The 450,786-nt window shown below is 65.3% G+C and carries 435 protein-coding genes and 2 riboswitches (2 of these 437 only partly in view); of the genes, 200 read left to right on the forward strand and 235 right to left on the reverse strand.

Going from position 1 to position 450,786, the window contains the following annotated elements; translation table 11 throughout:
* The 4 genes in view from AC20117_RS11415 to AC20117_RS11430 are tightly spaced (at most 10 nt apart) and all read left to right on the forward strand, a layout consistent with a single transcriptional unit that may run on beyond the window.
* Positions 1–181, forward strand: partial view of an urease subunit alpha gene (locus AC20117_RS11415; protein ID WP_074699628.1) — the end only. 1,529 nt of this gene lie to the left of the window's left edge; 181 of the gene's 1,710 nt are visible here — the last part of the coding sequence; the start codon falls outside the window, past its left edge; the stop codon is at positions 179–181.
* On the forward strand, positions 181–933 hold the full coding sequence (locus tag AC20117_RS11420) for an urease accessory protein UreF (RefSeq protein ID WP_074699627.1): 753 nt from the start codon (positions 181–183) through the stop codon (positions 931–933). Before AC20117_RS11415 ends, AC20117_RS11420 begins: the two co-directional genes overlap by 1 nt.
* Positions 934–943: 10 nt before the next feature.
* On the forward strand, positions 944–1,699 hold the full coding sequence (gene ureG, locus AC20117_RS11425) for an urease accessory protein UreG (RefSeq protein ID WP_074699626.1): 756 nt from the start codon (positions 944–946) through the stop codon (positions 1,697–1,699).
* Complete coding sequence (locus AC20117_RS11430) at positions 1,699–2,523, forward strand: urease accessory protein UreD (protein ID WP_158300461.1); 825 nt, start codon at positions 1,699–1,701, stop codon at positions 2,521–2,523. The genes ureG and AC20117_RS11430 overlap by 1 nt, the downstream gene beginning before the upstream one ends.
* A gap of 18 nt (positions 2,524–2,541) precedes the next feature.
* Here AC20117_RS11430 and AC20117_RS11435 read toward each other — a convergent pair whose 3' ends face one another.
* The 3 genes from AC20117_RS11435 to AC20117_RS11445 form a co-directional block, all read right to left on the reverse strand.
* The gene (locus tag AC20117_RS11435; protein WP_074699624.1) at positions 2,542–3,858 is read right to left on the reverse strand and encodes an MFS transporter; all 1,317 of its coding nucleotides are present in this window, start codon (positions 3,856–3,858) and stop codon (positions 2,542–2,544) included.
* Positions 3,859–3,896: 38 nt separating this feature from the next.
* Positions 3,897–4,091 (reverse strand): hypothetical protein, encoded by a 195-nt coding sequence (locus AC20117_RS11440; RefSeq protein WP_074699623.1) that lies wholly within the window; start codon positions 4,089–4,091, stop codon positions 3,897–3,899.
* A gap of 113 nt (positions 4,092–4,204) precedes the next feature.
* The gene (locus tag AC20117_RS11445; protein WP_074699622.1) at positions 4,205–4,723 is read right to left on the reverse strand and encodes a DUF421 domain-containing protein; all 519 of its coding nucleotides are present in this window, start codon (positions 4,721–4,723) and stop codon (positions 4,205–4,207) included.
* Positions 4,724–4,932: 209 nt separating this feature from the next.
* Here AC20117_RS11445 and AC20117_RS11450 point away from each other — a divergent pair, with 209 nt between their 5' ends.
* Positions 4,933–6,045, forward strand: coding sequence for a hypothetical protein (locus AC20117_RS11450; protein WP_074699621.1), 1,113 nt, complete (start codon positions 4,933–4,935; stop codon positions 6,043–6,045).
* 54 nt (positions 6,046–6,099) lie between these two features.
* Here AC20117_RS11450 and AC20117_RS11455 read toward each other — a convergent pair whose 3' ends face one another.
* The 3 genes from AC20117_RS11455 to AC20117_RS11465 are packed head-to-tail and all read right to left on the reverse strand — an operon-like array spanning position 6,100 to position 9,186.
* Entirely contained in the window at positions 6,100–6,762 is a 663-nt protein-coding gene (locus AC20117_RS11455; protein ID WP_074699620.1) for a response regulator, read from the reverse strand.
* Complete coding sequence (locus tag AC20117_RS11460) at positions 6,759–8,051, reverse strand: sensor histidine kinase (RefSeq protein ID WP_074699619.1); 1,293 nt, start codon at positions 8,049–8,051, stop codon at positions 6,759–6,761. The genes AC20117_RS11455 and AC20117_RS11460 overlap by 4 nt, the downstream gene beginning before the upstream one ends.
* A gap of 31 nt (positions 8,052–8,082) precedes the next feature.
* On the reverse strand, positions 8,083–9,186 hold the full coding sequence (locus AC20117_RS11465) for a hypothetical protein (RefSeq protein ID WP_074699618.1): 1,104 nt from the start codon (positions 9,184–9,186) through the stop codon (positions 8,083–8,085).
* 202 nt (positions 9,187–9,388) lie between these two features.
* Here AC20117_RS11465 and AC20117_RS11470 point away from each other — a divergent pair, with 202 nt between their 5' ends.
* A complete protein-coding gene (locus AC20117_RS11470; RefSeq protein ID WP_074699617.1) occupies positions 9,389–10,360 on the forward strand; it encodes an asparaginase in 972 nt (323 codons plus the stop codon).
* Between the two features lie 73 nt (positions 10,361–10,433).
* Here the strand turns inward: AC20117_RS11470 and AC20117_RS11475 are convergent, their stop codons facing one another.
* From AC20117_RS11475 to AC20117_RS11495, 5 genes are all read right to left on the reverse strand, one after another.
* On the reverse strand, positions 10,434–10,895 hold the full coding sequence (locus AC20117_RS11475) for a hypothetical protein (protein WP_074699616.1): 462 nt from the start codon (positions 10,893–10,895) through the stop codon (positions 10,434–10,436).
* A 177-nt stretch (positions 10,896–11,072) separates the two neighbouring features.
* Positions 11,073–11,420: a GNAT family N-acetyltransferase gene (locus AC20117_RS11480; protein ID WP_074699615.1), complete on the reverse strand. Its 348-nt coding sequence runs from the start codon at positions 11,418–11,420 to the stop codon at positions 11,073–11,075.
* Positions 11,421–11,518: 98 nt separating this feature from the next.
* Complete coding sequence (locus tag AC20117_RS11485; RefSeq protein ID WP_074699614.1) at positions 11,519–11,917, reverse strand: hypothetical protein; 399 nt, start codon at positions 11,915–11,917, stop codon at positions 11,519–11,521.
* A gap of 33 nt (positions 11,918–11,950) precedes the next feature.
* The gene (locus tag AC20117_RS11490; protein WP_074699613.1) at positions 11,951–12,379 is read right to left on the reverse strand and encodes a DnaJ domain-containing protein; all 429 of its coding nucleotides are present in this window, start codon (positions 12,377–12,379) and stop codon (positions 11,951–11,953) included.
* A gap of 161 nt (positions 12,380–12,540) precedes the next feature.
* The gene (locus AC20117_RS11495; RefSeq protein ID WP_074699612.1) at positions 12,541–12,963 is read right to left on the reverse strand and encodes an Hsp20/alpha crystallin family protein; all 423 of its coding nucleotides are present in this window, start codon (positions 12,961–12,963) and stop codon (positions 12,541–12,543) included.
* 111 nt (positions 12,964–13,074) lie between these two features.
* Between AC20117_RS11495 and AC20117_RS11500 the strand changes: the two genes are divergently transcribed.
* Positions 13,075–13,410, forward strand: a complete 336-nt coding sequence (locus tag AC20117_RS11500; protein ID WP_074699611.1) for a MerR family transcriptional regulator — start codon at positions 13,075–13,077, stop codon at positions 13,408–13,410.
* 22 nt (positions 13,411–13,432) lie between these two features.
* Here AC20117_RS11500 and AC20117_RS11505 read toward each other — a convergent pair whose 3' ends face one another.
* The 4 genes from AC20117_RS11505 to AC20117_RS11520 are packed head-to-tail and all read right to left on the reverse strand — an operon-like array spanning position 13,433 to position 20,065.
* Positions 13,433–14,497 (reverse strand): MBL fold metallo-hydrolase, encoded by a 1,065-nt coding sequence (locus tag AC20117_RS11505; RefSeq protein WP_074699610.1) that lies wholly within the window; start codon positions 14,495–14,497, stop codon positions 13,433–13,435.
* Between the two features lie 14 nt (positions 14,498–14,511).
* Positions 14,512–17,817 (reverse strand): ATP-binding protein, encoded by a 3,306-nt coding sequence (locus AC20117_RS11510; RefSeq protein ID WP_074699609.1) that lies wholly within the window; start codon positions 17,815–17,817, stop codon positions 14,512–14,514.
* Complete coding sequence (locus AC20117_RS11515; RefSeq protein ID WP_074699608.1) at positions 17,814–18,590, reverse strand: DUF4194 domain-containing protein; 777 nt, start codon at positions 18,588–18,590, stop codon at positions 17,814–17,816. Before AC20117_RS11515 ends, AC20117_RS11510 begins: the two co-directional genes overlap by 4 nt.
* The gene (locus AC20117_RS11520) at positions 18,587–20,065 is read right to left on the reverse strand and encodes a DUF3375 domain-containing protein (RefSeq protein ID WP_074699607.1); all 1,479 of its coding nucleotides are present in this window, start codon (positions 20,063–20,065) and stop codon (positions 18,587–18,589) included. Before AC20117_RS11520 ends, AC20117_RS11515 begins: the two co-directional genes overlap by 4 nt.
* An 81-nt stretch (positions 20,066–20,146) precedes the next feature.
* Here AC20117_RS11520 and AC20117_RS11525 point away from each other — a divergent pair, with 81 nt between their 5' ends.
* Positions 20,147–20,725 carry a dihydrofolate reductase family protein gene (locus AC20117_RS11525; RefSeq protein ID WP_074699606.1) on the forward strand — a complete coding sequence of 193 codons (579 nt, stop codon included), beginning with the start codon at positions 20,147–20,149 and terminating at the stop codon, positions 20,723–20,725.
* A 7-nt stretch (positions 20,726–20,732) separates the two neighbouring features.
* On the opposite strand, the gene AC20117_RS11530 is transcribed toward AC20117_RS11525, so the two are convergent.
* The 4 genes from AC20117_RS11530 to AC20117_RS11545 all read right to left on the reverse strand — a co-directional run bounded on the left by AC20117_RS11530 (position 20,733) and on the right by AC20117_RS11545 (position 25,500).
* Positions 20,733–21,578 carry an ABC transporter permease gene (locus tag AC20117_RS11530; RefSeq protein WP_083339601.1) on the reverse strand — a complete coding sequence of 282 codons (846 nt, stop codon included), beginning with the start codon at positions 21,576–21,578 and terminating at the stop codon, positions 20,733–20,735.
* Positions 21,575–22,603, reverse strand: coding sequence for an efflux ABC transporter ATPase subunit, DrrA-related (locus tag AC20117_RS11535; RefSeq protein ID WP_074699605.1), 1,029 nt, complete (start codon positions 22,601–22,603; stop codon positions 21,575–21,577). Before AC20117_RS11535 ends, AC20117_RS11530 begins: the two co-directional genes overlap by 4 nt.
* A 191-nt stretch (positions 22,604–22,794) precedes the next feature.
* A complete protein-coding gene (locus AC20117_RS11540; protein ID WP_418202255.1) occupies positions 22,795–24,405 on the reverse strand; it encodes an MDR family MFS transporter in 1,611 nt (536 codons plus the stop codon).
* Positions 24,406–24,621: 216 nt separating this feature from the next.
* Positions 24,622–25,500, reverse strand: a complete 879-nt coding sequence (locus tag AC20117_RS11545) for a C40 family peptidase (protein ID WP_074703028.1) — start codon at positions 25,498–25,500, stop codon at positions 24,622–24,624.
* A gap of 4 nt (positions 25,501–25,504) precedes the next feature.
* Positions 25,505–25,680, reverse strand: a riboswitch (cyclic di-AMP (ydaO/yuaA leader).
* 200 nt (positions 25,681–25,880) lie between these two features.
* Here AC20117_RS11545 and AC20117_RS11550 point away from each other — a divergent pair.
* Entirely contained in the window at positions 25,881–26,270 is a 390-nt protein-coding gene (locus AC20117_RS11550; RefSeq protein WP_074699603.1) for a hypothetical protein, read from the forward strand.
* A 79-nt stretch (positions 26,271–26,349) separates the two neighbouring features.
* Here the strand turns inward: AC20117_RS11550 and bioD are convergent, their stop codons facing one another.
* The 7 genes from bioD to AC20117_RS11585 all read right to left on the reverse strand — a co-directional run bounded on the left by bioD (position 26,350) and on the right by AC20117_RS11585 (position 34,752).
* Positions 26,350–27,117: a dethiobiotin synthase gene (gene bioD, locus AC20117_RS11555; RefSeq protein WP_236777279.1), complete on the reverse strand. Its 768-nt coding sequence runs from the start codon at positions 27,115–27,117 to the stop codon at positions 26,350–26,352.
* Positions 27,114–28,232 carry a cytochrome P450 family protein gene (locus AC20117_RS11560; protein ID WP_074699602.1) on the reverse strand — a complete coding sequence of 373 codons (1,119 nt, stop codon included), beginning with the start codon at positions 28,230–28,232 and terminating at the stop codon, positions 27,114–27,116. Before AC20117_RS11560 ends, bioD begins: the two co-directional genes overlap by 4 nt.
* Positions 28,229–29,449, reverse strand: coding sequence for an aminotransferase class I/II-fold pyridoxal phosphate-dependent enzyme (locus AC20117_RS11565; RefSeq protein ID WP_170064975.1), 1,221 nt, complete (start codon positions 29,447–29,449; stop codon positions 28,229–28,231). The genes AC20117_RS11560 and AC20117_RS11565 overlap by 4 nt, the downstream gene beginning before the upstream one ends.
* 8 nt (positions 29,450–29,457) lie before the next feature.
* Positions 29,458–30,882, reverse strand: coding sequence for an adenosylmethionine--8-amino-7-oxononanoate transaminase (locus AC20117_RS11570; protein ID WP_083339598.1), 1,425 nt, complete (start codon positions 30,880–30,882; stop codon positions 29,458–29,460).
* Positions 30,875–32,041 carry a biotin synthase BioB gene (gene bioB, locus AC20117_RS11575; protein ID WP_101632584.1) on the reverse strand — a complete coding sequence of 389 codons (1,167 nt, stop codon included), beginning with the start codon at positions 32,039–32,041 and terminating at the stop codon, positions 30,875–30,877. The genes AC20117_RS11570 and bioB overlap by 8 nt, the downstream gene beginning before the upstream one ends.
* Before the next feature lie 135 nt (positions 32,042–32,176).
* Positions 32,177–32,902, reverse strand: coding sequence for a FadR/GntR family transcriptional regulator (locus AC20117_RS11580; RefSeq protein WP_236777280.1), 726 nt, complete (start codon positions 32,900–32,902; stop codon positions 32,177–32,179).
* 74 nt (positions 32,903–32,976) lie between these two features.
* Complete coding sequence (locus AC20117_RS11585; protein ID WP_101632585.1) at positions 32,977–34,752, reverse strand: L-lactate permease; 1,776 nt, start codon at positions 34,750–34,752, stop codon at positions 32,977–32,979.
* A 217-nt stretch (positions 34,753–34,969) separates the two neighbouring features.
* Between AC20117_RS11585 and AC20117_RS11590 the strand changes: the two genes are divergently transcribed.
* Complete coding sequence (locus AC20117_RS11590) at positions 34,970–35,533, forward strand: TetR/AcrR family transcriptional regulator C-terminal domain-containing protein (protein WP_074703021.1); 564 nt, start codon at positions 34,970–34,972, stop codon at positions 35,531–35,533.
* Positions 35,534–35,539: 6 nt separating this feature from the next.
* On the opposite strand, the gene glsA (AC20117_RS11595) is transcribed toward AC20117_RS11590, so the two are convergent.
* The 5 genes from glsA (AC20117_RS11595) to AC20117_RS11615 form a co-directional block, all read right to left on the reverse strand.
* Positions 35,540–37,354, reverse strand: a complete 1,815-nt coding sequence (glsA, locus tag AC20117_RS11595; protein ID WP_074699600.1) for a glutaminase A — start codon at positions 37,352–37,354, stop codon at positions 35,540–35,542.
* 247 nt (positions 37,355–37,601) lie between these two features.
* On the reverse strand, positions 37,602–39,257 hold the full coding sequence (locus AC20117_RS11600; RefSeq protein ID WP_083339595.1) for a BCCT family transporter: 1,656 nt from the start codon (positions 39,255–39,257) through the stop codon (positions 37,602–37,604).
* Positions 39,238–40,023, reverse strand: a complete 786-nt coding sequence (locus tag AC20117_RS11605; RefSeq protein ID WP_236777281.1) for a creatininase — start codon at positions 40,021–40,023, stop codon at positions 39,238–39,240. The genes AC20117_RS11600 and AC20117_RS11605 overlap by 20 nt, the downstream gene beginning before the upstream one ends.
* Positions 40,024–40,190: 167 nt before the next feature.
* Positions 40,191–41,447 (reverse strand): aminopeptidase P family protein, encoded by a 1,257-nt coding sequence (locus AC20117_RS11610; RefSeq protein ID WP_074699597.1) that lies wholly within the window; start codon positions 41,445–41,447, stop codon positions 40,191–40,193.
* Between the two features lie 219 nt (positions 41,448–41,666).
* Positions 41,667–42,557 (reverse strand): DMT family transporter, encoded by an 891-nt coding sequence (locus AC20117_RS11615; RefSeq protein WP_074699596.1) that lies wholly within the window; start codon positions 42,555–42,557, stop codon positions 41,667–41,669.
* A gap of 96 nt (positions 42,558–42,653) precedes the next feature.
* Here AC20117_RS11615 and AC20117_RS11620 point away from each other — a divergent pair, with 96 nt between their 5' ends.
* Complete coding sequence (locus AC20117_RS11620) at positions 42,654–43,421, forward strand: SDR family oxidoreductase (RefSeq protein WP_074699595.1); 768 nt, start codon at positions 42,654–42,656, stop codon at positions 43,419–43,421.
* 137 nt (positions 43,422–43,558) lie between these two features.
* The gene (locus tag AC20117_RS11625; protein WP_074699594.1) at positions 43,559–44,716 is read left to right on the forward strand and encodes a zinc-dependent alcohol dehydrogenase family protein; all 1,158 of its coding nucleotides are present in this window, start codon (positions 43,559–43,561) and stop codon (positions 44,714–44,716) included.
* A 7-nt stretch (positions 44,717–44,723) separates the two neighbouring features.
* Here AC20117_RS11625 and AC20117_RS11630 read toward each other — a convergent pair whose 3' ends face one another.
* Both AC20117_RS11630 and AC20117_RS11635 read right to left on the reverse strand, forming a co-directional pair.
* Positions 44,724–45,968, reverse strand: a complete 1,245-nt coding sequence (locus AC20117_RS11630) for a MinD/ParA family ATP-binding protein (protein ID WP_074699593.1) — start codon at positions 45,966–45,968, stop codon at positions 44,724–44,726.
* Positions 45,969–46,107: 139 nt separating this feature from the next.
* Positions 46,108–46,818: a GNAT family N-acetyltransferase gene (locus AC20117_RS11635; RefSeq protein WP_074699592.1), complete on the reverse strand. Its 711-nt coding sequence runs from the start codon at positions 46,816–46,818 to the stop codon at positions 46,108–46,110.
* Positions 46,819–47,102: 284 nt separating this feature from the next.
* Here AC20117_RS11635 and AC20117_RS11640 point away from each other — a divergent pair, with 284 nt between their 5' ends.
* Positions 47,103–47,495 (forward strand): VOC family protein, encoded by a 393-nt coding sequence (locus AC20117_RS11640; protein WP_074699591.1) that lies wholly within the window; start codon positions 47,103–47,105, stop codon positions 47,493–47,495.
* Between the two features lie 56 nt (positions 47,496–47,551).
* On the forward strand, positions 47,552–48,106 hold the full coding sequence (locus AC20117_RS11645; RefSeq protein WP_074699590.1) for a GNAT family N-acetyltransferase: 555 nt from the start codon (positions 47,552–47,554) through the stop codon (positions 48,104–48,106).
* On the opposite strand, the gene AC20117_RS11650 is transcribed toward AC20117_RS11645, so the two are convergent.
* Both AC20117_RS11650 and AC20117_RS11655 read right to left on the reverse strand, forming a co-directional pair.
* Positions 48,103–48,546: a hypothetical protein gene (locus tag AC20117_RS11650; protein ID WP_074699589.1), complete on the reverse strand. Its 444-nt coding sequence runs from the start codon at positions 48,544–48,546 to the stop codon at positions 48,103–48,105. The two genes, AC20117_RS11645 and AC20117_RS11650, sit on opposite strands and share 4 nt — an antisense overlap.
* A 93-nt stretch (positions 48,547–48,639) precedes the next feature.
* Positions 48,640–49,647, reverse strand: coding sequence for an ABC transporter substrate-binding protein (locus AC20117_RS11655; RefSeq protein ID WP_074699588.1), 1,008 nt, complete (start codon positions 49,645–49,647; stop codon positions 48,640–48,642).
* Between the two features lie 126 nt (positions 49,648–49,773).
* Between AC20117_RS11655 and AC20117_RS11660 the strand changes: the two genes are divergently transcribed.
* The 3 genes from AC20117_RS11660 to AC20117_RS11670 are packed head-to-tail and all read left to right on the forward strand — an operon-like array spanning position 49,774 to position 52,741.
* The gene (locus AC20117_RS11660) at positions 49,774–50,853 is read left to right on the forward strand and encodes a FecCD family ABC transporter permease (protein WP_074699587.1); all 1,080 of its coding nucleotides are present in this window, start codon (positions 49,774–49,776) and stop codon (positions 50,851–50,853) included.
* Positions 50,850–51,941, forward strand: a complete 1,092-nt coding sequence (locus AC20117_RS11665; protein ID WP_074699586.1) for a FecCD family ABC transporter permease — start codon at positions 50,850–50,852, stop codon at positions 51,939–51,941. The genes AC20117_RS11660 and AC20117_RS11665 overlap by 4 nt, the downstream gene beginning before the upstream one ends.
* Positions 51,938–52,741 carry an ABC transporter ATP-binding protein gene (locus AC20117_RS11670; RefSeq protein WP_074699585.1) on the forward strand — a complete coding sequence of 268 codons (804 nt, stop codon included), beginning with the start codon at positions 51,938–51,940 and terminating at the stop codon, positions 52,739–52,741. The genes AC20117_RS11665 and AC20117_RS11670 overlap by 4 nt, the downstream gene beginning before the upstream one ends.
* A gap of 92 nt (positions 52,742–52,833) precedes the next feature.
* Here AC20117_RS11670 and AC20117_RS11675 read toward each other — a convergent pair whose 3' ends face one another.
* Positions 52,834–53,604 (reverse strand): GntR family transcriptional regulator, encoded by a 771-nt coding sequence (locus AC20117_RS11675; protein WP_236777282.1) that lies wholly within the window; start codon positions 53,602–53,604, stop codon positions 52,834–52,836.
* Positions 53,605–53,667: 63 nt separating this feature from the next.
* On the opposite strand from AC20117_RS11675, the gene AC20117_RS11680 reads away from it, so the two are divergent.
* Genes AC20117_RS11680 through AC20117_RS11690 form a run of 3 tightly spaced genes read left to right on the forward strand, consistent with a single transcriptional unit; the run spans position 53,668 to position 55,792 of the window.
* Positions 53,668–54,426, forward strand: coding sequence for a DsbA family protein (locus AC20117_RS11680; protein WP_074699584.1), 759 nt, complete (start codon positions 53,668–53,670; stop codon positions 54,424–54,426).
* Positions 54,426–55,295, forward strand: a complete 870-nt coding sequence (locus tag AC20117_RS11685; protein WP_074699583.1) for a cytochrome c biogenesis CcdA family protein — start codon at positions 54,426–54,428, stop codon at positions 55,293–55,295. Before AC20117_RS11680 ends, AC20117_RS11685 begins: the two co-directional genes overlap by 1 nt.
* Positions 55,292–55,792, forward strand: a complete 501-nt coding sequence (locus AC20117_RS11690) for a hypothetical protein (RefSeq protein WP_074699582.1) — start codon at positions 55,292–55,294, stop codon at positions 55,790–55,792. The genes AC20117_RS11685 and AC20117_RS11690 overlap by 4 nt, the downstream gene beginning before the upstream one ends.
* 32 nt (positions 55,793–55,824) lie before the next feature.
* Here AC20117_RS11690 and AC20117_RS11695 read toward each other — a convergent pair whose 3' ends face one another.
* On the reverse strand, positions 55,825–56,874 hold the full coding sequence (locus tag AC20117_RS11695; protein WP_158300462.1) for a hypothetical protein: 1,050 nt from the start codon (positions 56,872–56,874) through the stop codon (positions 55,825–55,827).
* A gap of 294 nt (positions 56,875–57,168) precedes the next feature.
* Here AC20117_RS11695 and AC20117_RS11700 point away from each other — a divergent pair, with 294 nt between their 5' ends.
* Positions 57,169–57,558, forward strand: a complete 390-nt coding sequence (locus AC20117_RS11700) for a DsrE family protein (RefSeq protein ID WP_236777283.1) — start codon at positions 57,169–57,171, stop codon at positions 57,556–57,558.
* Between the two features lie 7 nt (positions 57,559–57,565).
* Here the strand turns inward: AC20117_RS11700 and AC20117_RS11705 are convergent, their stop codons facing one another.
* The 3 genes from AC20117_RS11705 to AC20117_RS11715 form a co-directional block, all read right to left on the reverse strand.
* Positions 57,566–58,582: an alkene reductase gene (locus AC20117_RS11705; protein WP_236777568.1), complete on the reverse strand. Its 1,017-nt coding sequence runs from the start codon at positions 58,580–58,582 to the stop codon at positions 57,566–57,568.
* Positions 58,583–58,713: 131 nt separating this feature from the next.
* Complete coding sequence (locus AC20117_RS11710; protein ID WP_074703015.1) at positions 58,714–59,457, reverse strand: GAF and ANTAR domain-containing protein; 744 nt, start codon at positions 59,455–59,457, stop codon at positions 58,714–58,716.
* Positions 59,458–59,642: 185 nt separating this feature from the next.
* Positions 59,643–60,989: an alpha-amylase family glycosyl hydrolase gene (locus AC20117_RS11715; protein ID WP_074699579.1), complete on the reverse strand. Its 1,347-nt coding sequence runs from the start codon at positions 60,987–60,989 to the stop codon at positions 59,643–59,645.
* A 155-nt stretch (positions 60,990–61,144) separates the two neighbouring features.
* Between AC20117_RS11715 and AC20117_RS11720 the strand changes: the two genes are divergently transcribed.
* The 3 genes from AC20117_RS11720 to AC20117_RS11730 all read left to right on the forward strand — a co-directional run bounded on the left by AC20117_RS11720 (position 61,145) and on the right by AC20117_RS11730 (position 64,318).
* Positions 61,145–62,227 (forward strand): ferredoxin reductase, encoded by a 1,083-nt coding sequence (locus tag AC20117_RS11720; RefSeq protein ID WP_074699578.1) that lies wholly within the window; start codon positions 61,145–61,147, stop codon positions 62,225–62,227.
* 11 nt (positions 62,228–62,238) lie between these two features.
* Positions 62,239–63,393, forward strand: coding sequence for a fatty acid desaturase family protein (locus AC20117_RS11725; protein WP_074699577.1), 1,155 nt, complete (start codon positions 62,239–62,241; stop codon positions 63,391–63,393).
* 166 nt (positions 63,394–63,559) lie between these two features.
* A complete protein-coding gene (locus tag AC20117_RS11730) occupies positions 63,560–64,318 on the forward strand; it encodes a DUF4386 domain-containing protein (RefSeq protein ID WP_074699576.1) in 759 nt (252 codons plus the stop codon).
* A 12-nt stretch (positions 64,319–64,330) separates the two neighbouring features.
* Here the strand turns inward: AC20117_RS11730 and AC20117_RS11735 are convergent, their stop codons facing one another.
* Positions 64,331–64,906 carry a hemerythrin domain-containing protein gene (locus tag AC20117_RS11735; RefSeq protein ID WP_074699575.1) on the reverse strand — a complete coding sequence of 192 codons (576 nt, stop codon included), beginning with the start codon at positions 64,904–64,906 and terminating at the stop codon, positions 64,331–64,333.
* Positions 64,907–65,068: 162 nt separating this feature from the next.
* Between AC20117_RS11735 and AC20117_RS11740 the strand changes: the two genes are divergently transcribed.
* Positions 65,069–66,472, forward strand: a complete 1,404-nt coding sequence (locus tag AC20117_RS11740; RefSeq protein WP_101632586.1) for a sugar porter family MFS transporter — start codon at positions 65,069–65,071, stop codon at positions 66,470–66,472.
* A gap of 12 nt (positions 66,473–66,484) precedes the next feature.
* Here the strand turns inward: AC20117_RS11740 and AC20117_RS11745 are convergent, their stop codons facing one another.
* On the reverse strand, positions 66,485–68,332 hold the full coding sequence (locus tag AC20117_RS11745) for a DUF222 domain-containing protein (RefSeq protein ID WP_074699573.1): 1,848 nt from the start codon (positions 68,330–68,332) through the stop codon (positions 66,485–66,487).
* Between the two features lie 210 nt (positions 68,333–68,542).
* The gene (locus AC20117_RS11750) at positions 68,543–68,845 is read right to left on the reverse strand and encodes a hypothetical protein (protein WP_074699572.1); all 303 of its coding nucleotides are present in this window, start codon (positions 68,843–68,845) and stop codon (positions 68,543–68,545) included.
* 86 nt (positions 68,846–68,931) lie between these two features.
* On the opposite strand from AC20117_RS11750, the gene AC20117_RS11755 reads away from it, so the two are divergent.
* The gene (locus tag AC20117_RS11755) at positions 68,932–69,210 is read left to right on the forward strand and encodes a hypothetical protein (RefSeq protein ID WP_074699571.1); all 279 of its coding nucleotides are present in this window, start codon (positions 68,932–68,934) and stop codon (positions 69,208–69,210) included.
* An 86-nt stretch (positions 69,211–69,296) separates the two neighbouring features.
* Here AC20117_RS11755 and AC20117_RS11760 read toward each other — a convergent pair whose 3' ends face one another.
* On the reverse strand, positions 69,297–69,857 hold the full coding sequence (locus AC20117_RS11760; protein ID WP_074699570.1) for a DUF6328 family protein: 561 nt from the start codon (positions 69,855–69,857) through the stop codon (positions 69,297–69,299).
* Between the two features lie 66 nt (positions 69,858–69,923).
* Here AC20117_RS11760 and AC20117_RS11765 point away from each other — a divergent pair, with 66 nt between their 5' ends.
* A complete protein-coding gene (locus AC20117_RS11765; RefSeq protein ID WP_083339594.1) occupies positions 69,924–70,541 on the forward strand; it encodes a MarR family winged helix-turn-helix transcriptional regulator in 618 nt (205 codons plus the stop codon).
* Here the strand turns inward: AC20117_RS11765 and idi are convergent.
* Both idi and AC20117_RS11775 read right to left on the reverse strand, forming a co-directional pair.
* Positions 70,493–71,056, reverse strand: a complete 564-nt coding sequence (gene idi, locus AC20117_RS11770) for an isopentenyl-diphosphate Delta-isomerase (protein ID WP_074703011.1) — start codon at positions 71,054–71,056, stop codon at positions 70,493–70,495. The two genes, AC20117_RS11765 and idi, sit on opposite strands and share 49 nt — an antisense overlap.
* A 26-nt stretch (positions 71,057–71,082) precedes the next feature.
* Positions 71,083–72,612: an SDR family oxidoreductase gene (locus AC20117_RS11775; protein WP_074699569.1), complete on the reverse strand. Its 1,530-nt coding sequence runs from the start codon at positions 72,610–72,612 to the stop codon at positions 71,083–71,085.
* 127 nt (positions 72,613–72,739) lie between these two features.
* Between AC20117_RS11775 and AC20117_RS11780 the strand changes: the two genes are divergently transcribed.
* Positions 72,740–74,041, forward strand: coding sequence for a cation:proton antiporter (locus AC20117_RS11780; RefSeq protein ID WP_074699568.1), 1,302 nt, complete (start codon positions 72,740–72,742; stop codon positions 74,039–74,041).
* Between the two features lie 191 nt (positions 74,042–74,232).
* The gene (locus tag AC20117_RS11785) at positions 74,233–74,814 is read left to right on the forward strand and encodes a Dps family protein (protein ID WP_074699567.1); all 582 of its coding nucleotides are present in this window, start codon (positions 74,233–74,235) and stop codon (positions 74,812–74,814) included.
* A 123-nt stretch (positions 74,815–74,937) separates the two neighbouring features.
* Here AC20117_RS11785 and AC20117_RS11790 read toward each other — a convergent pair whose 3' ends face one another.
* Positions 74,938–75,516 carry a hypothetical protein gene (locus AC20117_RS11790; RefSeq protein WP_074699566.1) on the reverse strand — a complete coding sequence of 193 codons (579 nt, stop codon included), beginning with the start codon at positions 75,514–75,516 and terminating at the stop codon, positions 74,938–74,940.
* A 118-nt stretch (positions 75,517–75,634) separates the two neighbouring features.
* Here AC20117_RS11790 and AC20117_RS11795 point away from each other — a divergent pair, with 118 nt between their 5' ends.
* From AC20117_RS11795 to AC20117_RS11805, 3 genes are read left to right on the forward strand one after another with little or no spacing between them, the layout of a single operon-like run.
* Positions 75,635–75,964 carry an ArsR/SmtB family transcription factor gene (locus AC20117_RS11795; protein ID WP_074703009.1) on the forward strand — a complete coding sequence of 110 codons (330 nt, stop codon included), beginning with the start codon at positions 75,635–75,637 and terminating at the stop codon, positions 75,962–75,964.
* Positions 75,964–76,761 carry a cation efflux transmembrane domain-containing protein gene (locus AC20117_RS11800; protein ID WP_083339920.1) on the forward strand — a complete coding sequence of 266 codons (798 nt, stop codon included), beginning with the start codon at positions 75,964–75,966 and terminating at the stop codon, positions 76,759–76,761. The genes AC20117_RS11795 and AC20117_RS11800 overlap by 1 nt, the downstream gene beginning before the upstream one ends.
* A gap of 41 nt (positions 76,762–76,802) precedes the next feature.
* Positions 76,803–77,471, forward strand: coding sequence for a DsbA family protein (locus tag AC20117_RS11805; RefSeq protein WP_236777284.1), 669 nt, complete (start codon positions 76,803–76,805; stop codon positions 77,469–77,471).
* Positions 77,472–77,574: 103 nt separating this feature from the next.
* Here AC20117_RS11805 and AC20117_RS23620 read toward each other — a convergent pair whose 3' ends face one another.
* A complete protein-coding gene (locus AC20117_RS23620) occupies positions 77,575–78,354 on the reverse strand; it encodes a hypothetical protein (RefSeq protein ID WP_074699565.1) in 780 nt (259 codons plus the stop codon).
* A gap of 223 nt (positions 78,355–78,577) precedes the next feature.
* On the opposite strand from AC20117_RS23620, the gene AC20117_RS11815 reads away from it, so the two are divergent.
* Positions 78,578–78,877, forward strand: a complete 300-nt coding sequence (locus tag AC20117_RS11815; protein WP_074703005.1) for an antibiotic biosynthesis monooxygenase family protein — start codon at positions 78,578–78,580, stop codon at positions 78,875–78,877.
* On the opposite strand, the gene AC20117_RS11820 is transcribed toward AC20117_RS11815, so the two are convergent.
* From AC20117_RS11820 to AC20117_RS11840, 5 genes are all read right to left on the reverse strand, one after another.
* Positions 78,870–79,151: a cupin domain-containing protein gene (locus tag AC20117_RS11820; RefSeq protein WP_074699564.1), complete on the reverse strand. Its 282-nt coding sequence runs from the start codon at positions 79,149–79,151 to the stop codon at positions 78,870–78,872. The two genes, AC20117_RS11815 and AC20117_RS11820, sit on opposite strands and share 8 nt — an antisense overlap.
* 143 nt (positions 79,152–79,294) lie before the next feature.
* Positions 79,295–80,152 (reverse strand): phosphonate ABC transporter, permease protein PhnE, encoded by an 858-nt coding sequence (phnE, locus tag AC20117_RS11825; protein WP_074699563.1) that lies wholly within the window; start codon positions 80,150–80,152, stop codon positions 79,295–79,297.
* On the reverse strand, positions 80,149–80,982 hold the full coding sequence (locus AC20117_RS11830; RefSeq protein ID WP_236777285.1) for a phosphonate ABC transporter ATP-binding protein: 834 nt from the start codon (positions 80,980–80,982) through the stop codon (positions 80,149–80,151). Before AC20117_RS11830 ends, phnE begins: the two co-directional genes overlap by 4 nt.
* Positions 80,982–81,908, reverse strand: a complete 927-nt coding sequence (locus AC20117_RS11835; RefSeq protein WP_074699562.1) for a phosphate/phosphite/phosphonate ABC transporter substrate-binding protein — start codon at positions 81,906–81,908, stop codon at positions 80,982–80,984. The genes AC20117_RS11830 and AC20117_RS11835 overlap by 1 nt, the downstream gene beginning before the upstream one ends.
* A 42-nt stretch (positions 81,909–81,950) precedes the next feature.
* Positions 81,951–83,111 (reverse strand): TIGR03364 family FAD-dependent oxidoreductase, encoded by a 1,161-nt coding sequence (locus AC20117_RS11840; protein ID WP_236777286.1) that lies wholly within the window; start codon positions 83,109–83,111, stop codon positions 81,951–81,953.
* A gap of 165 nt (positions 83,112–83,276) precedes the next feature.
* Between AC20117_RS11840 and AC20117_RS11845 the strand changes: the two genes are divergently transcribed.
* The 6 genes from AC20117_RS11845 (at position 83,277) to AC20117_RS11870 (ending at position 87,828) form a co-directional block, all read left to right on the forward strand.
* Positions 83,277–84,035, forward strand: a complete 759-nt coding sequence (locus AC20117_RS11845; RefSeq protein ID WP_074703002.1) for a GntR family transcriptional regulator — start codon at positions 83,277–83,279, stop codon at positions 84,033–84,035.
* A 9-nt stretch (positions 84,036–84,044) separates the two neighbouring features.
* Positions 84,045–84,728 carry a phosphonatase-like hydrolase gene (locus tag AC20117_RS11850; RefSeq protein WP_074699560.1) on the forward strand — a complete coding sequence of 228 codons (684 nt, stop codon included), beginning with the start codon at positions 84,045–84,047 and terminating at the stop codon, positions 84,726–84,728.
* Positions 84,729–84,742: 14 nt separating this feature from the next.
* On the forward strand, positions 84,743–85,813 hold the full coding sequence (locus AC20117_RS11855; protein WP_074699559.1) for an enoyl-CoA hydratase/isomerase family protein: 1,071 nt from the start codon (positions 84,743–84,745) through the stop codon (positions 85,811–85,813).
* A 104-nt stretch (positions 85,814–85,917) separates the two neighbouring features.
* Positions 85,918–86,151, forward strand: a complete 234-nt coding sequence (locus AC20117_RS11860; RefSeq protein WP_074699558.1) for a hypothetical protein — start codon at positions 85,918–85,920, stop codon at positions 86,149–86,151.
* A gap of 88 nt (positions 86,152–86,239) precedes the next feature.
* A complete protein-coding gene (locus AC20117_RS11865; RefSeq protein ID WP_074699557.1) occupies positions 86,240–86,701 on the forward strand; it encodes a MerR family transcriptional regulator in 462 nt (153 codons plus the stop codon).
* Positions 86,702–86,781: 80 nt separating this feature from the next.
* A complete protein-coding gene (locus AC20117_RS11870; RefSeq protein ID WP_074699556.1) occupies positions 86,782–87,828 on the forward strand; it encodes an NAD(P)-dependent alcohol dehydrogenase in 1,047 nt (348 codons plus the stop codon).
* Between the two features lie 66 nt (positions 87,829–87,894).
* On the opposite strand, the gene AC20117_RS11875 is transcribed toward AC20117_RS11870, so the two are convergent.
* From AC20117_RS11875 to AC20117_RS11885, 3 genes are all read right to left on the reverse strand, one after another.
* Positions 87,895–88,368: an SRPBCC family protein gene (locus tag AC20117_RS11875; RefSeq protein ID WP_074699555.1), complete on the reverse strand. Its 474-nt coding sequence runs from the start codon at positions 88,366–88,368 to the stop codon at positions 87,895–87,897.
* A 90-nt stretch (positions 88,369–88,458) separates the two neighbouring features.
* The gene (locus AC20117_RS11880) at positions 88,459–89,643 is read right to left on the reverse strand and encodes an MFS transporter (protein WP_236777287.1); all 1,185 of its coding nucleotides are present in this window, start codon (positions 89,641–89,643) and stop codon (positions 88,459–88,461) included.
* A 47-nt stretch (positions 89,644–89,690) separates the two neighbouring features.
* Positions 89,691–90,251 (reverse strand): helix-turn-helix domain-containing protein, encoded by a 561-nt coding sequence (locus AC20117_RS11885; protein ID WP_074699554.1) that lies wholly within the window; start codon positions 90,249–90,251, stop codon positions 89,691–89,693.
* Between the two features lie 87 nt (positions 90,252–90,338).
* Here AC20117_RS11885 and AC20117_RS11890 point away from each other — a divergent pair, with 87 nt between their 5' ends.
* Complete coding sequence (locus AC20117_RS11890; protein ID WP_139186743.1) at positions 90,339–91,646, forward strand: alpha/beta hydrolase; 1,308 nt, start codon at positions 90,339–90,341, stop codon at positions 91,644–91,646.
* A 23-nt stretch (positions 91,647–91,669) separates the two neighbouring features.
* Here AC20117_RS11890 and AC20117_RS11895 read toward each other — a convergent pair whose 3' ends face one another.
* Entirely contained in the window at positions 91,670–92,911 is a 1,242-nt protein-coding gene (locus AC20117_RS11895) for a S8 family serine peptidase (RefSeq protein ID WP_101632588.1), read from the reverse strand.
* Positions 92,912–92,999: 88 nt separating this feature from the next.
* Positions 93,000–93,704, reverse strand: coding sequence for a TetR/AcrR family transcriptional regulator C-terminal domain-containing protein (locus AC20117_RS11900; protein ID WP_074699553.1), 705 nt, complete (start codon positions 93,702–93,704; stop codon positions 93,000–93,002).
* A 140-nt stretch (positions 93,705–93,844) separates the two neighbouring features.
* On the opposite strand from AC20117_RS11900, the gene AC20117_RS11905 reads away from it, so the two are divergent.
* Complete coding sequence (locus AC20117_RS11905) at positions 93,845–94,606, forward strand: DUF2306 domain-containing protein (protein WP_236777288.1); 762 nt, start codon at positions 93,845–93,847, stop codon at positions 94,604–94,606.
* A 27-nt stretch (positions 94,607–94,633) separates the two neighbouring features.
* On the opposite strand, the gene AC20117_RS11910 is transcribed toward AC20117_RS11905, so the two are convergent.
* The 5 genes from AC20117_RS11910 to AC20117_RS11930 all read right to left on the reverse strand — a co-directional run bounded on the left by AC20117_RS11910 (position 94,634) and on the right by AC20117_RS11930 (position 98,538).
* Positions 94,634–95,401, reverse strand: coding sequence for a DUF2182 domain-containing protein (locus AC20117_RS11910; protein WP_236777289.1), 768 nt, complete (start codon positions 95,399–95,401; stop codon positions 94,634–94,636).
* Between the two features lie 43 nt (positions 95,402–95,444).
* Positions 95,445–96,050 (reverse strand): DUF1326 domain-containing protein, encoded by a 606-nt coding sequence (locus AC20117_RS11915; RefSeq protein WP_074699551.1) that lies wholly within the window; start codon positions 96,048–96,050, stop codon positions 95,445–95,447.
* An 84-nt stretch (positions 96,051–96,134) separates the two neighbouring features.
* Positions 96,135–96,722: an HNH endonuclease gene (locus AC20117_RS11920; protein WP_074699550.1), complete on the reverse strand. Its 588-nt coding sequence runs from the start codon at positions 96,720–96,722 to the stop codon at positions 96,135–96,137.
* A gap of 87 nt (positions 96,723–96,809) precedes the next feature.
* Positions 96,810–97,682 carry a fumarylacetoacetate hydrolase family protein gene (locus AC20117_RS11925; protein ID WP_074699549.1) on the reverse strand — a complete coding sequence of 291 codons (873 nt, stop codon included), beginning with the start codon at positions 97,680–97,682 and terminating at the stop codon, positions 96,810–96,812.
* A 172-nt stretch (positions 97,683–97,854) separates the two neighbouring features.
* Positions 97,855–98,538 (reverse strand): GntR family transcriptional regulator, encoded by a 684-nt coding sequence (locus AC20117_RS11930; RefSeq protein WP_074702994.1) that lies wholly within the window; start codon positions 98,536–98,538, stop codon positions 97,855–97,857.
* Between the two features lie 470 nt (positions 98,539–99,008).
* Between AC20117_RS11930 and AC20117_RS11935 the strand changes: the two genes are divergently transcribed.
* Genes AC20117_RS11935 through allB form a run of 3 tightly spaced genes read left to right on the forward strand, consistent with a single transcriptional unit; the run spans position 99,009 to position 102,715 of the window.
* Positions 99,009–100,493: an NCS1 family nucleobase:cation symporter-1 gene (locus tag AC20117_RS11935; protein WP_074699548.1), complete on the forward strand. Its 1,485-nt coding sequence runs from the start codon at positions 99,009–99,011 to the stop codon at positions 100,491–100,493.
* 44 nt (positions 100,494–100,537) lie between these two features.
* Positions 100,538–101,284, forward strand: a complete 747-nt coding sequence (locus AC20117_RS11940; RefSeq protein WP_074699547.1) for an aspartate/glutamate racemase family protein — start codon at positions 100,538–100,540, stop codon at positions 101,282–101,284.
* Between the two features lie 48 nt (positions 101,285–101,332).
* Entirely contained in the window at positions 101,333–102,715 is a 1,383-nt protein-coding gene (allB, locus tag AC20117_RS11945) for an allantoinase AllB (protein ID WP_074699546.1), read from the forward strand.
* 231 nt (positions 102,716–102,946) lie between these two features.
* Here allB and AC20117_RS11950 read toward each other — a convergent pair whose 3' ends face one another.
* A complete protein-coding gene (locus AC20117_RS11950; RefSeq protein WP_074699545.1) occupies positions 102,947–103,213 on the reverse strand; it encodes a type II toxin-antitoxin system Phd/YefM family antitoxin in 267 nt (88 codons plus the stop codon).
* 232 nt (positions 103,214–103,445) lie between these two features.
* Between AC20117_RS11950 and AC20117_RS23315 the strand changes: the two genes are divergently transcribed.
* The gene (locus AC20117_RS23315) at positions 103,446–103,595 is read left to right on the forward strand and encodes a hypothetical protein (protein WP_158300463.1); all 150 of its coding nucleotides are present in this window, start codon (positions 103,446–103,448) and stop codon (positions 103,593–103,595) included.
* A gap of 4 nt (positions 103,596–103,599) precedes the next feature.
* Here the strand turns inward: AC20117_RS23315 and AC20117_RS11955 are convergent, their stop codons facing one another.
* From AC20117_RS11955 to AC20117_RS11965, 3 genes are all read right to left on the reverse strand, one after another.
* Positions 103,600–105,009 (reverse strand): DHA2 family efflux MFS transporter permease subunit, encoded by a 1,410-nt coding sequence (locus AC20117_RS11955; RefSeq protein ID WP_083339591.1) that lies wholly within the window; start codon positions 105,007–105,009, stop codon positions 103,600–103,602.
* Between the two features lie 132 nt (positions 105,010–105,141).
* Positions 105,142–106,452, reverse strand: coding sequence for an MFS transporter (locus AC20117_RS11960; RefSeq protein ID WP_074699544.1), 1,311 nt, complete (start codon positions 106,450–106,452; stop codon positions 105,142–105,144).
* Positions 106,453–106,561: 109 nt separating this feature from the next.
* Positions 106,562–107,923 carry an SLC13 family permease gene (locus AC20117_RS11965; RefSeq protein ID WP_101632589.1) on the reverse strand — a complete coding sequence of 454 codons (1,362 nt, stop codon included), beginning with the start codon at positions 107,921–107,923 and terminating at the stop codon, positions 106,562–106,564.
* Positions 107,924–108,063: 140 nt separating this feature from the next.
* Here AC20117_RS11965 and AC20117_RS11970 point away from each other — a divergent pair, with 140 nt between their 5' ends.
* On the forward strand, positions 108,064–108,729 hold the full coding sequence (locus tag AC20117_RS11970) for a GntR family transcriptional regulator (RefSeq protein WP_074699542.1): 666 nt from the start codon (positions 108,064–108,066) through the stop codon (positions 108,727–108,729).
* A 68-nt stretch (positions 108,730–108,797) separates the two neighbouring features.
* Here AC20117_RS11970 and AC20117_RS11975 read toward each other — a convergent pair whose 3' ends face one another.
* Positions 108,798–109,583, reverse strand: a complete 786-nt coding sequence (locus AC20117_RS11975) for an IclR family transcriptional regulator (RefSeq protein WP_074699541.1) — start codon at positions 109,581–109,583, stop codon at positions 108,798–108,800.
* Positions 109,584–109,771: 188 nt separating this feature from the next.
* Between AC20117_RS11975 and AC20117_RS11980 the strand changes: the two genes are divergently transcribed.
* Positions 109,772–110,590 carry a maleate cis-trans isomerase family protein gene (locus tag AC20117_RS11980; protein ID WP_074699540.1) on the forward strand — a complete coding sequence of 273 codons (819 nt, stop codon included), beginning with the start codon at positions 109,772–109,774 and terminating at the stop codon, positions 110,588–110,590.
* A gap of 12 nt (positions 110,591–110,602) precedes the next feature.
* Positions 110,603–111,979 carry an SLC13 family permease gene (locus AC20117_RS11985; protein WP_074699539.1) on the forward strand — a complete coding sequence of 459 codons (1,377 nt, stop codon included), beginning with the start codon at positions 110,603–110,605 and terminating at the stop codon, positions 111,977–111,979.
* Between the two features lie 70 nt (positions 111,980–112,049).
* Here the strand turns inward: AC20117_RS11985 and AC20117_RS11990 are convergent, their stop codons facing one another.
* Positions 112,050–112,586, reverse strand: a complete 537-nt coding sequence (locus AC20117_RS11990) for a flavin reductase family protein (RefSeq protein ID WP_418202218.1) — start codon at positions 112,584–112,586, stop codon at positions 112,050–112,052.
* Between the two features lie 230 nt (positions 112,587–112,816).
* Between AC20117_RS11990 and AC20117_RS11995 the strand changes: the two genes are divergently transcribed.
* Entirely contained in the window at positions 112,817–114,526 is a 1,710-nt protein-coding gene (locus AC20117_RS11995) for a flavin-containing monooxygenase (RefSeq protein WP_074699537.1), read from the forward strand.
* 40 nt (positions 114,527–114,566) lie between these two features.
* Here the strand turns inward: AC20117_RS11995 and AC20117_RS12000 are convergent, their stop codons facing one another.
* Complete coding sequence (locus AC20117_RS12000) at positions 114,567–115,328, reverse strand: IclR family transcriptional regulator (protein WP_074699536.1); 762 nt, start codon at positions 115,326–115,328, stop codon at positions 114,567–114,569.
* A gap of 34 nt (positions 115,329–115,362) precedes the next feature.
* Between AC20117_RS12000 and AC20117_RS12005 the strand changes: the two genes are divergently transcribed.
* The 6 genes from AC20117_RS12005 (at position 115,363) to AC20117_RS12030 (ending at position 121,821) form a co-directional block, all read left to right on the forward strand.
* The gene (locus AC20117_RS12005; protein WP_101632590.1) at positions 115,363–116,310 is read left to right on the forward strand and encodes an alpha/beta hydrolase; all 948 of its coding nucleotides are present in this window, start codon (positions 115,363–115,365) and stop codon (positions 116,308–116,310) included.
* On the forward strand, positions 116,311–117,060 hold the full coding sequence (locus AC20117_RS12010; RefSeq protein ID WP_211482281.1) for a cis-4-hydroxycyclohexanecarboxylate dehydrogenase: 750 nt from the start codon (positions 116,311–116,313) through the stop codon (positions 117,058–117,060).
* 82 nt (positions 117,061–117,142) lie between these two features.
* A complete protein-coding gene (locus AC20117_RS12015; protein WP_074699535.1) occupies positions 117,143–118,855 on the forward strand; it encodes a 4-oxocyclohex-2-ene-1-carboxylate 5-dehydrogenase in 1,713 nt (570 codons plus the stop codon).
* Positions 118,856–119,054: 199 nt separating this feature from the next.
* The gene (locus AC20117_RS12020) at positions 119,055–120,035 is read left to right on the forward strand and encodes an ABC transporter substrate-binding protein (RefSeq protein ID WP_074699534.1); all 981 of its coding nucleotides are present in this window, start codon (positions 119,055–119,057) and stop codon (positions 120,033–120,035) included.
* A gap of 126 nt (positions 120,036–120,161) precedes the next feature.
* On the forward strand, positions 120,162–121,409 hold the full coding sequence (locus AC20117_RS12025) for an FAD-dependent monooxygenase (RefSeq protein WP_074699533.1): 1,248 nt from the start codon (positions 120,162–120,164) through the stop codon (positions 121,407–121,409).
* Between the two features lie 31 nt (positions 121,410–121,440).
* Positions 121,441–121,821 (forward strand): VOC family protein, encoded by a 381-nt coding sequence (locus AC20117_RS12030; protein WP_074699532.1) that lies wholly within the window; start codon positions 121,441–121,443, stop codon positions 121,819–121,821.
* Between the two features lie 12 nt (positions 121,822–121,833).
* Here the strand turns inward: AC20117_RS12030 and AC20117_RS12035 are convergent, their stop codons facing one another.
* The 5 genes from AC20117_RS12035 to AC20117_RS12055 form a co-directional block, all read right to left on the reverse strand.
* Positions 121,834–124,389, reverse strand: coding sequence for a hypothetical protein (locus AC20117_RS12035; RefSeq protein ID WP_236777290.1), 2,556 nt, complete (start codon positions 124,387–124,389; stop codon positions 121,834–121,836).
* A gap of 7 nt (positions 124,390–124,396) precedes the next feature.
* Positions 124,397–125,146 (reverse strand): peptidoglycan-binding protein, encoded by a 750-nt coding sequence (locus AC20117_RS12040; protein ID WP_074699530.1) that lies wholly within the window; start codon positions 125,144–125,146, stop codon positions 124,397–124,399.
* Between the two features lie 312 nt (positions 125,147–125,458).
* Positions 125,459–127,486, reverse strand: a complete 2,028-nt coding sequence (locus AC20117_RS12045) for a DUF2075 domain-containing protein (protein WP_083339587.1) — start codon at positions 127,484–127,486, stop codon at positions 125,459–125,461.
* Positions 127,486–127,737 (reverse strand): helix-turn-helix domain-containing protein, encoded by a 252-nt coding sequence (locus tag AC20117_RS24320; protein ID WP_211482279.1) that lies wholly within the window; start codon positions 127,735–127,737, stop codon positions 127,486–127,488. The genes AC20117_RS12045 and AC20117_RS24320 overlap by 1 nt, the downstream gene beginning before the upstream one ends.
* Positions 127,738–129,247: 1,510 nt before the next feature.
* A complete protein-coding gene (locus AC20117_RS12055) occupies positions 129,248–130,429 on the reverse strand; it encodes an RsbRD N-terminal domain-containing protein (protein WP_074699529.1) in 1,182 nt (393 codons plus the stop codon).
* A gap of 165 nt (positions 130,430–130,594) precedes the next feature.
* Here AC20117_RS12055 and AC20117_RS12060 point away from each other — a divergent pair, with 165 nt between their 5' ends.
* The 5 genes from AC20117_RS12060 (at position 130,595) to AC20117_RS12080 (ending at position 137,303) form a co-directional block, all read left to right on the forward strand.
* Positions 130,595–131,917, forward strand: coding sequence for an MFS transporter (locus AC20117_RS12060; RefSeq protein WP_074699528.1), 1,323 nt, complete (start codon positions 130,595–130,597; stop codon positions 131,915–131,917).
* An 82-nt stretch (positions 131,918–131,999) separates the two neighbouring features.
* Positions 132,000–133,661: a thiamine pyrophosphate-dependent enzyme gene (locus AC20117_RS12065; RefSeq protein WP_074699527.1), complete on the forward strand. Its 1,662-nt coding sequence runs from the start codon at positions 132,000–132,002 to the stop codon at positions 133,659–133,661.
* A complete protein-coding gene (locus tag AC20117_RS12070) occupies positions 133,658–135,433 on the forward strand; it encodes an amidohydrolase (protein ID WP_083339586.1) in 1,776 nt (591 codons plus the stop codon). The genes AC20117_RS12065 and AC20117_RS12070 overlap by 4 nt, the downstream gene beginning before the upstream one ends.
* 41 nt (positions 135,434–135,474) lie before the next feature.
* Positions 135,475–136,773, forward strand: a complete 1,299-nt coding sequence (locus AC20117_RS12075; protein ID WP_074699526.1) for a M20 family metallo-hydrolase — start codon at positions 135,475–135,477, stop codon at positions 136,771–136,773.
* A 113-nt stretch (positions 136,774–136,886) separates the two neighbouring features.
* The gene (locus AC20117_RS12080; protein WP_074699525.1) at positions 136,887–137,303 is read left to right on the forward strand and encodes an ester cyclase; all 417 of its coding nucleotides are present in this window, start codon (positions 136,887–136,889) and stop codon (positions 137,301–137,303) included.
* Positions 137,304–137,471: 168 nt separating this feature from the next.
* Here AC20117_RS12080 and AC20117_RS12085 read toward each other — a convergent pair whose 3' ends face one another.
* Positions 137,472–138,242: a FadR/GntR family transcriptional regulator gene (locus AC20117_RS12085; protein ID WP_074699524.1), complete on the reverse strand. Its 771-nt coding sequence runs from the start codon at positions 138,240–138,242 to the stop codon at positions 137,472–137,474.
* A 167-nt stretch (positions 138,243–138,409) separates the two neighbouring features.
* Between AC20117_RS12085 and AC20117_RS12090 the strand changes: the two genes are divergently transcribed.
* The 5 genes from AC20117_RS12090 to AC20117_RS12110 are packed head-to-tail and all read left to right on the forward strand — an operon-like array spanning position 138,410 to position 145,054.
* Positions 138,410–139,930 (forward strand): ABC transporter substrate-binding protein, encoded by a 1,521-nt coding sequence (locus tag AC20117_RS12090; protein WP_074699523.1) that lies wholly within the window; start codon positions 138,410–138,412, stop codon positions 139,928–139,930.
* 31 nt (positions 139,931–139,961) lie between these two features.
* Positions 139,962–140,909 carry an ABC transporter permease gene (locus AC20117_RS12095; RefSeq protein WP_074699522.1) on the forward strand — a complete coding sequence of 316 codons (948 nt, stop codon included), beginning with the start codon at positions 139,962–139,964 and terminating at the stop codon, positions 140,907–140,909.
* Positions 140,909–141,763, forward strand: a complete 855-nt coding sequence (locus AC20117_RS12100; protein ID WP_074699521.1) for an ABC transporter permease — start codon at positions 140,909–140,911, stop codon at positions 141,761–141,763. Before AC20117_RS12095 ends, AC20117_RS12100 begins: the two co-directional genes overlap by 1 nt.
* Positions 141,764–141,765: 2 nt before the next feature.
* On the forward strand, positions 141,766–143,625 hold the full coding sequence (locus AC20117_RS12105) for a dipeptide ABC transporter ATP-binding protein (RefSeq protein ID WP_074699520.1): 1,860 nt from the start codon (positions 141,766–141,768) through the stop codon (positions 143,623–143,625).
* Between the two features lie 19 nt (positions 143,626–143,644).
* The gene (locus AC20117_RS12110) at positions 143,645–145,054 is read left to right on the forward strand and encodes an amidase (protein WP_074699519.1); all 1,410 of its coding nucleotides are present in this window, start codon (positions 143,645–143,647) and stop codon (positions 145,052–145,054) included.
* A gap of 20 nt (positions 145,055–145,074) precedes the next feature.
* Here AC20117_RS12110 and AC20117_RS12115 read toward each other — a convergent pair whose 3' ends face one another.
* Genes AC20117_RS12115 through AC20117_RS12130 form a run of 4 tightly spaced genes read right to left on the reverse strand, consistent with a single transcriptional unit; the run spans position 145,075 to position 148,617 of the window.
* The gene (locus AC20117_RS12115) at positions 145,075–145,530 is read right to left on the reverse strand and encodes a hypothetical protein (protein WP_074699518.1); all 456 of its coding nucleotides are present in this window, start codon (positions 145,528–145,530) and stop codon (positions 145,075–145,077) included.
* 30 nt (positions 145,531–145,560) lie between these two features.
* A complete protein-coding gene (locus tag AC20117_RS24125) occupies positions 145,561–146,331 on the reverse strand; it encodes a FadR/GntR family transcriptional regulator (RefSeq protein WP_074699517.1) in 771 nt (256 codons plus the stop codon).
* 33 nt (positions 146,332–146,364) lie between these two features.
* Positions 146,365–147,138: an SDR family NAD(P)-dependent oxidoreductase gene (locus AC20117_RS12125; protein ID WP_074699516.1), complete on the reverse strand. Its 774-nt coding sequence runs from the start codon at positions 147,136–147,138 to the stop codon at positions 146,365–146,367.
* Positions 147,139–147,165: 27 nt separating this feature from the next.
* Positions 147,166–148,617 carry an aldehyde dehydrogenase family protein gene (locus tag AC20117_RS12130; RefSeq protein ID WP_074699515.1) on the reverse strand — a complete coding sequence of 484 codons (1,452 nt, stop codon included), beginning with the start codon at positions 148,615–148,617 and terminating at the stop codon, positions 147,166–147,168.
* Positions 148,618–148,855: 238 nt separating this feature from the next.
* Here AC20117_RS12130 and AC20117_RS23320 point away from each other — a divergent pair, with 238 nt between their 5' ends.
* The 7 genes from AC20117_RS23320 (at position 148,856) to AC20117_RS12165 (ending at position 157,317) form a co-directional block, all read left to right on the forward strand.
* Positions 148,856–149,506, forward strand: a complete 651-nt coding sequence (locus AC20117_RS23320; RefSeq protein ID WP_074699514.1) for a GntR family transcriptional regulator — start codon at positions 148,856–148,858, stop codon at positions 149,504–149,506.
* Positions 149,503–150,621 carry a 3-isopropylmalate dehydrogenase gene (locus AC20117_RS12140; protein WP_074699513.1) on the forward strand — a complete coding sequence of 373 codons (1,119 nt, stop codon included), beginning with the start codon at positions 149,503–149,505 and terminating at the stop codon, positions 150,619–150,621. Before AC20117_RS23320 ends, AC20117_RS12140 begins: the two co-directional genes overlap by 4 nt.
* A 4-nt stretch (positions 150,622–150,625) precedes the next feature.
* Positions 150,626–151,540, forward strand: coding sequence for a LysR family transcriptional regulator (locus AC20117_RS12145; protein ID WP_074699512.1), 915 nt, complete (start codon positions 150,626–150,628; stop codon positions 151,538–151,540).
* Positions 151,541–151,816: 276 nt separating this feature from the next.
* Positions 151,817–153,157: an MFS transporter gene (locus tag AC20117_RS12150; RefSeq protein ID WP_101632592.1), complete on the forward strand. Its 1,341-nt coding sequence runs from the start codon at positions 151,817–151,819 to the stop codon at positions 153,155–153,157.
* 137 nt (positions 153,158–153,294) lie between these two features.
* The gene (locus tag AC20117_RS12155) at positions 153,295–154,623 is read left to right on the forward strand and encodes a M20 family metallo-hydrolase (RefSeq protein WP_083339585.1); all 1,329 of its coding nucleotides are present in this window, start codon (positions 153,295–153,297) and stop codon (positions 154,621–154,623) included.
* Complete coding sequence (locus AC20117_RS12160; protein ID WP_074699511.1) at positions 154,620–156,059, forward strand: amidase; 1,440 nt, start codon at positions 154,620–154,622, stop codon at positions 156,057–156,059. The genes AC20117_RS12155 and AC20117_RS12160 overlap by 4 nt, the downstream gene beginning before the upstream one ends.
* Before the next feature lie 94 nt (positions 156,060–156,153).
* Positions 156,154–157,317 carry a hypothetical protein gene (locus tag AC20117_RS12165; protein WP_074699510.1) on the forward strand — a complete coding sequence of 388 codons (1,164 nt, stop codon included), beginning with the start codon at positions 156,154–156,156 and terminating at the stop codon, positions 157,315–157,317.
* 386 nt (positions 157,318–157,703) lie between these two features.
* Here AC20117_RS12165 and AC20117_RS12170 read toward each other — a convergent pair whose 3' ends face one another.
* Both AC20117_RS12170 and yczR read right to left on the reverse strand, forming a co-directional pair.
* Positions 157,704–158,939, reverse strand: coding sequence for an aminotransferase class I/II-fold pyridoxal phosphate-dependent enzyme (locus AC20117_RS12170; RefSeq protein WP_074699509.1), 1,236 nt, complete (start codon positions 158,937–158,939; stop codon positions 157,704–157,706).
* A gap of 144 nt (positions 158,940–159,083) precedes the next feature.
* Complete coding sequence (yczR, locus tag AC20117_RS12175; protein WP_074699508.1) at positions 159,084–160,502, reverse strand: MocR-like transcription factor YczR; 1,419 nt, start codon at positions 160,500–160,502, stop codon at positions 159,084–159,086.
* Positions 160,503–160,563: 61 nt separating this feature from the next.
* Here yczR and yczE point away from each other — a divergent pair, with 61 nt between their 5' ends.
* Positions 160,564–161,319, forward strand: a complete 756-nt coding sequence (yczE, locus tag AC20117_RS12180; RefSeq protein ID WP_236777291.1) for a membrane protein YczE — start codon at positions 160,564–160,566, stop codon at positions 161,317–161,319.
* Between the two features lie 19 nt (positions 161,320–161,338).
* Here yczE and AC20117_RS12185 read toward each other — a convergent pair whose 3' ends face one another.
* The 20 genes from AC20117_RS12185 to AC20117_RS12280 all read right to left on the reverse strand — a co-directional run bounded on the left by AC20117_RS12185 (position 161,339) and on the right by AC20117_RS12280 (position 181,698).
* Positions 161,339–161,842 carry a hypothetical protein gene (locus AC20117_RS12185; RefSeq protein ID WP_074699507.1) on the reverse strand — a complete coding sequence of 168 codons (504 nt, stop codon included), beginning with the start codon at positions 161,840–161,842 and terminating at the stop codon, positions 161,339–161,341.
* Positions 161,839–162,369 carry a hypothetical protein gene (locus tag AC20117_RS12190; RefSeq protein WP_074699506.1) on the reverse strand — a complete coding sequence of 177 codons (531 nt, stop codon included), beginning with the start codon at positions 162,367–162,369 and terminating at the stop codon, positions 161,839–161,841. The genes AC20117_RS12185 and AC20117_RS12190 overlap by 4 nt, the downstream gene beginning before the upstream one ends.
* A gap of 73 nt (positions 162,370–162,442) precedes the next feature.
* Entirely contained in the window at positions 162,443–163,069 is a 627-nt protein-coding gene (locus tag AC20117_RS12195; RefSeq protein ID WP_236777292.1) for an HNH endonuclease family protein, read from the reverse strand.
* 188 nt (positions 163,070–163,257) lie between these two features.
* A complete protein-coding gene (locus AC20117_RS12200) occupies positions 163,258–164,412 on the reverse strand; it encodes an acyl-CoA dehydrogenase family protein (protein ID WP_236777293.1) in 1,155 nt (384 codons plus the stop codon).
* A gap of 4 nt (positions 164,413–164,416) precedes the next feature.
* The gene (locus tag AC20117_RS12205) at positions 164,417–165,616 is read right to left on the reverse strand and encodes a CaiB/BaiF CoA transferase family protein (protein WP_074699503.1); all 1,200 of its coding nucleotides are present in this window, start codon (positions 165,614–165,616) and stop codon (positions 164,417–164,419) included.
* Positions 165,617–165,649: 33 nt separating this feature from the next.
* Entirely contained in the window at positions 165,650–166,510 is an 861-nt protein-coding gene (locus tag AC20117_RS12210) for a fumarylacetoacetate hydrolase family protein (protein ID WP_083339583.1), read from the reverse strand.
* 13 nt (positions 166,511–166,523) lie between these two features.
* On the reverse strand, positions 166,524–167,297 hold the full coding sequence (locus AC20117_RS12215) for an SDR family oxidoreductase (protein WP_074699502.1): 774 nt from the start codon (positions 167,295–167,297) through the stop codon (positions 166,524–166,526).
* Complete coding sequence (locus AC20117_RS12220; protein ID WP_074699501.1) at positions 167,297–168,193, reverse strand: dihydrodipicolinate synthase family protein; 897 nt, start codon at positions 168,191–168,193, stop codon at positions 167,297–167,299. The genes AC20117_RS12215 and AC20117_RS12220 overlap by 1 nt, the downstream gene beginning before the upstream one ends.
* The gene (gene lhgO, locus AC20117_RS12225; RefSeq protein ID WP_074699500.1) at positions 168,190–169,416 is read right to left on the reverse strand and encodes an L-2-hydroxyglutarate dehydrogenase; all 1,227 of its coding nucleotides are present in this window, start codon (positions 169,414–169,416) and stop codon (positions 168,190–168,192) included. The genes AC20117_RS12220 and lhgO overlap by 4 nt, the downstream gene beginning before the upstream one ends.
* Positions 169,413–170,666, reverse strand: a complete 1,254-nt coding sequence (locus AC20117_RS12230) for an MFS transporter (RefSeq protein ID WP_074699499.1) — start codon at positions 170,664–170,666, stop codon at positions 169,413–169,415. The genes lhgO and AC20117_RS12230 overlap by 4 nt, the downstream gene beginning before the upstream one ends.
* Positions 170,663–172,780 (reverse strand): TRAP transporter permease, encoded by a 2,118-nt coding sequence (locus tag AC20117_RS12235; protein ID WP_074699498.1) that lies wholly within the window; start codon positions 172,778–172,780, stop codon positions 170,663–170,665. The genes AC20117_RS12230 and AC20117_RS12235 overlap by 4 nt, the downstream gene beginning before the upstream one ends.
* Positions 172,777–173,298, reverse strand: a complete 522-nt coding sequence (locus AC20117_RS12240; protein ID WP_074699497.1) for a hypothetical protein — start codon at positions 173,296–173,298, stop codon at positions 172,777–172,779. The genes AC20117_RS12235 and AC20117_RS12240 overlap by 4 nt, the downstream gene beginning before the upstream one ends.
* 6 nt (positions 173,299–173,304) lie before the next feature.
* On the reverse strand, positions 173,305–174,318 hold the full coding sequence (locus tag AC20117_RS12245; RefSeq protein ID WP_074699496.1) for a TAXI family TRAP transporter solute-binding subunit: 1,014 nt from the start codon (positions 174,316–174,318) through the stop codon (positions 173,305–173,307).
* A gap of 38 nt (positions 174,319–174,356) precedes the next feature.
* Positions 174,357–174,935 carry a carboxymuconolactone decarboxylase family protein gene (locus AC20117_RS12250; RefSeq protein WP_083339582.1) on the reverse strand — a complete coding sequence of 193 codons (579 nt, stop codon included), beginning with the start codon at positions 174,933–174,935 and terminating at the stop codon, positions 174,357–174,359.
* Entirely contained in the window at positions 174,928–175,656 is a 729-nt protein-coding gene (locus tag AC20117_RS12255) for an SDR family NAD(P)-dependent oxidoreductase (RefSeq protein WP_074699494.1), read from the reverse strand. Before AC20117_RS12255 ends, AC20117_RS12250 begins: the two co-directional genes overlap by 8 nt.
* Before the next feature lie 224 nt (positions 175,657–175,880).
* Positions 175,881–176,543 (reverse strand): GntR family transcriptional regulator, encoded by a 663-nt coding sequence (locus AC20117_RS12260; protein WP_074699493.1) that lies wholly within the window; start codon positions 176,541–176,543, stop codon positions 175,881–175,883.
* 122 nt (positions 176,544–176,665) lie between these two features.
* A complete protein-coding gene (locus tag AC20117_RS12265; protein WP_074702979.1) occupies positions 176,666–177,541 on the reverse strand; it encodes a 3-hydroxyacyl-CoA dehydrogenase family protein in 876 nt (291 codons plus the stop codon).
* A gap of 7 nt (positions 177,542–177,548) precedes the next feature.
* Positions 177,549–179,018, reverse strand: coding sequence for an aldehyde dehydrogenase family protein (locus AC20117_RS12270; RefSeq protein ID WP_074699492.1), 1,470 nt, complete (start codon positions 179,016–179,018; stop codon positions 177,549–177,551).
* Between the two features lie 42 nt (positions 179,019–179,060).
* Positions 179,061–180,221 (reverse strand): acyl-CoA dehydrogenase family protein, encoded by a 1,161-nt coding sequence (locus tag AC20117_RS12275; protein ID WP_074699491.1) that lies wholly within the window; start codon positions 180,219–180,221, stop codon positions 179,061–179,063.
* Positions 180,222–180,267: 46 nt separating this feature from the next.
* Positions 180,268–181,698: an aminotransferase class III-fold pyridoxal phosphate-dependent enzyme gene (locus AC20117_RS12280; RefSeq protein ID WP_074699490.1), complete on the reverse strand. Its 1,431-nt coding sequence runs from the start codon at positions 181,696–181,698 to the stop codon at positions 180,268–180,270.
* A 122-nt stretch (positions 181,699–181,820) separates the two neighbouring features.
* On the opposite strand from AC20117_RS12280, the gene AC20117_RS24150 reads away from it, so the two are divergent.
* Positions 181,821–183,317: a PucR family transcriptional regulator gene (locus AC20117_RS24150; RefSeq protein ID WP_074699489.1), complete on the forward strand. Its 1,497-nt coding sequence runs from the start codon at positions 181,821–181,823 to the stop codon at positions 183,315–183,317.
* 73 nt (positions 183,318–183,390) lie between these two features.
* On the opposite strand, the gene AC20117_RS12290 is transcribed toward AC20117_RS24150, so the two are convergent.
* Positions 183,391–184,575 carry a CaiB/BaiF CoA transferase family protein gene (locus tag AC20117_RS12290; RefSeq protein WP_074699488.1) on the reverse strand — a complete coding sequence of 395 codons (1,185 nt, stop codon included), beginning with the start codon at positions 184,573–184,575 and terminating at the stop codon, positions 183,391–183,393.
* Positions 184,576–184,631: 56 nt separating this feature from the next.
* Entirely contained in the window at positions 184,632–185,984 is a 1,353-nt protein-coding gene (locus tag AC20117_RS12295; protein ID WP_418202256.1) for an APC family permease, read from the reverse strand.
* Between the two features lie 212 nt (positions 185,985–186,196).
* Between AC20117_RS12295 and AC20117_RS12300 the strand changes: the two genes are divergently transcribed.
* The 9 genes from AC20117_RS12300 (at position 186,197) to AC20117_RS12340 (ending at position 195,408) form a co-directional block, all read left to right on the forward strand.
* Positions 186,197–187,087, forward strand: coding sequence for a hypothetical protein (locus AC20117_RS12300; protein WP_074699486.1), 891 nt, complete (start codon positions 186,197–186,199; stop codon positions 187,085–187,087).
* Positions 187,088–187,401: 314 nt separating this feature from the next.
* The gene (locus AC20117_RS12305; protein WP_074699485.1) at positions 187,402–188,916 is read left to right on the forward strand and encodes an APC family permease; all 1,515 of its coding nucleotides are present in this window, start codon (positions 187,402–187,404) and stop codon (positions 188,914–188,916) included.
* Positions 188,917–188,971: 55 nt separating this feature from the next.
* Positions 188,972–190,171, forward strand: a complete 1,200-nt coding sequence (locus AC20117_RS12310; RefSeq protein WP_074699484.1) for a cytochrome P450 — start codon at positions 188,972–188,974, stop codon at positions 190,169–190,171.
* A gap of 42 nt (positions 190,172–190,213) precedes the next feature.
* Entirely contained in the window at positions 190,214–190,405 is a 192-nt protein-coding gene (locus tag AC20117_RS12315; RefSeq protein WP_074699483.1) for a ferredoxin, read from the forward strand.
* A 1-nt stretch (position 190,406) separates the two neighbouring features.
* A complete protein-coding gene (locus tag AC20117_RS12320) occupies positions 190,407–191,660 on the forward strand; it encodes an NAD(P)/FAD-dependent oxidoreductase (RefSeq protein ID WP_074699482.1) in 1,254 nt (417 codons plus the stop codon).
* 34 nt (positions 191,661–191,694) lie between these two features.
* Positions 191,695–193,128, forward strand: a complete 1,434-nt coding sequence (locus AC20117_RS12325; RefSeq protein ID WP_170837935.1) for a glutamine synthetase family protein — start codon at positions 191,695–191,697, stop codon at positions 193,126–193,128.
* Positions 193,125–193,853 (forward strand): ABC transporter substrate-binding protein, encoded by a 729-nt coding sequence (locus tag AC20117_RS12330; protein WP_074699481.1) that lies wholly within the window; start codon positions 193,125–193,127, stop codon positions 193,851–193,853. The genes AC20117_RS12325 and AC20117_RS12330 overlap by 4 nt, the downstream gene beginning before the upstream one ends.
* The gene (locus AC20117_RS12335) at positions 193,850–194,584 is read left to right on the forward strand and encodes a gamma-glutamyl-gamma-aminobutyrate hydrolase family protein (protein ID WP_074699480.1); all 735 of its coding nucleotides are present in this window, start codon (positions 193,850–193,852) and stop codon (positions 194,582–194,584) included. Before AC20117_RS12330 ends, AC20117_RS12335 begins: the two co-directional genes overlap by 4 nt.
* The gene (locus tag AC20117_RS12340; protein ID WP_074699479.1) at positions 194,581–195,408 is read left to right on the forward strand and encodes a gamma-glutamyl-gamma-aminobutyrate hydrolase family protein; all 828 of its coding nucleotides are present in this window, start codon (positions 194,581–194,583) and stop codon (positions 195,406–195,408) included. Before AC20117_RS12335 ends, AC20117_RS12340 begins: the two co-directional genes overlap by 4 nt.
* Positions 195,409–195,425: 17 nt before the next feature.
* On the opposite strand, the gene AC20117_RS12345 is transcribed toward AC20117_RS12340, so the two are convergent.
* On the reverse strand, positions 195,426–196,142 hold the full coding sequence (locus AC20117_RS12345) for a cache domain-containing protein (protein ID WP_074699478.1): 717 nt from the start codon (positions 196,140–196,142) through the stop codon (positions 195,426–195,428).
* A complete protein-coding gene (locus AC20117_RS12350; RefSeq protein ID WP_074699477.1) occupies positions 196,139–196,900 on the reverse strand; it encodes a FadR/GntR family transcriptional regulator in 762 nt (253 codons plus the stop codon). The genes AC20117_RS12345 and AC20117_RS12350 overlap by 4 nt, the downstream gene beginning before the upstream one ends.
* A 174-nt stretch (positions 196,901–197,074) precedes the next feature.
* On the opposite strand from AC20117_RS12350, the gene AC20117_RS12355 reads away from it, so the two are divergent.
* On the forward strand, positions 197,075–198,454 hold the full coding sequence (locus AC20117_RS12355) for an NAD-dependent succinate-semialdehyde dehydrogenase (protein WP_074699476.1): 1,380 nt from the start codon (positions 197,075–197,077) through the stop codon (positions 198,452–198,454).
* Between the two features lie 67 nt (positions 198,455–198,521).
* Here AC20117_RS12355 and AC20117_RS12360 read toward each other — a convergent pair whose 3' ends face one another.
* The 3 genes from AC20117_RS12360 to AC20117_RS12370 all read right to left on the reverse strand — a co-directional run bounded on the left by AC20117_RS12360 (position 198,522) and on the right by AC20117_RS12370 (position 204,006).
* Positions 198,522–199,808, reverse strand: coding sequence for a purine-cytosine permease family protein (locus AC20117_RS12360; RefSeq protein WP_074699475.1), 1,287 nt, complete (start codon positions 199,806–199,808; stop codon positions 198,522–198,524).
* A gap of 137 nt (positions 199,809–199,945) precedes the next feature.
* Positions 199,946–201,952, reverse strand: a complete 2,007-nt coding sequence (locus AC20117_RS12365) for a hydantoinase B/oxoprolinase family protein (protein ID WP_101632593.1) — start codon at positions 201,950–201,952, stop codon at positions 199,946–199,948.
* A complete protein-coding gene (locus AC20117_RS12370) occupies positions 201,952–204,006 on the reverse strand; it encodes a hydantoinase/oxoprolinase family protein (RefSeq protein ID WP_074699474.1) in 2,055 nt (684 codons plus the stop codon). Before AC20117_RS12370 ends, AC20117_RS12365 begins: the two co-directional genes overlap by 1 nt.
* A gap of 172 nt (positions 204,007–204,178) precedes the next feature.
* On the opposite strand from AC20117_RS12370, the gene AC20117_RS12375 reads away from it, so the two are divergent.
* Together AC20117_RS12375 and AC20117_RS12380 are read left to right on the forward strand one after the other, a co-directional pair.
* Entirely contained in the window at positions 204,179–205,759 is a 1,581-nt protein-coding gene (locus tag AC20117_RS12375; RefSeq protein ID WP_074699473.1) for a helix-turn-helix domain-containing protein, read from the forward strand.
* Positions 205,760–205,841: 82 nt separating this feature from the next.
* Positions 205,842–206,408: an HhH-GPD-type base excision DNA repair protein gene (locus AC20117_RS12380; protein WP_074699472.1), complete on the forward strand. Its 567-nt coding sequence runs from the start codon at positions 205,842–205,844 to the stop codon at positions 206,406–206,408.
* A gap of 37 nt (positions 206,409–206,445) precedes the next feature.
* Here AC20117_RS12380 and AC20117_RS12385 read toward each other — a convergent pair whose 3' ends face one another.
* Entirely contained in the window at positions 206,446–207,000 is a 555-nt protein-coding gene (locus AC20117_RS12385; RefSeq protein WP_074699471.1) for a dihydrofolate reductase family protein, read from the reverse strand.
* 101 nt (positions 207,001–207,101) lie between these two features.
* Between AC20117_RS12385 and AC20117_RS12390 the strand changes: the two genes are divergently transcribed.
* From AC20117_RS12390 to AC20117_RS12400, 3 genes are all read left to right on the forward strand, one after another.
* Positions 207,102–207,794, forward strand: coding sequence for a DsbA family oxidoreductase (locus AC20117_RS12390; protein WP_074699470.1), 693 nt, complete (start codon positions 207,102–207,104; stop codon positions 207,792–207,794).
* Positions 207,795–207,938: 144 nt separating this feature from the next.
* Entirely contained in the window at positions 207,939–208,166 is a 228-nt protein-coding gene (locus tag AC20117_RS12395; RefSeq protein ID WP_074699469.1) for a hypothetical protein, read from the forward strand.
* A 99-nt stretch (positions 208,167–208,265) separates the two neighbouring features.
* Positions 208,266–208,499 (forward strand): zinc-ribbon domain-containing protein, encoded by a 234-nt coding sequence (locus AC20117_RS12400; RefSeq protein WP_074699468.1) that lies wholly within the window; start codon positions 208,266–208,268, stop codon positions 208,497–208,499.
* Positions 208,500–208,546: 47 nt separating this feature from the next.
* Here the strand turns inward: AC20117_RS12400 and AC20117_RS12405 are convergent, their stop codons facing one another.
* A complete protein-coding gene (locus AC20117_RS12405) occupies positions 208,547–209,164 on the reverse strand; it encodes a class I SAM-dependent methyltransferase (protein WP_083339581.1) in 618 nt (205 codons plus the stop codon).
* Positions 209,165–209,218: 54 nt separating this feature from the next.
* A complete protein-coding gene (locus tag AC20117_RS12410) occupies positions 209,219–209,995 on the reverse strand; it encodes a type 1 glutamine amidotransferase domain-containing protein (protein ID WP_083339580.1) in 777 nt (258 codons plus the stop codon).
* Between the two features lie 116 nt (positions 209,996–210,111).
* Here AC20117_RS12410 and AC20117_RS12415 point away from each other — a divergent pair, with 116 nt between their 5' ends.
* Together AC20117_RS12415 and AC20117_RS12420 are read left to right on the forward strand one after the other, a co-directional pair.
* Positions 210,112–211,116: a TIGR03557 family F420-dependent LLM class oxidoreductase gene (locus AC20117_RS12415; protein ID WP_074699467.1), complete on the forward strand. Its 1,005-nt coding sequence runs from the start codon at positions 210,112–210,114 to the stop codon at positions 211,114–211,116.
* Positions 211,113–212,069 carry a coenzyme F420-0:L-glutamate ligase gene (locus AC20117_RS12420; RefSeq protein WP_083339579.1) on the forward strand — a complete coding sequence of 319 codons (957 nt, stop codon included), beginning with the start codon at positions 211,113–211,115 and terminating at the stop codon, positions 212,067–212,069. Before AC20117_RS12415 ends, AC20117_RS12420 begins: the two co-directional genes overlap by 4 nt.
* Here AC20117_RS12420 and AC20117_RS12425 read toward each other — a convergent pair.
* The 3 genes from AC20117_RS12425 to AC20117_RS12435 form a co-directional block, all read right to left on the reverse strand.
* On the reverse strand, positions 211,955–212,863 hold the full coding sequence (locus tag AC20117_RS12425) for an ABC transporter ATP-binding protein (RefSeq protein WP_083339578.1): 909 nt from the start codon (positions 212,861–212,863) through the stop codon (positions 211,955–211,957). The genes AC20117_RS12420 and AC20117_RS12425 overlap by 115 nt on opposite strands.
* The gene (locus tag AC20117_RS12430; RefSeq protein ID WP_074702970.1) at positions 212,860–213,879 is read right to left on the reverse strand and encodes a putative F420-0 ABC transporter permease subunit; all 1,020 of its coding nucleotides are present in this window, start codon (positions 213,877–213,879) and stop codon (positions 212,860–212,862) included. The genes AC20117_RS12425 and AC20117_RS12430 overlap by 4 nt, the downstream gene beginning before the upstream one ends.
* Before the next feature lie 134 nt (positions 213,880–214,013).
* The gene (locus tag AC20117_RS12435; RefSeq protein ID WP_335643897.1) at positions 214,014–215,012 is read right to left on the reverse strand and encodes a putative F420-0 ABC transporter substrate-binding protein; all 999 of its coding nucleotides are present in this window, start codon (positions 215,010–215,012) and stop codon (positions 214,014–214,016) included.
* Between the two features lie 307 nt (positions 215,013–215,319).
* Between AC20117_RS12435 and AC20117_RS12440 the strand changes: the two genes are divergently transcribed.
* The 4 genes from AC20117_RS12440 to AC20117_RS12455 all read left to right on the forward strand — a co-directional run bounded on the left by AC20117_RS12440 (position 215,320) and on the right by AC20117_RS12455 (position 220,087).
* Positions 215,320–216,168, forward strand: a complete 849-nt coding sequence (locus AC20117_RS12440) for a nitrilase-related carbon-nitrogen hydrolase (protein WP_074699465.1) — start codon at positions 215,320–215,322, stop codon at positions 216,166–216,168.
* Between the two features lie 36 nt (positions 216,169–216,204).
* Positions 216,205–217,626, forward strand: coding sequence for a dihydropyrimidinase (gene hydA / locus AC20117_RS12445; RefSeq protein ID WP_074699464.1), 1,422 nt, complete (start codon positions 216,205–216,207; stop codon positions 217,624–217,626).
* A 7-nt stretch (positions 217,627–217,633) separates the two neighbouring features.
* Positions 217,634–218,692, forward strand: coding sequence for a TIGR03842 family LLM class F420-dependent oxidoreductase (locus AC20117_RS12450; RefSeq protein WP_074699463.1), 1,059 nt, complete (start codon positions 217,634–217,636; stop codon positions 218,690–218,692).
* Between the two features lie 315 nt (positions 218,693–219,007).
* A complete protein-coding gene (locus AC20117_RS12455) occupies positions 219,008–220,087 on the forward strand; it encodes an IS110 family RNA-guided transposase (RefSeq protein WP_083339531.1) in 1,080 nt (359 codons plus the stop codon).
* Between the two features lie 27 nt (positions 220,088–220,114).
* Here AC20117_RS12455 and AC20117_RS24325 read toward each other — a convergent pair whose 3' ends face one another.
* The 12 genes from AC20117_RS24325 to AC20117_RS12520 all read right to left on the reverse strand — a co-directional run bounded on the left by AC20117_RS24325 (position 220,115) and on the right by AC20117_RS12520 (position 232,537).
* The gene (locus tag AC20117_RS24325) at positions 220,115–220,264 is read right to left on the reverse strand and encodes a helix-turn-helix transcriptional regulator (protein WP_236777294.1); all 150 of its coding nucleotides are present in this window, start codon (positions 220,262–220,264) and stop codon (positions 220,115–220,117) included.
* A gap of 218 nt (positions 220,265–220,482) precedes the next feature.
* Entirely contained in the window at positions 220,483–221,586 is a 1,104-nt protein-coding gene (locus AC20117_RS12465) for a CapA family protein (RefSeq protein ID WP_074702968.1), read from the reverse strand.
* Positions 221,587–222,013: 427 nt separating this feature from the next.
* A complete protein-coding gene (locus AC20117_RS12475) occupies positions 222,014–222,928 on the reverse strand; it encodes a hydroxyquinol 1,2-dioxygenase (RefSeq protein ID WP_074699462.1) in 915 nt (304 codons plus the stop codon).
* Positions 222,929–222,969: 41 nt separating this feature from the next.
* Positions 222,970–224,034 (reverse strand): maleylacetate reductase, encoded by a 1,065-nt coding sequence (locus AC20117_RS12480; RefSeq protein WP_074699461.1) that lies wholly within the window; start codon positions 224,032–224,034, stop codon positions 222,970–222,972.
* 2 nt (positions 224,035–224,036) lie between these two features.
* Positions 224,037–225,833 carry an FAD-dependent oxidoreductase gene (locus tag AC20117_RS12485; RefSeq protein ID WP_074699460.1) on the reverse strand — a complete coding sequence of 599 codons (1,797 nt, stop codon included), beginning with the start codon at positions 225,831–225,833 and terminating at the stop codon, positions 224,037–224,039.
* 195 nt (positions 225,834–226,028) lie between these two features.
* Positions 226,029–226,976 (reverse strand): alpha/beta hydrolase, encoded by a 948-nt coding sequence (locus AC20117_RS12490; RefSeq protein ID WP_074699459.1) that lies wholly within the window; start codon positions 226,974–226,976, stop codon positions 226,029–226,031.
* A 28-nt stretch (positions 226,977–227,004) separates the two neighbouring features.
* Positions 227,005–227,556, reverse strand: a complete 552-nt coding sequence (locus AC20117_RS12495) for a flavin reductase family protein (RefSeq protein ID WP_074699458.1) — start codon at positions 227,554–227,556, stop codon at positions 227,005–227,007.
* A complete protein-coding gene (locus AC20117_RS12500; RefSeq protein ID WP_074699457.1) occupies positions 227,553–228,755 on the reverse strand; it encodes an acyl-CoA dehydrogenase family protein in 1,203 nt (400 codons plus the stop codon). The genes AC20117_RS12495 and AC20117_RS12500 overlap by 4 nt, the downstream gene beginning before the upstream one ends.
* Positions 228,756–228,891: 136 nt before the next feature.
* A complete protein-coding gene (locus AC20117_RS12505) occupies positions 228,892–229,848 on the reverse strand; it encodes an AraC family transcriptional regulator (protein ID WP_074699456.1) in 957 nt (318 codons plus the stop codon).
* Positions 229,849–229,932: 84 nt separating this feature from the next.
* Entirely contained in the window at positions 229,933–230,532 is a 600-nt protein-coding gene (locus AC20117_RS12510) for a dihydrofolate reductase family protein (protein WP_236777295.1), read from the reverse strand.
* A 63-nt stretch (positions 230,533–230,595) separates the two neighbouring features.
* Entirely contained in the window at positions 230,596–231,498 is a 903-nt protein-coding gene (locus AC20117_RS12515) for an AraC family transcriptional regulator (RefSeq protein WP_236777296.1), read from the reverse strand.
* Positions 231,499–231,631: 133 nt separating this feature from the next.
* The gene (locus tag AC20117_RS12520) at positions 231,632–232,537 is read right to left on the reverse strand and encodes a LysR family transcriptional regulator (protein WP_101632594.1); all 906 of its coding nucleotides are present in this window, start codon (positions 232,535–232,537) and stop codon (positions 231,632–231,634) included.
* Between the two features lie 128 nt (positions 232,538–232,665).
* Here AC20117_RS12520 and AC20117_RS12525 point away from each other — a divergent pair, with 128 nt between their 5' ends.
* The 6 genes from AC20117_RS12525 (at position 232,666) to AC20117_RS12550 (ending at position 238,603) form a co-directional block, all read left to right on the forward strand.
* On the forward strand, positions 232,666–233,628 hold the full coding sequence (locus AC20117_RS12525) for an ABC transporter substrate-binding protein (protein ID WP_074699452.1): 963 nt from the start codon (positions 232,666–232,668) through the stop codon (positions 233,626–233,628).
* A complete protein-coding gene (locus tag AC20117_RS12530) occupies positions 233,625–234,458 on the forward strand; it encodes an ABC transporter permease (protein WP_074699451.1) in 834 nt (277 codons plus the stop codon). Before AC20117_RS12525 ends, AC20117_RS12530 begins: the two co-directional genes overlap by 4 nt.
* Complete coding sequence (locus AC20117_RS12535; RefSeq protein WP_236777297.1) at positions 234,455–235,318, forward strand: ABC transporter permease; 864 nt, start codon at positions 234,455–234,457, stop codon at positions 235,316–235,318. The genes AC20117_RS12530 and AC20117_RS12535 overlap by 4 nt, the downstream gene beginning before the upstream one ends.
* Before the next feature lie 2 nt (positions 235,319–235,320).
* Positions 235,321–236,139 (forward strand): ABC transporter ATP-binding protein, encoded by an 819-nt coding sequence (locus AC20117_RS12540; RefSeq protein WP_074699450.1) that lies wholly within the window; start codon positions 235,321–235,323, stop codon positions 236,137–236,139.
* Between the two features lie 13 nt (positions 236,140–236,152).
* Positions 236,153–237,232, forward strand: a complete 1,080-nt coding sequence (locus tag AC20117_RS12545) for an MBL fold metallo-hydrolase (protein WP_074699449.1) — start codon at positions 236,153–236,155, stop codon at positions 237,230–237,232.
* A 210-nt stretch (positions 237,233–237,442) separates the two neighbouring features.
* A complete protein-coding gene (locus tag AC20117_RS12550; RefSeq protein WP_074699448.1) occupies positions 237,443–238,603 on the forward strand; it encodes an iron-containing alcohol dehydrogenase in 1,161 nt (386 codons plus the stop codon).
* Positions 238,604–238,681: 78 nt separating this feature from the next.
* Here AC20117_RS12550 and AC20117_RS12555 read toward each other — a convergent pair whose 3' ends face one another.
* Both AC20117_RS12555 and tcuA read right to left on the reverse strand, forming a co-directional pair.
* A complete protein-coding gene (locus AC20117_RS12555; protein WP_074699447.1) occupies positions 238,682–239,371 on the reverse strand; it encodes a GntR family transcriptional regulator in 690 nt (229 codons plus the stop codon).
* 53 nt (positions 239,372–239,424) lie between these two features.
* Positions 239,425–240,921 (reverse strand): FAD-dependent tricarballylate dehydrogenase TcuA, encoded by a 1,497-nt coding sequence (gene tcuA / locus AC20117_RS12560; RefSeq protein WP_074699446.1) that lies wholly within the window; start codon positions 240,919–240,921, stop codon positions 239,425–239,427.
* Between the two features lie 277 nt (positions 240,922–241,198).
* On the opposite strand from tcuA, the gene AC20117_RS12565 reads away from it, so the two are divergent.
* The 3 genes from AC20117_RS12565 to AC20117_RS12575 are packed head-to-tail and all read left to right on the forward strand — an operon-like array spanning position 241,199 to position 244,343.
* The gene (locus tag AC20117_RS12565; RefSeq protein ID WP_074699445.1) at positions 241,199–242,179 is read left to right on the forward strand and encodes a Bug family tripartite tricarboxylate transporter substrate binding protein; all 981 of its coding nucleotides are present in this window, start codon (positions 241,199–241,201) and stop codon (positions 242,177–242,179) included.
* Positions 242,176–242,808 carry a tripartite tricarboxylate transporter TctB family protein gene (locus AC20117_RS12570; protein WP_074699444.1) on the forward strand — a complete coding sequence of 211 codons (633 nt, stop codon included), beginning with the start codon at positions 242,176–242,178 and terminating at the stop codon, positions 242,806–242,808. The genes AC20117_RS12565 and AC20117_RS12570 overlap by 4 nt, the downstream gene beginning before the upstream one ends.
* A complete protein-coding gene (locus AC20117_RS12575) occupies positions 242,808–244,343 on the forward strand; it encodes a tripartite tricarboxylate transporter permease (RefSeq protein WP_074699443.1) in 1,536 nt (511 codons plus the stop codon). The genes AC20117_RS12570 and AC20117_RS12575 overlap by 1 nt, the downstream gene beginning before the upstream one ends.
* Before the next feature lies 1 nt (position 244,344).
* Here AC20117_RS12575 and AC20117_RS12580 read toward each other — a convergent pair whose 3' ends face one another.
* The gene (locus AC20117_RS12580) at positions 244,345–245,922 is read right to left on the reverse strand and encodes a sensor histidine kinase (RefSeq protein WP_074699442.1); all 1,578 of its coding nucleotides are present in this window, start codon (positions 245,920–245,922) and stop codon (positions 244,345–244,347) included.
* Between the two features lie 102 nt (positions 245,923–246,024).
* Here AC20117_RS12580 and AC20117_RS12585 point away from each other — a divergent pair, with 102 nt between their 5' ends.
* Positions 246,025–246,771, forward strand: coding sequence for a response regulator transcription factor (locus AC20117_RS12585; protein ID WP_074699441.1), 747 nt, complete (start codon positions 246,025–246,027; stop codon positions 246,769–246,771).
* A 101-nt stretch (positions 246,772–246,872) separates the two neighbouring features.
* Here AC20117_RS12585 and AC20117_RS23325 read toward each other — a convergent pair whose 3' ends face one another.
* The 14 genes from AC20117_RS23325 to AC20117_RS12650 all read right to left on the reverse strand — a co-directional run bounded on the left by AC20117_RS23325 (position 246,873) and on the right by AC20117_RS12650 (position 258,077).
* Positions 246,873–247,121 (reverse strand): hypothetical protein, encoded by a 249-nt coding sequence (locus AC20117_RS23325; RefSeq protein WP_139186741.1) that lies wholly within the window; start codon positions 247,119–247,121, stop codon positions 246,873–246,875.
* Positions 247,122–247,305: 184 nt separating this feature from the next.
* Positions 247,306–250,095, reverse strand: coding sequence for a PEP/pyruvate-binding domain-containing protein (locus AC20117_RS12590; RefSeq protein ID WP_236777298.1), 2,790 nt, complete (start codon positions 250,093–250,095; stop codon positions 247,306–247,308).
* 25 nt (positions 250,096–250,120) lie between these two features.
* Positions 250,121–250,510, reverse strand: coding sequence for a CBS domain-containing protein (locus tag AC20117_RS12595; protein ID WP_074699440.1), 390 nt, complete (start codon positions 250,508–250,510; stop codon positions 250,121–250,123).
* 33 nt (positions 250,511–250,543) lie between these two features.
* The gene (locus AC20117_RS12600) at positions 250,544–250,894 is read right to left on the reverse strand and encodes a P-II family nitrogen regulator (protein ID WP_074699439.1); all 351 of its coding nucleotides are present in this window, start codon (positions 250,892–250,894) and stop codon (positions 250,544–250,546) included.
* Complete coding sequence (locus AC20117_RS12605) at positions 250,891–252,369, reverse strand: DUF1538 domain-containing protein (protein WP_074699438.1); 1,479 nt, start codon at positions 252,367–252,369, stop codon at positions 250,891–250,893. Before AC20117_RS12605 ends, AC20117_RS12600 begins: the two co-directional genes overlap by 4 nt.
* An 18-nt stretch (positions 252,370–252,387) precedes the next feature.
* Positions 252,388–252,705: a hypothetical protein gene (locus AC20117_RS12610; RefSeq protein WP_074699437.1), complete on the reverse strand. Its 318-nt coding sequence runs from the start codon at positions 252,703–252,705 to the stop codon at positions 252,388–252,390.
* 232 nt (positions 252,706–252,937) lie between these two features.
* Positions 252,938–253,267 (reverse strand): hypothetical protein, encoded by a 330-nt coding sequence (locus tag AC20117_RS12615; protein ID WP_074699436.1) that lies wholly within the window; start codon positions 253,265–253,267, stop codon positions 252,938–252,940.
* Between the two features lie 135 nt (positions 253,268–253,402).
* On the reverse strand, positions 253,403–254,242 hold the full coding sequence (locus tag AC20117_RS12620) for an alpha/beta fold hydrolase (RefSeq protein WP_074699435.1): 840 nt from the start codon (positions 254,240–254,242) through the stop codon (positions 253,403–253,405).
* 52 nt (positions 254,243–254,294) lie between these two features.
* Positions 254,295–255,956 (reverse strand): alkaline phosphatase D family protein, encoded by a 1,662-nt coding sequence (locus AC20117_RS12625; RefSeq protein ID WP_074699434.1) that lies wholly within the window; start codon positions 255,954–255,956, stop codon positions 254,295–254,297.
* 110 nt (positions 255,957–256,066) lie between these two features.
* The gene (locus AC20117_RS12630) at positions 256,067–256,513 is read right to left on the reverse strand and encodes a UPF0158 family protein (RefSeq protein ID WP_074699433.1); all 447 of its coding nucleotides are present in this window, start codon (positions 256,511–256,513) and stop codon (positions 256,067–256,069) included.
* Between the two features lie 58 nt (positions 256,514–256,571).
* Entirely contained in the window at positions 256,572–256,835 is a 264-nt protein-coding gene (locus AC20117_RS12635) for a type II toxin-antitoxin system RelE family toxin (RefSeq protein ID WP_074699432.1), read from the reverse strand.
* Positions 256,774–257,058, reverse strand: a complete 285-nt coding sequence (locus tag AC20117_RS24330; RefSeq protein WP_101632722.1) for a type II toxin-antitoxin system Phd/YefM family antitoxin — start codon at positions 257,056–257,058, stop codon at positions 256,774–256,776. Before AC20117_RS24330 ends, AC20117_RS12635 begins: the two co-directional genes overlap by 62 nt.
* A gap of 38 nt (positions 257,059–257,096) precedes the next feature.
* On the reverse strand, positions 257,097–257,609 hold the full coding sequence (locus AC20117_RS12645) for a pyridoxamine 5'-phosphate oxidase family protein (RefSeq protein WP_083339572.1): 513 nt from the start codon (positions 257,607–257,609) through the stop codon (positions 257,097–257,099).
* Between the two features lie 30 nt (positions 257,610–257,639).
* Positions 257,640–258,077, reverse strand: a complete 438-nt coding sequence (locus AC20117_RS12650) for a pyridoxamine 5'-phosphate oxidase family protein (protein WP_083339571.1) — start codon at positions 258,075–258,077, stop codon at positions 257,640–257,642.
* A gap of 169 nt (positions 258,078–258,246) precedes the next feature.
* Here AC20117_RS12650 and AC20117_RS12655 point away from each other — a divergent pair, with 169 nt between their 5' ends.
* The gene (locus tag AC20117_RS12655; RefSeq protein WP_074699430.1) at positions 258,247–259,218 is read left to right on the forward strand and encodes a D-2-hydroxyacid dehydrogenase; all 972 of its coding nucleotides are present in this window, start codon (positions 258,247–258,249) and stop codon (positions 259,216–259,218) included.
* 18 nt (positions 259,219–259,236) lie between these two features.
* On the opposite strand, the gene AC20117_RS12660 is transcribed toward AC20117_RS12655, so the two are convergent.
* The 3 genes from AC20117_RS12660 to AC20117_RS12670 form a co-directional block, all read right to left on the reverse strand.
* Positions 259,237–259,812 (reverse strand): hypothetical protein, encoded by a 576-nt coding sequence (locus AC20117_RS12660; RefSeq protein ID WP_074699429.1) that lies wholly within the window; start codon positions 259,810–259,812, stop codon positions 259,237–259,239.
* Positions 259,809–261,149, reverse strand: coding sequence for a serine/threonine-protein kinase (locus tag AC20117_RS12665; protein WP_083339570.1), 1,341 nt, complete (start codon positions 261,147–261,149; stop codon positions 259,809–259,811). The genes AC20117_RS12660 and AC20117_RS12665 overlap by 4 nt, the downstream gene beginning before the upstream one ends.
* A 125-nt stretch (positions 261,150–261,274) precedes the next feature.
* The gene (locus AC20117_RS12670; RefSeq protein ID WP_074699428.1) at positions 261,275–261,733 is read right to left on the reverse strand and encodes a DUF4383 domain-containing protein; all 459 of its coding nucleotides are present in this window, start codon (positions 261,731–261,733) and stop codon (positions 261,275–261,277) included.
* A 153-nt stretch (positions 261,734–261,886) separates the two neighbouring features.
* On the opposite strand from AC20117_RS12670, the gene AC20117_RS12675 reads away from it, so the two are divergent.
* The 4 genes from AC20117_RS12675 to AC20117_RS12690 all read left to right on the forward strand — a co-directional run bounded on the left by AC20117_RS12675 (position 261,887) and on the right by AC20117_RS12690 (position 265,854).
* The gene (locus AC20117_RS12675; RefSeq protein WP_074699427.1) at positions 261,887–263,476 is read left to right on the forward strand and encodes a molybdopterin-dependent oxidoreductase; all 1,590 of its coding nucleotides are present in this window, start codon (positions 261,887–261,889) and stop codon (positions 263,474–263,476) included.
* A 133-nt stretch (positions 263,477–263,609) separates the two neighbouring features.
* Complete coding sequence (locus AC20117_RS12680) at positions 263,610–264,296, forward strand: fasciclin domain-containing protein (protein ID WP_074699426.1); 687 nt, start codon at positions 263,610–263,612, stop codon at positions 264,294–264,296.
* Between the two features lie 146 nt (positions 264,297–264,442).
* Entirely contained in the window at positions 264,443–265,024 is a 582-nt protein-coding gene (gene sigK, locus AC20117_RS12685) for an ECF RNA polymerase sigma factor SigK (RefSeq protein ID WP_074702956.1), read from the forward strand.
* A complete protein-coding gene (locus AC20117_RS12690; RefSeq protein ID WP_074699425.1) occupies positions 265,024–265,854 on the forward strand; it encodes an anti-sigma factor in 831 nt (276 codons plus the stop codon). Before sigK ends, AC20117_RS12690 begins: the two co-directional genes overlap by 1 nt.
* A gap of 91 nt (positions 265,855–265,945) precedes the next feature.
* Here the strand turns inward: AC20117_RS12690 and AC20117_RS12695 are convergent, their stop codons facing one another.
* Both AC20117_RS12695 and AC20117_RS12700 read right to left on the reverse strand, forming a co-directional pair.
* Complete coding sequence (locus AC20117_RS12695) at positions 265,946–267,625, reverse strand: thiamine pyrophosphate-dependent enzyme (protein ID WP_074699424.1); 1,680 nt, start codon at positions 267,623–267,625, stop codon at positions 265,946–265,948.
* A 209-nt stretch (positions 267,626–267,834) separates the two neighbouring features.
* A complete protein-coding gene (locus AC20117_RS12700) occupies positions 267,835–268,491 on the reverse strand; it encodes a GntR family transcriptional regulator (RefSeq protein ID WP_074699423.1) in 657 nt (218 codons plus the stop codon).
* Positions 268,492–268,672: 181 nt separating this feature from the next.
* On the opposite strand from AC20117_RS12700, the gene AC20117_RS12705 reads away from it, so the two are divergent.
* The 11 genes from AC20117_RS12705 (at position 268,673) to AC20117_RS12755 (ending at position 279,030) form a co-directional block, all read left to right on the forward strand.
* Entirely contained in the window at positions 268,673–269,734 is a 1,062-nt protein-coding gene (locus AC20117_RS12705; protein WP_074699422.1) for an aromatic ring-hydroxylating dioxygenase subunit alpha, read from the forward strand.
* Between the two features lie 8 nt (positions 269,735–269,742).
* Positions 269,743–270,192 carry a hypothetical protein gene (locus AC20117_RS12710; RefSeq protein ID WP_074699421.1) on the forward strand — a complete coding sequence of 150 codons (450 nt, stop codon included), beginning with the start codon at positions 269,743–269,745 and terminating at the stop codon, positions 270,190–270,192.
* Positions 270,189–271,256 carry a succinylglutamate desuccinylase/aspartoacylase family protein gene (locus tag AC20117_RS12715; protein WP_083339569.1) on the forward strand — a complete coding sequence of 356 codons (1,068 nt, stop codon included), beginning with the start codon at positions 270,189–270,191 and terminating at the stop codon, positions 271,254–271,256. The genes AC20117_RS12710 and AC20117_RS12715 overlap by 4 nt, the downstream gene beginning before the upstream one ends.
* Before the next feature lie 67 nt (positions 271,257–271,323).
* Positions 271,324–272,271, forward strand: coding sequence for an ABC transporter substrate-binding protein (locus AC20117_RS12720; RefSeq protein ID WP_074699420.1), 948 nt, complete (start codon positions 271,324–271,326; stop codon positions 272,269–272,271).
* 18 nt (positions 272,272–272,289) lie between these two features.
* The gene (locus tag AC20117_RS12725; RefSeq protein ID WP_074699419.1) at positions 272,290–273,228 is read left to right on the forward strand and encodes an amino acid ABC transporter permease; all 939 of its coding nucleotides are present in this window, start codon (positions 272,290–272,292) and stop codon (positions 273,226–273,228) included.
* Entirely contained in the window at positions 273,225–274,022 is a 798-nt protein-coding gene (locus tag AC20117_RS12730; protein ID WP_074699418.1) for an amino acid ABC transporter ATP-binding protein, read from the forward strand. Before AC20117_RS12725 ends, AC20117_RS12730 begins: the two co-directional genes overlap by 4 nt.
* Positions 274,023–274,043: 21 nt before the next feature.
* Positions 274,044–275,000 (forward strand): PDR/VanB family oxidoreductase, encoded by a 957-nt coding sequence (locus AC20117_RS12735; RefSeq protein ID WP_074699417.1) that lies wholly within the window; start codon positions 274,044–274,046, stop codon positions 274,998–275,000.
* 93 nt (positions 275,001–275,093) lie between these two features.
* A complete protein-coding gene (locus AC20117_RS12740; RefSeq protein ID WP_074699416.1) occupies positions 275,094–276,047 on the forward strand; it encodes an Lrp/AsnC family transcriptional regulator in 954 nt (317 codons plus the stop codon).
* 174 nt (positions 276,048–276,221) lie between these two features.
* Complete coding sequence (locus AC20117_RS12745; RefSeq protein WP_074699415.1) at positions 276,222–276,986, forward strand: DUF5058 family protein; 765 nt, start codon at positions 276,222–276,224, stop codon at positions 276,984–276,986.
* 37 nt (positions 276,987–277,023) lie between these two features.
* Positions 277,024–277,758 carry a hypothetical protein gene (locus AC20117_RS12750; RefSeq protein ID WP_074699414.1) on the forward strand — a complete coding sequence of 245 codons (735 nt, stop codon included), beginning with the start codon at positions 277,024–277,026 and terminating at the stop codon, positions 277,756–277,758.
* Between the two features lie 24 nt (positions 277,759–277,782).
* Positions 277,783–279,030, forward strand: a complete 1,248-nt coding sequence (locus AC20117_RS12755) for an amidohydrolase (RefSeq protein ID WP_074699413.1) — start codon at positions 277,783–277,785, stop codon at positions 279,028–279,030.
* Here the strand turns inward: AC20117_RS12755 and AC20117_RS12760 are convergent.
* The 6 genes from AC20117_RS12760 to AC20117_RS12785 all read right to left on the reverse strand — a co-directional run bounded on the left by AC20117_RS12760 (position 279,027) and on the right by AC20117_RS12785 (position 282,915).
* Positions 279,027–279,584 (reverse strand): hypothetical protein, encoded by a 558-nt coding sequence (locus AC20117_RS12760; protein WP_139186740.1) that lies wholly within the window; start codon positions 279,582–279,584, stop codon positions 279,027–279,029. The genes AC20117_RS12755 and AC20117_RS12760 overlap by 4 nt on opposite strands.
* A gap of 99 nt (positions 279,585–279,683) precedes the next feature.
* Positions 279,684–280,115, reverse strand: coding sequence for a VOC family protein (locus AC20117_RS12765; protein ID WP_074699411.1), 432 nt, complete (start codon positions 280,113–280,115; stop codon positions 279,684–279,686).
* Positions 280,069–280,668 (reverse strand): SRPBCC family protein, encoded by a 600-nt coding sequence (locus tag AC20117_RS12770; protein WP_335643941.1) that lies wholly within the window; start codon positions 280,666–280,668, stop codon positions 280,069–280,071. Before AC20117_RS12770 ends, AC20117_RS12765 begins: the two co-directional genes overlap by 47 nt.
* Complete coding sequence (locus AC20117_RS12775; protein ID WP_083339531.1) at positions 280,665–281,744, reverse strand: IS110 family RNA-guided transposase; 1,080 nt, start codon at positions 281,742–281,744, stop codon at positions 280,665–280,667. The genes AC20117_RS12770 and AC20117_RS12775 overlap by 4 nt, the downstream gene beginning before the upstream one ends.
* Positions 281,745–282,076: 332 nt before the next feature.
* A complete protein-coding gene (locus AC20117_RS12780) occupies positions 282,077–282,562 on the reverse strand; it encodes an SRPBCC family protein (RefSeq protein ID WP_074699410.1) in 486 nt (161 codons plus the stop codon).
* Positions 282,559–282,915, reverse strand: coding sequence for an ArsR/SmtB family transcription factor (locus tag AC20117_RS12785; RefSeq protein WP_074699409.1), 357 nt, complete (start codon positions 282,913–282,915; stop codon positions 282,559–282,561). Before AC20117_RS12785 ends, AC20117_RS12780 begins: the two co-directional genes overlap by 4 nt.
* A gap of 184 nt (positions 282,916–283,099) precedes the next feature.
* On the opposite strand from AC20117_RS12785, the gene AC20117_RS12790 reads away from it, so the two are divergent.
* Complete coding sequence (locus AC20117_RS12790; protein ID WP_074699408.1) at positions 283,100–283,336, forward strand: DUF6480 family protein; 237 nt, start codon at positions 283,100–283,102, stop codon at positions 283,334–283,336.
* A 7-nt stretch (positions 283,337–283,343) separates the two neighbouring features.
* Here the strand turns inward: AC20117_RS12790 and AC20117_RS12795 are convergent, their stop codons facing one another.
* From AC20117_RS12795 to AC20117_RS12825, 7 genes are all read right to left on the reverse strand, one after another.
* Positions 283,344–284,171, reverse strand: a complete 828-nt coding sequence (locus AC20117_RS12795; protein ID WP_074699407.1) for a hypothetical protein — start codon at positions 284,169–284,171, stop codon at positions 283,344–283,346.
* Complete coding sequence (locus tag AC20117_RS12800; RefSeq protein WP_074699406.1) at positions 284,168–284,719, reverse strand: RNA polymerase sigma factor; 552 nt, start codon at positions 284,717–284,719, stop codon at positions 284,168–284,170. The genes AC20117_RS12795 and AC20117_RS12800 overlap by 4 nt, the downstream gene beginning before the upstream one ends.
* A gap of 71 nt (positions 284,720–284,790) precedes the next feature.
* On the reverse strand, positions 284,791–285,420 hold the full coding sequence (locus AC20117_RS12805) for a hypothetical protein (RefSeq protein ID WP_074699405.1): 630 nt from the start codon (positions 285,418–285,420) through the stop codon (positions 284,791–284,793).
* Positions 285,421–285,719: 299 nt separating this feature from the next.
* Entirely contained in the window at positions 285,720–286,115 is a 396-nt protein-coding gene (locus AC20117_RS12810; protein ID WP_074699404.1) for a hypothetical protein, read from the reverse strand.
* 522 nt (positions 286,116–286,637) lie between these two features.
* Complete coding sequence (locus tag AC20117_RS12815) at positions 286,638–286,964, reverse strand: hypothetical protein (protein ID WP_074699403.1); 327 nt, start codon at positions 286,962–286,964, stop codon at positions 286,638–286,640.
* Complete coding sequence (locus tag AC20117_RS12820; RefSeq protein WP_083339567.1) at positions 286,961–287,329, reverse strand: GNAT family N-acetyltransferase; 369 nt, start codon at positions 287,327–287,329, stop codon at positions 286,961–286,963. Before AC20117_RS12820 ends, AC20117_RS12815 begins: the two co-directional genes overlap by 4 nt.
* 202 nt (positions 287,330–287,531) lie before the next feature.
* On the reverse strand, positions 287,532–288,245 hold the full coding sequence (locus AC20117_RS12825; protein ID WP_074699401.1) for a TetR/AcrR family transcriptional regulator C-terminal domain-containing protein: 714 nt from the start codon (positions 288,243–288,245) through the stop codon (positions 287,532–287,534).
* A 249-nt stretch (positions 288,246–288,494) separates the two neighbouring features.
* Here AC20117_RS12825 and AC20117_RS12830 point away from each other — a divergent pair, with 249 nt between their 5' ends.
* The gene (locus tag AC20117_RS12830) at positions 288,495–288,731 is read left to right on the forward strand and encodes a hypothetical protein (protein WP_074699400.1); all 237 of its coding nucleotides are present in this window, start codon (positions 288,495–288,497) and stop codon (positions 288,729–288,731) included.
* Positions 288,732–288,876: 145 nt separating this feature from the next.
* On the opposite strand, the gene AC20117_RS12835 is transcribed toward AC20117_RS12830, so the two are convergent.
* The 5 genes from AC20117_RS12835 to AC20117_RS12855 all read right to left on the reverse strand — a co-directional run bounded on the left by AC20117_RS12835 (position 288,877) and on the right by AC20117_RS12855 (position 296,815).
* Positions 288,877–290,286, reverse strand: a complete 1,410-nt coding sequence (locus AC20117_RS12835) for a trimethylamine monooxygenase (RefSeq protein ID WP_074699399.1) — start codon at positions 290,284–290,286, stop codon at positions 288,877–288,879.
* Between the two features lie 379 nt (positions 290,287–290,665).
* Positions 290,666–292,303, reverse strand: a complete 1,638-nt coding sequence (locus tag AC20117_RS12840; protein ID WP_074699398.1) for an ABC-F family ATP-binding cassette domain-containing protein — start codon at positions 292,301–292,303, stop codon at positions 290,666–290,668.
* Positions 292,304–292,411: 108 nt separating this feature from the next.
* Positions 292,412–294,874 (reverse strand): penicillin acylase family protein, encoded by a 2,463-nt coding sequence (locus tag AC20117_RS12845; protein WP_074699397.1) that lies wholly within the window; start codon positions 294,872–294,874, stop codon positions 292,412–292,414.
* 387 nt (positions 294,875–295,261) lie between these two features.
* Complete coding sequence (locus AC20117_RS12850; RefSeq protein ID WP_074699396.1) at positions 295,262–296,041, reverse strand: hypothetical protein; 780 nt, start codon at positions 296,039–296,041, stop codon at positions 295,262–295,264.
* A 27-nt stretch (positions 296,042–296,068) separates the two neighbouring features.
* Entirely contained in the window at positions 296,069–296,815 is a 747-nt protein-coding gene (locus AC20117_RS12855) for a DUF5058 family protein (RefSeq protein WP_074699395.1), read from the reverse strand.
* Between the two features lie 226 nt (positions 296,816–297,041).
* On the opposite strand from AC20117_RS12855, the gene AC20117_RS12860 reads away from it, so the two are divergent.
* Positions 297,042–298,481, forward strand: a complete 1,440-nt coding sequence (locus AC20117_RS12860) for an amidase (RefSeq protein ID WP_074699394.1) — start codon at positions 297,042–297,044, stop codon at positions 298,479–298,481.
* 71 nt (positions 298,482–298,552) lie between these two features.
* Here AC20117_RS12860 and AC20117_RS12865 read toward each other — a convergent pair whose 3' ends face one another.
* The 4 genes from AC20117_RS12865 to AC20117_RS12880 all read right to left on the reverse strand — a co-directional run bounded on the left by AC20117_RS12865 (position 298,553) and on the right by AC20117_RS12880 (position 303,762).
* On the reverse strand, positions 298,553–299,533 hold the full coding sequence (locus tag AC20117_RS12865) for an Lrp/AsnC family transcriptional regulator (protein ID WP_083339566.1): 981 nt from the start codon (positions 299,531–299,533) through the stop codon (positions 298,553–298,555).
* Between the two features lie 84 nt (positions 299,534–299,617).
* Positions 299,618–301,123, reverse strand: coding sequence for a carboxyl transferase domain-containing protein (locus AC20117_RS12870; RefSeq protein WP_074699393.1), 1,506 nt, complete (start codon positions 301,121–301,123; stop codon positions 299,618–299,620).
* 1 nt (position 301,124) lies between these two features.
* On the reverse strand, positions 301,125–302,360 hold the full coding sequence (locus AC20117_RS12875; RefSeq protein ID WP_074699392.1) for a CaiB/BaiF CoA transferase family protein: 1,236 nt from the start codon (positions 302,358–302,360) through the stop codon (positions 301,125–301,127).
* 43 nt (positions 302,361–302,403) lie between these two features.
* A complete protein-coding gene (locus tag AC20117_RS12880) occupies positions 302,404–303,762 on the reverse strand; it encodes an SLC13 family permease (protein WP_074699391.1) in 1,359 nt (452 codons plus the stop codon).
* A gap of 124 nt (positions 303,763–303,886) precedes the next feature.
* Between AC20117_RS12880 and AC20117_RS12885 the strand changes: the two genes are divergently transcribed.
* The gene (locus AC20117_RS12885; RefSeq protein WP_074699390.1) at positions 303,887–304,585 is read left to right on the forward strand and encodes a FadR/GntR family transcriptional regulator; all 699 of its coding nucleotides are present in this window, start codon (positions 303,887–303,889) and stop codon (positions 304,583–304,585) included.
* A gap of 17 nt (positions 304,586–304,602) precedes the next feature.
* Here AC20117_RS12885 and gluQRS read toward each other — a convergent pair whose 3' ends face one another.
* From gluQRS to AC20117_RS12905, 4 genes are all read right to left on the reverse strand, one after another.
* Positions 304,603–305,511 (reverse strand): tRNA glutamyl-Q(34) synthetase GluQRS, encoded by a 909-nt coding sequence (gene gluQRS, locus AC20117_RS12890; RefSeq protein ID WP_236777299.1) that lies wholly within the window; start codon positions 305,509–305,511, stop codon positions 304,603–304,605.
* Positions 305,512–305,520: 9 nt separating this feature from the next.
* Positions 305,521–306,837 (reverse strand): LLM class flavin-dependent oxidoreductase, encoded by a 1,317-nt coding sequence (locus AC20117_RS12895; RefSeq protein ID WP_074699389.1) that lies wholly within the window; start codon positions 306,835–306,837, stop codon positions 305,521–305,523.
* On the reverse strand, positions 306,837–307,601 hold the full coding sequence (locus tag AC20117_RS12900) for a 3-oxoacyl-ACP reductase (protein WP_074699388.1): 765 nt from the start codon (positions 307,599–307,601) through the stop codon (positions 306,837–306,839). Before AC20117_RS12900 ends, AC20117_RS12895 begins: the two co-directional genes overlap by 1 nt.
* Positions 307,602–307,653: 52 nt before the next feature.
* Positions 307,654–307,747: riboswitch (TPP riboswitch) on the reverse strand.
* Between the two features lie 71 nt (positions 307,748–307,818).
* A complete protein-coding gene (locus AC20117_RS12905; protein WP_074702948.1) occupies positions 307,819–308,163 on the reverse strand; it encodes a hypothetical protein in 345 nt (114 codons plus the stop codon).
* A gap of 219 nt (positions 308,164–308,382) precedes the next feature.
* Here AC20117_RS12905 and AC20117_RS12910 point away from each other — a divergent pair, with 219 nt between their 5' ends.
* On the forward strand, positions 308,383–308,745 hold the full coding sequence (locus tag AC20117_RS12910) for a hypothetical protein (protein WP_074699387.1): 363 nt from the start codon (positions 308,383–308,385) through the stop codon (positions 308,743–308,745).
* Positions 308,746–308,827: 82 nt separating this feature from the next.
* On the opposite strand, the gene AC20117_RS12915 is transcribed toward AC20117_RS12910, so the two are convergent.
* Positions 308,828–310,225, reverse strand: a complete 1,398-nt coding sequence (locus tag AC20117_RS12915; protein ID WP_074699386.1) for a dihydrolipoyl dehydrogenase family protein — start codon at positions 310,223–310,225, stop codon at positions 308,828–308,830.
* 169 nt (positions 310,226–310,394) lie between these two features.
* On the opposite strand from AC20117_RS12915, the gene AC20117_RS12920 reads away from it, so the two are divergent.
* The 5 genes from AC20117_RS12920 to AC20117_RS12940 all read left to right on the forward strand — a co-directional run bounded on the left by AC20117_RS12920 (position 310,395) and on the right by AC20117_RS12940 (position 315,052).
* Positions 310,395–310,586 (forward strand): hypothetical protein, encoded by a 192-nt coding sequence (locus tag AC20117_RS12920; RefSeq protein ID WP_074699385.1) that lies wholly within the window; start codon positions 310,395–310,397, stop codon positions 310,584–310,586.
* An 87-nt stretch (positions 310,587–310,673) separates the two neighbouring features.
* On the forward strand, positions 310,674–311,732 hold the full coding sequence (locus AC20117_RS12925; RefSeq protein WP_083339565.1) for an AraC family transcriptional regulator: 1,059 nt from the start codon (positions 310,674–310,676) through the stop codon (positions 311,730–311,732).
* Between the two features lie 186 nt (positions 311,733–311,918).
* Positions 311,919–312,764, forward strand: coding sequence for a catechol 1,2-dioxygenase (gene catA / locus AC20117_RS12930; RefSeq protein ID WP_074699384.1), 846 nt, complete (start codon positions 311,919–311,921; stop codon positions 312,762–312,764).
* Positions 312,765–312,828: 64 nt separating this feature from the next.
* Positions 312,829–313,419, forward strand: coding sequence for a flavin reductase family protein (locus AC20117_RS12935; protein ID WP_236777300.1), 591 nt, complete (start codon positions 312,829–312,831; stop codon positions 313,417–313,419).
* 28 nt (positions 313,420–313,447) lie between these two features.
* Positions 313,448–315,052, forward strand: a complete 1,605-nt coding sequence (locus tag AC20117_RS12940) for a 4-hydroxyphenylacetate 3-hydroxylase family protein (RefSeq protein WP_074699383.1) — start codon at positions 313,448–313,450, stop codon at positions 315,050–315,052.
* 92 nt (positions 315,053–315,144) lie between these two features.
* Here the strand turns inward: AC20117_RS12940 and AC20117_RS12945 are convergent, their stop codons facing one another.
* Together AC20117_RS12945 and AC20117_RS12950 are read right to left on the reverse strand one after the other, a co-directional pair.
* Positions 315,145–315,384 carry a DUF6221 family protein gene (locus tag AC20117_RS12945; protein ID WP_074699382.1) on the reverse strand — a complete coding sequence of 80 codons (240 nt, stop codon included), beginning with the start codon at positions 315,382–315,384 and terminating at the stop codon, positions 315,145–315,147.
* A gap of 60 nt (positions 315,385–315,444) precedes the next feature.
* On the reverse strand, positions 315,445–317,193 hold the full coding sequence (locus tag AC20117_RS12950) for a pyruvate dehydrogenase (RefSeq protein WP_074699381.1): 1,749 nt from the start codon (positions 317,191–317,193) through the stop codon (positions 315,445–315,447).
* A 184-nt stretch (positions 317,194–317,377) separates the two neighbouring features.
* Here AC20117_RS12950 and AC20117_RS12955 point away from each other — a divergent pair, with 184 nt between their 5' ends.
* Complete coding sequence (locus AC20117_RS12955; RefSeq protein ID WP_074699380.1) at positions 317,378–318,355, forward strand: metallophosphoesterase family protein; 978 nt, start codon at positions 317,378–317,380, stop codon at positions 318,353–318,355.
* 1 nt (position 318,356) lies between these two features.
* On the opposite strand, the gene AC20117_RS12960 is transcribed toward AC20117_RS12955, so the two are convergent.
* From AC20117_RS12960 to AC20117_RS12970, 3 genes are all read right to left on the reverse strand, one after another.
* Entirely contained in the window at positions 318,357–318,647 is a 291-nt protein-coding gene (locus AC20117_RS12960) for a DUF3040 domain-containing protein (RefSeq protein ID WP_074699379.1), read from the reverse strand.
* 226 nt (positions 318,648–318,873) lie between these two features.
* Positions 318,874–319,089 carry a hypothetical protein gene (locus AC20117_RS12965; RefSeq protein WP_074699378.1) on the reverse strand — a complete coding sequence of 72 codons (216 nt, stop codon included), beginning with the start codon at positions 319,087–319,089 and terminating at the stop codon, positions 318,874–318,876.
* 92 nt (positions 319,090–319,181) lie between these two features.
* Positions 319,182–320,177, reverse strand: coding sequence for an NAD-dependent epimerase/dehydratase family protein (locus tag AC20117_RS12970; RefSeq protein ID WP_074699377.1), 996 nt, complete (start codon positions 320,175–320,177; stop codon positions 319,182–319,184).
* A gap of 380 nt (positions 320,178–320,557) precedes the next feature.
* Between AC20117_RS12970 and AC20117_RS12975 the strand changes: the two genes are divergently transcribed.
* Both AC20117_RS12975 and AC20117_RS12980 read left to right on the forward strand, forming a co-directional pair.
* On the forward strand, positions 320,558–321,676 hold the full coding sequence (locus tag AC20117_RS12975) for an NAD(P)-dependent alcohol dehydrogenase (protein WP_074699376.1): 1,119 nt from the start codon (positions 320,558–320,560) through the stop codon (positions 321,674–321,676).
* A 172-nt stretch (positions 321,677–321,848) separates the two neighbouring features.
* Positions 321,849–322,706: a pullulanase X25 domain-containing protein gene (locus tag AC20117_RS12980; RefSeq protein WP_074699375.1), complete on the forward strand. Its 858-nt coding sequence runs from the start codon at positions 321,849–321,851 to the stop codon at positions 322,704–322,706.
* 71 nt (positions 322,707–322,777) lie between these two features.
* Here AC20117_RS12980 and glsA (AC20117_RS12985) read toward each other — a convergent pair whose 3' ends face one another.
* From glsA (AC20117_RS12985) to AC20117_RS12995, 3 genes are all read right to left on the reverse strand, one after another.
* Positions 322,778–324,592 (reverse strand): glutaminase A, encoded by a 1,815-nt coding sequence (glsA, locus tag AC20117_RS12985; protein ID WP_074699374.1) that lies wholly within the window; start codon positions 324,590–324,592, stop codon positions 322,778–322,780.
* 20 nt (positions 324,593–324,612) lie between these two features.
* Positions 324,613–324,885, reverse strand: coding sequence for a DUF3040 domain-containing protein (locus AC20117_RS12990; RefSeq protein ID WP_074699373.1), 273 nt, complete (start codon positions 324,883–324,885; stop codon positions 324,613–324,615).
* Positions 324,886–324,992: 107 nt separating this feature from the next.
* Entirely contained in the window at positions 324,993–325,937 is a 945-nt protein-coding gene (locus tag AC20117_RS12995; RefSeq protein WP_074699372.1) for an NAD-dependent epimerase/dehydratase family protein, read from the reverse strand.
* Positions 325,938–326,115: 178 nt separating this feature from the next.
* Between AC20117_RS12995 and AC20117_RS13000 the strand changes: the two genes are divergently transcribed.
* Positions 326,116–326,796 carry a TetR/AcrR family transcriptional regulator gene (locus tag AC20117_RS13000; protein ID WP_335643967.1) on the forward strand — a complete coding sequence of 227 codons (681 nt, stop codon included), beginning with the start codon at positions 326,116–326,118 and terminating at the stop codon, positions 326,794–326,796.
* A 21-nt stretch (positions 326,797–326,817) separates the two neighbouring features.
* Here the strand turns inward: AC20117_RS13000 and AC20117_RS13005 are convergent, their stop codons facing one another.
* The gene (locus AC20117_RS13005) at positions 326,818–327,546 is read right to left on the reverse strand and encodes an HAD family hydrolase (RefSeq protein ID WP_074699370.1); all 729 of its coding nucleotides are present in this window, start codon (positions 327,544–327,546) and stop codon (positions 326,818–326,820) included.
* A 218-nt stretch (positions 327,547–327,764) separates the two neighbouring features.
* Between AC20117_RS13005 and AC20117_RS13010 the strand changes: the two genes are divergently transcribed.
* The gene (locus tag AC20117_RS13010) at positions 327,765–328,490 is read left to right on the forward strand and encodes a hypothetical protein (protein WP_083339563.1); all 726 of its coding nucleotides are present in this window, start codon (positions 327,765–327,767) and stop codon (positions 328,488–328,490) included.
* 74 nt (positions 328,491–328,564) lie between these two features.
* Positions 328,565–328,966: a hypothetical protein gene (locus AC20117_RS13015; RefSeq protein ID WP_074699369.1), complete on the forward strand. Its 402-nt coding sequence runs from the start codon at positions 328,565–328,567 to the stop codon at positions 328,964–328,966.
* 85 nt (positions 328,967–329,051) lie between these two features.
* Here the strand turns inward: AC20117_RS13015 and AC20117_RS13020 are convergent, their stop codons facing one another.
* The 4 genes from AC20117_RS13020 to AC20117_RS24335 all read right to left on the reverse strand — a co-directional run bounded on the left by AC20117_RS13020 (position 329,052) and on the right by AC20117_RS24335 (position 332,686).
* The gene (locus AC20117_RS13020) at positions 329,052–329,666 is read right to left on the reverse strand and encodes a DUF305 domain-containing protein (RefSeq protein WP_074699368.1); all 615 of its coding nucleotides are present in this window, start codon (positions 329,664–329,666) and stop codon (positions 329,052–329,054) included.
* Between the two features lie 81 nt (positions 329,667–329,747).
* Positions 329,748–330,215, reverse strand: coding sequence for a DUF6153 family protein (locus tag AC20117_RS13025; RefSeq protein WP_074699367.1), 468 nt, complete (start codon positions 330,213–330,215; stop codon positions 329,748–329,750).
* Between the two features lie 106 nt (positions 330,216–330,321).
* Entirely contained in the window at positions 330,322–332,466 is a 2,145-nt protein-coding gene (locus AC20117_RS13030) for a copper-translocating P-type ATPase (protein ID WP_074699366.1), read from the reverse strand.
* A 28-nt stretch (positions 332,467–332,494) separates the two neighbouring features.
* The gene (locus AC20117_RS24335; RefSeq protein ID WP_236777301.1) at positions 332,495–332,686 is read right to left on the reverse strand and encodes a heavy-metal-associated domain-containing protein; all 192 of its coding nucleotides are present in this window, start codon (positions 332,684–332,686) and stop codon (positions 332,495–332,497) included.
* 486 nt (positions 332,687–333,172) lie between these two features.
* Between AC20117_RS24335 and AC20117_RS13040 the strand changes: the two genes are divergently transcribed.
* The 3 genes from AC20117_RS13040 (at position 333,173) to AC20117_RS23875 (ending at position 336,920) form a co-directional block, all read left to right on the forward strand.
* Positions 333,173–333,580 carry a four-helix bundle copper-binding protein gene (locus AC20117_RS13040; protein WP_074699365.1) on the forward strand — a complete coding sequence of 136 codons (408 nt, stop codon included), beginning with the start codon at positions 333,173–333,175 and terminating at the stop codon, positions 333,578–333,580.
* A gap of 181 nt (positions 333,581–333,761) precedes the next feature.
* Positions 333,762–335,111 carry a Na+/H+ antiporter NhaA gene (nhaA, locus tag AC20117_RS13045; RefSeq protein WP_074699364.1) on the forward strand — a complete coding sequence of 450 codons (1,350 nt, stop codon included), beginning with the start codon at positions 333,762–333,764 and terminating at the stop codon, positions 335,109–335,111.
* Between the two features lie 126 nt (positions 335,112–335,237).
* Positions 335,238–336,920: an HNH endonuclease gene (locus AC20117_RS23875; RefSeq protein WP_074699363.1), complete on the forward strand. Its 1,683-nt coding sequence runs from the start codon at positions 335,238–335,240 to the stop codon at positions 336,918–336,920.
* Positions 336,921–336,989: 69 nt separating this feature from the next.
* Here the strand turns inward: AC20117_RS23875 and aztD are convergent, their stop codons facing one another.
* Positions 336,990–338,243: a zinc metallochaperone AztD gene (gene aztD, locus AC20117_RS13055; protein ID WP_074699362.1), complete on the reverse strand. Its 1,254-nt coding sequence runs from the start codon at positions 338,241–338,243 to the stop codon at positions 336,990–336,992.
* A gap of 286 nt (positions 338,244–338,529) precedes the next feature.
* Positions 338,530–338,709 (reverse strand): hypothetical protein, encoded by a 180-nt coding sequence (locus AC20117_RS13060; protein WP_101632595.1) that lies wholly within the window; start codon positions 338,707–338,709, stop codon positions 338,530–338,532.
* 58 nt (positions 338,710–338,767) lie between these two features.
* Between AC20117_RS13060 and AC20117_RS13065 the strand changes: the two genes are divergently transcribed.
* From AC20117_RS13065 to AC20117_RS13095, 7 genes are all read left to right on the forward strand, one after another.
* Complete coding sequence (locus AC20117_RS13065) at positions 338,768–341,110, forward strand: hypothetical protein (RefSeq protein ID WP_074699360.1); 2,343 nt, start codon at positions 338,768–338,770, stop codon at positions 341,108–341,110.
* Positions 341,111–341,306: 196 nt separating this feature from the next.
* The gene (locus tag AC20117_RS13070; RefSeq protein WP_139186739.1) at positions 341,307–342,119 is read left to right on the forward strand and encodes a CAP domain-containing protein; all 813 of its coding nucleotides are present in this window, start codon (positions 341,307–341,309) and stop codon (positions 342,117–342,119) included.
* A 3-nt stretch (positions 342,120–342,122) separates the two neighbouring features.
* The gene (locus AC20117_RS13075; RefSeq protein ID WP_074699358.1) at positions 342,123–342,698 is read left to right on the forward strand and encodes an FG-GAP repeat domain-containing protein; all 576 of its coding nucleotides are present in this window, start codon (positions 342,123–342,125) and stop codon (positions 342,696–342,698) included.
* A gap of 111 nt (positions 342,699–342,809) precedes the next feature.
* Positions 342,810–343,841 (forward strand): universal stress protein, encoded by a 1,032-nt coding sequence (locus tag AC20117_RS13080; protein ID WP_074699357.1) that lies wholly within the window; start codon positions 342,810–342,812, stop codon positions 343,839–343,841.
* A 75-nt stretch (positions 343,842–343,916) separates the two neighbouring features.
* Positions 343,917–344,921, forward strand: coding sequence for a pirin family protein (locus AC20117_RS13085; protein WP_074699356.1), 1,005 nt, complete (start codon positions 343,917–343,919; stop codon positions 344,919–344,921).
* Between the two features lie 58 nt (positions 344,922–344,979).
* Positions 344,980–345,342, forward strand: a complete 363-nt coding sequence (locus AC20117_RS13090; RefSeq protein ID WP_074699355.1) for a GNAT family N-acetyltransferase — start codon at positions 344,980–344,982, stop codon at positions 345,340–345,342.
* Positions 345,330–345,803, forward strand: coding sequence for a carboxymuconolactone decarboxylase family protein (locus AC20117_RS13095; protein WP_211482277.1), 474 nt, complete (start codon positions 345,330–345,332; stop codon positions 345,801–345,803). Before AC20117_RS13090 ends, AC20117_RS13095 begins: the two co-directional genes overlap by 13 nt.
* 64 nt (positions 345,804–345,867) lie before the next feature.
* On the opposite strand, the gene AC20117_RS13100 is transcribed toward AC20117_RS13095, so the two are convergent.
* Positions 345,868–347,403, reverse strand: a complete 1,536-nt coding sequence (locus AC20117_RS13100) for an FAD-dependent monooxygenase (RefSeq protein WP_211482276.1) — start codon at positions 347,401–347,403, stop codon at positions 345,868–345,870.
* Between the two features lie 198 nt (positions 347,404–347,601).
* Between AC20117_RS13100 and AC20117_RS13105 the strand changes: the two genes are divergently transcribed.
* Positions 347,602–347,994 carry a TraR/DksA family transcriptional regulator gene (locus tag AC20117_RS13105; RefSeq protein WP_083339561.1) on the forward strand — a complete coding sequence of 131 codons (393 nt, stop codon included), beginning with the start codon at positions 347,602–347,604 and terminating at the stop codon, positions 347,992–347,994.
* A 25-nt stretch (positions 347,995–348,019) separates the two neighbouring features.
* Here the strand turns inward: AC20117_RS13105 and AC20117_RS13110 are convergent, their stop codons facing one another.
* Positions 348,020–348,304, reverse strand: a complete 285-nt coding sequence (locus AC20117_RS13110; protein WP_074699353.1) for a hypothetical protein — start codon at positions 348,302–348,304, stop codon at positions 348,020–348,022.
* A gap of 222 nt (positions 348,305–348,526) precedes the next feature.
* Here AC20117_RS13110 and AC20117_RS13115 point away from each other — a divergent pair, with 222 nt between their 5' ends.
* The gene (locus tag AC20117_RS13115) at positions 348,527–349,837 is read left to right on the forward strand and encodes a Glu/Leu/Phe/Val family dehydrogenase (protein WP_074699352.1); all 1,311 of its coding nucleotides are present in this window, start codon (positions 348,527–348,529) and stop codon (positions 349,835–349,837) included.
* A 95-nt stretch (positions 349,838–349,932) separates the two neighbouring features.
* Here AC20117_RS13115 and AC20117_RS13120 read toward each other — a convergent pair whose 3' ends face one another.
* The 6 genes from AC20117_RS13120 to AC20117_RS13145 form a co-directional block, all read right to left on the reverse strand.
* Positions 349,933–351,459: an APC family permease gene (locus AC20117_RS13120; protein ID WP_074699351.1), complete on the reverse strand. Its 1,527-nt coding sequence runs from the start codon at positions 351,457–351,459 to the stop codon at positions 349,933–349,935.
* Positions 351,456–352,493 (reverse strand): agmatine deiminase family protein, encoded by a 1,038-nt coding sequence (locus tag AC20117_RS13125; RefSeq protein WP_074699350.1) that lies wholly within the window; start codon positions 352,491–352,493, stop codon positions 351,456–351,458. Before AC20117_RS13125 ends, AC20117_RS13120 begins: the two co-directional genes overlap by 4 nt.
* A 2-nt stretch (positions 352,494–352,495) precedes the next feature.
* The gene (locus tag AC20117_RS13130; RefSeq protein ID WP_074699349.1) at positions 352,496–353,521 is read right to left on the reverse strand and encodes a nitrilase-related carbon-nitrogen hydrolase; all 1,026 of its coding nucleotides are present in this window, start codon (positions 353,519–353,521) and stop codon (positions 352,496–352,498) included.
* A gap of 159 nt (positions 353,522–353,680) precedes the next feature.
* Positions 353,681–355,159 (reverse strand): gamma-aminobutyraldehyde dehydrogenase, encoded by a 1,479-nt coding sequence (locus AC20117_RS13135; RefSeq protein ID WP_074699348.1) that lies wholly within the window; start codon positions 355,157–355,159, stop codon positions 353,681–353,683.
* Positions 355,160–355,247: 88 nt separating this feature from the next.
* Complete coding sequence (locus tag AC20117_RS13140) at positions 355,248–356,702, reverse strand: NAD(P)/FAD-dependent oxidoreductase (protein WP_074699347.1); 1,455 nt, start codon at positions 356,700–356,702, stop codon at positions 355,248–355,250.
* Positions 356,699–358,429, reverse strand: a complete 1,731-nt coding sequence (locus AC20117_RS13145) for an amidohydrolase (protein ID WP_074699346.1) — start codon at positions 358,427–358,429, stop codon at positions 356,699–356,701. The genes AC20117_RS13140 and AC20117_RS13145 overlap by 4 nt, the downstream gene beginning before the upstream one ends.
* Before the next feature lie 127 nt (positions 358,430–358,556).
* On the opposite strand from AC20117_RS13145, the gene AC20117_RS13150 reads away from it, so the two are divergent.
* The 4 genes from AC20117_RS13150 to AC20117_RS13165 all read left to right on the forward strand — a co-directional run bounded on the left by AC20117_RS13150 (position 358,557) and on the right by AC20117_RS13165 (position 361,477).
* Positions 358,557–359,297 carry a TetR/AcrR family transcriptional regulator C-terminal domain-containing protein gene (locus tag AC20117_RS13150; protein ID WP_074699345.1) on the forward strand — a complete coding sequence of 247 codons (741 nt, stop codon included), beginning with the start codon at positions 358,557–358,559 and terminating at the stop codon, positions 359,295–359,297.
* Positions 359,294–360,664: an NAD(P)/FAD-dependent oxidoreductase gene (locus AC20117_RS13155; RefSeq protein WP_074699344.1), complete on the forward strand. Its 1,371-nt coding sequence runs from the start codon at positions 359,294–359,296 to the stop codon at positions 360,662–360,664. The genes AC20117_RS13150 and AC20117_RS13155 overlap by 4 nt, the downstream gene beginning before the upstream one ends.
* 28 nt (positions 360,665–360,692) lie before the next feature.
* Positions 360,693–361,127: a hypothetical protein gene (locus AC20117_RS13160; RefSeq protein WP_074699343.1), complete on the forward strand. Its 435-nt coding sequence runs from the start codon at positions 360,693–360,695 to the stop codon at positions 361,125–361,127.
* A gap of 140 nt (positions 361,128–361,267) precedes the next feature.
* The gene (locus tag AC20117_RS13165; RefSeq protein WP_139186738.1) at positions 361,268–361,477 is read left to right on the forward strand and encodes a hypothetical protein; all 210 of its coding nucleotides are present in this window, start codon (positions 361,268–361,270) and stop codon (positions 361,475–361,477) included.
* Positions 361,478–361,556: 79 nt separating this feature from the next.
* Here AC20117_RS13165 and AC20117_RS13170 read toward each other — a convergent pair whose 3' ends face one another.
* Positions 361,557–362,960, reverse strand: a complete 1,404-nt coding sequence (locus AC20117_RS13170) for an aspartate aminotransferase family protein (RefSeq protein WP_074699341.1) — start codon at positions 362,958–362,960, stop codon at positions 361,557–361,559.
* On the reverse strand, positions 362,957–363,394 hold the full coding sequence (locus AC20117_RS13175) for an Lrp/AsnC family transcriptional regulator (RefSeq protein WP_236777576.1): 438 nt from the start codon (positions 363,392–363,394) through the stop codon (positions 362,957–362,959). The genes AC20117_RS13170 and AC20117_RS13175 overlap by 4 nt, the downstream gene beginning before the upstream one ends.
* 314 nt (positions 363,395–363,708) lie before the next feature.
* On the opposite strand from AC20117_RS13175, the gene AC20117_RS13180 reads away from it, so the two are divergent.
* The 4 genes from AC20117_RS13180 to AC20117_RS13195 are packed head-to-tail and all read left to right on the forward strand — an operon-like array spanning position 363,709 to position 367,843.
* On the forward strand, positions 363,709–364,929 hold the full coding sequence (locus AC20117_RS13180; protein WP_074699339.1) for an ABC transporter substrate-binding protein: 1,221 nt from the start codon (positions 363,709–363,711) through the stop codon (positions 364,927–364,929).
* A 5-nt stretch (positions 364,930–364,934) separates the two neighbouring features.
* Positions 364,935–366,101, forward strand: a complete 1,167-nt coding sequence (locus AC20117_RS13185) for an ABC transporter ATP-binding protein (protein WP_074702934.1) — start codon at positions 364,935–364,937, stop codon at positions 366,099–366,101.
* Positions 366,098–367,036, forward strand: coding sequence for an ABC transporter permease (locus tag AC20117_RS13190; protein ID WP_074699338.1), 939 nt, complete (start codon positions 366,098–366,100; stop codon positions 367,034–367,036). The genes AC20117_RS13185 and AC20117_RS13190 overlap by 4 nt, the downstream gene beginning before the upstream one ends.
* A gap of 9 nt (positions 367,037–367,045) precedes the next feature.
* A complete protein-coding gene (locus AC20117_RS13195; RefSeq protein ID WP_074699337.1) occupies positions 367,046–367,843 on the forward strand; it encodes an ABC transporter permease in 798 nt (265 codons plus the stop codon).
* Between the two features lies 1 nt (position 367,844).
* Here the strand turns inward: AC20117_RS13195 and AC20117_RS13200 are convergent, their stop codons facing one another.
* Complete coding sequence (locus tag AC20117_RS13200) at positions 367,845–368,564, reverse strand: TetR/AcrR family transcriptional regulator (protein ID WP_236777302.1); 720 nt, start codon at positions 368,562–368,564, stop codon at positions 367,845–367,847.
* Between the two features lie 128 nt (positions 368,565–368,692).
* On the opposite strand from AC20117_RS13200, the gene AC20117_RS13205 reads away from it, so the two are divergent.
* The 3 genes from AC20117_RS13205 to AC20117_RS13215 are packed head-to-tail and all read left to right on the forward strand — an operon-like array spanning position 368,693 to position 372,587.
* Positions 368,693–370,159 (forward strand): flavin monoamine oxidase family protein, encoded by a 1,467-nt coding sequence (locus tag AC20117_RS13205; protein WP_418202257.1) that lies wholly within the window; start codon positions 368,693–368,695, stop codon positions 370,157–370,159.
* 5 nt (positions 370,160–370,164) lie between these two features.
* Positions 370,165–371,049 carry a universal stress protein gene (locus tag AC20117_RS13210; RefSeq protein ID WP_074702930.1) on the forward strand — a complete coding sequence of 295 codons (885 nt, stop codon included), beginning with the start codon at positions 370,165–370,167 and terminating at the stop codon, positions 371,047–371,049.
* Between the two features lie 2 nt (positions 371,050–371,051).
* On the forward strand, positions 371,052–372,587 hold the full coding sequence (locus tag AC20117_RS13215) for an APC family permease (RefSeq protein WP_074699335.1): 1,536 nt from the start codon (positions 371,052–371,054) through the stop codon (positions 372,585–372,587).
* On the opposite strand, the gene AC20117_RS13220 is transcribed toward AC20117_RS13215, so the two are convergent.
* Entirely contained in the window at positions 372,575–373,051 is a 477-nt protein-coding gene (locus tag AC20117_RS13220) for a LapA family protein (protein WP_074699334.1), read from the reverse strand. The two genes, AC20117_RS13215 and AC20117_RS13220, sit on opposite strands and share 13 nt — an antisense overlap.
* Before the next feature lie 336 nt (positions 373,052–373,387).
* Between AC20117_RS13220 and AC20117_RS13225 the strand changes: the two genes are divergently transcribed.
* The 4 genes from AC20117_RS13225 (at position 373,388) to AC20117_RS13240 (ending at position 377,291) form a co-directional block, all read left to right on the forward strand.
* Positions 373,388–374,008 (forward strand): IclR family transcriptional regulator, encoded by a 621-nt coding sequence (locus tag AC20117_RS13225; protein WP_083339558.1) that lies wholly within the window; start codon positions 373,388–373,390, stop codon positions 374,006–374,008.
* A gap of 174 nt (positions 374,009–374,182) precedes the next feature.
* Entirely contained in the window at positions 374,183–375,421 is a 1,239-nt protein-coding gene (locus AC20117_RS13230) for a CaiB/BaiF CoA transferase family protein (RefSeq protein ID WP_083339557.1), read from the forward strand.
* A complete protein-coding gene (locus tag AC20117_RS13235; RefSeq protein ID WP_074699332.1) occupies positions 375,418–376,296 on the forward strand; it encodes a hydroxymethylglutaryl-CoA lyase in 879 nt (292 codons plus the stop codon). Before AC20117_RS13230 ends, AC20117_RS13235 begins: the two co-directional genes overlap by 4 nt.
* A gap of 92 nt (positions 376,297–376,388) precedes the next feature.
* Positions 376,389–377,291, forward strand: coding sequence for a macrolide 2'-phosphotransferase (locus AC20117_RS13240; RefSeq protein ID WP_074699331.1), 903 nt, complete (start codon positions 376,389–376,391; stop codon positions 377,289–377,291).
* Positions 377,292–377,306: 15 nt separating this feature from the next.
* On the opposite strand, the gene AC20117_RS13245 is transcribed toward AC20117_RS13240, so the two are convergent.
* From AC20117_RS13245 to AC20117_RS13255, 3 genes are read right to left on the reverse strand one after another with little or no spacing between them, the layout of a single operon-like run.
* Positions 377,307–378,176 carry an MSMEG_6728 family protein gene (locus tag AC20117_RS13245; RefSeq protein ID WP_335643998.1) on the reverse strand — a complete coding sequence of 290 codons (870 nt, stop codon included), beginning with the start codon at positions 378,174–378,176 and terminating at the stop codon, positions 377,307–377,309.
* A gap of 9 nt (positions 378,177–378,185) precedes the next feature.
* Positions 378,186–378,989, reverse strand: coding sequence for a hypothetical protein (locus tag AC20117_RS13250; RefSeq protein WP_139186737.1), 804 nt, complete (start codon positions 378,987–378,989; stop codon positions 378,186–378,188).
* 47 nt (positions 378,990–379,036) lie between these two features.
* On the reverse strand, positions 379,037–379,498 hold the full coding sequence (locus AC20117_RS13255) for a MarR family winged helix-turn-helix transcriptional regulator (RefSeq protein WP_139186736.1): 462 nt from the start codon (positions 379,496–379,498) through the stop codon (positions 379,037–379,039).
* A gap of 267 nt (positions 379,499–379,765) precedes the next feature.
* Here AC20117_RS13255 and AC20117_RS13260 point away from each other — a divergent pair, with 267 nt between their 5' ends.
* Positions 379,766–380,215, forward strand: coding sequence for a hypothetical protein (locus AC20117_RS13260; RefSeq protein WP_139186735.1), 450 nt, complete (start codon positions 379,766–379,768; stop codon positions 380,213–380,215).
* A 50-nt stretch (positions 380,216–380,265) separates the two neighbouring features.
* Here the strand turns inward: AC20117_RS13260 and AC20117_RS13265 are convergent, their stop codons facing one another.
* Positions 380,266–380,547: a hypothetical protein gene (locus AC20117_RS13265; protein WP_074699327.1), complete on the reverse strand. Its 282-nt coding sequence runs from the start codon at positions 380,545–380,547 to the stop codon at positions 380,266–380,268.
* Positions 380,548–380,786: 239 nt separating this feature from the next.
* Between AC20117_RS13265 and AC20117_RS13270 the strand changes: the two genes are divergently transcribed.
* Positions 380,787–381,275 carry an NADPH-dependent FMN reductase gene (locus AC20117_RS13270; protein WP_074699326.1) on the forward strand — a complete coding sequence of 163 codons (489 nt, stop codon included), beginning with the start codon at positions 380,787–380,789 and terminating at the stop codon, positions 381,273–381,275.
* A gap of 1 nt (position 381,276) precedes the next feature.
* Here AC20117_RS13270 and AC20117_RS13275 read toward each other — a convergent pair whose 3' ends face one another.
* Entirely contained in the window at positions 381,277–381,819 is a 543-nt protein-coding gene (locus AC20117_RS13275) for a histidine phosphatase family protein (RefSeq protein ID WP_074699325.1), read from the reverse strand.
* Between the two features lie 265 nt (positions 381,820–382,084).
* On the opposite strand from AC20117_RS13275, the gene AC20117_RS13280 reads away from it, so the two are divergent.
* The 3 genes from AC20117_RS13280 to AC20117_RS13290 all read left to right on the forward strand — a co-directional run bounded on the left by AC20117_RS13280 (position 382,085) and on the right by AC20117_RS13290 (position 386,851).
* Positions 382,085–383,206, forward strand: coding sequence for a DUF1611 domain-containing protein (locus AC20117_RS13280; RefSeq protein WP_236777303.1), 1,122 nt, complete (start codon positions 382,085–382,087; stop codon positions 383,204–383,206).
* A 14-nt stretch (positions 383,207–383,220) separates the two neighbouring features.
* Positions 383,221–384,975 (forward strand): ABC transporter transmembrane domain-containing protein, encoded by a 1,755-nt coding sequence (locus tag AC20117_RS13285; RefSeq protein ID WP_074699324.1) that lies wholly within the window; start codon positions 383,221–383,223, stop codon positions 384,973–384,975.
* Positions 384,976–385,189: 214 nt separating this feature from the next.
* On the forward strand, positions 385,190–386,851 hold the full coding sequence (locus tag AC20117_RS13290) for a catalase (protein ID WP_074699323.1): 1,662 nt from the start codon (positions 385,190–385,192) through the stop codon (positions 386,849–386,851).
* A gap of 64 nt (positions 386,852–386,915) precedes the next feature.
* On the opposite strand, the gene AC20117_RS13295 is transcribed toward AC20117_RS13290, so the two are convergent.
* The 3 genes from AC20117_RS13295 to AC20117_RS13305 all read right to left on the reverse strand — a co-directional run bounded on the left by AC20117_RS13295 (position 386,916) and on the right by AC20117_RS13305 (position 390,014).
* The gene (locus tag AC20117_RS13295) at positions 386,916–388,460 is read right to left on the reverse strand and encodes an HNH endonuclease signature motif containing protein (protein WP_074699322.1); all 1,545 of its coding nucleotides are present in this window, start codon (positions 388,458–388,460) and stop codon (positions 386,916–386,918) included.
* Positions 388,461–388,927: 467 nt separating this feature from the next.
* A complete protein-coding gene (locus AC20117_RS13300; protein ID WP_236777304.1) occupies positions 388,928–389,587 on the reverse strand; it encodes a GNAT family N-acetyltransferase in 660 nt (219 codons plus the stop codon).
* Between the two features lie 37 nt (positions 389,588–389,624).
* Positions 389,625–390,014: a universal stress protein gene (locus AC20117_RS13305; protein WP_074699321.1), complete on the reverse strand. Its 390-nt coding sequence runs from the start codon at positions 390,012–390,014 to the stop codon at positions 389,625–389,627.
* Between the two features lie 149 nt (positions 390,015–390,163).
* On the opposite strand from AC20117_RS13305, the gene AC20117_RS13310 reads away from it, so the two are divergent.
* Genes AC20117_RS13310 through AC20117_RS13320 form a run of 3 tightly spaced genes read left to right on the forward strand, consistent with a single transcriptional unit; the run spans position 390,164 to position 393,312 of the window.
* Positions 390,164–391,198: a Bug family tripartite tricarboxylate transporter substrate binding protein gene (locus tag AC20117_RS13310; protein ID WP_236777305.1), complete on the forward strand. Its 1,035-nt coding sequence runs from the start codon at positions 390,164–390,166 to the stop codon at positions 391,196–391,198.
* Complete coding sequence (locus AC20117_RS13315; protein WP_074699320.1) at positions 391,195–391,806, forward strand: tripartite tricarboxylate transporter TctB family protein; 612 nt, start codon at positions 391,195–391,197, stop codon at positions 391,804–391,806. Before AC20117_RS13310 ends, AC20117_RS13315 begins: the two co-directional genes overlap by 4 nt.
* Positions 391,807–393,312, forward strand: coding sequence for a tripartite tricarboxylate transporter permease (locus AC20117_RS13320; RefSeq protein WP_074699319.1), 1,506 nt, complete (start codon positions 391,807–391,809; stop codon positions 393,310–393,312). It begins immediately after the preceding gene.
* A gap of 92 nt (positions 393,313–393,404) precedes the next feature.
* On the opposite strand, the gene AC20117_RS13325 is transcribed toward AC20117_RS13320, so the two are convergent.
* Positions 393,405–393,827, reverse strand: coding sequence for a hypothetical protein (locus AC20117_RS13325; protein ID WP_074699318.1), 423 nt, complete (start codon positions 393,825–393,827; stop codon positions 393,405–393,407).
* 227 nt (positions 393,828–394,054) lie between these two features.
* On the opposite strand from AC20117_RS13325, the gene AC20117_RS13330 reads away from it, so the two are divergent.
* Positions 394,055–394,960 carry a phosphodiesterase gene (locus AC20117_RS13330; protein ID WP_074699317.1) on the forward strand — a complete coding sequence of 302 codons (906 nt, stop codon included), beginning with the start codon at positions 394,055–394,057 and terminating at the stop codon, positions 394,958–394,960.
* A gap of 93 nt (positions 394,961–395,053) precedes the next feature.
* Positions 395,054–395,452 carry a hypothetical protein gene (locus AC20117_RS13335; RefSeq protein WP_335644009.1) on the forward strand — a complete coding sequence of 133 codons (399 nt, stop codon included), beginning with the start codon at positions 395,054–395,056 and terminating at the stop codon, positions 395,450–395,452.
* Between the two features lie 38 nt (positions 395,453–395,490).
* Here AC20117_RS13335 and AC20117_RS13340 read toward each other — a convergent pair whose 3' ends face one another.
* The 5 genes from AC20117_RS13340 to AC20117_RS13360 all read right to left on the reverse strand — a co-directional run bounded on the left by AC20117_RS13340 (position 395,491) and on the right by AC20117_RS13360 (position 402,561).
* Positions 395,491–396,909, reverse strand: coding sequence for a stealth family protein (locus AC20117_RS13340; RefSeq protein WP_074702916.1), 1,419 nt, complete (start codon positions 396,907–396,909; stop codon positions 395,491–395,493).
* Positions 396,910–397,183: 274 nt separating this feature from the next.
* On the reverse strand, positions 397,184–398,920 hold the full coding sequence (locus AC20117_RS13345) for a dipeptide ABC transporter ATP-binding protein (RefSeq protein ID WP_074699316.1): 1,737 nt from the start codon (positions 398,918–398,920) through the stop codon (positions 397,184–397,186).
* Complete coding sequence (locus tag AC20117_RS13350) at positions 398,917–399,729, reverse strand: ABC transporter permease (RefSeq protein ID WP_074702914.1); 813 nt, start codon at positions 399,727–399,729, stop codon at positions 398,917–398,919. The genes AC20117_RS13345 and AC20117_RS13350 overlap by 4 nt, the downstream gene beginning before the upstream one ends.
* Positions 399,730–399,860: 131 nt before the next feature.
* Positions 399,861–400,760 (reverse strand): ABC transporter permease, encoded by a 900-nt coding sequence (locus tag AC20117_RS13355; protein WP_074702912.1) that lies wholly within the window; start codon positions 400,758–400,760, stop codon positions 399,861–399,863.
* Between the two features lie 139 nt (positions 400,761–400,899).
* On the reverse strand, positions 400,900–402,561 hold the full coding sequence (locus AC20117_RS13360) for an ABC transporter substrate-binding protein (RefSeq protein WP_074699315.1): 1,662 nt from the start codon (positions 402,559–402,561) through the stop codon (positions 400,900–400,902).
* Positions 402,562–402,917: 356 nt separating this feature from the next.
* Here AC20117_RS13360 and hpaH point away from each other — a divergent pair, with 356 nt between their 5' ends.
* Positions 402,918–403,703 (forward strand): 2-oxo-hept-4-ene-1,7-dioate hydratase, encoded by a 786-nt coding sequence (gene hpaH, locus AC20117_RS13365; protein WP_074699314.1) that lies wholly within the window; start codon positions 402,918–402,920, stop codon positions 403,701–403,703.
* Positions 403,688–404,515 carry an aldolase/citrate lyase family protein gene (locus AC20117_RS13370; protein ID WP_074699313.1) on the forward strand — a complete coding sequence of 276 codons (828 nt, stop codon included), beginning with the start codon at positions 403,688–403,690 and terminating at the stop codon, positions 404,513–404,515. Before hpaH ends, AC20117_RS13370 begins: the two co-directional genes overlap by 16 nt.
* A 106-nt stretch (positions 404,516–404,621) precedes the next feature.
* On the opposite strand, the gene AC20117_RS13375 is transcribed toward AC20117_RS13370, so the two are convergent.
* Positions 404,622–405,782, reverse strand: coding sequence for a glycosyltransferase family 4 protein (locus AC20117_RS13375; protein ID WP_074699312.1), 1,161 nt, complete (start codon positions 405,780–405,782; stop codon positions 404,622–404,624).
* 150 nt (positions 405,783–405,932) lie between these two features.
* On the opposite strand from AC20117_RS13375, the gene AC20117_RS13380 reads away from it, so the two are divergent.
* From AC20117_RS13380 to AC20117_RS13385, 3 genes are all read left to right on the forward strand, one after another.
* A complete protein-coding gene (locus AC20117_RS13380; RefSeq protein WP_074699311.1) occupies positions 405,933–406,685 on the forward strand; it encodes a sulfite exporter TauE/SafE family protein in 753 nt (250 codons plus the stop codon).
* A 141-nt stretch (positions 406,686–406,826) separates the two neighbouring features.
* Positions 406,827–406,958, forward strand: coding sequence for a hypothetical protein (locus AC20117_RS24135; protein ID WP_257790771.1), 132 nt, complete (start codon positions 406,827–406,829; stop codon positions 406,956–406,958).
* 326 nt (positions 406,959–407,284) lie between these two features.
* Complete coding sequence (locus AC20117_RS13385; RefSeq protein ID WP_074699310.1) at positions 407,285–408,652, forward strand: FAD-binding oxidoreductase; 1,368 nt, start codon at positions 407,285–407,287, stop codon at positions 408,650–408,652.
* A 29-nt stretch (positions 408,653–408,681) separates the two neighbouring features.
* Here the strand turns inward: AC20117_RS13385 and AC20117_RS13390 are convergent, their stop codons facing one another.
* Positions 408,682–409,761, reverse strand: coding sequence for an IS110 family RNA-guided transposase (locus AC20117_RS13390; protein ID WP_083339531.1), 1,080 nt, complete (start codon positions 409,759–409,761; stop codon positions 408,682–408,684).
* Between the two features lie 432 nt (positions 409,762–410,193).
* On the opposite strand from AC20117_RS13390, the gene AC20117_RS13395 reads away from it, so the two are divergent.
* Complete coding sequence (locus tag AC20117_RS13395) at positions 410,194–411,372, forward strand: zinc-dependent alcohol dehydrogenase (RefSeq protein WP_074699309.1); 1,179 nt, start codon at positions 410,194–410,196, stop codon at positions 411,370–411,372.
* Positions 411,373–411,476: 104 nt separating this feature from the next.
* Complete coding sequence (locus tag AC20117_RS13400; RefSeq protein ID WP_074699308.1) at positions 411,477–412,802, forward strand: cell division protein PerM; 1,326 nt, start codon at positions 411,477–411,479, stop codon at positions 412,800–412,802.
* 26 nt (positions 412,803–412,828) lie between these two features.
* Here the strand turns inward: AC20117_RS13400 and AC20117_RS13405 are convergent, their stop codons facing one another.
* The gene (locus AC20117_RS13405) at positions 412,829–413,245 is read right to left on the reverse strand and encodes a hypothetical protein (protein WP_074699307.1); all 417 of its coding nucleotides are present in this window, start codon (positions 413,243–413,245) and stop codon (positions 412,829–412,831) included.
* A 40-nt stretch (positions 413,246–413,285) separates the two neighbouring features.
* On the opposite strand from AC20117_RS13405, the gene purN reads away from it, so the two are divergent.
* The 3 genes from purN to AC20117_RS23880 all read left to right on the forward strand — a co-directional run bounded on the left by purN (position 413,286) and on the right by AC20117_RS23880 (position 415,622).
* Complete coding sequence (purN, locus tag AC20117_RS13410; protein ID WP_074699306.1) at positions 413,286–413,855, forward strand: phosphoribosylglycinamide formyltransferase; 570 nt, start codon at positions 413,286–413,288, stop codon at positions 413,853–413,855.
* A 415-nt stretch (positions 413,856–414,270) separates the two neighbouring features.
* Entirely contained in the window at positions 414,271–414,693 is a 423-nt protein-coding gene (locus AC20117_RS13415; protein ID WP_083339555.1) for a DUF6318 family protein, read from the forward strand.
* Positions 414,694–414,746: 53 nt separating this feature from the next.
* Entirely contained in the window at positions 414,747–415,622 is an 876-nt protein-coding gene (locus AC20117_RS23880; RefSeq protein ID WP_236777306.1) for a PKD domain-containing protein, read from the forward strand.
* Between the two features lie 55 nt (positions 415,623–415,677).
* Here AC20117_RS23880 and AC20117_RS13425 read toward each other — a convergent pair whose 3' ends face one another.
* Positions 415,678–417,030, reverse strand: a complete 1,353-nt coding sequence (locus AC20117_RS13425) for an MFS transporter (protein WP_074699304.1) — start codon at positions 417,028–417,030, stop codon at positions 415,678–415,680.
* A gap of 838 nt (positions 417,031–417,868) precedes the next feature.
* Between AC20117_RS13425 and purH the strand changes: the two genes are divergently transcribed.
* The 4 genes from purH to AC20117_RS13445 all read left to right on the forward strand — a co-directional run bounded on the left by purH (position 417,869) and on the right by AC20117_RS13445 (position 423,702).
* On the forward strand, positions 417,869–419,536 hold the full coding sequence (gene purH, locus AC20117_RS13430; protein WP_074699303.1) for a bifunctional phosphoribosylaminoimidazolecarboxamide formyltransferase/IMP cyclohydrolase: 1,668 nt from the start codon (positions 417,869–417,871) through the stop codon (positions 419,534–419,536).
* Between the two features lie 107 nt (positions 419,537–419,643).
* A complete protein-coding gene (locus tag AC20117_RS13435) occupies positions 419,644–419,901 on the forward strand; it encodes a hypothetical protein (protein ID WP_139186734.1) in 258 nt (85 codons plus the stop codon).
* Between the two features lie 167 nt (positions 419,902–420,068).
* Positions 420,069–422,288 (forward strand): NADP-dependent isocitrate dehydrogenase, encoded by a 2,220-nt coding sequence (locus AC20117_RS13440; protein WP_074699301.1) that lies wholly within the window; start codon positions 420,069–420,071, stop codon positions 422,286–422,288.
* Positions 422,289–422,448: 160 nt separating this feature from the next.
* Positions 422,449–423,702: an AI-2E family transporter gene (locus tag AC20117_RS13445; RefSeq protein ID WP_074699300.1), complete on the forward strand. Its 1,254-nt coding sequence runs from the start codon at positions 422,449–422,451 to the stop codon at positions 423,700–423,702.
* A 10-nt stretch (positions 423,703–423,712) separates the two neighbouring features.
* Here the strand turns inward: AC20117_RS13445 and AC20117_RS13450 are convergent, their stop codons facing one another.
* The 3 genes from AC20117_RS13450 to AC20117_RS13460 form a co-directional block, all read right to left on the reverse strand.
* Entirely contained in the window at positions 423,713–424,129 is a 417-nt protein-coding gene (locus AC20117_RS13450) for a VOC family protein (protein WP_074699299.1), read from the reverse strand.
* Positions 424,130–424,208: 79 nt separating this feature from the next.
* Positions 424,209–425,690, reverse strand: coding sequence for a glutamate-cysteine ligase family protein (locus tag AC20117_RS13455; RefSeq protein WP_074699298.1), 1,482 nt, complete (start codon positions 425,688–425,690; stop codon positions 424,209–424,211).
* 120 nt (positions 425,691–425,810) lie between these two features.
* Entirely contained in the window at positions 425,811–426,272 is a 462-nt protein-coding gene (locus AC20117_RS13460) for an Hsp20/alpha crystallin family protein (RefSeq protein WP_074699297.1), read from the reverse strand.
* Positions 426,273–426,513: 241 nt separating this feature from the next.
* Between AC20117_RS13460 and AC20117_RS23330 the strand changes: the two genes are divergently transcribed.
* From AC20117_RS23330 to AC20117_RS13470, 3 genes are all read left to right on the forward strand, one after another.
* A complete protein-coding gene (locus AC20117_RS23330; protein ID WP_158300464.1) occupies positions 426,514–427,659 on the forward strand; it encodes a hypothetical protein in 1,146 nt (381 codons plus the stop codon).
* Between the two features lie 85 nt (positions 427,660–427,744).
* On the forward strand, positions 427,745–430,048 hold the full coding sequence (locus tag AC20117_RS13465) for an LPXTG cell wall anchor domain-containing protein (RefSeq protein WP_158300465.1): 2,304 nt from the start codon (positions 427,745–427,747) through the stop codon (positions 430,046–430,048).
* A 146-nt stretch (positions 430,049–430,194) separates the two neighbouring features.
* Positions 430,195–431,178, forward strand: coding sequence for a bile acid:sodium symporter family protein (locus tag AC20117_RS13470; protein ID WP_074699293.1), 984 nt, complete (start codon positions 430,195–430,197; stop codon positions 431,176–431,178).
* A gap of 24 nt (positions 431,179–431,202) precedes the next feature.
* Here the strand turns inward: AC20117_RS13470 and AC20117_RS13475 are convergent, their stop codons facing one another.
* Together AC20117_RS13475 and AC20117_RS23335 are read right to left on the reverse strand one after the other, a co-directional pair.
* Entirely contained in the window at positions 431,203–432,294 is a 1,092-nt protein-coding gene (locus AC20117_RS13475; RefSeq protein ID WP_074699292.1) for a Gfo/Idh/MocA family protein, read from the reverse strand.
* A gap of 108 nt (positions 432,295–432,402) precedes the next feature.
* Positions 432,403–432,969, reverse strand: coding sequence for a hypothetical protein (locus tag AC20117_RS23335; protein ID WP_170064952.1), 567 nt, complete (start codon positions 432,967–432,969; stop codon positions 432,403–432,405).
* On the opposite strand from AC20117_RS23335, the gene AC20117_RS13485 reads away from it, so the two are divergent.
* The 3 genes from AC20117_RS13485 to AC20117_RS13495 all read left to right on the forward strand — a co-directional run bounded on the left by AC20117_RS13485 (position 432,926) and on the right by AC20117_RS13495 (position 435,433).
* On the forward strand, positions 432,926–433,558 hold the full coding sequence (locus AC20117_RS13485; protein WP_074699290.1) for an ABC transporter ATP-binding protein: 633 nt from the start codon (positions 432,926–432,928) through the stop codon (positions 433,556–433,558). The genes AC20117_RS23335 and AC20117_RS13485 overlap by 44 nt on opposite strands.
* Entirely contained in the window at positions 433,555–434,748 is a 1,194-nt protein-coding gene (locus tag AC20117_RS13490; RefSeq protein WP_074699289.1) for an ABC transporter permease, read from the forward strand. The genes AC20117_RS13485 and AC20117_RS13490 overlap by 4 nt, the downstream gene beginning before the upstream one ends.
* Positions 434,749–434,920: 172 nt before the next feature.
* Positions 434,921–435,433 (forward strand): hypothetical protein, encoded by a 513-nt coding sequence (locus tag AC20117_RS13495; protein WP_074699288.1) that lies wholly within the window; start codon positions 434,921–434,923, stop codon positions 435,431–435,433.
* 126 nt (positions 435,434–435,559) lie between these two features.
* Here AC20117_RS13495 and AC20117_RS13500 read toward each other — a convergent pair whose 3' ends face one another.
* The 8 genes from AC20117_RS13500 to AC20117_RS13535 form a co-directional block, all read right to left on the reverse strand.
* Positions 435,560–436,444, reverse strand: a complete 885-nt coding sequence (locus tag AC20117_RS13500) for a carbohydrate ABC transporter permease (protein WP_074699287.1) — start codon at positions 436,442–436,444, stop codon at positions 435,560–435,562.
* Entirely contained in the window at positions 436,444–437,349 is a 906-nt protein-coding gene (locus AC20117_RS13505; RefSeq protein WP_074699286.1) for a carbohydrate ABC transporter permease, read from the reverse strand. The genes AC20117_RS13500 and AC20117_RS13505 overlap by 1 nt, the downstream gene beginning before the upstream one ends.
* 92 nt (positions 437,350–437,441) lie before the next feature.
* A complete protein-coding gene (locus tag AC20117_RS13510; protein ID WP_074699285.1) occupies positions 437,442–438,722 on the reverse strand; it encodes an ABC transporter substrate-binding protein in 1,281 nt (426 codons plus the stop codon).
* A gap of 152 nt (positions 438,723–438,874) precedes the next feature.
* Positions 438,875–440,068, reverse strand: a complete 1,194-nt coding sequence (locus AC20117_RS13515) for an ROK family transcriptional regulator (protein WP_074699284.1) — start codon at positions 440,066–440,068, stop codon at positions 438,875–438,877.
* A 70-nt stretch (positions 440,069–440,138) separates the two neighbouring features.
* Positions 440,139–440,657 carry a gamma carbonic anhydrase family protein gene (locus AC20117_RS13520; protein ID WP_074699283.1) on the reverse strand — a complete coding sequence of 173 codons (519 nt, stop codon included), beginning with the start codon at positions 440,655–440,657 and terminating at the stop codon, positions 440,139–440,141.
* Between the two features lie 56 nt (positions 440,658–440,713).
* Positions 440,714–441,325, reverse strand: a complete 612-nt coding sequence (locus tag AC20117_RS13525; RefSeq protein WP_074699282.1) for a class I SAM-dependent methyltransferase — start codon at positions 441,323–441,325, stop codon at positions 440,714–440,716.
* Between the two features lie 80 nt (positions 441,326–441,405).
* Positions 441,406–442,275, reverse strand: a complete 870-nt coding sequence (gene purU, locus AC20117_RS13530; RefSeq protein ID WP_083339551.1) for a formyltetrahydrofolate deformylase — start codon at positions 442,273–442,275, stop codon at positions 441,406–441,408.
* A 43-nt stretch (positions 442,276–442,318) separates the two neighbouring features.
* A complete protein-coding gene (locus AC20117_RS13535; protein WP_074699281.1) occupies positions 442,319–443,437 on the reverse strand; it encodes an FAD-dependent oxidoreductase in 1,119 nt (372 codons plus the stop codon).
* Positions 443,438–443,902: 465 nt separating this feature from the next.
* Here AC20117_RS13535 and glyA point away from each other — a divergent pair, with 465 nt between their 5' ends.
* The 5 genes from glyA (at position 443,903) to AC20117_RS13560 (ending at position 448,643) form a co-directional block, all read left to right on the forward strand.
* Complete coding sequence (gene glyA, locus AC20117_RS13540) at positions 443,903–445,186, forward strand: serine hydroxymethyltransferase (protein ID WP_074699280.1); 1,284 nt, start codon at positions 443,903–443,905, stop codon at positions 445,184–445,186.
* Positions 445,187–445,238: 52 nt separating this feature from the next.
* Positions 445,239–446,138: a bifunctional methylenetetrahydrofolate dehydrogenase/methenyltetrahydrofolate cyclohydrolase gene (locus AC20117_RS13545; RefSeq protein ID WP_074699279.1), complete on the forward strand. Its 900-nt coding sequence runs from the start codon at positions 445,239–445,241 to the stop codon at positions 446,136–446,138.
* A 165-nt stretch (positions 446,139–446,303) separates the two neighbouring features.
* Positions 446,304–447,485, forward strand: a complete 1,182-nt coding sequence (locus tag AC20117_RS13550; RefSeq protein ID WP_074699278.1) for a sensor histidine kinase — start codon at positions 446,304–446,306, stop codon at positions 447,483–447,485.
* Positions 447,482–448,165 carry a response regulator gene (locus AC20117_RS13555; RefSeq protein WP_074699277.1) on the forward strand — a complete coding sequence of 228 codons (684 nt, stop codon included), beginning with the start codon at positions 447,482–447,484 and terminating at the stop codon, positions 448,163–448,165. The genes AC20117_RS13550 and AC20117_RS13555 overlap by 4 nt, the downstream gene beginning before the upstream one ends.
* Before the next feature lie 190 nt (positions 448,166–448,355).
* Complete coding sequence (locus tag AC20117_RS13560) at positions 448,356–448,643, forward strand: SHOCT domain-containing protein (RefSeq protein WP_074699276.1); 288 nt, start codon at positions 448,356–448,358, stop codon at positions 448,641–448,643.
* Between the two features lie 90 nt (positions 448,644–448,733).
* Here AC20117_RS13560 and AC20117_RS13565 read toward each other — a convergent pair whose 3' ends face one another.
* A complete protein-coding gene (locus AC20117_RS13565; RefSeq protein WP_074699275.1) occupies positions 448,734–450,140 on the reverse strand; it encodes an MFS transporter in 1,407 nt (468 codons plus the stop codon).
* A gap of 170 nt (positions 450,141–450,310) precedes the next feature.
* Here AC20117_RS13565 and AC20117_RS13570 point away from each other — a divergent pair, with 170 nt between their 5' ends.
* A protein-coding gene (locus tag AC20117_RS13570) for a LysR family transcriptional regulator (protein ID WP_074699274.1) crosses the window boundary here: on the forward strand, positions 450,311–450,786 show its 5' portion. Its footprint extends 433 nt past the window's final position; only the first 476 of its 909 coding nucleotides appear in the window; it begins with the start codon at positions 450,311–450,313; its stop codon lies off the right edge, out of view.

Below are 450,786 nucleotides of genomic sequence, written 5' to 3' on the forward strand. Positions count from 1 at the left end.
CCGCCCGCTCGTCCCGGTCGGCAATGTCCGCGGCCGCGGCAAAGCAGACATGCCGGAAAATACGGCCATGCCGCGTATCGAAGTCGATCCGAATACCTACGGCGTCAAGATCGACGGAGAACTGATCGAGCACGAACCGGCCACCGAGCTGCCCATGGCGCAGAGATACTTCCTGTTCTGATGCCGCTCGAAGGTCCTGCCGGAGCCTCTACGCTGCCACTGACGGCGGCGGTTCCCGCCATGCTCTTGCTTGCCGACGGACGGTTTCCGACCGGAGGCCATGCCCATTCCGGCGGCTTCGAACCGGCCGCCGCCATCGACGGACTGCGTGATGTTCCCGGTATGGAGGCTTTTCTGAAGGGCCGGCTCGGAACGGCTGGTCTGGTGTCCGCCTCCTTCGCTGCGGCCACCTGCACCGTCTTCACCCGGATTGGGTCAATAGCGGACGACGGCGGGGATCTCGCCGAACGCTTGCTGACGCTCGATAACGAGTTCGAAGCGAGAACCCCATCGCCGGCACTGCGCACCATGTCCCGGCGGCTTGGGCGCTCGCTCCTGCGGGCCGGGAGGACGGTCTGGCCGTATTCCAGTCTGGAAGCAATCGCCTCAATCCCCGGCAAGGGGTTGCATCAGCCGATCGCCTTCGGCGCCGTTGCCGCAGCAGCTGGTCTCGGTCCTGAGAACGCGGCATTGATCGCCGCCCACGAATCCATTACCGGTCCCGCCACCGCCGCCGTGAGGCTTCTCGGACTGGACCCGTTCCAAGTCAATGCGGCCCTGGCGCGGCTCGGCAAGGATGTTGCCGCCGTGGCAGCGGAGGCAGCAACCTATGCGGATAAACCGCCTGCCGACCTGCCGGCCCGTGCCGGCTACTTGCTCGACATATTCGCCGAACAGCACGCCACCTGGGAGGTGCGTCTCTTTGCCAGCTAAGGAGCCCACAATGCACGACCACGAACACGGACACAGCCATGACCACGGCCATGACCACGAATTGACGCTGGAACCCAGCCGGGAAGGTGCCAATACGCTGCGCGCTGCGCCGGAGCACATCCATATGGATGAGCAGGAAGCCTTGCCCCGGATCCCTAAACAGGCACTGAGAATAGGTATCGGCGGGCCCGTCGGGTCCGGCAAGACAGCGCTGGTCGCCGCGCTGTGCCGCACCTTGAGCTCCGAGCGGGAGATCGCCGTCGTCACCAACGACATCTACACCACCGAAGACGCCGATTTCCTGTTGCGGCACGGGGTACTGCCAGCGGAGCGGGTCACCGCGGTCGAGACCGGAGCCTGTCCGCACACAGCCATCCGGGACGATATTTCCACCAACCTGGAAGCCATCGAGGAACTCGAAGAGAAGCTGCCCCAGCTGGAGCTGATTCTGGTGGAGAGCGGAGGAGACAACCTGACGGCCACCTTCAGCCGGGGGTTGATCCACCACCAGATCTTCGTCATCGACGTTGCCGGAGGAGACAAAGTGCCGCGCAAAGGCGGCCCGGGCGTGACCACCGCGGACCTCCTGGTCATCAACAAGACTGATCTTGCCCCTAATGTCGGCGCGGATCTGGGCGTCATGGATCGCGATGCCCGAGCCAAACGCGGTGAGCTGCCCGTATTGTTCACGTCATTGACGGAAGATCCGGCGGCGACGAAAGTCGCGGAATGGGTCCGGGACCGGCTAGCCGAACACTCGGGATAATGCTGGCCCACGCCCGCCTGACAGCGGACCGTCCGAGGGGACCCGAGGCCAGGGAAGGCGCCACCCGCATCCTGCGGATGCGGTCCCAGGCGCCATTGATCCTGAGGCCCACCCGCCAGAGAGCGCCCGCAGCGCTCCGCCACTGGAATCTGGATCCGGACCGATGCGCGGGCGTCAGCATCGTCGCGGGCGCTGCGGGCCCGCTTGGCGGCGACCATTTGCGGCTGGACGTTGAGGTGAAAGCGGGCGCCTCCTTGATCGTCCGCGCCGTTGCGGCCACCCTGGTGCTGCCTGGTCCGCATGGCCTGGAATCCCGAAGCGAGGTCAATATCAAAGTGGCCTCCGGGGGGACCCTCGTTTGGTTGCCCGGGAAGCAGATCCTGGCCGAGCGTTGTTACCACGAGGCGCTCACCAGGATCGACTTGGAGGATGGCGCCCGGCTCTTCGCACGCGAGGAACTCGTGCTCGGGCGTCACGGCGAGACTCCGGGAGCGGTGCGGCAACGTTTGCGCCTCACCTATGACGGCATCGCCAGCCATGACCAGGAGTTGGCGGTCGGCGAAGGAGCCATCGGCTGGGACAGTTCCGCGGTCACCGGCGGCCGCAGAGCCCTCGGATCGGTATTGATCGTGGACCCGGAGTCAACGGGGCCGGCTGATGCCCAGCCGCCTGCACCGGAAGACGTCCCGGACACGGCGGTGATGGCGCTGGACTCCCGGTCGGTCTTGGTGTCGAGCCTGGCCGAAGACTCGATCCTGCTCAGCCGGCAACTCGACGCAAGTCTCGCCGGATATGTCCGCCAGGAAGAGGCTGACCGAGTCTGACCGCGCGAGGTGTGCATCCTATCCCGTGCGCTTACCCCCGCTGACTTCGGGGAGGAAGCGGGCCGCGACAACGCCGGCCGAGCCCATTATCGCGAGGAACAGCAAAGCCACGCCCGTGCCGAGTTGCGCGAGGGCGCTGCTGATCCCGCCCGTAACCAGAAGCAGTACGCCCATGGCGGTATTCGAGACGGCAACGTATTCCGTGCGTTGGTCTCCCGTAGCCATGTCCACGACATAGGTCTTCCGTGCCACCCGAACGCCGATGTGGTTCAACGCCAGCAGGAAGAAAGCCGCCGGATACAGCCAACTTGAGGTGGCAAGTGAGGGGACTGCGGTGGCGGCGAGCAAGGCAAAAACCACCAACGACGACGCGGCGCAGCCCCACATCATCAGATTCTTGCTGGAGCGGTCGGCCAATCGTCCTGCCAGCCGGCCACCGAGAATCGCGGCCAGCCCGGAGGCGATAACGAACGGTCCGAGCCCGCCCAAACCGCCCGTACCGCGCTCTTCTGCCATGGCCACAATGAACGGCGGACTCAATGCGGATACCAGCAGGAGTCCCCGCACCCCGACGAATCTGCGGAAGGGTTTATCCTCCCGCAGCAGGCTCCAGGAACGCACGAGCCATCCGCCGTCGTCGTTATTTTCTGCGGGGAGCCCGTCCGGTTCCTTGACGCGGGCGAAAACAAGCAGCGCCGCCAGCCAGGCGAGCGCAGCGCAACCAAGAAGAGCGGCCAGCGCGGCCGGGTCCACATCCCCGCCGCCGATGAGCCGGATGCTAAGCCCTACCGTGACGGCAACGATCCCCGATGCGAAGGCCGCGATGCCGTTGATCTGGCCTCGCTGGCCCGGAGGGATGGTGCGGCCCTGAACGTCCTTGGAGGCAATGGAAGCCAAAGCGCGGGCCAGTGCGAAGCCGGCCACCTCAAGGAGAATCGCCGCACCTGCGGCGGTCCCGGTTCCTACGGCCGCGGTGAACGCCATCGCGGCCACCGCGGCAGCCTGTCCGGCTGCCCCGATGATCCAGATCCGTTTCCGCTGCCGGTGCCTGCGCACCCAGGGAGCCAAGGCCGCTTGGGGCAGCATCGAACCGGACTCACGGACCGGGACGAGGAGCCCGATGATCCACGACGGCCCGTCGAGCGAGGCGACGAGCCAGGCCAGTACCGTCGAGGCGTTGACTATCTGGTCGCCCGCATTCTGCAGGGCGTGGGCGACAACGAGACGGAGTCCGTTTCCCGGAACGTTCCGCCGGACATCTTCCGGCAGGCGCGCCAGTGCGTCCTCGTCCGCTTTGATCAATCGGCCGTAGATCTTCGCGCCTGCGCGCCCCATCCGGGATCAAGCCATTCGTACCGAGCGGCTAGCTCGCCTCAGGCATCGTCCGTCTCCGGGCGTGATTCGGACCCGGATCCGGCTTCGGGATCATGCTCCGGCTCGGAGTCGGTCTCCGGTTCGGGAGGCAGCGCACCGCCCTCGCCCTTCCACCGGTGCAGTTGTTTCTCCGGCACCTCGCCCGTGTCGATTTTTCCGGTCCTGCCCGGACCGCTTTCCGGCGTCTTGTCCATGTCCAGACTGTAGGCCGTCCTCGATACGGGGGCAAGGGCTTCGCCGGCTCCAGCGTGGCAGAAGTGCAGGGGGTCCAATAGCCCCGGCTCTCGGACCTACCCCAGCAGATGGGTCAGCTGGCTGGCGGCTGTGGAGTGGGGTCGGCCTCGCCGCCGTTCTTCCGGAATGCGCTGATCATCCCATTCGGTTCCATAAAGGCGTATTTCACTTGGTCCAGGTTTTCGATACCTTGCAGGCGCAGCTGGGCCTCGATTTCCTGCCGGCTCATGAACTCCCTCCTCATGAGGCGTTTGTTCAACTGCCCGTTCTCGATCAGTGGCCTCTTGCTCGGCTTCAGGATCTTCCTGACCGACGGAAACTTGTAGGCCAATGCATCGAGAACAACGCTCCAGGCCAAGATCGTCACCACCAGGATCAAACCGTCCGTGACGGAGGTGGAATCGGGGGCGAAGGCGTGGGAGACGGCTTCGGCGAGCAGGACAATGACCAGGAGGTCCGTTAGCGCCAGGGCGCCTGACTCCCGTTGCCCCGTCAGCCGGAGGATGAAGGTCAGCCCGAGAAAGAGCACGCTGCCCCGCACCACCAGTTCGGCTACGGGAAGGGATGGTTCAAGAATTGAAGCCCAGTCCATGAGGTACCTCCTGCAAACGCACCATGGCAGCGCATTCCCGCATCGATCGTGGGGGATCACTGGCGGTGAGGCGCCGGCCATCCAGAATAAGTAAGTATACTTATGAGATTGCATTTCGGGCCAAACCGCTGATTTGCAGTGCCGTTTTCCAGTGGTGCCGCAGGGCGGGCGTACGCGCCGTGAAGCTACCACAGCCGGGAGGGGAGTTTATGGCAGCAGGCGAAGGCGAGGAGCGGGGGAACCGGACCATTGTCCTGGGTCTGATGGCCGATTCCGGATTGCCGGAACGCGTCGCCAGGCGATTGGGAGATACGCTGCCGGGCGAGCTGTCCGAAAATGTCGACGCCGCAGTCCGCTGGGAGGTGTCCGTCGTCCAAGAGACGCTCCCGCTCGATTCCGATGGCGATATTCCGCTGGAGCGGTATGCCGAGGACCTGAAACAGCGCCATCACTGGGACTTGCTGGTCTACGTGACGGATTTGCCCCGCTATGTCGGAAACGAGCCTCTGGTAAGCGACGTCAACGTATCCCAACAGGTTTGCCTGATCTCGCTGCCCGCCCTGGGCTGGCCACGGGTCCGGCACCGCACCTTGCAGGCAGTGCTGCATGCCGTAGCGCACATGACCGAAGGGTCTTCGGCAGAAGAGCCGGCCGACGGTGAAAGCGCGAACCGGCTCGCCCCGGTGCATGGCGTTTTTTCCTCCGCCAGAGATGACGGCAAATACTCGTACCTGTCGGGACTGCGCGGACGGCTACGGCTCATGTTGGGAATGATCCGCAGCAACCAGCCGGGCCGGCTCCTGCCGTCACTGTCCAGCGCCACGGCTGCCGCAATCGGCACCGGCGCCTTCGGCATCTTCTACGCATCCATCTGGAATATGGCCGATTCTTCCAGCCCACTCCGGTTGGCGGGAATCAGTTTTCTTGCCATTGTCTCGATGACGGCATGGCTGATCGGGTACAACGGGCTGTGGGACCGGCGCCGGCTCCACGGGCTGGCCGGCCAGGCAGGCATGGACAACGTCGCAACGGCCGTCACCGTGGTGCTCAGCGTGGCAGCGATGTACCTGATTCTTTTCGCGGTGCTGTTTCTGGGGTCCTTGGCGGTGATTTCCGGAGACTACCTGCAGTCGCAGCTGAAGCATCCCGTCAGCCCCATCGATTACGCACGTTTGGCGTGGCTCGCTAGTTCCCTCGGCACCTTTGCCGGTGCTCTGGGATCAAGTTTCGACAGTGACGAATCCATCCGGGAAGCAACCTACAGCAGGCGCCAGCAGGAGCGGCGAAAACTCGCTGATAGAACAAGCGATGGCCGGGAGTAACGCCGGTTTCAACCGGCACCATAATAATGACGACGGCGCCAAAGTTCCGGTGCGTCAGCGGCCGGGCTGCACAAAGCCGGATTCATAGGCAGTGATCACGGCCTGCGTCCGGTCGCGCACGTTGAGTTTGGCCAGGATCGAGCTGATATGTGTCTTGACCGTCTCCACACCAAGGTGCATCGACAGGGCGATCTCCTGATTGTTGTGCCCCTGGGCAAGTTGGCGCAGGACTTCCGATTCGCGGCTGCTCAGCCCGGCCTCGGCGATGAGATCCCGTCCCCGGCTGCCATGCCGGGCTACAAGCTCGCGCAATTTCGCCGGATACATGATGGATTCCCCGCGTGCCACCGCGCGTACAGCCTGGACCAGTTCCTCCGGCTTGGCCCGCTTCAGCAGGAAGCCGTCAGCCCCTGCTTTGAGCGCCTCAAAGACGTAGTCATCGCTTTCGAAGGTGGTGAGGATCAGGATCCGCGGGACGTTGTGTTTCTGCGCGTTGGCCAGCAGGGCTCTGGTGGCTTGGATCCCGTCCATCCTCGGCATCCTGACGTCCATCATGACAAGATCGGGTTCCAGCCGGCGCGCTTCGGTCCAGGCCTCGGCACCGTCACCTGCCTCACCGACGACCGCGAGGTCGTCCTCCAGCGCCAGGATGGCTGACAGGCCGGAACGGATCAATGGCTCGTCATCGACGAGGAGAATGCGGATCGGTGCGTTCACCTGCGCCCCCGAACCGATTGCGCCCCATCAGGCTGCCCACCGTCAGGTTGCCAGAAGTCCAGCGGGAAGCTGGCAACCAGAGACCAGATCCCCTTGGTTAGCGACGTTTGCGCGCTGCCGCCGGCCAGCCGGGCACGTTCTGCAATGCCGGCCAAACCACGTCCACCGCCACGAAGCTGCGGGACGCCGGAGACGGGATTGCTCAGGTCAAGGTGCAGCATCCGCGGCTCCGCGCTGATCGTGAGGGCGCATTGCTGCGGACTGGCATATTTGAGCACGTTGGTCAGGCCTTCCTGCAGGATTTTGAACGCGGCGGTGGAGGCTACAGGCGGGAGGCCGTCCAACCGGCGGGCATCGAAGTTCCGCTCAATGTCCAGCCCCTGCCGGGCGAGCATGTCCAAATAGCCTGGCAGCTCCACCAGCGAACCGGCCGCGCCGTCCATCGGTTGTGCGCCGGGGCCCTCCGGTTCACGCAGGATGCCGATGACGTGGTCCAGTTCGGCCAATGCGGCCCGACCCGTGTCCGCCACGGCCTGCATCGCCCGGACCGCGGCCTCCGGGTCCCGGGCCAGCAGCGATTGCGCCGCGGTTGCCTGCAGAGTGGTGACCGTCAAAGCATGGCCCACGGAATCGTGCAGTTCACGGGCCAGCTCGTTCCGCCGGGCACTGGCGCGTGCAGCCTGTTCTTCCAAGGCAAGGCGTTCCGCCGGAGACGGGCCCAGCATGACGCCGGCCCAATGCCGCAGCGCCATGCCCGTCAGGATGGTGAAGATGATGATCCCGGCGCCCAGCGCCAGGGACCAAAGCACCGCCGTCGTGCTGTCGGCGAAGGGGGAGAGGACCGCGGACAGCTGGTCGGAAACCCGGGTTTGGCCGGTCAGCGGCATAACGGACAGCGTCACCATGACAGGAATGGCAAACACCGCCGCGACCAAGGTGAGTCCGCCGGCCATCAGATGCACCAGGTACCAGGCTGCGCCGCGCCAACGCCGGTTGTGGGCAGCACTACCGATCGGCTCGGGCAGCTCGACGTCCAGTAATTCGCGCACCGCGGTGCGTTCCAGGGCACGCGTGACGGACAGCAACGCCGGAACGGTGAGCAGCACAAACAGGAGGATAAAGGCGACGACGGCGGACAGCGAGCCGGCTTCGGGCGAGCCAGCCAGCTGCGTGCCCCAAATGAAAACCGCGATGTAGGGAACGGCGAGCAGGGCGCCGATCATCATGAACACAAAGTGCCTGAAGACCTGCCCTGCCCGTTTGGCCGGTGTCCGGCCGGAGTCCGCCATAGCCCCATTCTTACCCAACATCGTTCCGCGGTCAGCCATCCAGTCCGCACCGGCCACAGGTTCCGCGGCGTTTGAGGTAGTAGGCGAGGGCCGCCGCACCCAGCAGCGGGCCCCAGAAGATCCACAGCGCCGCCGGGGCGATGGTTCCCCAGTTGGTCCAGTCGAAGGGGATGCCACCGGTGTCGCCGCTGAGCCCAAGCCGGATCAGTTCCGCTCCCGCGGGTACAACGACGACGGCGACGAACGACGCCGGAATCACGGCCAGCAGGATCGGAACCCGGCGCCCGCCCAGCAGCGGAACCCAGCGTGGGACAACCGAACCCCAGCCCTGGATCAGGCCCAAGGTCAGGAGCGTGCCGGCGAACGCCATGGACGCCAGGCCGAGGCCGGCATAGACCATGCCGTTCTCCTGCATCCGGCGCAGGAACGCGGAGCTGATGCCCAGCGGAATTCCTGCCGCCCAGGCGAACCTGATGATGGCGTAAACGGCCGGGATGGCTGCTGCGGCAAGGGTCACGGGTGTGCCCCACTTGCCTGCCGATGCAGCGGAAAGCCAGCCACCGTCGTCGTGCTTGCGGCCGCATGTGATGCAGGCACCGGAATGTTTCCGAACGGCCGCTGCAGCGGTCAAAATCCACAGCCCGACGCCGGTGACGGCCGCCAGCTGGTGCAGGAGAACGGGCCAGCCTTGCTCGGGCACCGAGGCCAGGACGCCGGGATCCATGATGGCGTTGACGGCCAGGTAGGGCAGATAGCCGAGCATGGAGAGGATGCGGCTGTCCACAATGACCAGCAGGACCAGCGCAGTGTAGACGCCTGCAAAGGCTGTGGCGGAAATGGCCAGGGCCCGGCCGGGTCTGCGCAGGGCGTGGACCGCGAGGGCAATGAAGCCGCCGGCAACGGCCAGAGCCGGGAGAGCGTAGTTGAGGAGATCGCCCAGCGGCCCGTTCAACGGTGCCACGGCTGCCGGAATCCTCGGATCCTGCAGCGGCAGCCTGTCACCGTTGAACAACAGGAGGGCCGCGATTCCCGCGTAGAGGAAAGCGGCGGCCGCCGTCGCTAGTGGCATCCGGTCCATGAAGCCGCCATCGGCGTCGGTTTTGAGGGGTTGCCACGGTGCTGAATGAGTAGTCATGACTTTAGTCTTCTCGCGGCGAGCCGTCGGATGATCCCCCGGCGGAGCGGACTTGCTCCCCCGAACGGGTGAACGCCGGGAGAGGCAGCGAAGCGGGTGGTCCTTGAACTAAGCCAGCGCGTCCACCATGCTGGCAGTACCGACCCGGACACAATATCTCTTGGCAGAACGAGGGACAGGCTTCCTCGGAAAGGTGCGCCCAATGCCTCGAGTGGCTGTACTGGCAACCGGCGGGACCATCGCGTCGAGCAAGGGTGCCGACGGCACATCGGTAGCCAGCCGGGGTGTGCAGGACCTTGTGGCTGCGCTTGGGGCCGGAGACGTGGCAGTGGAGGCGCGGGATGTGCTCCAGCTCGGATCCTACTTGTTGGCACACCGGCATCTGCGCCTCATCGCCGAAGCCGTCGCCGCGGAGCTGGCCCGCCCCGAGGTGGACGGGGTCGTCGTCACCCACGGCACGGACACCATGGAAGAAACCGCCTACCTGCTGGACCTGGTGCATAACAGTCCCAAGCCCGTGGTGTTCACCGGCGCCCAGCGTCCGGCGGACGCCGCTGATACTGACGGTCCCGCAAATCTGCGCGAAGCCATTGCCGTTGCGGCTGCTTCCCGGGCCCGCGGCCACGGCGTGCTGATCTCCTTCGCCGGACGGATTTACGCCGCACGGGGCACGCGCAAGGCCCATACTGTGGCCCCGGCTCCGTTCCAAACGGCCGACGGCGGTCCCATCGGCCGCATGGACGGAACAGACGTCCGTTTCGCGATGCAGCCCCTGCGGCCGCCGGCGTTGCCCCTGCCGTCAACAGCCTTTGATAGCACGCGGGTGGACGTGGTCAGCGCTTACCCCGGAGCCGATGCCGCGCTCGCGGCCGCCGCAGTGGAGGCCGGCGCCGCCGCCGTCGTTATTGCGGGCTCCGGGGTGGGTAATGGCAACCACGCGCTGTGTGCCTGGGCTGAAGAAGCGGTGCGGGCCGGCGTCGTTGTTGGGCTTTCCACCCGTGTGGCGGAAGGGCCGGTGGTTCCCTATTACGGCAATGGCGGCGGCGCCGACCTGATGCGGGCCGGGGCCGTTCCGCTGGGCTCGCTGCCGCTGTTCCAAGCGCGCATCCTGCTGGCGTTGCTGATCGCCGGCGGCCGTAAGCCCGACGGGCAGCTGCTGGACCCGTACCTCTGAGGAAGGAATGACATGGCAAAGGAAATCTTCGTCGCTTTCGGCATCGAGTGGGCGGAGACGGCCGGAAGCGAAGTCACGCGGTTCCGCCGGCTGTAGCCGGGTCAACCGGCTGGCCGAAGGCATGGACCAGCCATGCACCAAGCTGATCCTGCCAGACCAGGGTGACAACGGCGGCCCCGTCAGCCGGATGGCCGCTGCGACGGGTGGTTCCTGCTGCCCCCGCCGGGAAGATCCGGACGTACGCCACCTCAGGATTTTCTGGCGCGGGCTCGGCCACAGGGGCAGCGTCCCAGTCCGGAATGTCCCGCAGCTCCCCGGCTGCGGCGCCGAAATCCCCCCAGTACTCCCTGGAACCAGGCGTCACCAGGCTTACGAGCGTGTGCCGGAAACGGCCGGGATCCAACAGCGCATCGCAAAACAGCCGCGCGACTTCCGCTGCATCCTGCAGATTTCCCGTTGGGTCCGCCGGCCCGGCTCCGGCCTCGGAGCCGGTCCTGTGGATCCAACGGCTCTGCGGCGGCTGATCTTTGTTCATACGTTCAGCCTAGGACCCGGCCCCGACCGGATAGCGTTCATTTTGCACCGCATTGCCAACCTCGCCGAAAAAGCGGCCTTGCGGGGTGGCGGACGCAAGCGGTCTACATCACCAGCTCGCGGCACTGTGAGGTGGCGGACGCGCGCGGGCTATGCCATCGGCTTGCGGATGGGCCGGTTAAGCAACCGGATGCCGGAGCGTCTGGTTTACGGCGGGATGACGTCCATGCCGGGCCGGTGCATAGGGACGGTGCGGCAGCAGGTGCAAGTATTCGGGATGCTCGTACATCGTCTTCTTGACCAGCGCGTCCATCGGACGCACCATCAGCTGCCGGCGGTGGACACTGTCCAGTGCACTGATGATCAGGGTGGTGTCCAGCTGCTGGTTCCTGAAGCCCCGGTCGATGGTGGTTTTGAGGAACCAGATTTCTGCACCCTTGATGCGGTAGGTCAGGGTCCCGGCGACGGTTCCGTCCGAGAAAATGATGAACTGGGAGTGCGTGGGGTCATCGCGAACGGCAGGCATCAGAGTCTCCTCTTGCTTCCGATGGTGCGCAAGGCGCGCGCCAGTTACTGCATGAGACGCAAAGACCCCGTTGAAGGTTCAGTTGTACAGGAAATTATTTACGACGGCGGCTGCTTCCCTTCGGGCCCGAAGATGAACTCCTCGGCATGGGCCACGGCTTTCTTGAAGGAATCATTGCGAAGGGCCAGCTGCGCGACGTCGTCCGGGGTTTCTGTTTCGATGTACTGCGTGAAACCGGGCCGCAGGACCCAGATGCCGCCGGCGGGCGGCAGATAGAAAACGGCGAAGGACCGGTGCTTGCGGTCATCCTCCCAAATAGGGACGACGGCGACTGCGGCGCCGGTGTCCACATTGATCCACTGGGCACGGGGACGCGGCTGGTCCTCGTCGAACACACTGGGATTCAGGAACGGGGCTGTGCCCTCGCCCCAGCGTTCCTCGAAGCGCTCGTGGAAGATAGGGAACAGGGTTGAATCGTAGCGCCGCCAGTTCGACACTTTGCAGTCCTTTCTCGTGATTATCGGGTTGCGCTAGCCCAGGAACCAGCGCCGGACCAGCAGATCAAACACGTCCCGTGGAGGGCGCAGCGGTGAGACCGGTGGGAACAGCCAGACCGTATCTTCCGGGGACGCCGTCCAGCCCAGGACCACCGGATCCTGATCCTGCACCGTGACCGCCACGTGGCGTCCGCGGGTAGCCGGCTGCGTATCCGGAAGCGTGGAGGCGCGGTGTCGTCCGCGGTTGTCGTAGGCAGCGCGGCGCCGGGGGTCGCCCAGCACGCCATAGGCATCCAGGATGCGGGCCATCCTGCGGGCTGCCGCTCTGGCTGTTTCCGGATCTGCCGAAAGCTGGAGGTCGGGGTGATACCGGCGCAGCAGCAGACGATAGGCTCGGCGGATCTGTTCCTGGTCTGCGTCGCGGTCCACCTCCAGGACCGCGTAAAGATCCTGGTCTTCCATCTCGGTTCTCCTCTGCCTGACTGGCGTCCGCGCGGAACGAGGATGCCCGCAAGGCGATCAAGGCAGGAAGGGTTGCCCTGCAGTCAAGCAGGGCAACCACAGATCCTGCTTCGGTTGTCAGCCTCCTTGCGTACCTCCATATTCCTTGGGCTTACTTGGGATTAGGCGTTGATCTGCTGCTGTGTGTCGCTGCTCTGGATCTCGATCTTGCGGGGCTTGGCCTGCTCACGGATGGGGATCCGCAGAGCCAGCACACCGGCGTCGTAATTGGCTGTGACCTTATCCGTGTCCAACGTGTCGCCAAGGACGAGCTGCCGGCTGAAGGTGCCGACCGGGCGTTCAGCGGCCACTACTTCCTTGTCGTCATCCAGCCGGGACTTGCGCTCGGCGGCAACGGTGAGAACGTTGCGTTCGACATCCAGATCAATGGTTGCGGGATCGACGCCGGGCAGGTCGAGTTCCACGACGAACTCGTCGCCTTCGCGCCACGCGTCCATCGGCATGGCAGCGGGGCGGGTCTGCGATCCGAAGACCTGCTGGGTCAGCCGGTCGAGCTCCCGGAACGGATCAGTTCGCATCAACATGGTTGCCTCCTTCAGTTCTTCTCTTTTAAGTCCGGCAGATTATCTATGTCTGCCGACACAGATATTATGACGCTGCGCTACAATATTTTGCAAGAAGTGCGGAGGAAGAAATTGAGCAAGGACGACGAGCGGCGGCTGCGGGCTGAGCAAGGCGTCTACGGCATCTCGGTGGCCGCGGACCTGGTTGGCGTGGGCCAGCAGACTCTCCGGCTCTACGAGCGCAAAGGGCTGGTGGAACCGGAGCGCACCGAGGGCGGCACGCGCCGCTACAGCGAAAACGACGTGGAGCGGATGCGCCGGATCGGGGAGCTGGTGGACGACGGGCTGAACCTGGCCGGTGTCGACAAAGTCCTGCGGCTCGAGGAGATCAACGCCGCGCTGCAGCGGGAACTGGACGTGGCGAAGGAGCGGGACCGGGGGCAGAAGCGGCCCGCGAACCAGCGCTAGCCTTCCGGCGACAGCCGGGCGGTCAGCGGAGGCTGTCGGTAGCGATGGCGGTGGCCGGCTCGGGGAAATCGACGGCGACGTCCACCTCGTGCCCGAGCGACTGCAGATACACCAGGTGGCTGGCGGTTTCCGCCAAGGCGAGCCGCAGCGAGAACCCGTTGAGGGAAGCCCAGCCGCGGGACCAGGTCAGCTCGCGCGCGACCTCCCAGACCGAGGCCGGAGCCTGCTCCTGAAGGACCAGCCGAACCTCATCCGAGCGGGCCCGGTTGTGGCGTGCCAGCTGGGCCACCCGGCGTGACAGACCGGTAAAGCGGTACTCGTGCGCCGGGCAGACTTCGACGTCGTCGCCCAAATCAATGGCAGCGAGCGAGTCGAAGTAGTCGGCCAGGGGGTTTAGCAGGCCCTCGTGTTCGAGGGAGATGTGCGGGGAAATCCGCGGCAGGACATGGTCGCCGCTGAAGACCAAGCCGTTGTCCTCATCGACCAGGCAGAGATGGCCCGGCGTGTGCCCCGGGGTGGAGACGGCGCGGACGTTCAGCCCGGCGGCCGGAAGCATTTCGCCGGAGACCAGCGGGAGATCAGGGGCCAGCAGCCGCGGCCGGCCGGCGCGGCGGGAAAAGGTCAGCTCCTCCAGCCGGTCCTGCGGTACGCCCCAGTGGCCGAGCCGGAACATGTCCGCCTCGCGGACTTCCTCCACATCGCGCGACGCATCCGGAATCCATTCGTTCCCGCCCATGGCCAGCCAGGCGCCGGATGCGTCTTTCAGCCGCGCGGTCATGCCGTGGTGGTCCGGGTGGTAGTGGGTTACCACGATGCCGGTCAGGTCCGCGGGTGCGATGCCGGCCTGCGCCAGCCCGGCCACCAGTTGCTGCCAGCCCTCGTCACTGTCCCAGCCCGGATCGATCAGCACGGACGCTCCGGTGCCGAGCAGTAGGTAGCTGATCGTGTACCGCAGCGGATTGTCCGGGAACGGTACCGGAATGGACCAGACATTGGGACGCAGCCGTTCCACCGGCGGGAAGTCCTTGGCATGCCACGCCCGGTACTGCTCGTGGCCGGTGACGGTGATGACTGGTTCTTCTGGCATCCGACCAGTCTAGGTCAGCGCAGCACAATCGCTGTGGCCGTTGCCGGCGATGCCCCCGTTTCCACGAAGCCGGAAACATTCGCGTCCGGATGCTTGATGATGTCGGTGATGGAGCCGAGGTGCCGGGACAGGTCCACCTTGTCCTCCGGCGCGGCGAGCAGCAGCTGGAAGCCGAATTCCTGCAGCGCGTTGATGCCGGCGCCGGCATATTCGGAGTTCGCCTGGATGAAGGCCTCGTCGATCATTACCGTGCCGTAGGTGCTGTAACCCTGGCTGGCAATGCCCAGCTGGTAGGCCAGCGCAGCGCCCATAATGAACGATGTGAAGCGCTGGCCTTCGCCGCCGGAGAGCGTGCCGGGCTCCAGCCCGGTCTCGATCTCCCCGTTGGGCCGGTGCTCGTTGCAGCTGATGGTGACATGCTGGCGCACATCCAGCACTGTGTCCCGCCAGTGCTGTTTCGCCGGATCGTTCAGCGCGTCCACCAGGCGTTCCAGCGCCTTGTAGCTGGCAGCCATCTGCTCCGGGGTCTGCTTGATGTAGGCGTTGCCCAGCGCGTTTTTCAGATCCGTGCGGAAGGTTCGGGCTTCCTCCGGAACGCTGGTCCGGACCTCAAGCTTGAGGTGGCTGCCGTTGTCGAAGGGGACATCGTCCAGGATCTGGTTCAGCGGCAGGATCCGCTCCTCGATGGCACGGCGTTCCTCCTCCAGCATCTGCAGCAGATCCGAAAAGCGCTCGTAGGAGCGGTTGTTGAAGTACTCGCGGAACTCCTCTTCTCGCTGCGGCAGGCCCTCGGAAATGATCTCGTGGTACAGCCGCTCATACTGCCCTGCGCTTTCGACGCCGGTACCAAAGGAAGCGCTCAGATGCTCGCCCCAGTCGCGGGCAAAGAATTTGAAGGTATCAGTCAGCGCTGTCTCCGTCTTGTGGAGCTCATCGCTGAGGGTGGCCGCGGCGTCCTTGAGCTCCAGGGCGAGCCGGTGGAAGGCTGTTTCCAGTTCCTCCAGCCCCGTGGGTTCACCCAGCGGCTCCAGGTAGCGGCCGATGGCCTCGGCAGCCCAGTCCGCCGGCGGGTTTTCTTCGGCTCGGCGGGCAGTGTTGTCCCGGGCGGCTTCGGCGTTGCGGAACTGCTTATCCAGCTCCTGCAGGTCGTGGCGCAGCACGGCGAGCCGGCCCACTTTGGCCTCCAGCTCGGACTTGGCGGCCTTGAGCTCGGCGTGGATTTCCGCGAGGGTGGCGCTGCTGTCCACCGCTTCGCGCAGCCGGTCCTGCAGGCCCTCCAGGACCTCGCGCTGGGAGGTGCTGTCGACGTCGGACCATGGACGGGTATCGGCGGCAACCCGATGCAGGGCGTCCAGCCGTCCGGCGAGCACGTCCTTGGCCTTGCTCCGCTGGTCCGCCAGCTCGGCGGCGTCCGCATGCTCCTGCAGAATGCGGACGGCCTGCGCCTCGAGCAGGGCGATCTTGTCCGTGTTGCTGAAGCCGAGCAGGTAGTCGCCCGGATTGACCTTCCGGGTGTCCCGTTCAAAGGTGTTCTTGTTCAGCTTGAGGGTGCCTGCAAGGCTGATCGCCTTGTCCTCGTGGTGCAGTTCGGCATCGGAATCCACGCAGGCGAAGGCGTAGTCGCTGGTGATTTTCTGCTTCAGCCAGTCGCCGGCCTCGGAGTTCTTGAACTCGAGTTTGCCGACCAGGTCCCGGTCTCCGGCGGTTCCGGGGCGCGGGGGAGTGGCGATGTTGATCCAGCGCAGCTTCCCGTGGCTGTCCAGTGCATCGATCGCCTTGGTCACCGCACGGATATCCTCGCCGCGGACCAGCAGCGTGGTGGCCAGTGACCGCAGCGCCTTTTCGGCTGCGGGACGCCACGGCAAGTGCTCCGGGGCGATGTCCACCAGCTCGCCCGCGAACGGCATGTCCTCGGGTGCGACGCCGATTTCGGCGCTGATCTGCCGCCGGGCGGCTGCGCTGGCGCCGTCGATGTTGTTGCCGCGCCGGGCATAGGACGCGATTTCGGCGCGGAGCTTCTTCTCCCGGTCTTTGGCATTGATGCTCGCGGCCACGGCCTCGTATTCGAGTGTCTTGGCGGCAGCGGCTTCGGCGGTGAGTTCTTCGACGGCGGCCGCGGCCTGCAGGCGGGCGGCCGCCAGACCGTCTGCGGACCACTGAAGCTGCAGCCCGGCGTCGTCAATGTCCTGCTGGACCTGGGTCCGGATGCGCTCGCGCTGCTGGAGTTCCACCGAGGCGGCGCGGATGTCCCGTTCCAGGGCTTCGATCGCGCGGCCGCCGTGGCTGGCATGCTGTTCGTCCAGTCGCTGGACCTGCGCCTCCAGGCTCTCCTTCGCCGCGGCTTCCGCCTGGATCTTCAGGGTCTTGGCCTCGCGCTGATCGGCGAGCCTGGCCGTCTCGGTTTCGAGGAGCCCGGCCGCGAGCTGCTGGCGCACCCGGGGCAGCTGGACCTCGGCCAGTTCCCGGTTCCGTTCCAGCTGTTCGCGCAGTTCCCGGTAGCGCAGGTGCTGCGCCGGTACCTTCGCCAGGGCATCGCGCTGGCCGGTGGCTTCTTCCAGCTGGCGGTAGATCCCCCGCAGGTGGCTGAAGTCCTCGATGGCTCCGGCGGCCGCCTTGAGCGTGGACGGGATGTCCAGCACCTCGTAGCGGAAGAACTTATTCACACCCTTGTCCAGACCCTTGCCGTTCTGCAGGGTGCGCAGCAGACTGAAGGCCTTGTCATTATCGATCCCCAACCGGCGGCGGAAGCGCTCGGCGAAGGCCTTGTGCACGTCGAACGCCTCGCAGCCGGGCAGTGCGGCGTGAAGGGAAGTGGGGGAGAAGCGCCGGCCGCCGTGGTTTTCCAGTGCCTCGGTGTCCAGCGGCTTGTTGTGGATGACGTAATGCTTGCCCACCTGGCCTTCCAACCCGTTGGCCGGCAGATCAAAGAGAGCGGAGATGGTGACCTGGCGGCCGAGGCCGTCGTCGAAGACCAGCGCAATGGCTGACCAGGTGGCGCTGGGCCGCTGGTAGGTGGTGCCCGCTGCGGTTTTGGCCTTCCGCCCGCGCATGTAGCTAAACGTGGTGCGGCGGTCCTTGCGGTTGCTGGCCTCGTTGGCGGACTCGTTCAGCCGGGGCGCGGCGTAGAAGATGTGCTGGATGCCGTCGAAGAGCGTGGACTTGCCCACGCCGGGGTGGCCGGTGAGCAGCGTGCCGGCGCGGTCCACGTACATGGTGTGCCGGCCGTGGAATGTGCCCCAGTTGATCACCTGGATTTTGCTCAGCCGGTACTGGCCGGGGTTGATCTCCTCGCCGAGCGGGAGCGTCTGGGCAATGCTCACAGTTCCTCCTCGTTTGCGCTGGTGTTGTTAGGGACGGTGCTGCCGGAAGCATGGCCTTCGGCAGCCGGGGCAGGCAGCTCAGGATCCAGTACCTCCGGATCGAGTGCTTCAGCATCCAGCAGGTCGGGGTCCAGCAGTTCCTGGGCGTCGCTGCGGGCCAGCGCCTCGATGTAGGCCGGGATCTGGTCGATGCTGTCGAACGGCAGTGCTATGGCCAGCGCGTTGCTGACCCGGTACACGGCGGCCAGTTCGGTGGGCAGCAGCAGCTTCAGCGCCAGCAGGCGGGAGAGGGAGGCATCGGTCAGCTCTTCGAGACGCTTGTCGTCCACCGCGCCCGGCTGCCGGTGTTCTTCGAGGATTTCCCGGGCGGCGGCGCGCGAAATGGTGGCGTCGGTGCCGGAACCGGCGTGCCGGTCCAGCAGCAGCCGCAGGCGCAGGGCCAGCAGCGTCTCCTCGCGCCGCAGCGGCTTGCGCGGCTGGATGGCCGTGGTGTGCGGGGCGTCCACGTCGGCCGGGGTGAGCATGGCGATCTTCCGGTCCGGATCCACGGTGAGGACCAGGAAGATCTCGCACAGGTAGTCGGCGATGACCTGCCGGTTGTCCAGCACGGTGGTCCACAGCCGGGGGTCGGCAACGCCGTCGATGTACGGTCCGCGCAGCAGCCGCACGATCGTCTGGCGCAGCTGCAGCGGGAAGGTGCCGGTGTCGCCGTCGAACAGTTGCCGCTCCGCGCGGTACCCGCTTGCGGCGATGTCAGCCTCGGTCTCGGTCATTTGCTCTCATCCTTTAAACCCGTTGAATCTTTGGTGAACGTGACGAGCGGGAGGTAGGCGGTGCGCTCGACGCCGTCGATCTGTTTGTAGGTGAGGACTTCGAACCGGTCGCCGACGTCCTGGTCCGTGTGGCGGGCCGTGAGCACCAGGCCACGGATGGAGTTGATGTGGCGGTGCTCGGGCGGCAGCAGTCCGAACGCCGCGCCCAGCGTGGCCTTGCCATCCTTCGCCGCAGCGGTAGCTGCGCTGATCGCCTGGCGGATGGCACCGGCGTCGGCCTTTGGCGTATTGGGCGTGCGGTGGATGTCCGCGTCGCTGAGCGCCGGCGGCTCCGCAAGCCTGGGCGGCGGGACATGGTCTTCGGGATTGAAGATCCCGATGCCGGCCAGTGTTTCGAACTCCGGCAGGTACAAGTTCACGGGAACTGCCGGCGTCCTGGTTTTCAGGTCCGGCGAGTGGGCCACTGCCAGCTCGGCCGAGCGGATGGCCTTGCGCAGCAGCATCGACTCGCGGAACTCGTCGCTCTGGACGTAGGTGTGCAGGCTCTCGGAGAGGCGGCCGTAGATGGCGTGGACCTCGGAGGCCTGGCGGCGCAGCTCGCGCACCAGGTTGGCCAGCGTATTGCGCTCGTCGGAGCTCAGATCGGAGACGAAATCGCGCTCGAGCACCTCCCGGACAGCCTGGCGGAAGCGGGCCTGCTGCTGCGGGTTGTTCAGGAACTCCGTGAAGCCGCGGAAAGTCTCGCCCTCGGCGGTGCTGCGCAGCTGGCGGTCGCCTTCGAGAACCTGGCCCACGGCGACGCCCTTGGCCACGCTGGACTCCATGATTTCCTGCCGGATGGTGTGCAGCATAGCCTCCACGCCGTCGCGCATCCGTTTGAAGTCCGCCGGCAGGCTGGAGGCCAGGTCGAGGATGCTCCGGGCCGCGGCAACGGAGGTTTCATGCGGGAGGACCGCGGGCTCCTGGCCGGTCTCCAGCGCCTGGATCTGCGCCTGCCGTTCGGCGATTTCCGCCTCGAGCTGGCTGATTCTGGCGGCCGGATCCGGATCCGACTCATGGGCGAGCGATTCAATGCTGTTCAGCAGGGCGCTCAGCCGGGAGCTGTTGAGGTTGGTCCGCTCCTGGGTGAAACCGTCGATGAAGTTCAGCACCCGCTGGGTCTGCGCGGTGGGCTCGTAGACGAACTGGCCGTCCACCATCGGCCGGGCCAAAAACTGGTTGCGCACCCAGGAATCGGCATAGTTGGCCGCCTGCCACTGCTCATTCAGATTCAGGTTCTCGTGCCGGAGTTCCTTCAGGAAAGCAGCCAGCGCGGCGTGGAATTCCTCAAGCGCAATCCGAGGTCGGTTCGGCGTGAACTCGGCCCGGAAGAAGGCGATGGTCCACGGTGCCGCGGAGAGCAGCTTCCAGGCAGGGCTGAGCCTGAAGTCCTTCTGGGTGTGCCAGTTGGAGACAGCTTGTTCAGTGGAGCGCATCAAGAACTTTCTGCCAGTGCCTGGCTGCGAAGGGGACCCATTGATCTTAAGGGATGCAGCTCCGGGTGGCAGAATTGTCCCATGGCCAAGCTGATCTACTCCGGCATCACCTCGTTGGACGGCTACATTGCGGATGCGGAGGGCAAGTTCGACTGGGGCATGCCGGACGAGGAGGTCCACGCCTTTGTGAACGACCTGGCGCGCCCGGTGGGCACCTACCTCTTCGGGCGCCGGATGTATGAGGTGATGGCGGTGTGGGAGGACCTGGCGGATGATCCGGACCTGCCGCCCGTAGAGCAGGACTATGCCCGGATCTGGCAGAACGCGGACAAGATTGTCTACTCCACCACCTTGGATACGGCACCGTCGGCACGGACCCGGATCGAGCGCAGCTTCGACCCCGAGGAGGTCCGGCGGATAAAGGCATCGGCTGAGCGGGACCTGGCGATCGACGGTGCCGAACTTGCCGCGCACGCGCTGCGGGCCGGGCTGGTCGATGAGTGCCACCTGTTGGTCTCGCCCGTGATGGTGGGCGGCGGCAAACGGTTCCTGCCCGACGGCGTCCGGATGCGGCTCGAACTGCTGGAGGAACGCCGTTTCGGCAACGGCGTGGTGTTCCTGCGCTACCACACCGTGCGCGGGACGGTCACCGGGAACTAAGGGGCGGTCACCGGGAGCTGATGGACTCGAACTTCCGGATGGCCAGCGGCACGAAGACCAGCAGCATCACCGCGATGCCGATGAACACGGTGACGAACGGGTGCTGCAGCGTCCATGCGGTGGGTTCGGGGAACTCCGCGTAGGTGTTGCCGAACAGCTGGCGGGCGGAGGCCACCAGTGCGGAGACCGGGTTCCACTCGGCGATGATGCGCAGGATGTCCGGCATGGTGTGGATGGGCACGAAGGCGTTGGAGATGAACGTCAGCGGGAACAGGATCATGAACGAGGCATTGTTGATGATTTCCGGGCTGCGGACGCTCATGCCCAGCAGCGCCATGACCCAGCTGAAGGAATACGAGAACAGCAACAGTATGGCGACGCCGCCGATGAAACCCCAGAACGACGTCGTTACCCGCCAGCCGACCGCCCAACCGGTTGCCATCATGATGAGCATGGAAATGGAGTTGATGGCCAGGTCTCCGTTGGTGCGGCCCACCAAGACCGCGGCCGGGCTCATGGGCAGGGTGCGGAAACGGTCGATGATCCCGTCCTTGAGGTCCTGCGCCATCGCCGCGCCGGAGAACGTGGAGCCGAAGATGACCGTTTGGGCGAAAATGCCGGCCATCAGGAACAACGTGTAGTTGTCGATCGCCATGGCGCCGCCGTAGACCTGGCTGAAGAGCAGCACGAACATGATCGGCTGCAGGATGGTAAAGACCAGAATTTCCGGCACGCGCTTGATCTTGACCAGATTCCGGCGGGTGGCGATCCAGCCGTCGGAGAGGAACTGGCCGAAGCTGCTGCCGGTGCTGGCCAGTGCGGGCGCGGAGTCCGGCCGGGTGAGGGCGGTCATTTCGCGTTCTCCAGTTCCGTCTTGTCGCGACGGGAGCCTGCGCCGGTGTCCGCACCGCCGTCGTCGTCATCATCGGTTTCGGCCTTACGGCCGGTGAGTTTGAGGAAGACATCGTCCAGTGTGGGGCGGCGCATGCCGACGTCGTGCAGTTGGATGTTGGCCTCGCCGAGGTCCGCGAGCACATACTGCAGCGCGCGCGGCCCGTCGGTCACGGGCACTTCCACCACGCGGCCGTCTCCGGAGACCTGGGCCTCGCCCTCGCCGTGCCGGGCCAGAATGCCGCTCGCCGTGCCGGCGTCCGCCTCGTCCACCAGCGTGACAACCACGCGGTGGCCGCCGATCTGCGCCTTGAGCTCATCCGCGGTGCCCTCGGCGATGACCCTGCCGCCGTCGATCACGGCAATGTCGTCCGAGAGCTGGTCCGCCTCCTCGAGGTACTGGGTGGTCAGCAGCAGGGTGGTGCCCTCGGCCACGAGGTTCTTGATCACACCCCAGAGCGCGAGCCGGCTGCGCGGATCCAGCCCGGTGGTCGGTTCGTCCAGGAACAGGATCTTGGGGTTGATCACCAGGGCGCCGGCGAGGTCGATCCGCCGCCGCATGCCGCCGGAAAACCCCTTAACCGGGCGGTTGCCGGCTTCGGTCAGTTCGAACTGGTCGATCAGTTCCTGCGCCCGGCGCCGCGCCGTCTTGGCACCGAGATGGTAGAGCCGGCCGACCATTTCCAGGTTCTCGAAGCCGGTCAGGTTCTCATCCACCGCGGCGTACTGTCCGGCGACGCCGATGATCCGGCGCACTTCCTTCGGCGCGGCGGCGACGTCGATCCCGTCGATATGCGCGGTGCCGCGGTCCGGTTTGACGAGCGTGGTCAGCACCTTGACGGCCGTGGTTTTGCCGGCGCCGTTGGGCCCGAGCAGTGCCTTGACCGTGCCGCGCGGGACGGAAAGATCCAGCCCGTCCAGGGCATGGACTGCGCCGGTTTTCGTCTTGTAGATCTTGGTCAGGCCGCGGGCCTCGATGATCGTCATGGTGGCATCTTAGAAAAGGCCGGGTGGGTTCGGAAAGGGAATTGAGGACAGTTCCGGTCCTCATGCCCACCGGAATCACGATGGTGACGCTGCCGCATAAAGGTGACGTGCGCTGTCGAAGTCTGGGGCCGCCGTCGTACGCCCTTGCTCTTCCTACGGGCTGCCGGTCAGCGAAACCTCCGGGGCAGGCCTCAGCGGCCGTCGGCCAACGCGCCGGCGGACTCCGCCGGTGACGCGCTCTGGCTGTCCGGCGTCTGGCTGGCCGTTGCCGGATGCTCCGGTGCCTCATGGTCTGCAGCCTGGTTGTCCGCGGGCTTGCGGACGAAGAAGGCTGCCGCCACGGCGAAGACCGAGATGATCGCGCCGGCCAGGAACGCGGCACGCACGCCGCCGGCCACCGCAACCGTACCCGCCGAACCGTCTGCGGCGAGGGCGGCGGACTGGATGGACATCACGGTCACGAACAAGGCCGTGCCCACGGCGCCCGCCACCTGCTGGACCGTGCCGATGATGGCGCTGCCGTGCGAGTAGAGTTCCGGCTTCACCGCGCCGAGGCCGGCGGTGAACAGCGGAGTGAAGAGCAAGGCCAGGCCGATGCTCAAGACAATGTGCGCGGCCAGCAGCGTGAACGGGGAGGTGTTCTCGGTCAGTGTGGACAGGAACCACAGCACGACGCTGACCAGCATTGTTCCCGGCACCAGCAGGACGGTGGGGCCGAACCGGTCGTAGAGCCGGCCGACAAACGGCGCCAGCAGACCCATCAGGAGCCCGCCGGGCAGCAGCATCAGGCCGATCTGGAACGGTTCGAGTCCAAGCACCTGCTGCATATAGATGGGGAGCAGGATGATGGTGCCGAACAGTGCGGCCATGCTGATGACCATCAGGCCCACGGTCACCGCGAAGGTGCTGGAGCGGAAGGTGCGCAGGTCCAGCAGTGCGCGGTCCCGCCGCTGGAGCCTCAGCTGGCGCAGGATGAAGGCGGACAGGGCCACGAGCCCCACGCCGAAGGAGATCCACATCGGCATGGCGGACACCGTCTCGCCGGCCTCGCCGGAGCCCTGGCCGACCAGGCTCAGGCCATAGATCAGGCCGCCGAAGCCGAACGCGGAGAGCACCACGGAGAACAGGTCCAGCGGCACGGGCCTCGGTTCGGTGACGTTGTCCACCCGCCGGTTCCCGATGATCAGCATGGCGACGGCGATCGGCAGCACCAGCCAGAACATCCACCGCCAGGACAAGGCGTTGAGGATAATGCCGGAGATGGTCGGCCCGATGGCCGGCGCCACGGAGATGACAATCGAGACGTTGCCCATCGTCTTGCCGCGCTCGGCCGGAGCCACCAGGGTCATCAGGGTGGTCATCAGCAGCGGCATCATGATGGCGGTGCCGGTGGCCTGGACAATCCGGCCCAGCAGCAGGGGCTCGAACCCGGGCGCTATCGCGGCAATCAGCGTGCCGGCGGAGAAGAGCGACATGGCCGTGGTGAAGACGGGCCGGGTGTTGAAGCGCTGCAAGAGGAAACCGGTGATCGGAATGACCACCGCCATGGTCAGCATGAACGCCGTGGTCAGCCACTGGGCGGCGCGCGCGGTGATGCCGAGGTCGTCCATCAGCTCGGTCAGGGCGACGCTCATGATCGTTTCGTTCAGGATGACCACAAACGAGGCAGCCAGCAACAACCGGATAACCCGGTTGTTCCGGCGCTTATGGTCGACGCCGTCGCTTCCCGGTCCGGGTACTGGCGCGGCGCCGGAATTTACGACGGCGGGTTCGGCCGGGGACTGTTGGCTCACGGAAGGTATCCTCAATGGTTTTCGGGGGAAGCGGTGCCTGCGCGAGGCGACGATAGCAAGACTAACCAGCATAGTGGAAGCACTATTCCCGCCGGCTCCCAAAAGGGGTACACCCCACATAAGATGCCCCACTTAACGCGGTATGCACCGCCGGAAAATCCGGCGGTGCATACCTATATATAGGAGCGTGCCTACATGCAGAGTGCGGCTGTGCGGCCGCAGGGCTTACTTGGTGAAGTAGCCGTCTACAGGCATCCAGCTGGTGGGGTGCACCTTGGTGCCCTCGCCCGGGTTCAGGGCGCTGATCATCTGGCCGTCGCCGAGGTAGATGCCGATGTGGCTTCCACCGTTCTGCAGAACCAGGTCGCCCGGCTTCGGGTTGCTGGTCGGGGTCAGGGCGCCGGCCTGTGCGGTGGTGACGCGGGGCAGGTCGATGCCGTGCTGGGCGTAGACCCACTGCACGAAGCCGGAGCAGTCCCAGCCGCTGGTGGAGGTGCCGCCCCAGACGTACGGGGTGCCGACCATGGACTTGGCGGTGGCGACAATGCCCGAGGTGCTGGCCGTGCTGACGGAAGCCGGCTCGATGTTGGCGCTGGCTGCGGCAACGGTGAAGTCTTCTTCCTGCGGAGCGGCGGCGGGTGCCTCGGCCGGAGCAGGAGCAGCATGTGCAGAGTGGTCGGCCGGAGCCTGTGCGGCACCGGAGAGCTGGATGACGTCGCCCGGGTAGATGACCGATTCCCAGCCGAGGCCGTTGGCGGCGAAGACGTCGTTCAGCTCAATGCCGTGCTGCGCGGCAATCTTGCCGAGGGTGTCGCCGGCCTTGACGGTGTGGGTTGCAGCCTCTTCCGAGGCGGCCGGTGCCGGTGCTGCGGCCGGAGCGGCAACAGTCTCAGCCTGGGCCGTGGCGGCGAAGTCGCTGGAGGATACGTCGGCTGCGGCGTTGGCGGGCAGGCCGGCGCCGAGCATCAGGCCACCGGCAGCGGTGACAACTGCGGCACTGCGGCCAACGGTACCTGCGTGGGACGATACGGCCTTCGAAACTCCGCTGAACGGGTTGCTGTGGACCGGGGTGGCACGATGGCGTGCGGAATTGATCTTGAACAAGGTTGTAGCCTCTCCCAATGCCTGCGAGGTAAGCTGTCGGGTTCGGATGGGAGTCACCCGGCCGCGTTCCACCTCGGAAAATCGCTCCGTGGTGAACTGCGGCTTAACCCCAAGGGCTCTGGAGGGAGCCCGATAAACGTGGGTCCCCCGCCTCTGCCATCTGTCTAGCGAACGGACTCGGAACGGTGGCAGAGTTAGGCAAAGCCATTCCGAGGGGGCCGGCCCAGGAAGCGCCGACGTGGTTGCCACCCTACATAACGGATTGATAACTCCGCAAAACGGACACGCCGCCAATGGCGGGTTTCGGGGTGGCTTGGTGCTAGTGGACGGCCAGCGAATTGGGTTCGGGCGGTGGCGTCGTTCCGTAGTAATCTTGCCGGATGATCCGTCGCAGCTTTGCCCTCGTTTTTGTAATGTTTTCCCTGCTCATCACGGGGTGCAGCCAGGTTGAACAGGCCGCCACCGATGCGGCTAACGACGCCGTTTCCGGCGCCCAGGATGCCGCCAGCCAGGCCGCCTCTGATGCTGTGTCAGGAATCACATCGGCTGCCGTCGACGAAGTACTCCAGCAGGTCTGCAAACCTGTGGCGGACGGCACGATCAGCGCAGGAGAGAAGCAACTGCTTGCCGGCCTCGTCGATGCCGCCGAACAGGCCGGCGTGCCCGCCGAAATTACGACGCCGATGGGTGACATTGCGCAGGCCGGAGACCAAGTGCCGGCCGAGTCTGTGAACGCACTGCAGGACGCCTGCGCCAACGCCACCAGCTAGCCCCAACGCCGGCTGCTGGCCCCAACGCCGGCTGCTGGCCCCAACGCCGGCTGCTAGCGCTAGTGCCGGCTGCCCAGCGCTAGCGCAGTCGGAACCACTCCCGGGCGCCGGCTTGGAACCTGGCCGGGTGCAGGGCTGCGGCGTCCTGCGGGATGGCGCCGAGGAACGGCACATCCAGATTCTGCAGGTACCGCAGGTTGTCCTCTTCCACCGCGCTCGGCTCCGCCGGCCAGGAGCCGATGACCAGTCCGGCGGCTGCGAGGCTTCGCGTTCTCAGGGCCTCGAGCGTGAGGAGGGTGTGGTTCAGCGTGCCCAGTCCGCTGCGGCAGACAACGACGACGCCGGAACCTCCGCCGCCGAAGCCTCGACTGACGGAAATCTGCTCATGGGCATTGCCGACGCCGGAGTTCCGCACGCGCGCTGCGAGGTCTGCGAGCGTCCTGCCTTCGTCGTCGAGCTCCACGAGAAGTCCGCCGGCGCCCTCCACCAGGACATGGTCCGATCCCGTGGCGAGTTGCTCGATGTGCCGGACGTGGTCCGCGAGCGGAGGCAGGGCCGCGCTTTGCCGCCCGGCAGCTGCCACCGGGGCCATCGGCTCGAGCAGCCGGATGCCCTCGGACACCGCGGCGACGCCGGAGAGTCGGCGCACTTCGTCCATGTCGCCGGGCTCGCCGTCGGCCACCCCGGTCTGCGTCGGCTTGTAGACCGAAACGGTGCCCGGCAAAGCGGTGGCGAGCGCCGCCGTCGTTATCGTCTTGCCGACCCCGGTGTCGGTGCCGGTGACGAAGATGACCGGCGGCAAGCCGTTCAGGCTGGCCAAACCGGCCGGGGCGGGAGTGTCGGTCACTTTTCCTCCTGTTCCACCGTGACGGTGAGCGGGGTTTGGAAGGACAGCAGGCGTAGCCAGTCCGGATCCGGCCCCGTGAGCCGCACCGCCGGCAGTGCCCGGGCCGTCTCCTCAAGCACCAGGACGGTTTCCAGCTCGGCGAGTTTGGCGCCCAGGCAGCGGTGCAAGCCGTGGCCGAACGCCAGCGAATAGGCGGTTCCGCCTGTGTCCGGAGGATGCTTGCCGCTGAGCTCGAGCAGGATTTCCGCGCCGGCGGGGAGCTCGGTGCCGCCTAATCGAGTGTCACGGGGAACGGCGCGCCGCCAGGTATGCACGGAGGATTCGGTGGCCAGCACCTGCCGCACGAAGGACTTGGCCCCGGAGGGAGCCCTGGAGTCGGCTCCGCTCCCGGCCTCGGCCCCCGCCCCTGCCCTGGCCCCGGCTCCGAGCTGTTGCCAGCGTCCCGGCTCCTGCAGCGCGCGGTAGAAGGACGTGCCGATCAGCTGTGCGGTGGTTTCCTGCCCCGCTATGACCAGGAAATAGCCCAGCGAGCAGATTTCCGACGGCGTGAGCCCGGCGGCATCGAGCACGCCGAAGAGCGACCCGGTGCCGCGGCTGGTGGCCACTTCGCCGCGCAGCCAGCCGTAGAATTCTGCGGCGCTCTCCGCCAGGACCGGCTGGCGGTCCTCGGGCGGCCAGCCCCAGAACAGTTCCAGCGAGTCCCGGCTCCAGCGCTTGAGGACGTCCAGGTCGGGGCACCGGATGCCGGTCAGCTCCGCCATGATGATCGGCGGAATGTGCTTGGCCACCGCGTCGGCCAGATCCGCCGGGCCGTGCTGCAGCAGCTCGGCGGTCTCCGCGGTGCGCACCTGGGTCAGCTCCCGTACCTGCGGTCCGATCGCGGCGACTTTCGCGGGGGTGAAAAAACCGGCCACGAGCTTGCGGACCTGGCGGTGCTTGGCGCCGGTGGCCGAGGCCAGCACCGGCGGCAGTGCAAAGCGGGCGCGGCTGAGGATGCGCAGGGCGGCCGGGGCCAGGGGCACCACGGAGGTCAGCGCGTTGGTGGGTAGGAAATCCTCGGTCCGGCGCATGACTTCACGCACCTCTGCCGGATCCGAAACCACGTGGAAGCTCATCCCGCCCCCGCCCCCATTCTTGCAGCGTCCATTCCGTCTGCCTTGTCCGGCACCATTCCGGCCACCAGCCCGGCGACCAGCCGGGCGGCGTGCTGTACCTGCTCCGGTGCCAGGTCCGCGCGGGCCGTCAGCCGCAGCCGCGAGATGCCGTCCGGCACGCTCGGCGGCCTGAAGCACCCGACCAGGACCCCGGCTGCCTCCAACCGGACGGCGAGTTGCGCGGCATCTTCCGCCCGGCCGACGGGAACGGACTGCACGGCGCCGGCGGCCTGCTCGATTCCGCACACCTGCGCGATGATGGCCGCATTGCCGAGCACGGCCTGCGCCAACGACGGGTCGGCGGCGATGATCCGGCAGGCTTCGGCAGCGGCGGCGGCTGCGGCGGGGGCCAGTCCGGTATCGAAAATGAAGCTGCGGGCCGTGTTGACCAGATGTGCGCGCAGGGCGGCCGGCCCGAGCACCCCGCCTCCTTGAGCGCCCAACGCCTTGGACAACGTCGCCGTGAGCACTACATGCTCGGCACCGGCCAAACCTGCCGAGTGCACGGCCCCGCGGCCGCCGCCGGCGACACCGATTCCGTGTGCCTCGTCCACCACCAGCAGGGCGTCATGTTTGGCGCAGATCCGTGCGGTTTCCGCCAGGTCGGCGGCGTCCCCGAGTACCGAGTAGACCGATTCAACAACGACGACGGCGCGCGGCTGGCTTCGGCCTGCCAGCAACCGGTCCAGCGCGGCGAGATCGCCATGGGCAAACACCTCAACCGGCGAGCGGGAGAGCCGTGCGCCGTCGATCAGCGAGGCATGGCAATGTTCGTCCCGGACGATCAGCGTGCCGGGGCCGCCGAGCGCGGTGAGGATACCGAGGTTCGCCGCGTAGCCGCTGGAGAACGCCAAGGCAGCGGGCTGGCCGGTCAGCCCGCAGAGTTCCTCTTCGAGCTCCGCGTGCACCGGCTGCGTGCCGGTGACCACCCGGGAAGCCCGGGCACCCGTGCCGTAGCGTTCGATCGCGTCGACGGCCGCGGCCTTGAGCCGGGGATCGGTGGACAGGCCCAGATAGTCGTTGGAGGCCAGATCCAGCAGCGTGTCCGGCGCGGCCGAGTTCGTGGCAGCCGAGTCCGAGGGGGCCGCGCTCCGGCCCGTCAGGTTTCGGGCGGTGGTGCTCCGCACCGTGCCACGTCGCGTGCGCACGTGGGCCTGGTCCGTGAGCCACTGCTGCATGGCGCCCATCAGCCGTGCACCCGGGCGACGGCTGCGGTGATGCCAGCGCCGATGGCTGCGAGATCCTCCGCCGAGGAGACATAGGGCGGCATGGTGTAGATCAGGTCGCGGAACGGCCGTACCCACACACCGTGCTCCAGCGCAGCGCGGGTGATGGCGGGAATGTCCACCGGCCGGTCCAGTTGGACCACCCCGACGGCGCCAAGCCCCCGGACATCGCGGACAGAGTCCATGTCGGCAGCGGGTGCCAGTGCGGCGGACAATCCTTGCTGGACGTGCTGCACCTGCTTCCGCCAGTCCGCGGAGTCCAGCAGTTCCAGGGAAGCGGTCGCCACCGCGCAGGCCAGCGGGTTGGCCATGAAGGTAGGCCCGTGCAGCAGCGCTCGGAACTCCGAGGCCGTGATGGCGGCAGCCACCTCGCCGGAGCAGAGCAGCGCGGCGAGGGTCAGGTAGCCGCCGGTCAGTGCCTTGCCCACACACATGACGTCCGGCGCGACGCCGGCCCACTCGGACGCGAAGAGCCGCCCCGTGCGGCCGAAGCCGGTGGCGATCTCGTCGAAGATCAGCAGCAGTCCGTGTTCGTCCGCCACCCGGCGCAAAGCCTGCAGGCATTCGGGGGCGTAGCTGTACATTCCGCCGGCGCCCTGCAGCACCGGCTCCACGATGATGCCGGCCAGCTCCCTGGCATGCCGCGCCGCCGTCTCTTCCAGCTCGGCGATCCAGCCGGTTACCTCGGACGCATCGGCGACCAGTTCGCCGTCGTTGTTCAGCCGCGCCGCCGGCGGACGCGGCAGGAAGTGCTGCTGCGCGACGAGGCCGGGGAACGCTGCATGCATGCCGTCCACCGGATCGCACACGCTCATCGCCGCGAACGTGTCGCCGTGGTAGCCGCCGCGCAGGGCCAGGAACCGCTGGCGGCCGGGCCGGCCCACGGCTGCCTGGTACTGCACCGCCAGCTTCAAGGCCACCTCCACCGAGACGGAGCCGGAGTCCGCCAAAAACACATGTTCCAGCGGATCCGGCGCCAGCTCCACCAGCTGCTCGGCGAGCCGGACGGCCGGCTCGTGGGTGAGGCCGCCGAACATGACATGGCTGAACTGCTCCGTCTGCCGGCGGACCGCCTCGTCCAGCACCGGGTGCCGGTAGCCGTGGATGGCGGACCACCAGGAACTCATCGCATCCACCGCCTCAAAGCGTTCGCCGTCCGAAGCCTGAAGCTGGAGCCGTGTCCCCGACGCTCCGGTGACGGCGTACGGATCCGGGCCGTCCAGCGGGGCATACGGATGCCAGAGCAGGCCGCGGTCGCGGGCGATAAGCGACGGCGCGGCGGCGGCTGACTTGTCCAGAGTGCGTGCAGCGGAGGGTGCCCCGGCGGGAAACTCGACCGGGCTGCCCGGCGCGGCGGCTGCGGTGGCGAGGGCAGTCTCAGACATTGGGGGCGAGTTCCGTGCCGGCGCCGCGGCGGCGGATGGTGACCTGGCCTGCGGAAGCCGGGACACCGCCGTCGTTGTTTGCCTGGGGATTGGTGAAGGGGGCGGATGCAGTGGAGCGGGCGGACCCGGAGGGCACACGGGACTGGGGGGCTTCGATGGACCCGGTGGAAGAATCCGGGCCGGCACCCAGGACCACGAAGCCGTTGTCGGCGATCATGTCCAGATCCGCCTTGGCCTCCTGGCCCTCGCTGGTGAGGTAGTCGCCCAGGAACAGCGAGTTGGCGACCTGCAGGGCCAGCGGCTGCAGCGAACGAAGGTGCATTTCGCGACCGCCGGCCATGCGCAGTTCGGTGGCGGGGCAGGCGAAGCGGATCATCGCGAGGATGCGCAGGCAGTGGGCGGGGGTCAGCAGCCAGGTGCCTTCCAGCGGCGTGCCCTCGAACGGCATCAGGAAGTTGACCGGGATCGAGTCGCTGTCCAGCTCCCGCAGGGCGAAGACCGCGTCGATCAGGTCATCGTCGGTCTCGCCCATTCCCACGATCAGGCCGGAGCAGGGGGAGAGCCCGGCGTCCTTGGCATGCTCGACGGTGCGCACGCGGTCGGCGTATTCGTGCGTGGTGCAGATGTCCGCGTAGTTGGACTCGCTGGTGTTGAGGTTGTGGTTGTAGGCGTCGACGCCGGCGTCTTTGAGCTTGGAGGCCTGGCCGTCCTTGAGGATGCCGAGGCAGGCGCAGACCTCCACCTGCGGGTGCTCGTCCTTGAGGCCCTCCACCATCGAAGCCACGCGGTCGACATCCCGGTCGGTGGGGCCCTTGCCGCTGGCGACCAAGCAGACGCGGGAAGCACCGGCTCGGATGCCGGTGGCGGCCTGCTGCACGGCTTCCTCAGGCTTGAGCCAGGTGTACTTGAGGATCTGGGCGGCGGAACCGAGGCGCTGGGAGCAGTATGTACAGTCCTCGGGACACAGGCCTGATTTGAGGTTTACCAAGTAGTTGACCTTGACGGTGTTGGCGAAGTGCGCGCGGCGCAGCCGGCCCGCGGCGGCCACCACATCGAGGAGCTGCTCGTCGGTGGCGTGCAGGACGGCGAGGGCTTCCTCGCGGGTCAGGGTGCCGCCGGCCAGTTGCCGGTCGGCCAGATCTTGAAAGTAATTGAACACCGTTCAAGTGTGTTGAGGCGCGAGGGTTCTGTCAACAGTATTGAACAGTGTTCAGGATTGTGACGTAGCGACTAGTCGACGATGTCCACGAGCCGCAGATCCCTAAGTCCTGGCCGCCTTTAAGCCGACGGAGTTTCAGCGCTGGGTTTCGGCGTAGAACCATTCGATGTGCTCGCGGAGCAGCTGGGAGGCCCGCTTGCCCTCTCCTGCAGACACCGCAGCCAGGATGCCGTGATGTTGGGTGCGCAGGACGTCGGCGACCGGTTCCCATGCCTCGTCGCTGCGGATCGACTCCGCAACGTAGTCACTGATGGACAGGCGCAGCGACTCCATCATCGCCTCGATGACCGCATTGCCGGCGAGCGAGGAAAGCAGCACGTGGAACCGGGCGTCGAGCGCATGGAAGTCCGCGCGGGCGAGCTCCGGATCGTCCATCAATTCCAGTAGTCCCGCGGCCTCGTCAAGCTTGGCCCGGGTTGCCTCGTCCTCCGGGTCGACGGTGGCGGCCTCCGCGGCTCCGGTCTCGAGCAGGATACGTGTCTGCACGATCTCGCCGACGGTCAACTGGCGGGTAGCCACATGCAACCGCAGTGCGGCGGCCAAGCCGGAGGCGGGCTGGGATATGATGACCGCGCCTGCGTTGGGGCCGGAGCCGGTGGACGTGCGGACCACTCCGAGTACGTCCAGGATGCGGATGGCATCGCGTACGGAGGCCCGGGACAGCCCGTGTTTTTCGGCCAGCGTCCGTTCGCCGGGCAGTTGATCGCCGAGCTTGAGGGCCCCGGAGCGCAGCTCCGCCTCGATACTTTGGAGCACCGCCTCGTAGGCGCGCGGTGCGGGTTTTGCTATCTTGCTGGTCACGGCTTCATCTTCGCATGAGCAGGCGGCCGGGCACGCCTTGCAAGGCATGCCCGGCCGCCGGTGGACGTGTCGTCCTAAGGCAGCATCCACCCCAGGACCGGCGTCGACTGCAGGTAGACGACGATGCAGAGCACCAGCAACATGCCCACGCTCCAGCCAACGACCTTGCGCAGAATGAGGGACTCCTGGCCGTCGAGCCGGACGGCGGTGGCGGCAATGGCCAGATTCTGGGGGCTGATCAGCTTGCCGACCACACCGCCGGAAGTGTTGGCGGCCACGAGCAGGTTCGGGTCAATCCCCGCTTTCAGCCCGGCGGTCTGCTGCAGCTTGGCGAACAGGGCATTGGCCGAGGTGTCCGAGCCGGTGACGGCGGTGCCGATCCAGCCCAGCATCGGAGAGAGGAAGGCGAAGAACGCCCCGGTGCCCGCCAGCCAGGTGCCGATGGAGACGGTCTGCCCGGACAGGTTCATCACGTAGGCCAGGGCGAGCACAGTGAGGATGGTCAAACCGGCCCAGCGCATGCGGTGGATTGTGCGCGGGATTTCGGCCAGCGCCGTACGCACCCGGAGCGGGTAGCGGCCGGCGCCGTCGAAACGTGAATAGACGACGGCGACGAGCAGTCCGGCAATGAGCAGCAGCGTGCCAGGGTTGGAGAGCCAGGTGAACTTGTAGATGGTGGAAGACACCGGGTCGCCGGCGGCGTCGACGATGTTCCCGTACAGGAGCGGCCACGGTACCGCGATGTCGGTGGAGGCCAGCCATCCCGGGATGTCCACGCCGAAGGTCCAGAGTTTGGCAACGCCGAAGACCACGATGACGAGGAAGTACGGAAAGAGCGCGAGCCAGGTGCGGACCGGGGTTAGCCGTTCGGCGGCAGAGTCCGTTCCGGGCACGCCGCCGCCCTGCATGCCGGATCCGCCACCCTGCACGTGGCGGCCAGCGACCGGCATGCCGCTTCCAGCGACCGGTACGCGGCTCGCGCCGACCGGAACCTCTGCGCAGATGCGTTCACGGGCAGCCGTCCTGCCGCGCGGTTCCCAGACACGAAGGAACGCCACCGCCGCACCCATGGCGACCAACGAGGCCACCACATCCGTGAGTTCGTAGGAGAAGTAGTTCGAGCAAAGGAACTGTGCGATGCCGAACGAGGAGCCAATGACCAGGGCCGCGGGCCAGCAGTCCTTGAGCCCCCGCTTTCCGTCCAGGATCAGCAACAGGACCAGGGGAACGACGAACGCCAGCAGCGGAGCCTGCCGGCCGACTACGGCGCCGATGTGGTCGGCATCCAGCCCGGTCAGTCCCGCGGCGGTGGTGATCGGGATCGCCACCGCTCCGAAGGCGACCGGCGCGGTGTTGGCGACCAGCACGGCGGCGGCGGCGCGCAGTGGAGCCATGCCCAGTGCGAGCAGCATCGTGGCGGTGATCGCCACGGGCGCCCCGAACCCGGCGAGCGCCTCGAGCAGACCGCCGAAGCAGAAGGCGATGAGGATGGACTGCAGCCTGACGTCGCCGCGGCCGATCACATCGAACACCCGTCGCAGGTCTTCGAAACGGCCGCTGATGACCGTAACTTGGTACAGCCACACGGCCATGACCACGATCCAGACGACGGGGAACGCGCCGAAGACCGCTCCGAGTCCACCGGACATCAAGGCCAGCCCGGCGGGCATCTGGAAGGCCAGAATGGCGACGAGCAGTGCCACAAGCAGAGACACCAGCCCGGCCACGTGCGACTTCGTCTTGACGACGGCGAGCAGCACGAAGAAGGTCAGCAGCGGTAGCAGCGAGACTACGGCCGAGAGCGCGACGCTACCGGCTAGTGGATCAGTGGTGGGGGTGAATGTCTCCACAGGTTTTCCTTCGCATGATGGGGCACGGAACCGGGGCGGTGGTCGGACCACTATGGTCTGACCACGCAACAATAGCGCATTTTGGTGTCTTTTGTGAGGGCTGTCACGAAAAAAGGCTGTGACCTGCGACGTTGGCGGCGCGCACCGGTCAGCGGCCGTTACGGCATGATGGAACAGGACTGTGTTTTGACCTTGGCGGATGGATCAGGAGGAATGGATGAGCCTCACCCGGCGGCAGATTGTGGATGCAGCCATGGACATCCTGCGCCATTACGGCCTGGGCGATCTGTCCATGCGGCGGTTAGCCCGTGATCTGGGTGTCCAGCCCGGGGCGCTGTATTGGCACGTGAAGAACAAGCAGGATCTGCTGGGCGTGCTGGCCGAACAGATTTTGGCGGAGGTGGGGGCGGATGCGGATGACCCCGGCGTGTCGGACGGCGATCCGGTCCGCCGGTTGGCCGCGGACATCCGCACGGCGCTGCTGGCCGTGCGGGACGGTGCCGACGTGGTGTCGCTGGCGCATGCGCTGAATCCGGAGGCGCTGCCGGCGATCGCCACCCTGCGCACACTTCTGCAAGGTGCCGGACTGACCGACCAGCAGACGCGCTGGGGCGCGCGCACGCTGACCCATTTCATTCTCGGCGCCGTGGCGGAGGAGCAGACCCACGCCGATCTCGCCGCGGCCGGATTGTTGCCGGAAAACGTGTACCAGGATAACGACGACGACGAGGCTTTCCTCTTCGGCGTGGACGCGGTCCTGGCCGGACTGCGCGCCCGCTAGGAACAGTCAGTCCCGGATGCGGACGGCCGTTTCGCGCAGGTACTGGTCCACCCGGATGTAGGCATCGCGGGTCAGCGCCTTCCATAACTCCAGGGCCAGCCGCGCATCGTCCTCTTCGAGCGCGAGGATTTCGTCGGCGCTGAGCACCATCAGCTCCACCGGACCCACGGCCTTGACCGTGGTTTCCTGCCGGTTCTCGCTGCCCAGTGCCAATTCGCCGAAGGTCATGCCCGCGGAGAGGGTGCTGAGTTTGACCCGCGTTCCGTTCGGTCCGGGCACGGACGTGGTGATCTTGCCCGAGACAATGAAGAACACGCCGCCGAACCGCTGCCCCACGCGGCGGATCACGTCGCCGTCGTCGTACGTTTTGGGCACCATCCGCTGCTCGAGCGCCGCAGCATCGTCCTCGCTGAGGGAGCTGAGGGCGGGGCTGTCCGACGGCCGCACCGCATCCGGGAGCTCAAGGTCACCGCCGTACCGGGCGATGAGCTGGTTTTCGGACCACTCCACCGCGGCGCTGCGGGTAGTTAAGGTCGGGACTTCGCCGTCGACCTCCATGAACGACGCCGCCAGGGTGCCTTCGCCGTCGATCAGCACCAACTGGCGTGCGGCAGCCGTGAGCTGTTCGCGGACATCGGCGAGCATGCGCAGTGCCACCGCGGCCACCTCGTCCACGCGGCGCAGGTCCAGAATGACGTGTTCGACGTCGTCGCTCAAGGCACTGAGCTCGCGCACCACGGATTCGGAGCCGGCAAAGAGCAGGTCCCCGTTCAGCTCGATGACCATGGCCCGGTGGCCGTGCTCGCGCAGCACATCCGCGGCCTCGTCGGTGCGGCGGATGCCGGAGGGGGAGTCCGTGATGTCGTAGCCCGCGCGGATGGCGGACTTGCCGGTGCGGCCGGCGCGGACGAAGTGCAGTTCCATGTCGTCCGAGAGCCGCTGGCAGGTTTCGATTCCGCGCACGCTGGTGCCGTGCGCGTCCAGCGGCGGCGAGTACACCGCCAGCCCCACCTGGCCCGGCAGCACGGCCAGGATGCCGCCGGCCACGCCGGACTTGGCCGGCATGCCCACCGAGCTCATCCACGCCCCGGCGTCGTCGTACATCCCGCAGGTGGTCATGACCGACAACACGCGCTCCACTTCGCCGATCTCCAGCAGGTCCTCGCCGGTCAGCGGGTTGGTGCCGCTGTTCGCCAGGGTGGCCGCCATGATGGACAAATCGCGGCAGTTGACCAGCACCGAGCACTGCCGGAAGTAGTCCTCCACCACCGGGTCCGGGTCGGTTTCGATGATGTTGAACGAACGCAGCAGGTACGCCAGCGCCTTGTTCCGGTGCCCGTGCGCCAGCTCCGATTTGTACACGCGCTCGCTGACGGCCAGGTCCCGGCCCGCGAAGTCGGAGAACATGTTCAGGATCCGGCGGGAACGCGAGTACGGTCCGGCGCTTTTGACTAACGACGTCGCCGCCAGCGCCCCGGCGTTGATCATCGCGTTGGAGGGCCGGCCGCTGCCCTCGGCTAGGGAGATCTCGTTGTAGGCGTCGCCGGAGGGTTCGACGTCGATTTTCTCGTCCACCGCCGCCATGCCGCGGTCCGACAGCGCCAGTCCATAAGTGAACGGCTTGGAGATGGACTGGATGGTGAACTCTTCGCGGGTATCGCCGACTTCATAGACGTACCCGTCCACCGTGGCCAGGCAGATGCCGTAGTTGTTTGGGTCCACGTCGGCCAGCGCCGGAATGTAGCTGGCGGGTTCGCCGTCCTTAATGCGCGCGATCTCCTCGTGGATGTGCGTCAGGTAGCGCTGGATAGGGGAGTCCATACCGCCAGCCTATGTGCCAAGCCGCCGTTCCCCGATATCGCCGGCTCACCGTTCAGGTTCAGCACGGTGCGCCGGTTGCTGCGCGTCTTCAGCTGCCCCGGCTCCGGCATCCGGCAGAAGGAGGGGCCGACGGCAGACAGGAGGGGCAACCGGCAGAAGGAGGGGCTGCCGCGTGCAGCAGCCCCTCAAGGTGTGTCAGTATCGGCCGGTCAAGCTTCCGGCGCCACTATTCGGCCGGCCGGCACCGCTATTTGGTTAGTTGCTCCTCGATCGGTTGCTCCGCCGCGGCTGCCTCAACCTGTGTGGTTTCGCGCTTTTTCAACCGTTTTACGAAGTTGACCACCATGATGATGATGACAAAGGCGAATGGGAACGCGCCGATGATCGTGCCGGTTTGGACGGTATCGATCACGGACGTGCCGCCCAGGGTCAGCAGCGCCACGGTGATGGCCACGATGCTTGCCACCAGTACCACCCGGAAGAGCTTGCTGGGCGTCCGCCCCGAGGAGACGAATTCCGCCAGCGCGTGCACGCCGGAATCCAGGGAGGTGATGTAGTACGTCGCCACGAGGATGGTCGCCACGACCAGCAGGATGGTGCCGACCGCGGGGATGTACTCGAGCATTACGAACAGACCCTGCGAGGTGTCTTCGGCCACCGCAGCCGCGATGGACCCATTGGTCCCGTTGTCGTAGTACAGGGCGGCACCGCCGATAATGCCGATCCAGAGCATCACGATCAGGGACGGAACAACGGTGACGCCCAGGACGAATTCCCCGATGGTCCGGCCGCGGGAGATGCGGGCGATGAAGGCTCCCACAAACGGGGAGAACGCGATGACCCAGCACCAGATGAAGACCGTCCACCAACCGTTCCAGCTGTCCTGCCAGGAACCGATGCCCGCGGCTGCGACGCCGGAGTCCGTCCAGAGGCTCATCGCCAGGAAATTCTGGAAAAATGCGCCGAAGGTCTGCGACAAGGTGGACGCCAGATAGATGATCGGGCCGAACGCGAACACGGCGACCAGGAGCACGATGCTCAGCACCGAGTTGATCTCGCTGATCCGCTTCATGCCCTTGCTGATGCCGAAGAAAACCGACCCTGCCGTGAGGGCCCCCAGTGCCACGATGATTGCAATCCACAGCGGGGCGCTGGCATGGATGCCGGTGATGGCGCTGATGCCGGAGGTGAACTGCAGCGTGGCAAAACCGAACGAGGTGGAGAGGCCGAGCACGGTGGCGAGGATCGCGAGCAACTCGATGACCATGCCGGCGCCGCGGCGGGACTTGCGCGGGAAGATATCGACGACGGCGTCGCGGAACGTTAGCTTCTTGCCCAGGTTGTGGTGCGAGTAAGCCAGGCAGATGGCGACAATGCCGTACATCGCCCAGGCCGTCAGGCCCCAGTGGAAGTAGGACCAGGCCATCGCCCCGTCCACCGGGCTGGCGGAACCGGCCGGGAACAGCGGGTTCTCGTCCTTGAGCATGATGGGCTCGGCAACGGACCAGAAGATTAGTCCAATGCCCTGGCCGCAAGCGAAGAGCATGGAATACCACGCAAATTTGCCATACTGGGGCTTGGCATCCGGTCCGCCAAGGCGGATGTGGCGGAACCTGCCGAACGCCAGCCAACCGCAGACGCCCAGCGCCAGCGCGGAGAAGGCGACGAAGAACCACGTGAAGTATTCGGTGACAAAGGTCCGTGCTGCACCGATGGCGGTGGCAGTGCCATCCGGAACGGCGACGGCGAACGTGAGAATCGAAACCACCAGGACGATGGCGGCGGCCTTGATGACAACGTCGTCGACGCGCCGCTTCTTATCTTCCTGAGGCTCTGGCAGGTTCAGATCAGCGCGGTATTCCACCGGCGCTGCGGGTCTTGTCTCATTTTTGCTCAACGTCATTGTCGATCACATCCTGGAATTCGGCATCGAGGGCGGCCGACATGGCAACGCTTGCACGCTTGAGCAGGATTTCGCCCTTGGTTGCGGTGGCTTGGGCGGCGGAGGACAGGCATCCGGACGCCGGCGTCAGCTCGGGGCGAACCGGCAGAACGTCGTAGTTCGGCAGCACAGCCGGCGGCAGATCTTCGACCTTGTCCATCTCCACCTTTTCCGGGTACAGGTGAAGCATGAGGGATGTTTCGAGGACTCCGCCGTGTTCCAGATCCCAGCCGGTGAAACCGTCGGGGTACAGTTCGGCAATCGTTGCCTCGTCGACGAAGTCCCAGTAGGACAGCAGCATGACCTTCACATCGTTGATCCCGGCCCGCTGCAGTTCGGTGACGGCCAGGTCAACACCTTCATACAAGAACTGGTAGTTCTCGAAATGGCCGTTGATGAAAGCGATTTTCCGCACGCCGTGCCGGGCAAATTCAAGGGTCAGCGTCCGGGCAATGGAAATGACCGTGGACGCATCGAGGCTGGTGGTGCCGGGGATGTGGTTTCCGCCGCCGGAACGCTGCTGGGACTTGTAGCCATAGGTGATGGGGGCCGCGACCAGTCCGCCAACGGCTTCGGCGACACTGCCTGCCATGGCCCGGGAGAGCAGGACGTCCACGTTGAGCGGCATGTGCGGTCCATGCTGTTCGATGGAGCCGACAGGGACGAGGACGGCCGCCTTGCCGTCCGAAATCTTTTCGCGGTAGGTAAAGGAGTCCAACTCCTCCATGTAAACACTGTTGCGCATCGTCTCTCCGATTCTTTGCATGCGGACAGGTGCCCGCCCGGCTGACACGGTTGACGACGTGGCATGCACGCAGCCATGACCGTTCTGCGGGGCGGGCACCTGGGTGCCAGCGAGGGTGCCGGTCCGGGACCGGCACCGCCCGAGGCAGGTTACGCGTCGATGATGTTGTTTTCGGGGCCGAAGCCGAATTTGGTGATGTTTTCGACGTCGCCGTTTTCGCCGATGACGAGGATGTCGTGTTCGCGGTAGCCGCCGGCGCCGGGTTCGCCGTCTTGGACGGTGATCATGGGTTCCATGGAGACGACCATGCCGGGTTCGAGGACGGTGTCGATGTCTTCGCGCAGTTCCAGGCCTGCTTCGCGGCCGTAGTAGTGGGAGAGGACGCCGAAGGAGTGGCCGTAGCCGAAGGTGCGGTTCGGGAGCAGGCCGTGGCCGATGTAGATTTCGTTGAGTTCGGCGGCGATGTCCTTGCAGACGGCGCCGGGTTTGATCAGTTCCAGGCCGCGGCGGTGGACTTCGACGTTGACGTTCCAGAGTTCGAGGGAGCGTTCGTCGGGCTGGCCGAGGAAGAGGGTGCGTTCGAGGGCGGTGTAGTAGCCGGAGGTCATCGGGAAGCAGTTCAGGGACAGGATGTCGCCTTGCTGGAGTTTGCGGGTGGTGGCCCAGTTGTGGGCGCCGTCGGTGTTGATGCCGGACTGGAACCAGACCCAGGTGTCGCGCACTTCGCGGTGCGGGAAGGTCCGGGCGATCTCGTGCACCATCGCTTCGGTGCCGATGAGGGCGACTTCGTATTCGCTGATGCCTTCGCGGATGGCGGCCTTGATGGCCTCGCCGCCGAGGTCGCCGATGCGGGCGCCGTGTTTGATGACCTCGATTTCTTCGGCGGATTTGATCATGCGCTGGCGCATGGCGTCCTGCGAGACGTCTACCAGGGTCGCGCCGTCGAAGGCGGCGGCAATGGACTGGCGGGTCATCAGCGGCAGGGCGTCGTCTTCGACGCCGATGCGGGCGGCCTTCACGCCGTCGCGCTTCAGGGCTTCCTGCAGGCCGTAGTAGAAGTTGTCGCGCTTCCAGTCGGTGTAGACGATGTTGTCGCCGTAGCTGGTGCGCCAGGGCATGCCGGCGTCGATGTTCGCGGTGATGGTGGTCGAGTTGTCCGCGGTGACCACCAGCGCGTAGTTGCGGCCGAAGGTGGTGTAGAGGAAGTCGGAGTAGTACTTGATGCCGTGGTAGCTGGTCAGGATGACGGCGTCGAGTTCCTTCGCGGCCATGATCCGGCGCAGGCCGGACAGGCGGCGCTCGAACTCGGCGTCCGAGAAGGTGAGCTGCTGCTTGGACCCGTTGTGCAGGGTCTTCAGGCGCTCGAGCTCGGCGACGGAGTTGGCGGGAGCAGCTGCGATGGTCATTGAATCTCCTAAAGAATTACGAATTGCGGTACCTAAGCGACTGACAGACAGGTGCAGCCGAAAGGTGATTGTGGGAGGCAGCCACGAAACTGCGATGTGTTCCCGCTGCCCTTACGGACTAGATTATGTGCCCTGCATCACAAAAAGTATGGGTAGAACGTCAAGGGATTAACGGAAGACAGTGGACAGTCTGTAAAGGACTTCGTCCCGCCGTCGAAATCAACTCCCGGCAGTCGCCCGCCTCGCCCGGGTGGTGAACAGTACGCCCGCAATCACCAGACCCGCGCCGAGGATCTGCATTCCCGTGATCGTCTCGCCGAGGAGGAAGTAGGCGCCCAGCATCGTGCCCACTGGCAGGAAGTTCAGGTACACGGAGGCCTGCGAAGCACCCAGGATCGCAACGGCGCGGTTGTAGAGGATCAGCGCCACCACGGAGGGAAAGACGCCCAGATAGACCAGCCCCCACCAATGGCCGCTGCTGCCCAGATCCGGCACCCCCAGGATCAGCCACTCGCCCACCACAAACGGGAGCAGCATCAGCACGGACAGCCCGGTCATGACCAGCACCGAGCCGTAGGACGGGAACAGGTGCAGGTACTTCCGCACGCCGATCGAGTACAGGGCCCAACTGGCCACGGCTCCGATCATCAGCGCGTCGCCGGCATTCCAGCCCAGATCCCCGAGTTGGAAGACCTGCCCTTCCAGTACCACCCAGACCGATCCGAAGAGCGAAAGCGCCACCCCGAAAAGCTGGATCCACCGCAGTTTTTCCCGCAGCAGCCAGGCGCTGAGTGCCACCGTCACCGCCGGGATGGCCGCCTCCAGTACCGAAACGTTGGTGGCCGAGGTGAACTGCAACGCGGCGTACAGGAACGTGGTGAAGGCAGCCACCCCGGTCACGGTCATGAACAGCAGCGGCTTGAAATGCTGCCGGAACAGCGGCGCGGCCTGCCGCGCGCCGCGGTACCCGACAGGCAGCAGGACCACGAACGCAATCGCCACCCGCAGGAACGCGATGGTGAACGGCGGCAGGTCGTCCAGCGCTTTCCCCACAAGAATGTTGCCCGAATAAAAAACCACCACGAGAATGCACATCAGGTAGGCGCGCATCACGGGTCCTCTATGATCAGCAGCAAGGGGCAACCTCAGCATCGCCCGTTGACGCCGCCCGCGCCAAATCGTTCCACCAGCAAAGGAGCCTGACCAGTGGCAGCAGTACTGCTGACCGGCGGAACCGGAGCCCTCGGCCGCGCCGTCGAACCCGCCTTGCTCGAGCGAGGCCACACGGTCCGCCTCCTCAGCCGGCGCGAGCCGCCCGCCGGGCGCGGGCCGGGCACCTGGGTGCGCGGTGACCTCCAAACCGGAGACGGCCTCGACACGGCGGCCCACGGCGTCGACACGATCATCCACTGTGCAACCTCCAACGGCCGCGGCGACATCAGAAGCACCGAAAACCTCATCGCAGCGGCCCGCAAGGCCGGCAACCCGCACCTGATCTACGTCTCGATCGTCGGCGTGGACAGCATTCCGATGTCCTACTATCGGGCCAAATTCGAGGCCGAGCAGCGGGTCGAAACCTCCGCGCTGCCGTGGACCATCCTGCGCGCCGCCCAGTTCCACAAACTCGTTTTCGCCCTGTTCGCCGCGCAACGCCGGCTGCCGCTGGTCTTCGCCCCGGACCTCCTCTTCCAGCCAATTGACGTCCGCGATGTCGCAGCGCACCTGGCGGAACTGGCAGCCGCAGGCCCCGCGGGCAGGGCCCCGGACATCGGCGGCCCGGAAATACTCTCCGCCGAAGAAATTGCCCGCCTGACCCTCGAATCCCTCGGCGTACGACGGCGGGTGGTTCCGTTGCGATTCCCAGGCAAGATGTTCGCCGCGTACAAGGCGGGCAACAACCTCGTCCCCGGAAATCCGGTAGGAAAGCGGACCTTCGCCGAGTTCGCCGCCGAGCAGGTGGCTGCCGGTCCATAACTCGGGAAGCATGCGGCGGACCTAACCGGTGAAGCCCGCAGCGGACCTAACCGGTGAAGCCCACCGCGGACGGAGCATCCGTAGTCCAGATTGTGCCAGTCCAGACCCTTGAGAACTGATCAACCCGAAGGAGAACGATGATCGCAGCCATCCTGCACTCAGCCATGCCAGCCGGACAGCCCGGACAGCCCGGACAGCCCGGCGGGACAGGGCCAACGCGCTATGCCGACGCGAAGCCCCTGGTTATCGAAGAACTAGAGCGGCCCGAACCGCGCGCCGGGGAGCTGGGCGTGTCCATTACGTATTCCAGCCTCTGCCACTCGGATCTGTCCGTGGTCGATGGTTCCCGCGTCCGCCCGCTGCCGATGGCGCTGGGGCATGAGGCGGTAGGGCGGGTAGTTACTGTGGGCGAGGGCGTCAATGACGTCAAAGAGGGCGACCACGTGGTGCTGGTTTTTGTCCCCAGCTGCGGAAGCTGCCGCGCCTGTGCTGCCGGCCGGCCCGCCCTCTGCCACCGCGCCGCCGAGACCAACGGCTCCGGCGACCTGCTGCACGGCGAAGCCCTGCTGAAGACCGCCGAGGGAAAGCGGATCAACCACCATCTGGGCGTGTCCGCCTTCGCGGACTACGCCGTCGTTGCCCGCGAATCCGTCGTCGTCATCAACGATGATGTACCGGACACGGTGGCGGCGATGTTTGGCTGCGCGGTGCTGACGGGCATGGGTGCGGTGCTCAATACAGCTGCGGTCCAGGCCGGGCAGTCTGTTGCGGTGTTCGGCCTTGGCGCCGTGGGCCTTTCGGCGGTCATGGCGGCCAGCCTGGCCGGGGCCAGCGACATCATTGCGATTGATCCGAATCCGGGCAAACACCAGCTGGCCTTGGACTGCGGGGCCACCGCCGTGGGAACGCCGGACGACGCCGGAGAGCTGATCGCCGAGGCGACCGGCGACGGCGTCGACGTCGTGGTGGAAGCGGTCGGGTCCGCCAAGGTCATCGCTTCCTGCCTGGAGCACGTCACCCGCGGCGGTGCCGTGGTCTCCGTCGGCCTGCCCCACCCCTCGGCCGAGCTGACGGTCCCGGCCCTGCAGTTCGCCGGGGCGGGCAAGCGCCTGCTCGGGTCCTACATGGGCGACGCGGTGCCGGAGCGGGACATTCCGCGGTACCTGGAGCACTGGCGGGCGGGAAAGCTGCCGGTGGAGCTGCTGTACACGGACACCAAACCGCTGCGCGAGATCAATGAAGGCCTGGATGCGCTGGCAGCGGGGCAGGTGGTCCGCCGCCTCTTCCAGGCCTGACGGCTGCCTAGAAGCCCCTCGCCACCGCGGCGGCCGCGCGCAGCCAGGCACGCTGGGTCTCCGGCTGCAGGGCGTTGAACCGGATGGGCCCGTTGACCAGCGCCGGGTCGTACGGAATCCGGACTACCTCGCGCACGAATTCGCGGAAACCGGTCTCGATCCGGTCCGCCTCGATCTTCGCGCGCTTGCGGGTCTCTCCGGTCATGCCGCGGCCCGCGTCGGTCGATTCGGAGACAATAACGACGGCGTTGCGCGCGAGTTCCGCTTCATGGTCACCGCGTGCCGCGAGGGTCTGCAGGGTGAGCCGCGCGGCCTCGGCCCGGTCTTCCATCGCGGTCACCGGCACCACCAGCTGGTTGGTGTGGTCGATCATCCGGCGCCAGTTGGCGGAGCGGGAAGTGTTCCCGGAATCCATCACGATCAGCCGGTAGTACTTGCAGGCCACGCGGTGCGCGATGTCCACTTCCTCCGCGGTCACCTCGTGGTCGCCTTCCTCGTTTTCGTCCGAGCGCAGCACATCGAACTTGTCCGCCGCCTGGTGATGGACGTAGTGGGCAAGATCGGCCGCGTTGGATTCGGGGGAGAGGAGCTTGCTGGATGAGTCCACCAGATCCAGCACGCTCGAGGCATGCGGGCCCTGCTCGGTGCGCCAGCCCAGCGTGCCCTGTGACTCGTTGTTGTCCCACGCCAGCACCGGCCCGCCGCCGTAGCGGGCCAGAATGGCGCTGAGCATGACCACGGTTGGAGTCTTGTTGGCCCCGCCCTTGCGATTGACGACGGCGACGGTCCGCGGCCCCGGCCAATGCTGGCTGACGAGCTGTATGTCCGCCCGCTCGGCCAGCTCTTCCTTGGACGGTTCCACCCGCACGCCCATTTTCGCCAGCACGCCGCGCCAGCCCTTGGTGGCGGGCTCCTTCGCCGAGCCGGTGACCAGGAACGACGTCTCCCGAAGATCCCGCCGGCGCCGGGCCTGCACGCCCTCCTGCGGCTGGGGCCCCTGCTCGGCGTCCGTGGCACGTGGCCCGGAATCCGTACCAGCTGCCGGTTTCACCTCAGCCGGCGGGGGAGAAGTCTGAAGGTAACCCGCCTCCCGCGGGGACGCCGGTTCGCCGTCGTTCTGTTGCCTGCGCAGCCGCCGGCTGGGCGGCTGGAACTCGTCGGTGCCGGTGGTGTCCGGGTCAGAACGTTCTCCGGCGTCGTTGGTCCGAGTGGCAGCATCAGCTGCCGGAAAGTCCGGAACTTGCCTGGTCATAGCCGTCCTATCATCCGGGGAGGTGAAATGATTTACTACTGATCATCTCCGGCCTGCTTCAGATGAACAAATGAAAACGGCAGTAAAGACGCATCTGTGGATAGTTCTGCCCATGCGGGCGCGGCGGGGTTTGCGGCGCTTAGCGCCCGTTGTCGCCGAGATCATAGCGGTACGTGCGGGCGCGCATGCCGTCCCGGGTGGGGTGCTCGTCCACCGCGCTCCAGTTGAGGCGTTCATAAAACGGTGCCGCGCTGCCTTCGCCGAGCAGTGCGACCAGTTCCGCCCGCGTGGCCCCTGCAGTGTGCGCATCTTCCAGGAACCGGCTGAGGAGTTCCTGGCCGGCGCCGGTGCCCCGGGCAGCGGAGTCAACGGCAATGGCAGTAACGACGGCGATCTGCCCGCCGGAAGCAGCGGTGGCCTCAGTCCTGGCGGCCGGTACGGCGGTGGGGGTGCGGCGCGATTTCGGCGTGAGGATCCGCTTGAGGTAGGCCCGCCCGCGGGTACGGACAAAGTGGGCGCCAAGCCGGGGCCGCTGGGCCAAAGCCAACAACCCTGCCAAGGCAAGCCGGACGCGGTGGCGGCGGACGACGTCGTCAATATGGCGGAATTGATCGGTAGAGCCCACCAGGAAGCCGACGGCCTGCGCGCCCTGGTCATCAACGCGCTCGGCCACCAAAGCAATGCCAAAGGGCGAGTCGAGGAAGCTCGCATGCCAGCGGCGTACAAAGCGCTCGCCCATCTGCGGGAACAGCCCGTCGGGCACGTAGCGGCACTGCCAAGCCGCCATGGTGGTGAGGTCGGTCGGCGTGGCCGGGCGCACGGTTACGCTCGGAACGTCTGGGGCAGGCAAATTAACTCCTGGGACGGGGAGGTGGCCAGCACCGAACGCGGTTGTATCAATTGTCGACTGCAGACGGCCCACTCCTCTTTCTTTGATGACGTCTCATCTAATGTCTGTGCACAGTGTAAACGACCAACCTTTCCGCAAACTGACAAGCTCGGCAAGGCAGCCGCCGGACCCCGCCAAACGCCCCTCCCCAAGCGGCCCGTCCGCTCCTACACTTAACGCTTGGGGCGTGGACCGCCCGCGCCTTTCAGTAATCGGGTTCATTTACCAGAATGCAGGTGAGCGCAATGACTGGACGTGTAGTGCATTTCGAGATTCCCGCGGAAGACGAGGAACGGGCAAGGAACTTTTACAACGCGGCCTTCGGCTGGAACATCCAGCCTATGCCGGAAATGAATTACAACATCGTCATGACCACGCCCTCCGATGACCAGGGCATGCCGAAAGAGCCGGGCGCGATCAACGGCGGTATGTTCCGGCGGGAAGGCGAGCTGAAGACACCCATCATTACGCTCGACGTCGAGGACATCGATGCTGCGCTGGAGAAGGTGGGCAGCCTGGGCGGGTCCACGGTGGAAGCCAAAATGGCCGTCGGCGACATGGGGTTCGCGGCCTACTTCCGGGACAGCGAGGGGAATCTGATGGGCCTGTGGCAGACAGCCGCGGACTCCGGCGGTTAAGGGGCAATCCGGCGGTTGCCCTTGCGGGAACTGCGATGAATGGCAGAATCGCACTCATGAAGCTCCACCTGCCGCTCGCATGGCCCGCAGCGCCGCCATCGCACGCCGGCGTGGTGCTGCGTCCGTTCCGCGATTCCGACGCGCACCTCGCGGCCGAGCTCACGCAGGATCCGTACATTCGACTGATCAGCACCATTCCGGTCCGGCCCACCGCGGAAGAAGCGATGGAGTGGATCCTGCACCAGAACGGGCGCTTCACCGAGGGGATGGGCTACTCCTTCGCCATCGCCGACGCCGCGACGGACCGGGCGCTCGGCCAGATCGGCATGTGGCTGAAGGCGGTGGAAACAGGAAGAGCGACGGCGGGATACCTGGTTGCGCCGCCGGCACGCGGCCGCGGCGTGGGTGCAGCGGCGTTGTGCGCGCTCACCGCCTTCGCCTGGACTCTGCCCGTGCTGCACCGCGTGGAGCTGTACATCGAACCGTGGAACACCGGGTCCATCCGCACGGCCGAAGCCGCCGGCTACCAGCGCGAAGGACTGCTGCGCAGCCACCAGAGCATCGGCGGCGAGCGGCGGGACATGCTGCTCTACGCCGCTATCCGGCCCTAGCGCGGGCGTGCCTCGTGGTGGGCCCGCCCGTGGGAGCGCCGGTCCTCTTTCATCTCGGCCTCGAACAGGTGCCGCTTACCTTCGGCGAGCTGATCGCGCGCGGCCTGCTCCACTGACTTGAACGCGGCGTAGTAGTTGTCGTCGTAGTCTTCGACGATCTGGAACGTCCACCGTCCGGCGATCACGTTCCGCCCCACAACCTCCTGCTCGACCCGGTCGGCCAGCTCGCCGTGCCCGGCCTGGCGCAGGAGCTCCGCGGCCTCGCCCAGGGCCAGGTCGGCCTTGCCGGTCAGGCGGTGGAAGCCGTACAGATAGCCGCGGGCGTGTTCAACGACCTCCAACGCCTCGGACAGCTTGCCCAGCGCTTCAACGGTTGCGTCATTCGTGCCCGCGGGGCGGCGGTGGGCATGGTCAGGACCATCATACGGAATGCTCGTCATGGGGAAATTATTACCGCTGGAAGCGCAAAGTGCGACGCCGGCGCCCAACTTGGCACCGACGTCGCACTTGGTTTTTTGGTTTCGTTGGAGGGACTACGGCAGCTGCGGGTCCACGCCGTAGTGCTCGGCCAGATCGGTGATCACGGCGTGCGCGCCCTGGATGCTGACCGAGGCGACGAAGGTTTCGTCGTCCACGTGGACAACGTCGCCCTTCAGTCGCTCCCACAGCGGGTTGGACTCGAAGGTCTTCTGCTGTTCGCGGGAGGCGTCGCCCTCGGCGCCCGAAGGCGTCCAGGCGCTGACCATGACCAGGCCGGCGTCGGCCTTGAGGATCTGCTCCTCGGAGAGCGGGACGAAGATGGATTCGGTCGTGTCCGGCGCATCTTCGGGGCGGGGGATGTTCATATCGGCCATGATCTCGCCGATGAATGAATCGGTGGAGTACAGGCGCGCGGTGTCCTCGCCGGCGAAGCGCAGCAGTGAGTAGGTGGCTTCGGGGTTCTTCGCGAGGATTTCCTCGCCGACCTTCTTGGCGCGCTCTTCATAGCCGGCCACGAGCTCTTCGGCCTTGTCCTTCTTGCCCAGCGCCTCGCCGAGGAAGACCACGTTTTCCTTCCACGTGGGCCCGGTGCTGACCGAGAAGATGGTCGGCGCGATCTTGGAAAGCTGGTCGTAGAGCGCCTCGTGGCGGACCTGCGCGGAGACGATCACGTCCGGCTCCAGCTCGAGGATCTTTTCCAGATTCGGCTCGGCGAGGGTGCCGACGTTGACCGCATCTGCGGTGGCTGCGTCCACGTCGCCGAGGTAGTCGGCGAACGGATCGCCCGGATCCTGCCGGTACTGGACGTAGCCGACCAGATCGGCCTCCAGCAGCAGGGCGGCATCGATGTAGCTCGGGTCGAGCGCGACGACGCGCTTCGGCTCGGATTCGATGGTGGTTGAACCCATGGCATGTTCCATGGTCAGCGGGTAGCCGGAGCCGCCCGCAGGAGCGGAGGCGGCGCTGTCTTCGGTGGCGGCAGGTGCGCCGCAGGCGGCGGTGCCCAGGAGCGAGGCGCCGGCCACCAGTGCCAGCAATTTGGTCAGAACGGGTGTTTTCATGCGAGTCTCTTTCACGGTCTCAACGGCCTAAGCCGCGTAACTTAGGTAAGGCTAAGCTTGTCTCCGTCGTAGACTGTAGCAGTCGAAAAGACCGACGCTCCAAACCTCCCGTAATAGAAGGCGCTCTTGAAAACTGTCGATGCACCGGCCACGGGCACAGACTCCATTCCGGCTGCCGGGCTGCGCGAAACCGCGCTGCGGCTGCCCGTGCGCAGCGGAAAGGTGCGGCTGCGCTGGCTGGCCGCGGCCGTCGTCGTACTTTGCGCTGCAGTGGTGGCCAGTGTCTGCATCGGCAGCCAGCCTTCGTCGGTGGCGCAAGCCTGGCATGCGGTGGTGACGCCGACGGGAACCAACATGGACGTAACCATTCTGCAGCTGCGCTGGCCCCGGACGTTGACCGGGATTGCGGCCGGCATCTGTCTCGGCGTGGCCGGGACGCTCTCGCAGGGGCATACCCGCAATGCCGTGGCGGATCCGGGTCTGCTGGGCATCAACCAGGGGGCGGCGCTGGCCATCGTGGCCGCGACTGCCATCGCCGGGACCATGCTGCCGCTGACCCAAGCCGTGCTGGCGTTCGGCGGCGCGCTGCTGGCCAGCGTGTTCGTGTTCCTGATCGGGACCGCCGCCCGGCACGGCTCCACGCCGATCACGCTGGTGCTGGCCGGCGCCGCGGTCACCGCGCTGTGCACGGGGCTGGTGACCGGGATCGTCCTGCTGAACGAGGCGGCCTTGGACACGTTGCGCTTCTGGCAGGTGGGCTCCATCGCCGGGCGCAACGACATCCTGCCGGCCATCTGGCCCTTCCTGCTGGCGGGCCTGGTGCTGGCGGCGATGAACATTCCGGCACTGAACGCGCTGGCGCTGGGCGAAAACACCGCCCGGTCGCTGGGCATCTCGGTACTGTGGGCGCGCTGCGCCGGCATCGCCGCGATCACGCTGCTGGCCGGATCCGCCGTGACCATGGCCGGCCCGATTGCGTTCGCCGGGCTGCTGGTTCCGCATATCGCCCGGGCCATGGTGGGGGCCGACTACCGCTGGCTGCTGCCGGCTTCCGCGGTGACCGGCGCCGCGCTGCTGCTGCTGGCCGATACCGCCGGACGGGTCATCGCGCGTCCGGGCGAGCTGTCCGTGGGCGTGGTGCTGGCCGTCATCGGCGCGCCCTTCTTTGTCTTCCTGGCCCGCCGCCGCAAGCTGGTGACCGTATGAGCACCGTCACCCGCGACGGCGGCAACCCCGTCCGTTCGCTGCGCGTGCTGCGGGCCGGGCCGGTCTCCATCCGGGTCAGTCCGCGCGGGCTGTCCGTGGGCGGGGTGCTGATCCTGGTGCTGGTGGCGGCCATGGCCATCCACGTGGCCAACGGCGGCACCCCGCTCGCCCTGCTGGACGTGCTGCGCGCGCTGCTCGGAGACACGTCCGATTCCAAGGTCCATCTGGCCGTGACCGAGTTCCGCGCGCCGCGGATGGTTGCCGCCGTCGTCGCCGGTGCCTGCCTCGCCGCCGCCGGAGCCATCACGCAGACCGTGGCCAGGAACCCGCTGGCCAGCCCGGACGTGCTGGGCGTAACGGCCGGGGCCTCGCTCGGCGCCGTCACGGTGCTGGTGGTCGCTGGCGGCGGGAATGCCGGACTGAGCGGGCTGGCCGCAACGATGGGCATGCCTCTGGCTGCCTTCGGCGCGGGCGTGCTCAGCGGCGTCGCGGTCTACCTGCTGGCCTACCGCGGCGGGATCGACAGCTACCGGCTGGTCCTGGTGGGGCTGGGCATCAACGGTTTTGCCGTCAGCCTCACCACTTGGCTGCTCACCCTCGGCGACGTCAGCAGCGCTGCCCAGGCGCTGACCTGGATGACGGGTTCGCTCAACGGCAAGGACTGGGCGCTGGTGCAGCCGATGGGGGCCATCGCCGTGGTGCTGGTGCTGGCCGCAGTCTTCTGCGGGCGGTGGCTGCTGCTGACAAGCCTGGGTGAGGACACCGCCGTCGGACTTGGAACCCGGGTTGGTGCGGTGCGGCTGACGGCCCTGACCATCGCGGTGCTGCTGGCCTCGGTGGGCACCGTGGTCGCCGGGCCGCTGGTGTTCGTGGCGCTCGCCAGCCCGCAGATCGCGCGCATCCTGACCGGTTCGGTGGTGCCCCCGGTGGCAGTTTCCGCGTTGGTGGGCGCCGTGTTTGTGCTGCTGGCCGACACCGTCTCCGCCAACGCCCTGAGCGTGGCGCTGCCCGTGGGCGTTGCCACCGCGGTGGTCGGCGCGCCCTATTTGATCTACCTGATTCTGCGCTACCAACGGAGGCTCACATGAGCGCGCCCAGTACCGGCGGGCGGCTGCGCGCCGACGCCCTGACCCTCGGCTACGACGGCCCCGACATTGTCCGGGAACTGTCGCTGACCGTGCCCGACGCCGCCATCACCGCCGTGATCGGGCCCAACGGCTGCGGGAAGTCCACGCTGCTGCGCGGGCTCGGCCGGCTGCTGGCGCCCCGGTCCGGAGCGGTCACGCTCGACGGCGAACCCCTGGCCAAGCTGTCCACCCGGCACGTTGCCACCAAGCTGAGCGTGCTGCCGCAGACGCCGGCCGCGCCGTCCGGGCTGACCGTTGCGGACCTGGTTTCGCGCGGGCGGCACCCGCGGCAGAAGTGGTACCAGCAGTTCTCCGTGGCGGACGAGGCCGTGGTCCTCGACGCGCTGGCGGCCACGGACAGCCTGGAGCTGGCGGACAAGCCGCTGGAGGATCTCTCCGGCGGCCAGCGGCAGCGGGCCTGGATCTCGATGACGCTGGCCCAGGAGACCGACATCCTGCTGCTGGACGAACCGACCACCTACCTCGACCTGGCGCACCAGGTGGAGGTCCTGGAGCTGGTCCGCCGGCTCAACCGGGACCGCGGCCGCACCGTGGTGATGGTGCTGCACGACATCTCGCTCGCCGCGCGCTACAGCGACCACATGGTGGCCATGAAAGACGGCCGGATTGTCGCGCAGGGAACCCCGGCTGAAGTCGTCACGCCGGAACTGCTGCTCGAGATCTTCGGGCTGGCCGCCCAGGTGGTGCAGGAACCGACAGCCGGACGGCCGCACGTCATCCCCCTGGGCGCCGGCGTCTAACCACACTCAAACCGCCGCCGCACCGTCGCACCGCCGTCGGACGCGGACGTCGGGCCGTCGGATCCGGAGCGCCCCGCAGCCGTGCCGCTTCCCTAGGGGTTCCGCGCGCCGAAGGAGGTGGAGACTGCGAAGTCCCCGCCGACAATGTAGCTGCGGCGGTACTCGAGCGGGCGGCCTCCCGCATAACCCACGCGGTCGATCAGGAGCAGAGCCGTATCAGCGGCGCACTGCAGCGACCGGGCCTGTTCCTCCGTGGCGATGACGGCGGTGAGCCGTTCTTCGCCGCCGTCCAGCGAGATCCCGCACGCTTCCTCGAGTTCCTGGTACAAGGCAGTGTTGGAAAAGTCCCGCTCCAGCAGCGGCCCGACCTGTTCGGCCGGCAGCCAGACATCATCCAGCGCCAGCGGAACGTCGTCGGCATAACGCCGTCGCGAGAGGTGGAACAGTGGTTCGTCCGCCGCAAGCATCAACCGCTGGGCTACCGCTTCGTTTTGCTCCACTTCCTGGGCCAGGACGTCACTGTAGTGCTCCATTCCCGCTTCCTGCAGTGTGGCGAAGAGGCTGTACACGGGACCGTAGGCTGTGCTTTTCCCCGCAACCACCTGCGGCAGGGCAACCGGCTTGCGGCCGCGTTGCGCGGTAACCAGCCCGGCCTCGCGCAGGGGCCGCAAGGCCGCGCGGATGCTGCCGCGGCTGGCACCGTATTCGTTGGCCAGGGCCAGCTCGCCGGGGAAACCGGTGCTGAATTCGCCCTTCTGCAGCCGGCGGTGCAGATCCCGGCTTATGGCTTCCCATAGCGGAGTTGCAGGCGCGGTGCCGCCGGGTTCGGAAGCTGAAGGTTTTGCCTGGTCCTGCCCGGTCACGTAGCCTCCATTGGAGAAAATGTATAAACATTTGCGGCCATTTCGGCCGCACGAGGAGCCCGAATGCCGTCGCACAAGCCAACTGCCCCAGCCAGCAACCCCCGCAACCGCAACTTTACCGTGACGGCCACGGTCCTTGGCGTGGCCGTGCTCCTGCTGTTCGTCGGCATCTTCGCCTACCAAGGGGGTAAATCGCAGCAGGCCGCCAGCGCCGGTCAGGGTGAACCGGCCGGAGCGAACGCCCAGCAGGGCAGTGCCGGCGGACTGGACATGTCCCGGCGCATAGCCGATGACCCCACTGCGCTGGGCGCCGTGGACGCCCCGGTGGTCATGGTCGAATATTCGGACTACCGGTGCCCCTTCTGCGGCCTCTTCGCGCGCGACCCGCTGCCCGTCCTGGTGGAGAAGTACGTCGACAGCGGAGAGCTGCGCATCGAGTGGCGCGACCTGCCGGTCTTCGGCGAGGAGTCGATGCAAGCAGCACTGGCCGGGCGTGCCGCGGGGGAGCAGGGCAAATTCTGGGAGTTCAACAAGGCCGTCTACGCTGCCGCACCTGAACGAGGACACGCGGACCTGAACCGGGAGCGTCTGATCGGGTTCGCCGAGCAGGCCGGAGTGCCGGATATGAAGAAATTCGAGGCGGACCTGGACTCGAAGCAACTGCGTGAAGCGGTAGTCAAGGACGCGCAGGAAGCGGCCTCCCTCGGAGCCACCGGAACACCTACCTTCCTGGTCAACGACACCCCCTTTGTGGGTGCCCAGCCGCTGGAGGCGTTCGAAAAGGCCATCGACGCCGAGCTGAACGAAGCGGGAAGCAAGTAATGGAAATCGGTTACGCCGGAGCCTTCCTCGGCGGAATGCTCACGCTGCTCAGCCCGTGTTCGGCGTTGCTGCTGCCGGCGTTTTTCGCCTACGCCTTTTCCACCAAGACACGGCTGGTTGCCCGGACGGCGCTGTTTTATGCGGGCCTCCTTTCTACCCTGGTGCCGCTGGGGGTCTTCGCCGGGGCGCTCGGATCCCTCGTCACCCAGCACCGCCATGTCCTGGTGGCGGTGGCGGCCACCCTGGTGATCCTGCTCGGGGCGGCGCAGATCCTCGGCCTCCGGTTGCCCGCCGCCATCCGGAGCAATGCGCAAGCAGGTTCTTCCGGTCTCTCTGTTTTTGTCCTCGGGACGGTCTACGGTGTCGCCGGGGTCTGCACCGGGCCGATCCTCGGCTCCATCCTGACCGTGGCAGCAGTCGGCAGCAACGCCATGTACGGCGGCATCCTGCTGGCGATTTATGCGCTCGGCATGGCGCTGCCGCTCTTCGCGCTGGCGCTGGTCTGGGACCGGCTGGGTATCAGCGGGCGCCGTTGGTTGCGTCCGCGCCCGCTGGTCATCGGCCGCTGGTCCAACTCCTGGATCATGGTCCTTTCCGGGATCCTCTCCATCGGGATCGGAGTCCTGCTGCTGGTCACGGACGGAACGGCAGGCCTTGGCGGCGTGCTCAGCGTCGGTGACCAGTTCCTGCTGGAAACCACGGTCAGCGGCGCGGCGTCGGGCATCTCCAACGCGGTCTTCGCCCTGATCGCGGCGGCGGTGCTGGCTGTCGCCGTCGTACTGTATCTCAGGAGCCAGCGGGCCCAGCGCGCAAGTGGCGGCTTCGCCTCGGTTGGCCCCGCGGCCCGGAACGACGAGGAAGAGCGATGAGGAGCGGCCTGGCGTCACTGAAGGCTGCGCTTGCGCTGTGGCCGCGCCGGCGCTGGCTGGCCGCGCTCGCTGCCGCCACCGCCACGTATGTAGTGGTGGCCGTCCCGACCGATCTGATCGACACGCCGTTTTTCGGCCGCGAGGTAGCGCCGACCTGGTGGTCCTTCCCGGTCCTGGCCATCACGGCCGCGCTGGCAGGTTTGGTGGCCGCGACCTACGTGGCGCGACTGCCACAGGCGTCACCGGAGCGCGGGCAGCGGTTCGGCGTCGCGGGCGCCATCGTCTCGTTCTTCGCCGTCGGTTGCCCGGTCTGCAACAAAATAGTGCTCCTGGCCCTGGGCACCTCCGGGGCCATGCAATATTTCGAGCCGGTCCAGCCGCTGCTTGCAGCGGCATCGATCGGCCTGCTGGGCGGGGCGTTCTACCGGCGTGCCACGTCCGAAGACCGCTGCGCGGTACCGCAGAAAACAACGACGGCGGCACTCACCGGCCGCTGAACCTCCGGCCGCGGAACGTCTGGCCCCGGAATCTATCCCGGGGCACCCTGCTTTTCGGGGACGGCCAAGGCATAGACGGTCCGCTCCTTCGTCGGGAACAGGGCCGTCCCATCGGGCAGCAGGGACACCGGGAGGACATAGTCGCCGGTGTCCAGAATGGCGCCGGAGTCTATGTCGATTTTGGCCGCTACGCCGTCGAGCTCGGCGTACGCCCCGCCCGGGCCGGCCGCCGTGATCCTCGCGCTGCGGGCGAAGCTCTTGGTCCATAAGGTGCCCGCACCGGGCCGGACAGCCGTGATCAGCTGCGACCCGTCGGTTAGCTCCGACGCCAGCAGGACCGTGCCGGAAGACCCGTCAGTCACTGCCATCCCGGCCGGGGATCCGGCCAGCTGTCCCAACGGTTCGCCGGTTCGAAGATCGTAAACAACGTCCTGAGGCTTCATGCCCTGCTCCTCCCATCGCAGCACCACGACGCCCCCGGTGGCCGGCCCGTAACTGCCAGTGAACCGGACCTTCGCGCCCGCAGTTGTCCCGTTCGGCCGACGGAGTTCGTCCGCGGACCACAGGGTGCCGCGGGAACCGGTATCGACGGCCAAGAACTTGGATTCGGTGCCGATCAAGGCCGCGCCGTGGTGTTCATAGAGAGCCGTTTCGCCCGCCGGGGTTTCGACGACGCTTCCGGTGCCCGCGTCCAGCAACGTGCCCGGCGTGGTGCCGGCCGTGAGCGCCTTCGGCGTGTTGGCGAAGATGAGTCCGTTTCCCGCGGAGGGGCCGGGAACTTCGGTGGGTCCCCACAGCACATCCCCGCTGCCAGCAGAGAAGGCGGTGGCCGTCGTGAAGCTGACCGGACCCTGCCCGTCTTGTCGGGCGTCGGAATCAAGAATAACGACGGCGGGCTGCCCGCCAACGCTGGTCAGCACCGTGCCCACACAGGACGGATTGGTATCGACGCGCCAGAGGGTGCCCTCGGCGTTGAAGCCGTAGAAGCTTAACGATGATCGGCCGTCCCGGGGGAAGGCCGAACCGATGAAGGTGGCCCCCGCGGCCGCCGGGGCACTGTCGATCCTGACAGCCGAAGTCACCTCGAATCCGGGGAACAAGCGCGCACCATCGGTTGAGGCGGTTGAGGCGGTTGAGGCGGTTGGGCCGGTTGAAGCGAAGGGACCAGTGGGCGGCTTGCCGATATCCATGCGGTGCGCGGTGGGCAAGGTGGTGTCCGGTGAACAGGCTGCAACACCGAGCACGGCAACAAGGACGAGGCCCGCAGCGGCTCGCCGTCGTGAATGTCTATACATTTCGACGGCCACGCTACCATGCACAGGGAAGGCTTTTCCCGCCCGCGCATCGCGCCGGCTCAGAACGGACCAGGAGGACCCATGCCCACAGCGGACAGCCCCATGCAAGATGCCCGTGCCGAGTCCAAGTCGCCGGGCCTGCTGGTCCACGGCGCGGGACCCGGCGCCCAGGATTGGCTGCCGGGCGTGCTGCGCAGCGCAACCAACGCGGCAGACGCCCTGCCGGCGGGGACCGCCATTGAAGTAGTCATCCAAGGCCCCGGAGTAGCCCTGCTCTCTGACGGATCAGGGTTCGCCGACGAAATCACCGCCGCGCTGGAGCGGCAAATCCGGGTTCTGGCCTGCGGAAACAGCTTGCGTTCGGCCGGCGTGCCGTCGGACCAACTGCTGCCGGGCGTCGCCACAGTCCCGGCCGCCATCGCCCACCTGGCCAGCAGGCAATGGGAAGGCTGGGCCTACGTCCGGCTCTAGGAGCGGCCTAGTTCGCCAGGTACGGGTAGTCCGTGTAGCCTGCAGCGCCGTCGGTGTAGAAGGTCTTCGAGTCCGGATCGTTCAGCGGGAGGTTTTCCTGCCAGCGGCGGGCAAGATCCGGATTCGCGATGGCAGGGCGGCCCACCACAACGCCGTCGGCCAGCCCGTCGTCGAGGATCGCCAGTGCTTCTTCGCGGGTGGTAATGACGCCGAAGCCGTTGTTGAGCAGCACCGGACCGCCGAAGCGCGCGCGCAGTTCCTGGACCAGTGCACCGGCCGGTTCCTTGTGCAGGATGCTCAGGTAGGCCAGGCCCAGCGGGGCAAGGCCGTCCAGCAGCGCGGCGTAGGTTGCCCGAGTCTCTTCGGCGTCGAGCTCCAGGGCGCCCTGGACATTGTGTTCGGGGGAGATACGGATGCCCACCCGGTCCGCACCGATCTCGGCGGCAACGGCGGCGGCAACCTCAATGACGAACCGCGCGCGGTTCTCCGGCGATCCGCCGTACTGATCGGTGCGCTGGTTTGAGCTCGGGGCGAGGAACTCGTGCAGCAGGTAGCCGTTGGCCGAGTGCAGTTCCACGCCGTCCAGATCCGCTTCCACCGCGTTCCGCGACGCCAACACGAACTCGTCGATGATGCCCGGCAGCTCATCGGTGTCCAGGGCGCGGGGAACCGGGAACGGTTTTTTGCCCTCGTAGGTGCGGGTCTCGCCGTCGATGGCAATGGCGCTGGGCGCAACAACCTCGTGGCCGCCGGTGGTGGCCTCGTGGGTGACGCGGCCGGCGTGCATGACCTGGGCGACGATCCGTCCGCCGTCGTGATGGACGGCGTCCGCGACAGCCCGCCAGCCGTCGATCTGTTCGGGCGTGACCAGGCCCGGCTGGCGCTGGAAGCCCTGTCCCGCGTAGCTCGGGTAGGTGCCCTCGGTGACGATCAGTCCCAGCGACGCGCGTTGCCGGTAGTGCTCGACAACCAGCGGTCCCGGAACGCCGTCCACGCCGGAGCGCATCCGGGTCAGCGGCGCCATGATGAGGCGGTTGGAGAGGTCAAGGGCGCCGACGGACAGCGGGGTAAACAGGCTCACAAAGGTCCTTCTTCTCAGTAATGCTTCCGCAGGAGGCAACCGAGCAGGCCGAAAAGTTATTCCGCCCCGGCCGCCTAATCCTCGTAGAAGGTCTTCGCCGGCCCCTGGTCCAGCGAGGTCACTATACCCGCGGCGACGTCGCGCAGCTTGATGTTCCGGGTGCTGGATGCGGTCTTCAGGATCTCGACGGCGGACTCCTGGCTGCACCGGTTCTGGGCCATGATGATGCCCACGGCGACATCGATGTCCGTCCGGGAGACCAAGGCAGCCTTCAGATTGTCGGCGGTCTCGGCGAGGTGGGTGAAGCGGACCGCCAGCATGAGGCCCAGCGACGTCTGCCGCACGAACTGCTCAACCAGCTCAACGGACTTCTCGTCGAACCGTCCGGGCCGGTGCGAGTAAAGATTCAGGGCTGCCTTGGTGTCTTCCTGAAGGTGGAACGGAACGGCAAGGATGGATCGCACACCAAGCTGGAGCACCGCCGTCGTATATTGCGGCCACCGCTCTTCCGTCTGGAGATCGGCAACGAGGACATTGACCTGCTCCCGCGAGGCGGTCATGCAGGGGCCGTCGCCGAACGCGTACTGGATCTCGTCCATGGCCTGCGCGTCTTCGCTGCTGCTGGCCACGGTGGCGGACCTCTTGTGCCGGAGCAACGTGATGCCGGTGAGGACCTCGTCGCCTGGGGTGGAGAGGCTGGAGGAGGACAGGCGCGCCAGCCCGTCGAGGAATTCCCCGACGTCGGTGCTGTTGAGAACGAGCTCCTGGAGGTGCTGGCTCAGGTGGGTATCGGTTTTAGCAGTGGACTCAGTGCTCAAGAACGTTGGCGCCGTTTCACTCATGCACTGCGCGGGCGTCCAGCCCTCGAAGAGCAATCCAAAACGGCCCGCTGCTGAACCGTACCGAAAAAGTATAGGCCAACGGCAACGCATCCGGCGGCATACCGCCCCGTGGCGGGAGTAATGCCGGACACATGGGCGGCGACATATATTCAGGCGTCTACTCAGGCGTCGCCCCCGTTGCCGAGGACAGCCCAGGCGAAGGAACCCAGCTCCAATCCGTCACCGCCCACCTGAACGTCGCCGCCGCTGGCGAGAACCGCGCGGTTGCCCGCAGGCGCATCGATGCTCACGGGACTGTCGGCGAGGTTGAGCGCCACCGTGAGGGAATGCCCGTCGGCCGCCGCTTCATACACAACGTGCGCATTGGCCAGGTCCAGAACCCGGGTGCGCGCCCGGTGCAGCCAGGGATGACGACGCCGGACGCCGATCAGCTCCTGGTGCAGCCGGTAAATGTCCGCGCCCAGGCTGCTGAGCTCCGCCGGACTGTCCGGAAAGGCCGGCCGGACGGCGTCGTCCCCGCCGGCACGGTCCTCCTTCACGCCGCGGAACGCCTGCTCGTCGCCGGCATAAATGGACGGCGTGCCTCCCAGCGTCAGGAAGATAACGACGGCGTGGGGCAGCAGCGCGGTATTGTCCAGCCGGCTGGCGAGGCGGGTGACGTCATGGTTGCCCACGAAGGTCATGGGCGCGAAGGACTCGAGGAAGGCGTTGTGCCGGTCCAGCGCGGCGGACAGTTCGTAGAGGTTGACGTCGTTGAGCGAACTCCAGACGGCCTTCCACAGCTCGTACTGGGTCACCGAGTCGAGCTCTCCTTCGGCTACCGCGGCTGCGTAGTCCCCGTGGATGAACTCGCCGACGAAGTATGCGTCCGGATAGTCGGCGCGGACCGCGTCCAGCACCGGCGCCCAGAACGACGGCGGAACCGCATAGGCCGCATCCAGCCGCCAGCCATCCGCGCCGCGGGCCAGCCAGTACTTCATCACCTCGACGACGAAATCGCGCACCTGCGGTTCTGCGTGGTTCAGGGCGACCAGGTGGTGGTGCCCCTCGAAGTCCTCGTAGTCCGGCTCGGCGCCCGGGCTCCACTTTCCGGCCGGCCAGGAAAGCCTGAACCAGGACGACGACGGCGCTGCCGGCCCCTCGCGGAGGACCTCTTGGAACCGGTCAAAGCTGCGGCCCACATGGTTGAAGACGCCGTCTAGCAGGACCCGCGGCCCGCGCGAATGGGCCGCGGCAATGAGGTCCTCGAAGTCGGCTTCGTCCCCAAGGCGCGGATCGATGCGGAAGTAGTCAGTGGTGTCGTAGCCGTGGGTCTCGGCGGCGAAAATTGGTCCGAGCGCAATTCCGGAAGCTCCCAGCTCCACTACATAGTCCAGCCACGCAGTCAGCCGCGGCAGCCGGTGCTGAACCTTGCTGCCGGTCGCGGGAGCGTCCCGTTCCGCCCCGACGAATCCCAACGGGTAGACCTGCCACCAGATGGCGTTTTCGACCCAAGCCGGCCTGGCCATGAATGCCTCTTTCCGCTGAAGGATGCTACCTCCGGTATTGTGTCAGCAATTGGACACAAAGACTCCCGAAAGTTCTTCCCACACGGTAGTTTCAAGAGTACGATCGTAGGTCCCGCGAGGAGAATTATGGCTCAATCCGTCATAAGGGCGACGGCATGATCCGGCTCCGGCAGCTGGCGCAGGCCGCGTCCGTTCTGACAACCCCGTTGGCTCCCGAAGATATTCTGTCCCTGTTCAACCCGGTGTTCTCGGCCCGCCAAATGCGCGGCGTGGTGACCCGGGTCGTACCGGAGACAGCCGGGTCAGCCACCATTTATTTCCGCCCCGGCCCCGGCTGGCAAGCCCACCAGGCTGGCCAATGGGCGCGCATCGGCGTCGAACTGGACGGCGTGCGCCACTGGCGTTCCTATTCGCTGAGCACTGCCGCCGGCGAGGACCCGGCCATCACCGTGACCGACATCGGAGCGGTCTCGGGTGCCCTGGTGCGCAAGGTCAAACCCGGCGACGTGCTGTTCCTGGCCGCGCCGCAGGGTGACTTTGTCCTGCCCGAACAGCCCCGGCCCCTGCTGATGCTTACCGCCGGCAGCGGCATCACCCCGGTCATGTCCATGATCCGCACGCTCGTGCCGGCCCGCCCGGACGCAGACGTGGTGCTCATCCACTCGGTCCGGACCCCGCAGGACAGCATCTTCGGGGAGGAACTGCACGAACTGGCCGACCAGTTCCCGCGCCTGCACGTCCTCCACTGGTTCACCGGGGAACACGGCAGGTTCGATTTCAGCTCGCCCGCCGAGCTGGACCGGCTCTGCCCGGACTGGCGGGAACGCGCCGCCTACGCCTGTGGCCCCGAAGGCTTCCTCGATGAAGCCGAAGCGCTCTGGGCGCGCGAAGCGGCTGCGTCCAAAACCGGCGTTCCCGCGGTGACCGGCGCCCTGACCATTGAACGCTTCAGTACCGGCCTTGCCGGCGGCGAAGGGCACGACGGCGGCCTAGTCACCTTTGAGGCGTCCGACCGCGAAATCGAGGCGGACGGAAATACCCCGCTGCTCGACGTCGGCGAAGAGGCCGGTATCCTGATGCCCAGTGGCTGCCGGATGGGGATCTGCCAAAGCTGCCTCGCACCACTGCGCGCCGGACAAGTCCGCGACCTGCGGACCGGCGAAGTCCTCGGCGAACCCGGCCAACTCATCCAGACATGCATTACGGCAGCCGCCGGACCTGTCAACCTGGATCTCTAAGGAGGAAAATTATGGAAAGCGTTTCCACTACGGCCACAGCCCGCAGAACCGGTGCGCTCGCCGCATCAGGGCATCCACTGGTCCGACCGCCAGCGGCCGCCCATCTCTCCGATGAGCAGGTTGCCGAACTCGGCCGCGAGCTGGACGCCATCCGCGACGAAGTCATCGCCGAGCGCGGTGCCTCTGATGCCGCCTACATCCGGCGGGTGATCAAGGCCCAGCGCGGACTCGAGATCGCAGGCCGCGCGGCACTCCTGGCCGGGCGCAACAAGACCGCGTGGGTCACCGGCACCACCCTCCTGAGCTTCGCGAAGATTCTGGAGAACATGGAGATCGGCCACAACGTGCTCCACGGCCAGTGGGACTGGATGCGCGATCCGGACATCCACTCCACCACCTGGGAATGGGACTTCGTCACCCCGGCACGTTCCTGGCAGCACACCCACAACGACCTGCACCACCGCTGGACCAACGTCATCGGCAAGGACAAAGACGTCGGCTACAACCTGCTGCGCATGTCGCCGGACCAGCCGTGGCGGCCCTTCAACCTGGGCAATCCGCTGTGGAACGCGATCCTGGCGCCCGTGTTCGAATGGGGGATCGCCATCTACGACCTGGAACTGGTGGATTACCGCGAGGGCACGAAGTCCAAGGCCGCTCTCGTCAGGGATCTCAAGGCCATGGGCCGCAAGGCCCTGCGCCAGTTCACCAAGGACTACGCCGCAACGCCGATCGTGGCCATGGTCACCGGCTCCGGCAAGCAAGCGCTCTGGGGAACGCTGGCCGCCAACGCCGTCCGCAACGTCTGGGCGCATGCGGTCATCTTCTGCGGCCACTTTCCCGACGGGGCGGATACCTTTACCGAGGAAATGGTCGACGGCGAAACCCGTGGCGACTGGTATGTGCGCCAGATGATTGGATCGGCAAACATCTCCGGTTCCAAGTTCATGCACCTGATGACCGGAAACCTGTCCCACCAGATCGAACACCACCTGTTCCCCGATCTGCCCTCCAACCGCTACATCGAGGTGGCCCCGAAAGTACGCGACATCTGCCGCCGCTACGGATTGCCCTACAACTCCGGCCCCCTGTTCAAGCAGGTCGGCTCCTCCTGGGCGAAGGTCTTCAAGTACGCCCTCCCGGACAAGGCTGCGCCGGCTTCCTGACTAAACTTCCTGACATCGGCTTGCTGACACCGGTCCGCGTTTTCTTGTCCTTCCTCTGCACTTCTTGACTTTCCTACCCGGCAGGAACAGTGTTTGTGCAGCGCCGGAAAAGCCGCAGCGGATAAAACCTGCAGCAATGGGTTGCGCTGGGGAAGTGTGGCGTGTCATGGAATCCACCGGTACGGGTCAACGAACAGGCAGGCAGCCCGGCGGAGGCATCCGCCGGGTGACCGGAGGGTTGTTCATCATCAGCGCCCTGACCTTCGCCGGGGCGGCCACAGTCCTATCGGCGACGTTCGATTGGCCGGATATCCTGCGCGAGCCGACCGCTGTAGTGCTGCCGGCCTTTGCCGCCGGAGGCCCTGGCCTGGTCTGGACCTGGTTTGCGACCGCGTGGACGTACGGCATTCTTGCCGTTCCGATCCTGCTGCTGCCTGCCGCCCTGCGCAGGAGCGAGGACCCTGCGCTGCGCGCGGCCACCTACTTTGGTGCCACATCCGTGGTGCTGTCGCTCATCGGATTTCTGCGCTGGGTCTTCGTCGTGCCGCAGCTGGCCGAGGCTTACGTTGCCGGCGACGCTGCCACCAGGACCGCGGTGGACGCCGCCTGGACTGCCCAGCACCAGTTCGGCGGCGCGCTGCTCGGCGAGCACCTCGGCCAACTGCTGGTCATCGGCTGGACCATAGCACTTAGTGCGGTCATCCTGCGCAGCCGCGTCCTGCCGCGCTGGCTTGGCGCCGCCGGCCTAGTCACCAGTGCCCTTTATCTGCTCAACCAGGGTGACATCCTGGCCACTGCCGTGCCCGGTTTCCCTGTCTGGGACCTTGCAGGGCTGATTGGCAGCTCAACGTGGGGACTGTGGGTTGCCGTCCTCGGCGCCGTCCTCCTGCTCAAACGAACGACGCCGGCTCCGATCCCGCAGTAAGCCCGACGGCAATCAGCCGGTGTGCCGTCCCGTGAGCTTGTCCCGGAGCCGGTCGACCATGCCCACACCGGGGCCGACGGTCTTGTGGAACAGCTCGGAGTGCGGCGCATGCGGGTGCGGTCGGGTCGGGGCCAGTTTCTTGGCTTTCTCGACCTTTTCACCCAGATCGATGAGTTTCTCGGCAGGGATGTGGGCGCGTAGCTGGGGGAATTGCTCGGACTCCTCGTCCTTCGCATGGTGGCGCAACTTCGCCTCCAGTTCGCGGATTAGTTCCATGAATTCCGGATCAGCGGCGTTGACGTCTTCAACCTGCTTCATCAGGCGGACTATCTCGTCGTGCTCTTTCTTATCGTGCTCGACCTCTTTCGTACCGTTCGGCACGTGCTCTTCTACCGCCGGGTAGACGAACATCTCTTCGGCGACGGCGTGGCGCATCACCTCTGCGATCACGGTATCGGCCAGATCCCGGCGCTGACTGGGATCGGATGTGCCCTCGATCTGTCCGATCAGCGCGACCATCTCCTGGTGGTCGGTCGTGAGGATATCGACGACATCCGTGCTTGTTGCACCACTACTGGACTCGGTCATGAGACGTCCCTCCTTTGGGTCGTTGCTCCCGTGCATTGGCAGTAACCGCCAACGTACCACCGCCCAACAGCAAGATCTACGCCTGTCCTAATATGGGCGTTCACCCCGGAATTCAAGGGCCCACGAGCGACGATAAGCTTACTGAGCAGTAGGCTGAGTTCCATGCAGAAGCCCCTGGTCCACGAAAAGACTCCGCTCAAAGTCGTCATGGTCGCCATCGTTGCGGCGCTCGGCGGTTTCCTGTTCGGCTTCGATAGCGCCGTGATCAACGGCGCCGTCGACGCGGTGCAGCAGCAGTTCGGACTGGGCAGTGTACTGCTCGGCTTTACCGTCTCCTGCGCACTGCTCGGAGCGATGATCGGAGCCTGGCTCTCCGGCCCGCTCGCCGACCGCCAGGGCCGGGTCCGGGCGATGCTGGTGGCTTCCGTCCTCTTCACACTCTCGGCCGTCGGCTCCGGCCTCGCCTTCGGCGTGACCGACCTGATCATCTGGCGCTTCATCGGCGGCATCGGTGTCGGCATGGCATCGGTTCTCGCCCCGGCCTATATTGCGGAGGTGTCGCCCGCGCACAGCCGCGGCCGGCTCGGTTCGCTGCAGCAGTTGGCCATCGTGCTCGGTATTTTTGTGGCATTGCTGACTGACGCGTTCCTGGCCGCAGTTGCCGGCGGGGCGGGGGAGCCGATGTGGTTCGGGCTGGAGGCCTGGCGCTGGATGTTCCTGGCCGAAACTGTTCCCGCCGTGCTGTACGGGCTGCTGGCCCTGCAGGTACCCGAATCGCCTCGCTATTTGGTAGCCAAAGACGAACTGGTGGGCGCTGCCAAGGTGTTGCGCGACGTCGTTGGCCTTAACGGCAAGCAGGCGGTGCAGGACAAGATCCAGGCCATCCGCGAAACCATCCACAGCGAGGAACGGCAGGGACTCAAAGACCTGATGGGCGGCAAGGGTTGGCTGCTGCCCATCGTGTGGATTGGCATCTTCCTGTCTGTATTCCAGCAGTTCGTCGGCATCAACGTGATCTTCTACTACTCGACGAGCCTGTGGAGGTCCGTGGGCTTCAACGAGTCCGATTCCTTCAGCATTACCGTCATCACCTCGGTGACCAACATCGTGGTAACGGTGGTGGCCATCATGCTGGTGGACAAGGTGGGGCGCAAGCCGCTGCTGGTGGCTGGCTCGATCGGCATGTTGCTCTCGCTTGGCGTGATGGCGCTGTGTTTCAGCCAAGCCATCGGGACTGGCGAAGACGTCACCCTGCCGCAACCGTGGGGTGTCGTGGCATTGATCGCGGCCAACCTGTTTGTGGTTTCCTTCGGCGCCACTTGGGGACCCGTGGTCTGGGTCTTGCTGGGGGAGATGTTCCCCAACAGGATCCGTGCCGTGGCGCTCTCCGTCGCCGCGGCCGCGCAGTGGCTGGCCAACTTTGCGATCACCACCACCTTCCCGTTCCTCGCGGATATCGACCTGACGCTGGCCTACGGACTGTACGCGTTCTTCGCGCTGCTGTCCCTGGTGTTCGTCTGGAAGTTCGTGCCGGAGACCAAGGGTAAGGAACTCGAGGCCATGTAGCCGTGCCCGGTTTCACCAGGGTGGTTCGTTCGGTTGCAGCGGCCAGTCGTCGAAGGGCCGGTTCCAGTCTTCCGGTCCGCCCTGCAACGGCTTGTCGGCCGGTACCGCCTTCTTGGCAGCCTCGGATACGAAAGGTATTTGGGCCGATTCGGACGGCGTCGGAACGTACTGTGCCGTGGAATGATCCGGTGTCGTGGCGCTGTCAGCCGTGATGAGCGGCAGCAGTGTTTCGACCTGTTGGCCGGGTGGGCCGGAGCCAGGTGTTAGTGAGGGTTCTGCCGGTGGAGGTGGAGACTCCAAGTCAGGTCCTTGTCCATCGGCCGCGAATCTTGGCGTGGCGTCGGGCAGGGAGATACCGGCGAGTCGGTAGCGGTTGCGGCGGGGTTTTTGGTCCGGGTCGATGTAGCGGGGCGGGATGAACCAGGGGATCCCGTCCCGGATGTCGATTTTCCAGTTTTCATCGTGCAGCAGATGGTGGTGGTACGAACACAAAAGACAACCATTGTGAACTGACGTTGGGCCGTCGTGCTTTTCCCAGAATTCGATGTGGTGTGCTTCGGTCCAGGGAGCGGGCATGGTGCAGTCGGGGAAGGTGCAGCCTTTGTCGCGGGCGACGAGGGCGCGGCGCTGGGCGGGGGTGAACAGCCGTTGGGCGCGTCCGATGTCGAGGATTTCGCCTTTGCCGCCGAGGACGAGGGGGATGAGGTCGGCGTCGCAGGCGATTTTGCGGACGGTTTTGGGGCTGATCAGTCCGCCGAACACCGCGTCGGCGGAGGCGCCGAGCTGGTCCACCAGGTCCTGGTAGTCCAGGCTGATCATGATCTGGGGGCGGTGGCCGCCGCTGGAGGGGAGTTTGTCCGTGGACAGGGCGATCTGGCAGGCGCCGACGAGGCCTTGCAGCAGTTTCTGCGGCCGGGTGGGTCCTTGCCATTCCGGTTCCGGTCCCGCTCCGCCCGTGTCGGCGGTGTCCGCGGGGGTGCCGCCGGCTGTTGCAGGGTCTGCCGGGGTGCGGCCGGCTGTTGCGGGGTCTGCCGGGGTGCCGTCTTCCGAAGCGAAGGTGGTTTTGACGCGCGGGTTGGTCGCGGCGTTCATGACGGTGACGAGGTATTCGTATTGTTCCGGCGTAGCGGCGATGTCCAGGCGGTGGAGGCCCTGGCGTTTGCCGCGGTAGAACACGCCTTGTTTGGCGCGGAGTTGTTCGTCGGTGGGTTCGAGTCCGTCCGGGTCCAGGATGGCTTCCCAGCGTTTGATGATTTCGCGCAGGCCGTCGATATCTGATTCGGTGGCCTGCTGGGTGAGCTGCTTTTCCATCGCGGCCAGGCCCGCAGGCGGTGCGGTGGGGCGCACGCGTTCGAGGGCGTCGCGGATGAGGGTTGCGGCCTGGCCGCTGATCTTCGAGGAGGTCAGTGCTTCGCCGAGGCGTTCAAGTTTCGGGGGTGCCTGTTCTCCGGTCATCAGGGTCGATGGCATGGTGCTGGAGCCGACGCGGAGCCGGCGTTTGGCTTCGCCGCGGCTGATTTTGAGTTTCTGGCGGAGGTATTCGGCGGCGTCCTTGTATTCGGGCTTTTTCGGTTTGCCGTCCTGGCCGGTGCCCTGCACCGGGTCGGCCCAGGGGATGCGCTGGTCTGTTTCGCCTGTTTGGGCGATGTTCTGCTGGTCGACGGCGTGGGCGCCGATGACCTGGAGTTGCTCGACGGTTTTGGAGATCTCTTCGATGCCGGCAACGGTGGCGGCGAGGTCTTTGGGGGATTGCAGGAGCCATTCCTGTTGGAAACTGGCGGAGAAGTCCTGGAGGGCGGCCTGCACCGAAGCGAGGAAGCCTACGGGCTCCTGATGCGCTTCGACCGGTGCGATTGCCATACACCCAACGCTATAGAACACGTCTTCTAATAGCACGGAAAAAGCACCAATGTGGAGGACTAGTGCTGGGTGTACCCGTGGCTTCGGTGGCGCGCTCAATGAGTTGTGCGGGGTGGTTCGTTCGGATAAAGAATGAAAGTTGGCGTCGGAGGGATGCTGAAGGGGCGCGCGGGCGAAACGGTTCCCCTGGGACCCGCGCCCCACTTCGATTCAGCCTCGTCGGCGGCCGAACACCAGCGACGCTACAGCCGTACCGGCGGTGACGGTGTAGACGGCAGGCCACGCGCCCATCTTCTTCGCCAGCGGGTGGGAGGCGCCAAACGCAGCCAGGTATACGCCGGTCAAAGCTGCGGCGGTGCCGGTGCCAGCGTCGCGCTTCCATAAGGCGAAGGCAGCCGCACCTGCGGCGGCGAGCACGGCGCCGCCGAGCGGACGGTTCTTGGTGGCGCGGGCGGTTTGGAAGCCGCCGATCAGTCCGGCGCTCGTGACCAGCGGGGTCAGCAGGGAACTCATGGAATCTCCTTAGTCTGGGGCGATGTCCTCCAGCCTATCTGGAGCATAGACTGCCCCTATCTAACGGAACTTCCAAAGGACCCGATATGGGAACCGTCAGACGCCTGGCCGCAGATCTGAGGCTCGCCGACCTCGGCCGCGCCGTGAGTATTGTCGGCTTCAACCACGACGTCCACGCCGGCACGCTGTCCGGCTTCATTGTCCGCCGGACCAAGGATGTCGTGGACATCCACCTGGACGGAATCCCGGAAACGGTTGCCGTGTCGCACGAGGCGATAGTCCTGATCCTGGAGCCGGACAGGGAGCAGGAAACTGTGCCGGTGTTGGAATCAGGCGGGGAACGGGAGGGCGGTCCCGACGGATAGAGCCAGCCGCGCAGGTCGCAGAGGTTGGAGAGCCAGCCGCGCCGGACGCAGGGGGCTGATTGAGCCAGCCAGCCCGGACGCCAAGGTTAGTCGACGGCGTTGCTGTTTTTGCCGGCGTCGTTGTTCTTGTCGCCGTACTGGTGCTTCGCCTCTTCGGGGTTCACCGCGCGTTTAAGCAGGGCCGGGATCACCCAGAGCAACGCGAGCATGACCAGCAGGACGCCGCCGCCCACGTAAATCGCCACCTGGTCGCCCGCCACAACGTCGAGGATGAAGGCGACGCAGCCGGTGGCCATCAGCCCGATGCCGAGCACGGCCAGCTTCACGATGCGGTGCCCGTGCGCCACGGTGGAATCCTTCACATGCAGGCCGAAAAGCTTGCGGTGGATGGCTACGGGCGTGAGGATCAGGCAGGTCAGCAGGCCGGTGAACGTCAGCAGCGCAACGTACAGGCCGACCTGGTAAGGTTCCAGGTCCTCGAACCGGGCCTGGAACGGCAGCGTCATGAGGAAGGCGGTGATGATCTGCGCGCCGGTCTGCATGACGCGCAGTTCCTGCAGCAGATCGTTCCAGTTGCGGTCGAGTTTCTCCTCGAACGTCTCCCGGCGGCCCACCGAATCTTCGTACACCTGATCGTCCGTAGCCATCTCTCAAACTTACCGCCAAAGTACGACGGCGGAGGGTAAGTTCCAGCGAGGATTACCATTGGCGTTATGCCAAGTTCTGATTCCGAGGGTCCGTCCACGCCTGCTGCCGGGGGCGAGGCCGGGCGGGTGTCTGCCGAGGCCGGGCGGGTGTCTGCCGAGGCCGGGCAGGTACCGCCCGGCGCCGGCTACCCCGGGCGGGAGCTGATGCTGCTGCTGCAGAGTTTCACCACGGAGACGGACCGCTACATTGATGCGATGGGGCGGCGTTACGGCATGCATCGGACGGATCTGATGGCGTTGTCGGCGGTGCTCGAGGCGCAGCGGGAAGGGCGCACGGTCACACCCGGCATACTCAGTGCTCAGCTGTCGCTTAGTTCGGCGGCGACGACGGCGCTGGTGGATCGGCTGGGCAAGGTGGGGCATATGGTCCGCGAGCGCAGTGGAACCGACCGCCGGCAGGTGCAGCTGGAGATCACGGACAGCGCCCGCACTACCGGGGCGGAAATCTTCTCGCCGATGGTTGAAGAACTGATCCAGGTGGTTTCGCGGCATTCACCCGAGGAGATCGAGTTGCTGTCCACTTTCATGGCAGAGCTGCGCGACGGTCTGGTCCGGGCGCGGGAGAAAGCCGTGCGTCAGGAACCGAGCAGTTCCGGTTCGGCCGCGGCCAGCAGCGGCAGCTGAAGCACTAGCCACGGGCTGAAGGCCCACGGTGCAGCGTCCACCGCGCGGACGAGGGCGGCAGGGTCAGTCCAGCGCCACTCGCACACCTCGTCCGGCGTCGGCTGCGGATCGGTTTCCAGCATGGCTGTGTAGACCGGGCAGATTTCGTTCTCCACCACGCCGGAGGCGTCCAGTGCACGGTAGCGGAAGTCAGGCAGGACCGGCTTCAGCCCGGAAACGGCGACGCCGAGTTCCTGCGGAGCCCGCCGGATCACCGCTTCCTCCGTGGTTTCGCCCGGGGCCGGGTGGCCGCAGAACGAGTTGGTCCAGACGCCCGGCCAGGTCTGCTTGGTCAAGGCCCGCCGGGTGACCAGGATCTGACCGTCCGGGTTGAAGAGGTGGCAGGAGAAAGCCAGGTGCAGCGGGGTGGCCGCCGTGTGCACTCCGGACTTGTCGGCCACGCCGATGGCGGCGCCGTCGTCGTCAACCAGGACAACCTGTTCCACAGTGGACTCGCGGGACGGGAGATTGTTCATACCGGCCATCTTCCCATCTTTCCCGGTCATCCAGAGATGGACGTGCTGCTCCGATATGCTGCTGCGCGTTGGATGATGTTGCGTGCCATGGACGGAAAGATGAGCCCGTGGAACGGAAGCACCAGCCACCAGTAAAGCTTGCCGGACAGGCCGCGCGGGAAATAGATGGCGCGCTGGCGGTAGATGGTGCCGGTAGCAGCGGCGCCAGCGCCGTCTCCGGCGCCGTCGTCTGAGCGGGCGGCCAGTGCGGACAGTTCCAGCCAGGCCTCGCCCGGCACCCGCATCTCGGCGCGCAGCCGCAGTACCTTGCCCGCGGGCGAGTCGTCAATGGCCTCCACTCTCCACCAGTCCACGGCGTCGCCCACGACCAGCCGGTCGGCATGCCGCCGCCCGCGGTTGTGCCCGGCGCCGCCCACCAGTTTGTCCAGCACGCCGCGGATGGCCCACGCGGCGGGCCAGGAGTACCAGCCGTTGGACCCGCCGATGCCTTCGATCACGCGCCACACGTGTTCCGGCGGCACGTCGGTGCTGCGTGTGCGCTCGTCCACGAAGACGGTCTGCCCGGCCCACTCGGGATCGCTGGGCAGCGGATCCGAGGGCGGGGCCTGCGAGGCGTTGGTCCAGCTGGTCTCCACCTCGCCGCTGGCCATCTTGCCCAGCGCCAACTGAACCGCCGAGCGGTAGCCGGTCAGTCCGCCGTCGGGCTTTGGAACGTAGTTGTCGATGTCGTGCTCGGCGGCCACGGCGTCGTGCTGGAGGGACTCCACCAGCGGCACGGCCATCGAGTGCGGGATCGGGGTGGTCAGCGCCACCCACCAGCCGGCCAGCTTCGGCGCGGGAATGGGCAGCGAGTAGACCCGCCGCCGCGCCAGCCCCGCCTGATGCGCATAGCCGTACATGATGCCCGCGTAGGTCAGCACCTCGCGCGAACCGATGTCGAAGGTGCGGTTCAGGCCCGCCGGCACCTCGGGCGCATGCACCAGATAGTGCAGCACGTCGCGGATGGCGATCGGCTCGATCTTCCGCCGCACCCAGCTCGGCGCCGGCATGACGGGCAGGTTCTCCGTGAGATGGCGGATCATCTCGAAGGACGCGGAGCCGGAACCAATAACGACGCCGGCCTGGAACACTACCGCGGGCACGTCGCCTTCCAGCAGCACACGTCCGACGGCGGTACGCGAGCGCATATGCCGGGAGAGTTCAACGCCCTCCGGATGCAGCCCGCCCAGGTAGACAATCCGCTGGACGTGGGCGCGCGCAGCCGCGTCGGCAACCGTCCGGGCCATCTCGAGTTCCTGGCGCTCGAAGCCCTCGCCGGAGCCCATCGAATGGACCAGATAGAAGAAGGTCTCAACGCCATCGCACGCCCGCGCCACGGCAGCCGCATCGCCAAGGTCACCTTCGACGATCTCCACCTGGTCGTGCCACGGGACGGCCTCGAGCTTCGCGGGGGAGCGCACCAGCACGCGGACTTGGTAGCCGGCCTCGAGCAGCCGCGGCACCAGCCGCCCGCCGATATAGCCGGTGGCGCCGGTTACCAGTACCCGTTGTGTCATATCCACCGTTTCCTTCAGCCTCGCAGTTGGGAAGATGATCGGCCATGACCATAGTTGCACGCCAAAGCGCTAAGCTTGCTGATTAGTTCCGGACAATTGGCCGGGCGAGGCAGAAAGAAGCCCCTCAGTGTTCGAAGCGCCCAGCATTCTGTTCTTCGAGGCAGGCCTCGCGGTCTTCGCCGCGGCGATCCTGCCCAAACTCCTGCGCAACATGCCGCTCTCCATGCCGATGGTCTTCCTCGGCGCCGGAATCCTCGCTTTCACCTTGCTCCGGAACCTGCCGGACCCGGATCCGGTCAAGTACGCCGAGTTCACCACACATCTGACCGAAATCTGCGTCATCATCTCGCTCATGGGTGCGGGGTTGGCGCTGGACCGGCCGTTCCGCTGGCGCGAATGGTCCACCACCTGGCGCATGCTCGGGATCGTCATGCCGCTGTGCATCCTGGTGGTGACGCTGCTGGGACTCTGGGTGCTGGGCCTCGGGCTAGCCGGAGCCATCCTTATCGCGGCGGCGCTCGCGCCCACCGACCCGGTGCTGGCCTCCGAGGTCCAGGTGGGCGAGCCTGCCGACGCCGAAACCGACGCCTACGAAGACGAGGTCCGCTTCGGCCTGACCTCGGAAGCCGGCCTCAACGACGGGCTGGCGTTCCCCTTCGTCTATCTGGCCATCGTGATGAGCCTGGTCGGGACGGCTCCGGAAGCCTGGTTCCCGCAGTGGTTCGCCGTCGACGTGCTGTGGCGCATCGGCGTCGGCGTGCTGCTCGGTTTCGGCACCGGCAAACTCCTGAGCCGGATCTTCTTCGCGGCACGGTACAAGAGCCTGCGGCTGTCCGAACATTCCGAAGGTTTCGTGGCGCTCGCTGCCACATTCCTGGCTTACGGCGTTGCCGAGATGGTTGAGGGCTACGGCTTCATCGCCGTGTTCGTCTGCGCCGTGACCATCCGCTCTGCCGAACACACCCACGGCTACCACAAGGTGCTGCACAGCTACGTGGAGCAGCTCGAACGGCTGATGACCGTCGTCATCCTGGTGCTCCTCGGCGGCGCCATCGCCCGCGGCCTGCTGGCAGGAATCGGCTGGACCGAGGTGCTGGTGGCACTTGCCTTCCTGATCCTCGTCCGTCCGCTGGCCGGCTGGCTGGGCCTACTGGGCAGCAGGCCCGGACCGCGCGAACGCCTCGCCATCGCCTACTTCGGCATCCGCGGGATCGGCTCCCTCTACTATCTGGGGTATGCCCTCAGCCACGGGGAGTTCGACGCCGAAGCGCGCGAGCTCTGGGCCGTCGTCGGGCTGGTGGTGGCGATGTCCATCGTCCTGCACGGTGCTACCACGGCACCCCTGATGAACCGGCTGGATGCGCTGCGCAAGAAGGAAGCCGTGCGGAGGTTCGGCGACGAAAACCAGGCCCCCAACACCACGGTGTGACAAACAACGACGGCGGCAAGCGCGTTGCGCCGCCGGGTCACCTCCCGTCACAGCTCGAAACCGAGATAATAAGCATGCTGAATTTCGCGCTGAGCTAATTCGTCCGTATTCCGTGGACGGCCGGGCAAGGGCTGGTTAGGTTGGAGGAAGTGGCGTGCCGATACGCGGCGCACCCAGTAAGGAGGTTTTTGATGGCTGCAAAGGACCGATCGAAGGCAGGCTTTACGGTACCGGGACTCTCGCTCGAGGATGGCTACAAGGTGGGCGAAACGCTGCAGATGCGGCTGCACGCCCTGAACGACCTGCAGCTGACCCTCAAGCACGCACACTGGAATGTGGTGGGCCGCGATTTCATCGGCGTCCACGAAATGCTCGACCCGCAGATCGAACAGGTCCGCGCCATGGTCGACGCGGTCGCCGAGCGCATGGCCACCCTGGGTGTTTCGCCCAACGGGCTGCCCGGAGCCATGGTCAAGGCTCGCAGCTGGGACGACTACTCCATTGACCGAGCCGGTACCGCAGAGCATCTTGCCGCGCTGAACGTCGTCTACAACGGCGTGGTGGCGGACCACCGCAAGGCTATTGAGACGGTCGGCGAGCTTGATCCCATCACTGAGGACATGCTCATCGGCCAGACTGCGGAGCTGGAACTCTTCCAGTGGTTCATGCGCGCGCACCTCGAGAACGCCGGCGGCGACCTCTCTACCGAGGGCGCCAAGACCGAGAAGGATGCAGCCACCAAGGCGAAGTCTAAGGACTCCAAGTCCAAGTAGCCGCGCGAAGCGCCTGCCGGCCAATTTGTTGACCGCGGGACGCTGAACGCAGGAACCAGGCCCGGCGGCCCCCCGGATATTCCGGAAGGGGGCGTCGGGCTTTTGCCTGCTGTTGCGCTGCCCCTACCCCTCGGCGTTGATGAAGCCGACGATGATTGCCGTCCACCAGGCCGTCTGCGAGATCAGCGCGCAGGAAACCATATGGAACCGCTGCCCCAGCGGCAGTTTCGCGAAGGTGGTGCTCGGCGGCATCTTGACGAGCCGCTTCATCAGCGGAATCAGCATGATCCCGTTCAGCGTCGCGATCAGCACCGCGGCAAGTTTCACCTGCGTCAACGGCTCGGTCAGTACCGGGTTCAGGAACACCCCGGTAGTGAGCAGGCCCGCGAGTCCGCCCCAGATCAAGGTCCCCGCTGCCCCATCCAACCGGATGGTTTCGCTCAGTTCCCGCCGGCCCAGCAGCCAGAGGAAACCGTGCCAGTCCACCAGGATGATGGCGCCGAAAGCCACCACCAGGGACAAGATGTGCAGAACCAAGGCGATGGTGAAGACCACGCCCTCCGTCCGCACGATGGATGAAAGGTAAACCGACAATGCCCACGCGACCACACCGGCGAAAACAAGTGCAGCCACCAACTTCCTGATGTCGCTCTCCGTGGCCGTCTTGCCCAGCCGGCGGTTTGCGGTTGCAAAAGTGCCCATAACGATCCTCCAGGGTGACGTTTCCGAGCCCCCTGAGACTGAGCAACAACACCTCCAGATTGAGAGACGCACCAAACCCGCCAGCGGTTCAATACATTAATCGATGTACTATGGGCTTGTGGAGACCATCGTTTATTCTTCGGTGCTGTCGCGGTTCTGCTACGCACTGTCAGACCCGACACGTGCAAGGATCTTGCTGGCCCTGCATGATGCGCCCACCTATCCGAGCGACTTGGCGGAACTGATCGGCGTCAGCCGGCAGAGCCTGTCGAACCACTTGGCCTGCTTGCGCGGCTGCGGACTGGTGGTTTCGGTCCCCGAAGGCCGCCGTGCGCGCTACGAACTGGCCGATCCGAAACTGGGCCACGCGCTGACGGACCTCCTGGGTGTAGTGCTGGCTGTCGACCCGGCCTGCTGCAGTAACAGCGATGCCGAGGGGTGCTGCTGATGCCCGCCCTCAAGAGCGATTCCCGGCTGGTACCTTCCGACGAACGACGGCGGGTGCTGTCCCGGCGCATCCGGTTCTTCGTCGCTGCCACGATCACCTACAACGTGATCGAAGCAGTGGTGGCGCTCGCGGCCGGCACCGCAGCCTCATCCAGCGCACTGATTGGCTTCGGCCTGGATTCCATCATCGAAGTTTCCTCGGCCGCCGCCGTAGCGTGGCAGTTCGCCGGCCGTGATCCGGAAGCGCGGGAGAAGAAGGCCCTGCGCTTCATTGCGTTCTCCTTCTTCGCGCTGGCCGCCTTCGTCACGGTCGACGCATTCCGGTCCCTTATGGGCGCACGCGAACCTGACCATTCGAGCGTGGGCATCGTACTGGCCGCCGTCAGCTTGGCGATCATGCCATTGCTGTCCTGGGCACAGCGCCGCGCCGGCCGGGAACTGGGCTCGCGTTCAGCCGTAGCCGATTCCAAACAGACCCTGCTTTGCTCCTACCTGTCCGGTGTGCTGCTGGTGGGACTCCTGCTGAACAGTTTGTTTGGCTGGTCCTGGGCTGATCCGGTGGCCGCCTTGGTCATCGCCGCGATCGCTCTGAAAGAGGGGCTGGAGGCGTGGAAAGGCGACGCGTGCTGCGCCCCGGGATTCCACTTTGATGTGGATAGCGATACCGAGAATCACGCGCCTTCGGCAACCACGCTGTCAACCTCGGCCCAAGACGCCAGTCCACGCCCCAACAATACGAGCCTGAAGCTAGCCGCCAAGCCGGACTCCGGCAGCTGCTCCTGCTGCAGTCACGATTAGACTCATCCCGAGAAGCTCGCGAAACCCAAAGGAATTACCCCGTGACAGCCAAGTCCTCTATCAGCCTGCCCAACAAGATTGCCATCGGTCTCATCGTCGCCACCGTGGTGGTGGTTATCGGCATCGTGGCACTCATCAACACGAAGGACGCCGCTACCCAAACAACACCGACGGAGGCCGCAGAGGTAATGCGTGCCGACAGCCACCGGCTGTCCACTGCCGAGGATGAAAAGGCAGTCCTGGTCGAGTTCCTGGACTTCGAGTGTGAATCCTGCCTCGCCGCCTACCCGTTCATCGAGGATCTGCGCAGCACGTACGAGGGTGAGCTGACCATCGTCAACCGCTACTTCCCCCTGGCCGGCCATCCGAACTCTATGAACGCGGCCATTGCCGTTGAAGCAGCGGCAGCACAGGGCAAATTCGAGGACATGTACCACCGGATGTTCGAAACCCAGAAAGAGTGGTCCCACTCCGCCGAATCCAGGGCAGCCACGTTCCGCGGCTATGCCGAGGACCTTGGCCTTGATATGGCAGCTTACGACGACGCCGTAGCGGATCCCGCTACCGCTGCCCGCATCGAGCAGGACAAGAATGACGGCACCGCCCTCGGCGTTTCTGGCACGCCGACCTTCTTCCTCGACGGCAAGCTCATCGAGCCATCCAGTCTCGAAGAGTTCGAACAGCTCGTGAAGGATGCCATCGCGAACTAACCGGACCGTCGGAGCCAACTAGGCCGGGGAAACTCCCTGGTCCAGTCAGCGCAAAGGGCGGCCTCCCTGGAAGGGAGACCGCCCTAGGCGGCAGGACCGGAGATTAGCCGTCGAGTGCGGCAGTCTTCTCGGCAGCCTTGGCGGCCTTCCACTCAGACTTGCCCTCGGCCTTGATGTCCTTCCAGTCGGACTGACCCTGGGCCTTGGCGGTCTTCCACTCAGCATCCGCTGCGGCCTTGACGTCCTTCCAGGATGCAGGGGCCTCCTCAGCGGGTGCTTCTTCAGCCGGTGCTTCTTCAGCCGGAGCCTCGGGTGCTTCTTCAGCGGGTGCTTCTTCAGCCGGAGCCTCGGGTGCTTCTTCAGCGGGTGCTTCTTCAGCCGGAGCCTCGGGTGCTTCTTCAGCCGGAGCCTCGGGTGCTTCTTCAACCGGTGCTTCCTCGGCCGGTGCTTCGTCAGCCGGAGCCTCGGGTGCTTCCTCAGCCGGTGCTTCTTCAGCGGGTGCCTCGTCGGCCGGAGCCTCGGGTGCTTCTTCAGCCGGTGCTTCGTCAGCCGGAGCCTCGGGTGCTTCCTCGGCGGGTGCTTCTTCAACCGGTGCTTCCGGTGCCTCGGGTACCGGGACCTGGGGTAGTTCCGGAGCCGGTGCCAGTTCCTCGCCCGGCGTGGGGAGCGTCGGGTCGGCGATAATCAGGGGTGAAAGGTACACGTTCTCGGCCGTGATTGACGCGAACGTGCCTTCCGTTTCATTGACGGCCGGGGCCGGCGCTGCTCCTGTAGCGTTCGGGTCTTCGACGGCCGAAGCAGCTCCTGCTCCTGCGGTGGTCACAACTCCTGCGACAACCACAGCTGCTGCAAGGCGGCCGGTCTTAGCGTTCCGAAACGTCATTTTTGCTCCAATTCTTTTGGGGATTGTTGCGGTTTAAGCGTTACATCGGAGCCCCTGCCACTCGCAAACCTTGGAAAAATCGGGGTAATTTGCGGAAGGGATTTGCGTAATGTGCGCACAAGCCAGCCGAACTATGCCACCATCTGCCCCTGCACCGGTTGAGCCGCAGAAGTAGTTACAAAGTGCTGGAGCGTGAATGCGGAACGACTGCAATGATGGAGCCGTGATTACTGAACACGCGCTGTTGCCGGTCCGCCCCGGCCAGGAGGGTGCTTTCGAAGCGGCCTTTCGGGAAGCTTCGGCCATCATCTCCGCCATGCCGGGCTTCGGTGGGCTCTCGCTGTCCCGCAGCATTGAAGAGGGCAGCAAGTACTTGCTGCTGGTCGAATGGGACCGGCTCGAAGACCACACCGAGGGCTTCCGCGGATCCGCCGAGTACCAGCAGTGGAAGAAACTGCTGCACCATTTCTACGAGCCGTTCCCCACTGTGGAGCACTACTCGAAGGTGGTTACGGCTACTTAGCCTCGACCTCCACGAAGACAAATTCGCCCGGCCCCGGGTTCACCACGTTGTGCTCGCTGCCCGCGGCCCTTGTGTAGGACTGCCCGGCGGTCAGCTGGTTCACGGAGTCGCCGTCGTTAGTCTGCAGTTGCAGTTCTCCGGTAGTCATCGGCACGACGACGTAGTCCAGCTCGTGCCGGTGCCAGCCCGTCTCGGTGCCGGGCGGGAACCTCCACTCGGTGACGCGGAACTGCTCGTTGTCGATCTGGACCGTGGCGATGGCCTTGCTGCGCAATCTGTCCTCCAAACTCCCGTGCAACTTCACTATCCCTGCAACTCCCAACTTACTCAGTGCCAAGGGGGAAAGGCCGCTGATGCCGCGGTGCCGGTAAGGCATATCCGGCAATCGCGGCGTCAGCGGCGGCTCCTCGGTTCGCGTCAGACTGCTAGTCTCCGGCGAATGAAGGCGGAAACCTGGTCCACCACGATGATGAGGATCAGGACCACGATGATGTGGGTGAGCATCTCGTCGAATTGGAAGGACTTGATGGACTGGTTGATCAGCAGCCCGATGCCGCCGGCCCCGACGAGTCCGAGCACCAGGGATGAACGGACATTGACGTCGAAGCGGTAGAGCAGCAGCCCGATGAACTGGGGCGTGGCCATGGGAATGGTGGCGTTAGCGACTTGCTGAAGCCGGCTGGCCCCAGCTGTGCGCAGCGCCTCCTGCGGGCCTTGGTCGATTTCCTCCATTGATTCGGCCCACAGCTTTCCCATGACGCCGGTGTTGTGGCAGATCAGGGCCAGCACACCGGCGAAGGGTCCGAGGCCGACGGCGGTAACGAATATCAGCGCGAAAACGATGTCCGGTACGGCGCGGAAAAAGGACAAGACGGAACGCGCAGCCTGGTAGATCGCCCGGTTGGGCGAAGTTGCGTTGGCCGCCAGAACTGCCAGCAGCAAAGCGGTGGGGATGGAGATGGTTGTGCCCAGGAGCCCGATCCACAGCGTGACCAGGGTGGCCTCAAGGCTGGGCTTCAGGACATCCTGCCAGTTCAGGTCAGGAGGGAAGGCGTCGCCGATGAAGCGGGCCATGCCCTCCCACCCCTGCACCAGCAGCGCGGGCCGGAAGCCGGTGCTTTGGAAGGCCAGGACGTGCAGCACGACCAGTACGACGACGGCGGCAGCCAGGCCACTGCGGCGCAATCCACGTGCCGGATCAGCGGGGACAGCCAGCTTCGCTACGGTGCGGCTGTCGGCGTCGTCGTTCGCCCTGTTCTTCGTGTTGATGCTCATGCTGCCTCACCGCGATCGGGGGAGTACAGCAGATCCTGCATGTCGGAGGTCAGGTTGCCGACCGCGTCGTTGAAGATGATTTTGCCCTTGAGCAGGCCGATGGCCCGGTCAGCGTGGCGCAGTGCCAGGTCAGGCTGGTGCAGTACGGCGGCCACCGCGAGGTTTTCCCGGTGGGCCAGATCGCCGAGCAGGCTCATGACCTGCTCGGCGGCATGCGGATCCAGCGCGGAAACCGGCTCGTCCGCCAAAACTACCTGAGCTCGCTGGCAGAGCGCGCGGGCCAGGGCAACGCGCTGCTGCTGGCCGCCGGACAGCCTTCCCACGCGGTCCAGCGCACGGTCGGCCATGCCCACGCGGTCCAGACAGGCCATGGCTTCCTCTTTCAGGCCCTTGGGGAAGAACGCCGGGCTGAGCGAGCGGGCGGCGGACAGGCGGGCGAGTCCTCCGGCGCAAACGTTTTCCAAGGCCGAGCGCCGCGGCACCAGGTGGATTTTCTGGAAGACCATGGCGGCATGCCGGCGGGCGCGGAGCAGGTGCTGGCCGCGAAGGCCGGACAGGTCCGAGCCGGACAACTCGATGCTGCCGCCGTCCGGTTCGGTCAGGCCCATGACGCACCTGAGCGTGGTTGACTTGCCCGAACCGTTGGCGCCCAGGAAGGCGACCAGTTCGCCGGCGCGGACGGAGAAATCGATACCGTCAAGCACGGTGCGGCCGGAGAACTGCTTGGTCAGCCGGGTGACGTTCAGCAGCGGTGTGTCGAACGGGTCCAATGGTGCCGGCATTTCAGCCAGACAGGATGTGCCGGTTTGGTGGGAGGTGCGGGCTTTCATCAGGCGTCCTCCTCCGTCAGGCCCATGGTGTTGGCCAGCTCGAAGAGCGGCTGGTACGTCTCCTTGGACACCTCGACCATGGGGCCGGGAGGCGTCACGTCCAGGAAGGCGCCGACCTCGGCGATGGCTTCGGGCGGGAGGTTGAGCAGGGCGTCCTTGACCGCTTGTTTGAATGCCGGGTCGGCATCGCCGGCTACCGTGATCGGGTCATTGGGGATGGTCGCCGATTCCCAGAGCTGGCGGAAGCCGGACTTGTCGAAGCTGCCTTCGGCTTCTGCCGTGGCGAGCGTCTGGGAGTTGATTTGTGCGGCGTCGACGGTGCCGTTGACCAGGGCCAGCAAGGCTTCCGGATGGCCGCCGGCATAATTCATGTTGAGCTCGGCTTCCTCGATGCCGGCCTCCCGCAGGGCGAAGCGGGGCAGCACGTCGCCCGAGGTGGAGCCGACGCTGCCCAGCGCCAGATCCTTGCCGCGGAGGTCCTCCACCGTCTGGATCGGCGAGTCCTTCGGGACCCAGATGCCGCCGGTGTAGCCGCTGAGTTCGCCGTCGGAAGTGCCGAACGAAGCCAGCGGCTCGGCGTTGGCCTGCTGGCTCGCGAAGACGTAGCCCAGCGGGCCGAACTGGCCCAGCTGCAGCTTGCCGTTGCGCATGGCGAGCACCTCGGCGGCGTAGTCCTCGACCACCTGCACGTTGACCGGGCAATCGAGTTCCTCGGCCAGTGCGTTGGCCAGGACGCGGTAGGCCGGTTCCAGTTTCGCGGGATCTTCGTAGGGCTCGATGCCGAACTGGATGGCGCCGCCGGGGCAGGTGGCGGAAGCCGTGCCGGCCTCGGCGGCATCGGAAGAGGCGCCGCAGGCGGTTAGCGTCAGGCTGGCGGCGGCGAGGGAGAGGAAGGCAAGCGGTTTGAGTTTGGGCTTGGAGGGCATGGGGAAGTCCTTTGGGTTGGAAGAGTTTGCGGTGGAGGGAGGTTAGGACAGCGTGACGAGGTTGCGTTCGGCCAGGCCGAAGGACACGGTCATGCCGATGCCGGAGGTGACGGACACTGCCGTGACGCCGGGCGCCATGGTGCGGACGAACAGCGGGGCGGTATCGCTGGAGGCATAGATTCCCAGCCAGCGCTCTTTGACGGTCAGCTCGTCGAGGCCCAGGACGGATTGGATTTCCGCAAGCAGCCGCGAGCTGGTTGCCTCGGCCAGGAAAGGATCCTGCGTGAGGTGGTAGCTGTGTGAATCGCCGAGCAGCAGCCTGCCGTCCGGCCGCTGGGTAAACATGACATTCGCGCCGACCTCCAGCAGTTCGGGTGCCGTGGCGGCAACCTCCTCGCGCAGCGCCTGGGCCGAGGGGACTTCCGTGAAGGCGTCGTAGCGCAGCATGGAGGTTGCGGTGAGGACGGCCGGTTCCAAGTCGACCCCGGCGGGAGGTTCGGCCAGGGCCATCTGCAGGGCGCAGCGGCGGATGCCGTGTTCGGCGGCGGCCTCCGGGAACAGATAGTCCACATCGTGTCCCACACAGACGAATACCCGGTCCGCCTCAAGGACGCCGCGGTTGGTCCGGACCGCCGCTGTCCTTGTTGCCCCGGCCTCGAAGCCGGCGGCGGAGGTGTTCCACAGGACCGTGACGTTTGGCTGCTGCGACAGCCAGCCGGCCAGTTCCGCGACAGTGGTCCGCGGGTCCACCCGCAGATCGTCCCGGAGCCAGGCGCCGCCAAGGATCGATTCGCTGGCAGCGCCATCGGTGCGGAGCCTGCCCCGGACGTCGTCGGCGTCCAGCATGAGGATTTGGCCAGGCTCGCGCAGGTCGGACAGTTCCTGCAGGACTGCCAGTTCGGTCGCCGCACGAGCAACGACGACGGCGCCGGATTCCGCTGCCCAGAAACCGGCCCGAGCGGCAAAATCGAGCCAGTGCTTTCGCCCGGTTTGGGCCAGTTCGTACAGTTCGCCGGACTGCGCCGTAATGCAGCAGTGGCCGAAATTGCGGATGGACGCACCGACTGCACGGTCGTCCCGGTCAATGACGGTGACCGTGAGTCCGCGGTCGGCGGCCAGCGCTGCGTGGGCCAGGCCTATGATGCCGGCACCAACGATCAGGACGTCGGTGGATGCTGGTGGGAGAGGGGTTCCGGTGTTCACGCTTTCGATAGTGGCGGCACCGGAGACCGGTGATCAAGCCAGAACGGCACTTGTATGGACAAGTTCACCAAGGCTTTCTTTTCGGGTGGTTCTGTTCACGAGAAGTTCACCATCCACCGCGCCAAATCAAGCGACCTGCAGCACTCCAACTTGTATTATCAACTTGTGAACAACCTCCCCGGCCAGCCCAAACACCAGCAGTTGAGCGCAGAGTTCCGGCACCGCATCACCACCGGTGTGTGGCCGGAAGGGTTCCAGCTTCCCAGCGAGGCGGAGCTCTGCCGCGAATTCGGGACATCCCGCGGGCCGGTCCGCCAGGCCCTGTCCACGCTCCGCAGCGAGGGCGTGGTGACGGGCGGACGCGGCCGGCCGCCCATGGTGCGCGGCGCCGTGCAGTCACAGTCGTTTTCAACCTTCATGTCCTTTACCGAGTGGGCGTATTCCATCGGTATGACTCCGGGGCAGCGGACGTATGAGATTGCCCGCCGGCCAGCCGGCCCCCAGGCGGCCGAACAGCTGGACCTGGAGGCCGGGACATCAGTGGTCGAAGTGCTCCGGCTGCGCCTGCTGGACAACGCACCCGCGATGATCGAACGCACCAGTTTCGTGCTCGACGTCGGCCGGCTGCTCTTTGACTTCGACGCCGACAGCGGCTCCATCTTCAACTACCTGCGAAGCCAAGGAGTAGACCTCAGCCGCGCCCGCCGCACCATCGACGCGGTCGCCGCCGGCCCCGAGGATGCCGGCACGCTTCAGGTCGCTGAGGGCACGCCCCTGCTGCGCGAACGCCGGCTGACCTCGTCGGCGGACGGCCGCCGGGTTGAGTATTCGGAGGACCGCTACCTGCCCGCCCTGACCAACTTCACCATCGAAAACACCAGTGAACACCGCGCCACCCTGGTGCGGATCGCCACCTCTGCTTAAGGAGCCGAAATGATTGAACTCGCAGTATTCGACATGGCCGGAACAACCGTCGACGAACACGGAGACGTCTACACCGCACTGGAGAGCAGCGTCCGCGAAACGGGTGTCGAGGTGTCGCCGGCGCACCTGCAGGAGTGGATGGGGGTGGATAAGACCGAAGCCATCGCGGCGCTCATCGAGCTCGGCGGCGGCGTCGCCACCCCGGAACTCGTTGCCCATACTTTCGACCGCTTCCGCGAAATCCTTGCCGCAGCCTACGATGCCAACCCGCCGGTAGCACTTCCCGGCGTGGAAGATGCCCTTCGCGAGCTCAAATCCCGCGGCATCAAGGTGGCCCTGACAACCGGCTTTTCCGCCGATGTCGCCGGCCCGCTGCTGCAGGGACTCGGCTGGGGCATCGGCGATGACGAGCTGCTGGACGCCGTCGTTACGTCGGATCAGGTAGCCGCCGGCCGTCCCGCGCCCTACCTGATCCACCGGGCCATGGAGCGTACCGGCGTCCATGATGTGCGCAGGGTCCTCTGCGCCGGCGACACCGCGGTGGATCTGCTCGCCGGAGTCAACGCCGGCGTGGTCGCCGTCGGTGTGCTCACCGGCAAGCTCGGGCGCGACGAGATGGCGCGGAACCCGCACAGCTACATCCTTGACGGCGTGAAAGATGTCCCGGCGCTCGCCGAAATGCAGTCCGCCTAGCTAGGCTGTGGTTGATGGACACCAATGAGATTCTGCTGCAGCGTGCCGGCCGCCTCGGGCACATCATCCTGAACCGGCCCAAGGCCATCAACGCGCTCAATGACTCGATGATCGCCGCGATCACGGCCGCGCTCCAGGAGTGGGCAACGGACGACGGCGTCGAAACCGTCCTGCTCTCGGGTGCGGGTGAGCGCGGGCTGTGCGCCGGCGGGGACATCGTCGCGATCTACCGCCACATCCAGGCCGGCGCGGACAAGGAGGTGTTCTGGGAGGACGAGTACCGGATGAACTCGCTCATCTCGCGCTACCCCAAGCCGATCGTCGCGCTGATGGACGGCGTGGTGCTCGGCGGCGGCATTGGCCTCTCCGCCCACGCCTCGCACCGCGTGGTGACCGAACGGACCACGGTGGGCATGCCGGAAACGCGCATCGGATTCATTCCCGACGTCGGGGGCTGCTTCCTGTACTCGAGGGCACCGGGGGAGCTGGGCACCCACTTGGGCCTGACCGCCGGAACCGGTACCGGAGCGGACGCGATCCTGCTGGGCCTGGCCGACTACTTCGTTGACAGCGCGGACCTGCCGGAGCTGGCTGCGGCGCTCGCCGACGCCCCGGCGGACGAAGCCATCGCGAGGTTCGCGCGCAAGGAGGTGCCGGCGTCGGGCCTTGAAAAGGAACGGCTCTGGATCGACGCCTGCTATGCGTACGACGACGCCGAAGAGATCCTCGCCGCGCTGCAGGAATCCGGCGAACCCAACGCCCGGGAGGCAGCCGCGGAGCTCGCCGCCAAATCGCCGACCTCCGTGAAGCTCACGCTCGAGGCCCTGCGCCGGGCACGCAGGATGGACACGCTCGAAGAAGTGCTGGACCAGGACTACCGCCTCGGCATCCGCCTGCTCGCAGCGCCGGACTTTGCCGAGGGGGTCCGTGCACAGGTCATCGACAAGGACCGCAACCCCAAGTGGAAGCCCGCCACCCTGGCCGAGGTGGACCGCGGGACGGTGGAGTCCTACTTTGCTGGCCTGGGCGAGGACGAACTCGGACTCAGTTCCGCGCAGATGCCGGCCGGCCGAACCAAGGCGTGATCCGCGGGCGGCGGTAGTGGGGCCGTCGTCGTCGTTATCAAAACGTGATCTAGTATGGAAGGCGGCCGGGACTCAGCCCGCTGCCAATGAGGAATGGAGTTTCTTTGTCCACTCGTACCGTACTGAAACGTGCAATCGCCGCCACGGCCCTCGCCACCGGCATCGCTGCCCTGGGTGCTACTGCGGCCAACGCGGCCGGCATGAACTATGTGTATTGGGAGCCCTCCTACATGCACTGCAAATGGAAGCAATGGACCGCGCAAAACGAGGAAGGCACCACGCTCCTTCGGGACTGCACGGAATCGAACGGCCAGTGGTACTTCACCACGCTGGAGTAAGCGGCCGCGGTTGCGGCGCTGTGATGATGGACACGGGCGGGATATAGCCGCTTGTCTTCAAGTACTTGAAGTTCCTATCGTTGATGTTGTGAGCGCACCAATCATCCGGCACACCTACTCGATCAAGGAGGCAGCGGCCCTGACCGGGCTGCCGGCCAGCACCCTGCGCTACTACGAATCCATCGGTGTCATTACCCCGATCCGTCGCGGCGCGAGCAGCAAGCACCGCGTCTACACGGACGACGACCTGGACCTTTTGACCTGGGTGTCGTGCCTGAGCGCGACGGGTATGTCTGTCGCCGACATGCGCCGCTACCTCGCGAACGGAGACCTCGGGCCGGCCGCTGCCCCGGAGCAGATCGCGTTGTTGAAGGCGCAGCAGGAGCAGCTGGAGGACGAAGCGAGGTCCATCGCCCTGCGTAAACGGTACGTCGCGCTGAAAATCGACTACTGGCAGGCAGTCCACGCCGGTGACGGCGCCAAGGCCGAAAGGCTCTCGGACGAGGCACGCACGCTGGCCGAAGACCTCAAGAAAACCAGGAAACAGTAAACAACACGCCCCTCAATTCGCGGACCCCATGGTCCGCCGATCCGGCGTGCCCAAGTCAGCCCCCTAAAAGGAGCAAACACATGACCACCATTGCCCACGCCTACGCATCCCCCTCACCGGACGGGGACCTCGTCCCTACGACCATCGAACGCCGCGACGTCGGACCGCACGACGTCCTGATTGAGATCAAGTACTCCGGCATCTGCCACTCCGACATCCACACCGTGCGCGGCGAGTGGGGGCCGCAGGCATACCCGTTGGTTCCCGGCCACGAGATCGCCGGCATCGTCACCGAGGTTGGATCCGAGGTGACAAAGCACGCCGTCGGCGACCGGGTCGGCGTCGGCTGCATGGTCAACTCCTGTGGCGAGTGCAAGAACTGCAAGGCCGGCGATGAGCAGTACTGCCTCAACGGCATGGTGGGAACCTACGGCGTGACCGACCGCGACGGCACCATCACGCAGGGCGGATACTCCACCCACGTAGTCGTTACCGAGGACTTCGTGCTCCGGATTCCGGACGGCATCGAACTCGACGTCGCCGCCCCGCTGCTCTGCGCGGGCATCACGACCTACTCGCCGCTGAACCGGTGGGGCGCCGGCCCGGGCAAGAAGGTCGCCGTCGTCGGTCTTGGCGGACTCGGCCACATGGCCGTCCAGCTCGCCCACGCCATGGGCGCGGAAGTCACCGTCCTCTCGCAGTCCCTCAAGAAGCAGGAAGACGGCCTCCGCCTCGGCGCGGACCGCTACTACGCGACCAGCGACGAGGCCACCTTCACCGAACTGGCAGGCTACTTCGACCTGATCATCAACACCGTCAGTGCGTCGATCGACATCAGCGCTTTCCTGGGGCTGTTGACCGTGGGCGGCGCCATGGTCAACGTCGGCGCGCCCGCGGAGCCGCTGCCGGTCAACGCCATGGCCCTTATCGGCGGACGCAGGTCCTTCGCCGGCTCCATGATCGGCGGCATTCCCGAAACCCAGGAAATGCTCGATTTCTGCGCTAAAAAGGGCATCGGGGCCGAGATCGAACTCATCTCCGCCGACAAGATCAACGACGCCTACGAGCGCGTCCTCTCCTCGGACGTGCGCTACCGCTTCGTCATCGACGCTGCCACCCTCGTATAACGCAGCGGCATAACCCGGAGCGTGGCGGATTCCTATCTGGCTCGCCACGCTCCTGAGGGATTCTGTTTAGCGGACTTGAGGCCGCTCCAGGTAGGCTTCCAGGTTCGCCAGTGACGAGGCCAAACCGGCTGCATGGTCTTCTGCGGAAATGCCGGAAGGGACATCGTCGGCGCGGATATCCACCCGCGTTCCCTCGGCCACCGGCGTAACTTCCCAGGTCATCGTCATCGTGCCGGCGTAGGCCGGATCATCCGATTCGAAGTCGACCGCCTGCACAACCCGGACGCCCCGAACAATCTCGACAAAACGTGCCTCGACGACGTCCGTGTCGCTCGTGGCCTTGCCTGCTGCCGTCGATGGGTCCGCATAGGTGAGGACCAAACGGTAGGAGCCGCCCGGCCGGGCGTCGAACCGCTCGAAGGTGCCGCTCATGCCCTCCGGCGGTAGCCAGGCCGCGAGCGAATCCGGATCGACGAGTGCGGAGAAGACTCGGTCAGGCGGCGCCGCGACAACGCGGTAGGCCTTGTCCGTGCGTGACATGGTTCCATCGTAAAGCCCCCCTGGCCTCCTGGGACCGGGGCGGGGTCGGACCGGAATCGAGGCCGGGCGGTACCACGACGAATGGCGTCGCTAGGGGTGCTTACGCTTCCAGACGGCGTGGCCCCAGCAGGCGGCCGCCACTAGGACGATGCTGACGAACAAACCGAGGCTGAAGATTGTGCCGTAGCGCCTCTCGTCCGCCAGGCCGGCGGTGAAAAAGGTGAACAGCGAGCCGCCCAGGAACAGCGAGAAGGCAAACAGGGACACGCTCGTGGCGCGTGCCTGCGGGGCGACGTCTGTGGCCCAGCCCTGCATGGAGGAGTGCAGGATGGCGTTGGATGCGCCGACCAGCAGGGCGGTCGCGGTCAGCGCCGCGGGCAGTTGCGATAAGGAAGAGGTCAGGTAGGCGACGACGAGGACCAGTCCGCCGAGGGCCATGAGTCGAGTGCGGCTGAAATGGCGGACCAGGCGCCGCATCAGGCGGGCGCCGAGGATGACCCCGATACCGTAGCCGGCCGCGAGGACGCCCGCCAACGTGACCCCGATGCCGGCATTTTGCAGCGCCGGGACGAAGTAGGTCAGGATACCCATGAGCACTGCGCCTTCCAGGGCTGCCAGAGCGTAAACGCCCAGCGCGGAGCCGGAAAACGCCAGGCGGAAGTTGGCGCCGCCGCGGTGGGCCGCCCCATCGCCCGCCACCCCGCGAAGCCAGATCAGCAGGACCAGACAGCCAAGGGCCGGCAGCGCGAAGACCAGCCGCCAATCGAGCAGAGCGGCCAACGTTCCCGCCGCGAGGGTGGCGATGGTGGTTCCCAGTGACGAGTAAATCTGCAGGTCGGAGAGGCCGCGGGCGCGCTCAATCCCGGTCCGGGTATCACCCAGGATGGTCAGCAGGGTCGGATACAACGCCCCGGCCATCAGCCCCGTGAAGGCCCTAGCCAGGAGGAGCGGGAGGTAGGCGCTGAACAGGGTGCTGGCTAACGCGCCGACCAGGACGCCCACCAGGGCCGTGCGCAGGACGGCCATGCGGCCGAACCGGTCACTGAAGAAGCCCCACACCGGCTGCCCCACCGCGTAAAGCAGAGCGTAGGCCGCCACGAGTTGGACGGCCTGGCCGAGGGACATCTCCGTCCGCTCGGCAAGCACCACCAGCATGGGCGGAGTGGCAAAGCGGTCGAAGAAGGAGAGGAAGCCAACGGATCGCAGAACGGAATCTGGCACGCGTGCCCGCGGCTTGCCGGACTCTCCAACGGAACCGGACGCGTGCGCCATCATCTGTTCAGTATTTCCTTGTCTTCGTGCGGGCAAGCTGAACTGCCGGGCTATTCCTCTACCGGGGAGTCGGACGGAATGACGATAGTGGACAGCACCCGCCGTTTCCGTTCCTTGCCTGGCGCGTTAGCCGAGTACCTCTGCACCACGTCCCGCATCTCGACGGCGAACTCTTCGAGCTCGCTGTCGGTCAGCCATAGGGCAGTCTGCCGATAGCCTACGCCGTCGCGGACCAGATCCACCTTGCCGCGGTCCAGCGCGCCGTCAATGTACCGGTCGAAAAGTGCCAGCAGCCCGGCGGTAAAACCCATGAAGGCCTTGCGGTGATCCTCCGGCGACATCGAGGCCAGAGCATTCGCGGAAAGTTCGGTGGCTGCCAGGTCCAGGGCATATGTCCGCTCCGTGGTGCCCCTGACCTGACGCTCCTCGACAACTGTCAGGACACCGGCCTCGGCGAGCGTGCGAATGTGCCGGTAGAGCGTCGCGGGCGGCACATCGGGCAGCTGCGAAGCCATGCCGGCAGTGGTCAACGACCGACCGCCCAAGAGTGTCTGGCAGATCCGCAGCCGCACCGGATGAAGGACAAGGTCTGCACTGGATCGGTTGGCCATGCAGCTATGTTCTCACTCTTGACAATGTTATCGCAATTGATAATAATAGTCCCGTACACACCAAATACGGGAGTTGGGGGAGAGGTAATGGCACGGTTGGCCGTGAACAACGGAGCTGTCCTGGTGAAGCTCAGCCGAGGGGAGAAGATCGCCGGTCTGCTGACGGATCTGACCATTCCTGCCGCTGCGGTGGAAGACGTGCTGGTCCTGAAGGACGGCTTCGCCGGTGTCACCGGCATGCGGGCGCCGGGCCTGGCACTACCAGGCCGCGTGCGCATCGGAACCTGGCGCGGCTCCCGAGGGAAGACCTTCGCCGTCGTCCATCAGGGAAGGCCGGCCGTGCAGCTGACGCTGAAGGACCAGAAGTACCGCCGTGTCGTCGTCGAGGTCAAGAATGTTGAAGACGCAACGAGGCAGGTGCGGGAGGCCGCTGGTTTGGACGAGAGTGCGGCGCCGGTTCTGGAAGACGCCACCTTCCGGTCGGACGGCTTGAACCTCGCCGGAACCTGGACCCTCCCGGCCACCGGACCGGTGATGGGCCTCGCCCTCCTGCTCCCTGGGTCCGGCGAGGTTGACCGCAACTCGGACCACCGGCGCATGCCGCTGGGCGTCACCCGCGATCTGGCCGAGGCGCTGGCACTGGAGGGCATCGCTTCCTTCGGCTACGACAAGCGGGGCGTCGGTGCCTCCGAGGGCTCCTTCCTTGCCGCTGGCTTCCACCATAATTACGACGACGCTGCGGCGGCCCTCGAGCTGGTAGCCCGGCGCTCGCCGGAGCTGCCCGTCTTCGTGGTTGGCCACAGCGAAGGTGCCTTCCACACCACCGCGCTCGCTGCGCGCCATCGGGAGCGGGTTGCCGGCGTCGTCCTTCTCTCCGCCTCGGCGCACAGTGGCCGGGAAACCTCCCAATGGCAGGTCGGCCAGATCGCGGGCGCGCTGCCTGCCTTCCCGCGGCTGGTGCTGAAGCTGCTACGCACGGATCTGGCCAAGCAGCAGCGGAAGTCCATGGTGAAGCTCCATGCCTCGGACCAAGATGTGCTGCGGATGCAGGGCCGGCGGATGAATGCCCGCTGGATGCGCGAGTTCCTCCAGTTCGATCCGCTGCCGTTCCTCAAGCAACTGGACATGCCGGTACTGGCTATCAGCGGCGGCAAGGACCTGCAGGTCAACCCCGCCGACCTGGAGATCATCGCTGACGTGGTTCCGGGGCCGGTTGAGACCAAGTGCATTCCTGACCTGACCCACCTGCTCCGCCGGGATCCGCGGACGCCGATGCTCAGCGACTACAAGCGGCAGATCCGTGAGCGCACCGATGCCGAGGTCCTGGCGACGGTGGCAAGCTGGATGCGGACCCAGGTGCTGGCCACCGACCTGCCATCGAGCAAAAAGCAGTAAGGGCTGGTGGCTACTTGGTGTGGCTACTTGGTGGCGTTGTGTGCATTCACGCGGCCATGGGCCCAGTGGGTGCCAGTGCCAGAGATTTTGTCGGCAGTTGATTCAATATTGGCGCGAACGGACGTGTTGGTGGCGCCAGGATGTGAGCTCCAGGCAAGCGCGGCTGCGGCAGCGACGATTGGTGAGGACATGGAGGTGCCGTTGCCTACGTCGTAGCCCCGAGAGCGGTTGTGCTGCCTGGCCAGAACAAAGTCGTGGTTCGGGAAGGTGGAGTAGACATTGACCCCTGGCGCGGCGACGTCCACCCACTTGGCACCATAGGTTGAGAAGGACGCTTTCGCGTCGTTGTTGTCGGTTGCCGCGACCGCAATAACGTTAGGATATGCGGCCGGGTAGATCTTGGACTGACTGCCGGTGTTACCAGCTGCGGCAACGAGCACAGCACCTTTGTTCCAGGCGTTGTTGACGGCAGCTTCCAGGGTCCGTGATGAGGTTCGCTGTCCGATGCTCATGTTGATGACCTTGGCCCCATTGCTGACGGCCCAATTGAGAGCGTTCGCGATGCCGGATGTAGTGCTGACCCCGCTGTCGTTGAGAACTTTGCCATCCAGGATCGTGCAGCCCGGGCATACACCGGCGACACCCTCCGTGTTGTGGACGCCGGCAACAATGCCGGCGACATGGGTGCCGTGGCCGTAATTGTCTTCACCGGCTACCCCATTGCTGAAGTTGGCCCGTGCAACCACCTTGGATGTGATGTCGGGATTGTCGCTTGCGACACCCGAATCGAGAACCGCAACTTTTATGCCCCCACCGGTCGTGACGTTCCAGGCTTCGACGGCGTCCACATCAGCGTCCACTTTGCCCCCGGCTACAGATAGGTCCCCGGCAGTGTTGGTGAATGACTGACCCTCGTTGTACAGGGCGTATTGCCGCGGGAAATACTCATCAGTTGTAGCGGCAGTAACGAGCTCGTCCGGCTCGGCATACTCAACCGCCGGGTTCCGGTCCAAGGCTTGGATGAGTTGGGATTCTTTACCTGCCGGTACTTTGATGAGGCGGGCGCCAGTGCTGCCGATACCTGGGCCCTCGCTGAGGCCATGCTGGCGCAGTACGTCGGAGGCAGTACCGTGGTCGCGGAACTTGACGATTATTTGTCCGGCGACGGGTGATGATTCGGATGCTGCGTTGCCGGGGGCTGCCAAGGTGACTGTGCCTAATCCGATGATTGCCGCTGTGAAGCTGGCGAGCATGACTTTTTTCATGAAGCTATCTTGCTCTTGTCGCCACTGGTTGGATAGCCCAAGGCGTGACCCCTAATTTGGGATTCTTCGGCCCCGACCCCGCGCCGGACTACCTCTGAGCCGGGCGACGGCGGGACGTCCACCCTTGCTCATGCAGGCGTTCGAAACCGTCCAACAGCAGATCCAAAGCGAACTCGAACTCGAACTGGTCGTCGCAGCCCTGGCCGACCACGGATTCGTCGTCGTGGTCCGCCCTCATAGCGATCGCCATGACGTGCGGATACTTCTCGGCCATCGCGTGCAACATGGCTGGCGGGATTTCCGCCGGGGCGGTGGCGGAGTCGTCGAACACTTCCTGCGTGAAGCCCCACATCCGGCTCCCCAGCGCGTGCATTACGTGATGGGTCAGATCCACCGAGAACCCGCCAGCCCGGAACATCCCGATCATGGCGTCCATATACTCCAGCACCACGGGCGACTTGTTCGTCCGCGACTCGATCACCCGGCGTGCCCACGGGTGCCGGAGCAGGATCCGCCGCGCGGCGAGGACCCGATGCCGGACCGTGCTCTTCCAGTCCTCACCACCTGCCCCTGTGTCGACCTCGCCAACGATGACGTCGACCATGCCGTCCAGCAGCTCTTCCTTGTTCGCGACGTGCTTGTACAGCGCCATCGGCACCACGCCCAGCTCCTGGGCAAGCTTCCGCATGCTCAGCGGCTCGACTCCTGACACATCCGCAAGAACGACGGCGGCACTCAGCACACGTTCCCGGCTCAGGGGAGTGCGGCGTACGGTTTCCGTCTGCTCGGCCATCTGTAATCCCCTTCTTTGGGCAGCCAATTTCTATTGACAAGTGTACGCCGTACACCTAACTTTAGTTGCATCAGGTGTACGCCGTACACCAGCGACAAAATCGGACCGGTTCTCAAGGCCCATCCAGCGAAGGATTCGAAATGAACGCCAGCAGAAAGACTGCGACTGTGGTGATGGGGACGGAAATGAAGGAAAGCCTCCGCGTCCGTCGAAGCACTCGAGGCCGGTGGCTCGTGCCCGCCGGCTTGATCTTCGTCAGCCTCATCCCGGTGTTCTTCGGGACGGCCCGCCTCGCTGAGCTGACGGGAGGGGCCGCAGTGACACCGGCCAACCACAGGTTCTTCGACTCGCCCCTCCCGGTGCTGATCCACATTCCCGCCGCCATCGTGTACTCCCTGGTCGGGGCGTTCCAGTTCGTTCCCTCGCTCCGTCGCGGCAAGCGCGGCAGACCCAGTTGGCATCGAATCGCCGGGCGGATTCTGGTACCCGCAGGCCTGCTCGTAGCACTGTCCGGTCTGTGGATGGCTGTCTTCTACGACCTTCCGGCAAGCGACGGACCGCTTCTGCTCGTTTTTCGATTGATCTTCGGTTCGGCCATGGTGGCGAGCATTATCATGGGCATTCTCGCGATCCGGCGTCGGGACTTTTCCGCGCACGGCGCGTGGATGGCACGCGGCTACGCCATTGGTATCGCCGCGGGAACCCAGGCACTCGTGAGCATCCCATGGCTGCTCCTAGTCGGCCCGGCCGACGTGCTGACCCGCGCACTGCTCCTCGGTTCGGCATGGGTGATCAATCTAGCGATCGCCGAGTACTTCATCCAGCGTCGCGCCCGCCGGGCCGCGCGAACAAACCACGTATCCAGTCCGCTGGGCACGCCTGCGGCAACAGCCTCCCGCTGATCACTTGCTGCGATCAGCGCCGTCCAGCTACATACCGGGCATGTCGGGCGACATGTCCGGTTCCATGTTCTGCGACATTCCGGGGGCCGGATGTAGCCCGGGCAAAAGAGCCGGATTCGCCGGAACAAGCACGGCGAAGACAATCAAGGCGACACCGGTGATCTTGCTGAAAGCGATCCCATGCGACCAGGTCTTTTCCAGCAGGATTGCCGCGGCTATGACCGCCATCCACGCCAGATTCATTGTGCCCACCAGGATCAGCACAACCATCATTCCCCAGCAGCACCCCACGCAGTAGGTGCCGTGGTACAAACCAACCCGGATGTCGCGGAGGGGACCTTTGTATCTGGAGACGTGGAGGAGGAATGCGAGCGGGGAACGGCAGTGCCGCAGGCAGAAATTCTTTAGCGGGGTCAGCTGGTAGATCCCAGCTGACACGAGCAGACCTGCTCCTATCCACGGGGCCGTGTCCGGCACCTCCGTGGCTAGCATCCCGAACACTTCAGCCGCCCCGTAGGCAATAAGGCCAAACAGAATCCAGGTCAGCAGGTAGCCGATAAGCAGGGCGGCAGAGCGCGCAGCTCTGACCCAGACGTTCTGAACGGTTCGAATCGAGCGAAGATATGCGGATAGAAGGGGTGCCAAAGCGGGGAACATCATGGCGGTCATCATGAGTGTCCAGCCAGCGAGGAATCCCGCTAGGCCGATCCCCATCGTTCCGGGACCGGCTGGCATTCCGCGCGCGGCGAGGACCGTGAGATACCAAGCCACGAAGGCGCAAGCAATCAGCACCACTAGACCCGGATGTGGCCGGGCCAAGATGGTGCCTGCAGAACCTTTATGCTGACCAGGCGAAGGGAGCTGAGAAGGAGTTCTTGCCGGCATTGTCCCAGCTCATCCCGAACACATCGACGCGCCCTTTGCTGGCCGTACCGGCTGCCAAGGTGTCGGCTGGGAAGCCCACTCCGCTAACTTTGATGCCCTTCTCTGTAGGATCCATGGGCGAGACGAAGTCCTCCACCGCAACATCCAAGGCAGTGCCGACCTTGACCTGGTGCTGGCGTCCGTTGTCGGAGTAGGTGATGTCCATAGACTCCGAGCCCGCCATCTCACCAACCAATTGACCCAGATCTTCCATCGGGCCACCCAGTTGGCCGCCGAACACTGCAGCGAGAGCTTCGGCCTGCTCCTTGGAGGCTGCCGAGTCCAGGAGTAAGCCGAGTTTCCAGCCTCCCTCGCTCATGAGTGCAGGCGCATCGCCGACGATGCAGACATTCAGGCCGCCAACATCGACCCCGTTTACTTCGCCGGTATCTACATGGAACGCCAGCGCAGCATTGCAGCGCTCGTTGTCGGCTGGGGCGGTAAGGCCCGAAGTCGAGCACGGACAAACCATGTCGCAATTGCAGTTTTCGAAGTATGTACCTTCAACATGCCAAGCCATTTTGAGGCCCCTTCCGCAATAAAAGGCATCCCCGCTATGAATTTTCCTCTCGGCCAGAAGTGGAATCAAGGCATTTTCGTCTAGTTAGGCGGCCAGTAGAAGGTTGTTCCGCAACGACCGGCGTTCACCGGCGGCAGGAGAATCTGACGGCGGCAAATACTCACGACGGCGGCGCTCCAGCCGCCGCTGCCGGCCAGGCGAGGGCAGCCGCGCGCCCTTCCTCCGATTGCACCTCGCCCAGGCAGCCACAAAGTTCTGCAGCGAAGTCGAACCACCGCGGGACCACGGGTAGAAGTGATCGCCGTGCTCGGCAGGACGCGAACAACGACGGCGGAACCCGGCTTCCAGCTCGCAAAGCCCACCGGCGCGGCCCATGCCATCGCGGCGCTGCTGCCGGGTGAACCGGCGCGCCGGATCGCGCCGTCGGGCATCTTGAGCTGTCATGATTGCGCCGACCACTGCGAGCAAGGCCATCGCAACCACAGGAGCTACGGCAACGGGCACGACCTGAGCCGCCAACCCGCCCAGCATGTCCGCTGGGCCGGTAGGCGTAGCTGGCACCTCGGACTCCTGCAGTGCAAGGAGCATGGATGCCAGCAGCCATAATGTTGCGGCGGCGCGCACAACCTGCAGCAAATGGCGCGACCAATAGATGCGAGCGAGTTCAGACATTTTCCCCCAACCAGAACTGTTCTCGGGCTATTCAACCAAGAACAGTCCCAATCGGGGAATCAGGCATACACAGATGCTCGCTGTGTCCTAGTTTTTCGGGACAACCAACTCATGCTGGTGCACCTTGGACTCCTGCTCGCCCAGGATGCCACCGGCAAGCTTTAGGGTGTCGCCCTCCTGCAGGTAGGGGAAGCGTCCGGACATGGCGACGCCTTCCGGAGTGCCGGTGTTAATGAGGTCGCCGGGTTCGAGCACCATGTACTGGGACAGCCGGTAAACCAGTTCGACGGCGTCGAAAACCATGTCCGTGGTGGAGCTGTCCTGGCGCGGATTGCCGTTGACCCAGGTCTGCAGCCGCACGCCGGCATCACCGGCCGCGTGGACTTCCGCCGCGGGGACAAGCCACGGCCCAACCGGGGTGAACGTGGGGCATGACTTGCCCAATGTCCACTGCACACCCGAATGCTCCAGTTGGAACTCGCGCTCCGAGATGTCGTTGGCCAGTACGTAGCCGGCAATGCAGTCAACCGCGTCGGCCGGGGAAGCGAGGTAGCTGGCGCGCCGGCCGATCACCACGCCGAGCTCCACCTCCCAGTCCACTTTTTCCGCGCGCGGCGGGATGACGACGTCGTCGTTTGGGCCGATCACCGTGTTGGGGTGCTTGTAGAAGACGATGGGCCGCTCGGGAATGGGGTTGCCGGATTCGGCGGCGTGGCCGGCGTAGTTCAGGCCGATGCCAAGCACGGCGCCGGGCCGGGCAATCGGCGCGCCGACGCGCAGGCCGGCAGTATCAAAGGGCGCCAAGGCTTCGAGCGGCAGCTCGTCCAGCCGGTGTGCCCAGGTTTCCAGGAACGCCCCGTCGATATCGGCGGTGACCGGCCGCAGGTCGTACGTCTTCCCCTCCGTGGAGACGAAGACGGGTACTTCCTGTCCGGCTTCGCCGATGCGCATAACTTTCATGCGGGGTCCTTTCGCTGGGTTCTGGGATCCGCGCCGGGCAACCACACCGAGCCGGCAGTCGTCGGCAGCAGTGAGCCGCCGAAGTCCTGTTCCATGATATGGAAACTAATTCTCGCTACGCGGTAGGGCGACTTTATCCAGCGTCGCCTGGTGCGTCAAGTTTTCCGGAGCTTCAGGGATTCTGTCGTTGCTGTTCCTGCAAGGCCCTGCGGTAATCGTCCGGGAACTGATCGTGGTACTTCTCAACATGGTGTGCGGACTGCGCGGCCGCCTGCTCCGGATCACCGCTGGCAATGGCTGTCCAGAGTTCCCGGTGTTCCTCGATCAGTTCGGGCAGGTCGGTGGCGTAGCGGAGCAACCAGTTCATCCGCCCCTGCAGTGGTTCCAGCGCGGTCCGCAGGAAGTCATTGTCCGCAATCCGGGTGATTTCCTGATGGAAGGCGCTGTTGGTGCGGAGGGCTTTAAGCAGTGACCCCTCGGCGAAGTGGCGTTCCGCCTCGTCAAGATGGCCCTTTAGTCGGTCCAAGTCGTCGGGGGTTGCGCGGACCGCCGCGAGCCGGCAGGCCAGCACCTCCAGGGAATGCCGGACGGCAAAGAGGTCTTCGACATCTTTCTCGCTCAGGCTGCTTACTTCCGCACCTCGGGCCCCGCGATCGCTCACGAGGCCTTCCTGTCGGAGCATTCGCAGTGCCTCGCGGACTGGAAGGCGGGAAACGTGGAACTCGGCGGCAAGGTCGCGTTCCACCAGCGGGGTGCCGGGGACATAGCGGCCCTCGAAAATCCTCGAACGGATCGCATCGCGCACAGTATCCCGAAGCGGTTTGTCCTTTTCGGAGGTTCCACCTGTGCGACTCATCGTTTTCTCCATTCGATCTCCAGAACCGCAACACGGGCCTAAGCGGTTGGGGTAAAAACAAAGCCTTGCGATCGCAAAAAGCGTTTCGGAATCTCCTCTTGGGATCCCAAAATCCTAGTGGCGCCGCCGAATGCGGTCAAACAAAACTTGGCTTCCTGCGCATACAGAAGTGGCGACCTTAGCTAGCGATCAAACGAACGACGACGGCGGCCGCTAACGTTCCGTCCGGACCGCCACTTTTCGTTGGGCGCACCCGCCACTGAACCACTGCCCGGCAGTGCGTTCAAACCGCCGTCTGGCCTTCAATGGCGCGGCTTTGGGCTTTATTCGCATACCAACGCCGTGATCCCGCGGTAGTCCGCCGATGGGGCCTTGACCGGGGCCTCCGCTTCCTTGACTGTGATTGGTGTCACCCCTAACCTTATTTCAATTCCTGAAAACAATTTTCCGCTCTATGAAAACAGGTAGCAATGACTGCATTACAGGACCAGAGGTCAGCGTCGACCGCACTGCCCCTGAGCACCCGTCTCTACAACGAGGATCTGGCACCCACCAAAAAGGCAGGCCGCACGTGGTCGGCCTATAACATTTTCACCTTGTGGGCCAATGACGTCCACAGCCTCGGCAACTACGCCTTCGCCATCGGGCTCTTCGCCCTGGGGCTGGGAGCGTGGCAGATCCTGCTGGCGTTCCTCGTCGGCGCAGTCCTGCTCTTCCTGCTCCTGAGCCTCTCGGGCTTCATGGGGGAGAAGACCGGTGTTCCCTTCCCGGTCATGAGCCGCATTGCCTTCGGCATCCACGGCGCGCAGCTGGCCGCCGTCGCCCGTGGCGGCGTGGCCATCGCCTGGTTCGGCGTCCAGACCTATCTGGCCTCCGTGGTCCTGCGGGTGATGCTGACGGCCATGTTCCCCGGACTGGCACCGCTGGACACCAACAACTTCCTCGGCATGTCCACCCTCGGCTGGATCTCCTTCGTGGCGCTCTGGATCCTGCAGGTCATCATTGTCAGCTTCGGCATGGAAATGATCCGCAAGTACGAGGCCTTCGCCGGCCCGGTCATCCTCGTCACCATGCTAGCCATCGCGGTCTGGATGTTCATCGAGGCCGGCGGCTCCATCGCCCTCTCCACCAACGAGAGCCTGACCGGCGGCGAGATGTGGCGGCAGATCTTCGTGGGCGGCGCCCTCTGGATCGCCATCTACGGCACGTTCGTCCTGAACTTCTGCGACTTCACCCGCTCGGCCACCAGCAAGAAGGCCATCACCCGCGGCAACTTCGTCGGCATCCCGCTGAACATGCTCTTCTTCGGCGCCATCGTCGTCGTACTTGCCGGTGCGCAGTTCAAGATCAACGGGCAGATCATCGAGAGCCCTTCCGACATCGTGCAGACCATCCCCAACACCTTCTTCCTGGTGCTGGCCTGCCTCGCGCTGCTGGTGCTCACCGTGGCCGTGAACCTGATGGCCAACTTCGTGGCACCGATCTACATGTTCACCAACCTCTTCCCGCGCCGACTGAACTTCCGCTCGGCCGCCATCGTCAGCGCCGTCATCGGCCTGGTGATCCTGCCCTGGAACCTCTACAACAACCCGGTAGTGATCGTGTACTTCCTGGGCGGCCTCGGCGCCATCCTCGGCCCGATCTTCGGCGTCATCATGGCCGACTACTGGATCATCCGCAAGGCGCAGATCAACGTCCCGGACCTGTACACCGAGGCAGCCAACGGCGAGTACCACTACAAGCGCGGCGTCAATCCGCGGGCCATCATTGCCCTGGTGCCGGCCGCCGTCATCGCGATTGTGCTGGCTCTGGCGCCTGCCTTCAGCGCCGTCGCCGGGTTCTCCTGGTTCTTCGGCGCAGGCCTGGCCGCGGTGTTCTACCTGATCGTGGCCGACCGCACGGCTCGCTTCCGCGACGTCGACGGCGAAGCACTCGCCGTCGCCAGCGCCCACTAGCGTTCACTAACAACGACCAATCCCTATCCAGCAGGAGAATTACTGTGCGCATCCTCGTCGTGAATGTGAACACCACCGAGTCCATGACCGAAGCCATCGGCCGGCAGGCAGCCGCCGTGGCCTCGCCGGGCACCGAGATCGTTCCGCTGACCCCGCTCTTCGGCGCGGACTCGGTGGAGGGCAACTATGAAAGCTATCTGGCCGCCATCGCGGTGATGGAAACGGTCCGCAACTACCCCGAACCGTTCGACGCCGTCATCCAGGCCGGCTACGGCGAGCACGGCCGCGAAGGCCTCCAGGAAATCCTGGACGTCCCGGTCGTGGACATCACCGAAGCCGCAGCCAGCACCGCGCAGTTCCTCGGCCACAAGTACTCCGTGGTCACCACCCTGGACCGCGCCGTCCCGCTGATCGAGGACAGGCTCAAGCTGGCTGGACTCGACGCCCGCTGCGCCTCCGTCCGCGCCAGCGGCATGTCCGTCCTGGGCCTGGAGGAGGATCCGGATGCGGCTGTCAACGCCATTGTCGCGGAAGCCGCCATCGCCGTCGCCCAGGACAAGGCGGAAGTGATCTGCCTCGGTTGCGGCGGGATGGCCGGCCTCACCGAGCGCGTGATCGAGCGGACCGGAGTGCCCGTTGTCGACGGCGTTGCTGCCGCCGTCACGATCGCGGAATCCCTGGTTCGGATGGGACTAACGACGTCGAAAATCCGCACCTATGCGCCGCCGCGGCCTAAAACCTTCAAGAACTGGCCGCTGAGCTCCGTCCCGGTGCTCGCCGGCCAAGCCTAACCAGCAACGCGAACCACCTACCCGAACTACCCACAGGATTGCAGAACCATGACAGAAACCATCAGCCGCGCCGCCTCCGCACCCGCCGGCCCCGCCACCGCCTATGACCTGGTTATCCGCGGTAACCGGATCATGACCACCGCCGGCGAAGTTGCCCGCGAAGTCGGTATCCGGGACGGAAAGATCGTCGCCATCGAGCCCCTGGGCAACAACCTCGAAGGCGCGGAGGTCATCGAGCTCTCCGCCGAGGAAGTCCTGCTCCCGGGCCTCGTGGACACGCACGTCCACGTCAACGAGCCCGGCCGCACCGAATGGGAAGGCTTCGCCTCCGCCACTCGTGCAGCTGCCGCCGGCGGCGTCACCACGATCATCGACATGCCGCTGAACTCCATTCCGCCGACCGTCAACGTGGACGCGCTCGAGCAGAAGCGGGCCGCGGCACGCGAGCAGGCGTTCGTCGACGTCGGCTTCTGGGGCGGGGCCATCCCCGGCAACCAGGGCGACCTGCGCGGCCTGCACGACGAGGGCGTCTTCGGTTTCAAGTGCTTCCTGCTCCACTCCGGCGTGGACGAATTCCCGCACCTGGAAGCGGATGAGATGGAATCAGACATGGCCGTCCTGAAGACCTTCGACTCCATCATGATCGTGCACGCGGAGGACTCGCGCGCCATCGACCGCGCGCCCACCGCCGAGGGCGACCACTACGACAAGTTCCTGGCCTCCCGCCCCCGCGGTGCCGAGAACGTCGCCATCGCCGAGGTCATCGAACGCGCCCGCTGGACCGGCGCCCGCGCCCACGTGCTGCACCTGTCCTCCTCGGACGCGCTGCCGATGATTGCTTCTGCAAAGCGCGACGGCGTCCGCATCACCGCCGAAACCTGCCCGCACTACCTCACGCTCATCTCCGAGGAAATCCCGAACGGCGCCACCGCGTACAAGTGCTGCCCGCCCATCCGCGAGGCCGGCAACCGCGAACTGCTGTGGGAGGGCCTGCTGGACGGAACGATCGACTGCATCGTCTCGGACCACTCGCCCAGCACGCTGGACCTGAAGGACCTCGAGAACGGTGACTTCGCAGTCGCCTGGGGCGGTGTATCCTCGCTCCAGCTCGGCCTGTCGCTGATCTGGACCGAAGCCCGCCGCCGCGGCATCACCCTGGACAAGGTCATCGACTGGATGTCCACCAAGCCGGCCGCGCTGGCAGGCCTGAACTCCAAGGGCAAGCTCGCGCTTGGCTACGACGCCGACCTGTCCATCTTCGCACCGGACGAGTCCTACGTAGTGGATCCCGCCAAGCTCCACCACAAGAACCCCATCACCGCCTATGCGCAGAAGCCGCTCTCCGGCGTGGTCCGCAAGACCTACCTGCGCGGACAGCAGATCGACAGCCAGACCCCGGCCGGACAGTTGCTCCGCCGCGGCATGGCCTGACCCAACCACCAGGGCGGCTGCTGCACATCGAAGTACAGCAGCCGCCTCGACACCACGAAAGGCAGCAAGTCCCATGAGCAGCTCCACGGCGAGTACCCTGATCAACACGTTTGCCGTCGGCGACGAGGGCGTTGCGAGCTGTGAAGATTCCACTTGCCTCTACTGCAACGGCCCGGAGACGGACTGATCCTGCGGCCGCCCCGGCGAAAGGATCATCGGTCCCCGCGGAGATCATCCCCCGCGAAGATCGGCGAGTATGTCCTCGCTGCTTTCATCTAGCCGGGTTCTGGCAAGCAGGGTGAAGTCCACCGATCCCGTAGACGCGGCAGGACGGACGGCACCTCGGAGCAACAGCCGTTCAAAGGCTGAGGACGACGGCGGGATAAGCGTCGCCGCGACCTCGCCCTTGATTGTCACGTCGATGATCTCCCCGCTTTTGACGCGCTCAAGGATCTTGCGGCTCTCGTTGCGAAGCTGACGATGGGGAATGGTAGTCATGCTTGACACCTCCGTAGCAGGGGTTGCAACTGTAGCAAATCCGCCGAAGCATGACTCTGCCGGCACCTTCGGAACAGGCTGCACGGCGACGTGCAGCAACCGCCGTCGGCGTCCCACCGTTCAGGTTTCCTAACCGGTACCCGTCGAAAACAGTTGCTGTACCTGATGCGAGGTCACCGGCATGCTGGACTATGGAAGCAGCACCCAATTCAAAGTCTAGAAAGGTACCCACATGAGCAACTCAACGGCGAGTACTCTGATCATCACTTCGGCAGCTGGCAACGGTCCGGCACGGTTCTTCAATGCGGACGCCATCGGCCCGTACGACGCAACCTGCGAGGACTCGACCTGCCTCTATTGCAACGGTCCAGAGACGGACTAAGCGCCTACTCATTGACCGGTCCGGCCTCTGCCGGAAGGTTGCGGATGCCCCACGCCGAGACGAGGCCTCCGGCGATGGCGAGGATGGCGACGACCGCGAGTACCCGGCGGAAGCCGTCGTCGTCGAGCACGGCCCCGAGAATGACGCCGGCGAATGCCACGGCGATCAGCCCGGCGATGCGTGAGACTGCGTTGTTGATGGCGGATCCGATTCCGCTCTCGCCAGGACCGACAGCGGAGAGGATGGCGGAGGTCAGCGGGGCGACCGTGATGGCAAGGCCCAGCCCGCAGACGAGTAGACCTGGCAGCAGCTGTGTCCAGAAGTCCACCGGGATTCGCACGGCCGTCATCATCAAGTAACCGGCACCGATCACCAGCGGACCCACCGCCATAAAGATACGCGGGCCGAACCTCCCCGCCAGACCACCGAAGGTGCCGGATAACAGCAGCATCAAAATTGCAACGGGGATGGTAGCCAGCCCGGCTTCGGTTGCGGAGAACCCGGCGACCTGCTGAAGGAACAGGACTACCACCAGCATGCCCAACGACAGCGCGGCGTAGATGAGCGCTGTGGCGATGTTGCCGATCCCGAAGTTGCGCATCCGGAACAACCGCAGCGGCATCATCGGATGAGCGGTGCGGTTTTCCCACCAGAGGAAGAGTGCGAAGGACACCACCCCCAAGGCCAAGGAAACTGCGACGCCGGGATGGCTCCAGCCAAGCCGTTGCTGCTCGATCAGCGCAAAGACCGTTCCGCCCAAGCCGACCGCGGCCAGCACAGCGCCAACCACATCCAGCGGCGGCCGGCCTTGCACGGAAGTCTCTAGCTTGAGCCGCCCGAGAATTACCAGGGTGACGGCAATGGGGAGCACGTTGATGGCAAAGATCCAGCGCCAGTTAAACAGGTCGACCAGAAGCCCGCCGAGCAATGGTCCCGCAATGGCGGAGGTACCTGTCCAGCCGGCCCATAAACCGATGGCCCTGCCCTGGGCTGCATCCCTGTAGGAGGACATGATCAGCGCCAGCGAGCTCGGCACAAGCAATGCGCCGCCGATACCCTGGACGGCACGCGCTGCAATCAGCACGCCGCCGGCCGGCGCCAGCGCGCAGGCCAGGGACGCCAAGCCGAACAGGACCAGGCCCAGCCGGAGTATGCGGACCCTGCCGAACCCGTCGGACAGGGAGCCGGCAATGAGGATGAGGGCGCCGAGAGTCAGAAGGTAGGCATCGACAACCCACTGCTGCAGCGCCAGTCCACCGCCCAGATCATCGGTCATCGCGGGCAGCGCGACGTTGATAATCGCACCGTCGAGGAACGCCACGAACGAGGCCAGGATCGCGACCCACAGCACCGGGCGGAGCGCAGGATCGAGGCGGACCGCTGCCTTGCGCTCCGTGCGAGAACGCTTGTTCATTCCTGCCTCGCTTCCGGATCGGCTACCGAAGCCGCCGCCGGGATGCCGCGGCAAAGCGTTGCTCCAACTCTAGCGAGGATTCACGACGACGACGGCGTACAGGTCTGCGTTATGGACCACGCCTGGCCAAGCTTAGTTACTTTGGCAGGCATCACGTTCTGGTCCATGCACGAGCTCGTGATTGGGCGTATCTGCTGCCGGACGAGGCGTTTCGGTAGGGGCGGAAAGCTCCCTTTCAAGCCGATGCGCCACAAGGGCGGCACCTGCCCCCATTGCTGCGAGAACCGCGGCGGAAGTCCAGGCGATGGTGGGGCCGAAGCCGGCGAACACGATGCCAAATGCCAGCGGACCAAGGGACCCGCCAATGTAGGTCCCGCTTTGGGCGATGCCTGTTGCGCGGGCCGTGAAGGGGTGGGAGCGGTGCGAGACGACATAGTGCACGAGTCCGTTCCATCCCCAGCCAAAGCCGAAGGCAAGGATGCAACCGGCCGCGAACGCGATTTGGTTTCCCGAAGCGATGGCAAGCAATCCCGCGCATCCTATGGACAGCATGATGGCGACGGTCCCCATCGAGCCGCCGATTCCCCTATCCGCTGCCATGCCGAACAACGGTCGCGTCAGACATCCCGTCGCGCTGCCCACGCCGAGCAGGAGTCCTGCCGTTGCGACGTCGAAACCTGCTTGGGTCGCGGAGATGACGGTGAAGGCGCCCAGGGCGTTTGCTTGGGCCGAGCCCATGGCGGCGGCGATGGCGGTGACAATCAGGAAGGACTTTAGCTTACGGGGAAGCGGACCTGATGCCGATCCCGTCAGCCGCCGCGGGTTACCCGCGGCCGAAACAGCCTGCCGTTTTCCGGGTACAAGGCCGATCAGTACGGGCACCAGCAGGAGTGCGAAGGCGGCTCCGATGGTGAAAGTCCATTTCCAGCCGACCGTTAGTGCGAGGACGGGAACGGACAAGCCAGCAATCATGGTCGCTGCCGGAACGGCTGCCTGTTTGAGGCCGAAGGCGAAGGCGCGGTTCCTGACGGCAACCTGGTCAACAATCAGTCCGTTGGACGGCGGATGCCCGAGGGCATTCGCTACGCCGCCCACTGCGAGCCAGACGAACAGCCAAGCCCAATGCGGGGTCGCGAAGGCGATGCCTGAGAGCGCGGCAAGTCCGCCGACCACGGCCACGAGCATGCCTTTCCGCGCCCCGAGCCGTTGCGCCACACGGCCGGCCGCCGGGGACAACAGGGCGGATACAGCCCAGAAGACGGCGACGCCGGCACCAAGTATCGCCGTGCTCATGCCCAGATCGTCTTCCAGCTGCACAGCCAGTCCGCCCACGAGGAACACGGGAAGCACAGCAACAATGGTGGTGGAAGCAGCCATCACGGTGGCCAAGCGTCCCGGGTGCCGGCGCGGCGAGGGCATTGGGAGCCCGTGTTCCTTGCCCATTTGTTCTTCCTGTTTAGGGGTGCAGATGACAGCCCGATCTCCGGGTCAGGCTGGTTCGGAACCTCACCCGGAGAAGACCTCGCGGACGAAGGCTCGGCATTTCGCCGCCCTAGAGCCAGCCTGGAACGAGTACGGTGAGCCAGGCCAGACCCGGCCCGACGGCGACGACGATTCCGGCGTAGACGAGCATCTGGCGGTAGAACTTGTCCCGGTCCTGGTCATCGACGTTGGCCAGGACGAGGGCGCCGTTGGTTGAGAAGGGGCTGACGTCCACCACGGTGGCTGCGATTGCAAGGGCTACGACAAAGCCAATCGGCTCGATGGCCCCGGACTGGAGGAACGGTACCGCAAGCGCAATAGCGACGCCGATGATGCCGACCGAGGATGCCATGGCGGAGGTGATGCCCGCCAGGTAGCAAAGCAGGAGAGCCGCGACGAGTGGAATGCCGATGGCAGCGATGCCGTTGCTCACGAACTCGATGGTGCCGGCAGTCTGGAGGACATTGACGTATGTGAGGACGCCGGCCACGAGGATCACCGTGGACCAGCTCACCTTATTCATGGCGTCCTTGGCGGCCTTGGGGGAGAATACGGCCAGGACGGAGGCGATGCTGAGCGACAGAATGCCGACGTCGATTCCGAATACAGCCGTACCGAGAGCGAGGGCAGCAAGGCCCACGAGAGTCAGCTTCTGGTACGGAGTTGCTTTCGGCGCGACGGACGAGGGAGCCGGTGCCGGCGCGGTCGGCTTGGTCAGGACGGCGGTGCCGCCCGTGGCGACACCGGTTCCACCGGTTGAGGGCGCAGGTGAGGCCGAGGATCGGCCGGCAGCAGTTCCTCCGACAACTTCCCCGTCTGCAGAAACCCGCAGCCCCCTGAGTTTGCGTCCGCCCATGGTCAGGTAGACAACAGCGCCGATCAGGGTGTTGAAGACCAGCGGGACAAGGAAGAGCGCGATGGGGCTGACGGGCAGCCCTTCCTTCTCGAGGTAACCGTTGATGAAGGCGCCGTAGACGCTGATGGGGGAAAAGGCCCCGGCCAGCGCGCCGTGGACCACCATCATGCCCATCATGAGCTGGTTGATCTTGTACCGGCGGGCAAAGGGAATAGCGAGAGGAGCAACGACCGCCACCGCGAAGAGCGCACCGACGGAGATCAGGACGGCGGAGAGGGCGAAGAAAATCCATGGGGCTGCGGCGACTTTGCCGCGAACCGCACGCATGCTCCACTGCACCAGCAGGTCGATACTGCCGTTCTGCTGGGCGAAGCCGAAGAGGAAGGTCAGCCCCATCAGGACGAGGAAGAGCTCCCCGGGGAAGCCTGCAACGACGTCGTCCGTTGTCATCCCGACGAGGGGGACGCCGACGGCGAAGGCAGCGACGAAAGCCAGCACGCCCATGTTGACCGAGCGGACGGTGGCCACCAGGAACAGGAGGGCCAGGACAATGATCGAGACAATTTCAGGAGTCATAGTTTTCCCTTGAAAGAGCGGGATGTGAAATTGCATACATTGCATGCAATCCGGACAACCGTAGCATAAGATGTGATGCAGGACATAGCGCCTGCTGTTCGTCTGCGGCGGGGTACTAGCAGCTAGAGGAGATTCGGCCAGTGGCAACCACGACCAATGAAGGCGCGGTGGAGTTCATCCGCTCCGCCATCCTGCGGGGTGTTTATGCACCAGGGGAACGGCTGAAGGAATTCGAAATCGCAGAGCGGACAGGCACCAGCCGCACGCCGGTACGCGAGGCATTCCGGGTGCTGGAAGCCGAAGGCCTGATTGAACTGCTGCCGGGCAGGGGGGCAAGAGTCCGGGTCTACAGTGCCGAAGATGTTGCCATCATCCACGAAATCCGCAGCGTTCTGGAAGGAAAGGTCGCGAAGCGTGCCGTAATGCATGTTTCCAACAGTCACCTCGTGGCCCTCGAAGCCAGCTGCGACCGATTGGAAGCACTTCCCGCCGGTGCTGTCGCGGAATGCGACGAGGAAAACCAGTTCTTCCACGGGCTCATCTTCGATGTGGTGGGCAATGACCGCCTGACGCACATCGCCCGGCGCCAGCTAGAGGTGCCGCTGCCTTACAAGCAGGGCTACTGGGGCTCCGAAGAGGTGAAGCAGTCTTCCGTCACGGCCCATCGCGAGGTCTGTGCGGCACTTCGTGCCGGAGACGGCGACGCTGCCGAGGACGCCATGCGCCGGCATGTGCTCGCCGCCGGCGCCGGGTTGACGCAGGATAGCTCGAGCCCGGCGTCGGCCTTGGCGGCATCCGCCCGCTGACCAGCTGACTCCGCTTGCAGGCCAGGAGCCGCCACCCTGCCGAAGAGGGCAGGGCCGTTCTGTTTCCTTCAGGCGGGCTTCGGGTCGTAACCGAGGGCGTGGCTCGCAGCCTCTGCGGCCTTCGCTACCACCGGGCCTAGCCGCTCGACATCGCCGGGCCCGACCCGCTGCGTTGGGAAGCCTAGCCCCAGCGCCCCGGCCAGGTGCCCTGTGTGGTCGAAAACGGGTGCGCTGATTGAACCCACGTCGTCGTGGCGTTCGCCGAATGCTGCGGCGTAGCCTCGTTCACGTGTTTCCCGGCTCTGGCTGTCCAGTTTGTCGAGGCTGTCGGGGGTTGCCGATGTGAACTTGGCCAGCTCCGACCCAGTGATCGCGTCACGGGCTTCGGGATCATAGGCCAGGAAAACCTTCCCCGGGGCTCCGGCGTGAATCGGCATGACCTGGCCGACGAGGAACGGGCGCATCACCACATGGCGTGTCTCGGCCACTGCAACGATGGTGCGGAAGGCGCCGTCTCGGACGTAGAAGCAGGCGCTTTCCCCGGTTTCGTCACGGAGCTGCTGGAGTATGGGTTTGACCAGGCGAACGACGTCGAGCCCCAAGGTTCCGGGCGTTGCCCACCTCACCAGGCCGATCCCGATCCGATATCTGTCGCCGTCTCGATCGAGGAATCCCTCGCGCACCATGTTCTGGACGAGCCGCTGGCAGGTGCTCGACGGCAGGCCCGTCTTGCGGATGATCTCCTGCAGTGTGGGTTCCGGTGCCTCGATGGAGAAGCAGTTCAGAATCTCCGTCACTTTGTGGAGCACCAGAATCGGCGCCGATCCCTTGTTGCTGTCCGCTGTCACGCTCATGTCCCTTGCCCTGCACAGTTCTCTGCCAAATGCTGGCCATCTTATCGCTCACAGTGCAAGTGATTCTTCGAGCCCAGGTCGGCTGCGATGAATGTGACCCAGTTGACATCTCTACCGATGAACCCGCATCATGGTTTCCGATCCCACGAAGTGGGTTTTCTGAAAGTACTAGCAGCGTGGAGAAACCTGTGAGCACCCCTGACATCGCTTGTGAAGCCGTTCCCGCCCCGAAGCAAAGCGGCCTGTCCCGCATCGGACTCATCGTTCCCAGCTCCAACACCACCATGGAGACCGAACTGCCCGAACTGTTCCGCCGGCAGACCGAAGCCACCGGCCACAAATACACGTTCCACTCCGCCCGTGCCGGCATGAAGAACGTGAACAAGGAAGAACTGCTGGCCATGGTGGGCAAGGCTGCGGATTGCGCCGCGGCTGTCTCCGACGCCGACGTGGATGCCATTGCCTACGCCTGTCTGGTTGCCGTGATGGCGCAGGGCACGAACGCCCATGTCGGTTCCGAAGCGACCATCGCCCAGGCGGCAGAGGACAACGGGCACCCGGCAGCAGTCACCAGCAGCGCCGGCGCACTGGTCCGCACTCTGCAGGAGATGGGCGTTGAAAAAGTCGCCATGGTCACGCCCTACATGAAGCCGCTGACCCAGATGGTCCGCGAGTACATCGAGGGCGCAGGCATTACCGTTCTCGACGCCGTCAGCCTCGAGGTCGCCGACAACCTCGCCGTCGGTTGCCTGGATCCGCAGAACCTGCCGGAGATCGCACGGAACCTGAAGCGCGACGGCGCCGACGCGATTGTGCTGTCTGCCTGCGTGCAGATGCCGTCACTGCCGGCCGTGCAGGCCGTCGAAGACGAGCTCGGACTGCCGGTCATCACCGCCGCGACGGCGACCGCCTACGAGATTCTCAAGTCACTGGGCCACGCGCCCGCCATCACCGGTGCCGGCAGCCTGCTGTCAGGTGCAGGTGTCAAAGTCCCCGCACAGATCTAAACGGTATCCGCCATGTCATTGTCACTCATTGCATTCGCCGTCCTCATCGGCGCATTTGCCATCGGCTCCTTCACCCGCATCAACGCCGGTCTCATCGCGACCGTTGCCGCCTTCGGCGTCGGTACGCTGGTGGCGGGCCTGTCGGTCAAGGACGTCATCGCGCAGTTCCCCGCGGGGCTCTTCTTTATCCTGGTCGGGGCAACACTGCTCTTCGCGATCGTCCGGATCAATGGAACCATCGACCTGCTGGCCTATTGGGCAGAGTTGCTCGCCGGAAACAGAAGGTTCCTGGTCCCGGTCCTGATGTTCCTGCTGACCGCCGCCCTGGCATCAGCGGGTGCATTTACCCCGGCGGCCATCGCCATCGTTGCTCCGGTGGGGCTGGCGCTCGGGTCCAGGTTCGGCATCAGCACCCTGTCGATGGGTCTTGTTATTGTCCAGGGCGCCAACGCCGGTGCCTTTTCGCCGGTGAATCCCTTCGGCGTTCTCGGCAACGTCATGCTCGACGACGCCGGCGCCGCAGAGGATTCGCTCAAACTCTACGTGTACTGCTTCCTGTTCAACGCGGTACTGGCAGTCATCGCGTATCTGCTGATCGAAAGGATCATGAAGAAGCGCGCTGCCCGGGCGGGAGACTCCGGATCGGAAACAAGCCTGACCCCTGCACCCGGGGATGCCGGGTCGACTGGAGGTGCACTCCCGTCCGGATCGGGTACCGGAACTGCTGTCTTGACGGCACCGGCACCCACCGGCGTTGTGACCCCTGCAGCCGGACGTCCTGAAAAAGTTGCTGCAACGCCTATCCGGATCCTGACGCTGGCCGGAATCGGCGCACTGCTGGTCCTGACCACCGTCTTCGGGCTCGACGTCGGCGTAGCTTCCCTGGTTGTCGCCCTGGCCCTGATCGTTGTCAATCCCGGCGTACAGAAGCCCGCCGTCGAGAGTATGCCCTGGTCGGCCATCATCCTGGTCACGGGCATCGTGACCTACGTGGGTATGCTGGAGGAAATGGGCGCCTTGGAAGAGCTCCAGGCAGGAATCGCCGGCCTGGGCAACAGCAGCGTTGCTGCCCTGATTACCAGCTACGTGGTCGGCATCGTCTCGGCGTTCGCTTCAACCACCGGCACACTGGGAGTCATCAGTCCCATCGTTACTCCTATCGCACTTGATCCGATGCTTACGCCCATCGGTGTTGTCACCGCAATTGCGATCAGCTCCTCGGTGGTGGATGTGAGCCCGATGTCCACCAGCGGTGCATTGCTTATGGCTAGTGCCCAGCCGAAGGACGAGCGCATGTTCTTCCGCGCACTGCTGCTGTGGGCCATCGCCATGATCGTGGTCGTGCCACTGCTGGTGTGGTTCATCTTCGTCCAGCTCGGCATCGGTTAGGCCGTATAAGAAGCCGCATAAAAAGGGGAGGGCGTCCGGATCAGACCCGGACGCCCTTTCGCCGTCGTTCCTAGAGCGCGGAGCCGGGACGGAAGTGCCCGGGCCAGTCCGCCTTGCGTATCCGTTTGATCTCCCGCACCTCGCCCATGGTTCCCCATTCGTCCAGGCCCAACCGGGACAGCGGCGCGAGCTGGTCTATCCGCGGGTGCATTCCGTCCAGAACATCTGTCGTCACCACAGCATGGGTGACGACGCCGAAAACCAGCGTGCAGTCGCCCATCGGCATCAACTGGTGGAGCTTGCATTCCAACGCCACCGGCGATTCCTTGACCCGGGGCGGCTTCACCGTGAAGCTCGGCTCACGCGTCAGCCCCGCGGCGTCGAACTCGCTGACGTCGGGCGGGAAGTTGGTTCCTGTCGCGTTGACCTCGGCCATCAGATGGGCGGGGGTCAGATGGACCACGAATTCCTCCGAGGCCCGGATGTTGCGCAGTGAATCCTTTTCGCCCACGGACGTGAACTGGACAATCGGCGGATTCACCGAGGCAACGGTGAAGAACGAATGCGGTGCCAAATTGTCCACGCCCTCCGGCGATGTACTCGACACCCAAGCAATCGGCCGGGGGACCACCACAGCGGTCAACAAGCGGTAGAAATCGCGTGACGATATTTCTTCAGGGCTAAAGTCCGTGCGCATAACTCCACGATAGCTACCGCAGATGAGGCTTGGTGCAAACCAGATCGGACTCCCGGTCACTGAGAATCTCCCTGTGGTGCTGGTCTCTAACTTCGGATAGTGGAGGCAAGTCATTCGACAGTCTCGCTGAAGGAGTCATCATGCAGAACGCTGCGCAAACCAACCCACAAAAGTACGACGCAGTGGTAGTGGGCGCTGGCCTGGCCGGTGTTTACGCCCTTTACAAGCTGCGGAACCAAGGATTGTCGGTCCGTGTACTCGAGGCTGGCAGCGGAATCGGCGGCACCTGGTACCACAATCGCTATCCCGGTGCCCGGTGCGATATTGAATCGCTGGACTATTCCTACTCCTTCGACAATGAACTGCAGCAGGATTGGAGCTGGACCGAACGGTATGCCTCGCAGCCGGAGATCCTGCGCTACATCAACCACGTGGCGGACCGGTTCGACCTGCGCGAGCACATCCAGTTGGATACCAAAGTCACTTCAGCGGTTTTCGACGATGCTACGAACACGTGGACCGTCGGCACCGACGCAGGTGAGCACTTCGAATCACGGTTCGCGGTGATGGCTACGGGCGTCTTGTCCGTTCCCCAGGTCCCGTCCACCACGGGTCTGGAGGACTTCCAGGGAGAGTGGTATCACTCAGGGGACTGGCCGCATGAGGGCGTGGACGTTCGCGGCAAGCGTGTCGGTGTGATCGGCACGGGCTCGTCCGGAACGCAGATGATTCCCATTCTGGCGGACCAGGCCGATGAGCTGCTGGTATTCCAACGGACACCCAACTTCTGCATGCCCGCGCAGAACTATCCGATCAGGCCGGAAGTGGAACAGGAATGGAAGGCCACCTATCCGGAGCGCCGCGCGTTCGCGCGCCAGTCGGGCTTCGGGCACAACCAGGTCACCAACCCGAAGTCCGGCAAGGAAGTTTCGGCGGCGGAACGGCTGGCTGAACTCGAGAACCGCTGGGACCTGGGCGGCCTGTATATGATGCGCGCGTTCAAGGACATTCTGGTGGACAAGGAAGTCAACGACGAGGCCTCCGAGTTTGTCCGCGGGAAGATCCGCAGCATCGTTGCCGACCCGCAAACCGCTGAAGCTCTTTCCCCTCGCCACCTGCCGATCGGTACCAAGCGGTTGTGCTCCGGCACCGGCTACTACGAGACGTTCAACCGGGAAAATGTCACGCTGGTCAACGTCAGGGAGTCGCCGATCGATCGGATTACCGCCACAGGAGTGCGTACCGCGGACGCTGATTACGACGTCGATGTCCTCGTCTTTGCTACCGGTTTCGATGCAATGACCGGCGCCCTAAACCGGCTCAATCCGGTGGGTCGGGACGGACGACAGTTGCGCGACCACTGGGCCGCTGGACCGCAGACCTACCTCGGCCTGACTGTTAGTGGATTCCCCAATATGTTCATCATCGCCGGCCCCGGCAGCCCCTCGGTATTCAGTAACATGGTCACCTCCATCGAGCAGCACGTGGAGTGGATTGCGGACGCCATCGCCCATCTGGACGGCAACGGGTTTGACACCATCGAGGCGAGCCCGGAAGCGGAGGCCGAATGGGTCCGGCACGTGAACGAGGTGGCCAACAAAACCCTTTACCGCGACTCGAAGGCAACGTGGTTCTACGGCGCCAACATCCCGGGCAAGCCGGTGGTTTTCATGCCGTACGTCGGTGGCGTAGGAAATTATTGGAACCGGATTACCGCACTGGCCCAGGCCGGATACACCGGCTTTCTGCTCGACGGCAGGGAGAGCGGATCCGAACCCACTGAGCCCGTCGAGCTCGCCAACCAGGTCCACGCGGCAGGGCAGGAGGAAAAGGCGGCAGCTCGTGCCTAGCCAGGAACCGCCGCCGTTGTTTGTAGCGAGGAAGCGTCGGCTAGTGGTGGGACGGGGACCAGCCCAGGGCCCGGGAGATTCCGGCGGCCGCTATCTGCACGGCAGGCAGTGCCATCCTGGGCGTCTTGCCGTCGTTGGGCAGCAGCACGGAGAGCGCTGCAATTACGTCGCCCTCGGCGTCGCGGACCGGCATGGCGATGCCGGAGACGCCTTCGTCGATCCAGCCGTCCATCCGCGCGTAGCCTTGGCGCCGGATCTCCGCGAAGATCCGGCGGAAATCAGCTGTAGTGGACGGTGTGAAGCGGGTGTATTGCGGCAGCTCGGCGGCCAGGATGGCTTCCTGCAGTTCACGGTTTCCGAACGCGGCCATGACCAGGCCGGGGGAGGCGACCACGGCAGGCAGCCTGCCGGCAATCCTGGTGATGTTGACGACGGCGTCAGGAGCGGACAGTCGTTCAATGTAGAGAATGTCCGTACCGTCCATGACGGAGAGTTGGGTGTGCTGGCGGATGGCGTCCTGCAGGTCCTCCATGAAGGGCAGTGCTGTATTTCGCAGGCTCAATGTCTTGGACTCGCGCGAGGCCAGCTCCCACAAACGTACTCCGGTCTGGACGCCGCCGTCGGACTTGTCCAGGAAGCCCACGTCGATCAGCTCGTTGACCAGACGATAGGTGCTGGCCGCGGGCAGCCCGGTCCGCCGGACAATCTCGGCAGGCGTCAGCGTGGACTTGCCTTTGTCGAACGCTTCAAGGACCTTCACGATCCGGCTCAGCCCGGTTTCGCCCGGCGTGGTTCTCTTCACAACATCATGGTGGCACACAGGAGGAAGACCGAAGATGGATAGCAAACTGCAGGCCCTGCTGGCCTCGATGCTGGAAGCAGGCCGCCGGCCCGTCAGCGAAGGAACACCGGAGCAAGCACGTGCCCAGCTGGCCGCACGGAAGCAGGTTCCGGGCCGTGAGCTTCACCGGATTTACGACGAGGCCGTTCCCACCTCGGGCGGGACGGTCCCAGTCCGCGTCTACCTCTCCGAGGCGGATGGGGCAGGCACTCTTGTCTATTTCCATGGCGGCGGCTGGGTGATGGGCACGTTGGACAGCTTCGACAATGTGGCCCGCGAACTCGCCTTCCACAGTGGAGCCCGCGTGATCAGCGTGGACTACAGTCTGGCCCCGGAGAACCCCTATCCGGCCGCCCTGAACGACGCCATCGATGCCATTGAGTGGGCCGCGGAGCAGTTCCCCGATGAACCGCTCGCCCTGGCCGGAGACAGCGCCGGCGGAAATCTGGCCACAGTCGCCGCGCGGAAGATTCAGGAGCGCAGCACCGCGGGCATCTGCGTCCAGCTGTTGATGTATCCAGTGACGGACAGCGACGCTAACCGGCCGTCCTATCTGGAGGAACCTCCGGTTCCCACCCTGTTCTCGGGGGCGGAGATGAGCTGGTTCTGGGACCATTACGTGCCGGACGCGACGGCACGGCAGGCAGCGGAAGTTTCCCCGCTGCGGGCCGAGTCTCTGGCCGGAATGCCTCCCACAATCATGATCCTGGCCGGTCACGATCCGCTGCGCGATGAAGGCCTGGCCTATGCCCGGAGGTTAGAGGAGCACGGCGTGCCCGTCGAGCTGACGATGTTCGAAGGCATGTGCCACGGCTTCGTCGGGCTGGCGGGGGCGGTCGACCAAGCGGAGGAAGCGCTGCGGCTGGGCGGTGAGGCCGTGCGGAAGCACCTTGGAGCCGCTGTGGTTTTCGGAAACTCGATCAGCAGGACGGAAGGCGTGTAAGTGGACCTGCTGCTTGAGGGAAAGACAGCTGTGGTGACGGGCGGCGCATCCGGCATCGGCGAAGCCATTGCGCGCACTCTGGCGGCTGAGGGGGCTGCAGTGGTCATCGGGGACGTGGACCGGCGGGCCGAAAGTGTGTCCGCGAGCATCAACTGCGACGGCGGCCGCGCGTATTTCGTTCAGGCAGACGTGACGGATGAAACCTCCGTTGCCGTCCTGATGGATGCGGCTCTTGCTACCTTCGGCAGCCTGGATGTGCTGGTGGCTAACGCCGGCATCGCGGAGCAGAAGGCTCCGGTACACGAACTGGACCTAGCGGCTTGGCGGAGGGTCATCGACATCGATCTGACCGGAGTGGCCGTCTGCAATAAATACGCTGCCGGCCAGATGGTGCGAAGCGGCGGTGGATCGGTGATCAATATGGCGTCGATTCTGGCTCACGTGGGCCAGGCCAATAGCCAGGCGTATTCTGCCGCTAAGGCCGGCGTCGTTAATTTCACCCGCAGCGCCGCGCTGACGTACGCGCAGCAGGGCATCCGCTTCAATTGCGTGTCGCCGGGCTATGTGGACACGCCGCTGGTGGCCGCCTTGCCAATAGAAACCCGCGCGCAGATGCTGACCCGCCAGCCGATCGGACGGCTGGCGCGGCCGGCGGAGATCGCCAACGTCGTGGCGTTCCTGGCGAGCGATAGGTCATCTATCATCACCGGCGCCTGCATTAATGCAGACGGCGGTTACACCGCAATCTGACATCCAGTCGGCGGAAACGACAATTCCATCGTGGCGGTGTCTGCCCGAGATTCGTCCTGCCGCTACAAATATAGGAGCAGTAATGAACAGCAAGCCCGTGCAATGCGACGTTCTTGTCATCGGGTCCGGTGTTGCCGGACTGGCGGCAGCGATCAAGGCGGCGAAGCAGGGCCTGAGCGTGATCGTGGCCGAGAAGGAGCAGTATCTTGGCGGGACCACCGCGATTTCCGCGGGCTGGGCGTGGGTTCCCGGCAACAAGCAGGGTGTGGCCCAGGGCGATACCCGCGAAGAGGCGGAGACTTATTTGAGGAACCTAGCCCCGGATACCTTCAATGAGGCAGGGGTGAAGCAGTTCCTGGACACCGTGCCGGAGACCCTCGAGTTCTTCGAGAACGAGACCGAGGTCAAATTCGTCTACCCGGAAAAGGCCCCGGATTACCAGATGGATTTGCCCGGTGCGCGGATGTCGGGGCGGGCGATCATCCCGCAGGACGTGGACGCCCGCATTCTGGGGGACAAGCGCCTGCTGATGCAGCCGTACATGAGTTCCTACACCGTGTTCGGCTACATGCCGCAGGTCGGCCCGGACATCAACGAGTTCTTCCACGTGAACCAATCGCTTAAATCCTTCACCTACGTAACTAGGAAGCTGCTCCGTACCTGGATCGACACCGCCCGGTATAAGCGAGCGGTGCTGCGCTCGAACGGAAACTCGATGATGACCCGAATGGTCAAGAGCGCAGATGACCTGGGCGTGCGGCTATGGGTGAACAGCCCGGCGCTCTCCCTGCACAAGAACGACGACGGCGTCGTCGACGGGGCGGCGCTCGGGGGCGTACACGCCGGCCGTGTGCACGCGAGACTCGGCGTCATCCTCGCGGCCGGCGGTTTCTCCGGCAACAAGGAACTGCGCCGGCAGTACTTCCCGCATGATCCCAACGGGGACAACCACTTCACGCCCACCATCGGGCACGGCGGCGATGCCGTCACTCTGGCCCGTAAGGCCGGCGGATACATCGACGACTCCGTCTACTCCGTCGGGTCCTGGGCCCCGGTGACGGTTTTCAAGTACCTCAACGGCAGGCAGCGATTGTTCCCGCATCTGCGGGCCATCGGGCTCCCGGGGCTGATCGCGGTGGACCGCGACGGCAACCGGTTCGGCAACGAAGCGCTGAGCTACCACGACTTCGGCGGACAGATGCTTGCCCATATGAAGGGCCAGACCGAGACCTCTGCGTGGGTGATCGCCGACGCGAAGACCATGCACAAATACGGTATCGGCTACGCCAAACCATGGCCAATGCCGCGCGGCTATTTCTACAAGACCGGTTACCTCGTCAAGGGCGACTCCCTGGCGGATCTGGCGCAGAAGATCGGTGTCGATGCCGACAATCTGAAGGCCACCATCCGGGACTTCAACAAGGGCGCCGATGCCGGCGAAGACCCGGCCTTCGGCCGCGGTTCCACGCTGTACAACAACTTCCGCGGCGACATGGAACACAAACCCAACCCGAACCTGGCCCCACTCGATGAGGGCAAGTTCTATGCAGCGAAGATCCAGATGGGTGACCTCGGTACCTTCGCCGGGCTCGGCATCAACGATCGCTCCGAAGTAGTGACCGAGGCAGGCGAAGCTGTGCCGGGACTGTATGCAGTGGGCGCTGCCGCGGTGTCCGTCTTCGGTGGCGGCTACCCCGGCTACGGCTCCCACATCGGCCCGGCCCTCGTCTTCGGCTACCGCGCCGGACGCGACATCGCCAAACACGCCGCAGAACGCGGCGCCACCCGCATCTGAATCCAGCTTGGAGATGGTAGCCAGCAGTGACATGAGCCACAAATATTCTCGGTCACCGGGAATCACTCTTCGTACTCGGAGCTTGAGATCCCACTCTGGAAGAAGTTCCGCAGAACAGCAAAGTCCGGCCCTTGTGGCCATCAGTTGGGGCCGCAGATGCACAGTGGCATCCGCGGGTAAGAACAAACTTGGAGGAAACATGAGCGTTAAGGCTCTGAAGAAGTGGGCCGGCGTCGGCATGGCGGCCGCATTGGTCGCCGGTCTTGCTGCCTGCGGCTCGGACGGCGAAACCGGCACACCCGCCGCCGGCACTGGTGACGGACCGGAACAGGCGACTATCGTCGTCGGCACCCAGACCTTCGCCGAGCTGGCCCCTCTGCACATGGCCATCGAGCAGGGGATTTTCGAAAACCACGGGCTGACCGTGGAACTGGCAGATTCCACCGGTGGCGGTGCCGGCCTGATCCCGGGCATGGTGGCCGGTGACATCGACGTGGTGTACAGCAACTATGTCTCCTTGATGCAGGGGGCTGACAAGGGGCTGCCGCTGCAGGTCATCCGCGAGAATGACCGTCCCGGTGTGCAGGCGCTGTATGTGACGCCGGAGAGCGGGATCAAGGAGCCCGAGGACCTGGCCGGCAAGACCATCGCCGTCAACGGCCTGGGCAACATCATGGAGCTGACCTCCCGTGCGGTCCTTGAATCCCACGGCGTCACGGACGCAAAGTTTGTGGAGATCCCGCCGCCCAACATGGAAGCTGCGCTTGCACAGGGTCAGGTGGACGCCGCCTGGCTGGTTGAGCCGTTCGTGACCATTGCTACCGGCACCATCGGCGCCACGCCCGTGGTCAGCGCCTTTGAAGGACCTACCGAGAACGTCCCGGTGGCCGGCTGGGCCGTGCGGACGGACTTCGCCGAGCAGAACCCGAAGACCGTGTCCGCCTTCGTGGACGCGATGGACGAGGCCATGGCCATCGCCGTGGATGACGAGCAGGCCGTCAAGGACTCCCTGCTGACCTTCACCGAGATTCCCGAAGAAGTGGTGGCCAAGCTGAATCCCATCTCCTTCGCCGAGAAGTCAGATTTCAGCAAGCTCTCGGATCTGAACGAGATCATGCTGGACCAAGGGCTCATTGAGAAGCCAGTGGACCTTGAGGAGTTCGTCGCCGAGGTCCAGTAGCCTCCTGACAACGAGTAAGGGTGCGTTGCCGCTGCGAAGGTGGCGGCGCACCCTTCTCTCATGGGACCAATGACATCAGCAACAGGGATGCCGGAAACGGCCCATCAGCCCCGAGGACGTGCTTCGATGAATCTGTCACCCCAGCTTGGCAGTACACCAAGTGGACCGCGCATCGCCGTACTTGGCGGCGGCATCGGCGGACTCGCAGCGGCCGCTTTCCTGCATAGGGCAGGCCTGCACGCGATTGTGTTCGAGCAGGCTCCGGCCCTCGGCGAAGTGGGCGCCGGCCTGGTTGTCTCGCCCAACGCAATGCGCCTGATCCGCAGGCTCGGCCACCTCGACTCATTCTTGGAGGAAGCGGTCCCGCTTGAGGTGGGCTGGGAGTTCCGTCGCTGGGAAAACGGCGAGGTCCTATCGGCTGAACAGCTCACCGCTCGATGTGAGGACCTGTACGGTGAACGCACTTACGTGGCACACCGGGCAGACCTCCTCAGAGCTCTAACAGCGGCAGTACCTGAGGAGTGGCTTCGTCTGGGCAAGCGGTGCATTGACGTCACGCAGCATTCAGCTGGTGCGGAGCTAAAGTTCGACGACGGCACTGTCTTCAGTGCCGATGTTGTTATTGGCGCAGACGGCGTGCATTCAGTCGTCCGAGGCACCATCGCTCAAGCCGAACCACCCGAGTACTCCGGCATGTGCGCGTACCGTGCGATCGTGCCGGCTGAGGCCGCCCCCGAGTTTGCCCGCTGCCCCGCACAGACGCTGTGGATCGGACCGGACCATCATCTGGTGCACTACCCGATCTCAGGCGGCAAAGCCGTCAACCTCGTCGCCTTTGGCCCGGCTGGCGATTTTACCGAGGAATCATGGAGTACAAAGGCGACCATCGAAGAGTTTCTCGCTGAGTTCGCCGGCTGGGATCCACGGCTGACAGACCTCATTCGAGCCGGGGGCACACCCGGGCGATGGGCACTGCTGGACCGCGCCCCGTTGAAGCAGTGGTCGCACGGCCGGATCACGCTGCTCGGCGATGCGGCCCATCCGATGTTCCCGTTCTTCGCCCAAGGTGCCGCCCAAGCCATTGAGGATGCCGCTGTTCTGGCCCAATGCCTGGCAGCGGATCCGGATAGCCCGGCAAGTGCGCTGAAGGCCTACGAACAACTGCGCATCGAACGGACCACCAAGATCCAGCAACTCAGCCACGCCCGCAAGGACATCAACCACCTGCCGGACGGTCCTGCCCAGCAGGAGCGCGACGCCGCCCTGGCTCAGGGCGATCCACTGGTCAAGAATGGCTGGCTTTACGGCTACGACGCCGAACTGCGGGGCAAGGAAGCATATGCCGCGATCGCACCGGGCCCGGAGCTGGACTGAACAGGCGGTGCCGGCCTGCTAGTTTGTGGTCATGACAGAACGCGTAGGACAACTCGCATCAATCTCGCTCGACTGCTCGGACACCGACCAACTCGCAACCTTCTACTCGCGCCTTCTGGGCCTTGAGGAAGCATTCGCCACTCCGGACCGCGGCGTCGTCGCACTCTCTGGAGCAGGCCCCATGCTCACGTTGATGCGGGTCGACAGCTATGCTCCACCCTCCTGGCCGGAAGGTCCGCAGCACCAGCAATTCCACCTGGACGTTGCCGTCAGCGAACTGGAGCCCGCCGTCGCGAGTGCAATTGCCTTGGGCGCCACGGAGGCGGAGCACCAGCCCGCTCCCAACCAGTGGCGCGTGCTCGTCGATCCCGTAGGACATCCCTTTTGCCTCACCGTCGTCTGTCCGGACTGAGACTTTCCAGCGCTATCCGGTCGGCGCCGGTGCCGGTTCATCAGCTGGAGCCGGCGCGGGCTCCTGCTCTGGTGCAGGTGCGGGTTGCGGCGTGCTGGTGGTTATCGGCGCCGGGGGAGAAGTAGCCGTTCCGGGCTCCGGTTCGCCGCTAGGCTCTTGTGCGGGTGCTGGTTGAGGCTCGTTCTCTGGGTCCGACGGAGGTATTGCATCTGACGACGACGTCGGGTCAGAGGTGCCAGGCTCAGGCGGCGGATTGGTGGATCCCGGCGCCTCCTGAGGCTCACCGTCTGAGTCTTGCCCCGGAGTGGGCTCAGTGTCTGGCTCTACCTCTGTGTCAGCATCGGATTCCGCTTCAGTGCTGCTGCTCCCGCCGCTGGTGGCAACGTCCTTTTCTATGATGCCGAGAATGCGCGCCTTGTAGTCGTTCAGGCGGCCTTGGATCTGGTCCAGGGGAACATCCTCGAGCGACCGGCCGTAGGCGGCTATCTCCTCCCACAGCGCCGCGAGCTCATCCATACCTGCATCGCTCAACGGACCGTCAAGGGTGAGGACAAGCTGGCTGGCCAGGGCGTAGGTGAGGCATTCGACGCAGTTGTAGTTGGCCGCTGCCGAAAGGTTTTGCGGCACCACAACGTCGGCCTGCCCCAGGACCAGGACAACTTGGAATCCGACGGCGACGGCGGTGCAGTCGCGGCAGGAGGCAAAGGCGTAGGCCTCGTTGGTGGTATCCACCGGCCCGTCATCGGCCCAGACCAGGGCGAATGCGACGTCGTAAACAACCGATCCGTCCTCGGTGTTGACGGCAAGGGCCTGGTTGCCGTCTTCCTCGGGAGCCAGCGGTTTGTCGAAGGGGAAGACCCAGGCCGGGGGCGCATCTGCGACGGCAGGTTCAACAACGGTGGCGTCAGAGCCGCCGTCGTTCGCTTGATCTTCACTGGTTTCCGCGGTGCCGGTCTCTGTCCCCCCGGCCTCGTTGTTGCGGGGAACGAGGACCATCGCCAGTTGCGGATTCTCCGCGGTGGGGAGGTCAGTACCGGACGCCCAGGCCGTGACAGTTTGGCCTGCCCGACCCTCGGTAAGTCCGGCGGAGGAAGCCGGGGTGAGGGAAGCGGTTGCATCTAACAGGGTTCCGCGTTCATAGGGCTGGACCGGGCGGTAGGCTCCATCGTCGGGCCACCAGGCCCAGGCAAGACCGGCGAGAACGGCAGCCGCGGCGGCAATGGCGGTAGCGCGCCGAAACGGCCGGCCACGGGTTTTCGTCCAGACCGCGGTGGCGAGCTGCCGGGCCAGGCGCAGCAGGATGTAGGCGATGCCGAGGATGGGAAGTGCGACGGCGGTGATGGCCAGCACCCGCACGGCCATGCCAGCCAGGTCGCCGTCGGAGCCGGCCTCCGCCAGCAGCCGCTGTTGTTCCAGGACGCTGGCCCAGGCCGTGCCCAGGACCCGGGGAAGCGAGACCACCATCATGACCAGGCAGAACAGGAGCAGCGGAACCGTGACCAGGACCCACACGGTCACGACGGCCCTGGCCCACGGTTTGAGCAGCTTGGGCTCGGGGTCGGACCAGCGCCAGGGCAGCAGCCCGATCAACGTGGGCTTGATCCGCTGGAACAGGTCGGGAACCCCGGTCGCGTCGGCGAGGATGTGGTAGCCGTCGAATCGGACCAGGGGCAGCAGTTGGCGCACCATCTGCAGTATCTGGGTCACCACCACCAGCAGCAGCGCGTCGAAACCGGTGAGCCACCAGATGCCCATCGTGCCCACCACGACGATGGCGTTGAAATACAGGCCGCCCAGATCCGTGCGGATCCGACCGCCGCGTCCGAGCCGGTAGGAGTCCGTGACGTCGGTATAGAAGGCAGGCCAGATCAGGTACAGACCGACGCCCATGGCGCCCGGGGTTGCTCCGCCGCGACGGGCCGCGGCGGCATGGCCGAACTCGTGGAAGCCGGCCGAGAGGATGGTGATGGCGAAAACCAGGAGCAGCAGCCCGGGGTTGGCGAAGGCTTCATGCGTCGCCGACCCAAGGCCCTTGACCAGCAGCACCCACCAGCACGCCACAAGGAAGGCGGCTGTTACGGGCAGCGCGATCAGCGGATGGAACAGCGCGGCGAACGGAGCCGTGAGCTTTCGGGTCCGTGCAGGATCGGTGACCGTGTACCGGAAGCGCATGCCCAGCAGCGGACTGGCTTTCCTGACTTCGGGCTGTGTGCCGTCCGCCAGCCGCAGTAGTCCCAGCGGCAGCAGCTGCTTCTCAATCAGGGTCTGCACGTTGCCGGCAGTGATCAGCCTGCCGCTCCGGGCGCTGGCATGTTCAGCGACCTGCTTGAGGCTGCGGGAGCCGTCCACTCCCGCCAGAACCGCGTACAGCAGGGGAGTGAGCTGGATGGTCTGGCCGTCTGCGCGCCGGACCAGTGCGGGCGGCTCCCGGTAGCCGGAACCCTGTGCCGGTCCGAGGAGCTGCACGCCGTCGGCCAGCGCCGGGACTTCCACGGAAGCGGGTGCAGCGGACGCGGCATCGGGCAGCGGGCCGCCCGTGGCTGGCGGCCCGCTCGGACTCATGCTCATTCAGGGACTATTGTTCGAGATCGGACTGCTGGTCGGCGCTGGCCTCGGCGGCACCGTCGATCTGCTGGTTGATGATGGCGTCCTGCTGCGCCACCGCGGTCGCCTCGCTGTCCACCGAGCCGATGTTGGCGGCCACCGCGGCGTCGATGGGCGCGGCAACGTTGGCGTTGGCAGCAACAGCGCCGTTAATGGGGGCAGCAATGTCGGCGTCCGCGGCCAAATCCACGTTTACATTGAGCAGGTTCCCGTCAAGCGTGGGCCCAAGGTCCTCGGTGATGGATCCGGCATCGGGCAGCGTGCCGTCGGGCAGTAGCGCCGGGTCAGTGGCTTCCTGTGCGCTGACGCCCTCCTGCAAGGGCGCAGCATCGCCGACGGCGGCGTCCGTTCCTGCAGCGGAGCCCGCAGTTGTGTCGGCGCCCTCCACCGTGTCGTTGCTTTGGTCGATGGTGCTGTCCTGCGTGGATTCGGCGGTTGCATCGGCCGTGATGCCCTGGTCGATGATGACGCCCTGATCGGAGAGCGCCTGCGAGGTGGAGCCGGACGAAAGAATGTTGGCCGAGGCAGCGGCATCAATCGGCGCCGCTACGTTGGCGTTAGCCGCCACGGCCAGATCAATCGGCGCGGCTGCATCGATGGCCAAGTCGAGATCCGCATTCAGATCGAGAATGGACGCGACTTCCTTATCCGGCAGTGCGGTGCCGGACTGGGATTCGAGTTCCTCCGGCGACAGCGGGGTGAGGTCCTGTTCATTGCTCATCAAAATCTCCGTCTCCGGCGCAAAGCGCCATCCGTTCCGGCCACTGGCCCAAACATGCCGATTCCTGCTAAATAGCCCGGAGATGCCCGAGCCCTAATTATTGGAAGCATACTGATGAATCCTTCCATTGTGGCAGCACAGGCAGAAATTGTGTGGGGCCACCGCGATAACGCCACGATCGCGGCGGCCCCATTGGCAGGCTTCGCCCTATCTAGGATTTACGATGGCGCTTGTGTTCGCCGGCTTAAGCTCGACACTCTCGAAACATCCCAATCGCGGCGCCTCACTCGTGCCCGGGGCGACGAAACGTCCTCACGAAATTGTCTTCAAACCCGCGCTGTCCAGATAATCGGCATTGGAGGTGTACCAACTCGTATTTCGTGTGTGATCGTCGTCAGATCCATAGGGAAGATAGATGACCATACCTTGGCGCGCTCTCGTCAGCAGGACTCTATAGGCGTTTCGGAGGAAATCTCGGTCCACATTCTGTCTAATTTGTTGCCACCGGGCGCCTGCGAACTTCCAATGCTCGAAGTGCGATCCATTCCATCTGTAGTCAATATCCCAAGCCACAATTGTCCAATCGAGTTCCAGGCCCTGGACGTCGAACTCCGTTCCGACGAGTTCCAAGGCGTGAGATGAACGAACGTCTGCGGGCTCGTTGAGGAACCATACGGCAGGATCGATCTTGTTCTTCACGAAGATTCCCTCAGGAAGGAGCCGGTACGCCTTCGAAGATGCGAGAAGACCGCTAGATTCTGTCGGTTTCCGTTTATTTTGAATCCAAGTCTTTGCCGCTGTTAGATCGCGCGCGACAACGATAGGAAAAAGTTCATGGGTCCGATAAAAAATCTCTGCCGCTGCGTCGGGATCGCCATGAACAAGATGGTGTACCCCTTCTGAAATCAGTTCAGATCTAAACGAGCGCTGGCTCGTTCTAAGGTGCAGGGTGGGTGAGACTTCCACGTTGACACTGGAATAGTGAGCGAGGTCCACGGGAGTCCCCATCGATTTTGGATCTTCCACCTCTGGGGCCACATAGATTTTCCAGTTGGAATGCTTACGATCGAGCGCTTCGATCCAGCCGTCAAGTCCGGCTTCGCCTGCGTTTATTTCCTGGCCACCACCTACTAGGGCAACTATGACCGCCCAATCATCATGACGATCCATCACGCTTATTAGAAATTCAGGCTCAGACTGGTCGAATCCTGCAAGTCGCTTCTTGGTTTGCATGAACTTTGAAGTCTGTTCGCGATTCCATGCCCTTTGAGCTTCATCAAAGATGACGACGTTCTCGACAGGAGGGCGTGTATCGCGCACGTACTCATCCCGGAAGTGATGGATGTTCTGAACGTAAGCAGCGGCACGGCGCTGGCTGTGGGCTTTTGTGCATCCTAGGCGCCGAGATTCATCTCTCGCCAACGCCTCTTGTATCACAGTAACCAGTGGGCCATTTCCAGACAGGTACACTGCGTGCTCGGTGTCCGATGCCTTTGTCATGGTGGCGATATTCAAGCCGACCAGAGTCTTGCCAGCACCGGGGACTCCTGTAACGAAAGCTATGCACTTATCTCCGCTCATGCGAGCGGAGTGAATAATGCTTTGAACGTATTCGGAAGTTTCGGCCAGCCCAGCTTCGTCTGCTTCCGAGCGTGTGATGTCTTTGACGTCGTGCCCAGCGTAAAGAGCTTGCGCGGCCTGGACAATGGTCGGCGACGGATGGTAGCTGCCATCGGCCCAGAGTTCCGCAGCGACCAAAGTCTTGGCCTCTGCTTGTGCGGGGATCATGGTCAAAATTGAGTGAAGATTGTTTCCGTTGCTTTTGATTGGCGCCGCTATAGTCTCGGGGTCCCAAGTTATGTTTACACTCGTATTGGGAGCCAGCGTCGCGACAAGTACTGGCACAATCGGGAGATTGTGGCTGCTCTTGTGAAAATACTTGAGATCCAACGCGTACCCGAATGTTTGCTCGAGGTCCTTGGACTCGAAATGGCCTGCGCCGACCTTGAACTCGATTACAAATATAAAACCGTCGAGGACAATGACAGCATCCGCTCGTCGTCCCATCCGTGGGATCAGGAACTCTAGAAAGATGTGGCCATGTCGAAGGTCTTGGAGCTGTTCCTTGAGCATCCTGATTTCGCTTGCCCACGCTTCTGCCTGTTCAGAGTTGGTGTCAAAGCCGTGAAAGTAGGTTAGTTGACCTACAACAGTCGTGTCCTCTGTCCGCAAGAACTCGTCAACTGAGCTGCTGTACAGGGATCGTTGCCCTCGCCCTCTGACGACGATGCTTCGGGCATCCGGAACTTGATTTTGGCGGCCTGATAAGACAGGGAGCATCACTGGTCCACTCCATAAACGAGTTCACTCAGCGGGATACCAAGACCATGGGATAGGCGCAGAAGTGATGTAAGGCTAGGGTTCCGTTCCCCGCGCTCAACTGCGCCTACGTAGGTGCGATGGAGCCCACACCGCTCCGCGAGCTGTTCTTGCGAAATCGAAAATTGCCTACGTATTCGTTTTAGGTTGTCGCCTAGAGCACGTAGGGCAGAGTCGTAATTAGCTATATGAGTCGAATTGTTTATGGGCACAATAAGATTCGATTTGATTGCTACTCATAAGTCGACAGTCAATAAGTAGCATCACGAGTGCATCTGATCACATTGAAGGGGCTGTCTGGCCACACGATTCATTTGACAGCCCTCAATGTGGACAGCGAAATCTCTCCCCGTCGATTTCGTGCCCCTCCGCCTCGGCTTACTCTTCCACCCGGTAGAGTAAGCCTTGCCAATCGTCAGGTGCTCAGAGCCTGCAAAGAGGTCCTTTGCACAGTTCTACCAGGGTCTCCGGCAGTTGCCCCATAGACTGACTTGGCCGCGACCCTCCCGGAAACCAGCGAACCTGGCCCACTACAGAACTATGGGCGCTGGCGGCGGTCCTGCTGACGCTGTCACTGACATCGTCACCAATACCCACTGAATCCCCAGCAAAATCCGAAACTATTACTAACTACAGACCCAGACAAAGCCGCTTAAGAATTCCACACGCCGTAGCCGTTCTGATGGAGTGTATTGTGCCAGTCAGAGCGCTTCTTCGTAGCCCATTCTTCATCGATGCTGAAGGCGAAGGTTAACTCCCTTCAATGTATTGAACAAAACCAAGGACGTGTCGAATCCTCTGTGTTGCGAATGCGCATAGAGGCCATATTTAGCAGTTCCACGTATATGCAACTGAAGGTCATGTCTGAACGTAGAAAGCAGGCGCACCTGTTCGCCGTCGACTAGAAGGCCAAGTACTATCTTTCGGGCTCCTGGCATGATGATCCGTGTCTTTTTGTGGTGCAATAGGAAACCGTGTCTATGAACGGCGTTGCGTACCTGCTGGGCCAAGGCCGCTCCTTAGCCTCTATCGAATGTCGTTCCAGCAGAAAAATGATGTCATCGGAATATCGCGTGTAAACTAAATTGCTTTCGGCCGCCAATGCGGCTAGGTCTGCATCCAGGTCCTTAGCTATGGCATTCGCGAGGGCACCACTGGTCGGCGCGCCCTGAGGTAAGAAACCGGGTTCCTTGCCTGAATAGGCCGTAATCGGACCTCGGACGCTGCCTGTCGGATCCCGTGTTTGATGTTGACGAGTCGTGATGCGTGCGAGTTCGAAAGAGACAAGCTTCGAGTATCCCAATCCCACAAATAGGCGGTACACTCTTTTTCAGAATTGGAACCAAAGAAATCGTGTAAATCGAACTTGACTAGCCACGTGGCGCCGAGATGTTATTCGGCGCACGAACGGATGGATTTCCTTTCTGATAGGCAAAGCTGCTAGTTCCCTGTTTTAAGCTGTTGAGCGCGTTATCCAGTAGCCACCGCTGCACTTTCATTAGGCCCTTCTCCGGTGCGGAGATTTTTCTGAACGATCCCGGGTTTTTCTCCGCTCCATATCACGGATCATGAGCCCTGAAGAGTCCTGGCTCTGGGCAAGACGCACAGTGGGCATGACTCACTCTGCGTACCGTAAAGCAGTGTTGGATTGAATGCCTTGAGGTTTTGCAGGATTTGCAAGTGTGGTTCGCGATGATCCACGCCACCTTGACTAGTAATCAGCTAGGACCAAGCGACGACGAGGCGGGCGGCTTGGTGGGGGATGGTGACGTCGATGCCGGTGAGGTCGGTGAAGCGGCGGAGGCGGTTCATGAGGGTGTTGCGGTGGCAGAAGAGCTGGTCGGCGGACTGGGCGATGCTGCCGGTGGCTATGTAGGAGCGGACTGCCTCTTCAAGCCGTGCTCGTTCCACTGGTCCGGCTTGGGCAAGCGCCGCTTCGACATCCGGTACTACGGGGACGCCGGTCTCGGAGAGGCGGTGGCGGGCAAGGCGTGCCCAGGCGTTGCGCATGGTGAGCGCTTGCTGGTCGCTGTCTTCGACGAGGGAGGCCAGGGCGCGGGCTGCTTGGGCGGCGACGCGTAGGTCCGCGAGGCCTCGCACCTGTTCAACCAGTCCGCACCTGATCTGCCGGACCTGTTCGATGGCTTCGCGGACGGCGCTGCCGGGGCGGTGGTCGGCGGCCCAGAAGGCGACGAGCCCGTCGGGCAAGGGGTGGGTGAACATTTCTGTACCACGGCGGGAAGCCGCGGCGATCACCACACGGAGGGCGGCGGCGTCGTCCGTTGTTGCTGCCGCCACGACGAGGGGAGCGTCCTGATCGATGCCGAGCTCGTCGGCGATGCGGGTGAGCATCTCGGGCGCCGGGCTGACCGCGCCGAACATGGTGGCGACGTGGCCCTGCCGCACGGAGGACGCTTCCTGGGCCATGCGTTGGCGTTCGGCGATGTAGGTGGCCTGGGTTTGGGCGGCGTAGGAGTCCACCACCTGCCACACCGTCTCGGCCCGGCGGACGAGCAACTCGGCGTCGCTTGGGTCGGCGAGGGCCATGAGCTCGCCCCAAATGACGGTGAAGTCGATCCGGATGGCCGTCATGAGCGACTCCACGGGGATGCCGGCCCGGGCGCGCGAGACGCCGACGTCCAGCGAAATGTTCTGCCGTTCGGCCACCAGGCGGTCGCTGTCGGCGCCGGGGCGCAGGCTTTCGATCAACGACGCGAACGAGGCGGCGCCGGTGCGGCGGATCTCACTGGCCGGCAGGACACCGTCCCGGTAGTCGTCGAGCTGCAGCACGCGTTCGATGAATTGGTCCGTCAGCACGTCCACTGACAACTGGTCCAGCAGGCCGTTCCAGCGGGCGGCCGACGCGGCGTCGTCGTCGTTCTTTTGTTTCCTGGGTATTGCCATGGTGTTATCCGCCCCGATTTTTGTGCTTTTGCACATTCTAGCCGCCGAAACCCGCGACTTTTCGTGCGGGTGTGATGCGGCGCACTCTGGCAGGCTGGATGCATTCCAGTCCGTTGCGCACCGTTCGGCACAACGGGCAGTCCGAACACCAAGCGTGGAGGCACCATGTCAGAAACCCTGAACCTCGAGGCCGGGGCCACCCGGCAGATCACCGACAAGGAGGCGATGAAGGTCTCCATCGGCGCCCTCATCGGCACCGCAATGGAGTGGTACGACTTCTTCCTCTTCAGCGCGGCGGCGGCGCTGGTGTTCAACGTGCAATACTTCGCCAACGAGAACGCCACGGCGGCGGCGCTGGCTTCCTTCGCCACCTTCGGCGTGGGCCTGGTGGCCCGTCCGCTGGGCGGCATGTTCTTCGGCGCGATGGGTGACAGGATCGGCCGGCGCAAGACCCTGATGGTCACCATTGTGGGCATCGGCGCGGTGACCGGGCTGATCGGCCTGCTGCCGACGTACGCCGCCATTGGCATTGCCGCTCCGGTGCTGCTGGTGCTGCTGCGCGTGTTCCAGGGCCTGTTTGTCGGTGGGGAGTGGTCCGGCGCGATGACCATTGTGGTGGAGAACGCCCCGCTGGAGCGCCGTGCCCGCTACGCCGCCATGCCGCAGATCGGTTCGCCGATCGGCACCATCCTGTCCTCCGGCGGCTTCTTCCTGATGACGCTGTTCTTCTCGCAGGAGAGCTTCAACTCGTTCGGCTGGCGCATCCCGTTCCTGGCCGCCATCCCGATGCTCCTGATTGCGCTCTACATCCGCAGCAAGCTCGAAGAGTCCCCGGTCTTCACCGAGCTGATGGAGCACGACCAGGTGGAGAAGGCTCCGATCCGCACCACGCTGCGCGAGTCCTGGAAGCACATCATCATCGGCATGGCCGCGGCCCTGCTGGGCGTCGGCGGCTTCTACCTGGTCACAGCCTTTGTGGTCTATTACGGCGTGGCCATCCTGGGTTACTCGCCTCGGCTGATGCTGCTGGGCGGCATGATCGCCGCCATTGTGGAAATCCCCATCCTGATCTTGGGCGGACGGCTGGGCGAGCGGTTCGGTTGCAGTCGCGTGATCCTGGTGGGCGGCATCGCCTCCGCCGTGGCCGCGGTGCCGTCCTTCCTGCTGGTAGCCAGCGGCAACCCCGTGCTGGTGGTCATCGGCATGGTGCTCGCGGTGGCGACGCTGTCCTTCCCGTACGCGGCCTCCGGCACCGTGCTGACAGGCCTGTTCCCGGCCCGCACCCGCTACACCGGCGTGGGCTTTGCGCAGAACACCGCCGGCATGCTCTCCGGCTTCGTGCCGCTGCTGGCCACGGGCATGGTGGCCGCCGCGGCAAACCACTGGTGGCCGGCCGCCGCGATGCTGGTGTTCCTGAGCCTGTTCACCGCCGTCGCCGGTGCCGTGGCCCCGCGCATGAGCGTGGACCTGCCCGGCTTCAAGCACTAAATTCAACGTACGACGACGACCTCCCGCCGACGCTCCTGACCCGCTTCCTGCGTCGACCTTCCTGATGAAAGAGCTCCACACTATGTCCCAGTCAGCCGGCCACCTGATAGTCCGCCAGCTTGAGACGCACGGCGTCCGCCGCGTGTATTCCGTCCCGGGGGAGAGCTTCCTCGACGTGCTGGACGGGCTGCACGATTCGCCCGTGTCCACGGTGGTCTGCCGCCAGGAGGGCGGCGCCGGTTTCATGGCGCTGGCCGAGGGGCGCAAGACCGGCATCCCGGGCATCGCGATGGTCACCCGCGGGCCGGGCGCGGCGAACGCGATGATCGCCGTGCACACCGCCTGGCAGGACGCGACGCCGCTGGTGCTCTTTGTCGGGCTGATCCCGGTGGCGGACCGGGGGCGGGATTCGTTCCAGGAGTTCAGCCTGGAGGGCTGGTTCGCCACCACGGCCAAGCGCGTGGTGGTGCTCGACGACGAACACCGCGCCGCGGAGACGGTGGCCGGGGCGATGCAGCTGGCGGTCTCCGGCCGGCCCGGGCCGGTGGTGATCGGGCTGCCGGAGGACGTGCTGGTCCGGCTGACCGACGCCGACGTGGTTCCGCCGCGCGCGCTGGCTGCTGCCGTGCCGCCGCCGGCCGCGATGGAGGAACTGGCGGGCCGGCTGGCCGCTGCCGCACGACCGCTGATCGTGGTGGGCGGGGACGGCTGGGGCGACGACGGCGGGAAGCTCGCTTCGTGGGCGGCCGAGGCGCAGGTTCCGGTGGCCGCGGACTGGCGGGCGTACGACGTCGTTCCGCACGGTTCTCCTGCTTGGGCGGGTTGGCTGGGCTACGGCCGCGCGGACACGCTGGCGGCCCGGCTGGACGAGGCTGACCTGCTGGTGTTTGTCGGCTGCGGGCGGACCGATGTGCTCAGCGACGGCTACACCAAGGGGTTCAAGGCGCCGACGGTGCTGGTGCTGCCGGACCCGGACGCCGCGACACATTCGGGCCGGATCGACCTGCACCTGGCGGTGCCGCCGTCGTCGTTCGTTGGGGCCTTGCCGGCTGCCGCGGAGGCGCGCGGAAGCCGGGGGAACGGGTGGATGGAAGCGCTCGCCGAGGACCAGCGCCGGTACGCCACCCCGCGGCCGGACCACAGCCCGGGCGTGGACCTGGGCGTGGCCTTCGGCGTGCTCGAAGACCGGCTGCCCGCGGACAAAGTGGTCACGTACGGCGCCGGCAACGCGACGCTCTGGGGCCACCGCTACCTGACCCACCACGGGGTCGGTTCGCTGATCGGACCGCGAAACGGGGCCATGGGCCTGGCCGTTCCGGCCGCCGTTGCTGCGTCCTTGATCGAGCCGGAGCGGCAGGTGGTGGCGGTCTGCGGTGACGGCGACTTCCTGATGAACGCGCAGGAGCTGGCCGTGGCGGCGGCGCACGGTGCGGCCCCGTTGGTGATCGTGGTGGACAACGGGATCTACGGCACTATTGTGCTGCACCAGCGGCGGGAGTATCCGGACCGGCCGTCCGGCACCTCGATGGTCAACCCGGACTTCGCCGACTGGATCCGCAGCTTCGGCGGGCACGGCGAACGGGTCGAGAAGACCGAAGAGTTCGGGCCGGCGCTGGAGCGTGCGCTGTCCAGCGGAAAGCTGGCGCTGCTGCACCTGGTGACCGATCCGGAGACAATGCCGCCCGGGACTGCGAACGCGCCGGAAGAGCTAGCCGAGGTTGCCGTGGAAGAAGGCGCGCGATGAAACTGGACCTGATCCTGTGCGATGCCGACATCATCACCCTCGAGGCCGGCCGTCCCCGTGCCACATCCGTGGGCGTGCTGGGCGGGCGGATCGCTGGCTTCGACGAAGAGCTTGAGGGCTGCACGGCCGAGCGGGAAGTTTCGCTGGGCGGCGCCACCGTGGTGCCCGGTTTCATCGACGCCCACTGCCACACCACGTGGTGGGGGCTGGGCCTGGGCGCCGTCGAACTGGAGCAGGCCCGCGGCCTTGAGGAACTTTATGCACTGCTCGAAGCCGAGGTCCGGCGGCTGGATGCGCTGCCCGGCGGCGCCCCTGACTCCTGGGTCAACGGCACCGGCTTCAACCACAAGCACCACGGCGGGGCCTTCCCGGACATCCGCCGGCTGGACGAGATCACGGGCGACCGCCCGCTCTACCTGCGGCACGTCTCCGGGCACCTGTCCATCACCAACTCCGCCACGCTGCGGTTGGCCGGCGTCTTCGAGCCCGGCTTCGCCGATCCCACCGGCGGTGCGGTGCTGCGCGGGGCCGACGGCTATCCGACCGGCGTGGTTGAAGAGTCAGCACAGCAGCTGATCCAAAACCTGCTGCTGCCGTATCCGGTGGAGGGCATCGTCGAGGCGCTGGACGCGGCGACCACGCGCTACGCCGCCGAAGGCATCACAAGTTTCACCGAGGCCGGCATCGGTGGCGGCTGGATCGGGCACAGTCCCGTGGAAGTGCAGGCGTATCTGACCGCGAAGCGCGCCGGCAAGCTCCACGCCCGCGCCCAGCTGATGCCCGCGCTGGATTCGCTGCGGCCGATCGAGGCGAACGCGGCGGACATGCACGGCACGGGTTCCGGCCGCGGGCTCGACCTCGGCGCCGTTGCGGGCTTCGGCGACGAGTGGGTGTCGCTGGGGCCGGTGAAGGTGTTCATGGACGGCTCCCTGCTGGGCGCGACCGCCGCTGTCACCGAGGACTACTGCGGACACCAGCACAACACCGGCTATCTGCTGGATTCGCCCGAGGCCTACCGCGAACGCGTCGACGCCGCCTACCGGGCCGGCTGGCCGATCGCGCTGCACGCGATCGGCGACGCGGCCATCGACCTGGCCACCGAGATCATTGTCGGCTGCCAGGAGCGCTACGGCCGGAACCACCTGCCCAACCGGATCGAGCACTTCGGCATCGCCCGCCCTGACCAGCTTGCCCCTGTCGCCGCCGCCGGGATTGCGGTCGCTCCGCAGGCCGCCTTCATCGGGCCGCTGGGCGACCAGTTCGCCGCCTTGGTGGGGCCCGAGCGCGAAGGCTGGTTGTACCGGGGGCGCTCGCTGGTGGACGCCGGCATTCTGGTGGCCGGCAGCTCCGACCTGCCGGTGGCCGACAACATTGTTCTCCGCGCGATGCAGTCCTGGGTGGATCGGCGCACGGAACAGGGCAAGATCCTTGGGGGCGCGGCCGAGGGCCTCACCGCCGAAGAGGCCCTGCGAACCTACACCGACTGGGCCGCCCGGGCTACCGGTACCGCCGACCAGAAGGGCACGCTGCGCCGGGGCAAGCTGGCGGACTTCGCGGTGCTCACCGGGTCGCCGCTGGACGCGCCGGACATCTCCCACCTCGAAGTGCTGGCCACGATCGTCGGCGGCGAATTCAGCTACGACAGGTTGGGCGCACGCACAGGTGCAGGTCCGGCTGTCGGCTCTGCTGCTGGCCCAGATGCCGGCCGCACTGCCAGCCCCGCGCCTGAGTCTCTCTTCGCGCCCGAGCCCGGCGCCGCCGTCGTTCGCTGATAAACATCTGCACGTCAGACCGAGCCGTTAGGATTCCACCCATGACCACCACCTCCGCCCAGCCCGCCCCCTCCGTCTCCGGCGACGATGCGGGCGCCTTCCTGCACGACTTCCGCTCGATGAGCACGTTCGGGGCCACGCCCGGCGGGGGAGTGGACCGGCAGGCGGGGACGTTTGCCGACGGCCAGACGCGGACGTGGTTCCGCGGGCTGGTGGAAGGGCACGGCTTCGATGTCCGCTACGACGTGGTGGGGAACCAATTCGCGCTGCTCGAGCTGGCACCCGGCGCCCCGTACATCGCGGTGGGCTCGCACCTGGATTCGCAGCCGCTGGGCGGGCGGTTCGACGGCGCCTACGGTGTGCTGGCCGGAGCCCACGCGGCGATCCGGCTCAAGCCGCGGCTGGCGGCAGAGGGCACCGAACCGGTGTTCAACATCGCCGTCATCAACTGGTTCAACGAGGAAGGCTGCCGCTTCAAGCCCTCCATGATGGGCAGCTCCGTCTTCACCGGCAAGCTGCCCGCCGAGCAGGTTCTGGCCACCACCGATCCGCACGGCACCACCGTCCGCGAGGCGTTGGAGGCCATCGGGACGATCGGCGACTTTTCGCTGGATGTGGCCGCGTACCTGGAGATCCACATTGAGCAGGGGCGGTCGCTTGAGGACGCCGGGCTGACCATCGGTCTGGTCGAATCCACCTGGGGCGCGAACAAGTATGAGTTCATCGTGCACGGGGAGCAGGCGCACACCGGCGCCACCGTGATCGCCGACCGGCACGACGCGCTGCTCGGGGCCTCCTCGCTGGTGGTCGCCGCGCGGGAGATCGCCGACGAGTTCAGCACCGAGGAGCATTCCGTCATTACCTCCTGCGGGGAGTTCACGGTCTACCCGAACTCACCCGTGGTGGTTGCCAGCCGGGTGGAACTGCTTGTTGACGTGCGCAGCACCGACCCCGACGTGCTGGCTGCCGCCGATGCAGAACTGCACCGCAGGGTGGCGGAGATCGAGCGGAAGGCGAGCGTGCGGATCGAGCGCGGCGCCGAACATGTCTGGGCGGCCAAGGCCTACGACGAAGCGGGCATGCGCCTCGCCGCCAAGAGCGCCGAAGCCCTGGAACTGCCGTACGGAACCGTCCGCACACTGGCCGGGCACGACTCGACGAACATGAAGGACATCGTCCCGACGATCATGCTGTTCGTCCCCAGCGTCGAGGGCATCTCGCACAACGAGAAGGAACTGACCAACGACGACGACATGCTCGCCGGCGTGGATCTGCTCACCGAAGTGCTGGGACGCGTGGTGATGGGAGACTTCGTCTCGCCCAACGCCTCGGGAGACTGACAAGCGGTTCCGGTGCGGCGCTGGCTAAAAAGGGCGCCCCTGAAGCGGCATGTCGCAATATCTCCGGTGGGATCATCGAATCGGGGGATTTGCAGCCAGCGAAGGAGCGGATAATGGCACGCGGATCGGGAATTATCGAGCGGTTCTACCGGGAAATCATGGAGGGAGGGAACCTGGACCTGATCGACCAGCTGGGCAGTGAGAGCTACACGGACCACGAGGAGCCTATGCCCGGCCAACCGTCCGGTCTGGACGGCATCAGGTTCTACGTTGACACGTTCAGGAAGGCTTTTCCTGACATCAAGGTGAAGACTATCAATCCCACGATGACTGATGGGGACCTGGAGGCGGCCCGGGTCGTCCTCACCGGCACCCACAAGGGCGAACTGATGGGGACTGCCCCCACCGGCAACACCGTGGAGTTCGGGGGCATCGACATCATCCGTGTTCAGGACGGCCAAGTAGTCGAGCATTGGGGAGCGACGGACATGCTGAAACTGATGCAGCAGATCGGCGCCGTTCATTTGTAACCAAGGCGCGACGGCGGGAGAGCCGGCGTTGAACTGCACCCGGAAAGTTGGACCCGAAATTTAGAGTCTGCTTTTCCGAGGTGCAGTTCCTTATGCGACGCAGTTCGCTAGCGGCACCACATCCGTTCTCTCGGTAGCTGAGATGGAAGGTGGAACCACGCCGCGGGTTTAGGGTGTCGGGCGCTCCGCGCCGGTCAGGGCGCTGAGGCCTCGGGCGCCTTCTTCATCGAGATAGTCGGCGAAGTAGGCGGCGATGGCATTGCGGGCGGTATTGCCAGCTGCAAGGGCGTCGCCCGCGGCGATGGCCCGGAAAATCGCGCGGTCCCGCTCCACGGCTCCTTCCATGGCCGCGGTGGAATTGCCGGAGCGTTCCATCCGGTCATTCATGAGGTTGAGGATGGAACCGGCTACGGCTTCGCCGCAGATCCGCAGCAGACTGTTGTGGCTGGCCTCCCAGACCGCTGCGTGGAAGTCCAGGTCGGCGCGGTTGAAGCTGTCCGAGCCGTTGGCGACTTCCGCTTCCATGCGCTCGACGGCGTCGCGCATTTTCTCGACTTGTTCCTCCGTATGCAGGGCGGCGGCCAGCTGGCAGGCCGAGCTCTCCAGCACGATCCGGAACTGTACAAGTTCGGACAGGGACAGCGAGGCGATGCGGGCCATTGTGGTGAAGGAACGTCCGAGGCTGTCGGGGGAGACGGCCAGAACCTCAGGCCCGCTGCGTCCACCGGGGCGGGACGCGATCAGGCCTTGGCTTTGCAGCACACGCAGGGCTTCACGGATGGTGGGGCGGCTGACCGAGAACTGCACCATGAGCTCGCGTTCACTGGGAAGGTGCTGGCCCGGCTCGATCTCCCGGGACAGGATCGCCTCTTCGATCTGCTGCACCACGCGTTCGTAAGTCAGCGTGGGCACGGCCGGCGTGAAGGTCAGCTTGCTCATGAGGTGCCTTCCGTCGTCGTAATTTGCGGCCTCTGTCAGTAAAGATTGCCCTCGAAACGAGCTTTACGCAACTGGTAAGACCATGTAACTAGGTAGAAATATAGACATGGGATGGTGTTGGATAGATCACATCACTGAAGTGTCGTTCCTAATCGATGGAGAACGCTATGCGCCTGAGTAAGAATTACGGCCGTGCGGCAGTTGTACTGCTGGCCGGATCGCTGTCCTTGACTGCCTGCTCGGCCGGGTCCGGGGGCTCTACGGCCGACGGCGCTGCGGAGAATACCGCCGTCACGGTGGCGTTGACTGGGGAACCGGTGAACCTGGACTTCACGACGACGGCGGGCGCGGCGATTCCCCAGGCGCTGATGTCCAACGTGTACGAAGGGCTGGTGGAGATCGACCAGGAGGGCGAAATCCAGCCGCTGCTGGCGGAGTCCTGGGAACTGAGCGAGGACCGCAAGACCTACACATTCAAGCTGCGCGAAGGGGCAACGTTCTCCAACGGGGAGGCCTTTACCGCGGAAGACGTAAAGTTCAGTATTGAACGCGTTCAGTCCGATGCCTGGGTCTCCAGCCTGAAGGCCAAGATGGACGTGGTGGATTCGGTTGAGGTGGTCAGCGACACCGAAGTCGCGGTCACTCTCAAGCAGCCCAGCAACGCCTGGCTGTTCGACATGGGCACGCTGGTGGGCGCGATGTTCGACCCGAGCGGCGTGGATGATCTGGCCAACACCGCCATCGGCACCGGTCCGTACGCTATTGAGGCGTGGAACCGCGGCCAGTCCATTGAGCTGGCGGCCCGCGACGACTACTGGGGCGAGAAGCCCGGTGTGGAGACCGCATCGCTGCGCTACTTCGCGGACGCCGTCGCTACCACCAATGCGCTGCAGTCCGGCGACGTGGACGTGGTCTACAACATGCAGGCACCGGAGCTGCTCTCCAGCTTTGAAGGCGACGACAAGTTCCAGGTTCTGGAGGGCACTTCCAACGGCGAGATTGTCCTGTCCATGAACAACAACGAGGCACCGTTCGACGACGTGCGCGTCCGCCAGGCAGTGATGCATGCGATCGACCGCCAAGCCGTAGTGGACACGGCGTGGAACGGCTACGGCACCGTGGTCGGCGGCCCCGTTCCGCCGACGGACCCGTACTACGAGGACCTCAACGACGTCTACCCGTACGATCCGGCCAAGGCCAAGGAACTGCTGAAGGAAGCCGGCGCGGAGAACCTGAACATCACCTTCACCGTGCCCACCCGTCCCTATGCCACCGCCGTCTCCGAGATCGTGGTGTCGCAGCTAGCCGAAGTGGGCATCAACGCGAAGATCGAATCCTCCGAGTTCCCGGCAGTGTGGCTGGACGAGGTCTTCACCAAGCAGGACTACCAGATGTCCGTGGTGCTGGCCGTGGAGAGCCGGGACGTGTTGGCGATGTTCAACAACCCGGACTACTACCTGGGTTACGACAATTCCAAGATCAAGGAGAAGGCTGCTGAAGCCGACGCTGCCGACGAGGCCGGCTACGTCTCGGGAATGCAGGACGTGGTCCGCACCATCGTCGACGACGCCGCTGCCAACGTTCTGTTCATCTTCCCCAACATTGTGGTGGCCGATGCGAACGTAACCGGGATCCCGGCGAACTCCGTGACCGAGGCGCTGGACCTGACCAACATCGGCTGGAAGTAAGCTCTACAACCTCGAGTAAGGAGGGGCCGGCGTGGCAATCCGTTTGCTGATCAACCTGGCCCGGTTTGTGGTCACCTACCTGGCCGCTACGGTGCTGGTGTTCCTGTTCATGCGCACCATCCCGGGCGACCCGGCACAGATCGCGCTGGGCGTGAACGCCACGCCGGAACTGTTGGCCCAGACCCGGGCGGAATTCGGCACGGACCGGCCCCTGATCGTGCAGTACTTCGACTGGGCTTTCGGGCTGCCCTTCGGTGACTTCGGCATCTCCTATGTGACCCGGCAGGACATCAGCCCGCTGGTGCTGGACCGGGTGCAGGTAAGCCTGATACTCGTGGTGCTGGCGATGATCGTCGCGCTGCTGATCGCTATTCCGTTCGGGACCTACGCCGCGGTCAAGCACCGCAATCCCAGCGGCATTGTCATCAGCGGGATCAGCCAGCTGGGCGTCGCGGTGCCGAACTTCCTGGCGGGCATCCTGCTGGTGGTGGTCTTCGCCGTCGGGCTGGGCTGGTTCCCCGCCAACGGCTGGACGCCGCCGGGGGAGGACTTCGGCGACTTCCTGTCCCGGGTGTTCCTCCCCGTGCTGGCGCTGGCCTCCGTGCAGGGCGCCATACTGACCAGGTACGTGCGCTCCGCAGTCATGGAAGTGATGAGCGAAGACTACCTGCGCACCGCCCGGGCCAAGGGCCTTGGCAAGCTGGAGGCCTTGGTCAAGCATGGGCTGCGCAACGCCTCCATTCCGGTCCTGACCGTGACCAGTGTGCAGCTGGCGGCACTGATCATTGGAGCCGTGGTGATCGAGCGGGTCTTCGTCATCCCCGGTCTGGGCTCGATGTTGCTGGACGCGGTGGGCAACCGCGACCTGCTGACCGTGCAGTCCGTGGTGATGGTGCTGGTGGCCATCACCCTGATCATCAATCTGGTGGTGGACGTGCTTTACACCGTCCTTGACCCCCGCATCCGGAAGAAGGCGTAATGACTGCCGAGCCCGCCGTCGTCGTCCGCAGTTCCCGGCGCAAGCCGGCACCCACCCTCCTGATCGGCGCATCCCTGGTAGCCGTGGTGGTGTTGGCCGCGCTGGTCTCCCTGGTCTGGACTCCTTACGACCCGGTGCAGGCGTTTCCCGCCGACCGGCTGCAGGGTTCCAGCGCCGAGCATCTGATGGGCACGGACCTCTACGGGCGCGACGTGTTCTCCGGGATCCTGTACGGGGCGCGGATCACCCTGCTGGTGGGGCTGATCGCCGTCGGCATCGCGCTGGTGATCGGCACGCCGCTGGGCATCCTGGCCGGCATGCGCGGCGGTGCCACCGAAGAAGTGACGATGCGCGGGGCGGATATTCTGCTGGCCTTTCCGGCGCTGCTGGTGGCCATCATGTTCGGCGCCGTCTTCGGGGCGAGTACGCTGACGGCGATGCTGGCCATCGGGATCGGGTCCATCCCCGGGTTTGCGCGGGTGGCTCGCAGCGGCACGCTGCAGGTGATGAGCACCGAGTACGTGCTGGCGGCGAAGGCCTCGAGCCAGAGCGCGTTCCGGATTGCGCGGCGGCATGTGCTGCCGAACATCGCCGGCATGGTGGTGGTGCAGTGCTCGGTTTCCTTCGCGATCGCGGTGCTGGCCGAGGCCGCCCTGTCCTTCCTGGGCTTAGGGACGCCGCCGCCGGTGCCGTCCTGGGGCCGGATGCTGCAGGAGTCCCAGCAGTTCCTGGGCACCTACCCGATGCTGGCCGTCTGGCCCGGCGCGGCCATTGCCGTGGCGGTGCTGGGCTTCAACCTGCTGGGCGACGGACTGCGCGATAAGTTCGACCCGAAACTGAACGGAGAGCGCTGAGCATGGACAGGACTGCGAACAACGGCCGGCTGCTTGAGGTGGCCGGACTTTCCGTCACCACCAAGGACCGCACCCTGGTTTCGGACTTCAACCTGGTCATGGACCGCGGCGAACGGGTGGGGCTGATCGGCGAATCCGGCTCCGGCAAATCCATGACGACGACGGCGCTGATGGGCCTGCTGCCCGAAGGTGTGCGGGCGAGCGGCTCCATCCGATTGGCAGGGCACGACGGCGACCTCGTCACCGCTTCGGATAAACAGCTGCGTCGGATCCGCGGGAATGACATGACCATGGTCTTCCAGGAACCGCTCACCGCGCTGAATCCGCTGATGAAGGTCGGCCCGCAAGTTGCCGAGATCATGCTTAAGCACAAGTCGGTGTCGGGTCGGGCGGCGGCAAGTGCCAAGGCGGTGGAACTGCTGGCAGGGGTGAAGCTGCCGGATCCGGGCGAGGCCGCAAAAGCGTATCCGCACCAGCTCTCCGGCGGGCAGCGCCAGCGCGTGATGCTGGCCATGGCGCTGGCGAATGACCCGGCCCTGCTGCTGTGCGACGAACCGACGACGGCGCTGGACGTCACGGTGCAGCGCCAGGTGCTGGACCTGATCCTCGAATCCGTGCAGCAGCGCGGAACCGGCCTGCTCTTCATCACGCACGATCTGTCCGTGGTGGCCAACGTCTGCGACCGGGTGCTGGTCATGAACAACGGCCAGGTGGTGGAGGAAGGCAGCACCGAGGACGTGTTTTCCCGGCCGCGGCACCCCTACACCCGGGGCCTGCTGGCCGCCTCTGACCTGGATGCGACGGATGCGGACGGGCGCCTCTTTACCGTGGCCTCCGCGGCGGCATATGTGCCTCCGGTGCCGGAGCAGGTCGTCGCCGAGGTTCCAAAGGCCGCGTTGCATGTGCCTGAAGCTGGGCCTGCTGCGCGGGCAGAGGATTCCGTCCCGGCTGCCCCTGACTCTGCGGAGGTGCCGGTTGACCTCGGTGAGCCAGCGCGAACGGAACCGTCGATAGCGGAGCCTGCCGCCGCCGTCGGTAGTCCTGTGATCAGCGTCAAGGACCTGGTCCGGACGTACCAGCGCCAACGGACCAGTCTGTTCGGCAAGCCCACCGAGGTGCAGGCGTTGCGCGGTGTGTCCTTCGATGTTGCCGCCGGTCAACGGTTCGGCGTGGTGGGCGAGTCCGGTTCCGGGAAGTCCACCTTGCTGCGGATCCTGGCAGGACTGGACCAGCCGACGTCGGGCAGCGTCCGGGTGGCCGGCAATGAGGTGGCAGGCGCCAAGGAAAGCGAGCTGGCCCAGCTGCGCCAGCAGCTCCAGATTGTCTTCCAGGACCCGATGGGCTCGCTGGATCCGCGCATGCGGGTGCAGGACATCATCGCCGAGCCGCTGTTGGCCCCGGGCCAGAAAGTGGACAGTGCCAGGCAGCGCAAGCTGGTGGGAGAGATGCTCTCTGCCGTCGGCCTCCCGGTGGACGCTGCCGAGCGCTTCCCGCACCAGTTCTCCGGCGGACAGCGCCAGCGGATTTCCATTGCCCGGGCCCTGATCTGCCAGCCGCGCGTGCTGGTGGCGGATGAACCCGTCAGCGCACTCGACGTCTCCGTGCGGGCACAGGTGCTCAACCTGCTCTCCGACCTCGTGGACGAATACCAGCTGACCCTCGTATTCGTCTCGCACGACTTGGGCGTAGTCCGCTACATCTGCGACAACGTTGTGGTCATGAACAAGGGCCGGATTGTGGAAAGCGGCAGCACCTCGCAGATCTACGAGGCACCCCGGCACGAGTACACCCGGACCCTCGTTAACTCCTCCATGTCCCTTCGATCCGAACTTGCCACGCGCGAAGCCGCGCTGTCCCGCTGAATCCTCTCGGAAGGCACTCATGTCCCCGCTATCTTCAACAACGCTCCACGACCTTTCTGCCCGGGAACTCGGGGAAGCATACGCCGCGAAGGAACTCTCCCCGGTGGACGTCGCCGATGCGGTGATCGCGCGGATCGAAGAGCGGGAGCCGGTTCTCAACGCCCTCTACCAGTTCGAACCGGAGGCTGTCCGCAAGGACGCGAAGGCCAGCGAACGGCGCTGGCTGGAAGGATCACAGCGCGGCCCCCTGGATGGCGTACCGGTGTCGGTGAAGGAAAACATCGCACGGGCGGGCGTGCCGATGCCCTCCGGAACGGCGCTGTCCAACCCGAAGGTGCCGCAGAACAACTCTCCGATTACGGACCGGATTCTTGAGGCCGGGGGCGTGATCGTCGGATCCACCACTATGCCCGACTGGGGCATGCTCTCCTCCGGCGTTTCCAGCCTGCATGGCATCTCGCGCAGCGCGTGGAATCCGGCCTGGACCACGGGCGGCTCAAGCTCCGGCGCCGGGTCCGCGGCCGCAGCAGGATACGGCCCGCTGCACGTGGGCACGGACATCGGCGGGTCCATCCGGCTGCCGGGTGCGTGGCAGGGCCTCGCGACGTTGAAGCCGAGCGCCGGCCTCATCCCATTGGATGTTCCCTACATCGGCCGGGCCGCCGGTCCGATGGCCCGAACCGTGGCCGACGCCGCGCTGTTCATGACCATTCTGGGCCAGCCGGATATCCGCGACTACACCGCCCGGCCCTACCCTCCCATGGACTGGACCGTGGGCGACTTGGACGTGTCCTCGCTCAAGGTGGCCCTGCAGACGGAGGCGAACGCGGGAGCTGCGGTTGATCCTGAGGTGCTTGCGGCCGTGAAGGCGGTGGCCGAGCACTTCGCGGACGCCGGCGCCCATGTGGAGAGTTTGGAACCGTTCATCGACCAGGACATGCTGGACCGGCTGGACCGGTTCTGGCGGACCCGGTCCTGGGCGGACTACCGCGAACTCCCCGCGGCCGAGCAGCAGAAGGTCCTGCCGTACATCGCCCGCTGGTGCCAAGGCGGTTCGCAGTTCGACGGCGCTGAAACCATTCGAAACTTCGGCAGTATTGACCAGATGCAGAAGGCGACGATCGCGGCCACGGCCGAGTACGACGTCGTTATCTCGCCGGTCGCACCGATGGCTGCCTTCCCCGCCGAGCAGCCCATGCCGGTGGACGATCCCGACCGGACGATGGCGCACATCGCCTTCACCGTGCCGTACAACATGTCCGGGCAGCCGGCGGCCACGGTCAACTGCGGTTTTACCTCCGACGGGCGGCCGATTGGCGTGCAGCTCTCCGGCCGGGTAGGCGCGGACGACGACGTGCTGCGAGCGGCGGCATGGTACGAAAGCGCACGTCCTGCCGTAGCGGTTCCGGACTGGGGCAGCCTGGATTAACGGCCTGCCTGGCAGCCGCGTCAGCGAGAGTGGTATACGACCACTAGATCCGAGATTTCAACGCTCCCTTCGCCCTGGACCGCGATTGTTAGCACGTTGTCAGTGTCTCTCAGATGGTTTCCGGGAATAACCTCATGCCATGATCGCGGTCGAGTGGCTTCTGGCTCCGGGGGATCAAAGTTGTAGTCGACGATGTGTTCGTGGTCGTTGAAATGCATCAGTAAACGAACCACATTATTGACCTTGAGCCGAAAGAGCAGAAGTGCAGAGCGGCTCCTTTCAACTCCATGACAGTCGATGTTCTTGATGTGCAGGTCACTGATGGAGTTGTTTGCCGGGTCAGGAAGAAGAAAGAGATCGTCGCGGATGGCGACGAACTGAGCGAAGCTTGGCATGGTCGCACCTAACTCTAGTTCTGCCGATGCAATAGTCTGCGCCTGAATCCAGACCCTGACAAGGCTTGCGATCAGGCGCAAATCGGCGCGTCTACCGGGAGGTGCAGCAACCTATTCCGGCGTACCGAACGAGGCCAGCGCCGCCAGTGCCTCACGATCTGCGTCCTGGAGCAGATGCCCGTAGTACTCGAAAAGGCTGCTCCGGGCCAGGTGCTCGGCCAGATGCGCGTCGCGGTTGCGGATGGCGTCGAAGACATCGCTGTGGTGGGCGATGGTCCGCAGCATCAGCTCGCGGTCATCCCCGCTCTCCTGGATGGACGACGTGATGAGCTCCTCGATGGACTGGCGCACGGCTTCGCCGGAGATCTGGATCATTGTGTTGCCGCTGGCCCGGGCCACTACATCGTGGAAGTCCAGGTCTGCCTGGCTGAAGGCCTGCTGGCCCTGCTGCCGGGCTTGGCGCATCCGGGCCATCGCCTTCTCCAGTTGCAGCAGGTCCGCCTCGGTGCGCCGGGTTGCCGCCAGAGAGTTCGCGGCGGACTCGAGGGTCATACGATAAATCAGCAGATCGGACAGGCTGGACGAGGACGCCTGCGTCAGCCGCGTCATGAGCTTGCGCAGCGGCGCGGCGGTCGGCGCGAGGATGACGGCGCCCCGCGGATCGCCGGGACGTGCCGCAACGAGGCCGCTGCTTTCGAGGACGCGCATGGCCTCGCGGACGGAGGAGCGGCTGACCTCGAAGCGGGTGACGAGTTCACGTTCGCCAGGCAGTCTGTCGCCGGTTTTTAGCTCACCGCTGAGAACCGCTTGTTCAACATGCTGGACGATCGCTTCGAAAGCGCGCGCTTTCGGCGCCGACTGCGCCGTTGGTGTCTCGCCCATCAACGTGCCCTCCCTGAAATCTCCCGATCCAGTCTAGGAATTCGGCGGGTCGAAGCGGCCGTCTACCGCGGTCCAGCCGCCGTCCACCATGAGCACTGAACCCGTCACGTAGTTGGAGGCGTTCGAGGCCAGGTACACCACGGCGCCGGCGAGCTCTTCCGGCTTGGACCAGCGGCCCAGTGCGCCCTTCTGGGCATAGGCGTTGTACCACTCGGGGTTGTTCTTGATCTGGGCGGTCAGCGGCGTCTCGACCACGCCGGGCGCGATCACGTTTACGCGTACGCCATCGGGCCCGAATTCGGCGGCGGCGGTCCGCGCTAGCTGCACCAGAGCGGCCTTGGTTGCCGCGTAGACTCCTTGCCCCGGCTCCACGACGTAGGCGCGGATGGAAGCGAACCCGATGATGGAACCGCCGCCATTGGCCGCCATCTTGGGCGCAAAGGCCTGGATCAGTGAGAAAGAGGAGCGCAGGTTCAGGTTCACCACGCGGTCGAACTCCTCCATGGTGTAGTCCGCGATCCGCTTGCGTACGTTCATGGCGGCGGTGAAGACCAGGGCGGAAATGTCGCTGAATTCATCCGCCGCGGCACGGACAGCATCGAGGTCCAAAACGTCCAGCTGGGTGGCGATCGCGGAGCCGCCGATCATGGCGGCAGTCTCTGCCGCCGTCGTACTATCCCTGTCGGCACAAACGACGGTGGCGCCGTGTGCGCCGAGGGCCAGGGCTGCCTCGCGGCCGATGCCGCTGCCGGCGCCGATCACCAGGACGCGGTCGCCGGAAAACTGGAAGAGCTGGGTGTAGTCCATTCGTGGATCCTTCGTGGAGAGCGGGGCTTACGGTCTGATCATGGCCATGCGGGTCACGGTGAATTCCTCGATGGCGAAACGCGGTCCCTCGCGACCGATGCCAGAATCCTTCACCCCGCCGTAGGGCATGATGTCGGACCGAAACCCCGGAATTTCATTGACGACGACGCCGCCGACTTCCAGCTCGTTGACGGCGCGGAAGGCGGTTTCCAGCGACTTGGTGTAGACGGCGGCCTGCAGGCCGTAGCGCGACTGGTTGACCAGCTCGATCGCCGCGTCCACGTCCGAGACGCTCTGCAGGCAGACCACAGGCCCGAAGATCTCCTCGCACCACAGCTCTGCATCGGCGGGGACGTCTGCCATCACAGTGGGCTGGATGCTCCGGCCGACCCTTTGTCCGCCGGCCAGCATCCGTGCACCGCGGGCGGTGGCGTTGCCGATCCAGTCCATGATGCGCTGAGTGGAGGCCTCATTGATGACCGGGGCAACGCGGGTATCCGGCGAACGGGGGTCGCCGACGGTCACCTCACCCAGCCGGGCCAGCAGCGCCTGCTCGAATTCGGCCGCGATCGGCTGCTCCAGGACAATCCGCTGGACGGAAATGCACGCCTGGCCATTGGCATAGAAGCCGCCGCGGAGCACTGCATCGACCGCGTCGGCGATGACGGCATCAGCGGCAACGATGAAGCCGGTATTGGAACCGAGCTCCAGCACGGCCTTGCGCGGTGCCGCGTTCTTCGCGATCTGGTGGCCGACCGCCGCCGAGCCGGTGAAGGAAACGACGGCGGCGCGTGGGTCGCCCACGAGCGTTTCGCCCACCTCGATGCCGCCGGTGACCAGTTGCACGGCGGCGGACGTGACACCGTGGTCGGCGAGGACCTCGCGGATCAGATGCACCGCCCACAGCGTGGCCAGGGGAGTATTCGGGGCGGGCTTGATGATGATCGGGCAGCCGGCCGCGATGGCCGGTGCGAGCTTGTGGCTCGCCAGCAACAGCGGATAGTTGAAACCGGCGATGCCAACAACGACGCCGGCGGGTCGCCGCGTCCAGTACCCCACCATGCCCTCGCCGAGGGGCTGCAGATCCAACGGCACGGTTTCGCCGTGCGTGTGGGCCACTTCCTCTGCCGCTGCGGCCCACGTAGTCAGGGTCCGGGCGACCTCGGTACGGCAGTCGACCAAGGGCTTGCCGGTTTCCAGGACCAGCAGCTCTTCAAGCTCGGTGCTGCGGGCGGCAAGCGCATCGTGGACCGCCATCAGAACCGCACGCTTCTTGCCGGCACTGAGCTTGGCGGTCTCGGCGGAGGCCTTTTCTGCCGCATCGAGGGCCAGCCGCGCATGCTCCACGGTCCCCACCGGCGCCTTGGCCACCACCGAGCCGTCGAAGGGGAAGACCACGTCTGCGCTGTCTTCACAGGGCGCCCAATCATCACCTACAGGTAGTCCGTCCGGGTATGCGTTCAAGTAGGGGGACACCATTCCTGCCTTCGCCGTTGAGGTCGTGGTCTGCGTTCAGCTGGTCTGACCAGTAGATGCACAAGGTTAGCCAGAGCAGGAGTACGCGGTCAATCAGTTTCACTATTTCCGGTTGGAGTGGCGTCATTTTTGCCGCAACCGTTGACAAGTTTCGGATGGCCGGGAACAGTCGGAGCCAACAACTCTCTTCTGGATCCCGGCTTTATCAGCAGGTACTCCAGCCGACCCACGGACGGTATCGATGACTTCGGCATGGCGCAGCAGCGTCTCCCTGGTGGAGGAAACGGCCGCGCTGATCCGCGAGCGGGTTTTCGCCGGCCGCTACCAACCTGGGGAGCGGCTTACCCAGGCCGGTCTCTCCGCCGAGCTCGGACTTAGCCGGACCCCGCTGCGCGAAGCACTGCGGGTGCTCGAACAGGACGGGATTGTTGTCCTCGATTCGGCGGGCAGTGCTTCCGTGGCAACGGCCACTCCTGCCCAGCTTCAGGACGCCTACGTTTTCCGCGAGGCGTTGGAAACTGCTGCCTGCCGGCCGGCCTGCCCGCGATTGACTCCCGGGACGCTGGCGGAACTGGACCGGCTAATCGACGAGCAGCGGGGGGCTGCCGGACCGCGGTTCCATCGACTGGTTTCGCGCTTCCATGCAGTCCTGCTCGAAGTCTCCGGCAACAGCTATCTGCAGAAGCACGTGAGCCTGGTTCGGATGACGGAGGAAGTGTTCCGTCCAAGCTACGGACTCACCGCGGAAACGGCGCTGGACACCGTAGGTGCCCACGCCGCCGTCGTAAATTCCTTGCGGCAGCGTGCGCCGGATGAGGCGGAACGGCACATCCGCACGTACTTGGCCCAACAACTCGACATCATGATGCAGCAGGAAAGGCAGCCCCAGTGAGAACCCACAACATCGCCGTCATCCCCGGAGACGGTATCGGCCCCGAGGTGATGGACGCGTCCCTGATGGTGCTGGCGGCCGCGGAAAGCGCGTTCGGCTTCACGGCGGAACTGACGCAGTACGACGCCGGTGCCCAGCATTACTTGCGCACCGGCGAACTGTGGACTTCGGATCTCGAAGAGCGGCTGCGCGGACACGACGCCATCCTGTTCGGCGCCATGGGGGATCCCGCCGTCAAACCTGGAATTTTGGAGCGTGGGTTCATTCTTGCCATGCGGAAGGCCTTCCAGCAGGCCGTGAATCTGCGCCCGGTCAAGCTCTACCCGGGGGTGGCGACGCCGATCGCCGGACTGACTCCGGAGCGCTGCGATCTGGTGATCGTAAGGGAAAACACCGAGGGCGCGTATGTGGGCCAAGGCTCCACGGTCCATGCCGGGACGCCCAATGCGGTGGCCGTGCAGGAATCCGTCAACACGCGTCCCGGGATTGAACGCGTGGTGGACTATTCATTCCGGCTGGCGTCCAGCCGCCGCGGGAAGCTGACGCTGTGCCACAAGAAAAACATCCTGATCGAGGCGGGCAACCTTTGGCAGGACACCGTGGACGATCTCAGCGTCAAGTACCCGGAGGTCGAGGTGGACTACGTGCACGTGGATGCCATGTGCTTCCATCTGCCCGTGGCACCGGAACGCTTCGACGTTGTGGTCACGGACAACCTCTTCGGCGACATCATTACCGACCTTGGAGCCGTCATCCAGGGCGGGCTGGGCGTGGCCGCCAGTGCGAATCTGAATCTGGATGGCTCGGCGCCCAGCATGTTCGAAGCGATCCATGGTTCTGCCCCGGACATCGCGGGCAAGGGCTGGGCCAATCCCGTGGGCGCGGTACTCTCCACCGCAATGTGTCTGGCACAGTTGGGCGAGCAAGAGGCTGCGCTGGCCATTGAAGCCGCCGCCGTCCAAGTTCTCGCCGGCCTGCCGGAGCTCTCCGGGCCGGGCATGGGGACCGACACCGCCGGTGTCGGCAAGGAAATCGCCGCCCTGGTTGGAGCTGGCCTGCCGCCGGTTGCCGGCCGCTCGGTCATGGAGGATCTGGCCGGTTTGAAGGTGAAATAGCCGAATGCCCAAGCCCTTCACGCTGATCCAGCTGCGCTACTTTGCCGTGGTGGCCGAGACCGAGAACATGACGGCCGCGGCCCAGCGGCTGAACATCACCCAGTCGGCGCTGTCCAACGCGATCTCGCAGCTGGAGCAGGAGCTGGGCGTGCAGCTGTTCATCAGGCTTTCGCAGCGGGGGCTAAGGTTGAGTCCTTCCGGCAAGCAGTTCGCGCAGGAACTGCCGGCGTTCCTGGAACATGTGGATTCGCTGTACGAATCGGCCCGGGGGCTCGCGGAGAACCTGACGGGGGAGCTGACGGTGGGCATCTTTACGCCCTTGGCGCCGTTCCGGGCGCCGGTGATCCTGCAGGCCTTCGAGCGGCAGTATCCGGATGTGCAGGTGTCCTTCCTTGAGGGCGACCAGGAGTTCCTGCGCCGGTCGCTGCTGGAGGGGCACTGCGAGCTGGCGTTGATGTACACGCTCGGGCTCGGCGGAGGAGTCAGTACCCAGTTGGTGGAGCGTGTTCCGGCGCATGTGCTGGTCCACGAGGAGCATCCGCTGGCGGCGAATCCGGAGCAGGGGGTGGCGCTGCGGGACCTCGAGCAGGAGCCGATGATCCTGCTGGACCTGCCGCATACCCGCGAGTACTACCTGCAGCTGTTCCAGCTGGCGGGGGTGAAGCCGAACGTCCGGCACCGGGTGTCCGGCTACGAGACCGTGCGCTCCTTCGTGGCCCGCGGGCACGGGTACTCGCTGCTGAACCAGCGGCTGCACCACGATCTGACCTACGCCGGCGGACGCGTGGTGCCGCTGCGGCTCGTGGACGAGGTGCCGGGCATCGAGGTGGTGCTGGTGCGTCCGGAGGGGATGCGGGCGACCCGCCGCGCGCTGGCATTCGAAGCCGTGTGCAAACAGTTGTACGGCGCCGAGCGGTAGGTGAGCCGCCGCCGTCGTACTTCGCATCGAGAACATCGATAAGAGTTGCAGAAATAATGAATTAGACAGCTGTGAGCGCTATCACACAGACTGGAATGCATCCCGAAGAGGTCTCCCCAGCGGCGGTCCTGAATTCCGGCAAAGACGCCGTGGACCGGCCCGACCTCAGCAAAAACACACAGGAGGAACCGCAGTGCGAGTTCACCAGTCATGTTTCCGCCACGTTCTGCAAGACCCCGCCGGCCCCGGCAATTCACGCTCCGAAGGGTGGCAGCGATGACCACCAAAGAAACCACCGTGCGGCCCGGAGCCGCCAGCGCCGCGGCCTTCGCGCAGTCCGGCAAGACCACCGGGATGCAGAAGCGCGTCCTGGCCGGCGGCAGCGTGGGGCAGTTCATCGAGTTCTACGATTTCGCCCTGTACGGGCTGTCCGCAGTGACGCTTTCGCAGCTGTTCTTCCCGGGCGAGAACGCCCTGATCGGCCTGCTGGCCACGTTCGCCACCTTCGGCGTCGCCTTTATCGCCCGTCCCATTGGCGGCCTGTTTTTCGGCCAGCTGGGCGACCGGATCGGCCGGCGCAAGGTCCTCTACATCACGCTGGTGACCATCGGCGGGGCGACCGCAGCGATCGGCCTGCTGCCGCCGTACGCCGCGGTGGGCGCGCTCGCCCCGGCGCTGCTGGTGCTCTGCCGGCTGCTGCAGGGCTTCTCCGCTGGCGGTGAATCCGTGGGCGCGCCGGCCTTCGTGTTCGAGCACGCCCCGGTCAACCGCCGCGGCTTCTGGCTCAACATCACGCTGGCGGCCACCGCGCTGCCGTCCGTGGTGGCCGGCGCGATGATCCTGATCCTCAGCCAGAGCCTGTCCGACGATGCATTCTTCGCCTGGGGCTGGCGCATTCCGTTCCTGCTGGCGCTGCCGCTGTCCCTGTTCGGCGTGTGGATCCGCTCCAAGACCGAGGAGTCCGAGGCCTTCAAGCAGGTCGCCGCGAAGGCCGAGCAGAAGGAATACAGTCCCATCCGCGACGCGTTCCGCGAGAACAAGGTGCGGATGCTGCAGGTCATCTTCGTCATGGGCCTGACCGCGATGGGCTTCTACTTCCTCTCCGGCTACTTCGTCGGCTACGTGCAGACCACCGGCAACCTCAGCCGCGAGGCGTCCCTGATGGCCAACGCCGCGGCGATGCTGTTCTACGCGCTGCTGCTGCCGATCGGCGGAATCATCGGCGACCGGGTGGGCCGCAAGCCGATGCTGGTCGCCGGGTCCGCCGCGATCGCCCTGCTGGCCTTCCCCTGCTTCATGCTGGTGACCAGCGGTTCCTTCGGCCTGGCCATGCTGGGACAGCTGCTCTTCGTGGTCCCGCTGTGCATCTACGGCGGCGGCTGCTACACCTTCTTCGTCGAGATCTTCAGCACGAAGACCCGCTTCACCTCCGCCGCGGTCAGCTACAACCTGGGCTACGCGCTCTTCGGCGGCACGGCCCCGTTCATCGGCACCGCCCTGGTCACCGCCACCGGGATCGGCTTCTCGCCGGCGTTCTGGCTCTGCGGGGCAGCGGTCATCGTGTTCCTGCTGCTCACGCTGACCAAGGTCCCGGAAACCCGCGGCCGCCTGGGCTGACGAAGAACGACGGCGGGAGCCCGCCTTCCGCCGTCATTCTCTGCCAACGCATTTATCACCTTCACGCTCATCGCCTTTGCCCTTATCGCCTTCGCCGGCCTGTGCTGCCGGTCCCTCAGCCTTACAGGAGTTCCACCATGACAGCCGAAGCCTTCCTCCAGGACTTCCACCACGTGGCCACCATCGGCGCAACGCCGAACAACGGGGTGCACCGCCAGGCCGGCACCGACGAGGACCGGCAGACGCGCGACTGGTTCGCCGGGTTCGCGGCCGAGCACGGCTGGGAGGTGCGGGTGGACGGCATCGGCAACATGTTCGCGCTGCTGGAATTCCGGCCCGGGGCGAAGTTCGTGCTGATCGGCTCGCACCTGGACAGCCAGCCGCTGGGCGGGCGCTTTGACGGCGCGTACGGCGTGCTCGCCGGGCTGCATGCCGCGGCCCGGATCGAGGCGAACGTGCGTGCCGGCGGAGAGTTGCCGCCGTTCAACCTGGCGGTGGTCAACTGGTTCAACGAGGAGGGCGGGCGGTTTGCCCCGTCGATCATGGGCAGCTCGGTCTACGCAGGGATCATGGACCGCGGGCAGATGCTGGACGTGCGGGACCTGCAGGGTGTTTCGGTGCGCGAGGCGCTCACGGGGATAGGCTACCTCGGCACGGACGAGGCGCCGGAGCCGGTGAGCTACGCGGAGATCCACATCGAGCAGGGCCGCATCCTGGAGCGCGAGGGCCTGACCATCGGCGCGGTGGACTCCAGCTGGTACACGCAGAAGCTGGACATCGAGGTGCTCGGCGAGCAGTCCCACACCGGCGCCACCGCGATGGCGGACCGGCACGACGCGCTGGTGGCGGCGTCCAAGATTGTCCTGATGGTCCACGATGTCACCGGGAACTTCGAGGAGGAAGCGCTGGTTTCCTCGGTGGGGCAGCTGACACTGGAGCCGAACTCGCCCATTGTGGTGGCGCGCCGGGTGCACCTGGTGGCGGACCTGCGTTCCAACAGCCCCGAGATCGTAAAGTCCGCGCGGGACAGCCTGCTGGCGGACGTCGCCGCGCTCGCCGAGGAGCACGACATCCGGATCAACGTGAAGGACTTCGACATCCGCGCCAATCAGTACTACCCGGAATCCGGCGTGGAGCTGACCGAGAAGATGGCGGCCAACCTGGGCCTGGGCGTGCGCCGGATCCAGACGATGGCCGGGCACGATTCGGTGGCGATGAACCGGATTGTCCCGTCGGTGATGATGTTCATTCCGTCCGTGGACGGCGTCTCGCACTGCGAGCGGGAGTTCACCACGGACGCGGACATGCTGGCCGGGCTCGACGCGCTGACCGAGGTGGCGCTGGAGCTGGTCAACGGCGCGCTGCTGGACGGGGGGTCGATCCCGGCCGCCGAAGGCGACGCTACCTCCGCCGCCGTCGTTGCCGATTCCTCCGGCGCCGTCGCCACCGCAGGAGCCACGGCATGAGCAAGCCGCATTACCTGAGCGCGGTCGAGGCGCTGCGGCTGTTCCGTTCCCGCGATCTCTCCCCGGTGGAGCTGATGGAGTCCGTCGTCGAGCGCACCGCGGAAACCAACGGGACCGTCAACGCGTTCACCGAGACCATGTTCGGCGACGCCCTCGCCGCCGCCCGAGACGCCGAGCAACGCTACCAGCGCGGGGATTACGACGGCGGGGGCTCGGGTTCCGCTGCCGGTTCAGCCCTGCTGGGCCTGCCCATCGCAACCAAGGAGAAGCATGCCATCGCCGGACGCAGCCTGAGCCAAGGCCTGCTGTCCTGCGCTGACGACGTCGCAGCTGCCGACCATCCGGTGGTCGAGCGGATCAAGGCCGCGGGCGGAATCATCCATGCCCGGACCACGTCGCCCGAGTTCAGCTGCGCCACCATCACGCACAGCCCGATGTGGGGCGTCACCCGGAACCCCTGGAATCCGGAGTACTCGCCGGGTGGGTCCTCAGGTGGGGCCGGCGCCGCGCTGGCCGCCGGCATGGCCACGCTGGCCACGGCGTCGGATATCGCCGGTTCCACCCGGCTGCCCGCATCCTTCACCGGGAACGTCGGGTTCAAGGCACCGTACGGACGGATCCCCGGGATGCCGCCGCTTTCAAATGATTGGTACCGCGGCGACGGGCCGATGGCGCGCACGGTCGCTGACACCGCGCTGCTGACCAACGTCATGTCCGGACCGCACCCGATCGACCACACCTCCGTGGGTCCGGCCGAACCGTTGCCGCTGGAGTTCGGCCCGGTCGACGGCATGCGCATCGCTCTGTGCGTCCGCCTCGGCGACTACCCGGTCATGGCCGATGTGGAAGCCAACACGCGTGCCGTCGCCGCTGCGCTGGAAGCAGCCGGCGCCGTCGTCGTTGAAATCGACCTGCCCTGGTCCAGCCGGGAGATCAGCGAAACCATCTTCACGCACTTCGGCCACCTCCTCGGTACTGCGATGCAGGAAGCGACTGCCGGCAGCGAGGACCAGCTCGCCCCCTACACCCGCCGCTTCATGGCCGACGCCCGTGCCGCCGCAACGCGCAACAGCCTGCTCGACGGGCTGAAGGCCGAGACGCGCATCCAGGCGCAGCTCGCCACCGCCATGGCCGGGTTCGATGCCCTGCTCTGTCCCGCGTCCGCGGTCTCGGCGCTGAAGGCCGACGAGGATTACCTCGACGGGATCGACGTCGGGGGAGTGCACCTGGACCACTACTGGCAGGCGCACATGACCGCCCCGTTCAACATCAACAACCGCTGCCCGGTGCTCGCCGTCCCCAGCGGACTGTCCGACGTCGGCGTGCCCACCGGCGTGCAGATCGTCGGCCACCCCTATGACGACCTCACGGTCTTCCGCGTCGGCGCCGCCGTGGAGCAGGCCCGCCCCTGGGCCGGAAAGCTGCCACCGCTGTAGGGCTGCCGCTGGCGCAGGAGATCCGTGTTGTTTACATCACATGCAAAGCATGCTTACATTGATTGCACGTTCCATGCGGGGGAGGGGGACAGCCATGGGAAACCGCCTAGCGAAGCCAGCTGCTGTCTCTGCCCGCGTTCTCCTCGCCGCCGGTCTCGGCGCGCTGGGATGGACGTTCTTTTCAACAACGACGGCGGCTGCTTCCGACGAATCCGCCGGTCTGACGGCTGTCGAAACGGCGCTTCAAGCAGCGGAAAAACCGGCCGCAGAATTGACCGATCCCGCAGTTGCAGCGGTCAACGCAGTGGTCGGTCAAGCCACTCCTGATCCGTCCGGGACCCCGGCGCCTGCAGCCCAGCCGGCTCCGGCTGATCTTGGTGTAATTCAGGAAGTCGGGGCCGCCGTCGAGGATGCCGCACCCGTAATCGAGGCCCCGGCGACGGAAGCCGTCCAACCGGTCGTGCCGGCGGCGGAGACCGTGGTCCAGGAACTGGATGCCACGGTGGAGCATCTCGATGCAGCCGTGCAGGACGCAGGTCTGCCCGCCGTCCTGCCGGAGCAGCCCCTGAATACTGTCACTGACGCCGTCGTCGGCCAGTTGGATGGTGCCGTTGACGTTGTCACCGCCCCCATCGAGGTAATCACTGCTCCTGTTGAACAAGTGCTCGAACCGGTGACCGACGAACTCAGCCCCGCCGTCCCGATTTTGCCCGAGTCTCCAGCAGTTCCTGTCACGGACTCGGAGCCTGCCCCCGCAGAGCCAACACCGGCCGAGCCTGCAGCGGAGCCGGTGCCTACCCAGGCAGAACCTGCCTCGCCGGTTGTTGAGACGAGCCCGAAGAAACCCTCTGGCTCGACTGGAGTCGAAGAGGCGCCAGACCGGACAGCAGGCCAAGAAATTTCATTCCCCTCGGATGGTCCGGAAGGATCCGTTGGGGTTGCGGAGGCCGTCGATCTCCAAGCTCAGCCTCCCAGCATGGACATTGTGCAGCTCCCGGCACCCGATGCTGCTGCCGGCATCAGCCGGGCCACTGAAGTTCCTTCCCCAACAGCGGGGCCAATTCCGGTGGCTGCGTTCCCGGCCACGAGCGGTGGTTCGTCAGGTGGTGGCGGCGGTGGATCTGCCGGCCACGGATCGGCGGATGCTTACCTGACGGGCGGGAAATACCAGTGGGTCGCCGCTGGCCTGGCCCACAGGGCCGAATCTGTAGCTCTGCCTGCGTCGCCGGTGTTTGATCCCGGCTCGACGCCTGACTGATCTTCTTCCTGCTGCGCCGGGCTTCCGGCGGCCGGTTTCTGCAGGTCGATCCCCAGCGCCCGCGTCCATGTCGCCGCGCCAACCGGTCCGAGCAGCTAACCCTTTCTCCCCTTAGGCAGCGCTTCTAGCAGCCCTGGATATCCATCCGTGGCTACATCGTGCCCTCCTGACCTCTGGTTTACAGCCGTGCCGGCCGTCTGCCTGAAGTGTTTGCGTGGCAATCGATTCCCGTCCGCGTCTTGACGCGGACCCCTGAACATCTAGCGGGATATCCTCCGCGGCCTCCCCGAACCCCTCGAAAGGGTGAATTCAGATGACTAAAGCTTGGGATTGGTGAAAACAGACCAGCACCGCATTCCGCGCCCGTCTACGGAATGCGGTGCTGCCTACCCGCTGGACTCCGCCTCCTCGATAGCGGTGCGGAAGATCGGCAGGCTGCGTTCAATCATGTCTTCGTTGGCCGTCAGCGATATGCGGAAGAAGCCCGGTGTCTCGAACATGACGCCCGGAAAGACGAAGACATCCTTGGCCGCCAGTCTTTCGGTGAAAGCCATGTCGTAGGGCACGGGGGATTCCATGTAGAGGTAAAAGGAGCCTTCCGATCTCTTCGCCTTGTAGCCCATCCCTGCCAAGGCATCCACCATGACGTCGCGTTTGCGCTGCAACCGGCCGACGTCGATGGAGAACGTTTCCAGCTGCGGCAGCGCATATTGAAGCGTCGCATTGGGATAGACCCAGCCCGTGGCCAATTGCAGTGCCTGGATGACAGCCTGGAGCTGGTCCCGGTCGGGCATCGTGGGCGGAAGGGCGAGGTAACCGATCCGCTCGCCGGGCGCGAGGTGGGTCTTGCCATACGAATAGGCCAACAGTGTGAACGGGTAGAACTCCACCGGACTGTGAAAGCGCAGGCCGTCGTAGACGATCCGGTTGTAGGCCTCGTCGGAGACAAGGTAGATGCGGCGGCCGTTCCGGGCCGAGGCCTCCTCCAGCAGCGCGGCCAGCCTGGCCAGCAGTTCCGGCGGGTAAATGCGGCCGGTGGGATTGTTGGGCGAGTTGATGATCACCACGTGCGTCCGCGGCGTGATGGCCCCGGCGATCGCGTCCAGATCGAGGTCGAAGGTTTCGGGATTGATCCTGACCTTCACTGGTGTCAGTCCGGACTCCACGAGGATCGGCTCGTAGCAGAACCACGGCGGCAGGCTGTAGATAACCTCGTCACCGGGGTCGGTCACGGCTTTCAACGCCAACGCGATGGCAGTGAAGCCTCCGGTGGAGAGATAGATGTGCTCGGGCTCGAAGGGCACGTCCAGGAGCCGCTGCAGCGAAGCCGCCGCAGCATCCTGGGCCTCCGGCAGGTTGGTTTTGTACGCGAACCACTCGTTGTTCCGCGGTGTCAGCACGTCCCGCAGCGCAGTCACGTACTCGTCCTGAGGCATCTGGTGGGGATTGCCGAAGCCGAAATCGCAGGCGGTCGGCTCGAACTTGCGGCGCGCATAGAGCGAGTTGTTCAGGAACGTGTTGATCAGTTGGTAGGACGGGATGGCTGCGATGGCCGCTGCCCGTTGCGAAGCTGCAGTTCCCGGTGCCCCGGAAGCGTGTACGCCGGATTGTGCCGTGGTCATGGGATTGTCCTTCGATGCCGTGCCGATCGGGTCGGCGGACTGATGACTTCCCGTGCCGGAGCCCCCAGCGGCGGCGGTACGTTATATGTTCCTCCGGACCATCCCTACAGACAACGCATTCCCATTGCCCGGAGAACCCCCGGATTACGCCACCTCGTGCCAGGCTGCCACGATGCCGGGAACGGCACGTTCGAGTTCCTCGTGCGGAAGCGCAAACGGGGTGCGGATCCAGTGTTCCAGTCCATGGTCTTCGACGGCGAACACGGATCCGGGAGCCAGCAGGACCCCGTGCCGTGCGGCGGCCTCGGCCAGGACGGTCGAGCGGGGCGCTGGCAGGTTCCACCATAACGACAGCCCGCCGGCAGGCAGGTTCGCCTTCCAACCGGGAAGCTGATCGCTGAGTGTGGCATGAAGCCAGTCCCGCTCCGCGCGGATACGCTTGCGGGATTCATCGGGCAATCCGTTCCCGGTCTGCAGCATGCGCGTGAGGACCAGCTGTTCGAGCACGGGCGCGCCGAGGTCCAGTGAAGTGCGCATGCTGGTCACTGCGCCCTGCAACGACCTGGGGCAGCGGATCCAGCCCAGCCGCAGGCCTCCCCAATGTGATTTGCTGGCGCTGCCGATGGAGACGATGCGATCCGAGTATACGGCCATCGGTTTGACGTCGGGCTCGCGGTCCCACCAGAGATCGACGGCGGTCTCATCGACGATTCCTACCGTCTTGGCTGCATCCAGCTGCCGTGCCCAGCGTTCGCGGCCTTCGTTGTCCAGCAGGGTTCCGGTGGGATTGTGGAAGTCGGGCAGGCAGAGCATCGCCGCCGGTTGGATCCGCCGCAGCGCCTGGCCCACCGCCTCCAGATCCGTTCCGTCCGGGCCGATGGGAACGGCGGACACCCGCGCCCCGTGGTGCCGGAGCGATGCGATGGTGTTGGGATAGCTTGGACTTTCCGCCAGCACCCGGGAGCCGGGAGGCAGTACCGCGCGGATCACGGCGGCGAAGCCGGCCAGAGCACCATTGGTAACGACAATCTGTTCCGGCGAGGTCTCCAATCCGCGCTGCCGGTACATCCGGGCGATCTCGCTGCGCAGCTCCGGCAGGCCCAGCGGGAAGTAGCCCATGCCGGAAATGTAGGCAGGCAGCTGAGCCATGGCCGCTTCGTAGTGCTCCACCATGCCGACAGGCGCGGATGGCGCGGCACAAGTCAGATCCACCGCATGGCGCCCGGCTGCGTCCAGCTCGATGGCGCCGTCGGGCATCGGTTCCTGGCCACCCGACGCCGGACCGCCGGGAACCGTGATGACGGTGCCGGAACCCTGGCGCGCGGTGGCGAAGCCGCGGTCCCGCAGCTCCGAGTAGGCCCGCGAAACCGTGGTGCGGCTCAGGCCCAGCTCCGTGACCAGTTCGCGCTCGCTCGGCAGGACCGTTCCGTGGAGCATCCGCCCATTGGCCACCAACCGGCGGATGCCGCGGGCCAGCGAGGCGTACGCGGGCCCTTCCTCCGCCAGCGGGCCGATCATCGAGTGCAGCCGCGTGGCGGAGACCCGCCGGTTCTGTACATCCATGTGGCCATTCTCTCGCAATTGGCTATTTTTTAGAAGGCCACTTTGAGGGAGTATTGATGCCATGAGCACGGACGCAAGCCCCGACACCACCACTGATCTCAATACCCAGCCAACGACGACGACGGCGGCCGCAGCCAAGCGGCGCTTCAGGGGCGGCAGCATCGAGCTCAGCAATCTCAGCCCGCTTGAACAGCTCAAGGCGGGGCGCCTGCCGCGCCGTTTGGTGCAGCTGTTCATCGGCCTGAGCCTGTACGGGCTGGCGATGGCAGCGTTTGTCCGGGCCGGCGTCGGGCTTGATCCCTGGGACGTGTTCCACTACGGCATCGCCGAGCGGGTCAACCTCAGCCTCGGCACCGTGGTCATTATTGTGGGCTTCCTGGTCCTGCTGCTCTGGATTCCGCTGAAGCAATGGCCGGGACTCGGTACCGTCGCTAACGTCGTCTGGATCGGTGTCGCCACGGATGTCGGGCTGCATTTCATTCCCGCGGCAGATCATCCCGCCAGCCAGTGGGGCCTGTTCGCCGTGGCGCTGGTGTTCAACGGGCTGGCCGGAGCGCTCTACATCGGCAGCCAGTTCGGCCCCGGGCCGCGCGACGGGCTCATGACCGGATTGCACCAGCGCACCGGACTCAGCCTGCGGCTGGTCCGCACCGGCATCGAACTTGCCGTCCTGGCCGCCGGTTGGCTGCTCGGCGGCATCGTTGGTTTCGGTACCCTGGCCTATGCGCTGCTGATCGGGCCGTTCACGCAGTTCTTCATGCGCTGGTCTATCGTGCAGCTGGACCGTCCGTCCCTCGAACCGGCGGCGAAGCAGTAGCCTCGCTGCCGCCTTGGCACTAACGTCCAGTCACGGCACGGACCATGCCATCGAACGCGGACAGGCCAAGGTCCCCGTGCATGGCAGTAATCGTGACTTCGGTGTCAGCGCCGGTCTCACTCCCCACATCCAAGTTCCGCATCACGATTGCGAAGCTTTGGTTGCCGTCCTGCAGGCTGATCATCTGCCCGGCGCGAAGCAGGGACCCTTGGGAATACGAGATCCGCAAATTGCTGTGCAAGTCCCGATTCAGCGTTTCATTGACGGTAGTTTCGTATCGCGTGATGCTCCTTCGCCGAAGCGTGATTCCGCGCAGGCAGGCAAGGATCATGAGTGCAAAGACGATCAGGCCGGAAACAACACCTGGTACACCGACGACTGGGGCAACAATCTGGCAGATGACAGCCGCCATGGCGAGTGGTTTCATCCCCTGCATTGCGCTAGGGCCTTTGCAGACCGGAAGGCAGAGAACGGCGGTCACCGTCGGTTCACCGGCGTCGCTCGGATTTCCCTTTTCTATCATGACCACTCCTTCAACTCCGCCAGGGCTTCAGCTTCGTGAACGAGCCGCAGCGCTTCGCGCAGTTCGGGCTGATCAGTATTCGCCGCATTCGGCAGCGGTTCCCCAATAGCGGCGAGCGAGGCCAGATGGGCGTGTCCCTCAGCAAGTTGTTGGGCCACGTCCAGCCGATGACGAGCAGCGAGAAGCTGGTCGCGCACGACTTCCAGTTTGTTGGTCCGCTCGAGTTCCTGACAGTACCGCTCACACCAAAATTCCCGGTTCGTCCTAACGGTGTTGAGCATTTTCGTTCCGGTTTCAAGCAAACCGAGGACACGGGGATCGCTCTGGTCGGCGCTCCGCAGTGTCTTCAGGCTTGTTTCGTACCCTCTGGTGATTGCGTCATAGTGGCCGTAGGTGGCCCGTGCCGATTCCAGCGCAGGAGCGAGCTCGAATGTAGTAGCGTCGATCGCGTCGATAGCAGCGTTGAGCCGCTGTCTTATCTGGGTAGGACTGCCGGTGGCCTGGCTGCTGGTCTCGCGATAGATCACAGCTTCACCCAATCCAACTGCCGCATAATGACCCAGAAGTGGTCCAGGGAGACTTCCGCAGGTACGCCCATCGTCAGACCTTGGTGACGGTGATGGTTGTTTTGGCGCAGGAATCGGCGTACCTGATCAGGGCCTTCTTCTCAGTACTGTCCACCTTGAGCCCCCAGCGGACCTTCATCGCCACCCAGTCCGCCACGTACTTGCAGCGGTTCTTCGGCGGCATCCACGCCTCTGGACCCTTGGCTTGTTTTGCAGAGTTCAGAGCGGACGTCTGGGCGCTGAGTGCCCGGCCGTCGCCGAGGTCGTTGTAGAAGGCGACACGACGGGACTGGGACCAGTAGCGTGCCCCGGATCCCCAGGCTTCATGCACCGGGACAAGGTGGTCGATCTGCACCGCCGACGCCGAGTAGTGCGTGCGGTTGTCCCAGTTGGTTACCCATTTGCCTGTGCGGACCGTGCACCCCTTGGACGTGGTGTACTTTGTCCGGACCTTGGACTCCTGGATCAGGACCTCGGCCCTGGTGTTCTGGCAGTCCCGGTTCGTGTCCTTCCAAGATCCGAAGTAGCGGTCCCGGTCATAGCCGGTGTTCCGCTCCACGGCCACCGGCAGGGCACGTGCAGCCGACCGCAGTGACGCCTTATAGACAGTGGCTGCCTCGGCCGGAACGGCGAGTCCTGCAACCAGAAGAAGGGCTGCCACAACGGCAGCAAGAAGTTTCCCCAACATAACAAGTCCCCAAACTTGATAACCCCAAAGCACGTAATGCGTGCGGTTATACGATACAGGTCAGGGACGGTTTGCGATATGCCTACCGCGGAGCGATCCGCTGGTTGCCGCCCCTCTGGTTGCCCGGACTCTGGAGCCCAGGCAACCAAAGCGGCGGGCGGTTACCGGAAGGCAGGCGTGCCGGTGATCTTGTTGCCCAGGATCAAGGTGTGGACCTCGTCGGTGCCTTCGTAGGTGCGCACGGATTCGAGGTTATTGGCGTGGCGCAGCGGCGAGTAGTCCAAGGTGATGCCGTTGCCGCCGAGCATGGCCCGGGCGTCGCGGCAGATCTGGATCGCCTCGCGGCAGTTGTTCAGCTTACCGACGGAGATCTGGTAGGGCTCGAGCGTCCCGGCGTCCTTCAGGCGGCCGATCTGTAGCGCGACGAGCATGCCCTTGTTGATCTCCAGCGCCATGTTGACCAGTTTTTCCTGCGTCAGCTGGTACCCGGAGAGCGGCTTGCCGAACTGCAGGCGCTCCTTGGAGTACTCCAGCGCTGCTAGGTAACTGTCGCGGGCTGCGCCCATCGCACCCCAGATGATCCCGTAGCGGGCTTCGTTCAGGCACTCGAACGGTCCGCGCAGGCCTTTCGCATTCGGCAGCATCGCCGACGCGGGCAGCCGCACGTCGTCCAGCGCGATGTCGCACTGGATGGAGGCGCGCATCGAGAGCTTCTGCGTTATCGGCGTTGCGACAAAGCCCGGCGTATCGGTCGGAACCACAAAGCCGCGGACGCCGTCGTCGGTCATCGCCCAGATAATCGCGACCTGCGCCACCGAGGCCAGGCCGATCCAGCGCTTGGCGCCGTTGATGACCCAGTCGTCGCCGTCGCGCTTTGCAAAGGTGGCCATCGAACCCGGGTCCGATCCCGCCGTCGGTTCCGTCAGACCGAAACAGCCGATCGCTTCGCCGGCAGCCATGCGCGGCAGCCACTCGTTCTTCTGTTCCTCGGAGCCGTGCTTGGCGATGGCGCTCATGGCCAACGAACCCTGAACGCTCACAAAAGTGCGCAGGCCCGAATCGCCTGCTTCCAGCTCCAGCGCGGCGAGTCCGTACTCCACCGAGCTGCGGCCCGGGCAGCCGTAACCCTTGATGTGCATGCCGAGCAGCCCGAGTTCGGCCATTTTCGGCACGATCTCCAGCGGGAACTCCGCTTTCTCGTACCAGCCGGCGATGTTCGGCTTGATCTCGGAATCCACGAAGGACCGAACGCTATCGCGGAGGGAGAGCTCCTCGGGGGAGAGGAGGGAGTCGATGGATAAAAGATCTGCGGTCATGGTTCTACTTTCCGTTCGAGGTGGTGGTGAGCGCCGCGAAGGCCGCATCGTTGTGTTCGCCGAGCAGCGGCGGCAGGCGCCGGTAGCTGGCGGGGGTTTCGGAGAGCTGGATCGGGTTGGCCACTTGGTGGCTGGTACGCGGGCCCGCGCCGTCGTTCATTTCGACGGCGGGGTCCAGGCCCAGCTCCTCGGCCAGCTGGAGCGCTTCCACAATGGAGTTCACCTTTCCGGCCGGCACGCCTTCGGCGCTGAGGTCGCCGGCCCACTCCGCCGCAGGACGTCGGACCAGCTGTTCCTCAAGGAGGGGCTTGAGCTCGCCGCGGTGGGCGACCCGGTCCGTGTTGGTGCGGAAGCGCGGGTCCTCGGCCAGCTTAGGCACTCCGAGCACCCGAACCAGCCCGGCGAACTGCCGGTCGGTGCCGACGGCCACGGCCAGCGGACCGTCCTGGGTCCGCAGCGTCTCGTAGGGCGCGATGCTGGGGTGGGCGTTGCCCATCCGCTGCGGTGCCTCGCCGGTGGCCAGCGTGCTGGACGCCTGGTTTACTAGCCCGGCCAGCAGGGAAGACAGCAGGTTAACGTCGATCCGCTGCCCGCGCCCGGTGGCGTCCCGGTGCCGCAGGGCCGCGAGAATACCGACGACGGCGTTCTGCCCGGTGATCACATCCACCAGTGCCACACCCACCTTGCTCGGCTCGGAGTCCATCGACCCGGTGACGCTCATGAGCCCGCCGACGGCTTGGACCAGCAGGTCGTAGCCGGGCAGATGCGCCCCCGAAGCACTGCCGAAACCCGTGATGGAGCAGTAGACCAGCTCGGGCCGCTCGGCGTGCAAAGTCTCGTAGTCCAGGCCGAACTTCTGCATGACGCCGGGCCGGAAGTTCTCGATGACCACATCGGCCTGCAGAGCAAGGTCCCGGGCCCGGACCAGACCCTCCTCGGTGCGCAGGTCGCACACTACGGAGCGCTTGTTCCGGTTCACGCTTGAGAAGTAGGTGCCGACGCCGTGCTTGTCGACCGGTGGGATCCAGGCCCGCGTGTCATCCCCGGCCGGGCTCTCGACCTTGATGACATCCGCGCCGAAGTCGGCAAGCATCATCGAGGCATACGGCCCGGCCAGGACGCGGGAAAAGTCCGCCACCCGGACGCCCTCCAACGGCGCTGCTCCCTGCGCAGTACCGTGCTTCGGCCCACTGTCAACGCTCATTCCGCGTCATCCTCCTAGTTCGGTGCTGTGGCATCAGTTGGCTGAGGACACTGGATTGCTCAATGTGCCCACACCGGAGACGCGGCATTCAGCCGTATCCCCTGGCTGCACATGGATGGCACCGGGGGTGCCGGTGGAAATGATGTCGCCCGGGTACAGCGGCATCACCTTGCTGTGGAAGCTGATCAGGTACTCGGGGCTGTACCGCATGTGGGAGACGGTGTTGGTCCGCCGTACCTCGCCGTTGACCACAGTGGAGACCTGCACGTCCGCGAGCGTCCCGTCGCCGACCGCCTCGGCCAGCGGGACAATCCGCGGGCCGAAGGAGAAGAAGCCCGGGAAGTTCTTGGCGCGGGTGAGGAAGCGCGGGTTGCGCTGCAGGATGTCCTCCGCCGTCTGGTCCAGCACCGGCACGACGCCGGCCACATAGTCCAGCGCGTCCGCCACCTCCACATTGCGGCAGTACCGGCCAATAACGACGGCGACTTCCGCCTCGGTCGTGGTCCGCTCGCTTTGCGCCGGGAGGGGAATGTCCTCGCCCGGGCCGATCACCGTGTGGTCGGCCTTGATGAAGGAGGCCGGTTCCTCCGGCACGCCCTCGGAAAGGTCGGACGCGTGCTCCACGTAGTTCAGGCCGATGCCCCAGATCATCCGCGGGTGCCGGTAAGGCGCACCGTAGGTGGCGGAGTCCGGGTCGCGGAACGCGCCGTCGTCGGTGGTCTCGGCCAGGCTCTCCAGCTTTTCCAGCAGGTCTTCGGCGAGGATGTCGCGGACGTCGCCGGTGAAGCCCGGGATCAGATCGCGGACCAGTGCCAGGCCACGGCGCGGGTGGACAACCGCGGCGAGTTCGTCCGCGCCCTCGCGGACCGAGCAGAGGTGCAGGGTGTGGTGCATAGGGTTCTCTTTTCTAGTAGGAGCGGACCAGGCCGCCGTCGCAGCGGATCTGCTCGCCGGTGACGTAGGCCGCGGGCGCACCGGCCAGGAAGGCGACGACGGCGGCGAATTCCTCCGGCTTGCCGTACCGGCCTGCGGGGATGGTTGCTTCGGAGGACTTGCGCGCTTCCGCGGGCGTGGCGCCCGTCCGCTTGGCGGCCGCGATGTCGAGAGAGGCCACCCGGTCCGTGTCGATGCGGCCGGGGAGCACCATGTTGACGGTAACTCCGTCCGCTGCCACTTCGGCGGCAAGGGTTTTGAGGTAGCCGGCAAGCCCGGCCCGGCCGATGTTGGACAGCGAGAGATTGGGCAGCGGGCTCTGCACGCCGCTGGATCCCACCGCCACAATCCGGCCCCAGCCACGCTGGCGCATGCCGGGCAGTACCAGATTGGTAAGGCGGATGTGCTGCAGCAGCAACTGGTGCACGGCGGCCAGTGCCTGCTCGTCCGTAATATCGGCGGCGCCGCCGGGCGGCGGACCGCCGCCGTTGAGTACCAGCACGTCGATGGGCCCGAACGCCTGTTCTGCCTGCTCGACCAACCTCGCAGGCGCGCCCTCTTCATTCAGGTCCATCCCGATTCCGACGGCGGAGGGCAGCTTGGCTGCCTCGGCCTGCACCGTTTCCTGGCGGCGGGCGGCGAGCACCACGTTGGCGCCTTCATTGGCCAGCGCCCGCGCGATGGCCAGTCCGATCCCGGCACTCGAACCCGGAATGAGTACGTTCTTTCCCTTGAGCCCGGTATCCATCAGAAAAGCTCCTTTACGGCGTCGAGGTGGGCATCGATCATGTCGGCCAGTTCCTGCGGCAAGGTCGGCGCCGGCGGCCGTACGAGCGCTTCGGCAATGATGCCGCGGCGCTTGAGGATCTCCTTGCGCAGGGCCAGGCCAATGCCCGGCTGGCCCTCGAAGTTCGCCAGCGGCAGCCAGGGCGCGAAGACCTCGCGGGCGGCGCGGAAGCCGCCGTCGGCGTGTGCCGTGATGGCCAGTTGCAGTGCCTCCGGGTGCGAGAAACCCGTCATGGCGCCGGCCGCCCCGGCGGCCAGTTCGTCGATAAGCCCGACGCCGCCGAGACCGCCGAAGACGGGAACGCCGGTGGCCCTGGTGAGCTGCGCGATGGCGGCCGCGGTCGGCGGTGCCTCGGACTTCACCGCCACAATGAAGGGGCACTGCGCCACGGTAGCCAGCACCTGCGCCGTGCTGATCTTCACGCCGGAAGCCGCGGGATAGTCCTGCAGCACGATGCCGGCGCCGGTGGCCTGATGGATGGCGTGCAGGTGTGCGCTCAGGGTCTCCGCATTGGGCGTGTTGACCTGCACCATGAGGCCGGCCAGATTTCCTCCCGCGGCGCCGATGGCGGTACGAGCCTGCTCGATCGCCACATTGGTGGTGCGGGCGGAAAGCCCGACGACGAGTGGCGTTCCTCCGGCTTCCTCGGCGACCGTTTGTACCGCGACTGCCTGCTCTGCTGTGTCGAGGGCCGCGCCTTCGCCGAACACGCCGAGCACCACCACGCCGGCGGCCGGGATGCGCGTGTAGAGCTGGACCTCGCGGCGCAGCGATTCGGTATCGACGGCGAACTCGGTTCCGGTGAAGGGGGTCGCGAGGACACCCCACAGGCCTCGGGCTAACGGAGTAGTGATCATGGGGTGGGACTGTCCTTTCGGTTAAGGGCCATGGAGACGATGTGTTCGGCGATCGCGAGGGAGGAGGTGGCAGCGGGGGAGGGGGCGTTGCGGACGCTCAGCACCGTCCCCTGGCGGGTGATCCGGAAGTCATCCACGAGCGAGCCGTCGCGGCCCAGTGCCTGGGCGCGGATGCCGGACGGGCCGGGAACGACGTCGTCGATTGTCAGTTCGGGAACATACTTGCGGGCTTCGGCGACGAACTTCCGCTTGCTCAGCGAGCCGATCATCTCCATCGCGCCGGTGCGCCAGTGCTGCTTGGCGAAGGCGCGGAAGCCGGGCCAGGCAAGGGTGTCGGCGAGATCGCGCGGGGAGACGGTGGTCCAGCCATAGCCTTCGCGGGCGAGGGCGAGGACCGCATTGGGCCCCACCATCACCTCACCGTCCACGCGCGGGGTCAGATGGACGCCGAGGAACGGATAGCGGGGATCGGGCACCGGGTAGACGAGGCCCTTCACCAGGTCCCGCTTCTCGGGACGCAGCAGATAGTACTCGCCGCGGAAGGGCACGATCTTGGGTTCATCATCGTCGCCGGCCAGTTTGGCCACGCGGTCGGCATGCAGGCCGGCGCAGACGATGACGGAATCAAACGCCTCGGTGGTTTCCGCTCCGTTGTGGCAGCCGGTCAGCACCGTTTCCAAGCCGCGGCGGGTGAGCGCGGTGACCTCGAAGGAGGTGCGGACGGTGCCACCGGCGGCGGTGACGTCGTCGGCGAGCGCGCGGGTGATCGCGCCGTAGTCCACAATCGCCGTGTGGGGTGAGTGGAGGCCGGAGGTGCCCTCCACATGGGGCTCGATCCCGCGGAGTTCGTCCCGGTCAATGATCCGGACGTCGGGGACGCCGTTGGCCTGCGCGCGGGCCATGATGTCGCCGAGCCGGGCTTCCTCGACGCTGTTCCGCGCCACGAGTACCTTGCCGCATTCGTCATAGTCCAGGCTGCGCTCGCCGCAGTACTCCTGCAGCAGTTCGACGCCCCGCCGGCACAGCCGGGCTTTCAGCGAACCCGGCGTGTAGTACAGCCCGGCATGTACCACGCCGCTGTTCCGGCCGGTCTGGTGCGCGGCCAGCGTGGGCTCCTTCTCGAGCACGGTGACCTGGGCTTCGGGCTCCACGGCCAGCAGCCGGCGGGCCACGGCCGCGCCTAAGATGCCGCCGCCGATTACTGCGTAACGGGTTCCTGTCATCGGGTTTCCTTCGGTGACGTTGACTTGAGTGTTGAGGTTGGGCTGACGGTTTTGCGGCGCAGGGTGAAGACCGGCATGCCTCGTGATTTGCGGATCAAGCGGCGCCCGATGCGGAATGTGATTGCCGCGGCCAAGGCGACCATCCCGGCCACAACCCAGGCGGTTGAATAGGAGGTCGCGCTGACGAGGAAGCCGAACAGCAGTGGGCCGACAGCAGAACCGAGCGAGAGGCCGGTCTGCACGGCGCCGGTGGCGGATGCTGCCGCCAGCCGGTTGTCGCGGACGACGGCGAAGTGCAGCAGTCCGGTCCACGTCCAGCCCGCGCCGAAGGCGAGCAGACTGCCGATGACGATCAGCGGGTGGGAGCCGACGCTCAGCAGCAGGTAGCCGAAGACACCGGCGACGAGCAGGTTCGCGATCAGGATGTAGGGGCTGCGGGTCGGCATGCGGTCCATAAGGGCGCCGAGGAAGACCCGGATCAACAGGCCCAGCAGCGCCGCTCCCGCAAAGAGGAGGCCTGCCGCGCTGGGCGAGATCCCGGCCTGCACGGACGAGTCCACGAGGAACACGCCCAGCGAGGTCGCGGCGGCCGCCGCGAGCCCGCCGGCCAGGGTGAGGACCACGAGTCCGGCACGCGGGGTGCCGCGGTCCTCCGGGTGCCCTGAAGCCTTGGCTGGACCTGTTGCGCCCTGTCCACGGGCGAGTGCCCAGACGGCGAGGGCCGCGGCCACAACCGCGCCGCAGAAGAACGCGTACCGCCAGCCCAGCACCAGTCCAATGGTCGGCACGGCCAGCCCGCCCAGAATCGACGCCGCCGGGATGGCCGACTGCTTGATGCCGAAGGCCAGGCCCAGCCGTTTGTCGCCGATGCTCCTGGAGATTCCGAGGTTCGCGGCAGGCTGGGCCATGGAGTTTGCCATGCCCCCGATGAAGAGCGCCGCCACCAGGATAGGGAACGACGGCGCCGCGCCGGCTCCTGCCAGCGCGAGGACCGCCAATCCGGCCGAGATCGCCATGCCCCGGCCGGCGCCCAGCCGCTGGACTACGCAGCCGAGCGGCCGGGCGAAGATGCCCGATACGGCAAACAGCGTGGCTGCCGCGATGCCCATCAGTGCCGGTCCCAGGTTCAGGTCGTCCCGGATCTGTACTGCCAGCGCGCCCAGGAGGAATGCGGGCAGCACGCCGGTAGTGGTGACGGAGACGGCCTGCAGCAGCGTGACGACTGGCCGTCCGGTCGGTGCAGCGGTCACGGTGTGCTGGCCGCCGCCGGTGCTGCGGGCTCGTCATGGGAGCGCCGCTTGATGCGGATGACGTGGAGCAGGAGCCCGACGGCGATGGCGCCTGCGCCGACGGCCAGGAACATGGGCTCCATGACCAGCAGCGGCAACGAGCCGAGACCGATCACCGCGCGCTCAAGCCAGTTCGCCGGGCCGATGATCCAGCCGCCGGTTGCCACGGCCAGCGCCGCAACCGCGGTCGCCGAAACAGCCAGGGCCAGCAGCACGGTACCGATGCCGCCCTGCATCAGCAGGCCGATCCCAGGTCCCGACAGCACGAAGATGAACGGGACGAGGAAGGCAGAGAGCGTGTAGCGCCAGGTCAGCCACATCGTCGGAATGGGCTTGCCGCCGGTGATGGCTGAGGCGGCGAACGGCGAGAGCGCGGTCGGCGGCGACACTTCGCTGAGCACGGAGTAGTAGAAGATGAACATGGCTGCGGCGAACGCGGGCACGCCGACATCCTGAAGCGCGGGGCCGATGATCACCCACGAGATGATGAAGCTAGCGGTGACCGGTACGGCCAGCCCGAGCAGGATCACCGAGATGGCGGAGAACAGCGCCGTCAGGAACAGGCTTCCGCCGGCAAAATCCACGATGATGTTCGCCAGTTTCAGGCCGAGGCCGGTCAGCGTCATGACACCGACAATCAGGCCGGCCGCCGCCATGACGGGGATGACGGACAGGGCGCCGGTGGCACCCGTTGCCAGGGCGTCCCAGATCCGCTTCGGGGTCATCCACGACTCGCGGTCGAAGAAGCTGAGTACAAAGGCGAGCATGGTCGCGTACACCACGGCCCGGAACGGGGTCATGCCCAGCGCCATGAACACGACAATCGCGATCAGGGAGCTGAAGTGGTAGCCGAAGCGCAGCAGCAGCTTGCCAACGGGCTTGGCATCGAAGTCGACCGCCTTGGTCTTGAACCGCCGGGCGTCCATCTCGATGGCCAGGATGATGCCGAGGTAGTACAGCAGGGTGGGAATGGTGGCCCAGATCAGCACTTCCAGGTAGGACACGTTCAGCAGGGCGGCGATGATGAAGGCCGCGGCGCCAAGGGTGGGAGGAGACATGATCGCACCGATGCCGGCCGCGGCCAGGACCGCACCGCCGTGCTCCTTGGGGTAGCCTGCCTTACGCAGCAGTGGCCAGGAGATGCCGCCGAGGGTGACCGTGGTGGCAACGCCGGAACCGGAAACGGTACCGAGGAGGAAACCCGCCAGGGTAACAGTACGTCCGGGGCCGGAACGGGACTGGCCGAAGGCCGAGAACGAAAGGTCGATGAAGAATTTCGTGGCTCCGGAGGCGCCGAGCACCGCACCGTAAATGGTGAAGAGGATGATGTAGGTGGCCGCGACGTCCGTGGGGACACCGAAGATGCCTTGCGTGCCCATCACGTTGTGGCCCACCAGACGGATCCAGCCGAACGCCGACGTCTGGAACGGGTCCGGGAAGTAAGGGCCGAAGTACGCGTAGGCAAAGAAGAACATCACCACGGCCGGTACGAGGATGCCCACGGTACGGCGGCACGCCTCAAGCACGAGCAGGATTGCGATCGTGCCCATGATCAGGTCGAGGTAGGTGGGAATGATGGCGCGCCGGAAGAAGGCATCCCAGTCGGAGATGATGTACAGGAAGGGAACGATCGCGACGATGGCGAGTACCCAGTCGACGATGTGCGGGTTATCCGCTCGGCCGCTTTCCTGCGCCTGGCTGGTCCTGCCCCATCCGCGGTAGACCAGGAAGGTCAGCGACAGGCCGAGCATCAGGAACGCCGGCAGGTAGAACTGCGTGGCCATGGGGTTGAACACCCAGTAGAGGGCGAACAGCGACAAGGAAACCCCGAGGACCTGGACCACCAGCTTGGGCTTGCCGCTCAGATGCCGCGCCGGCTTTTCGGCCTCGAATTCGGCGATCAGCGCCTCTTCGTCGATCGAATCGTTCCCGGGATCGTTTTGTGCTTTCACATTAAGCTCGCTGTTGGCTTCGTCGTTCGACTCATGCGGGTCCTCATGGTGCGCGTGCCGTGGATCTTCCGGCCGCGATGCACGCGCGGTCACGGCTCCGTTGCCGTCGGGTCGCTCGGTCATGGGTTCTCCTTGATATCTAGCACAACGTACGGGTTGTCATTCCCGACTAGCTCCCACAGGGCAAGCGGTGGCTGTTCCGGGACGTGGAGGGTGCGCTGTCCCAGGTCGGTGGCAGCAATGGAGAGCGTGTCGAATACCACCGGACGTGAGGGGTCCGGCGGCACCACATAGTTGCGGCGGTCGCCTGGGGCAGCGGACGCGGGGGCTCCGGGAACGCCGTAGTACTCCTCGAGAACCGCCAGCTGGTCAGCTGCGATCTCCATCAAACGGTAGGTGCCGTCCGGCTGCACCTTGTAGCGTTCCTCCGCGCGGGAATGGTAGATCGAGTTGCGGTAGCTCACCGCAAAGGAATCCGCGGCCAGCGGAACCCGGGCCAGCTCGCCGTCGTCGTTGCTGATCACCAGCGTGCGGCCGCTTTCGCCTTCTCCGGAGGAAAAGGCGAAAGCGGCGGCCGACACCGCTCCTAGTACGCCCAGGCACACTAGGACGGTAACCACGACGGCGAGCGGACGGCGCATGGGGTGCTAGCTTCCAGCCTGGTCGAAGTAGGTCTGGGAGCCGGGGCAGGTCTCGACGAAGGGCACGTCGCCGGCGGTGGCTGCATCAAGCTCCTCCGCGGCAGGGTGGACCTGGATAAGCTGTTCCTTGTTGTCGAAAATCGCAGCGGTGATGTTCTGCTGGAGCTGCTCGTCCATGGCAGCGGAGGCAACCAGGATGTTGGGCGAGGCCACCACGGGGATGGGCTCCGTCTGGCCTTCGTAGGTGTTGGCCGGGATTTCCTGCTCGACGTAGTACTTGCCGTACTCCTCCGCCATCGGCGCAGCGTATTCGCCGATCGGGAGGATCACCATGTCGCCGTCGGCAGCGAGGTCGATCAGGGCACCCGTGGGGAGGCCGCCTGACCAGAAGCCCGCGTCGATGGTGCCGTCGCGAAGGGCTGCCACGGTCTCGGCAACGCCGAGCTGGCGGCGGTCGATGTCCTTTTCCGGATCGAGGCCGGCCGCCTCCAAGGTGCGGATTGCACCGACCTCGGTTGCCGAACCCGGTGCACCGACGGAGACAACCTTGCCCTTCATATCTTCGACGCTCTGGATGCCGGTGCCCTCGACCGTTACCGGCTGCAGGAAGTTATTGTAAATATTGCCGAGCGAGCAGATGTCCAGGGGGTCGCCCTCGAAATCGCCGGTTCCTTCGACGGCGTCAGCGACGACGTCACCCACGGAGAAAGCAAGCTGCGCTGCGCCACTCTTGATCAGGAGCATGTTGTCCACGGAGGCGTTGGTCTCCTGGACGGTGGCGTCATAGCCCTCAACGTTTTCACGGATGACGGTCGCGAAACCGCCGCCCAGCGGGTAGTAGACGCCGCCGGTGCCGCCGGTGGCGATGGACAGCGTGCCGCCCTCGCCCGACTCTGCCCCGCCGCCTCCGCCGCCGCCCTCGGGGGCCGGGCTGCCGCAGGCGCCCAGGAACAAGGCCGGCGCCAGGATAGCGGCGGCGGCGAGGCGTGACCGGCGGACCTTCTTTGAGGTGCTGGGCATAGTGTTCTCCTTTTTGATGGTGATGGTGATGCGAGCGGTTACTGTGAAACAGGGTCGGCCGGGATTGGCGCGTCGGCCACGGCCAACAGTCCGGCGAGGGTCCGGTAGTAGCCCACGAGGACTGTCAGTTCGACGATTCCCTGGTGTCCCAGGTATTCGAGCGTCTGCGCGTGGACGGCGTCCGGGATGCTGGCCTCGCGGAGCAGTGCACCGGTGAACAGCAGCGCCGCCGATTCACAGCCGGACGCACTTTCGGGGAGGACTCCGGCGCGGAGCTGGTCTAGTTCGGCTGCCGTGACGCCCACGGCAAGGGCCACCCGGCTGTGCGCGTACCACTCGTACTCTGCCTCGAGGGCGACGGCGACGGCGCAGATCACGAGTTCGCGGGTTCGGTCCGGGAGCGTGCCGCCGAAACGGAGCGCAGCGCCGAGGGCCTGGACGGCGTTGCCGATGGCGGGAGAATGCAGAAGCGCATTGAACGGGCCGGCGAGGGCGCCGTCGTCGTACATAATCCGGAACGGGCCGTTGGCCCGCGGCGGTGCGGTGATCTCCTCGTAGAGCCGCCGCTGGCTCTGGTCCATCGAATCGGGCTGCAGCAGCGGGAGGCGGTTAGACAAGGGTGCGGCCTCCATCCACGTACATGACGTGCCCGGTAACAAACGACGCCTGGTCCGAGGCCAGGAAGAGAACAGGACCGGTGAGGTCCTCAACCGAGCCGAGGCGGCCGGCCGGGACCAGCGACGTGTAGTGTTCGCGCACGCCGGGCTTGTCCAGGTGCGTGCGGGTGAGGTCGGTTTCGGTGTAGCCGGGCGCGATGGCATTGACCGTGACGCCGGATGAGGCCCACTCGCGCGCCATGACCCTCAGCAGCTGGTTGATGCCGCCCTTGCTGCTGGCATAGGAGCCGTGGTCCGGGTGGGCCAGCAGGCCGGAAACAGATGAGCAATAAATCTGGCGGCCCCAGCCGGCGTCGACCATGTGCCGCCCGGCGGCCCGGCCGAGGCGGAAAGCGCTCGAAAGATTGACGTCAAGGACGTGGTCCCAGTCATCGTCGGTGGTGTCCAGGACCGGTACCCGGTGGTTGATGCCGACGGCGTGGACCAGAATGTCCAGCCCGCCGAGCTCCTCGACGACCTGGGCGACGGCATTCTCACAGCCAGTGGTGGTCGAGAAATCGGCGGCGACGGGATGGTCAAAGCCGGCCAACCGGGCTTCATCGAGATCGGCGACGGCGACTTTGGCGCCCGCAGCTGCGAAGGCTCTGGCGCAGGCAGTGCCGATGCCGCCGGCACCTGCGATCAGCACACGGCGGTTGGTCAGGCCAAGCCAGTTCTCCACGGAACGTTCCCCTCAAATCGGTGTCCTCGCGCATCACAGGACCGGGGTACCTCAGGTCACTATCAAAAGCGATGCGGCTCACACTTCGTTTGCTTCATTGGAGACTGTATCCAATTTAAGGTTATTTGTAACCCCTGTCACATAATCGTTACGTAGGGGGCCAACCGGAGTCAACGTTTGCGGGCCCATGCGGTTTCCTGGCACGGGCGGCGCGAAGCGGGCAGTTACTGCCGGCTCAGGAAGGCTTGCAACGCCTGGACGGCGTGGTCGCGATGCTTGTTGAGTTCGCTGACGAGGCGCTCGGCGTCCCGGGCGGCGAAGGCATCGATGATGAGGTTGTGCTCGTCCTCGACTCGCTGCCGGTTGGTCGGCGCACCGTAGTAGATGAAGCGGTAGGTGTCGGTCGCATCCCAGAGGACCTGGATCAGCCGCTCAAGCCGCGGCATCCCGGCAGCCGAGAAGAGGACGAAATGGAAGCGGCGGTTCGCTTCGGTCATCGGCAGGATGTCGGCCGCGGCGCTGGCGCGCTCTACTTCCCGGGCGGCTTCCTTCATTGCTTGCAAGTCGGATTCTCCCGCTCGTTCCACTGCGGCGTGGGCGGCTTCCGTTTCCAGTAGTTGGCGGATGCGGTACACCTCGAGCAGGTCTGCGAGGGACAACTGGGCGACCTTGTAGCCACGGTGGGGCTCGTAGACGATCTGCCCTTCACCCTCAAGGACCTTGAAGGCTTCGCGAAGCGGGACCCGGCTTACGCCCAGGCGGTGCGCGAGAGCATCCTGGCGCAGCGGTTCGCCGGCCTTAACCTCGCCGGCGATGATCATGCGACGCAGTTCCGCCAGCGCGAAGGCCTGGGCCGTGGGCGGACGCTTTGCGGACGTGCCGGACATCCATACCTCCCAATCATGCGTCACGGTTCCGTGTTCGACGACTCTAACCCAACACGGCATCCATAGTTTGCACGATAGTGAAGGCCCTTATCTGCAAGGTACGGGAAGTGCCGGTTGTTGGGTCAGGACTGGTAGTCGTACCAGCCGCGGCCGGATTTGCGGCCGAGGCGGCCTCGTGCGACGAGGTTGGTGATGGCGGGGTTGGGGCGGTCGGCGTCGTCGTTGGTTTCGGCGTAGGTGGCCTGGGCGATGAAGTCGATGACGTCGAGGCCGACCATGTCCATGAGTTCGAAGGGTCCCATGGGGTGGCCGAGGGCGGTTTTGGCGGTGGTGTCGATGTCTTCGAGGGTGGCGATGCCGGCGGCGTGGAGGGCGAGGGCTTCTTTCTGGATGGCGCCCATGAGCCGGTTGGCGACGAAGCCGGGGATTTCGCGGTTGATCAGGACGGGTTCCTTGCCGAAGCGCCGGGCCAGTTCGAGGGTGGTGTCCACGGTGGCCTGGGATGTTGCCTCGTTGCGCACGACTTCGACGCATTTCATCACGAGTGCGGGGTTGAAGAAGTGCATGTTGCAGACCTGTTGGGGCCGGCCGCTGGCTTCGGCTACCTTCGACGATCCGAGGGTGGAGGAGTTGGTGGCGAGGATGGCGTGGGCGGGTGTGAGTTCGCCGAGCTGGGTGAAGATGTGCTGTTTGAGTTCGAGTCGTTCGGTGGCGGCTTCGATGACGAAGTCGGCGGTTGCGGCCGCTGCGGCGAGGTCGGTGCTGAAGGTGAGCCGGCCGAGGGCTGCGTCGGCGTCCTCCTGGCTGGCGCGTCCCTTGGCGACGTTGGCCTGCATCCGTGACGTTAGCTGTTCCTTGGCGCGGGCGAGCATGTCTTCGGCGATGTCCTGGACGGTGACGCGGTAGCCGGCGAGGGCGGCGACCATGCCGATCTGCGAGCCCATGGCGCCGGAGCCGATGACCAGAATGTGCTTGATGTTCTCGATCGAGGGATTCATGCGTTCCTTAGACTCCGGCCGTTCCGCCACGAAGGTAGACGGTGGTGGTGTGGGTGAAGAATTCCTTGGCCGCGGTACCCTGTTCTTTGGGGCCGTAGCCGGACTTCTTCGCGCCGCCGAAGGGGACGTGCGGGTCGGCGCCGGCGGATTCGGAGTTCACGTGCAGGATGCCGACGTCCAGGTCGTCGATCGCGTCCAGCGCGCGGGTGACGTCCTGGGTGAACAGGGCGGCGGAGAGCCCGAACTCGCTGTCGTTGGCCAGCTCGAAGGCCTGCTCTACGGAGGCTGCGCGGCGTACGGCCAGCACGGGCCCGAAGAGCTCCTCGCGCCAGACATCGAGCTCCCGATCCGCGGGGATTTCCAGGATGGTCGGCGGGATGAAGTAACCGGAGGCGAGATCGCCGTCGTCGTACTTCTGCCCGCCGGCGATCAGCCGGGCGCCCTGGGCGAGCGCGGTGTCGATGCCGTCCCGGATGGACTTGCGGGCGCCGTCGTTGACCACCGGGCCCATCTGCACGGTTGGGTCGGCCGGGTCGCCGACCGCCAGCGCGTTGGCTCGTTCGGCCAGGGTGGCGAGGAATTCGTCGGCGATTGCCTCGGCCACGATCAGCCGCGAGGTGGCGGTGCATTTCTGCCCGGTGGAGCGGAACGCGCCGAGCATGACCTGTTCGGCGGCGAGTTCCAGGTCCGCGTCGGCGAGGACGACGGCGGCGTTCTTGCCGCCCATTTCCGCCTGCACCGAGACGCCCCGTCCCGCTGCCTCGGCGGCCAAACGGCGGCCCACGCCGGTGGAACCGGTGAAGGTCAGCCCGTCCAGCGCCGGATGCTCCACGATGGAGCTGCCCATCGAACCCGGCCCGATCAGCAGGTTCAGCACGCCAGCCGGCAGGCCCGCGGCCTCCAGCGCCTGGGCCAGCCGCAGCGCCAGCAGCGGCACGGTGCTCGCCGGCTTCCAGACCACGGTGTTGCCGTAGGCCAGGGCCGGCGCGATCTTCCATGCCGGAATGGCGATGGGGAAGTTGAACGGGGTGACCACGCCGACCACGCCGAGCGGCTTGCGCGTGATGAGGATCTTTTCGCCGCGCCGCGGGGAGGAGAAGATCTCCCCGGCGGTGCGGTCGCCGTCGTTCCCGTAGTAACGGAAGATCTGCGCCGCCCGCAGCACCTCGCCCCGGCCCTCGGCCCGCGTCTTGCCCTCCTCGCGGGCCAGCTCCAGCCCCCAGGCTTCCGCGTTCTGCTCAATAACGACGGCGGCGCGGAGCAGTACCGCGCCGCGCTCGTGTGCCGGGGTGCGTGCCCACTCGCGCTTGGCGGCCACGGCGGCGGTCATGGCCTGCTCCACTTCGGCCGGTCCGGCCTGCAATCCCTGCGCGACGACTTCGTCCGGTCGCGCCGGGTTGTAGCTGGTGATGGGGGAGCCGGTGCCGGGCACCCAGGCGCCGTCGATGTAGTGCTGAAGCTGTACCGGGGAGGTCATGCGCTCTCCTTCAAGTAGCGGAGGGGAATCAGGGAATGGGGGTTACCGGAAGGCGGGTAGGCCGGTGATCTTCTGGCCGAGGATGAGGGTGTGGACTTCATCGGTGCCTTCGTAGGTGCGCACGGATTCGAGGTTGTTGGCGTGGCGCAGCGGCGAGTAGTCCAGCGTGATCCCGTTGCCGCCCAGGATGGAGCGGCATTCGCGGGCGATCTCGATGGCTTCGCGGCAGTTGTTGAGCTTGCCCACGGAGATCTGGTGCGGCTGCAGCTGCCCGGCGTCCTTGAGCCGGCCCAGGTGCAGGGCGAGCAGGAAGCCCTTGTTGATCTCCAGTGCCATGTTGACCAGCTTTTCCTGGGTGAGCTGGTAGCCGGCCAGCGGCTTGTCGAACTGCAGGCGTTCCTTCGAGTAGTCCACGGCGGCCTGCCAGGCGTCGCGGGCCGCGCCCATGGCACCCCAGATGATGCCGTAGCGCGCCTCGTTCAGGCACTCGAACGGGCCGCGCAGCCCCTTCGCATTCGGCAGGACGGCGTCGGCGGGGAGGCGGACGTCGGTCAGTTCGATGTCGCACTGGATGGAGGCGCGCATGGAGAGCTTGGGTTCGATGGGGGTGGCCTTGAACCCGGCGGTTTCGGTGGGGACCACGAAGCCGCGCACGCCGTCGTCGGTCTGTGCCCAGATGATGGCGACCTTGGCCACGGACGCGAGACCGATCCAGCGCTTGGAGCCGTTGAGGATCCAGTCTTCGCCGTCGCGGCGGGCGAAGGTCTTCATGCTGGAGGGATCCGAACCGGCCGTGGGTTCGGTGAGCCCGAAGCAGCCGATCGCCTCGCCGGCGGCCATCTGCGGCAGCCATTCCTGCTTCTGCGTTTCGGAACCGTGCTTGTAGATGGCGCTCATCGCCAGCGAGCCCTGTACGGAGACGAAGGTGCGCAGGCCGGAGTCGCCGGCTTCGAGTTCGGCGCCGGCGATGCCGTATTCCACTGCGGAGCGGCCGGCGCAGCCGTAGCCCTCCAAGTGCATGCCGAGCAAGCCGAGCTTGGCCATCTCCGGGACGATTTCCAGCGGGAAGACTGCCTTCTCATACCAGCCGGCGATGTTGGGCTTGATCGCCGAGTCCACGAAGGAGCGGACGTTCTTCTGCAGCAGCCGCTCCTCCTCACTCAGCAGGGAGTCGAGGGCAATCAGGTCATGATCCTGGGACATGGTTTTCCTTTTTTGATCAGGGGCTAGGGACGTACGACGGCGGGGGTCAGGCGAGTGCCGGGGCGGCGGCTTCCGTTGCGGTTGCGTCGCGGCCGGCCGCGACGTCGACGATGGTCTGGCGCAGGACCGCCAGCCCGTCGCGGAACAGTTCGTCGCCGATGACCAGCGGCGGCAGCAGTCGGATGACGTTGCCGTAGGTCCCGCAGGTTAGCGTCAGCACGCCCTGGGCGTGGCAGCGGGCGGAGATCTCCTTGGCGAGGTCCGCCCGGGGCTCCAGCGTGCCGCGGTCCGCGAACTCGAGGGCCAGCATGGCGCCGCGGCCACGGAACTCTGCGACCACGTCCGTCTCCGCGACGAGCGGCTCGAGCACTTCGCGGGCGGCGGCTTCGATGGCGCGGGCGTTGGCCAGCAGTGTGCCGTCCTCGAACGCCTCGAACACAGCCAGGGCCGCCTCGCAGGCAAGCGGGTTTCCGGCATAGGTGCCGCCGAGCCCGCCGGCGTGGACCGCGTTCATCAGGTCCGCGCGCCCGGTGACCGCGCTGAGCGGGACGCCGTCGGCCAGGGCCTTGGCGCTGAGCGTCATGTCCCCGGCGATGCCCTCGTGCTCGCTGGCGAACAGGGTTCCGGTGCGGCCCATGCCGGCCTGGATTTCGTCGATGACCAGCACGATGCCGTGCTTCGTGGCGATCTCGCGCAAGCCTTTCAGGAAGCCAGGGGCGGGAACAATGAAGCCGCCCTCGCCCTGGATGGGCTCGATGACCATGGCGGCAAAGCTCTCCGCGCCGTACTCGGCGAGCGTTGCTTCGACGGAGGCGAGTGCCGCGGCGGCGACGTCCGCGCCCGAGGCGGGAACGCCGTCGTCGTTGGTTGTTGCGGTTGCAGAGGCCGCGGGGCGGAGCGGATTGGCCGAGGCGGCGCGCACCACCTCGGTGGGGAACGGGCCGAAGTTGAGCCGGTACGGGTTCTCCTTGGCGGTCATCGCCATGGTCATCAGCGAGCGGCCGTGGTACGCCTCGTCGAAGACCAGCACCTTGCTGCGGCCGGTGGCGGAGCGGGCGATCTTGACCGCGTTCTCCACGGCCTCGGCACCGGTCGAGAAGAGGGCGGTGCGCTTCTCGAAGTCGCCCGGCGTGTGCTCGTTGAGCCACATGGCCACCTGGGTGAAGGACTCGTACTCGGTGACCATGAAGCAGGTGTGCGTGAAGCGCTCCAGCTGCGCGGCCACGCGCTCGCGGACCCGCGGGTTGCTGGCGCCGATGCTGGTCACGGCGATGCCGGAGGCGAAATCGATCAGCCGGTTGCCATCCACGTCCTGGAGGATGCCGCCGTCGGCGCGGTCGATGAAGACCGGCAGGGCGATGCCGAAGCCGTCGGTCACATGGGCCTGGCGTTCGGCGTGCAGGGCCTGGGAACGCGGGCCGGGAATGGCGGTGGCCAGGTGGCGGGACTGGGGAAGCGGAGTGAGGCTGGAAGTCATGGGACAAAACTAGTCATTTGCGGCAGGCGGTTCATTGGACAAACTATCCAGAAACCCGGATTCTATAGTCACTACTATCCAAACCTGGCCGCATTGCCGCGTCCGAGGTCGAAGGGAGCACCGTGATCAGTCTGGCGCAGCTGTGCGGGCAGCTGGGAAGCGACCTGGTGCCGGAGGGCGGCGGAGCCGTGCCGCGGCGGCAGATTTCCGGCGTGCACATTTCCGAGCTTGAGGACCCCACGCCGTATCTGGAGGGCGGGGAACTGCTGCTGACCACCGGCATTCCCGTCTCGGCCGGAGCGGAAAAGACCCGCGCCTATGTCCGGCGGCTGGTGCAGCGGAACGTCGCCGCACTCGGCCTGGGCCTGGGCGCCGGGGTCGACGAGGTCCCGGAACCGCTGGCCGAAACGTGCGCCGAGGCGGGACTGGCGCTGCTGCTGGTTCCCGACGGCACCCCCTTCATGAACGTCTCGCGCGCCTACTGGGATCTGGTGGGCAAGGGCGGGCAGGCCGACCTGGCGGCGAGCCTCGGCACGCAGACCGCCCTGGCCCGCGCGGCCACGCGGCCGGACGCGCTGGCCTCCGTGGTCAAGGCACTCGCCCAGGCCCTGGGCGGCTGGGTGGTCTACCTGCCGGCAGACGGGGGAGTGGAGACCCTGTGGCCGGACACCGTCAGCGGCGTGGTTCCGCTTCTGCGCGAGGAAACAGCCCGTTTCAACATGGCCGGAACGCAGTCCGCCGCCACCTTCCAGCTCTACGGCACGGACGTGGTGGAATACCCCGTGCTGGTGGGCCGGTGCACCGCGGGGTACTTGGCGATCGGCGCAGGCCGGAAGCTGGGCAAGACGGACCGGCAGATCATCCTGACCGTCTGCGTGCTGCTCTCGCTGAAGGCACAGCAGGACCAGGAGGCGTCCGGCGCGTCGGCGATGATGGGGGCGGCGGTGGCCAAACTGGTGCTGAAGGGGTACGTGGACGCCGCGCGCGCCCTCGCCGCCGACCTGGAGCTGGACGGCATGCCGGGACAAATCCGCCTGCTGGTCCTGCGCGGAAGCCAACCGGAAGCCGGGGCACCGGGCGATGCCGCGGCGGCCGTGACGGCGCTGCGCGAAGAGGAACCGTGGTCCGGACTGGCTGCGGCCGTCCGCAACTGCCGGCTGCGCTATACCGCCGACGGGTTCACCTATTTCCTGCTCGACGCCGGCAGCCAACCAGTCGCCGGCGCCTCGTCCGGTTCACGGGAAGCACCGCCGGAAGGCATGTCCGCAGCTATCAGCCTGCCGTTGCCGCTGGAGCAGGCGTCCACCGCGGTGGCCGAGGTGGTTGCTGCGGCGCGGCGGGCCGACGACGGCGTGCTCGCCCAGGTCAAGGGCGGGCTCGACGCCAGGGCCGAGGCCTGGGTGGCCGCGCTCGCCGGCTACGCCCGCGCGGACCTGGTCCAGACGGTCCGCTCCTACCTGCGGCACCGCGGCCAATGGGAAATTACCGCGCGCGACCTGAACCTGCACCGCAACTCGCTGCGGCACCGGATCTCGATCGCGGCCAAGCTGATCGACGCGGACCTGGATGATCCGGACGTCGCGGCCAACCTCTGGCTGGCCCTGCGCCGCACCGGCTAAGGCAGCGGTTGAAAAACCAGGACTACGACGGCGGGAGGCGCCCGCCGTCGTCGTCCTTGGGTTTCGTGGATGGTCAGTTCTCCTTGAGCCAGGCCCGGACGACTTCGTCATGTTCGCCGAGTTGGGGCGGGGCGGCGGTGCGCGGCTGCAGCGGGGGAGTCCAGGTGGCAGGGTGGCGGACCTGGCGGCCCACCGCAGCGCCGTCGGGGGCATGAACCTCTATGGTCGGGTTTAGGCCCAGTGACTCGGCGAACTGGAGTCCGTCGTCGATCCCGGCCACGTGGCCGGCCGGTACACCGGCGCTGTTGAGCTTGTCCTGCCAGATCTGTGCTCCGGCGATCGACAGGGCCGCCTCCAGGATCGTGACCAGTTCCGCGCGGTGGGCCACACGGGCGCTGTTGGTGGCGAACCGCTCGTCGTCGGCCAGCCCGGGGGAACCGATCACGGCCGCGAGCTTCCGGAACTGCCCGTCGTTGCCGCACGCCACTGCCAGCGGCCCGTCCTCGCACTGGAGCAGCTGGTAGGGAACGATGGACGGGTGCCCGTTGCCCATCCGGCCGGGGACCTTGCCCGCCCCAAGGTACGCCTGGGCCTGGTTGGCCAGCGCGCCCTGAAGGCTGGAGAGCAGGTTCAGCTCCAGATGCGCCCCGCGCCCCGTGGCGGCCCTGGCATTCAGTGCCGCGAGCACGCTGATGGTGGTGTCCTTGGCCGTGAGTACGTCCACCAGGGCAACGCCGGCCTTCATCGGGCCGCCGTCCGCCTCGCCGGTGATGCTCATGAGCCCGCCGAGCGCCTGGACAATGAAGTCGTAGCCAAGCAGATCCGCGCCGCCGCTGCTGCCGAAACCAGTGATGGAAGCGTAGATCAGCCCCGGGTTTTCGCGGCTCAGGTCTTCATAGCCGAGCCCGAGTTTGTCCATTCCTCCGGGCTTGAAGTTCTCCACGAGGACGTCGGCCCGGGCGGCGAGCTTGCGCGCCAGCTCGAGGTCGCCGTCGTCCGTGAGGTCGAGGCAGACGGACTCCTTGTTCCGGTTCACGCTCTCGAAGTATGTCGCTCCCGTGGCCGAGTACGGGGGACCCCACTTGCGGGTGTCGTCGCCGGCCCCGGGCCGCTCTACCTTGATCACCCGGGCGCCGAGGTCGGCCAGGGTCATGGTGGCCAGCGGGCCGGCGAGGACGCGGGAGAAGTCCGCGACGACGATCCCCTCAAGGGGCAAAGTGCCGGATGTAGCGGGGTCGGGGGAGCCGGTGGTAATCATGGAATTCCTTCTGACGGTGCGGCGGTAAATTTGTTGTCGGGAGCCAGCTGTGCAGGTCAGCGACGGCGTGCGGCCAGTCTTGCGTGCAGTTCGTCTTCGGCGTTCGGGCCGCCCTTGATGCCGGCCGGAATGCGGAACAGGAAGATGGCACCGAGGACCCACCATAGGCCGAACAAGGTCCATGGGGCGCCACCGATGGAAGCGGGCATGCCCGGGATGTACAGGCTCAGCAGTCCGGCGCACAGCAGGACGGAGGCGCCGCCGATCCAGATGCCGCCGTTGCCCTTCCCGCCGACCCGCAGAGGGCGGTCCATTTTCGGCTCCTTGCGGCGCAGGATGACAAAGGCGATGCCGACCAGCAGGTACGCGATGACGATGCTGGGGGAGCCGGAATCAACGAGCCAGCCGAGCATCGCCGTGCCGAAGAACGGGGCCAGGACGGAGAGGCCGCCAATGAAGAGCAGCGCGTTGACCGGGGTACGGAACTTCGGATGGAGCTTGCCGAACCACGCCGGCAGCATGCCCGACTTGGCCATGGCATAGAGCAGCCTGGATGCGCCCATCAGCAGCGAGTTCCATGAGGTCAGGATGCCGGCGATGCCGCCGGCAATAAGGACCTTGGCCATGAGATCGGAGTTGAACAGGGCGCCCATGGCGTCCGCCGTGGCCAGTTCCGTTGCGGCCAGTTCGGACGCGGGCATGGCCGACGAGGTTGTCAGGATGACGGCGACATACCAGACGGCCGCGATCAGCACGGAGATGACCACCAGCTTGCCGACCTTCTTCGCGGGGATGTTCACTTCCTCCGCGGACTGCGGGATCACGTCGAAGCCCACAAACATGAACGGCACAATGACCAGGACGGCGAAGAACCCGGCCAAACCGTTGTTGAAGAACGGTTCCATGTTCTCCGTGCTGCCGCCCGTCGTGGAGCCGAACAGGAGCAGAGCGCCCACCGCGAAGAGGAACAGGATGACGAACAGCTGGACAGTGCCGGCGATCTTGACACCCAGGATGTTGATGGCCGTAATAACGACGGCGGCAATCACGCCTACCAGCGCCCAGCTGAGATAGACCTCGGCGCCGGCAACTTCCCAGAGACGGACCTTGTTCAGCTCCGGGAAGAGATACAGCGCGGTCCGCGGGAGCGCCACCGCCTCGAACGCCACAATGGTGATGTAGCCGCCGGTGATCGCCCAGGATCCGATGAAGGACCAGCGTGCGCCCATCGACCGGAGCAGATAGTTGTGCTCGCCGCCCGCAAACGGCATGGCCGCCACGAGCTCAGCGTAGGTCAGCCCGACGACGGCCATGATCACGCCGCCGGCCAGCATCGCGGCTGCGGCACCGAACGTGCCGGCTCCTTCAATCCAGCCGCCGGTCAGGACAACCCAGCCGAAGCCGACCATCGCCCCGACGCCGATGGCCAAGGTGTCCCAATTACTGAGGACGCGCTTGAGCTTGGCTTCCGGAGCCCGAGTTGTTCTGTTGGCCAGCCGTTCGGTCATAGTTCCATCCCTTTGTTTGACTGCGCCCAAGCCTAGTGACCTGCAACACAGGCTGAATTGGATAATTTGTCCAGAGTGTTGGTCGAACTGTCCGGGGGACTAGGATTTTGCCCATGCAGGACGCGCAGGTTCCTCCTGATTGTGCGGGCCGGCTGGACGGGGCGGACGCGGAGAGCCTCGCGGCGGAGGCCATTCTGGCGCGCCTGCAGGGGTTGTCGCCGCTACTGGGCCGGGACACGGACGGCGACCACATCGAACCCAAGTCCCCGTTGTTCCTGCTTGATGAGCGGTTCGCCCCCTCCTACAGTGTCAGCCGCATAATCCGGCAGTCGCTCTCTGCCGTGGCGGACAACGCCAACGCGCTGCGGCGGCTGGTGTTTGTCGAAGATCCCGACGGCCCTGACTATTACCGGCAGAACACGCATGCGCCGTACTCGCTCGTGCGCACCATCATCGAATGCGCGACGACGGTCCTTTGGGCGCTGCTGCCCGAAGACGGGCGCGAACGCTCCCGCCGCACGCTGGTGCTCATCGCCCGGGAGGTCTTCAACGCGTCATCCTTCTGGGATGCCTACCTGGAAGAGTTCCGTCCCGGCGAGCATGCGCCTGCCGTGGAGTACTTCGACGGACTGCGCCAAGCGGTCAATGATGCGGCGCAGTCGATGGGGCTCCCGCCGGTCTTCAGCCGGAAAGCGAGCGGCAGTTGGGGCTATGCCACGAAGAACCGCACGCAGACGGCCATCCTGAAGGACTTGCGCGCCGACGGCGATGTGCCGGCCGAGCTGATCTTTGTCTGGCAGTTTTGCAGCGGATACTCCCACGGACTGGAGTGGGCCGCTTCCATTGGAAACAGCTATCCCGACCCCGGCCGTGCACCTGGCCCGGAGCAGCTCCCCGCCGGGAGCATGGAGCAGCTCCGCCGAATCTGCGATGCCGCCTTCGACCTCGTTCCCCGCGCCTGGGGAGCCTACGATCTGAGCCGCCGCGCCTGGCCCTTGCTCTGAGCGTCAGGGCGAAAAGAAAAAATACAGCGGAAACGAAGCTTTTCGCTGGACCGGTTGGAGTTGTGATCCGGCTCTTTATCGTGCCCGTTGCCTTGGAAATACCTTGATTTCGAGCGGAAAGACGGACACGGGCCGCGTTGCCCCCAAAGATGCCAGCATTTACCCCTTGCCAGAATAAACATTCATTTGTAGAGTTTTTCAGTGATCGCGGTCACGTGAGGTGCATCACGGCGGGGACATGGGGGTTCAGCGTTGATGTACCGGCCGCTTCCATCCGACTTACTGCCTTGACTCACCGTTCAAGAAGGAGAGCAATGTCTGCCGAAATGACGAAGCCCGCTGGGGAGGCCGGCATCGATGAAGATGCCGCGCACCTCGCCAGCCTTGGCTATTCGTACGATCAGCAATTCAAGCGCGAAATGACGTTCTGGGGCAACGTGTCCCTGGGCTTCACCTATTTGTCCCCTGTTGTCGGTATCTATTCATTGTTCGCGGCCTCGCTCGGCATCGCCGGACCGCCCATGTTCTGGTCGCTGATTATTGTCGGCGTCGGCCAGTTGCTGGTCGCCACAGTCTTCGGCGAAGTCGTTTCCAACTACCCGGTGGCCGGCGGCGTGTACCCGTGGTCCCGCCGGCTTTGGGGCCGCAAATGGGGCTGGATGAACGGCTGGGTGTACCTGTGCGCCCTGCTGGCTACCATCGCCAGCGTTGCCTATGGCGCCGGGCCCTTCCTTAGCTCACTGCTGGGGATGGAGAGCAGCGTCAACTCCGTGATCATGGCCGCTCTGGCCGTCATCCTGCTGGCCACCGTGCTGAATCTCGGCGGCACCAAAGTCTTGAACAAGGTGGCCATGCTCGGCCTGCTCGCCGAACTGGGTGGCGCTCTGGTGGTCGGCATCTGGCTGATGGTAGCGGCCCGCGAACACGATCTGGGCGTCCTGTTCCAGAGCTTCGGGGCAGGCGAAGGCAGCAACTACTTCATCGCCTTTGCCGCGGCCGGCCTCATCGGCATCTACCAGTACTACGGCTTCGAGGCCTGCGGCGACGTCGCCGAAGAGGTCCCGAACCCCGGGCGCACCATCCCCAAGGCCATGCGCATGACCATCTACATCGGTGGCTTCGCGGCGATGTTCGTCTGCCTGTCCCTGATCCTCGCGGTCCCCGATTTCGGCGCAGTGATCAGCGGCGCCGACCCCGATCCGGTGGGCAACGTGCTGCTCTCGGCCTTCGGACCGGTCGGCTTCAAGGTAGTGCTCGCCGTCGTACTCATCTCCTTTGTCTCCTGCGTCCTGAGCCTGCAGGCTGCTTCCTCCCGCCTGGCGTACTCGATGGCCCGCGACGGTATCCTTCCGGCCAGCAAACTGCTCAGCAAGTTCAGCGAATCCCGCCACGTTCCGCCGTATGCCCTGCTGCTGGCCGGCCTGGTTCCGGCACTGATCGTGATCGGCTCCAAGGTCTCCGAGGATGCCCTGATCACCATCATTTCCTTCGCCGCCATGGGTATGTACATGGGCTTCCAGATGGTGGTGCTCGCCGCGCTGCGTGCCCGGCTCAAGGGCTGGAAGCCGCGCGGCGCCTTCCAGCTGGGCGCCTGGGGCACTCCGGTCTACGTGGCCGCACTGGCCTGGGGCGTGCTCGGCATGGTGAACATGGCTTGGCCGCGGACCCCGGAGGCCGGCTGGTTCTCCAACTACATCGTGCTGATCTCGGCGGTCGGCGTCGTCGTAATCGGCCTGGTCTACATGGCGTGGAAGAAGCCCTACCTCAAGGGTGACGCGCCCTTCGGGGATGCCGTCCCCTCCGCGCCGGCACGTTCCCTCAAGCCCTAACGCGGTTGCCGCGCCCTTCAGTTCCATCAGCAAAGAAAGAAACAGGTTCCACATCATGAGTACGCCTACCGTCCAGGTTCCCTACCTGAACATCTCGGATCCATCGTTCGCCATGCAGTCCGAAGAGCTGCGCGCGGCCCGGGAGCAGAGCTGGTACGCACGGACCAACTATGGCATCGCCGTGCTGCGGTATGACGAGGTCAGCAAGCTGCTCAAGAGCCCCAAGCTCTCGCAGGGCAGCGCCAAGTGGCCGGCGCACAACGGCGTCCACGGCGGGCTCTTCTATGACTGGTGGACCAAGAACCTGCTGGTACTGGAGGGCGAGGACCACCACCGGATCCGGCGCCTGCTCAACCCGGCCTTCTCGCCCCGGCTGATCAAGGACCTGGTGCCGCGCTTCCAGGCCCTGGCGAACGAGCTGATCGACGCCTTCATCGACAAGGGTGAATGCGAGTTCATCCGGGACTTTGCCGAACCGTATGCCACGCGGGTGTTGACCATCCTGCTGGGCATTCCGGAAAGCGAATGGCCGACGATTGCCCGGCTGGCCTCGACCGTAGGACTGGCACTGGGCGTGACCTTCAAGCAGGACCTGGCGAAGGTGGACGCCGCCGTCGCCGAGCTCTACGAATACGCCGAGGAGCTGATCAAGGACCGCCAGGCCAATCCGGGCGAAGACTTCGTCAGCCGCCTGGTACTGGCCAACCGCGACGGCGACCGGCTCAGCGACGAGGAGCTGCGCAACGCACTGGTGCTGCTGATCTTCGGCGGCATGGACACCACGCGCAACCAGCTCGGGCTGGCCATGCAGTCCTTCATGCACAACCCGGAGCAGTGGGAACTGCTGGCCCAATGTCCGGACCTGGGCGGCAAGGCCGTGGAGGAAGTCATGCGTATCAACCCCACGGTCACCTGGGTGACACGGGAGGCAGTCGAGGACTTCACCTACCAGGACCTGTTCATCGAAAAGGGCACCACCGTCCACCTGTTCACGCAGTCATCGGGCACCGACCCGAAGGCTTTCCCGAACCCGGAGATGGACCTGCTCGGCGAGCACGCTCCGCACTACGGATTCGGCGGCGGCGTGCACCACTGCCTGGGGCACTTTGTGGCGCGCGCGGACATGAGCGAGGCGTTGCCGCTGCTGGCCAGCCGCATGGCCCAGCCGCACCTGGCCGGCGGGGACGAGTGGCTGCCGGACTCGGGCAACACCGGTCCGATCCGCCTGCCCATCGGCTTCACCAAGCGGTCCTAGCGGCCCTGAAAACCTGCAGACATCTTAGGAAGGACAAATCTGATGAAGACCATCGACGTAGACCGCAGCCTCTGCGACAACCACGGCCAGTGCGCCATCGCCGCGCCGGATGTGTTCCGGATGAACGCCGACGGCGAGCTCGAGTACGAGGCAACTTTCGACGACGGACTGCTGGACGAGGTGGAGGAAGCCATCGACGTCTGCCCGGTCCAGGCGATCTTCCTCAAGGACTGACATGAGCCGCAGAATTGTCATTGCAGGAGCCTCGATGGGAGGACTGCGCGCCGCCGAACAACTGCGCGCAGCTGGCTGGGACGAAGAGATCGTCGTCGTTGGCGATGAGATTCATCCGCCCTATAACCGGCCCCCGCTGTCCAAGGACCTGCTCGCCGCACCCGGTTCCCGCGAGGAGGCGCTTGCCGCGGTACAGCTTCGGCAACGCCGCACGGCCACCGATATCCGATGGCGGCTCGGCGCCGCGGTTACCGCGGCGGACCTCGCTGCCCGCACCCTGACGCTGGGCACTGGGGAAGAGCTGGCGTACGACGGATTGGTGATTGCCACCGGTCTCCGGCCACGGCGGGTGCCGGTTCCCGGACCCACTGCCGGCCGCCATGTGATCCGCCGTCTCGAGGACACTTTGGTGTTGCACGGCGAGCTCAAGCCCAAAACCAGGGTGGTGGTGATCGGCGCCGGTTTCATCGGCTGCGAGGCTGCCGCGACTGCGGCCGGTCTGGGCTGCCAGGTCTCGCTCATCGAGGGGACCGGCGGCCCGATGGAACGCCCGCTCGGCCGCGAACTGAGCGCCGGTATCCGCACCTTCCTGCAGACGCACGGCATTGATTGCGTTGCCGGCAAACGGGTCACCGAGTTCCTCGACGTGCCCGGAACCTACACGGAAGGCGCCGGGCGCTGTGCAGGTGTCCGGCTCGAGGACGGCACGGAAGTAGCCGCCGACGTCGTTATTGAGGCCGTCGGCTCGCTCCCGAACGTCGAGTGGCTGGCGGGAAACGGACTGGACCTCAGCGACGGCGTGCTTTGCAACGAACACCTCCAGGTGCTCGGAGCGGAACACGTGGTTGCGGTGGGCGACGTTGCCCGCTACCCGGACCGTCGCGCCGGAGGACCTGCCCGCCGCGTTGAACATTGGGCCACTCCGGCCGATACGGCCAAAATCGCCGCGCCGGCACTGGTGGCGAGGCTCAAGGGCGATGTTGTTCCCGAGCCGGCGGCACCGTTGCCGTCTTTCTGGACCGACATCTTCAAGACCCGCATCCAGGGGGTCGGCAGCCCCGCACTGGCCGACACCATCGAGGTTCTCGAAGGAAACCCGTCCCGCCCTTGGGAGGGAACCGCCCTGGCTTACTACCGCGACGGCCGGTTGATCGGCGCGGTGACCGCAGCCCTGCCGGCGGACCGCCAACTGCACTACCGCAAGCTCGTGAACGAATCCGGCATCCCCGCCGGCGCCAATCTGGCAGCCGTCTGACCGGCATCGCACACTGACGAGAAAGAAGACCATCATGACACTCACCCCCGTGCGGCCCGATCTGGCCGCCATCGACCTGCAGCAATCCCTCAACGACCGCGGTGCCTTCGCACGGCACCAGGAGCGCAACCTGCGTCCCGAAACCGTGCGCGAGCTCGGCCGCAAGATCGAGGAGGCCGGCGTCGAGTATGTGTACTACGCGCTGCCGACCATCGGCTCCCGCATGGTGGCCAAAATGGTCCCGGCCAACCACTTCAAGCGCAACCTGGAAAAGGGCATCTGCTTCCACCGGACGGCGCTGTCCGACTTGCAGAATGACCGCCACGGCAACCTGATCGGCGGCGGGATCGAGGCGCGTGAGTTCTGGGCACTACCGGAGCCCGATACATTCGTGGTGCTGCCGTGGGACACCTCGGTGGCGCGGATCTTCTGCACGGCCTACGAGCCCCCGCACCTGCCGGAGGTCGGCGGCCGCCTGCTCCCGATCGACACCCGCTCGCTGCTGATCCGCTCGCACGAGGCCTTCACCGCCGGCACCGGCTTCGAGGTCCGCTCCGGAACCGAACCCGAGATGACCTGGGAGGGCCCCGGCCTCGAAGTGGTCAAGAAGCCCGGCACCAGCCCGGCCTACCAGGTGGAGAACCTGGAGCGGATGCGTCCGATCTACAAGAAGCTGGTCACCTACGCCAAGGCCATGGGCCTGGACATGATTGAGGGCGACTACGAAGACGACGGCCAGCTCGAGCTCAACTGGATGTACGACCGGGTGGAAAACACGGCCGACCGGCTGGTCACCTACCGCCAGATCTGCAAGCAGGTGGCCCGCGAATTCGGCGTCACCGCCAGCTTCATGCCCAAGCCCTACAACGGCCAGATGGGCAACGGCTGCCACCACAACCTGAGCCTCTGGGACGGCGACACCAACGTGATCGAGGACGACGGCAGGGTGGAACTGCACGTTTCCGAGACGGCTAAGCACGCCATCGGCGGCCTGCTCACGCACGCTCCCGGTTCGATGGCGGTCATGGCCAGCACCGTGAACTCCTACAAGCGGTTCTGGGACGCCGGCCAGTTCGCTCCCAGCACGGCGAACTGGGGCCTGGACAGCCGCGGCTGCCTGGTGCGCATCTCCTCCAACGGCCGGATGGAGTACCGGGTCCCGGACGCGGCAGTGAACCCGTACCTGTCCCATACGCTGCTCATCGCCGCGATGGAGGACGGCCTGAACCGCCGGCTGGATCCCGGGATGCCCGACGACGGCGGTGCGGACGTTCCGGCCCTCGGCGGCCAGCTGCCGCTCACCCTGGGCGACGCGATCGACGCCTTCGTCTCCGACACCTACCTCACCTCGGCGCTGCCGGCGGACCTGGTATCGATCTACACGCAGCTGAAGCAGGAGGAATGGGCCCGCTACTGCGGCGCCATCACCGAATGGGACCGCGAGATGTACTGGGAGACCATTCCGTGAGCCGCGTCGAGACTCTTTCAGCGGGAATCCTGCGCCTGGCCTGCATCGACTCCGAGGCGCCGCCGCTGTTCAACCTCGTTGACGACGCCGGCAACCGCCGCGGGTACGAGCCCGAGGCGGCCGAGCTGGTGGCTTCGGTGCTCGGCCTGCGCATCGAATGGGCCTACCTCGACTGGGACGACATGCTGCCCGCCGTCCGCGACCACCGCGTGGATGCGGTCTGGTGCGGCCAAGGCATCATCCCGGAACGGCAGGAAGTGGTGAACTTTACCGACCCGTACGCGGTGTTCGACGAGACCGTGCTGGTGCGCAAGGGCGATCCTGCCCGTTCGCCGGAGGACCTGGCCGGCTACAAAGTGGCGGCCATCGAAGGCAGCGCCAACATGAGACTGGCCGTCACCTTCGAGGGAGCCGAACCGGTTGCCTTCACCGGGGCGGACGTGTTCGGCGACATGCTGGCCGCCCTGCGCAACGGTGAGGTGGATGCCATGGTGGACGACGACGTCGTGACCGTGCCGCTTGGCGAAGACCCGGCGTACGATGTCGCTTTTACGCACCCCACGGGTAACCGGTGGGGGATCGGTGTGGCCAAGGACAACCCCTTCCTGCTGGCCGAGCTCAACACGGCACTGGCAACGGTGGTGGCAGACGGGCGGCTGGAGCGGATCTGGACCAAGTGGATGCCGCACCTGCCGTACCCGCTGGCGGCGGAGGTGGCCGTATGAGCCGCCCCTTGATCGGCGTTCCGGGCATGTGGTCCAACTCCGTCCACGGCCTGCGCTTCGATGGCGTTGCCGTGGCGGCCAAGGTGCTGCGCTGCATCGTTGCTGCCGGCGGGGAACCTGTCATCATGTTCCCGGGAAGCGGTGACAGCGCCGCCGAGCAGGTTGCCCGGTTCGACGGCGTGCTGCTTCCCGGCGGCGCCGACGTGGCACCCGAGCTCTACGGCGCAGAACCGGACGAACATTACTGGCCCACCGACTACTCCGGCCAGGACGCGTATGAATCGGCCATCATGGCCGCCTGCCTTGAAGCGGGAGTCCCGCTGCTGGCGATCTGCCGCGGACTGCAGTTGCTCAACGTATCCCGGGGCGGGACTCTGCTGCAGCATCTGGAACCGGGAACCGTGCAGCATAAGGATGCGATACATCCGGTTGCAGTTTCGGAAGGGTCATTGCTGGCAACCGTGGTCGGCAGCGGGCAGGTGGATGTCTCCTCGTACCACCACCAGGCCGTGGGCGCACTCGGTGACGGGCTGGAAGTGACGGCGACCGCAGCGGACGGCGTGGTGGAAGCGCTCGAAGTGCCGGGAGCTTCCATGCTCGCCGTCCAATGGCACCCGGAAGACACCGCAGAGACCAATCCCGCCGACCACGCGCTGTTCGTCTGGATTGTCGACGCAGCCAGGCAGCGCCGTGACGCGGCTGCCGCCGCAGAACTGGCAGGTGCCCGGTGAGTGGGCTGCGGGTCAACCCCGCGGACGTGGTTCCCGCCGCCTTCGAGCACCTGCCAGCAGACGCACCGCGCGTCGCCGTCGTCGTTTCACTGACGTTCCTGGGGATGACCCAGCAGACGCTGGAGCTGATGGAGCGGTTTACGCGTGTTGCGTTTGAAACGCTGCTGGCAGCTGGAGCCCGGGCCGAGCTGGTGGACAGTGCGGCGGAACACCTGACTCCCGAAGCGGAGCTGGCCAAGTACGACGGAGTCCTCTTCCTGGGTGGCGGCGACGTGGACGCATCGCTGTATGGCCACACCGGACCGGTGCCGAACTCCTACGGAGTCGATCTGCGGGCGGACCAGTACTGTGTGGACCTGATCCACGGTGTGCTGGAGCGGGACCAGCCGTTGCTCGCCATCTGCCGGGGGTCGCAGTTGCTCAACGTAGCCTGCGGCGGCACGCTGATCCCTGATCTGGATCCCTGGCATCTGCACCGCGGGGGACCGGGACAGCCGATGTTCCTGGACGAGAAAGTGAACCTGGCTCCGGGCTCGAAGGTGGCGGCCATCCTTGGCCGTCCCACGGTGAGCGTGCGCTCGGGGCATCATCAGGCGGTGGGAACCGTGGCAGCTGAACTGAAGGTTGCCGCGCTGGCGCAGGACGGTGTGGTTGAAGGTACGGAGCATCCGGGCAAGACCTGGGTGGTCGGCGTGCAATGGCATCCGGAGGATTCGGACGGGGACGCGAATGATCGATCCCTGTTGTTCGAAGAGTTCGTGCGCCAGAGCAGGCTGAATCCGGCGGCTGCGCCCGACAGGCCGCAGGAGCCGGCCAACGCCTGATCGGTTGATCTGCGCGGTTATCCGGCCGCGCAGATCAACTGCAGGTTCAGGTTGGGGACGTTCAGCGGTATGAAGCAGAATCCTTCCGGCGCTGCCTTGATCCGTTCCCCCACAATGAAGCGTCCCGAGTTTCCGAGGATCACGCGGTTCTGGCCATTCAGGATGGCGGCATCTCCAGGAATCCGGCGGACGATCGGAATGAACTTGTTTTCGATGTCGCGGATCCGGATGTCGCAGCCGGTTACACCGATGAAGGTTCCATGGACATAGGTCGGCACGGCATGAGTCATGATGTATTCGTCGAAACCGAGATAGTCAACATAGGGTCCGGCAACGGACTGCCTGCCGGTCTTGGCTGCGATGGAAAACCAGGGGAGCTGCTCATAGTCGTAGAACCGTTCGCCCTCGGGAGCTAAATCGAAATCCAGCTTTTCGATATTCCCGGAGTCAGTTCTGAACCACCATTCCAATACTCCCTCCGCGTCTTTGATTGCCGAGATCGAAAAGATTACTCCGGCCCCGACAACAATGTCGTGGGAATTGAGGAATGCGCTGGATATTTCGCGTAATCCGGTAATGTCTTTTGGCGATATTTTTATGCCTGCGGGAATTTTTCCTTCGAGCTGTTTTTCCACCGTGTGAGCGGTGTCGTATAGGTCCTGGTACAGCTCATTGAGCCATGCCTCGATGGCCGTCGCACTGCTGATGGCGCGGGGTGAGGCGGGCGCGGTCATGAGATCTCCTGTTCATCGCCTGCATGGGCAAGCGTGAGCTTGGTGTCAATGAGGTGGTAGGTGTTCCGCCGGATATGTTCGACAACCAGGCGCTGCGCGTCGTCTGGTTCGTCCGCCCTGATCGCATCGACGATACGCACATGCTCACGGGCGGCCGTGGCCGGGTCGAAAACACCGGCGATGGGACTCCACAGAAGCTGGCCGACCTCGGATTGCAGCCGGATCTCCAGGCTGGTGAGCCGCGGAGACTGGGCGACCACGGCCAGTTCAATGTGGAAGCGGCTGTCTGATCTCGCCTGAGTTTCCGGGGAATCGGCTCCGGCCAGTGCCTTCGCCAGCTGTTCCAGCCTGTCCAGATCCTTGGGATGCGCGCGATCGCACGCCAGACGGGCCGCTGCTGCGGCCACAGCGGTTTGCTCGTCGCCGAGATCCCGTAGATCGGCGATGGAAGTATCCCGGAGATATTTCCGCAACTGCTGTTCCTGGGCAGCCGGCGACTTCACCACGAACGTTCCGCCGTTTCGGCCCCGGCGTGTTTCAACTACGCCCCGCTCCCTTAGTTCAGCGAGGGCTTCACGCAGGGTCGCTCCCGCAACGCCGAACATGTCGGAAAGCTCGGACTCTACGGGCAACCGTTCGCCGACGCGGAGCATGCCCAGGGCAATTGCCGTGGATATCCTCTGGACTATGGCCTCGGACCGTTCCTTTTCAGGCAGGGAGCGATAAATCTGGGACTGCAGCGCCGGCGGTGATGCCACGATTCTCTCCCTTCTGCGGAGCGACAACTGAATGTCGGGTTTCCGGCGAATCACTTATGGGGCATTCTACTTTATCGCCGCCGGCGTATATCAGCCATTCGGCAGCGAAAGACATATCAAGAAATGTCTCGTAATTGCTGGATGTGAACTCTTCCTGCCGATATTTTTGAAATCATGACTTACTACAAGAGTATAAATCCTGCTACCGGCGAAACGCTGCAGGAATTCGCTGCTGCCGCCGATGAAGAAATTTCCGGGTCACTCAAGAAAGCGCAGACCGCCTACGACTCATGGCGGCAGACGGCTGTTCCGGAGCGAACTGCAGTGCTGCTGCGCGTAGCCGAACTCTACCGGGACCGCCGGGATGAGCTGGCCAGAATCATCAGCCTGGAAATGGGCAAGCCGGTCAGCCAGGCCAAGGGCGAAGTAGGACTGGTCGCGGACATTTACGAGTACTACGCAACCGAAGGTCCGGCGTTCATGGAAGATGAGCTGTTGACCGTCCGCGGCGGCGGAGAGGCAGTTGTCCGTTCGGCCCCGGTCGGAGTGCTGCTTGGCATCATGCCGTGGAACTATCCCTACTACCAGGTGGCCCGGTTTGCCGCTCCGAACCTGATGCTGGGAAACACGATCCTGCTCAAGCACGCGCGCAACTGCCCGCAGTCGGCGATCGTGATGGAAGAAATCTTCCGTGACGCCGGGTTGCTCGACGGCGCTTATGTCAACATTTTTGCGACCAACGAGCAGGTCGCTGAAATCATCGCTGATCCCCGCGTCCAAGGCGTCTCCCTGACGGGCAGCGAGCGTGCAGGGTCCGCAGTAGCGGAGGTGGCTGGCCGTCACCTTAAGAAGTATGTGCTCGAGCTGGGCGGAAGCGATCCGTTCATTGTGCTGGACTCCGAGGACCTGGACGCAACCGTCAAGGCTGCGGTCGGCGGGCGCATGAGCAACGCCGGCCAGGCATGCACTGCCTCCAAGCGGTTCATCATCGTCGAGGACCTCTATGAAGAATTCGTGGATAAATTCACCGAGCGGATGGCACGGATCGAGCCGGGTGACCCACTGAAGCCCGAAACGCGCTTCGGTCCCCTGTCGTCGCAGACTGCCGCCGAAGAACTGATCGAACAGGTTCAGGATGCGGTGGGCAAGGGGGCTGTACTGCTCACGGGCGGCAAACTTGTCGAAGGACCGGGAGCGTACGTGGAACCGACGGTCCTCACCGGCGTGAAGCCCGGCATGCGCGCCTACTCGGAAGAGCTCTTTGGCCCCGCCGCGGTCGTCTACAAGGTTCGGGATGCCGAGGAAGCCATCGAACTGGCGAACGGGTCGCCCTATGGTCTCGGTGGAGCCGTCTTCAGCGTTGATGTAGAGAGGGCCAAGGAAGTTGCCGACCGGTTGGACACCGGCATGGTTTTTATCAATTCTGTGGCAGATTCACAGCCTGATTTGCCTTTCGGCGGCGTCAAACGCTCCGGCGTTGGCCGCGAGCTGGCGAAGTATGGCATGGCCGAATTCGTGAATAAGAAGCTCATCCGCGTGCCTGCTGGTAGTTAACGGAACGGCCGTTGAAGCTGTAAATCAGCTTCAACGGCCGTTTTCTGCCCAGTGTCAGGTTAATGTGTTAGACCTGCGACTGCAGCGTATTATCACGAATCCGCAGCCGCAAACCAGCATAAATGGAGGCAGCGAGCAGCGGCGTGACCAGCGTTCCCACAGTCGCTCCCCAGGCCAATCCGGACTGGATCAGGCCGATACCGATAGCTGCTGAAACACACCATGCGGCGACGCCTGCGGCGTTCACCCTCGGGAACGAACTGTCGGGCAGGCGGCCAGGTTCAGCGGGTCTGCCGGAGCGCCGGTCCAGAGCAATGTGCGTCAGGGCTATCGCCACCCAGCCTGTGACCAGGGCGCCCTGCCAAGACAATGCGACGAGCAGGTACTGGACAACGGGCAGCAGCATCAGCAGGAAGATGATGACCGCGCCGAGTAGGTTCCAGATAATTCCCGGCAGCTTCACTTTGAATGCCCGCTCGCCGAACTCCCGCAGGTTCGAGATGCCCAGAGCATAGTTCGCGGTGTTGATCCGCGTTTGCGAAACAAAGACCACCAGCAGGCCGAACAAGCCCATGAGGGAAACCAGACCACCGGCTACACCGGTTTCGGTGGCCTCCAGCCCCGGAATGGTGAAGGTCAGGAAGATTCCGATCAGGGCGTTGGCGCCGAAGGCCAGCGCATAGAACAGCCAGCCGAAGGTGTACCGCTTGTGGAACTTCTCGTCCTGCGGCTTGCCCAGCGCGGCGAAGTCCATGGTGTACATCATCAGGATCCAGACCCCCATGAAGGCGGCGTAGGTGCCGAGCCAGCCCGGCCCGCCGTCGGCGAACCGGAGTGCAGGCACCGAGTGAGTGAGCCAGTTGTCGGAGAAGCCGTGGGCTGTTCCGGCCCAGATGACCGCGGCAATGAGACCGCCCCAGTACACGGGCAGGAGCCAGCCGTTGATTTTGTCCAGCCAGCGCTGGATTCCGCCGGCCACCAGGGGCAGGGTGTAGAGGACGACGACGGCGTACCAGAGTGCCATTGGTCCGCCGAACTGCGCTTGGAACGCGAATGCGAGGATCGCGCCTTCGAAGACTGCGTAGTAGATCGCCGTGGCGGCAAAGATGATGGTGGCCAGCAGCGCGCCCGTACGGCCGAGGAGGCTTCGGGAGAACTGGGCGACGGTCAGGCCGTTGCGCAGCGCGTAGCCGGCCAGCACTCGGTTGATCATTCCGTAGCTGAGGATGGTCAGGCCCAAGCCGATCAAGGCATCTCGGGTCCCGTAGGCCTGGGCGAGGGCGGCGCCGATGTAGACGAAGAACATTGCGCTGACCAGCCCGTACCAGGCCATGGTGAGTGAGCCGCGGCTCATGCGCGTTGAATTGCTGGTTTCCTGAGGTAGTGCTTCGGTTGATGACACGGTTGTCTCCCGTAAGCGGGCATGGCGTCAGGAACAGACGTCCCTGACGCCATGCGGTGAGGATGGATTGCGGCCTTTCGGCCGGGTGGTTAGTGCCAGTGGGCGGAGGAGCGCCGGCCCATCAGCTCGCGGTACTGCTCTGTTGTGGTGGGGTAAAGTTCGCCGGTTCCCCAGTCGAGAATGACACCGTAACGACGGATTACGTCGAGCATGTGCAGTTCGCCGCTCTGGTACTTTTCCGCGATAACGGCGGCGTCTTCGGTCAACCATCCGAGGCGGTGGGTACGGATGTCCGTGCGAAGCATATCGCTGGCTGTTTCGTCGATCTCGAACTGGTCCAGTTCGGCGTCGATCTCATGGACGACGACGCCGTAGTCCGCCGCCGCGCGCTCGATGGAAACGTAGCCGTCAATGACATCCTCAAGGACCTCAGCATATGGGCGCTCCATGGGGTCGCCGTAGCCGCCGCCGCCAGCGGACGGCCGGGTGAACGAGTCGCCGGACTGGATCGGCACCGAAGAGAAATTGGAGCCGAGGAAACGCTCATCCGCCGTGCCCTTGTTGAGCCAGACGCCATGGGGAATGGAAGGCAGGCCGCCTTCGATACCCCAGGTGATGGAACGGGCGCGGTCGCAGCAGTAGCTCATTACGGTACTGGTGGCATCGGTGAGGATGCCGCCCTTCTCGATGCCGAGCCCGCCCCGGAAGCGTCCGGGCCCGCCGGAATCCACGGCGATCTGGTGCGTGGTGGTGAGGACAGGGGAGAGGCGTTCCTGGCCTTCCACGGGCTGCACAGCCAGGCCTGGTCCGAAGACGGGGGCGGTGGCGCTGGCGCCGTCCTTGCTCGCCCTGCCGCCCCAGCCGCCGGCCATCCAGTCGTACCACATGAAGTAAGGGTTGTCGGATGTGCGGTTATCCCGCCCGCCGACCAGCAGATACTCAAGGTTGAAGGCGCAGGCCATGGCGCGTTCGGGCATGATCCGGGACCACAGTTCGAAGATTCCGTTCATGAGTTTTTCATAAGGGCCGGAACAGAAACCCGTGACGGCGTAGGGCCAGCCGGCATTGACCACCGTTCCCTCGGGCCCGATCTCCGCATCCACCGCGGCGTAGAAACCGGAGTTGAGCGGCACGTCCGGGAAGAAGGTCTTGGTTCCCGCGTAGATGGCGGAGTGCGTGGTGCCATAGCCGGAATTGAGGAACGTTTCCACGGCCGGGGCTGACCCGGTCAGATCGTAGTGGATACCCTTGCCGTCGAGCGTCAGCTTGATGTGGATCGGCACCAGGCCCTCGCCCTTGCCCGGGTCGAAATCGATGTAGTCCACGGTTTCCCACTGGCCCTGCGGCAGGCTCTCGAGCCGCCGGCGGACGATCCGCTCGACATAGTCCTGCGTCTCCTGCATAGCTGCAACTACGGTGTCCTTCGAGTACTTGTCTACCAGGCGCAGTACCTCGCGCTCGCAGACCGCTGTCGCCTCGGACTGGGCCTGAAGATCTCCCATGGCCTGCTGCGGCGCCCTGGTGTTGGAGACCAGCAGTTGCGCCACGTCGTGGAGGAAGATGCCCTTGCTCCAGATGCGGACCGGCGTGATGCGCAGACCCTCGCCAAAATGTTCCTTCGCGTTGACGTCGAATGATCCCGGGACGTTGCCGCCGATATCGGCCCAGTGGCCCTTGTTCTGGGCGAAGGCAATCACTTCGCCTTCGGAAAAAACCGGCCTGATGAAGCTCACGTCGTTAAAGTGGGTGCCGCCGCGGTAAGGGTCATTGATGGCGAAGACATCGCCCGGGTGGATATCCGTACCGAACTCTTCGAGGATGGCCTTGCACTGGAAATGCAGCGTCCCCACGTGGACGGCGATGTCCCCGCTGCCCTGCATCACGGTGTTGCCGTTGGCATCGCAGAGCGCGGAGGAAAAGTCGCGCGAGTAGATAACGAAGGAGTAGCAGGTGCGCAGTATCTGCTCGCTCATCAGATCCACACTGGTGGCGAAGGCGTTCTTGAGGACTTCGAAGGTGACGGGGTCCAGGCCCGAAGCCAGGCGTGCTGCGGAATGCGCGGAATGGGTATCGGGTGCCAGTATCGTGTCAGTCATTACTTGGCCTCCTCGTTCTTGAATTCGGTCAGGTGGATGCGGATGTTCAGCCACTCATCGATCTCGGCGGTTGTCCGCGGCGGGACCACCGTGGTGGAGTCGAGCTGGTCGATGATGGCTGGCCCGATGAACGTGGCGCCAGCGGGCAGGGAGGAACGGTCGAAGACGGGCGTCTCCACCCAGCCGTCCGAACCGAAGTAGACCGGCCGCATGGATTCCGGATTGCCCGGGTCGGCCAGGAGTTCTTTCTCCGGTGCGAACGAGGGCTTGGGAGTCTTGCCGATGGCGGACAGCTGCAGCTGGTAAATCTCCACGGGCTGGTTGTCCTGCCGGAAGGCGAACTCCCGTTCGTGCTCCTGGTGGAAAGTCTGGATGGCTTCCTCAAGGGCGCCCTTGCCGGAGCCCATGGGAACGGCGAGCGAACGCCACTGCCCCTGGTAGCGCATCGAGATGACCCGCTGCAGCACAGAGTTTTCCTCATCGACGCCTTCATGGCGCAAGCGCGCGGTGGCCTCGGTTTCCAGGTTCAGGAACTGGGCTTCGAGATCCTCCGGGTCGGCTTCGGAAGCCAGCGCCGTATACATGGCGGAGAGGTCGTGGCGGATGTCCACCAGCAGGCAGCCCATGGCCGAGGTAACACCGGGGCTCGGAGGTACGACGACGGTGGGAATGTTCAACTCCCGTGCCACCTCAGCGCCGTGCAGGGCGCCGGCTCCGCCGAAGGCAATGAGCGCAAAGTCCCTCGGATCGTAGCCGCGGCGGATGGAAATCAGACGGACCGCGTCGGCCATGTTGGCGTTGGCGACTTGCAGAATTGCGTGGGCAGCCTCTTCATCGCTCATGCCGAGCGGACCGGCGATGACGCGGTTGACGGCGTCCTGGGCGAGGCCGCGGTCCAGGTTCTTGGCGCCGCCGGCCAAGGTAGTGCCCAGTCGGTTCAGCACCACGTTCGCATCGCAGTTGGTCGGCTGGTCGCCACCGGTGTTGTAGCAGGCAGGCCCCGGGTCGGCGCCGGCCGACTGCGGTCCGTTCCGGAGGGAACCCGCAATGTCGATGTGCGCCAGGGAGCCGCCGCCAGCTCCGATGGTCAGCACTTCGATGCTGGGGAACACGATCGGATGGCCGTATTCGACCTGCCATTCCTTGGTAATGCGCAGCTCGCCACCGGATACCAGCGCAATGTCCGTCGACGTACCGCCCATGTCGAGCCCGACGGCATTCTCGTAACCGCATTGCTGTGCAACGTGCTTGGCTGCAATGGCTCCTGCGGCAATACCTGAAGCGGCGAGCCGTACCGGATAGCGCTTCACCATGCGCGGCGTCATCGATCCGCCACCGGAGTGCAGCAGCAGCAGGTCGCCCGTGTAGCCGCCGCCCTTGAGTTCCTCCGCCAACCGGTTGACATAGCCGGAAACCAGCGGGGCGAGCACCGCATTGGAGACGGCGGTATTGAAGCGGTCGTGCTCGAAAATCTCCGGCAGGATCTCGGCTGACGTTGAGACCGTTGCGTCGGGGAGTTCCTCCTCCAGGATTTTCCGCATGCGCACTTCGTTCTCGGCGTTGGCATACGAGTTGATGAAGCAGACCGCAATGGTAGTGACGCCGCGCTTGCGCAGCAGGGCGGCAAGGCGGCGGGCATCGTCTTCATCCAGCGGCGTGACGATGTTGCCGGCATAATCCACCCGCTCGGTGACCTCGAAGCGGTCCCGGCGGCGGATGTAGGGGCCGGTGACGTCGTTGTAGGCGTCCCACAGGTCGTCCTTCGTGCCGTCGCGGATTTCAATCACGTCGCGGAAACCCCGGGTAGTGACCATGGCAGCTGTCGGAAAGTTGCGCGTAATGAGCGCGTTCGTGGCAACGGTGGTCCCGTGCGAGAAGAGCGAGACGTCTGCCAGATTGATCTCGGCACGTTTGACGCCGTTCATGACGGCCAGCATCGGATCCGCAGGCGTGGAGGGGACCTTCGTGACCCGCATGCGTTGTGTTTCTTCGTCGAAGATGCAGACGTCGGTGAACGTCCCACCAACGTCGACGGCGACTCGGACATTAGCCATCTTGTGATTCCTCCAAGGAAGTGGTTTTGCGTAGCCACTACGATCCAGTGTGACCCAGCTCTCTGTCACTGGAGGAATTGAAATACAATGGAAAGCACGATTGTAGTTTTTACAATGACCGCGCCAACGCCTTTTATTCGGCACCAACGGCAAACTTTCAAGGAAGCATTCGATGGACGCAAGGCCGGCACTTTCACTCTCCGATGTCGTCGCGGAGGCCGCTTTGGGATTGCAGGCTGTCGTGCCGGGGGACCCGAACGCCGTCGTTATTGGGGCACATACCAGCGAGATCCACGACCCGGCGAAATGGCTTGAACCCGAAACCGTCATGCTGACCACGGGACTGCGCTTCGTCGGAGCCGAGAGCGACTCAGGGCTGGCCGATAAGCTGGTAACGGAATTGAAGACGGCCAAGGTGGCGGCGCTGTTTTTCGGGGTGGGAGTGTACTTTCAGGACGTGCCCCGCACGCTCACCGCTGCGTGCAAACGAGCGAATTTCCCGCTGTACACGGTTGCGGCGGAAGTGCCCTTCCACCACATCGAGAATTTCATCAACCAGTCCAAACTTTCGCCGGACTCCTATGTCCTCAAGCGTGCCATGCGGCTGACGAATGACCTGCTGCAAAGCGTCTCCGCCGAGAACCCTGTCCAGGCGCTGATTGCCAGGCTCGGTTCGGTCTGCCGCGGAACCGCGGTGTTGTATGAGGACTCCGGCCGGATTGTTGAATCAACGGGCGAAGGCCCGTCTCATCTGATCTGGAACGAACTGCGGGATGCAAAGCAGGTGTCGGACCGGATGTCCATTGGCCGCTGGGAGGTCATGGCCCGCCCGCTGGTGCTGCGTGGTAACGGCTACTGGCTCGCGGTCGCGAGCAGGAACGCCGGCGTGATCGACGAACTGGGCGAGATGCTGCTGGAGACAACCCAGCGCCTGCTCGGCGCGATCAACGGCATCAGCCAGTTCTCCGTTTCGAAGGAACGCCATGAAAACGCCCAGTTGCTCAGTATGCTGCAGGACGGCATTCCGGTGGCAAGGGAATACCGGCACTGGGAACGGATGCGCACCTTTCGGTTTGTGCCGTATGAGCGGGTCCGCGCCGTCGTTGCCGCCAACCTGGAGCAAGAGCCGATCGCAGCTCCGATGGTTGAAAGACTCCTGCAGAGGGCGGCAGTCAGCGGTTTGGGTCTGCTGCTCGCGGAAAACGGTCGGACGCCGGAAAGCCCACCGGGATTCCATGCGCTGGTTTCGGACTCCGCAGCTCTCGAGGCTTGGCTGGGTTTGGCGGAGGATGTGTTCATTGGGCTTTCCGAGCCCTTTTCGGATCTTGCCACCACACCCGACGCCTTCCGTGAGGCCGAAACGGCCGCCGGAATCGCTGGCCGGAGGGCGAGAGCGGCCGGAGCGAACGGATCCGGCGGCCGATGGATCGTACGTTTGGACGAGGTGGACCCAGTAACGTGGTTGCTGGCCAGACGTCAGACTCCGCAGGACTCGGACAAGCTGGGTAAGTTCGCCCAGGGGCTTGACCGGGACCCGGAGCTCAGGCAGACGGTCCTGTGGTATCTGGCTCGCAATCTGGACATCGCGCAGGTTGCCAAGGTGCTCTTTGTCCACCCGAACACCGTCCGGTACCGGTTGAAAAAAGCCGAGGACCTTGTCGGAGGTCCGCTCTCCAGCCCGCGGGTCATCGCGAATCTTTACCTGGCCTATCACGAGGACATCCTCGCGCTTGAAGAGATCGTCCTGGTGTGAGGGAGGCGCTGGGGCGTTCGAAAAGCGTGCGCGGTGTAGCTTGGGATTAGCCAATGACCGTTTTCCGAGGGGAGCCTTGACGATGACCGATCTTTATCTGTCCGGAGATCCGGTTGCTGATGATCTGCTGAACGCCAATCCGTTCGCCCTGCTCACGGGAATGCTGCTCGATCAACAGATCCCGATGGAAGTGGCCTTCAGCGGTCCGGCAAAAATGGCCGACCGTCTCGGCGGGCTGGACGCGCAGCAGGTCGCCGACATGGATCCCGACGAGTTCCTCGAAGTGTTCCGGCAGAAACCCGCCGTTCACCGGTTCCCGAAGTCCATGGCTGGCCGCGTGCAGGATCTCGCACGCTCAATCGTTGAGGATTACGGCGGCGATGCGTCGGGCATCTGGACTGCCGGAAATCCGAGTGGTGCCGAGGTGCTTGCCCGGCTGAAAATGCTGCCCGGGTTTGGCGAGCAGAAGGCGAAGATCTTCCTGGCGCTGCTGGGCAAGCAGTTTGGGCTGGAGGCGCCGGGCTGGCGGGAGGCAGCAGGGGATTACGGGCGCAGCGATGTCGCGATGTCGATCGCCGACGTCACCGGTCCGGAGTCTCTTGTCGCAGTGCGCGCATACAAGCAACAGCAGAAGGCGAAGAAGAAGTAGCGGTAGCTCTGGCCTTGCCCGATGAAAGATTCCGCCGTCAGTTCAAATTTTCGCCGAGCAGGCCGTATTTCATGATCACGTTGCCCTTGCTGGTGATCTGTGAGTCCTGCAGGAACAGGCGCGTTGTCGGATCCTCGGGTTCGAAGAGGCGCTTGCCCTTGCCGGCGACGACCGGATGCTGCATCAGCGTCAGTGAGTCGAGCAGCCCGGCGAACAGCAGCTGGCGCACAACAGAGATACTGCCGCAAACGGCTATATCGTCGCCGTCGCCCTTCTTGAGCTCGCGCACGAAGTCTTCCAGTCCGCCGTCGATTAGCCGGGAGTTCTGCCACTCGAGGTTGCCGCTGAGCGTCCGGGATGCAACAAACTTCTCGATCGGGTTGATGAAGTCGGCGAACGGGTCCGAGGCGGTGGGCCAGTAGTCGGCCCACTGCTCGTAGGTCACCCGGCCCAGGATCACCGTGGAAGTGCTGTTGATGAAGTCGCCCAGGCCCGCGCCGAGTTCATCATCGAAACTGTCGAACTGCCACTGGTCCGGCGCTTCGACCACGCCGTCGACGGAGTGGAAGAGGCCTGAGGTAACTTTCCGCATGAGTATTCTCGTTTCTGCTGCTGGCTGCCTGGATCGGACTGTGAGTAGAACTGGCTGGTCGCAGGCTAGCGGAGCCGGGTGGGAAGGACAATACTTGGGGCATGGCACGCCCAAACGTCCCGCCCAATACCGTTACTGTCTTTACGGATGTGATGTGCGGCTGGTCCACGCTGGCCCTGCACCGCTTTTACCAGGCTCGTGACGCGGCCGGATTGACCGGCCGCCTGCATGTTGACCTGCAGCTGTTCCTGCTCGAGGACCTCAACCGCACGGCCCTCACAACCCGGATGATCGAACCGGAGAAGTCCGCCATCAACGCGCTGGCTCCTGAGCTGGAGTTCAAACAGTGGCAGCGCGATCCCTACGAGTGGCCCGTGACCAGCCTGCCGGCCAACGAAGCGGTCCACGCTGCCAAAGAACAATCGCTCGCTGCGGCGGAGGAACTCGACATGGCGCTGCGGCTCGCGTTCTGGCGGGACAGCCGCTGCATCAGCATGCGCCACGAAATTCTCGACGTCGCAACGGCGTGCAGTGCAGTCGACGTCGACAGGCTGCGCGACGCTTTCGACACTGGTCGAGCACGAGGACCCATGATGCAGTCCTACTTTGCCCACCGCGACGAAGTCCAGGGCAGCCCGCACTTCTTTCTCGCCGACGGTACGGATGTGGCCAATCCTGGAATGGAGCTGCACCAGGAAGACCAGGATGGCGCCGAAGTTCCGGTGGTCGACGACGACGAGCCCGGCGTCTACGACGGGCTGGTCCGGCACGCGGCGGCGGCCGGCGTCGGATAGCCGCACGAGGTCCATTGCCCGCATAACGGATTGAAAACGGCCTGCGGGGTTGTGGGGCGTTGCAGAGCTTGGCAGAGTGGTAATCGTGCTGATGGAACGGCGCAGACAGCCTCACAGCAGGACAATCAGGAAAGCGGGTACATCATGCAGATCGACAAGCAGCAGATCCTCGACCTCCTCCGGTCTACGGGCGACACAGGCAAGGCCGACCAGGCGCAGCAGGAGCTGCCTGACCAGGTAGACACCGAACGTGATTCCGGACTGCTATCCAAGCTCGGGATCGACGTCAACGACTTGCTTAGCAAACTCCCCGGCGGACTGGGCGAAAAGCTCGGCGGCCTCGGAGACAAGCTCGGCGGCTTCGGCCGCTGACCCAACAGCCACCATCTAAGCTCCGGCCCGGCACACCGCACGATAGTTGGGGGTGTCGGGCCGGCCTCTCCCATAAAGTTGCCAGGCGGAGGAGTTGCCATGCTGATCCTGTTCGGCTTCAGCAGGAGGCCGCGCGTGCTCGCCACCCGGCCGGGCACTTGCCCGTTCTGCGGTGTGAGCGGGCCGCAGCGCCTCATTGAGGAAGCCGGCAAATTCTCCCTCTTCTTCATCCCGATCTTCACCACCAGCCGCCGCTATTACTCGGAGTGCCTGCATTGCGGGCGCCACAACGAGATCTCCCGGCAGCAAAAGGACGCGCTCCTGCGGGCCTGACGCGCTTCCCTCCTCGGGCCTGACGCGCTCCCGCAGGCACAGCAGCGTCATTTCGCGGTGGCGGTACCCATCACGAGCGGGTTGAGCGGCTGCCATTTCGGCCCGATGAAGAACTCTTCGTCCAGCTTCACGGTAAAGCCGGCGGTGGCCATGGCTCCCACGGTGTCGCGGTTGGGATTGCAGCCTTGGGCGGCGAAACGCCAGACCGGGCGGACCAGATCCTGCACCTTGGCATGAACACCGAACCCGCGGACATGTTCCAGAAACAGCAGTTTTCCGCCGGGCTTGAGCACCCGCCGTGCCTCGGCCAGGGCGGATGCCTGGTCCGGCACCGTGCAGAGCACCAGAGTGTAGACCACGGCATCAACGCTGGAATCCTCTGCGGGAAGCCGGTCCGCTTCGCCGTCGTCGATCGTCACGTCTGTCGTAGCGGTGCCGATTTTCGCTTCCAGCCGCTTGCGCATATCCGGGTCCGGCTCCACCGCAACAACAGTGCACGACGGCGGGAAATGCGGCAGGTTGGCCCCGGTCCCGGCGCCGACGTCGATCACCCTGCCCTGCAAGCCGGACAGCAGCGCAGCCCGGCGCCGACCGAGGACCTGGGACTCGGCGAAGCGCGTGGCGGAGTCGTAGCGTGCGGCAAAGAACGCGCTTTTCAGCCCCACGGTGTACCCGCCTTCCGTCGAGCAGCCGCCGTTTGCCCGGCGGGCGTGCGCCGCTCAGTAGTCATCGTCGCGAACATCTTCGTCCCGGTCCGCATCAAATTCGGCTTCATCGTCCTGGGCCCCGGCGGGAGCGGGACCGAGGGCGGCGAGGACTTCCTTGGCAACGGCCTCGCTGGACTGCGGGTTCTGCCCGCTGATGAGGTTACCGTCGATGACCACATTGCTGGCCCACGCGGGACCCGCCTGCACAATGGCGCCGTTGGCCCGCAGCGTCGACTCGACCAGCCAGGGTGTGTTGTCGCCGGTGCCGCCGCCGAGCTCTTCCTCGTCCGTGAAAACGGTCAGGCGCCTGCCCACAAAGGCGAATTCGCCGTCGTCGTTCCTCGCGCTGAGCAATCCGGCCGGGCCATGGCAGAACGGGGCGATGATGATTTCCGCGCGGTCCGCCTCGGCCAGCAGCCGGCCCAGATCCGAATCCGTGGCGAGGTCGGCCATGGGGCCGTGGCCGCCGGGCAGCACAATCGCGTTGTAGTACGTGGGGTCTACCTCGGAGAGCACAAAGGGGTGCGAAAGCTCGGCGTCGATCTCCGCCAGATAGGCGGTGAAGTCCTCGGCCTTCTGCTGGCTGCCGGCCGACTCCGCGGTGAGGCTGATGGCATCCACCGTAGGCTTTTTGCCGCCGGGCGTCGCGATATTGACGGTGTGGCCGGCTTCGCTCAGGAGACGGTGGGAGACCACCAGCTCCTCGGCCCAGTAGCCGGTGGGGTGCTCGGTGCCGTCCTTCATAGTGAGCGAGTTTGCGGCCGAGACGACCATAAGGATCCGTGCCATGCTAATGCTCCTTGCGCCGGGATGGATATCTCCACCGTGCCACAGCGGCGGCGCCGGCAACAGGGTGGGAACCGGCACTCTTGTTTTCCCCAACGTTGCGGTGGAAGTATTCGACCATGAATACGTCCCTGACTATCGGTTATGCCGCGATGCTCGAGCAGTTCCACCCGCGCGCGGCAGTCGAGCTCTCCGAATATGCCGAGCAGAAGGGCTTTTCCGGCGTGATGGCGGCGGATCATTTCCAGCCGTGGGTGCCGGCCCAAGGCGAATCGGCCTTCGTCTGGAATGTGCTCGCAGCCCTGGGGGAACGGACCACGGGGGACATCGGGCCCGGCGTCACGTGCCCGACCTTCCGCTGGCATCCGGCGATAGTAGCGCAGGCCTCGGCGACGCTGGCCGCCATGTATCCGGGCCGGCACTGGCTGGGCCTGGGATCGGGCGAGGCGCTGAACGAGCACATCATCGGGCAGTACTGGCCGGAACCGCCGGAGCGCATCAACCGCATGTTCGAGGCGATCGAGATCATCAACAAGCTGTTCACCAACTCGCTGGCGGGCAAGGATGTCCGGCACAACGGCGCCTACTACAGGATGGAGTCCACCCGCTTGTGGACCATGCCCGAGGTGCCGCCGGAAATCCTGGTGGCTACCGCGGGCCCGGTCACGGCCAAGCGCGCGGGCAAGCATGCCGGCGGGCTGATTACCGTGGGGGCGCCGCTGGATAAGGTGGCGATGCTCTTCGACCGGTTCGACGCCGGCGCCAAGGAAGCGGGCAAGGATCCGTCCCGCATGCCGAAGGTGCTCCAGCTGCATCTGAGCTGGGCCCCGACCTATGAGGAAGCGCTGTCCAATGCCATGATCGAGTGGCCCAACGGCGGCATGAAGTTCCCCAAGGGGGACATCCGGTCCCCGTTCGAACTGGAGCAAATGGCCAAGCTGGTCCGGCCGGAAGACTTCGAGGGCCGGCTGCTCATTTCCGAAGATCCGGACGTGCACCGCGCCTACATCCAGAAGTTCGCGGACCTGGGGTTCGACCGGATCTACCTGCACAACGTCGGCCGCAACCAGCGCGAGTGGATCGACGTGTTCGGTGCCAAAGTCCTCCCGGCGCTGACCCGATGAGCCTGCGCGCGCTGTCCGTTTTCGCTATCGAGGGCATCGGCGAAATCACCGCTGGCGACGATCTGGCAGCCGTCATCCATTGCGCCCTCGGCGGGGAACTGCAGGACGGAGACATCCTCGCGGTTACGTCCAAAATCGTCTCCAAAGCTGAGGGCCGGACGCGGTCGGCAGCGGACCGCGAGGAAGCGATCACGGCGGAAACGGTGCGCGTTGTCGCCACGCGGGCGCATGCGAACGGCGTGACCCGGATTGTGGAGAACCGGCTGGGCATCGTCTCCGCCGCGGCCGGAGTGGACGCCAGCAATACGCCCGAGGGGACCATCCTCCTGCTGCCCGTTGATCCGGATGCATCGGCGCACCGGCTCCGCGTCGAACTGCATCGGCGCTGCGGCGTGAACGTCGCCGTCGTCATCACGGACACCCTCGGCAGGCCCTGGCGGAACGGGCAGACGGACGTAGCGATCGGCGTTTCCGGGCTGGCGCCGCTGGCCGATCTGCGCGGTTCGGTGGACAGCGCCGGCCGCCGGTTGTCCGCCACGGTCACCGCCGTGGCGGACGAGATCGCGGCGGCGGCGGACCTGGTCAAAGGCAAGACCAGTGGCTGCCCGGTCGCCGTTGTGCGCGGGTTGGGCGGCCTGGTTTCGGCTCCAAATAACGACGACGACGACGACGGCGCCTGCCCTGGCCACGCGGGTGCGGCCGCTTTGATCAGGTCCGCCGAACAGGACATGTTCCGGCTGGGCACGGCTGAAGCGATGGAGGCAGGCCGGCAGGAAGGCCTCAAAACCGGACGCCGAGAGGGGTTCGACGCCGGCCGGCGGGAAGGCTACCGGCAGGGCTATGAAGCAGGACTGGCCGAAGCAGCCCGCGGCCCAGCATCGGGCAACGGGCTCAAGGCCACCAGCGGCCTGCCCGTGAGCGGGTGCTCCAGCACTACGGCGTCCACTCCGTAGACCCGGCGGATCAGGTCCGGCGTCAGTACGTCGATGGTGGGACCGGCCGCTTCGACTTTGCCCTCCTGCAGGACGATCACCTGGTCGCAGTAGGCGGCGGCGATGTTGATGTCGTGCAGCGCGGCCAGGACCGCCACTCCGCCGGCCGCCAGGTTCCGGACCAGCTCCATGCTGGCCAGCTGGGCGTTGACATCCAGATGGTTGGTCGGCTCATCGAGCAGCAGGACCTCGGGCTCCTGGGCGAGGGCTTTGGCCAGCTGGACACGCTGGCGCTCGCCGCCGGACAACGTGGCGTACTGGCGTCGCGTGAAGCTGTCGAGGCCCACCGCGGTGAGGCTGCGCCGGGCAACGCCCAGATCCTCGTCACTGGTGCCCGCCAGCAGGGAACGGTAGGGCAGCCGGCCCAGCAGCACGACATCCAGCACGGTCAGCGGCAGGTCAGTGTCCGCGCTTTGCTCCACGAAGGCCAGCCGGCGGGCCCGCTCCTTGCGGCGCAGGGCATGGAGGTTGGAACCGTTCAGCTGGACGGAACCGGTATGCGGCACGGCGACTGCGCCCAGCAACTGCAGCAGGCTCGATTTTCCCGCGCCGTTGGGACCCAGCAGCCCGGTTACGGTGCCTGCCGGTACGTGGCAGTCCACGCCGCCGAGAATGAGCTTGCCGCCTGCCTGGTAGCCGAGGCCCAGCCCTTGCAGCGAAACGCTGGGCGGCGCGGCGGGAGAAGCTGGCGTGTTCGGGGCGACGGAACGCTGATCTGAGGTCAAGGGCTGGGTAGGACTGGTTGTCGGATTCATGAGGCGTTCCTCCAGCGCCAGAGCATGATGATGAAGACCGGCGCTCCCAGCAACGCGGTAATGATGCCGACCGGGATTTCGCGCGGATCGAACAGTGTCCTGGCGAGGGTGTCGGCCCAGACCATGAACAGGGCGCCGGCCAGGGCGGAGAGCGGAAGCAGTGCCCGGTGCCGCGCGCCGGTCAGCAGCCGGACGGCGTGCGGCAGGATCAAGCCGACGAAGCCGATGGAGCCGCTGACCGAGACCATCGCCCCGGTGAGCAGGGCCGTTCCGCCCAGCAGGAGCCAGCGGATGGCGGTCACGTTGAGCCCGAGGGCCGCTGCGGCGGTGTCGCCGAACGCGAAGCCGTCAAGGATCCGGCCGGCCAGCAGCACCGGCGTCCCCGCGACGGCGAACGCTACCCCGGTGATGGCAACGGAGCTCCACGTTGCGGCCGACAATGAGCCCATCATCCAGCTGAGTACTTCGCGGTAGGAATCGCCCTGCGCGGAGAAGAAGATGATGAACGAGGCCAGTGCGGAGGCCAGCGCGGAGACTGCCAGCCCGGCGAGCACCGTGCGGGTCGGAGTGATGACGCCCAGGGCCGAAGCCAGTCCGAGGGTGAGCGCCATCGCGGCCATCGCCCCGGCGAACGCGGCCACCGGCAGCAGTACTGCGGCGCCCAGCAGGAGGACCGCGACGGCGCCGAGCGAAGCCCCGGAGCTCAGCCCCAGCAGATACGGATCGGCCAGCGGATTGCGGGTGAGGGCCTGCATGACCGCGCCGCTGACGGCCAGGCCGGCTCCGACCAGCGCAGCCGTGAGCAGCCGGGGCAGCCGCAGCTCCCAGACAATGCCGTCCTGGATGGCAGTCAGCTCGACGGCGACGCCGAGGTGCTCCGGTTGGAGGCCCAGGTGCCGGAGGACGGAGCCGAGGACCTGCAGCGGCGACAGGTTTGCGGGACCGATCGAGACGGCGACCAGCACCGAGCCGACGAGCGCCATCAGCAGGACCGCGCCCCACAGCACCCCGGACATCGGCCGCTGATCAGCCAGGTTGCGGGGCCGCCGGTTAGGACTGCGGCGAGGCAGCCGGCCCCGGCCGGACGCGGAACCGGCAACGGTGGCGAGCGCCGTCGTCGTTATCTTGTGGCCGGGGTGCTCGCGCAGGCTCATGGCATATCCAGTTCCGCCAGCTGGTCCACTAGGGATTGGACTGTTTCGACGCTGCGGACGCCGGCTTCGGAAGCGGCGAAGGGGACCACCAGGTACCGGCCCTCCTTGACCGCGTCCAGCTGCGAGATCACCGGGTGCGCCTCCAGCACGCCGATCTTCTTCTCGGTGCTGCCCCAGCTGGAATCCACCAGCACAATGACGTCCGGATTCCGCTCCGCGACAACTTCCCAGGACAGCGGGGACCAGGCCTGGTCCACATCCGCGGCCACGTTCGTCAGGCCCGCCGCCTCCATGACCAGCTGGGGAGCGCCGCTGCCGCCGCCGACAAACGGGGTGTCGGAGCCGGAGCTGTACCAGAGCGCGGAGAGCTCCCGGCCGTGCGGCTCTATTGCGTCGAGTTGCGCCCGCTGTCCGGCGACGAGTTGCTCAGCCGCGGTGCCGGCGTCGAAAATCCGGCCCATCTCCCGGATGCCCGCGAAGATGTGCTCGAAGATCAGCGGAGCCGGCCGGTAGCCCGGCTGCTGGCACGCCGCAGGCGAGACGTACGTGTTGACGCCGAGCTTGGCCAGGGCCTCGCGCTCGCCGGCGCCGTCCGCGGAGAAGTTCGATTCCCACCCGGCGTAGACGAAGTCCGGCTCCAGCGCCAGCACCGGTTCCTGGGCCGGCAGCTGTTCGGAGATCACGGGGATGTCGTGCTGCCACCGCTCGGGCACCGGGCCGTCCGCGAAGGCCGTTCCCACCATCCGCTCGCCCAGGCCGAGGGCGAGCAGCAGTTCCGTGCTGGTGGACTTGATCGTGACGGCACGCTCCGGCGGCGCCGTGAAGGTGACCTTGGTGCCGCAGTTATCCAGGGTGAAGGGAAAGCCCGGCGGTGGGGCGCCGGCTGCGTCCGGGCCAGCTCCAGGGGCCGGACCCGCGGTGTCCGGAGCGGAGCCGGCCGGGGCGGGGCCACCGCACCCGGCGAGCAGCAGCGAAGCCGCGGCCAGAAGGGGCAAAACGGAGCGTAACGAGGCGGGATTGCGCATGGGACCTCGGTTCGTCAGCCAGGCGCAGTGGTGTTGGCAGCCAGCGCGCCGGGGCGCTGTTCAAAGGAACCGGCGACAGCCGGTGACCGGCGGCCCAATTCCAGGCCGTGCGGGCCGGTCATACGCAACCGGTGGGTCCGAGACCGAGTATAGGCCCCATTTAAATTCCATTGGAGGTTTCGGACTTCGGACCATGGTTTTCCAAGCACGGTGGGGCTATCGTTTCAGGCACGTGACGGACGTTGAGCCCAGTCTTAAGGCATATCGGAGGCAGTCGATGACAACGGTTAGGGCAGCACTCACACAGACCACCTGGACCGGGGACGAGGAGTCCATGGTCAGGAAGCACGAAGACTTTGTGCGCAAGGCAGCGGCCGAGGGCGCCCAGGTGATCTGCTTCCAGGAACTGTTCCACGGGCCCTACTTCGGCATCGTCCAGGACAGCAAGTACTACGACTTCGCGCAGCCGGTGCCGGGTCCGTTGACGGAGCGCTTTGCCAAGCTGGCCGCCGAGCACCACATGGTCATCATCCTGCCGGTCTATGAAGAGGAACAGCCAGGCATCTACTACAACACCGCCGCGGTGATCGACGCGGACGGGACGTATCTGGGCAAGTACCGCAAGAACCACCTGCCGCATGTGGACAAGTTCTGGGAGAAGTTCTACTTCCGGCCCGGAAACCTCGGCTGGCCGATCTTCGACACCGCGGTGGGCAAGGTCGGCCTGAACATCTGCTACGACCGGCACTTCCCGGAAAGCTGGCGGGCGCTAGGCCTCAACGGCGCACACCTGGTCTTCAACCCGAACGCCTCCAAACCCGGACTTTCCAACCGGTTGTGGGAACTGGAACAGCCTACCGCCGCAGCCGCCAACGGCTACTACGTGGTGGTGCCGAACCGTGTGGGATCGGAAGCCAACGAGTTCGGCGACGAGGCGGTGAACTTCTACGGCACCTCCTATGTGGTGGACCCGCAGGGGAACTACGTGGGCGAACTGGGCAGCGGCAGCGAGGAGGAACTGCTGATCCGCGACCTGGACATGGACCTGATCCGCACCGCCCGCAATAGCTGGCAGTTCTACCGCGACCGCCGCCCGGACGCCTACGGGCCGATCGTTGCACCGTAAGCCGCCCGGCCCCAAGAACTTGGCAGGAGGAACCCGATGTCTACAACCCTGATTACCGGCGGGACCGTGGTCAGCTCGACAGGCCGCAGCGAAGCGGATGTACTGATCGACGGCGAAAAGGTCGTGGCCGTACTGGCGCCCGGTTCCACCCTGCTGGGCCATGACCTGAAGTCCTCGGTGGACACCGTGCTGGACACCGCCGGCAAATACGTTGTCCCCGGCGGGATCGACGCGCACACCCACATGCAGATGCCCTTCGGCGGCACCGAAGCGAGCGACACCTTCGAAACCGGTACGCGGGCCGCAGCATGGGGAGGTACGACGACGATCGTGGACTTCGCGATCCAAAAGTACGGCGAACGGGTGATGGACGCGCTGAACGCCTGGCACGACAAGGCGTCCGGCCAGTGCGCCATCGACTACGGTTTCCACCAGATCATCGGCGACGTGAACGACGATTCGCTCAAGGCCATGGAGGGCCTGATCGGCGAGGGGATCTCCAGCTACAAACTGTTCATGGCGTACCCCGGGGTTTTCTACAGCGACGACGCGCAGATCTTCAAGGCGATGCGCGTCGGGGCGGACACCGGATTGATGACCATGATGCACGCCGAGAACGGTCCGGCGATCGACGCCATGGTGGCCGAACTGCTGGCCCAGGGCAAGACCGATCCGTACTACCACGGGGTGGCGCGGGCATGGCAGATGGAGGAGGAAGCCACCCACCGCGCCATCATGCTGGCCAATCTCACCGGCGCCCCGCTGTACGTGGTCCACGTCTCGGCCAAGCAGGCCGTGGCCCAGCTGGCGGCGGCCCGGAACAACGGACAGAACGTCTTCGGCGAAACCTGCCCGCAGTACCTGTACCTCTCGCTGGAAGACCAGCTGGGTGCGCCGGGTTTCGAAGGGGCTAAATGGGTATGTTCCACGCCCCTGCGGTCCAAACTCGAGCATCACCAGGACCACATGTGGCAGGCGCTGCGCACCAACGATCTCCAGATGGTCTCCACCGACCACTGCCCGTTCTGTATGAAGGGGCAGAAGGACATGGGCCTGGGGGATTTCTCCAAGATCCCCAACGGCATCGGCGGGGTGGAGCACCGGATGAACCTGATCTACCAGGGCGTGGCGGACGGCAAGATCCCGCTGGAGCGCTGGGTGGAAATCACCAGCACCACCCCGGCGCGGATGTTCGGCATGTACGGACGTAAAGGCGTCATCACCCCCGGTGCCGATGCCGACGTCGTTATTTACAACCCGGCAGGGCATACGTCGCTCGGGCTGGAGAAGACCCACCACATGAACATGGACTACTCCGCGTGGGAAGGCTTCGAGATCGACGGCCACGTGGACACCGTCCTGTCCCGCGGCCGCGTCATCGTCGACGACAACCAGTACCTGGGCAGCAAGACGCACGGGCAGTACCTGAGGCGTGCTCCCAGCCAGTACCTGATCTAGGAGCGCCATGGAATTCGGAACAGTCCTCCAGTGCAACCCGCCGGCAGCCCGCACCGTGGCGCTGGCGAAGAAGGCCGAAGAGCACGGGTTCGACTACGTTTGGACCTTCGATTCGCACCTGCTGTGGCAGGAGCCCTACGTGATCTACAGCCAGATTCTGGCCGAGACCCGCACCATCAAGGTGGGCCCCATGGTCACCAACCCGGCCACGCGGGACTGGACCGTCACGGCGTCCACCTTCGCCACGCTGAACCAGATGTACGGCAACCGGACGGTGTGCGGAATCGGCCGCGGCGACTCGGCCGTGCGGGTAATCAACGGCGCGCCGACCACCCTGAAGACACTGCGCCAGGCCGTCCACGTAATCCGCGAACTGGCCAACTCGCGCCCGGTCGAATACAACGGGGCCACCCTCCAGTTCCCGTGGAGCATAGGGTCCGAGCTGGAGGTGTGGGTTGCCGCCTATGGTCCGCTGGCGCTGAAGCTGGCCGGCGAAGTGGGCGACGGCTTCATCCTGCAACTGGCCGATGTGGACATTGCTGAATGGATGATCCAGACCGTGCGCCAGGCAGCCGCCAATGCGGGACGGGATCCGCTGGCCGTCAAGTTCTGCGTGGCCGCGCCGATGTATGTGGGCCAGGACTGGGAACACATGCGCGACCAGTGCCGCTGGTTCGGCGGCATGGTGGGCAACCATGTGGCGGACATCGTGGCCAAGTACGGCTCGGACTCCGCGGTGCCGCAGGCCCTGACCGATTACATCGCCGGCCGCGACAGCTATGACTACAACGAGCACGGCCGCGCTGGCAACACCCACACATCGTTTGTCCCGGACGAGATTGTCGACCGGTTCTGCGTGCTCGGCACGGCGGAGCAGCACATCGAGAAGCTGGAAAAGCTCAAGGCCCTCGGCGTCACCCAGTTCGCCGGCTACCTGCAGCACGACAACAAAGAGGAGACGCTGCGGGTCTACGGCGAAACCATCATGCCCGCGCTTCGCGAGCACGTGGTGGCCAAAGCAGAAGCGGATCGGCCTGACCTGACCCGGCAACAGGCCTCCACATAACGGCGGCAAACAGAGTACGACTGTGAGACTTTCTTGTAGCTGGTCTGGGACTGGCTGGCAGGATGGGTACTGGCCGTTCCGCCGGCCATGGATGTGACTCGAGCGTACGTTGACCATGAAGTGTCTTGCCGCCGACTTGTCCATCCGTGGCGCGGGCCGGCCGGACCTGTCCGGCCCACCTCGGTAGCTTGATCAGAAGATTGTCCGCCGCCTTGAGGCGCGTGACCCGTCACAGTGCTGTTCCGATGTGTTTCCTACCCGGACTGGTACCGGCCGACAGCGGCCTGACCATCTCCATCACTGAGGAAAGGTGCCGTGACCGCCATTTCTATCGTCGCGCATTCCTACCCGTTTGTCGTGGGCGTCGACACCCACGCCCGCAATCACGTCTACGCGATCCTTGCAGCCAGGACCGGCGAGCTGATCGATACCCGAGACTTCCCAACGACGTCTGCCGGCATCAACAGGGCCATCGCGTGGGTGGCCCGCCGCACCGACGCAGACGCTGACACGCTGTGGGTGATCGAAGGCGCCGCATCTTACGGAGCCGTCCTGGCCGGCGCTGTCGCCGCCGAGGGTTACCCGGTGGCCGAGGCTCCGCGAATGGACGCGAAGAAACGCCACGGCGTCGGCAAATCCGATGCCCTCGATGCGCACCACATTGCCGCAGCCGCGTTGCCGCTGCCACAGGCGAAGCTATGCCGCCCGAGGCTCAACGAGGGGGTGCGCCAGGCCTTGCGGATCCTGGTCACGGCCCGCGACGCCATGAGCGCCGAGCGCACCCGTTCGGTCAACTCGCTCACCGCACTGCTGCGCACCAATGATCTGGGATTGGACGCCCGCAGGGCACTCTCAGCAGCTCAGATCGCTGAAGCGTCGCGGTGGCGCGCCCGAGAGGAGGAACTGTCCCTGACCATCGCCCGGACCGAGGCAACGCGGTTGGCCAAACGTGTCCTCGAACTCGATGACCAGCTCAAAGCCAATGACAAGCAAGTGACCGAGCTGGTACAGATCAGCGAGGCCGCACCCCTGCTGCATGAAAAGGGCTTTGGGTCCGTCACTGCAGCGACCTGCCTCACCGCCTGGTCCCATCAGGGACGGGTTCGGAACGAGGCGGCCTACGCCTCCCTGGCCGGCGTGAATCCTATCCCCGCTTCCTCAGGAAACACCGTCCGGCACCGCCTGAACCGAGGCGGAGACAGAAACCTGAACCGCGCTCTCCACATGGTCGCTCTCACCAAGATGACCCACGACGAGGAGACCCGGAGATACGTGGAGAAACGGCGAACAGAAGGACGCACCGACCGGGAAATCCGCCGATGCATCAAACGCTACCTAGCCCGACGCGTCCACCGCACGCTCAACGCCGCGAGCCCGTGCCTGAAGAGCGCTTGACAGACATAGAAGAGTCGGCGGTGCGCCTCAGCGCGCGATGGTTTCCTTGTCGGGCTCCACCGCGTCCGGCCGCAGGCGTGCCGCGAGTTCGCCGCGGCTGTGGACGCCGACCTTGGCGAAGACGGACTTCAAGTGGTCCTGCACGGTATGCGCCGAGATGAAGAGCCTGTCCGCCATCTCCGCCGTCGAACGCCCGGCGATGACCTCGGCACAGATGTGCCGTTCACGGGGCGTGAGTCCGTAGGCGGCCAGCAGGAGGGCGATCAGCTCCTGTCCCGCGGCCGGCTCAATAACGACGGCGGTCGAGGCCTCCTCCGCGCCGATCAGCAGGGACGCGTGGAGGATGGCCCAGTGCCCGCGGGCATCGCGCAGCTTCGCCCGGACTTCCAGTTACCTCACCTGGCTGTCATGGTGCCATCATTCGCCAGACTGATCGTGGTGCCGAAGCTGCTGCTGGCGTCGCCAAGCACGCGGTGCAGCCAAGCGGCGTCATCCCCTGTGGCCCGCTCCAGCCGCATGCGCCGGGAGCGCATGGGCACAAGGCGCAGCTCGTGCAGTTCCCGGGTGCGCGTGTCCACGGTGACGAAGTACAGGAGGCGCAGGTCGTCACGGAACTGCTCGTAACCGCTGATGCCCTCGTAATCGTTGATCAGGTCGCCGCAGCCGTACAGGATCGGCTGGCCGCGGTAGACCTCGATCGGACGCGGATGGTGCGACGAGTGGCCATGTACTATGTCGATGCCGCCATCGATCAGCCGGTGGGCAAACTGGACCTGGCCGCGGGGAACGGCGTAGCCCCAGTTCGAGCCCCAATGCAGGGAGGCCACAGCGAGGTCGCCTTCCCGCTTGGCGGCGTGCACGCGTTCGATGATCAGTGCTGCACTGTCCGCGGACAGATCCGGCAGCAGAGCCACGCCTGGCCGGTGGTCACCGGCGGCATTGGCGGGGGAGATGCCGCTCGACTCCAGTCCGGCCGACCAGATGAGCATCCTCCCGTGACCGGTGCTCAGCACCGCCGGGTTCCACGCTTCCTGGGCGTCCCGCCCTGCACCAGCGGTTCGGATACCTATGCCGTGCAGCACGTCGACCGTGTCAGTCAGGCCGGCGACGCCGAAGTCCAGCACGTGGTTGTTCGCCAGCACACAGACATCGATGCCGGCGATAGTGAGACAAGCGATGTTGTCCGGGCGCATGCGGTAGTGGATGCCCTTGCGCGGGGCGAAATCGCCGTCGTTGGTAATGCTGGTTTCCAGGTTCACCACCCGCGCATCCGGCGCGGCTTCGCCGATAATCTCCAGCGCATCGCCCCACGGCCAGTCCGGCTCCACCGGTCGGGGAATGGGACCGTTGGCCGCTTCGGCCAGCGCAACGTAATCCCGAGCATTGCGGATGTACCCCTCGCGCAGCTTCGGCGATCCCGGGCTGGGCAAGATCTGGTCGATACCCCGACCGGTCATCACGTCTCCGGCGAGGAACAGTTTGATCGTGTCGGAAGCCATCAGCGCCACCCGTTCCCACGGCCTATCTAAAACCACTTTAGCGCTGCCCCTCCGGGATTCCCCTGTTGAAAATGACCGACGCCCATACCGATTGCCGAGTCATACTAGAGGCATGAGGACCGTGGTTTCCATGCCCGATAAGACCTTCGAACGCGCAGAAGCTCTAGCGAGTTCCCTTGGCCTGAGCAGGTCCGAGTTCATAACGCGCGCTGTTGATCGCTATGCCGATGGACTGGAACGTTCGTCGCTGACTGCTCGGATCAATACAACTATCGAACGATCTGGAATCGACGATCGCCATCGTGGGAACGGGTCATTCCACCTTGTCCGCTGATGGTGAAGATTGGTAAATGCAGGCCAAACGCGTCGTCCAGCCCGGCCGCTAATGGAGCAGCCGGGCTGAACGAGTTTGCCGTTCGGTCTTCGCTTAGGTTTCTGCGGGGGCGAGGACGATGTCGAAGCGGGTGCGGGCCCAGGTTTGGTTGCCGAGGTCTCGGCCGTCGGGGGTGGGGGTGCCGGCAGGCTGCTGGTCGAATTTCTTGATCAGGGAGTCTTTGACGCCGAACACGCTGTCGCCGATCTCGATCTGGGGGTCGCCTTCGACGAAGATGTGGGTGACGAGGGTGCGCAGGTTCTGCGCGGTGACCATGAAGTGCAGGTGTGAGGCGCGGACGGGGGAGCGGCCGGTAGCTTCGAGCATTTTGCCGACGGGCCCGTCGTGCGGGATCGGGTACGGGGTAGGGGTGAGTCCCCAGAAACTGTAGTTCCCGTTCCCATCGCTGTAGAGGTGGGCGCGTCCGGCGACGCGTCCGTCGGTGTACTGGACGTCGTAGAACCCGTCGTCGTCGGCTTCCCAGACCTCGATCCGCGCGTTCGGAACCGGTTTGCCAGCGGTGTCCTTTACGGTGCCTTCGACCCAGCAGGGCTGGCCGGCGGCGCCGCCGGCGATGTCCCCGCCGATCGGGATCTCGGGGGCGTCCTCGGTAAAGAACGGCCCGAAGACGGTGGCCTCGGTGGCATCCCCTACGGCTTCGTTGTTGACGGCGATGGTCTGCATGGAGGCGCCGAGGACGTCGGAGAGCAGGATGAATTCCTGGCGTTTGTCGTCGGTGATGTGGCCGGCGGCGGTGAGGAATTCGATGCCCTTGTTCCATTCGTCCTCGGTGAGGCGGACTTCGCGAATGAAGTTGTGCAGGTGCTTGGTCAACGACTGCATCAACTGCTTCAACCGCTCGTCCTTCGCGCCGTCGAAGGACGCGATGACGGTGTCGACGAGCTGCTGCTCGACGGCGCGCTGTTCTGGGCTGATGCCGCTGGTTCCGGTGGTGGTGGTTTCCGTCATGGTGGTTCTCCTAAAACTTTGTGCGACCAGGTGCGTCCCGGTCAGAGGCCGGGGGTGGTGCCGGCGGTGGCGGCTCGGAGCAGTTCGGTGAGGTTCTGCTCGGTAGGGGTGCGCGGGTTGGATGCGGGGATGATGGGCAGGATGATGTCGACGGCCTCGGGAATGTTGTCTTCGGTGAAGCCGTAGTCCTTCAGCGCCTTGGGTGCGTCTAGGGTTGCGCGGAGTTTGTTGAGGCCTTCCACGGCATCGTTGGTGCCGAAGGCCGCGGCGATCCGGTTGGCGGCGTGGGGGGCTTCGGGGGCGTTGAACGCGAGCACGTAGGGGAGCACGGTGGCGTGGGTCTGGGCGTGGGGCATGTTCCAGGTTCCGCCGAGGACGTGGCAGATCTTGTGGTGCATGCCCGAGCCGGCGGACGCGAACGCGACCGCCGCCAGGTACGCGCCGTAGAGCGCCTGTTCGCGTCCCTCGGGCCCGGAAGGATCATGCTTCACTGCTGGCAGGCCCTGGTTGAGGGCGCGGATGCCTTCGGCAGCCAAAGCCTGGTTGATCGGGTCCACGCGGGGCCCCCACATGGAGTCCACGCAGTGCGCCAGGGCGTTCAAACCGGAGGCCACCGAGAGGTCCGCCGGCAGCGAGAGGGTCAGTTCGGCGTCGTAAATCACGGTTGCGGGAAGGACACGGTCGTCGATGCCGGTGCTCTTGCGCGCCGCTTCGGTCAGGCCCCACACGTTGGTGGCTTCGGACCCGGCGTACGTGGTGGGCACGGCGATGATCGGCAGGCCCGATGTGAGGGCGATGGCCTTGGCCAGGCCGGTGGTGGAGCCGCCGCCGACGCAGACCAGCAGGTCGATGCCGTGCTCCTGGGCTGCTGCGCGGGCTTTTTCGGCCTTCTCGATCGGCACGTGCGGGGCGACGTCGTCGTAATCCAAGGCCACGCTGACGCCAGCGGTGACCTTCTTCGCGATCGGGGCCTCGAACTCCGAGGCGATCACCATGACCTTCCGCGCACCGAAGCGCTCTACTTCGGCGGCCAGGTTCTCCGCGGCCTTGCCGGAGCCGAACAGCACCCGCTGTCCTAGGGTCACGTGTTCAAAATTCAGGCTCATGCTCAGGCTCCTCGGTTCAGGATGGCGGAAACGGTGTCCAGAAGCGCGGCTTCCGGGTTTGCGGGCAGGCGGTCGGCGCGCCAGCCGATGTGCTTGTCCGGGCGGACCAGCACGGCACCATCTTCTTCCACGCCGCGCAGCTTCGACCAGTCGAAGTAGAGGTCCGTAATGTCCTGGCCGGGGCCGATGACTACGGTCTTCACCGTGACGCCGAGCTGATCGCTGACCTTCTGGGCTGCGGTGGTCCAGTCCTCGCCCGTGATGCCGGTGAAGAGGGTGAACTGGCCGTACGGCGCCAGATCGTGCGTGGAGTATTTGCGGGCATTGTCGCCCACCCAGGCATGCGGCAGCCGAACGCCGGGGTGCGTGGACGGTTCATAGTAGAGTTCCGGATCCCGCTGCGGCGCCGGCTTGGTGCTGCCGTCACCGACCACCGCCGAGGAGACGTAGTGCTGGCCGAGCTCCACGCCGTGCGCGTTGAACTCGTAGTTCTTGATCTCCATGGCCTCCTGGACGGCCCGGCGCTTGGCTGCGCCCTCGGGCGTGCTGTCCTTGCGGGATTCGATCAGGGCGAGCATTTCCTCGGGGGTCTCGGCCTTGTCGATGCCCAGTGCCTCGAACAGCTTCACAAACTCGCGGCCGGACTGGTTGGCGCGGGTGACAATTTGCTTGGCCACCGGGGCTCGTTCGGTTGAGTAGGTCTCCAGCAGTTCCTCGCCGGCCTGCCCGTTGAGGACGGCGGCCAGCTTCCACGCCAGGTTGTAGGAGTCCTGGATGGAGGTGTTGGAACCCAGGCCGTTGCTCGGCGGATGCTTGTGGACGGCGTCGCCGGCGCAGAAAACGCGGCCCTTCTGCAGATGGGTGGCGTACTGCTCGTTGTTGCCCCACAGCGAGATGCCGGTGATTTCGACGTCGAGGTCCGGCACCCCGATCAGGTTGCGGACCACCTGGCGGGCGTCCTCTTCGCTGACCTCTGGGGTTCCCTCGTTGATGTCGAAGCCCCAGACGATCAGCCACTCATTCCACGGCCGCACCATGCGGACCAGGCCCGCGCCGATGCCGCCGATGTTCGAACCGGGCTGCACCACCCAGTAGAGCACGGACGGCCGGTGCCCCACGAGCTCGGCGATGTCCGCCTTGAAGGTGATGTTCATCGACCCGGCGATGTCCATCTGGCCCTCGTAAGGCAGTGCGATGTCCGCGGCCACCTTCGAACGCGCCCCGTCCGCGCCGATCAGGTACTTGGCGCGGATGGTGTACTCGCTGCCGGTGAGCCGGTTCAGCACGCGGACGCTGACGCCGTCGTCATCCTGGGTGTGCGAGAGGTACTCGGTAGAGAACTGGGTCTGGGTACCGCGCATCGTGGCGTTCTTGACCAGGATCGGCTCCAGGTACGTCTGCGGGATATCGCAGTTCAACGACGGCGAAGCCAGCTCGTAGTCCGCGTGCCGCGCCGGGTGGTTGCCCCACGTGAGGATGCGGCCGATCTCCTCGCCTGCGATCGAGGTGCAGAAGACGGTGTCGCCTATCATGTGGTGCGGGGTGGCATCGGCGAGGACCTGTTCCTCGATGCCCAGGTCGCGGAAGATCTCCATGGTCCGCTGGTTGGTGATGTGCGCCCGCGGCGTGTTGGCCGTCCAGCGGTACTTGGTGATCATGATGTTGGGAACACCGAGTGAGGACAGGAACAGGGCGGCCGAGGAACCGGCCGGGCCGGAGCCGACAATCAGCACATCCGTCTCGACGACGTTGGAATCCGGGGTTTCGGTCTCAGCGACCCCGTCGTTGAAAATCACCATTGCTTTTCCTTTGGTTCAGTAGCTGGGCTTTGAATCCCCTGCCTTCGAGTGTTACAGCTCACAGCAGCGTTCTGAATGCGCGATCCTGATCATGGCGGAAAGCAGCAAAAACACGGCGGATTCGATCAAAACAAGTCAAAAGTACGACGTCGGTGCCTCCTTGGGATGGCAGGAGGCACCGACGCTGGCCAAATGTTAGTTCGCGGCGCCCCAGCCATCCCTGACCTTGGCTGCCACCAGATCCATGGCCTCGGCGCTGGCCGGCAGCACATTCACCAGTGAGAAGAACAAGTGCATTTGTCCCGGCCAGCGGCGGTGCTCCACCGGCACTCCGGCCGCCCGAAGGCGTTCTGCATAAGCCTCGCCTTCGTCACGGACCACGTCGTGTTCGGCCGTGATCACCAAGGCCGACGGCAGGCCCGCCAGCGATTCATGGCGTAGCGGGGAAGCCTCCGGATGCAGCCGGTCCTCCGGGGCGGGAACGTAATGGTTCCAGAACCAGTCCATAAACTCGGTGGTCAGGAAGGACTGGTTCTCCGGCTCAAGGTACGAGCCACGGGTGAAGTCATAGTCGGTCACCGGGTAGATGAGGATCTGGCCGGACAGGTCGGGGCCGCCATGGTCACGCGCACGCAGCGCGGTGACCGCGGCAAGGTTGCCTCCGGCGCTGTCCCCGCCAATGAACAGCGGAACCTGCCTGCCGGCGATCTGCTCGAGCTGCGACGCCGCCCACTGTAGCGCGGTCCAAGAGTCCTCCACCGGCGTCGGGAACGGGTGCTCCGGTGCTTTGCGGTAGTTCACGAGGACGACGGCGGCGCCGGACTTTTCGGCCAACTGGCGCCCCAACGTTTCATAGCCTGCGATGTCTTCGAGGACCCAACCGCCGCCATGCAGGTACACGATGGCTGCGGAGGGCTGTGCAACGGGAACGTGGACGCGCACCTGGAAGGTGCCACCGTCGTACCCGTTGAGAGTGTGGTCTTCGCTGCGGTGCATGTCCGGGCCCTCACCGTAGAGGTCCTTGAGACCGCTGCCGGCTATCCGGGCTTCGGCGGGGGACAGTTGCCACATCGGTTTGGCATCCGGGCCGGCGGCTTCCGCCATGCCGGACAGGAAGCCCAGAGTAGCTTCGTCAAGTGCCATGATTTTTTTCCTTCTCAACGGTTGTGGATCAAGCGAGCACGGACTGCTCGCCGAGGCGGTGCCAGGCGCGGTTGTGGTAGACCAGCGGATCGGGGGTTTCTTCCGGTTCCGGCGTCTGCACCTGCAGCACCTGTACGGCGACGACGGTCGAGTCTCCGGCTTCCATGCGCTGCACAATGCGGCCGCGCAGCCAGGTCGGGGCTTCGGCCAGGACCGGTTCACCGGTGACCAGCCTGGACCAGCTGTCGTTGTCCGCGAAACGGTCAATGCCGGCGGTGGCGAACGTCTTGGCGAGGTGGACGTGGTCCGCGCCGAGCAAGTGGACCACCACCGTCTCGGCCCTGGCCAGTGCCGGTGCGGCCGAGGAGTATGCCGAGAGAGAGAACACCAGCAGCGGGGGATTCGCAGATACCGAGATGACCGAACTGGCGGTCAGCCCCACGGGCCCGTCGCCGGGATCTGCGGTGACGACGGCGACACCGGCCGGGTGGTTGCGGAAGGCGGCCTTGAACCGGTCGGCGGAGAGCATGTCCTCGAAGGCGCCCTCCGCTACCCGTTGCATGGCCTGGCCCCGGCTCATTTCTGTGCCCCGTTCTCAACGAGCGAGAAGAAGACCCATTCGGCGTTCTTTGCCAGCCCGGAGAGCATGCGGCCGCAGGCCTGCAGGACCACCGGTCCGGAGGTCATGTGCTGCGTGCCGGCATGCATGTCACGGAAGAAACGCTGCAGATCTCCCTCGCGCAGGGCGGCCGTAGCCGCCCACTTGTACACGCTCATGCAGACTTCGTGGGCGGACCAGGTGGCGTTGTTCAGGGCCAGCCGGGTGAGGGTCTCCTGCTCCGCGGAGAGGATTTCGCCAGCGTCCAGTGTGGCTTCGTTGTCCGACCAGACATCCATGACGAAGGCGCGGGCGGAACGCAAGGTGGCTTCAGCCTTGGCATATTCTGCGGCGAACTGGTCGGTGTCGACACTGGCGCCCGGGGCTCCGGATTTCTTCTGCGCCAGCATCTTCATTTCGTCCAGCATTCTGCGGCCGACACCGAGCGCCCAGCCGGCGTGGTTGATGCCGGACATGTTGGCCAGACCCATCCGGTACAAGGCGCCCCCGTGGACCGATTCCTTGGTGGCAACGTTGTAGGTGTAGGCCTGCGGGACAAACAGATCCTTGGTGCTGTAGTCGATGCTGCCGGTGGCCTTCAGCCCCATGACGTCCCAGTTGTCTACGATCTGCGCCTGTTCCTTGGGGAAGGTGAAGATCAGGGCCTCGCCTGTTTCCTCAACCAGGGCGGCAGTGTGGATGTGGCTGGCGAGCGGCAGTCCCGAGGCAAAGCTCCATGAGCCGGAGAGGAGGTAGCCGCCGTCGACCTTTGTCGCCGTACCCAGGCGGGTGCCTTGGCCGGCCATCAGATGATAGCCGCCGTCGGCGAACAGCGCGTCCGTGGCTTCGGCACCTTGGTACGCGGCAGTGGTGCCGGTGATCATCTGCAGCGCCATGACGGCCCAGCCAGTGGAGGCGTCCGCATAGGAGAGCTTTTCGATGACCTCGATGACCTGGCGCGGTGAGGCCTCATAGCCGCCGAGGTCCTTCGGAATGCCGAGCCGGAAAATGCCGGCGTCATGAAGTGCCTGGGCCGCGGTTTCAGTGAGGTGGCCCAGCTCTTCATTGTGCGCGGCCTGGGACATCAACAGCGGCGTAATTTCCTCAATGCGTTCCAGCAACTCAGAATGTTCGCTGCTCACGTGCAGTTGGCCGGTGGTTTCTGTGATGGTTTGCGACATCGCTTGCTCCTTTGCCCGATGGGGGATGTGATGTGCATCTCATCGTGGCAGGAGGCGGCCGCTGCGTGCGCGAATGGCCGAACCAGGCAAAATGTTTGTCCGGCCTGATCAAAGGCCGGGAATCAGGCGCCGGTGATCAAGCGCCGCGTGCCTCCCGCGGAGTGCAGCCGTACGCCTGCTTGAAGGAGCGGGAGAAGTGGGCAGCAGAGGCAAAACCTGTCGCAGCGGCAATAGTGCCGACCTGCGCTGACCGGAGCTTGGGGTCCGCGAGCATTTCGGCAGCGCGGCGCAGCCGGATAGCTAGAACATCCTTGCCTACGGTGGTGTCATTGGCAGCGAAGACCCGCGCCAGATGGCGTTCGCTGATGCCGATGCCGTGCGAGATTCGGGAGGCGGATAGGTCGGCCTCGTGCAAGTGGTTCCGGATATATTCACGGGCGCTGAGCAGGTAGCCGCCGGTGATCGAACTCGGATGATTGCCGATGATCAGGTCGAAGAGGTCAAGGCAGCCATCTTCCATCGCGTTCGGGTTCTCCGGCGGTGCTTGCAGCGCATGGTGGATGGTGGTCACGGCAGTGCGTGTATGTTCGGTGAGCGGGCTGCCGGGGCCGGCGCGCAGTACCAGGGGAGCGGCCAGCCCTGATTGTCCGGTCCGCTCACTGTAGAGGCTTCGGGGAACATCGAGGATGATCTGGCGCATGTTGGTCGAGAAGCCGTAGATGAACGGCTGGTCGGCATCATAAAGAATGGCATCTCCTGCGGAGAAGGTCTCACAACCGCCGGAGTGGTAGTAGAACGCCTCGCCTTCGAGCAGAAGGCAGAGCGGCAGTGTCTCGGCCGGAACAGTGCGGATATTTTCCTGGGAGCGTTCGACCACGTGGTCATTGCCCCTGATCTCCGTGAAGCGGAGCCGGGGCATCCGCAGGTTGCGCTGCGCCGCCACCAGGCCGTCGGAGGCCAGTGTCCGGCAGCTCAAGCCGATCAGTGAGCGCTTGTTGTAGTCCTCCCAGAGGGGCAGCCGGTCCTGGAGCGGTACCCGGGCGGTGGAAAAAGCCGTGGTCACGGCAGCGGCGGAAGTGGTCCCCAAACTCAAACCAACTCCTTCGTCAGGTGATTGAGTTGTTCAACGATACCTGTGATCCATGCCTCAGGAAATAGCCTTCGGGGTTTGAACGATCTATTTGCCCTCGTAGGATCCGTACTGCGGAAGCCCTGCGGTCTCGTAGGTATGGATCGCCATTCCGGCGGGCGTGACCTGGTGGCGGACGAGCTTCAGGCCGGCGGGAGCGCCGCCGTCCGGAAACAGACGCCGACCGCTGCCCACCACCACCGGGGCGATGACCAGCCGCACCTCGTCGATCAGTCCCGCGGCGAGCAGCGACTGGCCCAGCCTGGCGCTGCCGTGGATCTGCAGCTCCCTACCGTTCTGTTGCTTGAGTTCAGCTACCTTTGCGGGAATGTCGCCCGACAGGATTGTGCTGGGAGTCCAGTCTGCCTTGGTAAGGCTGTTGGACGCAACGTACTTGGGCACGCTGTTCATCTTTTCCGCGAAGAGGTCGTCGGGATCGGTCATGTTCGGCCAGGCCTGCGCGAACTCCTCGTACGTGCGCCGGCCCAACAGCAAGCCGTCTGCCTCCGCCAGCCAATCAGCGGCTTGCTGCATGAAGGTCTCGTCCATGTGAGGGACGAACCAGCCACCCTGGGTGAAGCCGCCGCTGGTGTCCTCGTCCGGTGAACCCGGGCCCTGGGACACGCCGTCCAGGGACAAGAATTCCATGAGGGTCAGTTTCACTGGTACCTACTCTCAGGCAATACGACGCCGGTTCACGATGGAGATGGGTCAGTGCGCAGCTTTGCGAGCCTGCAGCGGGCTGACACCAAAGAGTTCCTTGTAAGCCCGGGAGAAGTGCGCCTGCGAGGAGAAGCCGAGTTCCGCGGCAAGCCGGGCCATAGGCTGCCGGGGGTTGCCTGGATCCGCCAGCAGGCGCCGGGCCAGCTGCAGCCGTTCCTCCCGGATGAACCGCACCACGCTGATGCCTTCCTGCGCGAAGACTCTTGAGAGCTGCCGGTCGCTGATCCCAATCGCCGCGGCCACCAGCGGAGCCGACAACTGCGGGTCGCGCAACCGCTGCATTATGAAGGATCTGGCGGCAGCGAAATGGCCGGTGCCGCCGCCGTCGTCGCCGTTGACCAGGATGCGGAACAGGTCCAGGGCCGACGCTTCCAGGCCGGCGCCGTCCGGCTCCGGATCTGCCAGCGCGCTCTTCATCAGACCCGCCAGCGCGTTCGCGTGTTGTCCAGCCACCTCGGAGCTGCGGAAGTCGAAAATCTGCGGTCGGCCCAGGCTGCTTCGGCCGGAAATTTCCTTATAGATCGGTCGCGGAATCTTCAGGGCCAGTTCACGCAATCCGTGCGAAAACCCGCGCATGAACGGCTGGTCCGCGTCATACAGAACGGCTTGGCCCGGGCGCAGCATCTCGCAGCCGTCCCGGTGATAGAAGAAGGCCTCGCCGTCGAGGTTGAAATAAACAACGACGGCGTCCGCCGGGTTCGCGGAAATGTAACTTTGGGTGCGCTCAACCACGTGCGGATTGCCAGCCACATGCGCGAATTGGATGCGCGGAAGCTGAAGGTTGAGCTCCGTTGCTTCGAGCGCCGCCTCGCTGAGCGTGCGGCAGCCGAGGCCGATGAGCGAGCGGGCATTATGGTTTTCCCACAGTTCCACGCGACGCGGCTCGGGCAAGCCTGCAGTCGAAAAGCGGACCACCCCTTGGGATGGTCTCGTGAGAGATGATTTTCCCGTGGCAACCCCCGCCAACGGGCTCCGTGTGAGCCGGGTCATACCAGTAGAGTGTACGGCGGTCCGGCCCGCAGGGCTAACTGCTGGTTGACATGACCAGGTCGACGAAGCGCTGGGCTGCAGGCGTCAGCGTCCGGTTTTCCGGCCACACCATGGTGCCCTCGAGCGGGTGAACAGCCTGGCTGATTCGACGGATGACAATGTTTTCGCCAGCCAGTTCCGCTACTGCGCTTGGCATGATACTGATGCCCATGCCTGCCGCCACTAGGGGGATAGCTGTCTGGAGGGTGGCCACCGTGCGCACGGTTGCGGGGCGCATGCCCATGGCGGCCCAAACGTCCTCGATCAGTTCGATCAGGCCGGGAAAACCGGCATAGCGCTGCGGAACCATCCAGGCCTCGTCCATCAGGCTTGAAAGATCGATGGTTTCCGGAGCGTCACGGTGGCCAGGCGGCAGGACGGCCACCAGCGGCATCTCCTGGACGAGCGCCACACGGAGATCCCCTGCGGTGCTGTCCCGCAAACTGCTTGTGTTCCCAGTCGCAACGAACCCGACGTCGGCCAGGCCGGAGCTGACCTGGCTGAGGACTTCGGCCGGAGCAGGGTCGGAAAGCTCCACTTCAACCCCGGGAGCTTGATCCGCATAGTTCTTGAGCAACGGGGGAAGCCCGGACCAGGAGAAGGACGGAACGGAGGCGATATGCAGCCGTCCGGTGAGTCCCTGCCCGAGTGCCTTGACATGGTTCTCTATCCGGCTTGCCCGCAGGATCAGTTGGGAGCCGTTGGCCGCCAGATATTCCCCGGCCTCGGTTTTGCTGACTCCGTGCGCGTGCCGCTCCAGGAGTTTGGCGCCGAGCTCCTTTTCCAGCTGCGATACGGCGAGGCTGAGCGGCGGCTGCGTCATGTGCAGCGCGGCGGCGGCCTTGGAGAAGGAGCCTTCTTCAGCGACGGCCAGAAAGTATCGCAGTTGGCGCAGGTTCATATACAGATTCTATATAGGCTGCGCTCAAAAGAAGTATTTGCTGTATGAGGGCCGCTCCGTCACACTCGTTTGTGATCAGTATCACGGCCGCTCGACGGTCGTTGCACGAACTCAAAGGAGAGGTGCATATGCAAGCCAGAATCATCCTCGCGCTGCTGGGCGCGATGGCGTTACTGCTTTCAGGCTGCGGAGTCGGCCAGGGAAGTGCAAAAGAAATCGGCGCAGGGGAGCCGATCAAAGTGGGCGTTATCCCGGTAGCGGACTTCGCCCCGGTCTACATCGCCCTGGAGGAAGGCTACTTTGCCGAAGCGGGGCTGAACGTGCAGACCCAGGTCATGCAGAACGCGGCCGCCATTGCACCATCGGTGATCAATGGGCAGCTGCAGTTCGGCACGTCCGCCACAACACCCTTTATTGCCGCTGCGCAGAAGGGGCTACCGGTTCAAGCGGTGGCTAACGCTGCCGATGTTGCGAAAGACCCTGACAAGGACGTTTCGGCCCTGTTGGTCGGTGAGGACTCGACGGTGCAGCGTCCGGCGGACCTTGAGGGCAAGACCGTGGCCGTCAACGCCCTCTCCTCGATCCTGCACATTGCGGCGGCGCAGAGCATTGAAGCCGACGGCGGCGACCCGTCCAAGGTGACGTTCGTGGCCATGCCGCTGCCGGACATGATGACGGCCCTCAAGCAGGGCCGCATCGACGCGGCCAGCGTGGTGGAGCCCTTCGCGACGATCGGTGCTGCCAACGGCGCGCGCGCCATTGCCCACCCGTACACCGACGCCATGCTGTCCGGCGGCACCTTCGCGCTGTTCTTCACCGCGACCCCGTTTGTGGAGAAGAATCCCGAGCTGGTGGAAAAGTTTGTGGCCGCGCTGGAGAAAGGCAGCCGCACGGCAGCCGAACACCCGGAGAAAGTCCAGGAAGTCCTTATCAAGTACGGCAAGCTCAAGCCCGAGATTGCCGCGTCCATGCTGCAGCCCGGCTACGGAGTAGGGGTATCCGCGGAAGCATTGGATACTGCCGCGGGCGTCATGCATGAGCTCGGTTTCCTGGCTGAGACGATCAAGGGAGCGGACGTGATCCGACCATGAGCAACGCAACCCATACACTTTCCGCCCCGGCCAGATCCGCCAGGCGCAGGCCGGGGACGGGCCTGAGCCGACGTTGGCTGGGAGCCGGCACCGTCGTCGTACTTTTCCTGCTGTGGGAATTAGCCAGCGCCACCGGTGTCCTGCCGGCCGCTTCCCTTCCGCCCGCCAGCGATGTCATCGTGGCCTTCGGCGCGCAGCTGTTTGCAGCCGGATTCTGGCTGGCGCTTTGGGACACCCTGTCCATGGCGCTGCTCGGTCTGGTACTGATCGTCCTGATCGCTGCCCCTATCGCGCTGGTCATCGGGCTCTCGCACTGGTGGCAGGAATCCACGTGGTTCGTGCTGGAGTTCCTGAAGCCGATTCCTCCGGTGGCGCTGATTCCGCTGGGGCTCCTGTTGTGGGGGCCGACGCCGGGGATGAAGTTGTTCCTCATCGTCTTCGGGGCGATCTGGCCGCTGCTGACCCAGTTGGTCTACGGGTTCAAGGAAGTGAACGGGGTGGCACGGGACATGGCCAAGAGCTACCGGCTGGGATGGTGGCTGACGACGTCGAGGCTTGTTTTCCCGTCGGTGCTGCCGTTTGCCACCACAGGGCTGCGCATCTCCGCGGCCATCGCCGTAGTCATTGCGGTGGTGACGGAAATGATCGGCGGCGCCGCCGGCCTGGGCCAGAACATCGTGGTGGCGCAGTCGGCGAACGCGCTGGCCGAAATGTACGCGCTGATCATCGCCGCCGGCCTGCTGGGCCTGGGCATCAACCTGATGTTCCGTTTCGGGGAGAAGCCGCTTCTCTTCTGGCACCCCTCCATCCGAGAGGCAGGAAAACTGTGACCACCCTCGACACACCCGTGACCGCTCGGCCGGTTCGCGCTGCATCCCGCCTGCGCCGCAAGAAAGGCGCCGCCCGCCGGCCGCTGACCGGCTGGCGCCTGCTGCTGGTCCGCAGTTGGCTGCCTGTGCTGCTGGTTTCTGTCTGGGCGGTGGGTTCAGCCGGCAGCACCTCCCTGTACTTCCCCTCAATGGCAACCATTCTGCAGACCCTCCAGCAGGACCGGATCGGGCCGGGCTTCGTGGAACATCTGGTGCCCAGCGTGCTGAAGTTCCTGACCGGTTTCCTCCTCGCGGGCGTGCTGGGTATCGGACTGGGCCTGGTGATCGGGATGTTCCCGCTGCTGCGGGCGGCCACCGAGCCGGTCATCCAGTTCCTGCGCTCGCTGCCGCCGCCGGTGCTGCTGCCGATCGGCCTGCTGGTCTTCGGCATCGGCCCGTCGATGAACATTGCGATCATCGTTGTCGGCGCCATCTGGCCGACGCTGCTCAACACCATCGACGGCGTCCGCTCGCTGGACCCGCAGCTGGGCGAAATGTCGCGCAGCTACAAGCTCAGCCCGCGGCAACGGGTACGCTACGTCATCCTGCCCAACGCCGGCCCGCAGATCTTCGCCGGGCTCAGGACAACGTTGCAGATGTCGATCATCCTGATTGTGGTCTCGGAAATGGTGGCCTCCACCAACGGCATCGGCTACTACGTCCTGAACTCGCAGCAGACCTTCGCGGTTGCTGAGACTTGGGCAGGAACCCTCATCCTCGGCCTGCTTGGGTATCTGGCCAACCTCCTATTCATTCGTCTGGAAAGGTACGTGCTGCGCTGGCAGACGGGCCTTCGGGCAAGCACAGGAAGCGCTTCTTGATCATGACTGAAACAACTCTTAATTCCCGTACCGCTGGCTCCGCTGATGGCGACGTCCTGCTGGAATTGGAAAACCTGCAGAAGAGCTACGGCGAGAACAGGATCCTGGCCGGCGTCGACTTCAGCATTTGCCGAGGCGAATTTGTCTGCGTGGTGGGCCCTTCCGGATCCGGCAAGACCACCTTGCTCAGGTGCATGGCCGGCCTGCTGGACCCCAGTGGCGGCCGAACCGTTTTTGAAGGGGATGAAGTGCTGGAGCCGCCGGCCAAGCTCGCCGTCGTGTTCCAGGACTACAGCCGCTCGCTGCTGCCGTGGATGACGGTGGAGCAGAACATCGAGCTGCCCATGCGCAACAAGTTCCCGAAGACAGAACGTCCGCAGCGGATCGCCCAGGTGCTTGAATCGGTAGGCCTGGCCGGCAAGGGCGGGCTTTATCCCTGGCAGATGTCCGGCGGCATGCAGCAGCGCGCGGCCATCGCCCGCGGCCTGGCGTACCAGCCCGATGTGCTCCTGATGGACGAGCCCTTCGCCGCCGTCGACGCGCAAACCAGGATCGACCTCGAGGATCTGGTCCTCAAGGTCCGCCGCGACTTCGACACCACCGTCGTCTTCGTCACGCACGACATCGACGAGGCGGTGTACCTCGGAGACCGGGTGATCGTGCTGTCCGGGGCGCCGACCACGGTCAGCGAAAACATCGAGGTGCCGCTGCCGCATCCACGGCACCAGGTCACAACAAAATCGCTGCCCGAGTACGCGAAGCTGCGCAGCCGCATCTTCGAACTCATCCAGAACGCCAAATCCCACGCTTCCATCCGCTGAAAGGACCATTCCCATGAGCAGCCAGTATGTGCCGTTGACTGCAGAGCAGGCCGCCAAGCACCGCACCCGGGTGACCCTCCTCGGCACCGCGGGCGGACCGCCATGGTGGGACGGCAGCGACCGCAGCGGAATTTCCACCGCGATCACCGTCAACGACTCCGTCTACCTCATCGACTGCGGCGAAGGCTGGGGACCCCAGTTCCGCAAGTCCGGCCTGGGCCCTGCGGGCTTCCAGAAAGGCCTCGACAACATGAGGGCAGTCTTCATCACCCACCACCATTCGGACCACATGGTCGACTACCCGAACCTGTTGCTGCTGGCTTGGCACAACGGGTCGGACGGACTGCAGCGGCCCATCAAGGTGATCGGCCCAGGAGACCGGGGCACGCTGCCGCCGATCTTCGCGGAGGAAAAGCGCGAGCACCTGCCCGAAGTGTTCAACCCGGATTCGCCGACGCCGGGACTGGTCGAGTCAACCGAACGGCTGTTGCAGGCCTACGCGCTGGACATCAACGATCGCATGCGCGACAACGCCAAGCAGGACCTACGCGAAATCTTCGAATTCGAGGACATCCAGCTGCCGGCGGATACCGGAAGGGACCCCAACGGGGACCCGACGCCGGCGATGGAACCGTTCGAGATCTACCGGGATGAGAACGTGCGTGTCAGCGCGATTCTGGTGGACCACCGGCCGGTCTTTCCCGCCTTCGCTTTCCGCTTCGATACCCCTGACGGATCCATTGTGATTTCCGGTGACACCGGGGTTTGTCGGAACCTGGTGAGGATCTCCGAGGGCGCAGATATCCTGCTGCATGAATGCATCGACATGGACTGGGTTGACGGTTTGATGGGCCCGGACTCGCCCAAACCGGACCCCAACCTGATGCAGCACATGCTGGCAGCCCACACCGCCATCGAACAGGTTGGACCTCAGGCCGAGGCAGCGGGCGTTAAGACCTTGGTCCTGACCCATCTGGTACCTGGTAACACTCCAGTTGAGAAATGGGAAAAGGCACAGGTCGGCTTCTCCGGAAACCTCGTGGTGGGGGAGGACCTGATGCACTTCGGGCTAGGCGCGGCTGCGAACAGCTGATTGCCGCAGACAACGAGCCGTCGATTTCTACAGCAGTGACGACGCCGGTGCCTCCTCAGGAGGGCACCGGCGTCGTCATGCGGATCAATGCCGACCAGTGGCCGGTCACTGCCCATGTTTCGTTGGCATATGACGCTTCAGAGGGCAGGATGGAGAGCATTGCCGGCGTCACACGCGGCATGCGTACTTCCAGCCAGAGAGGTTCTTTGTATGGTTTCTTCCATTGCACTTCCCCGCATTATGCGCATCGGCGGCGGAGCTGCCGGCGAGCTCGGCAGCGTTCTCGCAGGTTTGGGCCTGTCCAGGCCACTGCTTGTCACGGATAAGTTCTTGGCCAGCACCGGTGCAGCTGGCCGGTTGCTCGCCAACCTCGGGGACGCTGGGCTGGTTGGTGCGGTGTTTTCCGAAACTGTTCCGGACCCGACCACCGACTCCCTGATCGGAGGGCTGGAAGCGGTTGCCGCCCACCGTGCCGACTGCCTCGTCGGCTTCGGCGGCGGAAGCCCGATGGATACGGCCAAGGCTCTGGGGCTGCTCTCGGCGCAGGGCGGCCAAATGCGTGACTACAAGGCACCGCGGAACAACAGTGGCCCCGCCCTGCCGGTAATCGCCATCCCGACAACTGCCGGAAGCGGATCCGAAGCCACGCAATTCACAGTCATCACGGACAGCGCGACTGACGAGAAAATGTTGTGCACGGGCTTGGCTTTCCTGCCCGTGGCCACGATTGTCGACTACGAGCTGACCCTCTCGATGCCTTCGAGGCTGACCGCAGATACCGGGGTTGATGCGCTCACCCACGCCGTCGAGGCGTATGTCAGCAGGAAGGCGAATGCTTTCTCAGATGGCCTGGCTTTGACCGCTGTCAGCACCATCGGCCGGAACATCCGCCGGGCGTATGCGGACGGGGACGATCTGGAGGCACGGGAAGCCATGATGTTCGCTGCGACGCAGGCCGGCATCGCTTTTTCGAATTCCAGTGTGGCCCTGGTGCATGGCATGAGCAGGCCGATCGGGGCGCATTTCCACGTGGCACATGGCCTGTCCAACGCCATGCTGTTCCCGGCAGTCACGGCCTTCTCCGTTGAGGGCGCGGTCGGCAGATATGCAGAATGCGCTCGTGCCTTCGGAGCCGCCGGCCGTGGGGATTCCGATGCGCTCGCCGCTGACAAGCTGGTCGAAGCCCTTGCCGTCCTCTGCAAGGACCTGGATGTGCCGACGCCGCAGAGCTACGGCATCGACCAAGAGAAGTGGAATGAACTGAGCCCGCTGATGGCACAGCAGGCGCTCGCTTCCGGGTCGCCGGGCAACAACCCCATCGTTCCCACAGCAGACCAGATCGAGGATTTGTACGCACAGATTTACAGCTGAGACTCTTCCTGCAGACATAGTAGGGTGCAGGAAATCTTCCTTGGCCTGCGGAGCGCCGAATAGCTGAACTTCGGATTATCAGGGTCGGCTGTGCGACCTGAGCGGTTGATTCAAGGCTGACTCACGGAGCAGTTGCAGTCGAAGTTTGCGCGCGGTCTCCATGTGCTCGCGGGCAATTCTGCGCGCGGCGTCGGCATCCTGGACTTCGATCGCGTGAATCAGCTCAGCATGCTCGTCGAGCGACTCCGGCCAGCGGTTGGACATGGAAAGCGTTGAACGCGGAGCATGAACGAGATGCGTGGAAAGGCGCTCGAGCAGGTCCTGGAGAACGGGATTGTGCGTGCACTCCCAGACGGCAGCGTGGAACTCCAGATTAGTGATGATCCGGGTGTGGTCGTCAGGATCGCTAAGCTCGCGGTCCCGCTGCAGAAGTGCTTCGAGCCGCATGAGGTCGGTGAACTGCCGCGACCGTGCAGCCTGTCCGGCTGCTTCTTCTTCGAGCAGGATGCGCATGTCGTAGATCTGCACGACCTGCTGCGGATCCACTTGTGGAACCTGCAGGCCGCGTGCCACTCGTTCCAGCAGGCGTTCCTGCTGGAGGCGGGAGAGCGCCTCCCGGACAGGTGTCCGGGAGACGCCGAACCGCTCGGCAAGGGTTACTTCGCGCATGGAGGTGCCCGGCTGGTGCACTCCGGACAGGATCTCGCTGCGCAGCGTGAGAAAGATGCCCTCTCCGTCCACGCGTGCTGATGATGCTGTTTGCGTCACGATGGTTTTCCTTGCATTTATTGCGGCGTTCGGATGCCCGTTTGCTCCAAACTTTACGCCAAGCTGCCGGCCCGTCGCCCGAACACGCATCCGGCCGCGAGGCCCGAACCGCCGGGGTAGTTGCCGCTGAACAGGCCGCCGAGCATTTCACCGGCGGCAAAGAGGCCATCGATGTGTTTGCCTTCTTCATTGAGCACCCGGCCGAAGGTGTCTGCCTTGACGCCGCCGAAGGTGAAGGTGATACCGCAGGTGACGCCGTACGCGTAGAAGGGGCCGGTTTCGATCGGCGAGGCCCAGTTGCTCTTGACCGGCTCGATGTTTGCGGCTCGCTTGTCCTTGATGTTTGGATCCAGGGGGATGTTGCGGTCGATCGAGTTATTGAAGTCCGAGACGGTCTTCTCCAGGCTCTCCACGTCAATGCCCAGTTTGGCTGCCAGCTCTTCAAGGGTATCCGCGATGACCTCGGAGACATCGGGCATTTCGTACTCTTCGCTGCGGAGCATCGGCCGCAACGAGGCATCGAAGATCTGGTAGGCGACGGAGCCGGGCTGCTTGAGGATTTCCTTGCCGTACTTGGCATAGGTGTAGTTGCGGAAGTCGGCGCCCTCGTCCAGGAACCGTTTGCCCTCGGTATTGACGATGATTCCCAGCGGGTAGCTCTGCCTCGTCAGCCTGTTGGTCAGTTCACGGTTGCTTTCGTTCTGGGCGGTAAACGCGTCCCACTGCACGCTATGACAGGTGGCCCAGTCGCCGCCCTTGGCTGCCCCGATGTTCAGCGCGGCGGCAATCATGTCACCGGTGTTGTACGGCGTGCCACGGACCTTCGCGTTCTCCCAGCCCTCGCCGAGGTGCTCCTTGCGCCATTCGGGATCGGCTTCGAAACCACCTGCAGTGAGGACCACCGATTCCGCCAGGATTGTCTTCTCGCCGTCGACGGTTTCAACAACGACGCCGGCGACGCGGCCATCGTTGACGACGAGGCTTTTCGCTGCATGCCCATAGCGGACGTCGATGCCGAGTTCGGCGGCAACCCGGGTGTGGTCCTCGATCAGGCCTTCGCCGCCGCCGACGTTCCCCACGTGCAGACCGCCCCAGAAAAGGTAGCTGCCGTCGGGACGCTCGTAGGCCTGGCGCTCGTACATGAGCCGGTACTTCAACCCGAGGCTGTTCAGCCAGCGCAGGGTGGACTGGCTTTCGGACACGAGCACCTGGGTGAGCTCAGGGTCGTTGCGGCCTTCGGTGACCTTTGCCATGTCGGCGGCGTATTCTTCGGCCGTGTACGGCGGAACAACGGTCATGGCGTGCCGCTCATCGGGTTCGACCAGGCCCTGGAGATCATCCAAGCCATTGTGGGCAATCCGAGTGGCGCCTGCAGTGTAGAAGCTGTTGCCGCCTGCCATGTCGCGCTCGCCCTTTTCCAGCAGCATGACTGACCGCCCACGTACAGCTGCCGCGTGAGCCGCCGTGAAGCCGGCATTTCCTCCGCCGACCACGATTACCTGGACGGTCTCTGTCTGCGCTGAAGATTCAGCATTAGATTTCTGCGACATAATGTCTCCTATCTGGTTGTGTGTACAACTGTATACATCGATCCAAGTTCCGGCAAGAGCCATTTTCTCGACGATATGCAGCATCCCTGCGCGGTTTTGCGATCAAGCGATGGATTGCCTGAGGTTCAGGCCTTGCGGTGACTCAGGTCACTGTGCAAAGCTGTATTTTATTGTGTACAACGGTATCCACCCAGAATGGCCGCGGATGCCGCTACAAACCAGAACTGTCCAACGTGGCAGTCCGACTCGTCCCACTTCGTTGGATGGAACGGAAAACATGAAAAAACCAATACGCACAGCGCTCTTCGGAGTCCTAGTGGCCGCGGTTGCCGTGCCGGCCTTTGCCAATGCGGCAACGTCAGGTGGCGTGAGCACCGCCCGGAGCAAGCTCACGTTGATTGCCCCAGCGGCGCCTGGCGGCGGTTGGGACGGTTTCGCCAGGGAATCACAGCAGGCCCTGCGCAGCGACGGGATTGTGAATAATCCCCAGGTCATCAATGTGCCGGGTGCAGGCGGCACGATCGGCCTGAGCCAGTTCGTCCAGACTCCCGGCCGTGAAGATGCCCTGCTGGTCACCGGCGGGGTGATGGTCGGTGCCATCGAGCTCGCCGATAACCCCGAGTCCATGGACGACGTTGTTCCAATCGCGCGGATGGCCGATGACTTTGCCGCGCTTGTGGTGCCGGCAGATTCCGAGTTCCAGACCTTGGACGATTTCATCGCAGCTTGGAAAAAGGATCCCGGAGCAGCCTCCATCGGTGGCGGCTCCCTCGGATCCATCGACCACCTGCTAAGCGGCATGCTGGCCAAGGAAGTCGGCATCGATCCCAAAGAGGTCAACTATGTTGCCTACTCCGGTGGCGGAGAAGCCCTGACCTCGCTCTTGTCACATACAACGGCGGCCGGCATGTCCGGCTACAACGAAGTCAGCGACCAGATCGAGGCCGGCACCCTTCGCGCCCTGGCGATCTCGTCAAAGGAGCGGCTGGAAGGGGTGGACGTTCCGACGTTCCGCGAGCAGGGGTACGAGGTGTCCATGTCGAACTGGCGTGGCATCGTCGCGGCACCGGGCATCAGCGCCGAGGCAAAGGAAGAGTTCATCCAGATCGCCACCGAAATGCGCGAATCCGATGAATGGCAGGACGCAGTCAAACGCAACAGCTGGACCGACAGCTTCGCCACCGGCGAGGAATTCGAACAGTTCATCGACAGCGAAGTAGCCACAGCCCAGGAAATTGTAAAGGACCTCGGACTATGAGCATCACCCAGGAACAACCTGTCCGTACTGAAGCGGCCCCGGCGCCGGTGAAGAAGTTCACCACCGGACGCAGCGAGTTCGTCGTCGTCGCACTGCTCTATGCGGTGGCAATTTTCCTGACGATCGGCACCGCCACGATGAACGTCCAGGGAAACTCGGCGCCCGGGCCGCAATTCTTCCCCATACTCGTATGCATCACGCTGTACGTCACGGCCACGGTGCTGGCGATCCAGATTCTCCGCCATCCGCGTCTGCCGGATACGAAGGCCCATCCCGGCAGCGGTGACTTCTCCGCCGACATGCTGCGCGACCTTGCCCACCTGCCGGAGGGCGAACAACAGACCAGGACTTCGGGCGCCGGGCACCAAGGCAAGTGGAAGACCTACACGGACTGGAAAACCGTGGGGCAGGTTGTCGGCGGCGTCGTTGTCTTCACTCTGATTCTCAAAACCGTTGGATGGATAATCAGCGCAGCCCTGCTGTTCTGGATTGTTTCCCGAGCCTTGGGCAGCAAGCGTCCGGTGTTTGACCTGGGCATCGCACTGGTCTTTTCCTCCGCAATTCAACTGGCTTTCAACGCCGGACTGGGCCTGAACCTCCCGGCCGGATTCCTGGGAGGGATGCTCTGATGGAACAGTTAGCACTTCTGTCCGAAGGGTTTGCCCAGGCGCTTACCCCAATGAATCTGGTCTGGGTGCTTGTGGGCGCCATCCTTGGCACCGCCGTCGGTGTCCTTCCGGGGCTCGGCTCCGCCATGGCCGTGGCGCTGCTGTTGCCGGTGACGTTCTCGCTGGAACCAACCGCAGCATTCATCATGTTCGCCGGTGTCTACTTCGGCGGCCTCTTCGGCGATTCGACGTCGGGCATCCTATTGAATACGCCCGGAAACTCTTCGGCCATCGCGTCCACGTTCGAGGGGCACCGCATGGCGAAGAACGGCCAAGCGGCAAAGGCGTTGGCCACGGCTGCCATGGGAGCGTTCATCGGCGGCCTGATTGCCACCACCCTGGTGGTGTTTTTCGCCCCGACGCTGGTCAAGCTCGCCACCGTCTTCGGTCCGGCCGAATATTTCGCCCTGGCGGTCTTCGCTTTCCTGGCGATTTCGGCGGTCGTCGCCGAATCAGTGATCAGAGGCATCGCAGCTCTGGGCATTGGCCTGGCGCTCGCGCTCGTTGGAGTTGACGGACCCAGCGGTACGGCCCGCTTCACACTCGGCATGCCGCAGCTGTTCGACGGCATTTCCGTCATCGTCATCACCGTTGGACTGCTGGCATTGGGAGAGGTCTTCCACATTGCTGCACGGATCCACCGTGATCCGGCAGCCACGCAGATCACGGCCAAGGGCAAGGCCCGGCTGGGACTCGCGGACATCAAGAAGGCGCTGCCGGCATGGTTCCGCGGCACGGCCTTCGGCGCACCCTTCGGCCTGATCCCCGCCGGAGGTGCGGAAGTTCCGACCTTCCTGGCCTACGGTACCGAAAAGCACCTCGCCAAGCGGCGGGGCGACAAGGAATTCGGCGCTACCGGATCCATCCGTGGTCTCGCGGCCCCGGAAGCGGCTGCGAACGCCACGGCCGGTACCGCCATGGGTGCGCTCCTGGCGCTGGGCCTGCCAACTTCCGCTACGGCGGCGATCATGCTGGCCGCCTTCCAACAGTACGGAATGCAGCCGGGGCCGCTGCTGTTCGAGCGCAGCGGCGACTTAGTGTGGGCGTTGCTGGCCTCGCTGTTTATCGGCCTGGCCATCCTGGTGATGATCAACATGCCGTTTGCAGCGGTCTGGGCGAAACTGCTGACCATCCCGAAGCACTATCTTTATGCTGGCATCACGGTGTTCTCGATGCTCGGCGTCTACGCCATCAGTTCGTCGTTGATCGACCTGTGGCTGCTCATCGGGATCGGCCTCGTGGGATTCATGATGCGCCGGTACAACATCCCGCTGGCACCGGTGCTGATCGCCGTGATCCTCGGCCCCATGGCGGAAACGGAACTGCGGCGCGCGCTCGCCGTCTCCGAGGGCGACCTCGGGATCCTCATCGGCAGCCCGATCACGGTCACCCTCTACCTGGTCCTGGCAACGGCACTCGCTGTGAGTGGAATCCAGCACCTGCGGCACCGCCGGAATGCCAGCGCTGAGGAGGCCAAAGAAGACGCACTGGTCTGACTCACCCCGCGGGCTGGACGCCGGTGCCCGGGAGCCGGACGGTGAACTCGGTCTTTCCTCCGCTGCTGCTGACGGCGACGCGGCCGCCGTGGGATTTCACGATGGCATCCACGATGGACAGGCCCAGGCCGTGGGTGCCGCTGCGGTCGGAGCGGGCGGTGTCCGCCCGGGTGAAGCGGGAGAAGATCTTGTCGATGAATTCCGCCGGGATGCCGGGCCCGTCGTCGGCCACTGTCAGGACGGCGGCGCCGGGTTCGGCGGCGAGCGAAGTGACCACGGTGGTTCCGGGGCCGGTGTGTTTATGCGCGTTGGTCAGCAGGTTGATGAGGACCTGGCGCAGCTGCCCGGGGTTGGCCCGCACGGTCACGGGATCATCGGGCAACTGCAGGACCCAGCGGTGTTCGGGTGCGGCGGCACGGATGTCGCTGACGGACTCGACCACCAGCTGGGTCAGGTCGACGTCGTGCTGTTCCGCTTGGTGTCCTTCCTCCATCCTCGCCAGCAGCAGCAGGTCCTCCACGAGTGCCGTCATGCGTTTGGACTCGGACTCCACGCGGGAGATGGAGGAGCGGCCTTCCTCGCTGAGGTTCTCGGTCAGCCGGATCATTTCGGAGTAGCCGCGGATGGCGGTCAGGGGAGTGCGCAGCTCGTGGCTGGCGTCGGCGACAAACTGGCGCAGCTTGGTCTCGCTGCGGTGGCGGGCGCTGAACGCACCGGCCACGTTGTCGAGCATCAGGTTGAAGGCATGCCCCAGCCGTCCCACTTCGGTGGCGGGGACCGCAATTCCGGCCGGAACGCGTTCGGCCATGGCGACTTCGCCTTCGCCCAGCGGCAACCGGGAGACGCGGGTGGCCACGCCGGAGAGTTGCTCCAGCGGGCGCAGGGTGCGGCGGATAATCAGCGTGCCCAGCAGCGCCGCCGCGGCCAGGCCGGCCGCGGAAACCACCGTCATGGTCCGGGTCAGGGAGGCGAGGGTTTCCTCCTTGGCTAGCAGCGGCAGGCCGGTAACGATGGTGTACTCGCGTTCCGGGTTGTAGGTCGCCACCAGCCGGTAGTCGCCCACCGAGAGGGTGCGGTCAACCGGCGGAACGTCCAGGGCCAGGTCGTCGAGGATCTGCTCATCCGCCTCGGTCAGCTCCTGCCTGCCGCCGTCGGGGGTAAAGATGCCGGCGCCGCGGACCCCGCGGTCGCCGATGCGGGCGTTCAGCGTTCCCGCCCGGGTGCCTGGTCCGGCCAGCGGATCCGCAGCATTCTCCGCAAGCTGGCCGCCGCCGTCGTTCTCTTCGTCTTCGTCATGGTGGTCTTCATCGTCCGGGTCCCGGCGGAACTCTTCCTGCGACCGGTTGGCCCGGGCCGAGGCCTGCGCCAGTTGCTCGTCCAGCTGGCCGGTCAGGAAGGAGGTCATCGCGGCGTGCGCGGAGAGGCCGACGGCGAGGCAGATCGCGGCCAGCAGCGCCAACGTGATCAGGACCAGCTTGGTGCGCAGCTGCCAGTTGCGGAATGGGGCCCAGCCGCCGCTGCGCCGGTGGCCGGGCGCAGGCGCCGACGGCGGGCGGGAAGGCCGCTTGTCGCTCTGCATGGGCTTCTCTTCCAATCTGACCGACCCACTGATGGGATGTAGTAACTGTAGTGGTTACTGTTGTCTCAGTATCCGCGCAACTTGATACCAGGGGGAGTAGCCATGGCCGCACAGGATCCCACCGAGCTGGTCAGCGGGCTGCCCAAACTGAGGCATCCGGACGGCAGCGCGGTCCGGGCGCTGGTGGTTGATGATGAGCCGCAGCTTTCGGACCTGGTGCGGATGGGACTGCGGATGGCCGGCTGGGACGTGCACGTGGCCCATGACGGACCGTCGGCCGTGAAAGTTGCCCGCGATGTCCGCCCGGATGTGCTGGTGCTGGACGTGATGATGCCCGGGTTCGACGGCGTGGAGGCGCTGCTGAAGATCCGGGCTTTTTCGCCCAACGTGCCGGCTTTGTTCCTGACTGCCAAGGATGCCGTGGCCGACCGGATCACCGGCCTGGCCGCGGGTGGGGACGACTACGTGACCAAGCCGTTCAGCATGGAGGAACTGATGCTGCGCCTGCACCGACTGGTCCAGCGCTCGGGCGTGGCGGCAGCGGCGTCGGCCGAACTGGTGGTGGGGGACCTGGTCCTGAACCTCGATACGCGCGAGGTTACCCGCGCCGGGACGGACATCCAACTCACGGCGACGGAGTTCGATCTGCTGCATTACCTGATGGACAACGCGCGCACGGTAGTCAGCAAGAGCCAGATCCTGGACCACGTGTGGAACTACGATTTCGGCGGCCAGAACAACATCGTTGAGCTCTACATTTCCTACCTGCGCAAAAAGCTCGACGCCGGCCGCTCGCCGATGATCCACACGGTCCGCGGCGTGGGCTACGTTCTCAAGCCCGCTGTTTGAGGGCTGGACGGAGGGAAGCAGTTCGGCCGGTCCGGCGATGGGCACCGGACCGGCAGGGCTGCCGGTCCGAAGGGGGCGGTTCGGACCGGCAAGAGTGATGGTTACCGCGGCTGGGTGATGAATGCCAGGAGATCCGGAACGACCGGCTGGATTTTCGTCACCCAGAAGTAGACGCCGCAGGCGATCAGGCCTATGGCCACGATGGTCCAGGTGAACCACGATGATGACCAGAAATGCCAGGGGTTCCCTGCCCCGGGGGAGCCCGTAGTACCGGGGGATTGGATGGTCCTGCTGGTCCGGCGCGTCGTGGCGATGGCTGGTGCACCGGGCTGCCGATGTTTGCTTGTCATGTGTTAACGGTGGAACTAGGGCATAAGTGGGTGCTATGGCGAACCTGTGAACGGGCTGTGCCTTCGCCGTCGCCAGCCGCTGGGCTGCAGATGCCCTTCCCTGCCCTTGAAAAGGGCATCTGCTGCCCATTCGATGGCGGGGGATTGAGGAGGAGTTGAGGAGGGATTGAGGAGGCGCGGGGGATCAGGTCTGGATACTGATGGTGCCCGCTGCGCCGTCGACCGTGATGGTGTCGCCGGTGGTGATGCGGGTGGTGGCATCGGGAACGCCGACGACGGCGGGGATCCCGTACTCACGTGCGACGACGGCGCCGTGTGAAATGGGGCCGCCCATCTCCATGACTAGGGCGCCGGCGGTCAGGAACAGCGGGGTCCAGCCGGGATCGGTGGACGGGGCGACGAGGATTTCGCCGGGCTCCAGGTGGGCGCCCGCCGGGTCCAGGATGACTCGCGCCTTGCCGGTCACGGTGCCTGCCGAGGCGGGTGCTCCGGTGAGCGTGCCGGGCGGAAGGTGCGTTGCCGCCGTCGTTGTTGCGGAAGCGTGGCCCATGGCGGCCTCGACGTCCGTGCCGTCGGAGAGGAGGAGGCGGGGGATGCGGCGGCGGCGCAGTTCGCGGTTGTAGGTGCGGCGGCGTTCGGCGGCGAGTTCGTTCAGGTCCGCGCCGCGCAAGCCCACGCGGGCTTCGGCGAGGTCCAGGAAGAAGATGTCCTCGGGGCTGGCGATCCGGCCCTCGTCTGCCAGCACCGTTCCCACCCGCTTGAGCTGGGCGCGGAGCGCGGCGAGGGCCACGATGAGGCCGAACTTCGGGTACTCGCGCCGGCCCGCGGTGGCCCTGACCCGGCGCAGTCCGTAGGCCACGAGCCTGCCGCGGATCCTGCCTTTGGCCCGGGCGCGGTGGGTCAGCTCGGCGACCTTGGCTTCGGCGGTGGCGGCGGCACGGGCGAACTGCCGGTCCGGTGCCTGGTCCGGATCGCTCAGGCGCAGGTAGTTGGCCAGCACGTTGATGATGTGGGCCGGCTCCTCGGACCAGCGCGGGATGCCGATATCGATCTCCGCCACCGCGCGGTGGCCGTACTTGTCGAGGAACGCGGCCAGCTCGTGCTGGGCGGTCGCGGGGAGTGAACCTTCGGCATAGCGCCGGGCGAGCTCCTGCGGGTCCTCATCCTTGAGGGCCCGAGCTGCCTCGGCGTCGTCGCGGATGATGGTGGCGGCCTGCCAGAGCTCCAGATCCATCTGCGTGGTGACGTTGTCGGGCAGCCCGCGCAGGACCGCCTGCAGGTCGCCGGGCTGCACCAGCTGACCCAGCAGCCAGCGCACGATGCCCAGCCAGATGTAGCCGGCGGCCGGCGGCGGAAGCTGCTTGAGCACGCCAGGCGTGATCATCCCGGCGAGCATGCGTTCGACGAAGTCCAACCGCCGGGCGGGCGTGGCCGGCTCCGGCAGTACCAGCATCCGGCGAAATTCCTGCTCGGCCCGCCTGCTGCGTTCCAGCGCGGCCGCCGGCCGGACAAGGCCGTGGAGTACCCGGGGAATCATCGCCAGCTGCGGCACGGACTTGAGCGAGCCTCTTAGTGATCCTCGCAGCGCCCCCTTGAGCGCGCCCAGTTTTGGCCTGCTGATGATGGCGAACCGCGGATCCTCCATCAGGTACCGCAGCGCACCGACCGAGCGGGCATCGGCCGCCTTCATCGCGGCGGGGATGATTTGCCGTCCGGCCTTGCTGTGCAGCACCGGCGTCACATCGACGAAGAGCCGCAGCCCGGCCTGGCTGTAGCTGAAGGGGACCGGCGCCCCGTAGTTCCCGCCGGCCGGGCGGTAGGCGTCGGCCAGCACCTGGAACGCGGACAGCCCCATCGGCGTCAGCGGCCGGGTGAGCCCCTGGAGCAGGCTCGCGCACAGGTAGGCGCGGGTCCCGCCGTCGCGACCCTCGCCGTCGCTCGCGTTCCCGCCGCCGCCCGCGCGGCCTGTATCCGCGGGCGCGGGCAGCGGGTACAGCGTGGTGATGGGGCGCGACTGCACCAGGTGGATTGCGCCGTCGGGCCCGATGGCCCACTCCAGATCCTGCGGTTCGCCGAAGTGTTCCTCCGCGCGGGCGCCCAGCGTGGTCAGCGCCCGGATCTGCTCATCGGTCAGGCACGCGTCGCCGCCGCCGGCGGGGTTGCTGCCCGGCGTCCGCTCGAGTATCCGTCCGCTGGCGGTGTCCACCACGAACTGGTCCGGATTCACCGCCCCGCTGACCACCGCCTCGCCCAGCCCGGGCGCCGCATCGATCACCGCCTCGTGCCGCCGGCCGGTGAGCGGGTTGGCCGTGAACAGCACGCCGGAAACCTCGGCGTCCACCATCGTCTGGACCACGACGGCGATGCTCACCGAACGCTGGTCGATGCCGTTATCGCTGCGGTAGGCAACCGCCCGTTCCGTCCAGAGCGAGGCCCAGCACCGGCGGACCGCATCCAGCAGCGCGTCCTCGCCGGCAACATTGAGGTAAGTGTCCTGCTGGCCGGCGAAACTGGCCTCCGGCAGGTCTTCGGCGGTGGCGGAGGAACGCACCGCCACGGCCAGCTGCCGCCCGGCGTCGTTGTTCGCGAGCTCCGCATAGGCAGCGCGGACGGCCTCGGCGATGTCCTCCGGCATAGGCGCGGCTTCCAGCGCGACCCGCGCACGTTCCGCCATACCGGCCAACGCGGCCGCGCCTTCGGCGGAAGTGTCCCGGTTCCCACCCGCGCTTGCCCCGGCCCCCGCGGCTGTCTCGAGCTCCGCGAGGATCGCATCCAGGCCCACTTCCGCCGCGACCCGCTGGTACGCCGTCGTCGTAATACAGAATCCGTCCGGCACCGGCAAGCCCGCGGCGATGAGCCCGCCGAGGTTCGCGGCCTTCCCGCCCACCCAGGCGAGCATCCCGCCGTCGAGCTTTGCCAGCGGGAGGACGGTTCCGGGCCGGTCCAGCAGGTGCCGTGCCGTGCTGTTCATCATTCGGGCTCCTCTAAATCAGATCGTCCTAAATCAGATCGTCCATCAGCCGGGCGAGGATGTCGTTCATGGCCAGCAGGCCGATCAGCTTGTTGCCCTCCACCACCACCATCCGGTTGAGGTGGTAGCGGCTCATCAGCGCGGCGGCCTGGTGCACGGAGAGGTCCTCGCCCACGGTAATCACCGGTTTCGACGCGGCGTCGTACACGTTGAGCAGGTCCACATCGCCTTCCTCGGCGACCACGGTGCGCAGCAGCTCGTTGTAGGTCAGCAGCCCCCAGGCATCGTGCGGGTGCTGGCGTTCCACCACAAGGCTTTTCACCTGGCGGGTTTTCATCACCGACAGCGCATCGCGCAGGGTGCTGAACGGGGAGATGGTGACGATGTTGCGCACCATGACGTCCTTGACGGTCAGCATGTGGTTCCTCCTGTGATCTCGTGTCCTCTAACATCATGTGTCTTCATGGCGCATGTGCTCCTCGAATTTGGCTACTTGGCGCAGGTCGATCCCGGTCAGGTGCTCGATGGGAATGCTGAAGGCGAGGCCGCGGGAGTTGCCGTCGTTGACCAGGATGGTGTGCAGTTCCTTCAGGATCGAGGTGGACAGGTGCGAGCCCACCACCATCAGCAGCACGGACTGCGAGCCCTCGAACGTCAGCCCGAAGAACGTCCGCTTGGACTCCCCGCCGATGCCTTTGCCCGGCAGGATGGTCACACCCGTGGCGCCGGCGCGCTGGGCGTGTTCGATGACCCGGTCCTCCAGATGGTCCGGGGCGATCACGACGACGGCGGTGAATTTCATGACGTTTCCTTCCGCAGGGTGGGAATTCTTTCCAGGAGCATGGCGTAGAGCAGGACGGAGATGATCGGGAAAATGGACGCGAAGGCGATAAGCCCGAAGCCGTCCATCAGGGCATCGCGGCCCTCCAGTGCGGTCGCCAGCCCGATGCCCAGGGCGGTCACGAGCGGGACGGTGACTTCCGACGTCGTGACTCCGCCGAGGTCGAAGGCGAGGGCGACAATGTATTTGGGCGCCAGGAAAACCAGGACAACGACGACGCCGTAGGACGCCATGACGTAGTAGTGGAATGGCCCGCCGACAAGGATGCGGTAGACGCCCAGCGTGATGCCGGCGGCCACCCCGACGGCGACGACGATGCGGATGGCGGAGCCGTTGAGCCTGCCGCGCGAGGCGTCCTCGGCCTGATTGCCTATCGCCACCAGCGCCGGTTCGGCCATGGTGGTGGCGAAGCCGATCAGCAAGGCGAACAGCAGGATAAGCGCCGGCACGTCGCGCTCGATCAGTTGCTCCGCCATCTGCGTGCCGATGGGGAAGAGCCCGATTTTGAGCCCGACGACGAAGGCGTAGAGGCCCACCAGGACCATGACGAAGCCGACCAGCACGCGCACCGGGTGGGCGATCTTGTGCTTGAGCACCAGGTAGTGGAAGAACAGGACCACCAGCACGATCGGCAGCACATCGCGCACGGTCTCCGCGAGCCCGAGGGCGAAGTCCGCCGCCCAATGGCCGGACCCGGCTCCGGGTGCGGCGGCAACGGCTCCGGTGTTGCCGAAGGTGTAGACCCAGACCCCGTATAGCTGCACACCGATTATCGGTACCATCACGCATAGTGCCACCAGGCCGAACCCATCAGCCAGCACGCTGCGCCCCCGGATCGAGTTGGCCAGGCCCAGGCCGATGGCGGCGATCATCGGCACGGTCACGATGTTGGTGGTGACGCCGCCGGAGTCGTAGGCGAGGCCGACAATCTCCTGCGGCGCGATGAAGGTGGTCGCCAGGGCCAGCGCGTAGCCGCCGATCAGCAGCCGGTGGACCGGCCAGCCCCGCAGGATGCGCAGCAGCCCCAGGACCAGGACAAGACCCACGGATACCGCGACGACCACGCGCAGCGTCAGCCCGTTGATCCGGCCGTCGCTGACAATCTCGGCCTGTTCGGCGACGGCGATCAGCGCGGGCTCGGCGACGGCGGCGGCAAACCCGATGGCGAAGCCGAAGGCCAGCAGCGGCCCCAGCGCACCGCGGCGGGTGAACTGGTTGGCGATGTTCTTGCCCACCGGAAAGACACTGAGGTCCAGGCCCTGCAGGAACATCGCGATGCCCACGCCCACAATCAGCAGCCCGACCACCAGCTGCAGGGGATCTTCGGGCAGCCCGCGGAAGACCACCAGTTGGAACACCGCGACCACCGCAACAATAGGCAGGAGGTTCCTCATCGCCTTCAGGAATTCGCGGGCGAAGCCGGTGAGGTGTTCCATCTCGTCGAGGGGACTTGCCTACGTGGCCTGCGCGTCCTGCCCGGTGTCCGACCACAGCACGTCCAGGTTGCGGAAGACGGGCGGCCCGTCGCACAGGGCGGCGAACTTCTCGGCGAATTCGGAAGTCTCCGGACGGGCCGAATTTTCCATCGCCGACTCATACGAGTCGAACTCCACAATGGTGTAGTAGCTGCCGGGCCGGTCCCGGTCCGCGGTAACCTTTACTCCGCGGAAGCTGGCAGGGGTGCTGCCTTCCGACCTCGACGGCGTCCCTAGTTTTTCGATCTCCTCGATGCGGGAGGTCTTGAACTCGATGATCTGCACAAACCCAGCCATGGCGGTTCCTTGTTAGCGGTGGATGCTGATGCAGATCACGCTAGACCCAGCGGGGGAGCGGGGCAATAGTTGGTGTCCCGGGCCACCAGGTGGCTGACCGCCCGGGACAGATCCCCCCAACAGCCACAGATCGAGCGAACGGTCCCGATCAATGGATGCCGGTCAGGAGTGGGGTCCTTCCCGGCTCCTTACATGATCGGGGCAGCACCCGTTGCTGACGCTCAAGGAAAGCTCAAGTTTTGTGCAAGAAACCGAAATCCGCCAACTGTACGATGTTCCAGCGGCCTACCTGCTGCCGCTCTCCCGGGCTGAACCGCACGGAGGCGTCCGCTGCCAGCTCATCCAGCACCCCGCCGTGAGCCGCGTCCTTCCACTCCGCTGGGGGCATGTACGTGTGCACCAGCTCCCAGTTGCCCTCAAGCAGCTCGTGGTTATCCAGCGCCTCGGCCAACTGCGCCGCCAGCAAACCCTCGGCGCCACGGTAGACGAAAACGGGAGGCGGGGCGCCGCCGTCGTTGTTGGGGGTTTCTGCTGCCGCGAAATACTCACCCTGAATGCTCATGCGAGCAGTGTAAGCACACAAATAACGACGGCGACAGGCCCTCCCGCGCTTCGGCGCCAGCTCGACGTCACACTAGTTGGCAGCCCTGACGCTCGCCCCAATTGTCCAGACACTGTCTGGACGATTGGGAGTCTGTCAGCTCTTGCCGAGGAAGCGCAGCAGGGCCTCGTTGACCTCGGCGGCGTGCGTCCAGAGCAGGCCGTGCGGCGCGCCCTCGATCTCGACGAACTCCGCGCTGGGCAGGGCCTTGGCGAACTCGCGCCCGGTGGCATCGATGGGCAGGATGTTGTCCGCCGTGCCGTGCACGATCAGCGCGGGCACATCGATCTTGGGGATGTCCGCGCGGAAGTCGGTCAGCCACGTCGGCTGCGCGGCGACCGAGGCAACGGCGCCGGAGCGGGCGGCGATGTTCCAGCTCGCGTTGACATGCTCCTGGCTCAGGCGCTCGGTGCCCAGGAACGTGTCGGAGTTGTAGAAGTTCTTGAAGAACTCGGTGAAGAACGCATACCGGTCCGCCGTCACCGCCTGGCCCAGCCCGTCGAACACCTCCTGCGGGACGCCGGTGGGATTGTCCTCGGTCTGCAGCAGGAACGGTTCGAGCGACCCGAGGAACGCGGCCTTGCCGACCCGCTTGGAGCCGTACGTGCCCAGGTAGCGGCCCACTTCGCCGGTGCCCATGGAGAAGCCCACCAGCACCACGTCGGTCAGGTCTAGGGTCTCCAGTACCGTGTTCAGGTCCGCGGCGAAGGTGTCGTAGTCGTAGCCGGTGGTCGGCTTGCTGGACTGGCCGAAGCCGCGGCGGTCGTAGGTGATGACGCGGTAGCCGGCCGTCAGCAGCGCGGCGGTCTGCTTTTCCCAGGACGAGCCGTCCAGGGGATAACCGTGGATGAGGACAACGGGCTGGCCGGCGCCGTGGTCCTCGTAGTGCAGTTCGATCGTGGTGCTGTTCTCGGTTCCAACCTTGATGTAACCCACGGCAGACGTCCCTTCGACAGATGGAATCGGGGGTTTCCCCGCACTGCCCGGCTTAGGCCCCGCGCGGCGGCAGGGTCACGGCGGCGACCTCCTGCACCCGCGGACGGTCGTGGTCCCCATTCTCGACGATGCCGGTCTGCCACCAGAACTTCAGCCCGTCCGGAGAGTCTTCGAGGCCGGCCAGGTTGTTGTCGAACCACGGCCCCTTGATCGTCTCCCAGCGGAACGGCGGATCCGGAACCTTCGCCGACCTCGCCATCAGGGCGCCCACCGGACCGGCGACGCCGTAGGACATGATGGCGGTGAACGAGCGGATCAGCCGTGGCAGGGGATTGCGGATCGGCGAGCAGACCGCCTGCACAATCCGGCTGCCGGCGGGCCGCTGGACCTCGGCGACGTAGGAGAAGTGCACGTCGCCGGACAGGAACGTAACGGTTTCCGGTGCCGGCCCGCGCTGACCGTCGGCCACCTCCAGCACCATGGCCGCCACCTCCTGGAAGCTCTTCTGGAACGCGCCCCAGTGTTCCAGGTCGATGGCCTGGCGCAGTTTCTCCCCGAGCTTCGCCGCGGGCTTGCCCCAGACGCCTTCGGAGAGCGCCTCGTTCCAGGACTCGAGATGGTGCAGCCCGGTGGGCAGCAGGAACGGCAGCGAGGTTGCCACCAGTACATGCCGGAAGCCGCCCTGCAGCCGGCCGTCCAGCCACGCCATTTCCTTGCCGTCCAGTAGCGAACGGTGTTCGGGCTCCAGCACCCGAGCCGCGCGGGAGTCCAGCACGATCAGCCGCACGCCGCCGATATCTCGCGAGAAACTCCACCGGTAGCTCTCAGGATAATGGTCCGCCTTCTCCGCAAAGGCATCCAGCGCCTCGCTCAGATCCAGTTCCTCCTCGCCGCGATGCTTCGCAATCAGCCGCCAAACGACGTCGTCGGCCCTTTGCTGCGGAGAAAGATTGCCCAGGTGCTGGTAGACCCAGTACGAGGCGAGCCCGGACACGATCCTCCCGTGCCACCACGAGGTCTCCTGCATCTGCTGCTTCCAGGTCAGCGAGGCATTCCAATCGTCGCGGATGTCATGGTCGTCGAAAATCATGGCGCTCGGCAGGGTCGAGAGCAGCCACCGGTTGGCCTCGTCCGACCACGCGAGGGAGTAAAGGTGCGCGTACTCCTCGTAATCCTTGAGCTCCTCGCCGGGCGGCTCGCTCATGTCGCGGCGGGCCTTGATGAACTCCTGCATCTGGTCGCTGGTGGAATCCGCGTAGACCTGGTCGCCCAGGAACAGCAGCAGATCCGGCCAGGACACGTCGCCGCCCTTGGCCATTTCCAGCGCGTAGGCGCGCATCGAATCGACGCCGTGGGTGCGGTTGCCGTTCTTATCGTGCGGGACGCTGGTGCGGCAGGTGCCGAATTCCAGCCGCAGCGGTTTGTCCGGCTTCAGCGTCGCAATGCACGACGGCGGGAATTCGGCTCCCGTTGCCGGCCAGACTTCTTCGCCGTCGATCTCCACTGTGTAGGGAGTGACGCTGCCCGGCTCCAGGCCGGCTACTTCCACGAGCGCATAGTGGTGGTGGTGCACGGCAAAAGTCCGCGCTTCCCACGATTGCCCGCCAGCCCGGACAGCAACCCGCGCGGCGTCCCGCGTTTCCACCCAGATGCTCGCGGTCGTCTGGTCCACGTACCGCATCATCGGGCCGAGCACGAGGGGCGATGTCGTCATGCATCATTTGTACCTGCCTAAGCGGCCCGCGGCTACAAAAACGGCCACCCTAAAATCGACCGCCCCAGCCTCCGCTGTCCGTGCCGGTTATGCCTCAGTGCGCAAGGAGCTCAGGAGTCCTCGCCTAACTCCCTGCGGGCTTCCTGCTCGTCGATAATTCCCTTGGACAGGAGCCAAGTGACGGCGTGGTGGCGCATGCGCTTTTCGTGGAAGGCGTACCAGTCTTCCTGGACCTGGGGGTAGCCGTACAGCGCGTCCTTAAAGTGGCGGAACGGACGCTTCCTTTCGATGGCGTGGAACAGGGCGGCGCGCGCCTTCTCGTCCTCGAGAGTGGCGATGAAGTCCTCCATATCCCGGTAGCCCCGGTGCGAGTCGGCCATTTCCACAGCCACATAGCCGCGTTCCTCCAGTTGCTCCGGTAACAGGCCCTCGTCCACCATGTCGCCGGTCAACTCCAGCCCGCCCGTGTCCGGATCCAGCCACCACTGCATTTCATAACTGGCGTTCTCCATCGCCGTGGTCAGCATGTCCAGGTCAATGTTCTTCAGGCTGAGCATTTACTGCCTCCCTTGAATCGCGGCCGAAGCGTGGACAACAGCGTACTGCCGCCAGCTCCTACCGGTAGATTTCCCGACGATGGCCGACCCCGAGAACGAGGATGACCAAAGCGCCGTCTGTGATCTCGTAAATGATGCGGTAATCGCCGGTGCATATGCGGTATGCGCCGCTGCCGCCGACCAGCCGTTTCGCTGCAGGCGGCCGAGGGTTGTGTTGGAGCAGTTCTATGGCTGCGGCAACCCGGATTCTGGCCTTTGCATCAAGCTTCCGAAGCGACCTCTCCGCGGCATGGGTCAGCGTGACCTGATACGTTCTGGTCACTCAAGCCCGAGGTCTGCTTTGGCGTCTTCCCAAGGGATGGACCCCCCTCGGCGCGGGCTTCGCGCGCGGCTTTGAGATCCTCTGCATCTTCCAGCGCTTCCAATGCACGTTCAGCAAGCTCGGCATTCATGAGGACTACAGCTTCTCGTCCATGCCGGGTATTGGACACGGGCTCTCGTGACGCCTTGTCTATCGTTTCGCTCCAATGCAGGCGAGCAGACATGTACAAAACGTACAATCACCGTGTCACGCAATCAAGGCTCAGCGCTCCAGCTTGAACTCGTCCGCCAGCGCAATCCGTCGGCCCCTGATCTGCGAGGGCGCGATTTCCACGTAGGTTGTCTTCACCGACGCTGTCCACGGCCGCAGGGACAGTTGCTCCGCCGTCGTTATTTCTGCTTCGGTAATGAGCTCACGGGCGGTGCCTTTGACCACCACGCTCCAGACGGAGTGGAGGGAGCGGCCGTCCGCCTCCAGTGCCACCTTGTTATTGATGGCCATCGAAACCAGCTTGGTGCCCTGCATGGTGCGGATCAGGATCCGGCGGTCGTGGGCCAGGAAATTGACCGGGTACAGCTCCGGCTTGTCTGCCACGCTGACCGCCAGCCGGCCCAGCATCGTGCCGATCAGCAGGTCCCAACACTCGTCCTCGGTCAGCTCGATGACGGGATTGTCCTGGTCAGGAATGGCGGGAAGACCGGCGGATGGAGCGCTGCCGCCTGAGGCCTCCTCCGCATGGATGGTTGGCGGTGGGCCATTGGAGCGCCGGGTCATGGGTACTTCCTTTCGGCAGGCCAAGCTGGCTCAGTCATTGTTTTCAGGCCCGACGGCGATGCGCCGCCCCGTGAGTTCCGATGGTTCCAGTTCCAAATACAGCACCCTCCGCGTGAGGGTCCAGGGCCTGAGCTTCCGGCGCTCGACCGCCGCAATCTCAGCCGGACCGGTCAGCTCGCGGAGCGTGCCCTTCGCCATCACGCTCCAGACCGATGAACCGCTGCGCCCGTCCGCCTCCAGCACTACCTGGTGCTCGGCCCGGCGGACAATGTCCCTGACATATTCGGAGCCATGCAGCAGAATGTTCTTTTCCGCGGCCCAGAAGTTGACCGGAATGACGTCCGGCTCGTTGCGGTAGCTGACCGCCAGCCTGCCCAGCGTCGTGCCCGCGAGAAGTTCCCAGCATTCGTCCGAGCCCAACCGGAGGGTCGGATTGCCGGCGTCGGGCATCCGCAGATCTTCGCTCATGGCGCCACTTTGCCATGAACCGGCCGCGCTGGATAGGGGAGCCAACGTCAGTGGCCCGCCGGGCCAGTCACTGTGCTGGCCTCCCGTAGCGAACGCCGGGAACAACGACGGCGGCCGCTCACCCGAGAAGGGTGAGCGGCCGCCGTCGTCCGTCAATTAGATTGGATGGATGAACGCAAAGCCCATAGTTACCGTCCTGGCAGGGGACCGGCCCGTCATCGGACTGGAGAAGCTGCAGGAGCACGCGGAGCTCAGGATCACGGACATCGCGGGCCTGGGATCCGCGCTGAACGGGGCGGACGTGCTGTACATGTGGGACTTTTTCGCTGAGGGACTGCAGGATGTGTGGCCGAACGCGGACGCGCTGAAGTGGATCCACGTGCCGGCGGCCGGTGTAGACAAGCTGCTCTTTCCGGAGCTCGTCGAATCGGACGTGGTGGTCACGAACGCCCGCGGTATCTTCGACCGGCCGATGGCGGAGTTCGTCCTGGGCGGCATCCTGCATTTTGCCAAGGGCTTCGGACTGGCCGGGGAGCGGCAGCGCCGGCAGCACTGGAAAAGCTGGCCGACAACGGAGGTTGCCGGTGCGCGGGTGCTGGTAGCAGGTACCGGAAGCATCGGCCGTTGTACCGCCCGGCTCCTGCGCGCCGTCGGAATGGACGTCGATGGCATGGGCCGCACCGCCAGGGCCGGGGATCGCGACTTCGGCACGGTGCACGCCAGTGCGGACTTTGCCAAGGTCGCCGGTGGCTATGACTACGTGGTGCTCGCCGCCCCGCTGACGACGGCGACAGAGCGGATGGTCAGCCGGACAGTCCTGGAAGCGATGAAGTCCTCTGCCGTGCTGGTCAATGTGGGCCGGGGCAAGCTGGTGGACCAGGACGCGCTGGTCCAGGCTCTGCAGGCTAGGCGGTTGGGCGGCGCCGTGCTTGACGTCTTCGAAACCGAGCCGTTGCCCCAAGACCACGAGCTGTGGCAGTTGGACAACGTCCTCGTCACTCCGCATATGTCCGGTGATTCGCAGAACTGGCTGGACGAACTGGCCGCGCAGTTTGAGAGCAATTTCCATGCCTGGCGGCAGGGGAAACCGCTGGCCAATGTGGTGGACAAGCGGCTCGGCTTCGTTCCGTCGGACTGCTAACCAGGGGTTAGGTGTGCGTCAGTGGTGTCCGTCATCTGAGTCGTCTCGTTCGTCTTCCCGCTGGTCCCAGGCTTCGTCTTGCTGGTCCTCCCATTGATCCCAGGACTCGTCCTGTTGGTCTTCCCAGCGATCGTGGACTTCGTCATCCCAACTGTGCCGGCCGTCATCGTTGTCCCAGTGTTCCCGGTCCACATTGTCCTCGGAGTTCCGCCAGTCTTCCCCATCATTGGAGAAGGTGTCCTCGCGGGCCGGAGCTTCCGGGATTTGGGCCACGTCCGGCTGGACGGTTTCCCCGGCCAGCGCCTCCAGATCGTTGCGGACTTGGGCCAACGCCTTCGCAGCTTCCTGCTGCATCTCCGCGGCGATATGCCCATTCGCGGCCGCCTTGTCCAAGTCGCTGTCCAGCAGGTCAACTTCGTCCAGGGCCGTGGAAAGGTTCTGTTCTGACGCAAGCTGCCTGATGGTGCCGACCCGTTCCTGCAATATATCGAGGGCAGTTGCGGCTGCATCCTCCTGCTGCGCGCAGCCTGCCAGCAGTGCCGTGGCGGCTACGCCGGCCAGAAGCGTTCGGGTGAGGGCTGCCGGCCGGTTCATGGTGTGAGGCTTTCTTCGAGTTGCTGCAGATGCTCGTCCAGTTCCGCGGGCACTGCCGGAGCGGGCGTTTGCGCGGGTATGGACCTCCCGGAGGTGGCGATCACGGCGCCGAAGATCAGAGCCGCAACCAAGAGGAGCAGGGCCGCTGCCGCAAGGCCGAGTTGGAGCATGGGCGGCTTTCGTTTGCCGCGGGTGCGGACGACCGTGGAGCCGGCCCGCGCCGATCGCTCAAGCCCATTGACTGGAGCCGGTTGCCGGGCCGGCCTTTCCGGCAGCTCCCGCCAGGGCAGGCCTTGGGTGGCATTGGTCATTAGGCTCGTCTTCAGGACGGGCAGGGCAAGGTGTGCTGTCGGCGGTTCGGCGCCGAGGCGGGTGGCGGCCGACGGCATGGCAGCGGCAACGGCACCGGAACCAGCTCCGGCGGAGGGTGCCTCGCTGCCGGAAACCTTGCGCAGGGCCTGGGCGGCCTCGACCGCAACGGGCCGATGCCGCGGATCCTTAGCCGTCATGGCTTCAAGCAGTCCGGCCAGAACCGGGCCGAGGTTCTTCGGTATTCGTGGCGGGCGTACCAGCCTGGCTCTTGCCGATGCCAGGGGCGGGCCGGGGTACTCCAGTTCGCCAGTAAGGCACTGCAGCAGCACCAGGCCAAGAGAGTAGACGTCCGAAGGAGCACCAACCGCAGCGCCGGTCACCTGTTCGGGACTGAGATAGCCGGCGGTGCCCAAAGTGGTCCCGGAAGAGGCCAGCGGCGTTCCGTTGATCATTCTGGCAATGCCGAAATCAGCCAGCTTGGGGTGGGGAGCTTCATCGTCAAAGTAGCGGGCCATCACGATGTTGCCCGGCTTCACATCCCGGTGGACGATGTTGCGCCGGTGGATGTAATGCAGGGCGGAAGCCAGTTCGGCGCCGAGCCGGGCGGTTTCCAGATAATCCAGCGGACCGGCGTCGAGGTAGCGTCCGAGGTCCACCCCCGGGATGAGTTCCATAACCAGCCAGGACACCGTCCCGCCGTCGAAAGGGGAGCTGCCGGCGTCGTAAAGCGTGACGAGGCCCGGGTGGTTCAGCCGGGCCAGCGTCGCGATTTCTTCCTGGTGCCACCGGAGGCGTTCCGGGTCAACGGGGTCCGGACGGTAAACCTTGAGGGCCACCTCACGGCCAAGGACTTCGTCAACGGCACGATAAACCGTACTCATGCCGCCGATCCCGATGACCGGACCCACTCGGTAACGGCCGCCCAGGAGGGTGTCCGGGATACCCGGAACCAGGTGGTCCGTCATCAGATTCCCCGTCGTTCCCGGCGGGGTTCTGGTGGCAAAGACGCCGTCTTTAGCTGTCATAGCCGTCCGCTCCCTGCAGCCAGAAATGCTGTCTGGCCCTGCTCGCGTATTTCCCCATGCGGGGCTATGAGTAGGACCTTAGGCGGCCAACCTATGAAGAAGCTGTGACAGTCCTTTGTTCCGTTTCAGGCCTTGGCTGCCGTGTGCCCACGTCCCAGCAGGAGACCGAGGCCGAGCATGGCGATACCGAGGACAAAGTGCAGCCAGTTATCGGCCGTGTTCAGCGGGACGAAGTTGGCCGGGGACTCGTGCCCGATAACCAGCCCGTAGATCCACAGCACTAGGTAGATGGCTCCACCCCAGACGAGGTAGCTCCGGGAACCGGTCCAGCTGCGCGACAGCGCCAGACCGACGACGCCGAAAAGCAGGTGCACGATGTTATGCAGGATGGAGACCTGGAACAGTCCCAGCAGCATGGCACCGGACTGGTGACCGGCGAAACTGAGCTGATCGACCCCGCTGGTAATGCCCGGAACGAAGCCCAGGATCCCGACCAGCAGGAAGACCGCACCGACGGCCAAAGTTACTGTCTGAACGCTGGTCCGCCTGCCACCACGGATGCTGGTTTGATCTGACGTAGTCATGATGCTCTTCCTCTCTGATGGACTTGCTTCTCGACGGCCACGTAGTAGTCGTGTGGACTCGCCTGTCCAGTATTCGGAGCAGACGCGCGGGCGGTTTGGACCTTCTTTGAAAATCCGGCCAATACTTTTGGCCGGCGGCTACGAATACCGGGTGTGAAGAAGCTCAAGAGAATCCCGTTGTCTGTCCTGACCGCAGCGCTCGCCGGACTGGTTTCGGCCGGAGTGCTGCTGGGAGTCGCCCAGCTGGCCGGCGTCTGGTTCCGTCCGGCCGCTTCGCCGCTGGTCGCTCTCGGCGCTGCGTTTATCGACTTCACTCCGACCTGGCTGAAGAATTTTGCCGTCGAAACCTTCGGCACGGCGGACAAGACCGTCCTGTTCATCGCGATGGGCGTGGTCACGGCAGTACTGGCCTGCCTGGTCGGACTGCTCGCCCGGCGCCGCTGGACGTGGGGTGCCGCGGCAGTGATACTGCTGGGCGCAGTGGTGGGTACTGCCGTGATCACCCGGGCGGGAGCTGGTGTCCTGGATCTAATCCCGACGGCGGCAGGAACCCTGGCCGGACTCGCTTCGCTGCGGCTGCTGGAGCGACGCATACCTGAGGCAGGAGAAATCAGGACGGCGACTGCCGCAGCTGGTCCGGACGTTACGGTCGCCCCCGCTGCCTCCGGCACTCCCACAAGGCGTTCCTTCTTTGCCGCAGCGGGTCTGCTCGCCGTGACCGCCGCAGTCGTGGGGGCCGGCGGCACCGCGCTCGCCGGCCTGCGCAACAGCGTGGAGGATTTCCGTAAGGCGCTCCGGCTGCCCTCGCCGTTCCGGAAAGCAGAACCGCTGCCGGCCGGTGTCCATGCGCCGGTAGATGGCGTGGTCCCTTTCGTCACGCCCAATGCGGACTTCTACCGGATCGATACGGCGCTGGCCGTTCCCCGGGTTGATCCGCAGACCTGGCAGCTTCGCGTGCACGGCATGGTGGAGGAGGAATTCACCATGTCATTCCAGGAGCTGCTGGATTCCGAACTGCTGGAGTCCTATGTGACGCTGACCTGCGTCTCCAACCCCGTCGGTGGCGACCTGGCTGGCAACGCCAAGTGGCTCGGCTATCCGCTGGCGAAGGTACTGGAACGCGCCCGCCCGCTACCAGGCTCGGACATGGTGCTCTCCACCAGCGTCGACGGCTTCAGTGCCTCGACACCGCTGGAGGTGCTGCGGGATGGCCGGGACGCGTTGCTCGCGGTCGGCATGAACGGCGAACCGCTGCCGCTGGACCACGGTTTCCCCGTGCGGATGGTGGTACCCGGGCTCTACGGCTTCGTGTCGGCCACCAAGTGGGTGGTGGATCTGGAGGTCACAAGGTTCCAGGACAAGACCGCCTACTGGACGGACCGCGGCTGGTCGGAGCGCGCCCCCATCAAGACAGCATCGCGGATCGAAGCCCCGCGGCCGTTCGCACGCGTGCCGGCAGGAAAGGTTGCCGTCGGCGGCACCGCCTGGGCACAGCAGCGCGGCATTGAACGGGTGGAAGTGCAGGTGGACGATGGACGCTGGCAGGAAGCGGAGCTGGCCGCCGAAGCCACGGTGGACACCTGGCGCCAATGGTCGTTCAGCTGGCAGGCCGAGCCCGGGCAGCACTACCTGCGGGTCCGCTCCTACGACGCGGTGGACGGACTGCAGACCGATGAGCGGGCGGATCCGATTCCGAACGGCGCCTCGGGCTGGCATTCCATCAGCGTCACGGTTGAGCCCTGACCGGATCCCAAAGATTTTTCGGAACACTTCCAATCCATTCCGGCAGCGGTTCCGAATACATCATGACAGCCCGGAAGCGTTGCTTCCGGAACAGGAGGCGGCAGCCGCCGCGCCACCCTCAAGGAGAAAAGCCATGTTGAAGAACAGCAGCAGGAACTTTGCAGCACTCGGAATGATCGCAGTGGCGACCCTCGGCCTGTCCGCCTGCGGCGGCGGATCCGAAGATGCGGACAACGCCGGCGCGGCTCCCGAATCAACCACCGGAGCCGAGGCGACCGCAAAGGAGTCCATGGCCCCGGAGTCCGGCGAAGCGATGGATCCCGCCGCCAACCTCGTCGGCCCGGCCTGCGCCGACTACGCAGCCGCGGTGCCGGACGGCGCCGGATCCGTGGCCGGCATGGCGCAGGACCCGGTTGCCGTCGCCGCCTCCAACAACCCGATGCTCACCCAGCTGACCGCAGCCGTCTCCGGCGAGCTGAACCCCAAGGTCGATCTGGTGGACACGCTGAACAGCGGCGAATTCACCGTCTTCGCACCCGTGGATGACGCGTTCGGCGCGATCCCCGCCGAAACCCTAGAATCCCTCAAGACCGACGACGCCACGCTGAGCACCATCCTGACCTACCACGTAGTGGAAGGACAGCTGAGCCCGGACGAGATCGTCGGTGAGCACACCACCGTGCAGGGCGAGTCCCTTGAGGTCAGCGGCAGCGGCGACGAGTTGATGGTCAACGACGCCAACGTTGTCTGCGGCGGCGTCCAGACCGCCAACGCCACGGTCTACATGATCGATTCGGTCCTGATGCCGCCGGCCAAGTAGCCGCAAAACTCCGCTGGGGGGAGCGGAAGGGGGGAGAACGACGGCGGCAGCCCGCCTGCCGCCGTCGTTCATCGGGAAAAATTGCAGGGCCGACACAGGAACCAGGGAGGTGCGGAGTGTCCGACGGGCGTGAGAACCTTGAAGCCATGCGATTGCCATGGCTGCGCCCCGTGGGGCCGGACGCCCCGCCGACACAGGAGGAGCTCATCCGGCGCGTAGCGCTGGGGGACGAATCCGCGTTCGAATCGCTCTATGACTCGGTGTCGCCCACCATCTTCGGGCTGGTGCGCAGGGTGGTCAGGGACCCGGCGCAAAGCGAGGAAGTCACGCAGGAAATCTTCGTCGAAATCTGGCAGAACGCCGCCCGGTTCGACGCGGACCGCGGCAAGGCCCTCTCATGGATCCTGGTGATCGCCCACCGGCGGGCCGTGGACCGGGTGCGGGCCAGCCAGGCCAGCATGGACCGGGACCTGCGCCAGGGGGCCAAGGAATACCAAGCCAGCTACGACGACGTCGCGGATACAGTTGAACTGCGGCTGGAATCCGAACGCGTGAACAAGGCGCTCGCCAGCCTGACGGACAGCCAGCGCGAGGCGATCACGCTGGCCTACTACGGCGGCCATACCCACCGGGAGGTCGCCACAATGCTGCACATTCCGGTGGGAACAGTAAAGACGCGGATCCGCGATGGCATGATCCGCCTTAGGGACAAGTTGGGAGTGGCGTGATGGACGAGCAGCTGCATCTGTTGACCGGCGCGTACGCCCTCAACGCCCTGGACGACGACGAACGCGATGCCTTTGAACGGCATACCCTGGGCACCGTGGACACCCGCGAGGAAGTCCGCGGACTGAGCGAAACCGCCGCCATGCTGGCCTACGGCACACCCGCCGTCGCCCCGCCGCCGGAACTCAAATCCAAGGTCATGGCCTCCATCCGCAACACCCGCCAGCTCCCCGTGGACGCGGTGGTCGCGGACCTCGATACCAAGCGGCTTGAGGGCGGAGAAGCCCGAACCGGTCGCAGGGCCCGTGTCAGCGGCAACGGCCGCAGTTCTGACCGTGCCAGGGCCAGAAGTACGACGGCGGTGCGTTGGCTAAGTGCCGCGGCCGGGGTTTTGTTGGTAACCACCGCCGCGCTGGGCGGCTGGGCCGTGGGCGTTTCCAATGACCAGGAACGGACCGAGCAGCGACTGCAGGCGCTGGCCGAGCAGCAGAGCCAGGTGATGTCGGTCCTGACGGCGCCGGACGCCAAGATGATTCCGGGCCGGATGCCGGACGGCGCCGCGGTGACCATCGCCTTGTCCGCGCAGGCTGACAAGGGCGCAGTGATCACGCACGACCTCCCTCAGCTGGAGCAGGACCGGACCTACGAACTCTGGCTGATCTCGGACGAGGGCGCCCAGCCCGCCGGCTTGATCCAGGCGGACGCCGCAGGGCAGACCAGCATGAGGCTGCTGGAAGGCGTCTCCGGTGCCACCCATCTGGGCATCACGGTGGAACCTGCCGGCGGATCACCCCAGCCCACCACGGATCCGATCATGCTGCAGGAACTGTAGGCGGATCCAGCCTGGCTACCAGCCGTTAAACGCTGCGGGCGGTCACCGAAAAGGTGACCGCCCGCCGTCGTAAGCCGGACCGCGCCGGGGCTTAGTAGGCGCGGACCCGCTGCTCGACCACGAGGTGGATGAGTGCGAAGGTCTTCTGCTCGTCGATCGCCTTCAGGGCCGCTTCGAGTGCGGCGGGCACATCGGCGTCGTTCTCCACCTTGATGCCGAAACCACCGAAGGCCTGGGCCATCAGCGCGAACTCCGGGTTCTTCAGCTGGGTTCCGGAGATCCGCTCGGGGTAGTGCCGCTCCTGGTGGGTGCGGATGGTGCCGTATTCCTGGTTGTCCATCACGATGACCAGCGGCGTGGCACCGTACTGTGCCGCCGTGGCCAGCTCCTGGCCGTTCATCAGGAACTCGCCGTCGCCGGCAATGGTCACCACACGGCGTCCGGGGTGCGCCAGCGAGGCGGCAATGGCGGACGGGATCGAGTAGCCCATGGAACCGTTGCGGGCGCTGAGCATCGAGGCGTACTGCTGGGTGGGGAAGTAGCGGTGCGCCCAGTTGGTGTGCTCGCCGGCGCCCAGCGTGACCATGGCGTCTTCGGGCAGGTCGCGGACCATGTTGGCCATCAGGGTGTCCATCCGGGCCTGGCCGGCCGTGGGCTCGGCCGGCGGCAGGGCGGCGAACTTCTCCTGCTCGGCGCGCATCCGTTCGGTCCAGGTCTTCCATTCCGGCTTGACCGGCAGGTCCATCATCACGAGGTCGCGGACAAAGACATCCGGCTTCGCCACGATCTGGTGCGATACTGCGCCGGAACGGCCGCGCAGCGACGGGTCAATGGTGACGAGGAAGTTCTTCTTCGACCAGTCCTGGCGGACCAGGAAGCCGTCGGTGATGACGTCGCCGGGCACGGTGCCGACGAAGATCAGCAGGTCCGTTTCCTCCAGCAGGTCGTACGTTGGCTTGGGCCGGCCATAGCCGATCGGACCCACGTAGGACGGCGAATCGAAGGGAACAATGCCTTCGCAGCGCCACTCGGCGGCGGCGGCAATATGGTGGTCTTCCAGCCAGTTGGACAGCGCCGTCGCGCCCTCCTGGGTCCAGTCATTGCCGCCGACAACAAAAAGCGGCTTCTCGGCATCCTTGAGCGCGGACTTCAGTGCCTTCCAGTCGGTGACGGTCATGCCGCCCTGGGCCACGGGGATTTCGGGGTGCAGCGTCGGCTCGATCTGCTCGCGGATGATGTCTTCCGGCAGACCAACGACGACGGGGCCCGGGCGTCCGTTCATCGCTGCGAACATGGCTTCGGCGACGATTTCGGACGCGCGCTCGGCGTGGTCCAGCACCATGACGCGCTTGGCGCCGGTATCGAACCAGGACTTGATGTCAAACTCCTGGAAGGCCTCGCGGTCCCGGTGCTCGAAGGGAATCAGCCCGACGAAGAGGACCATCGGGGTGGAGTCCTGCCATGCCGTGTGCAGGCCGACGTGCGCGTTGGCCGCTCCAGGACCGCGGGTGACCATGGCGATGCCGGGCACCTGGTTCATCTTGCCATCGGCCTCGGCCATGTAGGCGGCGCCGCCTTCGTGGCGGCAGACCACGGTCTCGATGTCGGACTCATGCAGGCCGTCGAGGACATCCAGGAAGCTCTCGCCGGGAACCACATAGGTGCGCTTCACCCCGTGTGCCACCAGCGTGTCCACAATGACGTGCCCAGCTGACTTCAGCAGCGGCTGCTGCTCCTTGGCGTCGGCTGGTTCCACGGTCAACTGCGTCATGGGTGTCCTCTTTCATCTTTGAATGAACAGTTTGGTCGATTCGTCAATGTGCGGTCGCATGGATTTTGCACATTGCGATTGAGCAAAAGTTACATCACTAACGGCGTAGGACGTCAGCGGGCAGGACACAGTGGGGTAATGAATGTGAATCGCGGCACTTTGGGTTGTTTTCGCTGATCGTCGCGCTCCGGTGGGCCGGAAGGCTCGCTTTAGCCGATCGGCTCAAAACGATTGGGGTCCTTAACATCGTGGCAGTGTGCCAGGACCTCGACGGCGCGGGGAATGTCCTGGTCCCTGAGTGCCTGGAGGATTCGGCGGTGGTCGTGGATGACCTTGGCCTGGTGTTCGGGGCCTTGGCGGTAGGTGAGGGTGATGCGGTGCTGGATGGGATGGTTCCAGATCGACGTGATGACGCCGCGCAGGTAGTCGTTGCCGGAGGGCTCGACCAAGGCTAAATGGAACGCCCGCCCAAGCCTGAAGAGTTCTGCGCTGTCCTCTGGATCGACGATTTCCGTTTCATCGATGAGGCCCTTGAGCCGCACCAGCTGCTGCGGCGTATAGGCGCCGGCCGCCCGTTGGACTGCGAGGGATTCGAGCGCGTAACGGACCTCGTAGACATTCTCGATCTCGCGCTCATCCAACTGGTTGACGATATAGCCCTTGCCCGGAACGAGCGTGGTCAGTCCTTCAAGGGTCAACTGCGTCAGGGCGTCGCGGACGGGGGTCCGGGAGACGCCGTATTGTGCCGCAACCGTCTCTTGGGCCAGCGCTGAACCCGGTTCGATAGTGCCGCTGATGATGTCGGCGCTGATTTGTTCGTAGACGCGCACGGCCAGAGGCCTCACATCATTCGGCATTCCGGCCATGGCGGTCCTCCTTGGGTCTGATCCATCTTGGCATGAAGTCATTCCGTCGCCCATCCGCGCCGCACACCTATGGGGAATAGGCCCTTCCTGACGCCATTCGTAAACCTTTTTGAAAAAGTGGTTGACCTCACACGGAAGCTCTGAATACAGTGTATACACCCTGACCGAGGAGATCTAGAAAATGTATGTGTTGAACACCTGGTACGTAGCGGCGTGGTCCACTGAAGTGACGCGCAAGCCCGTTCGCCGGGTCATCTGCGAACAGCCCATCGTCCTGTTCCGCACCCAGGACAACCAGGCCATCGCGCTGGCGGATCGCTGTGCCCACCGTGCCTTCCCGCTGTCGGAAGGCCGCACCATCGGAGATTCGGTGGAATGCGGTTACCACGGTTTCACGTACGGTCCCGATGGCATATGCACGAAAGTGCCGGCCCAGTCGTCGATCCCGGAACGCGCAAAGGTGCGCAAGTATCCGGTGGTGGAGCAGGACGGCTGGATCTGGGTCTGGACCGGTGACCCGGAATTGGCGGATCCCGCCGACGTGCCCGACACGCACTGGATGGTGGATCCGGAGTGGGCCACGGTGACGCATTCGTACAACTTCAAGTGCCGGGCGGACCTGATCCATGACAACCTGCTGGACCTGACCCACGAGTCTTTCCTGCACAAAACCACCGTGGGCGACGACTACATCTACGAGCACGGCATCACGGTGGAGGTCGAGGGCAACGTGGTCAGCGTCGACCGCCTGATGCCCTCGGTGGAAGCTCCGCCGCTATACGCCGAGACGATGGACGCCCGCGGCTTGTTCGACCGCTTCCACTGCACGGAGTTCTTCGTGCCGAACCTCCATGTCCTCCACTCCGGTATCACCGGCGAGGGCAAGCCGCGCGAAGACGGCTACCTGATCAAGGTCCTCAACGGCATCACCCCGATCGATGCGCACAATTCCTGGTACTACTACGCCTTCAGCCGCAATTTCGCTGTCAACAATGAGCAAGCCACCGAGGATCTGCGCGTTGGCCTGGCCACGGTGCTGGATGAGGACGCGTCGGCGCTGGAGGCGCAGGAGATCGGGATGCAGACTCGGCCCGAGGGCGAGTTCGACGTGCTGATCGCCCAGGACGGCGGCGTTGCCAAGGCCCGGCGCATCCTCAGCGCACTGCTGAAGAAGGAACAGCAGGCGAAGTCCGCGGCGGGTCCGGCCGTTCGCCGGGAGCCGGTTGCTCCCAGGACAGCGTAGGTGCCCGCATGTGGATGCTGATTAGAGCCAACGCATTGGGCGGTGAGACCGCACCCGGAACCGGCGCCAGGATTCTTGCGGCCTGTCCGGACTCAGCCGAGCGGGGAGACCCGTGGCGCTGGACCGTGGAGTTGGATGAATCCGGACCGGAACCGGCAGTAGCGCTCGACGCCGATGCCAGCTACATCTCCTCCGAAAGCCGCCGCTTCACCGGCGGTTACACGGGAGTGCTGCAGCGCGGCGCCGGCGAGCAGCTGGTGGTGACGGGGCTGGTAGGCGAAGCTCTCGTCGCGGCCGAGGACGGACCCTGGGAACGCTGGCTCCGTGCGGGCGATGTTTTCATCGTCGAAGGCGAGGATGCCGAGACAATCAGACTCTCGCTTGCCGAAGGCGATGCCGCAGTCCAGGTCATCACCCTCGCCCCGAGGCAAACCAAGGTTCTGCGGTGGGTCCCATGACCGCCGGCAGCGCCGTTGACGCCCTACAGCGAACGTCGGGTACATCAGGTACGGCCCTGCACGGGATCGAGCCGGGCCGGCCGGGCAAGCAGCTTGGCTTTGCCGGCCTGTCCCATTCGGACAATGTCTACGACAACGGGCTGATTCCGGTGCCTGTCGCGGTCATTTCCTCCGGGACGGGACCGACAGCGTTGCTGGTCGCCGGCACCCACGGGGACGAATACGAAGGCCAGGTGGTGCTGCATGAACTGATCCGCTCACTGCAACCGGAGCAGCTGAACGGCACGGTGGTCATCGTGCCCGCCGCAAATGCGCCGGCAGTACGGGCCGGCACCAGGGTTTCGCCGATCGACGGCGGCAACCTCAACCGCAGCTATCCGGGACAAGCGCGCAGCGGTCCCACGGACCAGGTTGCCGACCTGATCGCGGCCACGCTGCTGCCGGAGGCCGACGTCGTTATTGATCTGCACTCCGGCGGTTCCAACTCCACCTACCTTCCCAGCATGTTCATCTACCGCGGGCCGGACCAGCAGACGTGGGAGCGGAAGGTCTCCGCGACGCGGGCCATGGGGCTGCCCTATGTGATGGTGGTGCAGCCCCGCCTTGAACCTGGTTCGCTCAGTACCGCTGGCGACGACGCCGGCGTGCTGGCACTGTCCACGGAACTCGGCGGCGGAGGCACGGTGGATCCGGTCATCCTGGCTGACGCGCGGCGCGGTGTGCGCTCCCTGCTGGCCCACATGGGAATCCTGGCAGCGCAGCCCGGCACCGAGGTACAGCCGGAAGGAACGGCCGCCGAACCGACCTGGCTGGAGCTGGTGCCCGAGTCACCGGTCATGGCTACCGCTGCGGGGATCTTCGAGCCGCTGGTGGCCTTGGGCCAGCGGGTCCGGGCGGGCGATCCCGTTGCGCGGGTCCATGCCATCGATGACCTGGAGCGCGGCCCCCGGGAGTACACGGCCCGGGTGGACGGCGTCGTTGCCATCCTGCGCCGGCCGGCACTGGTCGCGCTGGGCAACTACCTGCTGCATGTAGCACCTGAACTTGAAGCACCGAGGCACTGATCGTCTCCTGATCAATGCCGGATATCCATAACCGGACAACGCGGTCCGGACCATGAAAGGAAAATCCATGCGTCATTCCCGTCAACGTGCCACCCGTTCAACCATCCTGGCCGGCTCCGTTCTGCTGGCCCTGTCCCTGAGCGCCTGCACCAACGCTTCCCAGGCCGCACCGGAGCCGGCCGGTTCAGCGGCACCGGCCGAGGCCGCTGCCGGCACGGAAGCCGTTGCCGTCAACGAGGCTGCCAGGGACCTGCTGCCTGAGGAGATCCGTGCCGCCGGAACTCTGCGCGTGGCCTCGGACCCGACCTACGCTCCGTTCGAGTACTACGACACCGACAACAAGACGATGATCGGCTACGACGTCGACTTCTCCGACGCCATAGGCGCCGCCCTGGGCCTGGAAGTCGAACATGTGCCGGCAACGTTCGATACCATCCTGCCGGGCCTGGCCTCCGGAAAGTACGACATGGCCATGTCGGCCTTCTCTATCACCCCGGAACGCGAGAAGATTGTCGACTTCGTGAAGTACCTCGACGGCGGCTCCGGCGTCGCCGTCGTTCCCGGAAACCCCAAGAACATCTCCATGGATCCAATGAGTATGTGCGGCAAGAAGATCGCCGGGCAGAAGGGCTCCATCCAGTCGATGGACTACCTACCCACGTTCTCCAAAGAATGTGCGGACGCCGGCAAGGAACCGATCAACATCCAGAACTTCCCGGGCCAGACAGATGCCAACCTTGCGCTCACCTCCGGCCGGGTGGACGCCGTCGTCGCGGACAGCATCTCGCTGGCCTACCAGGGCAAGGAAGCCGGAGGTCAGTTCGAACTGGCCGCCGGCGAGGACTATGATCCGATTCCCACCGGCATCGCCCTCAGTCAGGACGCCGGGCTGCAGGCAGCGGTGACCGAGGCGGCCCGTGGCATCCTCGACAGCGACTACTACCAGGAAATCGGCGAGAAGTGGAGCATGCCGGACTCTGTCCTGCTGACCTCCGACGCCTTGGACGAGAAGTAGAGGAGGGGAATCCGCCGCATGACTGCCGTGACCGCCCGAACAGAGCAAGCAGCCGCCACCGGCGACGGCTACACCGTTGTGAAGGCCAAACACCCCGGCCGGTGGCTGTCCGCCGTCGTCATCATTGTGATCGCGGGGCTGCTGCTGCGCTCCGTGATCACCAACCCCAACTTCGGCTGGGACGTCGTCGGACTCTATCTGCGCGATGTATCCATTGGCCGCGGCATCCTCGTCACCCTTGGTTTGACGGCGATCAGCATGGCCATCGGCATCGTGCTCGGCGTGGTCTTCGCAGTCATGCGGCTCTCGGCCAATCCGATTGTCCGCGGCGCCGCCTTCGCCTACGTGAACTTCTTCCGGGGCACACCGGTGCTGGTGCAGTTGCTGTTCTGGTTCAACCTGGCGGCGCTGTACCCGGTCATCACGCTCGGTATCCCCGGCGTGCAGTTGGACGCAAACCAGCTGATCACACCCATGACAGCGGCAATCCTTGGGCTCGGCCTGAACCAGGGCGCGTACATGTCCGAGATCGTCCGGGCCGGCATTCTCTCCGTGGACCACGGGCAGACGGAGGCGGCCGAGGCCTTGGGCATCACCCGGCTGCAGACCATGCGCCGGGTGGTGCTGCCGCAGGCAATGCGCGTGATCATCCCGCCCACGGGCAACGAAACCATCGGCATGCTCAAGACTACCGCGTTGGTCAGTGTGATCTCGGTGCCGGAACTGCTGTATTCCGCCCAAATCATCTACGCACGGACCTTCGAGACCGTGCCGCTGCTGATCGTCGCCAGCCTCTGGTACCTGCTGATCACTTCGATCCTGACGGTTGGCCAGTACTACCTTGAGCGGCGGTTTGCCCGCGGCAACCAGCGGAACCTGCCGCCGACGCCGCTGCAGCAGCTGAAGAGGTTTTTCGCCACCCATGACGCACTCTCCCTGAAAGGCGGAAAAAAATGACGGCTACGCACAACGTTGAACCGATGGTCAAAGCCGACGCGATCTGCAAGAACTTCGGCTCCAACCAGGTGCTGAAGGGCATCGACCTGCACGTCCAGCCGGGCGAAGTGGTTTGCCTGATCGGCCCGTCCGGATCCGGGAAGAGCACGTTCCTGCGCTGCATCAACCATCTGGAAACGGTCGACGGCGGCCGGATGTGGGTGAACGGCAAGATTGTCGGCTATGACCTCAAGGGCAGCAAACTCTACGAGCAGAGCCACAACGACGTCTGCCGCAGCCGTTCCGAAGTCGGCATGGTCTTCCAGCAGTTCAACCTGTTTCCGCACATGACCGTGCTGGAGAACCTGATCGAGGCGCCGCGGCTGGTGCGGAAGGAGAAGAAAGCCAAGGCAGTGGCGCGGGCCATGTCCCTGCTGGAGAAGGTGGGGCTGGCCGAGAAGGCCCAGTCCTATCCGCGCCAGCTCTCCGGTGGCCAGCAGCAGCGGGTGGCGATCGCCCGCGCCCTGTGCATGGAGCCGCAACTGATGCTCTTCGACGAGCCGACGTCCGCCTTGGACCCGGAACTGGTGGGCGAAGTCCTGAAGGTGATGAAGGACCTGGCCAACTCCGGCATGACCATGGTGGTGGTCACGCACGAGATGAACTTTGCCCGCGACGTCGCCGACCGGGTGGTCTTCATGGCCGACGGCTACGTGGTGGAGCAGGGACCTGCCCGGGAGGTCATCACCAATCCGCAGAACGAACGCACCAAGGCCTTCCTCGCCTCGGTGCTCTCCGAACCGGCCGCGGCCTGAACTATCAATGGTGAATGAATCATGAATGAAGAATTTTTCGACGTCGAGGTCCGCTCGATCCAACGGGAGTCCAGCAGCGTGGTTTCGCTGCGGCTGGAACACCCGCTGGGGGAGGAGCTGCCGGAGTGGAAACCCGGATCCCATGTGGATGTCCTCCTGCCCAACGGGATTCTGCGGCAGTATTCGCTCTGCTCAAAGACAGCGGACCGGGCTGCGTGGCGTCTAGGAGTGCTGCGTGAAGCCGAAGGACGCGGCGGCTCCGCCTATGTCCACGACGAGTTGAAGCCCGGCACCAAGATCCAGCTCCGCGGGCCGCGCAACAACTTCGCGCTGGAGGCTGCGGCCGGCTATGTTTTCATCGCCGGTGGCATCGGCATCACGCCGGTGCTGCCGATGGTCCGCGATGCAGCCGAACGCGGAGTGCCCTGGCGGCTGGTGTACCTGGGCCGGAGCCGTGAGTCCATGGCGTTCTTGGAGGAAATACAGGCGCTCGGCGGGAACGTCGAAATCCACGCCGACGACGAAAGCGGGCTCTACCCGCTGGCCGAACTGCTTGGCGGGCTCGATGCGGGCACCCATGTGTATGCATGCGGGCCGGGGCCGCTGCTGAACGTGCTCCAGTCCATCGCAGACGGTTGGGAGGATCCCGCACGCTTCCACTGCGAGAGGTTCACCGCCAGTGGAGAATCCCCATCCTTGTTGAAAAGCGGAAATTCTTCCTTTGTAGTGGAACTGACTGATGGAACAGAGATCCCAGTGGGGCCAGGCGAATCGATCCTGCAAGCTTTGGAGTCTGCAGGGATCAACCAGCCGAACTCCTGCCGGGAAGGAATCTGCGGCACCTGCGAGACCGGCGTGCTGGGTGGCGAGATCGATCACCGGGACTCGCTGCTCTCCGATGACGAGCGCGCGGCCCAAGACACCATGATGATCTGCGTCTCCCGGTGCAAGGGCAAGCGCCTGCTGCTGGACCTGTGAGGCGTCCCCGCTGCTTGTAAGCTGGACGAATGCTTAGAAGCCCTGCTGGTCTGTCCCTGGTTCTGTCCGGCCGTGGCGGATGGGAGTAGGCACGTGCACGAGCTGACAGTGCTGGAGCAGCAGATCGTCACGGCGCTTCAAGTAGACCCGCGCGCGTCCTGGCGCAAAATCGCTTCGGTCCTCAGGGAACCCGAGCGGACCGTCGCCCGGCGGGGGAGTGAACTGCTCGAGTCCGGTATCGTCGGCGTGCTCGGGATCCGCCTGCGGCCGACGCCGGTACTGGTTGAAATGCGCTGTGCCCCGGGGACTGCGCGGGTCGCCGTCCAGGCGATGGCTCAACGAGCGGATACTTCCTTCGTCTATATGGTCACGGGCACTGCGGACTGCCTGGCCGAGATCCTCACCGACCGGGACCGGCTGCATTCGGCGCTGGCCGATGAGCTGCCCGGAATTGCCGGGCTCCAGCACGTCAACACCTACCCGATCCTGCGCTACTTCAAGACTCTGCGGGCCTGGCAGCCTGGACCGCTCACGGTTGAGCAACGTGCCGCACTGCAGCCCGTCCCGCTCAGGGATCCGGCAGTGTTCGGCGAATACCCGGAGATGACCAAGGTGGACGAGCAGATTGCCACAGTGCTGTGCGAGGACGGCCGGGCGTCCTTCGAAGCCATTGCTCGACGGGTGGGAGTCTCCGAGGCAACGGCACGGCGACGCACCGAATGGCTGCTGGAAACCAACACCGTGCACCTGCGCGCCCTCGTCGAACCGGCAGCGCTGGGACTGCCGGTCGAGGCATTGTTATGGATCAAAACCAGCCCCGCCCAGCTCGAAACCCTTGGACAGCGCTTGGCCGCGCTGCCGGAGACGCGGTATGTGGCAGCTATTACCGGGGACTACCAGATCCTCGCGGACGTCACCGTGGCGAACAACCAGGCGCTGTATGACTTCACCAGCAGCGGCGCCTGGACCGCCGACGTTGCCCAGATCAGCACCTCGCTGCTGCTGCATGCGCGCAAACGCGGTGGCCGCCTCACACCAGGGAAATAGCAAAACCGCGATCCCGGTGACGCTATCAGCCGCCACTGCCTTCGGTGATAGGGCCTCGTGACGGATTAGGGCAGAGATTTGGCAGATTCCGTCAGCTATTGCTTCGAACAGGCTGAAAGCCGCATTGTGGTTCCAAGAGAAACCGTTGAGACTCACATCACATCTTGAGGAACCATGTCACCCACAACTTCCAGCATTGTCTCCGCCGCCGGCGAATCCACTGACATTCTGGCCATCGCCAACATGCCAGTGCTGTGGATCTGCGCAGCCGGCGTCTTTGCCGTGATCCTTATCCAGTCCGTCATCTATATGAAGGCCGCCCGCAAAGCCGCCCCGGCGGCCGAGATCACCGGCCCGGAACTCAAGACCGCCTTTCGGTCCGGTGCGATTGCCGCCATCGGCCCGTCCCTCGCCGTCGTCATGGTGGCCATTGCGCTGCTGGCCGTCTTTGGTACGCCTGCCGTGCTGGTCCGGATCGGCTTGATCGGCTCGGCCGCCTACGAGACCGGCGCGGCGAGCATCGCAGCCGGTAGCGCCGGGGCCGAACTCGGCGGACCGACTTACACCCAGAACGTCTTCGCCATCGCCTTCTTTGCCATGAGCATGGGCGGCGCGATGTGGATGCTTGCCACTCTGATCCTGACTCCGTTGATGAAGCGCGGCGGTACCAAGCTGGCCAAGGTCAACCCGGCGGCCATGTCCATTGTCCCCGGCGCCGCGCTGCTCGGTGCGTTCATCGCCTTGGGCGTCGCCGAGGTGCCCAAGTCCATGATCCACGTCTATGCACTGCTCACGTCCGCCGCCGTCATGGGCCTGTGCGCGGCAGTCGGCCGTAGCCGGAAGCGCGCCTGGCTGCGCGAATGGGGCCTGGGTTTCGCCATCGTCGCCGGTCTTGTGGTGGCCTACATGGCGCACACCGCCGGAACCCCCGTCGCCTGATCCGCCGCCCTACCGGAACGCTCTTAAGGAACGCATAATGTCTGCATCCAGCATCTCTACCCCCATCACAGCGGCCGACGCCGAGTCGGATCTTGCCGAATTCGACCGCACTACGTCCCGTTGGGGACGCCTGACCATGATCGCGGGCCTCATCCTCTCGGTGGCCGGTCCGCTGTACCTGGTCTTCTTCACAGGCCTGGACATCAGCGCGGCCCAGCTGTGGACCGCCTTTGCGGCCGTGGCCGCCGTGTTCGCCATCATCTGGATCGTCGAACCGGTCACCTATTTCCCGATCCTCGGCCCTGCCGCCATGTACCAGGCCTTCATGATCGGCAATATCTCCAGCAAGCTGCTTCCTTCGGCCCTGGTCGCGCAGACCCGGATCGGCGCTAAGCCCGGCACCCGCCGGGGTGATTTCGCCGCCGTCGCCGCCATCTGCGGTGCCGCAGCAGTCCACCTGGTCTCGCTGGCCCTGTTCGTCGGCATCCTTGGTACCTGGTTGATCAGCATCATCCCGGTCGACGTCATCGACGTTGCCCGGCTCTACGTCCTTCCGTCGGTGTTGGGGGCGGTCATCGTCCAGGCGATCCTCACGATCAAGCAGCTGCGGATCACTATCATCGCCGTGGCCATCGCGCTGTTGGTACAGTTCGTCCTGTTGCCGCTGGTCCCGGCCATTGCCTTCCTGACGACAGGTATTGCCGTGATCGGAACCATTATCGTTTCCTGGCTGGCACGGGACCGTAAGCCCGCTGCCGCCGTCGAGAATTAAACTTTCAGAGCTACAGGAGAAATGATGACCAACACCCTCGACGCCGTGGAACAGACCGGCGGGCTTGCCCTCACGCAACAGCAGCAGTCGGAGCTGCACGAACTCTACCGGCACCTCCACGCCCACCCGGAACTGTCCATGCAGGAGCACCGGACGGCGGAATTCATCGAGCAGCAGCTGGACGGGCTGGGCATCGAGAACTTCCGCTGCGGCGGCACCGGTGTGATTGGCGTACTGCGCAACGGCAACGGCCCGGTGGTCGGCTTCCGCGCCGACACCGACGGCCTGCCGATCAAGGAAGATACGGGTCTGGAGTATGCCAGCACGGACACCGGCATCCTGCCGGACGGCGCCGAGGTCCCGGTGATGCACGGCTGCGGCCACGACACCCACACCGCGGTGCTGCTGACCGTGGCCCGCATGTTCGCGGAGTCCCGAGAGGCGTGGGCCGGTACCTTGGTCCTGATCTTCCAGCCCGGTGAGGAGACCGCCGCCGGTGCGGCCGCCATGGTGGCTGACGGACTGTGGGAGCGCGCGCCGAAACCGGAAATCGTCTACGGCCAGCACGTCATGCCCGGGCTTGCCGGGACGGTCTCGCTCTCGGTCGGCAGTGCCATGGCCATGGCAGACTCGCTCAAGGTCACCGTGCACGGCCGCCAGTCCCACGGCTCGCAGCCGCAGGATTCCATCGATCCGGTCGTCCTGGGCGCCCACATGGTGGTTCGGCTGCAGACAATCGTCTCGCGCGAACTGGATCCCCGGCAGGCTGCCGTGGTCACCGTCGGCACTTTCCACGGCGGATTGAAAGAGAACATCATCCCCGCGTATGCGGAGTTCACCCTGAACATCCGCACCTTCGACGACGGTGTCCGTGCCCAGGTGCTGGCCGCGGTGCGGCGCATCATCTCGGCCGAGGCCGCCGCCTCCGGAGCGCCCGAGCCGGAGATCGAGGAGCTGTACACCTTCCCTGCCTGCTACAACGAGCCGGCCGAGGCCGAAGGCTTGGCCGAGGTGTTGCGGGGCGCAGTCGGGCAGGATGCGGTCTCCGTCGTGCCGGCGCTGATGGGCAGCGAGGACTTCGGCCATCTGGCCGCAGCCATCGATGTGCCGGCCGTGTACTGGTTCTTCGGCGGCCACTCCGCGGAAGTGGTGAACGGCGAGGGGCCGGTTCCGATGAACCATTCGCCGTTCTTTGCGCCGGTCATGGAGCCCACGCTCTCCACGGGCGTCAAGGCCGCTGTGGCAGCTTTGCAGTCGCGGCTGGGCCGCTAAAACCGGGTTCTAAGTCTGGTTCTAAATAACGACGGCGAGGGGCGGGCTTCTGCTTCAAGCCCGCCCCTCCGTCGGCTCCAGGCCATCAGCAACGCGGTCAGCACGGCGGCAGCCAGATGGAAATGCAGCATCAGCATGACGTATTCGCCGTGGGATCCGGCATGCTCGGTTGCGATTCTGGCCGTGGCCGCCAGCTGTTCAGCGTCCACTTCTGCGTGGTGGGAGGGGGACGGGCCTGCCGATGGGCCCGTGGACTCGCCTGCCGCTGCCGGCCGTGCGGCAAAGGCATCGAAGGCCAGATGCAGCACCTGCTGTGCAACGCCGGCGGCAAGGATAAGCGTCCAGGCCGGGGCATCGACGCGGGACAGCACCGTGGCGGCGAGGGTGGTCAGGGCAGTGATGGCGATGAGGACCGGAAGGGCCGGCATGGTCCCTCCTGAGGCGAGATGGGCGACCAGCGCCAGCACCATCGTCAGTCCTGCCGCCGCCAGGACAGGCACAATTCGCACCTGTGTGTGCCGCATGCCGGAGGGTCTCGTGGAAGCACTGGCCATCCTTGCCCTCCGTACCGTTGCTGGTGTTTCGTCCTGTAGGTGGTTCGGAGCCGCCCGCACTACGGATTGCATTCTTGGCAGGAAAGATCCGGAAGCGGGCTACTTCGCGCCGGAGCCGGTGCGGACGTCGCGTGGGATCAGCGGCTTTTCGGCCCGGACTTTCAGCTCCTGCACGGCCCACGTATTGCCGTCCGGGTCGCTGAAGCCGAAGAAGGTCCCGCCGTCGCGCTTGTCGAAAACGGTGATTTCGCTGGCCTCCACACCGCGGGAGAGGAGTTCCTCGCGGGCGGCATTGGCATCGGAAACCACCAGCTGGAGGCCGCGCAGGGAACCGGGCTCCATTTCGCTTTGTGCGGGCAGGTTGCCGACGACGATCGAGCAGCCCGACCCCCGCGGCGTCAGTTGCGCTATATTCATGTGCTCGTTGACGGTGTGATGGTCCAGGCTGAAGCCGACCTTGTCGCGGTAGAACTCAATGGCGCGGTCAATGTCGGCGACCGGCAGCAGCACTACTTCTAGCGTCCAATCCATGGTGCATCTCCTTATCGGCGAGTACTTCCTCGAGCCGATCGTAACCTTCGGCCATGCCCGTTTCCATGCCATCGGCCAGATAGCGTATGCGCGAAGCCAGATCGGGGAAGACGGAGCGCCCGGCCAACCGGGACCGTCCGCCGGGCAGATCCTCGAACGTTGTGTATTCCAAGGTCACGACGCCGGGGTATCCCTCGTACTCGAAAGTATTCAGGATGAACTCGTTGTCGCGAACACTGTGGAAGATGCCGCGGAAGGCGTGTTCAATGCCGTCACCGCGGTGCTGGACGAAGCGGAAGGATCCGCCGCTCCGGTAATCGTGCTCGTCGATCCGGGTGGTAAGCCCGCGCGGGCCGATCCACTGCCGGTACAGCTCCGGATCGGCATGGGCACGGAAGACCTCGGCAGCCGGGTAGTCGAACTCGCGCTCGTACTCGCTGTACGGCAGGCCTTCCGGATTGTTGAGGTTCAGTACGTTGGCCATCATGTCCTCCCGATGCTTGGTGAGGTGCCCGCTCAAGGCGGGCACCGCCGACTCTTCTATGTCTGTCAAGCGCTCTTCAGGCACGGGCTCGCGGCGTTGAGCGTGCGGTGGACGCGTCGGGCTAGGTAGCGTTTGATGCATCGGCGGATTTCCCGGTCGGTGCGTCCTTCTGTTCGCCGTTTCTCCACGTATCTCCGGGTCTCCTCGTCGTGGGTCATCTTGGTGAGAGCGACCATGTGGAGAGCGCGGTTCAGGTTTCTGTCTCCGCCTCGGTTCAGGCGGTGCCGGACGGTGTTTCCTGAGGAAGCGGGGATAGGATTCACGCCGGCCAGGGAGGCGTAGGCCGCCTCGTTCCGAACCCGTCCCTGATGGGACCAGGCGGTGAGGCAGGTCGCTGCAGTGACGGACCCAAAGCCCTTTTCATGCAGCAGGGGTGCGGCCTCGCTGATCTGTACCAGCTCGGTCACTTGCTTGTCATTGGCTTTGAGCTGGTCATCGAGTTCGAGGACACGTTTGGCCAACCGCGTTGCCTCGGTCCGGGCGATGGTCAGGGACAGTTCCTCCTCTCGGGCGCGCCACCGCGACGCTTCAGCGATCTGAGCTGCTGAGAGTGCCCTGCGGGCGTCCAATCCCAGATCATTGGTGCGCAGCAGTGCGGTGAGCGAGTTGACCGAACGGGTGCGCTCGGCGCTCATGGCGTCGCGGGCCGTGACCAGGATCCGCAAGGCCTGGCGCACCCCCTCGTTGAGCCTCGGGCGGCATAGCTTCGCCTGTGGCAGCGGCAACGCGGCTGCGGCAATGTGGTGCGCATCGAGGGCATCGGATTTGCCGACGCCGTGGCGTTTCTTCGCGTCCATTCGCGGAGCCTCGGCCACCGGGTAACCCTCGGCGGCGACAGCGCCGGCCAGGACGGCTCCGTAAGATGCGGCGCCTTCGATCACCCACAGCGTGTCAGCGTCTGCGTCGGTGCGGCGGGCCACCCACGCGATGGCCCTGTTGATGCCGGCAGACGTCGTTGGGAAGTCTCGGGTATCGATCAGCTCGCCGGTCCTGGCTGCAAGGATCGCGTAGACGTGATTGCGGGCGTGGGTGTCGACGCCCACGACAAACGGGTAGGAATGCGCGACGATAGAAATGGCGGTCACGGCACCTTTCCTCAGTGATGGAGATGGTCAGGCCGCTGTCGGCCGGTACCAGTCCGGGTAGGAAACACATCGGAACAGCACTGTGACGGGTCACGCGCCTCAAGGCGGCGGACAATCTTCTGATCAAGCTACCGAGGTGGGCCGGACAGGTCCGGCCGGCCCGCGCCACGGATGGACAAGTCGGCGGCAAGACACTTCATGGTCAACGTACGCTCGAGTCACATCCATGGCCGGCGGAACGGCCAGTACCCATCCTGCCAGCCAGTCCCAGACCAGCTACAAGAAAGTCTCACAGTCGTACTCTGTTTTTGTAGGTGGAATCAGCGCTGGAGTTATGCCGTCCGCGCCCCGGCGAGCAGTTCGTCCAGCCGTTCGTAGCCCTCGGTCATGCCGCCTTCCATGCCGGACTGGGCCATGCCGTCGCGGGCCTCCTGGTTGGGGTAGACGGAGTGGCCGATGAGCTTGCAGCGGCCGCCGCCGAGGTCCTCGAAGGTCATGAACTCGATGCTGACGACGTCCGGGTAGCCGCCGAACTCGAAGGTCTGAACGGCGAACTCGTTATCGCGCACCGTGTGGAAGACGCCGGAGAAGGAGTAGGCGACGCCGTCCGGGCCGGTGTGCAGGTAGCTGTAGCTGCCGCCGGTACGGAAATCATAGTGGTCGATGTCCATTTTCAGGCCGCGCGGGCCGAGCCACTGCTTGATCAGCTCGGGGTCCTTGTGCGCGCGGAAGACGTCCGCGACGGGAAAGTCGAACTCGCGCTCGTAATCGATGAACGGTACGCCTTCGGGGACGGAAAGTTTCAGTGCGTTGCTCATGATGGGTCCTTGGTGGTGTGGGTTTTTGCCTGGGATTGGAGCACGGCGTCGAGGCTGCGGAACTGCCCTTCGCGGACCAGTCGGTACTGGTCGATCCAGGCTGTGAGCGCCTCCAGCCGTGCGGGATTCAGGTGGACGGGCCGGCGTTGGGCGTCGCGGGTGCGCGTGACCAGTTGCGCCTGCTCGAGGACCTGGATGTGCTTCGAAACCGCCTGCTTGGTGATTTCGAAGGGCTCTGCCAGTTCGTTGACAGTGGCCGGGCCGCGGCTGAGCCGGGCGATGATGCGGCGGCGGGCCGGGTCGGCGAGGGCCAGGAAGGCCTTGTCGAGGAGGCTGTCGTCGCTGCGGTCCATGGCTTAGTCAACTTCTTTGTTTATCAACCTGTTGGTTGTTAACAAACTACTCTCGCAGTGACGGCGGGTCAAGAGGTACGGGCCGTGGAATTTATCCGCCGCGTTGTGATAGACAGCCTGCTTATTGCCTGTCTACTGTTGCAAGCAGCAGGTGCACGATTTGTTCTTGCAAGGAGGCATGACGATGTCCAGTTCCAACCCCGATCCGGCTGAAGATCACATCACCGGACTTGAGCCCGGGGGCGGCGTCCCGCCCGGGGAAACACCGCCGGCGGAGGCGCAGACAAATCTGACCCAAGGTCACGCCGAAGGCGGGCCCAAGAGATGGGTGCCATGGGTTTGGCTCGGCATTATCGGCCTTTCGGCCCTCATTATGGCCCTGCTGTTCCTGGTCTACGCGGGCGTGCTGGCCTTCTCTTAGCGTTGACTTACCTGCTGCCGTCCACGGCGGAATCGGGGAGGACCGGAACATCAGGGATCGCGGCGGGATCGGTTTTCTGCGGGACTGCCGGTGGCTTCGGTTCCGCGGGCAGGGGCAGTTTGTCTTCGCCGGGCTGGTCGTCGAGGTTCTTGGGCAGGACCTTGTCGCCGGGCAATTCGGGCACCGGGAGATTCGGTTGGACGCCGTCCTGGTTCGGTCTGCCGTCAAGCGAGGGAACACCCTCGCTGCGCGTGGCGCCGTCGTGCTTGCCCGACGGGGATGCGCCGGACCCGGATGTGCCGGCAGAACCGGTTCCGGATTCACCGGTCTCCAGCGGTTTGCCGGCGTCGCCGACCTCTCCGGAGCGGGAGCCTGCGGAACCGGTGTCGCTGTCCTCGGCGGGTGTCCGCCGTTCGTTGCCGGTGTCCGCGTCCGTGCCCTCGCTATCGTCCTGACCGGGGTTAACGGAGGTGGTTTGCTGCACGGGCGAGCCGCCGTCGTCGTTGTTGAAGAAGGAGGCAACCTGCTGCACCGTCTGGTCCGCGGCGCTGCGGAACTCGGGGCTTGCGGCCGCGACGCCGGTAACGCCGAGCCCGGTGGCGGCGGCAACGGCGACGCCGATCAGGGCACCCTTGGCCGCCCTGCGCCGCGGGCGCAGGGGAATGACCTTCGGCGACAGAAAGGCGGCCAGCTCGGCAGAAGGAGGAGCGGCGGGGACCGAACCGGCGGCGCGCAGTTCCAGCAGCGAGTCCTGCAGCGTGTCCGAGGATGGCACATCCGATTCGTCGAGCAGCTGCCGGAGGAATTCTTCGTCGGTGGACGCATCGGTCGTCATACCAGTGCCTCCTTCCTTTCAACCAGTGTCTTAAGTTTCAGCAGGCCGCGGCGTTGCAGCTGCTTGATGGAGCCGGTGGACTTGCCCATGATTTCGGCGACCTGCTCGAGGGAGAGGTCGGCCACGATCCGCAGGAGCAGGACTTCGTGCTGGTCCGGGGGCAATTCCCGCAGCTTCTCCTCGACCGTGCTTCCGCCCAGCACTTCCAGTGCCACGGTTTCGGCCGAGTCCGAGGTGCGGGCGTCGGTTTCCGGGTCGTATTCGGAAACATAGGGCTGGCGGGCACGCTTACGGACTTCGTCGACGTAGCGCGCGTGCGCGACTGAAAAGGCAAAGGTGCGCAGGCCCTGGTAGCCGCCGCGCACCGTGCCGATGCGGGAGAAAACGGTGAGGAAGACCTCCTGCGCCGATCCTTCCGCATCCTCCATGCCCCGGGCTTTTAGGTAACCGGATACGCCGGGTGCAAGCGTGTAATAGATCTGGCTGAAGGCTTCCGCGTCGCCGGACTGCGCAGCTGACAGAACGTCATCTGGGAGCGCTTGGGGCAAGGGGTGTCCTTCGATCCTGGGCAGGGGTGCGGAGCCACCAGTGTAGCCGCCGCACCTCTGCCGCCCGGAATCTACTTTCCGGCTTCAGCCTGGCCGGAAAGGCCGATGCCGGCTTCGACGCCAGCGTCAACGCCCTTTTCCGAGGCGTCCGCGGAGGCCTCGCCGCGGGCGTCGATGTGAGCCTGCGCCTGGCCGTTGGTGGCCGGAACCTCCGGCGTGGCCGGAATAGCGGGAACGGCGGGAACCTCTACGCCATCGACGCCGGGAACCGCGGGCATTGCGGGAGTCGCAGGGCTAACGACGGCGCCGTTGTTGGCCTCCGCGTTCACGTTCACCTTCGCGTCGGCCTCCACATCGGCATCAATATCGGCGTCGACATTCGCGTCCGCCCGGCCTTCATCGCTGATGTCCGCATCTGCGTCAACGGCGGCGTCAGCGTCTGCTTCAACGTTGGCCTCGGCCTCGGCGTCACCGGTGGCGGGCACAGCGGGAGTTGCCGGAACAGCCGGAACAGCATTCTCGACGTCGTCAGTCGGAACTGCGGGAGTGGCGGGCACTGCCGGAGTGGTGACTGCAGTCGTGTCGGCAGCGTCGGTCAGGGCCGGAGCTGCGACGGCTGCACCCGCACCGCCGACGGCGATGATGGCGGCCAGTGCGGCGCCCTTGGCGGGAAGGCTCAGGGAGCGGAAGCGCTTGGTCATGGATCTCCTCATACTCGTCTAGAAGGCGTCGGCGCTGCGGAAAGAAGTGCTGCGCCTTGCCCGTACACCCAACTAATCGAATGCGGGAGCTGAAAGGTTACGCCTGCCCATAAATTCTTTTGGACGGTCCCAAATGCGCGGCAAAGAGCGGTTAGCCAGACCCACTGACAAGCCCAAGGGGACGTCCGTGTCCGGACGTCCCCTTGGATTGACCTCATTGGTTTTTGGTTATGCCGGAAGTTGGCGTTCACGGCCGCCAGCCTTCCGCTGTCGTAGCAGCGACCAGTCGCAACGCTTGGCTAGCAGCTGACGTGCAACGTCCTGCTTGAGTCCCAGCCGTCCTTGTAGCTGTAGGAGTGTGCCTGGTAGGTCTTGCCGCACTGCAGCTTATTGCCGGACCACTCGAAGTTGCCTTTGCGGGTCTGCAAGTGCTTATGCGCGACTACGTTGTACCTACCGTTCTTGTTGATCCTGACCACCTTCACGTAGACCTTCTCGGCCTTGTAATATCTGCCCTTGACTACGAACGTTCCGTTGTACGTGATGTCCAGATCCAGGCCCGCCCCGAATGAAGCGGTAACGAACGAACTCGGTGCTGCAGCGGTTGCCGGGGCCGAGAAGCCCAGACCGGCGAGCAAGCCCAGAAGGGTTCCGGCGACCAGGATCAGCAGCCGCCAGGTAATTGGTTTCTTCATGATGACTTTGTTCTTTCGCGAACACCGTGTGTAGTACTGCGAGTCAGGCCAACGGATTGTATCGATGCCCGGAGCCCGCCGGATCCCCGGCGGGCCCAAGCATGTTATTTTTCCCAGCCCCTGGTTTGGACTCCAGCCTTCTTTGCTCAGCCTCCGCCAAGGGTAAGGCAAACATTAAACGGCGTTAAGGGAACGCGAACAGCCCAACATTGGGGGTTGCGAACTGCCCAAATCTAGGTAGTCAACCTACGGCTAAACGGCCGCCCTCTTGAAACCCCGAAGCTGGGGGAGTGATTTTTGACCATTCTGGGGAGCCGGAATTTTCCAAGTGTTCAATGTGAGATCGTGATTGGTCTTGATGTGGAGCCGATGACACCCCGCGTGGAGAACATCGAGGCTGGCCGGACCCGGCTTCCCCCTGACCGACCGGGCCCGGCCCCTCCGTCCAGTCGGTCCTGACAACCGGGTGCGCCGACTCTGGCGGACAGCATGTAGCGACAGGGTTGTGGCCGAAGGCGTGGATCAAGCAGCCAATGCGAGGGCCGACGGCGACTGGGCCGGAACCGCTGAGGCGCTGACACTCAGCCGGCATTCGGATTGGGCGGGGTCAATTCTGGTAGGCAATTGGCGCGCCTCGGCATAGTGCAGGAGCTGCTCCATGACTTCCGGCAGGACGGTTGCCCGCTTCAGATCGAGGAAAATATCGAGCCCGGGCATGATGGCGTTGGTTCGTTTGGCCACGACGTAGAGTGCCTGGACGTTTCGGGCGTCCACTGAGCCTCTGATTTCGATGCGCGCGTGCGAGCATTCCAGGTCCATCTGCACGAGGGCCTTCAATCTGCTGCTCACCGGGGGCCTGCCTCTGCCAACTCGCGCTGGTCCGAAGGCCAAACGGGCAGCTGTCCTTCCACTGGCTTGCGGAAGCTCTCGCGGTCAGCCGCGGGCACCAGATTAAAGTAAACGGGATGGGCAAAAATGTGCTTGCGGACTTCATGGCAGAACGGCAGGACCTCAAGCCGGCGGCGGTGCGCATCGGCCAGCGCCTTCCGGATCAGCCCGGTTCCCAGGCCCTGGCCCCGCTGAGTTTCGTCCACGGCGGTATGGAGAAGCCACAGCTGATCACCCTGCATCTGATAGTGCAACGATCCCGCTACCGCTCCATCGATGTAGGCATCGAACTGGGACGCTCCAAAATTATTGTGAATCACGTGCATGCTTCTCTCCTCACTTTTCACTCCGGACAGTGGTGAGGCGATCAGTGCCGCTCCTAGCGCTGCGCACCCGTTTCGCCCGGTCCGGATGCGGCAGCGTTAAGGCTGTTGCCCATAGACTGCAATCGGATTGGCTTACGACGTAAGCTAAGCATGCTTAGTTATTTCCAGCAAAACGGCATTGGCGGGTCGGTTGCATCAGCGCCTAATTCTGGAGCGCCTCCAGCCGGTCGAGCAGGCTCTCCAGGGCCTCCTCGAATTCCTGTTCTGAACGGTCTTCCGAGAGCCGTTCCTGCAGGCTCTGCAGGAGCGGGTAGTCGCTCAGGTCCGTGCTCCTCGGCGGCCGGGGCTCTGCTTCATCCACCGGTCCCACGTCGGCACCCATGGCGGCGACTTCCAAGAGCAGATGGCCCAGCAGAAAACTGCTGAAGGCGCGGTAGGCATCAACGGCGGCCTGATCGGAAAAGCCAGCCGACGTCAGCGCTTTGAGGAAGGATTCGACCCAGCGCAGGCTGCGAAGGGGCGGGCGTACCCAGGGGGCCTCGGTTGGCCGGGTGGCAATCAGGGGAAACACCTGGGGGTGCGCCAAGGCCAGCCGACGCAGTCCGTGGGCCAGCCGCAGGAGGTAGTCTTGCCAGCCGTGGCGCGGCTCAGGATAGACCTCCGGGTCCTTGTAGAGTTCGTCGATAACGACCTCGACGATGCCATCGAGCAGGTTTTCCCGGGACGGGATATAGCGGTAGAGGGACATCGCCTCGACGCCCAATTCGGTTCCGAGCCGACGCATGGTTAAGTGGCGCGGGCCGAACTGTTCAATAAATTCAGCACCGGCCTCGAGAATGCGCTGGCGGTCCAGTCGGGGTTTCTCCGCGGTGGATTTCCCCTTGTCCCCGCCATCGCGCCTTTCGGGTTCGGACATCGATCGCTCCCTCCATGCGTTCTCCCCACCCTACGCCGCGAGAAACTGCTTCGTCACGTGGTCAGTTGCTGAGGGTCTTTTGAGTGGGGATGAGGATCGCTCAGAGAGTTCGCGCGAGGCTGAAAGGGTTATCCTTCCGAAGGCTTACATTGTAAGCTGCGGGGAGGCAGCGTCAGCCGGCGGCTGTCCGGCACGCCCGGTTTGGATCCCGACCCGGCGCCTGCCCGGACCGACTGATTGGATGGGTAAATGATGGACGACGAGTTGAAGCAGGTATGGGCCGCGTCTGCGGCGCTGGAAACGCTTCAGGTTGAAATGGATCAGGCTCAGCTTTCCCTGAAGGAAGCCATCGACGAGGCAGCCAAAGCCGGAGCGGATCCCGAATCGATCGACGAGGCGGCGCAGCTGACCTCGGTGGAGCTGACCGAGCCCGTGGAGCTGGCCGGGCCTGCCGAGCCGAGCCGTAGCGAGCTGGAACCCAGCTAGCCTTTGGCCCTCAATGCCTGTTAAACCCGGCACGGCCGTTGCAACTCCCTACGTCTTGAGAGTCGCAACGACCGTCTGGACCGAAGCCCTCATGGCGAGCCCCGCCGTCGTGCTTTGAGTGGCCCGTTTCTGGCCGGAGCGTGCCTTACTTGGCGGCGATCTGCTCGTCGTCCCGCGTGAGGGCGGTCAGCGCACCGGTGTCCACGTCCTGGGACGGGCCGTTGAGGTAGCGCTGCAGGCTGTCGTCCATCGCATTGATCCAGCGGGTATGGTGCCGCGCAGCCATGGTGCCGGTCATGACCGAGCGGTGGATGTTGTCGCGGTAGCCGAGGATGTCGTCTTCCTTGTCCTTCATCCACTGCTTGAACAGGGCGGAGACGGTGTCCAGATCGAACTCCGGGTAGTCCGTCAGCGCGATCAGTTCGCGCAGATAGTCCGTCTGGTAATCCGCTTCGGCATCGTGGTCGGGCAGCGCGTCCTGGCGCTCCAGCCACACCTGGATATCGGCGGCGCGTTCCTCCGCCGCGGGCAGCTCAATGCGGCCGAGCATCACGTCGCGGGCGAACCAGGCCTGCGCGTCGAACATGTTGAACGTGTAGTACTGGTCCTGCGCGCCAAGGTAGAACAGGTTGGTGTTGTCCTGCCAGATAACACCCTTGTAGAGGTTGCCCGGGTAGAGCACGTTCTTCGACTTCAGCGACAGTTCGGCCGGCAGGAACGGGTACTTGTGCTGGTAACCGGTGCAAAGAACAACGGCGTCAAACTCGCCGGTGGTGCCGTCGCTGAAATGGGCAGTGCGGCCTTCGAAACGCGTGACCAACGGACGCTCGACGGCGGATTCCGGCCAGTCGAAGCCCATGGGGCCGCTGCGGTAGCTGAACGTGACGGACTTGGCGCCCATCTTGTGCGACTGCATGCCGATGTCCTCGGCGGAGTAGCTGCTGCCGATCAACAGGAGATCCTTGCCAGCGAAGCGCTCGGCGCCGCGGAAATCATGGGCGTGCAGGACTTCGCCGGGGAAGCTGTTGATGCCGTCGAACTGCGGCACGTGGGGAACCGAGAAGTGGCCCACGGAAACAACCAGCTTGTCAAAGACGTGGGTCTCGGTCTTCTGGGCGGCCAGGTCCTCGACCGTGACCGTGAATTCCTGCGTCTGTTCGTTGTAGGAAACCCAGCGTGCGGTGGTGTTGAAACGGACGTACTTGCGCACATCCGACTTCTCCACGCGGCCCTTGATGTAGTCGAAGAGGACCTCGCGCGGCGGGTAGGAAGAGATCGGGCGGCCGAAGTGCTCGTCGAACGTGTAGTCGGCGAACTCAAGGCATTCCTTGGGGCCGTTGGACCACAAGTGGCGGTACATGCTGCTGTGCACGGGCTCGCCGGCGGCGTCCAGGCCCGTGCGCCAGCTGCTGTTCCACTGACCGCCCCAGTCGGACTGCTTTTCGAAGCAGACGATTTCCGGGATATCGGCGCCAAGCTGCCGTGCCGATTCGAACGCCCGCAGCTGTGCCATTCCGCTGGGGCCTGCACCAATGATTCCGACTCGCAATTTCATGCATCTCCTCATCCATTGGATCTTGTTTCGTCAGATGCGACGCCCGGAAATACCGCGGGTCCAGGAGGCCAGGCTGCGCAGAGACGCGTATGCCCGGCGCAACGCAGGTTGCGGCGGCAAAACAGTAACAGCGCACTACGCGCTTGGCCCTGTTCATCAATCCCGGCGACGGGAGACGGTCAATCAATCCCGGTGACGGGAGATCGGGGCACTGCAGGTCGGAGATCCAGGCGGTCAGGCCTGGACCAACGATTCCGGGCGGTTCACCGAAGATCCAATAACCACAGCGAACCTACTCCCCAGTACAACATTGCAGGAATGCTAAGTCAAAGCGAGCCGAGGATAAGCGCTGCTTGAGCTCCGCTCGCCCTGCCGGAACTTACTTGGCTAAAACCCGGCCGTTATCGACTTCCCAGCGGGTGTCCAGCTGGACGTTTTCCAACAGCCGGCGGTCGTGGGAAACCAGCAGCAGGGCGCCGTCGTAGCTTTCGAGTGCTTCCTCCAGCTGTTCGATGGCGGGCAGGTCCAGGTGGTTGGTGGGTTCGTCGAGCACCAGCAGGTTGACCCCGCGCGCCTGCAGCAAAGCGAGAGCGGCACGCGTGCGTTCGCCGGGGGAGAGGGCACCTACCGGACTGCTGACCTGATCGGCCTTCAAGCCAAACTTCGCCAGCAGGGTGCGGACTTCGGCCTGGTTAAGCTGAGGCACCAGCGACTCGAAGGCTTCGCCCAGCGGTCTCGTATCCGCCAGTTGGCCGCGGGCCTGGTCGATCTCGCCAACCGCGACGCTGGACCCCAGGCTGGCGGCGCCGTCGTCGGGGGCAAGATGGCCGAGCAGCAGCTTCAACAGCGTGGACTTGCCTGCGCCGTTGGGGCCGGTGATGCCGATCCGTTCACCCGCGTTGACCTGCAGGGAAACGGGACCGAGGGTAAAGCTATCGCGGCGCACGGTGGCCTGGTTCAGGGTGGCCACCACGGAGCTGGACCGCGGGGCGGCGCCGATGCTGAACTGCAGCTGCCACTCCTTGCGCGGCTCTTCGACCTCGTCCAGCCGGGCGATGCGCGATTCCATCTGCCGGACCTTCTGCGCCTGCTTTTCCGAGGATTCCATGCTGGCGCGACGGCGGATCTTGTCATTGTCCGGGCTCTTCTTCATCGCGTTGCGCACGCCCTGCGAACTCCACTCGCGCTGCGTCCGCGCCCGCGAGACCAGGTCCGCCTTCTTGTCGGCGAACTCCTCGTAGGCCTCACGGGCATGGCGCTTGGCCACGGCACGCTCCTCCAGGAAAGCGTCGTAGCCGCCGTCGTACACCGCCACTTTGTTCTGCGCGAGATCGAGTTCCACCACCTTGGTGATGCAGCGGGCGAGGAATTCGCGGTCGTGCGAGACGAGAACGACGCCGCCGCGCAGCCCGCGGACAAAGTTCTCCAGCCGTGCCAGTCCGGCCAGGTCCAGATCGTTGGTGGGCTCGTCGAGGAGTACGACGTCGAAGCGGCTCAGCAGGAGGGCGGCGAGGGCAACGCGCGCGGCCTGCCCGCCGGAAAGGCCCGTCATGTGGGCGTCGGGCCCGGCTTCCAGCTCAAGCTCGGCCAGCACGGCCGGAATCCGGTCCTCAAGGTCTGCGGCGCCGGAGGCCATCCAGCGGTCCAGCGCGACGGTGTAGGCGTCCTCGGCCTGCTTGGTCCCGGTTCCAAGGGCCTCCGCAGCGGCTTCCATTTCAGCGGTTGCGGCGGCGGAGCCGGTGCGGCGGCTGATGTAGCCGGCGATGGTTTCGCCGGGAATACGCTCGTGCTCCTGCGGCAGCCAGCCGATAAACGCGTCCGAGGGAGCGGCGCTGACCGTGCCGGCCATCGGCGCGTCCACCCCGGCCAGCAGGCGCAGCAGCGTCGATTTCCCTGCTCCATTGGCACCAACGACGCCGACAACGTCTCCCGGGGCGACGGTCAGGTTCAGATTGGCAAACAGGGTGCGGTGGCCGTGGCCGCCCGAAAGGTCTTTCGCCACGAGAGTTGCAGTCATTAGTCCATCTTAGAGAGGGAACTGCAGACCTACGGCCCCCGGTCCTGCCCTCAAGCGGGAGGCGGCAGGCCACGTGGGTGACCTGCCGCCGTCGTTCTTCCTGCTGTACTACTTCAGGACCGTGGTGCTTTCCAGATTCGCTTCGAGCTGCTGCGGGTACAGGTTCTCGGTCTTGCATTCGAAATCGGCATACATCTGCAGCTGGTCCGCGTAGTGCTCGGACTTGGTGCCGTCGGGAGCGATGAAGCCGCTCTGCCCCGGCGGCGCGACCGTGCACATGCTGGCCTCCGACCCGAAGAGCGAGACGATGTCGTTCTGCGTGCCGCGGTTCATGTAATCGGGACCGGTCAGGTTTTCTTCCGCGTTCGCCTGCGGGACCCCTATGAAGTTCTTGTAGGAGAACTCATGCTGCGGTGCCGGCACGCTCCACGCGGAGCGATCCGCGCCCTGCTCGGCGGCCAGCTGGGCCAGCGCCTGGCGGTAGGTGTCCAGCAGCACCTGCTGCTTGTCGGCGCCGTTGAAGAAGTCGACGCTTTGCTCGACGCCGGCGTCCTCGCCCAGCAGGGCGTTGTAGACGAGTTTGCTGCCGTTGGCGGGCCGCGCCAGGCCGCTGCCCTGGGCGTAGTTCTCGAACACCGACGCCGGAAGATCGTCCTTGAGCACGGTTTCGAACAGGATGGGCAACCAGGTATTCATGATTGCTGCCTGCGGCCCATCCAGGTCGCCGTCGTCGTCCCCGTCGCGCCGCTGGCCGTCCCACTCGGTGAGCAGCCGGACATCCTGCACCAGCGAATCCTTGGCCGGAAGCGTCTTCACGGCCTCCTCAAGGAACGGGCGGAAGTAACGGATGTTCAGGTCCGCGAAGGACGTTTCCTCGTTGATGTCCCAGATCTCGTCGGTGGTGAACTTCTGCTTCTCCTCCAGCCGTTCGATGATCTCGTTCACCCGGTCCACAGGGGACCAGTTGCCGGAGCCCGCGTTGAACCCGGCGGCCGACTGGTTGTTCCAGTTGACGATGTAGCCCTGCTTGGGGTTGTAGACCTTGGGGTTCTCGGAGAAGGGGCGGATGCCCTCCCACTCCATGGAGCCATCGCCGACGGCGGGCAGCCGCGGGTCGTGGCCTTCGGCGCGGACCGGGAGCTTTCCGGGGGAGACGTAGCCGATGTTGCCTTCCTTGTCGGCGTAGTACCAGTTGATGGTGATGCCGACCTTCTCGGCCTGCTCCAGGTACTCCTCCCAGTTCTGCGCCTTCATGATCTTGATCCAGGCCATGAACGACTGGATTTCCGTACCGGCCCAGCTGCGCTTCTTCGAGTAGGCGGTGTTGTTCGCTGCATCGAAGCTGGTCACGTAGCCGTGCACGGTGGAGTAGACCTGATGTTCGACTGGTTCCTGTCCGGCGACCTCGATCTTTTCGGTGCGCACGTCCATGGGGCGCCACTCGCCGTCGTACCGGTACTCGTGCGGATTCTCCGGGTTCAGCTGTTCCTGATAGACGTCGTTGACGTCAAGCGGCCCGGCGGTGGAACCCCAGCTGATGTCCTTGTTGGTGCCGAACAGAATGGTGGGGTGTGCAAACGGGGTGTTGCCGGTGACGTCGAACCCGGCTCCATGCAGGCCGATGCCGTAGACATACGAGGGATTGAACCAGGAGAACTGCGGGCCGTTCAGGAGGATGGAGCCCTTTTCCTTGGACTTCTTGTCGCCCACGATCCAAAGGTTGCTGGCTTCCGGCTTGACCGCGGGCCAGTCGCCGCCGCCGAACTGCTTCATGGAAGCCAGCCCATTGTCCTCCAGCTCCGGGGAGACCTCGGCAAGATCGGACAGCTGGGAGGGGCTGTCCACGGCCAGCTTGTTCGGGTGCTTCTTGTCCTCGCGGGGAACCGTGGTCGGTGCCGTCGGATCTTCGGTCCACTGCAACTGGTCGAACAGCAGCTGGCCCTGCTCCGCGCCGTACTCGGCGGTGAGCTGCTGGAGGACCTGCAGGTTGGACAGCTCGCCGGCGCTGTCCGAGAAGCGGTTGGCCATGGTGCCAACCCAGATCATGGCGACGTCGTAGCCGCTCCAGGTGGTGGGCTCGAAGCCGTAGTCGGTGAACTGCTTCGGCAGCAGCTCCTCCTGGTTAGCCATGACCTCACCGACGCGCTCGTTGAAGCCGGCGGCGTAGCCCTCGAGGATGTCCCGGTCTTCCTGCGGCAGAGCCTCGATCTGCGCCTTGATAGCCTCGGGATCGAAGGAGGCACGGGAACGCTTGTCGATCTCCACGTAGTCCGGGCCGAGCACCTCGGCGGAGGTTCCGAGGACGGCCCGCTTGGCCATTTCCAGCTGGAACATCCGGTCTTCTGCGACCGCATAGCCGTAGCCGTAGAAAAGGTCGCGGGTGGTGTCCGCGTAAACATGGGGAACGCCGTAGCTGTCCCGTTTGATGGTTGCCTTGCCGGCTTCGGAAACCTCTGCGGTGACCTGCGCTGCCGCTGGTTCCTGGGCCACGGCGCCTGGCGCGGCGACCCCGGCAACCAGGCCGGTTGAAAGGATTAATGAAAGTGCCGCTAATGCGGACTTCTTCTTCATCGGACTCCTCATCGAATCTAATGGAGCACGCCTCAAGGCGATGCGGGGAGGGGAGGGGAGGCGCCGGCACAGCGGCGCTTATGGCGCGCAGGGCCGGCGGAGCCGCGGCAGGGCGGGGATGGCTTCCCGCCGCGGGCGTACCTAGTGTTGCGACCAAAAGATCCGATGGCAAGCTAGCTGGTCTTAATTCCTGACCGGCCGTTCATTTGGACGGGTGACCTTGAAAAGCGAAGCCAAGGTCTATTAATGTTCGCAGTCAGTTCGGCAGCGATGAACTCTTCGGTCCGGTGCTACTGCATGGAAAATTCCGGGTGGCGTGCAGCCAGCGGTAGATGCTCACGGTAGGTCTCGGTCTGGGGCGGGAATTGTCGCAGTTTCGGGCATGATTCAGCGAATCTCCTCGGCCGTGCTGCCGTTGGCGGCATCCCTTGCGGCGTCTGAAGGTTCTTCCTCGGCCGGAGTGGTATGGATGGCGGAGCGGTCCCGGCCGAACCAGGAGAGCATGATCGTGGCAACAACGGTGATGGCCGTTGCGCCCATGGCGGCCTGGGGAACCAGTGGAACCAGAACGAACTGGACCGCCAGCGCGGCGCCGATGGCGAAAATCGTGGGACGCAGCTGGCGCATGGTGGCGATGCATTGGACCAGGACTGCGCCCATCACGGCGGGCAGAATGTACAGACGCGCGACCTCGATCAGGGCATCCGGAACGATGGAGATCAGCCAGGTCCCCAGGACGCCAACGAAGAGAAGCAAGGACGTGAGGTGGACGGTGGCCGCTCCGCAGATAGCCATGACGGCTGCCAGGTCGCCGCGCTTGGTGCCTGGCCGGGCATCGATGCTGGACTGGGCGACGATGGCGGCCGGCAGGAGCTTGTTGGAGATGTTGCCGATCATAAACGCCTGGTACATGGCTGCGGGGCCGAGGATCGGAAAGTAGGTCAGCGGCTCCATGATCCAGAAGATGCCGAAGGTTGCGGCCACGGCGATGAAGGCGAGCCAAATATGCCCGGCGGTAATGTCCAGCCCACCGAAGAAGACCAGATACAGCGGTCCGATCAGGGACAGGACCAGGCCTGCCATCATGGTGATGCGGCCCCAGCGGGACGTCGTGGCCTCGAAGCCGGCCATGCCGGAACCGGTGCGGGTTTGGATGTTAGTAGTCATCGGAACAATCCTTTCGAGCAATGGGAGCTAGGCGGCGTGGGCCGCGAAAGCGACGACGAGTGCGGTAATGATGGCGAAGCCGAGGGCCCATTCCTTGAGCCACGCGGCCTGAAGCTTCCGGGCCAGGAACAGGCATCCGCTCATCACCGCCGCCGACACGACGAGGGTGATGAGGTGGACGCCGGACTTCGGCATCTCAGCTACAGCGAGCATGCTGAAGGCGCCGAGCAGCGCAGCGCACGGGATGATCGCCATCGCGGCCGGGTTGACTTGGGAGAGCCGGTGACCGCCGCGCTTGAGCAACGGCGTCAGGATCAAGGTGGCCAGCATCCACATCCCGCCGCTGATACTCATGGCCATGAAGGCGACGGCGAAGACCTGCTGGGTATAGTCAGGTCCACCCAGCGTGGCGCCCATGGTGGTTGCGGCGATGCCGGCGGAGGCGGTTTCCGTCGCTGCGGAACCGATAAGTCCGATGCGCACCAGCACCGCCGGCGTGCCGAAGAGGGCCAGCAACGCAATGGCGACCAGCACAACGGCCAAGGACGGACCGATCGACGCAACGGCTCCGGCACGGTAGGAGCGGGTGAGCTCCCCTGTGCTCATTCCGACGGCGGGCGCCGCCTTGCGGGCGGCTTTGATGTAAATGAAGGTCTGCACGAAAATGACGCCGAAGACGCCCAGCGCGCAAGCCCAGACCAGGGGCGAGTTTGCCACTGCGAGGATGTCGGTGGAGCCGGCCTCTGCCGGTACCTGTAGTGCCAGGGGATGCATGGTCCGTGATCTCCTTTAATGAATGTGATCTGGCTTACAAAGCTCGATGCGATAGCCATAACCTTTCGCCCCTGCCTCCTCGATGGCAATAGTTGGCAGAAGAGGCCATAGAACTGGCCATTTCCTCCAGTGTGAACTGATTCATGTCAAGCGCTTCCGCTGGTAGGTTCCCCGGGTCCAGACTGGGGGTAAGCCGTCACCCTGAGATAGAGAAGTAGGCAGAAGCATGACCGAGATTTTGGACCTGTCCGCGACAGACCTGGTAGCGGGGATCCGCCGCCGCGAGTTTTCCGCCCGAGAGGCTGTCACCGCGCATCTGGCGCGGATCGACGAAGTGAATCCCGTGATTAACGCTGTCGTCACCCTTGATCCCGAGGCTGCGTTCGCCGCCGCAGACGCAGCCGACCGATTGACCGTCAGCGGGGCGGAGCTGCCCCCGCTGCACGGATTGCCGATGACGCACAAGGACACGCATCAGACCAAGGGGATGCGTACCACACAGGGTTCGCTCGTACTCAAAGAAAACGTTCCCGACGAGGACGACCTCATCGTGGCACGGCTCCGGAAGGCCGGAGTGGTGGCTACGGGTAAGACGAACGTTCCCGAGTTCGGCGCCGGTTCACACACCTTTAACGAGGTCTTCGGCACCACCACTAACCCCTACGCGCCCTCCCGCAGCGCTGGAGGTTCGTCCGGCGGTGTGGCTGCCGCCATAGCGGCGGGCATCCAGCCCTTGGGCGAAGGCTCGGACATGGGCGGTTCGTTACGGATTCCCGCGTCCTTCTGCAATGTTGTGGGGTTCCGGCCCTCGTACGGGGTCATTCCGATGCCCGCCCCCAACAACGCCTGGGCCTGGCTCGGCCGGACCGGTCCCATGGCCAGGGAAATCTCGGACATCGCAATGTTCATGTCCGCAGTGGCCGGACCATCGCCGAAACTGCCGACTCCAGCGCCGCTGGATGGAAGTGCGTTTGCAGGTGATGTGGTTGGCGATCTGCGGGGAGTCCGCATCGGCTGGAGCCCGGACTTCGGTATCGGTATTCCGGTGGAGCGGGCAGTGCTGGAGGTGCTTCAGCGCCAGCTACGCGTCTTCGAGGAAGCAGGCGCGATCGTGGAAGAGGCGGCACCGGACTTCTCCGAGGCGGACCGGGTCTTCCAGGCCACCCGGGCTACGGACTTTGCCGCGGGGCTGGGACCGCTGGTACGCCGGCACCGGGACCTGATCAAGCCGGAAGTGATTTGGAACGTAGAGCTCGGCTGGTCGCTCAGCGCCGAGGAGCTGATTGAAACCACGGCGGCGCGAACGCGGTTGGAAGCCTCCGTGCAGGACTTCTTCGGACGGTACGACCTGTTCCTGAGTCCTGCGGCCCAGGTGCTGCCCTTCGACGCGGCGTTGCGTTACCCCGGTGATGTGGCCGGCGAGAAGTCCCGGACCTATCTGGACTGGATGCGCTCGGCATGCGTCTTGTCGGCTACCAGCCTGCCCGTGCTGGCGGTTCCTGCCGGCTTTACCGCCGAGGGTCTCCCTGTCGGCTTCCAAATTGCCGCGAATCACTACCAGGACATGGCCTTGCTGCGCCAAGCCAAAGCGTTCGAGGAGCGGACACGCTGCGTGGACCGTCGGCCGGAGCTGAGCCGGGCGACGGCATCTCCCGCGGCTTCCTGACAGCGCCGGCAGCTGTGGCCGCCGTTGCCACAGCTGCCGGGACTGCGGCCGGCTCCGGCGACTTCGCCTATTCAGGGGGCGGACAGGAGCCGGCCGCCGCGTTTACGGGCTTGCAAAAGCATGGTCGTCTCGATTCTGTCCGCCTCGGCGGCCCACGGCGAATCGGTAGTAAAACGGTAGAGCTCTTCCTGATCGCTGACCGTCACATCCGCTACCAACTGGGGGTCCCCGGCGACTGCGGCCGCATACCGGACCGCGGGTTCCCTGCCCAGGGCGCGGCCGATCGCATCGACTTTGCCGGGCGAAGCCTTTATCCAGAGGAACGCCTCGAGGGGCAGTCCCAGTGAAGCAGGCTCCACGATGGCACGGATGCTGACGAAATTATTGCGCAGCAGCCACTCGCTTCGGCGCCGTGCGGTCGTTTCCGAGACTCCGGCGCGGCGTGCTAAGGCTTCCAAGCTGGAACGGCCGTCTTCGACTAACGCGTCCAGCAGACGCAGGTCCTGGGCCGACAGCGGGGAGGGCGCCGCCGACTGCAGCGGACCCAGGGGATAGTTCGCGGTGAAGTCGACGGTGAGCTCGGATCGTAGGGCCACGCTTTCGGCGTCGGTCAGCACGCCGGAGTTCCATCCTCGGATGGATCGGAAATAGCGCAACACGGGGTAGCTAGCAACCCGCAGCAATCCCACGGTGGCCGGAACCTCAGTGGCCAGGATGCTACTGACCTCCTGCGGGTCCATCAACAGTTCGGCCACGCAGTCCGCCCCACCAGTCATGAGATAACTGAAAGTGGAATCACGGCGCTGCGCCAGAGACTCTGCCGCAGCCCGGCTGGTGCCGGGCATACACTCAAGCCGCAGCAGGGCCGACGACTGCCGGGTCCGCAGCCCGACGACGGCGACCTCGCCGGCCGCCAGTAGGTCGGAGCCGCGGCGCGCGATCGTGCGTTCCGGTTCGCCCAGCACCGCGGCAATCTTCCGCCAGGGCGCCCGGCCATCGATCATCAGGGCGGCGGCAATCCGCTGCTCAAGTTCATCCAGTAGGCGCGGCATCAGACCGGGATCTCCTTGCTGTTATGTACGCTGCCCCGATCCTATGCGGAGAGTTCCCGGAAACCGACGAAGCCGGCACGGCTGCTAGCGACCCAGCTGCCGGAACTTCGCCCAACGTCGCGCCACGCGTTCGGCTGCGGGAGTGCTGGCGGCAGCAGACAGTTCATACTCGATCGCCTGGGCCATCCGCCGGCAGAAGTCCTTTGGTTCGACCGCAGCATCGGGGCGTTCGTCCACGATATGGTCCACCAATCCATTGCCGTACAGGGAGGTGACATTAACTCCCTGTTGCATGGCGATCGACGGCGCGAACTCGGTGGTGCGGTGCAGGATGGCGCTGGCGCCTTCGGGCGGCAGGGGCGACAGCCAGGCATGCTGGGCGGCAATGATCCGGTCTGCAGGCAGCAAGGCGAGAGCGCCGCCACCGGCACCCTGGCCGAGCAGTACGGATACGCTGGGGGACTGCAGGCCGACCAGATCCTGCAGTGACCGCGCGATTTCTCCCGCCAGTCCGCCTTCCTCTGCTTCCTTGGACAGCGCGGCGCCTGCCGTGTCGATGACGGTCAGCAAGGGCAGGCCGAGTTCTTCCGCCAGTTTCATGCCCCGGCGGGCCTCCCGCAATGATCCCGGTCCCATTGCCGGAGTGTCCGGATCCCTGGGTCGTTCGTGACCGAGGACGACGCAAGACTGTCTGCCAAAGCGCGCCAGCGCGAGCTGCAGCCCGGGATCGTTCTCGCCCTGCCCCGTCCCATTGAGGGGTAGCGCGTCTGCGGCGCCTGCAGCCAACAACCAGCGCAGGTCCGGCCGGCGGGTGTTCCGGGAGATCTGGATTGAGGCCCAGCCGTCCGCGTCCGCGGGCCTTGTCTGCACGGTTTCCGGTGCAGGTGCAGGCTCGGCGGGCCCGGGCAGCAGGATGTTCAACGCCCGGTCCAGAATTTCCGGAAGCTCCTGCGGGGGAGCGACGGCATCGATGAGTCCCTTGTGGAAGAGGTTTTCGGAAACCTGGACACCTTCCGGGAACGGTTCGCCGTTCAGCGCCTCGAATACCCGGGGACCGAGGAACCCAAGGAGCGCGCCCGGTTCGGCAACTGTGACATGGCCCAGCGAGCCCCATGAGGCCATTACTCCGCCGGTAGTGGGGTGGCGGAGGTAAACCAGATAGGGCAGGCCTTCCTGCCGGTGGCGGTGGACAGCCGCGGTGATCTTGACCATTGCCAGGAAAGCGAGTGTTCCTTCCTGCATGCGTGTGCCGCCGGAGGCGGGGCCGGCAAGCAGCGGGAGGCGTTCAGCTGTGGCCCGTTCCACTGCGGCGGTAATCCGCTCCGCCGCAGCTTGTCCGATGGAGCCGGCCAGGAAGGCGAACTCCGAGACGATCACAGCCACCCGCCGTCCGCGGATGAAACCCTCTCCGGTCAGGACGGATTCGTCCGTTCCGCTCTTTCGGGCGGCAGCATCCAGGTCACGGCGGTACTTCTCGTCCGCCGCAGGCTGCGCCGGCGGTGTATCCCAGGAATTGAAGGAGCCTGGATCGAGAACAGTGTCAATGAGCTCGACGGCGTTCAAATGGCGTGTCTTCTGCAAGGTCTCCATCTCAATCTGCCTCTTCTGCGCCGGCAAGCCAGGCCCGGATAGTTTTACCGTCTGCATCCAGCATCGGTGGGGCCTGATGCGTTCTGCGGGTGGTTTCCTCGGCGCTGGCCGGGTTGAAGAACCGCAGCGGTGGTCCCGGAAGTGTCACCTTGCCCAGGACCTGATGCTCGACGTCGACGAGCAGGCCTTGGGACTTGACCTGGCCCCAGGCATAGACCTCGTCCAGGCTGCGCACCTTGCCCGCCGGAATGCCGGCATCGTCCAGTTTCTCCAGCAACGTTTCCGCGCCATAAGTGGCGAAAGCCCGTTCCACCTCCTCGATGACGAGGGCTCTGTTGTTGACCCGGTCCGCGTTGGTGGCGAACTCCGGGCGCGATCCGTCGATACCGAAGGCCTTGCTGAAAGCGGCCCACAGTTTTTCACTGCCGACACTGATCTGCACCTTGCCGCCGCGGCAGCTGAACAATCCGTAGGGCGCGATGGAGGGGTGGTGGTTGCCCTGTGCCTGCGGCACCTGTCCGGCCACCGTGGCCCGGGTGCCCTGGAAAGCGTGGACGCCAACCATCGCTGCGAGCAAGGAGGTGCGGACCACCTGTCCGCGCCCGGTGCGTTCGCGTTCCATCAATGCGGCCAGTGCACCGTATGCACCGTACATGCCGGAGAGCAAATCCGCGATCGGTACGCCCACGCGCTGCGGGTCGTCGGGTCCGGAGCCGGTCAGTGACATCAGGCCCGCTTCGCCTTGCAGGATCTGGTCGTAGCCGCTGCGATGCGATTCGGGCCCGTCGTGCCCGAATCCGGTAATCGAGAGAATCACTAGCCCGGGGTTGAGCTCATGCAACCGGGCGGCGTCGAAACCCAGCCGGTCGAGTACACCTGGGCGGAAGTTTTCGATCAGCACGTCCGCGCGGCGGATGAGCCCGGTGAGGACCTGGTTGCCGTCGTCGCTCTTCAGGTCCAGTGCTATGGATTCCTTGTTCCGATTACAGGACAGAAAGTACGTGGCCTGTGGATTATCCTCCGGGCCGACGAAGGGCGGGCCCCAGCCGCGCGTGTCATCCCCGTGGCCCGGGTTCTCCACTTTGATGACGCGGGCGCCGAGGTCGGCCATCATCATGCCGGCATGCGGGCCGGCCAGCGCACGGCTGAGGTCGACTACGGTAAATCCGGTCAGCGGTCCTGCCGCTTCGGTTGTGGCCGGAGATGTTTCGGTGTGGCGGTCGGTTGCAATGGTCATATCCACTCCTTTGGTGTGGGTCAGCAATCGGGGGACCGGCGGGTCACAGCCAGCCGGGCAGTACCAGGGTCAACCAGGCCAGGACGGGCCCGGCCACCACGACGATGCCGCCGTAGCCCAGGATTTGCTTGTAGAAACGCTCTTTGTCGGTGCCTTCCGGTGCGTTCGCCAGCACCAGGGCTCCGTTGGTCGAGAACGGCGAGACATCCACAATCGTGGAGGCGACTGCCAGGGCGCAGACAACGCCGACGGCGCTGATCTCGCCGGAATCAAGGAACGGGATCGCCAGCGGGATCAGTGCGGCCAGAATGGCAGTGGACGAGGCGAAAGCGGAGACGACGGCCCCGATGTAGCAGATCAGCAATGCGGCCAGCAGCGGGACACCCAGGTTGGCGACGCCATCCGAAACGTAGTCGATCGTGCCGGCCTCTTGCAGGACACCGACGAAGGTCAGCATGCCGCAGATCAGCAGTACGGTTGACCAGCTGATCTTGTTGACAGCGCCTTTCTGGGCCTTCGGCGACACGAGCGCGAGGACCACGGCGATGGTGATGGAGACGAATCCGACGTCGACTTTGAAGCCCAGGGCAACGACGGCGAGTACGATCAGGCCGGTGAAGGTCAGCAGCTGCGGCAGGCGCTCGCCGGACGGCTTGGAGGAGCCGTCACCTGCTGGATCCCGTGGCCCGTAGGTGCCGCTGCCCGCTCCCTTGAACGTGACGTCGCCGGCCTTGCTGCCCACGCTCACAGACATGCGGGCCTCCGCGACCTGCTCGACGAAGTGCCCCACCCTAGTCATGGACAGGCTGCGGCCACCGAGCACCAGGAAGAGCACCAAAGCAATCACCAGGTTGAAGGCGAAGCTCGTCAGGAACAGGGCTGTGGGGCTAAAGGCAAAGCCGGCGTCCGTAATCAGGCCATTGACGATGACCCCGTAGACGGCAATGGGAGAGAAGCCTCCGGCCTGCGCGCCATGGACTACCAGCATGCCCATCATGAGTGGGTTGATCTTGTATTTGGCGGCGAAACCGAGTGCGATCGGTGCCATGATCGCAACTGCTGCCGGGCCCAGTGCACCGACCGCGGTGATCGCGGCCGTGATGATGAACATGACCCACGGGATCAGTGCGATTCTGTTGTCCACCAGCTTCACGGCACGACTGATCAACAAGTCGATGGTGCCGTTGTTCTGTGCAATGGCGAACAAATAGGTGACGCCTACCAGTGTCAGGAAGAGGCCGCCGGGGAAGTTGGCCAGGATGGCGTCAGTGTCCATCCCCAAAAAAACTGCCCCGAGCAGAAAGGCGCCGACGAAGGCGAGTGCGCCCATGTTGATGGGCAGGACTGTGGCGATCAGGAACATCGCCGCCAGAACGATGATTGATAAGACAGGAGCGGACATCGGCGTTCCTCCAGAAGATTTTGTAGTGAAATAACTCACTGGCTCACTGGCCTAGCCTCCTAGACACTGAGTCTCTTGTCAATAGGTGTACTGTGGAGGCAATTCCGATGTGGGGAGGAACGCTATGTCTGAAAAGCCTGTTTCACTGTTGGGCCGGGTAGCTCGGCCAAGGCTCTATGAGCAGTTGATGAAGCAAATCCTGAGTTACGTTGAGTCCGAGCAGTTGGGGCCGGGTGATCACCTTCCGGCCGAGCGTGACTTGGCGGAACAGCTTGGCGTTTCGCGTGCCACGCTGGCGCAGGCGCTCGTGGCTCTGGAGGTGCTCGGCGTAATCAGCGTCCAGCACGGCACGGGCGCGGTCCTGGTCTACCGGCCCAGCATTGCCACTGTGCTTCGGGACTTGCGTGAGCATCAGAACAGGTTGCCCGAGATCGTTGAAGCGCGCAGCACCCTGGAGGTGAAGCTGGCCGCTTTGGCAGCAACGAGACGGACAGACGAGGATCTGGCCGGCATTGAGAAAGCCTTGAGCGTCATGGAAGACGAAGTCGGCAAGGGGGACCGGGGCGCCCACGGAGACGAACTTTTCCATCAGGCAGTAACGGAGGCCGCGCACTCGCCGGTGCTCGCGCAGCTCATGACGTTTATCGCCGAAATGGTTCTCGAAACGCGCCTTGAATCATTAGGACAGCCAGGCCGCCCGGAGCAGTCTCTAGCGTCCCACCGCAAGATTGCCGATGCCATCAAGGCCCAGGACCCGGACCTGGCCGCCGCAGCCATGCAGGCCCACATCGAACTGGTCTCGGACGTGGCGCTGCTCAAGTAAGAAAGCTGCGGAATTTTTTAGTGCAGGTCGAGCACAGGCGGTTCGAAGATCCACGGCTCGGTGGGCAGTTGACCGGGTGAGAACGCCTCGAGTACCTGCTCCAGCGGCCCGGCCGGGAGGCCGACCGAGCGCAGGACCATGTCCCGCACCGTGCCGGGACCAATCCCGGCCAGCGCGAGGGTGCGCAGGGAAATGGCGCCGTCGCGCTTGGCGATCCGGCGGTGATGGGTATTCAACACCAGCGGCACATGGACATATTCGACCGGCGCCAGGCCGAGCAGGGACGCCAGATAGGCCTGCCGGGGCGTGGAACTGAGCAGGTCATCGCCGCGGACCACCTGGTCGATGCCCTGCTCCGCATCGTCGACGACGACGGCGAGGTTGTAGGCCGGCACGCCATCGTTGCGCAGCAGCACCAGGTCGTCGACGACGCCGGTGTACTCGCCGTGCAGCCGGTCGGTCACGGTGTATTCGGTGACCCCGGCGCGCAGCCGGAGCGCAGCGGGACGCTCCTGCCGCCGTCGTTCGCGTTCTGCATCGCTGAGGTTGCGGCAGGTTCCGGGGTAGGCGCCGGCCGGGGCGTGCGGAGCGCTGGGGGCTTCGGCGATCTCCCTGCGGGTACAGAAGCATTCGTAGACCCGACCCGCGTCGGCCAGGGCGGTGATGGCCGCGCGGTAGAGGGGGAAGCGGTCCGTCTGGCTGAGCACGTTGCCATCCCATGTAAGCCCGACGGCGGCCAGATCCTCGAGTACTTTGTCTTCCGCTCCGGCGCGGGCTCGGTCCAGATCCTCGATCCGCAGCAGGAAATCGCGGCCGGTGCTGCGGGCGAAGAGCCAGGCAAGGATGGCGGTGCGCAGGTTTCCTACATGCAGTTCGCCCGAGGGGCTGGGGGCGAAGCGGCCGGCTCCGGCGTCGATAGGAGGCACGGGTCCAGTCTATAAAGCGAAGTCGCCGACGGCCGGGCGGTCCAGTCCCAGATGCTCGCGCAGCGTGCTGCCGGTGTAGGAGGTGCGGAACAGCCCCCTGCGCTGCAGCACCGGAATGACGCGGTCCACAAACTCGTTCAGGGAATCCGGCAGCAGCGGCGGCATCAGGTTGAATCCGTCCGCGCCGCCGGAGGTGAACCAAAGCTCGATCTGGTCCGCCACCTGTTCGGGCGTGCCGGTCATGGTGCAGTGTCCGCCGCCGGCCGCCAGCCTTCCGAGCAACTGGCGCACCGTAGGCTTTTCGGCGTCGATAATGCGCAGGATGGTGGTGTAGCGGCCCTGCGGGCCGGTGAATTCCGACGCCGGCGGGAGGCTTGGCACGGGCGCGTCCAGCTCCCAGCCGCTGCAGTCCTGCTGGATGAAGGTGCCCAGCTGGGCCAGAGAGTGTTCCGTGGGCAGCAGCGCATCGGTTTCGGCCTGCTTGGCCTTGGCTTCCGCCGTCGTTGTCCCGAGGTAAGTCACCAGGCCAGGCATGACGGCAACCTTGTCCGGGTTCCGCCCGGCTGCGGCGATGCGGCGCTTCACATCCGCGTAGTAGGCCTGCGCGCTGGCCAGATCGTAGGCGACGGCGTAGATGCCTTCGGCATAGCGGGCGGCGAGGTCGCGTCCCTGCTCCGAGGCACCGGCTTGGAACAGCACCGGCCGGCCCTGCGGGGAGCGCGGGACGGTTAGCGGGCCGTCCACCAGAAAGTGCTGTCCTGAATGGTGGAGCGGCGCAACTTCGGCCGGATCCGCGTAGTAGCCCTGCCGGTCGAGGACGAGCGCGTCGTCGGTCCAGGAATCCCACAGCCGCTGGGCGACGTCGATGAATTCGGCGGCGCGGTCGTAGCGTTCCTGATGTCCGGGAATGGCCGCCATGCCGTGGTTGCGTGCCTCGGCGTCGAACATCGATGTGACGACGTTCCAACCGATGCGCCCGGCGCTGATGTGGTCCAGCGAGGCCAGCATGCGGGCGGCGTGGAAGGGCGTGTAGAAGGTGGCCGACACGGTACTGACCAGGCCGATCCTGCTGGTGGCCCGGGCCATGGCTGACAGCGCGGTGAGGGGTTCCAGATGCCAGAGCGGCCCCGCGCCCAGGTTGCCGGTTGAGTGCCCGTCGGCGAAGAAAACAGCATCGAACAGGCCTCGCTCCGCGGTTTGGGCCAGCCGCTCGTAGAATGCGATGTCGCCGAGCTGTTCAATGGGCGATTGCGGCCGGCGCCAGGCGGCGCTGTGGTGGCCGCAGCCGAACAGGAACGCGTTGAAGTGCAGTTGCCGCGCCGCCATTAGTTCATCACCAGTCCGCCGTCGACCATCAGGTTCTGCCCGGTCACCGAGCGGGCCCAGGGCGACGCGAAGAACAGTACCGCGTCGGCCAGTTCTTCCGGCGTCGTTACTTTGCGCAGCGGGGTGGAGGCGGCGATCAGGTCGAAGACCTCATCTGGTGTGGCAGCGCTGGCGTCGGTGGTGCGGAGCAGCCCGCCGGAGACCATGTTGACGGTGACGTTGTGCTGGCCCAGGTCCGCCGCCAGCGTCCGGGTCAGCGAGAGCAGGGCCGCCTTGGCGGCCGTGTAGTCGTGGTACGGCACCACCGGATTCTGGAAGAGGTTGGTGCCGATGTTGATGATCCGGCCGAACCGGTGGCCGCGCATGCCGGGAAGTGCCTGCTGAGCGGTGTTCAGCGCGCCGCGCACGCTGCCGGAAAACTGGGTTTCGAACTCGGACCACGAGATATCGGCGGCGTTGGAGCGGGCATCCCCGTTGAAGGAGAAATCCGCCAGCGCGTTATTGACCACCGTGGTTACTGCGCCGCCGAAATGGGCTTCGGCACGGCTGAACAGCTCCGCCACCTGCCCGGCATCGGTGACGTCCGCACGAAGAGCCAGGGCCTGTTCCGGCCCGAACTTGGCGGCCAGCTCCTCGGCTGCCGAGCCGCTGTTGCGGTAATTGATGACTACCCGGGCGCCGGCTTCCGCGAAGGCTGCGACGATCCGAGCGCCGAGGCCACGGCCGCCGCCGGTTACCAGTACGGTCTGTTCTGCGAGCTGCATAGAGGTTCTCCACCTTGAATAAGGCGAAAAGATGGGTGCAGCGCACCGCACGGCAGCCGCTGCATGACATCCCTTCGCTAGTACGAACTAGATCAGGTTCAACGGGTTTACTCTCAGCCCCGAAAGGGGCACCCCGTGTCACTGCGTGCGAGTCTACCTGCGCGAGCGGGTTACTGCAGCAACGCCACCTCCAATCGGTCTATGAAGCTCGACGTCGTTACGCCCGGTAGTCCATCACCACTTGAGAAGGCGGTCCCTGAGCCAGCATCTCCTTGGTGACCCCATGGAGCTCGAGAATTTTGTCCTTGAACCAGACGTCGAAGGGATCATCCGAGCCGGCCAGCATGCTGAACCCTCCGGCGACGCTTTCGCCCTCATGGAACAAGGCGGCAAAGTCTCCTTCGGGCGACTGGACCAGGCCGATCACTTCGCGGCTGGCCCCGAGGCGCTGCCTGGACTTGGCGAAATCGTCCTTCCGCGGACCGTTGATCTCCTCCACGAAAGCTCTCCACGCTTCAAGCTTCCCGGGCAGGATGGGCACAAACCAAGTAATACATTCCATGACGGATCCTTCTTTTGCTGCTGCAGGGAACTCATGGTGCGAGCCGGTGTAGGGCTCATCGTAGGCCTGGCCCGGGAAGGCGGACACCCTCAAACTGAGGGGACGCAGCGGAGATCGGCGCGCCGTAGCCGGGCGGCCAGGAGCCGGTCATCCTGAAGCGGGCTGCCGAGGTCGTTCCCGGTCGCCGCGGTCCCTGTTCGGGAGGGCTAATCTGGAGCGGTGATCATCGTCCTTGGGGCATTGATGGTTTTCCTGGGCCTGCTCTGGTGGGTCCTTTCCCTCCTGCTGCCGGATGGGATCGCGCTGATTGGAACCGTGGTTATTGGCGGAGCCGTGGTTGCGGTGCTCGCGTTTGTGTACCTGAAGTCAGAGCGCTTCGGTCGGCCGGAGGAGCGGGACTACAGCCGCCGGTTCCGGACCGTCCTGCGGGAAGCCGGGCGTGCCGGCCGGTACGAGGAGATCTGGGCCGTCACCCGCAGGGAAACCGCCGATCAGGACATGGCATTGTTTATTGCCGCCGACGAGCAAGGGCACCCTCGACGGATTCATCGCCGAATGGGACCAGGCGCTGCGGCACGGTAGGCAGGACGAGGTCTTCCGAGAGCGCCGGCGCAGCTGAATAAATCTCCGCCGGCTGCCCGGCGTGGTTGCCGTCCCGGCTGGCTCAATCCTCCAGGTAAGCCGGGGTGAAGAGCAGATTCAGACCTTCGGCAATGGTCGGATGGGTGATGACGGCGTCCCGTACCGCAGTGAAATCCAGGCCGGCCAGCATGGCCATCTGGACCACGGCGATGGCTTCGCTGGCCTCGGTGCCCAGCAGCGCCACGCCCAGGATGCTGCCGGTCTTCCGGTCCAGCACGGCCTTCCACACGCCCTCGGTCTGGCCCAGTGTGCGGGCGCGCGGGATGGCGGCAACCGGCATCTTGGCGATGCGCACCTCGTGGCCGGCCTCGCGGGCCTGCTGCTCCGTCAGGCCGACCCGGCCCAGTTCCGGCGTGATGAAGACGGTGTAGGGAATGAGCCGTCCCTCAGTAGTGCGGGCCTCGCCGTCGCCATGCCGGGCGGCCAAATTCGCTTTGAGGATGCGGTAGTCGTCGTAGGAAGCATGCGTGAACTGCGGGGTTCCGGCAGCGTCGCCGGCAGCCCACACGCCGTCGGCTGCCCGCAACTGCTCGTCGACCCCGATGAAGCCGCGGTCGTCCAGAACCACGCCAGTAGCTTCCAAATTGGCGCCGTCGGTCATGGGTTTCCGGCCGAGCGCCACCAGGACGTCCTTTCCGCTGAGCGTTTCGCCGTTGTCAAGGGTGACGGTGACGGAGCCGTCCGCAGCGCGCTGGATCGCTTCGGCAGCGGCGCCGAGGCGGACGGTGATGCCGGCGTCGATAAAGGCCTTCTTGACCGCGGCCGACACGTCTTCGTCCTCGCGGCCCAGCAACTGGTTCCCGCGCTGGACGATCGTCACATCGACGCCGATGGTGTTGAGCAGGTCCGCAAATTCGCAGCCGATGTAGCCGCCGCCGAGGATGACAATGCTCTCCGGCAGCGACTCAAGCTCGAGCAAGGTATTGCTGGTCTGCACCCGGGCCTCCGCCAGCCCGGCGATAGGCGGCAGCGCCGGCTCGGTGCCGAGATTAACCACGACGTCGGTGCCGCGCAAAACGCGGGTGCCGCCGTCGTTAAGGTCCACATGCACCGTTCTGGGCCCGGTGAATTTCGCTTCACCCAGGATGAAATCCATGCCGGAATCGGTGAAGCTGCTGAACTGTCCCTTGACCATGGTGCCGACGACGTCGTCCTTGCGGTGCCGCAGCAAGGCCAGATCCATCCGCGGGTCTTCGACGCCGGAAATACCGAATTCTTCCGCACGCCGGACGATCTCCAGTATCCGGCCGCTGTTGATCAGGGTCTTCGTGGGAATGCAGGCCACGTTGATGCAGGTGCCGCCGATCATGCCGCGCTCAACCATAGCTACTTTCTGCCCGGCTTTGGCCCGGTCCATCGCCAGGGATTTGCCCGCCTTGCCGCCGCCGATGACCAGCAGGTCGACTTCTTCAACGTCCATGATGGTCCTCCTGAAGTGTGCCGCCGGGCAGTGCCGCCCTCCGGTCGATCCTACGCGGGCCCCCTTCCAGAAGGGGTATGGACAGTTTGCTTAGTACCTATCTACGCTGGAAATCTTCCGTCCGGCAAACGCCTGACGACACCGCAGTGCAACGGTAGGAGTGTTCACGATGACCAGTGAAGAGAGCGAAAAGAGCGATCAGTCCGAGGACTCCAAGCTGCATCCCCACGAGCCCCAGCCAGCTGCCGAAACCGGTAGCGGCCAGGAGGAACCTTTGGAAAAGGCGGCTGGTCCTGATTCGGAAAATGTTGACGGTTCAGCCGAGGCTGACAACGCCAAGGAGGGCGGTTACGGGTACTGACGCTTTGCGTGAGCAGTAGGCGGACGCCCTCATAACGCGGTGCCCGGGGTACCGCGTCGATGTGATTCACGATACACTTCTTGATCCATGAGCCAGCACCATTTCGATGCCGCGCGGCGGCATGCTGCGGAGCAGGACCGATCCGTAGGGCCGGTCCCCGTGCTGCCCGGATCCAGGCCGGCGAAGCTCCTGAAGTTCAACACCAACGGCATCCCGGCGACCAATCGGGTCCAACTTTGGGAGCACCATAACTCCAAGGCTCTGATTCCGCTGGACATCCGCACCATGGATGATGCCCCGCTGCAGGCCAGCGAGGTGAACCTGCATTTCCCCTCGCTGAAGTTTGCCCAGGTCAAGGGCAGTGCGCAGGTGGTAGAACGAAATGAACGCTTCATCCGCCAGAACCCCATGGGCGCCATTGCTGTCTTCTTCGCATTGGAGGGCGAAGCATTTTTCTACTATGGAGACGGACAGGAATCGCTCAAACCCGGCCAAGCGGTCATCTACGACGCCGACCGGCCATTTCTGCGTGGCTTTTGCAAGGGTCTGCGTGAGCTGGTGCTCACCATCCCGCGCGATGACTATCTGGAACTGTCCGGCGGGAAACCGCTGTTGAAGCCCCGGGTATTCAACTTCAATCAGGGCGAGGCAGCGAACCGCCACATGCTCGCCTTGGCCAAGTTGGTCAGCGGTACGATCGCCGGGCAGGCCCAGCCCAGCCCATCGGCGGACCTGGACCGAGCGGAGGACGCGGCCCTGGAACTGCTCGGCCTCGTGATTGGAGGGGATCGCAGTGGCACCGGTGCCGGTTACCTTGCCACCGCCCGCAGTTACATCGAGGACCGGCTGGGCGATCCGCAGCTTAGCGCCGCCGAAGTTGCCGCGGCTGTCGGCATCAGCGAACGCCATCTGACGCGGATCTTTGCCGAGGCCGGCGAACCGCCCAGCCTCTATGTCCTAGGCCGGCGGCTGGAGCAGGCGCGGGCCATGCTCTCGGATCTGACTCAAAGAACGACGCCGGTGGGCCAGATCTCCGCGCAGGCCGGATTTGCGTCGCAAAGCTATTTCACCCGTGCATTCAAGGCCCGTTTCGGGGCCACTCCGCTTCAGCTGCGCAAGAAAGCCCTCCTCGACGTCGCTCCTTAGGTTCCGCCTCGCCGTCGTCGTCTTGACGCGCCGCGTACAGAGGCGTTCCCCCGCCGGATTTTGCACCAAGCGGACCTGTTTTGTCACTGTGCGGCCGGATCCCCTCGAATTGCCACCTCCGCTTGGTGTGACCCTGAACACTCTTGTGTAACGGCGATAACGCCGAAGACCACAGGAGGGACAGTAATGACTACGGAAACACAGGCAACGGCGGCTGCTTCCGGCGCCAATGCAACGGACCGCTTCCGGGAGAACAAGAAGTTCGCTGCCGGCACCAGCCAGGAGCGGGTGGACCTGCTGGCCTCGCGGGTCATCGGAGCCATCAACCAGACGATCCTGGAAGAAAAGGTCACCTACGACGAGTACAACGCGTTGAAGGCGTGGCTGATCCAGGTCGGCGAGGACGGGGAGTGGCCGTTATTCCTGGACGTTTGGGTGGAGCACTCGGTGGAGCAGGTGGCCAACGAGAACCGTGGGGGCACAAAGGGCTCCATCGAGGGACCGTACTACATTCCGGATGCCCCAAAGCTTGAGTCCCCGGCGACCCTGCCGATGCGCGACGGCGAGCAGGGCACGCCGCTGCTCTTCCAAGGCCGCGTCACCGATGTGGCCGGAAAGCCGCTGCCCGGGGCCACGGTGGAGATCTGGCACGCGGACGATCTGGGTTTCTACTCCCAGTTCGCCCCGGGCCTGCCGGAATGGAACCTGCGCGCGACCGTCATCGCGGATCAGAACGGCGACTACCGGATCCATACGATGCAGCCGGCCCCGTACCAGATTCCCACGGACGGTTCCTGCGGCAAGTTGATCGCGGCGGCCGGCTGGCATGCCTGGAGGCCGGCGCACCTGCACCTGAAGATCTCCGCGCCAGGGCACCAGCTGATCACCTCGCAGCTCTACTTCAAGGGGGATGAGCATGTGGGCGACGACATCGCCTCCGCCGTCAAGCCCGAACTCATTCTCGATCCCACGCCCCAGGCGGATGGGAACGGCTGCGAAGTCACCTACAACTTCGTACTGGACGCGGCGTAACCGCCAGCTGTGCGGCCGGCGGACGACCCCACCCCGCCGGCCGTGCCCCCAACAGGAGGACATGATGCCTGAAACAAGCCCCGTTGCCGCTGCCGCAACGGCTATCGATCCGCGCGAACTGCGGAACACGTTCGGCCAGTTCGCGACCGGCGTGACCGTGGTGACCTGCCGCTCCGCGGACGGCACCCCGCACGGTGCGACGGTGAACGCGTTTACTGCGGTGTCGCTGGATCCGCCGCTGGCCCAGGTCACGCTGACCCGCAGCTCCAAGGCTGCCCAGTATCTGGAGGGCGCGCCGTTTGCGATCAACATCCTCTCCCAGGACCAGCTGGACGTCGCATGGCACTTCGCCGGTAAGCCACTACCGGAAGAACCGGCCTGGACCGTGGACGGGGACGTCCCGGTCCTGCTGGAGAACAAGGCAACCCTGGAATGCCGGCCCTGGCAGGTGTACGACGGCGGCGACCACGTGATCGTGATCGGCGAAGTCCACAAACTCGAGACCACCGGCCGGGAGCCTTTGCTCTTCTTTGGCGGCAAGTTCCGCGAGATCGGCCCACTGTCCGGCTCCGGCCACTGGCACCACTGCGGAGACTCGCTGGAGGCCGGCTGGTTCTCCGGCGCCGATTCCTTCAAACCCCTCATCCAGGCCTGACGGCCACTGAACTGATAAGGACAAGACGATGACAGAAACTATCGACACCACGACTACGGCAGGCACCGACGCGCCCGACATGAGCGCCCGGACCATGCAGGCGGATCAGCTCAAACCCCAGACCGGCGATGAATACATCGAGTCGCTTCGGGACGACCGCGAGGTCTGGATCTACGGCGAACGGGTCAAGGACGTCACCACCCACCCGGCGTTCCGCAACTCCGTGCGCATGGCCGCCCGCCTCTACGACGGCTTCCACAAACCGGAAACAGCAGATAAGCTCCTGGTCCCCACCGACACCGGCTCCGGCGGCCTGACGCACCCCTTCTTCAAGGCCGCGCGTTCCATTGACGACCTGAAGGCCTCGCGAACCGCGATCGAAACCTGGGCGCGGATGTCCTACGGCTGGATGGGCCGATCCCCGGATTACAAGGGCGCTTTCCTGGGCACCCTTGGCGGGATGCCCGATTTCTACGAGCCGTTCCAAGATAACGCCAAGCGCTGGTATGCCGAGTCCCAGGAGAAGGTCCTGTATTGGAACCACGCCATCATCAACCCGCCGGTGGACCGGCACCTGCCGCCGGACCAGGTCGGCGACGTGTTCATGAAGGTCGAGAAAGAGACCGACGCCGGCCTCGTCGTCTCCGGGGCAAAGGTTGTCGCCACCGGCTCGGCCATCACCCAGTACAACTTCATCGCGCACTATGGCCTGCCGATCAAGAAGAAGGAATTCGCGCTGATCTGCACCGTGCCGATGGATGCGCCAGGGGTCAAGCTGATCTCTCGTGCCTCCTACTCGCACCAGGCTGCCGTGATGGGCACCCCGTTCGATTACCCGCTCTCCTCCCGACTGGATGAGAACGATTCGGTGTTCGTCTTCGACAAGGTCCTCATCCCGTGGGAGAACGTGTTCGCGTACGGGGACATCGAGAAGATCAACAACTTCTTCCCGCAGACCGGGTTCCTGAACCGCTTCACGTTCCAGGGCGTAATCCGTCTGGCCGTGAAACTGGACTTCATCGCCGGCCTGCTGCTCAAGGCCCTGGAAATCGCCGGCACCAAGGACTTCCGCGGTGTCCAGGCCCGCGCCGGCGAAGTCATCGGCTGGCGCAACATGTTCTACGCCCTCGCCGACGCGATGGCGCTGAACCCGGATGCCGGCCCCGACGGGACCGTGCTGCCCAAGCTCGACTACGGCCTGGCGTACCGGATGTTCATGTCCACCGGCTACCCGCGGATCAAGGAAATCATCGAACAGGACGTCGCTTCCGGGCTGATCTACCTGAACTCCTCCGCGCTGGACTTCAAGACTCCGGAGATCCGACCTTACCTGGACAAGTACGTCCGAGGCTCGGATGGCATCCAGGCGGTGGACCGGGTGAAGCTGATGAAGCTGCTCTGGGACGCGATCGGCACCGAATTCGGCGGCCGGCACGAACTCTACGAACGCAACTACTCCGGCAACCACGAAAACGTGAAGGCTGAAATCCTCTTCGCCGCCCAGGCCCAGGGCCACACCGACATGATGACCGGCTTCGCCGAGCAGTGCATGTCCGAGTACGACCTGGACGGGTGGACCGCACCGGACCTGATCAACAACGACGACGTAAGCATCTTCCTCAAGCGGAACTAGCTGCATCCCCGCCCCACACCAGCGGCGCGATCAACGCGACGGCAGCCGGTCACGGATGGTGACCGGCCGCCGTCGGGCGTTGGTTGGCGGAGCTAAAGCCGCCACTCGTCCCGGTACGCGGGGTGCCCGGCGTAGGGCACGGCCATGATGAGCAGCATCGGCCGGCGGTGGCTAGTGTCGAGGCGCTGTAGTTGATCGATCATCCGGCGTTTCGCCTCGCACTCGGCCAAGGCCCGGTCCAGCACCGGGACAGACGCCGTGTTCCACCAAGAGTGCAGGTTGGACTCGTCCTCGGCGATCCTCGCCAGCAGGAATTCGACGATGTCCTCCATGCACCCACCGTACGCCGCCGTGGCACGCGGCGTCCGGCGTAGATCTGTCCTGTCCTGGGATCAGCTGCGGGGGATGTTGCGCAGGTTGCTGCGCGCCATGCTGACCGCTTCGCCTGCTCCCTTGTTCAGCACGATCTTGGACATCGCTGTGGCGAAGCCGAAGACCTGGGTCCCGGTGATCTTCGGCGGCAGGGACAGCGCCTTCGGATCGGTGATGAGTTCCACCAGCGACGGGCCGGGGTGGGCGAAGGCGTTGCGGTAGGCCTTCTCGATGCCGGCCGGATCGGAGACGCGGATGGCGTGGAAGCCCATCGCCTGGGCGATGGCCGCGTAGTTGGTGTCCGGAACGTCGACGCCGAAGTCCGGGAGCCCGTCCACCAGCATCTCCAGTTTCACCATGCCGAGGGTGGAATTGTTGAAGACGACGACGTTCAGCGGCAGCCGGTAAGCCGCCGCGGTGACCAGTTCGCCCAGAAGCATGGACAGGCCGCCGTCGCCGGAGACGGAGATGACCTGGCGTTCGGGGTAGGCCAGTTGCGCGCCGATGGCGTGGGGGAGGGCGTTGGCCATGGAGCCGTGCAGGTAGGAGCCAATCAGCCTGCGGGTGCCGCGCGGGGTGATGTAGCGGGCGGTCCAGACGTTGCACATCCCGGTGTCCGCAGTGAAGATGGCGTCCTCGGCGGCGACCTGGTCCAGCAGCGAGGCAGCATACTCGGGGTGGATGGGTTTGATCTTGTCGGCCCGGCGCGTGTAGGCGCCGACGGCTTTGTTCATCAGCTTGTCGTGCTTCTTGAGCATCTGGTCCAGGAAGCGGCGGCTCTTCTTGCGTTTGAGCAGCGGCATCAGGGCCGCGAGCGTGGGCAGCACGTCGCCGTGGACCGCGATGTCCACATCCGTCCTGCGGCCCAGATGCTCCGGCGCCCGGTCCACCTGGGCGGTGCGGGTGTCCGGTAGGAACTGGTCGTACGGGAAGTCAGTGCCCAGCAGGATCAGCAGGTCCGCGTCCTCAATCCCCTCGGCCGCGGCGCCGTAGCCCAGCAGGCCGGTCATGCCGATGTCGTACGGATTGTCGTACTGGATGAAGTCCTTGCCGCGCAGTGAATGCCCGATCGGCGCGCCGATCAGCTCGGCCAGGGCCACCACCTGATCGTGGGCACCCTCCACGCCGGCACCGGCGAAAATGGCGACCTTGCCGGCGTCGTTAATCGCGTCCGCGAGTTGCCTGACGCTTTCGGCGGCCGGCACCACGGTGGCGGGCAGGAACGGGGTGCACAGCGGCGTCGGGGCCACCGCCTCCAGGCTGGCGATGTCGCCGGGCAAGGTCACGACGGCGACGCCCCGCCTGCCGAGGGCATGCCGGATGGCGCTCTGCGTGACCCGCGGGGCCTGTTCCGCGGTGCTGACCATTTCGGAGTAGACGGAGCATTCGTTGAAGAGCCGGTCCGGGTGGGTTTCCTGGAAGTAGCCGGTGCCGATCTGCTTGCTGGGGATGTGCGAGGCGATCGCCAGCACCGGCGCGCCCGAGCGGTTGGCGTCGTAGAGCCCGTTAATGAGGTGGAGGTTGCCCGGTCCGCAGGAACCGGCGCAGACCGCGAGTTGCCCGGTCAGCTGGGCTTCGGCCGCCGCCGCGAAGGCTGCTGCTTCCTCATGGCGGACGTGGATCCAGTCGATGCCGCCCTTGGCCGCCCCGCCGGTCTGCCGGACCGCGTCCACAATGGGGTTGAGGCTGTCGCCCACAATCCCGTAGATCCGCCGGACCCCCGCGGCGCGGAGCTGGTCGATGAGCTGGGCTGCGACTTCCTGGGCCATGGCGGAACGCTCCTGAAGGTTGGAGGATGTTACCTGTTCCGGCCAATATAGCCGAGTTGCCGCTGCCGGGCGCGCCGGGTTGGAACGGCGTTGGCCTGCCGGACTCCACGCGTTCACCGTGGTGTAAACGGGTGCGTGTTTGATCGTGGTTGCAGGATCCAAACGAGGCAGACCGGGGGAGCGCGTGGAACAACCCGCTTGGCGTGAGCTGCCGGCCGCGCAAGGCAGCTTCACCTTGTTGCAGCTCACGGATACCCATCTGCGGCCGGATCCGGAGCTGCTGTTCGGGCGGATCGACACCTGGGCGCTGACTTTGGCGGCGCTCAAGGAGGCGGAGCGGTTCCGGCCGGATGCCGTCGTCGTGACCGGTGACCTAGCGGACTGCTGCAGCGAGATTTACGACGACGCCGCGCGCCTGCTGGACCATGCCGCGGCGAAACTGGGCTGCCCCGTGATCACGCTGCCCGGCAACCATGACGTGCCGGCGCGCGAGGCCGGGCTGTTCAACCGCGGCCGGGCTGCCAACGGACCGGGGCCGGGCGAGACGGTGCACTTTCTGGGCGGGCTGAGGATCATCACGCTGGATTCGGATGATCCGGGCCGCCCCGCCGGCATCCTCTCGGCGGAGCAGCTGGACTGGCTGCGGGATGAGCTGGCCACGCCGGCGCCGCAGGGAACGGTGCTGGCGCTGCACCACCCGCCGGTCGAATCGACGCTGCCGCTGCTGGCCGGCCGCGGGCTCGCCTCGCCCCAGCTGCTGCGCTCGGTGATCGCGGGGACAGATGTCCGCGGGATCCTCTGCGGGCACTACCACCACGCTCAATCCGGCTGGCTCGGCTCGGTCCCGGTCTGGGTGGGCCCTGCCGTGGCCTGCAACCCGCCGGCGCCCGGATCCGCGGATACCAGTGATTCGAGCTGGATTTCGGTGATACGGCTGGGCCCCGATTCTTTCAGGGCCGCCCCGGTGTTGGTAAGCGCTGGCATGCCGGCCGCGACGGCCAGCAACTCGTCAGCGCAGGCGTTCGGCCTGCCGCCCGGCGTCGTCGGGGTGCCCGAAGGCGCGCCGGAACTGTCCGAGCTGAAGCTGATCAACCCGGACCTGGACAAGATCGCCGCCGGCCAGGACGCCGCGGTGGAAAAGTTCAACTCACTGCTGGACTGAGCTAGTGCTGGGGGCCGTGGTGCACGTGCCCCCGGAACCAGTCCGTCCCGGAGACCAGCAGCCCGCCCGCGAAGGCGATGACGCCCACCATCGCCAGCAGCAGGGAGTTCCCGGCGATGCCGGCCAGCAGCAACAGGGCCCCGGCCAGCGCCATCAATGCCCCGGTTCCGATTCGGTGCCCGAAGACGAGGACCCCCTTGCCTGAGAGGGATTTCGCGAGCCGTGGATCATCTTCTTCCAACTGGTGCCCAAGCTTGTCCAGCCGTTGTCGTTCCTCATCGGATAATGACATTTCGCGCCTCCTCGAGACCGTGCCGACGTACTATAAATTTACCGCTGTTTGGCCGGAAACGGGCAGGACCTTGTGCCCCGAGGATGCGGATCGAGCGCAATCGTTATCGCGCCGGAGCCGGCCAAGGATAACGACGGCGGGACGTTGCCGAACCGTGACAGGTAGGCCTGCTTCACAACGCGTGCGGCGGACGATGCTTGCGCTGAATTGGCCGAGCTGTCCCGGCTTAGGGTTCGCGCGGCGGGATGACCGGTCCGGGTTCCGGGATCGGCAGCGGACCTGGGCCCGGCGGCGGCGGTTCCGGCGGGTTGTCCGGCTCGGGGCCGGGCAGTGGGATCGGGAACGGATCCGGCTCACCGGGCTCGTTCGGTTTGCCGGGCTCCCTCGGATGCGGCGAGGTGGGATCCGGATCCGGTTCCGGCGGCGGCTGTGGAATAGTCATGGCGATGCCCCTTCTGCGCGGCCTGCAGCCAGCGTACAACCGGGATCGTGCGGCCACAATGGCTCCGCCGCTGGCCTCTTATCCACCGCCCGTTACAGCGCGGCGAGAAGCTCACGCTCTTCCTGGACGGTCAGTCCAGCCTTGCGCAGGCGGTCCGCTCCGGCCGCCTGCTCCCAGGCCAGCACGTCCGCCAGCGTTTCCGGCAGGGGCCGCAGCTCCAGCCCCGCCGCCAGTGCGGCGCTGTTGTCCCGGGACGCGAAACCGGCGTACTCGGGCAGCGGCAGCCACAACGGCAGGGAGCGCTCGCCGGACCAGTAGTTGACGCCCGCATCGGCCAGCCGCTGCGGCGCGACGGAAACCACCGCACCGATGTGGCCCGCGGCCTTGCGGGCAAGCTCCAGATGCGCCGGCAGCATCATCGGCTCGCCTACCGCGTTGAACGTGCCGCTGACGTTGTGCTCTGCCGCCCGGACGAGCCAGGCCGCCAGGTCCCGGACATCGATCACCTGCGTAGCCAGCTCCGGCGCGTCGGGCACCAGCACCCTGCCGTCGGGGGCCGCCGGGCGGGCGAAGCGCAGCGGCCAGTAGCCCGTGCGGTCGGAGACATCACCAGGGCCGGCGATCAGGCCCGCCCGCGCGATGAGCGCCCTGCCGGGACCGAAACCGTCCAGCACATGCTGCTCGCAGGCAACCTTGGCTTCCCCATAGGTCTCCATCGACTCCATGACGTCCGCCTCCAAAGCCGGCAGCAGTGCGGCAGATTCATCGGCGCCGGGGACATCGTGGCCCGCGTAGACGCTGCAGGAGGAGACGAAGATGTACAGGTCCGTGCGGCTGGAGAGGGCAGCCACCGCCCGCCGCACCTGGCCGGGCTGGCGCGAGACGTCGACGACGGCGTCCCAGGACTGCCGCGCGACGGCACCGTAGGCGTCCGGCGAGTCCCGGTCGGCGCGGAGGAAGGCCGTCCCTTCCGGCACCGGCCCCGACTCGCCCCGCGCCAAAGCGGTGACATCGTGACCGCGCCGCAGCGCCGCCGTCGTAATTTGTCCGCCGAGCCATGCCGTACCGCCGAGTACCAGGATCCTCATGGCTTTATGCAACCCCCGATTGCCGCCGTATGGCGCCGGATTCACTGACGGTGAACTTGGCGTTGCCTGAGGCACAACGATTGGCGCGAAGACCAGCGGCGGGCCGTTGCTCAGGCCTGCAGTTCCGCCGGGATGCTGGTCTGGGTTTCCGAAGCCGACGGACAGGTGGCGGATTTCGTTGCCGTGCAGCTCCACGACGACGCCAGCATGCAGCTGCCGATCGCGAGGTACTTCAAGAAACTTTGGCCGCCATGACCGTGCGGGAGTGCCACGAGGGCTTGGCCGCCTGGCCCTAGCCGGACCAGTGCGGCGCGCCTAGGCTGGCCTCAGCACGATCCACGCCGGGCGGCTCCCCGGCCTGCTTACCTGAGGTGGAAACGATGACGACATCAGCCCGGGCCGCCGTCCTGCGCGGAACGCACGAGGACTTCGCGCTTGAAGAGATCAGTCTGGACGATCCGCGGCCGGACGAGGTGGTGGTGCGCGTGGTGGCCAGCGGGGTCTGCGGCACCGATCTGGGCGTGCAGGCGGGCCATATTCCGTTTCCGCTGCCCGGCGTGCTGGGGCATGAAGGGGCGGGGATCGTGGAGGCCACAGGCAGGGCCGTCACATCCGTCAAGCCGGGGGACAAGGTGCTGATGACGTTTCCCAGCTGCGGTGTGTGCCGCAACTGCCGCTCGGGGCATCCGGCGTACTGCGTGGAGTTCCTGTCCCGCAACCTGCTCGGCGGCGAACGGGCCGACGGCAGCGCGACCATCCGCCAGGGCGATGAGGTGCTGTACGGGCATTTCTTCGCCCAGTCATCGTTCTCCACCAGGGTGCTGGCCGATGAGCGCGGGCTGGGCAAGGTGGACCCGGAGGCCGACCTTTCCCTGCTGGCGCCGCTGGGCTGTGGCATCCAGACCGGGGCCGGCGCCGTGCTGAACGTGCTTCGGCCGGCACCGGGCAGCACGCTGGCGATCTTCGGCGCCGGGGCCGTGGGCCTGGCCGCCGTGATGGCCGCGGCGCTGACCGGATCGGTGCGGATCATCGTGATGGACCTGGTGGATTCCCGACTGCAGTTGGCGAAGGAGCTCGGGGCTGCCGACGTGGTCAACAGTAAGGAAACCGACGCCGGAGAGGCGCTCGCCGAGCTGACTGGCGGATCCGGGGTCACCCACGCGATTGACGCCACCGGGAACGCCGGCGTGCTTGGTGCGGCGCTCAAGGCGCTGGCCCCGCTGGGCGAGCTGGGACTGATCGGCGCGCCCGCCGCTGGAACAACCGTCGACGTCGATATTAACTACATGCTCAACGGTCGGCGGATCACCGGGATCACCGAAGGCGACTCAATGCCGCAGCTGTTCCTGCCGGCATTGGTGGAGCTGGTGCAGCAGGGCAGAATGCCGCTGGAAAAGCTGGTGACGCCATACGCCTTCGCGGACATCAACACCGCTGCGCAGGCGGCCAAGGAGGGCTCGGTCCTTAAACCCGTCCTGCACTTCCGCGACGAAAGCTGAAGCGGCGCGCCGTGTTCCGGATCCGGGCCGGACACAGGTAACATCATTGCGGATTGGGGAGAGCGGAGTCACAAACCGTTAAGTCATGAGGAATTAACCTTTAACTTATCCTTTCGGCATCACCGTCATGCCAAACTGCAAGTAAGCGATCGACGATGGGGAAAAAACCATAATGAGCACAAATCCTGCCGACCGTACTAACCTGCGGCTGAAAATTGTCCTGGACACACTGGCGGAGGCGGCTGCCTCCGGCGAGGCTGCCATGGGCGGCAGCGCAGTCCTGGCGCAGGCCATCACGCAGTTGCCCTTGAACGATGCCGAAAGCGAGCTGCTCGCCGGGGGAGTCCCGCGGGGGCACAAGTCCCTGACCACTGCCACCAGCAAGCTGGTCAAGGCCGGCTGGCTGGTCAAGAAGCGCGGCGGCTGGGTGCTGACGGACGAGGGGCTGCGCGCCGCGGCCGCTTTCCCGGATGCTGAATCCCTGACCGACGCACTGCAGAACGGCTCGCCGGTTCCGGCTGTGGCAGCGGCTGCAGCGAAGACTTCCGGATCGAAGTCCGCGGTGGCACAGGTGGAGGCAGTTAAGCAGGCGGGTGGCCGCAAGCCGCGTGCGAAGAAGGCTGTTGCCGCAGCAGCCGAACCCACAGCGCCGGCCGCAGCCGAACCGGCAGCTCCCACCGAGCCCGCAGCTCCTTCCGAGCCCGCAGTGCAGGCCGCCGTGGCTACCGCCGGGCAGCCTGCAGCCGTGGCGATCGCCGGTGACTTCAGCACCAAGCTCGGCGCACCGGAAAACTGGCAGCCGCATTTCGACGAGATCCAAATGGAACTGGACCAGACGGATTCGCTCTGGAAGCTGACCGCTGAACTGCCCGCAGGCTTCTACACCTACAAGGTCGCGCTGGACCGGTCCTGGGAAGAGAACTACGGCGCGTTCGGCGTCCGCGACGGTGCCAACCACGAGTTCCACCACGACGGCGGCGCCCTGACCTTCCACTACGACCACAAGACCAGGGACGTCAGCCGCGTCTAGCGGCATCAGATCCAGCGGATCAGACCCGCGGATCCAACTCCACTGCCCTCCGCGTGAGACTGCGGTGCGTTTCAGTCCCTGAAGCGCACCGCGGTCTCTCGCAGGTACTGGTCCTCCCGGACATAGGCATCGCGCGTGAGCGCCTTCCACAGCTCGGCGGCAAGCCGCGGGTCCTCGGCCTGGAGATCATACAGCGAGCCGGGGCTGAGCAGCATCAGCTCCACGGGACCTTCGGCTCGAATGCTCGTCTCCTGCCGGTTGCCGCTGCCCAATGCCAGTTCACCGAAGGTCATGCCGGCGGAGAGCGTTGTCAGCGTCATCCGCCGGCCGTCAGGACCCGGCACGCTGGTACTGACCCTGCCCGAGACGATGAAGTAGATACCCCCGAAGGGCTGATTACGACGGCGGATCAGGTCGCCGTCGTCGTAATTCTTAGGCTCCATCCACGCCTGCACCGCGTTGGCGTCCTCGTCGCTGAGCGGAGACAGCGCCGGGCTGTCCGTCGCGGCCACCTTGCCGGGCAGGCTTAGCTCATCGCCGTACTTGCTAATGAGCTGGTTTTCGGTCCACTCGACGGCGGCCGTCCGGGTGGCGAAGGAGGGCACCTTGCGGTCCGCCTCCTCGAAGGCCCGCGTCAAGGTTCCGTGGGTATCGATCAACGCCAGCTCGCGCCCCTCCCGGGCAAAGCCGGCGCGCACTTCCGAAAGCAGCCGCAGGGCGACGCCGGCCGCTTCGTCCACCCGGCGGACGTCCAGAATGACCAGTTCAACGTCCTTATCCAAAGTGGTCAGTTCGCGGACCATGGACTCGGTCCCGGCGAAGAGCAGATCCCCGTTGAGCTCGGTGACGCGCGCACGATGGCCGTGCTTCCGGAGGAATTCAGCCGCCTCATCGTTGCGGCGGACCGCGGAGGGAGCGGCGGAGATGTCATAACTGGAGTGGATGGCGGAACGGCCGGTGCGGGCAGCGCGGACGAAATGCAGTTCCATATCCTGCGAAATCCGTCTGGCGGCCGCGGTGCCACGGACGCTTGTCCCATGCCCGTCCAACGGCGGCGAAAATACGGCCAGCCCGATCTGCCCGGGCAGCACCGCGAGGACGCCGCCGGAGACCCCGGATTTCGCGGGCATGCCCACGGTGCTGATCCACGATCCCGTGTCGTCATACATGCCGCAGGTGGTCATGACCGAGAGGACGCGTTCGACGCTGTGGATGTCCAGCACCTGCTCGCCGCTGATCGGATTGCACCCGTTGTTGGCCAACGCAGTCGCCATGAGGGCAAGATCGCGGCAGTTGACTTTGACCGCGCAGGCACGGAAATGATCCTCCAGCGCGAGTTCCGGGTCGCCTTCAATAATGTCGAACGAGCGCAGCAGGTGGGCCAGCGCGCGGTTGCGGTGACCGTGCTTCAATTCGTTGGCGAAGACGCGGTCATCGAAGTCCAGTTCCCGGCCGGCGAAGGCGGAGAAGGTCTTGTGGATGCGCTGGAACCGGGTCTGGCCCCCGCGGCCCTTCACAAGGGACGCGGAGGTGATCGCGCCGGCATTGATCATGGCATTCGCGGGCCGGCCGCTGCCTTCGGCCAGCGAGATCTCATTGTAGGCCTCCCCGGAGGGCTCGACGTCGATCTTTTCATCCACCGTTTCCAGTCCGAGATCCGCCAGCGCCAGACCATAGGTGAAGGGTTTCGAAATGGACTGGATGGTGAACTCCTGGCGCGTGTCGCCGGCTTCGTAGATGTGGCCGTCCGCCGTGGCCAGGCAGATGCCGAAGCTGTCCGGATCCGCTCCGGAGAGGGAGCTAAGGATGCTGTCGGCCGTGCCGTCCTTGAGCCCGGACAGTTCGTCGTGGATGCGCTGCAAGTAGACCTGGATGGGGGATTCCATGGGGCCACCCTACTAGCGGTTCAGTTTCGACGGACCCAGTCCGTGGCCATCCGGAACATCCCCGCGAGCAGGGTGACCAGCCCGATGACGGACAGCACCGAGATGTTCGTCGAAATGCTGAACAGCAGGAGCACGGCGCCAACGAGCATGAGCTTGGCGCCGAAGCTCAGTTTCCAGCCGGCTCCGGGCTGGCGGCCCTTGCCAGACAGCGAGGCCGCGAGCCTGGGGTCTTCCGATTCCAGCTGCTGTTCCAGTTCGGCCAGCCGCTTTTTCTCCTCATCGGACAGGGGCATGGACGGCTCCTCAAACTGGATGATGTCAGCGCGACGACCTCCGCTCTTCGGCGGCGGACCATCAGTATACGTACTGGTTGATGTTTAGCGGCAGGTGCGGCCGGAATTCACGATTTGGCCATTTCTTGTTCATCCTGCCACCAGCGCACCGTCTCTTCCGCTGCCGCCGCGAGCGGGGCAGGAGCCAGGCCCAGCAGCGCCTGTGTGTAGGACGAGTCCATGACGAACGGCTCCTCGAACTGGTAGGACATCTCCGCCAGTTCGCGGGCATCGGCCGACAGCAGACCTGCGGCGCGTACCATCCAGCCCGGAATTGAACCTACCTTCGGCGCTGCTACTCCGGCGGCGCGGGCAAAGGCCGCCGCCATGGTCCGCTGCGTCTCCGCCGGCCCGGTGGGCGCATGCAGCACCGAGTTCCAGGCCGCCGGGTTGTTCGCGGCAGCAATCATCGCCGCGGCGAGGTCAGGCACGTACGTGAAGGAATGCGGTATGTCCGGGTTTCCCATCACCCGGATGGTCCTGCCCGCCAGGACTGCCGACACCATGCGCTCGCCGGCGTGGGCATTGAGCGCCCGCGGGCCGAAGTAATCCGAGGCCACCATGCTCACGGTCGGCGTCTCCGAGGCGGCCCGCGTCCGAAGCAACTGCGCGCGGATGCCGGGCTTGCCGGACGCTGCCTCCCGTGAACTGTGCTCCGTCATCACGTCCTGCGGCCGGTCATAGGCGTAAAGACTTTCAGGGAAAACAACGACGGCGCCGGCTCGCCCGGCTGCCTTAAGTACCGTTTGTTCCGTGGCCGGGAGCTCGCGGGCCCACGTCTTGGCGCTGTAGGCGCTGGCATGGACGCAATGGAAGACCGCGACGCCGTTTTCGAGGGCGGCTTCGAATCCGGCCGGCTGCGAGACGTCGACCTTCCGTCGTTCTATCAGCGGGTGCTCAGGCCCGCTGCCTGAGCGGGTCAGCAAACGGACCCGCTGGCCCTGCCCGGCGAGTTGCTCGGCCACGGTCCAGCCGATCGGCCCGGCGCCGGTGACGATGTGCAGATCTGACATTGTTTGTCCCATCTCTGGAGCCTTCGAGAATCCGAGAGCGGTGCTCTCTCAAGCCAGAATGCGCCGCCGTGCCAAGTCCTGTCAAGAGCGGTGCTCTCTTAGGTTGACAGCGCTCTCTCGCGGCGGCAGGGTGGAGGGCATGGCTGGTACCCCGCGGGAGCGTGCACGAGAACAAACCATGACTGAAATTATCCGGATCGCCCGGGAACACTTGGCCACCGAGGGTGCCGCAGCGCTGTCCCTGCGGGCCGTGGCGCGCGATCTTGGCGTGGTCTCCAGTGCGGTCTACCGGTACGTCAAAAACCGCGATGAGCTGCTGACCCTGCTGGTCGTGGACGCCTACAACGAGCTGGGCGACGAGGTGGATAAGGCCGTCGTGTCCGCCGGTGCGGACTACCTTGCGCAGTACAAGGCTCTGGCCAGGGCGGTTCGCGGATGGGGAATCGGCGAACCGTCCCGCTACGCGCTGCTGTTCGGCAGCCCTGTTCCGGGCTACCGTGCCCCTGCCGAACGGACCACCGGCCCCGGAACGCGGGTGGTCCGGGCGCTGGTGGACATCATCGAGTCGGCCCATCGTTCGGGGAAGATCGCGCCGGTGGAACGGGGGGAACTGGGGGAGTCGCGGGAGCAGAGCGCGCTGCAGCCGGTTCTCGCCGATGATCTGGCCCGGATCCGCTCTGAGCTGGATTTGTCTGCTCCGGAACCGGTGGTCATCCGAGGCGTGATGGTCTGGTCCGCGCTTTTCGGTGCCGTCAGCTTCGAGGTCTTCGGGCAGTACGGGGAAAACACTTTCACCGACCCGGCCGGACTGTTCGAGCAGCATCTGGACGCCCACGTGAGGTTACTCGGACTCGAGTAGCCGGGTGCCGCCGTCGTTGTTTTACGGGTTTTGGCCTGGTTTTACCGGTTGGCCTGCATTCGCGGCGCCCGAGGCCAGCTGTCCCAGGACGCTGGCCTCGAAGTCCGCCAGCAGCGCCGCTGGATCCGTATGGATTTCGATGGCGCCGGCGTCCCGCAGTTCGGCCTCGCCGGTGCCGCCGCAGGTCAGGCCGATGGTGGGGATGCCCAGTTCGCTGGCGGCCATCACATCCCAGACGGCGTCGCCGACGAAGAGCGCGTCCGCCGCCTGCAGTCCGCCCGCTTTGAGTGCCGCGACCAAGATGTCCGGCGCTGGCTTGCTCTCCTCGGCATCCGAAGAACTGGTGGTGCCGTCCACCGCCTCGTCGGCCCCGATGGCAGCGGTGAGGACGTCCAGTTCGCGCCGTTTCGACGAGGACGCCAGCACCACAGTGAGGCCGGCTCCGGAGCAGCGCTCCAGCAGGTCCTTGGCGCCGTCGAACGCCCGCAGCGCCGGCCAGTAGGTGGAGAAAACAGCACCGTGGGCGTCCTCGGCCTGGCTGTCCTGGTCCTTGTCCCGGTCCTGACCCAGCAGGTGCGCGATCAGTTTATCCGCGCCCATTCCAACCGCGCGGTGGATGCTGGCCATGGGAACATTCCGGCCCAGCTGGCGGAAAGCGTGCCACCACGAGATGGTGTGGAGGTAGTTGGAATCAACCAGCGTGCCGTCCACGTCGAACAGGACGCCGAGCTTTCGGTTGTTCTGCGGCATGGTCCTCTCCTGGGTGTCGATGCGTGAATGTGACCGAGTCCTAGCGGCAAGTCTGCCACGCCACGGCGGGTAATAGTGGTAGAGGGTTTGATCGATCAACCTTCAACCACCCAGTTTCGGCAGGTATCCTTGGTAGTCCATCCACAGCAGTAGGGGCCGCCGGTCGGCGCAGCGCCCCCGGGATCTGCCCCTCATACTTATCGGATCGAGGTACGGCTGTGTACCAGCTCAAGGACGGATCGCCGCGTTATGGCATCCGCACCGAACATCATGACCAGGCACTGCAGCAGGACGCGCTCCCGCGGGGCGGCAGCCCGGAAACGATTGCCCTTGAGGCGTCGCACCTAGGGCTGCACCACTTGGCTGCGGGTGCCGAGCACCGGCTGAACCAGTCCTGGGCAGACGAGGATGATGCGCTGCTGGTGTCGCTTCGGAACGAGAATCCGCTGGAACTTGCCGTGGCCGAGAAGATCGTCAACGAGAAGCTGGGCAGCACCAAGCAGTGGCTGCACAAAGCCCGCACCATCTACAGCCGGCGCCTCGCCCCGATCGCCGCCCGCCGGCAGACAGCCGGCATGCTGGCGAAAGCTTTGTTCCTGCGGCTGTTCCTGATCGTGTTGCTCATCGGCCCGGCCGTCCTGGCAGTCAGCTTCAATGTTCCGCTGCTCGTCCTGGTGCTCATCGGCGTGGTCTCGATCCTGGCGGCAATGTACCTCGGCGGCGTGGTGACGGAGTGGCTGCGGCTGCCGGTGCATCCTCCCGTCCGTGCAGGCTGGGTCAAGGAACTGCGGCAGGACGTGGTTGATGCCACCCTGCTGGCTGTGCTGCAGAACAAGCGGGCTGCCGTGGACCGTCAGACCGCTACGGCCGCAGCACGGGGCTGGAAACACCTCAGCTTCGTCGCGGGTCAGCTGGACCGGATGGACCAGGGCCCTACGCTCTGAGTAGTCCAGGGCCAACGGGAGATTTGTGACGGAGCCGGTCTCCCGCCGTCGTACTTTGGAATAACATCGGACGTATGCCCAGCGCTTTGGAGTCCATCGGTCTGATCACCGAAATTTTGACCTGGGTAGGGCTGGTGCCGGGGCTGCTGCTCCTGTTGGCCGGCTGGATTGTCCGGCACTCGGGCGTGAAGTGGCGCAGCGCGGACGGGGTGGTCTTCATGGATGGGGAGGGGACCGGTTTCCGCTGGTTCGACAAGCAGCATGGTTTTCTCCAGGCCAGGCTGCCCGTTGAACAAGAGCGCAGCGTGGTGCCGGGATCCGACGTGCTGATCTATTACGACGCACACCGGCCGATGACTTATCGGACCACGCCGCCGCCCGAGCGCGGCACGATACTGCTGTTGCTGGGCAAGATCCTCACCGCTGTCGGCGTTGCGGCCTTCGTTGCCGGGCTCATCGTCATGCTGATGCTCTGAGTGGTCCCAGGGACGCGGCAAAGCGGGAGTGCGCTGCCGAGCGGCGGCTCGTGCCCCCGCGTTCGGCAGCGCTAATGACGGATTGCTAGAGGGCCGCGAGAAGATTGTTCATCTTCTCAATTTCCGCTTTCTGGTCCGCCACAATGGTTTCCGCCAGGGCGACGGCATCCGGGTCTTGCCCGTTGGCGGCCTCCTCTTCGGCCATGGCAATGGCGCCCTCGTGGTGCTCGATCATCTGGGTCAGGAACAGCCGGGACGCCTCAGCGCCTTGGGCTGCTTCCAGCTCCGCCAGATCATCGGGGCTCAGCATCCCTTCCATGGCATGGTCGCCGGACATCTCCATGGGCTCGTCCCAAGTCTGTAGCCAGGCGGTCATTTTCTCGATTTCCGGTCCCTGGGCGGCCTTGATCTCTTCGGCCAACTGGGTGATCTGGGGATCGAGACCCTCCTTGGCGAGCATGATGTCGCTCATCTGCACGGCCTGCTCGTGGTGGGGGATCATCATCTGCGCGAACATCGCGTCGGCGCTGTTGTGGGTGCCGCCAGCGTCGGACGAGGCAGGGGCGGGGGAGTGGGACATGGTGCTGTGGTCCATACCCGTGAATTCTCCGGTGGTATTCGAGCCGGTGTCAGAGCCGCAGCCGGCCAGGAAGAGGGCAGCGGCGACGGCGGTTGTTGAAATTGCGGTAAAGCGTTTCATGATGGGGTTCCTTCGAAAGTGATCTCAAACTGCTGACTAGCAATTGCGCCGCCCGGCAGGGGTGCGGGCAGGCGCAGGATTCTAGGTGCGGCTGATCGAGAGCTGGACGAGTGAAGGAGGGCGAAGCGCAGGCGCGCCGGGGCCAACTGCTTTGGGTGGCGCCCGGAGGCCGTCCCAGTTTCTGGTCCGGAGCCATCCGGGGACGAACAGCAGGACGAATCCGGCCACAATCGTCATCAGCACGCAAACAACTGCCATCAGGTGGTGGTCTCCGGCGCAAGGGCCGCCGGCGCACCCATCGGCGGAAAGCATGCCCGTTGGTGTGTCAGCCGAGGGCATGGCCTTGTCGGCGGGCGCATGATGCGTGGCGGGGGCGGGAGCTGCCGGAGCCGATGTGGAGTGACCGGAGGTGGCCGGTACGGAAGCCTGGTGCGAGACATTCAGGATGTGCATCCCGATGATGCCGAAGATAATCGCGGTCAGGCCCAGGAACAATGCCAGGGTGGGTCGTAGGTGCAGAGCGAGACGGGGTGCCGCTCCGTAGCTCATCGTTCCCTGCCTTTCCCTCGGGCCGCTTCTGATGGCCGCCATCAACGGTATCGAAGGGTGCGGGCCCGGGGGAAACCGCCTAGGCCCGCACCGACCGGCCGCCTGGTTAACGAACCGCGGCCGGGTCGAGCTTGATACGGCGCAACAGCTGGGCATTCAGGGCCACGACGATGGTGGACACCGACATCAATACCGCAGCTACTGCGGGGGAGATTGCGACGCCGGCAAAGGCCAGCACGCCGGCGGCCAGGGGAACGGCGATGATGTTGTAGCCCGTGGCCCAGATGAGGTTTTGGATCATCTTGCGGTAGCTGGCCCGGGACAGATCCACCATGGACAGCACTGCCCTGGGGTCGTTGCCGGCCAGGACCACGCCGGCCGATTCCATTGCCACGTCCGTACCCGCCCCGATGGCGATGCCGACCTCGGCCCTGGCGAGGGCAGGTGAGTCGTTCACGCCATCGCCGACCATGGCCACCTTCAGGCCGCGGGACTGCAGTTCGCCGACTTTCTTGTCCTTGTCCTGCGGCAGGACCTGGGCGAAGACTTCATCAATGTTCAGCTCAGCTGCCACCGCGTCGGCGACCTGCTGCGCGTCCCCGGTGATCATGGCCACCCTGATGCCCCGCTTTTGCAGGGCGGTGATCGCCTGGCGGGATTCCTCGCGGACCTCGTCCTCCAGGCTGACGGCCCCGATAACTTGTCCATCGCGGATCACATGGAGCACGGAAGCGCCGCGTTGAACCCAGGGGCGGGTCTGTTCCCGTATTTCCCCGGGAACGTCCAGGCCTTCGGCCGCGATCAGGTTCGGTCCGCCGACCATGACGGCGGAGGCACCGACGTCGGCCTTGACTCCGCGGCCGGTCAGCGAGGCGAACCCGCTGGCGGCAGGTACGCGGAGACCGTGGTTCCGGGCTGCGGTGACGATTGCCCGGGCGGAGGGATGTTCACTGTCGGCTTCCACGGCTGCGGCCAGGGCCAGAACGTCGTCGTCGTTCATTCCTTCGATTGCTGCAATGCCGGTCAGGCCAGGCTGTCCCTTGGTCAGGGTTCCCGTTTTATCGAAGAGTACGACGTCGATAGTGCGCATCCGCTCCAGCGCCATGCGGTTCTTGATCAGCACTCCGGCGCGGGCGGCCTGCTCCGTGGAGATGGCGATTACCAGCGGGATGGCCAGGCCGAGGGCGTGCGGGCAGGCGATGACCAGGACGGTGACCGTACGGATCACGGCCTCGTCGGGGCTGCCCAGCAGTACCCAGGCGATGAAGGTGATGATGCCGGCGCCGAGGGCGAAGTAGAACAGGAACGCCGCAGCCTTGTCCGCCAGGGCCTGCGCTCTGGAGGAGGACGCCTGTGCTTCGGCGACCAGCCGCTGGATGCCGGCCAAGGCGGTGTCGGTGCCGACCGCGCCCACTCTGATGCGCACTGCACTGTCGGTTGCCACCGTTCCGGCCACCACGGTATCGCCGGGGCCACGCGGTACGGTCTTGGATTCACCCGTGATCATTGATTCGTCGAGCTCGGCCCGGCCTTCGATGATTTCGCCGTCGGCGGGCAGGCGCGCGCCGGAGCGGACCAGGACGACGTCGTTGACGGAGAGCTCGCTGATGCTGACCGTTTCCGTGCCGTGTTCGGTGATGCGTTCGGCTTCATCAGGCAGCAACTCGGCGAGTGCATCGAGGGCGCCGCGTGCCGAACCGAGGGCGCGCATTTCGATCCAATGGCCCAGCAGCATGATGACTACGAGCAGGGCCAGCTCCCACCAGAAGTCCAGGTTGAAGTTGCCGATGCCCAGCGTGGTGATCCAGGACGCGACGAAAGCGACGGTGATGGCCATCGCGATGAGCAGCATCATGCCCGGTTGCCGGCTGCGCAGTTCGGTCCAGCCGCCCTTGAGGAACGGTGTACCGCCGTAGAAGTAGATCAGCGATCCCAGAACCGGCGGGATCCAACTGGAGCCAGGGAATTCCGGAATATGGTAGCCGAGTAGGTGGGCAAACATCGGGCTGAAATAGACCACCGGAACGGACAGCGCCAGGCTGAGCCAGAACTTGTTCTTGAACATGGCCGTGCTGTGTCCGGCGTGCTGGCCATGCTGGTGGACGGCGTGTTCCTCGTCGACGGCGGAATGCGCATGGCCTTCAGGCATTGCCTGTCCATGGGTGGTGTGGTCCACGTGCTCAGCTTCGGAAACTGTGGCACGGGCGGAATGCTCGCCGGACATGTGCCGTCGGTGGTCTTCGTGGTTCATGGTCTTACTCTCCTCCAAATCCGGCCGATCAAACCGTGCCGGCGAATTTGTATCCTGCTTCAGAGACGGCAGCGCGCACAGCTTCAGGGCTGATGTTCGCGGTGCCGTAAACCGTGACGGTGGAAACGCCGTTCGGGACAAGGTCCACTGCCACGTCGGCGACGTCCTCGAGCCTGCCCAGCTTCTCGGACACGCCGGCAACACAATGTCCGCAGGTCATGCCGGTGACTTTGAACTGCGTCGACCGGTGTCCGGCGCCGGCTGTGTCTACTGCAACCGTTGGCTCTGCTGCGCTGTTTCCCTGCGGGGAACAGCAGGCGCAGCCTGATGAAGCCTGAATAAGCGGCAGATTATGGCTGGATATGCCACACATAACGATCTCCTCCATAAGGTTTCGAGATAGGCCTCTGCCAGGACTTCCATCGGGAAGGCGCGCGCTTGAGCCGTTGTGTGGACCGTTGGGGGCGTAGGGACCGCGAGGATCCGACGCTGTTTCCGGTGATCACCAAGATATACCCCCTAGGGGTATAAGTCAAAGGGTGTTTATTGCCGGGTGCTGGGCAAGCGGCAGTTGTCCCGACCGTCCCGAATCTGCCCCGTGTCGGTGTACAGCAAGGTTTCCCCGTCCAAATAGTAAGGCTACTGTTGTTTTGAGAGGCGGCGGACTGCCTGTCCGTTCCCTGGCCTATCGAAAAGGAGTAGAACAATGAGCCACATCAAGTCCATGCTTGAGACCTACCCGAAGGATTTGGGAGGAATCGACAGGCAGAAGCTGACGGACTGTATCGCGGCATGTTTCGAATGTGCGCAGACCTGTACGGCCTGCGGGGATGCCTGCCTCAGCGAGGATATGGCGGCTGAGCTGACGAAGTGCATCCGGACAAATCTCGACTGCGCGGACATCTGCGCCACGACCGGCAAGATTCTTTCCCGCCACACCGGTTATGACGCAAACGTTACCCGCGCTGTACTTGAGGCCTGTCGGGTCACATGCAAGGCCTGTGCAGATGAGTGCGAAAGCCATGCGCAGATGCACGAGCACTGCCGCGTCTGCGCCGAGGCCTGCCGGCGATGCGAGCAAGCCTGTGCCGAACTGCTGGGAGCGCTCGGCTAGCAGCGGCAAAGGGCTGTGGTGGGATCCACCTCTTCATCGGTAACGACCTATATCCCCGCGACCTATACCCATTGGTGCTGCTGTTTCGCTGCGAGAGTCTGGAGCGATAGGGTGGATTCTGGTGAGCCGGGAAGTCTGGTCGGCATGAAATTTCGTCGACCCTTCCCTTAAGGAGCCCCACATGGCCCAAAATTCCCCCGATCGTCCCCGAAAGCCGCGCGTTCTCGGCAGAGGCAGTTACGCCGAAGCCCTGCGGATCGGTGAAATCCTCCGCAAAGAGACTGTTGGCGGCGCACTGCTCGTCGCAACGGCGCTGATCGCCCTGATATGGGCGAATTCCCCGGCGTCAGAGAGCTATTTCGCCTTACGGGACTTCAAGATCGGCTACGAGCCATGGCATCTTAATCTGAGTCTCGGTGCTTGGGCGGCCGATGGATTGCTCGCGGTCTTCTTCTTCCTGGTAGGCCTGGAGCTTAAGCGTGAGTTTGTTGCCGGGGATCTGCGCGACGCCCGGAAGGCCGCAGTGCCGGTAGCGGCGGCTGTGGGCGGCGTCGTCGTGCCGGCGGTAATCTACGCAGTTGTGAACTGGGGCAGCCCGGATACTATCCGCGGATGGGCCATTCCGACAGCCACGGACATTGCCTTCGCCGTCGCGGTTCTGGCCGTCATTGGTTCCCATCTGCCTACTGCCTTACGGATCTTCCTGCTGACACTGGCGGTAGTTGACGATCTGATTGCCATCGCCATTATCGCGTTATTCTACACCAGCGATATCCACGTCGCCCCGCTGCTGCTGACGCTAATTCCGCTCGCCATTTACACCGTTCTGGCGCAGAAATACCGGCGGTTCTTCGGCCTCAAACCAGCGGCCGCGTGGCTGATCCTGCTGCCGATCGGCATTGTGGCGTGGGCGTTGCTCCACGCCTCAGGTATCCACGCAACAGTGGCAGGCGTCCTGCTCGGTTTTGCCATCCCCGTGCTGCGCGGCAAGACCAGCGGTGGGACGACGGCGGGGCCGGGACTCTCGGAGATTTTCGAACACCGTTTCCGTCCCGTCTCTGCCGGCTTCGCAGTTCCGGTCTTCGCGTTCTTCTCGGCCGGGGTGGAGATCGGCGGCTTCGAGGGACTGACAGCCTCCCTCAGCGACACGGTGGCCATCGGCATCATCGCCGGCCTGGTCCTGGGGAAACCGATCGGCATCGTGGCGACCACGTGGCTGATGAGCAAGTTCACCCGGGCGGAGTTGGATCCGTCGCTTAGGTGGATCGACTTGGTGGGGATCAGCCTGCTGGCCGGCATCGGGTTTACAGTCTCGCTGCTGGTTGCCGAACTCAGCTTCGGGCTCGGCACAGTGGCGAACGACCATGGCAAGGTGGCCATCCTCATTGCCTCGCTGCTGGCGGCGCTGCTGGCGACGGTTGTCCTGCGCGCACGCAACCGGCACTACCGCAGGATCGAAGCAGAGGAAAAGATCGACGCCGACCACGACGGCATTCCTGATGTTTACCAGCGGGAACCTGATGCGTCGTAGGCCCTAACCGCTGGCCCCCTAAGCCCCGATTGCACGATCGTCTTCTGTTTCTACAGAGCGGCGGAAGATATCCACACGCCTTGCCCTCTATTGTGTCCTCCATCACTCCACGATAGAATCGAAAGTATGTTCGAGTCAATCGTTCCAGCAGAGATGGATCCGGTGAAGGCGGTTCCCGGTGATCCGGGTGCTGCCCTGGTCCGCTCAATGATCCTGGAGCTGGCGGACATGGACCCCGACGTCTCCGAAGGCGTACGGATCGACCGGATCGCCGCCCTGGAAGAACTCAAGGCCGCCTCGGCTGCGGGGCAGGCCCGGGAGACCGAGGCGTTTGTGGCTTCCCGGCGGGAGGCCCGGGCGGCGGCCGGGGTTCCGGTGGAGCGGCGGGGCCGGGGCCTGGCGAAGGAGATCGGGCTGGCCAGGAAGGATTCGCCGAACCGGGGCGGTAAGCATCTGGGGATGGCGACCACGCTGATCAGGGAGATGCCGTACGCCTATAGGGCGTTGGCGGAGGGCCGGCTGAATGAGTGGCGGGCGACGATCCTGGTCCGCGAGACCGCGTGCCTGAGCGTGGAAGACCGCGCCAAGGTTGACCGGGAGTTGTGTGCTGATCCGAAGACGCTGCAAGGGTGCGGGGATAAACAGATCGGGGCGATGGCGAAGCAGGCCGCGTTGCGGCTGGATCCGTTGTCGGTGGTCCGGCGGGCCGCGAAAGCCGAAAACGAGCGCCATGTCTCCTGCCGTCCGGCGCCGGACACCATGGCCCAGGTGAGCTGCCTGGTGCCGGTGACACAGGGCGTGGCCGTGCTCGCGGCCCTGACCAGGGAAGCCGACCGGTTGAAGGCGCAGGGCGACGAACGCTCCCGGGGACAGCTGATGGCCGACATCTTCGTCGAACGCGTCACCGGCCAACCGGCCGAGAACCCGGCAAAAATCGAGGTCCAGCTGGTCATGACCGACCGCACCCTGTTCCAGGGCGATTCCGAACCGGCGCACCTGGCCGGGTACGGCATCGTCCCCGCCCAATGGGCCCGCGACCTGCTCCGCACCGAAGACACCGACACCGACAACGTGAACGGCAGCGCCGGCACGGACACCATCGACGCCGGCAACCCGGTAAATGGTGCTGCCAAGGACGACGGCGGTGCTGGCACAGCCTATCCCGGCACTGGGGACGGCGCTACGGCATCCGGTCCGCCAGGAACTGGCGAACCGGAACCGGTCATCGATACTGCTGCCGGTAACGGAGATACCGGCGACAGCGACGCCGGCATTACAGGAGAAGCCGGCACGGCGACCGGGCCTCCCGGTCCGAAGCGAAGAGCCCCCGGCGATGCAGGTGATGCGACGGAGGTGGAAGTGTGGGTCCGCCGGCTGTACACGGCGCCGGGCACCGGGCAGCTGCTCGGAATGGATTCGCGGGCAAGGTTGATGCCCGCCGGGATGCAGCGGATGATCCAGGCCAGGGACCAGCTCTGCCGCACACCCTGGTGCGACGCGCCGATCCGCCACCACGACCACGTCGTGCCCTGGCGCAACGCCGGGGAGACCACCGAGATCAATGGGCAAGGTTTGTGTGAAGCGTGTAACCTCGCGAAAGAAGCCGACGGCTGGCACGCCCAAACAGTCCCCGGACCGCGGCACACGGTGGAAACGACCACCCCGACCGGACACACCTATCTATCTACCGCACCGGCACTGCCCGGCACACCACCGGCAACCGAACAACCGGACGAGACGCCGGACCCGGTGTCAATCTTCGAACAGGCACTCGGCCGCATCGACTTCCTCTACTACCGTGCAGCCTGATGGTTGCGGACGTCAGGAGCTAACCAGGTGAAGGTATTCGGCCTGACGCTTTCTACGTGCGGAACGGCATCATTCGCCGGCGCCAGTCAACTCATTCGGAACATACGGTAGCTTTGCGCTCTCAATCACGTCGCCGGATTCCAGATCGACTGCGTGGATGGACGAGCTGCCCGGCTCTGTCACATACGCGGTATGGCCCTGGACGGCCAAAGTGGGTCGCGGCTGCTGCCATTCCACAGGCTCCTCCCATTCGTCGATCACAGGGATGCGGGCGGTGACGACTCCGCTATCGGGATCGATCACGTGGAGTGACCCATCCGTCCCTAGCACCAAAGCTTCGCCGTGCGGACCCCGGCCAAGCGATCTGAAGGAGTAGCTCGTGCCCAGTTCAACCAGATCAAGGGTGTTGTTACTCGTATCGATCAGGGCGATCCGCTCGGGCCGTTCCAGTTCAGCGTCCGGGTCCGTTTTATAATCCGCAAGTACAACGGCAGACTCCTCCGAGCCCTTCTGATTCCCCATCCGGCCATAGTTGTCCGGGCTGTCCACCTTGCTGATCTTGCCGTCCCGGTAGACCAAGGCCCCGTTTTCGCACCCAACGGTGACCGCTTCATCTGCCGCCGTTGCCTCACCGTGCACACCGGGGCACTGCTCGTTACGCGTGATCTCGCGGCGGTCCTGATCCAGCAGCGCAAGCCCCGAGCCGGAAGTGCTGTTGCCGATAGTCAGCAACATGCTGCCGTTTTTCAGTTCGACGGCGACACCGTGGTGAGCTTCGGCAGCGGTGTAGATGTCGGTTTCAGGTTGTCCGTCGGCAAGCTGGGCAGAGTCGAAGGATTCGATGACTCCCGAGCCATCGCTGAACAGGACCGTCCGTCCGGCATGGCTGACCACATGGCCCGGTTCGTCTGCTTCGAACTGGATGTTCGTCAGTGAGGGTGTTGTGGCGTAATGGTGTGCATGGTCGCCGTGGGCTTCGCTCCAGCTGCCGCTGTCCAGGACTTTGAAGGCGCTGCCGGTCGAGATGATGACGTGCCGACCGTCACCGGCTGGGCTGAGCCGGTTGAAGCCGTCCAGCTTCACGGTTTCCAGCAGTTGAAGGCTTGCGCCGTCGAGAACCATGACGCCGCCGTCGTACGTCACGGTCAACCGCGGTGCGGCCTCGCCCAGTTCGACGACGTCGAACTTCGCGATGGGGTCGGCGGCAGGTGAGCCTGCGGGCTCAGGTCCTGCGGCGGCTGCTCCGCAGGAGGTCAGGAGAGTGAAGGCAAGAGGTGCCGTGAGCCAGATGAGCCTGCGCGAAGGCGCTGTGGGTGAGTGCATGAATTGACGCTAACATTAAATGAGAATCGTTTGCATTAGTGACGCCCGCACGCTTGTTTTGGGGCTCCAGATAGAAAGTGCTGCACGAGGTCTAACGTTTCAGCAGATTTCGCCGCATAATGTCGTTGGGGCAGCGGCAGCGGCAGCGACGTCGTGGACCCCCTATCCGGAACGAATCTTGGGGGTACATCATTAAGGGTCTCAGCGTTTTTCGGCAACGTCTGGCGGGACAAGTTGCCGTAGCAGCACTTGCATCATTGGCGCTGTTGGCATCCGGCTTGCCGGCTCAAGCCGCAGACTTGCCGGAAGTGTCCGGCGCGTCCGCTGCGCAGCGGCCGGCCGGTGAAGTGAGGGCAGCGGACACCGCTGCACGGTCGACGGCGTCGTCGACGACGTCTCCGCCGTCAGTATCGGAACCGGATGGATCCTCCTCCGGGGTGCCGTCGGACGCCTCAGCGGATCCCACGATTGAAACGTCGGAGGATGCAGGGACGACGGGTGGGACTGGAGCGCCTGCGGAGACGATGACAGGCGGGGCCGAAGCGCCCGCGGGATCGACCGCGCCGGCCGAAACCGCGGCGCCAACGGAAACCACGGCTCCGGTTGAGCCGTCCACGTCAGGGGAGACGTCCACCCCGGCTGAAACGCCGACTCCCGATGACCAGTTAACACCCGATCCTGGCGAAACGGAGCCGACGGAATCTACGGAGGGACCAACCGAAGCCGAACCGACAGCGGAGGAGTCAGCCGAGGCCGAAGCGACGGCGGAGGAGGCTGTCGCCGCGAAGGCCGGTGAACTGAAACTCGTTCCCTACAACGACCTCAACTGCGCTCTGATCGGCGAGGGCTGCGTGCAGACCTTCACATCCGTTGAGCGTCCCACCGAACGAATTGCCATTTACTGGAGCCCGCAAACAGGGGCGCACAGCGTGGATCTGCTGCACTACATTGGCAAGAAGTACCGGAGTGAAAAGTACGAAGCCGGCAAGTACGGTTACCCAACGTCGGACGCGCCGGATTCCAGTGCAACCGGAACGGTGTCCCAGACGTTCGAGCACGGGACGATCGACAATTCCTACGTCGCCAGCGGCCAGACGGCCATCGCGGCCAAGGCCGCGGCGATGGGCTACACACAGGCGGCGAATGACTTTAACTGCCTGCTGGCAAGTGATGGCTGCGTGCGCACGTACAAGTCGGGCGCCAAGCTCATTGCCATCTACTGGACCGCCGCTACCGGCGCACACACTGTGGACCTGACCCACGCCGTCGGCAAGGCCTACCGCAGCGCCCAGTGGGAAGAGGGCAAGTACGGCTACCCGACGTCTGACATGTCCGTCGTGCCGAACACCAAGGTGTCGGCGCAGTCCTTCGAGCACGGCAAGATCGTGGATACGTCAGCTCACTACGCTGCGGGCAGGAAGGCTTTGGCGGATCGGGCCTCGAAACTGAAGTTGACCGCGGTCAACGGCTACGCCTGCGAGCTCCGCGGCTACGGCTGCGTACGCACGTACAAGCCAGCCGGCAGCAGCAAGCGGATCGCGATCTACTGGACCCAGGCCACCGGTGCGCGGACGGTGGAGCTGACCCACGCCGTCGGCAAAGCGTACAAGGCGTCCGGCTACGAAAAGGGTAAGTACGGCTACCCGACGTCGGATATGAGCGTGAATTCGAGGACCCTGGTGGCGACGCAGAGTTTCCAGAAGGGCAAGATCGTCCACACGCCATCGCACGTGACGGCCGGCCAGAAGGCCCTGGATGCCCGGGCAAAGCAGCTGAAGTACACGGCGGTCAACGACTACAACTGCCGCCTTCCCGGCAACGGCTGCGTGCGCACCTACAAGCCCTCGCTCTCGAGCAAGCGACGCATGGCCATCTACTGGACCGCCAAGACCGGTGCCCGGACCGTGGAACTGACCCACGCCGTCGGTAAGAAATTCAGGGCGGCCAAATACGAGCGCGGCATCCTCGGCTACCCCACGGGGGACATGAAGTGCGGGCTGAAGTCCAGAGGCTGCGTGCAGGTCTTCCAGAAGGGGCAGATCGCGTACTCACCGGCCAGCGGCGCGCGGACACTGACCGCCCAGATTAACTACAGCTGGAAGGCACGGAGCAGCCAGAACGGGACGCTGGGCTACCCGCTGCAGGACGCAGTGACGCGCAGCGGCAAGACTACGCAGGTCTTCCAGGGCGGCTCGCTGATCGCTGCGAAGGTCGGCGCGAGCTACCTGCCGAAGAATGAGTGCTGGGCCATCGGCGCGCACAAGACGCGCTACTACCACGGCTGGGCCGACCGCGTCTCGTTCACCATCTCGGAGAAATACGCCACGTACAAGGCAAGCTTCATCAACTGCGTGCGGATCGGCTCCGTCTACAAGCAGGAATGGAAAACCTCCAGGGCCACGGTGGGGCTCAAGGGCTTCAAGAAACCGGGCGTCGCGTCGGGCCACACGATGTACCGCTGGTCGCCGCAGGGCAGCTTCACCGTCACGGATGCGTTCGGCGAAGGCAATCCGGGCACCAGGCTCAACTACCAGAAGCTGAACCCCCGGTCGCAGTGGTCCGGCACGCCGGGCAGCGGGTACAACAAGTACTTCGAGTCCTCCTTCAACCGCTGGCCGGACGAGCAGATGTGGCAGATCATGCGCGCGCCCACGGGCGACTACCGTCAGGGTGCGGTGATCGACTACAACCGCGGGCCGGGGCAGAAGATCAAGCAGGGGGCAGGCTTCGCCATCTTCCTGCACGCGAACGCGGTTCCCACTTACGGCTGCATCGCGCTGGATCTGTCCAACGTGACCAGGTACCTGAAGACGGCGGACAAGGGCGACCGAATTGTGATGGGCGTCCGGGCCGACATCTTCAAGTAGGTCCGCAAGTTCAAGTAGGTCCGCAAGCAGTATCCCGACGATTCGGCGGCTAGCAGATGACGGGTGCTGACAAGGATCTTTGGGTCATTATGTGCGCATTCGTTATGGTTTTGTGAGCTAACGACGGCGGCGCCCCACCTAGCGTGGCGCGCCGCCGTCGTTGTGACCCTCCCCAAGGAAAAACAGGATAAAGACAGTGTCGAAACTTAAAGCATTAATGTCCCTCGCTCTCGGGGCCTCCGTGGCGGCCGCGGCCGTTGTGGGACCCGCACCCGCCGCCCTGGCCGCCGTGCAGCCGAACCAAGGTGCCGGCGTCGTTGTTCCGCTGGCCGCGGGCGACAGGCTCAACACCGCGAACAAGCAGCAGATCATCGACGTGTTCAACGGGATCAACAAGTTCCGGGCAAGCAAGGGCCTCGAGCCGGTCAAGTTCAATGCCACCGTCTCCGAGCTGTCCGAGGACTGGTCGGACAAGATGGCCAGTACCGGCGACTTCAAGCACAACCCCGGCTACGCCCAGGATCCGCGCGTTGCCGAGCGCTGGTCCAACGCCGGCGAAATCATCGCCTACAGGACGGATACCCGGGGCCAGGGGCTGGTGGACCAGTGGATCGGCTCTCCCGGCCACAACCGGATCATGAGCGACCCGGCGTATGACACGATCGGCGTCGGCATCTCGATCAAGAAGGACGCGAACGGGCGCGTGAAGATGTACGGCACGGTGAACTTCTTCAAGTTCCGTACGCCTCCGGCCGGGCAGTACGACACGGCATCGGCGTTCTTCGGCTCCACGGTATCTGCGCCGGCACCCGCCCCGGCTCCTGCCGCTGTTCGTGCTCCTGCGGGACCGTCCATCCAGTCCGCCGGGGACATCGTTGCCGTGGACCAGGCGGGCGTGCTGTGGAACTACGGGATCGGTAAGAACAACGCGAATTCCTCCGCGTGGAAGATCGGTTCCGGCTTTGGCAACGCGAAGGAAGTGCACGTCGCGGACTGGAACGCGGATTAGACGATGGACATCGTGGTCGAGTGGGAGAGCGGCAAACTCAGTGTCTACCCCGGCAAGCCCGGCGGCGGTTTCTCCAGCGCCACCACCATCGGCGCCAGCGGCTGGGCCGGCTACGAGGTCACGGTCGGGAAGTGGAAGAAAACGGACCGCTACCCCTCTGTGGTCGCCAAGAGCGGGTCGGGCATCCTGTTCCACTACCCGAACCTTTCCGGCGGGAAGCTCTCGGCGCGGACCCAGGTGGACACCGGCTGGAAGTCCCTGACCATCAACCAGCTCGACTGGGACAAGGACGGAAACACCGACATCGTGGCACGCACCTCTGCCGGCCAGCTGAAGCTCTACCGCACCAACGGCAGCGGAAAGTTTGTTTCGGAGAGCCGCAGGATCATCGGCAACGGTGGGTGGAACCCGATGACCGCGCTGACCTCGATCCGCGGCTACAACGGGCCGGGCACCCAGGGGCTGCTGGCCCGATCCAATGCCGGCGTTCTGTATTACTACCAGGCGAATGATTCCAGGTGGGCCGGACGGGTCACCGTGGGAACCGGCTGGAATGGCATGGAGCTCGCCGGCCGCTAAGGCTTCGACTCCCGATCCACTGCAGGCAGCGGAGCGCCGGAACGGGCCTGCTCCGCTGCCTTCAGTGCCTGCCCTCTACTCAGCCAGCGTGAGGACGCCTAGGGTTGAGTCATGGAAGACGTTGTACTTGTGGGCTATGACGGATCGCCGGCGAGCAGCCGCGCCTTGGACTGGGCCATCGACGAGGCCCGGCTCCGCGGCTGGCCGCTGCGGCTGGTGACTGCGTTCTCGCCGGCCCAGAACATTGCCGATCCTATGGTGGAGGGCAAATACGTCGAGCTTGAGACCCGCCGGGGCGAGTCCATGCTGCAGGAAGCCCTCGAGCGGGCCAAGAACCACGGCGTGACGGTGGAGTCCCGCGTGGTGGCGGGGAATCCCGGCGGCGTGCTCGTGGACCTCTCGAAGTCCGCCGCGCTTGCGGTGGTCGGCAAGCGGGGCCGCGGCGGGTTCGCCGGCCGGCTGATCGGCAGTGTCTCCTCGGGGCTGGCGGCGCACTCGAAGTGCCCTACCGTGGTGATTCCCGAAGCGGCCGATACAGCCCGGAACGCCGCCCGGAACGCCGGCCGCGCGGAAGCGGAGCGCAGTGCAGTGCCTGCCCGCAGGACGGAAACGGCACCGGTTCCTTGGCTGGTTTCGGCCCCGGATGGCATGAGCGCCGAGGGCGTACACCCCGACGACGAGAGCCAGTCCTGGAGCTATGCAGGCCAGATTGTCATGGCCATGGATGCGCTCGGATCGAAGAATCCGGCCCTCTGGGCTGCAGCGGAAGCGGCGCAGTTCCATGCCAAGGCGCTGACCTTGGTTTCCACCCGCGCTCCGTACTACCGGGACTCGGTCTGGCTGGACCATGCCGAAGGCGCCAGCCGGTTCCGGCAGGAAGTCGCGCATGATCTGGACACGGTCCTGGCGGAAGTCCGCTCCCGGTATCCCGAGGTCAAGGCCAGCTGGCAGTTCTACATTGCCAAGCCTGCCGAGATCCTGGTCGAGGCCACGCAGACTGCGGATCTGCTGGTGCTCGGAACCCGCGGACACGGCGGCTTTCCCGGGCTGCTGTTGGGTTCCGTCAGCCAGGCCGTCCTTCAACACGGAGCCTCGCCCATGATGGTTGTCCCCAGGTCGAGACAGCAGCAGGAACAGCATTAGGCATGCCCCGGACGGCGTAGCGTAGGATGTACATGTGTTTGCATGTACACGTGTGCAGGGAAAGGGCGTTGGGCAATGAGTAACCTGGAGCCGCATCCGCAGGAAATGCTCTGCGGGAACAAGGCGGAAGTGGGCGTAGCCCAGTCGCGCGTGGAGTTGCTGGAGCCGCGCGAAGTGCCGCTCGGCGGCCCGCGGGCGATGAACGTCCGGCGCACTTTGCCGCAGCGGCAGCGCTCCCTGATCGGCGCCTGGTGCTTCGTGGACCACTACGGTCCGGACGAGGTGGCCGAAACCGGTGGCATGCGCGTTCCACCGCACCCGCATACCGGCCTGCAGACGGTGAGCTGGCTGTTCACCGGCGAGATCGAACACCGCGACAGCGCCGGTTTCCACGCGTTTGTCCGACCCGGGGAACTGAACCTGATGACGGCGGGGCGGGGCATCTGCCACTCCGAGGTTTCCACCGCCGAAACAACAGTCCTGCACGGCGCCCAGCTTTGGGTGGCGCTGCCGGATCACGCCCGTTTCACCGATCCCGGGTTCGACCACTACGCGCCGGAGCCGGTCAGCACCGACGCCTATGAGCTGCGCGTCTTTATGGGTTCGCTCGCCGGCAGCGTATCTCCGGTGGCACTGCATTCGCCGCTGCTTGGAGCGGAACTTCTGTTGAAACCGGGACAGAGCGCCGTCTTCGACGTCGAGGAATCCTTCGAATACGGCGTCTTGGTGGACAGCGGCACCGTCCGCTTCAACGGTGCCACAGCCACCGCCGACCAGCTGGCCTACCTGCCCACCGGGCACCGGGAAATCGAGCTGACCTCGGAGACGGACGAGCCCGTCCGGCTGCTGCTGATTGGCGGCGAGCCGATGGGCGAAGCGATCGTCATGTGGTGGAACTTTGTCGGACGAGACCACGACGAGGTCGTAGAATTCCGCGCCAACTGGCAGGCCGAGATCGGGGCCGAAGCGCATCCGGCCGCAGCCGCGGCGACCAACCAGTTCGGCACCGTGGTGGGCAATACCCTGGCTCCGCTGCCCGCCCCGACGCTGCCCAATGCCCGCATCCGCCCGCGCCGCTAGCAGCAACGTCAGCGCCGCCCTCCGGGCGCGCCACTTATCCATCGAGGAGAGGAACACCATGTCCAACGAAACTGCCGCCGAGGCCCGGGAGATCACCGTGGCCCACGCGCCCGAGCGCCACCGCTATGAACTGCGCGACGGCGATGCCACCATCGGATTCACCATCTACCGACGGCTGCAGCCCGGACAGGACCAGGTCGTGTTCGTCCACACCGAAGTCGACGACGCTTATTCCGGCCAGGGGCTGGCCTCTAAACTGGCACGCTTCGCCCTCGACGACGTGAAATCCAGCGGCCGCCGGATCCTCCCGCTGTGCCCCTACATCGCTGCCTTCGTACGTAAACACCACGAGTACGACGACGTACTGGACGTCCCTGCGCAGGGAGAGGCCGAGACCGAGGAGGCCCGGTGGAGCAAGTGACGCGGGAGCGGATTTTCATCGACAAGCAGCATCCGGCCGCCTACCGGGCGCTGAACGGCCTGGGGCTCAAGGCCCGCGAGGCCGCGGATGCCGCCGGGATCGACCGCATCCTCACCGAGCTGATCAACATCCGGGTGTCCCAGATCAACGGCTGTGCGTACTGCCTGGACATGCATGTCGCGGATGCCTTGGCCATCGGGGAAACCATCCAGCGGATCGCCGTCCTGCCGGCCTGGCGGGATACCCAGCTGTTCACCGCCCAGGAACAGGGCGCCCTGGCCCTCGCCGAATCGCTGACCGAGCTGCCGGACCATGACAGCCAGGACCGGGCCTACGCTTTTGCCCGCAAAAGCCTTACAGAGGACCAGCTCTCTGCAGTCAGCTGGATCACGCTGACGATGAATGCCTTCAACCGGCTCTCCATCATCAGCGAGCATCCGGTGCGTCCTGCCAAATCCTGAGTAACGGCCGGTCCTCCGGTGCGGCCGTACGCTGTAGCCGGAAGGGTGCTGCCCCGACTCGGGCTTACCGTGCCATCGCGGCGGTGAACGTTGAGACGGCGTTGACCGGCAGGGACTCGGCTGCGACAAAACCGTCCGGCCGGACCAGATAGAAGTACCCCGGCTGCAGCTTCGTGTTGCCGTTCAGCGGCAAGTCATGGACGTCCAGGCCCAGCGCGGAACGGACGTGGTGGACGGCGACGTCGTCGATCCCGCCGTAGGCGTGGACCTGCCAGGTGAGCGAGCGGAGTGTCTCGAAGTTTGAACCGGTGTAGGGCAGCCGGCGCCCGACTACCTTGCCGCGGCGGCCGTTGGCGGTTTCCTTGGCTTCATCGCTCATCCAGTAGTGGATCCGCACCTGGGAGACGTACTCGAACAGGCGCGGGGCTCCCTTAAGCCTGGGCAGGATGTTCGTCGCCACCGGTGCGAGCACGGGAAGGATCAGCCTGCGGAGCGTCCGGGGCACCGGACGGGCGGAGGTGATGATGCCGAACAGCCGGTCGGTGGTCGAGATTAGCCGGCGCGCAACGGGACGCCGTTCGGCCTCGTAGCGGTCGAGGTAGCGTTCGGACGCCCGGCCCTGCAATACGTCCGCGAGCTTGAAGGCAAGGTTGTGCGCATCCTGCAACCCGGTGTTCATGCCCTGGGCGCCAACGGGGGAGTGCACGTGCGCAGCGTCGCCCGCCAGGAACACGGGCCCGTCGCGGAAGACCGCCGCGGTGCGGTGGTGCACCTTATACGTGGAATACCAGCGCGACGGTCCGTAGCTGACGGAGTAGATCCGCTGCAGGCGCCGGCGCACCGTGTCCTCGGACAGCTCGTCACCGGCGATGTCGGAGTTCCGCACCGTGCCGATCAGCCGCACGTCGGAGTCACCGCCCATCGGAAAACCGAGCAGGAAGTCTTCGGTGCCCGGCCGGATATTGACCGCATCAAGGGCGAGCCCCCGGACCTCGGTCGCATCCGAGACGTAGAAGGTGTGCGCGTTGGTGACTCCTTCGAACGCGATGCCGCGCGCCGAACGCACCGTGGAGGAGCCGCCGTCGGCGCCCACGCAGTACTGCGCGCGGACCCGCACCCCGCCGTCGTCGGTCACCAACGTTGCCGTCACCGGCAGCGGATCGGACCGATCCACCTCCAAAGCTGTTAGCCGGTGCTGCCAGAGCACGTCTGCCCCGAGCGCCTTGAGGTTGTCCACCAGGAGCTGCTCATTCCGGCTTTGCTCCAGGAAAGTGACGCCGGGATACGGGGTCACGCCGCGGCCCAGCCGCCCGATGGGAACGCGTCCCAGCTCGCGCGCTTCGTAGCCGAAGACCAGCTTCTGCGCGACGGTGCCCTCGGCGAGAACCTTGTCGATCACGCCAAGCTGGTCGTAGATCTCCATGCTTCTGGCCTGCAGGCCCAGGGCACGGGACTCCCGCGTGGGCTCCGATTTGCCGTCGGCCACCAGCATGGGCACGCCGAGCTTGGCCAGCCAGTTGGCCAGCATCAATCCGGTCGGTCCCGCTCCGACCACCAGGACATCGGTCTGGATCTCCCGTTCCGCCATGTCAGTCCGCACCCCGTAATCGAGCGATTTTTGCCCGGTCAGCGGCGCCGCCGGGTCCTCACTTCAGCGTGCGTTACCGAGCCGGAAGCGGTCAAGGGGAGGGCCGGTGACGGTTGCGGAACGATCGCATAACAGAGGTGCCGCAAGACGGATATAACGACGCCGGAGGGGACTATGATGCTCTCATAACTCCGAGAGGATGGTGGCGTCATGAGCGATGCGCTGGATGTAGGGTCCACGGCAGCCACGGCGGATAAAGGAATGTACCGGCAGTTGCTGGAGGAAAAGATCGCCGAGGCCCGCCTGCAGATCGACCGGCTGACGGCGGACATTCACGAGGCGACACTGGCCGCGCACGATATTCCGGCCGACGACGAGCACGACCCGGAGGGTTCAACGCTCACGCTCGAACGCGCCCGTGAGGTTGCGCTGCTCGACGGCACCGAGAAGTCGCTCGCCGAACTGCTGGAAGCCGAGGACCGCCTCGAGAAGGGCACCTACGGCACGTGCGAGAACTGCGGGCGAGAGATACCCCGCGAGCGGCTCGAAGTCCGGCCGGAAGCGCGGTTCTGCGTGCAGTGCGCCAGCGCCCGACGGCGGTAAAGACCGCCGCCAAGCCTGGGTTTGCTTAGACGTCGGTGCCGGGATTGTCCCTCAGTCCGCGCTGGGCACGGTCGGCCTCATCGGAGGCTTCCTCGGGCAGCGGATCTGCTGCCGGCGGCACCTGGCCCGGTGCGTAGTCCTGCAGCCCCGCCGCCACGCGCTCCTGTTCAGCGGCGGCCTGCAGATCGTCGTCGTCCACGGTTTCGGGCATTTTGCCGTGGCCGGTCCGTGTCGACTGGGGCAACGCGTCTTCCTGCGGGTCGATGACGTCGTCGAGGTTGGGGGTGTTTTCTTCGCGTGGGGTAGACATGGTCGCTCCTTCGCTTGGGGATCTTTCCACCCTATGAGCCCTACCGGCGGGCTGCAATGGGGCGGCGCAGATCCGGGCGGCTAGCCGGTGCTCAGGCGCGCTGTAGCTGGCCACAACAACGCGGCGGACTGCTGTGCACTCGCCCACTGACGTTCCTCTTTTGTCCTTATAGCCTCAGGAAGGCAGCTATCCGCCATCCAGATAAATAAGGATCAAACGTCAATGACGACAACTGTTTTATCACCGCAGGCCTCGAACGATTCCGCCCAGGTGCCGGCCGCCCCCGGCACAGACGCGGGCCCTTGGGGGAGCGCACAAAGCCAGCTGGCCTCGGCCGTGCGCACCCTCGGCTACAGCTCCGGACTGCACCAGATGCTGGCCCGGCCACGCCGCGAACTCTCTGTGAGCATCCCGCTGCGCAGGGACGACGGCAGCGTGGAAATCCTCACCGGTTACCGCGTGCAGCACAACTTCTCGCGCGGTCCGGCCAAGGGCGGTCTGCGCTACAGTCCGGAGGTTTCGCTTGACGAGGTCCGTGCGCTGGCGATGTGGATGACCTGGAAGTGCGCCCTTCTCGATGTGCCCTACGGCGGGGCCAAGGGCGGGATCACCATTGATCCGCGCAACTACTCGCAGCAGGAACTTGAGCGCGTGACGCGCCGGTACACCAGCGAAATCTTGCCGGTGATCGGCCCCGAAAAGGACATCCCGGCTCCGGACATCGGAACCGACGAACAGACCATGGCGTGGATGATGGATACCTACTCCGTCAACGTCGGCTACACGGTGCCCGGCGTCGTGACCGGCAAGCCTGTCAGCGTGGGCGGCTCCCTCGGCCGGGCCAGCGCGACGTCACGCGGCGTGGTCCACGTTGCCTTGGCCGCCCTCCGGCAGGCTGGCATCACCCCGGCAGGCAGCACCGCCGCCGTGCAAGGCTTCGGCAAGGTTGGTGCAGGTGCGGCGGAATTCCTCGCCGAAGCCGGCGTCGCCGTCGTCGCTGTTGGAGACCAGTACGGCGCGATTTATAACGCAGCCGGGCTGGAAATCAAGGCGCTGACCGAGCATGTCCGCGAAACGGGCAGTGTGGTCGGATTCGAGGGCTCTGACGCCATCGGCTCCGGAGAGTTGCTCGAACTGGAGGTCGACCTGCTGGTGCCGGCCGCCGTCGAAGGTGTCCTGCATGGCGGGAATGCCGGACGGGTACGGGCAAAGGTCGTCGTCGAAGGCGCCAACGGACCGACCACGGCTGCCGCTGATGCTGTTTTCCGCGAGAACGGCGTGCTGGTAGTGCCCGATATCCTCGCGAACGCCGGTGGCGTGATCGTGTCCTACTTCGAATGGGTGCAGGGCAACCAGGCCTACTGGTGGACCGCCGCCGAGGTCGAAGAGCGGCTGGAACAGCGCATGCTGGCCGCGTGGGAGAACGTGCTGGCCGTCGCTGCCCGACGTGGCCTGAGCCTGCGCGAGGCGGCAACCGTGACGGCCGTTGAGCGTGTGGCGGAAGCCCACCTCACCCGCGGCCTCTACCCCTAACCCGGGGCTTAGGCCCCGTGCCTAGGCACAGGTACAACAAAGGGTGCTGCCGCAGCTTGCGGCAGCACCCTTTTATCGAAGTGACGGTCCAGGAACTACTCCGGCACCACCAGGGCCGGAGAATCCTGCTCAAGCGTCTGCCCCCGGAAGAACTCCGGGTTGCGCCGGTAGAAGAGCAGCATCGCCACCAGGCCCAGCGCGATGATGCCCACGCCGATGATGAACACCAGCCCGATCCCGAAGACCTCCGAGCCGCTGCCGAAGGCCGGATCCCAGCTGTCCACCGCGGTCTGGAGGAAGACGACCACCAGCGCCAGGCCGCCGAGCAGCGGGAACAGGAACCGGAACAGGAAGCTGCGTGCATTTACAAAAGCCGTCCGGCGGAAATACCAGACACAGGCCAGCGCGGTCAGGCCGTAGTAGAAGCAGATCATCAGGCCCAGCGCCATGATCGTGTCGTTCAGGACGTTATCGCTGACAAAGCGCATCAGTGTGTAGAAGCCCGCCGACACGGCACCGGCCACCACCGTGGCGTACACCGGCGACTGGAAACGCGGGTTGATCCGCGCGAAGCGCTCCGGCAGCGCTTTGTAGTAGCCCATCGCCAGCAGGCTGCGGGCGGGCGAGATCATGGTGGACTGCAGCGAGGACGCGCAGCTGGAGAGCACGGCCAGCGAGAGCAGGATGGCGAAGGGGCCCATGACCGGGCCGGCGATGGCGGTGAAGACGTTTTCGGAAATGTCCGGATTGTTCAGCCCCAGCCCGGTGTCCCCGATGCCGGCGAACATGATGGTCGCAACGGAGCCCAGCAGGTAGATGACCAGAACGGCGACGGCGGTAACCGCGGCGGCGATGCCGGAGGTCCGCTTGCCGTTGGTGGTTTCCTCGTTCATGGTCAGGCAGACGTCCCAGCCCCAGAAGGCGAAGATGGAGAGCGACAGCCCGGCGGCGAAGGCGGAGAAGCTCTCGATGCCGAACGGGTTGAACCACTCCCAGTCGAACGCCAGCGGCTGCGTCTCCGGGACGGTGCCGATCTTGGCCAGCGCGCCGAGCACAAACCAAGCCAGCACGCCCAGCTGGAAGATCACCAGCACGTACTGCACGGTCTTGGTGGTCTTCACGCCGCGGCACGAAACCCACACCGCCAGCGCCACAAACACCAGACAGGTCAGCACGTTGACTACCTTGTTCGCCGCGAGCTCGGCAATGGCCTGCGAGCCGGTGAGCTGGGAGAGGAAGAGGTAGAAGAAGTCCACCGCCACGCCGGCCAGGTTGGAGAGCACAATGATGTTCGCGGCCAGCAGCCCCCAACCGCCCATCCAGCCCACAAACGGTCCGAACGCCTTGGTCACCCAGGTGAACGTGGTGCCGCTGTCCGGCGAGTCCGCATTCAGCTCGCGGTAGCCCAGCGCCACCAGGAACATCGGCACGAAGCCAACTATGAAGATGGCCGGCAGGTAGGTGCCGATGGCCTGCACTGTGGGACCCAAGGTGGAGGTCAGCACATAGGCCGGGGCGATGGTGGAAATACCAATAACGACGACGGCGAGCAGGCCGAGCTGCCCGCTGGCGAGCCCCTTGCCGGTCCGGGCCGCCGGGGCGGTGCGTGTTGTCTGGCTCATGTCATGGCCTTTCGGGAAGTGCGGGGCTGCTGCTGCGTGATGCAGTGGATGCCGCCGCCGCGGGCAAAGAGTTCGCGGGCATCCACGCCGACGACGCGGCGGCCGGGGTAGGCGTCGGCGAGAATGGCCAGCGCTTTTTCATCCGTCGGGTCCGCGAAGGTGCAGGCGATGACGCCGCCGTTGACCACCAGATGGTTGATGTAGCTGTAGTCCACGAAGCCCTCGTCGTCCCGCAGCGTTTCCGGCGCGGGCACCTCGACGATGTTCCAGCTCCGGCCGGCGGCGTCGGTGGTGCCGTGGAGGAATGCGATGATCTCGCGGCTGACCTCATAGTCCGGATGCTCCGGGTTGTTCTGGGCATGGACCAGCAGCGTCCCGGGCGAGGGGATCGCGGCCACAATGTCCACATGCCCGCGCGTGCCGTAGCGCTGGGAATCGCGGGTCAGCCCGCGCGGCAGCCAGATGACCTTGGTGGCACCGATGGTACGGGCCAGCTCGGCCTCGATCTGTGCCTTGGTGGCCCCGGGATTCCGGCCCGGGTCCAGCTGGACGGTCTCGGTGACCAGGACAGTGCCTTCGCCGTCCACCTGGATCCCGCCGCCCTCGTTGACCAGCGCGGAGGCGATACGTTCGATGCCGGCCAGTTCGGCCACGCGGGCGGCGATCTTTTCGTCCTTGTCCCAGCTGGCCCAGTCCTGCTGGCCCCAGCCGTTGAACACCCAGTCGACCGCAGCGAGCGCGCCGTCGTCGTTCGTGACGAAGGTGGGGCCGATGTCCCGCATCCACGCATCGTTCAGCGGTGCGGTGACCGTTTCGACGGCGGAGGAGAGGTAGTCCCGCGCGGTGGCGGTGTCGGCCGGATCCACCACCATGGTGACCGGTTCGAATTCGGCGGCGGCGTTGGCCACGGCGGCCCAGGTGGAGCGGGCGGCATGGGCCTGCTCCTCGGTGTCGCCCAGCGTGTAGCCGCCGGGCGGGAAAGCCATCCAGATGCGGGACTGCTCGGCCGTTTCGGCGGGCATCTTCCAAGCCATGGTCAGGCCACCGTTCCTGCGGTGGCTGCTGCCACGGATCCTGCTGCCGGCTGCGCCGAAGTGGGCGTGCCGAAGGGCTGGTCCGCGCGGACCGGATCGGTCAGCCGGGCATAGGTATCCGGGCGGCGGGTGGTCAGGAACGGGAAGAGCGTCAGCCAGTCCTTGCGCTGGTCCAGATCGAGGTCCGCCACCAGCACGGCCGACTCGTCCCGCGGAGCCTGCACCAGGATGCGGCCATAGGGATCGGAGATGAAGGAGGAGCCGTAGAAGGTGTTGGTGCCCTCGTTGCCCCAGCGGTTCGGGGCCACCATGAACAGGCCGTTGGCAATGCCGTTGCCCACGATGACCTGCTGCCAGAGCGGCTGGGTGTCGAAGTCCGGGTGATCAGGCTCCGAGCCGATGGCCGTGGGGTAGACCAAGAGTTCCGCGCCGCCGAGCGAGTACATCCGCGCGAGTTCGGGGAACCACTCGTCCCAGCAGGTCGGCATGCCCAGCCGCAGACCGTCCAGTTCAGCGGGCTCGTGCACCGTGTAGGCGTCCTCGCCGGCCGGGCCCTGACGGAAATACTTGTCTTCGTAGTAGCCGGCGGTGACCGGAATGTGGAGTTTGTGCGTGGTGGCCAGCAGTTCGCCCTGCGGCGACACCAGGATGGCGGTGTTCAGGCCGAGCTCGTCGGCAGGGTCATCGGCGCGCTGGTACAGCGAGGCGTGCACGCACACATTGTTGGCGCGGGCGGCCTCTGCAGCGAAAGTGAAGGTGGGGCCGGTCAGGAGGTCTTCGGCCAGTTCCGCGGCGCGGCCCTCGGGGAGCTTATCCGCCGGGTACTTGGACAGCGTGAGTTCAGGCAGGAAGACGACGGCGGCGCCGAGGGCTGCCGCGCGGGCGATCCCTTCGGCGAGTTCGGCCTTGGTCTGCTCCGGGTCGGCATGCCAGCGGTGCTGGACCAGGCCGACGCGCAGCGGAGCGCGATCGCTCCGCTCGGTACGGGCAAAGGAGACAGGCGGATCCAGTTGAGTCAGTTCAATCATTGGGAGAAACACTTCCGTGGGATGCGGGTCACATCAAATGAATTTGATTCATTTATTATGCAGGTGTGAGCCGCCCAACACAAGAGGAAAAATGAATCCCGTTCGTTTAGCTGGGTTTTGCCGCGCGTACGCGGAGTCGCCAAAGAGCGATATGCGGGGTCAATGGCGGGTACGGAAGACGGTGTTCTGCCAGTCCTTGTGGGGTGCTTTGTCGCGGCTGAGCATGACGTGTTTGGTGTTGGTGTATTCCTCGAGCGAGTAGGCGGACATGTCTTTGCCGAAGCCGGAGGCTTTGTAGCCGCCGTGCGGCATTTCGGAGACGATCGGGATGTGGTCGTTGATCCAGACGCAGCCGGCCTGGATTTCGGCGCTGGCGCGCAGGGAGCGGTTGAGGTCGTTGGTCCAGGCGCAGGCGGCGAGGCCGTACGGGGTGTCGTTGGCCAGGGCGAGGGCTTCGTCGTCGGTGTCGAAGGGCAGGGCGGTGAGCACTGGGCCGAAGACTTCCTCCTGCACGATCTCGGAGTCCTGCGCCGCGCCGACCACGAGCGTGGGGCGGTAGTAGGCGCCGGCGGCGAGGTCGCCGCCGGGCGCGTGGCCGCCGGCGAGGATGGTGGCGCCGTCGGCGCGGGCGCGGTCGACGAAACCGGCGACCTTGTCGCGGTGGGCGTGGCTGATCAGCGAGCCGAGGTCCGTGGCGTCGTCGGTGGGGTCGCCGAGGATCACCTGGTCCATGAGTTCGGCGACGCGGGCGGTGAAGGCGTCGAAGAGCGGGCGCTGGATGTAGGCGCGGGTGGCGGCGGTGCAGTCCTGGCCGGCGTTGATGATGGACCCGGCGACGGCGCCGTGGGCGGCGGCCTCGACGTCGGCGTCGTCGAAGACCACGAACGGGGCTTTGCCGCCGAGTTCCAGGTGCACGCGTTTGGCGGTTTCGCTAGCCAGGGCCATGATTTTGCGTCCGACGGCGGTGGAGCCGGTGAAGGAGGTCATGGCCACGTCGGGGTGCCTGACGAGGTGTTCGCCGGCCACGGCTCCGGTGCCGGTGACGATGTTGATCACGCCGTCCGGGATGCCGGCGGCGGTGGCGGCTTCGGCGAAGATGAGGGCGGTGCCGGGGGTGAGTTCGGAGGGTTTGAGCACGATGGTGTTGCCGGCGGCGATGGCGGGCAGGATTTTCCAGCCGGCCATCTGGAAGGGGTAGTTCCAGGGGGCGATGGATCCGATCACGCCGATGGGTTCGCGGCGGATCATGGACGTGCCGCCGGCGCCGTATTCGCCGGCGGCGAGGCCCTGCAGTTGCCGGGCGGCGCCGGCGAAGAAGGAGACGTTGTCGATGGTGCCCGGGACGTCGAACTCCGTGGCCAGGCGGATGGCCTTGCCGGTCTGTGTGGTTTCGACGGCCGCTATGTCCCAGGCGCGGCGGCCCAGTTCTGCGGCGAGGGCGAGCAGGGCGTCGGAGCGCTCGGCCGGGGTGCAGCGCGACCAGGTGGCGAAGGCGCGCTTGGCCGCGGCGACCGCGTCGTCGACGTCGTCCGTAGTCGCGTAGCGGATGGTCTCGGCGGGCTCGCCGGTGGCGGGGTTGATCCGTTTGGCCTCGTCGCCTCGGCCTTCGCGGTACCGGCCGTCAATAAACTGGTGCATTGGTTCTCCTAGTGCAGGGAAGTGGAGTGCAGGGAAGCTGGGGTGTAGCGGTGGAGCTGGTGGGCGTGGGGCGTCGCGGTGGCGCCGGTCAGGAATCGAAGCCGATTCCGGCGGCGTCCATTAGCTTGAGCCAGGGACCGCGCCTGCCCTGGCGGCGGTCCGATCGGATCATGGCGGCCGTGGTGATTTTGACGCCGAGCCAGGCCAGCGGCTCGGGCGGGAACGGGAGCGGTTTCTTGGTCACCAGCTGCAGCCGGGTGCGTTCTGTCGGCGTGCCGGCGAGCAGGTCCAGCAGCACGTTGGCACCGAAACGCGTGGCGCCCACACCCAGCCCCGTGTAACCGGCGGCGTAGGCAACCCGGCCGCCGTACGCCGTCGTAAAGAAGGAGAAGAAGCGGCTGCACGTGTCGATGGCGCCGCCCCACTTGTGAGTGAATTTCACCGACTCCAGCTGCGGGAACGTGGCGTAGAAGTGGGCGGCCAGGCGGGCGAAGGTCTCCTCGCGCTGGTCGTATTCGGCCTTCACCTGCCGGCCGTAGTGGTACACCGCGTCGTAGCCGCCGAAGAGGATGCGCTGGTGCCCCTGCGGATCGGTGGCCAGCCGGTAGTAGTGGAAGCGGTTGTTCAGATCGCTGAGTCCCTGCCGGTTGTGCCAGCCGATGGCCCGCAGCTGTTCGGGCGTCAGCGGTTCGGTCATCAGGACGTAGTCGTAGACCGGCACGGTGTGCAGCCGGGTGCGCTTGAGCAGGGAGGGGAACACATTGGTGGCCAGCGCGACCTTCGCCGCGGTGACCGTGCCGCCGTCGGTAGTCAACCGGACCGGACCGTTGCCACCTGTCGCGGCACTGATGCTGCGGACCGGCGTGTGCTCGTAAATTTCGACGCCGGAGGCCAGGCAGGCGCGCTGCAATCCCCACGCGAGGCGGGCCGGGTGGAGCATGGCCGTGCTCTTCTTGTCCCAGAGGCCGGCCCGGTAGAGCGGGGAGTTCAGTTCCTTGCGGACGGCGTCCCGGTCCAGGAACACCACGTCCGGATCCTTGCCCTCATCCTCGCGCAGCCACTCCACCTGGTGGTCCTCGGTGGCGACGCTGAGCGTGCCCGTCCACTCGAAGCCGCAGTCGATCCCGTACTTCTCCACCGTGTCAGCGATCTGCTGCAGGTTCTCAAGGCCCAGCTCCTGCAGGCGCGCGGTTTCCTGCGGCAGGTGCTTCTCGCCGTTGGCTTCGCCATGGGTCAGACTGGCCTCGCAGAAACCGCCGTTGCGCCCGGATGCCGCCCAGCCGATCCGCTTGCCTTCCAGCAGCACCACGCGCCGGTCCGGATTGCGTTCCTTGGCCATCAGTGCCGTCCACAACCCGGTATAGCCGCCGCCCACGACGGCTAGATCCGTGGCGGTAGCCCCCTCCAGCGGCGGGAGGGGATCCGGCCGGGACGGGTCGTCGAGCCAGTACGGCGTGGTGGAAGCACCGGCCAGCGTCACTTGGATTCGGGACTGCGGGATGCGACGTTCGGCGTCGTCGTACGTAGTACCTGCCCGGCTCATGCCTTCGCCTCCTGCGGCTGTCCGGTGTAGACCGGGATGCCAGCCACCATGGTGAAGTCCGTGCCGACGGTGTGCAGCTCGCCCGGGTCCAGCCGGAAGGGATCCGCGTTCAGCACCACGAGATCGGCGGTCTTGCCGACGGCGATGGCGCCGCCGTCGTCGTTGCGGTTCAGCCAGGCCGAGCCGGCTGTGTAGGACGAGAGGGCGGTCTGCAGTGAAATGGCCTGTTCCGGCAGCAGGGGCGGCACATCGGGGTAGGCAGGGTAGCTGCGGTTGACTGCCACGTGGATGGCCTGCCACGGATCGGGCGTGGACACCGGCCAGTCCGAGCCCATGGCCATGGTGGCGCCGGCCGCCAGCAGCGAGCCGAAGGGATACTGCCAGGCGGCGCGTTCCGCACCGATGAGCGGGACCGTCAGCTGCAGCATCTGGTTGTCATTGCACGCCCAGAGCGCCTGGGCGTTGACCGTCACCCCGAGGGCGGCAAACCGGGCGATGTCCTCCGGATGGATGATCTGCAGGTGCGCCATGTGGTGGCGTCCGCGGGTGTGCGGGTTGCTGCGGCGCGCGTGCTCGACGGCGTCGAGGCCGTCCCGGACTGCGCGGTCCCCGATGACATGCAGGTGCAGGTCGAAGCCGGCCGCATCCAGCGCAACCGCGGTCTCGGTCAGCACCTCCTTGGGCAGGTACAGCAGCCCCCGGTCGTCCCCGTCCGCGTCCTGGTCCGCGGCGGCGTGGCCGGCGCTGCCGCCGCTGGGGTCCCTGCCGTCCGGGTTTCCGCAGCGGCAGGGGCGCAGGTAGGGATCCAGCATCGCGGCCGTGCGGTTCTCGGGCACGCCGTCCACCATGATCTTGGCGCTCGTGGTGACGAATCCGGCGGCACTGTTGTCCCGGCGTCGTTCTTCGAACCCGGCAACCAGCTCGGCGATGTTCTCTGAGGTGGTGCTGCGCGGCACCCAGAGCGCGCCGGTTGCCCTGCCGGTCAGCAGGCCGCGGCCGGCCAGGGTGCGGTAGGCGCTGCTGGCGTCCGGGTAGCCCGCGTAGCTGCCGAGGATGGCCTCCTGCCAGCCGGTGACGCCGACCGAGTGCAGGTAGCGCTGGGCTTCGAGCAGTCCGCCGCAGAGATCCTCTTCCGTGAGTGGCGGCAGGAACTCGTTGACCAGGTCCATCGCGCCCTCGTGCAGCGTGCCAGTGGGGAAGCCGTCCGTGCCGCGTTCGATCCACCCGTCCGCGGGGTCCGGTGTTGCCGCATCCATCCCGGCGAGTTCCAGCGCGCGGGTATTGACCCAGGCGCTGTGATGGTCCGCGTTGATGAGGTAGACCGGCCGGTCCGGCACGATTCTGTCAAGCAAGTTGCGCGTAGGGTAGCCGCCGGGGAAGTCCGCCTTGTGCCAGCCGCCGCCGGTAATCCAGCTTTTTTCGGTGGCGGCCGCATAGTCGGCGACGCAGGCCAGGACAGCGTCCAGCCCGGAGACGTCGGAGAGATCGCAGCCCAGCCGCTCGACGCCGCCGTAGACGGCGTGGACATGGGCGTCCGTGAAGCCAGGGGTGAGGAGACGGCCGGCCAGGTCCACCGTTTCCGCGGCGGTGCCGGCAGCCTCGCGCACCTGCGCGTCCGTGCCCACCGCAGTGATCCGGCCGTCGGTGACCGCTACCGCCGTCGCCGTCGGGTGGACCTGCTGCCCGTCAAAAATCCGACCGGAGTGGAAGATCCAGTCTGCGCTCACAATGCCTGCTTTCCTGATGCTGCCGTTGAGGGGTGTCTCTTATCGAACTGAATGCAGCCCGAATTGTCAACGGTGTTGACTTCACGGATTAGAGTAGGGACAAAACCGGCCGGCGGAAGGTGAAGGGATGGCAGCGGCAGAAACAGGGACGCAGCGGGAGCGTGCCAAGGGGCTTTCGCGCGAGGTCATCGTCGACGCCTGCCTCCGTCTGGCCGACGAGGAGGGCAGTTCGGCGTTGACGTTCCGCCGCATCGGCCGGCTGCTCGGCGCGGATCCGACGGCGCTCTACCGGCACTTCAAGGACAAGGACGAACTGCTGCTGGCGCTCGCGGACCGGCTGATCGGCGAGGCCTTGAAGGACTTCGAACCGGCGCCGTCCTGGCGGGACACCATCAAGGAGCTTGTGGTGCGCGGCCGCCGGGCCTACTTGGCCCATCCGCAGGTGGCGGCGCTCGCGGCCGTGCGGGTGACCCGGCAGGAGTCCGAGATGCAGTTCGTCGAGACCATGCTCGCCACGTTCAGGCAGGCCGGTTTCGGTGCGGAGGACGCCGTGCGGACCTACCGGGCCTGCGCCGACTTCATGCTCGCCTGGACCGGATTCGACGCCGCCCTGAAGTCGCTGGGCGAGAAGTCCGAGGCGGACAACCGCGCCTGGGCAGAAGCCTACGCCCAGGCTCCGGCGGAACGTTTTCCGAACGCAACGGCATCGGCTGCGGCGATGGCCGGCATCAGCGACGAGGACAACTTCGACTTCGCGCTCGAACTGCTGCTCGACGGCATCGAGGCCCGGCTCCGCGCCTGCGTTGCTGCTCCGCCGGCTGCTCCGCCGGCTGCTCCGCAGGCCAACCGAAAGGAACCGCAACCATGACCGTCAACGGGAACATCTCGTTCTGGTACGCCGCGGACGGCATCCCCGCGCCGCGCCCCGCCTTGGCTCAAAGCACGACGGCGGACATCGCCATCGTGGGCGCCGGCTACACCGGGTTATGGACCGCCTACTACCTGAAGCAAGCGCGGCCCGAGCTGGACGTGGCGGTGCTGGAGAGCCGCTTCGCCGGCTTCGGCGCCTCCGGGCGGAATGGCGGCTGGCTGACCAACAGCATCACCGGCGGCCGGGACCAGTACGTCAAGACTCATGGCCGCGCCGTCGTCGGGCGCTTCCAGCAATTGCTCAACGAGACCGTGGACGAAGTCATCGCCGTGACATGTGCCGAGGGGATTGACGCGGACTTCCACAAGGGCGGCGAGCTCAACGTGGCGCGCAACCACGCCCAGCTGCAACGCCTGCGGGCCTGGGCCCAAGAAGAAGCACTCTGGCCGGAGGCCGGGACGCAACTGCTCTCTGCCGGCGGGACCGCGGAGCGGGTGAAGATTGCCGGTGCCCTCGGCGGGCTGTGGCAGCCGCACTGCGCCCGAATCCACCCGGCGAAGCTCGCGCGCGGACTGGCGGCCGCCGTCGTACGTTTGGGAGTCAGGCTCTACGAAGGCACCACAGTGACGGAAATAGCGCCGGGTCTGGCCCGCACGGAACACGGAGATGTCACGGCCAGGTACGTGCTCCGGGCCACCGAGGGATTTACCGCGAACCTGAAAGGCGCGCACCGGGACTGGCTGCCGATGAACTCGTCCATGATCGCAACCGAACCGCTGCCCGAGGCGGTCTGGGCGGACATCGGCTGGGAGCACCGGGACACCGTGGGCGACCTGGCCCACGCCTACATGTACGCGCAACGCACCGCGGACGGGAGGATTGCGCTCGGTGGCAGGGGAGTGCCGTACCGCTTCGGCTCCCGAACGGACACCGACGGTGCCACCCAGCAGCGGACCATCGAACTGCTGACCGGGATCCTGCACGACATGTTCCCGGCTGCCCGGGGTGCCGCGGTCGACCATGCCTGGGCGGGTGTGCTGGGCGTACCGCGGGACTGGAAGGCCACTGTGGGCCTGGACCCGGCGACCGGACTCGGCTGGGCCGGCGGCTATGTGGGCACCGGCGTCGCGGCCACCAACCTCGCCGCGCGTACCCTGCGCGACCTGATCCTAGCGCCGGGCAGCGAGCTGACCATCATGCCGTGGGTCAACCGCAAGGTCCGGCGCTGGGAAATCGAGCCGCTGCGTTGGATCGCCGTGCAGGCCATGTACAAGGCGTACTACGCCGCTGACAAGGCGGAGAACCGCCGGCAAGGGCCGACGTCGTTGATCGCCAAGGCGGCAGACAAAGTCTCCGGGCGGTAGGGCAGTTCGGCACGGCTACGATTGCCGCATGGGTAGACGCACTTCGGGCTTCATCGCGACGGCCGCATTCTCAGCTGCGCTCGCCGTCCTGCTCGTAGGTTGCGCATCCTCGCCGACGACCACCTATCAGACGGAAAGCGGCCAGCAGATCACCGTTGACTGGGCGGAGTACCCGGGGCACGCCTACTCCGCCGCCGAGGACGTGCTGCATGCACCGCCGGCTGAAGAACTCGAGGCCGTATCAACGAAGCTGCTCGGTGAGATCGAGGCGCGGCTTACGGACGAGTTCGGGCTCGCCTGGGAAGACGGACCGGACGACGGCGGGAACTTCTTCCCGCAGGAGGGCAACGGCTACGGCGGCGACTCGCTCTACGTCTCCTTCAACTCTGCGCCGCGCGAAAGCCGGACCGTCCCCGAAGATCCCCGGGACTGGCACCGGGCCTGGACATTGTCTCCGAGGTAACCGGGTCCTACGGCCTCGGCAAGCTTGAACTGGGGAACCTGGATCCTGACCTGGCCGAAGAGACCGCCGAGCGCCTCGGCTCGGCCGAACTGGAAGAACAGTGGCAGTGGTTCGGCGACGCATACGGCCAGTCCCAGTGGATGAGCCTCACGTTGACCGATGTGGAGCGGGACCCGACCGGTGAGGCCGCCGAGGAGATGAAGGGCAGCATCGAGTACGGCTGGAATCCGCGTTCCATCACCATTTCCTATGGCGCCACCACTGTCCGGAGTGAAGACCGGGAAGAGTTCCTGGCGGCACTGGAACCGTTCGAGGGCCTGGACCGCCCGGACGCGACCACTTCCGACTGAAGAGCACCTCCGACAGGCCTGGCCAACGACGGCGGCGGGCGGCAAGTATTTGCCGCACACCGCCGTCGTTGTTTGTTTCTTAGAGGTGGTTGAGCCCTTCGACCAGGACGGAGCGCAGGATCTGCTCAATCTGGTCGAACTCGCGCTGGCCAATGGTCAGCGGCGGGGCGAGCTGGACCACGGGGTCGCCGCGGTCATCGGCGCGGCAGTAGAGGCCGGCGTCGAGGAGCGCATTGGAGAGGAAGCCGCGCAGCAGGTGTTCGGACTCCTCGGCGTTGAAGGTCTCCTTGGTGGCCTTGTCCTTGACCAGCTCGATGCCGTAGAAGTAGCCCTCGCCGCGGACGTCGCCGACGATCGGCAGGTCCAGCAGCTTCTCGAGCGTGGCGCGGAAGGCCGGAGCGTTCTGCTTCACGTGGGCGTTGAGGCCTTCGCGTTCGAAGATGTCCAGGTTGGCCATGGCAACGGCGGCGGAGACCGGATGCCCGCCGAAGGTGTAGCCGTGGTAGAACGTGGTGTCGCCGTGCTTGAACGGCTCGAACAGCTTGTCCGAGGCGATCAGGGCGCCGATGGGGGAGTACCCGCTGGTCAGGCCCTTGGCGCAGGTGATCATGTCCGGAATGTAGCCGAAGTCGTCGCAGGCGAACATCGACCCGATCCGGCCGAACGCGCAGATGACCTCGTCCGAGACCAGCAGGACATCGTACTCGTCGCAGATTTCGCGCACCCGCTGGAAGTAGCCCGGCGGCGGCGGGAAGCAGCCGCCGGAATTCTGCACCGGCTCCAGGAAGACTGCGGCCACCGTGTCCGGGCCTTCGAATTCGATGGCCTCGCCGATCCGGTCCGCGGCCCAGCGGCCGAAGGCCTCCGGATCTTCCAAGCCCGACGGCGCCCGGTACTGATTGGTGTTCGGCACACGGAAGGCGCCGGGTACCAAGGGTTCGAAGGGCGCTTTCATATCCGGAATGCCGGTGATGGACAGCGCGCCCTGCGGGGTGCCGTGGTAGGCGACGGCGCGGGAGATGACCTTGGTTTTGTTCGGCTTGCCCTTGAGTTTGAAGTACTGCTTGGCCAGCTTCCACGCCGTTTCCACTGCCTCGCCGCCGCCGGTGGTGAAGAAGACCCGGTTCAGGTCGCCCGGAGCGTAGTGCGCCAGGCGTTCCGAAAGATCGATCGCAGCGGGATGGGCGTAAGACCACAGCGGCATGAAGGCCAGTTCCTTCGCCTGCCGGGCTGCGGCCTGCGCCAGTTCTTCACGGCCGTGGCCTACCTGGACCACAAAGAGGCCCGCGAGCCCGTCGATGTATTCGTTGCCCTGGTCGTCGAAGATCAGATGCCCCTCGCCCCGGCTGATCACCGGGACCGAGCCGCCGCCGGCCAGGTTGGAGTGGCGCGCCATGTGCATCCAGAGGTGGTCGCGCGCGGCTTGCTGGCGGTCCGTGCCGCGGGGCGTTGTATAGGTGCGGGTGGTGGATGTTTGAGTCATCGTGTTCCCCAGTTGTAGGCCTGCTTCCGCAGGGACAGATACATCAGTGTTTCGGTGCTCAGGACACCGGGAATGCTGCGGATCTGGTTGACCAGCAGCAGCAGATCGTTGTCGTTTTCGCAGATGATTTCGGCGAGGATGTCGAAAGTGCCGGCGGTAGCCACGCAATAGTCCACTTTGTCCAGGGCGGCCACTTGGTCCGACACCCTCAGCACGTCATTGTTGGCCTTGATGCCCAGCATGGCTTGGCGGGAAAACCCCATCTGCATGGGGTCCGTGACAGCGACAATCTGGACAATGCCGCTGTCCATCAGTTTCTGCACCCGCTGGCGGACCGCGGCTTCCGAGAGGCCAACGGCTTTGCCAATGGAAGCGTAGGAGCGCCGGCCGTCTTCCTGCAGTTGTTCGATGATGGCCTTGGATACCGTGTCCACGGGGCCATGTGCGTGCCCGCTGCCCGGGTGCGTCGATCCGTTGTTGTTCGCAGTGCTCTCGGGCTGGGCCGTCAAAATATCACCACCTCCGGCGGGGGATGCGCCGGATGGGGACCGGCCGCGTGAATGTTTATGCCATTGAAGCCGCTGGCCTGTCGGTGCGCAAGCCCTTTCGCTACGAAATAAGTTGAGAAAGCAGGATTTGATGCAGGGATCCGTTGGGTAACGAAAAATTTACAACTGAATCCCTTGTCGGGCGTCCTGCGGTCTGGCATGATCTTCGTCACAGTGTCCATCACCTCAGGGAGCTTCAGATGCCAAATCGCTTGCCCGACGATCCCCGACTCCGCCGCCTGGTCGGCGCACAGCTGTCCCGCCGGAACATCCTGATGGGCGCGGGCGGCTTGAGCCTCGCCGGGCTGCTGGCCGCGTGCGGCACCGGTGGAACCGGCACGACGTCGGATGGTCCCGCCGGAGAAGCGGCTGCAGCGGAAGATCTTTCGGCGTCGGAAAAGGAAGTCAACTGGGCCAACTGGACCCTCTACCTCGACTACGACGACAAGTCCCAGAGCTATCCGTCATTGGAAGCCTTCACCGCCGCCACGGGCATCGCGGCGAACTACTCCGAAGACATTGACGGCAACGACACTTACTTCGGGAAGGTCCAGGCGCAGTTGGCAGCCGGCCAGGACATCGGGCAGGACATCATCACGCTGACGGACTGGATGGCGGCGCGGTTGATCCGCCTCGGCTACACACAGGAACTGGATCACGCCAACATTCCGAATGCTGCGAACTTGCTCGAGACCCTGAAGGACGTCGACTTCGACCCCGGCCGGAAGAACTCGCTGACGTGGCAGTCCGGATTCGCCGGCATCGCCTGGAACAAGGAAGCAGTGCCGGGCGGCCTCAAGACTGTCTCCGACCTGTGGAAGCCGGAGCTCAAGGGCCGCGTGGAGGTGCTGGATGAGATGCGCGACACGATGGGCCTGATGATGTTGGAGAACGGCGTCCGCATTTCCGGTGGTTGGGGTGCGGATGAATTCTCGAACGCATTGGATGACCTGACGAAGCAGATTTCGGACGGCCAGATCCGCCAGGTGAAGGGCAACTCCTACAAGGAGGATCTGATCTCCGGCGACGCCCTTGCCGTGATCTGCTGGTCCGGCGACATCACGCAGCTGAACTTCGAGAATGGCGACAAGTGGGAGTTCGCCCTCCCCGATGCGGGCGGAACGCTGTGGTCGGACAACCTGATGGTGCCGATCGGGGCGCCGCATAAGGCGAATGCCGAAGCCCTGATGGACTTCTACTACGACCCGAAGAACGCGGCGACGGTGGCAGCCTACGTGAACTACATCTGCCCGGTCCAAGGCGCCCGGGAAGAAATGGAGAAGATCGACCCGGAGCTGGTGGAGAACCCGCTGATCTTCCCCAGCGACGACTATCTGGCGAAGGCCCATGTGTTCCGCTCGCTCAGCGCTGACGAGGAAACCGACTTCACCAACCGGTTCCAGAAAGCGATCGGCAACTAATGACGATGGTTCAGACCAAACCGGAAAAGCACGACGCCGACGCCGAGAACCAGGGTGCCGACCTGCGGCTCGCTGCCATCACCAAACGGTTCGGCGGCTTCCTTGCCGTAGACAACCTGGACCTGGAAATCCCGGCCGGATCGTTCTTCGCGCTGCTGGGTCCCTCCGGCTGCGGAAAGACCACCACCCTGCGGATGATCGCCGGCCTGGAGCAGCCCACGTCCGGAAGCCTCAGCATCGGCGGCAAGGACATCACCGGAACCAGCGCCCACGAGCGGCCGGTCAACACCGTGTTCCAGAACTATGCGCTCTTTCCGCACATGAGCGTGCTGGACAACGTGGCCTTCGGGCTGAAGCGCCGGAAGATCCGGGACCACCAGGTTAGAGCCAAGCAGGCCTTGGAGCTGGTGGAACTGGCGCATCTTTCGGCGCGGCGGCCGGCGCAACTGTCCGGCGGACAGCAGCAGCGCGTGGCCCTGGCCCGGGCAATCGTGAACGAGCCCGCGCTGCTCCTGCTGGATGAACCGCTGGGGGCGCTGGACATGAAACTGCGCCGGCAGATGCAGGTGGAGCTGAAGCGGATCCAGACCGACGTCGGCCTGACCTTCGTCCACGTCACCCATGACCAGGAAGAGGCCATGACCATGGCGGACACTGTGGCCGTGATGAACCAGGGGCAGGTGGAGCAGCTGGGTGCCCCGCGAGAGCTGTACGAACTGCCGCGGACCGCTTTTGTGGCGAACTTCCTCGGCAAGTCCAACCTGGTAGCGGGTGAAATTATAGAGGACCGCGGCGACGCCGTCGTTATTAGTGCAGGCGGAAACCGGTTGGCCGTGCGCAAGGACCGTTCCACCACGCACCATGGCAAGGCGCTGATCGGGATCCGGCCGGAGAAGCTGCGGATGATGTGGCCCGCGGATGCTCCCGCCGATGGATCGAACATCCTGCGGGGCCGCGTGCTGGACTCTTCCTTCACTGGGGTCAGCACCGAGTACCTTGTGGAGGTGGCGGGGATCGGGCCGGTGGGTGTTTTCAGCCAGAACCACGGCCAGCAATCGGCGGCTCCCGGCGACGACGTTGTGCTGACCTGGGATACCGCGCATGCCTTCGGCCTGGATGGCGACGAAGACACGCAGGCCGGGGCCAGGGAAGCGGAAGCGGCGGCGACATGAGTCTGTTGACGGCCCCGCGCAGCACCAAGGCGAAGCCGGAGGAGACGCGCAGTGCGTCGGAGATCCGGGCGGACAAGCGCCGCGGACGGGTGGGCTATCTGCTGATCCTGCCCGGCTTCATCTTCATGCTGCTCTTCTTCGTGCTGCCGGTTTTCTCCCTGCTGGCCACCTCGCTCTACACCAAGCCGCCCGGCGCGGATATCGGCCAGTTTGCGCCGGCGTTGCAGTTCAGCAACTACACCGCAGTGCTGGGCAGTTACTGGCCGGAACTGGTCCGGTCCTTCGCGTTTGCGCTGATCGCCACGGTGGCGGCGCTGGCGATCGGGTACCCGATGGCGTACTTGGTGGCAGTGCGGCTGCGCGGCAGGAAACTGCTCCAAGGCATCCTGCTGGTGCTGATTATCGCCCCGTTCTTTACCAGCTTCATCCTGCGTACCCAGGCGTGGAAGCAGATCCTGGCGGACGAGGGGCCGGTGGTTGCGGTGCTGCGGGCAGTGGCCCTGCTGCCCGAGGACGGGCGGCTGACCGCCACGGCCTTCGCCGTGGTCTGCGGCCTGACCTACAACTTCCTGCCGTTCATGACGCTGCCGATCTACGCCAACCTGGAGCGGCTGGACACCCGGCTGATCGAAGCGGGCGGCGATCTGTATGCCAACCCCTTCACCACGTTCCGCACGGTCACGCTGCCGCTGTCGATGCCTGGCGTCATCGCCGGCACGCTGCTGACCTTCATCCCGGCCTCGGGCGACTACATCAACGCGGCGCTGCTGGGCAATAACCAGAACACCACCATGATCGGGCAGGTCATCGATTCGAGGTTCTTCCGCGTGGTGGACTACCCGGGCGCCTCGGCCCTGTCCTTCGTGCTGATGCTGGCCATCCTGTTCCTGGTGATCCTGTATGTCCGCCGTTTCGGTACCAAAGAGTTGCTCTAAGGAGGCCTCATGAGAAGAAGAATCGGCCCATGGCTGGTACCGGTTTTCGGCGGACTGGCCTTCCTGTTCCTGCTGGTCCCCATTGCCTACGTGTTCGCCTTTTCGTTCAACGACGCCGGCCGGACCAACCTCACCTGGCGCGGCTTCACGCTGGATAACTGGCGCAACCCCTGCGGCGCACCGGCGGTATGCGAGGCGCTGGCCAACAGCCTGCAGATCAGCTCGGTTGTCACCATCATCGCCACCATCCTGGGCACGGCCATCGCCATTGGACTGGTGCGTTATCGGTTCAAGTTCAACGCCACGGCCAACATGCTGATCTTCCTGCCGCTGGCGACGCCGGAAGTGGTGCTCGGCGCTTCACTGCTGGCCCAGTTCCTGAACATCGGTGTGGACCTGGGGGTGGGGACGATCATCATCGCCCACAGCATGTTCTGCATTTCCTTTGTGGTCGTCGCGGTGAAGGCCCGCGTGGCCAGTTTGGACCCCAAGCTGGAGGAAGCCGCGGCGGACCTGTATGCATCGCCGATCCAGGCCTTCTGGCGGGTCACCTTCCCGCTGCTGCTCCCGGGCATCGTGGCCGCGGCGCTGCTGGCCTTCGCCATGAGTTTCGATGACTTCATCATCACCAACTTCAACTCAGGCAACGTGGACACGTTCCCGAAGTTCATCTACGTCGCCGCAACCCGTGGCATCCCGGCACAGGCCAACGTGATCGGTTCGGCCATGTTCATCATCGCGCTGCTGATTGTGATCGGCGGGCAGATCCTGTCCAACCGGCGGGCGAAGCTGCTGGCCGCGCGCTGAGTTAACCGGCGGTGCTTGCGGCGTCAGCCCATTCCCGCCGCTGGGCGTCCAGCCCGGAGATGAGCCCGTCGAGCCCCAGCCGGAAGGCCGCGTCCGCGGGGGCTCCGTCGGCCGGCAGCTGGCGCGCCCGCACAGCCGAGGTGAAGTGCGGGCTGGAATCGGCCAGCTCGCCGGTTTCGAAAATGTCTTCCGGGGCGGCCACGTCAAAGGCGGAGCCGAAGATGAAGGACTCCAGTGCAACGATCGCCGGGACCACCAACGGCTCCGGCCAGCCGGCGTCGAGAAAGCCGCGGGTGAGTTCCTCATACATCTGCAGGGTGCGCGGTGCGCCGGTCACGGGCAGCACCGCGATGACGGGAATCAGCGGGGAGTGCTGGGCGAACACGTCGCGGTAGGACCATGCCCAGTTGCGCACTGCCTCAGGCCAGGGGAGTGTGCCGAAGCCGCTGACGTCCACCCCGTTCATCAGGTGGTCCTGCAGGAGCAGGAGGACATCGTGCTTGGACTTCACGTGGTTGTACAGCGCGGACGGCGCAACGCCCAGGCGCCGGGCAAGGGCTGACATGGTCAGGGCGTCATAGCCGCTGGCCTCGATCAGTTTCAGGGCCGCCGACGTGATGAGCTCCTTGGACAGGACCTTCTGTGCCGGGCGTCCGGCAGAGCGGTGCGTCCCCGATGCTGAAACCGCGATGGCGGGCCTCCTTGTGGCTCGTTTCCTCAACGGCCCGTGCGGGCCGCTAAAAATATCCTACGTTCCGCTTCCCATCCGTCCGGCCACCGGCTACAGTTAAAGTAAATGAACGTTATTCATTTATGTCGAACACACACGGGAGTGAAAGAGTGAACACCATGGAACGCGACGTCGTCATTATCGGCGCAGGGCCCTCCGGGCTGACGGCCGCCTGGGAGCTGAAGAAGGCCGGCCTGAGCGTTGCCGTGCTGGAAGCCCGCGACCGCGTCGGCGGCCGCACCTGGACGGACACCATCGACGGCGCCATGCTGGAAATCGGCGGCCAGTGGGTCTCGCCGGACCAGACTGCGCTGCTGGGGCTGCTGGACGAACTGGGCCTGGAAACGTTCCCGCGCTACCGCCACGGTGAGTCCATCTACATCGGTCCGGACGCAAAGCGGCAGCGCTACACCGGCGAGATGTTCCCCGTCAGCGAGCAGACGCAGGCCGAAATGAACCGCCTGATCGGGATCCTGGACACGCTCGCCGCGGAGGCCGGTCCCGAGGCGCCATGGACCCATCCGATGGCGCGGGAACTGGACACCATTTCCTTCCATCACTGGCTCCGCAAGCAGTCCAGCGACGAGGACGCCTGCAACAACATCGGCCTCTTCATCGCGGGCGGCATGCTGACCAAGCCCGCGCACTCCTTCTCCGCGCTGCAGGCCGTGCTGATGGCCGCCTCCGCCGGCTCCTTCAGCAACTTGGTCGATGACAATTTCATCCTCGACAAGCGCGTCATCGGCGGCATGCAGCAGGTGTCGGAACGACTCGCTGCAAAGCTGGGGGACGACGTCGTACTCAACAGCCCGGTGCGCACGCTGCGGTGGGCAGGGCAGGCGCCGGATGCCGCCACCGCTGCCGCGGATTCAACGCACGACGGCGTGACCGCCATTTCGGATTCCGTCACCGTACGTGCCCGCTATGCAATCATGGCCGTGCCGCCGAACCTGTACTCGCGGGTCTCCTTCGAGCCGCCGCTGCCGCGCCGCCAGCACCAGATGCACCAGCACCAGTCGTTGGGCCTGGTCATCAAGATCCACGCCGTCTACGAGACTCCGTTCTGGCGTGAAGAGGGCCTCTCCGGCACTTGTTTCAGCCCGACCTCCGTGGTGCAGGAGGTCTACGACAACACGAATTACCAGGATCCGCGCGGCACCCTAGTCGGCTTCATCTCCGATGAAAAGGCCGATGCCATGTTCGAGCTCAGTGTGGAGGACCGCAAGGCCGCCGTTTTGGGTGCGGTCGCAGAGTACCTCGGTCCGAAGGCGCTGGAGCCCGTGGTCTACTACGAATCCGACTGGGGTTCGGAGGAATGGACCCGCGGCGCCTATGCGGCCAGCTATGACCTGGGCGGGCTGCACCGCTACGGAAAGGACCAGCTCACGCCGGTCGGCCCGATCTACTGGTCTTGCTCGGACTTGGCTGCCGAGGGTTACCAGCATGTGGACGGGGCCGTCCGGATGGGACAGCAAACCGCCGCCCGGATCCTCGGCGCCGCTGAAACCGCAGGCACTGCCGCGGCCTCGGCGCCTGCCAGCACCGGTGCCGGCGAGCCTGCCGGGACTGCGCGCCACGGGGCGTGAGCAGCATGCGCAGGTACGTTGTCGGCTACACGGCCACCGAAAACGGCAGGGATGCGGTCAATCTGGCCGTGGCCCTGGCTCGCAGCCAGCAGGCCTCGCTGGATCTGGTCATGGTCCAATCGCCGGACTCGCCCTATGCCGGGACGTACCCGCCGTCGGACCGGGGCTACGAACGGATTCTTGCGGAGCAGCTCGATCAGTGGCTGGCCGAAGGTCTATCACTGGTGCCCTATGACGTGACAGCGAAGGCCCATGTGTTCCAGGCCGAGTCAACCGCCGAGGGCCTGATCGAGGCCGCGCGCGAGTTCTCCGCAGCGGTGATCGTGGTGGGTGCTGCCCGCAGCAGTCTGCTGCGCCGGTTCAGCATCGGGAGCGTTGCCTCGGCACTGCTGCACGCCGCCGACGTGCCGGTGGCGCTGGCGCCCAAGGGCTACCGGCGGCAGGAACTGATCACGCGCCTGACCTGCGGGATCGGAACCAGGCCCGGTGCCGACGACGTCCTGCAGGCAGCAGTAGGGGCGGCGTCCTGGCGGTCGCTGCCGTTGCGGCTAGTGTCCCTGGTGGCCCTGGACCCGGACAATCCGGAAGCCGTCCGGGCCGCGGAAGCGAACATGGCCGAGCGTTTTGCCGCGGCTGCAGCACAGCTCCCGGGCAAGGTGACCCGGACCGTTGCCCCCGGCAAGACCATCGAGGATGCCATTGACGGACTGGACTGGGACGAGGGCGAGCTGATGATAATCGGCTCCAGCCGGCTGGCCCGGAACAACCGCCTTTTCCTGGGGGCAACGGCCAACAAGGTGCTCCGGGCGCTGCCGGTGCCGATGGTCGTGGTGCCGCGCAACTACCGGTCGGACCGGACTGCACTGGCAGACACAAACAAGGATGGCTAGCCATGAGTGAATCCACCGGCACCCGCAGGGCATCCGGACTGAGCCGCAAGGGTCTGCAGGGCGGCTCGGTGGGGCTGCTTGGCGCCGTCGTTATTGGGGTTTCCTGCATTGCCCCGGCCTACACACTGACCGCGTCGCTGGGGCCAACCATTGCCGAGGTGGGGGTGCAGCTGCCGGCGATTTTCCTGGTCGGCTTCATCCCGATGCTCCTGGTGGCGCTGGGCTACCGCGAGCTGAACAACGCGATGCCCGATTCCGGCACCTCGTTCACCTGGGCCACCCGCGCCTTCGGGCCGTGGGTAGGCTGGATGGGCGGCTGGGGGCTGGTCGCGGCGACCATCATTGTGCTCTCGAACCTAGCCGCCGTTGCGGTGGAATTCTTCTACCTGATGCTGGCGCAGGTCACCGGTAATGCTGCGCTGGCTGCGCTGGCAGAGAACGTTCCGCTGAACATCGCCACCACCCTGGTGTTCATCGCGCTGGCCTGCTGGGTGTCCTACCGCGGCATGGAAACCACCAAGAAGCTGCAGTACGTCCTGGTCGGCTTCCAGCTGCTGGTGCTCGCCTGGTTCGCCGTCGCCGCCTTCGTCCATGTGGACAACGGGACGGCCTTTGACGCCTCGGCCATCAGCGCCGAGTGGTTCAATCCGTTCGCGGTGGATTCCTTCTCGACCTTCGCGGCCGGCGTCTCGCTGTCCATCTTCATCTACTGGGGCTGGGACGTCACGCTGACCATGAACGAAGAGACCAAGGACCCGGAGAAGACGCCGGGCCGGGCCGCTGCTGCCACCATTTTCGTGATCGTGGTGCTGTACATGCTCATGGCGCTGGCCGTGCTGAGCTTCGCGGGAATCGGGACCGAGGGCCTCGGCGCAGGTAATCCGGAAAACCAGGAAAGCATCTTCGCGGCCCTGGCCGGACCGGTGATGGGTCCGTTCGCCATCCTGATGTCGCTGGCCGTGCTGAGCAGTTCCGCGGCTTCGCTGCAGTCGACCTTCGTGTCCCCGGCACGCACCATGCTGGCCATGGGCCATTACCGCGCCCTGCCGGCAAGCTACGGGCGGATCAGCCCACGCTTCAAGTCCCCGGGCTACGCCACGGTGGCCGCGGCCATCGCTGCCGGAGCGTTCTATGCGGTCACGCGGGTGCTGTCCGAGAATGCCCTCTGGGACACCATCACGGCGCTGGGCATGATGATCTGTTTCTACTATGGCGTCACCGCGCTGGCCTGCGTCTGGTATTTCCGGGCCGAAGCGTTCGCCGGCGCCCGGAACTTCTTCTTCAAGTTCCTCTCGCCGCTGCTCGGCGGGATCATCCTGCTGGTGATGTTCTTCCAGACCGCCAAGGACTCGCTGGCTCCGGCCTACGGCTCCGGCTCATCGGTGGGAGGCGTCGGCCTGGTCTTCATCCTCGGCTGCGGCGTAATCCTGCTCGGCGCGGTGCTGATGTTCGTGATGTACAAGCGGCACCCGGGCTTCTTCCGGGGCGAGACCCTGCGCCGCGGAACCGCTGCCGACGATGCGGGTCAGCGGGTCTGATTCCGCTTCCGCTTCCGGTCCTTGTGTGCAACGGCCCGAAGCTGGATGATCCGGGCGGCACCGGCCATGGCAGTCAGCAGTCCGCCGCCGACGGCCGCTACGAACAGGGCCAGGCCCAGGTTGACCGTGCCTTCGAAGCCGAAGTATCGCAGCGTGACCTGGTCCTGGTTCTGGGCGATGAAGATGATCAGCAGCACCAGCAGAATCAGGCCCGCCACCGTGGCCGTCCAGATCATGCCGGCCCGGGTTATCCGCGGCTTGTCCTCGACGTCCCTGTCCGCCGGCTCGGGCCGCTTGGGTTCGTCCTTCCCGGCTTTGCCCTTCTCCTTCCCGGTTTTCCCCTTCGGCACCACTGCACCGCCGGAAGCACCGGAAGCGCCGGAAGCGTCGGGCTTTGCGGGTTCCTTGTGCCCGGACTCTTCGCGGGCGGGAATGTTATCGGGCGTGCGCGGATCGGAGGCCATGGTTTCTCTCTTCTCTTGGCAGCAGTCTCGCCGCAAAACGGCGGTTGTCCTTCAGCATAGGCCCGCCCGCACTCCACCGTCAGGAGCGGCAGGCAGATCGGCAGCGGTTAGCACGAAGGGGATCGGCGCTGCTCGGGATAGTCGGGATCAGGATCATCGCCGCGAAAGGAGGCTGGCCGCCGTCGTAATTCCAGTGAAGCACTCCGGCACCCGACGGAACAGGACCTCCGGTTGGCAACACGCATCTGGGCCGGATGCAACAGCGCGTCGTGGCCCTCAGCCCGGAGACATTAGGCTAATGCCATGCCCTCTACCGAGACCTCCACTAGTAACAGAATGCTTGAACGGATCGCCGCGATCCTGGATGCTGTGGACGGCACTTCAGCTTCTGCCAGTGAACTCGCCCGCAGAACCGGACTTTCGGTATCAACTTCCCACCGGCTGGCGCTATCGATGGTGGAATACGGCTTCCTGCGCCGTAACGAAAGCGGCGGCTTCCAGTTAGGCCATCGATTTGTCCGTACCGCGTTGGAGAATGCGGCGCTGCCGGTTTTGACCGAATTGCGCGATACCACGGGGGAGACCGCCCAGCTGTGGATCCGCCGCGGGGATGAACGTATTTGCCAGCTGAGCGTTGACAGCCAGCATGAGCTGAAGGCGACCCTGCCGGAGGGGGCGCGCCTGGCGTTACCGGCAGGATCGAGCGGACGGCTCCTGGCGAGGGAGGGTGAGGCCATGGAGGAACTGGAGGCAAAGGGCTGGGTCGAATCCGTGGGGAGGAGAACGCCCGGTCTTGGCTCGGTGAGTGCGCCGGTGCTGTCACGGAACCAGATAATTGCCACGATCTGCCTAGCCATGCCGCTGAGCCGCATCAAGGAATCACCCGGCTCGGACTTCGGTACAGCAGTGAAGCAGGCTGCCCACCGGATAGAAGCCGATCTCGCACAAGCCCAGTAACGGTAACTCGGGCCCGCGCCATCCCTCACTACGCAGCCCCCTGGAGATTTTTCTCCAGGGGGCTTGTGGTGGTGGCGATCGCTTGCTACACTCTTCCCGCCAAGTGGTAGCCACTTCCCATTTGATGGGAGTCGAGCCGGCCGAAAAACCGGGAAGTCGAAGAAAGCAGGCATTGTGACTGAGAATCTGCGGATCGAGGACAACTCCCTCCCGCTCGAAGGAATCCGGGTGCTGGAACTCGGCAACTTTATCGCCGCTCCCTTCGCCGCCCGGCTGTTCGGCGACTTCGGTGCCGAGGTGATCAAGATCGAGCGGCCCAACGGCGGAGATGAACTGCGCGACTGGCGCAAGTCCCGCGGGCAGACCTCCATGCTGTTCCGCACCCTCGGCCGCAACAAGAAGTCGGTCACCCTGGACCTGCGCTCCGAAGCCGGCCAGGAAGCAGTCAAGAAGATTGCGGCACAATGCGACGTCGTCATCGAGAACTTCCGTCCGGGCACCTTGGAAAAGTGGGGGCTGGGACCGGACGTGCTCACCGAGCTGAACCCCGACGTTGTTATTGTCCGGATCTCGGGCTACGGCCAGACCGGCCCCTACAAGAACCGCGCCGGCTTCGGCAGTTCGGCGGAGTCATTCGGCGGCCTGCGCTACATCACCGGCGAGCCGGACCGGCCGGCCGGCCGTGCCGCCGCCAGCATGGGCGACACCGTGGCCGGGCTGTACGGCGTCATCGGCGCGCTGATGCTGATGCTGCAGAAAGCCCAGGGAATCAAGCACACCGGCCCGCAGACGGTCGACGTCGCACTCTACGAAGGAGTGTTCAGCCTGCTCGAGTCCCTGGTGCCGGACTACGACGCCTACGGCATGGTCCGCAAGCGCACCGGCGGAGCCCTCCCCGGCGTCGTCCCCACCGGATCCTACCTGTGCGCTGACGGGCTCGAGGTGGTGATCGGGGGTAATTCCAACTCCGTGTTCATGCGCCTGATGAAGGCGATTGGCCGCGAGGACCTGGCCGCCGACGAGTCGCTGTTGACCACTGAGACCCGCGGCGCCCGCGAGGAAGAACTCAACGGAGCCATCTCGGCCTGGACCGGCAGCTACCCGCTGGCCGAGGTGCTGGACCTGCTCGACGCCGCCGGCGTTCCGGCCGGGCCCGTGTACGATGCGCCGAGCATCGCCGAGGACAAGCATTACCTCGCCCGCGGCATGATCCAGACCCACGAAGTGGTGGTCGAGGACAAGCCCGAAAAGGTGCGCTTCCCCGGGGTCGTGCCCAAGATCCCCGGCCACGAAGGCCGCGTCCAGTGGATCGGCCCGGAGCTGGGCGAACACACCGAGGAAGTGCTGCGCGATCTGGTGGGGCTGGACCCGGAACAGATCGCCGGCTTTACCGGTGCGGAGGTGAAGGCATGAAGGTCCGCATCACCGATGTCTTCCTGCGCGACGGGCTGCAGGACGAGGAGGTCATCGTCTCTACCGCCGACAAGCTCGCCGTCGCCGAGGCCCTGGTGGCTGCCGGCGTTGACCGGATCGAGGCGGGCTCTTTTGTGAACCCGAAAAAGGTCCCGCAGATGGCCGACGCTGCGGCAGTCTTCACCTGGCTGCCCGCCGCTCCCGGCGTGGACTATACGGTACTGGCGCTTAACGGCAAGGGTGTCGCCCGCGCAGCCGAAGCCGGCGTGAAAAACGTCCAGGTGGTGACCTCGGCCAGCCAAGCGCACAGCAGCGCCAATGCCGGCCAGGGCATCGAGTCCGCGCTGGCAAGCCTGGGCGAGGAAGTTGCCCGGCACCCGGAGATGAACTTCTTCGCCGGAATTTCCACTGCCTTCACATGTCCCTTTGAGGGCGACATTGACCCCGCACATCTGCTGCGTGTGGTCCGGGCCTTCAAGGCGATGGGAATAACCACCGTTGGACTGGCGGACACCCTGGGCACCACGCCCACGGATCGGCTGATGGCCAGCCTCGGCTACGTCCGCGAGCATGAACCGGAGCTCGAATACTACCTGCACCTGCACAATGCCCACGGCCAGGCCCTGGCAACGGTCAGTGCCGCCGTCGACGCCGGAATCACGAATTTCGACAGCGCGCTCGGTGGCTACGGCGGATGTCCGTTCGCCCCGGGCGCCCATGGCAACATCGACACCCAGGAACTGGTCCGGCACCTGCACGCCTCCGGCTATGAAACCGGCATCGACGAGCAGCTGCTCGCAGAGGCCGTCCGGCTGGCACGCGAGGTGGTCGCGAAGTCACCGGCACTGGAACAGAAGCCCGCGGCTACCCGCTAGCCATCCCGCAGCAACAACATGCTGACGGAAAATTTCGGCGGGCCGGGCCAGCCTCCTTTCGGTACAGTGGCACCAACGCAAGGAGGAGCGCCATGTCAGACGAACCGGAATTTACCGCCGCCTCGGTCGCGGAGCTGGCCCAGGAACACGGGCTGGACATTGATTCCACCAGTGTCACTTTCAACGAGGCCGGTCTGGACTACCTCGTGGCGTTCGCCGTCGCCAGGGGCAACAAGCACTGGGTCCTGCGCATCCCGCGCCGGCCGGACGTCTCCGCCAAAATTGCCGACGAAGCCAAAATCCTCAAGCTGGTCAAAGGCAAGCTCTCCGCCGCCGTGCCGGACTGGCGGATCCGCAGCCGCACGCTGATCGCGTACCCGGCGCTGCCGGGGGAGCCGGGCCTGACGGTGGAGGACGGCCAGCCGGTCTGGCATTTCGACCGCGAATCGCCGACCTACTGCGCCTCGCTGGGCCGGCTGATTGCCCAGCTGCACCGGATCGACGCCGAGCAGGCCCACGCCGCCGGCATTCCCACGCTGACCCCGGAAGAAGTGCGCGAGGAATGGCGCACCAACCTGGCGAAGGTGGAGGCCGAATTCCAGATTGCCGATGCTCTGTTGGACCGCTGGAACGCCTGGCTGGCCGAGGACAGCTACTGGCCGGACTTCACCGTCTTCACCCACGGAGAGCTCTACCCGGCACACCTGCTGCTGGACGAAAACGCCGAAATCCGTTCCGTCCTCGACTGGACCACGGCCAAGGTGGCGGACCCGGCGCTGGACTTTATGTTCCAGCACATGGTCTCCACCCCGGAGGCTTTCGACCTCACCGTCCGCAGTTATCTTGACGACGGCGGACGCGTGCCACCGCGGCTGGCCGACCAATGCGCGGAGCTCATAGCCGCGGCACCGATCAGCTACGGCGTGTATGCGATGACAACCGGGAATCCGGACCATCAGGCGGCGGCGGCCGCGCAGTTGAACCCGGCGGACTAACAGGCCTCCGGCGGATTAACGGTGGATTGAGCGCGCCCTCGTGCCGCCTCGGAGAGCTGCCGGCAGCGGGACGGCGAAGAACAGCCGCGGGTCCTGCAGCAAGGCGGGATAGTCAAAGTCCGTCCGGCGGATCTCCCCGCTGAGCACCAACGTCCGCGCGAGCGTGTCCGCGGTCCCGGTGATCGGACCGAGCGTACCGGTTGCGAAGCGCAAGCCGCCGTCGAGCGGTAAGGCGACCGGGTCGCCGTCGTTCGCTTCATTCAGCAGGGCATCCAATTGCCTGGCCTTTTTGCCCCGCACCGGCACCCCGGCGGGCGTCAAGGCGGGAAGACTAACGACGGCGGTGTCCGGCTTTTCGCCTTGCCCACCTTGGGCGCGGGCTAGCCATAAGCGCGGACCGGTGACTTCAGCGGGGACCAGCTCGGCGGACGGCTCGGGCCAGATATAGGGGAGCGCATCGGCAGTTCCGGGGAAGCGTGGCCCGTAGAACACCGGATCCTTCTGGACCAGATTTGAACGATGGGCGCGGTGGAAATCTTCATCACCCAGCCAAGGCGGAGGCATGGGCATGGCGCTTTCTGCTTCCGGTGCGAACTCGAGGATGGAGCCGCGGGTGGCGTCAGCGTGGCCGCGGGCCAGCCATTCGTCCGTCATGGCCAGACCGTAGCGGACCAGCGCCGGCACATGCCCCATCCACATCCGCACTGCCGGATGCCGCTGCCAGCCGTAATCGGGAACCGTCAAGGCGCGCAGGATCTGCAGCGTCTCCACCCGCTGCTTGCCCAGCCGCGGGCCGTCGAGGACGGCCGCGCTGGCAGCAAAGTCAGGAAACGGCAGGAAGGTCTGCATGATCAGATCGTAACGTTCGAGTCCGGATCCGATCACGCTCCGGTTTTACTTTCGGCCCTTGCGCTTCAGCAGCGGCTTAGACGCGCAGGACTTCGCCTGGGCCTTTTTGCCCGGTTTTTTATTGCCCGGGGCGCTCTTGCTGGGATCGCTTTTTCCGGGAGCACTTTTGCCCTTGGCACTCTTGCCAACCGGGAACGAGCCGACAGGTTGAGCGGAGGAGGGCGCCGCAGACTTGGCCGCGGACTTGGCCGCAGCAGGGGCATCGGCCGCAGGGGAAGCCGCCGGCTTCGTGGGCTCTGGCTCGGGCGCAGTCTTAGGCTTGGGCGCGGGCGCAACCTGCTGCCCGTTTTCTCCGTTCGCCGCAGGTGCAGCTTGGTCTGCGGAAGGCGTGCGTCCATCGGCCGGATTATCGTTCCGCTGCAGGCTGCCAGCGGCGGCTGCGGCCGGAGCCGTGGGCGGCAGCGGCGAGGCCGGAGCGTCCATGGAGGAAACCAGTTTGGTGATCTGGCCGGTGAAGTCCGGTATGGAGGAATCCCATCTCGGCGCCGGTGACTGCTGTTCCGTGCTGTCGCTCTGCCCGTCGAAGAATGCGTCACGGTAACCCAGACGCTGAACGAGCATCCAGACCGCGATTGCGACCATGAGCAGCGTCAACAGGACGACGGCGCCTGTCCCATAGATCCGGGTCAGCGCACCCACGGGAGAGATCGACCCCTGCAGAGCCTGGTCCGCCAGCCAGACCACAAGCCAGAAGGTCGCCGTGACGGCCAGGATTCCCAGCGGCAGGCCTAGGCCGGCATCGGAGGCGCGGCGCCGCCAATTATCCAGGGCAAGGAGCAATCGAGTCATAGGGCTGGTTTTGAACTCCTGTATGTTCCTGGTGGGGGCGGGGACGCTCACTTGGTGTTTCCTTCGGCAACTGGTTCGATGGGGGTTTCTTGGTGTTCAGCGAGTTCCTGGACGAATCGGTCCAGCATACGCGCAAGTGTTTCGCGGTCCTTCGTGGACCAGGTAGCCAGGACCTCGTCGAAGAGGCCAGCTCCCGCCGCACCGATCTGGCGCTGCATCTCACGGCCTTCTTCGCTGGTGCTGACCAGCGTTGCCCGGGCGTCGACTGGGTCTGACTGGCGGTCCACGAGCCCCTTGTCGTCGAGCCGCCGGACCTGCGGAGTCATCGTGGATTTATCGACGCCGTGCTGGACGGCAAGTTCGGAGACGCGCACCGGGCCGTTTTTGCTGATGTAGTCCAGCAGCGCCACGTCGTTAGGGGACATGTCCGAAGCGGCGGGGCCGAACAGTTCTTTGCGGACCTGCGAACGCGCGGCCCAGCGGATCAATTGGGTGACGCTGGACCTCACTTTGACACCCGCTGTGGGGCCAGTGTCACCCTGAGTTCCGGCCCCTTGAATCTTTTGCACATGATGAGGATACGTCCTAAAGTTTGATTGTGCCAATCAAACTAAATTGGCGGGGGAAGTCAGCAAATTCCCCCTGGCCGCATCCAGTTTACGGCTGCAGGGTTTACACTGTAAGTTGAACCAGTAAGTATACTTAGTGGTAGCTAAACAGGGTTATGTTGGGGTTGGCTAGCAAAGTCCAGATTGATCTTCTGTGAGGGAGTGAGAGTGGTAATGCCCAATCACAAACAGCGCTATCGGCCCATTGGCAGGGATGACGACATCTCTGATCCTTGGTGCTCCGTCTGCGCCACGGACGACTATTTGATTATTGAAGAGGTCGAGCCCGCCGAAGAGCAAGACCTCAGTGGGCATCCGTTGTGGAACATCAGCTATTCGTGTGCCGAATGTGAGAGTTTCTACGGGCATCAGACCCGGAAGCCATGGCTTGGCGAGGCCGATGATGCGGGCTGGCTGGTGGCGATCGATGCTGCCTACATCCACTGCGGCGAGCCGATGCGGCCATTCGATTCCGCGCAGCGGCCTATTTACGATCCGGTGCTCAACCATGATCCGGAGGACGCGTTGCCGCATGTCGAAGTGGACACGTTGGTGCTGCGCTGTGCCTGCGGATTCCAGATTGCAGTGCCGGCAGACAGTTATTCGGAGGGCAACTGAGCCGGCAGGAATGCTAAGAACCGCACCGGCATTAGGCGCGGCTCTTGGCTTCAGGCGATGGTCACGCGCTCCACGGCCAGCGGGGAACTGGCTGCGGTGTCAACCGCGGGTGCTGCCATGGGGGACCAGGAGAGTGTGATCTGGATGCCGTCCGCCAGTTCGCTGATCCTCAAGCGCAGATCCTCGTCGTAGAGGTTTCTGCGGTGGGTGGCAACGCCGTCATCCTCTGCCTGGCGCAACAGCTTGGAGACCGCCAGCGCCATGGCTCGGCCCCAGTCGTACGGATGTTTGCTGTTGGCTTTGGCGGTTGCCGAATACCTTTTCTCACGCATGGCAGATGTCCTAACGGTCCTGGGGGTGGGCGTATTGGAAGGCCTGATGATTCGTCCGCCCGGACGTAGAGTCTGAGGGGACATGCGTTATTCAGTTGCTAAGGGTGCTGATTTGGTCATTCAGTGTAACGCCGAAGGAAAGCATTCGTCCATCATGCGAACAGGCGGCAGCGAAGCCGGGCTTGTAATGTCCTGACACGTGGCTCCCGGTGACCGGGGGAGAGCGGTAGCGTCCCTGTATGACCGTTACCGTTGTTGCAGGAAACCCGAAGCCGGCCTCCCGGACCCTTGCCGCGGCCCGGCTCCTGGCCGAGCAGATCACCGGAGCCCCGGTGGACGATGCGATCGACGTCATCACTTTGGGGCCGGGCTTGCTGGGGTGGGGTGACGAAGCCGTCGCGGCGGCTGTGAAGACAGTCCAGTCCAGCGATCTGGTGATCTTCGCGTCGCCGACCTTCAAGGCCACTTACACCGGAGTGCTCAAGCTCTTCCTTGATCAGTTCGCCACCGGCGACGGGCTCAAAGGCGTTGTCGCAGTACCGTTGATGCTCGGTGCCGGCCCGGCCCACGCGCTGGCCCCGGAGCTGCTGCTCAAGCCGGTACTCGTTGAGCTCGGTGCCACCGTTCCCGTCCAGGGTTTGTACCTCAACGAGAAGTCCTGGGAAGACCCGGAAAGCTCGCGCGAATGGTTGGACCGGTGGACATTGGTGATCCAGTCGCTCCTCTAAGCTAACCGGCGACGTGCTCCGCCTCGAAGCCCAGCAGCAGGTCCGGATCCAGCTCGATGGCTTCGCCGTTAATGACGTGGGCATGGGCTTCGCCCCGCAGGAGTCCCATGGTCACCCTGATGAGCGTGCCGTGCGCGACGACGATGATGCGCTGATCCGGGTTCGCGTTAACCAGTTCCTGGAGCGTGGCAATGCTGCGTGCCGCCACTTCGGCTTCCGGCTCGGAAGCAAGGAGCACTTTGTCGATCTCGGGTCGGTCCATGCCCAGCAGGACGGTGCCTTCGGCGTCGCGGAAGTCCCGTTCGATCAGGCCCGGCAGCGTGCAGGAAATCGACAGCCCCACGTGCTTGCCGATGATCTCCGCGGTCTCGCGGGCGCGGCGCAAAGGTGATGAAACCAGAAGGTTCCATTCCTCCGTTGCCAGCTTCGCGCCGGCGTCGTTAGCCTGCCTGCGGCCCAACTCATTCAGCGGGATGTCCGTATGCCCCTGCAGCCGTCCGGCCGAATTCCAGTCGGTCTCACCGTGTCGCACCAGTGCCAGCACTTAGGCCTCCTCATGTCCAGTTGTCTGCATCAATCCTGCCCCAATGCGGTGCCAATAGGAAACGACGACGGGGCCCGGTCTGCGAGCGACGGGCGGCGGTGCGGGGCTTCCCGCCAGCCAGCAGGGCCGGCTGAATTGCCGGGGCACGGGGGATGAAGCCAGGGTAAACGGTTCATGAGAGCACTCTCATCGGTGCATCATGTCCCTTTCATATGGGCCGGGTTTAGTCATAACTGACAGCAAAACCCTTACGAAGGAGAAGACCATGACACTCGTCGCGCACCCCAGCGAAGCCCTTTCCCCGACCTTCACCAGCATCACCAGCAACGCCGCTACAGGAGTAGCCGCGGATCCCCAGCGGCTGCAGCGGGCCAAGAAGGCCTACACCACCCGCTTCCTCGCGGACCGGCTGGCACTTGATCCGGCAGGGTACGACCTGCTGGACATCGCGCCGGCCGCCGGCGACGTGGTGCTGGCCAAGGTAGTGGAAATCGGGAACCACACGAAGCTGGAAAGCCCGGCCTCGCGCCGCCAGTCCATGTTCCCGGGCGACGAGATCCTGGTCGCCTTCGGAAACCGCTATGCGCCGGACCAGTTCCTCGCCGTCGTGCCGGATGATCTGGGCGAATGCAGCCTGGTGGCTGGCGGCGGACTGGCCGCCCGGGTCCTTGAGCAGCACGCGGACATCGACAAGGCCACTACCATCCAGCCGATCGGCCTACTCGCCAAGGACGGCGTGGTGGTCAACCTGCAGGACCTGGCGCCGCACGCCGTCAACCACGCTACGGAACTGCCCGGCCGGCCGCCGGTGATTGCGGTGCTGGGCACCTCGATGAATTCGGGCAAGTCGACCACGCTGGGCTGCCTGGTCAACGGGCTGGACGCAGCGGGCCTGCGGGTTTCCGCCGGGAAGGCGACCGGGACCGGCTCCGGCAACGATCCGCGCCTCTTCACCGACGCCGGGGCCCGCCTGGTGCTGGACTTCACCGACTTCGGTTTCCCGACCACTTACCTGCTGGACTACGAAACCGTGCGCGGCCTGCTGACCAGCCTCATCGACACCCTGACCACGGCCGAGACGGATGTGATCGTGGTGGAGATTGCCGACGGCGTCTACCAGGGCGAAACGAGCAGGCTGCTCCATGACCCGGTTTTCCACGCGGCAGTCGACCATGTGGTGTTCGCCGCCGCGGATGCGCTGGGCGCCACGGCGGGCATCGGCATCCTGCAGGATGCCGGCGTTTCCGTGCCGGCGGTATCGGGCCTGCTCACCGCCTCGCCGCTGGCCGCCCGGGAAGCCGCCGGCGTCATCACCACCCGCGTGATCAACACCTACGATCTGTGCAACCCGGCAACGGCCCTGGAACTGTTGCCCGCACGTAAGTAAGGCAGGTGCAAAGCATGCCTAGCAAGAAACTTCCGCCTGGCCTGCCCAGGCTGCTCAGCGGCCGGCGGCGTGGTTTGATGGCGCTGCTGGTCGGCACCGGCCTGGCCATGGCGGCGGTGACCGGTGCCAGCGCGCTGCTGATGATGTGGCTGCTCGACGAAACCCCGGCAGATGGGGGGAGTACCGTCCCCCTCGTTGCCGTACTGGCCGCGGCGGCGCTGGCCATCGGCGTCCTGCGGGCGCTCGAACGGGTGCTGGGCGAAATGCTCGGCCAGGACTACATCCATCAGATCCGCAAGGGGCTGGTGAAATCCGCGCTGGCTACGGACCGGGGACCGTCCCCGGGCGTGACCATTGCCCGCAGCACCAACGACCTCTCCAGCGTGCGCAACTGGATCGCGATGGGGATCGCGCCGCTGGCCGTGGGCGTCCCGCTGATCCTCGGTACCGCAGTGGCACTGTGGTTGCTGGCGCCGGGACTTGCCCTCGCCGTCCTCGTTCCCTTGGCTGTTCTGGCAGCAGCCCTGGCGATGTTGGCGAGGCCGGCCTTTGAACGGGCACGTGCCCTGCGGCGGCAACGCGGGCGGCTTGCGGCACGGCTCGCCGATACGGTCATGGCAGCCGGCACCATCCGCGCAGCGGGAGGCGAAGCGCGCGAGGTCAAGCAGGTGGACAAGGCTGGCCGCAACGTGGTCGACGCGGCAGTGAATCGCGCCGCCGCTTCCGGTTCCATCCGTGGTGCCGCCGCAGCTGCGGCCTCGCTGGGTACCGCTGCCGTCGCCGCTGTGGGCAGCTGGCAGGCCATTCCGACGGCGACCGTCGCCGCCGCGCTGACCATCGTCGGCATGATCGCTGCCCCCATTACCGATATGGGCCGCGCCGTCGAATACCGGCAGAATTTCAAGGCCGCCCGCCGGATCCTCGGTCCCGCCCTCGCGGTCTCAATAACGGCAGGAAACGAACGACGACGGCGGGTTGTCGCCTCCGCCGGCCACGCCACGGCTGGGAGTGCGACCGCGGTGGGTCCGGACGTAGTGGCCTCAGACGGGGAGGCGTTGAACGGAGAGTCGCAGGACGGCGAGGATGCGGGCTCGCTCCTGGTAGCGGGCTTGTCCGAGTGCCGGAACTGCCCCGTCCCGGAGCTTCAGGCCTGGCCGGGCCAGCGGGTGCGCATCCGCTCCGCGGATCCGGCAGTGGAGACCAGACTGCTGGAAACGTTGATCGGTGTGCGCAGCGATCCCGATGCGTTTACTCAGGTCAACGGCCTGTCGCTGTTGGACAGGGGCGGACGGGACCGGCGGCGGCTGGTCGGCTATGCCGCTGCCGGAGCCTACCTGGAGCGGGGATCGATTGCCCGCAGTGTGCGCTACCGCAGGCCTGATCTGGACGCGGTGGAAGGATCGGCCGCGTTGGAACAGGTGGGGCTGGCCGGACCTATTGCCCGGCTGGAGCGGGGCGAGCAGACCATGCTCAAACGCGGGGGCGAGCCCCTGTCCACCTCGGAGCGGGCACGGCTGGTGCTGGCCCGGGCGATGCTGGGGGAGCCTCCGCTGCTGGTGATCAATCGACTGGACGCGGACCTGGACCGGGACGGCAGGCAGATGCTGGCATCGGTTGTACGTGATTATCCGGGAGTGGTGCTGTTCGCCTCGGATGACCCGGGCGCGCTCGCCGCCGGTTTCACCGAATGGTCCGTCGACTGCCCCCATGCAGGGCTGGACCTGACCTGGGTAGCCGCGCGCCCCGCCGTCGTTCATGGTGCTCGCTGACCTCCGTGATCGGTGGTCTGATTAGCTGAGTGACCGGTGGTCTGATAGCTCGGTGGTGGGCGGTTCGAGGTGCTGGCCAGAGCGTTCATCCACGGCTATTCTCTCTTGGCGTCTGTACCTATTGACCTCTGCCGCGGCCGGTAACAGAGTGGTAACTACGGGCGATGGCCTGTCCCGGGCCACCTGCATCCAATTCCCCTAAGAAGGTAAAACCATGACAGATGCAGCCAATCGGCCACCAGCAGAAGGCGATGACCGGTTCATCCTGACCAACCGGCAAGGGCACCAGGTTTACGACAACCAGAACCAGCGGACGGTTGGCCCACGCGGTCCGGCCACCCTGGAGAACTACCAGTTCCTGGAGAAGATCAGCCATTTTGACCGGGAGCGCATTCCCGAACGGGTGGTCCACGCACGTGGGTTCGTTTCCTTCGGCACGTTCGAAGCCACCGGAAAGTGGGGCGACGAACCGATCTCCCAGTACACGCGGGCAAAGCTGTTCCAGGAAGCCGGCAAGAAGACGGACGTGGCAGTGCGGTTTTCCACGGTGATCGGCGGGCACGACTCCTCGGAAGCTGCCCGCGACCCGCGCGGCTTCGCGGTGAAGTTCTACACGGAGGACGGCAACTGGGATCTGGTGGGCAACAATCTGGCGGTGTTCTTCATCCGGGACGCCATCAAGTTCCCGGACGTGATCCACGCGCTCAAGCCGGACCCCATCACGTTCCGGCAGGAGCCTGCGCGCATTTTCGACTTCATGTCGCAGACACCCGAGTGCATGCACATGCTGGTCAACCTGTTCAGCCCCCGCGGCATCCCGGCCGATTACCGCCACATGCAGGGCTTCGGCGTCAATACCTACAAGTGGTGCAACAAGACCGGCGACACGGTTCTGGTGAAGTACACCTGGCAACCGCACCAAGGCGTGAAGAGCCTGACGGAAGCGGACGCAGCGAACATCCAGGCTAACGACACCGGCCACGCCTCCAAGGACCTGTTCGAGGCGATCGAGCGCAGCGACTTCCCGAAATGGGATCTCTACGTGCAGATGATGAGCGACGACGAGCATCCGGAGCTCGACTGGGATCCTTTGGATGACACGAAGACCTGGCCGGAACAGGACTTCGAGCCCCAGCTCGTCGGCACCATGACGCTGAACGAGAACGTCTCCGACCACCACAACGAGAACGAGCAGATCGCCTTCGGCACCGGCGTGCTCGTGGACGGTCTGGATTTCTCCGACGACAAAATGCTCGTCGGCCGCACGTTCAGCTACAGCGACACCCAGCGTTACCGGGTGGGGCCCAACTACCTGCAGCTGCCAGTGAATTCGCCACGACGTGTCCAGGTAGCCACGAACCAGACCGGCGGGCAGATGTCCTACGGGCGTGACCTCGGCGTGGGACAGAATCCACACGTCAATTATGAACCCTCCATCACGGGTGGCCTGCGCGAGGGGCACTATCAGACGGAGGACATTGAGGGACCGGAGCTCACCGGCCGGCTAACCCGCGCCCGCATCCCGCGCACCAACGATTATGAGCAGGCCGGCCAGCGCTACCAACTGCTGGAGGACTGGGAACAGGATGACCTTGTCACCAACTTCACCACCCTGATTGCGCAGGCGGACCGGAAGGTCCAGGAACGCATGCTCTGGCACTTCTACATGGCCGACGACGATCTCGGCTCCCGTGTGGGCGAGGGACTGGGCATCAGCTTGGAGGATGTAAAGGACCTTGGGCCGTTGCAGTCGCAGACCCTCACCGATGTCGAGGTGTCGCGGATGAAGAACCTGGGCAAGAACGGCCCGCGGAACGTTGAAGGGCTAACCATGACGCACTGCGTGCCGAACGAGCACGTCGTTGTCGCTCCCTGACCTGAATCCTTGACTAACGACGGCGGCGTCAGACTGGGTACGGCACCGCCGCTTCATTGAGGCGTCAGAAAGGTGGTGGGGTGTAGAGGTCCGGTGGTGGTTCGGTTGGCGGGCGGATGGACCAACTGTTTTCCGGGGTGCTGGTCCACTCGTGACCGGTACGCGATTTCCAGATGACGCTGCCGTCGGCATACTGGGTGACTTTCCAACCGCCGGCGTGCTTGGAAATATGATCGGGTTTACATGCGGCCTTAAGATTTTCCAGCACGGTTTTGCCGCCATCTTCCCACGCGATGGTGTGGCCAATTTCGCAGAAGCGGGCTTCCACGCGGCACCCGGGGCCGCTGCAGTGCCCGTCGCGTAACCGCACGAGACGTTTGAGCCATTCGGGCGGGTGCCGCAGGTCTTTCGCGGCGGCGATCGCGTTGTGGTATTCATCGGTCAGGACCGGCAGCCACGATTCCGCGAGTCCGGCAAGGTTGCGGGCCATTTCCGGCGGGATCGGCCCGTACCCGGCGAGTTCACCGGGCTCCTCGCTCAACCTCGCCGCGGTCTCCAACGACAGCGTGACCGCGACACTGGCGGTCACGCCCGCCCCGGCACCGGTGCCCGTCCCCGTGCCCGTACAGCTGCCGGTGCAGGCGCCGGGGTTGTTGAGGATCAGGTCGGTGATGACATCGACGCGCAGCTGCGGCAGGATCCGGGCCTCGTCGGGGCCCTGCAGCTTCTTCGCGAGGGCCTGGACCAGGTTGAACACCATGAGCGCCTTGTCCGCGCTGCAGCGGAACCAGACTTCGGCCATCCCGTCATCCTGCGGCACCAGACCGACGTTGCGGCTCTCATTGGCGCGTTCGTGACGGACAGTGAGAGATTCCGGGTGCAAACGTTCACGGGCCTTGCGGGACCGGGCCCGCACACTGTCCACGGTGACCTTTCCGGCCTTGGGCAGGACACTCGCTTCGAAGGCAGGTAAGAGTTCTTCGGGCAGGTCGGCGGAGCCGCGGGCGATTGCGGTGGCCCTCGGCAGATCCAGGTTCCCGGCGGCCATCGCCTCCACCGCGCCCGGCAAATGCTGGGACAGCTGAGCGGCGTCGGTGAGGTCTTTCTCCGCACTGCTGCGGGGCTGGGCCAGGGCCGCGGCGATCTCCGTCGCCGCGCAGGAGGAGAACCCGTGCGCGTTGCCGGTCTCGGCGCCTTCGGCCGGGCGCAGCTCGGTGAACCGGCTCAAGGCCTTCACCCGCCCGGACTGCAGCCACGCCACGGCCTTCGCGGAGGCCTGCAGGTAATCAATGGTCCCGGCATCATCCAGGCCGTCCGGATCAATCCGCTCCAGCACCCCGGCCAGCGCCGCCGGCGCCAGGTTCTCCCAGCCCTCCGGCAGGCCCGGCACCTCCGGCAGAACCGCAGCCGTCGCCAACGCCTGGGCAGCTTCCTCGGCCGCTTCGTCGAAGGGCTCGCCGAGGGACAGGTTTTCCTCGGCCCAGGCATCGAGCAGGAGCTTATGCAGCATTATTTCCAGCAACGAACGCCCCGCCAAACCGAGCGCCCGCAACGGGCCGTCCCGGTCCGGCTCCGGCGCCGGTATGAAATCAAACTGGAAATCTTCCATACACCTACCCTACGAACCCCCTCTGACAGTATGTGACCACGCGCACACCGCAGATGAGAAATCGCCAGAAAACTTTCCGACGGCTGTGCTTGCCTTAGCAGACAAGGCTGACCAGGGCGACGTAATGCCCAAGGAATACGAAGCCGGCGGCGACGCGGTCGGCGGCAGGAGTGAGGAGCAGGCACGGTTTTGAGGTTATCCGAACTTCGGCGGGCCATGAACGTCAAGCCCGGGCATCGCCGTCGTTACTAGAGAACGAGTTCACTGAGAGGGAGCCGGAGGTATAGGCAGGGTCAGTGGAGCTTACTGGCGGAAGTTAAAGAGATGGCGCCGGCTGGTTGGAGGTTGGGGGAAAACTCCGACCGGCCGGCGCCGCATCACTCGCACCTTTATGAGGTAACTTCACAGTAGGCCTTGTACTTGATTGTTAGCCGGGAGCAACCTGTGAATTGCCTGAGTATGGGTTTCTAGACAGCTCGTTCCAGCACATAGTCGCGCAAAACCAAGCGGCCGGTAGGGAAGTTCATGCCGCCGACGGTCCGGAAGCCGTTCTTGGCGTAGAACTTCTGGGCGCGCACGTTTTCCTCGCTGACGGAGAGCCACACCGCGCGCGAGCCGTTTTCCGCCGCAGCGGACAGGGTGGCGTTCATGAGCTGATGGGACAGGCCGCTGCCGTGGGCGTCTGCCCGAATGTAGAACTTGCTCAGCATCGAGGTGGGCCGCAAAGTCAGAGCCGCCTGGACTTCGACATCCAGGGGAGGGGTGTGGATGAGCATGCTGTAGCCCACCAGTCTCCGGCTGACGCGAGTACTGGACGAGTCGCCTGGATCAGCATCCGGCTCTTCGACCACCATCACCGATCGTTCCGCATTAGCAACATAGCTGTTGAAGCGGGCCTCGGTAAGATGCTCTGCAATGTAGCCGCTGATGTCGTCCTCGGTCATGACCGGAGGGCACGCCAGCGGGAAAGTCGTCGCGGCCAGTTCGGCGAGGGCAGCGGCGTCGTCGACTGTGGCTTGGCGGATCCAAGCGTCGGCTGGCGGTGCGGGATTGGCAGTCGCTGATCCGGGGATGGTTGCAGCTGCCGCTGAAGCTAGTCCTGCCTCTGGATGGATCGAATTGTTCACGGAACAATCCTAAACGGGCGCTGACCCTCCGTTGTGATCACGCGCTGTACTCTGCCTTCACTGCGAGCACAGGGGCGTTGGCCTGCAGCAGGATCTGTTGGGCGCTGCTGCCCAGGAGGAATTTGCCCACGGAGCTGCGGTGGCGGATCCCAATGATGATCAGCGACGGATCCATTGCCTCGGCCGTGTCCAGAAGATCCCCAACGGCATCGCGACTGCGCTCGTTAGGCAGCCGGTAGCTGACTGAAACACCCTCAACCTCGGTAGGGAAGTCCAACTGGCTCCCGCTGACAACTTCTTCGTCGTGGACCGTCCGATCCAGATCAAAAACCACAAGGTCCTGGCCGCGGAGTCTCGCTTCCGCAACGGCGGCGGTAAAGGCGGCCGTTCCTTCCCGGGACCGGGACCGACCAACGAGAATGGTCATAAGTGTTACCTTTCGCTGTTCGCCAGTTGTGACGGGTTTAGGTCACTCTGGCCGCGTGAAATAGCCTACGTTGGATCGGTTCTTCCCACGCATCTACGTTCGCCTGGTGAATGCGCCACTTTCAGCAATTCTAAGGAAGGTCGGGAATCATGGCATCCCCGCAGCCCCAACCCTGCGACTCCATGGCCGCAAGGGGCCGTTCCAGGAAGCGGACCGTCGGTCTGGCTATCTACGGCGTGGTCGCCGCCCTTGTCGTTGGAGGAGCAGTCTTCACCTCGTCCCGCAGTGCAGCCGATGCGGAGCTGCGCAGCAAGCTGACGCTTATTGCCCCTGCCGGGGCCGGTGGCGGGTGGGACACTTTCGCACGCGAGCAGCAGCAGGCTCTGCGCTCCAACGGCATTGTGAACAGCGTCCAGGTTGTCAACGTGCCCGGCGCGGCCGGCACCATCGGTCTGGGACAGTTTTCCACCATGCACGGAGAGTCCTCAACTTTGATGGCCACGGGCACCGTGATGCTGGGTGGCATCCAGCTCAACGACTCGCCGGTGGGAATGGACGACGTGCGCCCCTTGGCCCGGCTGGCCGATGATTACGATGCGATCGTGGTGCCTGCCGACTCGCCCATGAACTCCATCGATGACCTGATCGCCGAGTGGAAGAAGGATCCTCGGGAGTTCCCGTTCACCGGCGGGTCCATCGGCTCCATTGACCATCTGGTCATGGCGCAGTTGGCTCTGGAAGCCGGGATCGATGCCTCGCAGACCACTTATATCCCGAACACCAGTGGTGGCGAAGCCCTGCAGACAGTCTTCTCCGATACCGCCAAGGCAGCCATCAGCGGTTACAACGAGTTCGCGGACCAGATCGAGGCGGGCAGGGTAAAGGCTCTGGCCATCTCGGCGCCGCAGCGGCTGGAAGGCATCGACGTTCCCACCTTGCTGGAGGAAGGCTACGACGTGCAGATGAGCAACTGGCGCGGGATGGTCGCCGCCCCGGGGACCAGCGACGAGGACTACGAGGAGTTGCTGAGCATCATCACCGAGATGTCGCAGACGGCGGAGTGGGAAGACGCCCTGGCCCGGAACCAATGGGACAACACCTTTATGGTCGGCGAAGAATTCGAGGAGTTCATCGCCGCGGAGGAAGAAGAAGTCGCCGAAATCCTGGAAGGGCTGGACCTGTGACAGATCCGGACAACCAAACGCACCCGGGCGCGCCGGCGCCAGCCGCGGATGCCGCGCCGGCCGCCCACGGCTTCTGGCACGGACGCAGCGGGATTGTCATCGCCGTCGTACTGGCGGCGTTCAGCACCTATCTGCTGGTCGGCATATTCGACATGGACGTCCCTTCGGGTGCGGCCTTCCCCGGGCCGACGTTCTTCCCCGTACTGATCGTTGCGGCCGGTTACCTGCTGTCGGTGCTCCTGGCCGTGTTCACGATCAAGAACCCGGACCCGCCCAAGCCCCCGCATTACGAATTCGAAGAGGATCTGGATCCGGACGTCCGGGCCGCGGCCGAAAAGGCAGCAGCCAGAAAGTACGCAACGTATTCGGATTGGTCTTCGGTTGTGGTGGCTATCGGGAGCTTCCTGCTTTTCGCTTTGCTGATGGAACCGCTCGGTTGGATCATCGCCGCAGCTGTCCTGTTCTGGGGCATGGCCCGGGCGATGGGGAGCCGGCGGCCGCTGTTCGACATCAGCCTGGCGCTGGTGGTCGCCTCGCTGATCCAGCTCGCCTTCGGTGCCGCGCTGGGCCTCAATCTGCCCGCCGGGATCCTGGGAGGTGTGTTCTAAATGGATGCTCTAGCAAACCTTATGGAAGGCTTCAGCCTGGCGCTGACGCCGATGAATCTGCTCTGGGTAGTGGTGGGCGCGTTCCTGGGCACCGCCGTGGGGGTGCTGCCGGGGCTCGGATCCTCCATGGCGGTGGCACTGCTGCTGCCGATGACCTTCGCGCTGGATCCGATCGGGGCGTTCATCATGTTCGCCGGGGTGTACTTCGGCGGCCTCTTCGGCGATTCCACCATGGCCATCCTGATGAACACACCGGGACAAGCCTCGTCGATCGCCAGTACCTTCGAGGGCCACAAGATGGCCAAGGCCGGCAGGGCACCGCAAGCACTGGCCACTGCGGCCATCGGCGCCTTCATCGGCGGCATCATCGCCAGCATCCTGGTGGTGTTCTTCGCCCCCGTCCTGGCCGATCTGTCCGCCAACTTCGGCCCGCAGGAGTTCTTCGCGCTGGCCGTCTTCGCGTTCCTGGCCACCTCCTCGGTTGTCTCGGACTCGGTGATCAAGGGACTGGTTTCGCTGGTCTTCGGCCTGGGCATTGCCGTGCTCGGCATCGACAGCATCTCAGGCGCCGAGCGCTTCAGCTTCGGGGTGCCGGAACTTTTCGACGGTGTCAACATCATCACCGTCACCGTGGGCATCCTTGCCCTCGGCGAGGTGTTCCACGTGGCCTCGCGGATCCGGCGCGATCCGGCCGCCGTGGCCACGCCCTCCTCGGGCCGGCCGTACCTCTCCAAGGCCGAATTCCGCGAGGCACTGCCGGCCTGGCTGCGCGGCACGGCGATCGGCGTGCCCTTCGGCGTCATTCCCGTGGGCGGCGCGGAAGTGCCCACCTTCCTGGCTTACGGGGCCGAGCGTTCGCTGGACCGCCGCCGCAGGAAGCCGATGTTCGGCAAGGGCGCCATCCGCGGACTGGCCGCCCCGGAAGCGGCCGGCAACGCGACCACGGGTACCGCGATGGGTGCGCTGCTGGCGCTGGGCCTGCCGGTCTCGGCCACCGCGGCGATCATGCTGGCGGCCTTCCAGCAGTACGGGCTGCAGCCGGGCCCGCTGCTCTTTGACCGCGCACCGGATCTGGTCTGGGCGCTGCTGGCCAGCTTCTTCCTCGGCCTGCTCGTGCTGCTGATCCTGAACCTGCCCTTCGCCCGGTTCTGGGCAAAGCTGCTGCTGATCCCCAAGCAGTACCTGTACGCCGGCATCTCGGTCTTCTGCGGACTGGGCGTCTACGCGACGTCGGCGTCCGTGTTCGACCTGCTGATGGTGCTCGGCATCGGGGTGCTGGGCTTCCTGATGCGCCGCTACGGCATTCCGCTGGCGCCGATCATGATCGGCATTGTGCTGGGCCCGCTGGCCGAAACGTCCATGCGCTCGGCCCTGTTGTCCTCGAACGGGGACTACGCCGTTTTCGTGGACAGCCCGATCACCATCACGCTGTACATCCTGCTCGCCGTCGCCCTGATGATCACGGCATTCAGCCGGATCCGTGCGCGTGCCAAGGCCGACGTGTAACAAACTACCTACCCAGCAGCAGACGACGGCGGCGCCTCATCTTCAAAAGGTAAGGCGCCGGCGTCGTTGTCGGCTTTAAAGACGGTGGCCGGCTAAACCTTCAGCGCCTTCTGCTTGCCCTTGGAGTCCAGGATCAGCGCCAGCGCGATGCCGAACATCCAGATGTCCTTGGCCAGGCCTGTTCCCTCGGTCGTGGGGCGGATGTTGTCGTCCTGCGTCATGCCCGGGGTTTTGAGGTACATTCCGATCAGCGTGCCGGAGAACGCGGCGAGGCCCAGGCCCACCAGCCGGCTGGGGATGAACGGAGCCAGCAGCGCGCCGCCGAGGGCGAGCTCGCCGTAGCTGACGTACTTGCCGAACTGCTCGGGCTCCATGTCCTTCACCTGGGGCAGGATGTTGCCGGCCATGCCCTGCAGGTACGCGGCGCTGTCCTTGTCCAGGTTCATCTTGCCTATGCCGGAATTGAGGATAAATCCGCCGGTGGTCAGGCGCAGGGGAATGTGGCTGAGCTTCATGTCAGGTCCTTCCGGTTGTCAGGCTCGGTCTCTTCGAGCGTACTTCCGGCGGGCTGCTCCTGCCAGTGGTACTGTTTTCCGTTGCTAATGCATGGGCCGCTGAGACTCAGTTAAGCGAAACAAACCGAAATTCCCCCGTGCGTTAACTTGCGGTTTGAGCCTCGTCTGCTTGGATGGAATGTAATAGGAAACGGGTATCCCGGTTCCGAAACAGCAGAAGGTTAGTGATGGATTACATCCAGGCCGAGCATCCACGGCCTCACCATTTCATACTGCACATGAGCGACACCCATTTGGTGGGCGGTCCGAATCCCCTGTACGGACAGGTGGACAGCGAGGCCCGGCTCCAGCAGATTTTCACCGAACTCGAGGCCTCCGGTGCGCGTCCGCAGGCCATCGTGTTCACCGGGGATCTGGCGGACAAGGGCGAGCCGGAGGCGTACACCAAGCTCCGCGCCATCGTCGAGCCGGCCGCGGAGCGGTTGGACGCGCAGGTCATCTGGGCCATGGGGAACCATGACGACCGCGCCAATCTGCGCGCGGGTCTGCTGGATCAGCCGGCGGACATGTCCCCGCTGGATAAGGCATACGACGTCGATGGCCTCCGCGTGATCACGCTGGATTCCACCGTGCCCGGGTTCCACCACGGCGAGCTCAGCGAGAACCAGTTGGACTGGCTGATGGGGGAGCTGGCGGTGTCCGCGCCGCACGGCACCATTCTCGCGCTGCACCACCCGCCGGTGCCTTCCGTGCAGGATCTGTCCGTGCTGGTGGAACTGCGGGACCAGAGCCGGCTAGCCGCGGCACTGGAAGACACGGACGTGCGGACCATCCTGGCCGGGCACCTGCACTATTCCACCACAGCCATGTTCGCGGGCATCCCGGTGTCGGTGGCGTCGGCGACCTGCTACACCCAGGACCTCAACGTTCCCGTGGGCGGAACCCGCGGCCGCGACGGCGCGCAGGCCTACAACCTGGTCCACGTGTACGACGAGACGATCGTCCACTCGGTGGTGCCGATCGGCGACTACGCCACCGTGGGCGAATACGTGTCCCCGGAGGAAACCCAGCGCCGGCTGGACGCGGCCGGCATCCGGATTCCGGAAAGCAGCCGCCAGCTCGCCGGAGTCTGACAACGACGCCGGCCCTCACCTTTGCGGCTTTGGCTTCGATGAGGTGCGCGGCCGTTTGTAGCCAGCGGTACCGGGGCTGAATAGGCTTGGGGCATGATGCCTGATTCTTCCCCAACTTCCACCAACTCCGCCTCGGCCGGCGCTGCTCCAGCGGCGGAACCTGCCAAGCGGACCAATGTCATCGTCTCGATCGCGGACAAGGTCACGTCCTTCGGCGTGCGCCGGGCGTACGGCGATTCGGTCCAGGTGGGGTCCGAGCAGGTGGTTCCGGTGGCGCTGGTCCAGTTCGGCTTCGGCGGCGGCGAATCGGAGACCGGCGAAGGCGGCGGTGGCGGCGGCGGAATGGTGCTGCCGGTCGGCGTGCTGGCGCCGGACAGCCAAGGCAAAGCCTCGTTCCGGCCCAACCCGCTGGCACTGCTGGTTTGCACTGTCCCGGTGGTTTGGGCAGCTGGCCATGCGATGGCGCGGGTGGTCAAGGCCTTCCGCCGGTAACCAACGACGGCGGGCGGGTACCCGCCGTCGTTATTTTCCTACTTTTCCCAGGGCGCCGGGATGGGGAAGTACTTTTCGAGGAAGTCCGTCACGACTTCCTGCCGCTCCAGGGCGGGAACTTCCGGGAAGCTGCCGTCATTGAGGCAGAAGAAGTCATGGTTGCGCTTCTTCAGCAGCTTAGCCAGCGATTTCAGCCCCGAGTACATGGTGGTGTCGATGTACTTGACCTTGGCCTCGGTCTGCGTGACGGCGCGCCCGGTCAGCAGCGCGTAGTAGTGGTACAGCGAGTTGGTGACCGAGATGTTGTCCTTGGCGCGGAAACGGCTCGCCGCGGTGGCCTGGAACTCGGCCGCGAACTCCTTCTCCATTTCCAGCAGCACGCTCTTGCGCAGGGGCGCGGCGCAGTGCTCCAGGTGCCGGGTGGTGATGCGGCCGAAGCGCTCGTAGAGCAGCTTGCGGTTCACGCGGGCGGCGTTCTCGAAGCCTGAGCGGTCCAGATGGTTGTCGCCCAGCCCGATCCGGGTGGAGGCCTCGATGAACTTCGTGATGCCGCCGGGGGAGAAGAACACATGCGGACCCACTGCGCGGCCGAAGAACATGTCGTCGTTGGAGTACAGGAAGTGCTCGCTCAGGCCATCGATGTGCTGCAGCTGCGCCTCCACCGCCTGCGAGTTGTGCGTAGGCAGCACCGAGGGGTCCTTGAAGTGCTCCTCGCTGCGCACGATGTTGATGGCCGGATGCTCGGCGTTGAGCCACTCCGGCACTGGGGAGTCGGTGGCGATGTAGATGTTGCGGATCCACGGGGCGAACATGTACACGGAGCGCAGCGCGTACTTGAGTTCGTTGATCTGGCGGAAGCGGGCATCGGCATCGTCGCCCTCGCCGAGGATGACCCCTTCCATCCGCTTGCGGCGGGCGGCCTGGTAGGCCGGATCGTTCCCGTCCACCCAGGAGAAGACGATATCGATCTCGAAGTCGATGTCCGTGGCGTGGTCCGCGAACATGTTCTCGATGGTGGGCCAGTCCAGTCCATACCGCCGCACGGTGCCGCGGACGGCTTCGGCGGCAGGGAGGGAACGCCGGGTCAGCGAGTTTTCAATCGGCAGGATCAGCTTCTCGTCCTGCCACATCCACAGTTCCACCTGCACGCCGGCCGACTGGCCGTAGACCAGCCCGCCGTTCGGCTCGATGCGGGGACGGTAGAGCCGGAAGATGCGGGCCTGGTTGCCCTCGGCGAGCCGGCCGTCGCCGACCAGCAGCGCGCGCTTTTTCTTGGCGTCCACGGTCATGGAGTAGAACGGTTCGTCGCGGCAGGCCTCGGCCAGCGCGTCCTGAAGTTCCTTGCGGTCATCCCAGTTGATGGCAATCACCGGGCGCGCGTCATTGCCGCGGACCAGCAGGTACCCGATGCCTGCATCGTCGAGCACGCCGCGGATGAACAGCAGGTCCTCCACCATCGCCTCATGCTGCGTGCGGTCCCTGTTAATGAGGGCGTAGCGCTGCTTGACCTTGACGACATCCTCGCGGTCGCTCAAGCGTGCGACGGCGGCAGGAGAGGTCACCTCAACGACGTCGCGCTGGCTTTCCTCCGGTTCGGGGGCACCAAAGTAGGCATCCGAAATGTCACTGGGGGCAAGCGATTCGGTAATGGAAGTCTCCTTCAAGTTTTTGGACGTGTCGTATCTCCTCCATGGTAAGCCTGCTTTCCCGCGCGGGGAGGCGGCTGTGGATTCAGCGTGCCTCGAGGGCCGGGGAGGACGCGAGGAGCTGCCGTGTGTAGGGATGCTGCGGCGCGGCGAAGAGCTGCTCGGCCGGGCCTTGTTCGACGATCCGCCCGCGACGCAGGACGGCAACGCGGTCGCTCATGTGCCGCACCACGCCCAGGTCGTGCGAGATGAACAGGTAGCTCAGCCCCAGTTCGTGCTGCAGGTCATCGAGCAGGTCCAGGATCTGGGCCTGGATCGAGACGTCCAGTGCCGAGGCGGGTTCGTCGCAGATCAGGATCCGGGGCCGCGGCGCCAGGGCGCGGGCGATGGCGACGCGCTGGCGCTGTCCGCCCGAAAGCGTGCGCGGGCCGCGGCGGGCGAAGTCGGCGGGCAGCCCGACCATTTCCAACAGATCCTCGACCTGCTCGTCGGCGCTCCGGGGATTCAGCGTCCGTCCGCCGGTGGCCGCATCCGCCAGGGTCTGGCCGACGGTCAGCCGCGGGTCGAACGAGCTGAGCGGATCCTGGTACACGGTGCCGATCAACGGCCGCCTGCCGCGGCGCTCCTTCTCGGGAAGAGCGCTCCAGGGCTCGCCGAACAGCCGGACCTCGCCGGCGTCGGGTGCGGTGAGCCCGAGCGCGATGCGGGCGATGGTGGTTTTGCCGGAGCCGGATTCGCCCACCAGCCCGAGCGTTTCCCCGGCGGCCAGTTCGAAGGAAACATTATCGACGGCGGTGAAGCTGGTCTTGTCCGGGTTGCGGAACCGCTTGGCCAGATCGGTGGCCTGCAGGACGGGTGCGCCGGCGTCGGGCTGAGCGAGATCGCGGTCCGCAGCTGTCGGTTTCGGTGCCTTCGGGCTGGACGAGATCGACAGGCCCGACGGACCGGCCACAGTCGAAGTGTCGGCCACAGTCGAAGTGTCGGCCACAGCCGACGGGCCGGCCACAATCGACGGTCCGGACAAGCGGGCGCCGCGGGCATGGCCGGAGGGCACCGCGCGCAGCAGCTTCTTGGTGTAGTCGTGCTGCGGCGAACCCAGGACCTGCGCCACGGGGCCCTGTTCCACGATCCTGCCCTCGGTCATCACCGCCACGTGGTCCGCCACGGAGCCGACCACCGCCAGATCGTGGCTGATCAGCAGCATCGCCGTTCCCCGCTCCCGCAGCGAGGCCAGCAGGTCCAGAATCTGCGCCTGCACCGTGGCATCGAGCGCCGTGGTGGGCTCGTCGGCGATGAGCAGCGCCGGATCCAGGGCAATGGCGGAAGCGATCAGGGCCCGCTGGCGCAGCCCGCCGGAGAGTTCGCCGGAGCGCTGGCCTGCCCGCAGCTGCGGGTCGTCCATGCCCACATCGGCCAGCAGCTTCAGCACCCGCCGGCTGCGTTCGGCCCGGGTCAGGCGGGTGCGCAGCCGGAGCGAATCCTCGATCTCGCGCCCGACGGTCCGCAGCGGATCCAGCGAGACCAGTGCATCCTGCAGCACAAAGCCCACCTTGCCGCCGCGCAGCTCCCGCCAGCCGCGCCGGCCCAGCCCGGTCAGGGACTCGCCGCCTAGTTCCATCCGCTCCGCCGAAACCTCTGCAGTCTCCCCGGCGAGGCCGATCAAGGAGCGAGCGGTCACCGACTTGCCGGAACCGGATTCGCCCACCAGCGCCAGGCACTGCCCACGGTCGATGGACAGGGACACCCCGCGCACTGCCGGGACGGCACCAAAGCCGACGTTCAGGTTCTCAACCCGCAGCACGGCGTCGTTCTTGGAATTCACCGGCCGGCCACCCTTCGCTGCAGGGCGCGCCCCAGCACGGTCGAGGATGCCGCCGTCAGCACAATCGCGACGCCGGGGAAGAACGTCATCCACCACGCCGTGCCCAGGTACGTCCGTCCGGCCGCCAGCATCGCGCCCCACTCGGCGGCCGGCGGCGGTGCCCCGAGGCCGAGGAAGCTCAGCGAGGACGCCCACACCACAGCCTGCCCCAGCCCGAGGGTGCCGAGCACAAACACGGGGGAGAGGGCGTTGGGCAGGATATGGCGGAAGAGCACCTGCGCCGGCCGGCGGCCCAGTACGACGGCGGCCGCGACCATCGCGGACGACCTCACCTTGCTGATTTGGCCGCGGATGATGCGCGCGTAGCCCGGCGCCGTGGAGAGCCCGACGGCGACCACCGACGTGGTGATGCCCGGGCCGGCCAGCGCGATGAACACCAGCGCCAGCAGCAGGCCCGGCAGCGCGAACAGCACTTCGAGGATCCGGCCCACGCCGAAGTCGAGCCAGCGGCCGCCGAGCCCGGCCAGCGTGCCGAGCACCAGCGCCAGTCCGAGGCCGATGGCGGTGGCGGCGGCGCCGATCAGCAGGGAGGGGCGGGCGCCGTGGATCACCCGGGAGTAGATGTCGCGGCCGGACTCGTCGGTGCCGAACCAGTGCTTCGCGGACGGGCCCTGGAAGGAGTCGGCCGGGTTGATGGCCAGCGGGTCGAACGGGGCCAGCAGCGTGGGGAAGCAGGCGGCCAGCACCAGGAACAGCGCGACGGCGGCGGCGCCGAGTTCGACGGCGCGCAAACCGGACACCCTGGGCAGGCCGCGCGTGGCGCCGAGGGTTCCCGGGGCGCCCGGCGTGCCGGGAGTCTCTGTGACGTCAGGGGTTCCGGCCGCACCCGGGGTGCCGGCGAGGACCGGGTCCTGATGGTTGCGCTTGCTCGAGAAGATGCTCACGCGGCCCGCAACCGTGGATCGGCGGCGCGTTCGGCCACGTCGCTGGCGGCCATGACCACCACGTAGGCCAGCGCCGAGACCAGGGCGACGCCGGTAACCAGCGGGATGTCGCGCAGCGTTACCGCGTTGAGCAGGGTCCGGCCCAGCCCCGGCCGGGCAAAGATGGACTCCACGACGACGGCGCCGCTGAGCAGGCTGCCGAAGGCCCAGCCGGACAGCGCGATGCCGGGCAGCGCGGCATGGCGCAGGGCGTGGCGGAACAACACGCCGGTTTCGCCTTCCCCGCGGGCCCGGGCGGACAGGGCGAAGGGCGAGGTCATGGCGTTGAGCATCGATTCGCGCATCACCTGGCCCAGGAACCCGGCCAGCGGCAGCGCCAGCGCCAGCACGGGCAGCACCAGCCCGTCGGCGGAGTTGGTGCTGACCGGCGGCAGCCAGCCGAGCGTGTTGCTGAACAGCAGGATCAGGATGCTGGCCAGCCAGAAGTGCGGCACCGCCGCAGCGGCAATTTCCAGCCCCGAAGCAACGACGGCGGCCGCCTTGCCGTTCAGCGTGGACCAGCCGGCCAGCCCGAGGGCCAGCAGCCAGGCGACCAGCAGGGCCAGGGCGGACAGCAGAAGGGTGCCGGGCAACTGGTTGCCGAGCAGTTCGGCCACCGGCATCCGCAGCGAGTAGGAGTCACCCAGATCGCCCTGCAGCAGGCGTCCCAGCTGGGTGAAGTACTGGACCAGCAGCGGCTGGTCCAGCCCGTAGTCCCGCCGGACCTGCTCCAGCGCCTCGGGCGACGCCTGCGATCCCGGCCCGCCCAGAATGGCTTCGGCCGGGTCGCCGGGGATCAGCCGGATCCCGAAAAAGATCAGTGTGGCCACGGCCCAGAGCACGAACACCGCGCCCATAACCTTGGCCAGCAGCCAGCGGACGGTTGTTGGAAGGCGGACGCCGTCAGCCAGCGTCCGCGCCGGCCCCCGGTCGCCGTCACTCACCGCCGGCCCTCGCACGCCATTACGCGCAGTCGGCCGGCCGGGAGCCGGTTGCTCAGGAGTTGAGCCAGGCATCGTAGAACGTCGGCGTGGACACGGTGGGCAGCGCCCGCAGCCCGGAGACTTCCGAACGGTACAGGAAATGGTTCTGCTGGTCGTACAGCGGCAGGATGTAGTAGCCCTCCAGCACAATCTTCTGCGCCTCTTCGTACAGCGCCGCACGCTCGGCCGGGTCGGAGGTCTCACTGCCCTTGGTCAGGAGCTCGTCCAGCTCGTCGAGCTTCACCTGGGACAGGTTGGCGAAATAGCCGCTGGGTGCCGGGACGGTGCTGTCCGAGTGGAACAGGATCCGCAGCACGTCCGGGCCCACCTTCGTGTACGGGGCGCTGACCAGGTTGTAGTCGTTCTCGGCCAATGCGCCGTACCAGCTGGACAGATCCAGCAGGTTCAGCTTGATCTCGAAACCGGCTTCCTTGGCCGTGGCCTGCAGTTGCTCGAACAGGGACTGCTCGGCCGGAATGGACTGGTTGGTGCTGACCGGGAACTCCAGGCTCAGCCGCTCGCCGTCCTTCACCCGGTAGCCCTCGGTGTCCCGCTCGGTCCAGCCGGCCTCGTCGAGCAGCCGGTTGGCTTCGGCCGGGTCGTAGCCGAACAGGGACTCGTCCGAGTAGCCCAGCGGCTCGACGCTGGAGAGCGGCGAGTACGAGCGTTCGGCGGTCCCGAAGAACAAGGAGGAAACGCCGTCGTTCACGTTCACGGCCCGCACGAATGCCTCGCGCACCAACGGATCGTTGAAGGGTGCCTTGCTGGTGTTCAGCTCCAGCCGGTTGGAGGCGCCGGGCCGGGGCGCGTCCAGGTGCTTGATGACGTCGTTGTTCTCGGCGGCGGCGATGCTGTCCGGCTGCGCGTTGTCGATCACGTGCACCTCGCCGGCCTGCAGCGCGGCATAGCGGGTGGCGGATTCCGGAATGAACTTCCAGGTGATGGACTCCAAGTACGCCGGGCCCTCATGGGCGGCATCGGCCGGCGGGGAGTTGTAGTTCTCGTTGCGGACCATGGTGATCGAGTCCTGCTTGACCCATTTCTCCACAATGAACGGACCGGTGCCGACCGGTGCGGCGCAGTTCTCTTCCTGGCTGCGCTCCAGCGCCGTGGGGGACTGGATGGCGACCCACGGCATGCTGAAGGATTCCAGCAGCGCGCTGTCCGCAGCCTTGAGGTTCAGCTTGAGGGTGAGCTCGTCGATGACCTCGACGCTCTCGATCTTCTGCAGCGCCAGGTAGCCGGTGGAGGAAGCGGTTTCCGGGTCCTGGACGTGCTCGATGTTGGCCTTCACCGCCTCGGCGTTGAGCGGCGTGCCGTCGGTGAACTGTACGCCCTCGCGCAGCGTGAAGGTCCAGCTCAGGCCGTCTTCGCTCTCCTGCCACTCGCTGGCAAGCCACGGGATGATTTCGCCGTCGTCGTTCTTGGAAACCAGCGGTTCCAGGTACTGGCTCGCCGCCAGCGCCTGCGGGTAATTGCCGCCCACATGCGGGTCCAGGCAGGTCGGTTCGGCGTCGCCCGTGGCGTAAACCAGGTTCCCGCCGCTGACCGGCTCGCCCGCGTTCTCTTCGGAACCGGTGCCGCCGGCGCTGCAACCGGCCAAAAGTACGACGGCGGCCGCGGCGCCTGCCGCTGCAACGGCAGCACGGCGCGGGGTGCGGAAGGCAAACGACATAGGATACTTCCTCAAGTGGATCCCGCCCGGCGGTAGCCTGCTGCGGTAGAACGCGGCCGGACGGGGCGCCGGCCGCAGGTTTGTACCCATTAAGGGTAGGTCAGCAGCGCAAACCGACCCATGACGCGCCGCACACTGTGAGCAACCTCTCCGCGGGATTGCGGGCACTTGCGGCGAGCGGGTGGGCAACCGCTCCGGCTGCGCGCAGGCTGTAATGGAAGTCTCATGGCGGCGCGGGGAAACGTACTATGGTGCTGTGGCCGCCCGGCACCGACGCCGAAGGGCAGGACCACCAGACCGGACGGGGGTTCCGTCCGGCTGTCCGCAGTTGATGACCTTGGACTGGAGCCTGTCGCGTGCTTGATCAGACGACCATTGAGAAGATTGCCGATGAGCTGGTGGAGGCCGGGCGCACCCGTACCCCGGTGCCGCGGCTGACGGCCCGCTACCCGGAGATGACCGTGGAAGACTCCTACGCGGTGCAGAATCTCTGGCGGGAGCGCAGCGAAGCCAACGGCCGCAAGCTCGCCGGGCGCAAGATCGGTCTGACCTCCAAGGCGATGCAGGCCGCCACCGGCATTACCGAACCGGACTACGGCATCATCTTCGACGACATGATCCTCGAAAACGGCTGCACCGTGAAGTGGGACCAGTACACCCACCCGCGCGTCGAGGTGGAGCTCGCCTTCGTGCTGAACCGCGATGTGAAGGGCCCCAACGCCTCCATCTTCGACGTCCTGAACGCCACCGAATACGTGGTTCCCGCGCTGGAGATCCTGGACTCGCGGATCGAGATGGAAGGCCGCACCATCGTGGACACCATCTCCGACAACGCCGCCATGGGCGCGATGGTAATCGGTGGCAACCCGGTCCGCCCGCAGGACGTGGACCTGCGCTGGATCGCCGCGATCCTGTACAAGAACCAGACCGTGGAGGAGACCGGCGTCGCCGCGGGCGTGCTGAACCACCCGGCCGCCGGCGTGTACTGGCTGGCCAACAAGATCGCCCCGCACGGCGACCACCTCAAGGCCGGGGAAACCATCCTCGCCGGCTCCTTCACCCGCCCGATGTGGGTCTACGAGGGCGACACCGTGCACGCCGACTACGGACAGCTGGGATCCATCACATGCCGATTCGAGTAGAAGCAGCGCCGTCCTTCAAGGACCTCGTCAACGACGCCGACCGCACCATCGCGGGCATGTTCGTGTGCTCCGGCGACGCGGGCATCGCCGAAATCTGCGCCGGCTCCGGGATCGACTACCTGCTGATCGACGCCGAACACGGACCCAACGGGCTGGAGACAGTCCTGGCCCAGTTGCGCGCCATCGCCGGCTACCCGGCCCTCCCCGTGGTCCGCGTGCCCTTCAACGATCCGGTGCTGATCAAGCAGTTCCTGGACATTGGTGCGCAGTCGCTGATCGTGCCGATGGTGAACAACGCGGAGCAGGCCCGGGCCGCGGTGGCGGCCATGCACTACCCGCCGCGCGGCATCCGCGGGGTGGGTTCGGCGCTGGCCCGTTCGGCACGCTGGAACCGCATCCCCGACTACCTCAACCGCGCCGAGGACCTGGTCACCCTGGTTGTCCAGGTCGAGGCTGCCGAGGCGGTCCAGAACGCCGCGGAAATCGCCGCGGTGGACGGGATCGACGGCATCTTCATCGGCCCCTCGGACCTGGCCGCCTCCATGGGCGTGCTGGGACAACAGGAGCATCCGGACGTGGTGGCCGCGGTGGTCAAGACCATCGAGGACGTGAAGGCCGCCGGCAAGTTCGTCGGAGTCAACGCGTTCGTCGAAGCCTCGGCGCGCCGCTACATCGACGCCGGGGCGGACTTCGTCAACGTCGGCGCGGACGTGGCCCTGCTGGCCCGGGGGACCGAGGCGCTCGCCGCCAAGTACATTCCCGAAGAGGCCGGAGTCGGAGCAGAGGCCCAAGCGCCCCGCGCCAGCTACTGATTTCCGCCGACTGAGCAGCTGGTGCCCTTTTGAACGGTGGAAAGGGGCGCCAGCTGCACTCTGGATCTGCCGGGGCGCCCAGGCGGCCTGGTCTGGCAGCGCTTGCTCAGCGGAGGTACTCGCGGGCCTGGACGTTCAGCGCGCGCCGCTTCACCGAGATCGCCTTGGCGTAGTAGCCGACCAGCTGCTCGCACAGCACCGGCCAGGTCCGGCCCTGGACCGACTCGAAGGCCGCCTGGCCAAAGGCCCGGCGCTTAATGTCGTCGCCGATCAGGTCCTGTACCCGGGACCGCAAGTCATCCAGCCGGCCGGGCGTGTAGATCCAGCCGGTCCGTGACTGGTCCACCAGATCCAGCGGACCGCCCCGTCCCACCGCCACCACCGGCACCCCGGAGGCCTGCGCTTCCTGGATGGTCTGGCAGAACGTTTCGGATTCGCCCGGGTGGACAAACAGGTCGAAGCTCGCCACCATCCGCGCCAGGTCCTCGCCGCCCTGAAAGCCGGCGAAATATGCGCCGGGCAGCTTGGCGCGCAGCGAGTCCTTCAGCGGCCCGGACCCCACAATGACCAGCCGCGTGCCGGGCAGGTCGGCGAGCACGGCCAGATCCTCCACCTGCTTCTCCGCGGCCAGCCGGCCCACAAAGCCGATGATCCGCTCGCCGTTGGGCGCCACCGATGCCCGCCACCCGGCGTCGTACTTTTGCGGGTGGAAACGCGAGGTGTCCACGCCGCGCCGCCACAAATGCACCCGGCGCACGCCGTGGCTGTGCAGCTGGTCCACGGCGAAACTGGACGGCGCGAGCGTGAGGGTCGAGAGCTCGTGGATGTTCTCGACGTGTTGCCACAACAGCTGCTCCAGCCACGGGGCACCGTAGCGCGCGGCATAGGCCGGAACCTCGGTCTGGTAGATGGACACGGCGGGGATGCCCAGCTGGTGCGCGGCCTGCACGGCCCGCCAGCCGAGGACAAACGGCGAGGCCACATGCACCACCTCGGGCATGAAGTCCGCGAAGATCCGCCGCAGCCGCGCCGGCGTCCCGGCGGCGACCCGCACATTGGCGTAGCCGCGCAGCGGGACGGACGGCAGCCGGTGCACCGGGTAGCCCTCCACCTCGGCCGGCGCCTCGTCATCGAGCCACGACGACGTCGGCGCGATGACCAGCACGTCGTCGCCCCGCCGCCGCAGGTGCGCGATGACCTGCAGCAGCGAGTGGGTGACGCCGTTCATATGCGGCAGGAACGATTCAGCAACAATGGCGATCCTCACGCTTCTACCGTGGCGGCCGGGCGCAGACTCCCGGCGAGGACAGGGTTTCGCCCCGGTGAACAGTTGCAAAAGACTCACGACGGCGCCGGTCCGGGCCGGTGGCGGGAGAAGCGGTCCGGGCAGGCGGCGGGAGGCGGCTAGGGTAGTCGGGTGACTCTTGGACTCCTGACCGTAATCCTGGTGGCGATTTTCCTCGGCTCGGTGGCCCAGCGGATCGCCGGAGTGGGCTTCGCGCTGCTGCTTTCGCCCATCCTGGTGATGCTGCTCGGCGCACACACGGGGATCATGATGATCAATATCTGCTCGGTGGTCTCCTGCGGCCTGATCGTGCCGCGGGTCTGGGCGGACATCAACTGGAACATGTTCTGGTGGCTGACCATCCCCGCCACGCTTGGCACCATCGGCGGCTCCTTCGTTGCGGTCAACGTCCCGTCCGCGCCGCTGGTGGTCACGGTCGGCGCCGTCGTCATCTTCGCCCTCGGCCTCTCCGTGATGCTGCACCGCGCCTCCGTGACGGTGCGCGGCAACCCGCCCAAGGCGCTGGCCGGGCTGGGATCAGGACTGACCAACTCGCTGGCCGGCGTGGGCGGCCCCACCGTCAGCGCCTACGCGGTGCTGGCGCGCTGGCCGCAGCGCGAGTTCGCCGGCACGCTGCAGCCCTATTTCCTGGTGATCTGCCTGATCACCGTCGGCGTCAGGACCTGGCTCAACCCGTCCCATCTGCCGCAACTGGACTGGTGGATGTGGGCCGCGCTGGGGGTCATGATCGTGGTCGGGATCTTTACGGGGGAGAAGCTGCTGCGACACATCAAGGACGACCACGCGCGGGTCGCCGTCATCATTATGGCCTTCGTGGGCGCCCTCGCTGCGCTGATCAAGGGACTGCTGGACCTCAACGGCTAAAGCTGGGCCTCAACGGTCAAAGCGGTGCGGTTGTTCCCGTAGCACCCCTTTTCCACCTGTTTCGTGCCCGCACTGGCTTTTTATTTTAAAGCAGGTATGGTCTCTCATACCGTTGTATTTCGCCTTGAAAAAGGAGCTGGAATGGCAGGAAAGTCCCCGCAGGGGTCTAACACCAAGAAACAGGGTAAATCTATCAAGGAAAAGCGCGCCGAAAAGCGCTCGAAGTCCTCAGCTGAGGAGGAGCTCATTCCCAAGCGCCGCAAGGGCGCCTAAGCTAGGGCTGGATGAAGAAACCTAGGCTGGCGGAAATCCGGAGGCAGTCCGCGGCATTCTTGCCGTGTTGATTTCCCGGAATATTCCGCCTTTCCGGGCGGCTGGTTCTTTTTGAACCAGCCGCCCGCTTCCATTTAAAAGTCCTGATCTGGAAATTCCGCGAAAATGATTGCCCAAAACACCTTTTCTGGGAAAACTCGTTTTTCCTTCCGGCACTGGCGAAAGCTCACAGATTCCCGCCCCACCGCTCAATTTTGGTGCTGGCTGCCCTGCCCCGCCCGGCGTAATATCTGTCTCGGGTGGCCCATGGTGCTAAGGAGCAGACCATGGAATGGATCCGGCCGGAAGACGCCGGTTACGACGAAGCACGCACACTTTTCAACGCGATGATCGACCGGCGTCCGGCCGTCATCGCCCAATGCTCGAGCGCGGCCGACATCCGTGAGGCGCTCGCCTACGGACGGCAGCACGGCCTCGAGATCGCCGTCAGATCAGGCGGCCACTCCGTTGCCGGCATGTCCATGAACGACGGCGGCCTGGTCATCGACGTGCGCGGGCTGAAGGACATCACCGTGGACCCTCAGGCCCGCACCGCAACCGTCGGCGGTGGCGCGACCTGGGGCGAGTTCGACCGGGCCGCTCAACCGTACGGTCTGGCGGTCACGGGCGGCCGGGTGTCCACGACGGGCGTTTCCGGCTTCACCCTGGGCGGCGGCTCCGGCTGGATGGACCGCGGGTGGGGATTGGCCTGCGACAACCTGGTCTCCGTGAATCTGGTGACGGCGGCGGGGGAGGAAGCGACGGCCAGCGCCGGCGAGAACCCGGAGCTGTTCTGGGCGCTGCACGGCGGCGGAGGGAATTTCGGCGTCGCGACCTCCCTTACTTTCAAAATGTACGACGTCGGCGAGCAGGTTCTGTGCGGACTGATGCTGTGGCCGCTCGGACAGGCCCGGGACGTGGCGCGTGCCTACCGGGACTTCGTACCTGCCTCGCCCGAAGCTTTGGGTTCTTGCCTGGTCACGTTGATCGCACCGCCGGAAGAGTTCGTGCCGGCAGAGCTGCAGGGCAAGCCGGCCCTGGGCCTCGTGGTGGTCTATACCGGCGATCCGGAGGAGGGCAGGGAAGCGGTCCGGCCGCTGAGGTCGCTGCAGCCCGCCGCCGATATTGTCGGGCCCCGCCCGTACGCGGATTTCCAGTGCATGCTCGACGACGCCCCGGGGCAGCTGAACTACTGGACGGCGGACTACCACGACGAGTTTCCGGACGCGGCGCTGGATGTCTTCCTCCGGTTCGGGGAAGCGCTGCCGCATGAATCCTCACAGATGCTGCTGGCACCGTGGGGCGGCCGGGCCGGCCGGGTTGACCCGGCCTCCACGCCGATGGCCCGGCGCACTGCCCAATGGATTACCCATCCCTTTGCCGTGTGGCAGGACCCGGCGCAGACCGCTGAAGCCATCGGCTGGGCCAAGGGCTTCCGGCGCGATATTGCGCCCTATGCCAGCGGCGGCGTGTATCTGAACTTCATCGGCCACGAGGGGCAGGAGCGGATCATGGCGGCCTTCGGGCCGGAGAACTACGCCAGGCTCGCCCGGATCAAACGGGACTTCGATCCGGACAATATCTTCCGCGGGAACCAGAACATCCTGCCCGCCGCCGGAGAGCCGGTCGAAACGGAAGGTGCCATCGCCCACTGAGGTGCGTGCCGCCGACTCTTCTATGTCTGTCAAGCGCTCTTCAGGCACGGGCTCGCGGCGTTGAGCGTGCGGTGGACGCGTCGGGCTAGGTAGCGTTTGATGCATCGGCGGATTTCCCGGTCGGTGCGTCCTTCTGTTCGCCGTTTCTCCACGTATCTCCGGGTCTCCTCGTCGTGGGTCATCTTGGTGAGAGCGACCATGTGGAGAGCGCGGTTCAGGTTTCTGTCTCCGCCTCGGTTCAGGCGGTGCCGGACGGTGTTTCCTGAGGAAGCGGGGATAGGATTCACGCCGGCCAGGGAGGCGTAGGCCGCCTCGTTCCGAACCCGTCCCTGATGGGACCAGGCGGTGAGGCAGGTCGCTGCAGTGACGGACCCAAAGCCCTTTTCATGCAGCAGGGGTGCGGCCTCGCTGATCTGTACCAGCTCGGTCACTTGCTTGTCATTGGCTTTGAGCTGGTCATCGAGTTCGAGGACACGTTTGGCCAACCGCGTTGCCTCGGTCCGGGCGATGGTCAGGGACAGTTCCTCCTCTCGGGCGCGCCACCGCGACGCTTCAGCGATCTGAGCTGCTGAGAGTGCCCTGCGGGCGTCCAATCCCAGATCATTGGTGCGCAGCAGTGCGGTGAGCGAGTTGACCGAACGGGTGCGCTCGGCGCTCATGGCGTCGCGGGCCGTGACCAGGATCCGCAAGGCCTGGCGCACCCCCTCGTTGAGCCTCGGGCGGCATAGCTTCGCCTGTGGCAGCGGCAACGCGGCTGCGGCAATGTGGTGCGCATCGAGGGCATCGGATTTGCCGACGCCGTGGCGTTTCTTCGCGTCCATTCGCGGAGCCTCGGCCACCGGGTAACCCTCGGCGGCGACAGCGCCGGCCAGGACGGCTCCGTAAGATGCGGCGCCTTCGATCACCCACAGCGTGTCAGCGTCTGCGTCGGTGCGGCGGGCCACCCACGCGATGGCCCTGTTGATGCCGGCAGACGTCGTTGGGAAGTCTCGGGTATCGATCAGCTCGCCGGTCCTGGCTGCAAGGATCGCGTAGACGTGATTGCGGGCGTGGGTGTCGACGCCCACGACAAACGGGTAGGAATGCGCGACGATAGAAATGGCGGTCACGGCACCTTTCCTCAGTGATGGAGATGGTCAGGCCGCTGTCGGCCGGTACCAGTCCGGGTAGGAAACACATCGGAACAGCACTGTGACGGGTCACGCGCCTCAAGGCGGCGGACAATCTTCTGATCAAGCTACCGAGGTGGGCCGGACAGGTCCGGCCGGCCCGCGCCACGGATGGACAAGTCGGCGGCAAGACACTTCATGGTCAACGTACGCTCGAGTCACATCCATGGCCGGCGGAACGGCCAGTACCCATCCTGCCAGCCAGTCCCAGACCAGCTACAAGAAAGTCTCACAGTCGTACGTTGACGCGTTTTCCTGCCGGGGTCTGTCAACCTCTAGCCCGAACCAGAACCGGCGCGTAGCGTTGAAAAGGTTCCCGCCGTCGAGACATCGCGCGGCCCGGCACGCGAATCATTGACAGGAGTTCCAGACATGAAAGCTCTGACCTGGCAAGGCAAACGTCAAGTGTCCGTCGAGGAGGTCCCGGATCCGGCCATCCAGGACCCCACGGATGCCATCATCCGCATCACCTCCACCGCCATCTGCGGCTCGGACCTGCACCTGTACGAGGTGCTGGGCCCGTTCATGAACAAGGGCGATATCCTCGGCCACGAGCCCATGGGCATTGTGGAGGAAGTGGGCAGCGCCGTCACCAACATCAAGCCCGGCGACAAGGTGGTCATTCCGTTCAACATCGCCTGCGGGAACTGCTTCATGTGCGGTCTCGGCCTGCAGTCGCAGTGCGAGACTACCCAGGTCAAGGCGAAGGGGACCGGCGCCGCGATGTTCGGCTACACGGAACTCTACGGCTCGGTGCCGGGCGGGCAGGCGGAGTATCTGCGGGTGCCGCACGCGGACTACGGCCCGATCAAGGTGGCCAACACCAGCATTCCGGACGAGCGCTACCTGTTCCTTTCCGACATCCTGCCCACCGCCTGGCAGGCCGTGGATTACGCCAACGTCCCCGGCGGCGGCACGCTGGCCGTCTTCGGGCTTGGGCCCATCGGGCAGCTGGCCAGCCGGATCGGCAAACATCTGGGCTACCGCGTTATCGCCGTCGAGCGCATTCCGGAGCGGCGGCAGATGGCCGAGCGGCACGGCATCGCCACGCTGGACTGGACCCGGAACTGCGCCGATGACCTGCGCGACATGACCGGCGGACGCGGCCCGGACTCCGTGGTGGACGCGGTCGGCATGGAGTCGCACGGTTCGCCGGTGGCGGCCGCCGCGCAGGCCGCCGTCGGGGTCCTGCCGCACCCCGTGGCCAAGCTGGCCATGACGACGGCGGGGGTGGACCGGCTCGCCGCCCTGCACGCTGCGATTGATTCCGTCCGGCGCGGCGGAACCGTCTCGCTCTCCGGGGTCTACGGCGGGGAAGCGGATCCGATGCCGATGCTGAAGATGTTCGACAAGCAGCTCCAGCTGCGGATGGGCCAGTGCAACGTCAAGCACTGGATTACCGACCTGCTGCCCCTCGTCGACGACGACACCGACCCGCTGGCCTTGTCCGATCTGGTCACCCACCGCGTCTCCCTGGACGAGGCGCCAGCCATGTACGAGATGTTCCAGAAGAAGGAGGACGGCTGCATTAAGGTTGTGCTTCAGCCTTAGTGCTGCGCTGGCTGTGGGCGGCGGGACTGTTAGCACCGCCGCTTTTGGCTGCTCCGCCGCGTCGCTGGCCGGACGATGGCCGGTCAACTGGCACCATGGAGACAATGAAACTCAAATGGCGCCCGGGCGGGCAAAGCGGACTGCCCATGCCCCTCTGGCTGCAAGGGGGTTTCGAACTTTTCCAGAGCGCGCTGCTCTCGGCGATCGTCGTGTTGCTGCCGCTTGTCGGCGTGTGGTTCGCGGATGGGTTCGAAGACCGCAGCTTCGATTCGCTGGCCAGGCTTGGCGGACAGGCCTGGCTGCTGATCCATGGCGTGCCGCTGCAGCTGGAGATCCTGATGGGTACCACATCCGCGGACATGGAGCGGGGCACGCTGTCCCTTGTCCCGCTGGGCCTGGCGCTGCTGCCCTTTTTCCTGTCCTGGCGGGCGGGACGACGTCTGGCGCGCGCCGCCTATACGGACCAGCTCTGGCAGGCACTGCTCGGTGCCCTCGGCGTGTATGCCTTTGTCGGCGGCGCCACCGCCTATCTGGTGCAGACCGAGGAAGTAGAAATTTCCATGGTGGCCGGCGCCCTGATACCGCTGATCCCGGCCGGGGCGGGGCTGATCATCGGGGCGTACCGCGCGGCCGGATCGTGGGGCCGGCTGATCGGCGTGGACGCGGCGGCCTGGGTGGCCAAGACCAGCCAGCACTCACGCTGGGCCGGCTCCTACGTCTGGTCCGTCATCCGCGCTGGTCTGCTGGCGGTTACTGCCGCGGTCTGCCTGGCGGCCCTGCTGCTGGCCGTGGACATCGCCCTGCACTGGGCGGACATCATCGAGATCTACCAGGAGCTGAACACCGGTGTGGTGGGCGGCATTGTGCTCACGGTCGCGCAGCTGGGCCTGCTGCCGAACTTCGTGGGCTGGACACTGGCGTGGTCCTCCGGAGCCGGGTTCGCCGTCGGCACGGGCAGTTCCATCAGTCCGCTCGCCACCACGGTGGGACCGCTGCCGGCGTTCCCGTTGCTCGGCGCCCTGCCCACGGGCGAACTGACCTACGGCATGGCCGCCCTGCTGCTACCGGTGGTTGCCGGCGTGCTGGCCGGCTGGTGGTTCCTGCGCGAGGGCGAAAACCACTTTGACGAATGGCTCTCCATCAAAATCCAGACCCGCTGGTTCACGGCCGCGGCCTCCACCGTGGTGCTTGGCCTTTTGATCGGCGCCGCCGCCGGTGCGGGCACTGCGGTCCTGGCCTGGCTGTCCCGCGGTTCCCTGGGCATCGGCCGCTTTGTTGACCTGGGCCCGGACCCGCTGTGGACGGCACTCTGGATCGCGCTGGAAGTGGCTGCCGGCGTCGTTATTGGTTACGCCGTAGGCCCCTGGCTGGAGCGCGAACCGCGCCGCGCTGCAACAACGCCGGCGGAGATCCGCAGCAAGAAAGACTAGCTGCCGCCATAACGACGGCGGATCCGTCAGCTCTGCGGGTTGAACAGGTTGTTGTAGTCGAGCAGCTTTTCCGAGTACTCGTTGGTGCACTGCTCCTGTGCGCTCTGTGTGACCGCCAGCCGCGTGCACTCCTCGTACTGTGCCGTGAGCGGCCAGAAGACCATTTGCGCCAGGGCGGTCAGCGCGAAGAAACCGCCTACGATGATGCCGAAAATGAATGTGATCCGCAGTGTCCCCGGCAGGCCGTGCCGGACTGACTTCACCAGACCCACAATCGAAACCACCACGGTGATCACGGCCAGGACGAGCGCGGCGATCTTCCACGGCAGCGGCAACGCCGCCGCCAGGAACGTGGCCAGCACCAGCAACAGGAGAACCCGCAGATAGAGACTTGCGTTTTTTGTTTGTTCCTCGCTGGGCCGCGGCCGTGTGTCATGTTCCATGGGTTTAAGCCTAGGCGAGCCGGGAGCATAAAGTTGACGCATGCGCATCGTGGTACTCGTCTCCGGCTCCGGCACCAACCTTCAGGCAGTCATCGAAGCGGTGAAAACAGGGGAGCTCGACGCCGATATCGTCGCCGTGGGTTCCGACATCCCGGGCTGCTTAGGGCTAGAGCGGGCCGAGGGCGCAGGCATCGAGACGTTCGTCGTGGCGCCGGCAGACTTCGGCAGCCGGCCCGAGTGGAACCGCGCGCTGCAGGCCGCCGTCGCATCCTATGTTCCGGATGTTGTGCTGCTCGCCGGTTTCATGCGCATCCTGGATGCCGAATTCGTCGAGGCCTTCGATGGCCGCATGGTCAATACCCATCCCGCACTGCTGCCGTCGTTCCCGGGCGCCCACGGAGTGCGGGACGCGCTGGCCCACGGGGTGAAGATTACCGGCGTCACCGTCCATATTGTCGACTCCGGCGTGGACACCGGGCCCATCCTCGCGCAGGCGGCCGTGCCCGTCCGCGAGGAAGACACCGAGGAAGTGCTGCACGAGCGCATCAAAGTGGAGGAGCGCAAGCTCCTGGTGCAGACGCTGGCGGACCTCAGCACACGCACTGGCTAACTTTTCTGGAGCCGTGACGGCTGCACCGCCAGCAGCAGCCCGCGCGACTTATTGCGCTCGCGAAGCCCGGTTTCCTGTGGATAACCTTCCTGCCTAGTTAAACGTGTGATTACACTGGCTCGAACACATCAGTCAGCAACCCGACCAGTGCATAGGGGTCTCGGTGAACCGCAGGACCAAATTCGATACTTCCACGCGTGCCCGATCCTCGGTAATTGCCGTGCTGGCTGTGGCCGCTCTCGGCCTAACGGCTTGCGGCGGGGACGCGGAGGGCGAGCCCGGCAGCTCTGCTTCTCCAGCAGCAACGTCGGCAGCTGCAGGTGAAACTGCTACGCCGACACCTACACCAAGTGCCACTCCCGAATATAAGCCCGCGACTGCGAACGGGCCGGCTGAGAACGTACCGGTGCCGCAAATGCCCGAACTCGCGAGCGAAGAATCCAAAGAAGGGCTCGAAGCGTTCACTCTGTATTGGTATGACCTTCTGAATTACGCCTACGAGTCGGGGGACCTAGCGCCCCTTGAAGCTGTCACCGAGGACTCCTGCCTCCGCTGTCAAGATGTAGGTAAAGTCATAGCGGATTGGCATTCCGAAGGACGTTGGTTAGTCGGTGGCAAGGTCGAAATTGATGGGACTGGAACTGACTATGTGGAGGATTCCGCTGGAAGGCATCAAATCGCCGTGCAGTTGGTGTCCAATGAGCTGCGCTACTACTTGGCCGACGGAACGCTGCATGAGAAGTCGACAGAATCGGATATGCAGGTCGACGTCCTCGTTGCCCGGTATGAAAGCGGCAGATGGCTGACGCTTGACGTGGGCGTCTCTGGATCGATCTAGCTATGCGAACAGCGGGCAGATGGTGGAACTCCGCTAGACGCAATATCTTATGCATGGCATGGCTTGCCCTTATCAGTGTCATTTGGCTGCTCGGATCCGCGAGTTCGGCCTATGCTGCTCCCAATACTGGTGGTGAATGGGCTGGCGGGAAAGCCAAAGTAACTTCCTGGTACCCGGTCCCAGACGGTGGCGGATGGACCAACAGCCTCAACGCACTTCCCCAACCAGACCGAGTTTTCAGATACGAAATTGCTTGTATGGACGACGGTCGGAATAACATCGACGTTGCTTGTCTGGCCCGACTCCCACAGTGTGACGAAGCAGAAAACGGACGCGTTGTGGTTTGGGAATCTGCCTCTACCGAGATCCAGCCATTGCAATGGCGGCGGCTAGATGGATACTCCTGCCTATACACGGAGAAACCTGTCGATGTCATGGACCTGATAGCTCGAGACATCCACGCTGCCTTCGCGGACCTACCGATACATGTTGGCGGGATAAGTGGTCAACCCGCTCCTCATACTTTGCGCGGAGCCGAGACGAATTTCTATGCAGATGCTGGTGAACAATCAGCCGACTTCGAGCTTCATGGTCAAGAGATCCACCTCGAAGCCCGTCCGGTTCAGTATGAGTGGGATTATGGAGATGGTGCCAGAGGCGGACCATTCCTTTTTCCTGGCGGTCCTCTTCAGGAAGGCGAATGGGGAACGAAAACGGCTACGAGTCACATCTTCGAGGAAACTGGAGACTTTGCTGTTGGCCTTACAGTGACTTACCGCGCTACTTACACCGTCAACGGTGGCGTCGTTATCGATGTCCCTGGCGATGCCGAATTTTCAGCTGAACCGGTGACGATCAGTGTGTGGCGGTCAGTTGTAAACAACTTCGCTGATAACTGTCTTGAGAATCCAAATGGGGCCGGCTGCTAACTGCGGCTCCCAGGGTAGTTACCGTTCATCCACTGCAGGACCGGGCTCATGGTGCTCAGTGCAGTTCTGCGCCTTTAGTCTCGGGGGAGAACCTGGCCATCCAGAGGACAGCGATCAGTACTAGACCGCCGGCGATGGCGAAGGACCAGGCGAGGCCGAGGTAGGGCCACATGATCGAGACGAAGATCAGCGGTCCGAATCCGGCGCCGATGCGGGAGAACGTTGAGGCCCAGCCGAAACCGGAGCCTCTCAGTTCCGTGGGATAAAGCTCGGAGACGTAGGCGTAGAGGACCGGGATGGCGATCTGGACAACGAAGCCGTAGATCAGCAGCCAGGTGATCACGGCCGCAGGCACATCAATGACCAGTGAAACAATGACCAGGATCAGTGCGGAGAGCGGTCCGGTCACCGCGAGGATCCACTTCCGGCCAGTCTTTTCCACGAAGTATGCGGCGACGATGACGCCGAGCAGCCCGACGCCCGCCATGCCAGCGGTGGTGATGAACGCGCGCACTTCGGCGAAGCCGGACTCGATCAGAATGCGTGGCATCCACGTCAGAGCCAGGTAGTAGACCAACAGAATGCTGAAGAATAAGGCCCACGCCGCCGTCGTTATTTTCCAGTTGTGTTTCCAGATGGCCGGGAACTGTTCAAAGATGTTGCCGACTGTAAGCTTCGGAATGGCCTCAGGCTCGGGCAGTCGCCATTCGGTGGGTGTGCCGCCGGTGCGTCTGACCAGATCGTTGATGACATGGGCGGCTTCTTCGCCGCGGCCCTTGCTGATCAGGAACAGGGGAGACTCCGGAACGGACCGCCGGATCCAGAAGACCAGAAGTGCCGGCAGCACCATGATCAGCATGGTGTAGCGCCAGTCCGCGAAGGTGGCCATGATGCCGGCGGAGACGAAACCGCAGAGGGCTGCGCCGACGGGCCACCAGCCGTCCATTGCGGTGAGGACGCGGCCGCGTTGTCTGCGTGGCGTGAACTCCCCGACAAGGGCGTAGTCCACCGGCACACAGCCGCCGAGGCCGAAGCCTGCGACGAAGCGGAAGATGCAGAACCAGACGATGTCAGGGGCGAAGGCGCCGAAGACCGTGAAGATGGAAAAGACCAGCAGCGTGGCCGTGAAGGCTTTCTTCCGTCCGATGAGGTCCGCGATGGTGCCCCAGACGAACGCTCCGACTGCCATGCCGATGAGGTTGGCGGTTCCGATCCACGCTGCCTGTGACGGTTCAAGGCTCCAGTGGTCGGACAGCAGGGGGATCAGGACGCCGTTGAGGGTGACGTCCCACGCGTCGAACATGAACCCCAAGCCGCCGATGATGAAGATCTTCCCCTGCACCCGCCAGCGCCAGGGGAGTTCCTGCACTATGTGGTCGCCCGTGGGAATCCTCTGGGTTTCGGTCATGACGCCTTCCAGTCAGTGCTCCTTAAGAAAACTCTACTGCGGCAGCCGCATTTCACGAGGGTTGCCTTCCACATCGAACATCGCGTGGTTAACGTTGGTTATACGGATCGCGATTGAAAGGTTTAAGTTCGATGAACAAACGAAATATTTGGATCGCCACCGGCTCCCTGGGTGCTATGGCACTCGGAATCGGAACTGCGACGGCGGACAGTGCTTTTGCCGTCCAGAGTCCCGACAGCAATATCACTGCCGAGACAGCTGACCAGCGGAGGACATCGGAAGCGCAGCGCGTCGTTTCGCCTTCGAATATTGTCCTTGCGGACGCTGAGGTCCAGACGGCTCCTTCTGCAGTAACTGCGCAGACGCCGCCTTCACCTGCATCTGCTGACACGTCCGATTCCGCGCCGTCTCCGGGAACACCTGTTTCTTCGCCCAGCTCGGTGACCCCGGAATCCGCACAGAGCCCAATGACGCCTCAATCGGCGCAAAGCCCCGTGTCTGCACCCAGCGCAGTATCACCGCAAAGTCCGGCGAGCCCGCAGTCGGCGCAAAGCCCGAATTCGGCTCCGAGCCCTGTGACTCCGCCGTCGGCAGAATCCCCGGCAAGCGCGGAATCTGCAGCCTGAAAGGACGCTTCAACCAAACGCCCGGCCCCGGATGGTCCTGGAACCCCCGGGGCTTGGCGCGTCTACGAGTCCTTTTCCTGAGCCGGCGCTGGCAGCAGCGCCACGATCCGCACGTACGGTTCCGGCCCCTTTCGCTTCACACATAACCGGCCCCTCACGGCGTGAACTAAACTGATGCCATCCCCCATACTTTTGCATCCTTGGAGTTTTGCGTGAGCCTGAAGCAGCTTGACCGTGTTCCCATCCGCCGGGCCTTGATCTCGGTGTACGACAAGACCGGACTGGAGGAGCTGGCGCAAGGCCTCCACCAGGCAGGCGTACGCATCGTCTCCACCGGTTCCACGGCCAAGAAGATCTCCGCGGCGGGCATTCCCGTAACAGAGGTGTCCGAGGTCACCGGCTTCCAGGAGTGCCTGGACGGCCGCGTCAAGACCCTGCATCCGCTGGTCCACGCCGGCATTCTGGCCGACCGTCGCCGCGAAGACCACATCCAGCAGCTCAAGGAGCTCGGGGTGGAGGCGTTCGACCTCGTCGTCGTCAATCTTTACCCGTTTGTCGACACAGTGAAATCCGGCGCAGGCCAGGACGAAGTAGTCGAGCAGATCGACATCGGCGGACCGTCCATGGTGCGCGCGGCCGCGAAGAACCACCCGAGCGTTGCCGTCGTCGTCGATCCCACCAAGTACGCCGATGTGGTGACCGCCGCTGCCGAAGGCGGCTTTGACCTGACCGCACGACGCCGGCTGGCGGCTGCCGCTTTTGCCCACACCGCTGCATACGACAACGCCGTGGCATCCTGGACCGCCGCGCAGTTCGGCGACGATACGGATGAGTCCAACCAGTGGCCGCCGTACGCCGGCCTGGCCCTGGAGCGCTCGGAAGTGCTGCGCTACGGCGAGAATCCGCACCAGGGCGCTGCCCTCTACGTCGAGAAGGGCGCGACGCCGGGCATTGCCCAGGCCGACCAGCTTCACGGCAAGCCGATGAGCTACAACAACTTTGTCGACGCCGACGCAGCCCTGCGTGCTGCGTTCGACCATGCGGAACCCGCCGTGGCGATCATCAAGCACGCCAACCCGTGCGGGGTCGCCGTGGCCACGCCCGGTGCCGCCGATCCTATCGCGGACGCCCATGCCAAAGCCCACGCCTGCGATCCTGTTTCCGCGTTCGGCGGCGTGATTGCTGCCAACCGCACGGTGACCGCGGGCATGGCCAACACCGTGAAAGACATCTTCACCGAGGTAGTCATCGCGCCGGACTTCGAGCCCGAGGCCGTGGAGATCCTCTCGCGCAAGAAGAACATCCGCCTGCTGACCCTGCCGGACGGCTACCGCCGCGACCCGGCCGAAATCCGCCAGGTATCCGGCGGCGTGCTGGTCCAGGTATCCGATACCTTGGAGGCCGACGGAGACAGCCCCGCGAACTGGACGCTTGCCGCCGGCGAGGCCGCCGATGAGAAGACGCTGGCCGATCTGGCCTTCGCCTGGAAGTCGATCCGCGCCGCCAAGTCCAACGCGATCCTGCTGGCCAATGACGGTGCCGCAGTGGGCATCGGCATGGGCCAGGTCAACCGGCTGGACTCCTGCAAGCTCGCCGTGGAGCGCGCCAACACTCTTGGCGTGGCCGTCGACGGCGGTGCTGATGCCGCCGGGGGAGCCGCTAACGTCGAAGGCGCCGGTGCGCCGGAGCGGGCCCGCGGTGCAGTGGCTGCATCGGATGCGTTCTTCCCGTTTGCGGACGGGCTGCAAATCCTGATCGACGCCGGCGTCCGCGCCGTCGTCCAGCCGGGCGGTTCGGTGCGTGACGAGGAAGTTGTTGCGGCAGCCAACGCCGCCGGCATCACCATGTACTTCACCGGAGCGCGCCACTTCTTCCACTAAACAGTTCCGCTATTGGCAAGTCGGGCCGACACCCCTTGCCAGCGCCGTGCCGGGCACCTAGGTTCAAAGCAACCGTTGTGCCCGGCAACGGCGTTTAAGGGGTGGCCGTGCTTCCGCTGCAGACCGTTGAGCCAGCAGACTCGTCCAACGTATGGATCGGTCTCGCCGTCGTACTCATTGTGGTGGTGGCGGCGCTGGCCTTCTGGCTGGTGCCGCCGTTCAGGACGCCGCGTACCCGCTCCGCGCGGGAGCAGGCGGCAGTCCGCGAGGCCGAAGCACCCGGCGGCGGCATGCGAGACACGCACCTGGAACACAACAACAATGCGCATCGCGGCCAGATCTTCGGACCTGGCAGCGGGGTCTAGCCGCTGCGAATCAATGTGACACGCCTTCTTGGCGTGGGCAGGAGCACGGTCATGAAATGGCGTTTATCGGGCCGCGATAGGGATCGAAGCGGCCTCCTCGGGTAAGTTAGATGGTGAATTCAACAGGATTTACAGAGTTCCGTAGACCTTAGGGAGACGCCTCACCAATGGCCAAGATTATCTATACCCACACCGACGAAGCGCCGATGCTGGCCACGTATTCGTTCTTGCCGATTGTCGAAGCCTTCGCTTCGACGGCAGGTGTGGAGGTGGAGACCCGCGACATCTCGCTGGCTGGCCGCATCATCGCCGTCTTCGGTGACTACCTCACTGAAGACCAGCGGACCGGCAACGCGCTGGCCGAGCTCGGAGAGCTGGCGAAGAAGCCCGAAGCCAACATCATCAAGCTGCCGAACATCAGCGCGTCCATCCCGCAGCTGAAGGCCGCCATCGCGGAGCTTCAGGGCAAGGGCTACGCCCTGCCGGACTACCCGGACAACCCCTCCTCGGACGAGGAGACGGACATCCGCTCCCGCTACGACAAGATCAAGGGTTCCGCCGTGAACCCGGTCCTGCGTGAAGGTAACTCGGACCGCCGCGCACCGCTCTCGGTGAAGAACTACGCCCGGCAGAACCCGCACTCCATGGGTGCCTGGTCGGCGGATTCCAAGACCAACGTTGCCACCATGGACGCCGATGACTTCCGTTCCAATGAGAAGTCCGTGGTCATTCCGGCCGACGACACGATCAAGATCCAGCTCGTTGCCGCAGACGGTACCGTCACGGTACTGAAGAAGGACTTCCCGGTTCTGGCCGGGGAGGTCATCGACGGCACCGTGATGCGCGCCGCCGCCCTGGACGAGTTCCTCGCCGCACAGGTTGCCCGCGCCAAGGAAGAGGGCGTGCTGTTCTCCGCGCACCTGAAGGCCACCATGATGAAGGTCTCGGACCCCATCATCTTCGGCCACGTGGTCAAGGCGTACTTCGCCGAACTGTTCGAGACCTACGGCGAGCAGCTCGCTGCCGCAGGCCTGAGCCCCAACAACGGCCTGGCCTCCATCCTCAACGGCCTTGAGGAACTGCCGGCCGACGTCCGCGAAGGCGTCCAGGCTGCCATCAAGAAAGGCCTGGAAGAGGGCCCGGCGCTGGCCATGGTGGACTCCGACAAGGGCATCACCAACCTGCATGTTCCCAGCGACGTGATCGTGGACGCTTCCATGCCGGCCATGATCCGCACCTCCGGGCACATGTGGGGCCCGGACGGCCAGGAGGCGGACACGCTCGCGGTGCTCCCGGACAGCTCCTACGCCGGGATCTACCAGGTTGTCATCGACGACTGCCGTGCCAACGGCGCCTACGATCCGACCACCATGGGCACCGTCCCGAACGTCGGCCTGATGGCCCAGGCCGCCGAGGAATACGGCAGCCACGACAAGACGTTCGAGATCCAGACCGCCGGCACCGTCCAGCTGGTGGACGGCTCCGGCACCGTGCTGATCGAGCACCAGGTTGCCCCGGGTGACATCTGGCGCGCCTGCCAGACCAAGGACGTGCCGGTCCGCGACTGGGTCAAGCTGGCCGTCAACCGCGCCCGCGCCTCCAACACGCCGGCCGTGTTCTGGCTGGATGAAACCCGCGCCCACGACGCCAACCTGATCGCCAAGGTCAAGGAATACCTGCAGGACCACGACACCGAGGGCCTGCAGATCGAGATCATGTCCCCGGTTGAGGCCACCGCCTTCACCCTGGAGCGCATCCGCAAGGGCGAGGACACCATCTCCGTCTCCGGCAACGTGCTGCGCGACTACCTGACGGACCTGTTCCCGATCCTCGAGCTCGGCACCAGCGCGAAGATGCTCTCCATCGTTCCACTGATCAACGGGGGCGGCCTGTTCGAAACCGGCGCCGGCGGCTCGGCTCCGAAGCACGTGCAGCAGTTGCTGAAGGAAAACCACCTGCGCTGGGACAGCCTCGGCGAGTTCCTGGCCCTGGCCGTGAGCTTCGAGCACCTGGCCAACTCCACCGGCAACAAGCGTGCGCAGATCCTGGCCGACACGCTGGACCGCGCCACCGGAACCTTCCTGCTGGAGGACAAGTCGCCCAAGCGCAAGGTCGGCGAGCTCGACAACCGCGGCAGCCACTACTACCTCGCCCGCTACTGGGCCGAGGAACTGGCCAAGCAGACCGAGGATGCGGAGCTGGCGAAGTCCTTCGCTGCCGTTGCCGAGGCCCTGACCTCCAACGAGGATGCCATCGTCGGCGAGCTGCTCGCCGTGCAGGGTTCCCCCGTTGACGTCGGCGGCTACTACGAGCCGGACGACGCCAAGGCCGCCCAGGTCATGCGACCCTCGGCCAAGTTCAACGAGGTTCTGGCCACGCTGAGCTAAGCACTGAGCAGGTACAGCCAAAAGCCTGAAGCGTACGACGCCGGCCCGCACCTTTTGCACAAAAAGGTGCGGGCCGTCGTCGTACTTTGCTTACAACGGCGTGGCGGCAGGCAGGCGTCGAGTGCCGGCTCCAGTGGCCAAGTGCGGCAGGATAGGAAGCATGCGATTTATTCCGAAGCGCCAGGCCTCGACCGCCCGGTCGGTGTCCAGCACCCTCAAAGCCGATCCGGACGCGGTGGAGTCTGCCACCGGACCCGGAGTGAAGCCGCAGGAACCGCGGGGGATTTTCGCCGCCGGCGTTGACCGCACCGCTCTGTGGACCGGCCGGGCCGTTGTCATCGCCATCGGCCTGGTGCTGGCCTGGTGGCTGGTCCGTTCACTGTGGTCGGTGGTTTTCCCGACGATTCTGGCCCTGCTGCTGGCCAGCATCCTGTGGCCGGTGAACCGACTGGCCCGCCGCATCATGCCCAAGGCTCTGGCGGCCTTTGTCACGGTGCTTGCCGCGCTGGCGGCCGTTGTCGGCGTGCTGATGCTGGTGATTCCGTCGCTGGCCTCGGGAACGGCGGGGCTGGCCGGAAAGGCACGAGAGAACCTCGGGCAGATCACCCAGTTCCTGGCCGGGCCACCGTTCAATCTTGAAAACGCGGACCTGAATTCGCTGGTGGACAGCGCGGTATCCCAGATCCGCGAGCATGCCGGCGACATCGCTTCGGGGATCACTACCGGACTGGGCGCCATCACTGCGGGCACCGTTATCTTTGTACTGGTCCTGGTCTTTACCTTCTTCTGCCTCAAAGACGGCGACCGTTTCCTCGCCTGGACCAGCCGGTGGACGGACGCCAAAGTCTACGTCCACGCCGCCGCGGTGACCTCCCGGGCCTGGCAGACCCTGTCCGGCTACATCGCGGCGCAGGCCGCGGTTGCCCTGGTCGACGCGGTCTTCATCGGCGCCGCCCTGTTCATCCTGGGCATTCCGCTGGCCTTGCCCTTGACTGTCCTGATCTTTATTGCGGCCTTCATCCCGGTGGTCGGCGCGGTGGCAACGGGTTTGCTGGCCGCATTGATCGCCCTGATCTCCCACGGCTGGGTCACGGCTCTGATTGTGCTCGGTGTGGTGATTGTGGTTCAGCAACTGGAGAGCAACCTGCTGCAGCCGTTCCTGGTGGGTACCAAGTTGAAGATCCACCCGGCGGTGGTGCTGGCCTCGGTAACGGTCGGCGGCACCTTGTTCGGCATTGTCGGAGCGTTCCTGTCGGTACCAACAACAGCGGTGGGAATTGTGGTGCTGCGTTATTTGCGCGACGTGGTCTTTCCAGCCCAGCCGGAGGGCGACGACGCGGATGCGGGCAGTTCCGACGGCGGCCGGCCGGAATCCGAGGCTGCTGTGGCCGGCGCACAGGCCGAGCACGACTGACGGGCCAAGGTCAGGCTGGTCCCCGCTGGCCCAAAACGTCCAGGTAATGCGGGTTGTACATGACGCCGAGAATGTTGCCGAACGGATCGACCACCGAGGCCGTGATGAATCCGGCTTCCCGCGGCGTGATCGGCTCGTGCTCTTTCGCCCCCATGGCAAAGAGCTTCTCGACAGCCGATTCAACATCGTCGACGTGCCAGAAGATGACGGCACCGGCTGGTGATGCAGCGGCACCATGGGGCGCGTAACGGCTATCAATAATGCCCAGCTCGTGCTGGTAATCGCCGATGCGGAATTCTACGTAGGCGGGCGGGCCTTGTTCCGGTCGCACAAAATAGGGCTCCAGGCCCAATAGCTGTGAGTACCAGTCCTTGGCAGCGACAACATCGTCCGCATAGAAGCTGACCGTGGTAAGTCCTCGCAACATAAAATCTCCCTAGGTGACGGCACGCCGTCGTTATTGGTTTTCACGAAGCTAGTATCCGGGCGGTCCCAACCGACGGTATTTAGTGGGTCGCGTCGAGAACCGGCCACGTGTGGACGGGCTCGTTGGTATGCATGTTGTGCGAATACTGCCGCGTCATCTCGGCCAGCGCTGCCGGACGGTCCAGTCCGTCTGCTTCAAGCCGCCGGAGGGTCTTGATCTGCCAGTTGGCGCCGTTCTGTTCCGTCTGGGCGCGGGCGCGCAGGATTTCCATGTACCGGTCGATCAGGTCCGGGGCCACGCGGAGGTCGGCCAGTCCGTCAGCGGCCAGCGGCAGCAGGTGGCGGACAATCAGCTCCACCACCGGGATGTCTCCGATGCCCGGCCAATAGACCATGGCTTCCAGCCCTTGCTTGGCGCAGTTGATGAAGTTATCGGCCGCACTCTTGAACGCGAGCCGGGACCACAGCGGCCTGTCCGCCGTCCTGATCATGCGGACCAACCCGAAGAAGAAGGCAGCATTGGCCACGGTATCCACCACCGTAGGTCCGGCAGGCAGCAGCCGGTTTTCGAGCCGCAGGTTGGGCATGGTGTCGCCGGGGTCGTAAATGGGACGGTTCCAGCGGTAGACGGTGCCGTTGTGCAGGCGGAGCTCCGGAAGCAGCGGCGCGCCGGCCTTGGTCTGCTTGCCGGTGGTCCGCGAGAGCTCCGGCAGCAGGGCGGGGAAGTAGCGCACGTTCTCTTCAAACAGGTCGAAGATCGAGGTGATCCACCGTTCGCCGAACCAAACGCGGGGCCGGACGCCCTGATTGCGCATTTCCGGCGGCCTGGTGTCGATGGACTGCTTGAACACTTCGATCCGTGTCTCGTGCCAGAGCAGCTTCTCCATGAATACCGGCGAATTCGCCGCCAGCGCCACCTGCGGGCCGGCAACGATCTGGGCCGCGTTCCAGACCGGTGCGAATTCGGCCGGCTGGACCTGCAAGTGCAACTGCACGCTGGTGCAGGCGGCTTCCGGCGCAATGTTCTTGGCATAGAAGGACAGCGCCTCGATTCCGCGCAGGTCCATAAGCACGTCTTCGCCGCGGGCCTGCAGCACCGAGGTGTTAAGGGCGGCATAACGCTTGCCGGCGCTGAGCCAGGACATGTCTTCCACCAGAGCGTGTTTGAGCGTCGGCAGGATGCCGATCATGAGGATGCGGGCCTTCGCCGATGCTGCGCGTTCGTCCGCATGGTTCAACTGGTCGCGCAGGCTGTTCTCGAGCTCCTCAAGCCCGCGGCCGGCGACGGCGAGGGCCGGGTGGTTGAGCTCAATGTTGAAGGCGCCGATCTCGGTTTGAAAAGCCGGATCGGCGATGGCTTCGAGCACCGCGGAGTTGCGCAGCGCGGGGGAGCAGTCCGCATTGGTCAGGTTCAGCTCCATCTCCATACCAATGGAACCGGTTCCGGCGAACTCGGCCGTGGCGAGGTAATGCCCGAAGCTTTCCAGGTTTTCCAGCAGGCGTTCACGGTAACGGGTGCGCTGCTCACGGCTGAACGTCTTGGTTTTGACTTCTGAGCCCATTCTTGAAGGTAACCATCACGGGGCCACCTTGTATAGAGTGGCGGGCCATGGGCCGAAGGCCGCCGGACAAGAGACGGCCCCTCACCCGAAGGGCAAGGGGCCGCACCACGCCAGTCGGGGTTACGCCTCGACTGACTTCTGGTCGTCGGTAGCTTCGGCGCTATCGACAGCCACCGTTTCAGCCGCTCCGGTGACAACCTCGATCTTGCGCGGCTTGGCCTTCTCACTGACCGGGATGGTCACAGAGAGGACGCCGTTCTCGTACCGGGCTGAGATGGCATCGATATCGATGCCCTGGCCCAGATTGAGCTGGCGCAGGAACGAGCCGCCTTCACGCTCGCGGTTGAGCCACTTTACGCCTTCCGCGCCCCGCACCGTCCGCTCGGCCCGGATGGTCAGCAGCTGCCCGTCGACGTCGATGTCAACGGATCCCGGATCAATCCCAGGCAGATCTGCGTTCAGAATGTAGTGGTCGCCGTCGCGATACAGGTCCATCGGCATGAGCCGCAGGCCCGGGCGGTTTTCCAGCAGGGCTCCGGCGACGCGGTCCAGTTCACGGAATGGGTCAAACTTCATGGCCATAGTCATCAACTCCTTCGCATCAACGCCCCGTTCGGAGCGGTTGTCTTAGCTCTTCATAGTTGAGCCCCCTTCGCTCAACTACGTTTACAGATTAGCACTCAGGTGCAAGGAGTGCTAACTCTTCTTGATAGCTGTCAGCGAACAAATGACTAACCGATTCACCCAATCCTCTGGACGGGCGCTGCCAACGGACGTAGCCTGAAATTCGGAAGCAAAACTGGTCGTCACGGGGGTGGTCACAGTGCGCGTTGAGCTGCTGTCCCGTGTGCCCGTCTTGTTGCGCAAGGTCGTGCTCACAGCTGCAGCCACCGCCGGATTCGCCCTTTTCGGGATCGCCGGCGCGAGTGCCGCGGATGCTGACGGCGGCCTTCTGACCGAAGTACTCAGTTCAGAAACCCAAACAACGACGGCGACGCTCACCGAGGAGCTCAAACCCGTTACCGACAACGTCGGGGCAGCGACAGGGAAGCTGGCGCCTGTTACCGGCCAACTTGCGGCCGTGACGGAAAAGGTCGCCCCGGTTGTCGAAAAGGCCGCCGCTCCTGCCGGCGCTGCTTCGGAGTCAGTCGGGCAGACCACACAGCCGGTTACAGGGGCAGCGCACGAGGTGGCTGGCGCTGTTGCCGCCGTGTCGGATCCTGTCCTTGAATCGGCCGCGCCATTGACCGAACCGGTGCTCGAAACCGCAGCAGACGTCGTGGAGCCCGTCGTTGAGTCGGGCACTTCCGCCGTGCAACCGGTAGTGACTCCGGTTGTCGAAGCCGCAGCCCCTGTTGCCGATCCGGTGATTGAAGCTGCTGCGCCCGTCGTCGATCCGGTCGAAGAGGCAGCTGAACCTATCGTTGACGCAGTAGAAGCAGGTGGGCTGGCCAGCGATACCGCTGATTCGAACGGAACAATTACGGCGGTCGAAGACGGCCCCACCGCGGAAACATCATCATCGGTTCCCGTCGCGGCAGCTGAGGTTTCCGCCAGCCAACTCGAGAAGGACCCTACAGAAGCCGCTACCGCCGCTGGGGCATCGGACAACCGCCAGGAAGAAGGACGCGAAACAGCACCCGCTCCGGCGAAGCTTCAACCAACTCCGGCGCAGTTCTTGGCCCAAATGGCCTACACACCTTCGGCGGTGATGGAGCAGGATGCCCATCGTGCGGCCGGAGAGTCGTATCCTGGCCAACCAGTCGCGGCTATCCCGGCGGCCGTCCCAGCAGGTGTTGGCGGAAGCGGTTCTACTGCCGCTGGCGGAAATGCCTCCGCCGGCCAGAGCGCCGCTGACGTACCTTTCTCTAATCTGCTCCCGCCGTTCGCCAACTCGGGTACTACCGATGGCTCGGCTTGGAGTCTGCCCGCTTCACGTTCGTCGGATCCCGGTTCCTCTCCTGATTGATCTGGTTCGCGCTGCCCTTTCCGGCGGCACAGGGACCACTGCCACCCGCAACAGGGCGGCAATAGATTCAATCAGGAGAACAACCATGCGGAGAACAATGCAGACGGCGCTGTGCAGCGTCGTCTTTAGCGGAGGACTTCTCGTCCTCGGTTCCGCGGCTGCTTCAGCCGCGGAATATGAACCACCGGAGCCTGCGGTTGCTCCGGACAGCACAGTGGCAGTTGATGCGGACGTGGATGTAGTCACGGACGACGTGGCACTCGATGCCGTAGCGGATGACGCCCAGGTCCTCGGTCTCCAGGCAGGCGCGGATCTCGACTCCGAACTGCTCGCAGCCGAGTCGGTGGCTGATGTTGTTGCCGACGTAGAACTCGGCGGCGATGCAGCTGAGTATGCCACTCCCGTCGAGGCGGAGCCCGTCAATCAGACCGAGCCGGCCGCTGCAGTAGTGAACGCGGATGTCCAGGTCAATGAGGCAGCGTTGGACTACACCGATGCAGCTGAACCTGAGGCCGTCGAAACTGAAGCAGCCGTAGTTGCAGATGCTGATGTTGCCGTCGGGGCAGCAGAACAGGACTACGCGATTGCCGAAGAACCTCAGGCGACGGAAGCAGAGGTGGCAGCGGTTGCGGATGTAGAAGCCGAAGCCGATGTCGTACTCTCCGACTCTGATGGAGTGGTAGATACCAGCACTGTCGAGGCTGACGCGGACGTGATGGCAGAAGCCACGGTGGGTACCGAGGAAGGCGCACCGGCCGAAGCAACCGACGAGGCCGAAGCCCCAGCAGCACAGACCGACGCGGACGCCGCTGCGGATGTGGTGGTCGAAGATGTTGCTGCTGCCGATGTTGACGCTGCTGCGGATGTAAATGTGGCGCAGGACGAAGAGAACCTGGCCGATGTGGCCGCTGGCATTTGCCTTGATGCTGATGTTGCTCTGTTGGGTGACGGTCTGTCGGCGGGCGGGTTGCCGTGCCGCACGACAGAGGGTGATGCCGGTGCCGAAGGCGGCGTGAGTGCCGAGGAGGATGCGGAAGCTGATGTGGTGGTCGAGGATGTTGCTGCTGCCGATGTTGACGCTGCTGCGGATGTAAATGTGGCGTTGAATGAGGACGGTTTTGGTGACCTTGCCGCGGATGTTTGCCTTGATGCTGATGTTGCTCTGTTGGGTGACGGTCTGTCGGCGGGCGGGTTGCCGTGCCGCACGACAGAGGGTGATGCCGGTGCCGAAGGCGGCGTGAGTGCCGAGGAGGATGCGGAAGCTGATGTGGTGGTCGAGGATGTTGCTGCTGCTGACGTTGACGCTGCTGCAGATGTAATCGTGGCGCTGGACGAAGACAACCTGACCGATGTGGCCGCTGGCATTTGCCTTGATGCTGATGTTGCTCTGTTGGGTGACGGGCCCTCGGCGGACGGCTTGCCGTGCAGCACCGTGGAGAGCAATACGGGTAGCGATGACGGTCTGCTTGCCGCCGATGCGGACGTACTTGCGGATGCAACGGTGGTGATTGGCGAAGTGATCGGTACCGATGACTTCAATAACGTCGACACTGATGTTGCCGGAGCCCTTGTTGCCGAGATGGAGACCGTTGTCAGCGCTGGCTACGGCGACGGAGTTGGCGTAATTGCCGACATGTGTCTGGATACCGCGCTGGTCCTTGGAGGCCATGCGACAGGTGACAATGACTGCCTGGCGGGAACAGCAGGCAATGGGACCGGCGGTGCTGTGGATACCGATGGAGCAGCGGGACCGGATCCGGCTGATGAGGGGGCAACAGATCCGGAGTCGGGCAGTGACGGTACCGAAGGATCGGACGGCACAGGCGACAATACAACCGGCGATGCGACCGGCGGCGATGCAACCGGAGGAGAGAGCAACGACGGCGACAGCGTAGCTGGAACGCAGGGTTCCGGTAATGCCGGCATTCCTACTGGAGGCGACACCGCCACCGGGACGGATGCTGGAACCGATGCAACCGAGTCGAACACGGATTCGCCTGCAGGAATCGCCGGAGACCGAGGGGTCCTCGCTGGTGGTGAAGGAACTCTCGGAATGGAAGGAACCCTTGATTCTGCCTTCGTTGCTGCTGCTGATGGCAGTGCGGCAATCCTGGGGACGCAGGGTGAGCCAGTGGCAAGCGGCGTTGAAGTATCGGCAGCCGCTAACCGCATCGCAGGCAGCGACGCGACCGGAACCAACAGCGGAACGCTGGCGGCCGGCGTCGTTGTTGGTAGTTCGGCTGCCGGCACGCCAGGTGCCGACGGCACAGAAACCCTCGCCGAGACAGGAGCCAGCACGACGCACCTGCTGTTCGGCGGGATGGCGATGATTCTGCTCGGCGGCCTGCTGGCCATCAGGCGGAAGGAAGTTGCTCCGATGCGGAGCTAACGGAACGGCAGGCAGTGGTGCGGCCTCTTCATTGGGAACTTGGCGAGAGCCAAACGCCGGAAGAGGCCGCATCCACCCTTGTCCGAATATTGATATAACTCTCCACATAGTGGACGCTCAAGGCGGAGCATTTATAAGCTTGCGCAATGACTTCGCCAGTTGAACCACCGCGGACAGCAACCGCCAGCATCGATACCACCAGGGAAGACCGGGCCGCGACAATAGCGGTCACACTGTTCCCGATCCTGATTCTGGCCGGCGGTGTCGTAGCTTTCCTGTTCCCCTCGGCCTTCACCGGCTGGGGAACGCTGGTGACACCGGCGCTGGGTATCATCATGTTCGGCATGGGGCTCACCCTCACGCCGCCGGACTTCGCGCTGATCGCCAAGCGGCCGATTCCTGTGGTGCTCGGGGTTATTGCGCAGTTCGTCATCATGCCGCTGCTGGGCCTGCTGATCAGCATGGCGCTGGGACTGCCGCCGGCGCTGGCGGCCGGCGTGATCCTGGTGGGCTGCTGCCCCGGTGGGACTGCCTCCAACGTGGTGTCTTACCTGGCCAAGGGCGATGTCGCCCTGTCAGTGGCCATGACCTCTGTATCGACGTTGCTGGCTCCGCTGCTGACACCGGTGCTGACCTTATGGCTGGCCAACCAGTACATGCCGGTCGATGCCGCCTCCATGGCCGGGTCGATCGTGCAGATTGTGCTGATCCCCGTGGTGCTGGGCCTGGTGGCACGCTTCTTCCTGCCAGGGCTCGTGGCCAAGGCGCTGCCGCTGCTGCCCTGGGTCTCGGTCCTGGCCATTACCTACGTGGTGATCGCCGTCGTCTCCGGCAGCGCGGCGGCCATCGCTGCCGCAGGTCTGCTGGTGCTCATTGCGGTGGTGCTGCACAACGGCCTCGGCTACGCGCTCGGTTACGGGGCCGCACGCCTGTTCAAGCTGCCGGTTTCCTCGCGCCGCACCACGGCCATCGAGGTGGGCATGCAGAACTCGGGCCTTGCTGCCGGCCTCGCCGCCCAGCACCTCACGCCCGAATCCGCGCTGCCTGCCGCCATCTTCTCCGTGTGGCACAACGTCTCCGGTGCGCTGCTTGCCGCGTTCTGGCGCCGCCGGGATGCCGCCAAGTCCTGACCAAGAACGTAGTCGGGCTGCGGGTCAGTCCGCTACCGGCACGGCCCGATCGTTCACATAGCTGACGCCGAGCTGGGCGCGCACGCCGTCGAACAGGCGCATGGTGTTCAGCGTGTCGTCCAGCGGCATGGTTGGACTTTCCAACAGGCCCTGCTGGATGCAGCGGGTGACATCGCGCAGTTCATACACATAGTTCTGGCCCACGGGCTCGAAGGTCTCGATTCGCGGCGTTGAGTTGTGCTCCCGGATGATCAGTTCCGTTGGGTTGTGCAGCGGACTGTTGGTGCGCAGCCAGCCGTTGCTGCCGCAGACGGTGGCGGTCCGGGGCGAGGACGCCAGGAGCGAGGAAGTCAGCTGCGCCTGGGCACCCGAGCTATAGGTGAGGGTCAGCGCGTTCTGGGCGTCCACGCCGTCGTCGTTAACATGGCCGACGGCGGTGATGGTCTGCGGGAATCCCAGCGTGCCGAGGGCCCACGTGAGCGGGTAGACGGTCAGATCCAGTAGGGCCCCTCCGCCGGCAGTCGGATTCCACAGCCGGGCGGCCGGGTCATAGAGGGCGGGAAAGCCTATGTCCGCCTGCAGCCACTGGATGACGCCGAGCTCGCCGGAGTGGAGGATCTCCCACGCGCGGTGGACGATCGGCAGGAACCGCGTCCACACCGCCTCCATCAGGAACAGCGAGTTGCTCCGGGCCAGTTCGGCCAGCTCCAGGGCCTCGCGCGCATTGATGGTCAGGGACTTTTCGCACAGCACGTTCTTGCCGGCTTCCAGTGCGCTCCGGGCAATTTCGTAATGCTGGCCGTGCGGGGTGGCCACGTAGACAATATCGACGTCGGGGTCCGCGAAGAGCTGTTCGTAGCCTTTGCCGCCGTCGTTATCAAAATAGGCGGTGGCAAAGCCGAACTGGTCCCGGAAGGCCAGCGCGTTTTCCGCCACCCGCGAGCTCACCGCCTGCAGCACGGAGTCCTCGAGCAGGGCGATGTCACCGCTGACTTTGGCCGCGACCTTGCCCGTCGAGACCACGCCCCAGCGCAACGGCCGGCCGGTCGCGGTCAGCGGGCTGGGTGCCCCGGGGGCGGCGCAGGGCGGCGTGATGATTCGCGGGGGCGTTGTCATGAATCCATCATTACCGCTACGAATGATAACGTCCATCAAGCGGCGCAAGTCTCAACGTTTCACCTCAGGGTGGTGCCGCGCTGTTCGGGTGCCCCGCGAGTGGCACCTTCATCGAAATGGGGGATAGGCATGAGCGCCGTGCGCCGCTACGTTTTTCCGATTGTCTGGATGGCAATTTTCGCCGTCATCGCCGTGGCACTTTTCAAGCTGGCCTTCGTCGACGGCATGCGCGCGGAAGCCACGGACCAGCAGCCCGCCGCGCAACTGGTCACGCCGAGCATTCCTGCCGCGCGCGGCACCGTGACCAACGTGGTCCAGGTACAGGGAGCCGTCGCGAGCGATCCGGCCATTGTGGTCCGCAGCACCGCCGAAGGCACCGTCAACTTTGTCCATGTGGCAGTGGGCGCGGACGTTGCCAAGGGCGACCCGCTCTTCCAGGTGCAGAAGCTCGTGGAGCCGGATCCTGCGCAGGCAACCGAACTCTTTGCGGGCAGGACCGCTGACGACGGCGGGACCAACGGGACTGTCGGGAACGCCGAGCCTGAGCCGGTACGGCAGGCTGCTCCGCCCGCTCCGGTCTATACCTACACCGAGGTCGCCGATGCGGATTTCCAGGTCCACGCCTTGCAGAATGTGCAGCGGTTCGTGGTCGGGAATGAGTACCGTGCGTTCCACGGACCTGTCCATTGTGGGCCGGTCCGGCTCGGGCAAGTCCACCCTGCTGAACATCCTGGGTCTGCTGGACGTTCCCACCGGTGGCGCCATGTCCTTCGGCGGCGTGCCGGTCCGATCCATGAGCGAAAAGCGCCGCGCCGTGACGCGCGGCGCCCGCGTGGGGTTCATCTTCCAGCAGTTCAACCTGCTGCCCGGCCGCACCGCGCTGGAGAACGTCATGACGCCGCTGCTCTATGCCCGGGGCAAGCAGTTCTGGCAGCGTGAGCGGCTGGCTACCGAGATGCTCGGATTGGTGGGACTGGAGGACCGGCTGCGGGAGAAACCGCACAAACTCTCGGGCGGCGAGCAGCAGCGCATCGCCATCGCGCGGGCGTTGGTACGCTCGCCCCAGCTGATCCTGGCGGACGAGCCGACCGGCGCACTTGACATCGAAACGGGGCAGTCCGTGATGAAGCTGCTGGATGACGTGGCACGGGAGTCCGGGGCTGCACTGGTCACCATCACGCATGACCCGAACGTCGCCGCGCTGGCACAGCGGCATTACCGCCTGCAAAACGGTGTGCTCGTGGACGGGGAGACTGCAGCATGACCGGGTTGATCGCGGCCCTGGTCGAAGCCTGGGCAGAACTGCGGATCCATAAGACAAGAGTCCTGCTGGCGCTGATCGGAGTGGCCTTGTCGGTGGCGGCCCTGACCACCGTCGTCGGGCTGGGCAACATGTCCCGGGCAGCCATGGTACAGACGCAGGAACAGCAGGGCGGCCGCGCGGCCACCGTGACTGCCGAAGTTTTCCCGGCCAGCGGTGAAATGGACGTACCGCAGGTACGGGAGGCTCTCGAGGGGCTGGTGGAGCGCTATGGCGTTGAGCATTCGAGCCTGCGCTACCAGACGTCGGTTCCGTTCCAGTTCCCCGACGGCGTTTCGACAACGGAAACCATGGTGGTGGACCGCGGCTACGGCACGATGCGCCGTGTAGATCTGTCCCTCGGGCATTGGTTCACACCCACCGATGAGCAGCGGCTGGCACCTGCCATCATCGTCAACGAGGCTTTCCACCAGCGGCTGGGGCTTCCGGATCTGCAGCAGAACCCCGCGGTGCAGATCGTCCGGGAGCGGCCGATCACGGCCACCGTGGTCGGCGTGGTCCCCAACCAGTGGCCCGAAGCCCCGCCGCAGGCAATGCTGCTCGCGGCGCACTACGACGCCTGGGCTTTGGGCGGTGAGGCGCTGATGCCTCCGGCGATGGAGATGTGGGTTCCGGAGGAGATTGCCGAACCGCTCGCCGCCGCCATGAGCAGTGATCTCGCGGCCCAGTTCGGGCCCGGTTCGGCGCAGGTATTTAGGTCTGATTACGCCGCGTTCGGTGACCCGTTCGAGAGCATCCAGCTCGCCGTCGGCGGAATTGCGGGTTTGGTGCTGCTGCTCGGCGCCGTCGGGCTGCTCAACATCTCCATGGTGACGGTCCGCTACCGCGTGCGCGAAGTCGGGATCCGGCGCAGTTTCGGCGCGACGGGCGGGCGGATCTTCTTCGGCGTGATGCTCGAATCCGTGGTTGCGACGTTCGTGGCCGGGGTCATCGGCGTGATGCTGGCAGTGGCCGTCGTCAAGAGTCCATGGGTGCAGGAACTGATCGCCGCCGGCGTGAGCGAGCTGCCGCCCTTTCCGCTGGAGGCGGCCTTGATCGGCCTGGGAGCGGCAACCTTGGTTGGTGCCCTGGCCGGGCTGATCCCAGCCGTGGTGGCGGTCCGGGTCAAGGTGATCGACGCCATCCGCTACTGACGATTGCCAGTGGCGTCATCGGGTCCTGGCCCGGCTCTCGGCGCCCGCGGCAGTAGTCCGCCTTGCCGCTGACCTGCGGTTCCGGTGTCGCGCCCCTGTTACTGCTACTCCATGAGTGGTACAAAGTAAGTAGGCTGATATTCCCGTTCAGCAGGAAAGAGGCGCTATACCCATGGATACATCCCAGATTGTATGGATCATTGTTGCAGTTGTAGTTCTTCTGATCATCATCGGTTTGATTGCCTTCTTTGCCAAGAAGCGCAACAAGGCAAAAATGCATGAACGGCAGGAAGCGGACCGGGCGAAAGCCGCCGAAGTCCGTCAATCCGCCCAGGCCACTGCACTGGGCGCCCGTGAACGCGAAGCGGAGGCACACCGCGTTCAGGTTGATGCCGAGCAGGCGGACATCGAGGCCGAGCGCGCGCGGATCGAAGCGGACCGGATGCGGCGGCAGGCCGAGGAACGCAAGGCCGATGCCCAGGGCATCCGCGATGAATCGCAGGAGCAGCTGCGCAAGGCCGACGAAATGGATCCGGACATCAATACCGACGACAAGCGCAAGGGCGGGCGCGGTGATGACCGGGGCGCCGGTGACCGCGACGAAAACCGGGGCCGTGACCTGAACCGCGACGACGAGGGCCGCCACGTTGCCCGCGATGCGGACGGAGACCAGCGCCGTCCGTGACGGCCGCGCCGTCGCCAGCACACTGGTGAGCAACTGTGCAGCGGCTGGCATCTTGAGGAATCTTCTTCCACAAGATGCCGGCCGCTGTTTTGTGTTCGGTAGAGATCGCCTGCCCCTTGGGCCCTGCTATCCCTTGACGGAGCCGCTCATCAGGCCGCCTACAAAGTACTTGCCGAGGATGATGTAGACGATCAGGGTGGGCAGCGACGCGATGAGCGCACCGGCCATGGAGGCGGCATAATCCGTCAGCTGGCCGCCGGCGAGGAAGCTCAGGGCAATGGTGACCGGTCCGTTGCTGCCTGAGGAGAAGAAGGCGGCGAACAGATAGTCGTTCCAGGCTGAGGTGAACTGCCAGATCAAGACAACTACGAAGCCCGGCGCGGAGACCGGCAGGATGACCGAGGCGTAGGTCCGCAGCAGACCAGCACCGTCCATTCTGGCTGCTTCGATCAGTTCGCTGGGAACCGATTCGTAGTAGTTGCGGAAGATCAGCGTGCAGATGGGCAGGCCGTAAACGATGTGCAGGACCAGCAGGGAGGGGATCCCGTTGGGGATGTTGAGCCCCTGCATCAGCTGGGTCAACGGGATCATGACCGCCTGGTACGGGATGAACATGCCGAACAGGATGAGTGTGAAGACCACGTTGGCGTAGGGGAACCGCCAGCGCGAGAGGACAAAACCGTTCATCGAGCCCAGCATGGCAGAGATGATGGAGGCCGGGATGACCAGAGCGAAGGTGCGGCCCAGCGCAGGCGCCAGCGTTTCCCAGGCCTTGGCCCAGCCGGCGGTTTCCCACGTCGTAGGCAGCAGCCACGCCGTTGAAGGATCCGCGTCGGCGGGTCCCTTGAAACTGGTAATGACCAGCACATAGGCCGGAATCAGGACGACGACGACGAACACCAGCAGCAACGCGTACTTGAGCGTGCGGTTGATTTTCTGCCGGCCGCCGCTGCGGGCGGGCGCGCGCGGGATCGAGACTTCGACCGGGGGCGGGACGGTGGCGGTCGCCATCAGCGTTTCTCCTGCCGGGAGGTGTAGACGAGGTAGGGGACAACCACCAGGGCCACCAAGATGAGCATGATGGTGCCGATAGCGGCGGAATCGGCGTAGTCGCTGCCGATGTACTTAACCCACATCATGGTGGCGGGCACCTGGATGTCGTAGGTGTTGGCATCCGGAACGATGGCACGGATCAGGTCGAAGAGCTTCAGCGACATGTGGCCGATGATGATGACGGCGGACAGCATGACCGGGCTCAGCTGCGGGAAAATGACATGTCGGTACAGCTTCCATTCGCTGCAGCCGTCGATCCGGGCCGCCTCGCGCAGCTCGTCCGGGATGCCGCGGAAACCAGCCAGGAACAGCGCCATGACGTAGCCCGAGAGCTGCCAGATCGCGGGTACGGCGATGGCCGCCACACCCCAGTTGGGGTCCGACCACCAGCTGTTCTGCAGGAAACCCAGCCCGATGCTCTCCAGCAGCCGGTTCAGGCCGGTGGTGCGCTCGCCGCCGGGCTGGTCCGTCTGCAGGCTGGAGAGCAGCCAGCGCCAGACCACGCCGGAGGCGATGAAGGATACGGCCATTGGAAAGAGGTAGACGGAGCGGAAGAAGCCTTCGCCGAAGCTGGGGCGCTCGAGAATCCAGGCCCAGAGAAAACCGAAGATGAGTGTACCGGCCAGGAAGACAACCGTCAGCAGCAGCAGGTTGCGCAGCGAGTGCTGGAAGTCGGCGTCCCCGAACAGGCGGAAGTAATTGTCCAGACCGACGAAGTCCGCTCGCGGCAGGGACGTGTGCTGGTTGGTCATGGAAATTTGGACGTTCTGGGCGATCAGTCCGTAGACAAAGATGCCCAGCAGGATGATGGTGGGGGATATCAAGGCCAGCGCCGGGCCCCAGGTCCTGATTTTCGCGAACACGAACCCTATCTCTCCTCAGGCAGCAGCGGAACGAACGCGGTGGGCGGGTGCTTCAGGCCTGAGGCCGCACCCGCCCACCGGTTTGTCCGGGACTACTGCGCGAACTTTTCCGCTATCGAAGCGGCAGATTCCTGCAGGGCGGCGACGTCCTGCGGTCCGCCGAACTTGCTCACGGCGGTGCTCAGCTCGTTCAGCCATGCCACCGGCACCGCAGCGCCGTGGGCGAGCGAGGAGACGATGGTGTCCGAGGAGAAGTCCTCGATGGCGCTCTGCTGGTACTCGCCGAATTCATCGCTCGGCACGTCCGTACGGGCGGGGATGGACCCCTTCGCGGCATTGAATGCCTGCTGGCCTTCGACGCTCGAAATGGTGGTCAGCCATGCCTTGGAGCCGGCCGGGTTCGGTGCGCCCTTCGGCAGGGTGAACGAATCGGCCAGGAAGTCGAAGACGCCGTCGGTTCCGGGAGTCGGGAAGTAGACGTAGTCAGTGCCCGGCTTCAGCCCGTCCTGCGCGAACTTGGCTTCGGCCCAGTCGCCCATGACGTTGTAGGCGGCGGCCCCGTCTTCGACCAGCTGTGTGGCAGGGCCCCAGTCGCTGAGGGTGTCGCGGTCCGAGTTGGTGTAGCTGAGCGCCTTCTTATAATTCTCGATCGCTTTGGTGACCTCCGGGCTCCTCCAGTCCGTGGTGCCGTCCCAGAGGCCGCTGTAGGCTTCGGCGCCGAGGGTGGCCAGCAGGATGTTCTCGAATAGCTGCACCTGGGTCCACGTGCCGGCGACGGCCAGCGGGGTGGTGCCGCTTTCCTTGATCTTGTCCATGTCCGCGAACCAGGCGTCGAGATCGGCCGGGGGACTGTTCGGATCCAGGCCGGCTTCCTCAAGGACTTCCACGTTGGCCCACACCACGTTGGCACGGTGGATGTTCGACGGAACCGAGTAGATCTTGCCGTCCACGGTCAGGCGGTCCAGCAGATCCTGCGGGAAAGCTTCATTGAGCTGGGCTTCCTCGTAGAAGGAGCTCAGATCCTCCAGCTGGTCCGCGTTGATGTAGTCCTGCAGTTCGGCTCCGGCGTGGGCCTGGAAGGAATCCGGCGGATTGCCGGACTTGAGGTTGGCTGCCAGGACGCTCTTGGCCTGGCTGCCCGCGCCGCCGGCGACGGCCAGGTTGTCGAAGGTCAGATCCGGATACTGCTCGTCGAAGATGTCAACGAGCGCATCCAGGCCTACCTTCTCCGAGCCGTCGGCCCACCAGGTAAAGACCCCGACCGAGCCGGTAGCTTCCGTCGGGTTTGCTTCTTCGACCGAGCTTCCTCCGCCGCATGCGGACAGGAGCAAGCCTGCTGCCGCAACGCTGGCGAGCAAAGATACGCGTCGCATAACGCCTCCATTACTGAGCAGTCATTGACTGCTTTGTCGTCTGGCTGAAGTGTGCGCACGGGTTCGTGGCTTGCCTTGAAGTTAACTCCGTCACATACGTTGCCGTCAAGAGTTGAACGCAGACTTCTGCCGAGCCAGCATGTGGACCGTTTTTATAATGAGGGCAGCTCGGCCTGCTGCAGGACCAGCGTGGCGGCGCCGAGGGCTTCGGCGCGGTTGCTCAGTCCGGACATGGCCAGCTCGGTGGATTCGCCCACGGCGGGTACCGCGTGGCGAAGCAGCCCCCGGCGCACGGGTTCGAGCAGGATGGCGTCCAGCCCCGTCAGGGAGCCACCGAGGACAATGACTTCCGGGTTGACCAGATTGCACACGTTCGCCAATGCCCGGCCGACGGCTAGCCCTGCGTCGTCGATAACCCGCAGGGCTGCGGGATCGCCCTCGAGGGCGATCCGGACGATGTCTTCAGTGCTGACTGGTTCGGACCTGCCGCGGCTCAGCAGGTCGATCATGGTGGAGGTCGAAGCGACCGTTTCAAGGCAGCCGCGGTTTCCGCAGCGGCAGATGAGGCCGTGGTCGGCGACGGTGGCGTGGCCGATCTCGCCGGTCACGCCGATGTTGCCGTAGAAGGGCGCGCCGTTGAGGATCAGCCCCGCACCGATGCCGGATCCCAGTTTCAGGAAAACCAGGTTCCGCACGTTCTGGTACGGGCCCCAGCTAACCTGTGCCAAGGCACCCAGATTGGCGTCGTTGTCGATGAAGATCGGAATGCCGAACGCCTCGCGCAGCCGGCCCAGCAGATCGATGCCCACCCATTCGGGCAGGATCGCTCCGTGGATGACCTTGCCGGTGCGGTGGTCGATCGGGCCGGGAATGCCGGCGCCCAGGCCGAGGAGCGACCCGGCGTCCGCGCCGGTGTCCACCAGCAGCCGCCGGACCAGCTGGGCGGCGGCCTCGATGCCTTCCTCTGCCTGGTGGCCCAGGGGCAGTTCGACGCCGTCCTCGGCCAGTACGCGGTGGTCCAGGCTGACCAGCACCACGTTGACATGGCGGCGGCCGAAATCCACGCCGACCGCAACCGCGCCCCGGCCATTCAGCGTGACGGAGAGCGCGCGGCGGCCGGAGCTGGTGGTCGGTGACGTCAGGATCAGGCCGCCGTCGACCATCGCCTTGACGATGTTGGAGACTGTGGCGGTGGAAAGACCGGTCTGCCGGGCCAGCTCGGCCTGGGTCAGCCGGCCGCTGGTCATGAGCGCGCGGATGATCCGCTGGCTGTTGCGCCTGCGCAGTGCACTCTGGGAGCCGGGCCGCTGGTCGGTGCCCGTCACTGTGGCTGGTTCGGCTGGCATACCTAACAGGGTGCGCCCGAGACACCTTGTAGTCAAGAAGTTAACGCAAGACGACGAGGTGGACTGGGACCTACGCGTTAGCGTCCCGGTGCAGCTTGGCGAGTTCGACGTAGTGCGCGGCATTGTCGAGGACGGACTGGTATTCCTCGTCGCTGAGTTCGCGGCGGACCTTTGCGGGAACCCCGGCCACCAGGGACCGGGGCGGGATCTGCGTGCCCTCCAGCACCAAGGCTCCCGCGGCAACCAGTGAGCCTTCACCGACCACGGCCCCGTTCATGATTGTCGCGCTCATGCCGATCAGGCAGTTGTCCTCCACCGTGCAGCCGTGGACCACGGCGGCGTGTCCGATGCTGACGCCGGCCCCCACGGTGCACGGGAAGCCCGCGTCCGCGTGCAGCACTACGTTGTCCTGCAGGTTGCTGCCTGCTCCCACCCGGATCGGAGCGCTGTCGCCGCGGACCGAGACGCCGTAAAAGGCGCTGGAATCGGCGGCCAGTTCCACATCGCCGCTCAAGGTGGCGGTGGGAGCGAGAAAGGCGGACGGGTCGGTGGCCGGAGTTTTGCCGGCGAGTGTGATGATGTGGGCCATGGCACCAGCCTACCCAAGCCGCGGTGGCAGCACGGGGTGCGCACCGCCGTCGTAATTCAGGGTTTATAGATGATGAAGTACTGGTAATGCCCGGGGTCCTGGCCGTGTTCCCAGGTGCTGAAGTCCCGGATGGTGCCGTGCGGTTCGAACAGGCTCAATAGGGTTTCATCGGAGCGGCGGCTGAAGAAGCGCTGCGGTTCCTGATCGTCCGCGGCGTTGATGCCCTCGCTGTCCGAGCCGGACCAGAGGCCCACGGCCAACGGGGAGCCGGGTTTGAGGACACGCATGATTTCGGTCAGGACGCCGTAGAGGTCGGCGTTGGCCACATGCAGCAGCGTGCTCATGGTCCAGGCAGCGTCGAAGGTTTCGTCGGCAAACGGCAGCTCGCGGGCAGAGGCGACCGAGGCTTCGAGCTGTTTGTGCCGCGCGATCCGCACGCTCGCTTCGGACAGGTCCACCCCGGTGTAGCGGATGCCGGCGGCCTTGAATGCGAGGCCGTCCACGCCGGTGCCGCAGCCGATTTCCAGCAGGTCATGCCGGCGGGTCGCCTTCAGATGCTCGATGAACTCGCTGCGTTTGGCCTCCCGCTGCGGATCCTGCGTCCGGGCATCGCGGACTTCGGCCTGCCGGTCATAGTAAGTTGTCAGGTCCCGTTCGTAGTTGCCCATGCTCCGACCCTACGTGGGGAGGGCAGCCAGGAGAAGGGTAGGTGAAGGGCCCGGGATTTGGGCAGGCCGGAGGCTCGAGGTCAGTTGAAGACGACGGTGCGGTGTCCGTCCAGCAGGACGCGGTGCTCGGCATGCCACTGGACGGCCGTGGCCAGCGTGCGCGCCTCGACGTCGCGGCCCATGGCCACGAACTGCTCGGCCGACTTCGCGTGGTCCACGCGGATGACTTCCTGCTCGATGATCGGGCCCTCGTCCAGGTCCGGGGTGACATAGTGCGCCGTGGCGCCGATCAGTTTGACGCCGCGGTCGTGCGCCTGGTGGTACGGTCTGGCGCCCTTGAAAGACGGCAGGAAGGAGTGGTGGATGTTGATCGCCTTGCCCTGCAGGTCCGTGCAGAGTTCATTGCTCAGGATCTGCATGTAGCGGGCGAGCACCACGAGCTCGATGTCGTACTCGGCTACCAGGTCGCGCAGCGCTTGTTCGGCTTCGGCCTTGGTGTCCGGCGTGACCGGAATGTGGCGGAACTCGATGCCGTAGAACTCAGCCATATCCGCCAGGTCCGTGTGGTTGGAGACGATGACCGGGACGTCGATGGGCAGCGTGCCCGAGCGCTGCTGGAACAACAGCGAGTTGAGGCAGTGGGCGGATTTGGAGGCCATCAGCAGGGTGCGCATCTTGGCGCCCTGCGGGTTCAGGCTCCACTGCATGGTGAAGGTTTCGGCCACGGGCTCCAGCGCCCGGTGCAGGTCCGTGTAGGACGTGCCGGTGGTGACAGCAACGCGCATGAAGAACCGGCCGGAATTCGGGTTCCCGTACTGCTGCGAATCGACGATGTTGCAGCCGGCTTCCACCAACGCTCCGGTCACGGCATACACGATACCGGGGCGGTCCTCGCAGGAGAGCGTCAGGTTGTAGGTGGAATCGGCGCTGGGCAGGGAAGCTTCACTCACAGCTCCAAGGTTACCGGTGCGGGCGACAAAACCGACGGCCGCGTCAGCCGGCCACCGCCGCCAGTGCGCGCGATCCCTGGTCCGGCACCTGGGCAGTCTTCAGCTGCCGCACCGCGGCCATCGCCGCCGCGCGGCCGGCCCGGGTGGCCCCGACCGTCGAGGCGGAGGAGCCGTACCCCACGAGGAACAGCCGCGGTTCCTTGACCACGGAGACGGCATCCGGACCCATGCGGATGCCGCCGCCGGGCTCGCGCAGCTGCAGCGGAGTCAGATGGTCGAGCGAGGGACGGAAGCCCGTTGCCCACAGGATGACATCCACCTGCTCGGCCGATCCGTCCGCAAACACCACGCCGTCTTCAGTGATCCGGGCAAGCCGCCCGCGGGAGACCAGGACACCGGCGTCGATGCCGGCCTTGTAGGTCTCGTTCAGCGGCAGGCCCGTCACACCGACCACGCTCACCGGCGGCAGCCCGGCGCGGGTGCGCTCGTTGACCTTGCGCTCCACCTCGATGCCCCAGCTGGCGTCGAATGGCTCGGTAATGAAGTCCGGCTCCCGCCGCGTGGACCATACCGTCTGCGCGCCGGCGGTATCGAGCTGGAGCAGGAACTGCAAGGCCGAGGTCCCGCCGCCAACCACCAGTACGCGCTTGCCGCGGAACTCGTCGGCGGACCGGAAATCGTGGGTGTGCAGTTGCCGGCCGCGGAACGTCTCGCGCCCGGAGTAGTAGGGCCAGTACGGCCGGTCCCACGTGCCGGTGCCGCTGATCACCGTGCGCACCAGCCACTCGCGGCCCGAGGCGCTGATGACCCGCAGCAGCTGCCCGGCGCCGTCGTCGTTGGTAATGGATTCGACGCGTTCGGGGCGGTGGACGGGAAGGTTGAACTTCTGCTCGTAGGCACCGTAGTAGCGGCTAACGACGGCGGACGCCGGCTCTGCGGGGTCCGGAACCCCGAGCGGGAGGCCGGGAAGATCGTGCAGCCCGTGTGCGGCGTCGAAGGTCAGGGAGGGCCAGCGGTGCCGCCACGCGCCGCCGGGGCCTTCGTTCGCGTCCAGGACAATGTAGTCCTGTTCCGGCACCAGGCCGCGCCGCTGCAGGTGGTAGGCGGCGCTGAGGCCGGCCTGGCCGGCGCCGATAATCACTGCGTCCAGAACCTTGTCCATGCCGCTCCCGTCCAAATTGGTTGATGCGTCAACTTCTATAGGTTCCAACGGTCCTGGGTGCCCGGGTATTCCAAGTGGCCGGGATAGTGCCGGGCCGGGAGCCGGGATGGTGCCGGAAATGTGTCGGGAACGTGTCGAAACGTGTCGAAAAAAGTCGGTGACGCCCGCGGCCACGGAGGGCGCCGCCGTCGTACTTTTCAGGGTCTGGGGCAGGCACAGTAGAATTCCTAGCGTCGCGACTGGCGTCAGGTGGACCACCATCAGGAAGCGGCGGCAGGGCCAACCGACCCGTGGGTGGATTGGCGCTGCACAGTGCAGACCACGGATCGCACGCCTGGGCCGAGGGTCAAGTTTCAACCGGATGCGCCGTGCGGCGCAATTTTGCAGGCCGGACACACAATGCGTGAGTCTGGCTGCAACCGGTAGCCTGACCTGTAGCAAATCCCTTATCTCAGGAGAACTCCCGTGACGTCTTCCACCCCGTCAGTCACCGACCAGCCTCTGGCCGAAGTCGATCCCGAAATCGCTGCCGTTCTCGATGCCGAGCTCGGGCGCCAGCGCGACACGCTGGAAATGATTGCTTCCGAAAACTTCGCCCCGCGCTCCGTGCTGGAGGTGCAGGGATCCGTCCTGACCAACAAGTACGCCGAGGGCTACCCGGGCCGCCGCTACTACGGCGGCTGCGAGCATGTGGATGTTGCCGAGAACCTGGCCATCGAACGCGTCAAGAACCTGTTCGGCGCCGAGTTCGCCAACGTCCAGCCGCACGCCGGTGCGCAGGCCAACGCCGCCGCGCTCGCCGCCCTGATCAACCCGGGCGACAAGATCATGGGTCTGTCCCTGGCCCACGGCGGACACCTCACCCACGGCATGAAGCTGAACTTCTCCGGCAAGCTCTACAAGGTCGCTGCCTACGAGGTGGACCCGCAGACCTTCCGCGTGGACATGGATAAGGTCCGCGAGCAGGCCCTGGCCGAGCGCCCGAACGTCATCATCGCCGGCTGGTCCGCCTACCCGCGCCAGCTGGATTTCGAGGCCTTCCGCTCCATTGCGGACGAGGTCGGCGCCTACTTCTGGACCGACATGGCGCACTTCGCCGGCCTGGTGGCCGCCGGCCTGCACCCGAACCCGGTGCCGCATTCCGACGTTGTGACCTCCACGGTGCACAAGACCCTGGCCGGACCGCGCTCGGGCGTCATCCTTGGCAAGCAGGACTTCGCCAAGAAGATCAACTCCAACGTCTTCCCGGGCCAGCAGGGCGGGCCGCTGATGCACGTCATCGCCGCCAAGGCTGTGGCCTTCAAGATCGCCGGCAGCCAGGAGTTCAAGGACCGCCAGGCCCGCGTGCTCGAGGGCGCCCGCATCCTGGCCGAACGCCTTACCGCCGCCGATGTCACCGAGGCCGGCGTCTCGGTGCTGACCGGCGGCACGGACGTCCACCTGGTCCTGGTGGACCTGCGCAACTCCGAACTGGACGGCCAGCAGGCCGAAGACCTGCTGCACTCGGTGGGCATCACCGTGAACCGCAACGCCGTACCGTTCGACCCGCGCCCGCCGATGGTAACCTCCGGCCTGCGGATCGGCACCCCGGCGCTGGCCACGCGTGGTTTCGGCTCTACCGAATTCACCGAGGTTGCCGATATCATCGCCACAGCGCTGAAGGGCGGGGCCGACGTCGAGGCTCTGCGCACGCGCGTGACCAAGCTGGCCCAGCAGTTCCCGCTGTACCCCGGCCACGAGCAGTGGTAACGCCGGCTCCGGCCGGTTCCCGCAGTCCACACGTATTCCGAACAGGAGCCCGATGAATTCTGAAGCCACCCAGACCGCGCAGAAGCTGGACGGAACGGCCACGGCCAAACGCATTAAGGAAGAGCTCACCGAGCGGGTTGCCGCGCTGAAGACCCGCGGGATCGTGCCCGGACTCGGCACCGTGCTGGTGGGGGAGGACCCCGGCAGCAAGTGGTACGTCGGTGGCAAGCACAAGGACTGCGCGGAGGTGGGCATTAATTCCATCCGCCGCGACCTGCCGGACACCATCTCGCAGGAGGAACTGGAAGCGGTCCTCGATGAGCTGAACAACGATCCGGCCTGCACCGGCTACATCGTCCAGCTGCCGCTGCCCAAGCACATCGACACCCACGCCATCCTGGAGAAGATCGATCCGGCCAAGGATGCGGACGGCCTGCACCCGATGAACCTGGGCCGGCTGGTACTCAACGTCAACGCCCCGCTGGATTCGCCGCTGCCGTGCACCCCGCACGGCTGCGTGGAACTGCTGCTGCGCCATGACATCGAACTGGCCGGCAAGCGCGTGCTGGTGGTGGGCCGCGGCGTGACCGTGGGCCGGCCGCTGGGACTGCTGCTGACCCGCAAGTCCATCAACGCCACCGTGGTGCTCGCCCATACCGGCACCGTGGATCTGGCCGATGAACTGCGCCGCGCCGATGTGGTGATTGCCGCCGCCGGCATGCCGCACATGGTCAAGGCCGAAGACCTCAAGCCCGGTGCCATTGTGCTCGACGTCGGTGTCAGCCGCGTGGAGGATGAGGAGACCGGCAAGGCCAAGGTCACCGGCGACGTGGAGCCCGCGGCCAAGTCCGTGGCCAGCTGGCTCTCGCCGAACCCGGGCGGCGTGGGTCCGATGACCCGCGCCATGCTGCTGGCCAACGTGGTGGAAGCCGCCGAGCGCCAGGCACGCTGACCGCAGTTCTGCTGCGAAACGGGATTCTGCTCTGCCTGCACGGCGGCAGCAGGATTCCGTTTCGCAGTTAAACCCCGCTTCGAAGCGGGTGTACTCCCTGCGGAGTAGGCCCGCTACACCTCCGGGCGGAAGCGCAACGCCCCGCCGCGCAGGTACGCTCGGATCATGAACCCGGGCTTCCGCGGGCCGCCCACTGCCGTCCTGATTGCGGTCACGTCCATCATTCAGCTGGTCGGCACTAGTTTTGCCGCCGCCCACCAGTTTTCCCCGCGTCCGCTGGATCCGCTGGCCTACGCCCTGCTGCTGGCCGGCCCCGCGCTGCTGTCGCTGCGCCGCAAGGCTCCCGGCCCCATGGCCGCCGGGGCAGCCGCGGCAACGGGAACCTATTTCGCGGCCGGCTATCCGGGCGGACCCATCTGGCTCTCCCTGGTGGTGGCGCTGTTCATCGCCGTGCGCTCCAAGGCCCGCTGGTGGGCCTGGGGAGCCGTGGGCGGGCTGGCCCTGCTGTTCCTCGTCGCCGCGCTGTCCACGGGCGGGCTGGCCGATACCGCCCGGGCCGGGGCCGGCGTGGCCTGGCTGGTCATCGTTGTCATGATCGGGGAGCTGCTGGCCTCCCGTGCCGGACGGCGCGCCGAACGCCGGCGCACCGAGCTCGAGGCGGAGCAGCGCCGGCGGAATGAAGAGCGGCTGGTCCTCGCTCGGGATATTCACGACGTCGTTGCGCACTCCCTCTCCATGATCAATGTGCAGGCATCGGTCGCCCTGCACCTGGCACGGAAGGATCCGGATCCGGAGCAAATGCGGCAGGCACTGGAGGCCATCAAGTCCGGTTCCAAGGACGCCCTCGCCGAGGTGCGCGACGTCCTCGCCGTGCTTCGCCAGGACGCGCCGAGGGCTCCTGCCCAGCGGCTGGACCAGCTGCCGGAACTGCTGGCGCGGGCCGAACAGGGCGGCCTGACAGTCCGGCTGGATAACCGCGCGGGCCAGCTGCCCGAAAGCGCAGCCTCCGCGGAAAGCACGGCGTACCGGGTCATCCAGGAAGCCGTCACGAACATCGTCCGGCACGCGCATGCCACTCAGGCGTGGGTGGGCATTAGCGTCGCCGGTGTCATGCTCGAAGTGACGGTGGAGGACGACGGCGTGGGGCTGGGTAATGCGCCGGAAGGCAACGGATTGCGCGGGATGCGGGAGCGGATTGCCACGCTCGACGGCGAACTGGCGGTAGGGCCCCGCGAGCCTGCAGGCACGCGCGTGCATGCCCGCATTCCGCTGCCGGGCGACAGGCCTGCAGCTGCCGGCCGGGCTGCAACCGGCGGCGGGCCAGGTTCAGGAGGGGCGGAGCGATGATCAGAGTGCTGCTGGCGGATGACCAGACCCTGATCCGCGCCGGCTTCAGGGCGCTGCTCAAGGCCGAAGACGACATGGAAGTCGTCGCGGAGGCCGGCACAGGTGCCGAAGCGGTCCGCCTGGCCAAGGCAACGAGGCCGGATGTGGTCCTGATGGACATCCGCATGCCCGGCGGCGACGGCATCGACGCCACCGCCACGATTCTGGCCGCCGAAGAGCTCTCAGGTACGCGTGTCATCATGCTGACCACGTTCGAACTCGATGACTACATCATCGACTCCATCCGGGCCGGGGCCAGCGGCTTCCTGGTCAAGGACACCGAACCCGAAGAGCTGATCCGCGCCGTGCGTGCGGTGGCCGACGGCGACGCCCTCCTCTCGCCGTCAGTCACCCGCCGACTCCTGGCCAAGGTGGCGGCCGAGTCCCGGCCCGCGCCGGCACCGCCGTCGTCGTTGGAGCAGTTGACCGCGCGGGAACGGGAAGTCCTTGCGCTGGTCGGCGCCGGGCTGAACAACGCGCTGATCGCCGAGAAGCTGTACATTACGCCGCTGACGGCAAAGACCCATGTCTCGCGCATCATGACCAAACTGATGGTCCGCGACCGCTCACAGCTGGTGGTTCTGGCGTACGAGTCCGGCCTGGTGCGGCCGGGCTGGACCGGCGCGGCGCCCGACCGGTAACCCGGGAGGCGGTATCTCGTAGCCTTCAGCCCGCCCGGCCAGCAAGCCATCCGGGAGTACTGCCGGGCACTCCCAGGGGAGTAGCCGGCGGTGCCGAAGTGTCTCCGCCGGAGCGACGACCGGCGGCGCCGCGCTCGGAAGACTTGAACTGTGATCGACGGACGGTCACGGACGAAAGTTTGGAGCAATCATGTTGACTGCAGCAACCGGCGCCATCGCCGCCAGCAGCCTTGTCGCCCAGGGACCCTGGAATGACGGCCGCGGACCCGGCTGGTGGATCCTGCTGGTTCCGCTCTTCTGGATCCTGGTTATCGGCTTCGCCGTCTTCCTGATCCGCCGCACGATGTGGCGCAACCGCAGGCAGGAAAGCGTCCTCGGAGCCGAAGGCGTCCTGCGCGAGCGGTATGCCCGCGGGGAGATCGATGAGACGGAGTTCCGCCAGCGGTTGGAGGTCCTTCGCGCGCAGCCGCAACGCTAGCCGAGGCCGAACTGGCCCCGGCTGCAACGCAAGCGAAGAGGCCCCGGACATAATCCGGGGCCTCTTCGGGCAGTTCTGCGCAGGAGCGCTTTAGACCGTGGCCTTCACGGTGTCGACGTCGTCGGTGGAGGCGCCGCGGCGCTTATCGAAGATGGTGGCTCCGACTTCCTGCTCGGCCTGGTTCTTGATGCTCAGGTCGATCCCCGGGCGGTCCCGCAGGACCAGGACGGCGCCGATGGACACGAAGGTCACCAGCAGCAGGTAGACCGACACCGCAGTGGAGGAACCGGTGGCCTGCACCAGCGCCTGCGCAATGGTCGGCGCGAACGCTCCGCCGAGGATGGCGCCCAGCGCGTAGGAGATGGAGACGCCGGAGAAGCGCACGGAGGCCGGGAAAATCTCGCTGTACCAGGCAGCCTGCGGTCCGTAGCCCAGACCCAGGCCTACCGAGAACAGTCCCAGCGCCAGGTAGAGCGCCCACAGCTCGCCCGTGTTGATTAGCCAGAACAGCGGGAAGACGGTGATGGCCTGCGCGGTGAAGCCGATCAGGTAGGTCTTCTTGCGTCCGATCTTGTCGGAGAGAATGCCGGCCAGCAGGGTAAAGACAAACCACATGGCGGCACCGAAAGTGATGGCCAGCAGGACCGGCGTGCGGTCCAGCCCGACCGGGCCGTTCGGATCCGTGGCGTAGCTGGGGATGAACCCGCCGGTTGCCATGTAGCCCGCGGCGTTGTTGCCGGCGAAGACCAGCGCGGCCAGGATGACCAGCAGCCAGTGCTTCTTGAAAAGCTCGACTGCGGGAACGGAGCGCTGCTCTTTCTTCTCCGCGATTTCCTGGAAGACCGGGCTTTCCTCAACGGTCCGGCGGACAATGTAGCCGACCACAATGAGCACGAAGCTCAGCAGGAACGGTACGCGCCAGCCCCATTCGACGAAGGCTGCGCCGGGGGAGATGACACCGGTCATCAGGGCGGTGACGCCCGAGGCCAGCAGCATGCCCAGGGGAACACCCAGCTGCGGGAAGGAGCCCGCGCGGCCGCGGCGGTCCCGCGGAGCATGCTCGACGGCCATCAGGACAGCGCCGCCCCATTCGCCGCCGGCGGAGATGCCCTGGACGATGCGCAGCAGGAGTAGCAGGATGGGAGCCAGCACACCGGCGGTGGCGTAGGTGGGTAGGAAGCCGATCAGCGTAGTCGACGCGCCCATCAGGATCAGCGTGAGCACCAGCATGGCGCGGCGGCCGATTTTGTCGCCGTAGTGGCCGGCCAGGAAGGCGCCCAGCGGCCGGAAGAGGAAGCTGATGCCCACGGAAGCGAAGGCCAGCAGCAGGCCGATCGAGTCGCCGGCCGGTTTGAAGAAGAGGTCGGCGAACACCAGACCCGCGGCCGTGGCGTAAATGAAGAAGTCATACCACTCGATGGTGGTGCCGATGATGGTGGCAAAGGCCACCCGGCGCTGGTTCGAAGCCTCGGAGCGGGGCTGCGTGTGAGTGCTCATACATGTTCCTTGATCGAGCGATTACTGCAATGTGGCCGGCACGGGAGCCGGTTGAATTCATGAACGGTTGAAAAGTAGAACTAGTCCACGGTTGTTACGAGTATCACAGGAAAACTTCCTCCGGTAAACTTCAGAGAACTGCATAACTTCCTTGATTGGACTGAAGAACTGTGGCTAACTTCACCCTCCGCCAGCTGGAGCTTTTCGCTGCCCTGCCGGATTTCCCCACCCTGAGTGCGGCCGCCGCCAGCCTGCGCATCTCGGAATCCGCCCTCTCGCAGGCCATCACCGCCCTGGAGAAGGTCGCGGGGGAACAGCTGTGCGTCCGGCGCAAGGCGCGCGGGCTCCAACTGACTCCTGCGGGGCAGTTCTTTGCCCAGCGGGCCCGCCGGCTTATCCGCGACGCGGACGATCTGGTCAACGACCTGGCCGGAGCAGCCGGCACGCTCAAGGGCCCGGTGAAGCTGGGCTGTTTCAGCAGTCTGGCCCACAACCTGCTGCCCGGCATCCTGGAAGCCCTGCCTACCGCGCATCCTCAGTTGAACGTGGACGTCACTGTGGGCACGCACACCGAACTGCTGCCGGCGCTGGATGCCGGACTGCTGGATATGGCCATCGTCTACGACATGCAGCTGCCCGCGGGCTA

The sequence above is a fragment of the Arthrobacter crystallopoietes genome (assembly GCF_002849715.1).
Taxonomy (GTDB): Bacteria; Actinomycetota; Actinomycetes; order Actinomycetales; family Micrococcaceae; genus Crystallibacter; species Crystallibacter crystallopoietes.

Excerpts from the sequence above, each read along its gene's own strand:
- AC20117_RS11420 (WP_074699627.1), top strand. The coding sequence starts at position 181 with ATGCCGCTCGAAGGTCCTGCCGGAGCCTCTACGCTGCCACTGACGGCG.
- ureG (WP_074699626.1), top strand. The coding sequence starts at position 944 with ATGCACGACCACGAACACGGACACAGCCATGACCACGGCCATGACCAC.
- AC20117_RS11430 (WP_158300461.1), top strand. The coding sequence starts at position 1,699 with ATGCTGGCCCACGCCCGCCTGACAGCGGACCGTCCGAGGGGACCCGAG.
- AC20117_RS11435 (WP_074699624.1), bottom strand. The coding sequence starts at position 3,858 with ATGGGGCGCGCAGGCGCGAAGATCTACGGCCGATTGATCAAAGCGGAC.
- AC20117_RS11440 (WP_074699623.1), bottom strand. The coding sequence starts at position 4,091 with ATGGACAAGACGCCGGAAAGCGGTCCGGGCAGGACCGGAAAAATCGAC.
- AC20117_RS11445 (WP_074699622.1), bottom strand. The coding sequence starts at position 4,723 with ATGGACTGGGCTTCAATTCTTGAACCATCCCTTCCCGTAGCCGAACTG.
- AC20117_RS11450 (WP_074699621.1), top strand. The coding sequence starts at position 4,933 with ATGGCAGCAGGCGAAGGCGAGGAGCGGGGGAACCGGACCATTGTCCTG.
- AC20117_RS11460 (WP_074699619.1), bottom strand. The coding sequence starts at position 8,051 with ATGGCGGACTCCGGCCGGACACCGGCCAAACGGGCAGGGCAGGTCTTC.
- AC20117_RS11465 (WP_074699618.1), bottom strand. The coding sequence starts at position 9,186 with ATGACTACTCATTCAGCACCGTGGCAACCCCTCAAAACCGACGCCGAT.
- AC20117_RS11470 (WP_074699617.1), top strand. The coding sequence starts at position 9,389 with ATGCCTCGAGTGGCTGTACTGGCAACCGGCGGGACCATCGCGTCGAGC.
- AC20117_RS11475 (WP_074699616.1), bottom strand. The coding sequence starts at position 10,895 with ATGAACAAAGATCAGCCGCCGCAGAGCCGTTGGATCCACAGGACCGGC.
- AC20117_RS11480 (WP_074699615.1), bottom strand. The coding sequence starts at position 11,420 with ATGCCTGCCGTTCGCGATGACCCCACGCACTCCCAGTTCATCATTTTC.
- AC20117_RS11490 (WP_074699613.1), bottom strand. The coding sequence starts at position 12,379 with ATGGAAGACCAGGATCTTTACGCGGTCCTGGAGGTGGACCGCGACGCA.
- AC20117_RS11495 (WP_074699612.1), bottom strand. The coding sequence starts at position 12,963 with ATGTTGATGCGAACTGATCCGTTCCGGGAGCTCGACCGGCTGACCCAG.
- AC20117_RS11505 (WP_074699610.1), bottom strand. The coding sequence starts at position 14,497 with ATGCCAGAAGAACCAGTCATCACCGTCACCGGCCACGAGCAGTACCGG.
- AC20117_RS11515 (WP_074699608.1), bottom strand. The coding sequence starts at position 18,590 with ATGACCGAGACCGAGGCTGACATCGCCGCAAGCGGGTACCGCGCGGAG.
- AC20117_RS11520 (WP_074699607.1), bottom strand. The coding sequence starts at position 20,065 with ATGCGCTCCACTGAACAAGCTGTCTCCAACTGGCACACCCAGAAGGAC.
- AC20117_RS11525 (WP_074699606.1), top strand. The coding sequence starts at position 20,147 with ATGGCCAAGCTGATCTACTCCGGCATCACCTCGTTGGACGGCTACATT.
- AC20117_RS11530 (WP_083339601.1), bottom strand. The coding sequence starts at position 21,578 with ATGACCGCCCTCACCCGGCCGGACTCCGCGCCCGCACTGGCCAGCACC.
- AC20117_RS11535 (WP_074699605.1), bottom strand. The coding sequence starts at position 22,603 with ATGACGATCATCGAGGCCCGCGGCCTGACCAAGATCTACAAGACGAAA.
- AC20117_RS11550 (WP_074699603.1), top strand. The coding sequence starts at position 25,881 with ATGATCCGTCGCAGCTTTGCCCTCGTTTTTGTAATGTTTTCCCTGCTC.
- AC20117_RS11560 (WP_074699602.1), bottom strand. The coding sequence starts at position 28,232 with ATGAGCTTCCACGTGGTTTCGGATCCGGCAGAGGTGCGTGAAGTCATG.
- AC20117_RS11565 (WP_170064975.1), bottom strand. The coding sequence starts at position 29,449 with ATGCAGCAGTGGCTCACGGACCAGGCCCACGTGCGCACGCGACGTGGC.
- AC20117_RS11570 (WP_083339598.1), bottom strand. The coding sequence starts at position 30,882 with ATGTCTGAGACTGCCCTCGCCACCGCAGCCGCCGCGCCGGGCAGCCCG.
- AC20117_RS11590 (WP_074703021.1), top strand. The coding sequence starts at position 34,970 with ATGAGCCTCACCCGGCGGCAGATTGTGGATGCAGCCATGGACATCCTG.
- glsA (WP_074699600.1), bottom strand. The coding sequence starts at position 37,354 with ATGGACTCCCCTATCCAGCGCTACCTGACGCACATCCACGAGGAGATC.
- AC20117_RS11600 (WP_083339595.1), bottom strand. The coding sequence starts at position 39,257 with ATGACGTTGAGCAAAAATGAGACAAGACCCGCAGCGCCGGTGGAATAC.
- AC20117_RS11605 (WP_236777281.1), bottom strand. The coding sequence starts at position 40,023 with ATGGAGGAGTTGGACTCCTTTACCTACCGCGAAAAGATTTCGGACGGC.
- AC20117_RS11610 (WP_074699597.1), bottom strand. The coding sequence starts at position 41,447 with ATGACCATCGCAGCTGCTCCCGCCAACTCCGTCGCCGAGCTCGAGCGC.
- AC20117_RS11615 (WP_074699596.1), bottom strand. The coding sequence starts at position 42,557 with ATGCGCGCCTACCTGATGTGCATTCTCGTGGTGGTTTTTTATTCGGGC.
- AC20117_RS11625 (WP_074699594.1), top strand. The coding sequence starts at position 43,559 with ATGATCGCAGCCATCCTGCACTCAGCCATGCCAGCCGGACAGCCCGGA.
- AC20117_RS11630 (WP_074699593.1), bottom strand. The coding sequence starts at position 45,968 with ATGACCAGGCAAGTTCCGGACTTTCCGGCAGCTGATGCTGCCACTCGG.
- AC20117_RS11640 (WP_074699591.1), top strand. The coding sequence starts at position 47,103 with ATGACTGGACGTGTAGTGCATTTCGAGATTCCCGCGGAAGACGAGGAA.
- AC20117_RS11645 (WP_074699590.1), top strand. The coding sequence starts at position 47,552 with ATGAAGCTCCACCTGCCGCTCGCATGGCCCGCAGCGCCGCCATCGCAC.
- AC20117_RS11650 (WP_074699589.1), bottom strand. The coding sequence starts at position 48,546 with ATGACGAGCATTCCGTATGATGGTCCTGACCATGCCCACCGCCGCCCC.
- AC20117_RS11655 (WP_074699588.1), bottom strand. The coding sequence starts at position 49,647 with ATGAAAACACCCGTTCTGACCAAATTGCTGGCACTGGTGGCCGGCGCC.
- AC20117_RS11665 (WP_074699586.1), top strand. The coding sequence starts at position 50,850 with ATGAGCACCGTCACCCGCGACGGCGGCAACCCCGTCCGTTCGCTGCGC.
- AC20117_RS11670 (WP_074699585.1), top strand. The coding sequence starts at position 51,938 with ATGAGCGCGCCCAGTACCGGCGGGCGGCTGCGCGCCGACGCCCTGACC.
- AC20117_RS11680 (WP_074699584.1), top strand. The coding sequence starts at position 53,668 with ATGCCGTCGCACAAGCCAACTGCCCCAGCCAGCAACCCCCGCAACCGC.
- AC20117_RS11685 (WP_074699583.1), top strand. The coding sequence starts at position 54,426 with ATGGAAATCGGTTACGCCGGAGCCTTCCTCGGCGGAATGCTCACGCTG.
- AC20117_RS11690 (WP_074699582.1), top strand. The coding sequence starts at position 55,292 with ATGAGGAGCGGCCTGGCGTCACTGAAGGCTGCGCTTGCGCTGTGGCCG.
- AC20117_RS11700 (WP_236777283.1), top strand. The coding sequence starts at position 57,169 with ATGCCCACAGCGGACAGCCCCATGCAAGATGCCCGTGCCGAGTCCAAG.
- AC20117_RS11705 (WP_236777568.1), bottom strand. The coding sequence starts at position 58,582 with ATGGCGCCGCTGACCCGGATGCGCTCCGGCGTGGACGGCGTTCCGGGA.
- AC20117_RS11715 (WP_074699579.1), bottom strand. The coding sequence starts at position 60,989 with ATGGCCAGGCCGGCTTGGGTCGAAAACGCCATCTGGTGGCAGGTCTAC.
- AC20117_RS11720 (WP_074699578.1), top strand. The coding sequence starts at position 61,145 with ATGATCCGGCTCCGGCAGCTGGCGCAGGCCGCGTCCGTTCTGACAACC.
- AC20117_RS11725 (WP_074699577.1), top strand. The coding sequence starts at position 62,239 with ATGGAAAGCGTTTCCACTACGGCCACAGCCCGCAGAACCGGTGCGCTC.
- AC20117_RS11730 (WP_074699576.1), top strand. The coding sequence starts at position 63,560 with ATGGAATCCACCGGTACGGGTCAACGAACAGGCAGGCAGCCCGGCGGA.
- AC20117_RS11735 (WP_074699575.1), bottom strand. The coding sequence starts at position 64,906 with ATGACCGAGTCCAGTAGTGGTGCAACAAGCACGGATGTCGTCGATATC.
- AC20117_RS11740 (WP_101632586.1), top strand. The coding sequence starts at position 65,069 with ATGCAGAAGCCCCTGGTCCACGAAAAGACTCCGCTCAAAGTCGTCATG.
- AC20117_RS11745 (WP_074699573.1), bottom strand. The coding sequence starts at position 68,332 with ATGGCAATCGCACCGGTCGAAGCGCATCAGGAGCCCGTAGGCTTCCTC.
- AC20117_RS11750 (WP_074699572.1), bottom strand. The coding sequence starts at position 68,845 with ATGAGTTCCCTGCTGACCCCGCTGGTCACGAGCGCCGGACTGATCGGC.
- AC20117_RS11755 (WP_074699571.1), top strand. The coding sequence starts at position 68,932 with ATGGGAACCGTCAGACGCCTGGCCGCAGATCTGAGGCTCGCCGACCTC.
- AC20117_RS11760 (WP_074699570.1), bottom strand. The coding sequence starts at position 69,857 with ATGGCTACGGACGATCAGGTGTACGAAGATTCGGTGGGCCGCCGGGAG.
- AC20117_RS11765 (WP_083339594.1), top strand. The coding sequence starts at position 69,924 with ATGCCAAGTTCTGATTCCGAGGGTCCGTCCACGCCTGCTGCCGGGGGC.
- idi (WP_074703011.1), bottom strand. The coding sequence starts at position 71,056 with ATGAACAATCTCCCGTCCCGCGAGTCCACTGTGGAACAGGTTGTCCTG.
- AC20117_RS11775 (WP_074699569.1), bottom strand. The coding sequence starts at position 72,612 with ATGACACAACGGGTACTGGTAACCGGCGCCACCGGCTATATCGGCGGG.
- AC20117_RS11785 (WP_074699567.1), top strand. The coding sequence starts at position 74,233 with ATGGCTGCAAAGGACCGATCGAAGGCAGGCTTTACGGTACCGGGACTC.
- AC20117_RS11790 (WP_074699566.1), bottom strand. The coding sequence starts at position 75,516 with ATGGGCACTTTTGCAACCGCAAACCGCCGGCTGGGCAAGACGGCCACG.
- AC20117_RS11800 (WP_083339920.1), top strand. The coding sequence starts at position 75,964 with ATGCCCGCCCTCAAGAGCGATTCCCGGCTGGTACCTTCCGACGAACGA.
- AC20117_RS23620 (WP_074699565.1), bottom strand. The coding sequence starts at position 78,354 with ATGACGTTTCGGAACGCTAAGACCGGCCGCCTTGCAGCAGCTGTGGTT.
- phnE (WP_074699563.1), bottom strand. The coding sequence starts at position 80,152 with ATGAGCATCAACACGAAGAACAGGGCGAACGACGACGCCGACAGCCGC.
- AC20117_RS11830 (WP_236777285.1), bottom strand. The coding sequence starts at position 80,982 with ATGAAAGCCCGCACCTCCCACCAAACCGGCACATCCTGTCTGGCTGAA.
- AC20117_RS11835 (WP_074699562.1), bottom strand. The coding sequence starts at position 81,908 with ATGCCCTCCAAGCCCAAACTCAAACCGCTTGCCTTCCTCTCCCTCGCC.
- AC20117_RS11850 (WP_074699560.1), top strand. The coding sequence starts at position 84,045 with ATGATTGAACTCGCAGTATTCGACATGGCCGGAACAACCGTCGACGAA.
- AC20117_RS11855 (WP_074699559.1), top strand. The coding sequence starts at position 84,743 with ATGGACACCAATGAGATTCTGCTGCAGCGTGCCGGCCGCCTCGGGCAC.
- AC20117_RS11870 (WP_074699556.1), top strand. The coding sequence starts at position 86,782 with ATGACCACCATTGCCCACGCCTACGCATCCCCCTCACCGGACGGGGAC.
- AC20117_RS11875 (WP_074699555.1), bottom strand. The coding sequence starts at position 88,368 with ATGTCACGCACGGACAAGGCCTACCGCGTTGTCGCGGCGCCGCCTGAC.
- AC20117_RS11880 (WP_236777287.1), bottom strand. The coding sequence starts at position 89,643 with ATGATGGCGCACGCGTCCGGTTCCGTTGGAGAGTCCGGCAAGCCGCGG.
- AC20117_RS11885 (WP_074699554.1), bottom strand. The coding sequence starts at position 90,251 with ATGGCCAACCGATCCAGTGCAGACCTTGTCCTTCATCCGGTGCGGCTG.
- AC20117_RS11890 (WP_139186743.1), top strand. The coding sequence starts at position 90,339 with ATGGCACGGTTGGCCGTGAACAACGGAGCTGTCCTGGTGAAGCTCAGC.
- AC20117_RS11895 (WP_101632588.1), bottom strand. The coding sequence starts at position 92,911 with ATGAAAAAAGTCATGCTCGCCAGCTTCACAGCGGCAATCATCGGATTA.
- AC20117_RS11900 (WP_074699553.1), bottom strand. The coding sequence starts at position 93,704 with ATGGCCGAGCAGACGGAAACCGTACGCCGCACTCCCCTGAGCCGGGAA.
- AC20117_RS11905 (WP_236777288.1), top strand. The coding sequence starts at position 93,845 with ATGAACGCCAGCAGAAAGACTGCGACTGTGGTGATGGGGACGGAAATG.
- AC20117_RS11915 (WP_074699551.1), bottom strand. The coding sequence starts at position 96,050 with ATGGCTTGGCATGTTGAAGGTACATACTTCGAAAACTGCAATTGCGAC.
- AC20117_RS11920 (WP_074699550.1), bottom strand. The coding sequence starts at position 96,722 with ATGTCTGAACTCGCTCGCATCTATTGGTCGCGCCATTTGCTGCAGGTT.
- AC20117_RS11925 (WP_074699549.1), bottom strand. The coding sequence starts at position 97,682 with ATGAAAGTTATGCGCATCGGCGAAGCCGGACAGGAAGTACCCGTCTTC.
- AC20117_RS11930 (WP_074702994.1), bottom strand. The coding sequence starts at position 98,538 with ATGAGTCGCACAGGTGGAACCTCCGAAAAGGACAAACCGCTTCGGGAT.
- AC20117_RS11935 (WP_074699548.1), top strand. The coding sequence starts at position 99,009 with ATGACTGCATTACAGGACCAGAGGTCAGCGTCGACCGCACTGCCCCTG.
- allB (WP_074699546.1), top strand. The coding sequence starts at position 101,333 with ATGACAGAAACCATCAGCCGCGCCGCCTCCGCACCCGCCGGCCCCGCC.
- AC20117_RS11950 (WP_074699545.1), bottom strand. The coding sequence starts at position 103,213 with ATGACTACCATTCCCCATCGTCAGCTTCGCAACGAGAGCCGCAAGATC.
- AC20117_RS23315 (WP_158300463.1), top strand. The coding sequence starts at position 103,446 with ATGAGCAACTCAACGGCGAGTACTCTGATCATCACTTCGGCAGCTGGC.
- AC20117_RS11955 (WP_083339591.1), bottom strand. The coding sequence starts at position 105,009 with ATGAACAAGCGTTCTCGCACGGAGCGCAAGGCAGCGGTCCGCCTCGAT.
- AC20117_RS11960 (WP_074699544.1), bottom strand. The coding sequence starts at position 106,452 with ATGGGCAAGGAACACGGGCTCCCAATGCCCTCGCCGCGCCGGCACCCG.
- AC20117_RS11965 (WP_101632589.1), bottom strand. The coding sequence starts at position 107,923 with ATGACTCCTGAAATTGTCTCGATCATTGTCCTGGCCCTCCTGTTCCTG.
- AC20117_RS11975 (WP_074699541.1), bottom strand. The coding sequence starts at position 109,583 with ATGAGCGTGACAGCGGACAGCAACAAGGGATCGGCGCCGATTCTGGTG.
- AC20117_RS11985 (WP_074699539.1), top strand. The coding sequence starts at position 110,603 with ATGTCATTGTCACTCATTGCATTCGCCGTCCTCATCGGCGCATTTGCC.
- AC20117_RS11995 (WP_074699537.1), top strand. The coding sequence starts at position 112,817 with ATGCAGAACGCTGCGCAAACCAACCCACAAAAGTACGACGCAGTGGTA.
- AC20117_RS12005 (WP_101632590.1), top strand. The coding sequence starts at position 115,363 with ATGGATAGCAAACTGCAGGCCCTGCTGGCCTCGATGCTGGAAGCAGGC.
- AC20117_RS12015 (WP_074699535.1), top strand. The coding sequence starts at position 117,143 with ATGAACAGCAAGCCCGTGCAATGCGACGTTCTTGTCATCGGGTCCGGT.
- AC20117_RS12020 (WP_074699534.1), top strand. The coding sequence starts at position 119,055 with ATGAGCGTTAAGGCTCTGAAGAAGTGGGCCGGCGTCGGCATGGCGGCC.
- AC20117_RS12025 (WP_074699533.1), top strand. The coding sequence starts at position 120,162 with ATGAATCTGTCACCCCAGCTTGGCAGTACACCAAGTGGACCGCGCATC.
- AC20117_RS12030 (WP_074699532.1), top strand. The coding sequence starts at position 121,441 with ATGACAGAACGCGTAGGACAACTCGCATCAATCTCGCTCGACTGCTCG.
- AC20117_RS12035 (WP_236777290.1), bottom strand. The coding sequence starts at position 124,389 with ATGAGCATGAGTCCGAGCGGGCCGCCAGCCACGGGCGGCCCGCTGCCC.
- AC20117_RS12040 (WP_074699530.1), bottom strand. The coding sequence starts at position 125,146 with ATGAGCAATGAACAGGACCTCACCCCGCTGTCGCCGGAGGAACTCGAA.
- AC20117_RS12045 (WP_083339587.1), bottom strand. The coding sequence starts at position 127,486 with ATGCTCCCTGTCTTATCAGGCCGCCAAAATCAAGTTCCGGATGCCCGA.
- AC20117_RS12055 (WP_074699529.1), bottom strand. The coding sequence starts at position 130,429 with ATGGCAATACCCAGGAAACAAAAGAACGACGACGACGCCGCGTCGGCC.
- AC20117_RS12060 (WP_074699528.1), top strand. The coding sequence starts at position 130,595 with ATGTCAGAAACCCTGAACCTCGAGGCCGGGGCCACCCGGCAGATCACC.
- AC20117_RS12065 (WP_074699527.1), top strand. The coding sequence starts at position 132,000 with ATGTCCCAGTCAGCCGGCCACCTGATAGTCCGCCAGCTTGAGACGCAC.
- AC20117_RS12070 (WP_083339586.1), top strand. The coding sequence starts at position 133,658 with ATGAAACTGGACCTGATCCTGTGCGATGCCGACATCATCACCCTCGAG.
- AC20117_RS12075 (WP_074699526.1), top strand. The coding sequence starts at position 135,475 with ATGACCACCACCTCCGCCCAGCCCGCCCCCTCCGTCTCCGGCGACGAT.
- AC20117_RS12080 (WP_074699525.1), top strand. The coding sequence starts at position 136,887 with ATGGCACGCGGATCGGGAATTATCGAGCGGTTCTACCGGGAAATCATG.
- AC20117_RS12085 (WP_074699524.1), bottom strand. The coding sequence starts at position 138,242 with ATGAGCAAGCTGACCTTCACGCCGGCCGTGCCCACGCTGACTTACGAA.
- AC20117_RS12090 (WP_074699523.1), top strand. The coding sequence starts at position 138,410 with ATGCGCCTGAGTAAGAATTACGGCCGTGCGGCAGTTGTACTGCTGGCC.
- AC20117_RS12100 (WP_074699521.1), top strand. The coding sequence starts at position 140,909 with ATGACTGCCGAGCCCGCCGTCGTCGTCCGCAGTTCCCGGCGCAAGCCG.
- AC20117_RS12105 (WP_074699520.1), top strand. The coding sequence starts at position 141,766 with ATGGACAGGACTGCGAACAACGGCCGGCTGCTTGAGGTGGCCGGACTT.
- AC20117_RS12110 (WP_074699519.1), top strand. The coding sequence starts at position 143,645 with ATGTCCCCGCTATCTTCAACAACGCTCCACGACCTTTCTGCCCGGGAA.
- AC20117_RS24125 (WP_074699517.1), bottom strand. The coding sequence starts at position 146,331 with ATGGGCGAGACACCAACGGCGCAGTCGGCGCCGAAAGCGCGCGCTTTC.
- AC20117_RS12125 (WP_074699516.1), bottom strand. The coding sequence starts at position 147,138 with ATGGACTACACCCAGCTCTTCCAGTTTTCCGGCGACCGCGTCCTGGTG.
- AC20117_RS12130 (WP_074699515.1), bottom strand. The coding sequence starts at position 148,617 with ATGGTGTCCCCCTACTTGAACGCATACCCGGACGGACTACCTGTAGGT.
- AC20117_RS23320 (WP_074699514.1), top strand. The coding sequence starts at position 148,856 with ATGACTTCGGCATGGCGCAGCAGCGTCTCCCTGGTGGAGGAAACGGCC.
- AC20117_RS12145 (WP_074699512.1), top strand. The coding sequence starts at position 150,626 with ATGCCCAAGCCCTTCACGCTGATCCAGCTGCGCTACTTTGCCGTGGTG.
- AC20117_RS12150 (WP_101632592.1), top strand. The coding sequence starts at position 151,817 with ATGACCACCAAAGAAACCACCGTGCGGCCCGGAGCCGCCAGCGCCGCG.
- AC20117_RS12155 (WP_083339585.1), top strand. The coding sequence starts at position 153,295 with ATGACAGCCGAAGCCTTCCTCCAGGACTTCCACCACGTGGCCACCATC.
- AC20117_RS12160 (WP_074699511.1), top strand. The coding sequence starts at position 154,620 with ATGAGCAAGCCGCATTACCTGAGCGCGGTCGAGGCGCTGCGGCTGTTC.
- AC20117_RS12165 (WP_074699510.1), top strand. The coding sequence starts at position 156,154 with ATGGGAAACCGCCTAGCGAAGCCAGCTGCTGTCTCTGCCCGCGTTCTC.
- AC20117_RS12170 (WP_074699509.1), bottom strand. The coding sequence starts at position 158,939 with ATGACCACGGCACAATCCGGCGTACACGCTTCCGGGGCACCGGGAACT.
- yczR (WP_074699508.1), bottom strand. The coding sequence starts at position 160,502 with ATGGATGTACAGAACCGGCGGGTCTCCGCCACGCGGCTGCACTCGATG.
- yczE (WP_236777291.1), top strand. The coding sequence starts at position 160,564 with ATGAGCACGGACGCAAGCCCCGACACCACCACTGATCTCAATACCCAG.
- AC20117_RS12185 (WP_074699507.1), bottom strand. The coding sequence starts at position 161,842 with ATGATAGAAAAGGGAAATCCGAGCGACGCCGGTGAACCGACGGTGACC.
- AC20117_RS12200 (WP_236777293.1), bottom strand. The coding sequence starts at position 164,412 with ATGACCGCAGATCTTTTATCCATCGACTCCCTCCTCTCCCCCGAGGAG.
- AC20117_RS12205 (WP_074699503.1), bottom strand. The coding sequence starts at position 165,616 with ATGAGCGTTGACAGTGGGCCGAAGCACGGTACTGCGCAGGGAGCAGCG.
- AC20117_RS12210 (WP_083339583.1), bottom strand. The coding sequence starts at position 166,510 with ATGCACCACACCCTGCACCTCTGCTCGGTCCGCGAGGGCGCGGACGAA.
- AC20117_RS12215 (WP_074699502.1), bottom strand. The coding sequence starts at position 167,297 with ATGGATACCGGGCTCAAGGGAAAGAACGTACTCATTCCGGGTTCGAGT.
- AC20117_RS12220 (WP_074699501.1), bottom strand. The coding sequence starts at position 168,193 with ATGATCACTACTCCGTTAGCCCGAGGCCTGTGGGGTGTCCTCGCGACC.
- lhgO (WP_074699500.1), bottom strand. The coding sequence starts at position 169,416 with ATGACAGGAACCCGTTACGCAGTAATCGGCGGCGGCATCTTAGGCGCG.
- AC20117_RS12235 (WP_074699498.1), bottom strand. The coding sequence starts at position 172,780 with ATGACCGAGCGACCCGACGGCAACGGAGCCGTGACCGCGCGTGCATCG.
- AC20117_RS12240 (WP_074699497.1), bottom strand. The coding sequence starts at position 173,298 with ATGCGCCGTCCGCTCGCCGTCGTGGTTACCGTCCTAGTGTGCCTGGGC.
- AC20117_RS12245 (WP_074699496.1), bottom strand. The coding sequence starts at position 174,318 with ATGCCCAGCACCTCAAAGAAGGTCCGCCGGTCACGCCTCGCCGCCGCC.
- AC20117_RS12260 (WP_074699493.1), bottom strand. The coding sequence starts at position 176,543 with ATGTCCGGCACGTCCGCAAAGCGTCCGCCCACGGCCCAGGCCTTCGCG.
- AC20117_RS12265 (WP_074702979.1), bottom strand. The coding sequence starts at position 177,541 with ATGAATCCCTCGATCGAGAACATCAAGCACATTCTGGTCATCGGCTCC.
- AC20117_RS12270 (WP_074699492.1), bottom strand. The coding sequence starts at position 179,018 with ATGACCTCCCCGGTACAGCTTCAGCACTACATCGACGGCGCCTGGGTG.
- AC20117_RS12275 (WP_074699491.1), bottom strand. The coding sequence starts at position 180,221 with ATGTCCCAGGATCATGACCTGATTGCCCTCGACTCCCTGCTGAGTGAG.
- AC20117_RS12280 (WP_074699490.1), bottom strand. The coding sequence starts at position 181,698 with ATGACTTCCAGCCTCACTCCGCTTCCCCAGTCCCGCCACCTGGCCACC.
- AC20117_RS12290 (WP_074699488.1), bottom strand. The coding sequence starts at position 184,575 with ATGATTACCACCGGCTCCCCCGACCCCGCTACATCCGGCACTTTGCCC.
- AC20117_RS12295 (WP_418202256.1), bottom strand. The coding sequence starts at position 185,984 with ATGGTCGGCTTCGGCTGGGTTGTCCTGACCGGCGGCTGGATTGAAGGA.
- AC20117_RS12300 (WP_074699486.1), top strand. The coding sequence starts at position 186,197 with ATGCAGGACGCGCAGGTTCCTCCTGATTGTGCGGGCCGGCTGGACGGG.
- AC20117_RS12305 (WP_074699485.1), top strand. The coding sequence starts at position 187,402 with ATGTCTGCCGAAATGACGAAGCCCGCTGGGGAGGCCGGCATCGATGAA.
- AC20117_RS12310 (WP_074699484.1), top strand. The coding sequence starts at position 188,972 with ATGAGTACGCCTACCGTCCAGGTTCCCTACCTGAACATCTCGGATCCA.
- AC20117_RS12315 (WP_074699483.1), top strand. The coding sequence starts at position 190,214 with ATGAAGACCATCGACGTAGACCGCAGCCTCTGCGACAACCACGGCCAG.
- AC20117_RS12320 (WP_074699482.1), top strand. The coding sequence starts at position 190,407 with ATGAGCCGCAGAATTGTCATTGCAGGAGCCTCGATGGGAGGACTGCGC.
- AC20117_RS12325 (WP_170837935.1), top strand. The coding sequence starts at position 191,695 with ATGACACTCACCCCCGTGCGGCCCGATCTGGCCGCCATCGACCTGCAG.
- AC20117_RS12335 (WP_074699480.1), top strand. The coding sequence starts at position 193,850 with ATGAGCCGCCCCTTGATCGGCGTTCCGGGCATGTGGTCCAACTCCGTC.
- AC20117_RS12345 (WP_074699478.1), bottom strand. The coding sequence starts at position 196,142 with ATGACCGCGCCCGCCTCACCCCGCGCCATCAGCAGTGCGACGGCCATC.
- AC20117_RS12355 (WP_074699476.1), top strand. The coding sequence starts at position 197,075 with ATGACTTACTACAAGAGTATAAATCCTGCTACCGGCGAAACGCTGCAG.
- AC20117_RS12360 (WP_074699475.1), bottom strand. The coding sequence starts at position 199,808 with ATGAGCCGCGGCTCACTCACCATGGCCTGGTACGGGCTGGTCAGCGCA.
- AC20117_RS12365 (WP_101632593.1), bottom strand. The coding sequence starts at position 201,952 with ATGACTGACACGATACTGGCACCCGATACCCATTCCGCGCATTCCGCA.
- AC20117_RS12370 (WP_074699474.1), bottom strand. The coding sequence starts at position 204,006 with ATGGCTAATGTCCGAGTCGCCGTCGACGTTGGTGGGACGTTCACCGAC.
- AC20117_RS12375 (WP_074699473.1), top strand. The coding sequence starts at position 204,179 with ATGGACGCAAGGCCGGCACTTTCACTCTCCGATGTCGTCGCGGAGGCC.
- AC20117_RS12380 (WP_074699472.1), top strand. The coding sequence starts at position 205,842 with ATGACCGATCTTTATCTGTCCGGAGATCCGGTTGCTGATGATCTGCTG.
- AC20117_RS12385 (WP_074699471.1), bottom strand. The coding sequence starts at position 207,000 with ATGCGGAAAGTTACCTCAGGCCTCTTCCACTCCGTCGACGGCGTGGTC.
- AC20117_RS12390 (WP_074699470.1), top strand. The coding sequence starts at position 207,102 with ATGGCACGCCCAAACGTCCCGCCCAATACCGTTACTGTCTTTACGGAT.
- AC20117_RS12395 (WP_074699469.1), top strand. The coding sequence starts at position 207,939 with ATGCAGATCGACAAGCAGCAGATCCTCGACCTCCTCCGGTCTACGGGC.
- AC20117_RS12400 (WP_074699468.1), top strand. The coding sequence starts at position 208,266 with ATGCTGATCCTGTTCGGCTTCAGCAGGAGGCCGCGCGTGCTCGCCACC.
- AC20117_RS12410 (WP_083339580.1), bottom strand. The coding sequence starts at position 209,995 with ATGGCACGGATCCTTATGGTCGTCTCGGCCGCAAACTCGCTCACTATG.
- AC20117_RS12415 (WP_074699467.1), top strand. The coding sequence starts at position 210,112 with ATGAATACGTCCCTGACTATCGGTTATGCCGCGATGCTCGAGCAGTTC.
- AC20117_RS12420 (WP_083339579.1), top strand. The coding sequence starts at position 211,113 with ATGAGCCTGCGCGCGCTGTCCGTTTTCGCTATCGAGGGCATCGGCGAA.
- AC20117_RS12425 (WP_083339578.1), bottom strand. The coding sequence starts at position 212,863 with ATGAATCCGACAACCAGTCCTACCCAGCCCTTGACCTCAGATCAGCGT.
- AC20117_RS12430 (WP_074702970.1), bottom strand. The coding sequence starts at position 213,879 with ATGTCCGGGGTGCTGTGGGGCGCGGTCCTGCTGATGGCGCTCGTCGGC.
- AC20117_RS12440 (WP_074699465.1), top strand. The coding sequence starts at position 215,320 with ATGACAACGGTTAGGGCAGCACTCACACAGACCACCTGGACCGGGGAC.
- hydA (WP_074699464.1), top strand. The coding sequence starts at position 216,205 with ATGTCTACAACCCTGATTACCGGCGGGACCGTGGTCAGCTCGACAGGC.
- AC20117_RS12450 (WP_074699463.1), top strand. The coding sequence starts at position 217,634 with ATGGAATTCGGAACAGTCCTCCAGTGCAACCCGCCGGCAGCCCGCACC.
- AC20117_RS24325 (WP_236777294.1), bottom strand. The coding sequence starts at position 220,264 with ATGGCGGACAGGCTCTTCATCTCGGCGCATACCGTGCAGGACCACTTG.
- AC20117_RS12465 (WP_074702968.1), bottom strand. The coding sequence starts at position 221,586 with ATGGCTTCCGACACGATCAAACTGTTCCTCGCCGGAGACGTGATGACC.
- AC20117_RS12475 (WP_074699462.1), bottom strand. The coding sequence starts at position 222,928 with ATGACGGAAACCACCACCACCGGAACCAGCGGCATCAGCCCAGAACAG.
- AC20117_RS12480 (WP_074699461.1), bottom strand. The coding sequence starts at position 224,034 with ATGAGCCTGAATTTTGAACACGTGACCCTAGGACAGCGGGTGCTGTTC.
- AC20117_RS12485 (WP_074699460.1), bottom strand. The coding sequence starts at position 225,833 with ATGGTGATTTTCAACGACGGGGTCGCTGAGACCGAAACCCCGGATTCC.
- AC20117_RS12490 (WP_074699459.1), bottom strand. The coding sequence starts at position 226,976 with ATGGCACTTGACGAAGCTACTCTGGGCTTCCTGTCCGGCATGGCGGAA.
- AC20117_RS12495 (WP_074699458.1), bottom strand. The coding sequence starts at position 227,556 with ATGAGCCGGGGCCAGGCCATGCAACGGGTAGCGGAGGGCGCCTTCGAG.
- AC20117_RS12500 (WP_074699457.1), bottom strand. The coding sequence starts at position 228,755 with ATGTCGCAAACCATCACAGAAACCACCGGCCAACTGCACGTGAGCAGC.
- AC20117_RS12510 (WP_236777295.1), bottom strand. The coding sequence starts at position 230,532 with ATGGAATTCTTGTCCCTGGACGGCGTGTCCCAGGGCCCGGGTTCACCG.
- AC20117_RS12520 (WP_101632594.1), bottom strand. The coding sequence starts at position 232,537 with ATGAACCTGCGCCAACTGCGATACTTTCTGGCCGTCGCTGAAGAAGGC.
- AC20117_RS12525 (WP_074699452.1), top strand. The coding sequence starts at position 232,666 with ATGCAAGCCAGAATCATCCTCGCGCTGCTGGGCGCGATGGCGTTACTG.
- AC20117_RS12530 (WP_074699451.1), top strand. The coding sequence starts at position 233,625 with ATGAGCAACGCAACCCATACACTTTCCGCCCCGGCCAGATCCGCCAGG.
- AC20117_RS12540 (WP_074699450.1), top strand. The coding sequence starts at position 235,321 with ATGACTGAAACAACTCTTAATTCCCGTACCGCTGGCTCCGCTGATGGC.
- AC20117_RS12545 (WP_074699449.1), top strand. The coding sequence starts at position 236,153 with ATGAGCAGCCAGTATGTGCCGTTGACTGCAGAGCAGGCCGCCAAGCAC.
- AC20117_RS12550 (WP_074699448.1), top strand. The coding sequence starts at position 237,443 with ATGGTTTCTTCCATTGCACTTCCCCGCATTATGCGCATCGGCGGCGGA.
- tcuA (WP_074699446.1), bottom strand. The coding sequence starts at position 240,921 with ATGTCGCAGAAATCTAATGCTGAATCTTCAGCGCAGACAGAGACCGTC.
- AC20117_RS12565 (WP_074699445.1), top strand. The coding sequence starts at position 241,199 with ATGAAAAAACCAATACGCACAGCGCTCTTCGGAGTCCTAGTGGCCGCG.
- AC20117_RS12570 (WP_074699444.1), top strand. The coding sequence starts at position 242,176 with ATGAGCATCACCCAGGAACAACCTGTCCGTACTGAAGCGGCCCCGGCG.
- AC20117_RS12575 (WP_074699443.1), top strand. The coding sequence starts at position 242,808 with ATGGAACAGTTAGCACTTCTGTCCGAAGGGTTTGCCCAGGCGCTTACC.
- AC20117_RS12580 (WP_074699442.1), bottom strand. The coding sequence starts at position 245,922 with ATGCAGAGCGACAAGCGGCCTTCCCGCCCGCCGTCGGCGCCTGCGCCC.
- AC20117_RS12585 (WP_074699441.1), top strand. The coding sequence starts at position 246,025 with ATGGCCGCACAGGATCCCACCGAGCTGGTCAGCGGGCTGCCCAAACTG.
- AC20117_RS23325 (WP_139186741.1), bottom strand. The coding sequence starts at position 247,121 with ATGACAAGCAAACATCGGCAGCCCGGTGCACCAGCCATCGCCACGACG.
- AC20117_RS12590 (WP_236777298.1), bottom strand. The coding sequence starts at position 250,095 with ATGATGAACAGCACGGCACGGCACCTGCTGGACCGGCCCGGAACCGTC.
- AC20117_RS12595 (WP_074699440.1), bottom strand. The coding sequence starts at position 250,510 with ATGCTGACCGTCAAGGACGTCATGGTGCGCAACATCGTCACCATCTCC.
- AC20117_RS12600 (WP_074699439.1), bottom strand. The coding sequence starts at position 250,894 with ATGAAATTCACCGCCGTCGTCGTGATCGCCCCGGACCATCTGGAGGAC.
- AC20117_RS12605 (WP_074699438.1), bottom strand. The coding sequence starts at position 252,369 with ATGGAACACCTCACCGGCTTCGCCCGCGAATTCCTGAAGGCGATGAGG.
- AC20117_RS12610 (WP_074699437.1), bottom strand. The coding sequence starts at position 252,705 with ATGGCTGGGTTTGTGCAGATCATCGAGTTCAAGACCTCCCGCATCGAG.
- AC20117_RS12615 (WP_074699436.1), bottom strand. The coding sequence starts at position 253,267 with ATGAGCATTCAGGGTGAGTATTTCGCGGCAGCAGAAACCCCCAACAAC.
- AC20117_RS12625 (WP_074699434.1), bottom strand. The coding sequence starts at position 255,956 with ATGACGACATCGCCCCTCGTGCTCGGCCCGATGATGCGGTACGTGGAC.
- AC20117_RS12630 (WP_074699433.1), bottom strand. The coding sequence starts at position 256,513 with ATGCTCAGCCTGAAGAACATTGACCTGGACATGCTGACCACGGCGATG.
- AC20117_RS24330 (WP_101632722.1), bottom strand. The coding sequence starts at position 257,058 with ATGTCTGCTCGCCTGCATTGGAGCGAAACGATAGACAAGGCGTCACGA.
- AC20117_RS12645 (WP_083339572.1), bottom strand. The coding sequence starts at position 257,609 with ATGACCCGGCGCTCCAATGGCCCACCGCCAACCATCCATGCGGAGGAG.
- AC20117_RS12650 (WP_083339571.1), bottom strand. The coding sequence starts at position 258,077 with ATGAGCGAAGATCTGCGGATGCCCGACGCCGGCAATCCGACCCTCCGG.
- AC20117_RS12655 (WP_074699430.1), top strand. The coding sequence starts at position 258,247 with ATGAACGCAAAGCCCATAGTTACCGTCCTGGCAGGGGACCGGCCCGTC.
- AC20117_RS12660 (WP_074699429.1), bottom strand. The coding sequence starts at position 259,812 with ATGAACCGGCCGGCAGCCCTCACCCGAACGCTTCTGGCCGGCGTAGCC.
- AC20117_RS12665 (WP_083339570.1), bottom strand. The coding sequence starts at position 261,149 with ATGACAGCTAAAGACGGCGTCTTTGCCACCAGAACCCCGCCGGGAACG.
- AC20117_RS12670 (WP_074699428.1), bottom strand. The coding sequence starts at position 261,733 with ATGACTACGTCAGATCAAACCAGCATCCGTGGTGGCAGGCGGACCAGC.
- AC20117_RS12680 (WP_074699426.1), top strand. The coding sequence starts at position 263,610 with ATGTTGAAGAACAGCAGCAGGAACTTTGCAGCACTCGGAATGATCGCA.
- sigK (WP_074702956.1), top strand. The coding sequence starts at position 264,443 with ATGCGATTGCCATGGCTGCGCCCCGTGGGGCCGGACGCCCCGCCGACA.
- AC20117_RS12690 (WP_074699425.1), top strand. The coding sequence starts at position 265,024 with ATGGACGAGCAGCTGCATCTGTTGACCGGCGCGTACGCCCTCAACGCC.
- AC20117_RS12695 (WP_074699424.1), bottom strand. The coding sequence starts at position 267,625 with ATGACGCAGTTGACCGTGGAACCAGCCGACGCCAAGGAGCAGCAGCCG.
- AC20117_RS12700 (WP_074699423.1), bottom strand. The coding sequence starts at position 268,491 with ATGGCCGGAATGCCGAATGATGTGAGGCCTCTGGCCGTGCGCGTCTAC.
- AC20117_RS12705 (WP_074699422.1), top strand. The coding sequence starts at position 268,673 with ATGTATGTGTTGAACACCTGGTACGTAGCGGCGTGGTCCACTGAAGTG.
- AC20117_RS12710 (WP_074699421.1), top strand. The coding sequence starts at position 269,743 with ATGTGGATGCTGATTAGAGCCAACGCATTGGGCGGTGAGACCGCACCC.
- AC20117_RS12715 (WP_083339569.1), top strand. The coding sequence starts at position 270,189 with ATGACCGCCGGCAGCGCCGTTGACGCCCTACAGCGAACGTCGGGTACA.
- AC20117_RS12720 (WP_074699420.1), top strand. The coding sequence starts at position 271,324 with ATGCGTCATTCCCGTCAACGTGCCACCCGTTCAACCATCCTGGCCGGC.
- AC20117_RS12725 (WP_074699419.1), top strand. The coding sequence starts at position 272,290 with ATGACTGCCGTGACCGCCCGAACAGAGCAAGCAGCCGCCACCGGCGAC.
- AC20117_RS12730 (WP_074699418.1), top strand. The coding sequence starts at position 273,225 with ATGACGGCTACGCACAACGTTGAACCGATGGTCAAAGCCGACGCGATC.
- AC20117_RS12735 (WP_074699417.1), top strand. The coding sequence starts at position 274,044 with ATGAATGAAGAATTTTTCGACGTCGAGGTCCGCTCGATCCAACGGGAG.
- AC20117_RS12745 (WP_074699415.1), top strand. The coding sequence starts at position 276,222 with ATGTCACCCACAACTTCCAGCATTGTCTCCGCCGCCGGCGAATCCACT.
- AC20117_RS12750 (WP_074699414.1), top strand. The coding sequence starts at position 277,024 with ATGTCTGCATCCAGCATCTCTACCCCCATCACAGCGGCCGACGCCGAG.
- AC20117_RS12755 (WP_074699413.1), top strand. The coding sequence starts at position 277,783 with ATGACCAACACCCTCGACGCCGTGGAACAGACCGGCGGGCTTGCCCTC.
- AC20117_RS12760 (WP_139186740.1), bottom strand. The coding sequence starts at position 279,584 with ATGGCCAGTGCTTCCACGAGACCCTCCGGCATGCGGCACACACAGGTG.
- AC20117_RS12765 (WP_074699411.1), bottom strand. The coding sequence starts at position 280,115 with ATGGATTGGACGCTAGAAGTAGTGCTGCTGCCGGTCGCCGACATTGAC.
- AC20117_RS12780 (WP_074699410.1), bottom strand. The coding sequence starts at position 282,562 with ATGAGCAACGCACTGAAACTTTCCGTCCCCGAAGGCGTACCGTTCATC.
- AC20117_RS12785 (WP_074699409.1), bottom strand. The coding sequence starts at position 282,915 with ATGGACCGCAGCGACGACAGCCTCCTCGACAAGGCCTTCCTGGCCCTC.
- AC20117_RS12790 (WP_074699408.1), top strand. The coding sequence starts at position 283,100 with ATGTCCAGTTCCAACCCCGATCCGGCTGAAGATCACATCACCGGACTT.
- AC20117_RS12795 (WP_074699407.1), bottom strand. The coding sequence starts at position 284,171 with ATGACGACCGATGCGTCCACCGACGAAGAATTCCTCCGGCAGCTGCTC.
- AC20117_RS12805 (WP_074699405.1), bottom strand. The coding sequence starts at position 285,420 with ATGACCAAGCGCTTCCGCTCCCTGAGCCTTCCCGCCAAGGGCGCCGCA.
- AC20117_RS12810 (WP_074699404.1), bottom strand. The coding sequence starts at position 286,115 with ATGAAGAAACCAATTACCTGGCGGCTGCTGATCCTGGTCGCCGGAACC.
- AC20117_RS12820 (WP_083339567.1), bottom strand. The coding sequence starts at position 287,329 with ATGCACGTGATTCACAATAATTTTGGAGCGTCCCAGTTCGATGCCTAC.
- AC20117_RS12825 (WP_074699401.1), bottom strand. The coding sequence starts at position 288,245 with ATGTCCGAACCCGAAAGGCGCGATGGCGGGGACAAGGGGAAATCCACC.
- AC20117_RS12830 (WP_074699400.1), top strand. The coding sequence starts at position 288,495 with ATGATGGACGACGAGTTGAAGCAGGTATGGGCCGCGTCTGCGGCGCTG.
- AC20117_RS12835 (WP_074699399.1), bottom strand. The coding sequence starts at position 290,286 with ATGAAATTGCGAGTCGGAATCATTGGTGCAGGCCCCAGCGGAATGGCA.
- AC20117_RS12840 (WP_074699398.1), bottom strand. The coding sequence starts at position 292,303 with ATGACTGCAACTCTCGTGGCGAAAGACCTTTCGGGCGGCCACGGCCAC.
- AC20117_RS12845 (WP_074699397.1), bottom strand. The coding sequence starts at position 294,874 with ATGAAGAAGAAGTCCGCATTAGCGGCACTTTCATTAATCCTTTCAACC.
- AC20117_RS12850 (WP_074699396.1), bottom strand. The coding sequence starts at position 296,041 with ATGACTACTAACATCCAAACCCGCACCGGTTCCGGCATGGCCGGCTTC.
- AC20117_RS12855 (WP_074699395.1), bottom strand. The coding sequence starts at position 296,815 with ATGCATCCCCTGGCACTACAGGTACCGGCAGAGGCCGGCTCCACCGAC.
- AC20117_RS12860 (WP_074699394.1), top strand. The coding sequence starts at position 297,042 with ATGACCGAGATTTTGGACCTGTCCGCGACAGACCTGGTAGCGGGGATC.
- AC20117_RS12865 (WP_083339566.1), bottom strand. The coding sequence starts at position 299,533 with ATGCCGCGCCTACTGGATGAACTTGAGCAGCGGATTGCCGCCGCCCTG.
- AC20117_RS12870 (WP_074699393.1), bottom strand. The coding sequence starts at position 301,123 with ATGGAGACCTTGCAGAAGACACGCCATTTGAACGCCGTCGAGCTCATT.
- AC20117_RS12875 (WP_074699392.1), bottom strand. The coding sequence starts at position 302,360 with ATGACCATTGCAACCGACCGCCACACCGAAACATCTCCGGCCACAACC.
- AC20117_RS12880 (WP_074699391.1), bottom strand. The coding sequence starts at position 303,762 with ATGTCCGCTCCTGTCTTATCAATCATCGTTCTGGCGGCGATGTTCCTG.
- AC20117_RS12885 (WP_074699390.1), top strand. The coding sequence starts at position 303,887 with ATGTCTGAAAAGCCTGTTTCACTGTTGGGCCGGGTAGCTCGGCCAAGG.
- AC20117_RS12895 (WP_074699389.1), bottom strand. The coding sequence starts at position 306,837 with ATGGCGGCGCGGCAACTGCACTTCAACGCGTTCCTGTTCGGCTGCGGC.
- AC20117_RS12900 (WP_074699388.1), bottom strand. The coding sequence starts at position 307,601 with ATGCAGCTCGCAGAACAGACCGTACTGGTAACCGGCGGCGGCCGTGGC.
- AC20117_RS12905 (WP_074702948.1), bottom strand. The coding sequence starts at position 308,163 with ATGGAATGTATTACTTGGTTTGTGCCCATCCTGCCCGGGAAGCTTGAA.
- AC20117_RS12915 (WP_074699386.1), bottom strand. The coding sequence starts at position 310,225 with ATGGACGTTGAAGAAGTCGACCTGCTGGTCATCGGCGGCGGCAAGGCG.
- AC20117_RS12920 (WP_074699385.1), top strand. The coding sequence starts at position 310,395 with ATGACCAGTGAAGAGAGCGAAAAGAGCGATCAGTCCGAGGACTCCAAG.
- AC20117_RS12925 (WP_083339565.1), top strand. The coding sequence starts at position 310,674 with ATGAGCCAGCACCATTTCGATGCCGCGCGGCGGCATGCTGCGGAGCAG.
- catA (WP_074699384.1), top strand. The coding sequence starts at position 311,919 with ATGACTACGGAAACACAGGCAACGGCGGCTGCTTCCGGCGCCAATGCA.
- AC20117_RS12935 (WP_236777300.1), top strand. The coding sequence starts at position 312,829 with ATGCCTGAAACAAGCCCCGTTGCCGCTGCCGCAACGGCTATCGATCCG.
- AC20117_RS12940 (WP_074699383.1), top strand. The coding sequence starts at position 313,448 with ATGACAGAAACTATCGACACCACGACTACGGCAGGCACCGACGCGCCC.
- AC20117_RS12945 (WP_074699382.1), bottom strand. The coding sequence starts at position 315,384 with ATGGAGGACATCGTCGAATTCCTGCTGGCGAGGATCGCCGAGGACGAG.
- AC20117_RS12950 (WP_074699381.1), bottom strand. The coding sequence starts at position 317,193 with ATGGCCCAGGAAGTCGCAGCCCAGCTCATCGACCAGCTCCGCGCCGCG.
- AC20117_RS12960 (WP_074699379.1), bottom strand. The coding sequence starts at position 318,647 with ATGTCATTATCCGATGAGGAACGACAACGGCTGGACAAGCTTGGGCAC.
- AC20117_RS12965 (WP_074699378.1), bottom strand. The coding sequence starts at position 319,089 with ATGACTATTCCACAGCCGCCGCCGGAACCGGATCCGGATCCCACCTCG.
- AC20117_RS12970 (WP_074699377.1), bottom strand. The coding sequence starts at position 320,177 with ATGAGGATCCTGGTACTCGGCGGTACGGCATGGCTCGGCGGACAAATT.
- AC20117_RS12975 (WP_074699376.1), top strand. The coding sequence starts at position 320,558 with ATGACGACATCAGCCCGGGCCGCCGTCCTGCGCGGAACGCACGAGGAC.
- AC20117_RS12980 (WP_074699375.1), top strand. The coding sequence starts at position 321,849 with ATGAGCACAAATCCTGCCGACCGTACTAACCTGCGGCTGAAAATTGTC.
- glsA (WP_074699374.1), bottom strand. The coding sequence starts at position 324,592 with ATGGAATCCCCCATCCAGGTCTACTTGCAGCGCATCCACGACGAACTG.
- AC20117_RS12990 (WP_074699373.1), bottom strand. The coding sequence starts at position 324,885 with ATGCCCCTGTCCGATGAGGAGAAAAAGCGGCTGGCCGAACTGGAACAG.
- AC20117_RS12995 (WP_074699372.1), bottom strand. The coding sequence starts at position 325,937 with ATGTCAGATCTGCACATCGTCACCGGCGCCGGGCCGATCGGCTGGACC.
- AC20117_RS13000 (WP_335643967.1), top strand. The coding sequence starts at position 326,116 with ATGACTGAAATTATCCGGATCGCCCGGGAACACTTGGCCACCGAGGGT.
- AC20117_RS13005 (WP_074699370.1), bottom strand. The coding sequence starts at position 327,546 with ATGCCGCAGAACAACCGAAAGCTCGGCGTCCTGTTCGACGTGGACGGC.
- AC20117_RS13015 (WP_074699369.1), top strand. The coding sequence starts at position 328,565 with ATGCCCAGCGCTTTGGAGTCCATCGGTCTGATCACCGAAATTTTGACC.
- AC20117_RS13020 (WP_074699368.1), bottom strand. The coding sequence starts at position 329,666 with ATGAAACGCTTTACCGCAATTTCAACAACCGCCGTCGCCGCTGCCCTC.
- AC20117_RS13025 (WP_074699367.1), bottom strand. The coding sequence starts at position 330,215 with ATGAGCTACGGAGCGGCACCCCGTCTCGCTCTGCACCTACGACCCACC.
- AC20117_RS13030 (WP_074699366.1), bottom strand. The coding sequence starts at position 332,466 with ATGAACCACGAAGACCACCGACGGCACATGTCCGGCGAGCATTCCGCC.
- AC20117_RS24335 (WP_236777301.1), bottom strand. The coding sequence starts at position 332,686 with ATGACCTGCGGACATTGTGTTGCCGGCGTGTCCGAGAAGCTGGGCAGG.
- AC20117_RS13040 (WP_074699365.1), top strand. The coding sequence starts at position 333,173 with ATGAGCCACATCAAGTCCATGCTTGAGACCTACCCGAAGGATTTGGGA.
- nhaA (WP_074699364.1), top strand. The coding sequence starts at position 333,762 with ATGGCCCAAAATTCCCCCGATCGTCCCCGAAAGCCGCGCGTTCTCGGC.
- AC20117_RS23875 (WP_074699363.1), top strand. The coding sequence starts at position 335,238 with ATGTTCGAGTCAATCGTTCCAGCAGAGATGGATCCGGTGAAGGCGGTT.
- aztD (WP_074699362.1), bottom strand. The coding sequence starts at position 338,243 with ATGCACTCACCCACAGCGCCTTCGCGCAGGCTCATCTGGCTCACGGCA.
- AC20117_RS13065 (WP_074699360.1), top strand. The coding sequence starts at position 338,768 with ATGACAGGCGGGGCCGAAGCGCCCGCGGGATCGACCGCGCCGGCCGAA.
- AC20117_RS13075 (WP_074699358.1), top strand. The coding sequence starts at position 342,123 with ATGGACATCGTGGTCGAGTGGGAGAGCGGCAAACTCAGTGTCTACCCC.
- AC20117_RS13080 (WP_074699357.1), top strand. The coding sequence starts at position 342,810 with ATGGAAGACGTTGTACTTGTGGGCTATGACGGATCGCCGGCGAGCAGC.
- AC20117_RS13085 (WP_074699356.1), top strand. The coding sequence starts at position 343,917 with ATGAGTAACCTGGAGCCGCATCCGCAGGAAATGCTCTGCGGGAACAAG.
- AC20117_RS13090 (WP_074699355.1), top strand. The coding sequence starts at position 344,980 with ATGTCCAACGAAACTGCCGCCGAGGCCCGGGAGATCACCGTGGCCCAC.
- AC20117_RS13105 (WP_083339561.1), top strand. The coding sequence starts at position 347,602 with ATGAGCGATGCGCTGGATGTAGGGTCCACGGCAGCCACGGCGGATAAA.
- AC20117_RS13110 (WP_074699353.1), bottom strand. The coding sequence starts at position 348,304 with ATGTCTACCCCACGCGAAGAAAACACCCCCAACCTCGACGACGTCATC.
- AC20117_RS13115 (WP_074699352.1), top strand. The coding sequence starts at position 348,527 with ATGACGACAACTGTTTTATCACCGCAGGCCTCGAACGATTCCGCCCAG.
- AC20117_RS13120 (WP_074699351.1), bottom strand. The coding sequence starts at position 351,459 with ATGAGCCAGACAACACGCACCGCCCCGGCGGCCCGGACCGGCAAGGGG.
- AC20117_RS13125 (WP_074699350.1), bottom strand. The coding sequence starts at position 352,493 with ATGGCTTGGAAGATGCCCGCCGAAACGGCCGAGCAGTCCCGCATCTGG.
- AC20117_RS13130 (WP_074699349.1), bottom strand. The coding sequence starts at position 353,521 with ATGATTGAACTGACTCAACTGGATCCGCCTGTCTCCTTTGCCCGTACC.
- AC20117_RS13135 (WP_074699348.1), bottom strand. The coding sequence starts at position 355,159 with ATGCACCAGTTTATTGACGGCCGGTACCGCGAAGGCCGAGGCGACGAG.
- AC20117_RS13140 (WP_074699347.1), bottom strand. The coding sequence starts at position 356,702 with ATGAGCCGGGCAGGTACTACGTACGACGACGCCGAACGTCGCATCCCG.
- AC20117_RS13150 (WP_074699345.1), top strand. The coding sequence starts at position 358,557 with ATGGCAGCGGCAGAAACAGGGACGCAGCGGGAGCGTGCCAAGGGGCTT.
- AC20117_RS13155 (WP_074699344.1), top strand. The coding sequence starts at position 359,294 with ATGACCGTCAACGGGAACATCTCGTTCTGGTACGCCGCGGACGGCATC.
- AC20117_RS13160 (WP_074699343.1), top strand. The coding sequence starts at position 360,693 with ATGGGTAGACGCACTTCGGGCTTCATCGCGACGGCCGCATTCTCAGCT.
- AC20117_RS13165 (WP_139186738.1), top strand. The coding sequence starts at position 361,268 with ATGAGCCTCACGTTGACCGATGTGGAGCGGGACCCGACCGGTGAGGCC.
- AC20117_RS13170 (WP_074699341.1), bottom strand. The coding sequence starts at position 362,960 with ATGACTCAAACATCCACCACCCGCACCTATACAACGCCCCGCGGCACG.
- AC20117_RS13180 (WP_074699339.1), top strand. The coding sequence starts at position 363,709 with ATGCCAAATCGCTTGCCCGACGATCCCCGACTCCGCCGCCTGGTCGGC.
- AC20117_RS13185 (WP_074702934.1), top strand. The coding sequence starts at position 364,935 with ATGGTTCAGACCAAACCGGAAAAGCACGACGCCGACGCCGAGAACCAG.
- AC20117_RS13190 (WP_074699338.1), top strand. The coding sequence starts at position 366,098 with ATGAGTCTGTTGACGGCCCCGCGCAGCACCAAGGCGAAGCCGGAGGAG.
- AC20117_RS13195 (WP_074699337.1), top strand. The coding sequence starts at position 367,046 with ATGAGAAGAAGAATCGGCCCATGGCTGGTACCGGTTTTCGGCGGACTG.
- AC20117_RS13205 (WP_418202257.1), top strand. The coding sequence starts at position 368,693 with ATGGAACGCGACGTCGTCATTATCGGCGCAGGGCCCTCCGGGCTGACG.
- AC20117_RS13210 (WP_074702930.1), top strand. The coding sequence starts at position 370,165 with ATGCGCAGGTACGTTGTCGGCTACACGGCCACCGAAAACGGCAGGGAT.
- AC20117_RS13215 (WP_074699335.1), top strand. The coding sequence starts at position 371,052 with ATGAGTGAATCCACCGGCACCCGCAGGGCATCCGGACTGAGCCGCAAG.
- AC20117_RS13220 (WP_074699334.1), bottom strand. The coding sequence starts at position 373,051 with ATGGCCTCCGATCCGCGCACGCCCGATAACATTCCCGCCCGCGAAGAG.
- AC20117_RS13225 (WP_083339558.1), top strand. The coding sequence starts at position 373,388 with ATGCTTGAACGGATCGCCGCGATCCTGGATGCTGTGGACGGCACTTCA.
- AC20117_RS13235 (WP_074699332.1), top strand. The coding sequence starts at position 375,418 with ATGAAGGTCCGCATCACCGATGTCTTCCTGCGCGACGGGCTGCAGGAC.
- AC20117_RS13240 (WP_074699331.1), top strand. The coding sequence starts at position 376,389 with ATGTCAGACGAACCGGAATTTACCGCCGCCTCGGTCGCGGAGCTGGCC.
- AC20117_RS13250 (WP_139186737.1), bottom strand. The coding sequence starts at position 378,989 with ATGACTCGATTGCTCCTTGCCCTGGATAATTGGCGGCGCCGCGCCTCC.
- AC20117_RS13265 (WP_074699327.1), bottom strand. The coding sequence starts at position 380,547 with ATGCGTGAGAAAAGGTATTCGGCAACCGCCAAAGCCAACAGCAAACAT.
- AC20117_RS13270 (WP_074699326.1), top strand. The coding sequence starts at position 380,787 with ATGACCGTTACCGTTGTTGCAGGAAACCCGAAGCCGGCCTCCCGGACC.
- AC20117_RS13280 (WP_236777303.1), top strand. The coding sequence starts at position 382,085 with ATGACACTCGTCGCGCACCCCAGCGAAGCCCTTTCCCCGACCTTCACC.
- AC20117_RS13285 (WP_074699324.1), top strand. The coding sequence starts at position 383,221 with ATGCCTAGCAAGAAACTTCCGCCTGGCCTGCCCAGGCTGCTCAGCGGC.
- AC20117_RS13290 (WP_074699323.1), top strand. The coding sequence starts at position 385,190 with ATGACAGATGCAGCCAATCGGCCACCAGCAGAAGGCGATGACCGGTTC.
- AC20117_RS13295 (WP_074699322.1), bottom strand. The coding sequence starts at position 388,460 with ATGGAAGATTTCCAGTTTGATTTCATACCGGCGCCGGAGCCGGACCGG.
- AC20117_RS13305 (WP_074699321.1), bottom strand. The coding sequence starts at position 390,014 with ATGACCATTCTCGTTGGTCGGTCCCGGTCCCGGGAAGGAACGGCCGCC.
- AC20117_RS13310 (WP_236777305.1), top strand. The coding sequence starts at position 390,164 with ATGGCATCCCCGCAGCCCCAACCCTGCGACTCCATGGCCGCAAGGGGC.
- AC20117_RS13320 (WP_074699319.1), top strand. The coding sequence starts at position 391,807 with ATGGATGCTCTAGCAAACCTTATGGAAGGCTTCAGCCTGGCGCTGACG.
- AC20117_RS13325 (WP_074699318.1), bottom strand. The coding sequence starts at position 393,827 with ATGAAGCTCAGCCACATTCCCCTGCGCCTGACCACCGGCGGATTTATC.
- AC20117_RS13330 (WP_074699317.1), top strand. The coding sequence starts at position 394,055 with ATGGATTACATCCAGGCCGAGCATCCACGGCCTCACCATTTCATACTG.
- AC20117_RS13335 (WP_335644009.1), top strand. The coding sequence starts at position 395,054 with ATGATGCCTGATTCTTCCCCAACTTCCACCAACTCCGCCTCGGCCGGC.
- AC20117_RS13340 (WP_074702916.1), bottom strand. The coding sequence starts at position 396,909 with ATGGTGGAGGACCTGCTGTTCATCCGCGGCGTGCTCGACGATGCAGGC.
- AC20117_RS13355 (WP_074702912.1), bottom strand. The coding sequence starts at position 400,760 with ATGGGCGCGGTGTTCGTGCTCTGGGCCGTGGCCACACTGATCTTTTTC.
- AC20117_RS13360 (WP_074699315.1), bottom strand. The coding sequence starts at position 402,561 with ATGTCGTTTGCCTTCCGCACCCCGCGCCGTGCTGCCGTTGCAGCGGCA.
- AC20117_RS13370 (WP_074699313.1), top strand. The coding sequence starts at position 403,688 with ATGCCGATTCGAGTAGAAGCAGCGCCGTCCTTCAAGGACCTCGTCAAC.
- AC20117_RS24135 (WP_257790771.1), top strand. The coding sequence starts at position 406,827 with ATGGCAGGAAAGTCCCCGCAGGGGTCTAACACCAAGAAACAGGGTAAA.
- AC20117_RS13385 (WP_074699310.1), top strand. The coding sequence starts at position 407,285 with ATGGAATGGATCCGGCCGGAAGACGCCGGTTACGACGAAGCACGCACA.
- AC20117_RS13395 (WP_074699309.1), top strand. The coding sequence starts at position 410,194 with ATGAAAGCTCTGACCTGGCAAGGCAAACGTCAAGTGTCCGTCGAGGAG.
- AC20117_RS13400 (WP_074699308.1), top strand. The coding sequence starts at position 411,477 with ATGAAACTCAAATGGCGCCCGGGCGGGCAAAGCGGACTGCCCATGCCC.
- AC20117_RS13405 (WP_074699307.1), bottom strand. The coding sequence starts at position 413,245 with ATGGAACATGACACACGGCCGCGGCCCAGCGAGGAACAAACAAAAAAC.
- purN (WP_074699306.1), top strand. The coding sequence starts at position 413,286 with ATGCGCATCGTGGTACTCGTCTCCGGCTCCGGCACCAACCTTCAGGCA.
- AC20117_RS13415 (WP_083339555.1), top strand. The coding sequence starts at position 414,271 with ATGCCCGAACTCGCGAGCGAAGAATCCAAAGAAGGGCTCGAAGCGTTC.
- AC20117_RS23880 (WP_236777306.1), top strand. The coding sequence starts at position 414,747 with ATGGCATGGCTTGCCCTTATCAGTGTCATTTGGCTGCTCGGATCCGCG.
- AC20117_RS13425 (WP_074699304.1), bottom strand. The coding sequence starts at position 417,030 with ATGACCGAAACCCAGAGGATTCCCACGGGCGACCACATAGTGCAGGAA.
- AC20117_RS13440 (WP_074699301.1), top strand. The coding sequence starts at position 420,069 with ATGGCCAAGATTATCTATACCCACACCGACGAAGCGCCGATGCTGGCC.
- AC20117_RS13445 (WP_074699300.1), top strand. The coding sequence starts at position 422,449 with ATGCGATTTATTCCGAAGCGCCAGGCCTCGACCGCCCGGTCGGTGTCC.
- AC20117_RS13450 (WP_074699299.1), bottom strand. The coding sequence starts at position 424,129 with ATGTTGCGAGGACTTACCACGGTCAGCTTCTATGCGGACGATGTTGTC.
- AC20117_RS13455 (WP_074699298.1), bottom strand. The coding sequence starts at position 425,690 with ATGGGCTCAGAAGTCAAAACCAAGACGTTCAGCCGTGAGCAGCGCACC.
- AC20117_RS13460 (WP_074699297.1), bottom strand. The coding sequence starts at position 426,272 with ATGGCCATGAAGTTTGACCCATTCCGTGAACTGGACCGCGTCGCCGGA.
- AC20117_RS13465 (WP_158300465.1), top strand. The coding sequence starts at position 427,745 with ATGCGGAGAACAATGCAGACGGCGCTGTGCAGCGTCGTCTTTAGCGGA.
- AC20117_RS13470 (WP_074699293.1), top strand. The coding sequence starts at position 430,195 with ATGACTTCGCCAGTTGAACCACCGCGGACAGCAACCGCCAGCATCGAT.
- AC20117_RS13475 (WP_074699292.1), bottom strand. The coding sequence starts at position 432,294 with ATGACAACGCCCCCGCGAATCATCACGCCGCCCTGCGCCGCCCCCGGG.
- AC20117_RS13485 (WP_074699290.1), top strand. The coding sequence starts at position 432,926 with ATGTGCAGCGGTTCGTGGTCGGGAATGAGTACCGTGCGTTCCACGGAC.
- AC20117_RS13490 (WP_074699289.1), top strand. The coding sequence starts at position 433,555 with ATGACCGGGTTGATCGCGGCCCTGGTCGAAGCCTGGGCAGAACTGCGG.
- AC20117_RS13495 (WP_074699288.1), top strand. The coding sequence starts at position 434,921 with ATGGATACATCCCAGATTGTATGGATCATTGTTGCAGTTGTAGTTCTT.
- AC20117_RS13500 (WP_074699287.1), bottom strand. The coding sequence starts at position 436,444 with ATGGCGACCGCCACCGTCCCGCCCCCGGTCGAAGTCTCGATCCCGCGC.
- AC20117_RS13510 (WP_074699285.1), bottom strand. The coding sequence starts at position 438,722 with ATGCGACGCGTATCTTTGCTCGCCAGCGTTGCGGCAGCAGGCTTGCTC.
- AC20117_RS13515 (WP_074699284.1), bottom strand. The coding sequence starts at position 440,068 with ATGCCAGCCGAACCAGCCACAGTGACGGGCACCGACCAGCGGCCCGGC.
- AC20117_RS13520 (WP_074699283.1), bottom strand. The coding sequence starts at position 440,657 with ATGGCCCACATCATCACACTCGCCGGCAAAACTCCGGCCACCGACCCG.
- AC20117_RS13525 (WP_074699282.1), bottom strand. The coding sequence starts at position 441,325 with ATGGGCAACTACGAACGGGACCTGACAACTTACTATGACCGGCAGGCC.
- AC20117_RS13535 (WP_074699281.1), bottom strand. The coding sequence starts at position 443,437 with ATGGACAAGGTTCTGGACGCAGTGATTATCGGCGCCGGCCAGGCCGGC.
- AC20117_RS13545 (WP_074699279.1), top strand. The coding sequence starts at position 445,239 with ATGAATTCTGAAGCCACCCAGACCGCGCAGAAGCTGGACGGAACGGCC.
- AC20117_RS13550 (WP_074699278.1), top strand. The coding sequence starts at position 446,304 with ATGAACCCGGGCTTCCGCGGGCCGCCCACTGCCGTCCTGATTGCGGTC.
- AC20117_RS13555 (WP_074699277.1), top strand. The coding sequence starts at position 447,482 with ATGATCAGAGTGCTGCTGGCGGATGACCAGACCCTGATCCGCGCCGGC.
- AC20117_RS13560 (WP_074699276.1), top strand. The coding sequence starts at position 448,356 with ATGTTGACTGCAGCAACCGGCGCCATCGCCGCCAGCAGCCTTGTCGCC.
- AC20117_RS13565 (WP_074699275.1), bottom strand. The coding sequence starts at position 450,140 with ATGAGCACTCACACGCAGCCCCGCTCCGAGGCTTCGAACCAGCGCCGG.